399 protein-coding genes, 5 tRNA genes, 1 other RNA gene, 2 pseudogenes and 3 riboswitches (2 of these 410 only partly in view) are annotated in these 450,322 nt (G+C 67.7%); of the genes and pseudogenes, 154 read left to right on the top strand and 253 right to left on the bottom strand.

The genetic code is table 11. The features are described 5' to 3' along the window. Nucleotides 1-134, bottom strand: partial view of a glutaredoxin 3 gene (gene grxC, locus Q5Z10_RS04340; RefSeq protein WP_303638080.1) — the 5' end (the start) only. The gene continues 157 nt to the left of window position 1, outside the view; 134 of the gene's 291 nt are visible here — the first part of the coding sequence; it begins with the start codon at nt 132-134; the stop codon falls past the left edge of the window. 142 nt (nt 135-276) lie between these two features. Between grxC and Q5Z10_RS21385 the strand changes: the two genes are divergently transcribed. The 9 genes from Q5Z10_RS21385 to lpxH all read left to right on the top strand — a co-directional run bounded on the left by Q5Z10_RS21385 (nt 277) and on the right by lpxH (nt 13,843). Beyond that, nucleotides 277-1,923, top strand: coding sequence for a M48 family metalloprotease (locus tag Q5Z10_RS21385; RefSeq protein WP_303638079.1), 1,647 nt, complete (start codon nt 277-279; stop codon nt 1,921-1,923). A 116-nt stretch (nt 1,924-2,039) separates the two neighbouring features. Beyond that, nucleotides 2,040-2,729 (top strand): phosphate regulon transcriptional regulator PhoB, encoded by a 690-nt coding sequence (gene phoB / locus Q5Z10_RS04330; RefSeq protein ID WP_079220798.1) that lies wholly within the window; start codon nt 2,040-2,042, stop codon nt 2,727-2,729. A gap of 105 nt (nt 2,730-2,834) precedes the next feature. Beyond that, the gene (phoR, locus tag Q5Z10_RS04325; RefSeq protein ID WP_303638078.1) at nt 2,835-4,166 is read left to right on the top strand and encodes a phosphate regulon sensor histidine kinase PhoR; all 1,332 of its coding nucleotides are present in this window, start codon (nt 2,835-2,837) and stop codon (nt 4,164-4,166) included. Nucleotides 4,167-4,170: 4 nt separating this feature from the next. Continuing rightward, nucleotides 4,171-6,258 carry a polyphosphate kinase 1 gene (gene ppk1, locus Q5Z10_RS04320; RefSeq protein ID WP_303638077.1) on the top strand — a complete coding sequence of 696 codons (2,088 nt, stop codon included), beginning with the start codon at nt 4,171-4,173 and terminating at the stop codon, nt 6,256-6,258. A gap of 161 nt (nt 6,259-6,419) precedes the next feature. Then, nucleotides 6,420-7,946: an exopolyphosphatase gene (gene ppx, locus Q5Z10_RS04315; protein ID WP_303638076.1), complete on the top strand. Its 1,527-nt coding sequence runs from the start codon at nt 6,420-6,422 to the stop codon at nt 7,944-7,946. A gap of 331 nt (nt 7,947-8,277) precedes the next feature. Beyond that, nucleotides 8,278-11,202 (top strand): TonB-dependent receptor domain-containing protein, encoded by a 2,925-nt coding sequence (locus Q5Z10_RS04310; RefSeq protein ID WP_303638075.1) that lies wholly within the window; start codon nt 8,278-8,280, stop codon nt 11,200-11,202. A gap of 158 nt (nt 11,203-11,360) precedes the next feature. Continuing rightward, nucleotides 11,361-12,506, top strand: a complete 1,146-nt coding sequence (locus Q5Z10_RS04305) for a glycosyltransferase family 4 protein (RefSeq protein WP_303638074.1) — start codon at nt 11,361-11,363, stop codon at nt 12,504-12,506. Continuing rightward, nucleotides 12,487-13,026 carry a phosphatase PAP2 family protein gene (locus Q5Z10_RS04300; RefSeq protein WP_303638073.1) on the top strand — a complete coding sequence of 180 codons (540 nt, stop codon included), beginning with the start codon at nt 12,487-12,489 and terminating at the stop codon, nt 13,024-13,026. Before Q5Z10_RS04305 ends, Q5Z10_RS04300 begins: the two co-directional genes overlap by 20 nt. Nucleotides 13,027-13,096: 70 nt before the next feature. Continuing rightward, nucleotides 13,097-13,843 (top strand): UDP-2,3-diacylglucosamine diphosphatase, encoded by a 747-nt coding sequence (lpxH, locus tag Q5Z10_RS04295; protein ID WP_303638072.1) that lies wholly within the window; start codon nt 13,097-13,099, stop codon nt 13,841-13,843. Nucleotides 13,844-13,893: 50 nt separating this feature from the next. Here the strand turns inward: lpxH and Q5Z10_RS04290 are convergent, their stop codons facing one another. Beyond that, entirely contained in the window at nt 13,894-15,141 is a 1,248-nt protein-coding gene (locus Q5Z10_RS04290; protein ID WP_303638071.1) for a zinc-dependent metalloprotease, read from the bottom strand. A gap of 219 nt (nt 15,142-15,360) precedes the next feature. Here Q5Z10_RS04290 and Q5Z10_RS04285 point away from each other — a divergent pair, with 219 nt between their 5' ends. After that, on the top strand, nt 15,361-16,827 hold the full coding sequence (locus tag Q5Z10_RS04285; RefSeq protein WP_442758937.1) for a T6SS phospholipase effector Tle1-like catalytic domain-containing protein: 1,467 nt from the start codon (nt 15,361-15,363) through the stop codon (nt 16,825-16,827). Between the two features lie 40 nt (nt 16,828-16,867). On the opposite strand, the gene Q5Z10_RS04280 is transcribed toward Q5Z10_RS04285, so the two are convergent. The 7 genes from Q5Z10_RS04280 to Q5Z10_RS04250 all read right to left on the bottom strand — a co-directional run bounded on the left by Q5Z10_RS04280 (nt 16,868) and on the right by Q5Z10_RS04250 (nt 25,463). Beyond that, nucleotides 16,868-17,692, bottom strand: coding sequence for a ferritin-like domain-containing protein (locus tag Q5Z10_RS04280; protein WP_303638069.1), 825 nt, complete (start codon nt 17,690-17,692; stop codon nt 16,868-16,870). A 9-nt stretch (nt 17,693-17,701) separates the two neighbouring features. Then, on the bottom strand, nt 17,702-19,168 hold the full coding sequence (gene purF, locus Q5Z10_RS04275; RefSeq protein WP_303638068.1) for an amidophosphoribosyltransferase: 1,467 nt from the start codon (nt 19,166-19,168) through the stop codon (nt 17,702-17,704). Nucleotides 19,169-19,198: 30 nt separating this feature from the next. Continuing rightward, nucleotides 19,199-19,978 (bottom strand): CvpA family protein, encoded by a 780-nt coding sequence (locus Q5Z10_RS04270; protein WP_303638067.1) that lies wholly within the window; start codon nt 19,976-19,978, stop codon nt 19,199-19,201. 46 nt (nt 19,979-20,024) lie between these two features. Continuing rightward, nucleotides 20,025-21,062, bottom strand: a complete 1,038-nt coding sequence (locus tag Q5Z10_RS04265; protein ID WP_303638066.1) for an SPOR domain-containing protein — start codon at nt 21,060-21,062, stop codon at nt 20,025-20,027. 81 nt (nt 21,063-21,143) lie between these two features. Then, nucleotides 21,144-22,415 carry a bifunctional tetrahydrofolate synthase/dihydrofolate synthase gene (folC, locus tag Q5Z10_RS04260; RefSeq protein WP_303638065.1) on the bottom strand — a complete coding sequence of 424 codons (1,272 nt, stop codon included), beginning with the start codon at nt 22,413-22,415 and terminating at the stop codon, nt 21,144-21,146. 41 nt (nt 22,416-22,456) lie between these two features. After that, nucleotides 22,457-23,101 (bottom strand): histidine phosphatase family protein, encoded by a 645-nt coding sequence (locus Q5Z10_RS04255; RefSeq protein ID WP_087921655.1) that lies wholly within the window; start codon nt 23,099-23,101, stop codon nt 22,457-22,459. Nucleotides 23,102-23,300: 199 nt separating this feature from the next. After that, nucleotides 23,301-25,463, bottom strand: a complete 2,163-nt coding sequence (locus tag Q5Z10_RS04250; protein WP_303638064.1) for a S46 family peptidase — start codon at nt 25,461-25,463, stop codon at nt 23,301-23,303. A gap of 263 nt (nt 25,464-25,726) precedes the next feature. On the opposite strand from Q5Z10_RS04250, the gene tdh reads away from it, so the two are divergent. Then, nucleotides 25,727-26,749: an L-threonine 3-dehydrogenase gene (gene tdh, locus Q5Z10_RS04245; RefSeq protein WP_303639136.1), complete on the top strand. Its 1,023-nt coding sequence runs from the start codon at nt 25,727-25,729 to the stop codon at nt 26,747-26,749. Nucleotides 26,750-26,933: 184 nt separating this feature from the next. Here tdh and Q5Z10_RS04240 read toward each other — a convergent pair whose 3' ends face one another. Continuing rightward, a complete protein-coding gene (locus Q5Z10_RS04240) occupies nt 26,934-27,626 on the bottom strand; it encodes a TorF family putative porin (RefSeq protein ID WP_303638063.1) in 693 nt (230 codons plus the stop codon). Between the two features lie 211 nt (nt 27,627-27,837). Here Q5Z10_RS04240 and kbl point away from each other — a divergent pair, with 211 nt between their 5' ends. After that, complete coding sequence (gene kbl, locus Q5Z10_RS04235; RefSeq protein WP_303638062.1) at nt 27,838-29,046, top strand: glycine C-acetyltransferase; 1,209 nt, start codon at nt 27,838-27,840, stop codon at nt 29,044-29,046. A 103-nt stretch (nt 29,047-29,149) separates the two neighbouring features. Here the strand turns inward: kbl and Q5Z10_RS04230 are convergent, their stop codons facing one another. The 4 genes from Q5Z10_RS04230 to Q5Z10_RS04215 form a co-directional block, all read right to left on the bottom strand. Beyond that, on the bottom strand, nt 29,150-29,488 hold the full coding sequence (locus Q5Z10_RS04230; RefSeq protein WP_303638061.1) for a hypothetical protein: 339 nt from the start codon (nt 29,486-29,488) through the stop codon (nt 29,150-29,152). Nucleotides 29,489-29,572: 84 nt separating this feature from the next. Next, a complete protein-coding gene (locus Q5Z10_RS04225; RefSeq protein ID WP_440138108.1) occupies nt 29,573-30,382 on the bottom strand; it encodes a pseudouridine synthase in 810 nt (269 codons plus the stop codon). A 20-nt stretch (nt 30,383-30,402) separates the two neighbouring features. Next, nucleotides 30,403-30,915 (bottom strand): hypothetical protein, encoded by a 513-nt coding sequence (locus Q5Z10_RS04220; RefSeq protein WP_303638060.1) that lies wholly within the window; start codon nt 30,913-30,915, stop codon nt 30,403-30,405. 218 nt (nt 30,916-31,133) lie between these two features. Continuing rightward, nucleotides 31,134-32,225, bottom strand: coding sequence for an OmpA family protein (locus tag Q5Z10_RS04215; RefSeq protein WP_303638059.1), 1,092 nt, complete (start codon nt 32,223-32,225; stop codon nt 31,134-31,136). Nucleotides 32,226-32,583: 358 nt separating this feature from the next. Here Q5Z10_RS04215 and Q5Z10_RS04210 point away from each other — a divergent pair, with 358 nt between their 5' ends. The 5 genes from Q5Z10_RS04210 to Q5Z10_RS04190 all read left to right on the top strand — a co-directional run bounded on the left by Q5Z10_RS04210 (nt 32,584) and on the right by Q5Z10_RS04190 (nt 37,939). Then, nucleotides 32,584-33,600, top strand: a complete 1,017-nt coding sequence (locus tag Q5Z10_RS04210; protein WP_303638058.1) for a zinc-binding alcohol dehydrogenase family protein — start codon at nt 32,584-32,586, stop codon at nt 33,598-33,600. Between the two features lie 106 nt (nt 33,601-33,706). Then, nucleotides 33,707-34,351, top strand: a complete 645-nt coding sequence (gene yczE, locus Q5Z10_RS04205; protein WP_303638057.1) for a membrane protein YczE — start codon at nt 33,707-33,709, stop codon at nt 34,349-34,351. Between the two features lie 101 nt (nt 34,352-34,452). After that, a complete protein-coding gene (locus tag Q5Z10_RS04200) occupies nt 34,453-36,483 on the top strand; it encodes an NADPH-dependent 2,4-dienoyl-CoA reductase (protein WP_303638056.1) in 2,031 nt (676 codons plus the stop codon). A 300-nt stretch (nt 36,484-36,783) separates the two neighbouring features. Further along, nucleotides 36,784-37,242: a cell wall hydrolase gene (locus Q5Z10_RS04195; protein ID WP_025878087.1), complete on the top strand. Its 459-nt coding sequence runs from the start codon at nt 36,784-36,786 to the stop codon at nt 37,240-37,242. Nucleotides 37,243-37,327: 85 nt separating this feature from the next. Then, a complete protein-coding gene (locus Q5Z10_RS04190) occupies nt 37,328-37,939 on the top strand; it encodes a glutathione S-transferase family protein (protein WP_303638055.1) in 612 nt (203 codons plus the stop codon). Between the two features lie 81 nt (nt 37,940-38,020). Here the strand turns inward: Q5Z10_RS04190 and Q5Z10_RS04185 are convergent, their stop codons facing one another. The 6 genes from Q5Z10_RS04185 to Q5Z10_RS04160 all read right to left on the bottom strand — a co-directional run bounded on the left by Q5Z10_RS04185 (nt 38,021) and on the right by Q5Z10_RS04160 (nt 44,639). Next, on the bottom strand, nt 38,021-39,076 hold the full coding sequence (locus Q5Z10_RS04185; protein WP_303638054.1) for a suppressor of fused domain protein: 1,056 nt from the start codon (nt 39,074-39,076) through the stop codon (nt 38,021-38,023). Nucleotides 39,077-39,110: 34 nt separating this feature from the next. Further along, nucleotides 39,111-39,626 (bottom strand): hypothetical protein, encoded by a 516-nt coding sequence (locus tag Q5Z10_RS04180; protein ID WP_303638053.1) that lies wholly within the window; start codon nt 39,624-39,626, stop codon nt 39,111-39,113. A gap of 189 nt (nt 39,627-39,815) precedes the next feature. Further along, nucleotides 39,816-41,699 (bottom strand): propionate--CoA ligase, encoded by a 1,884-nt coding sequence (prpE, locus tag Q5Z10_RS04175; RefSeq protein WP_303638052.1) that lies wholly within the window; start codon nt 41,697-41,699, stop codon nt 39,816-39,818. A 634-nt stretch (nt 41,700-42,333) separates the two neighbouring features. Then, nucleotides 42,334-42,948: an RluA family pseudouridine synthase gene (locus Q5Z10_RS04170; protein ID WP_303638051.1), complete on the bottom strand. Its 615-nt coding sequence runs from the start codon at nt 42,946-42,948 to the stop codon at nt 42,334-42,336. Between the two features lie 89 nt (nt 42,949-43,037). Then, nucleotides 43,038-44,024 (bottom strand): malate dehydrogenase, encoded by a 987-nt coding sequence (locus Q5Z10_RS04165; RefSeq protein ID WP_025879435.1) that lies wholly within the window; start codon nt 44,022-44,024, stop codon nt 43,038-43,040. Nucleotides 44,025-44,147: 123 nt separating this feature from the next. Next, nucleotides 44,148-44,639, bottom strand: a complete 492-nt coding sequence (locus Q5Z10_RS04160; protein WP_303638050.1) for a peptidylprolyl isomerase — start codon at nt 44,637-44,639, stop codon at nt 44,148-44,150. Nucleotides 44,640-44,878: 239 nt separating this feature from the next. Here Q5Z10_RS04160 and typA point away from each other — a divergent pair, with 239 nt between their 5' ends. The 3 genes from typA to Q5Z10_RS04145 are packed head-to-tail and all read left to right on the top strand — an operon-like array spanning nt 44,879 to nt 48,869. Then, nucleotides 44,879-46,726 carry a translational GTPase TypA gene (gene typA / locus Q5Z10_RS04155; RefSeq protein ID WP_303638049.1) on the top strand — a complete coding sequence of 616 codons (1,848 nt, stop codon included), beginning with the start codon at nt 44,879-44,881 and terminating at the stop codon, nt 46,724-46,726. 11 nt (nt 46,727-46,737) lie between these two features. Then, nucleotides 46,738-47,205: a DUF2127 domain-containing protein gene (locus Q5Z10_RS04150; RefSeq protein WP_303638048.1), complete on the top strand. Its 468-nt coding sequence runs from the start codon at nt 46,738-46,740 to the stop codon at nt 47,203-47,205. Nucleotides 47,206-47,246: 41 nt separating this feature from the next. Next, nucleotides 47,247-48,869 (top strand): amidase, encoded by a 1,623-nt coding sequence (locus Q5Z10_RS04145; RefSeq protein WP_303638047.1) that lies wholly within the window; start codon nt 47,247-47,249, stop codon nt 48,867-48,869. Nucleotides 48,870-48,939: 70 nt separating this feature from the next. On the opposite strand, the gene Q5Z10_RS04140 is transcribed toward Q5Z10_RS04145, so the two are convergent. Beyond that, nucleotides 48,940-50,127 (bottom strand): mechanosensitive ion channel family protein, encoded by a 1,188-nt coding sequence (locus Q5Z10_RS04140; protein ID WP_303638046.1) that lies wholly within the window; start codon nt 50,125-50,127, stop codon nt 48,940-48,942. Nucleotides 50,128-50,343: 216 nt separating this feature from the next. After that, nucleotides 50,344-51,720: a class II 3-deoxy-7-phosphoheptulonate synthase gene (locus tag Q5Z10_RS04135; protein ID WP_303638045.1), complete on the bottom strand. Its 1,377-nt coding sequence runs from the start codon at nt 51,718-51,720 to the stop codon at nt 50,344-50,346. Nucleotides 51,721-51,940: 220 nt separating this feature from the next. Here Q5Z10_RS04135 and Q5Z10_RS04130 point away from each other — a divergent pair, with 220 nt between their 5' ends. Beyond that, entirely contained in the window at nt 51,941-54,067 is a 2,127-nt protein-coding gene (locus Q5Z10_RS04130) for a TonB-dependent receptor (protein ID WP_303638044.1), read from the top strand. A 64-nt stretch (nt 54,068-54,131) separates the two neighbouring features. Here the strand turns inward: Q5Z10_RS04130 and Q5Z10_RS04125 are convergent, their stop codons facing one another. The 47 genes from Q5Z10_RS04125 to Q5Z10_RS03895 form a co-directional block, all read right to left on the bottom strand. Then, a complete protein-coding gene (locus Q5Z10_RS04125) occupies nt 54,132-54,638 on the bottom strand; it encodes a disulfide bond formation protein B (RefSeq protein WP_303638043.1) in 507 nt (168 codons plus the stop codon). 184 nt (nt 54,639-54,822) lie between these two features. Next, entirely contained in the window at nt 54,823-55,206 is a 384-nt protein-coding gene (gene rplQ / locus Q5Z10_RS04120) for a 50S ribosomal protein L17 (protein ID WP_005408217.1), read from the bottom strand. Between the two features lie 194 nt (nt 55,207-55,400). Continuing rightward, nucleotides 55,401-56,399: a DNA-directed RNA polymerase subunit alpha gene (locus Q5Z10_RS04115; RefSeq protein ID WP_004145453.1), complete on the bottom strand. Its 999-nt coding sequence runs from the start codon at nt 56,397-56,399 to the stop codon at nt 55,401-55,403. 55 nt (nt 56,400-56,454) lie between these two features. Beyond that, nucleotides 56,455-57,084, bottom strand: coding sequence for a 30S ribosomal protein S4 (gene rpsD / locus Q5Z10_RS04110; RefSeq protein WP_004145446.1), 630 nt, complete (start codon nt 57,082-57,084; stop codon nt 56,455-56,457). Between the two features lie 15 nt (nt 57,085-57,099). Next, the gene (gene rpsK, locus Q5Z10_RS04105; protein ID WP_004145443.1) at nt 57,100-57,489 is read right to left on the bottom strand and encodes a 30S ribosomal protein S11; all 390 of its coding nucleotides are present in this window, start codon (nt 57,487-57,489) and stop codon (nt 57,100-57,102) included. Between the two features lie 11 nt (nt 57,490-57,500). After that, nucleotides 57,501-57,857 carry a 30S ribosomal protein S13 gene (gene rpsM, locus Q5Z10_RS04100; protein WP_004145437.1) on the bottom strand — a complete coding sequence of 119 codons (357 nt, stop codon included), beginning with the start codon at nt 57,855-57,857 and terminating at the stop codon, nt 57,501-57,503. A 345-nt stretch (nt 57,858-58,202) separates the two neighbouring features. After that, nucleotides 58,203-59,570: a preprotein translocase subunit SecY gene (gene secY / locus Q5Z10_RS04095; protein ID WP_025879317.1), complete on the bottom strand. Its 1,368-nt coding sequence runs from the start codon at nt 59,568-59,570 to the stop codon at nt 58,203-58,205. A gap of 7 nt (nt 59,571-59,577) precedes the next feature. Further along, nucleotides 59,578-60,021, bottom strand: coding sequence for a 50S ribosomal protein L15 (gene rplO / locus Q5Z10_RS04090; protein ID WP_053519751.1), 444 nt, complete (start codon nt 60,019-60,021; stop codon nt 59,578-59,580). 6 nt (nt 60,022-60,027) lie between these two features. Then, complete coding sequence (rpmD, locus tag Q5Z10_RS04085; protein WP_303638042.1) at nt 60,028-60,216, bottom strand: 50S ribosomal protein L30; 189 nt, start codon at nt 60,214-60,216, stop codon at nt 60,028-60,030. Then, a complete protein-coding gene (gene rpsE, locus Q5Z10_RS04080; RefSeq protein ID WP_303638041.1) occupies nt 60,209-60,751 on the bottom strand; it encodes a 30S ribosomal protein S5 in 543 nt (180 codons plus the stop codon). The genes rpmD and rpsE overlap by 8 nt, the downstream gene beginning before the upstream one ends. Nucleotides 60,752-60,912: 161 nt before the next feature. Further along, entirely contained in the window at nt 60,913-61,266 is a 354-nt protein-coding gene (gene rplR, locus Q5Z10_RS04075) for a 50S ribosomal protein L18 (RefSeq protein WP_303638040.1), read from the bottom strand. Between the two features lie 32 nt (nt 61,267-61,298). After that, nucleotides 61,299-61,823, bottom strand: a complete 525-nt coding sequence (gene rplF, locus Q5Z10_RS04070) for a 50S ribosomal protein L6 (RefSeq protein ID WP_303638039.1) — start codon at nt 61,821-61,823, stop codon at nt 61,299-61,301. A 17-nt stretch (nt 61,824-61,840) separates the two neighbouring features. After that, entirely contained in the window at nt 61,841-62,239 is a 399-nt protein-coding gene (gene rpsH / locus Q5Z10_RS04065; protein ID WP_004145387.1) for a 30S ribosomal protein S8, read from the bottom strand. Nucleotides 62,240-62,473: 234 nt separating this feature from the next. Beyond that, on the bottom strand, nt 62,474-62,779 hold the full coding sequence (rpsN, locus tag Q5Z10_RS04060; protein ID WP_049470498.1) for a 30S ribosomal protein S14: 306 nt from the start codon (nt 62,777-62,779) through the stop codon (nt 62,474-62,476). Between the two features lie 18 nt (nt 62,780-62,797). Beyond that, on the bottom strand, nt 62,798-63,340 hold the full coding sequence (gene rplE, locus Q5Z10_RS04055) for a 50S ribosomal protein L5 (RefSeq protein WP_004145361.1): 543 nt from the start codon (nt 63,338-63,340) through the stop codon (nt 62,798-62,800). Between the two features lie 11 nt (nt 63,341-63,351). Next, entirely contained in the window at nt 63,352-63,669 is a 318-nt protein-coding gene (gene rplX, locus Q5Z10_RS04050) for a 50S ribosomal protein L24 (protein ID WP_004154490.1), read from the bottom strand. Nucleotides 63,670-63,685: 16 nt separating this feature from the next. Next, entirely contained in the window at nt 63,686-64,054 is a 369-nt protein-coding gene (gene rplN / locus Q5Z10_RS04045; protein WP_010483978.1) for a 50S ribosomal protein L14, read from the bottom strand. 12 nt (nt 64,055-64,066) lie between these two features. Next, complete coding sequence (gene rpsQ / locus Q5Z10_RS04040) at nt 64,067-64,336, bottom strand: 30S ribosomal protein S17 (protein WP_303638038.1); 270 nt, start codon at nt 64,334-64,336, stop codon at nt 64,067-64,069. 11 nt (nt 64,337-64,347) lie between these two features. Beyond that, on the bottom strand, nt 64,348-64,533 hold the full coding sequence (rpmC, locus tag Q5Z10_RS04035) for a 50S ribosomal protein L29 (RefSeq protein WP_004154487.1): 186 nt from the start codon (nt 64,531-64,533) through the stop codon (nt 64,348-64,350). Beyond that, entirely contained in the window at nt 64,533-64,946 is a 414-nt protein-coding gene (gene rplP, locus Q5Z10_RS04030) for a 50S ribosomal protein L16 (protein WP_025879305.1), read from the bottom strand. The genes rpmC and rplP overlap by 1 nt, the downstream gene beginning before the upstream one ends. 5 nt (nt 64,947-64,951) lie before the next feature. Then, entirely contained in the window at nt 64,952-65,683 is a 732-nt protein-coding gene (gene rpsC, locus Q5Z10_RS04025) for a 30S ribosomal protein S3 (protein WP_303638037.1), read from the bottom strand. An 18-nt stretch (nt 65,684-65,701) separates the two neighbouring features. Then, nucleotides 65,702-66,037 carry a 50S ribosomal protein L22 gene (rplV, locus tag Q5Z10_RS04020; protein ID WP_080375339.1) on the bottom strand — a complete coding sequence of 112 codons (336 nt, stop codon included), beginning with the start codon at nt 66,035-66,037 and terminating at the stop codon, nt 65,702-65,704. A 12-nt stretch (nt 66,038-66,049) separates the two neighbouring features. Next, nucleotides 66,050-66,319 (bottom strand): 30S ribosomal protein S19, encoded by a 270-nt coding sequence (gene rpsS, locus Q5Z10_RS04015; protein ID WP_004154485.1) that lies wholly within the window; start codon nt 66,317-66,319, stop codon nt 66,050-66,052. Between the two features lie 6 nt (nt 66,320-66,325). Then, the gene (rplB, locus tag Q5Z10_RS04010; RefSeq protein ID WP_053519741.1) at nt 66,326-67,153 is read right to left on the bottom strand and encodes a 50S ribosomal protein L2; all 828 of its coding nucleotides are present in this window, start codon (nt 67,151-67,153) and stop codon (nt 66,326-66,328) included. Between the two features lie 10 nt (nt 67,154-67,163). Then, the gene (gene rplW, locus Q5Z10_RS04005; protein ID WP_004145338.1) at nt 67,164-67,463 is read right to left on the bottom strand and encodes a 50S ribosomal protein L23; all 300 of its coding nucleotides are present in this window, start codon (nt 67,461-67,463) and stop codon (nt 67,164-67,166) included. After that, nucleotides 67,460-68,065: a 50S ribosomal protein L4 gene (gene rplD / locus Q5Z10_RS04000; protein WP_004145337.1), complete on the bottom strand. Its 606-nt coding sequence runs from the start codon at nt 68,063-68,065 to the stop codon at nt 67,460-67,462. Before rplD ends, rplW begins: the two co-directional genes overlap by 4 nt. A 12-nt stretch (nt 68,066-68,077) precedes the next feature. Then, on the bottom strand, nt 68,078-68,728 hold the full coding sequence (rplC, locus tag Q5Z10_RS03995) for a 50S ribosomal protein L3 (protein ID WP_025879301.1): 651 nt from the start codon (nt 68,726-68,728) through the stop codon (nt 68,078-68,080). Nucleotides 68,729-68,739: 11 nt separating this feature from the next. Continuing rightward, on the bottom strand, nt 68,740-69,051 hold the full coding sequence (rpsJ, locus tag Q5Z10_RS03990; RefSeq protein WP_010341589.1) for a 30S ribosomal protein S10: 312 nt from the start codon (nt 69,049-69,051) through the stop codon (nt 68,740-68,742). A 333-nt stretch (nt 69,052-69,384) separates the two neighbouring features. Continuing rightward, a complete protein-coding gene (gene tuf / locus Q5Z10_RS03985) occupies nt 69,385-70,575 on the bottom strand; it encodes an elongation factor Tu (protein ID WP_303638030.1) in 1,191 nt (396 codons plus the stop codon). A 51-nt stretch (nt 70,576-70,626) separates the two neighbouring features. Then, on the bottom strand, nt 70,627-72,768 hold the full coding sequence (gene fusA / locus Q5Z10_RS03980; protein ID WP_303638036.1) for an elongation factor G: 2,142 nt from the start codon (nt 72,766-72,768) through the stop codon (nt 70,627-70,629). A 138-nt stretch (nt 72,769-72,906) separates the two neighbouring features. After that, nucleotides 72,907-73,374 carry a 30S ribosomal protein S7 gene (gene rpsG, locus Q5Z10_RS03975; protein WP_303638035.1) on the bottom strand — a complete coding sequence of 156 codons (468 nt, stop codon included), beginning with the start codon at nt 73,372-73,374 and terminating at the stop codon, nt 72,907-72,909. A gap of 11 nt (nt 73,375-73,385) precedes the next feature. Beyond that, nucleotides 73,386-73,760, bottom strand: coding sequence for a 30S ribosomal protein S12 (gene rpsL / locus Q5Z10_RS03970; RefSeq protein ID WP_004145320.1), 375 nt, complete (start codon nt 73,758-73,760; stop codon nt 73,386-73,388). A 330-nt stretch (nt 73,761-74,090) separates the two neighbouring features. Beyond that, nucleotides 74,091-78,314: a DNA-directed RNA polymerase subunit beta' gene (rpoC, locus tag Q5Z10_RS03965; RefSeq protein ID WP_303638034.1), complete on the bottom strand. Its 4,224-nt coding sequence runs from the start codon at nt 78,312-78,314 to the stop codon at nt 74,091-74,093. 87 nt (nt 78,315-78,401) lie between these two features. Then, nucleotides 78,402-82,556 (bottom strand): DNA-directed RNA polymerase subunit beta, encoded by a 4,155-nt coding sequence (gene rpoB / locus Q5Z10_RS03960; protein WP_303638033.1) that lies wholly within the window; start codon nt 82,554-82,556, stop codon nt 78,402-78,404. A gap of 322 nt (nt 82,557-82,878) precedes the next feature. Beyond that, nucleotides 82,879-83,247: a 50S ribosomal protein L7/L12 gene (gene rplL, locus Q5Z10_RS03955; RefSeq protein WP_049469634.1), complete on the bottom strand. Its 369-nt coding sequence runs from the start codon at nt 83,245-83,247 to the stop codon at nt 82,879-82,881. A 63-nt stretch (nt 83,248-83,310) separates the two neighbouring features. Next, complete coding sequence (rplJ, locus tag Q5Z10_RS03950; protein WP_303638032.1) at nt 83,311-83,847, bottom strand: 50S ribosomal protein L10; 537 nt, start codon at nt 83,845-83,847, stop codon at nt 83,311-83,313. Between the two features lie 383 nt (nt 83,848-84,230). Next, complete coding sequence (gene rplA, locus Q5Z10_RS03945) at nt 84,231-84,929, bottom strand: 50S ribosomal protein L1 (RefSeq protein ID WP_005415407.1); 699 nt, start codon at nt 84,927-84,929, stop codon at nt 84,231-84,233. Nucleotides 84,930-84,933: 4 nt separating this feature from the next. Further along, nucleotides 84,934-85,362: a 50S ribosomal protein L11 gene (gene rplK, locus Q5Z10_RS03940; protein ID WP_004145248.1), complete on the bottom strand. Its 429-nt coding sequence runs from the start codon at nt 85,360-85,362 to the stop codon at nt 84,934-84,936. A gap of 214 nt (nt 85,363-85,576) precedes the next feature. Beyond that, nucleotides 85,577-86,137 carry a transcription termination/antitermination protein NusG gene (gene nusG / locus Q5Z10_RS03935; RefSeq protein ID WP_049469630.1) on the bottom strand — a complete coding sequence of 187 codons (561 nt, stop codon included), beginning with the start codon at nt 86,135-86,137 and terminating at the stop codon, nt 85,577-85,579. Between the two features lie 11 nt (nt 86,138-86,148). After that, complete coding sequence (gene secE / locus Q5Z10_RS03930; RefSeq protein ID WP_303638031.1) at nt 86,149-86,562, bottom strand: preprotein translocase subunit SecE; 414 nt, start codon at nt 86,560-86,562, stop codon at nt 86,149-86,151. A gap of 48 nt (nt 86,563-86,610) precedes the next feature. After that, nucleotides 86,611-86,686, bottom strand: a tRNA-Trp gene (locus Q5Z10_RS03925). A gap of 101 nt (nt 86,687-86,787) precedes the next feature. Continuing rightward, the gene (gene tuf / locus Q5Z10_RS03920; RefSeq protein ID WP_303638030.1) at nt 86,788-87,978 is read right to left on the bottom strand and encodes an elongation factor Tu; all 1,191 of its coding nucleotides are present in this window, start codon (nt 87,976-87,978) and stop codon (nt 86,788-86,790) included. Nucleotides 87,979-88,018: 40 nt separating this feature from the next. Next, nucleotides 88,019-88,094, bottom strand: a tRNA-Thr gene (locus Q5Z10_RS03915). A gap of 48 nt (nt 88,095-88,142) precedes the next feature. Then, nucleotides 88,143-88,216 (bottom strand) — tRNA-Gly (locus Q5Z10_RS03910). Between the two features lie 26 nt (nt 88,217-88,242). Beyond that, nucleotides 88,243-88,328: transfer RNA gene (locus tag Q5Z10_RS03905), tRNA-Tyr, on the bottom strand. Between the two features lie 138 nt (nt 88,329-88,466). After that, nucleotides 88,467-89,483 carry an isoaspartyl peptidase/L-asparaginase family protein gene (locus tag Q5Z10_RS03900; RefSeq protein ID WP_303638029.1) on the bottom strand — a complete coding sequence of 339 codons (1,017 nt, stop codon included), beginning with the start codon at nt 89,481-89,483 and terminating at the stop codon, nt 88,467-88,469. Between the two features lie 86 nt (nt 89,484-89,569). Next, nucleotides 89,570-90,586: a cyanophycinase gene (locus Q5Z10_RS03895; protein ID WP_303638028.1), complete on the bottom strand. Its 1,017-nt coding sequence runs from the start codon at nt 90,584-90,586 to the stop codon at nt 89,570-89,572. A gap of 168 nt (nt 90,587-90,754) precedes the next feature. On the opposite strand from Q5Z10_RS03895, the gene Q5Z10_RS03890 reads away from it, so the two are divergent. From Q5Z10_RS03890 to Q5Z10_RS03865, 6 genes are all read left to right on the top strand, one after another. Beyond that, nucleotides 90,755-93,493, top strand: a complete 2,739-nt coding sequence (locus tag Q5Z10_RS03890) for a TonB-dependent receptor plug domain-containing protein (RefSeq protein ID WP_303638027.1) — start codon at nt 90,755-90,757, stop codon at nt 93,491-93,493. 172 nt (nt 93,494-93,665) lie between these two features. Further along, entirely contained in the window at nt 93,666-96,431 is a 2,766-nt protein-coding gene (locus Q5Z10_RS03885; RefSeq protein ID WP_303638026.1) for a response regulator, read from the top strand. Further along, nucleotides 96,428-97,645, top strand: coding sequence for an EAL domain-containing response regulator (locus Q5Z10_RS03880; RefSeq protein ID WP_303638025.1), 1,218 nt, complete (start codon nt 96,428-96,430; stop codon nt 97,643-97,645). The genes Q5Z10_RS03885 and Q5Z10_RS03880 overlap by 4 nt, the downstream gene beginning before the upstream one ends. Before the next feature lie 176 nt (nt 97,646-97,821). Further along, complete coding sequence (locus Q5Z10_RS03875; protein WP_303638024.1) at nt 97,822-100,974, top strand: hybrid sensor histidine kinase/response regulator; 3,153 nt, start codon at nt 97,822-97,824, stop codon at nt 100,972-100,974. After that, complete coding sequence (locus Q5Z10_RS03870; protein WP_303638023.1) at nt 100,971-101,612, top strand: response regulator; 642 nt, start codon at nt 100,971-100,973, stop codon at nt 101,610-101,612. Before Q5Z10_RS03875 ends, Q5Z10_RS03870 begins: the two co-directional genes overlap by 4 nt. 228 nt (nt 101,613-101,840) lie before the next feature. Then, a complete protein-coding gene (locus tag Q5Z10_RS03865) occupies nt 101,841-105,092 on the top strand; it encodes an autotransporter family protein (protein WP_303638022.1) in 3,252 nt (1,083 codons plus the stop codon). A 482-nt stretch (nt 105,093-105,574) separates the two neighbouring features. Here the strand turns inward: Q5Z10_RS03865 and ychF are convergent, their stop codons facing one another. The 8 genes from ychF to Q5Z10_RS03825 form a co-directional block, all read right to left on the bottom strand. Next, the gene (gene ychF, locus Q5Z10_RS03860; RefSeq protein WP_303638021.1) at nt 105,575-106,666 is read right to left on the bottom strand and encodes a redox-regulated ATPase YchF; all 1,092 of its coding nucleotides are present in this window, start codon (nt 106,664-106,666) and stop codon (nt 105,575-105,577) included. A gap of 105 nt (nt 106,667-106,771) precedes the next feature. Then, entirely contained in the window at nt 106,772-107,350 is a 579-nt protein-coding gene (gene pth / locus Q5Z10_RS03855; protein ID WP_008268208.1) for an aminoacyl-tRNA hydrolase, read from the bottom strand. Nucleotides 107,351-107,400: 50 nt separating this feature from the next. Beyond that, on the bottom strand, nt 107,401-108,018 hold the full coding sequence (locus Q5Z10_RS03850; protein WP_303638020.1) for a 50S ribosomal protein L25/general stress protein Ctc: 618 nt from the start codon (nt 108,016-108,018) through the stop codon (nt 107,401-107,403). Nucleotides 108,019-108,125: 107 nt separating this feature from the next. Next, complete coding sequence (locus Q5Z10_RS03845) at nt 108,126-109,085, bottom strand: ribose-phosphate diphosphokinase (RefSeq protein WP_005415400.1); 960 nt, start codon at nt 109,083-109,085, stop codon at nt 108,126-108,128. A gap of 138 nt (nt 109,086-109,223) precedes the next feature. After that, nucleotides 109,224-109,300 (bottom strand) — tRNA-Gln (locus Q5Z10_RS03840). Nucleotides 109,301-109,311: 11 nt separating this feature from the next. Next, on the bottom strand, nt 109,312-110,181 hold the full coding sequence (ispE, locus tag Q5Z10_RS03835) for a 4-(cytidine 5'-diphospho)-2-C-methyl-D-erythritol kinase (RefSeq protein ID WP_303638019.1): 870 nt from the start codon (nt 110,179-110,181) through the stop codon (nt 109,312-109,314). After that, complete coding sequence (gene lolB, locus Q5Z10_RS03830; RefSeq protein WP_303638018.1) at nt 110,178-110,837, bottom strand: lipoprotein insertase outer membrane protein LolB; 660 nt, start codon at nt 110,835-110,837, stop codon at nt 110,178-110,180. Before lolB ends, ispE begins: the two co-directional genes overlap by 4 nt. Next, the gene (locus Q5Z10_RS03825) at nt 110,834-112,519 is read right to left on the bottom strand and encodes a tetratricopeptide repeat protein (protein WP_303638017.1); all 1,686 of its coding nucleotides are present in this window, start codon (nt 112,517-112,519) and stop codon (nt 110,834-110,836) included. The genes lolB and Q5Z10_RS03825 overlap by 4 nt, the downstream gene beginning before the upstream one ends. Nucleotides 112,520-112,582: 63 nt before the next feature. Between Q5Z10_RS03825 and hemA the strand changes: the two genes are divergently transcribed. From hemA to ppk2, 4 genes are read left to right on the top strand one after another with little or no spacing between them, the layout of a single operon-like run. Beyond that, complete coding sequence (hemA, locus tag Q5Z10_RS03820) at nt 112,583-113,866, top strand: glutamyl-tRNA reductase (protein WP_303638016.1); 1,284 nt, start codon at nt 112,583-112,585, stop codon at nt 113,864-113,866. Next, nucleotides 113,844-114,926 (top strand): peptide chain release factor 1, encoded by a 1,083-nt coding sequence (gene prfA, locus Q5Z10_RS03815; protein ID WP_303638015.1) that lies wholly within the window; start codon nt 113,844-113,846, stop codon nt 114,924-114,926. Before hemA ends, prfA begins: the two co-directional genes overlap by 23 nt. A gap of 5 nt (nt 114,927-114,931) precedes the next feature. After that, the gene (locus Q5Z10_RS03810; protein ID WP_303638014.1) at nt 114,932-116,638 is read left to right on the top strand and encodes an O-linked N-acetylglucosamine transferase, SPINDLY family protein; all 1,707 of its coding nucleotides are present in this window, start codon (nt 114,932-114,934) and stop codon (nt 116,636-116,638) included. 46 nt (nt 116,639-116,684) lie between these two features. Then, complete coding sequence (gene ppk2, locus Q5Z10_RS03805; protein WP_303638013.1) at nt 116,685-117,467, top strand: polyphosphate kinase 2; 783 nt, start codon at nt 116,685-116,687, stop codon at nt 117,465-117,467. A 79-nt stretch (nt 117,468-117,546) separates the two neighbouring features. Here the strand turns inward: ppk2 and Q5Z10_RS03800 are convergent, their stop codons facing one another. Further along, the gene (locus Q5Z10_RS03800) at nt 117,547-118,122 is read right to left on the bottom strand and encodes a TlpA family protein disulfide reductase (RefSeq protein WP_303638012.1); all 576 of its coding nucleotides are present in this window, start codon (nt 118,120-118,122) and stop codon (nt 117,547-117,549) included. Continuing rightward, nucleotides 118,119-119,393 carry a YihY family inner membrane protein gene (locus Q5Z10_RS03795; RefSeq protein WP_303638011.1) on the bottom strand — a complete coding sequence of 425 codons (1,275 nt, stop codon included), beginning with the start codon at nt 119,391-119,393 and terminating at the stop codon, nt 118,119-118,121. The genes Q5Z10_RS03800 and Q5Z10_RS03795 overlap by 4 nt, the downstream gene beginning before the upstream one ends. A 77-nt stretch (nt 119,394-119,470) precedes the next feature. Here Q5Z10_RS03795 and wrbA point away from each other — a divergent pair, with 77 nt between their 5' ends. The 3 genes from wrbA (at nt 119,471) to Q5Z10_RS03780 (ending at nt 120,961) form a co-directional block, all read left to right on the top strand. Beyond that, nucleotides 119,471-120,064, top strand: coding sequence for an NAD(P)H:quinone oxidoreductase (gene wrbA, locus Q5Z10_RS03790; protein WP_303638010.1), 594 nt, complete (start codon nt 119,471-119,473; stop codon nt 120,062-120,064). Continuing rightward, complete coding sequence (locus Q5Z10_RS03785) at nt 120,061-120,396, top strand: DUF2069 domain-containing protein (protein ID WP_303638009.1); 336 nt, start codon at nt 120,061-120,063, stop codon at nt 120,394-120,396. The genes wrbA and Q5Z10_RS03785 overlap by 4 nt, the downstream gene beginning before the upstream one ends. A 79-nt stretch (nt 120,397-120,475) precedes the next feature. Further along, on the top strand, nt 120,476-120,961 hold the full coding sequence (locus Q5Z10_RS03780; RefSeq protein WP_049463528.1) for an asparaginase domain-containing protein: 486 nt from the start codon (nt 120,476-120,478) through the stop codon (nt 120,959-120,961). Nucleotides 120,962-121,030: 69 nt separating this feature from the next. On the opposite strand, the gene Q5Z10_RS03775 is transcribed toward Q5Z10_RS03780, so the two are convergent. The 3 genes from Q5Z10_RS03775 to sufT form a co-directional block, all read right to left on the bottom strand. Beyond that, a complete protein-coding gene (locus Q5Z10_RS03775; protein WP_303638008.1) occupies nt 121,031-122,770 on the bottom strand; it encodes a S8 family peptidase in 1,740 nt (579 codons plus the stop codon). A 455-nt stretch (nt 122,771-123,225) separates the two neighbouring features. After that, the gene (locus tag Q5Z10_RS03770) at nt 123,226-124,320 is read right to left on the bottom strand and encodes a branched-chain amino acid aminotransferase (RefSeq protein WP_303638007.1); all 1,095 of its coding nucleotides are present in this window, start codon (nt 124,318-124,320) and stop codon (nt 123,226-123,228) included. A gap of 59 nt (nt 124,321-124,379) precedes the next feature. After that, nucleotides 124,380-124,931, bottom strand: coding sequence for a putative Fe-S cluster assembly protein SufT (gene sufT, locus Q5Z10_RS03765; RefSeq protein WP_303638006.1), 552 nt, complete (start codon nt 124,929-124,931; stop codon nt 124,380-124,382). Between the two features lie 122 nt (nt 124,932-125,053). On the opposite strand from sufT, the gene Q5Z10_RS03760 reads away from it, so the two are divergent. After that, entirely contained in the window at nt 125,054-125,473 is a 420-nt protein-coding gene (locus tag Q5Z10_RS03760; RefSeq protein ID WP_303638005.1) for a hypothetical protein, read from the top strand. A gap of 135 nt (nt 125,474-125,608) precedes the next feature. On the opposite strand, the gene Q5Z10_RS03755 is transcribed toward Q5Z10_RS03760, so the two are convergent. Further along, entirely contained in the window at nt 125,609-127,069 is a 1,461-nt protein-coding gene (locus Q5Z10_RS03755) for an NAD(P)(+) transhydrogenase (Re/Si-specific) subunit beta (protein ID WP_303638004.1), read from the bottom strand. After that, complete coding sequence (locus Q5Z10_RS03750) at nt 127,066-127,386, bottom strand: NAD(P) transhydrogenase subunit alpha part 2 (protein ID WP_303638003.1); 321 nt, start codon at nt 127,384-127,386, stop codon at nt 127,066-127,068. The genes Q5Z10_RS03755 and Q5Z10_RS03750 overlap by 4 nt, the downstream gene beginning before the upstream one ends. A 97-nt stretch (nt 127,387-127,483) precedes the next feature. On the opposite strand from Q5Z10_RS03750, the gene Q5Z10_RS03745 reads away from it, so the two are divergent. The 3 genes from Q5Z10_RS03745 to Q5Z10_RS03735 are packed head-to-tail and all read left to right on the top strand — an operon-like array spanning nt 127,484 to nt 128,852. Continuing rightward, nucleotides 127,484-128,068 carry an RNA polymerase sigma factor gene (locus Q5Z10_RS03745; RefSeq protein ID WP_303639134.1) on the top strand — a complete coding sequence of 195 codons (585 nt, stop codon included), beginning with the start codon at nt 127,484-127,486 and terminating at the stop codon, nt 128,066-128,068. Further along, entirely contained in the window at nt 128,065-128,391 is a 327-nt protein-coding gene (locus Q5Z10_RS03740) for a hypothetical protein (RefSeq protein WP_303638002.1), read from the top strand. The genes Q5Z10_RS03745 and Q5Z10_RS03740 overlap by 4 nt, the downstream gene beginning before the upstream one ends. A gap of 5 nt (nt 128,392-128,396) precedes the next feature. Further along, the gene (locus Q5Z10_RS03735; RefSeq protein ID WP_303638001.1) at nt 128,397-128,852 is read left to right on the top strand and encodes a DUF3106 domain-containing protein; all 456 of its coding nucleotides are present in this window, start codon (nt 128,397-128,399) and stop codon (nt 128,850-128,852) included. Between the two features lie 87 nt (nt 128,853-128,939). Here the strand turns inward: Q5Z10_RS03735 and Q5Z10_RS03730 are convergent, their stop codons facing one another. Both Q5Z10_RS03730 and pacR read right to left on the bottom strand, forming a co-directional pair. Then, entirely contained in the window at nt 128,940-130,019 is a 1,080-nt protein-coding gene (locus tag Q5Z10_RS03730) for an NAD(P) transhydrogenase subunit alpha (protein WP_303638000.1), read from the bottom strand. A gap of 52 nt (nt 130,020-130,071) precedes the next feature. After that, nucleotides 130,072-132,399 (bottom strand): PacR family protein, encoded by a 2,328-nt coding sequence (pacR, locus tag Q5Z10_RS03725; protein WP_303637999.1) that lies wholly within the window; start codon nt 132,397-132,399, stop codon nt 130,072-130,074. Between the two features lie 332 nt (nt 132,400-132,731). On the opposite strand from pacR, the gene Q5Z10_RS03720 reads away from it, so the two are divergent. The 4 genes from Q5Z10_RS03720 to Q5Z10_RS03705 are packed head-to-tail and all read left to right on the top strand — an operon-like array spanning nt 132,732 to nt 135,583. Beyond that, nucleotides 132,732-133,313 (top strand): nitroreductase family protein, encoded by a 582-nt coding sequence (locus tag Q5Z10_RS03720; protein WP_303637998.1) that lies wholly within the window; start codon nt 132,732-132,734, stop codon nt 133,311-133,313. Further along, complete coding sequence (locus tag Q5Z10_RS03715; RefSeq protein ID WP_303637997.1) at nt 133,310-134,242, top strand: 5'-3' exonuclease; 933 nt, start codon at nt 133,310-133,312, stop codon at nt 134,240-134,242. The genes Q5Z10_RS03720 and Q5Z10_RS03715 overlap by 4 nt, the downstream gene beginning before the upstream one ends. Then, on the top strand, nt 134,239-134,793 hold the full coding sequence (locus tag Q5Z10_RS03710; RefSeq protein WP_303637996.1) for an NUDIX hydrolase: 555 nt from the start codon (nt 134,239-134,241) through the stop codon (nt 134,791-134,793). Before Q5Z10_RS03715 ends, Q5Z10_RS03710 begins: the two co-directional genes overlap by 4 nt. Beyond that, nucleotides 134,786-135,583, top strand: coding sequence for an N-formylglutamate amidohydrolase (locus tag Q5Z10_RS03705; protein ID WP_303637995.1), 798 nt, complete (start codon nt 134,786-134,788; stop codon nt 135,581-135,583). Before Q5Z10_RS03710 ends, Q5Z10_RS03705 begins: the two co-directional genes overlap by 8 nt. A 96-nt stretch (nt 135,584-135,679) precedes the next feature. Here Q5Z10_RS03705 and Q5Z10_RS03700 read toward each other — a convergent pair whose 3' ends face one another. Both Q5Z10_RS03700 and Q5Z10_RS03695 read right to left on the bottom strand, forming a co-directional pair. Then, on the bottom strand, nt 135,680-136,351 hold the full coding sequence (locus Q5Z10_RS03700) for a DUF7716 domain-containing protein (protein ID WP_303637994.1): 672 nt from the start codon (nt 136,349-136,351) through the stop codon (nt 135,680-135,682). Beyond that, nucleotides 136,348-137,760: an MFS transporter gene (locus Q5Z10_RS03695; protein ID WP_303637993.1), complete on the bottom strand. Its 1,413-nt coding sequence runs from the start codon at nt 137,758-137,760 to the stop codon at nt 136,348-136,350. Before Q5Z10_RS03695 ends, Q5Z10_RS03700 begins: the two co-directional genes overlap by 4 nt. 105 nt (nt 137,761-137,865) lie before the next feature. On the opposite strand from Q5Z10_RS03695, the gene Q5Z10_RS03690 reads away from it, so the two are divergent. Further along, nucleotides 137,866-138,750, top strand: a complete 885-nt coding sequence (locus Q5Z10_RS03690; RefSeq protein ID WP_303639133.1) for a LysR family transcriptional regulator — start codon at nt 137,866-137,868, stop codon at nt 138,748-138,750. A 104-nt stretch (nt 138,751-138,854) separates the two neighbouring features. On the opposite strand, the gene pip is transcribed toward Q5Z10_RS03690, so the two are convergent. Beyond that, a complete protein-coding gene (gene pip / locus Q5Z10_RS03685; protein WP_303637992.1) occupies nt 138,855-139,796 on the bottom strand; it encodes a prolyl aminopeptidase in 942 nt (313 codons plus the stop codon). Between the two features lie 49 nt (nt 139,797-139,845). Further along, nucleotides 139,846-140,703 (bottom strand): peptide chain release factor N(5)-glutamine methyltransferase, encoded by an 858-nt coding sequence (prmC, locus tag Q5Z10_RS03680; RefSeq protein ID WP_303637991.1) that lies wholly within the window; start codon nt 140,701-140,703, stop codon nt 139,846-139,848. 307 nt (nt 140,704-141,010) lie between these two features. Here prmC and ahpC point away from each other — a divergent pair, with 307 nt between their 5' ends. The 5 genes from ahpC to Q5Z10_RS03655 all read left to right on the top strand — a co-directional run bounded on the left by ahpC (nt 141,011) and on the right by Q5Z10_RS03655 (nt 145,980). Then, nucleotides 141,011-141,574: an alkyl hydroperoxide reductase subunit C gene (ahpC, locus tag Q5Z10_RS03675; RefSeq protein ID WP_004144811.1), complete on the top strand. Its 564-nt coding sequence runs from the start codon at nt 141,011-141,013 to the stop codon at nt 141,572-141,574. A gap of 225 nt (nt 141,575-141,799) precedes the next feature. Further along, entirely contained in the window at nt 141,800-143,392 is a 1,593-nt protein-coding gene (ahpF, locus tag Q5Z10_RS03670; RefSeq protein ID WP_303637990.1) for an alkyl hydroperoxide reductase subunit F, read from the top strand. 79 nt (nt 143,393-143,471) lie between these two features. Then, nucleotides 143,472-144,437 (top strand): LysR substrate-binding domain-containing protein, encoded by a 966-nt coding sequence (locus tag Q5Z10_RS03665; protein WP_303637989.1) that lies wholly within the window; start codon nt 143,472-143,474, stop codon nt 144,435-144,437. 122 nt (nt 144,438-144,559) lie between these two features. Further along, the gene (gene rnk, locus Q5Z10_RS03660) at nt 144,560-144,964 is read left to right on the top strand and encodes a nucleoside diphosphate kinase regulator (protein ID WP_303637988.1); all 405 of its coding nucleotides are present in this window, start codon (nt 144,560-144,562) and stop codon (nt 144,962-144,964) included. A gap of 59 nt (nt 144,965-145,023) precedes the next feature. After that, nucleotides 145,024-145,980, top strand: a complete 957-nt coding sequence (locus Q5Z10_RS03655; RefSeq protein WP_303637987.1) for a transaldolase — start codon at nt 145,024-145,026, stop codon at nt 145,978-145,980. 669 nt (nt 145,981-146,649) lie between these two features. Here the strand turns inward: Q5Z10_RS03655 and msrA (Q5Z10_RS03650) are convergent. Both msrA (Q5Z10_RS03650) and Q5Z10_RS03645 read right to left on the bottom strand, forming a co-directional pair. Continuing rightward, the gene (msrA, locus tag Q5Z10_RS03650) at nt 146,650-147,315 is read right to left on the bottom strand and encodes a peptide-methionine (S)-S-oxide reductase MsrA (protein ID WP_303639132.1); all 666 of its coding nucleotides are present in this window, start codon (nt 147,313-147,315) and stop codon (nt 146,650-146,652) included. Nucleotides 147,316-147,345: 30 nt separating this feature from the next. Further along, complete coding sequence (locus tag Q5Z10_RS03645; protein ID WP_046987838.1) at nt 147,346-147,609, bottom strand: putative signal transducing protein; 264 nt, start codon at nt 147,607-147,609, stop codon at nt 147,346-147,348. A gap of 239 nt (nt 147,610-147,848) precedes the next feature. Here Q5Z10_RS03645 and Q5Z10_RS03640 point away from each other — a divergent pair, with 239 nt between their 5' ends. From Q5Z10_RS03640 to Q5Z10_RS03615, 6 genes are all read left to right on the top strand, one after another. Continuing rightward, nucleotides 147,849-149,597, top strand: coding sequence for a glutamine--tRNA ligase/YqeY domain fusion protein (locus tag Q5Z10_RS03640; RefSeq protein WP_303637986.1), 1,749 nt, complete (start codon nt 147,849-147,851; stop codon nt 149,595-149,597). 43 nt (nt 149,598-149,640) lie between these two features. After that, complete coding sequence (locus Q5Z10_RS03635; RefSeq protein ID WP_303637985.1) at nt 149,641-150,294, top strand: hypothetical protein; 654 nt, start codon at nt 149,641-149,643, stop codon at nt 150,292-150,294. Nucleotides 150,295-150,345: 51 nt separating this feature from the next. Next, a complete protein-coding gene (locus tag Q5Z10_RS03630) occupies nt 150,346-151,065 on the top strand; it encodes a DUF6348 family protein (protein WP_303637984.1) in 720 nt (239 codons plus the stop codon). A 96-nt stretch (nt 151,066-151,161) separates the two neighbouring features. Then, entirely contained in the window at nt 151,162-151,722 is a 561-nt protein-coding gene (locus Q5Z10_RS03625) for a nucleoside deaminase (protein WP_004154307.1), read from the top strand. Further along, nucleotides 151,706-152,773 (top strand): 23S rRNA (cytidine(2498)-2'-O)-methyltransferase RlmM, encoded by a 1,068-nt coding sequence (gene rlmM / locus Q5Z10_RS03620; RefSeq protein WP_303637983.1) that lies wholly within the window; start codon nt 151,706-151,708, stop codon nt 152,771-152,773. The genes Q5Z10_RS03625 and rlmM overlap by 17 nt, the downstream gene beginning before the upstream one ends. Nucleotides 152,774-152,824: 51 nt before the next feature. Continuing rightward, the gene (locus Q5Z10_RS03615; protein WP_303637982.1) at nt 152,825-153,220 is read left to right on the top strand and encodes an EF-hand domain-containing protein; all 396 of its coding nucleotides are present in this window, start codon (nt 152,825-152,827) and stop codon (nt 153,218-153,220) included. A 99-nt stretch (nt 153,221-153,319) separates the two neighbouring features. Here Q5Z10_RS03615 and Q5Z10_RS03610 read toward each other — a convergent pair whose 3' ends face one another. Both Q5Z10_RS03610 and ubiH read right to left on the bottom strand, forming a co-directional pair. After that, entirely contained in the window at nt 153,320-154,501 is a 1,182-nt protein-coding gene (locus Q5Z10_RS03610) for a UbiH/UbiF family hydroxylase (protein WP_303637981.1), read from the bottom strand. After that, nucleotides 154,498-155,706 (bottom strand): 2-octaprenyl-6-methoxyphenyl hydroxylase, encoded by a 1,209-nt coding sequence (gene ubiH / locus Q5Z10_RS03605; RefSeq protein WP_303637980.1) that lies wholly within the window; start codon nt 155,704-155,706, stop codon nt 154,498-154,500. The genes Q5Z10_RS03610 and ubiH overlap by 4 nt, the downstream gene beginning before the upstream one ends. Nucleotides 155,707-155,814: 108 nt before the next feature. On the opposite strand from ubiH, the gene Q5Z10_RS03600 reads away from it, so the two are divergent. The 10 genes from Q5Z10_RS03600 (at nt 155,815) to Q5Z10_RS03555 (ending at nt 165,699) form a co-directional block, all read left to right on the top strand. Then, the gene (locus tag Q5Z10_RS03600; protein ID WP_303637979.1) at nt 155,815-156,399 is read left to right on the top strand and encodes a hypothetical protein; all 585 of its coding nucleotides are present in this window, start codon (nt 155,815-155,817) and stop codon (nt 156,397-156,399) included. A gap of 8 nt (nt 156,400-156,407) precedes the next feature. Beyond that, entirely contained in the window at nt 156,408-156,962 is a 555-nt protein-coding gene (locus tag Q5Z10_RS03595) for a cob(I)yrinic acid a,c-diamide adenosyltransferase (RefSeq protein ID WP_303637978.1), read from the top strand. Between the two features lie 7 nt (nt 156,963-156,969). Then, nucleotides 156,970-157,908, top strand: coding sequence for a histone deacetylase family protein (locus Q5Z10_RS03590; protein ID WP_303637977.1), 939 nt, complete (start codon nt 156,970-156,972; stop codon nt 157,906-157,908). A gap of 89 nt (nt 157,909-157,997) precedes the next feature. Then, nucleotides 157,998-160,490: an LPS-assembly protein LptD gene (gene lptD, locus Q5Z10_RS03585; RefSeq protein ID WP_303637976.1), complete on the top strand. Its 2,493-nt coding sequence runs from the start codon at nt 157,998-158,000 to the stop codon at nt 160,488-160,490. Further along, on the top strand, nt 160,487-161,830 hold the full coding sequence (locus Q5Z10_RS03580) for a peptidylprolyl isomerase (RefSeq protein ID WP_303637975.1): 1,344 nt from the start codon (nt 160,487-160,489) through the stop codon (nt 161,828-161,830). The genes lptD and Q5Z10_RS03580 overlap by 4 nt, the downstream gene beginning before the upstream one ends. A 3-nt stretch (nt 161,831-161,833) precedes the next feature. Then, nucleotides 161,834-162,814 carry a 4-hydroxythreonine-4-phosphate dehydrogenase PdxA gene (pdxA, locus tag Q5Z10_RS03575; RefSeq protein ID WP_303637974.1) on the top strand — a complete coding sequence of 327 codons (981 nt, stop codon included), beginning with the start codon at nt 161,834-161,836 and terminating at the stop codon, nt 162,812-162,814. Continuing rightward, a complete protein-coding gene (rsmA, locus tag Q5Z10_RS03570; protein ID WP_303637973.1) occupies nt 162,811-163,614 on the top strand; it encodes a 16S rRNA (adenine(1518)-N(6)/adenine(1519)-N(6))-dimethyltransferase RsmA in 804 nt (267 codons plus the stop codon). The genes pdxA and rsmA overlap by 4 nt, the downstream gene beginning before the upstream one ends. A gap of 13 nt (nt 163,615-163,627) precedes the next feature. Then, the gene (gene apaG / locus Q5Z10_RS03565; protein ID WP_303637972.1) at nt 163,628-164,011 is read left to right on the top strand and encodes a Co2+/Mg2+ efflux facilitator ApaG/CorD; all 384 of its coding nucleotides are present in this window, start codon (nt 163,628-163,630) and stop codon (nt 164,009-164,011) included. A 15-nt stretch (nt 164,012-164,026) separates the two neighbouring features. Further along, entirely contained in the window at nt 164,027-165,052 is a 1,026-nt protein-coding gene (locus Q5Z10_RS03560) for a symmetrical bis(5'-nucleosyl)-tetraphosphatase (RefSeq protein WP_303637971.1), read from the top strand. Continuing rightward, nucleotides 165,049-165,699 carry a DUF1287 domain-containing protein gene (locus Q5Z10_RS03555; RefSeq protein ID WP_303637970.1) on the top strand — a complete coding sequence of 217 codons (651 nt, stop codon included), beginning with the start codon at nt 165,049-165,051 and terminating at the stop codon, nt 165,697-165,699. The genes Q5Z10_RS03560 and Q5Z10_RS03555 overlap by 4 nt, the downstream gene beginning before the upstream one ends. An 88-nt stretch (nt 165,700-165,787) precedes the next feature. Here the strand turns inward: Q5Z10_RS03555 and Q5Z10_RS03550 are convergent, their stop codons facing one another. The 9 genes from Q5Z10_RS03550 to Q5Z10_RS03510 form a co-directional block, all read right to left on the bottom strand. Then, nucleotides 165,788-166,279, bottom strand: a complete 492-nt coding sequence (locus Q5Z10_RS03550) for a dihydrofolate reductase (RefSeq protein WP_303637969.1) — start codon at nt 166,277-166,279, stop codon at nt 165,788-165,790. Between the two features lie 5 nt (nt 166,280-166,284). Then, entirely contained in the window at nt 166,285-167,079 is a 795-nt protein-coding gene (locus Q5Z10_RS03545) for a thymidylate synthase (protein WP_303637968.1), read from the bottom strand. Continuing rightward, a complete protein-coding gene (gene lgt / locus Q5Z10_RS03540; protein ID WP_303637967.1) occupies nt 167,076-167,963 on the bottom strand; it encodes a prolipoprotein diacylglyceryl transferase in 888 nt (295 codons plus the stop codon). The genes Q5Z10_RS03545 and lgt overlap by 4 nt, the downstream gene beginning before the upstream one ends. Before the next feature lie 84 nt (nt 167,964-168,047). Then, nucleotides 168,048-168,542 carry a TPM domain-containing protein gene (locus tag Q5Z10_RS03535; protein WP_303637966.1) on the bottom strand — a complete coding sequence of 165 codons (495 nt, stop codon included), beginning with the start codon at nt 168,540-168,542 and terminating at the stop codon, nt 168,048-168,050. Further along, nucleotides 168,542-169,426 (bottom strand): TPM domain-containing protein, encoded by an 885-nt coding sequence (locus Q5Z10_RS03530; RefSeq protein WP_303637965.1) that lies wholly within the window; start codon nt 169,424-169,426, stop codon nt 168,542-168,544. The genes Q5Z10_RS03535 and Q5Z10_RS03530 overlap by 1 nt, the downstream gene beginning before the upstream one ends. 3 nt (nt 169,427-169,429) lie before the next feature. Beyond that, nucleotides 169,430-170,053, bottom strand: coding sequence for a LemA family protein (locus Q5Z10_RS03525; protein WP_303637964.1), 624 nt, complete (start codon nt 170,051-170,053; stop codon nt 169,430-169,432). Nucleotides 170,054-170,282: 229 nt separating this feature from the next. Then, nucleotides 170,283-171,443: an MFS transporter gene (locus Q5Z10_RS03520; RefSeq protein WP_303637963.1), complete on the bottom strand. Its 1,161-nt coding sequence runs from the start codon at nt 171,441-171,443 to the stop codon at nt 170,283-170,285. A 228-nt stretch (nt 171,444-171,671) separates the two neighbouring features. Further along, on the bottom strand, nt 171,672-172,421 hold the full coding sequence (locus Q5Z10_RS03515) for a TerC family protein (RefSeq protein ID WP_303637962.1): 750 nt from the start codon (nt 172,419-172,421) through the stop codon (nt 171,672-171,674). Nucleotides 172,422-172,450: 29 nt separating this feature from the next. Then, complete coding sequence (locus Q5Z10_RS03510) at nt 172,451-172,846, bottom strand: diacylglycerol kinase (RefSeq protein WP_303637961.1); 396 nt, start codon at nt 172,844-172,846, stop codon at nt 172,451-172,453. A gap of 222 nt (nt 172,847-173,068) precedes the next feature. Here Q5Z10_RS03510 and Q5Z10_RS03505 point away from each other — a divergent pair, with 222 nt between their 5' ends. After that, nucleotides 173,069-173,767, top strand: a complete 699-nt coding sequence (locus tag Q5Z10_RS03505) for an SGNH/GDSL hydrolase family protein (protein WP_303637960.1) — start codon at nt 173,069-173,071, stop codon at nt 173,765-173,767. Between the two features lie 49 nt (nt 173,768-173,816). On the opposite strand, the gene Q5Z10_RS03500 is transcribed toward Q5Z10_RS03505, so the two are convergent. From Q5Z10_RS03500 to Q5Z10_RS03490, 3 genes are all read right to left on the bottom strand, one after another. Next, complete coding sequence (locus tag Q5Z10_RS03500) at nt 173,817-175,088, bottom strand: sensor histidine kinase (RefSeq protein ID WP_303637959.1); 1,272 nt, start codon at nt 175,086-175,088, stop codon at nt 173,817-173,819. Between the two features lie 150 nt (nt 175,089-175,238). Beyond that, on the bottom strand, nt 175,239-175,952 hold the full coding sequence (locus Q5Z10_RS03495) for a response regulator transcription factor (RefSeq protein WP_002811889.1): 714 nt from the start codon (nt 175,950-175,952) through the stop codon (nt 175,239-175,241). Nucleotides 175,953-176,039: 87 nt separating this feature from the next. After that, entirely contained in the window at nt 176,040-176,684 is a 645-nt protein-coding gene (locus Q5Z10_RS03490) for an arylesterase (protein ID WP_303637958.1), read from the bottom strand. Nucleotides 176,685-176,759: 75 nt separating this feature from the next. On the opposite strand from Q5Z10_RS03490, the gene Q5Z10_RS03485 reads away from it, so the two are divergent. The 3 genes from Q5Z10_RS03485 (at nt 176,760) to Q5Z10_RS03475 (ending at nt 180,343) form a co-directional block, all read left to right on the top strand. Beyond that, entirely contained in the window at nt 176,760-177,407 is a 648-nt protein-coding gene (locus Q5Z10_RS03485; protein ID WP_345783981.1) for an ABC transporter ATP-binding protein, read from the top strand. Beyond that, nucleotides 177,404-179,920 (top strand): ABC transporter permease, encoded by a 2,517-nt coding sequence (locus tag Q5Z10_RS03480; RefSeq protein WP_303637956.1) that lies wholly within the window; start codon nt 177,404-177,406, stop codon nt 179,918-179,920. Before Q5Z10_RS03485 ends, Q5Z10_RS03480 begins: the two co-directional genes overlap by 4 nt. A 69-nt stretch (nt 179,921-179,989) precedes the next feature. Continuing rightward, nucleotides 179,990-180,343, top strand: a complete 354-nt coding sequence (locus tag Q5Z10_RS03475) for a DMT family protein (protein WP_303637955.1) — start codon at nt 179,990-179,992, stop codon at nt 180,341-180,343. 160 nt (nt 180,344-180,503) lie between these two features. Here the strand turns inward: Q5Z10_RS03475 and Q5Z10_RS03470 are convergent, their stop codons facing one another. The 5 genes and pseudogenes from Q5Z10_RS03470 to Q5Z10_RS03450 form a co-directional block, all read right to left on the bottom strand. Further along, nucleotides 180,504-181,439, bottom strand: a complete 936-nt coding sequence (locus Q5Z10_RS03470) for a DUF6607 family protein (protein ID WP_303637954.1) — start codon at nt 181,437-181,439, stop codon at nt 180,504-180,506. A 72-nt stretch (nt 181,440-181,511) separates the two neighbouring features. Next, nucleotides 181,512-182,111: a ChuX/HutX family heme-like substrate-binding protein gene (locus tag Q5Z10_RS03465; RefSeq protein ID WP_303637953.1), complete on the bottom strand. Its 600-nt coding sequence runs from the start codon at nt 182,109-182,111 to the stop codon at nt 181,512-181,514. Nucleotides 182,112-182,117: 6 nt separating this feature from the next. Continuing rightward, nucleotides 182,118-184,291, bottom strand: a pseudogene (locus tag Q5Z10_RS03460) (TonB-dependent hemoglobin/transferrin/lactoferrin family receptor). 152 nt (nt 184,292-184,443) lie between these two features. Further along, a complete protein-coding gene (gene hemP, locus Q5Z10_RS03455; RefSeq protein ID WP_303637952.1) occupies nt 184,444-184,638 on the bottom strand; it encodes a hemin uptake protein HemP in 195 nt (64 codons plus the stop codon). Between the two features lie 249 nt (nt 184,639-184,887). Further along, nucleotides 184,888-185,859, bottom strand: a complete 972-nt coding sequence (locus tag Q5Z10_RS03450) for an aldo/keto reductase (RefSeq protein ID WP_303637951.1) — start codon at nt 185,857-185,859, stop codon at nt 184,888-184,890. A gap of 193 nt (nt 185,860-186,052) precedes the next feature. Here Q5Z10_RS03450 and Q5Z10_RS03445 point away from each other — a divergent pair, with 193 nt between their 5' ends. The 4 genes from Q5Z10_RS03445 (at nt 186,053) to Q5Z10_RS03430 (ending at nt 190,420) form a co-directional block, all read left to right on the top strand. Beyond that, complete coding sequence (locus Q5Z10_RS03445; RefSeq protein ID WP_303637950.1) at nt 186,053-187,351, top strand: NupC/NupG family nucleoside CNT transporter; 1,299 nt, start codon at nt 186,053-186,055, stop codon at nt 187,349-187,351. 25 nt (nt 187,352-187,376) lie between these two features. Then, nucleotides 187,377-188,342, top strand: a complete 966-nt coding sequence (locus Q5Z10_RS03440; RefSeq protein ID WP_303637949.1) for a ribokinase — start codon at nt 187,377-187,379, stop codon at nt 188,340-188,342. Between the two features lie 244 nt (nt 188,343-188,586). After that, complete coding sequence (gene dusB / locus Q5Z10_RS03435) at nt 188,587-189,582, top strand: tRNA dihydrouridine synthase DusB (protein WP_154262345.1); 996 nt, start codon at nt 188,587-188,589, stop codon at nt 189,580-189,582. Between the two features lie 10 nt (nt 189,583-189,592). Continuing rightward, nucleotides 189,593-190,420, top strand: a complete 828-nt coding sequence (locus Q5Z10_RS03430; RefSeq protein WP_303637948.1) for a class I SAM-dependent methyltransferase — start codon at nt 189,593-189,595, stop codon at nt 190,418-190,420. Between the two features lie 74 nt (nt 190,421-190,494). Here the strand turns inward: Q5Z10_RS03430 and Q5Z10_RS03425 are convergent, their stop codons facing one another. The 3 genes from Q5Z10_RS03425 to olsF form a co-directional block, all read right to left on the bottom strand. Next, nucleotides 190,495-191,562 carry a metal-dependent hydrolase gene (locus Q5Z10_RS03425; protein ID WP_303637947.1) on the bottom strand — a complete coding sequence of 356 codons (1,068 nt, stop codon included), beginning with the start codon at nt 191,560-191,562 and terminating at the stop codon, nt 190,495-190,497. A gap of 147 nt (nt 191,563-191,709) precedes the next feature. Further along, a complete protein-coding gene (locus Q5Z10_RS03420) occupies nt 191,710-192,510 on the bottom strand; it encodes a UDP-2,3-diacylglucosamine diphosphatase (RefSeq protein WP_303637946.1) in 801 nt (266 codons plus the stop codon). Beyond that, a complete protein-coding gene (olsF, locus tag Q5Z10_RS03415; protein ID WP_303639131.1) occupies nt 192,507-194,216 on the bottom strand; it encodes a bifunctional ornithine lipid synthase OlsF in 1,710 nt (569 codons plus the stop codon). Before olsF ends, Q5Z10_RS03420 begins: the two co-directional genes overlap by 4 nt. A gap of 324 nt (nt 194,217-194,540) precedes the next feature. Between olsF and metK the strand changes: the two genes are divergently transcribed. Together metK and Q5Z10_RS03405 are read left to right on the top strand one after the other, a co-directional pair. Beyond that, the gene (gene metK / locus Q5Z10_RS03410) at nt 194,541-195,752 is read left to right on the top strand and encodes a methionine adenosyltransferase (RefSeq protein WP_012510070.1); all 1,212 of its coding nucleotides are present in this window, start codon (nt 194,541-194,543) and stop codon (nt 195,750-195,752) included. A gap of 138 nt (nt 195,753-195,890) precedes the next feature. Continuing rightward, nucleotides 195,891-196,394 carry an acyl-CoA thioesterase gene (locus Q5Z10_RS03405; RefSeq protein WP_303637945.1) on the top strand — a complete coding sequence of 168 codons (504 nt, stop codon included), beginning with the start codon at nt 195,891-195,893 and terminating at the stop codon, nt 196,392-196,394. Nucleotides 196,395-196,532: 138 nt separating this feature from the next. Here the strand turns inward: Q5Z10_RS03405 and ppc are convergent, their stop codons facing one another. Beyond that, nucleotides 196,533-199,244 (bottom strand): phosphoenolpyruvate carboxylase, encoded by a 2,712-nt coding sequence (gene ppc, locus Q5Z10_RS03400; protein ID WP_303637944.1) that lies wholly within the window; start codon nt 199,242-199,244, stop codon nt 196,533-196,535. Nucleotides 199,245-199,370: 126 nt separating this feature from the next. Beyond that, the gene (locus Q5Z10_RS03395; protein ID WP_303637943.1) at nt 199,371-201,884 is read right to left on the bottom strand and encodes a S9 family peptidase; all 2,514 of its coding nucleotides are present in this window, start codon (nt 201,882-201,884) and stop codon (nt 199,371-199,373) included. 121 nt (nt 201,885-202,005) lie between these two features. Then, nucleotides 202,006-202,089, top strand: a riboswitch (S-adenosyl-L-homocysteine riboswitch). Between the two features lie 36 nt (nt 202,090-202,125). Between Q5Z10_RS03395 and ahcY the strand changes: the two genes are divergently transcribed. The 3 genes from ahcY to Q5Z10_RS03380 all read left to right on the top strand — a co-directional run bounded on the left by ahcY (nt 202,126) and on the right by Q5Z10_RS03380 (nt 206,048). Beyond that, a complete protein-coding gene (gene ahcY / locus Q5Z10_RS03390) occupies nt 202,126-203,571 on the top strand; it encodes an adenosylhomocysteinase (RefSeq protein ID WP_303637942.1) in 1,446 nt (481 codons plus the stop codon). Between the two features lie 315 nt (nt 203,572-203,886). After that, the gene (locus tag Q5Z10_RS03385; protein ID WP_303637941.1) at nt 203,887-204,636 is read left to right on the top strand and encodes a lysozyme inhibitor LprI family protein; all 750 of its coding nucleotides are present in this window, start codon (nt 203,887-203,889) and stop codon (nt 204,634-204,636) included. Between the two features lie 50 nt (nt 204,637-204,686). Beyond that, nucleotides 204,687-206,048 (top strand): peptidoglycan-binding domain-containing protein, encoded by a 1,362-nt coding sequence (locus Q5Z10_RS03380; RefSeq protein ID WP_303637940.1) that lies wholly within the window; start codon nt 204,687-204,689, stop codon nt 206,046-206,048. Between the two features lie 60 nt (nt 206,049-206,108). Here the strand turns inward: Q5Z10_RS03380 and Q5Z10_RS03375 are convergent, their stop codons facing one another. Then, a complete protein-coding gene (locus tag Q5Z10_RS03375; protein WP_303637939.1) occupies nt 206,109-206,951 on the bottom strand; it encodes a hypothetical protein in 843 nt (280 codons plus the stop codon). A 96-nt stretch (nt 206,952-207,047) separates the two neighbouring features. Here Q5Z10_RS03375 and ybaK point away from each other — a divergent pair, with 96 nt between their 5' ends. Beyond that, entirely contained in the window at nt 207,048-207,521 is a 474-nt protein-coding gene (gene ybaK / locus Q5Z10_RS03370; protein WP_303637938.1) for a Cys-tRNA(Pro) deacylase, read from the top strand. Further along, complete coding sequence (locus tag Q5Z10_RS03365; protein WP_303637937.1) at nt 207,521-208,024, top strand: hypothetical protein; 504 nt, start codon at nt 207,521-207,523, stop codon at nt 208,022-208,024. Before ybaK ends, Q5Z10_RS03365 begins: the two co-directional genes overlap by 1 nt. Here Q5Z10_RS03365 and Q5Z10_RS03360 read toward each other — a convergent pair. After that, on the bottom strand, nt 208,021-208,653 hold the full coding sequence (locus tag Q5Z10_RS03360) for an energy transducer TonB (RefSeq protein WP_303637936.1): 633 nt from the start codon (nt 208,651-208,653) through the stop codon (nt 208,021-208,023). The genes Q5Z10_RS03365 and Q5Z10_RS03360 overlap by 4 nt on opposite strands. A 70-nt stretch (nt 208,654-208,723) precedes the next feature. After that, entirely contained in the window at nt 208,724-209,281 is a 558-nt protein-coding gene (locus Q5Z10_RS03355) for a DUF3228 family protein (protein ID WP_303637935.1), read from the bottom strand. Nucleotides 209,282-209,417: 136 nt separating this feature from the next. On the opposite strand from Q5Z10_RS03355, the gene Q5Z10_RS03350 reads away from it, so the two are divergent. The 3 genes from Q5Z10_RS03350 to Q5Z10_RS03340 all read left to right on the top strand — a co-directional run bounded on the left by Q5Z10_RS03350 (nt 209,418) and on the right by Q5Z10_RS03340 (nt 212,489). Beyond that, nucleotides 209,418-210,941, top strand: coding sequence for an amidohydrolase family protein (locus Q5Z10_RS03350; RefSeq protein ID WP_303637934.1), 1,524 nt, complete (start codon nt 209,418-209,420; stop codon nt 210,939-210,941). Between the two features lie 93 nt (nt 210,942-211,034). Then, the gene (gene metF, locus Q5Z10_RS03345) at nt 211,035-211,862 is read left to right on the top strand and encodes a methylenetetrahydrofolate reductase [NAD(P)H] (protein WP_303637933.1); all 828 of its coding nucleotides are present in this window, start codon (nt 211,035-211,037) and stop codon (nt 211,860-211,862) included. A gap of 42 nt (nt 211,863-211,904) precedes the next feature. Then, complete coding sequence (locus Q5Z10_RS03340) at nt 211,905-212,489, top strand: DUF4124 domain-containing protein (protein ID WP_303637932.1); 585 nt, start codon at nt 211,905-211,907, stop codon at nt 212,487-212,489. Between the two features lie 754 nt (nt 212,490-213,243). On the opposite strand, the gene Q5Z10_RS03335 is transcribed toward Q5Z10_RS03340, so the two are convergent. From Q5Z10_RS03335 to Q5Z10_RS03325, 3 genes are all read right to left on the bottom strand, one after another. Further along, nucleotides 213,244-214,200: a Nudix family hydrolase gene (locus Q5Z10_RS03335; protein ID WP_303637931.1), complete on the bottom strand. Its 957-nt coding sequence runs from the start codon at nt 214,198-214,200 to the stop codon at nt 213,244-213,246. A 216-nt stretch (nt 214,201-214,416) separates the two neighbouring features. Then, the gene (gene secA / locus Q5Z10_RS03330; RefSeq protein ID WP_303637930.1) at nt 214,417-217,134 is read right to left on the bottom strand and encodes a preprotein translocase subunit SecA; all 2,718 of its coding nucleotides are present in this window, start codon (nt 217,132-217,134) and stop codon (nt 214,417-214,419) included. 232 nt (nt 217,135-217,366) lie between these two features. Further along, the gene (locus Q5Z10_RS03325; RefSeq protein ID WP_303637929.1) at nt 217,367-218,320 is read right to left on the bottom strand and encodes a M23 family metallopeptidase; all 954 of its coding nucleotides are present in this window, start codon (nt 218,318-218,320) and stop codon (nt 217,367-217,369) included. 12 nt (nt 218,321-218,332) lie between these two features. Between Q5Z10_RS03325 and Q5Z10_RS03320 the strand changes: the two genes are divergently transcribed. Then, on the top strand, nt 218,333-218,782 hold the full coding sequence (locus Q5Z10_RS03320; RefSeq protein ID WP_303637928.1) for a DciA family protein: 450 nt from the start codon (nt 218,333-218,335) through the stop codon (nt 218,780-218,782). A 104-nt stretch (nt 218,783-218,886) separates the two neighbouring features. On the opposite strand, the gene Q5Z10_RS03315 is transcribed toward Q5Z10_RS03320, so the two are convergent. The 16 genes and pseudogenes from Q5Z10_RS03315 to mraZ all read right to left on the bottom strand — a co-directional run bounded on the left by Q5Z10_RS03315 (nt 218,887) and on the right by mraZ (nt 235,980). After that, nucleotides 218,887-219,051, bottom strand: coding sequence for a hypothetical protein (locus tag Q5Z10_RS03315; protein ID WP_303637927.1), 165 nt, complete (start codon nt 219,049-219,051; stop codon nt 218,887-218,889). A gap of 13 nt (nt 219,052-219,064) precedes the next feature. Continuing rightward, the gene (gene lpxC / locus Q5Z10_RS03310; protein ID WP_303637926.1) at nt 219,065-219,976 is read right to left on the bottom strand and encodes a UDP-3-O-acyl-N-acetylglucosamine deacetylase; all 912 of its coding nucleotides are present in this window, start codon (nt 219,974-219,976) and stop codon (nt 219,065-219,067) included. Between the two features lie 203 nt (nt 219,977-220,179). After that, nucleotides 220,180-221,424, bottom strand: a complete 1,245-nt coding sequence (gene ftsZ, locus Q5Z10_RS03305) for a cell division protein FtsZ (protein ID WP_303637925.1) — start codon at nt 221,422-221,424, stop codon at nt 220,180-220,182. 161 nt (nt 221,425-221,585) lie between these two features. Beyond that, on the bottom strand, nt 221,586-222,821 hold the full coding sequence (ftsA, locus tag Q5Z10_RS03300) for a cell division protein FtsA (protein ID WP_025876580.1): 1,236 nt from the start codon (nt 222,819-222,821) through the stop codon (nt 221,586-221,588). A gap of 68 nt (nt 222,822-222,889) precedes the next feature. Further along, a pseudogene (locus tag Q5Z10_RS03295) lies at nt 222,890-223,567 on the bottom strand (cell division protein FtsQ/DivIB); the annotation flags it as partial. Further along, on the bottom strand, nt 223,564-224,526 hold the full coding sequence (locus Q5Z10_RS03290; RefSeq protein ID WP_303637923.1) for a D-alanine--D-alanine ligase: 963 nt from the start codon (nt 224,524-224,526) through the stop codon (nt 223,564-223,566). The gene Q5Z10_RS03290 and the pseudogene Q5Z10_RS03295, both read right to left, overlap by 4 nt. Further along, nucleotides 224,523-225,959: a UDP-N-acetylmuramate--L-alanine ligase gene (gene murC / locus Q5Z10_RS03285; protein ID WP_303637922.1), complete on the bottom strand. Its 1,437-nt coding sequence runs from the start codon at nt 225,957-225,959 to the stop codon at nt 224,523-224,525. The genes Q5Z10_RS03290 and murC overlap by 4 nt, the downstream gene beginning before the upstream one ends. Nucleotides 225,960-225,999: 40 nt before the next feature. Then, nucleotides 226,000-227,100 carry an undecaprenyldiphospho-muramoylpentapeptide beta-N-acetylglucosaminyltransferase gene (gene murG, locus Q5Z10_RS03280; protein WP_303637921.1) on the bottom strand — a complete coding sequence of 367 codons (1,101 nt, stop codon included), beginning with the start codon at nt 227,098-227,100 and terminating at the stop codon, nt 226,000-226,002. Further along, nucleotides 227,097-228,422, bottom strand: coding sequence for a putative lipid II flippase FtsW (ftsW, locus tag Q5Z10_RS03275; RefSeq protein WP_303637920.1), 1,326 nt, complete (start codon nt 228,420-228,422; stop codon nt 227,097-227,099). Before ftsW ends, murG begins: the two co-directional genes overlap by 4 nt. A 2-nt stretch (nt 228,423-228,424) precedes the next feature. Further along, a complete protein-coding gene (gene mraY / locus Q5Z10_RS03270) occupies nt 228,425-229,510 on the bottom strand; it encodes a phospho-N-acetylmuramoyl-pentapeptide-transferase (protein WP_303637919.1) in 1,086 nt (361 codons plus the stop codon). Beyond that, on the bottom strand, nt 229,500-230,894 hold the full coding sequence (locus Q5Z10_RS03265; protein ID WP_303637918.1) for a UDP-N-acetylmuramoyl-tripeptide--D-alanyl-D-alanine ligase: 1,395 nt from the start codon (nt 230,892-230,894) through the stop codon (nt 229,500-229,502). Before Q5Z10_RS03265 ends, mraY begins: the two co-directional genes overlap by 11 nt. Then, nucleotides 230,891-232,450, bottom strand: coding sequence for a UDP-N-acetylmuramoyl-L-alanyl-D-glutamate--2,6-diaminopimelate ligase (locus Q5Z10_RS03260; RefSeq protein ID WP_303637917.1), 1,560 nt, complete (start codon nt 232,448-232,450; stop codon nt 230,891-230,893). Before Q5Z10_RS03260 ends, Q5Z10_RS03265 begins: the two co-directional genes overlap by 4 nt. Then, nucleotides 232,447-234,294: a peptidoglycan D,D-transpeptidase FtsI family protein gene (locus tag Q5Z10_RS03255; protein ID WP_303637916.1), complete on the bottom strand. Its 1,848-nt coding sequence runs from the start codon at nt 234,292-234,294 to the stop codon at nt 232,447-232,449. The genes Q5Z10_RS03260 and Q5Z10_RS03255 overlap by 4 nt, the downstream gene beginning before the upstream one ends. Continuing rightward, a complete protein-coding gene (gene ftsL, locus Q5Z10_RS03250; RefSeq protein ID WP_303637915.1) occupies nt 234,291-234,554 on the bottom strand; it encodes a cell division protein FtsL in 264 nt (87 codons plus the stop codon). Before ftsL ends, Q5Z10_RS03255 begins: the two co-directional genes overlap by 4 nt. After that, nucleotides 234,551-235,519, bottom strand: a complete 969-nt coding sequence (gene rsmH, locus Q5Z10_RS03245) for a 16S rRNA (cytosine(1402)-N(4))-methyltransferase RsmH (protein WP_303637914.1) — start codon at nt 235,517-235,519, stop codon at nt 234,551-234,553. The genes ftsL and rsmH overlap by 4 nt, the downstream gene beginning before the upstream one ends. A gap of 14 nt (nt 235,520-235,533) precedes the next feature. After that, a complete protein-coding gene (gene mraZ, locus Q5Z10_RS03240) occupies nt 235,534-235,980 on the bottom strand; it encodes a division/cell wall cluster transcriptional repressor MraZ (RefSeq protein WP_004143635.1) in 447 nt (148 codons plus the stop codon). Nucleotides 235,981-236,304: 324 nt separating this feature from the next. On the opposite strand from mraZ, the gene Q5Z10_RS03235 reads away from it, so the two are divergent. Both Q5Z10_RS03235 and Q5Z10_RS03230 read left to right on the top strand, forming a co-directional pair. Next, nucleotides 236,305-237,057 carry an NRDE family protein gene (locus Q5Z10_RS03235; RefSeq protein WP_303637913.1) on the top strand — a complete coding sequence of 251 codons (753 nt, stop codon included), beginning with the start codon at nt 236,305-236,307 and terminating at the stop codon, nt 237,055-237,057. Nucleotides 237,058-237,179: 122 nt separating this feature from the next. Next, nucleotides 237,180-237,659, top strand: coding sequence for a DM13 domain-containing protein (locus Q5Z10_RS03230; protein WP_303637912.1), 480 nt, complete (start codon nt 237,180-237,182; stop codon nt 237,657-237,659). Between the two features lie 89 nt (nt 237,660-237,748). Here Q5Z10_RS03230 and rnpB read toward each other — a convergent pair. Together rnpB and rsmI are read right to left on the bottom strand one after the other, a co-directional pair. Then, an RNA gene (gene rnpB / locus Q5Z10_RS03225) (RNase P RNA component class A) lies at nt 237,749-238,100 on the bottom strand. Nucleotides 238,101-238,195: 95 nt separating this feature from the next. Further along, nucleotides 238,196-239,014: a 16S rRNA (cytidine(1402)-2'-O)-methyltransferase gene (rsmI, locus tag Q5Z10_RS03220; RefSeq protein WP_303637911.1), complete on the bottom strand. Its 819-nt coding sequence runs from the start codon at nt 239,012-239,014 to the stop codon at nt 238,196-238,198. An 81-nt stretch (nt 239,015-239,095) separates the two neighbouring features. On the opposite strand from rsmI, the gene Q5Z10_RS03215 reads away from it, so the two are divergent. Genes Q5Z10_RS03215 through Q5Z10_RS03200 form a run of 4 tightly spaced genes read left to right on the top strand, consistent with a single transcriptional unit; the run spans nt 239,096 to nt 243,138 of the window. Beyond that, nucleotides 239,096-240,817 carry a penicillin-binding protein activator gene (locus Q5Z10_RS03215; RefSeq protein WP_303637910.1) on the top strand — a complete coding sequence of 574 codons (1,722 nt, stop codon included), beginning with the start codon at nt 239,096-239,098 and terminating at the stop codon, nt 240,815-240,817. Continuing rightward, nucleotides 240,807-241,175 carry a YraN family protein gene (locus tag Q5Z10_RS03210; RefSeq protein ID WP_442758936.1) on the top strand — a complete coding sequence of 123 codons (369 nt, stop codon included), beginning with the start codon at nt 240,807-240,809 and terminating at the stop codon, nt 241,173-241,175. Before Q5Z10_RS03215 ends, Q5Z10_RS03210 begins: the two co-directional genes overlap by 11 nt. After that, on the top strand, nt 241,175-241,756 hold the full coding sequence (locus tag Q5Z10_RS03205) for a metal-dependent hydrolase (protein WP_303637908.1): 582 nt from the start codon (nt 241,175-241,177) through the stop codon (nt 241,754-241,756). The genes Q5Z10_RS03210 and Q5Z10_RS03205 overlap by 1 nt, the downstream gene beginning before the upstream one ends. After that, nucleotides 241,753-243,138, top strand: a complete 1,386-nt coding sequence (locus Q5Z10_RS03200; RefSeq protein ID WP_303637907.1) for an FAD-binding oxidoreductase — start codon at nt 241,753-241,755, stop codon at nt 243,136-243,138. Before Q5Z10_RS03205 ends, Q5Z10_RS03200 begins: the two co-directional genes overlap by 4 nt. 86 nt (nt 243,139-243,224) lie before the next feature. Here the strand turns inward: Q5Z10_RS03200 and Q5Z10_RS03195 are convergent, their stop codons facing one another. Continuing rightward, nucleotides 243,225-245,585 (bottom strand): autotransporter family protein, encoded by a 2,361-nt coding sequence (locus tag Q5Z10_RS03195; RefSeq protein ID WP_303639130.1) that lies wholly within the window; start codon nt 245,583-245,585, stop codon nt 243,225-243,227. On the opposite strand from Q5Z10_RS03195, the gene Q5Z10_RS03190 reads away from it, so the two are divergent. The 3 genes from Q5Z10_RS03190 to Q5Z10_RS03180 all read left to right on the top strand — a co-directional run bounded on the left by Q5Z10_RS03190 (nt 245,559) and on the right by Q5Z10_RS03180 (nt 250,020). Next, complete coding sequence (locus Q5Z10_RS03190; RefSeq protein ID WP_303637906.1) at nt 245,559-246,764, top strand: hypothetical protein; 1,206 nt, start codon at nt 245,559-245,561, stop codon at nt 246,762-246,764. The two genes, Q5Z10_RS03195 and Q5Z10_RS03190, sit on opposite strands and share 27 nt — an antisense overlap. A gap of 35 nt (nt 246,765-246,799) precedes the next feature. Continuing rightward, nucleotides 246,800-249,163 (top strand): autotransporter family protein, encoded by a 2,364-nt coding sequence (locus Q5Z10_RS03185; protein WP_303637905.1) that lies wholly within the window; start codon nt 246,800-246,802, stop codon nt 249,161-249,163. Between the two features lie 455 nt (nt 249,164-249,618). Next, nucleotides 249,619-250,020, top strand: coding sequence for a hypothetical protein (locus Q5Z10_RS03180; RefSeq protein ID WP_303637904.1), 402 nt, complete (start codon nt 249,619-249,621; stop codon nt 250,018-250,020). Between the two features lie 60 nt (nt 250,021-250,080). Here Q5Z10_RS03180 and Q5Z10_RS03175 read toward each other — a convergent pair whose 3' ends face one another. From Q5Z10_RS03175 to Q5Z10_RS03165, 3 genes are read right to left on the bottom strand one after another with little or no spacing between them, the layout of a single operon-like run. Continuing rightward, complete coding sequence (locus Q5Z10_RS03175) at nt 250,081-250,593, bottom strand: fimbrial protein (protein WP_303637903.1); 513 nt, start codon at nt 250,591-250,593, stop codon at nt 250,081-250,083. A gap of 30 nt (nt 250,594-250,623) precedes the next feature. After that, nucleotides 250,624-253,149, bottom strand: coding sequence for a fimbria/pilus outer membrane usher protein (locus Q5Z10_RS03170; protein ID WP_303637902.1), 2,526 nt, complete (start codon nt 253,147-253,149; stop codon nt 250,624-250,626). 14 nt (nt 253,150-253,163) lie between these two features. Continuing rightward, nucleotides 253,164-254,153, bottom strand: a complete 990-nt coding sequence (locus Q5Z10_RS03165; protein ID WP_303637901.1) for a fimbrial protein — start codon at nt 254,151-254,153, stop codon at nt 253,164-253,166. Nucleotides 254,154-254,356: 203 nt separating this feature from the next. On the opposite strand from Q5Z10_RS03165, the gene Q5Z10_RS03160 reads away from it, so the two are divergent. Both Q5Z10_RS03160 and Q5Z10_RS03155 read left to right on the top strand, forming a co-directional pair. After that, nucleotides 254,357-254,869, top strand: a complete 513-nt coding sequence (locus Q5Z10_RS03160) for a fimbrial protein (protein ID WP_303637900.1) — start codon at nt 254,357-254,359, stop codon at nt 254,867-254,869. 55 nt (nt 254,870-254,924) lie between these two features. After that, nucleotides 254,925-255,647 (top strand): fimbrial biogenesis chaperone, encoded by a 723-nt coding sequence (locus Q5Z10_RS03155; RefSeq protein WP_303637899.1) that lies wholly within the window; start codon nt 254,925-254,927, stop codon nt 255,645-255,647. 58 nt (nt 255,648-255,705) lie between these two features. On the opposite strand, the gene thiL is transcribed toward Q5Z10_RS03155, so the two are convergent. The 5 genes from thiL to Q5Z10_RS03130 form a co-directional block, all read right to left on the bottom strand. Beyond that, nucleotides 255,706-256,668 (bottom strand): thiamine-phosphate kinase, encoded by a 963-nt coding sequence (gene thiL / locus Q5Z10_RS03150; protein ID WP_303637898.1) that lies wholly within the window; start codon nt 256,666-256,668, stop codon nt 255,706-255,708. 125 nt (nt 256,669-256,793) lie between these two features. Beyond that, complete coding sequence (gene nusB / locus Q5Z10_RS03145; protein ID WP_303637897.1) at nt 256,794-257,273, bottom strand: transcription antitermination factor NusB; 480 nt, start codon at nt 257,271-257,273, stop codon at nt 256,794-256,796. Further along, the gene (gene ribH, locus Q5Z10_RS03140; protein ID WP_025876639.1) at nt 257,270-257,737 is read right to left on the bottom strand and encodes a 6,7-dimethyl-8-ribityllumazine synthase; all 468 of its coding nucleotides are present in this window, start codon (nt 257,735-257,737) and stop codon (nt 257,270-257,272) included. Before ribH ends, nusB begins: the two co-directional genes overlap by 4 nt. A gap of 155 nt (nt 257,738-257,892) precedes the next feature. Further along, nucleotides 257,893-258,993, bottom strand: coding sequence for a 3,4-dihydroxy-2-butanone-4-phosphate synthase (ribB, locus tag Q5Z10_RS03135; RefSeq protein WP_303637896.1), 1,101 nt, complete (start codon nt 258,991-258,993; stop codon nt 257,893-257,895). Beyond that, the gene (locus tag Q5Z10_RS03130; protein WP_303637895.1) at nt 258,990-259,592 is read right to left on the bottom strand and encodes a riboflavin synthase; all 603 of its coding nucleotides are present in this window, start codon (nt 259,590-259,592) and stop codon (nt 258,990-258,992) included. Before Q5Z10_RS03130 ends, ribB begins: the two co-directional genes overlap by 4 nt. 77 nt (nt 259,593-259,669) lie before the next feature. After that, nucleotides 259,670-259,814, bottom strand: a riboswitch (FMN riboswitch). Between the two features lie 229 nt (nt 259,815-260,043). Here Q5Z10_RS03130 and Q5Z10_RS03125 point away from each other — a divergent pair. Then, nucleotides 260,044-260,667: a hypothetical protein gene (locus Q5Z10_RS03125; RefSeq protein ID WP_303637894.1), complete on the top strand. Its 624-nt coding sequence runs from the start codon at nt 260,044-260,046 to the stop codon at nt 260,665-260,667. 261 nt (nt 260,668-260,928) lie between these two features. Next, nucleotides 260,929-261,807, top strand: coding sequence for a hypothetical protein (locus Q5Z10_RS03120; protein WP_303637893.1), 879 nt, complete (start codon nt 260,929-260,931; stop codon nt 261,805-261,807). An 82-nt stretch (nt 261,808-261,889) separates the two neighbouring features. On the opposite strand, the gene ribD is transcribed toward Q5Z10_RS03120, so the two are convergent. The 6 genes from ribD to glyA form a co-directional block, all read right to left on the bottom strand. Then, nucleotides 261,890-262,975 (bottom strand): bifunctional diaminohydroxyphosphoribosylaminopyrimidine deaminase/5-amino-6-(5-phosphoribosylamino)uracil reductase RibD, encoded by a 1,086-nt coding sequence (ribD, locus tag Q5Z10_RS03115; protein WP_303637892.1) that lies wholly within the window; start codon nt 262,973-262,975, stop codon nt 261,890-261,892. Between the two features lie 65 nt (nt 262,976-263,040). Further along, nucleotides 263,041-263,562: a transcriptional regulator NrdR gene (gene nrdR, locus Q5Z10_RS03110; protein WP_303637891.1), complete on the bottom strand. Its 522-nt coding sequence runs from the start codon at nt 263,560-263,562 to the stop codon at nt 263,041-263,043. A 94-nt stretch (nt 263,563-263,656) separates the two neighbouring features. After that, nucleotides 263,657-264,100 (bottom strand): hypothetical protein, encoded by a 444-nt coding sequence (locus Q5Z10_RS03105; protein ID WP_303637890.1) that lies wholly within the window; start codon nt 264,098-264,100, stop codon nt 263,657-263,659. 24 nt (nt 264,101-264,124) lie between these two features. Next, nucleotides 264,125-264,469: a hypothetical protein gene (locus Q5Z10_RS03100; protein ID WP_303637889.1), complete on the bottom strand. Its 345-nt coding sequence runs from the start codon at nt 264,467-264,469 to the stop codon at nt 264,125-264,127. Further along, nucleotides 264,462-264,896 (bottom strand): hypothetical protein, encoded by a 435-nt coding sequence (locus Q5Z10_RS03095; protein WP_303637888.1) that lies wholly within the window; start codon nt 264,894-264,896, stop codon nt 264,462-264,464. The genes Q5Z10_RS03100 and Q5Z10_RS03095 overlap by 8 nt, the downstream gene beginning before the upstream one ends. After that, nucleotides 264,893-266,161 (bottom strand): serine hydroxymethyltransferase, encoded by a 1,269-nt coding sequence (gene glyA / locus Q5Z10_RS03090; RefSeq protein WP_303637887.1) that lies wholly within the window; start codon nt 266,159-266,161, stop codon nt 264,893-264,895. The genes Q5Z10_RS03095 and glyA overlap by 4 nt, the downstream gene beginning before the upstream one ends. Before the next feature lie 285 nt (nt 266,162-266,446). On the opposite strand from glyA, the gene Q5Z10_RS03085 reads away from it, so the two are divergent. After that, nucleotides 266,447-270,016: an autotransporter domain-containing protein gene (locus Q5Z10_RS03085; protein WP_303637886.1), complete on the top strand. Its 3,570-nt coding sequence runs from the start codon at nt 266,447-266,449 to the stop codon at nt 270,014-270,016. A gap of 61 nt (nt 270,017-270,077) precedes the next feature. Here Q5Z10_RS03085 and Q5Z10_RS03080 read toward each other — a convergent pair whose 3' ends face one another. Next, nucleotides 270,078-270,563: an RcnB family protein gene (locus Q5Z10_RS03080; protein ID WP_303637885.1), complete on the bottom strand. Its 486-nt coding sequence runs from the start codon at nt 270,561-270,563 to the stop codon at nt 270,078-270,080. A gap of 252 nt (nt 270,564-270,815) precedes the next feature. On the opposite strand from Q5Z10_RS03080, the gene ettA reads away from it, so the two are divergent. The 3 genes from ettA to Q5Z10_RS03065 all read left to right on the top strand — a co-directional run bounded on the left by ettA (nt 270,816) and on the right by Q5Z10_RS03065 (nt 274,970). After that, the gene (gene ettA / locus Q5Z10_RS03075) at nt 270,816-272,480 is read left to right on the top strand and encodes an energy-dependent translational throttle protein EttA (protein ID WP_010481992.1); all 1,665 of its coding nucleotides are present in this window, start codon (nt 270,816-270,818) and stop codon (nt 272,478-272,480) included. 86 nt (nt 272,481-272,566) lie between these two features. Next, nucleotides 272,567-273,883 (top strand): NCS2 family permease, encoded by a 1,317-nt coding sequence (locus Q5Z10_RS03070; RefSeq protein ID WP_303637884.1) that lies wholly within the window; start codon nt 272,567-272,569, stop codon nt 273,881-273,883. An 88-nt stretch (nt 273,884-273,971) separates the two neighbouring features. Continuing rightward, nucleotides 273,972-274,970, top strand: a complete 999-nt coding sequence (locus Q5Z10_RS03065; RefSeq protein ID WP_303637883.1) for a DUF4434 domain-containing protein — start codon at nt 273,972-273,974, stop codon at nt 274,968-274,970. Nucleotides 274,971-274,973: 3 nt separating this feature from the next. Here Q5Z10_RS03065 and Q5Z10_RS03060 read toward each other — a convergent pair whose 3' ends face one another. From Q5Z10_RS03060 to Q5Z10_RS02920, 29 genes are all read right to left on the bottom strand, one after another. Further along, nucleotides 274,974-276,107 carry an acyl-CoA dehydrogenase family protein gene (locus Q5Z10_RS03060; protein WP_303637882.1) on the bottom strand — a complete coding sequence of 378 codons (1,134 nt, stop codon included), beginning with the start codon at nt 276,105-276,107 and terminating at the stop codon, nt 274,974-274,976. 4 nt (nt 276,108-276,111) lie between these two features. Beyond that, nucleotides 276,112-276,798, bottom strand: coding sequence for an alginate O-acetyltransferase AlgF (locus Q5Z10_RS03055; RefSeq protein ID WP_303637881.1), 687 nt, complete (start codon nt 276,796-276,798; stop codon nt 276,112-276,114). Next, a complete protein-coding gene (locus Q5Z10_RS03050; protein WP_303637880.1) occupies nt 276,795-278,273 on the bottom strand; it encodes an AMP-binding protein in 1,479 nt (492 codons plus the stop codon). The genes Q5Z10_RS03055 and Q5Z10_RS03050 overlap by 4 nt, the downstream gene beginning before the upstream one ends. 50 nt (nt 278,274-278,323) lie before the next feature. Beyond that, nucleotides 278,324-278,557, bottom strand: a complete 234-nt coding sequence (locus Q5Z10_RS03045) for an acyl carrier protein (RefSeq protein WP_303637879.1) — start codon at nt 278,555-278,557, stop codon at nt 278,324-278,326. Nucleotides 278,558-278,573: 16 nt separating this feature from the next. Next, complete coding sequence (locus Q5Z10_RS03040; protein WP_303637878.1) at nt 278,574-280,154, bottom strand: MBOAT family O-acyltransferase; 1,581 nt, start codon at nt 280,152-280,154, stop codon at nt 278,574-278,576. Nucleotides 280,155-280,167: 13 nt separating this feature from the next. Further along, nucleotides 280,168-281,292 carry an alginate O-acetyltransferase AlgX-related protein gene (locus Q5Z10_RS03035; protein WP_303637877.1) on the bottom strand — a complete coding sequence of 375 codons (1,125 nt, stop codon included), beginning with the start codon at nt 281,290-281,292 and terminating at the stop codon, nt 280,168-280,170. A gap of 3 nt (nt 281,293-281,295) precedes the next feature. Beyond that, on the bottom strand, nt 281,296-282,324 hold the full coding sequence (locus tag Q5Z10_RS03030; RefSeq protein WP_303637876.1) for an alginate O-acetyltransferase AlgX-related protein: 1,029 nt from the start codon (nt 282,322-282,324) through the stop codon (nt 281,296-281,298). A gap of 21 nt (nt 282,325-282,345) precedes the next feature. Further along, nucleotides 282,346-285,165: an NfrA family protein gene (locus tag Q5Z10_RS03025; protein WP_303637875.1), complete on the bottom strand. Its 2,820-nt coding sequence runs from the start codon at nt 285,163-285,165 to the stop codon at nt 282,346-282,348. Beyond that, nucleotides 285,162-287,309 (bottom strand): glycosyl transferase family protein, encoded by a 2,148-nt coding sequence (locus Q5Z10_RS03020; protein ID WP_303637874.1) that lies wholly within the window; start codon nt 287,307-287,309, stop codon nt 285,162-285,164. Before Q5Z10_RS03020 ends, Q5Z10_RS03025 begins: the two co-directional genes overlap by 4 nt. Nucleotides 287,310-287,315: 6 nt before the next feature. Next, on the bottom strand, nt 287,316-289,520 hold the full coding sequence (locus Q5Z10_RS03015; RefSeq protein ID WP_303637873.1) for a hypothetical protein: 2,205 nt from the start codon (nt 289,518-289,520) through the stop codon (nt 287,316-287,318). After that, the gene (wecB, locus tag Q5Z10_RS03010) at nt 289,517-290,701 is read right to left on the bottom strand and encodes a non-hydrolyzing UDP-N-acetylglucosamine 2-epimerase (RefSeq protein ID WP_303637872.1); all 1,185 of its coding nucleotides are present in this window, start codon (nt 290,699-290,701) and stop codon (nt 289,517-289,519) included. Before wecB ends, Q5Z10_RS03015 begins: the two co-directional genes overlap by 4 nt. 133 nt (nt 290,702-290,834) lie before the next feature. Continuing rightward, nucleotides 290,835-292,034, bottom strand: a complete 1,200-nt coding sequence (pncB, locus tag Q5Z10_RS03005) for a nicotinate phosphoribosyltransferase (protein ID WP_303637871.1) — start codon at nt 292,032-292,034, stop codon at nt 290,835-290,837. A gap of 83 nt (nt 292,035-292,117) precedes the next feature. Continuing rightward, on the bottom strand, nt 292,118-292,957 hold the full coding sequence (locus Q5Z10_RS03000) for a glycosyltransferase family 2 protein (RefSeq protein ID WP_303637870.1): 840 nt from the start codon (nt 292,955-292,957) through the stop codon (nt 292,118-292,120). Beyond that, the gene (locus Q5Z10_RS02995; protein WP_303637869.1) at nt 292,954-293,808 is read right to left on the bottom strand and encodes a glycosyltransferase family 2 protein; all 855 of its coding nucleotides are present in this window, start codon (nt 293,806-293,808) and stop codon (nt 292,954-292,956) included. Before Q5Z10_RS02995 ends, Q5Z10_RS03000 begins: the two co-directional genes overlap by 4 nt. Nucleotides 293,809-294,269: 461 nt before the next feature. After that, nucleotides 294,270-296,474, bottom strand: a complete 2,205-nt coding sequence (gene gspD, locus Q5Z10_RS02990; RefSeq protein WP_303637868.1) for a type II secretion system secretin GspD — start codon at nt 296,472-296,474, stop codon at nt 294,270-294,272. 9 nt (nt 296,475-296,483) lie between these two features. After that, nucleotides 296,484-297,275, bottom strand: coding sequence for a type II secretion system protein, XpsN-like (locus Q5Z10_RS02985; RefSeq protein ID WP_303637867.1), 792 nt, complete (start codon nt 297,273-297,275; stop codon nt 296,484-296,486). Then, entirely contained in the window at nt 297,265-297,966 is a 702-nt protein-coding gene (gene gspM / locus Q5Z10_RS02980) for a type II secretion system protein GspM (RefSeq protein WP_303639129.1), read from the bottom strand. Before gspM ends, Q5Z10_RS02985 begins: the two co-directional genes overlap by 11 nt. After that, entirely contained in the window at nt 297,947-299,113 is a 1,167-nt protein-coding gene (locus tag Q5Z10_RS02975; protein WP_303637866.1) for a PilN domain-containing protein, read from the bottom strand. The genes gspM and Q5Z10_RS02975 overlap by 20 nt, the downstream gene beginning before the upstream one ends. Then, complete coding sequence (locus Q5Z10_RS02970; RefSeq protein WP_303637865.1) at nt 299,110-299,973, bottom strand: type II secretion system minor pseudopilin; 864 nt, start codon at nt 299,971-299,973, stop codon at nt 299,110-299,112. The genes Q5Z10_RS02975 and Q5Z10_RS02970 overlap by 4 nt, the downstream gene beginning before the upstream one ends. Next, nucleotides 299,970-300,602: a type II secretion system protein J gene (locus Q5Z10_RS02965; RefSeq protein WP_303637864.1), complete on the bottom strand. Its 633-nt coding sequence runs from the start codon at nt 300,600-300,602 to the stop codon at nt 299,970-299,972. Before Q5Z10_RS02965 ends, Q5Z10_RS02970 begins: the two co-directional genes overlap by 4 nt. Then, entirely contained in the window at nt 300,599-301,018 is a 420-nt protein-coding gene (gene xpsI, locus Q5Z10_RS02960; protein WP_303637863.1) for a type II secretion system protein XpsI, read from the bottom strand. Before xpsI ends, Q5Z10_RS02965 begins: the two co-directional genes overlap by 4 nt. After that, the gene (gene xpsH / locus Q5Z10_RS02955; RefSeq protein ID WP_303637862.1) at nt 301,015-301,509 is read right to left on the bottom strand and encodes a type II secretion system protein XpsH; all 495 of its coding nucleotides are present in this window, start codon (nt 301,507-301,509) and stop codon (nt 301,015-301,017) included. The genes xpsI and xpsH overlap by 4 nt, the downstream gene beginning before the upstream one ends. Before the next feature lie 6 nt (nt 301,510-301,515). Then, the gene (gspG, locus tag Q5Z10_RS02950) at nt 301,516-301,959 is read right to left on the bottom strand and encodes a type II secretion system major pseudopilin GspG (protein WP_303637861.1); all 444 of its coding nucleotides are present in this window, start codon (nt 301,957-301,959) and stop codon (nt 301,516-301,518) included. A 49-nt stretch (nt 301,960-302,008) separates the two neighbouring features. After that, nucleotides 302,009-303,229, bottom strand: a complete 1,221-nt coding sequence (gene xpsF, locus Q5Z10_RS02945) for a type II secretion system protein XpsF (protein WP_303637860.1) — start codon at nt 303,227-303,229, stop codon at nt 302,009-302,011. Nucleotides 303,230-303,253: 24 nt separating this feature from the next. Beyond that, entirely contained in the window at nt 303,254-304,975 is a 1,722-nt protein-coding gene (gene gspE, locus Q5Z10_RS02940; protein WP_303637859.1) for a type II secretion system ATPase GspE, read from the bottom strand. Between the two features lie 137 nt (nt 304,976-305,112). Further along, a complete protein-coding gene (locus Q5Z10_RS02935; protein WP_503457463.1) occupies nt 305,113-306,978 on the bottom strand; it encodes a S8 family peptidase in 1,866 nt (621 codons plus the stop codon). 186 nt (nt 306,979-307,164) lie between these two features. Beyond that, entirely contained in the window at nt 307,165-315,285 is an 8,121-nt protein-coding gene (locus tag Q5Z10_RS02930) for an ESPR-type extended signal peptide-containing protein (protein ID WP_303637857.1), read from the bottom strand. A gap of 439 nt (nt 315,286-315,724) precedes the next feature. Continuing rightward, nucleotides 315,725-319,609, bottom strand: coding sequence for a phosphoribosylformylglycinamidine synthase (gene purL, locus Q5Z10_RS02925; RefSeq protein WP_303637856.1), 3,885 nt, complete (start codon nt 319,607-319,609; stop codon nt 315,725-315,727). Between the two features lie 272 nt (nt 319,610-319,881). Next, nucleotides 319,882-320,427 carry a hypothetical protein gene (locus tag Q5Z10_RS02920; RefSeq protein ID WP_303637855.1) on the bottom strand — a complete coding sequence of 182 codons (546 nt, stop codon included), beginning with the start codon at nt 320,425-320,427 and terminating at the stop codon, nt 319,882-319,884. Nucleotides 320,428-320,928: 501 nt separating this feature from the next. Between Q5Z10_RS02920 and Q5Z10_RS02915 the strand changes: the two genes are divergently transcribed. Then, nucleotides 320,929-323,040: a glycosyl hydrolase family 18 protein gene (locus Q5Z10_RS02915; protein ID WP_303637854.1), complete on the top strand. Its 2,112-nt coding sequence runs from the start codon at nt 320,929-320,931 to the stop codon at nt 323,038-323,040. A gap of 121 nt (nt 323,041-323,161) precedes the next feature. On the opposite strand, the gene Q5Z10_RS02910 is transcribed toward Q5Z10_RS02915, so the two are convergent. Both Q5Z10_RS02910 and xerD read right to left on the bottom strand, forming a co-directional pair. Then, nucleotides 323,162-323,947: a thioredoxin fold domain-containing protein gene (locus tag Q5Z10_RS02910; protein ID WP_303637853.1), complete on the bottom strand. Its 786-nt coding sequence runs from the start codon at nt 323,945-323,947 to the stop codon at nt 323,162-323,164. Between the two features lie 89 nt (nt 323,948-324,036). Further along, complete coding sequence (xerD, locus tag Q5Z10_RS02905) at nt 324,037-325,014, bottom strand: site-specific tyrosine recombinase XerD (RefSeq protein WP_303637852.1); 978 nt, start codon at nt 325,012-325,014, stop codon at nt 324,037-324,039. 56 nt (nt 325,015-325,070) lie between these two features. Between xerD and Q5Z10_RS02900 the strand changes: the two genes are divergently transcribed. After that, entirely contained in the window at nt 325,071-325,559 is a 489-nt protein-coding gene (locus Q5Z10_RS02900; protein ID WP_303637851.1) for an RDD family protein, read from the top strand. An 82-nt stretch (nt 325,560-325,641) separates the two neighbouring features. On the opposite strand, the gene lptG is transcribed toward Q5Z10_RS02900, so the two are convergent. Then, a complete protein-coding gene (gene lptG / locus Q5Z10_RS02895; RefSeq protein WP_303637850.1) occupies nt 325,642-326,748 on the bottom strand; it encodes an LPS export ABC transporter permease LptG in 1,107 nt (368 codons plus the stop codon). Further along, the gene (gene lptF, locus Q5Z10_RS02890) at nt 326,745-327,827 is read right to left on the bottom strand and encodes an LPS export ABC transporter permease LptF (protein WP_303637849.1); all 1,083 of its coding nucleotides are present in this window, start codon (nt 327,825-327,827) and stop codon (nt 326,745-326,747) included. The genes lptG and lptF overlap by 4 nt, the downstream gene beginning before the upstream one ends. A gap of 104 nt (nt 327,828-327,931) precedes the next feature. On the opposite strand from lptF, the gene Q5Z10_RS02885 reads away from it, so the two are divergent. The 5 genes from Q5Z10_RS02885 (at nt 327,932) to Q5Z10_RS02865 (ending at nt 333,935) form a co-directional block, all read left to right on the top strand. Next, nucleotides 327,932-329,410 carry a leucyl aminopeptidase gene (locus Q5Z10_RS02885; protein ID WP_303637848.1) on the top strand — a complete coding sequence of 493 codons (1,479 nt, stop codon included), beginning with the start codon at nt 327,932-327,934 and terminating at the stop codon, nt 329,408-329,410. Nucleotides 329,411-329,506: 96 nt separating this feature from the next. Then, on the top strand, nt 329,507-329,932 hold the full coding sequence (locus Q5Z10_RS02880) for a DNA polymerase III subunit chi (protein ID WP_303637847.1): 426 nt from the start codon (nt 329,507-329,509) through the stop codon (nt 329,930-329,932). 24 nt (nt 329,933-329,956) lie between these two features. Further along, nucleotides 329,957-330,148, top strand: a complete 192-nt coding sequence (locus tag Q5Z10_RS02875) for a YqaE/Pmp3 family membrane protein (protein ID WP_012510005.1) — start codon at nt 329,957-329,959, stop codon at nt 330,146-330,148. Nucleotides 330,149-330,183: 35 nt separating this feature from the next. Beyond that, nucleotides 330,184-333,012, top strand: a complete 2,829-nt coding sequence (locus Q5Z10_RS02870) for a valine--tRNA ligase (RefSeq protein WP_303637846.1) — start codon at nt 330,184-330,186, stop codon at nt 333,010-333,012. Between the two features lie 101 nt (nt 333,013-333,113). After that, entirely contained in the window at nt 333,114-333,935 is an 822-nt protein-coding gene (locus Q5Z10_RS02865; RefSeq protein WP_303637845.1) for an EamA family transporter, read from the top strand. A 145-nt stretch (nt 333,936-334,080) separates the two neighbouring features. Here Q5Z10_RS02865 and rimI read toward each other — a convergent pair whose 3' ends face one another. Genes rimI through pssA form a run of 3 tightly spaced genes read right to left on the bottom strand, consistent with a single transcriptional unit; the run spans nt 334,081 to nt 335,839 of the window. Continuing rightward, complete coding sequence (rimI, locus tag Q5Z10_RS02860) at nt 334,081-334,578, bottom strand: ribosomal protein S18-alanine N-acetyltransferase (protein ID WP_303637844.1); 498 nt, start codon at nt 334,576-334,578, stop codon at nt 334,081-334,083. Continuing rightward, a complete protein-coding gene (locus Q5Z10_RS02855) occupies nt 334,575-335,066 on the bottom strand; it encodes a hypothetical protein (RefSeq protein ID WP_303637843.1) in 492 nt (163 codons plus the stop codon). Before Q5Z10_RS02855 ends, rimI begins: the two co-directional genes overlap by 4 nt. After that, entirely contained in the window at nt 335,063-335,839 is a 777-nt protein-coding gene (pssA, locus tag Q5Z10_RS02850; protein ID WP_303637842.1) for a CDP-diacylglycerol--serine O-phosphatidyltransferase, read from the bottom strand. The genes Q5Z10_RS02855 and pssA overlap by 4 nt, the downstream gene beginning before the upstream one ends. An 80-nt stretch (nt 335,840-335,919) precedes the next feature. Here pssA and Q5Z10_RS02845 point away from each other — a divergent pair, with 80 nt between their 5' ends. From Q5Z10_RS02845 to Q5Z10_RS02835, 3 genes are all read left to right on the top strand, one after another. Continuing rightward, nucleotides 335,920-336,294, top strand: a complete 375-nt coding sequence (locus Q5Z10_RS02845) for a DUF4124 domain-containing protein (RefSeq protein ID WP_303637841.1) — start codon at nt 335,920-335,922, stop codon at nt 336,292-336,294. A gap of 88 nt (nt 336,295-336,382) precedes the next feature. Then, nucleotides 336,383-338,086: a proline--tRNA ligase gene (locus Q5Z10_RS02840; protein WP_303637840.1), complete on the top strand. Its 1,704-nt coding sequence runs from the start codon at nt 336,383-336,385 to the stop codon at nt 338,084-338,086. Between the two features lie 223 nt (nt 338,087-338,309). Next, complete coding sequence (locus Q5Z10_RS02835; protein WP_303637839.1) at nt 338,310-338,690, top strand: H-NS histone family protein; 381 nt, start codon at nt 338,310-338,312, stop codon at nt 338,688-338,690. A 134-nt stretch (nt 338,691-338,824) separates the two neighbouring features. Here the strand turns inward: Q5Z10_RS02835 and Q5Z10_RS02830 are convergent, their stop codons facing one another. Next, nucleotides 338,825-340,084: a threonine/serine exporter family protein gene (locus Q5Z10_RS02830; protein ID WP_303637838.1), complete on the bottom strand. Its 1,260-nt coding sequence runs from the start codon at nt 340,082-340,084 to the stop codon at nt 338,825-338,827. 93 nt (nt 340,085-340,177) lie between these two features. Here Q5Z10_RS02830 and Q5Z10_RS02825 point away from each other — a divergent pair, with 93 nt between their 5' ends. Genes Q5Z10_RS02825 through Q5Z10_RS02810 form a run of 4 tightly spaced genes read left to right on the top strand, consistent with a single transcriptional unit; the run spans nt 340,178 to nt 343,696 of the window. Then, nucleotides 340,178-341,299 carry an MlaE family ABC transporter permease gene (locus Q5Z10_RS02825; RefSeq protein ID WP_303637837.1) on the top strand — a complete coding sequence of 374 codons (1,122 nt, stop codon included), beginning with the start codon at nt 340,178-340,180 and terminating at the stop codon, nt 341,297-341,299. A 1-nt stretch (nt 341,300) separates the two neighbouring features. Beyond that, nucleotides 341,301-342,128, top strand: coding sequence for an ABC transporter ATP-binding protein (locus tag Q5Z10_RS02820; protein ID WP_303637836.1), 828 nt, complete (start codon nt 341,301-341,303; stop codon nt 342,126-342,128). Between the two features lie 3 nt (nt 342,129-342,131). Beyond that, nucleotides 342,132-343,058, top strand: a complete 927-nt coding sequence (locus Q5Z10_RS02815) for an MlaD family protein (RefSeq protein ID WP_093818830.1) — start codon at nt 342,132-342,134, stop codon at nt 343,056-343,058. Beyond that, nucleotides 343,055-343,696 (top strand): ABC-type transport auxiliary lipoprotein family protein, encoded by a 642-nt coding sequence (locus Q5Z10_RS02810; protein ID WP_303637835.1) that lies wholly within the window; start codon nt 343,055-343,057, stop codon nt 343,694-343,696. Before Q5Z10_RS02815 ends, Q5Z10_RS02810 begins: the two co-directional genes overlap by 4 nt. Before the next feature lie 85 nt (nt 343,697-343,781). Here the strand turns inward: Q5Z10_RS02810 and Q5Z10_RS02805 are convergent, their stop codons facing one another. Beyond that, nucleotides 343,782-344,369, bottom strand: coding sequence for an alpha-ketoglutarate-dependent dioxygenase AlkB family protein (locus tag Q5Z10_RS02805; RefSeq protein WP_303637834.1), 588 nt, complete (start codon nt 344,367-344,369; stop codon nt 343,782-343,784). 118 nt (nt 344,370-344,487) lie between these two features. Between Q5Z10_RS02805 and Q5Z10_RS02800 the strand changes: the two genes are divergently transcribed. Further along, nucleotides 344,488-346,536: a glycoside hydrolase family 99-like domain-containing protein gene (locus Q5Z10_RS02800; protein WP_303637833.1), complete on the top strand. Its 2,049-nt coding sequence runs from the start codon at nt 344,488-344,490 to the stop codon at nt 346,534-346,536. A 37-nt stretch (nt 346,537-346,573) separates the two neighbouring features. Here Q5Z10_RS02800 and Q5Z10_RS02795 read toward each other — a convergent pair whose 3' ends face one another. Both Q5Z10_RS02795 and Q5Z10_RS02790 read right to left on the bottom strand, forming a co-directional pair. After that, nucleotides 346,574-347,206: a CoA transferase subunit B gene (locus Q5Z10_RS02795; protein WP_303637832.1), complete on the bottom strand. Its 633-nt coding sequence runs from the start codon at nt 347,204-347,206 to the stop codon at nt 346,574-346,576. Between the two features lies 1 nt (nt 347,207). Continuing rightward, the gene (locus Q5Z10_RS02790) at nt 347,208-347,942 is read right to left on the bottom strand and encodes a CoA transferase subunit A (protein WP_303637831.1); all 735 of its coding nucleotides are present in this window, start codon (nt 347,940-347,942) and stop codon (nt 347,208-347,210) included. A gap of 139 nt (nt 347,943-348,081) precedes the next feature. Between Q5Z10_RS02790 and Q5Z10_RS02785 the strand changes: the two genes are divergently transcribed. Continuing rightward, entirely contained in the window at nt 348,082-349,428 is a 1,347-nt protein-coding gene (locus tag Q5Z10_RS02785) for a phosphohexomutase domain-containing protein (RefSeq protein ID WP_303637830.1), read from the top strand. 11 nt (nt 349,429-349,439) lie between these two features. Then, nucleotides 349,440-350,843 (top strand): mannose-1-phosphate guanylyltransferase/mannose-6-phosphate isomerase, encoded by a 1,404-nt coding sequence (locus Q5Z10_RS02780; protein ID WP_303637829.1) that lies wholly within the window; start codon nt 349,440-349,442, stop codon nt 350,841-350,843. Between the two features lie 262 nt (nt 350,844-351,105). Here Q5Z10_RS02780 and rfbD read toward each other — a convergent pair whose 3' ends face one another. Genes rfbD through rfbB form a run of 4 tightly spaced genes read right to left on the bottom strand, consistent with a single transcriptional unit; the run spans nt 351,106 to nt 354,510 of the window. Further along, nucleotides 351,106-352,002, bottom strand: a complete 897-nt coding sequence (gene rfbD / locus Q5Z10_RS02775; RefSeq protein WP_303637828.1) for a dTDP-4-dehydrorhamnose reductase — start codon at nt 352,000-352,002, stop codon at nt 351,106-351,108. Next, nucleotides 351,999-352,556, bottom strand: coding sequence for a dTDP-4-dehydrorhamnose 3,5-epimerase (gene rfbC, locus Q5Z10_RS02770; RefSeq protein WP_295520741.1), 558 nt, complete (start codon nt 352,554-352,556; stop codon nt 351,999-352,001). Before rfbC ends, rfbD begins: the two co-directional genes overlap by 4 nt. After that, a complete protein-coding gene (gene rfbA / locus Q5Z10_RS02765; RefSeq protein WP_303637827.1) occupies nt 352,553-353,440 on the bottom strand; it encodes a glucose-1-phosphate thymidylyltransferase RfbA in 888 nt (295 codons plus the stop codon). Before rfbA ends, rfbC begins: the two co-directional genes overlap by 4 nt. A gap of 14 nt (nt 353,441-353,454) precedes the next feature. Continuing rightward, the gene (gene rfbB, locus Q5Z10_RS02760) at nt 353,455-354,510 is read right to left on the bottom strand and encodes a dTDP-glucose 4,6-dehydratase (RefSeq protein WP_303637826.1); all 1,056 of its coding nucleotides are present in this window, start codon (nt 354,508-354,510) and stop codon (nt 353,455-353,457) included. A gap of 265 nt (nt 354,511-354,775) precedes the next feature. Here rfbB and Q5Z10_RS02755 point away from each other — a divergent pair, with 265 nt between their 5' ends. From Q5Z10_RS02755 to Q5Z10_RS02730, 6 genes are all read left to right on the top strand, one after another. Continuing rightward, entirely contained in the window at nt 354,776-355,522 is a 747-nt protein-coding gene (locus Q5Z10_RS02755; protein ID WP_303637825.1) for an electron transfer flavoprotein subunit beta/FixA family protein, read from the top strand. Continuing rightward, nucleotides 355,522-356,460: an electron transfer flavoprotein subunit alpha/FixB family protein gene (locus Q5Z10_RS02750; RefSeq protein ID WP_303637824.1), complete on the top strand. Its 939-nt coding sequence runs from the start codon at nt 355,522-355,524 to the stop codon at nt 356,458-356,460. The genes Q5Z10_RS02755 and Q5Z10_RS02750 overlap by 1 nt, the downstream gene beginning before the upstream one ends. Nucleotides 356,461-356,563: 103 nt before the next feature. Next, entirely contained in the window at nt 356,564-358,021 is a 1,458-nt protein-coding gene (locus Q5Z10_RS02745) for a UbiA family prenyltransferase (protein ID WP_303637823.1), read from the top strand. A gap of 59 nt (nt 358,022-358,080) precedes the next feature. Continuing rightward, nucleotides 358,081-359,346 (top strand): FAD-binding oxidoreductase, encoded by a 1,266-nt coding sequence (locus Q5Z10_RS02740; RefSeq protein ID WP_303639128.1) that lies wholly within the window; start codon nt 358,081-358,083, stop codon nt 359,344-359,346. Further along, a complete protein-coding gene (locus tag Q5Z10_RS02735) occupies nt 359,331-360,062 on the top strand; it encodes an SDR family oxidoreductase (protein ID WP_303637822.1) in 732 nt (243 codons plus the stop codon). Before Q5Z10_RS02740 ends, Q5Z10_RS02735 begins: the two co-directional genes overlap by 16 nt. Next, nucleotides 360,059-360,457: a GtrA family protein gene (locus tag Q5Z10_RS02730; protein ID WP_303637821.1), complete on the top strand. Its 399-nt coding sequence runs from the start codon at nt 360,059-360,061 to the stop codon at nt 360,455-360,457. The genes Q5Z10_RS02735 and Q5Z10_RS02730 overlap by 4 nt, the downstream gene beginning before the upstream one ends. A 25-nt stretch (nt 360,458-360,482) precedes the next feature. Here the strand turns inward: Q5Z10_RS02730 and Q5Z10_RS02725 are convergent, their stop codons facing one another. The 12 genes from Q5Z10_RS02725 to Q5Z10_RS02670 all read right to left on the bottom strand — a co-directional run bounded on the left by Q5Z10_RS02725 (nt 360,483) and on the right by Q5Z10_RS02670 (nt 374,769). Then, entirely contained in the window at nt 360,483-362,789 is a 2,307-nt protein-coding gene (locus tag Q5Z10_RS02725) for a hypothetical protein (RefSeq protein ID WP_303637820.1), read from the bottom strand. 104 nt (nt 362,790-362,893) lie between these two features. Next, a complete protein-coding gene (locus Q5Z10_RS02720) occupies nt 362,894-364,771 on the bottom strand; it encodes a methyltransferase domain-containing protein (protein ID WP_303637819.1) in 1,878 nt (625 codons plus the stop codon). Beyond that, nucleotides 364,771-365,682, bottom strand: coding sequence for a glycosyltransferase family 2 protein (locus tag Q5Z10_RS02715; protein ID WP_303637818.1), 912 nt, complete (start codon nt 365,680-365,682; stop codon nt 364,771-364,773). The genes Q5Z10_RS02720 and Q5Z10_RS02715 overlap by 1 nt, the downstream gene beginning before the upstream one ends. Next, nucleotides 365,679-366,749: an NAD-dependent epimerase/dehydratase family protein gene (locus tag Q5Z10_RS02710; protein WP_303637817.1), complete on the bottom strand. Its 1,071-nt coding sequence runs from the start codon at nt 366,747-366,749 to the stop codon at nt 365,679-365,681. The genes Q5Z10_RS02715 and Q5Z10_RS02710 overlap by 4 nt, the downstream gene beginning before the upstream one ends. Beyond that, nucleotides 366,746-367,813 (bottom strand): acyltransferase family protein, encoded by a 1,068-nt coding sequence (locus Q5Z10_RS02705; RefSeq protein WP_303637816.1) that lies wholly within the window; start codon nt 367,811-367,813, stop codon nt 366,746-366,748. Before Q5Z10_RS02705 ends, Q5Z10_RS02710 begins: the two co-directional genes overlap by 4 nt. After that, nucleotides 367,810-369,180, bottom strand: a complete 1,371-nt coding sequence (locus tag Q5Z10_RS02700; RefSeq protein WP_303637815.1) for an ABC transporter ATP-binding protein — start codon at nt 369,178-369,180, stop codon at nt 367,810-367,812. Before Q5Z10_RS02700 ends, Q5Z10_RS02705 begins: the two co-directional genes overlap by 4 nt. Next, a complete protein-coding gene (locus tag Q5Z10_RS02695) occupies nt 369,170-369,976 on the bottom strand; it encodes an ABC transporter permease (protein ID WP_303637814.1) in 807 nt (268 codons plus the stop codon). The genes Q5Z10_RS02700 and Q5Z10_RS02695 overlap by 11 nt, the downstream gene beginning before the upstream one ends. Then, nucleotides 369,973-371,154: a cystathionine gamma-synthase gene (locus Q5Z10_RS02690; RefSeq protein WP_303637813.1), complete on the bottom strand. Its 1,182-nt coding sequence runs from the start codon at nt 371,152-371,154 to the stop codon at nt 369,973-369,975. The genes Q5Z10_RS02695 and Q5Z10_RS02690 overlap by 4 nt, the downstream gene beginning before the upstream one ends. Nucleotides 371,155-371,277: 123 nt before the next feature. Further along, the gene (locus Q5Z10_RS02685; RefSeq protein ID WP_303637812.1) at nt 371,278-372,648 is read right to left on the bottom strand and encodes a pyridoxal-phosphate dependent enzyme; all 1,371 of its coding nucleotides are present in this window, start codon (nt 372,646-372,648) and stop codon (nt 371,278-371,280) included. A gap of 313 nt (nt 372,649-372,961) precedes the next feature. Further along, nucleotides 372,962-373,198, bottom strand: a complete 237-nt coding sequence (locus tag Q5Z10_RS02680; RefSeq protein WP_079220527.1) for an HP1242/YdcH family protein — start codon at nt 373,196-373,198, stop codon at nt 372,962-372,964. 324 nt (nt 373,199-373,522) lie between these two features. After that, nucleotides 373,523-374,407 carry an OmpA family protein gene (locus Q5Z10_RS02675; RefSeq protein ID WP_303637811.1) on the bottom strand — a complete coding sequence of 295 codons (885 nt, stop codon included), beginning with the start codon at nt 374,405-374,407 and terminating at the stop codon, nt 373,523-373,525. After that, nucleotides 374,404-374,769 carry a DUF4398 domain-containing protein gene (locus tag Q5Z10_RS02670; RefSeq protein ID WP_303637810.1) on the bottom strand — a complete coding sequence of 122 codons (366 nt, stop codon included), beginning with the start codon at nt 374,767-374,769 and terminating at the stop codon, nt 374,404-374,406. The genes Q5Z10_RS02675 and Q5Z10_RS02670 overlap by 4 nt, the downstream gene beginning before the upstream one ends. 121 nt (nt 374,770-374,890) lie before the next feature. Between Q5Z10_RS02670 and Q5Z10_RS02665 the strand changes: the two genes are divergently transcribed. From Q5Z10_RS02665 to Q5Z10_RS02655, 3 genes are all read left to right on the top strand, one after another. After that, nucleotides 374,891-376,018: a PilT/PilU family type 4a pilus ATPase gene (locus Q5Z10_RS02665; RefSeq protein ID WP_303637809.1), complete on the top strand. Its 1,128-nt coding sequence runs from the start codon at nt 374,891-374,893 to the stop codon at nt 376,016-376,018. A 130-nt stretch (nt 376,019-376,148) separates the two neighbouring features. After that, nucleotides 376,149-377,432: a putative DNA modification/repair radical SAM protein gene (locus Q5Z10_RS02660; RefSeq protein ID WP_303637808.1), complete on the top strand. Its 1,284-nt coding sequence runs from the start codon at nt 376,149-376,151 to the stop codon at nt 377,430-377,432. Further along, on the top strand, nt 377,413-378,909 hold the full coding sequence (locus tag Q5Z10_RS02655) for a UdgX family uracil-DNA binding protein (protein WP_303637807.1): 1,497 nt from the start codon (nt 377,413-377,415) through the stop codon (nt 378,907-378,909). The genes Q5Z10_RS02660 and Q5Z10_RS02655 overlap by 20 nt, the downstream gene beginning before the upstream one ends. A 28-nt stretch (nt 378,910-378,937) precedes the next feature. Here Q5Z10_RS02655 and maiA read toward each other — a convergent pair whose 3' ends face one another. Further along, nucleotides 378,938-379,606: a maleylacetoacetate isomerase gene (gene maiA, locus Q5Z10_RS02650; RefSeq protein ID WP_303637806.1), complete on the bottom strand. Its 669-nt coding sequence runs from the start codon at nt 379,604-379,606 to the stop codon at nt 378,938-378,940. Nucleotides 379,607-379,620: 14 nt separating this feature from the next. Next, nucleotides 379,621-380,610, bottom strand: a complete 990-nt coding sequence (locus Q5Z10_RS02645) for a fumarylacetoacetate hydrolase family protein (RefSeq protein WP_303637805.1) — start codon at nt 380,608-380,610, stop codon at nt 379,621-379,623. Between the two features lie 878 nt (nt 380,611-381,488). On the opposite strand from Q5Z10_RS02645, the gene Q5Z10_RS02640 reads away from it, so the two are divergent. After that, complete coding sequence (locus Q5Z10_RS02640) at nt 381,489-382,904, top strand: DEAD/DEAH box helicase (protein WP_303637804.1); 1,416 nt, start codon at nt 381,489-381,491, stop codon at nt 382,902-382,904. 179 nt (nt 382,905-383,083) lie between these two features. Here the strand turns inward: Q5Z10_RS02640 and Q5Z10_RS02635 are convergent, their stop codons facing one another. Both Q5Z10_RS02635 and Q5Z10_RS02630 read right to left on the bottom strand, forming a co-directional pair. Then, nucleotides 383,084-385,678 carry a M14 family zinc carboxypeptidase gene (locus tag Q5Z10_RS02635; protein WP_303637803.1) on the bottom strand — a complete coding sequence of 865 codons (2,595 nt, stop codon included), beginning with the start codon at nt 385,676-385,678 and terminating at the stop codon, nt 383,084-383,086. 62 nt (nt 385,679-385,740) lie between these two features. After that, complete coding sequence (locus tag Q5Z10_RS02630; protein ID WP_303637802.1) at nt 385,741-388,380, bottom strand: TonB-dependent receptor; 2,640 nt, start codon at nt 388,378-388,380, stop codon at nt 385,741-385,743. 193 nt (nt 388,381-388,573) lie between these two features. Here Q5Z10_RS02630 and queD point away from each other — a divergent pair, with 193 nt between their 5' ends. After that, nucleotides 388,574-388,936, top strand: a complete 363-nt coding sequence (gene queD, locus Q5Z10_RS02625; RefSeq protein WP_303637801.1) for a 6-carboxytetrahydropterin synthase QueD — start codon at nt 388,574-388,576, stop codon at nt 388,934-388,936. A 115-nt stretch (nt 388,937-389,051) separates the two neighbouring features. Next, nucleotides 389,052-389,405 (top strand): phasin family protein, encoded by a 354-nt coding sequence (locus Q5Z10_RS02620; protein WP_303637800.1) that lies wholly within the window; start codon nt 389,052-389,054, stop codon nt 389,403-389,405. 231 nt (nt 389,406-389,636) lie between these two features. Here the strand turns inward: Q5Z10_RS02620 and Q5Z10_RS02615 are convergent, their stop codons facing one another. Then, entirely contained in the window at nt 389,637-391,109 is a 1,473-nt protein-coding gene (locus Q5Z10_RS02615) for a sensor histidine kinase (RefSeq protein WP_303637799.1), read from the bottom strand. After that, nucleotides 391,106-391,825, bottom strand: a complete 720-nt coding sequence (locus Q5Z10_RS02610) for a response regulator transcription factor (RefSeq protein ID WP_303637798.1) — start codon at nt 391,823-391,825, stop codon at nt 391,106-391,108. The genes Q5Z10_RS02615 and Q5Z10_RS02610 overlap by 4 nt, the downstream gene beginning before the upstream one ends. A gap of 138 nt (nt 391,826-391,963) precedes the next feature. On the opposite strand from Q5Z10_RS02610, the gene msrB (Q5Z10_RS02605) reads away from it, so the two are divergent. From msrB (Q5Z10_RS02605) to Q5Z10_RS02590, 4 genes are all read left to right on the top strand, one after another. After that, the gene (gene msrB, locus Q5Z10_RS02605) at nt 391,964-392,536 is read left to right on the top strand and encodes a peptide-methionine (R)-S-oxide reductase MsrB (protein ID WP_303637797.1); all 573 of its coding nucleotides are present in this window, start codon (nt 391,964-391,966) and stop codon (nt 392,534-392,536) included. A 2-nt stretch (nt 392,537-392,538) separates the two neighbouring features. Continuing rightward, the gene (locus tag Q5Z10_RS02600; RefSeq protein WP_303637796.1) at nt 392,539-394,308 is read left to right on the top strand and encodes a cytochrome c biogenesis protein DipZ; all 1,770 of its coding nucleotides are present in this window, start codon (nt 392,539-392,541) and stop codon (nt 394,306-394,308) included. Between the two features lie 14 nt (nt 394,309-394,322). Continuing rightward, nucleotides 394,323-395,060 (top strand): peptide-methionine (S)-S-oxide reductase MsrA, encoded by a 738-nt coding sequence (gene msrA, locus Q5Z10_RS02595; protein ID WP_303637795.1) that lies wholly within the window; start codon nt 394,323-394,325, stop codon nt 395,058-395,060. Nucleotides 395,061-395,230: 170 nt separating this feature from the next. Further along, a complete protein-coding gene (locus Q5Z10_RS02590; RefSeq protein ID WP_303637794.1) occupies nt 395,231-396,673 on the top strand; it encodes an aminotransferase-like domain-containing protein in 1,443 nt (480 codons plus the stop codon). A gap of 82 nt (nt 396,674-396,755) precedes the next feature. Here Q5Z10_RS02590 and bioD read toward each other — a convergent pair whose 3' ends face one another. Continuing rightward, entirely contained in the window at nt 396,756-397,442 is a 687-nt protein-coding gene (gene bioD, locus Q5Z10_RS02585; protein ID WP_303637793.1) for a dethiobiotin synthase, read from the bottom strand. Between the two features lie 65 nt (nt 397,443-397,507). Between bioD and msrC the strand changes: the two genes are divergently transcribed. Together msrC and Q5Z10_RS02575 are read left to right on the top strand one after the other, a co-directional pair. Further along, nucleotides 397,508-397,990, top strand: coding sequence for a free L-methionine (R)-S-oxide reductase MsrC (msrC, locus tag Q5Z10_RS02580; RefSeq protein WP_303637792.1), 483 nt, complete (start codon nt 397,508-397,510; stop codon nt 397,988-397,990). Next, nucleotides 397,987-398,349 carry a TfoX/Sxy family protein gene (locus tag Q5Z10_RS02575; protein WP_303637791.1) on the top strand — a complete coding sequence of 121 codons (363 nt, stop codon included), beginning with the start codon at nt 397,987-397,989 and terminating at the stop codon, nt 398,347-398,349. The genes msrC and Q5Z10_RS02575 overlap by 4 nt, the downstream gene beginning before the upstream one ends. Nucleotides 398,350-398,415: 66 nt before the next feature. Here Q5Z10_RS02575 and Q5Z10_RS02570 read toward each other — a convergent pair whose 3' ends face one another. Both Q5Z10_RS02570 and Q5Z10_RS02565 read right to left on the bottom strand, forming a co-directional pair. Next, nucleotides 398,416-398,994 carry a histidine phosphatase family protein gene (locus Q5Z10_RS02570; RefSeq protein ID WP_303639127.1) on the bottom strand — a complete coding sequence of 193 codons (579 nt, stop codon included), beginning with the start codon at nt 398,992-398,994 and terminating at the stop codon, nt 398,416-398,418. Nucleotides 398,995-399,125: 131 nt separating this feature from the next. Next, nucleotides 399,126-400,286 (bottom strand): acyltransferase family protein, encoded by a 1,161-nt coding sequence (locus Q5Z10_RS02565; RefSeq protein WP_303637790.1) that lies wholly within the window; start codon nt 400,284-400,286, stop codon nt 399,126-399,128. 26 nt (nt 400,287-400,312) lie between these two features. After that, nucleotides 400,313-400,533: riboswitch (cobalamin riboswitch) on the top strand. A gap of 117 nt (nt 400,534-400,650) precedes the next feature. Between Q5Z10_RS02565 and btuB the strand changes: the two genes are divergently transcribed. Further along, a complete protein-coding gene (gene btuB, locus Q5Z10_RS02560; RefSeq protein ID WP_303637789.1) occupies nt 400,651-402,492 on the top strand; it encodes a TonB-dependent vitamin B12 receptor in 1,842 nt (613 codons plus the stop codon). A gap of 70 nt (nt 402,493-402,562) precedes the next feature. On the opposite strand, the gene gph is transcribed toward btuB, so the two are convergent. Genes gph through Q5Z10_RS02545 form a run of 3 tightly spaced genes read right to left on the bottom strand, consistent with a single transcriptional unit; the run spans nt 402,563 to nt 404,999 of the window. Beyond that, nucleotides 402,563-403,234, bottom strand: coding sequence for a phosphoglycolate phosphatase (gene gph, locus Q5Z10_RS02555; protein ID WP_303637788.1), 672 nt, complete (start codon nt 403,232-403,234; stop codon nt 402,563-402,565). 47 nt (nt 403,235-403,281) lie between these two features. Continuing rightward, entirely contained in the window at nt 403,282-404,073 is a 792-nt protein-coding gene (locus tag Q5Z10_RS02550) for a class I SAM-dependent methyltransferase (protein WP_303637787.1), read from the bottom strand. Beyond that, entirely contained in the window at nt 404,070-404,999 is a 930-nt protein-coding gene (locus tag Q5Z10_RS02545) for a LysR family transcriptional regulator (RefSeq protein ID WP_303637786.1), read from the bottom strand. The genes Q5Z10_RS02550 and Q5Z10_RS02545 overlap by 4 nt, the downstream gene beginning before the upstream one ends. A 101-nt stretch (nt 405,000-405,100) precedes the next feature. Between Q5Z10_RS02545 and Q5Z10_RS02540 the strand changes: the two genes are divergently transcribed. The 3 genes from Q5Z10_RS02540 to Q5Z10_RS02530 all read left to right on the top strand — a co-directional run bounded on the left by Q5Z10_RS02540 (nt 405,101) and on the right by Q5Z10_RS02530 (nt 408,242). Next, entirely contained in the window at nt 405,101-405,739 is a 639-nt protein-coding gene (locus Q5Z10_RS02540) for an NAD(P)-dependent oxidoreductase (RefSeq protein ID WP_303637785.1), read from the top strand. 87 nt (nt 405,740-405,826) lie between these two features. Beyond that, a complete protein-coding gene (locus Q5Z10_RS02535) occupies nt 405,827-406,741 on the top strand; it encodes an MBL fold metallo-hydrolase (RefSeq protein WP_303637784.1) in 915 nt (304 codons plus the stop codon). Nucleotides 406,742-406,994: 253 nt separating this feature from the next. After that, nucleotides 406,995-408,242 (top strand): chymotrypsin family serine protease, encoded by a 1,248-nt coding sequence (locus Q5Z10_RS02530; RefSeq protein ID WP_303637783.1) that lies wholly within the window; start codon nt 406,995-406,997, stop codon nt 408,240-408,242. 179 nt (nt 408,243-408,421) lie between these two features. Here Q5Z10_RS02530 and dinB read toward each other — a convergent pair whose 3' ends face one another. Continuing rightward, complete coding sequence (gene dinB / locus Q5Z10_RS02525) at nt 408,422-409,519, bottom strand: DNA polymerase IV (RefSeq protein WP_303637782.1); 1,098 nt, start codon at nt 409,517-409,519, stop codon at nt 408,422-408,424. A 191-nt stretch (nt 409,520-409,710) separates the two neighbouring features. Here dinB and fabA point away from each other — a divergent pair, with 191 nt between their 5' ends. Both fabA and fabB read left to right on the top strand, forming a co-directional pair. Then, complete coding sequence (gene fabA / locus Q5Z10_RS02520) at nt 409,711-410,226, top strand: 3-hydroxyacyl-[acyl-carrier-protein] dehydratase FabA (RefSeq protein ID WP_303637781.1); 516 nt, start codon at nt 409,711-409,713, stop codon at nt 410,224-410,226. Continuing rightward, complete coding sequence (fabB, locus tag Q5Z10_RS02515; protein WP_303637780.1) at nt 410,226-411,434, top strand: beta-ketoacyl-ACP synthase I; 1,209 nt, start codon at nt 410,226-410,228, stop codon at nt 411,432-411,434. Before fabA ends, fabB begins: the two co-directional genes overlap by 1 nt. A 73-nt stretch (nt 411,435-411,507) precedes the next feature. Here fabB and Q5Z10_RS02510 read toward each other — a convergent pair whose 3' ends face one another. The 3 genes from Q5Z10_RS02510 to Q5Z10_RS02500 are packed head-to-tail and all read right to left on the bottom strand — an operon-like array spanning nt 411,508 to nt 413,959. Then, complete coding sequence (locus Q5Z10_RS02510) at nt 411,508-412,197, bottom strand: HAD family hydrolase (protein ID WP_303637779.1); 690 nt, start codon at nt 412,195-412,197, stop codon at nt 411,508-411,510. Continuing rightward, nucleotides 412,194-412,895: a pseudouridine synthase gene (locus tag Q5Z10_RS02505; protein ID WP_303637778.1), complete on the bottom strand. Its 702-nt coding sequence runs from the start codon at nt 412,893-412,895 to the stop codon at nt 412,194-412,196. The genes Q5Z10_RS02510 and Q5Z10_RS02505 overlap by 4 nt, the downstream gene beginning before the upstream one ends. Next, nucleotides 412,892-413,959, bottom strand: a complete 1,068-nt coding sequence (locus tag Q5Z10_RS02500) for a class I SAM-dependent methyltransferase (protein WP_303639126.1) — start codon at nt 413,957-413,959, stop codon at nt 412,892-412,894. The genes Q5Z10_RS02505 and Q5Z10_RS02500 overlap by 4 nt, the downstream gene beginning before the upstream one ends. A gap of 154 nt (nt 413,960-414,113) precedes the next feature. On the opposite strand from Q5Z10_RS02500, the gene Q5Z10_RS02495 reads away from it, so the two are divergent. Next, entirely contained in the window at nt 414,114-414,377 is a 264-nt protein-coding gene (locus Q5Z10_RS02495) for a hypothetical protein (protein ID WP_005407925.1), read from the top strand. A gap of 88 nt (nt 414,378-414,465) precedes the next feature. Here the strand turns inward: Q5Z10_RS02495 and Q5Z10_RS02490 are convergent, their stop codons facing one another. Together Q5Z10_RS02490 and Q5Z10_RS02485 are read right to left on the bottom strand one after the other, a co-directional pair. Further along, nucleotides 414,466-414,756, bottom strand: a complete 291-nt coding sequence (locus Q5Z10_RS02490) for a DUF3247 family protein (protein ID WP_303637777.1) — start codon at nt 414,754-414,756, stop codon at nt 414,466-414,468. A 45-nt stretch (nt 414,757-414,801) separates the two neighbouring features. Beyond that, a complete protein-coding gene (locus Q5Z10_RS02485) occupies nt 414,802-416,787 on the bottom strand; it encodes a hybrid sensor histidine kinase/response regulator (protein WP_303637776.1) in 1,986 nt (661 codons plus the stop codon). A gap of 246 nt (nt 416,788-417,033) precedes the next feature. On the opposite strand from Q5Z10_RS02485, the gene Q5Z10_RS02480 reads away from it, so the two are divergent. Continuing rightward, entirely contained in the window at nt 417,034-417,600 is a 567-nt protein-coding gene (locus tag Q5Z10_RS02480) for a DUF3016 domain-containing protein (protein WP_303637775.1), read from the top strand. Between the two features lie 63 nt (nt 417,601-417,663). Here Q5Z10_RS02480 and alr read toward each other — a convergent pair whose 3' ends face one another. Beyond that, entirely contained in the window at nt 417,664-418,734 is a 1,071-nt protein-coding gene (alr, locus tag Q5Z10_RS02475; RefSeq protein WP_303637774.1) for an alanine racemase, read from the bottom strand. Continuing rightward, nucleotides 418,713-420,017: a D-amino acid dehydrogenase gene (locus Q5Z10_RS02470; RefSeq protein ID WP_303637773.1), complete on the bottom strand. Its 1,305-nt coding sequence runs from the start codon at nt 420,015-420,017 to the stop codon at nt 418,713-418,715. The genes alr and Q5Z10_RS02470 overlap by 22 nt, the downstream gene beginning before the upstream one ends. 149 nt (nt 420,018-420,166) lie before the next feature. Between Q5Z10_RS02470 and Q5Z10_RS02465 the strand changes: the two genes are divergently transcribed. After that, nucleotides 420,167-420,646, top strand: a complete 480-nt coding sequence (locus Q5Z10_RS02465; protein ID WP_303637772.1) for an Lrp/AsnC ligand binding domain-containing protein — start codon at nt 420,167-420,169, stop codon at nt 420,644-420,646. Between the two features lie 49 nt (nt 420,647-420,695). On the opposite strand, the gene Q5Z10_RS02460 is transcribed toward Q5Z10_RS02465, so the two are convergent. Both Q5Z10_RS02460 and Q5Z10_RS02455 read right to left on the bottom strand, forming a co-directional pair. Next, on the bottom strand, nt 420,696-420,851 hold the full coding sequence (locus tag Q5Z10_RS02460) for a lana protein (protein WP_303637771.1): 156 nt from the start codon (nt 420,849-420,851) through the stop codon (nt 420,696-420,698). 160 nt (nt 420,852-421,011) lie between these two features. Beyond that, a complete protein-coding gene (locus Q5Z10_RS02455; protein WP_303637770.1) occupies nt 421,012-421,395 on the bottom strand; it encodes a classical arabinogalactan protein 4 in 384 nt (127 codons plus the stop codon). 137 nt (nt 421,396-421,532) lie between these two features. On the opposite strand from Q5Z10_RS02455, the gene msrB (Q5Z10_RS02450) reads away from it, so the two are divergent. The 5 genes from msrB (Q5Z10_RS02450) to Q5Z10_RS02430 all read left to right on the top strand — a co-directional run bounded on the left by msrB (Q5Z10_RS02450) (nt 421,533) and on the right by Q5Z10_RS02430 (nt 425,038). Further along, a complete protein-coding gene (msrB, locus tag Q5Z10_RS02450) occupies nt 421,533-422,000 on the top strand; it encodes a peptide-methionine (R)-S-oxide reductase MsrB (protein ID WP_303637769.1) in 468 nt (155 codons plus the stop codon). 91 nt (nt 422,001-422,091) lie between these two features. Next, complete coding sequence (gene motA / locus Q5Z10_RS02445; RefSeq protein WP_303637768.1) at nt 422,092-422,946, top strand: flagellar motor stator protein MotA; 855 nt, start codon at nt 422,092-422,094, stop codon at nt 422,944-422,946. A gap of 3 nt (nt 422,947-422,949) precedes the next feature. Continuing rightward, entirely contained in the window at nt 422,950-423,930 is a 981-nt protein-coding gene (gene motB / locus Q5Z10_RS02440) for a flagellar motor protein MotB (protein ID WP_303637767.1), read from the top strand. A gap of 309 nt (nt 423,931-424,239) precedes the next feature. Continuing rightward, a complete protein-coding gene (locus Q5Z10_RS02435) occupies nt 424,240-424,749 on the top strand; it encodes a hypothetical protein (RefSeq protein WP_303637766.1) in 510 nt (169 codons plus the stop codon). A 13-nt stretch (nt 424,750-424,762) separates the two neighbouring features. Beyond that, nucleotides 424,763-425,038 carry a DUF4031 domain-containing protein gene (locus Q5Z10_RS02430; RefSeq protein ID WP_303637765.1) on the top strand — a complete coding sequence of 92 codons (276 nt, stop codon included), beginning with the start codon at nt 424,763-424,765 and terminating at the stop codon, nt 425,036-425,038. A gap of 46 nt (nt 425,039-425,084) precedes the next feature. On the opposite strand, the gene Q5Z10_RS02425 is transcribed toward Q5Z10_RS02430, so the two are convergent. After that, entirely contained in the window at nt 425,085-425,627 is a 543-nt protein-coding gene (locus Q5Z10_RS02425; protein WP_303637764.1) for a DUF6630 family protein, read from the bottom strand. An 89-nt stretch (nt 425,628-425,716) separates the two neighbouring features. Between Q5Z10_RS02425 and Q5Z10_RS02420 the strand changes: the two genes are divergently transcribed. Then, nucleotides 425,717-425,965 (top strand): DUF3297 family protein, encoded by a 249-nt coding sequence (locus tag Q5Z10_RS02420; protein ID WP_303637763.1) that lies wholly within the window; start codon nt 425,717-425,719, stop codon nt 425,963-425,965. Nucleotides 425,966-426,066: 101 nt separating this feature from the next. Here Q5Z10_RS02420 and Q5Z10_RS02415 read toward each other — a convergent pair whose 3' ends face one another. From Q5Z10_RS02415 to Q5Z10_RS02405, 3 genes are all read right to left on the bottom strand, one after another. Next, complete coding sequence (locus Q5Z10_RS02415; RefSeq protein WP_303637762.1) at nt 426,067-427,710, bottom strand: Na+/H+ antiporter; 1,644 nt, start codon at nt 427,708-427,710, stop codon at nt 426,067-426,069. A 207-nt stretch (nt 427,711-427,917) separates the two neighbouring features. After that, a complete protein-coding gene (locus Q5Z10_RS02410; RefSeq protein ID WP_303637761.1) occupies nt 427,918-428,727 on the bottom strand; it encodes a dioxygenase family protein in 810 nt (269 codons plus the stop codon). 31 nt (nt 428,728-428,758) lie between these two features. Then, nucleotides 428,759-429,169 (bottom strand): DoxX family protein, encoded by a 411-nt coding sequence (locus tag Q5Z10_RS02405; RefSeq protein WP_303637760.1) that lies wholly within the window; start codon nt 429,167-429,169, stop codon nt 428,759-428,761. Nucleotides 429,170-429,261: 92 nt separating this feature from the next. On the opposite strand from Q5Z10_RS02405, the gene Q5Z10_RS02400 reads away from it, so the two are divergent. Continuing rightward, nucleotides 429,262-430,143 (top strand): LysR family transcriptional regulator, encoded by an 882-nt coding sequence (locus tag Q5Z10_RS02400; protein WP_303637759.1) that lies wholly within the window; start codon nt 429,262-429,264, stop codon nt 430,141-430,143. Nucleotides 430,144-430,233: 90 nt separating this feature from the next. On the opposite strand, the gene Q5Z10_RS02395 is transcribed toward Q5Z10_RS02400, so the two are convergent. After that, nucleotides 430,234-433,296 carry a bifunctional diguanylate cyclase/phosphodiesterase gene (locus Q5Z10_RS02395; protein WP_303637758.1) on the bottom strand — a complete coding sequence of 1,021 codons (3,063 nt, stop codon included), beginning with the start codon at nt 433,294-433,296 and terminating at the stop codon, nt 430,234-430,236. A 174-nt stretch (nt 433,297-433,470) separates the two neighbouring features. Here Q5Z10_RS02395 and Q5Z10_RS02390 point away from each other — a divergent pair, with 174 nt between their 5' ends. Further along, a complete protein-coding gene (locus Q5Z10_RS02390; RefSeq protein ID WP_303637757.1) occupies nt 433,471-435,582 on the top strand; it encodes a M13 family metallopeptidase in 2,112 nt (703 codons plus the stop codon). 134 nt (nt 435,583-435,716) lie between these two features. Here Q5Z10_RS02390 and Q5Z10_RS02385 read toward each other — a convergent pair whose 3' ends face one another. Next, the gene (locus Q5Z10_RS02385) at nt 435,717-436,646 is read right to left on the bottom strand and encodes an oxygenase MpaB family protein (RefSeq protein WP_303637756.1); all 930 of its coding nucleotides are present in this window, start codon (nt 436,644-436,646) and stop codon (nt 435,717-435,719) included. 309 nt (nt 436,647-436,955) lie between these two features. Between Q5Z10_RS02385 and Q5Z10_RS02380 the strand changes: the two genes are divergently transcribed. Next, a complete protein-coding gene (locus Q5Z10_RS02380) occupies nt 436,956-437,570 on the top strand; it encodes a hypothetical protein (protein ID WP_303637755.1) in 615 nt (204 codons plus the stop codon). 39 nt (nt 437,571-437,609) lie between these two features. Here the strand turns inward: Q5Z10_RS02380 and Q5Z10_RS02375 are convergent, their stop codons facing one another. The 13 genes from Q5Z10_RS02375 to Q5Z10_RS02315 all read right to left on the bottom strand — a co-directional run bounded on the left by Q5Z10_RS02375 (nt 437,610) and on the right by Q5Z10_RS02315 (nt 449,920). Continuing rightward, entirely contained in the window at nt 437,610-437,954 is a 345-nt protein-coding gene (locus Q5Z10_RS02375) for a hypothetical protein (RefSeq protein ID WP_303637754.1), read from the bottom strand. Nucleotides 437,955-437,983: 29 nt separating this feature from the next. Further along, on the bottom strand, nt 437,984-438,754 hold the full coding sequence (locus Q5Z10_RS02370) for a LytR/AlgR family response regulator transcription factor (protein WP_303637753.1): 771 nt from the start codon (nt 438,752-438,754) through the stop codon (nt 437,984-437,986). After that, complete coding sequence (locus Q5Z10_RS02365; protein ID WP_303637752.1) at nt 438,744-440,003, bottom strand: sensor histidine kinase; 1,260 nt, start codon at nt 440,001-440,003, stop codon at nt 438,744-438,746. The genes Q5Z10_RS02370 and Q5Z10_RS02365 overlap by 11 nt, the downstream gene beginning before the upstream one ends. A 163-nt stretch (nt 440,004-440,166) precedes the next feature. Next, nucleotides 440,167-441,816, bottom strand: coding sequence for a M28 family metallopeptidase (locus Q5Z10_RS02360; protein ID WP_303637751.1), 1,650 nt, complete (start codon nt 441,814-441,816; stop codon nt 440,167-440,169). A gap of 227 nt (nt 441,817-442,043) precedes the next feature. Beyond that, entirely contained in the window at nt 442,044-443,690 is a 1,647-nt protein-coding gene (locus Q5Z10_RS02355) for a CsgG/HfaB family protein (protein ID WP_303637750.1), read from the bottom strand. A gap of 16 nt (nt 443,691-443,706) precedes the next feature. Further along, nucleotides 443,707-444,381, bottom strand: a complete 675-nt coding sequence (locus Q5Z10_RS02350; protein ID WP_303637749.1) for a hypothetical protein — start codon at nt 444,379-444,381, stop codon at nt 443,707-443,709. A 106-nt stretch (nt 444,382-444,487) separates the two neighbouring features. Beyond that, the gene (locus tag Q5Z10_RS02345; protein WP_303637748.1) at nt 444,488-445,588 is read right to left on the bottom strand and encodes a hypothetical protein; all 1,101 of its coding nucleotides are present in this window, start codon (nt 445,586-445,588) and stop codon (nt 444,488-444,490) included. After that, nucleotides 445,579-446,775 carry a hypothetical protein gene (locus Q5Z10_RS02340; RefSeq protein ID WP_303637747.1) on the bottom strand — a complete coding sequence of 399 codons (1,197 nt, stop codon included), beginning with the start codon at nt 446,773-446,775 and terminating at the stop codon, nt 445,579-445,581. Before Q5Z10_RS02340 ends, Q5Z10_RS02345 begins: the two co-directional genes overlap by 10 nt. Before the next feature lie 106 nt (nt 446,776-446,881). Continuing rightward, a complete protein-coding gene (locus tag Q5Z10_RS02335; protein WP_303637746.1) occupies nt 446,882-448,144 on the bottom strand; it encodes an RNA polymerase sigma factor in 1,263 nt (420 codons plus the stop codon). A gap of 45 nt (nt 448,145-448,189) precedes the next feature. Beyond that, on the bottom strand, nt 448,190-448,546 hold the full coding sequence (locus Q5Z10_RS02330) for a DUF1428 domain-containing protein (RefSeq protein ID WP_303637745.1): 357 nt from the start codon (nt 448,544-448,546) through the stop codon (nt 448,190-448,192). Between the two features lie 25 nt (nt 448,547-448,571). Beyond that, nucleotides 448,572-448,982, bottom strand: a complete 411-nt coding sequence (locus tag Q5Z10_RS02325) for a VOC family protein (RefSeq protein WP_303637744.1) — start codon at nt 448,980-448,982, stop codon at nt 448,572-448,574. A gap of 34 nt (nt 448,983-449,016) precedes the next feature. Then, the gene (locus Q5Z10_RS02320) at nt 449,017-449,439 is read right to left on the bottom strand and encodes a VOC family protein (protein WP_303637743.1); all 423 of its coding nucleotides are present in this window, start codon (nt 449,437-449,439) and stop codon (nt 449,017-449,019) included. A gap of 67 nt (nt 449,440-449,506) precedes the next feature. After that, nucleotides 449,507-449,920 carry a YciI family protein gene (locus tag Q5Z10_RS02315; protein WP_303637742.1) on the bottom strand — a complete coding sequence of 138 codons (414 nt, stop codon included), beginning with the start codon at nt 449,918-449,920 and terminating at the stop codon, nt 449,507-449,509. Nucleotides 449,921-450,100: 180 nt separating this feature from the next. Here Q5Z10_RS02315 and Q5Z10_RS02310 point away from each other — a divergent pair, with 180 nt between their 5' ends. Further along, nucleotides 450,101-450,322, top strand: partial view of a YciI family protein gene (locus Q5Z10_RS02310; protein WP_303637741.1) — the 5' portion only. 183 nt of this gene lie beyond the right edge of the window; only the first 222 of its 405 coding nucleotides appear in the window; the start codon lies at nt 450,101-450,103; its stop codon lies off the right edge, out of view.

The raw sequence follows: 450,322 nt of genomic DNA, 5'->3' as shown, positions 1-450,322 counted from the left end.
TCCAGGTCGATGCGGACTTCGGTCCACTGCTGGCCCTTGCTCTTGAGGAAGTTCTTGGCGGCCACGCAGTAGGGGCATACCGCGGTGGAATAGATGGTGATGGCGGGGGCGCCGCCGGCGGTCTGGGCTGTCACGGGAAACTCCACGATGGATCGACGGTCCATATATGGTACCGGTGCGCTGGAATTTCCACGCCACGGCCGCAACACTGTGGATTAACGAATGGTTGCCCCCTGCCCTGCCACGCTGGGCGGGCCCTGCCTGAGGATCGATCGCGTGCGACCCCTGCTGCTCACCGCTGCCCTGACCCTGGCCCTGGCCGCCCCGCTGGCCCAGGCCCAGGAGAAGCTGCCCGACATCGGCTCCTCGGCCGGCGAGCTGCTGACCCCGGCGCGCCAGGCCGAGTACGGCGCGATGATGCTGCGCGAGCTGCGCAACTACGGGTACCTGCTGGATGACCCGCTGGTCAACGACTGGCTGCAGACCATGGGCACCCGGCTTGGCTCCAACAGCGACCAGCCACGCCAGCCGTACACCTTCTTCGTGATGAAGGACCGCCAGATCAATGCCTTCGCCACGCTGGGCGGCTACATCGGGGTCAACGCCGGGCTGGTGCTGACCGCCGAGCGCGAGGACGAGGTGGCCGCCGTGCTCTCGCACGAAATCGCCCATGTCACCCAGCAGCACGTGCTGCGCGGCGTGGAACGCGCCCAGCGCGACCAGATTCCGATCCTGCTGGGCATGCTGGCCGCCGTGGTGGCCGCCCAGGCCAGCAACAGCAGTTCCTCGGGCAACGCGACGATGGCCGCGATCAGCTCCGGCATGGGCCTGATGCAGCAGCGCCAGATCGACTACACACGCTCCAATGAATCGGAGGCCGACCGCCTGGGCATCCGCACCCTGGCCCGCAGCGGCTACGACGTCGACGCGATGGCCGGGTTCTTCGAACGGATGTCCACGGCAATGCGCGGCAACGAAGGCGGCTACAGCGTTCCCGACTTCCTGCGCACCCATCCGGTCAACATCACCCGCATCAGCGAGGCCAAGGCCCGCGCCGAGCAGATGAAGAAGGACACGGTGCTGCTGACCACCCGCACGCCCAGCGGCGAGCGGCGCGAACGGGTGGATCCGGCCGACCCGACGCTGGGCGACCCGCTGCTGCGCGGCAGCAACCCGCTGCTGCCCGGCAGCGTGCTGCGCCTGCCGATCGGCCAGCTGAGCCGTGGCGCCAGCGGTGACTTCGATTGGGCCCGCGAGCGCCTGCGCGTGCTCAGCGCCGACAGCACGGCGGAACTGGAGCGCGAGTACGCCGACCTGGCGCGGCGCCAGAAGGACGGCCTGAACGACGCACAGCGCTACGGCCAGGCCCTGGCCACGATGCGCGGCGGCCGCCAGGGCGCCGGCCAGGCGCGGCAGACCCTGGCCGACCTGCTCGGGACCCACCGCGACAGCCTGTGGATCGCCCTGGCCCTGGCCGAAGCGGAATCGCGTGCCGGCCAGCCGGCGCAGGCCAACACCCGGTTCGAGCAGCTGCTGCGTGAGCATCCCAACAGCCGGCCGGTGGCCTTGACCTATGCCGAGATCCTGAACGAACAGGGCGGCCGCGAGGCCGGCCAGCGCGCCCAGGCGATGCTGCGCCCGCTGCTGTCGCAAAGTGGTAACGATCCGGTCTTCCAGCAGCGTTACGCCCGCGCCAGCGAGCTTGCCGGCGACAGCGTCCGCGCCAGCGAGGCCTACGCCGAAGCCGCGTTCCTGGGCGGCCGCCCGGAGCAGGCCCTGATCCAGCTGCAGGCCCTCAAGCGCAACCCCGCGCTGGACTATGTCGGGCGCGCCCGGGTCGACGCCCGCATCGAATCGATCACCCCCACCGTGCTGGAACTGCGCCGGCAGGGCGTGCAGGACCCCGACCTGGACCGCCGCTGAGCGCGGCATGACCGATCAATGGCAATCCGGCCAGATGACGGCCGGGTAGTCACAAACATGTCATCAAACCGTAGTCTACTGGCACCAGTCCAGTAACCGAGCCCTACGGTGCCCTCGTGCAGAAACGCATCCTGATCGTCGATGACGAGCCCGCGATCCGCGAAATGGTCGCCTTCGCCCTCCGCAAGGGCGACTACGAACCTGTCCACGCCGGTGACGCCCGCGAGGCCCAGACCGCGATCGCCGACCGCGTCCCCGATCTGATCCTGCTGGACTGGATGCTGCCCGGCACCAGCGGCCTGGATCTGGCCCGCCGCTGGCGCAAGGAAACCCTGACCCGCGAAGTGCCGATCATCATGCTGACCGCCCGCGGCGAAGAGAACGATCGCGTCGGCGGCCTGGAAGCCGGCGTCGACGATTACGTGGTGAAGCCGTTCTCGGCACGCGAGCTGCTCGCGCGCATCCGTGCGGTGATGCGCCGCGCCCGCGACGACGACGAGGACGGCAGCGTGGCGGTCGGCCCGATCCGTATCGACGGCGCCGCCCACCGGGTGTTCGCCAATGACCAGCCGGTGCCGATCGGACCGACCGAATACCGCCTGCTGCACTTCTTCATGACCCACCCCGAGCGCGTGTACACCCGCGCCCAGCTGCTGGACCACGTGTGGGGCGGCAGCGTGTACGTGGAGGAGCGCACCATCGACGTGCACATCCGCCGCCTGCGCAAGACGCTGGAACCGTTCAACGCCGAGAACATGGTGCAGACCGTGCGCGGCGCCGGTTACCGCTTTTCCACCGCGACCTGAGTTTCGTCGTGCCGGCGCCGGACACCTGGCGGTGCCGGCGTCGGCAACTCTGCTATAACCCACGGTTCACCTGCGTGAGCCGCCGCACCCCTCGACGAGACTGCAATGCCCCGCCACATCCGCTCTGCCTGGTTGAAGACACTGGCCACCGTGGCCATGGTGTTGCTGTTGGCCGGCCTGGCCGGAGGATTCACCGGGCATTTCTGGCTGTGCATCGCGCTGGCAGCGCTGGCCACCCTGGTCTGGCACTACTGGCGCCTGCGCCGCGTGCTGCGTCGGCTGACCGCCCGCCAGCGCTGGGACACGGCCGCCGAAGGGACCGGTGTCTGGAACGAACTGGACCGCCTGCTGTACCGCAACCAGGTGGAGATGCGCGTACGCAAGCGCCGCCTGCTGGACATGCTGCGCAGCTACCGCGCCGCCGCCGCCGCGCTGCCTGACGCAGTGGTGGTGCTGGACCGCAACAGCCAGCGCGTGCAGTGGTTCAACGAAGCGGCCACCGCCCTGCTCGGCCTGCATCACCCCGGCGACCTGGGCGAAGCGCTGGTCGAACGGCTGCAACCGATGCCGCTGGCGCACTGGCTGGCCGGTGGGCGCAATGCCGAGCCGATCCTGGATGTGCCCTCGCCGGTCGATGCAGCCATCCGCCTGAACCTGCGGCTGATCCCCTATTCTTCCGACTACTGGCTGCTGATCGCACGCGATGTCAGCAAGCTGCTGCGCCTGGAGCAGGTGCGCCGCGATTTCGTGGCCAACGTTTCACATGAACTGCGCACGCCGCTCACCGTGGTCCACGGCTACCTGGACATGATGGACCCCGAGGATTTCCCCGGAACCGGTCCGATGCTCGAGGAGATGCGCAAGCAGAGCCAGCGCATGGCCCAGCTGGTGGAAGACCTGCTGACGCTGTCGCGGCTGGAATCGCAGGAGCACAGCGAGGAAGAGACCGTGGCCATGCAGCCGATGCTGGCGACGCTGCGCCGCGAAGCCGAAGCGCACAGCCAGGGCCGCCACCAGATCAGCATCGACGACCTGGCCGGCGTGGACCTGCAGGGCTCGACCAAGGAACTGCACAGCGCCTTCTCCAACCTGGTGACCAACGCCGTGCGCTACACCCCGGCCGGCGGCCGCATCGCGGTGGAGTTCCGTCGCGAAGGCGATGGCGCGGTACTGGCGGTACGCGATACCGGCTACGGCATCCCGGCCACCCACCTGCCGCGGCTGACCGAACGCTTCTACCGTGTTTCCAGCAGCCGCTCGCGCGAGAGCGGCGGCACCGGCCTGGGCCTGTCCATCGTCAAGCACATCCTCGGCCTGCACCACGCGCGGCTGGAGATCGACAGCGAGGTCGGCAAGGGTTCGGTATTCGCCTGCCATTTCGATGCCGACCACGTGCGACCGCGTGAGTCCGCCCCCCTGACCTCCATCGAAGAGTGACGCCATGAGCAGCCTCGGATCCCTCCCTCTCCCCGTGAGCCCGGACAGCGATCCGTTGCGTGACCCGGCCCTGTACATCAACCGCGAACTGTCGCAGCTGGATTTCAACTTCCGCGTGCTGGCGCAGGCGATGGACCCGCAGGTGCCGCTGCTGGAGCGGCTGCGCTTCATGTGCATCTCCTGCACCAACCTCGACGAATTCTTCGAGATCCGCGCGGCCGCGGTGCGCCATGCGCAGGAGTTCGGCCTGCCACCGGCACCGGACGGTATGGGCCCACAGGCCATCCTCAATGCCATCCATGACCGCGCCGCCCAGCTGGTGGACCAGCAGTACCGCTGCTGGAACGAGACACTGCGCCCGGCGCTGGCCGAGGCCGGCATCGGCGTGCTGGGCCGCCACTCCTGGAGCCATCGCCAGAAGCGCTGGCTGCGCGCGTACTTCCGCAACGAGATCATGCCGGTGCTGTCACCGCTGGGCCTGGACCCGGTGCATCCGTTCCCGAAGATCCTCAACAAGTCGCTGAACATCGTCGTGGTGCTGAAGGGCACCGATGCATTCGGCCGCGCCGGCCACCTCGCCATCGTGCGCGCGCCGCGTTCGCTGCCGCGCATCATCCAGCTGCCGGAAAAGCTCGGCGGCCCGCAGAACTTCGTGTTCCTGTCCTCGGTGCTGTCCACCTTCGTCGATGAGCTGTTCCCGGGGCTGGAAGTCCAGGGCGCCTACCAGTTCCGCGTCACCCGCAATTCCGAGCTGGTGGTGGACGAGGAGGAAGTGGAGAACCTGGCGCTGGCGCTGCGCGACGAGCTGGTCGACCGCGGCTATCGCCCGGCGGTCCGGCTGGAAATCGCCCAGGACATGCCGCGCGACATCGTACGGACCCTGCTGCAGAACTTCGGCCTGACCGAGAACGCGGTGTACCGCATCGACGGGCCGGTCAACCTCAACCGCATCATCCAGCTGTACGACCTGATCGCGCAGCCGGATCTGAAGTACCCGCCGATGACCCCGCGCACGCTGCGCGACAGCGATGGGATCTTCGAGACCGTGGCCCGCCAGGACCTGCTGCTGCACCACCCGTTCGATGCCTTCGCGGCGGTGCTCGACCTGATCCGCCAAGCCGCGCTGGATCCGAACGTGCTGGCGATCAAGCAGACCCTGTACCGCACCGGCAAGGATTCGCAGATCGTCGACGCACTGATCCAGGCCGCGCGTGCCGGCAAGGATGTGACGGTGGTGGTGGAACTGCGCGCGCGCTTCGATGAAGAGGCCAACCTGGGCCTGGCCGACCGCCTGCAGGAGGCCGGCGTGCAGGTGGTGTATGGCGTGGTCGGCTTCAAGACCCACGCCAAGATGCTGCTGATCGTGCGCCGCGAGGGCCGCAAGCTGCGCCGCTACGTGCACCTGGGCACCGGCAATTACCACAGCGGCACCGCCCGCGCGTACACCGACCTGAGCCTGATCACCGCCGATGCCGACATCGGCAACGACGTGCACCTGTTGTTCCAGCAGCTGTCCGGGCTGGCCTCGAAGATGAAGCTCAAGCGCCTGCTGCAGTCGCCGTTCACCCTGCATACCGGCATCCTGGCCCGCATCGAGCGCGAGACCCGCATCGCCGCCGCCGGACGGCCGGCGCGGATCATCGCCAAGATGAACGCCCTCAACGAGGCGCAGGTGATCCGTGCGCTGTACGCCGCGTCGCAGGCCGGGGTGCAGATCGACCTCATCATCCGCGGCGCGTGCACCCTGCGCCCGGGCGTGCCGGGTGTATCGGACAACATCCGCGTGCGTTCGATCGTCGGCCGTTTCCTGGAGCACAGCCGCGTGTACTGGTTCGGCAACGATGGCGCGCCGGAACTGTACTGCGCCAGTGCCGACTGGCTGGAGCGCAACCTGCTGCGCCGGGTGGAAACCTGCTTCCCGATCCTCGACCCGGCACTGGCCAAGCGGGTCTACCGCGAGGTGCTGCAGAACTACCTCGACGACAACCTCAACGCCTGGGAGCTGGATGCCGACGGCATCTACCACAAGCGCTCGCCGGCCCACGACGAAGCGCCGCATTCGGCGCAGATGGCCTTGATGCAGGGGCTGTAACAGCCGTCGGGCATGGCCCGACGCGACGAACGTGGATCCCGACCGCTGGTCGGGGTCCGACCCACCGGCCGGGTGCAGGGCGCTGCCCTGGCGCACTCCCCGTGCAACATGTGAAGGCCGCGCGGTGACGCCGCGCCCCACCCTTCGGCTAACATTCGCCCATGCCGCATACCACCACGACTCCGCCCGCATTGCAGGATGGCGACCTGCTGGCCGCCATCGACCTTGGCTCCAATAGTTTCCACATGGTCATCGCGCGTTACACGCTTGGCCAGCTGCGGGTGATCGATCGCCTGCGCGAAACCGTGCGCATGGCCGACGGCCTGGATGGCAAGGGTGGACTGTCCGCGGCGGCGCGGCAGCGCGCGCTGGAATGCCTGGCGCGGTTCGGCCAGCGCATCCGCAATGTGCCCCCGCACCGGGTCAGGGCCCTGGCCACCAACACCGTGCGCCAGCTGCGTTCGCCGCAGGCATTCCTGATGCCGGCCGAGACCGCGCTCGGGCACGCCATTGAAGTGGTCAGTGGCCGCGAAGAGGCACGCCTGATCTACCTGGGCGTGGCCCACGCGCAACCGCCCAAGCCCGACCAGCACCGGCTGGTGATCGACATCGGCGGTGGCTCGACCGAGTTCATCATCGGCAAGGGCATGCAGACCCTGGAGCGCGAGAGCCTGCAGGCCGGCTGCATCGCCAGTACCCGTCGCTTCTTCCCCGGCGGCAAGCTCAGCAAGAAGCGCTGGAAAGACGCACTGGCCGAGATCGGCCGTGAATTCCAGCCGTTCGCCAGCAAGTACCGCGCACTGGGCTGGCAGGAAGCGCTGGGCTCGTCGGGTACGCACAAGGCGATCAGCGAGATCTGCGCGACGATGAAGCTGAGCAAGGGCGCGATCACCGCCGAAGCCTTGCCGCAGCTGCGCGAGGAACTGCTCAAGGCCAGGAAGATCGACGACATCGAACTGCCCGGCCTGTCCAGCGACCGCCGGCCGATCATCGCCGGTGGCATCCTGGTGCTGGAAGCGGCGTTCCAGGCCCTGGGCCTTCAGAAGCTGCTGGTCAGCAAGGCCGCAATGCGCGAAGGCATCCTCTACGACATCCTCGGCCGTGCCGGCGACAACGACCCGCGCGACGAGTCGGTGGCCGCACTCACCCAGCGCTACGGCATCGACACGCTGCAGGCCGGCCGCGTGCGCGACACGGCGCTGTCGCTGCTGGAACAGGTGCAGGAACGCTGGAAGCTGGATGCCGACGACGCCCGCATGCTGGGCTGGGCCGCGCAGCTGCACGAGCTGGGGCTGATGATTGCCCACAGCGGTTACCACGTGCACGGCAGCTATGTGCTGGAGAACTCGGACATCGCCGGCTTCTCGCGGCAGGAACAGCAGATGCTCGCTGCGCTGGTGCGCAACCATCGACGCAGCATCAGCAAGACCGCATTCGATGCCATCCCCGAGCGCCTGCTGCTGACCGCGCGGCGCCTGGCGGCGCTGCTGCGCCTGGCCGTCCTGCTCAACCGCGCGCATGAGGATGCTCCGCTGCCCACGCTGGAGCTGACCGCCGACGACAACCGCCTGTCGCTGATCGTGCCGCAGGCGTTCATCGATGCACGGCCGCTGCTGCGCGCCGACCTGATCGGCGAGACCGAAGGCATCGCCGGCCTGGGCATCCAGTTCCGTCCTTTCGTGGTCTGAATCCGGGCCGCCTGCCGGGGTCAGGCCGACGCCTCCCGGCACCCCGCGCTCCGTTACCGACGGTCACGCACCGCGCAGCGCCCCCTGTTTAGCTGCTGCAACGCAACAGGGGCGGGGCGGGCGCGTCCGCTGCACGCGGCGGTAAATCCCTGCTTTTGTTCATGTTTTGTGAAAAGCATTGATGCATGTTGATACAAATCGACATGCGCCCTTTACAGCGCGTTAACCAACGAGACTACTATCGGGTCGCCGGCTCGGTCATTACGCCTGCCGGCTTCTTCGACGCCCGTTTTGGCGTCCTTTGCACGACCTGAGAGAGAGAGAGCTCGTCATGACTTCACGCACCACCGCTCTGGGGCAGGCCATCCGCTATGCCCTGGCGACCACCGCAACGCTGGCCGCCCTGCCCGCCCTCGCCCAGGACGGCGGCGCCAGCCCGACCAACCTGGACCGCATCGAAATCACCGGCTCGCGCATCCGCCAGGTCGACGTTGAAACGTCGCAGCCGGTGCTGGCGCTGAGCCGCCTGGATATCGAGCGCCAGGGCTTCAGCTCGGTGTCGGACATCCTGCAGAACGTGACCGCGATGGGCAGCCCGACCATCAGCCGCGCCAACGTGCTGTCGGCCGGCGAAGACGCCGGCGGCACCTACGTGAACATGCGCAACCTGGGCACCCAGCGCACGCTGGTGCTGGTCAACGGCAAGCGCCTGGGCATCAGCACCTCCGGCTACCAGGACGTGTCGACCCTGCCGGTCTCGGCGGTGGAGCGCATCGAAGTGCTGAAGGACGGCGCCTCGGCCATCTACGGTTCCGACGCAATGGCCGGCGTCATCAACATCATCACCCGCACCAACGTCACCGGCATCACCGCCAACGTCTACCACGGGCAGTACAGCGAAGGCGACGGCGAACGTGATCGCTTCGACGTGGTTGCCGGCTGGTCCAACGATCGCTTCTCGGCCACCTTCGCTGCCGAACACTCGGAAGAAAAGGCGGTGTGGGCGCGCGATCGCGGCTTCAGCCAGTACGGCAATACCGACCGCCACCCGACCGACGGCTGGACCACCAACAGCCAGTGGGGCCAGTTCTACGGCGTGAAGGGCGGCCCGGGCTGCACCAAGGCCGCCGGCTGCGACTACGCGCTCAACCGCGGCAGTGACCCGACCAACCCGGCCAACTATCACTTCACCGACCCGACCGCGTTCACCGGTGATGTCAGCAACACCAATGATCAGATGCACCTGAGCTACCCGATCAAGCGTGATTCGCTGTACTTCTCCGGCCAGGCCAACATCACCGACAACGTGCGCTTCAAGGCCGAACTGGGCTACAACAAGCGCTCGTCGACCCGCGTCACCGCCGGCTATCCGTTCGACACCGCCACCGCCAAGATCAAGGGCATGTCGGTCGACAGCTACTTCAATCCGTTCGGCAACCAGCATGGCTATGCCCGCCCGACCGAAGTGAGCTGGAACCGCCGGCTGTGGGAAGTCCCCCGCACCAGCACCAGCGAGCTGAAGACCTATCGCGCCGTGGCCGCGTTCGATGGTTCGTTCGACATCGGCGAGCGCTACTTCGACTGGGAAGTGGGCTATCAGTACAACAAGAACGAACTGCGCCAGAACACCTTCGGCAACCTGCACAAGGGCCGCGTCGAGCAGGCAACCGGCAGGTCGTTCCTGAACCCGGCAACGGGCAAGGTCGAATGCGGTACGCCGGGCGCGCCGATCGCCAACTGCATGCCGTGGAATCCGCTGATTCCGTACGGCGTGGAAAGCCCGTATGGCATGACCAACAACCAGGCGCTGCAGGACTGGCTGTTCCCGGCCGAGAACGCCACCGGCCGCACCACGTCCAAGAATGCGTTCGCCACCATCAGCGGCAGCCTGTTCACCCTGCCGGCCGGTGACCTGGGCTTTGCCTTCGGCCTGGAAAACCGTGAGGAAACCGGCAAGTTCGTGCCCGACCCGCTGGCCCAGAGCGGCGCCACCACCAACCTGGCCGCTGGCCCGACCGGTGGCTCGTACAAGGTGAAGGAAGCCTACCTGGAGTTGAACGTGCCGGTGCTGGCCGATCTGCCCGGCGCGCGTGAGCTGAGCTTGAACGCGGCGACGCGCTTCTCCGACTACAACACCTTCGGCAACACGCTCAACAGCAAGTTCGGCTTCAAGTGGAAGCCGATCGACCAGCTGCTGGTCCGTGGTACCTGGGCCGAGGGCTTCCGTGCGCCGACCATCTCCGACCTGTACGGCGGTGGTTCGGAAACGTTCGCCAACTTCTCCGATCCGTGTGACAGCAAGTACGGTTCGGCACGCACCAGTGCCGAGGTCCGCAGCCGCTGCGCACGCGACATCGCCGACATCGCCAACTTCCGCCAGCTGGACAACCGCAACCAGCCGACCGAAGGCTCGGTGGCCGCCACGCCGACCCCGTTCACCTCCGGCTCGAACCCGGACCTGAAGCCGGAAACCTCGACCAGCCGCACCCTGGGCGTGGTCTGGAGCCCGACCTTCATCAGCAACTTCAACGTGTCGCTGGACTGGTGGAAGATCCGCATCGACGACACCATCGTTGAGGACAGCCCGAACCAGATCCTGATCGACTGCTACGAGCAGGGCCTGGCCGAACGTTGCGCCCGCTTCACCCGCAATCCGGGCACCGGCATCGTCACCGGCCTGAAGTTCGGCAACCGCAATGCCGGCTTCGCCGAAGTGGAAGGCTATGACATGGACGTGTCCTACCGGGTGGACACCGACTACGGCAAGCTGAGCACCTCGTGGTCGACCACCTACGTGGCGCAGGACATCTTCCGCTCCTCCAACGATGCCGCGATCGTGCCGACGGTCAACAACGGCATCGCCGTCAACACCGGCATCGGCTTCCGCGTGCGGTCGAACCTGACCGTGGGCTGGGACCTGGAGAACTTCGGCGTCAGCTGGACCGCGCGTTACTACTCCAGCGTCAAGGAACAGTGCGTCAATCCGACCCGCTACGCCGACGAATGCTCCGACCCCGGCGTGTACGCCCCGTGGTACAAGGGCGCGCGCAACTACAACGAGCGCGGTTCGGTGACCTTCCACGACCTGCAGTTCCGCTACAACCTGCCGTGGGACGCCACCGTGTCGGTCGGCGCCAACAACGTGTTCGACAAGCAGGGACCGATCATGTACACCAAGCCCCGTTCGGTGTTCTCGTACTACGGCGGCTACGACATCGGCCGCTTCATCTACATGAAGTACACCCAGCGTTTCTGATCCCTGCGCGCGGTTGAGGCACCACGACCACGGCCCCTTCGGGGCCGTGGTTTTCTGATGCCGCCGCGGGCGCCGGAGCGCCGTCATCGCAGTGTCGCAATGCAGTCATATCGGCTACATCGCCAGGCCCGAGCATGCCGGAAAACCGGAGGCCCGCCATGCGCTATGCCATCGTCACCGAAACCTACCCACCGGAGGTCAACGGCGTCGCACTGACCGTGCAGGGGCTGGAGCAGGGATTGCGCGCCGCCGGCCACGAGGTCGATCTGGTCCGTCCCCGGCAGATCAGCGAGGCCCTGGATTCAGCCGCCGGCACCCTGCTGGTACCGGGCGCCGCCCTGCCCCGCTATCCCGGCCTGCGTTTCGGCCTGCCGGCGCCGATCCGGCTCGGCCGGCACTGGCAGCAGCAGCGCCCCGATGCCGTCTACGTCGCCACCGAAGGTCCGCTGGGCTGGTCGGCGCTGCGCACCGCGCGCCGCCTCGGCATCCCGGTGGCGACCGGCTTCCACACCCGCTTCGACGAGTACCTGCCCGACTACGGTGTGGCCTGGCTGCAGTCCGCGGCGATGCGCTGGATGCGACGCTTCCACAACCAGGCCGACGCGACGCTGGTACCGACCCGTGAACTGCAGGAATTCCTCGGTGAACAGGGCTTCGAGCGTGTGCGCCTGCTGGCGCGCGCGGTGGACAGCCAGCAGTTCGATCCGTCGCGGCGCGATCCGGCGCTGCGCGAGGAATGGGGCATCGATGGCAACGGCCTGGCCGCGATCTACGTCGGCCGCATCGCTGCGGAAAAGAACCTGGGCCTGGCGGTGAAGGCGTTCCGCCGCCTGCAGCAGGTACGGCCCAAGGCACGGTTCATCTGGGTCGGTGATGGCCCGGCGCGCGAGAAGCTGGCACATGAGAACCCGGATTTCATCTTCTGTGGCATCCAGCGCGGCGATGCCCTGGCCCGACACTTCGCCAGCGGCGATCTGTTCCTGTTCCCCAGCCGCAGCGAGACGTTCGGCAACGTGACCCTGGAAAGCATGGCAAGCGGCCTGGCGACGGTCGCCTTCGACTACGGCGCGGCGCACGAGTATCTGCGCACGGGCGAGAACGGCGCCGCCGTGGACGACGACGATGCGTTCGTCGAAGCGGCGGTGCAGCTGGCCGCCGATGACACACTGCGCCGGGAGCTGGGCGGCAACGCAGCGCGGGCGATGAAGCGCCTGCATCCGCAGCAGGTGGTGGCCGAATTTGAAAGCCTGCTGGCAGAGCTGGCGCGGTCCCGGAGGGGCGGCCATGCGCACCACGCCGCTTGAACTGCTGGCCGGGCGCGAAGCGCGCTGGTGCCGCCGGGCCAACCACTACTGCCGCCGTCGCCGCGTACGGCGCGCGTTCTCGATCATCAGCCGGCTCGGCGATGGCGTGTTCTGGTATGTGCTGATGGGCGCGCTGGTGGTCATCGACGGCTTCGACGGCCTGCGTGCATCGGTGCACATGGCCGCCACCGGCGTGGCCGCGCTGCTGCTGTACAAGGGCCTGAAGCGCTGGACCCGACGACCGCGGCCGTACGCCGCCGATCTGCGCATCCGTGCCTGGGTGGCGCCGCTGGACGAGTTCAGTTTTCCGTCCGGGCATACCCTGCACGCGGTGTCGTTCACCATCGTCGCCCTGGCGTACTACCCGTGGCTGGCGCCGTTGCTGGTGCCGTTCACGTTCTGCGTCGGCCTGTCGCGCGTGGTGCTGGGCCTGCACTACCCCAGCGACGTGCTGGCAGCCACCGGCATCGCGGTACTGCTGGCATCGGCCAGCCTGGCCTGGCTGCCGCTGCCGGTGTGACGCGCTCTGCGCCGGACCTGACCCGGCGGGCACCGCCTCCTGCGGCCGGGCGATGGCCTAGAATACCGGCATGACCACGCTGTTCATCTCCGATCTGCACCTGGACCCGAGCCGTCCGGCCATCACCGACCTGTTCCTGCGCTTCCTGCGCGAGGACGCACCCGGCGCCGATGCGCTGTACATCCTGGGCGACCTGTTCGAAGCCTGGATCGGCGATGACACGCCCTCGCCGGCCGCCGATGCGGTGGCGGATGCGCTGAAGACGCTGTCTGACAGTGGCGTGCCGGTGTACTTCATCCGTGGCAACCGCGATTTCCTGCTGGGCGAGGACTACGCGCGCCGCGCCGGCCTGCGCATCCTGCCCGACCCCTGCATGATCGAGCTGTACGGGCGCCCGGTGCTGCTGCAGCACGGCGACCTGCTGTGCACCGATGACATCCCCTACCAGCAGTTCCGCGCACAGACCCGCGATCCGGCGTTCCAGGCGCAGTTCCTGTCGCAGCCACTGGCCGCACGCATCGCTTTCGCACAGAAGGCGCGCGATGCCAGCCAGGCACGCCAGTCGGAAATGAAGCAGGGTGACCGCGCGCAGTTCGAAGCGGTCACCGACGTGTCCGCCGACGAGGTGGCGGCTACCTACGTGCGCCATGGCGTGGACACCATGATCCACGGCCACACCCACCGCCCGGCGATCCACGCCGTGCAGGCCGGTGGCCGCGACTGCACCCGCATCGTGCTGGGCGACTGGTACGAACAGGGTTCGGTGCTGCGCGTGGACGCCGACGGCTGGCAGCTGGAGACGCTGGCGCGCGACTGAGCGCCGCGCGGAACCCGCGACCGCGCGCAGCGGTCGCGGGCAGTACAGGGTCAGCGGAACCCGGCGATGGTGGCCTTGGTGTTGACCAGCACGCGCTGGTTGTCGGCACTGCTGGCGATGCCCATCGGCACGCCGTTGTAGCTGATGTTCGGGTTGGACCAGTAGTTCAGGCGCGGGCAGCCCGCCGTGCAGTCGTAGGCCATGATGGTGCGCCAGCGTGACCCGCTGGCCGGCTGGTAGCGATAGCCATGGCCGTAGGCATACGGCGAGGTGCTCGGATCGCTGGCGATGTCATGCCGGGCACTCTGCAGATGACCGATCTCATGCGCGAACGAGTAGTAGCCGGTCGCGCAGTCCCAGTACACCGCGGCGAACGCCGTCGCGGCCGTGGAGCCGATGCCCGAGGCCAGGCCGCAGTAGCTGGTGTTGTTGATCAGCAGCACGCCGACGTCGGCCGCGGTGCTGTTGCGGCTGGTGTGGATGCTGTCCATGTAGCCATCGCTGGTACCGCGGAACCGCGACAGATCGGTGGTGAAGTTGCCCGACTCGGCATAGCTGGTGGTTTCATAGCCGGCCAGCTGCAGGGTCAGGCCGACGTTGCTGTTGGTGTACCCCTGGTTGGACTCGGCCACCGCCAGCTGTACCAGCGACTGCATGTTGCCGCCGTAGGCGGACACCGCCGCGTTGGTGGCCACCACCAGCACGCGGATGGTCGCCGGTGAGCCCGACGATGCCTGTGCCGCGCCCAGCCGGTCATTGGCCGGCATGCTGATCTTCGGCAGCTGGTTGTAGTCGGCCGGATGGTCGGCCGGCATCCGCGATTCATCCACCTCCACCAGCAGGTGGCGGTTGCCCAGCGGGCGCAGGCGATACAGCCTGCCGTCCTTGCGGATCGAACCGGTGAGGGTGTTGCCCGAGCGCACCAGGATCACCGAGTTGCCCGGATCGTCCTGGCCGGTCGCGGCCTGCAGGCGATCGGACGGTGCCCGCAGCTGGCCGTACCAGATGCTGCCACCATCGGGCAGCGCTTCAACCCGGCTGCGGGTTGCCTGCACCTTCTGGCCCAGCAGTTCGAACTCCAGCTGCGACTGCGCGGTGGCCGCGGCATCGACGCGCACTTCCTGTACGGCAGCGGTGGACGGGGTCGCCAGCAGGCGTCCCAGTGCCGGTTCGCTGGTGGCTGACGTGCGGCTGAGCACGGTGACCGGTTCGAACAGCGGCGCGGCACTGGCCGCCGCCGCCACCGACAGTCCCAACAGCACACCACCTGCCGCTTTACCTATCGATCTGGACATCATCTTGTCGCTCCTTGGAGTGAAGTAGACAGCGTTGATGCAGCACGACCCGGGTCCCGGGTCCGGCCATATGGCCTGCGCGGCGCCTGTGAATTCAATAGAGAAGGGGAATGGAAATCGCGATCTGTGATCGACCGCATCTACGTTCAGACAGGTCAAAAGCGTCAGTACACTTCTTCAACACACGCCTTTCGCGCTACCGTGACGCGGCCACGACAGGGGATGCACATGGCGCCAGGACAGCACAGGATGGATACCGATCGCGGCCTGCTGCGGATCGGCCTGTTCTTCGACGGTACCCGCAACAATGCGCACAACCTGGCGCGCGGCCACCACCAGCCTGCGCGGCCGCGCCCTCCCCTGCTACGCGCCGACGACGATTCGACCTACCAGAGCCGGCTGACCAGCAGCTACGACAACGGCATCACCAACATCGCGCGCCTGCATCAGCTGTACCCGGACAGCCGCGGCCACGGCGGGCAGCAGCCATCACTGGCGATCTACGTGGAAGGCGTGGGCACCCGCGACGATGCAGAGGATGACCTGCTCGGCCTTGCCTTCGGCATTGGTGCCAGCGGCGTGCGCGCCAAGGTCCAGCGCGCCCTGCAGGAACTGCTGCCCGCCGCCCTGGCCGGACTGGCCGCGCAACCGCAGGCGCCGTTGCACAGCGTGCAGCTGGACCTGTTCGGCTACTCGCGCGGTGCCGCTGCTGCACGCGATGTCGCCAACCTGCTGCAGGGCTGGGAAGCTGCGCACTGGCGGCAGCTGCTGCTGCAGGCAGGAGTGCCCTGCAGCGCGGATTTCGCACCCGCGCGTCCGCTGCTGCGCTTCATCGGGCTGTTCGACACCGTGGTCGCCGTCACCGGACGCCGGGCTGGCGAACAGCCGCGCATCGCGCTGCCGGCCGGCATCGCCGCCAGCGTGCTGCAGCTCAGCGCGCGCGACGAGCATCGCCAGCACTACCCGTTGACCACGGTGGCGCCGGACCATGCCGAGATCGCGCTGCCCGGCGTGCATGCCAACATCGGCGGCGGCTACGACCAGCCCGAGGAAGGCCCCAAGCTGCTCAGTCGCCCGCGCCGCCAGCAACTACGTCGCTCCGGCGTGGCCGACTACCAGGTGCCGGCACTGGCGCTGCTGCAGGCCACCACCGTGTATGCCGAGGCGCAGGCCGACGCCGAGCGCTGGCGGCAACAGCTGGGAGTGAGCGCGAAGGAGGTCTGGGTCGACGTCTGGCATCAGTGGCAGCAGCAGCGCCGGGCGGGCAGCCGCAGCGTGGTGATGTCGCCGCTGCTGTACGCCACCGCCGCAGTGGTCCTGCGCCGGCCGATCGATGGCCGCTACGCACTGATCGCGCTGCAGGTGATGCAGAAGCACGCCACCGACGCCGGCGTGCAGTGGACGGCCGACGCTGCCAGCGTACCCGGCTGGGAACTGCCTGCCGCGCTGCAGCCGGTCGCACGCCGGCTGGTCGCCGGCAAGCCGCTGACCGCTCCGCAGGAAGCGCTGTTGCGGCGGCGCTACCTGATGCAGTCGGCGCACTGGAATTTCGACGCGCTGGGCGACACCGCGCTGACCTATGCCGCCGATGCCGGAGTGAGCGAGCTGCCCTACCGGCCCGGCCCCGGGCTTTTCTACATCAACCGGCCGACCGTGGACGGCCGCCGCGTGGTGCTGCCGAACGGGTGATGCGGATCATCGCCAGGCAGCACGCCAGGCGTGCGACGGCTCAGCCGGCCTGTTCGACCAGGTTCGCCAGTTCGTCGGCATCGAACCCGGCCAACAGGCGCGCCTCCAGGTTGAACGGCCCGTGCAGGTAGCCGCCGGCGTACTCCAGCAGCAGTTCCTTGAAGCGTGCGCGCGGCTCGACGCCGGCGCGGTCGCAGTACCAGCGGTACCAGCGCGAACCGGCGGCGACATGGGCCACTTCCTCGCGCAGGATCACCTCCAGCACCTCGGCGGTTTCGCCATCGCCGACATTGCGCAGCTTGTCGATCATGCCCGGGGTCACGTCCAGGCCGCGCGCTTCCAGCACGCGCGGCACCAGCGCCATGCGCGCCAGGCCATCGTGCGCGGTCTTTTCGCACATCTCCCACAGGCCGTTGTGCGCGGGAAAATCGGCGTAGTCGTGGCCATGGGCCAGCAGCCGTTCGCGCAGCAGCATGAAGTGCCGTGATTCGTCGTCGGCGCAGCTGACCCAGTCGGCATGGAATGCCGACGGCAGGCCGCGGAAGCGGTACACCGCATCCCAGGCCAGATCGATGGCGTTGAGCTCGATGTGGGCAATGGCATGGATGAAGGCGGCGCGTCCCTCCACGCCTCCCAGTCCGCGTCGTGGCACTTCGCGCGGATGCACCAGCACCAGTTGCGCCGGCCGGCCCGGCATGCGGATCGGCTCCGGCGCGGGCGCATCGGCCGGCACCTTCAGGCGGCCGGCCCGGAATGCGGCGGCATGGCCCTGGGTCAGCGCCACCTTGCGCAGCGGGTCGGCCTCGGCCAGGCACTGCTGCGCAGCGCGCAGCAGGTCACCACCGACGTCGGGCAGGTCCTGCACCGCCGCTCCTCAGGCGCGGCGCTTGTGCTTGGCGTCGTCCGACCGCAGCTGCTGGATGCGCTCGAAATAGCCCGGCTCGATGCCGGTCGGGTAATGGCCGTTGAAGCAGGACGAATCGAAGCTGCGCAGCGCCGGGTTGCCTTCGCTCACCGCCGCTTCCATGTCTTCCAGGTCCTGGTAGATCAGCCAGTCGCAGCCCAGGTGCGCTTCGATCTCTTCCACGCTGCGGTTGTGCGCCACCAGCTCTTCGGCGGCCGGCATGTCGATGCCGTAGATGTTGGGATAACGCACCGGCGGTGCGGCACTGGCCAGGTACACCTTGCGCGCACCGGCATCACGCGCCATCTGCACGATCTGCTGGCTGGTGGTGCCGCGCACGATCGAGTCATCCACCAGCAGCACCACGCGGTTGCGGAACTCCAGGTGGATCGGGTTGAGCTTGCGGCGCACCGACTTCACCCGCTCGCCCTGCCCCGGCATGATGAAGGTGCGGCCGATATAACGGTTCTTGATGAAGCCTTCGCGGTACTTCACGCCGAGCACGTTGGAAATTTCCAGCGCCGCATCGCGCGAGGTATCCGGAATCGGAATGATGGTGTCGATGTCGTGGTCCGGGCGCAGGCGCAGGATCTTCTCGCCCAGCTTGATGCCCATGCGCATGCGCGCCTTGTGCACCGACACGTTGTCGATCATCGAATCCGGGCGGGCGAAGTACACGTACTCGAAGATGCACGGGGTGTGCTCTGCCGGCTCGGCGCAGATTTCCGAGAACAGTTCGCCGCGCGCGGTGATCACCAGCGCTTCGCCCGGCTGCACGTCACGCACGCGCTGGAAGCCCAGCACGTCCAGCGCCGCCGATTCGGAGGCCACGATGTACTCGTCACCTTCGGCGTGGCTGCGCTTGCCCAGCACCAGCGGGCGGATGCCATGCGGATCGCGGAAGGCGACCAGGCCCAGGCCCAGCACCACGCTGACCACCGCATAGCCGCCCTTGCAGCGGCGGTGCACGCCGGCCACCGCGCGGATCGCGGCTTCCGGGCTCAGCTGGCGCTGCTGTTCCAGTTCGTAGGCGAACACGTTCAGCAGCACTTCGCTGTCCGAATCGGTATTGACGTTGCGGCGGTCCTGTTCGAACACCTGCTGGCGCAGCGCCTCGGTATTGATCAGGTTGCCGTTGTGGGCCAGCGCGATGCCGTAGGGCGAATTGACGTAGAACGGCTGTGCCTCGTCCATGCCTTCCGAACCCGCGGTCGGGTAGCGCACATGCGCGATGCCGACGCTGCCTTCCAGGGTGGACATGGTGCGGGCATCGAACACGTCGCGGACCAGGCCGGTGGCCTTCTGCACCCGCAGCCGGCTGCCGTTGACCGTGGCGATGCCCGCCGCGTCCTGGCCGCGATGCTGGAGGACGGTCAAGCCGTCATACAACTGCCCGGCGACGTTCTGGTTGCCGACGATTCCGACGATGCCACACATGATGCGAGGTCTCCGCTGGGCTGTGCCCAGTTACAAGGAAGGTGGCCGTGCCTGGCCTGGGTTGTCGCCGCGTCTGCGGTCGACATTGGCCGGATCGTCCGGCTCGATGCTGCCCGGCAATGCAGAGGCGTCCGGGCGCACTTCGGCCGGATCACGTCCCTCGCCCTGCTCCGTCGTCGCGGGCCGCAGCCATCCGCCGCCCGCCATCACCTGGCCAAGAATGCCATTATCGCCTGTCGCACCCGGCTTGCCCACATCGCCGCCGGTGCTCTTGCCCAGTTCCATCAATGCAGATGGGGACAGCGCATCCATCGGCAAGGCCTTGGGCAGCAGATCGGCACCTGGCACCTCCCAGTGCGGCAGCTTGCTGTTCATCCAGGCCACGGCCGGGTTCAGTACCGGGCGCAGCGCTGAGCCGCGCCAGGACGGTTCGGCGGTCAACGGTGTGAAGCCGGCCAGCAGCAGCAGGATGGCGGCGATCAGGCCCCCGCGCACCGCGCCGAGCACACCGCCCAGCAGACGATCCAGGCTGCCCAGCATGTTGCGGTGGACGATGGCCTTGATGACCATCCCGATCACGGCAACGACCACCATCACGCCGATGCCGACGCTGAGATAGCCGCCGATGAAATGCTCGCCGCCCGGGGCCGCCGGGGCGGCCCACCAGTGCGCGGCGTCATTGCCGAAGGCGAACGCCGCCCAGGCGGCAACCAGCCAGGACACGGTGCCGATGACGATGCCGACAAAGCCGCGCAGCAGTCCCAGCAGCGTGGAGGCAGCGATCACGATCAGCAGCACGACGTCGATCATGGCGCCCCGCTCCTTCGGCGGCGCTGGCAACGCGGCTGCGTACAGGTCATGGGTGCGGTCGGACCATGCCGGCAACGCCGACCTTGGCGGCGACCTGCGCCTTCAGCTGTTCGGCGTCGGCGCGGTTGGCCACCGGCCCGACACGGACCCGGTGCAGGGTGCCCTTGTCGGTACGCACCTGTTCGACGAAAGCGCTGAAGCCTGCGGCACGCACCTTGTCGCGCATGGCATTGGCGTCGTTGGCCTGGCCGAACGCGCCGAGCTGCACGGCGAAACCGACCGCGCTGGCTGCCGGTGCTGCAGGCGTTGCCGGGGGGGTGGGCGCGGTGCTGGTGGTGGCCGCCGGCTTCGGCTGCGGCTTGGCCGGCTCCGGCTTGGGCTGCGGCTTCGGCGGTTCCGGGGTGGCGACCGGCGTGGTCGCGGCGGTCGGCGTGCTCGGCGGCAGGCTTTCGCTGCGCACCGGGTTGGCGGTCGCCGCCGGTGACGGCGCTGCCAGCGGCGTGCTGGCGCTCGGCGTGGCCGGGGTCGCGGCGACTGCCGTGGCCGGGGCCGCCGTCGCATCGAGGGTGATGACTTCCGCCTTCACGTCGGCGCGCACCTTGACCGCCTGCAGGCGCGCTGCCTCGGCCTGGGCACGGTCGGGGTACGGCCCGACCCGCACGCGCCAGGCAGGACGGCCGCCAATCGTCGCGGTCTCGGTGAAGCCCGGCAGCTGCGAACGCTTCAGGTAGGCGATCACCGCATCGGCGTCGGCCTTGCTGGCGTACGCGCCGAAGGTCACCGCATAGTTGCCGGCGGCAACCGCAGGCGAGGTATCCACGGTCGGCGGCGTGGCCGGTGCGGCAGCCTCGTCGAGCGGACGGGCCTGGCCGCTCTGCAGGCCGGTGGCGCCCCCGGCCGGCGCCACCAGCGGCAGTTCGCGGGTTTCGAACTGGCCATCGGCGGGCGCATCGGGGGCCGCGATCGGCACATTGGCCACGCCGCTGTCCGGCGCCGGTCCTTTGACCAGCATCGGCAGGAAGATCACGGCCAAGGCCACCAGGACGATGGCACCAATCAGACGCTGTTTCAGGGGCGTATCCACGTAGGGCAGGCGACAGGCGGGACGTTGCGGTCGATTATACGGGTGCCGGACCGGACGGCGTCGGTACTGGCTGAACGGCGGTCAGGCGCGGGCCTGCAGCCCTTGCAGGGCAGCGGCAGCGGTATGGAACGAACCGAACACCAGCACCCGGTCGCCGCGCTCGGCGCGCGCCAGCACCTGCGCCAGCGCCTGTTCGACGGTGTCCGCCAGGGCCGCCGTGCCAGCCACGGTATCGGCCAGGCGCACCTGCAACTGGGCCGCCGACTGCCCGCGCGGGCCATCCAGGCCGGCCAGCGTCCAGTCGCCCACGACGTCCTGCAGGGCCTGCACCACACCGACCGCGTCCTTGTCCTGCAGCGCGGCGTAGACGGCCAGGGTGCGCCCAGGCACCGCCTCGGCGTTCAGTGCCCGCGCCAGCTGCGCGGCGGCCTGCGGGTTGTGGCCGACATCGACGCGGATCTGCACGCCGTCGCGCTCGAACGCCTGCAGGCGGCCGGCAATCCGCGCCGCCGCCACGCCTTCAGCCCAGGCCGCGCGCGGCACCGGCTTGTCCAGCGCGCGCAGTGCGGCGATCGCAGCGCCTGCGTTGGCCAGCTGGATCGGGCCGGCCAGCGCCGGCGTCGGCAGTTCCAGCCGCGTACCGACATCGCGCCAGCGCCAGCGCTGTGCATCGATCGGTTCATGGAAGTAGTCGCTGCCGCCACGGATCGCATTGGCCCCCAGCAGATAGGCACGCGCCAGCACGCTCGACGGCGGATCGGTCTCGCCCAGGATCACCGGCTTCCAGCCGCGGATGATGCCGGCCTTCTCGGTGCCGATCGCCTCGCGGTCCTCGCCCAGCCACTCGGCGTGGTCGATGTCCACGGTGGTGATCACCGCCACATCGGCATCGACGATGTTGACGGCGTCCAGGCGGCCCCCCAGCCCCACTTCCAGCACGGCCAGGTCGAGGTCGGCAGCGGCGAACAGCTGCAGCGCAGCCAGCGTGCCGTACTCGAAATAGGTCAGCGTGGTGTCACCGCGCGCCGCTTCGACGGCATTGAACGCAGCAACCAGCGCGGCATCGTCCACGTCCTGGCCATCGATGCGCACGCGCTCGTTGTAGCGCAGCAGGTGCGGCGACGTATAGGCACCGACCTTCCAGCCGGCGGCACGCGCGATGGCTTCGATGAAGGCGACGGTCGAGCCCTTGCCGTTGGTACCACCGACCACGATGGTGCGCCTGGCCGGTGCGCCCAGGCCCATCGCCGTGGCCACGCTGCGCACGCGCTGCAGTCCCATGTCGATGCTGGCCGGGTGCTGGCGTTCAATGTAATCCAGCCAATCGGCCAGGGTGGTCGGGGTGTTCGTCACGGCAGCGGTTCCAGCAGAAACAGGTGGTTCGATGGGTGGGATCAGAGTGCGCGGTGCTTGGCTTCGCCGAAGAACGGCGTGTGGTGGGCGCAGTCGTTCAGGCGCACCACCTCCAGGCTGTCCAGGTCGGCGCCTTCGAGCAGGTTGAGCGTGGTCGGTGCCTGGCGGAAGGTCCACAGGCGGGAGATCGGCAGGCCCAGCACCCTGCACAGGATCACCCGGTTGACCGCGTCATGGGCAACCACCAGCAGCGTGTCGTGCTCGCCGAGGCCTTCGGTGGCGCGGGCCAGGCCACGCCAGCTGCGTTCCAGCACCAGGCGGAGCGATTCACCGCCGGGCATCAGCACGGTATCGGGTTCCTCGCGCCAGGCCTGCAGGCGCGACGGGTCCTTCTCGTGGATCTCGCTGGCCAGCAGGCCCTCCCACTCACCGTGGGCGATTTCCTGCAGTTCCGGCTCGGTCAGCAGCATGTCGGCCCGTGCGGCGCCGAGGGCCAGCTGCGCGGTGCGCTGCGCGCGTGACAGCGGCGAGGCGACGGCACGGGTGATGTCGACCGAAGCCAGGCGGGCGCCAAGGGCCTGGGCCTGGGCTTCGCCGATGGGCGACAGCGGGATGTCGATCTGGCCTTGGTAGCGGCCTTCGGCGTTCCACGGCGTTTCGCCGTGGCGGGCAAGCAGGATGCGCATGCGAACAGGGGGTCCTGGGGGGAGGAGTTCCGGCGCATTGTTCACATCCTGTGAAGTGCGCGGAACAGGGATGATACCCGTTCGGCGCACCGGGCCGGGCCGCGCATGAAAAAACCCCGCGACCGGGGTCGCGGGGTTTTGGCGTTGCGGGCGGATTCCGCCGGGCATGGCCCGGCGCTACCGCGATCACGGCCGGCCGTTATCTGGCCAGGTTCAGTTCCTTCAGCAGCTGCGGCGCCGGCGCCACTTCCTGCATGATCCACTGCATGTAGCGGCTGTCCACGGCGATCATGCGGGTCATCACCGGGTCGAACACCCAGTTGGAGCTGACCGATTCCCAGTTGCCATCAAAGGCCAGGCCGACCAGCTTGCCGTTGGCGTCCAGCACCGGCGAGCCGGAGTTGCCGCCGGTGATGTCCAGGTTGGACAGGAAGTTCACCGGCACCGAACCGATGCGCTTGTCTTCCAGGCCGCCGTAGCGCTTGGCCTTGACCGCATCGAGCAGCGCCTTCGGCGAATCGAACGGGTCTTCGCCGGTTTCCTTGGCGGCCACGCCTTCCAGGGTGGTGAACGGGGTGTACTGCACGCCATCCTTGCCGTAGCCCATGACGTTGCCGAAGGTGATGCGCAGCGACAGGTTGGCGTCCGGATAGACGAACTCGCCCTGGCTCTTCTTGTAGTCGGCCACGGCCTGCAGGTACAGCGGGCGTGCGGTCAGCGATTCGCCTTCGCGGATCTTCTTCTGCTCTTCCTGCTTCAGCAGCGACGGCATCATCGCAACGGCGTACTGGATGGCCGGATCGGTGCTGGCTTCAAAGGCGGCGCGGTCGGCGTTGAACCACTTCAGGCGCGCGTCCAGGCTGCCCAGCTCGGTGCCTGACAGCTTGCCCACCAGCGACTTCACCGCAGCGGCATCGCTGCCGGCCAGCCAGGTGTTCAGCACTTCATTGTCGCGCTGCGCGGCCGGCAGGGCCACGTACTGGTCCAGCCAGTAGGTCTGCAGCTGCTGGTCCATCTTCGCCACGTAGCGGCGGTCCATCTGCTTCAGGCTGCCTTCGATGGTGGTCAGGTCGCGTTCCTGGTAACCGGCTTCGCGCTCCGCATCCGGCTTGCTGCGTTCGATCGACAGGCGGTACAGGGCGATCGCCGCGCCAACGGCCGAGGTGTTGTTGAACTGGCCCACGAACAGGTCGCGCTCGCGGGTCGACTTGCTGGTGTCCAGATGCTTGAGCAGCTGCGCGTGTGCGGCCAGGGCCGGCTTGCCGGCCGCGCCCTGCTTCTTCAGCCAGGCCAGCACGGCGGCCTCTTCGGCCTGCTTCTGGCCGGCGGCGTCGATGCGCTTGAAGCCTTCCAGCTGGCCCAGGTAGTTCTTGGCCACGTTGTTCATGCTGGCGGCGGTGGCGGCGTACTTGACCTTCACGTCCGGGTCGGCCTTGCCGGCGTCGGCGATCATCTTCAGCACCGCGTTGTAGTGGGCGGCGATGGTCGGGTAGGTGAAGCTGGCGGTTTCGTTGAACTCGCCGGCCAGTGCATAGCGGTTGGTGCGGCCCGGGTAGCCGGCCACCATCACGAAGTCGTCGGCGCCCAGCGGCTGGTCGGCGAACTTCAGGAAGTGCTTGGGCTGGTACGGCACGTTGTCGGCCGAGAACGCGGCCGGCTTGCCATCCTTGCCGACATAGGCGCGGTAGAACGAGAAATCGCCGGTGTGGCGCGGCCACATCCAGTTGTCGACGTCGCCGCCGAACTTGCCGACGCTGCCCGGGGGCGCGTAGACCAGGCGCACGTCCTTGATTTCCATGTTGCGGAACAGGCGGTAGGTGTTGCCGCCGGAGAACGAGTACAGGCGGCAGCGGAAGCCGGCGTCGGCTTCGCAGGCGGCCACCTGGGCCTTGTCGAAGGCATCCAGCGCGCGGCTGCGGGCCAGCGCATCCTTGCCGGCGGCGGCGATGGCAGCCTTGGCCTGGGCAGTGACGTCGGTGATCTGGTCGAGCACGAACACGCGGGCGTTCGGGCCGGCACTCAGTTCGTCCTTCAGGGTCGGCGCGTTGAAGCCGTCCTTGATCAGGTTCTTCTGCGCGGTCGAGTTCAGCTGGATCGCGCCGTAGGCACAGTGGTGGTTGGTGACCACCAGCCCCTGCGGCGAGACGAAGCTGGCGGTGCAGCCGCCCAGCGCGACCACGGCGCCCATCGGGTCGCCGGTCAGGTCGGCCAGCTGCTGCGGGGACAGCTTCAGGCCGGCCTTCTGCAGCGGGCCGGCGATTTCCGGCAGCTGCTGCGGCACCCACATGCCTTCGGCGGCATGGGCGACATGGACCAGCCCGAGGCTGGCGACGATGGAGAATGCAAGCAGGTTCGAGCGCATGGAGCGGCCCCTGGTAGTGGAACCTTCGATTGTAGCCCGCCGCCCTGCCCCGGCCCGAACCCCGGAAGTCATGGGCCGGGCGCACCGCTGCCCCGGTAGCGCCGGGCCATGCCCGGCGATCGCAGCGACCACGTTCGAAACGCCCGCCGGCGCACGCCTTTCGTTCCAGCGCGGCACCCGCAGCGCAACATGGGAAATCACCGGGGGGCCCTATAATCCGCGTTTTCCCCCTGATGAGTTCCACCCCGATGGCGCAGCAAACGATGAAGGCCCTGGTCAAGCGCGAAGCAGCCAAGGGCATCTGGATGGAAGAGGTTCCGGTGCCGACCCCGGGCCCCAACCAGGTGTTGATCAAGCTGGAGAAGACCGCGATCTGCGGTACCGACCTGCACATCTACCTGTGGGACGAATGGAGCCAGCGCACGATCAAGCCGGGCCTGACCATCGGCCACGAGTTCGTCGGCCGCATCGCCGGGATCGGCCCGGGCGTGACCGGCTACGAAATCGGCCAGCGCATCTCGGCCGAAGGCCACATCGTCTGCGGCCATTGCCGCAACTGCCGTGGCGGTCGTCCGCACCTGTGCCCGAACACGGTCGGCATCGGTGTCAACGTCAACGGCGCATTCGCCGAATACATGGTGATGCCGGCCAGCAACCTGTGGCCGATCCCGGACCAGATCCCGTCCGAACTGGCCGCGTTCTTCGATCCGTACGGCAACGCCGCGCACTGCGCGCTGGAGTTCAACGTGATCGGTGAAGACGTGCTGATCACCGGCGCCGGTCCGATCGGCATCATCGCCGCCGGCATTTGCAAGCACATCGGTGCACGCAACGTGGTGGTGACCGACGTCAACGACTTCCGCCTGAAGCTGGCCGCCGACATGGGCGCCACCCGCGTGGTCAACGTCGCCAACACCTCGCTGAAGGACGTGATGAAGGAACTGCACATGGAGGGCTTCGACGTGGGCCTGGAAATGAGCGGCAACCCGCGCGCGTTCAACGACATGCTCGACTGCATGTACCACGGCGGCAAGATCGCCATGCTCGGCATCATGCCCAAGGGCGCCGGCTGCGACTGGGACAAGATCATCTTCAAGGGGCTGACCGTGCAGGGCATCTACGGCCGCAAGATGTACGAGACCTGGTACAAGATGACCCAGCTGGTGCTGTCCGGCTTCCCGCTCGGCAAGGTGATGACCCACCAGCTGCCGATCGACGACTTCCAGAAGGGCTTCGACCTGATGGAAGAAGGCAAGGCCGGCAAGGTCGTGCTGAGCTGGAACTGATCCGGCACACGGCGACGCCGGGCATGGCCCGGCGCTACCGGAAAGAAAAAGGCGCCCTGTGGGCGCCTTTTTCATGTACCGCTGCCTGTCTGGAGGAGAGCCCCCTTGTTGTTCAAGGGGGCGCGCCAACGGCGCAGGGATAAGGTGAAATGCGCGGGGCAATCGCCGGTGCCGCAGGCGCCGGTTATTGCCCGATCGCGACGCTCAGCATCACGCGGCTGTGGGCCAGCTTGCCGGAGTTGTCGCGGCCGTTGCCGTCGGTGCCGTAGTAGCCCAGGCCGACATTGACCATCCCGAACTGGCGCGCGACGCCGACATTCCAGTCGGTGTAGTCCTTGGCGATGCCGTCCTCGAAGGTGCTGCGGCCGACGTTGGCATTCAACGTGAAGTCCTTCGGCAGGCCCCAGCTGCCCCCCAGGCCGAAGTACCAGCCATCGGTGCTGCTGTTCCACACATCGTTGCTGTAGGCCACCGTCAGCTTGTAGGTGTCATCCAGCGTGGTGGTGGTGATCAGCTCGTTGTAGTTCTGGTGGCTGGCCTTGAGGTAGGTATAGCGGTTCAGCAGCACGTCGAAGTTGACGCGTTCGGTCACGTCGATGCCGTAGCCGATCAGGTAGTCGACCTCGGTCTTCGGGTCGCCGGGACCGAAGTCCACGCCCGAACCCCAGACACCGGCATACAGGCCCACCGGGCTGGTGTAGGTGAAGCCGGCCTGCAGGGTCGGATCCTCATCGGTCTGCGAGACACCGCGGAACAGGTAATCCGACACGGCGGTGACGTTCCAGCTGTACGGCGATTCGGTGTCCTGGGCACTGGCCGCGAACGGCGCAAGGGTCAGGGCGGCGGCAATGACGAGGCAGGCACGGGCGTGCTTCATGGGCGTCTCCGGTGGGGGCGGTGGCGTGGAAGGCGGGAGCTGGCACGGACGCAGCGACCGGAGCCAGACAGCCCCGGTTCACGAATTTTTAACCCGTTTGCTATTGCGATGCAACATGTGCCGTCCGTGGCGATGGCCTGCCCGGCCCGATGCGGGGCCACCGATGCCCGGTAGAATCAGCGGTTTCCCCGTGCTGAGCCGTGCCCACGCCATGACCGACGCCTCCTCCGCCCTGACCCGCCACTACGCCGAGGAACTGGACGCCATCCGCGCCCAGGGCCTGTTCAAGTCCGAGCGGATCATCACCGGTCCGCAGTCCGCCGAGATCACCCTCGATGACGGCCGCACGGTGCTCAACTTCTGCGCCAACAACTACCTGGGCCTGGCCGACCATCCGGACCTGATCCAGGCGGCCAAGGACGCGCTGGACACCCATGGCTTCGGCATGGCGTCGGTGCGCTTCATCTGCGGCACCCAGGACCTGCACAAGCAGCTGGAAAAGCAGATCGCCGATTTCTTCGGCAAGCAGGACACCATCCTGTACGCAGCCTGCTTCGACGCCAACGGTGGCCTGTTCGAGCCGCTGCTGGGCGAGAACGACGCGATCATCTCCGACGCGCTGAACCACGCCTCGATCATCGACGGCGTGCGCCTGTGCAAGGCCAAGCGCTTCCGCTACGCCAACTGCGACATGGCTGACCTGGAAGCGCAGCTGCAGGCGGCCGACGCCGCTGGCTGCAAGACCAAGCTGATCACCACCGACGGCGTGTTTTCGATGGACGGCTTCATCGCGCCGCTGGACGAGATCACTGCGCTGGCGAAGAAGTACAACGCCCTGGTGCACATCGACGAATGCCACGCCACCGGCTTCCTCGGTGCCAGCGGCCGCGGCTCGGCCGAGGTCAAGGGCGTGCTGGAGAAGATCGACATCATCACCGGCACCCTGGGCAAGGCCATGGGCGGCGCGCTGGGCGGCTTCACCTGCGCCAGCGCCGAGGTGATCGAGCTGCTGCGCCAGCGCTCGCGTCCCTACCTGTTCTCCAACTCGCTGCCGCCGCATGTGGTCGCCGCCGGCATCAAGGCGTTCGAGATGCTGGCCGCCGCCGATGACCTGCGCGGCACCCTGGCCGAGAACACCGCCTACTTCCGCGAGAAGATGACCGCCGCCGGCTTCGACGTGAAGCCCGGCGTGCACCCGATCAGCCCGGTGATGCTGTACGACGCACCGCTGGCACAGAGGTTCGCCGAGCGGCTGCTGGAAGAAGGCATCTACGCGATCGGCTTCTTCTTCCCGGTGGTGCCCAAGGGCCAGGCCCGCATCCGCACCCAGATCAGCGCCGCGCATACGCGTGCGCACCTGGACCGCGCGATCGATGCGTTCACCCGCATCGGCCTGGAACTGGGCGTGATCAAGGGCTGATCGCCCGCCGGTAGCGCCGGGCCATGCCCGGCGGCTTCCCGATAGCCGCGCTATGCGCTCGCCGGGCATGGCCCGGCGCTACCGAAATGACGCGCAACGCGCGTCATTTCTTCTTTTTCTTCTTGTCCTTGGGCTCATCCTTGCTGGCCACCACCACCGGCTTGGCGGCTGCGGCCTGGCCGTTGCCCTTGGCCACGCGGATGCCGTTGGACTTCATCCAGGCATCGAACTCATCGGCGGTCATCTTCTTGTCGCCGTCGCTCATCAGGAAGCGGTAGCTGCCGCGACCGTCCAGTTCCGGGGTCTTCACTTCCACCACCGGGGTCTCGGCCGGTGTTTCTGCCTTGGCCGTTTTCTTGTGGCCACCACAGGCAGCAAGCAGCACCATCGGCAGCAGCAGGCCGGCACAGCGCAGGACGTGGTTGAGGGTCGGGTGGTACATGGCAGGCTCCGTTCGGGACATTCGACAACCAGGCGCCCCCTACGCCTGGAACGGTGGCCGGCAGACGCCGGCCGCGGGCGGTGTTCAGCCCGGTGCAGCGGCCCCCAGCCGCTGCTGGTCGCTGACCTCCAGCACCCGCCATTGGCCCTTGCCGAGATCGCCGAGCGTCAGCCCGCCAATCGCAACCCGGACCAGGCGCAGCACCTGCAGGTCGAAGGCCGCCAGCAGGCGGCGGATGTGGCGGTTGCGGCCCTCGTCGAGGACCACCTCCAGCCACGCGGTCTTTTCGCCGCTGCGCAGCACGCAGACGGAATGGGCATGCAGGAACTCGCCCGCCTCTTCGACACCGGCGCGCAGCGCGTCCAGGGTGGCGTCATCGGGCAGGCGGTCGACCTGCACGTGATAGGTCTTGACCGGGCCGGTCTCCGGATCGGTGAGGCGCGCTGCCCACTGCGGATCGTTGCTGAACAACAGCAGCCCCTCGCTGGCCTTGTCCAGACGCCCGACCGGTGCGATCCACGGCAATCCGGCATCGTCGAAGCAGCGGTAGACGGTGTCGCGGCCACGCTCGTCCTGTGCGGTGGTGACCACCCCACGCGGCTTGTTGAGCATCAGGTACAGGCGCTGCGGCGCCCCCATCGGCTGGCCGTCGACGTCGATCGGCGGTGCCGGGCTGGCGATGGGAAATTCCGGGTCGCGCACGATGCGGCCCGAGACCCGCACGCGGCCGTCGGCAATCCAGCGTGCGGCTTCACTGCGCGAGCAGACACCGGCCTTGGACAATACCCGCGCCAGCCCGTGGCGCACGCCGGCGGAGCTGGCATCAGGGGTCGCACGCCCACGCAGGGCGTGGGAGCGGGCGGCGGGGGCAGCAGGTGGGCGGCGCGTACGCAAGCCTCTGCTCCCCGCGGCGCTTACTTCTTGTCGACCGGCTTGGTCTCAGCCGGTACCGGGGCCGCAGCCGGCGTCGCCGCCGCTGCCGGGGCCGGACGGGCCTTGACCACGCGCACGCCGCGCGCCTTCATCCAGGCGTCGAACTCTTCAGCGGTCATGCGCTTGCCGTTCTGGCTCATGTCGAAGCGCCAGGGCGTGTTGTCGAATTCGGTCTGCGGCTTGTAGGCGGCCGGATCGTTCGGCTTGACCGCCGGCGCACTCGGGATCGCCTTGGCGATGTTCTGGCAGCCATCGATGCGCAGGCGCTGCAGCACCTGGTCCAGCGACTGCGACGGGTCGTAGCTGCTGCCCAGCACGCCGCTGGACATGCCCAGCTGGGTGCCGCGGATGTACAGCTCATCGGCCACCGGTGCGATGGCGGTGGCCGGCAACGGCAGCGGCGAGGCGCTGGTGTTGACCGAGCAATCGACCGCAGCGTGGGCAGCGGGAACCAGGGCCAGCGCCAGAACGGCAGCCGATGCAGAGCGCAGCATGAGGGCATCCACGAAAGGAAGAGACGCGGCGAGTTTAGCAATGCCGCGCCAGCTTTCAAGCGGCACTTTCAATGAATACGGCAACTTGTTGGTTTCATAGGCAAATTGCCGACGAACGGCAGCCAGCCTGGGGGACGGCCCCGCAGTTGCGGCCGTACAAACAACAAGACCCGGCCGAAGCCGGGTCCTGCTGTGTCCTACTGGCAGAGCGTCAGAACTTAGTTCTGGACGTTCAGCTCGGTACGACGGTTCTTGGCGCGACCTTCCGGATTGTCCGAACCATCCGGGTTGGTGTTCGGGGCAATCGGACGGCTCTCACCGTAGCCGATCGGGCCCTGCAGACGGCCAGCGTCCACGCCGTTCTGGGTCAGGTAGTTGTACACGGCGGTAGCACGACGCTCCGACAGCTTCTGGTTGTAAGCGTCGGTACCCTTCGAGTCGGTGTGACCGGCAACTTCAACGCGCAGATCCGGGTAACGCTTCAGGATCTCGGTGGCTTCGCTCAGGATGGCCACAGCGTCCGGACGCAGGTTCGACTTGTCGAAGTCGAAGTTCACGCCCTTCAGGTCGATCGAGACCGGCACCGGGCAACCGTCCGGACCGATGGTCTGACCCGGCTGCGAGTTCGGGCACTTGTCGTCGCAGTTGTTGACGCCGTCACCGTCGTCGTCCAGATCGGCGCAGCTCGGGGCAACCGGAGCCGGAGCCGGAGCAGCCGCGACCGGAGCCGGGCCCAGCGGGATCACGACGCCGACCGAAGCCAGCACGTCGCCGAACCAGCTTTCGTCGCGTGCGGCGATGCTCTGGTCGTCGAAGTCAGCGCGGTAGGCCACTTCGGCGCGGACAGCAACGCGCTTGTCGAAGGTGGTCTGCAGGCCGACGCCCAGCTTGGCAGCCAGGTTGCCGTCCTTGCGGTCACGCGGGCCATTGGTGTCAACGGCAGCGTACTCTTCTTCCGACTTCTGGTAGCCCAGGCCACCGACGATGTACGGGTTCCAGCCGCGGCCTTCCTTGATGAAGTGGCGACGCAGATCGAACGACACGCCGTACTGCGACCAGTTCAGATCCTGGTTGGCGTCGAAATTCGGGTTCTGGTAGTTCAGCTCACCGTCCAGCGACCAGTTCGGGCTGATGAACTTACCCAGGCCCAGGGTGACGAACGGAGCGTCGTTGGTCAGACGGTCGTTGTCCTGGAAGTTGAAGCCGGCCGAACCGGTCAGGTACCAGCGGTCATCGAACTCCTGCGCCGACGCAGCCTGGGCGAATGCCAGACCGCCCAGCAGCGCGGCAGTAAGGATCTTCTTGTTCATTGAGTACAGCTCCTATTTCGGGGGTATGAAACCGGTAGAGGCATGGGCCAGCACTACTGCGTCGATGTTCAGACAGCCGATTCAGCACGCCACCGCCGCGAACATTATGCTCAGGCGGGTGAAGGCCATGTTAACAGTCCCGTAACATGTGAAGCGTCGCACCCGACCGGCCACCGGTCCGACGTTGAAACCCTATACAGGATAATGAAAATCCGCAAGACCCCCGCGCGGCAAGGGTTTGGAGGGGATTAAGGGCCACATACGACAGTGTTGCCGATACCTGCCGGAAGACGGTTCAGCGCGCGCCCATCGATATGAGGAACCTTATGATGCGGACAGGAACCGAGCGGGAGTTGCAATGAAAGCCGTCGCCCTGTGTCGTGAATCAGCCCCTGCGCTGCGCGATCTCGTGTTGCCCTCCCCCGCCTCGCCTCGCGGCCGTGACGTGCTGGTGCGGATCCAAGCCGTTTCCGTCAATCCGGTGGACGCAAAAGTGCGCGCGGGCACCCCGGCGGCATCGCTGGACAGCCCGCGCATCCTCGGCTGGGATGCTGCGGGCGTGATTGAGGCCATCGGTGAGGAAGCCACCCTGTTCGCCTCCGGCGACGAGGTCTACTACGCCGGTGATGTGACCCGACCGGGCTGCAACGCGCAGTACCAGCTGGTCGATGAGCGGCTGGTTGCACGCAGGCCGACCACGCTGGATGCCGCCGAGGCAGCCGCATTGCCGTTGACCACGCTGACCGCGTGGGAACTGCTGTTCCAGCGCATGCCGCTGCACCTGGACGATCGTCGCCATGCCGGCCAGCGCCTGCTGGTGATCGGCGCTGCGGGCGGCGTCGGCTCGATGGCGATCCAGCTGGCCCGCCATGCCGGTTTCGAGGTCATCGCCACGGCATCGCGCGACGCATCGATCACGTGGTGCCGGCAGATGGGAGCACACCACGTCATCGACCATCGTCAGCCGCTGCTGCCGCAGCTGCAGGCGCTGGGCATCGCCGAGGTGCAGGTCGCACTCAACCTGGCCGACACCGACCACTACTGGGACGAGCTGGGCCAGCTTCTGGCGCCGCAGGGGCACCTCGGGCTGATCGTCGAACCGCGCGGCGCCCTGCGCATCGGCGATCCCTACAAGGCCAAGTGCATCGGCATCCACTGGGAGTTCATGTTCGCCCGCGCGCGTTTTGCCACGGCCGACCGCATCGAGCAGCACCGCATCCTCAACCGCGCCGCCAGCATGATCGACGCCGGCCAGCTGCGCGGCACCCTGAGCGAAACGCTGGGCCCGATCAATGCTGCCAACCTGGAGGCGGCGCACCAGCGCCTGGCCAGCGGCCGCACGGTCGGCAAGCTGGTGCTGGCCGGCTGGGACTAGCCCGGGCGCGACCGTCTGTGGCTACGGATCGGCCATCATCTGTATCTATGGAAAGGCATTGATCGGGGCTACGGTGGTAACAGACCTCTCCCACCCCGAGCGTGCCATGCCCACCGCCCTGCCCTTGCGCCTGCTGCAACTGATCGTCGGCCTGTTCCTGTACGGCTTCGGTGCTGCCCTGATGATCCGCGCCGCGATCGGCGTTGCGCCGTGGGACGTGCTGTCGCAGGGCGTCGCCGCCCAGACCCCGCTGTCGTTCGGCCTGGCCACCAATGTGATCGGCGCGCTGGTGCTGTTGCTGTGGTGGCCGCTGCGGCAGAAGCCCGGCGTCGGCACCGTCCTCAATGTGATGCTGATCGGTCCCTCGGCGCAGTTCGGCCTGTGGCTGTTGCCGCCAGCGGTCGGCCTGGGCTGGCAGCTGACGCTGTTCTGCGCCGGCATGCTGCTGGTGGCGCTGGCGACCGGCCTGTACATCGGTGCCCGGCTGGGCCCGGGACCGCGCGATGGCCTGATGACCGGCCTGCATGCCCGCACCGGCTGGCCGATCTGGAAAGTGCGCAGCCTGATCGAAGGCAGCGTGCTGCTGCTGGGCTGGTGGCTGGGTGGCAATGTCGGCCTGGGCACGTTGGCGTTCGCCCTGCTGATCGGGCCGCTGTGCGGGGTGACCCTGGGCTGGTTCGGGATTGGCCGTCCCCTGCCGGCGGGTAGCGCCGGGCCACGCCCGGCGAGCGCGCAGCGCGGCCACGGGTAACCGCGTCGCCGGGCATGGTCCGGCGCTACCGATTCGCCAGCCCTTGCTCCGGCCGCCGTTTCGCGGCACCCTTCGCGCTTCCGTACGCAAGCGTATCGACCATGTCGCCAGCCAACGAAAGCGCCTACCCCCACCTGTTCGCCCCGCTGGACCTGGGCTTCACCCAGCTGCGCAACCGGGTGCTGATGGGCTCGATGCACACCGGCCTGGAAGACCGCGCGCGTGACTTCCCGCGCCTGGCCGCCTACTTCGCCGAGCGCGCCGAAGGCGGCGTCGGCCTGATCGTCACCGGTGGCTTCGCCCCGAACGTGGTGGGCTGGCTCAAGCCCTTTGGCGGCAAGCTGTCCTGGCCGTGGGAAGTACGCCCGCACCGCCAGCTCACCGCCGCTGCACACCAGCACGGCGCGAAAATCTGCCTGCAGCTGCTGCATGCCGGCCGCTACGCCTATCACCCGCTGTCGGTGGCGCCGTCGAAACTGAAGGCACCGATCAACCCGTTCACCCCGCGCGCGCTGTCGGCCAGCGGCGTCGAACGCCACATCGCCGACTACGCGCGCAGCGCGAAGCTGGCGCGCGAGGCCGGCTATGACGGCGTGGAAGTGATGGGCTCGGAGGGGTACCTCATCAACGAGTTCATTGCCCCGCGCACCAACAAGCGGACCGATGCCTGGGGCGGCGACGCACGCCAGCGCATGCGCTTTGCGGTGGAAATCGTGCGCCGCATCCGCGAGGCCTGTGGCCCGGATTTCATCATCATCTACCGCCTGTCACTGGTCGATCTGGTGGAGGACGGCAGCAACTGGGAAGAGATCGTGCAGCAGGCCCAGGCCATCGAGGCCGCCGGCGCAACGATCATCAACTCCGGCATCGGCTGGCACGAGGCGCGCATTCCGACCATCGCCACCTCGGTGCCGCGCGCTGCCTTCGCCGGTGTCACCGCCAAACTCAAACCGCACGTGAAAGTGCCGCTGGTCGCCACCAACCGCATCAACATGCCCGAGGTCGCTGAACGCATCCTGGCCGGCGGAGGCGCCGACATGGTGTCGCTGGCGCGGCCGCTGCTGGCCGATCCGCAGTGGCCGAACAAGGCCCGCGCCGGCCGCGCCGACGCGATCAACACCTGCATCGCCTGCAACCAGGCCTGCCTGGACCACGTCTTCGAGAACAAGCTGGCCAGTTGCCTGGTCAATCCGCGCGCCGCGCACGAAACCGAACTGGTCTACCGCCCCACCGCCGCGCCGAAGAAGGTGGCCGTGGTCGGCGCCGGCCCGGCCGGGCTGGCGTGTGCGACCGTCGCCGCCGAGCGTGGCCACCAGGTCACCCTGTTCGATGCCAACGATGAGATCGGCGGTCAGTTCAACGTCGCCAAGCGCATCCCCGGCAAGGAAGAATTCCACGAGACCCTGCGCTACTTCCGCCACAAGCTGGCCGAGACCGGGGTACAGCTGCGGCTGGGGACCCGCGCCGATGCCGCCAGCCTGGCCGGCTTCGACGCGGTGGTGCTGGCCACCGGCATCGTGCCGCGCCGGGTCGATTTCCCCGGCGCCGACCATGCCAAGGTGGTCAGCTACCTGGACGTGCTGCAGGGCCGGGTCGACGTGGGCGCCAGCGCCGCCATCATCGGCGCCGGCGGCATCGGCTTCGATGTCGGCGAGTTCCTCAGCCACGCCGGCGCGTCGCCATCGCTCGACCCGCAGCGCTGGATGGCCGAATGGGGCGTGGATGCCACCTTCGAGGCGCGTGGCTCGCTGGCCCCGGCACAGGCCGAGGTCTCGCCGCGCCGGCTGTGGCTGCTGCAGCGCAGCCCCGGCAAGCCGGGTGCCCGCCTGGGCAAGACCACCGGCTGGATCCATCGCGCCACGCTGAAGGCCAAGGGCGTGCGCATGCTGGGGGGCGTCGAGTATCTGGGCGTGGATGACGCCGGCCTGCGCATCCGCGTGGACGGCAGCGAGCAGCTGCTGCCGGTCGACCACGTGGTGATCTGCGCCGGCCAGGAACCGCAGCGCGCGCTGCAGGCCGAACTGCAGGCCGCGGGCATCACCGCCCAGCTGATCGGCGGTGCCGATGTGGCCGCGGAACTGGACGCGAAACGCGCAATCGATCAGGGCAGTCGCGTCGCCGCCGCGCTGTGATACGCGCCTGAATGGGGGCCGGAATGTGATTCCGGTCACCCGCCCCCAAGCTGAATGTCAAGCCCGGCGATTCAGGATGCGTTCGGCAATCCCCCCCTACCTTGCGCCAACTTTCTGCTCACCAGCCAGTTTCCGGTGAGCCGGTGCGGACCCCGCCGATCGACGCACGATCGTGTTCTTGGGGCCGCCCACGGGGCGGCCCCGATGGCCGCCTCCCCATGACGCCAAGTCGTACCCCGCCCTCCCGCAGCCTGCGCTGCCGGAACCGCCAGGTGCGTCCCATACGGAGCAAGGAGTTATATGAAACTGGCCTGGATTCTCTGGCTGTCGCAGTTGCTGCCGCAGCCGGCCGCCGATTCACTGTGCCTGAGCACCACCGTCTATCTGGAAGCCCGCGACCAGACCCTGCGCGGCCAGCAGGCCGTGGCCGAGGTCGCCCTGCGCCGCCTCGACAGCGGCCTCTGGGGCGACTCGATGTGCCAGGTGGTGACCGCGCGCAAGCAGTTCGCCCCGACCATCGTCTCGCCCGGTACCCAGCTGGGCAACGATGCGGCCTGGAGCGAAGCGATGGACGTGGCCTTCGACGCCGAGCGCAACTGGGCGCTGCCGGCCGGCGAGCGCCGCGAGATCGTGCCCGGTGCCAGCCACTTCGCCGCGCTGGCCATTGCCAGCCCGAACTGGCGCAACGCCTACCAGGTGGCCACCATCGGCGATCACACCTTCTACAAGGTGCAGAACCTCAAGCCCCGGCAGTCGTAACGAACTGTTGCCGGCGGCAGCGTTGCCGCGCGCCGGCGGGCTCTGGGATAGTGGGGGATTCCATCCTGCCCCGCCTGGAGTTCCCATGAAGCTGTACAGCAAGCCCGGTGCCTGTTCCACCGCCGACCACATCGCCCTGCAGTGGACCGGCCAGCCGTTCGAGGTCGAACTGCTGAACAAGGACACCCTGAAGGCGCCGGAATTCCTCAGGATCAATCCGGCCGGCGCGGTACCCGCACTGGTCGACGGCGACTTCGTGCTGGTGCAGAACGCCGCGATCATGGGCTACATCGCCGACACCCATCCGCAGGCCGGGCTCGCCGGCGATGGCAGCGCGCGCCAGCGCGCCGAAGCCACCCGCTGGCTGGCCTTCGTCAACTCCGACGTGCACCCGGCGTTCTCGCCGCTGTTCGGGCCGGGCAAGTTCATCGCCGACGAGGGCCAGTTCGATGCGGTCCGCGCCGCGGCCCACAAGCGCCTGCGCGCACTGTTTGAAACCGCCGACGCGCAGCTGGCCGGCAGGACCTGGCTGGCCGGTTTCCGCAGCTTCGCCGATCCGTACTTCTACATCACCCTGCGCTGGGCGGCCGGTACCAAGGTCGATCTGTCCGGCCTGGACAACCTGGCCGCCTACAAGGCGCGCATGGACGCCGATCCGGGCGTGCAGGCCGTGCTGAAGGCCGAAGGCCTGGCCTGACCGATCACGAGGACCACGGTGCGGCCCCAGCGCCGCACCCCTCGCCCCCCGGCAGCCGAGCGGGCTGCCGTGGGCGCGGCGTCAGCCGATCTCGCGGATCACGGCGCCCTTGGCGTCGCGCAGCAGGGTCGGCTCGACCACCACCAGCAGCCGGCCCTCGGCCAGCACGTAGCGGCCGCGCTCGGCGCGCAGGGTGCGCAGCAGCGCCTGCTGGCTCGCCTCGGACAGCACGCAGCGGATGACCTCCGCGTCGGCCTGCACGGCATCCTCCGCCCCTGCCTCGAACCGCCACGCCAGGTCGGCACCGAACAGCGTCAATGGCTTGCCATGGCGCAGTCGCAGCGGCAGCAGCTCAAGCACGCTGGGCACCTGCCCGGCCCCGATCACCAGCGTTGCCACGCCGTCCTCGACCCGCGCCTGCAGCTTTTCCAGGAACAGCATGCCGGTGCTGGAACCCTCGCGCGCGCTGCCGGCCTGTACCTGCGCCGCCAGCGCAGGATCATCCAGCAGCGAGGCGCGCGACAGTTCGGTGATCCACAGCGGCATCGCCGGTTCCAGCAGGTCCAGCACGCCACGCGTGGACCAACGGCGGATCGCGGCCATTTCCGCATCGCACAGGCCGATCACCTGCAGGAACTGCAGCGCGCCATTGGCGGTCTGCCGCGGCGGCAACTGCGGATCCTGCAGGAAGGCCAGGTGCCGCAGCAGGGTGTCCTGTTCCAGCGCGATCGGCCCGTTGGCATCGATGTGGTGGCCGTCCTCGAACACGTTGCCACTGCCGAACACATAGCGTGCCAGGTTCTGCAGCAGGTTCATCGGCCAGGCCGGGGGCGCGTCCGCGGCGCTGTCACCCGGCGTGATCGCCAGGCGGAAGGTCAGTTCGAACCCATAGCCGCTGGTCGACGCATCGCTGCTTTCCTTGGCGTACAGCTCGGAGAAGCCGTAGGTGATGTAGTGCCAGTGCGGCACCGGCGCGTCCACCCGGTACACGCTGATGCCGTCCAGCGGATCCGCTCCCCCCAGCGTGTAGGGAATGGCGGTTCCAAAATGCTGTGGTGTCTGCCCGGCGTACAGCGGCGCCAGTGCGTCGTTGATCGCGTCCCAGCCGGGGGTATCGGTCGCGTGGTCGTCCTGCACGTGGGGCTCCTGGTCGGTAACGGAACCGCCCACTTTACGCTGCCGATCCGCTCTGCACGACCGCAGGTGCCGAAGTCGCCAGCGTGTCCTGCACCTCCTGCCACCAGCGCTGTGCCAGCGCCGGGCTGCGCGCCCTGCCGATCGCCGCGATCATTTCCGGGCACAAGCGCTCCAGGGTGATCGCATCGCTGCAGCGCTCGATCTTCAGCTGCATGAAATAGCCCTTCAGGCCGAGGTGGCGCCGCACCGCCTCGCTCATCGCGTCGTACAGCTGCTGGTACAACGCCGGATCCTGTTCGCGGCCGGCGCTGATGCCGCGGCTCGGTACGATGTCGGCGCTGCCGCCGATCACTTCGATCAGGCCCTGCGCTGCCAGCTGCTGCAGAGCATCGGGTGGCGCGCGCAGGCCTTCCAGCAGCCCCCGCAATTCGGTGTCATCGCGATGGCCATCGACCATCAACAGGATCGAGCGCAGTGCCGCCGGCAGGCGCCTGGCGCGGTCTTCGATTTCCTGGCGGCCAGCGGCCGTCTTGGCATGCAGCAGCGCCATGCTTCCCCCCTTGTCCGATGCGATGCGATACGCATGCGCGCCGTTGCCGGCGCGCTCCCCTGCGGCGAGCTTAGCGCAGCGGTGGCCGGGAGAAAGCTGCGCTGCAGCAGCGCTGCCGGGGTAGCGCCGGGCCATGCCCGGCGGCTCGCCAATGCACCGCGCTGCGCGCTCGCCGGGCATGGCCCGGCGCTACAGTCGTCCCAGTGCGCGGCGGATCTCCTCCAGCGCGCCAGGATCATCCAGTGTCGACAGATCACCGGGATCGCGCTGCTCGGCCAGCGCCTGCAGCGAACGCCGCAGCAGCTTGCCCGATCGCGTCTTGGGCAGTGCATTGACCACGTGCACGTGGGCCGGTCGCGCGACAGCGCCCAGCGACGCAGTCACCGTGGCCATCATCTCGGCCACCACCGGCGCCGGATCCGCGCCGTCCAGGCCCTGCTTGAGGGTGACGAACACCAGCGGCACCTGCCCCTTCAGCTCGTCCTTGACCCCGATCACCGCCGCCTCGGCCACGCGCGGATGGCTGGAGATGGCTTCTTCGATCTCGCGGGTTCCAAGCCGGTGGCCAGCCACGTTGATCACATCGTCGGTGCGGCCGAGGATGAAGGTATAGCCCTCGTCATCGCGGATCGCCCAGTCCAGCGAGCTGTACAGCAGTTCCTTGAAGTGGCTGAAATAGCTCTGCAGGAACCGGTTGTCGTCGTTCCACACCGTGCTCATGCAACCGGGCGGCAGCGGCGGCGTCACCACCAGCACGCCCTTCTGCCCGGCGGCCACTTCCTCACCGGTGTTCTCGTCGATCACCTTCATGCGGTAGCCCAGGTTGGGAAAACCGGGCGAACCGAAGCGGACCGGCTTCATGTCCAGGCCTGGCAGCAGGGTCAACGCCGGCCAGCCGGTTTCGGTCTGCCAGTAGTTGTCGATGATCGGCTTGCCCAGCGCGTCACTGATCCAGTGCGCGGTCGGCTCGTCCAGTGGCTCGCCGGCCAGGAACAGGTACTTCAACGCATCCAGGTCGTGACGGTGGATGAAGTCCGCATCGTGCTTCTTCAGCACGCGGATGGCGGTGGGCGAGGAGAACATCGTGCGCACGTTGTACTGCTCGCACAGCGCCCACCAGATGCCCGGGTCCGGATTCGTCGGCAGCCCTTCGTACAGCAGCGAGGTACAGCCGCCGATCAGCGGGCCATACACGTTGTACGAATGGCCCACGGCCCAGCCGACATCGGAGGTGGAGAACATCACCTGCCCCGGCTGGCAGTCGAACACGGTCTGCATCGACTGTGCCATCGCCACCGCATAGCCACCGACATCGCGCTGCACGCCTTTCGGCTTGCCGGTGGTACCGGAGGTATACAGCAGGTAGCTGGGCTCGCTGGACTCCAGCCATTGCACCGGCACGTCGGTTTCACCGACCTGCGCGCGCAGCGCGGCATAGTCCACGTCGCGCCCCGGCACGCGCGGTTCGGCCGGGTCCAGCCCGCGCGAGACGATCAGCACATGCGGTGGCGGGCGGCTCGCCTCGGCACAGGCCGCGTCGACCATCGCCTTGTACGGAATAAGCTTGCCACCGCGCATGCCGGCATCGGCCGCGATCAGCAGCTTCGGCGTGGCGTCGTCGATGCGCAGTGCGAGGTTGTGCGCGGCGAAGCCACCGAACACCACCGAATGCACCGCACCGATGCGGGCGCAGGCAAGCATGGCGAACACCGCCTCGGCCATGTTCGGCATGTAGATCACCACGCGATCGCCATGCCCCACGCCCAGGCGCCGGAGCACGGCTGCGAAATCGTTCACCTCGCGGTACAGCTGGCGGTAGGTGATCTCGCGCGTGGTGTTGGTTTCGGTGGAGATGGCCACCAGCGCGAGCTGGTCGGCACGATCGGCCAGATGGCGGTCGACGGCGTTGTAGCAGAGATTGGTCTCGCCGCCGACGAACCAGCGCCGGAACGGCGGATTGCTGTAGTCGAGCACCTGCTGTGGCGGTTTGTGCCAATGGATGCGCTTGGCTTCCTCACCCCAGAACGCCTCCGGCTCGTCGATCGAGCGCCGGTAGGTTTCCTCGTAGTTCATGACGCAGCCCTCCCAGACAAAGTCATGGGTTCGAGGATAGTCCGGCGCTGCCGCGCGGGCCGCCCTACCTTGGTAGGGGGTGGGGGTTTGTTCTGCAGGGCTGCCGCCCTGCACCTGCAGAGGCCAGAGCAACAGCGAAAGCCTGCATTCCGCGGGATGGCGGGATGGGTCCGGTTGCGGGAGACGCCGTAAACCCGTCCATGGGGGCTTGGCCGCGGCATCCATGCCGCGGACACTCCCGCAACCGGACCCACCCCGCCTTCGACAGTTTCCTGCGCGCTGTTGGAACGGCACGGGATCTGATCTCAGGTTTATTTCGATATCTGACAGATGTGTCGACCAAGGTCGACACCTACTCAAAGATCGCAGGAATCTGTCGGAGGTGGGGCGGTGTCGGAGTGCGGGGTGTCAGCCGCATGGGCCCGAGGCATGCCTCGGGCGGGTTGGGCAGGACGCCCAACCCCGGTCTTGCCGTGTGCGCAGGAACGCGCACACGAGCAAGCGGCTGCCAAGCCTACAGGGACGTACCTGCGGCGTCCCCGCAATCCGACACCGTCCCGCCAACCCACGGATAGCCCGCTTTTGACGTTGACGTTGATTCTGCGGGTACAGGGCTGCAAGCCCTGCCGAACCCCTAGAACGGAACCGCGGACTCGAACGCGAGCGCTTCGCCCGTCACCGGGTGGGTGAACCGCAGGCTGCGCGCGTGCAGGTGCACCCGCTGCGCCGACGCGGCGTCATACAGCACGTCGCCAATGATGGGATGGCCAAGACTGGCCATGTGCAACCGCAGCTGATGGCTGCGGCCAGTGATCGGTTCCAGCGCCACGCGCGTGCGCCGCGCTTCAACATCGCGGGCCAGCACGCGCCAACGCGTCAGCGCCGGCTTGCCGCGCTCATGGTCGACCATCTGCTTCGGCCGGTTCGGCCAGTCCACGATCAGCGGCAGGTCCACTTCACCGGCATCGCTTTCGATCACGCCCTGCACGACCGCTTCGTAGCACTTGCCGACCCGGCGCTGCTCGAACTGCATCGACAACGCCACCTGCATCTCCTTGCCGCGCGCGTGCAGCAGCAGGCCGGACGTCACCTGGTCCAGGCGGTGCACGGTCAACGCATCCGGGTACCGCCGCTGCAGGCGCGCGACCACGCAGTCCTGGTTCCCGGCACTGCGGCCGGGCACGGACAGCAGCCCGGCGGGCTTCTCGGCGACCAGCAGCGCGTCGTCGATGTAGTGCAGATGGATCATCAGTGTCTGAACCCCTCAAACAGAAACGGGGAAGCCGAAGCTTCCCCGTTTCATTGCAGCGGCGCCAGCCGGGGCCGGCACCGACCGCATCAACCCAGCAGATGGGCGACGCCGGCGCGCTCTTCTTCCAGCTCGGCCAGGGTCTTGTCGATGTACTTCTGGCTGAAGTCGTCGACCGGCAGATCCTTGACCAGGGTGTATTCGCCATTCTCGGTGGTCACCGCGAAGCCGAAGATCACGCCTTCCGGAATGCCGTAGGAACCGTCGGACGGCACGCCCATGGTGACCCACTTGCCGTTGCTGCCCAGCACCCAGTCACGCACGTGGTCGATCGCTGCGTTGGCGGCCGAGGCAGCCGAGGACGAGCCACGGGCCTCGATGATCGCCGCGCCGCGCTTGCCCACGGTCGGGATGAAGGTGTTGGCGTTCCATTCCTGATCGTTGATCGCATCGGCGATCGACGCACCGTCGGCGGTGGCGAAGCGGTAGTCCGGGTACATGGTCGGGCTGTGGTTGCCCCACACCACCAGCTTCTCCATGCCGGCCACCGGCTTGCCGAGCTTGGTCGACAGCTGGCTCAGGGCACGGTTGTGGTCCAGGCGCAGCATCGCGGTGAAGTTGCGCGGATTCAGGTCCGGCGCCGACTTCATGGCGATGTAGGCGTTGGTGTTGGCCGGGTTGCCGACCACCAGCACCTTGACGTCACGCTTGGCGACCTTGTTCAGCGCGGCGCCCTGGGCGGTGAAGATCTTGGCGTTTTCCAGCAGCAGGTCCTTGCGCTCCATGCCCGGGCCGCGCGGGCGCGCGCCGACCAGCAGGGCGATGTCGGCATCCTTGAAGGCCACTTCGGCGTCGTCGGTGCCGACCATGCCGGCCAGCAGCGGGAACGCGCAGTCTTCCAGTTCCATCATCACGCCCTTCAGGGCGGCCTGGGCCTTGTCGACCGGCAGCTCCAGCAGCTGCAGGATGACCGGCTGGTCCTTGCCCAGCATTTCGCCCGAGGCGATACGGAACAGCAGGGCGTAGCCGATCTGGCCGGCGGCGCCGGTCACGGCAACACGAACAGGTGCTTTCATGGGGATTTCCTCTGCTAAGAAGCGATGTAGCGATGGGGGAGAAGGCCGCGCGGGCGGGGACTGGCCTGGCGGGGCGGCCGCAACATGGAAACGGCCCCCTTCACAGGGGGCCGTCGGATGGCATCAGGCGGCGAGGATCTTGTTCCACTCGCTCACGCGGTCGGCCTGTGCGGCGAGCACGGCGTCGGCGTCGCCTTCCAGGGTGATCGAATGGATCACATCGCCCTGCTTGACCGAATCGACGATCGCCTGGCCTTCCAGGACCTGGCCGAACACGGTGTGCTTGCCGTCCAGCCAGTCGGTCTTGATGTGGGTGATGAAGAACTGGCTGCCGTTGGTGTTCGGGCCGGCGTTGGCCATCGACAGCGAGCCGACCTGGTGCTTGACGCCGTTCTTCTCGTCTTCGAACTTGTAGCCCGGGCCGCCGGTGCCACGACCCTGCGGGCAGCCGCCCTGGATCATGAAATCGGGAATCACGCGGTGGAAGATCAGGCCGTCATAGAAGCCCTGCTTGACCAGGTTCACGAAGTTGGCCACCGTCAGCGGCGCCTTGTCAGCGAACAGCTCGACCTTGATCGGGCCCTGGGTGGTGTCGAAAGTGGCGATGAGGGACATGCAGATCCTTGGATAACGGGGTGTGTAGTCAGCCCCATAAGGATACACCTCCCCCGTGGCGGCGGCGGCTTCGACGATCGGCGCAGGCCGGGCCTTCAGGCGACGGACGGGCAGCCACCCGGCGCCGGCTGAATGGGGCCCTTGACGCGCCTGACATGCGGGTTTTCGCGAATCGTCAAGTTCGACGTATAATGTTGGACTTCTTTTTCCAAATCCGGCGCCGACTGGCCCCCTTTCGTATGTCCATCGAAAATCTTCGCAACATCGCCATCGTCGCCCACGTCGACCATGGCAAGACCACCCTGGTCGACCAGCTGCTGAAGCAGTCCGGCACCCTGTCCGAGCGTACCGTCCTCGCCGAGCGCGTGATGGACAGCAACGACCAGGAAAAGGAACGCGGCATCACCATCCTGGCCAAGAACACGGCCATCACCTGGGAAGACAAGCGGACCGGCGTCAAGAACCGCATCAACATCGTCGACACCCCCGGCCACGCCGACTTCGGCGGTGAGGTCGAGCGCGTGCTGTCGATGGTCGACACCGTGCTGATCCTGGTCGACGCGATGGACGGCCCGATGCCGCAGACCCGCTTCGTCACCCAGAAGGCCTTCGCGATGGGCTTCAAGCCGATCGTCGTGGTCAACAAGGTCGACCGCCCGGGTTCGCGCCCGGAGTGGGTGATCGACCAGGTGTTCGACCTGTTCGACAAGCTCGGCGCCACCAACGAACAGCTGGACTTCCCGATCGTCTACGCCTCGGCCCTGAACGGCTATGCCGGCCTGGAAGACACCGTGCGTGACGGCGACATGACCCCGCTGTACGAAGCGATCATGCAGCACGCGCCGAAGCCGGAAGTGGACCCGGAAGGTCCGTTCCAGATGCGCATCAGCCAGCTGGACTACAACAACTTCGTGGGCGTGATCGGCATCGGCCGCATCCAGCGCGGCACCCTGAAGAAGAACATGCAGGTCGCGGTCATCGACCGTGAAGGCAAGAAGCGCAACGGCAAGGTGCTGCAGGTGCTGGGCTTCCTCGGCCTGGAGCGCATCGAGCAGGATTCGGCCGAGGCCGGCGACATCGTCGCCATCTCGGGCATCCAGGAGCTGACCATCTCCGACACCATCTGCGCCCCGGACACCCCCGAAGCGCTGCCGGCACTGACCGTCGACGAGCCGACCATCTCGATGACCTTCCAGGTCAACAACTCGCCGTTCGCCGGCAACAAGGACCTGTCCGGTGGCAAGTTCCTGACCAGCCGCCAGATCAAGGACCGCCTGGACCGTGAAAAGGTCCACAACGTCGCGCTGAAGGTCGAGCAGCTGGAAGACGCCGACAAGTTCCTGGTCTCCGGCCGTGGCGAACTGCATCTGTCGGTGCTGATCGAGAACATGCGTCGCGAAGGCTACGAGCTGGCCGTGTCGCGTCCGGAAGTGATCATCAAGGAAATCGACGGCCAGCAGATGGAGCCGATCGAGCAGCTGGTCGTGGACATCGAAGAAGTCCACCAGGGCGGCGTGATGGAAAAGCTGGGCACCCGCAAGGGCCAGCTGAAGAACATGGAATCGGACGGCAAGGGCCGTGTGCGCCTGGAATACCAGATCCCGGCCCGTGGCCTGATCGGTTTCCAGAACGAGTTCAAGACCCTCACCCAGGGCTCGGGCCTGCTGTTCCACGTGTTCGACCACTACGGTCCGAAGGAACAGGGCGCGATCGCCAAGCGCATCAACGGCGTGATGATCGCCAATGCGCCGGGCACCACGCCGGCCTACTCGCTGGGCCCGCTGCAGGAGCGCGGCAAGCTGTTCGCTGCTGAAGGCGACAACGTGTACGAAGGTCAGCTGGTCGGCATCCACTCCAAGGACAACGACCTGACCGTCAACGCGATCAAGACCAAGCCGCTGACCAACATGCGCGCTTCGGGCAAGGACGATGCGATCCAGCTGACTCCGGCGATCAAGTACTCGCTGGAACAGGCCCTGGACTTCATCGAAGACGACGAGCTGGTCGAGATCACCCCGAAGGAGATCCGTCTGCGCAAGAAGTTCCTGACCGAAAGCGACCGCAAGAAGGCTTCGCGCGGCGGCTGAGCCAGCGACCCGTGAGCCAGAACGGCTACAACCCGGATCCACACCGGCATCCGGGCCTCCATGTCATCGCCCTGCTCGAAGCGAGCAAGGCGATGCTGGCGTTGCTGGCGGCCACCGGGCTGGAAATCCTCGGCCCGCAACCGCTTCGCGACGGCGTCAATGCCCTGATCCGGCGTTTCAGCCTGGACCCGGATCACGGCACCCTGCCCTCGCTGTTGAACATGATCAGCCCCGATGCGGTGCACCTGGCCGCCGCGGCGATGGTCGGCTACGGCCTGCTGCACCTGGTCGAAGCCTGGGGCCTCTGGCGGGCCAGGGCCTGGGCCTCGTGGCTCGGCTGCCTGACCGCAGCGCTGTACCTGCCCTTCGACGTCTACGCGATCGTGCGCCATCCCGGCTGGGCCTCGTGGAGCGTCCTGGTGGTCAACCTGATCGTGGTCTACGTGCTGGCGCGCGACCTGCGCAAGCGCCACCCCTGAGCAACCGCTACACTGGGGATCGGAGCCGTCGAAGCCGCCCCATGCGCCTGTCCCTGCCGCCCCTCCTGTCGTGCCTGATCGCCGCGCTGCCTGCGGCGCTTGCCGCTGGCTGCAGCCCGGCCACGCCTACCGCCCACGCCGGCGAACCGACGAGCAGCAACGTGCCCTTCCCCTACGCCGAAACCGAACTGTCCGACCTGCAGGCCCGGATGGTTGCCGGTGAACTGGACAGCAGCACCCTCACCGCGGCCTACCTCAAGCGCATCGCTGCGCTGGACCGCGCCGGGCCGCGCCTGCGCGCGGTGATCGAGCTCAATCCCGATGCGCTGAAGGACGCCGCCGAGCGCGACCGTGAACGCCGCGCCGGCCGCCTGCGCGGCCCACTGCACGGCATTCCGGTGCTGCTGAAAGACAACATCAACGCAGCGCCAATGGCCACCAGCGCCGGGTCGCTGGCCCTGCAGGGCTTCCGGCCCGGCGATGCCTATCTGGTGCAGCGCCTGCGCGAAGCCGGTGCGGTGGTGCTGGGCAAGACCAACCTGAGCGAGTGGGCCAACTTCCGCGGCAACGATTCCATTTCCGGCTGGAGCGCGCGCGGCGGCCAGACCCGCAACCCCTACCGGCTCAGCCATTCGCCCTGCGGATCCAGCAGCGGCAGCGCGGTGGCCGTGGCCGCCAACCTGGCGGCCGTGGCGATCGGCACCGAAACCGACGGCAGCATCGTCTGCCCGGCGGCGATCAACGGCGTGGTCGGGCTGAAGCCGACGGTCGGCCTGGTCAGCCGCGAAGGGATCATCCCGATCTCCTTCAGCCAGGACACCGCCGGGCCGATGGCACGCAGCGTGGCCGATGCCGCCGCCGTCCTGACCGCCATCGCCGGACGCGATGACGCCGACCCGGCCACGGCAACCATGCCCGGGCGCGCGGTCTACGACTACACCGCGCGCCTGGACATGCAGGGCCTGCGCGGCAAGCGGCTGGGCCTGCTGCAGACGCCATTGCTCAAGTACCGTGGCATGCCGCCCCTGGTTCAACAGGCCGTGGCCGAACTGCGCCGGGCCGGCGCGGTGGTGGTGCCGGTGGAACTGCCCAACCAGGGGGCCTGGGCCGATGCCGAGCGTACGGTCCTGCTGTACGAATTCAAGGCCGGGCTGGAGCGCTATTTCGCCACCTATCGGGCGCCCCTGCGCAGCCTGGCCGAACTGATCGCCTTCAATGAGGCCCACCCTGGCCAGGAACTGGGCCTGTTCGGCCAGGAGCTGCTGCTGGAAGCGGAGGCCACGCCCGGCCTGGCCGATCCGGCCTACATCCGCGCGCGCAGCGACGCTCGCCGGCTGGCCGGCCCTGACGGCATCGACGCCGCACTGGCGGCACAGCAGCTGGATGCCCTGATCGCCCCCACCACCGGAATAGCGTGGCCACTGCGCAGCACCGGCGATGACTTCCCCGGCGAGAGCTACAGCGTCGCCGCCGTGGCCGGCTACCCCAGCCTGACCGTGCCGATGGGGCAGATCGACGGGCTGCCGGCCGGCCTGCTGTTCATGGGCACCGCCTGGAGCGAGCCGAAGCTGATCGAAATGGCCTACGCCTATGAGCAGCGGACCCGCGCGCGGCGCCCACCGCACTTCGACACCGACGCCCTGATCGAATCCGGCGATCCGTGATCACCGGGTAGCGCCGGGCCACGCCCGGCGGACCGTACGTGCCACTGCGCTCGCCGGGCATGGCCCGGCGCTAGCGTTCGGGTTCCTGCTCCACCGGCACGATCGCCGCCTCCCCGTCTTCCGCACCGGGCGAGCGCACATCCGCCGTGCGTGCACGCGGCCCGCGCGGCATGTCCAGCTCATCATCCTGCTGCAGCCGCGCCCGCAGCTGCGGCAGCGCCTGCGGATGCTCGCGGGCCAGGAAGTCCAGCATGCGCTCACGCACCAGGCAGCGCAGATCGAAGGCATCACCGGAACTGCGCGCACTGACCAGCAGGCGCACCTGGATCGCGCGCTCGCTGGTCTCGGTCACCTGGGTCACGCACACCCGCCCGTCCCAGAGCGGCTGGCCCTGGCAGATCCGCTCCAGCTCGGCGCGGATCGCTGCGATCGGCGCCCGGTAATCCAGCCACAGGAACGCAGTGCCCAGCAGGTCGGCGCTGCGCCGCGTCCAGTTCTGGAACGGGTTCTCGATGAACCAGGTCAGCGGCACCACCATCCGCCGCTCATCCCAGATCCGCACCACCACATAGCTGCTGCCGATTTCCTCGACGCGCCCCCACTCGCCCTCCACGATCACCACATCATCGAGCCGGATCGGCTGTGTCACCGCGATCTGCAGGCCGGCGATCAGATTGCCGAACACCGGCTTGGCGGCGATACCGGCCACCAGGCCGATCAGGCCCGCCGAGGCCAGCAGTGCCGAACCGATCTTGGCCACCATGTCGAACTGCAGCAGCACCAGCGAGGCGCCGAGGACGATGATGCCGCCCATGATCACCCGGCTGAGCACACGGGTCTGGGTCTGGATGCGGCGCGCTTCCAGGTTGTCGGCCACGTCGATCGGGTTGCTGCGCAGGATGGCGCGCTCGATGGCGCTGACACCCCGGACCAGCAGCCAGACGAAACAGGCCACCAGGCTGATATGCAGCACCCGTTGCAGATTGCCCAGCAGCGGATCCTGCAGCGGCGTCGCCTGCAGCGCGGGAATCAGCAACAGCAGCGGCAACGCCGTGGCCAGCGGCAGGCCGAGCACGCGCCCGATGCGTGCACGGCGTCGATCGCGCCCCTTCAGCCGGTGATATATCCAAAGGATCAGCCACGCACCGATGCCGCCGATCACCAGCGCCAGTCCCAACGGCCACGCATAGGCCTGCATGTGCTCCCAACGCACCCTTGCCACCTCCACCTCAACACAGGAGCGGACAGGGTCGCGCATGGCGCATTAGCGCGTTGTATGGATACGCGCCATCGCATGCGCGCTGCCGCTCCCAGCCGCGATCCGACACACCTGCCCACAGATCGCAGGAATCTGTCAGAGGCGGGGCGGTGTCGGAGTGCGGGGTGTCAGCCGCATGGAAAGCCCGCTTTTGACGTTGCCGTTGCCGTTGCCAACCGCAGGTGCAGGGCCGCAGGCCCTGCAGAAAAACCTACCTCACCTGCTCTGCTTGCGCACGATCGCCATCGCAATCTCCAGCGACTGCTCGTAGTTCAACCGCGGGTCCACCGTGGAACGGTAGGCGCGCTCCAGGTCACGCTCGGTCAGCTCACGCGCGCCGCCGGTGCATTCGGTGACGTCTTCACCGGTCAGTTCCAGATGCACGCCGCCCAGGCGCGTACCCGCCGCCGCATGCAGGTCGAACGACATCTCGACCTCGCCACGCACGTTGTCGAAGCGCCGCGTCTTGAAGCCATTGGCCGTGCTCTCGGTGTTGCCATGCATCGCATCGCAGACCCACAGCACGCGGCGGCCATCGCGCTTCACCGCGTCCAGCAGCGGCGGCAGCTTCTGCGCGATCTGCGCCGCGCCCATGCGGTGGATGAAGCTCAGGCGGCCGGGCTCGTCATCCGGATTGAGCACGTCGATCAGGCGCAGCAGCTGGTCCGGCGTCACCGACGGGCCCACCTTGATCGCGATCGGGTTGCGCACGCCACGCAGGTACTCCACGTGGGCCCCATCAAGCGCGGCGGTACGCATGCCGATCCAGGGGTAGTGCGTGCTCAGGTTCAACCAGCCCTGCTGGCGCGGCACCTGCCGGGTCAGCGCCTGCTCGTAGGGCAGCAGCAGCGCTTCATGCGAGGTGTAGAAATCGATGCGGTTGAGATTGTGCACACGGGCCCCGGCCAGGGTCTCCATGAAATGCACCGCATCACCGATCGAGGCCACCATCTTCTGGTACTCGGCAGCCAGCGGCGAATGGCTCACCCATTCCAGGTTCCAGTACTCGGGGTGGTGCAGGTCGGCGAAGCCGCCATCGATCAGCGCACGCACGAAGTTCATCGTCATCGCCGAATGCGCGTGCGCCTGCAGCATCCGCTTCGGATCCGGCAGCCGCGCCGCCTCGGTGAACGCCGGCGCATTGATGACGTCGCCGCGGTAGCTGGGCAGCGTCACGCCGTCGCGGGTCTCGGTATCGGCCGAACGCGGCTTGGCATACTGGCCGGCAAAGCGGCCGACGCGGATCACCGGCTGGCGCAGGCCGTGCACCAGCACCAGGCTCATCTGCAGCAGCACCTTCAACCTGTTGGAGATGGTGCCCGACTCGCAGTCGCTGAAGTTCTCGGCACAGTCGCCGCCCTGCAGCAGGAAGCGCCTGCCTTCCTGCGCATCGGCCAACTGCTGCTTCAGTGCCAGGATCTCCCAGGACGTCACCAGCGGCGGCAACCGCTTCAACTCATGAAGGGCCGCGTCCAGCGCCACCGGGTCGGGATAGGTCGGCATCTGCAGCGCGGTCTTGCCACGCCAGCTCTCCGGCGACCAGACAGCGCCAGTGGCAGGATCAGGAGCGGGCGGAACGGCGGACAGGCTCATCACGGACATCCGGGGTGGGGGGCGGTCATGGTCGCAGAGCCGGCCGCTGGCGCAAAGGCCCAGCCGGGCCGGCCGGGTCGCCTGAACGGCAGGGAAAGGCGGGTACGAGCAGCCAGATCCAGCATGGTCCGCGGCGCGGGACAGGCGCATGATCTGTTACGGAGTAACACTTGCACGTCATGGATCGGCCCCTTCCACGCCCTGCCATCCCTCTCCCACGATGAAGCCCTCGCCCCTCGCTACCGGCATCACCTTCGCCCTGGCCCTGGCCAGCCTCCCCGCCTTCGCCGCCAGCACCGATGAGGCCGGGCCTGCAGTCAAGGATCTGGACACGGTCACCGTGAGTGCCCAGCTTGACCAGGCCCGCAACGCGCTGTCGCCGGACATCGGCAGCAGCCAGTACCAGATCACCGCCGAGGACATCCAGAAACAGCCGCTTGGCGCCTCCGCGCCGCTCAGCCAGGTGCTGCTGCAGGCCCCGGGCGTCGTCCAGGACTCCTATGGCGGCGTGCACGTACGCGGCGACCACGCCAACCTGCAGTACCGCATCAATGGCGTGCTGCTGCCCGAATCGATCTCCGGCTTCGGCCAGACCCTGGATGCGCGCACGATCAGCAGCATCCGGCTGATGGACGGCGCATTGCCGGCCCAGTTCGGCGAGCGCACCGCCGCGGTGGTCGACATCACCACCCGCAGCGGCGCCCAGCTCGGCAATGGCGGCAGCGTCGGCATCACCACCGGCTCGTTCGGCAAGGTCAATCCGAATGCCTCCTGGTGGGGCAACCAGGGGCGCTGGAGCTGGTTCCTGACCGGCAACTACGACCAGAACGAGGTCGGCCTGGAAAACCCGACCCGCTCGCGCAAGCCGGAGCATGACGATACCCACCAGGGCAAGGCCTTCGCCGACCTGACCTACCTGGTCAACGACACCACCCGCCTGAGTGTGTTCGCCGGCTTCGCCAACAACCGCTTCCAGATCCCGGTCAATCCGGGCCAGACGCCACAGTTCGGCTATCTCGATACCACCACCTTCGATTCCAGCCAGCTGGATGAGACCCAGCGCGAGACCACCCGCTTCGGCATGCTGGTGCTGCAGGGCACGCTGGGCAGCACCGCCTACCAGCTATCGGCCGGGCAGCGCTACAGCGACGTGGCGTTCAACCCTGACGTCATCGGCGATCTGGTGTTCAGCGGCGTCGCCTCGCAGGTGCAGCGCAGCAACCGCGCCGACACCCTGCAGGCCGATTTCTCCACGCCGCTGGGCAACGACCACACGCTGCGCTATGGCCTGTACGGCAACGACGAGAACGCGCGGGCCAGCAACAGCAGCTGGGTGTTCCCGGTGGATGACGCCGGCCAGCAGTCCAGCACCACGCCGCTGCTGATCCCGGACCGCAGCGCCTTCCATGCCAGCACGCTGGCGCTGTATGTGCAGGACGAATGGAAGATCGGCGACGACTGGACCGTGAACTACGGCCTACGCGGCGACCGCTACAAGGCCTTCGGCCACACCGAGGGCCAGCTCAGCCCGCGTCTGGGCGTGGTCTGGAATGCCAGCGACAGCACCACCGTGCACGCCGGCTATTCACGCTATTTCACGCCACCGGCCAGCGAGCTGATCGCCAGCAGCGACATCGCCCTGTACGACGGCACCAGCAACCAGCAGCCCAGCGGCGGCAACAGCACGCCGCTGGCCGAACGCAGCGACTACTACGACATCGGCGTCTCGCAGCAGCTGGGCGAGCACCTGACGCTCGGCCTGGATGCCTACGATCGACGCGTGGCGCGGCTGCAGGACGAAGGCCAGTTCGGCGCCGCCTACATCTACTCGACCTTCAACTACCGCCGTGGCCACATCCGTGGGCTGGAGTTCAGTGCCGACTACAGCAACGGCCCGTTCAGCGCCTACGTCAACGCGGCGTACAACAAGGCCATCGGCACCCAGGTCATCACCGGCCAGTACAACCTCGATCCCGACGCACTGGCCTATGTGGCCAACCACTGGATCCATCTCGACCACGACCAGAAGCTGACCTCGTCGGGTGGCGTCAGCTACGCCTTCGCCGGGCACAACCGGATCGGTGCCAACTACGTGTTCGGCAGCGGCCTGCGTTCGGACATCGAGGGTGTGCCCAATGGTGGCCAGCTGCCGTCGTACCTGCAGGTGAACCTCAGCGCCGGGCACGACTTCAATGCCGACAGCGGTCATCCGCTGCATGTGCAGCTGGCCGTGATCAACGCACTGGATCGCAGCTACCAGCTGCGCGATGGCGGCGGTGTCGGCGTGTTCGCCCCGCAATGGGGACCGCGCCGCGGCGCCTACCTGAGCCTGCAGCAGGACTTCTGAGGCAGTGCCGGCCGCTGGCCGGCATTCCCAGAGTGTGCCGGCCAGCGGCCGGCACTCCCCTGCTTCAGCGCTTGATCTTGCGCAGCGACACCAGCAGCGCCCACAGCGCCAGCAGAACGAACCACACGCCCGACCACATCGGCATGGTCAGGCCCAGGAAGGTCCAGTCGATGTTGCCGCAGTTGCCAGTGCCGGTCAGCACCGTGCGGAACACTTCCAGCGGCCCCATGGTCTCGCTCAGGAAGGCCAGCGGCGGGCCACAGGTGGAACCCATTTCCGGCGGCAGCATCTGCACGTAGACGTGGCGCGCGGCGATACCCACGCCCACGGCGGCCGCAATGAAGGCAAGGATGCCGTAGGTGGCGCGCCCCGGACGATTGGACGGGCCATGCAGCGCGCCGATCAGGAACAGCAGGCCCAGCGCGGCAAAGGCCAGGCGCTGGAAGATGCAGAGCGGACACGGCTCCAGCCCCATCTTCAACTGCAGGAAGATGGCGTAGCCCAACAGGCCCGCGCAGATCAGGAACCCCAGGAGGAACTGGGCGCGGAAAGGCCAGCGCAGTGGATTCATCGTGAACGCTCGAATGGATCAGGCGCCAAGCGTAACCGAGAGCGGGCGCCATTCGAACCGCCACAGGTGACGCCCGTCGGAACGGTGCGGCGTATCGGCGACGCCGGGCATGGCCGGGCGCTGCCGGAAACGCAAAAGCCCGGCAGAAGCCGGGCTTTCGCTGTGTCGCGTTGGAGCGGTCCGATTACTCGGCCACTTCCTCGGCCACGACCGGACGGTCAACCAGTTCGACGTAGGCCATCGGTGCGTTGTCGCCGGCGCGGAAGCCGCACTTCAGCAGACGCAGGTAGCCGCCCGGACGGTTCGCGTAGCGCGGGCCCAGGATGGTGAACAGGTTGCCGACGGCTTCGTTGTCGCGCAGGCGGGCGAAGGCCAGACGGCGGTTGGCGACGGAGTCGACCTTGGCCAGGGTGATCAGCGGCTCGGCGACGCGGCGCAGTTCCTTGGCCTTCGGCAGGGTGGTCTTGATCAGCTCGTGCTTGAACAGCGAGGCAGCCATGTTCTTGAACATCGCTTCGCGGTGGGCGCTGGTGCGGCTGAACTTGCGGCCGGATTTCTGGTGACGCATGGTGATATTCCTTGGTTAATGATGCGGCTTTGCGGATCGTTGTCGCCATCCTGGCGTTGCTGCGTGGACTGCGGATGGTCCTGGTCGCCCGTCCTGGACGCCCTGCCCCGCGAACCTTCATTCGTCGTGGCAATGTGTAGCGTTGAAGGCTCCACCGCGAACGGTGGAGCCTCCAGGTACAGCAGGAGGCTTTATCAGCCCAGCATGCCGTGGCTGGCGACGCCGGCCGGCGGCCAGTTCTCCAGCTTCATGCCAAGCGACAGGCCACGCTGGGCCAGCACTTCCTTGATTTCGGTGAGCGACTTCTTGCCCAGGTTCGGGGTCTTCAGCAGCTCGACTTCGGTCTTCTGGATCAGATCGCCGATGTAGTAGATGCTCTCGGCCTTCAGGCAGTTGGCCGAACGCACGGTCAGCTCCAGATCGTCGATCGGGCGCAGCAGCACCGGATCCACGCCGTTGTTGGCCGGCTTCGCCGCACCGCGGTCGCGGTGGGTGAAGTCACCGAACACCGACAGCTGGTCGCTGAGGATGTCGGCGGCGGTGCGCACGGCTTCCTCGGCGTCGATGGTGCCGTTGGTCTCGATATCGATGACCAGCTTGTCCAGGTCGGTACGCTGTTCGACGCGGGCCGCTTCCACGGCATAGGCGACGCGGCGGACCGGCGAGAACGAGGCGTCCAGGACCAGGCGGCCGATGGCACGGGTTTCTTCGTCCGGACGACGACGCGCAGCAGCCGGCTGGTAGCCGAAACCACGCTCGATCTTCAGACGCATGTTCACTGCCGTGTCCTTGGTCAGGTGGCAGATCACGTGGTCGCCGTTCAGGATCTCCACATTGTGGTCGACCTTGATATCGGCAGCGGTGACAACGCCCGGACCCTGCTTGGACAGGGACAGGGTGGCGCTGTCGCCGGAGTGCATACGGATGGCCACGTCCTTCAGGTTCAGCAGGACTTCGAGCACGTCCTCCTGCAGACCTTCGACCGTGGTGTACTCATGCAACACGCCGTCGATTTCGACTTCCGTGATGGCGAAGCCCGGGATGGACGACAGCAGCACGCGACGCAGGGCATTGCCCAGCGTATGCCCGTAACCCCGCTCCAAAGGTTCGATAACGACCTTTGCACGGGTGTCGGTAAGGCGTTCGATCTGCGGACCGCGAGGACGCAGAACCTGGTTGGCGGTAACCGTCATGTTGCGGGTTCTCCTAGTGAACCCCCGGCCGTCGCCGGGGGCTCTCCAATGTGAATTACTTCGAATACAGCTCGACGATCAGCGCTTCGTTGATGTCCGCAGGCAGATCCGAACGATCCGGAACAGCCTTGAAGATGCCGGTGAACTTGCCGGAATCCACTTCAACCCACGACGGGCTCAGGTCATGCTGGGCGGCGACGGTCAGGGCTTCCTGGACGCGCAGCTGCTTGGCAGCCTTCTCGGACAGAGCGATGGCGTCGCCAGCCTTGACCTGGTACGAAGCCAGGTTGACCGACTTGCCATTCACGGTGACGCCGCGGTGCGACACCAGCTGACGGGCAGCCGGACGGGTGACGGCGAAGCCCATGCGGTAGACAACGTTGTCCAGGCGGGTTTCCAGCAGCTGCAGGAGGTTCTCGCCGGTGTTGCCCTTCTTGGTCGAGGCCTTCTTGTAGTAGTTGCGGAACTGACGCTCCAGCAGACCGTAGATACGCTTGACCTTCTGCTTTTCACGCAGCTGGGTGGCGTAGTCGGACAGCTTGCCCTTGCGGGCAGTGGCGCCGTGCTGGCCGGGCTTCTGCTCCAGCTTGCACTTGGAGTCCAGCGCACGCGCCGGGCTCTTCAGGGACAGGTCGGCGCCTTCGCGACGGGCGAGCTTACAGGTAGGACCGATATAACGAGCCATTTCTTATCGCTCCCTTTAGACGCGACGCTTCTTCGGCGGACGGCACCCGTTGTGCGGGATGGGCGTCACGTCGATGATGTTGGTGATCTTGTAGCCGACGTTGTTCAACGAACGCACGGCCGACTCACGGCCCGGACCCGGGCCCTTGATGCGGACTTCCAGCGACTTCACGCCGTAGTCCAGCGCAGCACGACCGGCCTTCTCGGCAGCCACCTGGGCAGCGAAGGGGGTCGACTTGCGCGAACCGCGGAAGCCAGCGCCACCGGAGGTCGCCCACGACAGAGCGTTGCCCTGGCGGTCGGTGATGGTCACGATGGTGTTGTTGAACGAAGCGTGGACGTGGGCAACGCCGTCGGTGACGACGCGCTTGATCTTCTTCTTGGTCTTAGCAGCGGGCTTAGCCATTTATAGGTCCCTTACTTCCTGATCGCCTTGCGCGGGCCCTTGCGGGTGCGGGCGTTGGTACGGGTGCGCTGGCCACGCAGCGGCAGACCGCGACGGTGACGCAGGCCGCGGTAGCAGCCCAGGTCCATCAGGCGCTTGATCGCGATGCCGATTTCACGGCGCAGATCGCCTTCCACGATGTACTTGCCGACTTCGGCGCGCAGGCGCTCGATTTCCGGCTCCGACAGATCGCGGATCTTGGTGGTCGAAGCCACGCCTGCGACTTCGCAGACCTTCTTCGAACGGGTACGGCCGATGCCGTAAATGCTTTGCAACCCGACCCAGACATGCTTCTGGGCTGGCAGGTTGACGCCTGCAATACGCGCCATGACGCGGTTCTCCAGCTGAGTGATGGCCGACAGCGCGCTCCAGGCACGCCGATCCGGCAGGATGGATCAAAAAAGTGAACCAGTGATACTACCAAGGTTCCGGTTTACATGGAAGCCCGTGAAACCAGAGGTTTCATGAACCCGGCCTGGGGAGTGTGCCCAGGCTCCGGCGCCGGATGGGGTTGGACCTGGGTTTCCCCCGGGGCCGCCCGCGCTACTCCAGCGCGGGACCACCTCATCACACCCCCACCCGGAACCGCTGCGGGGGCCGCCCTTCGTTTGTGTGGCCGGAGTCCGCGAAGCGGAGGACCATCACGTCAGGAAGACGAAAGTATAACAGGCCAATCAGCCGCGAGCAAAACCGCCGCGGTTGCCGCCCTTCAGGTTGGCCTTCTTCAGCAGGCTCTCGTACTGGTGGGACATCAGGTGCGCCTGCACCTGGGCGATGAAGTCCATCACCACCACCACCACGATCAGCAGCGAGGTGCCACCGAAGTAGAACGAGGCGTTCAGCTGCGTGCGCATCAGTTCCGGCAGCAGGCAGACGATCACCAGGTAGGCCGAACCGGCAGCGGTCAGGCGGGTCAGCACGCCGTCGATATAGTCGGCGGTGGCCTTGCCCGGACGGATGCCCGGAATCAGCGCGCCCGACTTCTTCAGGTTGTCGGCGGTTTCCTGCGAGTTGAACACCAGCGCCGTATAGAAGAACGCGAAACCGGTGATCAGCGCAGCGAACACGATCATGTGCAGCGGCTCGCCCGGACCCAGGGCATTGGCGACCTTCTGCAGGGTCTGGCCAAAGGTGCTCTGGTTGGCCGCCTGGCCGGACCACATGGCCAGGGTGGCCGGGAAGGCCAGCAGGCTGGAGGCGAAGATCGCCGGGATGACGCCGGCCATGTTCAGCTTCAGCGGCAGGAACGAGGTCTGGTTCATGTACGCGTTGCGACCGCCCTGGCGGCGCGCGTAGTTCACCGTGATCCGGCGCTGGCCGCGCTCGACGAACACCACGAAGAAGGTGAAGGCGAGCACGACAATGGCGATCAGCAGCAGCTGGATGAACTGGATGTTGCCGTCGCGGTAGGCGTCGAAGGTGTGGATGACCGCACCCGGCAGGCCCGCCACGATACCGGCGAAGATGATCAGCGACACGCCGTTGCCGATGCCGCGCTCGGTGACCTGCTCACCGACCCACATCAGGAACATGGTGCCGGCGGTCAGTGCCACCACGGCGGTGAGCACGAAGCCCATGCCCGGCATGTACACCACCGGAGCGCCGGTCGGCGACACCTGGCCCTGCAGCGCCAGCGCGATCGAACCGCCCTGCACCACGGCCAGGAGCACCGCGCCGATGCGCGAATACTGGGTGATCTTGCGGCGACCGGACTCACCTTCCTTCTGCATCGCCTTCAGGGCGGGGAAGATGTGCACGGCCAGCTGCATCACGATCGATGCCGAGATGTACGGCATCACGTTCAGCGCGAAGATGCTGAAACGGTGCAGGGCGCCGCCCGAGAACATGTTGAACATGTCCACGATGCCGCCGCCCTGCTGTTGCATCATGGCAAGCATGGCATCGGGATTGACGCCCGGCACCGGCACGTAGCAGCCGATGCGATAGACGATCAAAGCCCCGACGACGAACAGCAAACGTTGGCGAAGTTCAGTGAACTTGCCCATTCCGCCCGCGAGGTTACCGATGCCAGCTTGCGCCATGATTTTCTTACTCCGTTACGCTGCCGCCGGCAGCTTCGATCGCAGCCTTGGCACCGGCCGTGGCAGCAACACCCTTCAGGGTGAACGCCTTGGTCACTTCGCCCTTGACGACGACCTTGGCCTTCTTGGCAGTGCTCGGGACCAGCTTGGCGGCACGCAGGGCGGCGAAGTCGATCTCACCGGCCGGCAGCTTGTCCAGCTGGTACAGCAGCACTTCAGCGGTGTCCTTGGCGATCGGCGAACGGAAGCCGATCTTCGGCAGACGACGCTGCATGGGGGTCTGGCCGCCTTCGAAGCCAGCCTTGATCTTGCCGCCACCCTTGCGGGCGAACGAACCCTTGTGGCCGCGGCCGGCAGTCTTGCCCAGGCCCGAGCCGATACCGCGACCGACGCGGGTGCGCTCGGTACGGGCGCCCGGTGCCGGGCTCAGTTCATTGAGACGCAGAGTCATGATCGATTACTCCTCAACCTTGACGAGGTAGTGAACGGTGTTGATCAGACCGCGAACCTGCGGGCTGTCCTTCAGTTCACGCACATCGTTGAGCTTGTTCAGACCCAGAGCACGCACCGACAGGCGGTGACGCGACTGAGCACCACGCAGGCCGCGCACCAGGCGCACCTTCACAGTCTTGGACTCATTAGCCATGGTTGAGTTCCTCCACCTTCTTGCCGCGCTTGGCCGCGATGCGGGCCGGCGACTGCGCTGCGGTCAGGCCCTTCACGGTGGCACGCACCAGGTTGATCGGGTTGCGCGAACCGGTGGCCTTGGCCAGCACGTTCTTCACGCCAACGGCTTCCAGCACGGCGCGCATGGCACCGCCGGCGATGACGCCGGTACCTTCGGAGGCCGGCTGCATGAACACGCGTGCAGCGCCGTGGCCATCCTTGATGCTGTGCCACAGGGTGCCGTTGTTCAGGTCGACGCTGACCAGGTTCTTGCGCGCCTGCTCCATCGACTTCTGGATGGCGACCGGCACTTCACGGGCCTTGCCATAACCGAAACCGACCTTGCCTTCGCCGTCGCCGACGACGGTCAGGGCGGTGAAGGTGAACTGACGGCCACCCTTCACGGTCTTGCTGACGCGGTTGACCGCGACCAGCTTCTCGATCATGCCGTCGTCGACTTTCTCTTCGCGGTTGCGGTCGCGATCGCGACCCCGCTGCTGACGTTCTTCTGCCATGTTGATTCCTTGGTTGTTTGGGTATGTACGGCTCGAGGCCGCTTATGGTTGTGGAATGACGCGTTGTTCCGGTGGACCACTGCAGAAGAGTGGCGCCGTCCAGCCTCGCTCAGGCTGGCGAGCAGGCGGACAAGGGGGCCGAAGCCCCCTGCCCTTGTGCCTTAGAACTGCAGGCCGGCTTCGCGGGCGGCGTCTGCCAGGGCCTTGATGCGGCCGTGGTAGCGGTAACCCGAACGATCGAAGGCAACCTTCTCGATGCCGGCGGCCTTGGCGCGCTCGGCAACGATGCGGCCAACCTTGGCGGCGGCGTCAGCGTTCTTGCCGTTCTTCAGGCCTTCCTTGATGTCGGCCTGGGTGGTGTTGGCGGCAGCCAGCACCTTGGAACCGTCAGCGGTGAAGACCTGCGCATACAGGTGCTGGCCGGTGCGCAGCACCGACAGGCGGGCAACACCGAGCTCACGGATGTGGGCGCGGGTCGACTTGGCGCGACGCAGGCGGGCGATGTTCTTGTTCATGATGTTTTTCCCTTGAAAGCGGAAGCGCCTAATTAGGCCTTCTTGGCTTCCTTACGGATGATGACTTCGTCGGAGTACTTCACGCCCTTGCCCTTGTACGGTTCCGGCTTGCGGAACGCACGGATCTTGGCGGCGACTTCACCGACGACCTGCTTGTCAGCGCCCTGCACCAGGATCTCGGTCTGGGTCGGGGTGGTGATGGTGATGCCTTCCGGCGCCACGAACACGACCGGGTGCGAGAAACCGAGCGACAGGCTCAGGTCCTTGCCCTGCATGGCAGCACGGTAACCCACGCCGACCAGCTCCAGCTTGCGCTCGAAGCCTTCGGAAACACCCTTGACCATGTTGGACAGGATGGCGCGGACGGTACCGGTCAGCGGGATCAGGTCCACGTTGTCGGTGCTCAGGGTGGCAACGCCGTTCTCGACGTTGATGGCAATGCCAGCCGGCTTGGCCAGCGACAGGGTGCCCTTCGGGCCCTTGGCGATGACGTTGTCGGACTGGACGCTCAGTTCAACCTTACCCAGGTCGATCGGCTTCTTGGCTACGCGGGACATGGTCTACTCCTTTCGCCTTAGGCCACGAAGCACAGGACTTCGCCGCCGACGCCCAGCTGGCGCGCCTGCGCATCAGTCATGATGCCCTTGGAGGTGGAAATGATGGAAATACCCAGGCCGTTCATGACCTTCGGCAGTTCGCTCTTGCCGCGGTACTGGCGCAGGCCCGAACGCGAGAAGCGCTTCAGGGTCGCGATGACCGGCTTGCCTTCGAAATACTTCAGCACGATTTCCAGCTCGGACTTGTTGTTCTCGAGCGCGGTAACGCGCAGGTCGGTGATGTAACCCTCGTCCTTCAGGACCTGGGCGATCGCAACCTTGATCTTGGACGACGGGGCTTTCACCGTCTGCTTGCCCACCGCTGCCGCATTCTTGATGCGGACCAGCAGGTCGGCGATGGGATCAGTCATGCTCATATGAGTACCTTTGAGTGCACCGATATCCGCTTTCGCGAAAATCTGTTGTCTCCTGGAAACGGGCCAGGCCCCCTACCCCTTACGCGTTGCGCAGGGCAAGACGCGGGAGTATACGCCAAAAGAGCCCGACTTGCGTCGGGCTCTTCGGGTTTTTTGCAGAAGGAAAGCTGAACGCGCCCCTTCCCCGGCTGCAGGGGCTCCCTGGGGAGCCCCCGCTGGCAGGACCGGCTGGGATTACCAGCTGGCCTTGCGCAGGCCCGGAACGTCGCCACGCATGGTGGCTTCACGCAGCTTGTTGCGGCCGAGGCCGAACTTGCTGTAGACGCCACGCGGACGGCCCGACAGCTCGCAACGGTTGCGCTGGCGGCTCGGCGACGAATCGCGCGGCAGCTTGGCCAGCTTGGTTGCGGCGTCGATCTTCTCTTCGTAGCTCGCGTCCACCGAGGACACGATCTTCTTCAGAGCCGCACGCTTGTCGGCGTACTTCTTGGCCAGCTTTTCCCGCTTGATGTCGCGGTTGACCATGGAGGTCTTTGCCATTTCGGTTTCCTCGACGAATCAGTTACGGAACGGGAACTTGAACGCTGCCAGCAGCGCCTTCGCTTCCGCGTCGGTCTTCGCAGTGGTGGTGATGGCGATATCCATGCCGCGGATCGCGTCGACAGCGTCGAAGTCGATTTCCGGGAAGATGATCTGTTCCTTCACACCCATGTTGAAGTTGCCGCGACCGTCGAAGGAACGACCGGAAACACCACGGAAGTCGCGCACGCGCGGCAGCGAGATGTTGATCAGGCGATCCAGGAACTCGTACATCTTGTGGCGACGCAGCGTGGTCTTGCAGCCAATCGGCCAACCATCACGGATCTTGAACGACGCAACCGAGATACGCGACTTGGTGACAACCGGCTTCTGGCCGGAAATCTTGGTCATGTCGCCGACGGCGTTTTCCAGGATCTTCTTGTTGGTGGCCGCTTCGCCGACACCCATGTTCAGGGTGACCTTGACGAGCTTCGGCACTTCCATCGGATTGGTGTAGCCGAACTGCTTCATCAGCGCCGGCACCACTTCTTCCTTGTAAAACTTTTCGAGACGGGAAGTCATCTTCTCATTCCTCAGGCGTCAAGCGCCTCACCGCTGGAGCGGAACACACGCAGTTTGCGTCCATCCTCCAGCACCTTGAAGCCAACGCGTTCGCCCTTGCCCGAAGCCGGGTTCAGCACATTCACGTTGGAGATATGGATCGACGCTTCACGCTCGACCACGCCGCCGGCAACACCTGCCTGCGGGTTCGGCTTGGTGTGGCGCTTGACGATGTTCACGTTGGCGACGACCACACGGTCGCCGTCGACGCGGACGACTTCGCCCTGCTTGCCCTTGTCCTTGCCGGCGTTGACGACAACCTGGTCGCCCTTCTTGATACGGTTAGCCATGATTATCTCCTGTCGCTCACAGCACTTCGGGAGCGAGCGAGACGATCTTCATGAACTTCTCCGAACGAAGTTCACGGGTCACCGGCCCGAAGATACGGGTACCGATCGGCTCCTGCTTGTTGTTCAGCAGAACGGCAGCGTTGCCGTCGAAGCGGATCAGCGAGCCGTCGGCGCGACGCACACCCTTGCGGGTACGCACCACGACGGCGTCATACACTTCGCCCTTCTTGACCTTGCCGCGCGGGATCGCATCCTTCACGGTGACCTTGATGATGTCGCCGATACCGGCGTAACGGCGCTTGGAACCACCCAGCACCTTGAAGCACATCACCTGCTTGGCACCCGAATTGTCCGCGACGTCAAGGTAGCTCTGCATCTGGATCATGATTCAGACTCCTTATTCAGCCGCACGCGTGATGACTTCCACCACGCGCCAGTTCTTGGTCTTGGACATCGGAGCAATCTCGGTCACGCGGACGACGTCGCCTTCGTTGCAGGCGTTGTCGGCATCGTGGGCGTGCAGCTTCGTCGAGCGCTTGATGTACTTGCCGTACAGTGCGTGCTTGACCTGACGCTCAACCAGGACGGTAACCGTCTTGTCCATCTTGTTGCTGACGACACGGCCTTCGACCGTGCGCAGCGTCTTGTTTTCAGTATTGTCGCTCATAGCGGCCATCCTTACTTCGTGCTGCCGAGCAGGGTCTTGACGCGAGCAATCTCGCGACGGACCCGGCGGATGTCGTGTGTCTTCGGCAGCTGGCCGGTGACCTGCTGCATACGGACAGAGAACTGTTCCTTACGCAGGTCGATCAGGTGGGCCTTGAGTTCGTCAGCCGACTTTTCACGGAGAGTTTTGATATCCATCAGCGCACCGTCCGGGTCACGAAAGTGGTGGTGACCGAGAGCTTGGCGGCGGCCAGGCGGAACGCCTCGCGTGCCACTTCCTCGGTAACACCCTCGATTTCATAGATCATGCGGCCGGGCTGGATCTGGGCCACCCAGTATTCCACGTTGCCCTTACCCGAACCCATTCGAACTTCGATGGGCTTCTTGGTGATGGGCTTGTCGGGGAACACTCGGATCCACATCTTGCCGCCGCGCTTGACGTAGCGGCTGATCGAGCGGCGGGCCGCTTCGATCTGACGCGCGGTCAGCTGACCGTGGGCGGTTGCCTTCAGGCCGTATTCGCCGAAGCTGACAGCGTTGGCGCTCCAGCTCAGGCCTTCGTTACGGCCCTTGTGCACCTTGCGGTACTTGGTTCGCTTGGGTTGCAACATTGTCGTTACCTCGCTTCACGAGCCGGGCGCTGACGGTCACCACGGTCGCCGCGATCGTTACGATCGTTGCGCGGGGTGTCGTCCTGCTTTTCCTGGCCAACCTGGGAGAAATCGAAGACCTCGCCCTTGTAGATCCAGACCTTGATGCCGATGATGCCGTAGGTCGTCTTGGCTTCAGCGAAGCCATAGTCGATGTCGGCACGCAGCGTGTGCAGCGGCACGCGGCCTTCGCGGTACCACTCCGAACGGGCGATTTCAGCACCGTTGAGGCGGCCACCCACGTTGACCTTGATGCCCAGGGCACCCAGGCGCATTGCGTTGCCGACCGAGCGCTTCATTGCGCGGCGGAACATGATGCGACGCTCCAGCTGCTGCGCGATCGATTCGGCAACCAGCTGTGCGTCCAGCTCGGGCTTGCGCACTTCGGTGACGTTGATGTGCGCCGGAACGCCCATCATCTCGCTCACTTCCTTGCGCAGCTTCTCGATGTCCTCACCGCGCTTGCCGATCACCACGCCCGGACGGGCGGTGTGGATCGTCACGCGAGCGGTCTTCGCCGGACGCTCGATCAGGATCTTGCTGATGCCGGCCTGCGCGAGCTTCTTGCGCAGCATTTCCCGCACCTTCAGGTCGGCTGCCAGATAACCAGCGAACTCGGCCTTGTTGGCGTACCACTTGGAGTTCCAGTCCTTGGAAATACCGAGACGGATACCAATCGGATGAACTTTATGACCCATGGTCTTTTCCTTATCCGCTTACTTGCCGGCGCCCACAACCACAGTGATGTGGCTGGTGCGCTTGAGGATGCGGGTGCCGCGGCCTTTCGCCCGCGCCATGAAACGCTTCAGGGTCGGACCTTCATCAACCATGATGGTCTGAACCTTCAGCTCGTCGACGTCGGCGCCCTGGTTGTTCTCGGCATTTGCAATAGCCGACTCCACCACCTTCTTGATCAGGTGTGCAGCCTTCTTGTCCGAGAACTTCAGCAGGTTGACGGCACGCTCGGCCGGCAGACCGCGCACCTGGTCAGCGACCAGACGTGCCTTCTGCGGGGAGATGCGCGCAGTGCGCAGGATGGCTTTCGCTTCCATTGTCATCTCTCCTTACTTGCCCGACTTCTTGTCACCACCGTGACCCTTGAAGGTCCGGGTGATGGCAAATTCGCCGAGCTTGTGGCCGACCATGTTCTCGTTGACGAGAACCGGGATGTGGTTCTTGCCGTTATGCACGGCAATGGTGACGCCTACCATGTCAGGCAGGATCATCGAACGGCGCGACCAGGTCTTGATCGGCTTCTTGCTGCCCGCAGCGGCCTCCACCTTCTTGACGAGGTGGTGATCGACGAACGGGCCCTTCTTGAGTGAACGTGCCATGGTCGATTAGCCCCTACGATCGCGGACGATGAACTGCTGAGTGCGCTTGTTATGGCGCGTCTTGTAACCCTTGGTCGGGACACCCCACGGGGTGACCGGATGCGGATTACCCTGGCCGGCCTTCGCCTCACCACCACCGTGCGGGTGGTCAACCGGGTTCATGGCAGCACCACGAACGGTCGGGCGGACGCCGCGCCAACGCTTGGCACCGGCCTTGCCCAGCTTTTCCAGGCTGTGCTCGTCGTTGCCGACTTCGCCGATGGTCGCGCAGCACTCGACCGGAACCTTGCGCATTTCACCCGAGCGCAGGCGCAGGGTGGCGTAGATGCCTTCACGAGCTACCAGCTGCACCGCAGCACCCGCGGCACGGGCGATCTGGGCGCCCTTGCCCGGCTTCAGCTCGATGCAGTGGATGGTGGTACCGACCGGGATGTTGCGCAGCGGCAGGGTGTTGCCCGCCTTGATCGGGGCATCCGAACCGGCGATCACCTGATCACCCGCCTTCAGACCCTTCGGGGCGATGATGTAGCGACGCTCACCGTCGACGTAGCACAGCAGGGCGATGTGGGCGGTGCGGTTCGGATCGTATTCGATGCGTTCCACGCGCGCCGGGATGCCCAGCTTGTTGCGCTTGAAGTCGATGATGCGGTAGTGCTGCTTGTGGCCACCACCAACGTGACGGGTGGTGATGCGGCCGTGGTGGTTACGACCACCGGAACGGCTCTGCGACTCGACCAGTGCGGCGTGCGGAGCACCCTTGTGCAGGTCGGGCGTGACCACGCGCACGGCCGAACGACGGCCGGGGGAGGTGGGCTTGAATTTCATCAATGGCATGGGATGTACCTCAGGCCTTGGCCGTTACATCGATCGACTGGCCGTCGGCCAGGCGAACGTACGCCTTGCGCCAATCGCCGCGGCGGCCAGCACGGTTACGGAAGGACTTGTTCTTGCCCTTGACGTTGACCACGTTGACAGCTTCGACCTTGACGTCGAACAGCTGCTCGACCGCGGCCTTTACATCGGCCTTGGTGGCTTCGTTCGAAACTTCGAAGACATACTGGTTGGAGAGTTCCTGCAGGCGCGCGGTCTTTTCGGAGACACGCGGGGCACGCAGCACGCTGAAGATTTTTTCGTTGCTGTTCATGCCAGCCACTCCTCGACCTTCTTGACCGCGTCAGCGGTGATGACGACCGTGTCGGCACCGACCAGCGACACCGGGTCCAGGCCCTGCACGTCACGCACCTGCACGTACGGCAGATTGCGGGCGGACAGGTACAGGTGCTCGGAGGCTTCTTCAGTGACGATCAGCGGGCGCTTGCCCACTTCCAGGCCGGCCAGCTTGGCGATCAGACCCTTCGTGTTGGTCACTTCGACATCGAAGGACTCCACGATGGTCAGACGGCCCTGACGGTTCAGCTCGGACAGGATCGCGCACATGGCGGCACGGTACTGCTTACGATTGACCTTCTGCTCGAAGCTGCGCGGCTTTGCCGCGAAGGTGACACCGCCGCCGACGAAGATCGGAGCCGTCAGTGCGCCATGACGCGCGCCGCCGCCCTTCTGCTTCTTCGACTTCTTGGTGGTACCTGCCACTTCGGAGCGAGTCTTCTGCGCCTTGGTGCCGGCGCGACCGGCGTTGCGGTAAGCAACGACGACCTGGTGGACCAGATCTTCGCTGAAATCGCGACCGAACACGGCGTCGGAGACCGAGACCTTGTTGTTGCTACCCGTGATAACGAGTTCCATCGTCATCTCTCCTTATGCCTTGCTCGCCGGACGGACGATCACGTCGCCACCCGCCGCGCCCGGAACGGCGCCGCGAACCGCGATCAGACCGCGCTCGACGTCGACCTTGACAACTTCCAGGTTCTGGGTGCTCTGCTGCACGGCGCCCATGTGACCGGACATCTTCTTGCCCGGGAACACGCGACCCGGCGTCTGGCGCTGACCCAGCGAACCCGGCGCGCGATGCGACAGCGAGTTGCCGTGGGTAGCGTCACCCATACGGAAGTTGTAGCGCTTGATGGTGCCCTGGAAGCCCTTGCCCTTGGTGACACCCTGGACGTCGACGATCTGGCCGACTTCAAAGATGTCCGCCTTGACTTCGCCACCCACGGCGAAATCGCCGAGCTGGGCGTCTTCAACGCGGAATTCCCACAGGCCACGACCCGCTTCCACCTTCGCCTTGGCGAAGTGGCCGGCTTCCGGCTTGTTGACCAGGGCAGCGCGACGCGCGCCGACGGTCACCTGCACGGCGCTGTAGCCGTCGGTTTCGACGGTCTTGATCTGCGCGATGCGGTTCGGGGTTGCTTCGATCAGGGTCACCGGGATGGAACGACCATCTTCGGTAAACACGCGGCTCATGCCGGCCTTGCGGCCCACGAAGCCCAACGAATACTTCTTCGTCATGGTCGTAGTCCTCAGGTCAGCTTGATCTGAACGTCGACGCCGGCAGCCAGTTCGAGCTTCATCAGCGCGTCCACGGTCTTGTCATTCGGGTCAACGATATCGAGCACGCGCTTGTGCGTGCGGGTCTCGTACTGGTCACGCGCGTCCTTGTCGACGTGCGGGGAGACGAGGATGGTGTAACGCTCGATCTTGGTCGGCAGCGGGATCGGGCCACGCACTTGCGCGCCGGTCCGCTTGGCCGTCTCAACGATCTCGCTGGCCGAACGGTCGATCAGACGATGATCGAACGCTTTCAGCCGGATCCGGATCTTTTGGTCCGCCATGGCGGTAGGTTCCTTCGTTAAAAGAGCGACAGACAAAGCCTCTGGGTTGCTTTGCCCCATGAAATCCCTGAATGCGGACGGCCCGCACTCCCGCAGGCCGACAAGGTCAATCCGTAGACCCCAAAAACGTAGGCAGACCCGTGAACCCGGCCCGCCCAGACGGAGAAGCATAATGGCACGCAAGGCAGCTGTCAACAGTCTCCTGTTGACGCCGCCTGAATGGCATTGACCCTTCCTGGTCCGGGGAACACAAGGCACATCCTGTGCCTACTTTCCCGTTTGATACGCCCCGATGCCCTACCCAGGCAACATCGGGGCGCAGAGTCTAGCAGATTACTCGAGGATCGTGGCAACCACGCCGGCGCCGACGGTACGGCCGCCTTCGCGGATGGCGAAGCGCAGGCCGGCGTCCATGGCGACCGGGTTGATCAGGGTGACAACCATCTTCACGTTGTCGCCCGGCATCACCATCTCGACGCCTTCCGGCAGCTCGACCGCACCGGTGATGTCGGTGGTACGGAAGTAGAACTGCGGACGGTAGCCCTTGAAGAACGGGGTGTGACGGCCGCCCTCGTCCTTCGACAGCACGTAGACTTCGGCGTCGAACTTGGTGTGCGGCTTGATCGAACCCGGCTTGGCCAGGACCTGGCCACGCTCGACGTCGTCACGCTTGGTGCCGCGCAGCAGCAGACCGGCGTTGTCGCCTGCCTGGCCCTGGTCCAGCAGCTTGCGGAACATTTCCACGCCGGTCACGGTGGTCTTCTGCACCGGACGGATGCCGACGATTTCGATTTCTTCGCCGACCTTGATCACGCCGCGCTCGATACGACCGGTCACCACGGTGCCGCGGCCCGAGATCGAGAACACGTCTTCGACCGGCATCAGGAACGACTTGTCGACGTCACGCTCCGGGGTCGGGATCCAGGTGTCGAGGGCATCGACCAGCTTGATCACGGCCGGCACGCCGATCTCGCTCTGGTCGCCTTCCAGCGCCAGACGGGCCGAACCCGAGATGATCGGGGTGTCGTCGCCCGGGAAGTCGTACTTGCTCAGCAGCTCGCGGACTTCCATTTCGACCAGTTCCAGCAGCTCGGCGTCGTCCACCATGTCGGCCTTGTTCAGGAACACGACGATGTACGGCACGCCGACCTGGCGCGACAGCAGGATGTGCTCGCGGGTCTGCGGCATCGGGCCGTCAGCGGCCGAGCACACCAGGATCGCGCCGTCCATCTGGGCAGCACCGGTGATCATGTTCTTGACGTAGTCAGCATGGCCCGGGCAGTCGACGTGGGCGTAGTGACGGGTGGTGGATTCGTATTCGACGTGCGCGGTCGAGATCGTGATGCCACGTGCCTTTTCTTCCGGCGCGGCGTCGATCGCGGAGTAATCCTTGAACTCGCCACCGAAGCGCTCGGCGCCGATCTTGGTCAGCGCGGCGGTCAGCGTGGTCTTGCCATGATCGACGTGACCGATGGTGCCGACGTTGACGTGCGGCTTGGTGCGCTCGAACTTACCCTTTGCCATTGTTGTATACCTTGATTTTGTAAGTGGTTTTCAGGAGAGGCTGAGCGAGGCTCAGCCCTTCTTCATGACGGCTTCGGCGATGTTGTTCGGCGCCGGCTCGTAATGGTCGAATTCCATGGTGAAGGTGGCGCGGCCCTGGGTCTGCGAACGCAGCGCCGTGGCGTAGCCGAACATTTCACCCAGCGGGATCATCGCGTTGATGATGCTGGCCGAACCGTCACCGGTGGTGTCGGAACCCTGCAGCACGCCGCGACGACGGCTCACGTCGCCCATCACGTCACCCTGGTAATCCTCCGGGGTCACGATCTCGACCTTCATGATCGGCTCCAGCAGCACCGGCTTGGCCTTGGCGAAGCCCTGCTTGAAGGCCATCGACGATGCCAGCTTGAACGCCATTTCCGAGGAGTCGACGTCGTGGTACGAACCGAACACCAGCTTCACCTTGACGTCCACGACCGGGAAGCCAGCCAGCGGACCGCTGGTGATGGTTTCGCGCAGGCCCTTTTCGATCGACGGGATGAATTCCTTCGGAATCACGCCACCGGTGATGTCGTTGATGAACAGGAAGTCGTCCTTGATCGCCGGGGCGAGCTTGGCGTCGGCACGGTCTTCAGCGGTCAGCGGCGACAGCTCGATCACGACGTGACCGTACTGACCCTTACCACCGGACTGCTTGGCGTGCTTGTAGTCCGACTTGACGTCGGCCAGGGTGATGGTTTCGCGGTAGGCCACCTGCGGCGCGCCGACGTTGGCTTCAACGTTGAACTCGCGCTTCAGGCGGTCGACGATGATGTCCAGGTGCAGCTCGCCCATGCCCGAGATGATGGTCTGGCCGGATTCTTCGTCGGTCTTGACGCGGAACGACGGATCTTCCTGCGCCAGACGGCCCAGGGCCAGACCCATCTTTTCCTGGTCCGACTTGGTCTTCGGTTCGACGGCCATCGAGATCACCGGCTCCGGGAACACCATGCGCTCCAGGATGATCGGCTGATCGATCGAGCACAGGGTGTCACCGGTGGTGGTGTCCTTCAGGCCCACGGCGGCAGCGATGTCACCGGCCAGAACTTCCTTGATTTCCTCGCGGTTGTTCGAGTGCATCTGCAGGATGCGGCCGATGCGCTCCTTCTTGCCCTTCACCGAGTTCAGCACGGTGTCGCCGCCATTCAGCGTGCCCGAGTAGACACGGAAGAAGGTCAGCGCGCCGACGAACGGGTCGGTGATGATCTTGAAGGCCAGCGACGAGAACGGAGCCTTGTCGTCGGACTTGCGGCTCATTTCCTTGGTTTCGTCGTCCACGTCGGTACCGGTCACGTCCGGCACATCGACCGGCGACGGCAGCAGCTGGATCACGCCGTCGAGCATGGCCTGCACGCCCTTGTTCTTGAACGCCGAACCGCAGTACATCGGAACGATTTCGGTGGCCAGGGTGCGGGTACGCAGCGCGTTGATGATTTCGGACTCGGCCAGCTCTTCGCCGCCCAGGTACTTTTCCATCAGCTCTTCGTTGGCTTCCGCCGCGGCTTCGATCATGAAGGTACGGGCTTCTTCAGCCTTTTCCTGCAGGTCGGCCGGGATCTCGCCGTATTCGAACTTCATGCCCTGCGAGGCTTCATCCCAATGGATGGCCTTCATCTTCAGCAGGTCGACAACGCCCTTGAAGCCTTCTTCGGCGCCGATCGGCAGCTGCATCGGCACGGCGACAGCGCCGAGCTTGGCCTTCAGCTGGTCACGGACCTTGTAGAAGTTGGCGCCGGTGCGGTCCATCTTGTTGACGAACGCAATGCGCGGCACCTTGTAGCGGTTGGCCTGGCGCCACACGGTCTCCGACTGCGGCTGCACGCCACCCACGGCACACAGCACGAACACCGCACCGTCGAGCACGCGCAGCGAGCGCTCCACTTCGATGGTGAAGTCGACGTGCCCGGGGGTGTCGATGATGTTGAAGCGATGCTCCGGCAGGGACTTGTCCATGCCCTTCCAGAACGCGGTGGTCGCAGCGGACTGGATCGTGATGCCACGCTCCTGCTCCTGCTCCATCCAGTCCATGGTGGCGGCGCCGTCGTGCACTTCACCGATCTTGTGGCTCTTGCCGGTGTAGAACAGGATGCGTTCGGACGTGGTGGTCTTGCCGGCATCGATGTGGGCCATGATGCCGAAGTTACGGTAACGCTCGATGGGAGTGGAACGGGCCACGGGGAGCCTCTCAGATTTCTTGGATTTCGGATGGCCGAACGCCGCCTTGCGGCGGCCTTCGGATTGGCGCAGCCCTTCTGGGGCCGCGAGGCAGCACCGTAATGGTGCTGCCCTGCCTGTTTTACAAGGCCGTCAAACTCACCAGCGGTAGTGGGCGAATGCCTTGTTGGCTTCGGCCATGCGGTGGGTTTCTTCGCGCTTCTTGATGGCGCCGCCACGGTTTTCCGAGGCGTCGATCAGTTCAGCAGCCAGCTTCTTCGGCATGGTGTTCTCGCCACGCTTGCGCGCGGAGTCGATCAGCCAACGCATGGCCAGTGCCATCTTGCGCGAGGCGCGCACTTCGACCGGCACCTGGTAGGTGGCACCACCGACACGACGCGACTTCACTTCGACCGCCGGAGCGACGTTGTCCAGAGCCTTCTGCACCAGCTCGATCGAGTTGGCGTTCTTCTCGGAGATGACGTCCATGGCGCCGTACACGATCTTTTCAGCGACCGACTTCTTGCCGCTCTGCATGACCATGTTGATGAAGCGGGCGATGGTTTCGCTTCCGTGCTTCGGATCGGGCAGGACGGAACGCTGCGGAGTATTACCCTTACGCGACATATGCTCTCTCCTTAGGCCTTCGGACGCTTGGCGCCGTACTTGGAACGGGCCTGGCGACGCTTGGCAACGCCAGCGGCGTCGAGCGAGCCACGAACGGTGTGGTAACGCACACCCGGCAGGTCCTTGACGCGACCGCCGCGGATCAGGACCACGGAGTGCTCCTGCAGGTTGTGGCCTTCACCACCGATGTAGGAAATCACTTCTTCCTGGTTGGTCAGGCGGACCTTGGCAACCTTGCGCAGAGCCGAGTTCGGCTTCTTCGGAGTGGTGGTGTAGACACGGGTGCAGACGCCACGGCGCTGCGGGCACTTGTCGAGCGCCGGCGAGGCACTCTTGTAGGTGGTCGCTTGCCGCGGCTTGCGGACCAGCTGGTTGATCGTCGCCATCAGTAGGTTCTTCTGATTGGTGGCCGGAAATCCGGCCTGAGATGCGGAAATGTTAAAGCAGGCCAAAATTCTGGCCTGCTGAGACAGACGATTGTAGCAACCCGGCAGGAACGCAGTCAAACGCGTTCTGTCAAGCCCGTTCCTGATCCCGGAACGTTACTGGGGGGCCTCCATGTACCCCGTTCAGGTTGCCCGGCCAGCCCCTGGAGGCTGGCTGGGCGCATCTGGCAGGCAGTGCGGCCAGGCCGCCCTGCCCTTCACACCTCACCCGGGCGCAGGCCCGGGCGTGAAACCCGAGGGGGGTCCGGCCTTCCGGCCGGACCCTTGACCTCATTCTTCGCCCGAGGCCGCTTCGGTCTCGACGTCCGCCGGGACGGCTTCGACCGCAGCCGGGGTACCGGCCAGGGTCTGCATCTCCGACTCGGTGAGACCGGACGCGCCGCGACGGCGGTTGCTGTGGTACGACAGACCGGTACCGGCCGGGATCAGGCGACCGACGATCACGTTTTCCTTCAGACCGCGCAGGTTGTCCTTGGTACCGCGGACGGCAGCCTCGGTCAGCACGCGGGTGGTCTCCTGGAAGGAGGCCGCCGAAATGAACGATTCGGTCGCCAGCGAGGCCTTGGTGATGCCCAGCAGCACCGGATCGAAGCGGGCGATCAGCTCGTTGCGGGCACCGAGGCGTGCATTCTCCTCGATGACGCGCTGGCGTTCGACCTGTTCGCCGTTCAGGAACTTGCTGCTGCCCTGATCGGTGATCTCGACCTTGCGCAGCATCTGGCGGGTGATCACCTCGATGTGCTTGTCGTTGATCTTCACGCCCTGCAGGCGGTACACGTCCTGGATTTCCTTGACCAGGTAGGCGGCCAGCGGCTCGACACCCAGCAGGCGCAGGATGTCCTGCGGGCTCGGCTCGCCGTCGACGATGGTTTCGCCCTTGGTCACGTGCTCACCTTCGAACACGATGACCTGACGGTACTTCGGAATCAGCTCTTCGTGCTCCGAACCATCGGTGTCCTTGATGATCAGGCGCTGCTTGCCCTTGGTGTCCTTGCCGAAGCTGATGATGCCCGAACGCTCGGCCAGCACTGCCGGATCCTTCGGCTTGCGGGCTTCGAACAGATCGGCCACGCGCGGCAGACCACCGGTGATGTCGCGGGTCTTGGACGCTTCCTGCGGGATCTTGGCGACCACGTCACCGACGCCGACGGGAGCGCCGTCCTGCAGGTTGACGATCGAGCGCGGCGGCAGCAGGTACTGCGCCGGCAGGTCGGTACCCGGAATCGACAGGTCGTTGCCCTTGGCATCGACGATGCGGACGATCGGGCGCAGATCCTTGGCCTGGGCGCCGCGGCGCTTCGGGTCGGTGATCTCGCGCGAGGCCAGGCCGGTCAGCTCATCGGTCTTCTCGATGACGGTGATGCCGTCGACGAAGTCGATGAAGCGGATGAAGCCGGCCACTTCGGACACGATCGGGTGGTTATGCGGATCCCAGTTGGCCACGGTCTGGCCTGCCTTGATCGCGTCACCATCCTTGGAGGTGATGGTCGCACCGTACGGCAGCTTGTAACGCTCACGCTCACGGCCGTGGGCATCGAGCACCGAGATTTCGCCCGAGCGCGACACTGCCACCAGCGAGCCGTTGGCATGCTCGACCGACTTGAGGTTGCTGAACTTGACCGAGCCGGTGGTCTTGACGGTGATGTTGTCGACCGCAGCAGCTCGCGACGCCGCACCACCGATGTGGAACGTACGCATGGTCAGCTGGGTACCCGGCTCACCGATGGACTGGGCGGCGATGACGCCGACCGCTTCACCGATGTTGACCAGGTGGCCACGGGCCAGATCGCGACCATAGCAGCGCGAGCAGACGCCGAACGCCGATTCGCAGGAAATGGTCGAGCGGACCTTGATGGTCTGCACGCCGGCATCTTCCAGACGGGCGACCCAGGCTTCGTCCAGCAGGGTGTTGCGGGTGACGATCGGATCCTCGTCGTTGCCCGGCAGGAACACGTCCTCGGCCACCACGCGACCCAGCACGCGATCCTTCAGCGGCTCGACCACGTCGCCGCCTTCCACGATCGGGGTCATGATCAGGCCTTCGGTGGTACCGCAATCCACCTCGGTGATCACCACGTCCTGCGCGACGTCGACCAGACGACGGGTCAGGTAACCCGAGTTCGCGGTCTTCAGCGCGGTATCGGCCAGACCCTTACGGGCACCGTGGGTGGAGTTGAAGTACTCCTGCACGTTCAGGCCTTCGCGGAAGTTCGCCTTGATCGGCGTCTCGATGATCGAGCCATCCGGGCGGGCCATCAGGCCACGCATGCCGGCCAGCTGACGGATCTGCGCCTGCGAACCACGCGCACCGGAGTCGGCCATGATGTACAGCGAGTTCATCGACTTCTGGTCGATGGTCTCGCCCTTGGCATTGACCACCTTCTCGGTACCGATGGTGTCCATCATCGCCTTGGCGATGCGCTCGTTGGTGCGCGACCAGATGTCGACCACCTTGTTGTAGCGCTCGCCGGCGGTGACCAGACCCGACTGGTACTGCTCCTGGATTTCCAGCACTTCGGCTTCGGCCTCGGTGAGGATGCCCTTCTTCTCGTCCGGGATCAGCATGTCGTCGATGCCGATGGAGACGCCGGCGCGGGTCGCGTAGGCGAAGCCGGTGTACATCAGCTTGTCGGCGAACACGACCGTGTCCTTCAGACCCAGCTGGCGGTAGCTGGAGTTGATCAGGCGGCTGATGTTCTTCTTGGTCAGCTCGGTGTTGGCCAGCGCGAACGGCAGGCCTTCCGGCAGGATTTCGGCCAGCAGGGCGCGACCGATCGTGGTGTCCACGATCGAGCTCTTGTTCTGCTTGTTGCCGTCCTCGTCGGTCACCACCTCGGTGATGCGGACCTTGACGCGCGCGTGCAGTTCCACCACGCGGTTGTCGTAGGCGCGCTTGACTTCGGCGATGTTGGCGAAGGCCATGCCCTCGCCCTTCTTGTTTTCCAGCGAGCGGGTCATGTAGTACAGACCCAGCACGACGTCCTGCGACGGCACGATGATCGGCTCGCCGTTGGCCGGCGACAGGATGTTGTTGGTCGACATCATCAGCGCACGCGCTTCCAGCTGGGCTTCCAGCGAGAGCGGCACGTGGACGGCCATCTGGTCACCGTCGAAGTCGGCGTTGAACGCGGTGCAGACCAGCGGGTGCAGCTGGATCGCCTTGCCTTCGATCAGCACCGGCTCGAACGCCTGGATGCCCAGACGGTGCAGGGTCGGCGCACGGTTCAGCATCACCGGATGCTCGCGGATGACCTCTTCCAGGATGTCCCAGACTTCGGCTTCTTCGCGCTCGACCAGCTTCTTGGCGGCCTTGATGGTGGTGGCCAGGCCACGACGCTGCAGCTTGGCGAAGACGAACGGCTTGAACAGTTCCAGCGCCATCTTCTTCGGCAGGCCGCACTGGTGCAGGCGCAGGTACGGGCCGACCACGATGACCGAACGGCCCGAGTAGTCGACGCGCTTGCCGAGCAGGTTCTGGCGGAAGCGGCCCTGCTTGCCCTTGATCATGTCGGCCAGCGACTTCAGCGGGCGCTTGTTGGTGCCGGTGATGGCACGGCCGCGACGGCCGTTGTCCAGCAGCGCATCGACCGATTCCTGCAGCATGCGCTTTTCATTGCGCACGATGATGTCCGGCGCGCTCAGTTCGAGCAGGCGGCGCAGGCGGTTGTTGCGGTTGATGACGCGGCGGTACAGGTCGTTCAGGTCGGAGGTCGCGAAGCGGCCGCCGTCCAGCGGGACCAGCGGACGCAGGTCCGGCGGCAGCACCGGCAGCACGGTCATGACCATCCATTCCGGACGGTTGCCCGATTCCAGGAAGGCTTCGATCAGCTTGATGCGCTTGGTGAGGCGCTTGAGCTTGGTTTCCGAACCGGTAGCGGCGATTTCCTCGCGCAGGCGGGTCATTTCCGACTGCAGATCGATCGTGCGCAGCAGTTCGTACACGGCCTCGGCGCCCATGGCGGCGTCGAAGTCGTCACCGTGCTCCTGGCGGGCCTGCAGGTACTGTTCTTCGGTCAGCAGCTGGCGGCGCTCCAGGGCGGTCAGGCCCGGCTCGGTCACCACGTAGGCTTCGAAGTACAGCACGCGCTCGATGTCGCGCAGGGTCATGTCCAGCATCAGGCCGATGCGCGACGGCAGCGACTTCAGGAACCAGATGTGCGCGACCGGCGAGGCCAGGTCGATGTGGCCCATGCGCTCACGGCGCACCTTGGCCAGGGTCACTTCGGTGCCGCACTTCTCGCAGACCACGCCGCGGTGCTTCATGCGCTTGTACTTGCCGCACAGGCACTCGTAGTCCTTGACCGGGCCGAAGATGGCGGCGCAGAACAGGCCGTCACGCTCCGGCTTGAAGGTACGGTAGTTGATGGTTTCCGGCTTCTTCACTTCGCCGAAGGACCACGAACGGATCAGGTCCGGCGAGGCCAGCGCGATCTTGATCGCGTCGAAGTCCAGCGTCTGGCGCTGCTGGTTGAAGAGGTTGAGCAGGTCTTTCATGGTGTTCTCCAGAAGGAGGAATGCTGTGTCGATGGGCTTTCAGGTCACTGCCAGCGGCGCGGCGGCGGACCGCCGCGCCGGCATGGATCAGTTGTCTTCCAGTTCCATGTTGATGGCCAGCGAGCGGATTTCCTTCACGAGCACGTTGAAGGATTCCGGCATGCCCGCGACCATCTCGTGCTCACCGTCGACGATGTTCTTGTACATCTGGTTGCGGCCCTGCACGTCATCGGACTTCACCGTCAGCATTTCCTGCAGGGTGTAGGCCGCGCCGTAGGCTTCCAGCGCCCAGACTTCCATTTCACCGAAGCGCTGGCCGCCGAACTGCGCCTTGCCGCCCAGCGGCTGCTGGGTGACGAGCGAGTACGGACCGGTCGAACGCGCGTGCATCTTGTCGTCGACCAGGTGGTTCAGCTTCAGGTAGTGCATGTAACCCACGGTGGTGTGGCGATCGAACGCTTCACCGGTGCGGCCGTCATACAGCTGGGTCTGGCCACTGCTCGGCAGATCGGCCAGTTCCAGCATGCGCTTGATTTCCGCTTCGGTGGCACCGTCGAACACCGGGGTGGCCATCGGCACGCCGTCGGTCAGGTTGCGGGCCAGACGCAGCAGCTCTTCATCGCTGAACTGCGACAGGTCGACACGGTTGGCCACGTTGGTGTCGTCGTGGTTGTAGATGTCGTCGAGGAACTTGCGCAGTTCGGTGACGGCCGCCTGCGCTTCCATCATCGCCTGGATCTTGCGGCCCAGGCCCTTTGCCGCCCAGCCCAGGTGCACTTCCAGGATCTGCCCGATGTTCATACGCGACGGCACGCCCAGCGGGTTCAGCACGATGTCCACGGTCTCGCCCGAGGCCATGTACGGCATGTCCTCGACCGGCACCACGTTGGACACCACACCCTTGTTGCCGTGGCGGCCTGCCATCTTGTCGCCCGGCTGGATGCGGCGCTTCACGGCCAGGAACACCTTGACCATCTTCAGCACGCCCGGAGCGAGGTCGTCGCCGGCGGTGATCTTGCCGCGCTTGTCGGCGAAGCGACGCTCGAACTCCTTCTCGTGCGCCTGGATCTGCTTCTGCGCGCGCTCGATGGCTTCCGAAGCGTCTTCGTCCTTCATGCGCAGGGCGAACCAGTCAGCCTTCTTCAGGCCGTCCAGGTAGGCGTCGGAGATGACATCGCCCTTCTTCAGGCCGGCACCACCGTTGACCACCTTGCCCACGATCTGCGAACGCAGACGCATGTAGATGGCCGCTTCCAGGATGCGGAACTGGTCGTCGAAGTCCTTCTTGACGCGCTTGATTTCGGACTCTTCGATCTGGCGGGCACGCTTGTCCTTCTCGATGCCGTCGCGGGTGAAGACCTGCACGTCGATGACGGTGCCGTCCATGCCCGGCGGAACGCGCAGCGAGCTGTCCTTCACGTCCGAGGCCTTCTCGCCGAAGATCGCGCGCAGCAGCTTCTCTTCCGGGGTCAGCTGGCTTTCGCCCTTCGGGGTGACCTTGCCGACCATGATGTCGCCGGCGCGGACTTCGGCACCGATGTACACCACGCCGCTCTCGTCCAGGCGGTTCAGCGCCTGCTCGGAGACGTTCGGGATGTCGGCGGAGATTTCCTCCGGCCCCAGCTTGGTGTCACGCGCAACGCAGGTCAGCTCTTCGATGTGGATCGTGGTGTAGCGATCCTCTTCCACCACGCGCTCGGAGAGCAGGATGGAGTCTTCGAAGTTGTAGCCGTTCCACGGCATGAAGGCGATCAGCATGTTCTGGCCCAGGGCCAGTTCGCCGATGTCGGTGGACGGACCGTCGGCCAGCACGTCGCCACGCGCCACCACGTTGCCCACTTCCACCAGCGGACGCTGGTTGATGCAGGTGTTCTGGTTGGAGCGGGTGTACTTGATCAGGTTGTAGATGTCCACGCCGGCATCGGTGGCGCCAACGATCTCTTCCTCGTTGACCTTGACCACGATGCGGGCCGCGTCGATCTGCACGATCTCGCCACCACGACGGGCGTTGACGGTCACACCGGAGTCACGTGCCACGGCGCGCTCGATGCCGGTACCAACCAGCGGCTTCTGCGCACGCAGGGTCGGCACGGCCTGACGCTGCATGTTCGCGCCCATCAGTGCGCGGTTGGCGTCATCGTGCTCCAGGAACGGAACCAGCGCAGCCGCGATCGACACGGTCTGCATCGGCGAGACGTCCATGAAGTGGACTTCCGCCGGCGGCTTCAGCAGCGATTCGCCCTGGAAGCGGCACGGAACGAACTGCTCGGTCAGGGCGCCCTTGGCATCGGTCAGCGCGTTGGCCTGGGCAATGACGTACTCGTTTTCTTCGATCGCCGACAGGAACTCGACTTCGTCGTAGACCTTGCCGTCCACGACCTTGCGGTACGGGGTCTCGAGGAAACCGTACTGGTTGGTGCGGGCGTACACGGCCAGCGAGTTGATCAGGCCGATGTTCGGGCCTTCCGGCGTTTCGATGGTGCAGACGCGGCCGTAATGGGTCGGGTGCACGTCGCGCACTTCGAAGCCGGCGCGCTCACGGGTCAGGCCGCCCGGGCCCAGGGCCGAGACGCGGCGCTTGTGCGTGACTTCCGACAGCGGGTTGTTCTGGTCCATGAACTGCGACAGCTGCGAGGAGCCGAAGAACTCCTTGATGGCAGCGGCGACCGGCTTGGCGTTGATCAGCTCCTGCGGGGTCAGGCCTTCGGACTCGGCCATCGACAGGCGCTCCTTGACCGCGCGCTCGACGCGGACCAGGCCGACGCGGAACACGTTCTCGGCCATTTCACCGACCGACCGCACGCGGCGGTTGCCCAGGTGATCGATGTCATCGACCACGCCGCGACCGTTGCGGATCTCGGTCAGGACCTTGATCACGTCCAGGATGTCGGAGCTGTCGCCGTGGGCGGCGACCAGGCGCTTGGACTCTTCGTCGTTGCGCTCGCCGTAGTACTTGCGGTCGTACAGCACGGCTTCGCCGGTGGTTTCCTTGCGGCCCACGCGACGGTTGAACTTCATGCGGCCGACCGCGGACAGGTCGTAGCGCTCGAAGGTGAAGAACAGGTTGTGGAACAGGTTCTGCGCGGCATCCTTGGTCGGCGGCTCGCCCGGACGCATCATGCGGTAGATTTCGACCAGGGCTTCCAGCTGGGTCTTGGTCGGATCGATGCGCAGGGTATTGGACAGGTACGGGCCACGATCCAGGTCGTTCACCCACAGGGTGCCCACCGCATCGACGCCGGCCTTGCGGAAGTTCTGCAGCTGCTCGTCGCTGATCTCGTCGTTGGCCTGGGCCAGCAGTTCGCCGGTCGAGGCGTCGACCACGTCGTGCGACAGGATGCGGCCGACCAGGTAGTCGTCCGGCACGGCCAGGGCGGCGATGCCCGAGGCTTCCAGCTGCTTGATGTGGCGCGCGGTGATGCGCTTGCCGGCTTCCACGATGACCTTGTCGCCGTCGGCGAGGTCGAAGCCCAGGGTTTCGCCACGCAGGCGCTCCGGCACCAGCTCCAGCTGGACGCCTTCATCCGGGTTGATGTGGAAGGTGTTGATCTCGAAGAACTCGGCCAGCATCTCTTCGTTGCTGTAGCCGAGCGCGCGCAGCAGGATCGACACCGGCAGCTTGCGGCGACGGTCGATACGGGTGAACAGCGCATCCTTCGGGTCGAACTCGAAGTCCAGCCAGGAGCCGCGGTAGGGGATGATGCGGGCGCTGTACAGCAGCTTGCCCGAGCTGTGGGTCTTGCCACGGTCGTGGTCGAAGAACACACCCGGCGAACGGTGCAGCTGCGAGACGATGACGCGCTCGGTGCCGTTGACGATGAAGGTGCCGTTCTCGGTCATCAGCGGGATTTCGCCCAGATAGACCTCCTGCTCCTTCACGTACTTGATGGCCTTGGTCGACGACTCGCGGTCGTAGATGACCAGACGCACGGTGACGCGCAGCGGCGCGCCGTAGCTCATGCCACGCTGGCGGCACTCACGCTCGTCGAAGACCGGTTCGCCCAGCTTGTAGCCGACGTATTCCAGGGCGGCATTGCCGCTGTAGCTGGCGATCGGGAAGACCGACTTCAGCGCGGCGTGCAGGCCGTAATCGGCGCGCTTGGCCGGATCGACGTTTTCCTGCAGGAAATCACGGTAGGAATCCACCTGGATGGCCAGCAGAAACGGCACTTCGAGAATCGAGCGCTGCTTGCCGAAATCCTTGCGGATACGCTTTTTTTCGGTGAACGAATAGGACGTCATGAGGTCTTCCACCTTGTTGTGCGGGCCGTCTGCGTGCACGACCCGAAGGGAACTTGAAATTGTCAGTTGGAAGTCGCTGGTATTGCCGGCACCAGCACGCCTTCTCCCGCTACTTCCAACTGCCAACTCGTCTGCTTCCACTCCCCTGCCGCCGCGCGATGCGCTGGCCGACCGGGGCCTGACTGCAGCCCGTGCTGGGCTTTTCTACCACCTGCCTGCATCCACGCAGAACGTGGATCTACAACAACGACCAAAGGCCGGGGGCTTACGCCCCCAGCCTTGGCTGCATCGCCGCGAATCGATGACGATGCAAAGGAAGTGCTTACTTGACTTCGACAGTCGCGCCAGCAGCTTCCAGGTCCTTCTTCATCTTCTCGGCTTCGTCCTTCGAAGCGTTGTCCTTCAGGACGCCACCGGCTTCGGCCAGGTCCTTCGCTTCCTTCAGGCCCAGGCCGGTGATGGCGCGGACGGCCTTGATGACTTCAACCTTCTTGTCGCCGGCGGTCTTCAGGGTCACGACGAATTCGGTCTGCTCTTCGACCGGAGCGGCCGGGCCGGCCGGGCCAGCAACGGCAACCGGAGCAGCGGCGGAGACGCCGAACTTCTCTTCGATGGCCTTGACCAGCTCCATCACTTCCATCAGGGACTTCTCGGCGATGGCGTCGACGATCTGTTCGTTGGTAAGGGACATGATAATTACCTTTGGATGTTTTTCTGGGGTGAGGTTCCGTCAGGAACCACGATTAGTCGAAACTCAGGCGGTCTCGGCGGCCGGTTCAGCAGCGTCGGCGGCGACGTCGCCACCATTCTGCTTGTCGCCGATTGCCTTGATGGCGCGGGCGAACATCGTGACCGGCTCGGTCAGGACGCGTGCCAGCATGGCCAGGGCCTGGTCGCGGGTCGGCAGCGATGCCAGAACCTCGACGTGGCTCGCCGGGAACACTTCACCACCGATGGCGACGACCTTAGCCTTCAGCTTGTCGTTGCCCTTGGCGGCTTCCTTGATCAGGCGACCGGCTGCGCCGGGCTCCTCGAGCGAGAACGCGTACAGCAGCGGACCAACCATCTGGTCCTGTGCGACTGCGAACTCGGTGCCTTCAACGGCACGCGAAGCCAGGGTGTTCTTGACAACCTTCAAGAAAACACCGGTTTCGCGAGCCTGCTTGCGCATCGCGGTCATCTGGGCGACCGTGGTGCCAGCGTATTCGGCTGCGATCAAGGAGTGGGCCTTGGCGGCGACGTCTGCCAGCTCGGCGACTACTTCTTGCTTCTGGGACAGATTGAGAGCCATTGCACTCCTCCAATTGAACTCCGCTTACGGCTCCTGCCGTGTGCGGTCCTGTGCGGCATCCGTCCTGGACGCCGGGAACATCGGAATGATGTTCCGGGGGTGGGCCGTTCCAGACCTGGAGGCAATCAGGGAAATCCCAGACATGCGTGAACCAGAAAAACTCCAGAAGGGCACCATCTACGCAGGGTGGCTCCGAAGAACCGATTAAGCGTTCATGACTGCTCCGGCGGCGACTCCCTGCCAATTCGAGCTTCCGTGCCCGTCGCCGGCATGCCATGACCGCACCTGCGGTCTTTGACGGCTACCACCGGCGATGAGCTGCCGGCGATGCCTTCAAATGTCACGGTCACGGCCCCCGAGGGAACCGTGACCGCTTCAAACTTTTACTTCAGGGTCAGCGACGACTGGTCGACGGTGACGCCCGGGCCCATCGTCGAGCTGACCGAAACCTTCTGCAGGTAGGTGCCCTTCGAGGTGGCCGGCTTGGCCTTGATCAGGTCCAGCAGCAGCGCGGTCAGGTTCGACTTCAGCGCGTCTTCGGCGAAGTCGGCCTTGCCGATGGTGCAGTGGATGATGCCGGCCTTGTCGGTGCGGTAACGCACCTGACCCGACTTGGCATTCTTCACAGCCTCACCCGGGTTCGGGGAGACGGTGCCGACCTTCGGGTTCGGCATCAGGCCGCGCGGGCCCAGCACGGTACCCAGCTTGCCGACAACGCGCATGGCGTCCGGGGTCGCGATGACGACGTCGTAGTTCAGATCGCCGGCCTGCATCTTCTCGGCCAGATCGTCCATGCCGACGGCGTCGGCGCCAGCGGCCAGGGCTTCGTCAGCCTTGGCACCGGCCGGCGCGAACACGGCAACGCGGACCGACTTGCCGGTACCGGCCGGCAGCACGGTGGAGCCACGGACCTGCTGGTCGGACTTCTTCGCGTCGACGCCCAGGCGCACGGCCACGTCGATCGACTCGACGAACTTGGCCTTGGTGGCGGTCTTCAGGATGTTGATCGCGTCCTCGAAGGCGTACGCCTTGCCCGGAACGACAGCGGCCTTGATGGCCTTCTCACGCTTGGTCTGTGCCATCTTCTTAACCCTCCACCACGAGGCCCATGGAACGGGCAGAGCCAGCGATGGTACGCACGGCGGCGTCCAGGTCGGCGGCAGTCAGATCCGGTTCCTTCGCCTTGGCGATCTCTTCCAGCTGCTTACGGGTGACCTTGCCGACCTTCTCGGTGTTCGGGCGCTTGGAGCCCGACGAGATGCCAGCGGCCTTCTTCAGCAGGGTGGTGGCCGGGGTGCTCTTGGTGATGAAGGTGAACGTACGGTCCGAGTAGGCCGTGATGATCACCGGAACCGGCAGACCCGGCTCGAGCTTCTGCGTGGCGGCATTGAAGGCCTTGCAGAATTCCATGATGTTCAGACCACGCTGACCCAGCGCGGGACCGACCGGCGGCGAGGGGTTGGCCTGACCGGCCTTCACCTGCAGCTTGATGTAACCGACAACTTTCTTTGCCATGTGAGTACTCTCCGGGTGCTAGCGCCTTGCGACAACAGGCTCCCCATCGGACCGGGAATCACGCGTCCCGGCATCGCGTTTTGAAATCATGCCGAAGGCCACCTTTCGGTGGCCTCGTTCCGCCGGCTTCCCAGCGGGAGCCGCGCACTATAACAGGTTTTTTCTTCACATGCCTGAAGCGGCATGTAAACGAATGAAACCGGGCGCGGCCCGGTCAGACGGCCTTTTCGACCTGGCCGAACTCGAGCTCGACCGGGGTGGCGCGACCAAAGATCAGCACCGAGACGCGCAGGCGGCTCTTCTCGTAATTGACTTCTTCGACGACGCCGTTGAAGTCGTTGAACGGGCCGTCGGTGACACGGACCATCTGGCCCGGCTCGAACAGCACCTTCGGGCGCGGCTTCTCGACGCCTTCCTGAACGCGGTTCAGGATCGACTCGGCCTCGGAATCCGCGATCGGCAGCGGACGATCGGCGGTGCCGCCGATGAAGCCCATCACGCGCGGGGTTTCCTTGACCAGGTGCCAGCTTTCGTTGTCGATGCGGGGAATGCCCGCTTCTTCGTGGGTCTCGATCTGGACCAGCACGTAGCCCGGGAAGAACTTGCGCTCGGAGCGGCGCTTCTGCCCGGCGCGCATCTCGATCACTTCCTCGGTCGGAACCAGGACGTCGCCGAAGCGCTCCTCCATGCCGTCACGGACGATGCGATCGCGCAGTGCCTGCGCCACCGACTTCTCGAAGCCCGAATAGGCGTGAACGACGTACCAACGCTTCATGGTGTATCTCCTTAGCGGCTCAGGAACAGCTGGACCAGCCACTGAATGACGTAATCAAATCCACCCAGCAGCAAGCTGAGGACGATCACCACGACCATCACGACCCAGGTCATGCGGATGGCTTCCTGGCGCGTCGGCCAGACCACCTTGCGCAGCTCGAAACGCGACTCGGAGAGGAATTCGCGGGTGTCGCGCCCCTTGCCGGTCAGCATGAACACGCCGATACCGCCAACCAGGCCGACCACCACCGCCAACGCACGCAACTGACCGGCCCACGCGCCCAGCTGGGCAGCGCGACCGGTGTCGGCGGAGAACCAGAACCAGACGAACAGACCTGCCAGTACCAGCAGCGATGCGAGGACGTACTTGACGATATCCCCGCCTTGCGCGGAGGTGTCCTTGGAATGTTCGATCTTGCTATTCATCAGGCTGTGTCTGCTTTAGCGGCAAGGCCGCTGGATAAGGTGGGCAGATGGCACGCCAGGAGGGACTCGAACCCCCAACCTGCGGTTTTGGAGACCGCTGCTCTGCCAATTGAGCTACTGGCGTACGTTGAAAACTTGCCTTCCCTTAGACGGCGAAGGCGGACCGAGGTTCCCGGCCCGCCACTCGCCAGACCGGCAGCGCTATGCGACCGCCGGCATGCAGGCTTACTCGAGGATCGTGGCAACCACGCCGGCGCCGACGGTACGGCCGCCTTCGCGGATGGCGAAGCGCAGGCCGGCGTCCATGGCGACCGGGTTGATCAGGGTGACAACCATCTTCACGTTGTCGCCCGGCATCACCATCTCGACGCCTTCCGGCAGCTCAACCGCACCGGTGATGTCGGTGGTACGGAAGTAGAACTGCGGACGGTAGCCCTTGAAGAACGGGGTGTGACGGCCGCCCTCGTCCTTCGACAGCACGTAGACTTCGGCGTCGAACTTGGTGTGCGGCTTGATCGAACCCGGCTTGGCCAGGACCTGGCCACGCTCGACGTCGTCACGCTTGGTGCCGCGCAGCAGCAGACCGGCGTTGTCGCCTGCCTGGCCCTGGTCCAGCAGCTTGCGGAACATTTCCACGCCGGTCACGGTGGTCTTCTGCACCGGACGGATGCCGACGATTTCGATTTCTTCGCCGACCTTGATCACGCCGCGCTCGATACGACCGGTCACCACGGTGCCGCGGCCCGAGATCGAGAACACGTCTTCGACCGGCATCAGGAACGACTTGTCGACGTCACGCTCCGGGGTCGGGATCCAGGTGTCGAGGGCATCGACCAGCTTGATCACGGCCGGCACGCCGATCTCGCTCTGGTCGCCTTCCAGCGCCAGACGGGCCGAACCCGAGATGATCGGGGTGTCGTCGCCCGGGAAGTCGTACTTGCTCAGCAGCTCACGGACTTCCATTTCGACCAGTTCCAGCAGCTCGGCGTCGTCCACCATGTCGGCCTTGTTCAGGAACACGACGATGTACGGCACGCCGACCTGGCGCGACAGCAGGATGTGCTCGCGGGTCTGCGGCATCGGGCCGTCAGCGGCCGAGCACACCAGGATCGCGCCGTCCATCTGGGCAGCACCGGTGATCATGTTCTTGACGTAGTCAGCATGGCCCGGGCAGTCGACGTGGGCGTAGTGACGGGTGGTGGATTCGTATTCGACGTGCGCGGTCGAGATCGTGATGCCACGTGCCTTTTCTTCCGGCGCGGCGTCGATCGCGGAGTAATCCTTGAACTCACCACCAAAGCGCTCGGCACCGATCTTGGTCAGTGCGGCGGTCAGCGTGGTCTTGCCGTGGTCGACGTGACCGATGGTGCCGACATTGACGTGCGGCTTGGTGCGCTCGAACTTACCCTTGGCCATGGCTGCTTATCTCGAATTCGTCTGGTGTGGTGCTGATAGATGGTGCTCACGAAAGGAATCGAACCTTCGACCTCTTCCTTACCAAGGAAGTGCTCTACCGACTGAGCTACGTGAGCGAGTTTTGCATTATGGCATGAACTCGATAATATTCAAAGTTCATTCAATGGAGCGGGAGACGGGAATCGAACCCGCACCATCAGCTTGGAAGGCTGAGGTTCTACCATTGAACTACTCCCGCACCGGGAATGTGCCACAACGTGAAGCTGGTGGAGGGAGGTGGATTCGAACCACCGAAGGCGTAAGCCAGCAGATTTACAGTCTGCCCCCGTTGGCCGCTTGGGTATCCCTCCTTCTACCACCCCGTCCCGTGCCGCCGAAGCGTTGCGGTGTGTGGTGGTGAGCCCGCAATTCTGGAGATGAAGCGGGGGTCTGTCAACGCTTTTTTTCACTTTTTTTCACATGCGTCGCAAACCCATTGATACGCAAGGTTATTGGCCCGGCAGTGCCAGCGCCTCGTCGGCGAAGATCGCCACGTGCGGCACGCCATCGGTGCCGATCCAGCCGCGATACATGCCCTGGGTGTTGAATGGCGTCGCTGCGTTGCCGTCTGCGGAGAGCACGATCGCGCCGCCGTCGCCGCCCATCTGCGGAATCGCATCGTTGATCACGCCGGCGCCGGCCTGCTGCGGCGACTGCCCGAGGTAACGCATGCGCGCGCAGATCTCATGCGCGGCGGCGGTACGGATGTAGTACTCGCCCCAGCCCGTGCCCGAGACCGCACAGCGTGCGTCGGCCCAGGTGCCGGCGCCGATGATCGGCGAGTCGCCGACACGGCCGTAGCGCTTGTTGGTCATGCCGCCGGTGGAGGTGCCGGCGGCCAGATGCCCCTGCGCATCCAGCGCGACCGCACCGACGGTGCCGAAGTGCCTGGCCGTTTCCAGGTCCGCGTGGGCCTGGCCGGCCGCTTCTTCCTTCAGGGCCCGCTGCAGCTGGTTCCAGCGCTTGTCGGTCCGGAACCAGGACGGGTCGACCAGGGACATGCCCTGTTCCACCGCGAACGCCTCGGCGCCCTGCCCGACCATCATCACGTGCCTGGACTTCTGCATGACCGTCTGCGCGAGCAGGATCGGATTGCGCACGCGCTGCACGCCGGCCACCGCGCCAGCGGCCTGGGTGGCGCCGTCCATCACCGCGGCATCCAGCTCGTTGCGGCCCTCGTGGGTGAAGACGGCGCCCCTGCCGGCATTGAAGGTGGGATCGTCCTCGAGCACGGTGATCGCAGCGGTGACCGCAGCCAGCGCCGGCCGACCCGCCGCCAGTTCGGCGTGGCCCTTCAACAGCGCCGCCTTGAGCGCCGCGCGCGCGGCCTTCTCCTCGGCCGGCGACAGATCCTTGCGCTCGACCCCTGCCCCGCCATGGATGACCAGCAGCGGCGAGGTGGATGGCGCTGCCTGCGCGAGCAGAGGCAGGGACAACAGGGCAGACAGCGCAAGGCGAAGTTTCATGGGTACGTCTCCAGGAAAATGTAGTGGCGCCGGGCCATGCCCGGCGGAAAGAACGGTGCGGCCAGGCCGCCGGGCATGGCCCGGCGCTACCGGCGGGTGATTTCGATCTCACCGTCGGTGATGTCGGCCAGGGCGTGGTAGTCGACGTCGGCCTGGAAGTCATCCAGGCGCAGGCGGCCACCGCTGGCGACCACGGTGACGGGCACGGCATGGAACTGCAACGGCTCGCCTTCGACCAGGCGGTCGGCGTCGCGGCCGGGGCTGACCACCCAGACCTTGCCCTGGCCATCGGCGCTGTACACCTGTGCCTGGCCGTCGGGCTCCACGCACAGCGCGGTGTCCTCGTCGATGCCGATGCCGGTCATGTCCGGGTCGCCGCTGTCCTGCGCGGCACGGGCGACGAACACGATCAGGCGACCGAGGCGGTCGCGCCGGTCGAAATGGGTGTCGGTGACCACCCGCTGCAGGAACGGCAGCTGCAGGAAGCCACGATCCAGGGTCACCGCGCGGCCCATCGGGTCGGCCATCGCGCTGGCCGAATCAATGCTGCCGCCATCCAGCGCGCCGTAGGCGTAGCCGCCCAGGATGGCAAGCCCGGCGCTGGTGCCGGCGATCGGCTTGCCGGCGCGGACGTGCGCGTTGAGTGCGCGATTGAGCGCAGTGCCCTTCCAGAAGCGGATGTAGCGCGACTGGTCACCACCGGCGATGAAGATCGCATCGGCCGCGGCAACCACGCGCAGCACGGCCGGGTCATCGGCGCCGCGGCGGTGGTCGAAGACCAGCGTCTGCACCGCCGTGGTGCCACCGATCTCCCGGTACAGGCGTTGCTGCAGCTCGTCGCTGCCGGAGGCACGCAGGATCAGCACACGACCGTTGCCGGCCTGGCGCAACCACCACCGGAAGGCCTCGGGTACCCATTCGCCGCCGCCCATCAGCATCATCGCCGGCGCCCGCGGACCCGGCCGCGGGGCGTCCAGGTCACCGACCTCGTAATAGGCGAAGCCAGGGTCGGCCAGCGCCTGCGCCATTGCCGCACCGGGCCAGACGCTGGCCAGCAGCAGCAGCGCGAGTACCCGGACGCGTGGGGTTCGAAGGGGTCGCATCTTGATCTCCCTGAACAGAATCGGCCTGCAACCGTTTTCACTCTTTGCCAGACCTGCCCCCAGTAGTCAAGGACATAAAAAAGGCGTTAAATGCGCGCGCCCATTCCGAAGTGTGAATGGGGGACAGGGCCCCTCCTCTGCGGGCCGGCATTACTTCGAGAATCTCTCATGCGTAGACAGGCGATGGCGTGGTCGATCCAGCTGGCGTTGATGGGCGTTGCTGCGTCGGCGGCTGCCCAGGCACCCGGCTCCTCTTCGGTTCAACAACTGGATGCGGTGCAGGTGACCGGCTCGCGCATTCCGCGGGCCCAGGTGGAGGGCCCGGCCCCGATCACCGTCATCAATGCAGAGCAGATCCGTTCGAGCGGCTTCACCACCGTTCCCGATGTGCTGCGGGCGATGACCCAGAACGGCGGCGAGACGCAGAGCCAGCAATCCTCCGGCGGCGCCGATTTCTCGCCGGGCGCCCAGCAGGTCGATCTGCGTGGACTGGGCCCGAACCACACCCTGGTGCTGGTCAATGGCCGCCGCATCGCCGATTTCCCGATGCCGTTCAAGGGCCGCAGCAACTTCACCGACGTGTCGAACATTCCGCTGGGCATGATCGACCGCATCGAAGTGCTGACCGGCAGTGCATCGGCGATCTACGGTTCGGACGCGATCGCCGGTGTGGTCAACTTCATCCTGAAGAAGACGGCCGATGGCACCACCGTCGACATGCGCATGGGCACCACCACCGAGGGCGGTGGCGAATCGTTCGACATGAGCCTGGCCAGCGGCTTCAGCCGCGGCAACTTCAACGCGGTGTACAGCGTCGAGCTGCAGTCGCAGGCGCCGCTGTGGGCCCATGAACGCGAGCTGCAGGACTCGACCCAGGACGGCCCCACCGAAGGTTCGCGCATCGCGCGCCGCGCCTACCTGCGTACCGATTACAACGACGACTACCTGGACCCCGGTGCGGCCACCTGCGAGGCGCTGGCCGGACAGAACCAGGGCAGCACCTACCGCGCCTTCCGTCCGCGCTACGGCTACTACTGCGGCAGCGACAGCTCGATCGGCTACGGCACCATCCTCAGCAAGCGCCGCGGTGCCAACGGCTACGCCTCGCTGAGCTACGACTTCGACAACGGCCAGCAGTGGTTCGCCGACGTGCAGCTGGGCTACCACACGATGTCGTTGATGCGCGATGTCACCTCGTGGGGGCGCATGGCGGCCGACGGCGACGAATCGGGCTACTTCAACAACGAAGCCACCGGTGAGATCGAGTTCTGGCAGCGCCAGTTCTCGCCCGAGGAAATGGGCGGGCTGCGCAACGCGATGGTCCGCAGTACGCAGAAGACCTTCAGTGTCACCACCGGCTTCAAGGGCACGCTGACCGGCCGCTGGGACTACGAGGCCGCGCTGAGTCACTCGCAGTACCAGTCACGGATCAGCTGGCCGCAGATCATCGCGGCCAAGGCCAACGACCTGTTCCTGGGCCCGCAGCTGGGCGAGGACGAGGAGGGCTTCCCGATCTACAACGCCGACCCGTCGCGCCTGTACCGGCCGCTGACCCGCGCCGAATACGATTCGATCGCCGCGCGCACCACCTATACGCCGAAGTCGCGCACCGAAACCGCAGCGTTCACCCTGACCAACGGTGCGCTGTTCGGTCTGCCCGGCGGCGACGCCGGTTTCGCCGCGACGGTCGAGGTCGGCCAGCAGGCGTACTCGCTGAACCCCGATCCGCTGGCGACGCAGTACTACTACTACAGCTGGAAGGATTCGAACGGCAAGGGCTCGCGCAACCGCTGGGCCAGCGCTGCCGAACTGCGCATGCCGCTGCATGAGACGGTCAACCTGAGCGTGGCTGGCCGCTATGACCAGTACCGCTACTCGGGCCACACCATCGGCAAGGCCACCTGGAGCGGCGGCCTGGAATGGCGCCCGCTCGACAGCCTGCTGGTGCGGGGTTCCTATGGCACCGCGTTCCGCGCACCGGACCTGCACTATGTGTTCGCCGGGCCCGGCAACGACGAGACCAGCGCCGAGGACCTGTACACCTGCCGCGCCGAGGCCGCCGAGGATTGCGCCGACTACGAACGCAACGTGATCCGCAGCCGCAGCGGCAACCGCCAGCTGGAGCCGGAAACCAGCACGTCCTGGAGTGCCGGCTTCGTGTGGTCGCCGGCGGCGGGCCTGGACCTGTCGGTGGACTGGTTCGACATCGACATGCGCGACCAGGTGCAGGACATGGACGTGCGTTCGATCCTGGCCGATGAAGCCGACTGCCGACTCGGCGATGCCGACATCGGCTCACCGACCTGTGTCGATGCGCTGGCACGCGTCACCCGCAGCGAGGACGGCCGCCTGTACGGCGTGCACGTCAACCCGATCAACGTGGCCCGCGAGTCCACTGCGGGCATCGACGTGGGCCTGCGCTACCGCCTGCAGACCGGCATCGGCGACTTCATCTTCAACGGCACCCATACCTGGGTGAAGAAGCATGACTTCCAGCGCTACGCCGGCGACCCGACCGAGGACCAGTTCGCGGTCAACAGCGGCTTTGACATCCCGCGCACCAAGACCGGCCTGAGCGTGACCTGGGAACGGGAGGCGTGGTCGGCCACCGTGTACGGATCGCGGCTGGGCAAGCTGCCGACCTCGGACAGCTACGACCAGGTGTTCGACTGGGAAAGCGGCGACAGCCCGTACGTCAAAGCGACCTACCGCTACAACGCCTCGCTGCAGTACCGCTTCGACGACCATTCGCGCCTGTCGCTGTCGGTGGTCAACGTGTTCAACAAGATGCCGCCGAAGGACAGGACCTACACGGCCTACCCGTACTACGACGTGTCCTGGTTCGACACCGTGGGTCGCACCCTCAATCTGCAGTACACCCACAAGTTCGGTGGCAGCGCGCTGTAAGGCGATCCCGCCCGGAACGCGATCAGGGCCCCCGCTTCGGCGGGGGCTTTTTCGTGCCGGGGCTCCTGCTGCCTGAACGGCAGCCGCGCCTGGCCTGATGCCCGGGAGGCCCGGCCATCTTTTAGGACACGGCTGATTCCGGCGCAGTGGAGGCGCTCCCTAGGATGGGGCCATGTTCCGGTTCCCACGCCCTTCCCTGCCCCTGGCCGCGCCGCCGGCCACCGCCTCGGTGCTGCTGCGCTGGCTGACGGTGTGCGTGTTCCTGTGCCTGCTGGCGGCGACCGGTTTCTACCTGATGGCCGCGTTGACAGCGGACATCTCCACGCATCGCCGCAACATGAATGCCGCCGCGTACCGGGCGCAGATCTACTTCGACCAGCGCGAAGCCCTGCTGCGCTACCTCGGCGACTCGGTGGTGGTCGGCGATCCGGCGGCCACGACCAGCGAGGCGGTGCGGCAGCTGCCGCTGGACGGCCCGGGCGGCACCGCAGGCCAGCGCCTGCTGCTGTCACCGCGTGCCGAACATACCCTGCAGGCGCTGCAGACCCATCTGCTGCTGGTCGACGCCAGCGGTACGCATTGGCTGGCCGGCGGCCAGGCCGACGTGGACATTGCCCGCCTGCCCTCGCTGCAGACATTGCAGGCGCGCAGCGGCAGCCTGCGTGGCAAGGACCCGATGTACTGGTTGCGGCCTGGCGACAGCGGCGTTGCGCTGGCGCAGCCGGTGCAGGCCGGTCCACGCCCGGCGCAATGGCTGGTCCTGCTGCTGGATGGCGCGGCGGCCGCCGCAATGATCGATGGCCAGGGCATCGGCGGCTACGCGCTGCTCGACCGTGACGGGCAGCCGGCGTTGTCCAGCCTTGCCCCGCGCCTGGACAGCGCCGGCTGGACCACGCTGCAGCATCGCCAGGATGACAGCTTCGGCGCGCTGTGGAGCGCTGGACTTCCACGCGGCGTGGCGCTGGTCAAGAGCGTCGGCGACGATGGCTGGCGGCTGGTCTACCACCTGCCGCCACGCCTGCTGCTGGGCGATCTGGCGATGCCGCTGCTGGCCAGCGGCGCGTTGCTGCTGTTGGCAGGACTTGCACTGCGACTGCTGCGCCGGCGCGTGGACCGGCAGTTGATCCAGCCGGCCCTGCTGCAGCATCGACGGCTGCTGGAAAGCCTGGATTTCAGTTCCACGGTGATCGATCTGGCGCCGGTCGGCATCTGTGTCCTGCGCCGCAGCGACCGTCGGCTGCTGCTGTGCAACCAGCTGCTGCGCGACTGGCTGGGCGAAGAGGAACAGGACGGCGACTGGCAGGCACCCTGGCGCGGCCACGCCGGCGAGCGCGGACGCAGCCTGGAGTTCACCGCGCGCGACGGCCGCCAGCTGCAGGTGCTGCATGCGGCGTGCCGCTACCAGGACGACGATGTGCTGCTGTGCGTGTTCCATGACATCTCGCGGCACCGCCAGGCGCAGGCGGCGCTGTCGTCGGCGCGACAGGCCGCCGATGCGGCCAACCAGGCCAAGAGCGCGTTCCTGGCCACCATGAGCCACGAGATCCGCACCCCGCTGTACGGTGTGCTCGGTACGCTGGAACTGCTGGGCCATACCGCGCTGGACGCGCGCCAGTCGCAGTACCTGCGCACCATCGAGAGTTCGTCGTCGGTGCTGCTGCAGCTGATCAGCGACGTACTGGACGTGTCGAAGATCGAATCGGGCCAGCTGAGCCTGGAACCGGCATCGTTCTCGCCGCGCGAGTTGTCCGAGAGCGTACTGCGCAGCTTCGCCGCCGCCGCCACGCGCAAGGGCCTGCAGGCACTGGTGTGCACCGACCCGCGCCTGCCGACGCGGGTGCTGGGCGACGCCGACCGGATCCGCCAGGTGCTGGGCAACCTGCTCAGCAACGCCATCAAGTTCACCGACCATGGGCGGATCGTGCTGCGGGCGCGGCTGGTGCAGCGCGAGGGCGAATCGAGCGTGCTGGCCTGGCAGGTCACGGACACCGGCGCGGGCATCGCCGCCGAAGAACAGGCACGCCTGTTCGAACCGTTCCGCCAGGTCCGCGGTACGGCCAGTGCCCAGGGCACCGGCCTGGGCCTGTCGATCAGCGACCGGCTGGTGCGGCTGATGAGCGGCGAACTGCGGGTGGTCAGCGAGCCGGGGCTGGGCAGCAGCTTCACCGTGCGCCTGCCGTTGCCGGTGGTGGCGGCGGCCGAGGATGGACCGCCGCTGCTGCCCGAGCCGCCGGTGTATGTACGTGGCCGCGACCGCGAACTGGTCGACAGTGCCTGCGGCTGGCTGCAGCGCTGGGGTGCCAGTGCGCAGGCGCTGCAGGGCGATCCGCGCCTGCTCGACCAGACCGGCGCCATCCTGCTGGATGCAGAAGCGGACCTGCCGCTGGCATGGGACGGGCCGCGGGTACTGGCCTCGGTGGACGGCGGCGACCAGCCGACGCCGGCCGCCGATGGCGCCCTGCTGGTGACCCTGCATGGCATGACCGCGATCGGCCTGGCCATCGCGCGCCAGCAGCAGCACTGCACGCTGCTGCCGGCGTCGGCGCACGATGTACAGCCGGTGCCGCTGGGACTGCGGGTGCTGGCCGTGGAAGACAATCCGATCAACCGGGTGATCCTGGCCGAACAGCTGCAGGCGCTCGGCTGCGAGGTGGAACTCGCGCAGGACGGCGTCGAGGCGCTGCAGCGCTGCCAGACCCGCGACTTCGACCTGATCGTCACCGACATCAACATGCCGCGCATGGATGGCCACGCACTGGCGCGACGCCTGCGCGCCGAGGGCGTGTCACTGCCGGTGATCGGTGCCACCGCCAATGCCACCGCCGAAGAGCGTGAGCGCTGCCTGGCCAGTGGCATGCAGGGCTACCTGAGCAAACCGATCGATATCGCACGCCTGCGCCAGGCGCTTTCCGCCGTCCGCCAAGGAGACCCCGCATGACCCAGCGCGTCCTGATCCTGGAAGACCAGCCGTTCCAGCGCGGCTATCTCGTCAATCTGTTCAGCGCGCGCGCCGGCGTGCAGGTCGATGCCTGCGAAGACGTCGATGCGGCGATCGCCCTGTGTGCCTGCCAGATCTACGACCTGGTGGTGAGCGACCTGCTGATGCCGGGCCAGGATGGCATCCAGTTCATCCAGGCCTTGGCCGCGCAGCCGCGGCCGCCACGTCTGGCAGTGGTCAGCGCGGCGTCGCGGCGGATGATGAGTTCGGCCCGGCTGATGGCCGAATCGCTGGGGCTGGAGGTGGTCGGCCTGCTGTCCAAGCCGGTCACCGCCAGCGACGTTGAAACGCTGTTCGATGTGGTGGCCCAGGCTCCTGCGGCGGCGCGGGCGGGCCCGGCGGCGCTGGCCCCCGAGCCGGATGAAGCGCAGCTGCGGCAGGCTCTCGCCGATGGCAGTCTGACCGCCTGGTTCCAGCCGAAGAAGTCGCTGCAGACCGGCCGCGTGGTCGCCGCTGAGGCGCTGGTGCGCTGGCGCCACCCACAGCTGGGCACGCTGGCGCCGGGCAGTTTCCTGCCGGCGCTGTGCCGTCATGGCCTGGAGGGCGAGCTGCTGCGCGCGATGCTCAAGGCCAGCATCCAGGCGCAGGCACGCTGGCGCGCGCAGGGCTTCCGCGTGCCGGTGTCGATCAACCTGCCGCCGCACCTGCTGGAGCAGTCCGACCTGCCCGACGAACTGCTTGCACTGACGCTCGCTGCGGGCGGCCATCCGGCCGATCTGTGCTTCGAGCTGATGGAGAACAGCACCACCCGCCATGTCAGCGATTTCTACGCGGGTGCATGCCGCCTGCGCATGAAGGGCTTCGGCCTGGCCCAGGATGACTTCGGCCAGGGCCTGAGCTCGGTGCACAACCTGGTCAATACGCCCTTCACCGAGGTCAAGATCGATCGCGCGCTGGTCAGCGGCTGTGCGCGCGATCCGGCACTGCACCTGACCTTGTCCACGGTGATCGCGTTGGCCAACCAGCTGGGCCTGACCATCGTCGCCGAGGGCGTGGAAAGTGATGCCGACCTGGCCGCGCTGCGGCAGCTGGGCTGCAACCAGGTGCAGGGCTTCCTGATCTCGCAGGCGCTGCCGTCGGACGACTTCACCCGGCTGCTGGACGAAGATCCCGCCCCGCCGGTCAGCGCCGGGGCCCACGCTGCATCGCGCTGACAGCGGCGGTGGAAAGGCTTCACAATCCCCTCAAACGGCATTGACGATCCTGTCGTTGCAGCCGCCCGCGCCGCACTCCGGGGCCCTTCCACCCACCACCGACGATTCCCGCTCCGAGACCTGACATGCCGGCCGAGGCCGCTCCCGTACGCCGACTCGCTCGCCGTTCCCTGCGCGTGCATGCCCTGCTGATCGGCGTGGTGGTGCTGGCAACGCTGCAGGCCGGCCTGCTGCTCTCCACCGGCAGCCAGCTGTTCAACGAAGAACAGAGCAAGATCCGCTACCACTTCCGGCGGCTCGATGGCACCTTGCAGGAACAGGAACGCTTCCTGCGCCAATGGCGGCTTCACGATGTCGGCAGCCGCGGGCAGGCGGTGGCCGACAGCGGCAGCGCGCCGCAGGGTGGCCCGCTGTTCGCCAATTTCGCGCAGATCGGCAGCGGCGATGACGCGTCCGCAGCGCCGGCCGAACTGGGTGACCGCTTCCTGCGCTTCCATGGCGCGTTCTGGGCTGCATCGCGCTTCCCGCCGCCGCAGTGCCTGCTGGTGGATGGCCTGGGCCAGCGCGGCCTGCTCGCTCCCCTGCAGACCTCCGCCAGCGATGCCGGTCAGAGCAGCCCGCACCACCTGCAGCCGGCCCTGGCCGCGATCCACCAGGTGCTGCGCGAACGCCCCGCGCTGCGCCGCGGCAACATCATCTGGGCGCCGGTGGCGTGGCGCGACGGGCAGACCCGGCTGCTGACCATCGCCCATGCACCGCAGGATGCACGGCTGTGGGGCGAGCGCAGCGAGGACTCGCTGGCCGCCCTGGCCTGCCTGCTCGACCCTGGACGCGTCGATGACTACCGGCAGGTGATGGGAACGGCAGTGTTCGAGCGCCTGTCACTGTTTGATGGCGGTGGCCGGCTGCTGCTGGGTGATGCCGATGATGCGCGGCGCAACGGTCCGGCCTGGCAGGCCGGCCGCGATGGCCTGGTGTTCCGCATGCACAGCGAGCGGGGCTGGCTGGCGGTGTACCACGTGGGCTGGCAGCAGGTGTTCCAGCATCCGCGCGGGCCGCTGCTGGGCAGTGTCGCGGTGGCGTTGCTGCTGGCCATCGGTGGCGTCCTGATCCTGCGCGCCTACCGGCGTTCGGTGATCGAGCCGTTGCGTCGCAACCATGCACGGCTGCTGGAAAGCGAGGCGTTCAGCCGCACCATCCTCGACAACGCACCGATCGGCCTGTGCCTGCTGCGGCGTAGCGACGGGCGCGTGCTGCTGGACAACGCGCTGGCGCGGCGCTGGCTGGGCGAAGACCACGATGACGGCGGCTGGCATGGCCCTTGGCGGCGCAGCGTGCTGTCGGCCGGTCGCACCCCGGTGGGCGATGGGCTGGCCTACACCACGCCGGACAGCCGCCACCTGCTGATCACCGCGACAGCAGCGCGCTATCGCGGCGAACCTGCCGTGCTGTGCCTGTTCATCGACCTCAGCAGCCAGCACGAGGCAGAACAGGTGCTGCAGCAGGCGCGGCGCGCGGCCGACCAGGCCAACCGGGCCAAGAGCCAGTTCCTGGCCACCATGAGCCACGAGATCCGCACACCGCTGTACGGCGTGCTCGGCACGCTGGAACTGCTCGGCCTGACCCCGCTGGACGCACGGCAGCAGGACTACCTGGGTACCATCCAGCGTTCTTCTTCGACACTGATGCAGCTGATCAGCGACATCCTGGACGTCAGCAAGGCCGAGGCCGGCCAGTTGAGCCTGGAACCGGGCCCGTTCGATCCGGTGCGGCTGACCGAGGATGCGCTGGAGTCCTATGCGGCCGCAGCGGCGCACAAGGGCCTGCAGTTCTATGCGTGCATCGATGCCGACGTGCCCTCTGCCGTCAGCGGCGACGCGGCCCGCATCCGCCAGATCCTCAACAACCTGATCAGCAACGCGCTGAAGTTCACCGACAGCGGGCGCGTGGTGGTGCGTCTGGCCGCGCAGGACGTGCACGGGCGCCCAGGGCTGCGCTGGCAGGTGGCCGATACCGGCATCGGCATTGCCGGTGAACACCAGGCGCACCTGTTCGAACCCTTCTTCCAGGCCAACCCGGGAACCGATGCGATGCGCGGTACCGGGCTGGGGCTGGCCATCTGCGCGCACCTGGTGGCGCTGATGCAGGGCCAGTTGCGGGTGGTCAGCGAGAGTGGCCTGGGCAGCAGCTTCAGCGTTGAGCTGCCACTGCCGCCGGCGCCATCCGATCCCCTGCAGGCGCCGCCGCCACGGTTGCCGCCAGCGCTGGCGGTACAGGTGCGCGGCGGCGTGCGCGAATTCGCCCAGTCGATCTGCGAGCGGCTGCAGCAGCGCGGCGCGCAGGCCAGCCTGCATCGCGAGGACAGCGAACTGTGCGATCCGGCGACGGTGATGCTCGATCTGGTGCTCGACGAGGGCACACCCGACTGCAGTGGGCCGCAGGTCGTCGCCTGCCGCGACGGCGGAATGCAGCCGCAGCCGGTGCAGGGCCATTGGCAGGTCGGCCTGCACCGGCTGGACGCCATCGTGGTGGCGCTGGCCGCAGCCAGCGGACGGCCGCTGCCGGCCGATGCCCGCGGGCACCTGCCGGTACCGCGCAGGTTTGGCCTGCATGTGCTGGTGGCCGAGGACAATCCGATCAACCAGGCGATCCTGCGCGGCCAGCTGGAACAGCTCGGCTGCCACGCGGTGGTCGCCAGTGATGGCAACGAGGCGCTCGGCTACTGGCAGCAGCGGCCCTTCGCGCTGGTACTGACCGATCTCAACATGCCCGGGCTGGATGGGTATGGGCTGGCGCGCGCGCTGCGTGCACGCGGGGTGGGCGTCCCGATCCATGGCGCTACCGCCAACGCCGACCCGACCGAACGGCAGCGCTGCTACGACGCAGGCATGCAGGGCGTACTGGTCAAACCGATCACGCTGGAAGCGCTGCAGCGTGTTCTGGCGCAGGTGGCCGCACCTGCACCGGAACCCCCGGCCCGCGCAGAAGCCGTGCAGGTCGACCCTCCGCTGCGGGTGCCGGACACCATGCAGACCCTGTTCCTGCAGACCATGCAGGCCGACCTGGACAGCCTGCAGCGCGCGATCGACGACCAGGCGCCCGCACGGGTGGCACAGGTGCTGCATCGCATCCGTGGCGCGCTGGTGATCGTCGATGCACCGGCACTGGTGGCCAACGGCGAGCAGATCGAGCAGCAGATCGCCGGCGGAGAACGCCTGCCTGCGCTGCACGCGGCGCTGGCCGGGTTCAGGCAGCGGCTGCAGCGCCTGCTTGAGCCGCTGGCCCAGCGCGGGCCCTCCTCCTCTTCCAGCCCCCCGACATCCCCATGACCACCCGCATCCTCATCGCTGATGACCATCCGATCGTGCTTGCCGGCATCCGCGATGTGCTGGCCGGCGAGCTGGACCTTGAGATCGTCGGCGAGGCCGCAGATCCGGCAACCCTGGTCGAGCTGATGGCCAGCACCCGGCCGCACGCGGTGATCACCGACTACAGCATGCCCGGCGGTGACAGCTTCGGCGATGGCATCAAGCTGATCTCGTTCCTGCACCGCAGTTTTCCCGACACCCCCCTGCTGGTCCTGACGATGGTGTCCAACCCGTCACTGGTGGCGGCGATGTATGCCGCAGGGGCCGGTGGCGTGGTGCTCAAGAGCCACGGCTTGGGCAGCCTGGTGCAGGCCCTGCGCACGGTGCTGGCCGATCGCACCTACCGGCCTGCCGGGCTGATGCCGGTGGCCGCCGCCGCACCCGCCGATGCCGCGGCGGTGCTCGAACGGCTGTCGCCCCGGGAGCTGGAGGTGATCCGGCTGTTCACCGGCGGCATGAGCGTGGGTGATATCGCCCGCCAGCTGCAGCGCAGCACCAAGACCGTCAGTACGCAGAAGATCAGCGCGATGCGCAAACTGGGCGTGGACAGCGACCAGGCCCTGATCGAGTACTGCCTGCAGGCCTCTCTGTTCGGGTGAGTACGGCCTGCCCCCTGCTTTAGGAACCGTCTGATTCCATAGGACGGGGCTGATTTCTAGTCTGGACGCACCCCCCACGGTGCGCCTGTCAACGGTCGCCGCGCAGCCGTGGTGGGACGGACACCCGATGACGCCAGAAGCGGTCATCACGGGGTGTTCCGCAGCGATGCGGCTCCGCCGCGTCAGATCGCGCAGCCGTGCTGCGCCCTGCCACAGGAATCCACCAGCATGAACGCCTCCCCCCCACGGCGCCGCCGTGAGCCTGCCTGCGCGCGCGTGGCGCGCCATCCCCTGATTCCCAGCCTGCTCGCCAGTGCGCTGTGGGCCGTATTGCCGGCCCACGCGGGCGAACTGCAGGGGCCGCTGAAGGTCGTCGATGGCGGCTCCCTGCAGCTCGATGCCTCCGATACGCTGCAGCATGCCGGCAGCGGTTTCGCGCTGGACGTGAACGGCGTCGGCAGCACTGCCTTCATCGATGGCAGCCGCATCGAGATCACTGGCGGGGGCAGCGGCGTGCAGGCCTCCGCAGGGGGCAGCGTGCTGATCGAGGGTGGTCACCTCCAGCTCGGCAATGGCAGCGCCAACGTCGCCTATGCGTTGAACGCCACGGGTACCGGCAGCGAGATCCACGCCAACGGTCTGGTCATCGACGCCTACCGGAACGTCTCCGGCTACGGCACGGTTAATGCCACCGGCGGTGGCAGGATCTGGCTGCAGGGCGGCAGCGTGAGCAGCGGCGGGCATGCGCTGTATGCCACCGGGCGTGGCAGCGAACTGCATGTCGCCCGAACCACCATCAGCAATGGCGCCAACAGCACGGCGTACGCGGAAGGCGGTGCGCTGCTGTCGCTGGAATCGCTGACGATGACCTTCGCCGAAGCGACCAGCGGCAACAGCGGGCGCCTGTCGTCCAGTGGCGCGGACAGCGTGCTCTCGCTGCGCGATGTGGACGTGGTCAACGGCTACTTCGACATCGGCAACGGCGGCACCCTGCGCACCGTGGGCGGCAGCGCCAGCAGCAACGGCGGCAGCGTCCGCCTGCTCGGCAACAGTGCGAACAAGGTGTACTCCAGCGCCGACATCACCGGCGGCCGCTTCGAGACCGTCGGCGGCTACGCGGTCAACGTCAACAGCTGGGGCCAGCTGACCGCCAACGGCGCCCACTTCACCGTGCGCGATGGTTTTTCCGGCATCTGGCTGTCCGGCGCGGACTCGCTGGCCGACCTGACCGATACCAGGATCAGCACGTACGGCGACAACGGCTACGGCCACGGACTGGACGTCTGGGGCGGCACCGCAACGATCAGCGGTGGCAGCATCGATACCCACGGCGACGGGGTGTATGGCCTGCGCGCCTCGGGCAGCAATCCGCCAACGCCCTACTCGCGCATCCGCGCCAGGGACCTGGACATCAGCACCTACGGCAACGGTGGTGGCGGCGTATTCCTGGGCGGCAGTACGGCCGATGCACAGCTGGACGGCGGCTCGATCACCACGCTGGGCAGTTCCTCGTTCGGCATCGTGCAGATGAACACCGCCAGGCTCAGCGCCGACAACCTGCACATCCATGCGCAGGGCGCGAACTCCGGTGCCTACCGCTCCTACATCACCGTATTCGGTCCGTACTGGGACCGCCTGGTGTTCAACAACAGCCAGCTGCAGACCGAAGACGGTCCGGCCGTTTGGCTGCAGGGCAGCAACCACGAGCTGACCTTCAACAACAGCGACGTCGTCGCGCGCCAGGCCGGCACTCTGGAGGGTGGCCGCCTGCTGCGGGTCAGCGATACCGTGTTCACCGACGGAAGTTCGGTTGCCACGTCCGACATCCTGTTCACCGCCGACAACAGCCGCCTGAGCGGCGACGTGGTGGTCGACAGTGCGACCGCCAACGTGCAGATGAACCTTCGCAACGGCACCCTGTTCACCGGTGCGCTGCGCGCTGACTCGGGATACCAGGTGGCGACACTGGCGCTGGATGGCGGCAGCCAGTGGAACGTGCGCGGCGATTCCAGCGTTGGCACGCTGGACCATGCCGGCACCATCGCCTTCGTCGCGCCCACGGCGGACGACTTCAAGACCCTGACCGTCACCGGTGACTACGTCGGCAACGGCGGCAGCTGGGTATTCAACCGCGCGCTCGGCGATGATGCCTCGCGCGGTGACCAGCTGGTGATCCAGGGCGACAGCCGTGGCAACGCCAGCGTCAGCGTGCGCAATGCCGGTGGCGCCGGCGCATTGACCAGCGAAGGCATCCGCCTGATCAGCGTGGCCGGCCAGTCCGATGCCACCTTCAGCCTGCAGGGGCGCGCGGTGGCCGGCGCCTATGACTACTTCCTGTTCAAGGGCGGCGTCTCCAGTCCGGACGACGGCAACTGGTACCTGCGCTCGGAGTACGTACCGCCGGTGGATCCGCCGAACCCGCCCGATCCGCCGGTCGACCCGCCGATCGACCCGCCGAACCCGCCGCTGCCGCCGGTGGACCCGCCGGTCGATCCCCCGGTCGATCCGCCCGTTGACCCGTTGCCGCCGGCACCGCCACGCGTGGAACGACCGGAGCCGGCTGTGTACCAGGCCAACCAGAGCACTGCGTTGGGCATGTTCCGGCACAGCCTGTACGACCGCGCCGGCGACCCGGCGGGCAGCAACGATGAAGGCGGTGATGCCATTGCCTGGGCACACGTGCGCAGCCGCCAGCCGGACAGCCGCGGCGCACAGGTGCAGGTGGACAGTGAAGCCAACAGCGTGCTGCTGGGTGTCGGCCGTCGCTTCAGCGCCAATCCGGGCGGCCAGCTGCAGGCCGGTGTGATGGTCGGCCAGGGCCGCGCGCGCAGCGACAGCCGCTCGCAGGTGACCAGCTACCGCGCACACGGTGTGGTCGAGGGCACCAGCCTGGGCCTGTATGCGACCTGGCTGCAGGATGCCCGGATGGAACGTGGTGCCTATGTGGATGGCTGGCTGCAGTACGGCCGCTTCCGCAACAACGTGCAGGGCGAGGGCCTGCAGAAGGAGCGCTACCGCTCGCGCAGCTGGACCGGTTCGGCCGAGGCCGGATACGTGCTGCCCCTGCGTCACACCGCGCAGCACGCACTCTATCTGGAACCGCAGCTGCAGGTGATCCACGGTCGCTACGACGCCGACCGCGTGGTCGAGGCCAACGGCACCGTGGTCGAAAGCCGCGACAAGGACAGCACCACCACGCGCCTGGGCGTACGCCTCTACAGCCGTTCGCTGACGCAGCAACAGGGCCAGGTACAGCCGTTCGTGGCAGTGAACTGGTGGTCCGGTGGCAACGAGGCCGCCATCGCCGTGGACGGTGAACGCCTGCGCCGGCAACTGCCGCGCGACATCTACGAAGCTGCGGCCGGCGTGCAGGTGAACCTGTCCGGTGGCTGGCGCGGCTGGGGCCAGCTCAGCCGGCAGAGCGGCGGCATGGGCTTCCACGATGTCAGTGGCCAGCTGGGCCTTTCGTACCGCTGGTGATGCGGACGGCGCCCGGCAAGGGAATGCCGGGCCGCTTTTCCACACAGGACGTGGAAAGCGATGGGGGTTTGGTGTGGACAAGTGCCCGCGAACACCGTGCTGCAACGGTTTCCGGGCATGGTGCTTTTTTGTCCACGGTGCCCGGGAGTTCTCCACACCGCACGTGGAGAGTGGTTGGGATTTGATGTGGACAAGTGGCCGCGAACCCTGTGCCGCAGGCGCTTCGGCGCGTGGTGAATTTTTGTCCAGCACGCAACCGGGTACAGATCCGCGGGCCGCGCCCCACGCCCTCAGCGTCTGCACTGCACCGTTGCACCGGTTTTCCACATCCGGCGTGGAAAGCGATGGGAGTTTGCTGTGGACAAGTGGCGGCGAGCATCACCCTGCAAGCGTTTCGCAGCGTGGTGTTTTTTTGTCCATCGCCACACACGCGAACGCCCCGCTCAGGGCGGGGCGTCCGGGGTCGATCCGTTGCGGCGGGATCAGACGTTGAAGCGGAAGTGCAGCACGTCGCCTTCCTGCACGCGGTATTCCTTGCCTTCCAGGCGCAGGCGACCGGCTTCCTTCGCGCCGGCTTCGCCCTTGTACTTGATGAAGTCGTCATACGCGATGGTCTCGGCGCGGATGAAGCCCTTCTCGAAGTCGGTGTGGATGACTGCGGCCGCCTGCGGCGCAGTGGCGCCCTTGCGCACGGTCCACGCGCGGACTTCCTTGACGCCGGCGGTGAAGTAGGTCTGCAGGCCGAGCAGGCTGTAGGCCGCGTTGATCACGCGGTTCAGGCCCGGCTCGGTCAGGCCGAGGTCGGCCAGGAAGGTATCGCGGTCCTCGTCATCGAGCTGCGACAGCTCTTCTTCGATCGCCGCCGACACCGGCACCACCTGCGCGCCTTCTTCGGCGGCACGGGCACGCACGGCGTCCAGGTGCGGGTTGTTCTCGAAGCCGTCTTCCAGCACGTTGGCGATGTACATCACCGGCTTCAGGGTCAGCAGGAACAGATCGCGCACCAGCGCCTTCTCTTCCTCGTCCAGGCCGGCAGAACGGCCTGCCTTGCCGTCGGCCAGCGCGGCCTGCAGCTTGGCCAGCACCGGCTTGCGTGCCGCTGCGTCCTTGTCGCCACCCTTGGCCGCGCGCTCGGCGCGGTTCAGTGCCTTCTCGACGCTGTCCAGGTCGGCCAGCGCCAGTTCGGTATCGATGGTGTCGATGTCCGAGATCGGGTCGACCTTGTTGTTGACGTGGATGACGTCGGCGTTCTCGAAGCAGCGCACCACGTGGGTGATCGCATCGACTTCGCGGATGTGCGCCAGGAACTTGTTGCCCAGGCCTTCACCGCTGGCGGCACCGGCCACCAGGCCGGCGATGTCGACGAACTCGACCGCGGTCGGGATGACCTTCTGCGGGTTGATGATCGCTGCCAGCTCGTTCAGGCGCGGATCCGGCACCGGCACGATGCCGACGTTCGGCTCGATGGTGCAGAACGGGAAGTTGGCCGCAGCGATGCCCGCCTTGGTCAGCGCGTTGAACAGGGTCGACTTGCCGACGTTGGGCAGGCCGACGATGCCGCATTTGATACCCATGTTTGACAGCTCTCTGGGGTGAAAGTGATTGGGGAAACAGCGGCATGGTCGCTGCTTTGCCAATCATTCTCCGCACCGACCAACGGTCGGTCGCTACCGGAACGGCTACTTCGGGGTATGCAGCCGCTTCATCGCTTCGCTGAAATCGCCCTGCACCGCCAGCGGCATCACGTCGATCGCATCATCGATGGCGCGCGCGATCAGCACGTCGTCGTCCTTTGACGGGCGGCCGAGCACCCAGCCCACCACGCGGTCCTTGTGGCCGGGATGGCCGATGCCCACGCGCAGGCGATGGAATTTGCCGTGGCCGAGCAGGCGGATGGTGTCGCGCAGGCCGTTCTGGCCGCCATGGCCACCGTCGAACTTCAACCGCGCCACACCGGGCGCCAGGTCCAGCTCGTCGTGCGCCAGCAGGGTTTCCTCCGGCTCGATCTTCCAGAACCGCTGCGCGGCGGTGACCGACTTGCCACTGAGGTTCATGAAGGTGGCGGGCTTGAGCAGCCACACCGTCTGCCCGGCGATCTCGACCTTGGCGGTCTCGCCGAACAACTTGCTGTCCACGTTCCAGCGCGCACCGGCCTTTTCAGCCAGGGCCTCAACGAAATGAAACCCGGCATTGTGCCGGGTCCGGGCGTGCTCCGATCCGGGGTTGCCCAGACCGACGATCAGTCGCAATCCTGCCATCGTTCCATCCAGATACGGCGCCTGCCCCGAAGGACAGGCGCCGCGGGGTATTACTCGGCCGCTGCTTCTTCAGCGTCGGCAGCATCCTGCTTGCCGTGCTTGGCAGTGACGATGGCGTCGTCGTGGTCCTTGCCCAGCGCCAGCGCCGGGATTTCCACGCCCTTCGGCAGCTTGATGTCCGACAGGTAGACCACGTCGCCGGCCTTCAGTTCGCCCAGGTCGACTTCGATCGACTCCGGCAGGTCCTTCGGCAGGCAGCTGATGGTGACTTCCTTCAGTTCGTGGGTGACCACGACGTCGGCAGCCTTGCCAGCGGCCGAGGTGTCTTCGTTGATGAAGTGCAGCGGAACCGAAGCGGTCAGCTTCTCGTTCTCGTTCACGCGCAGGAAGTCCAGGTGCATGATCAGCTGCTTGTACGGATGGCGCTGGATGTCACGCAGCAGCACCTTTTGCACCTGGCCGTCCAGGTTCAGGTCCAGGATCGAGGCATAGAACCACTCGTTCTGCTGGGCCAGCCAGATTTCGTTGTGGTCCAGGCTGATGGCGACCGGCTCGGCGTTGCCGCCGTACACGATAGCCGGGATCACACCGGCGTGACGCAGGCGGCGGCTCGCACCCTTACGCTGCAGTTCACGCTTGGTGACCTTGATTTCATGGGTCTTCGACATTTTCGACTACTCAGGTTGTTGCCTTGCCTTGCGGCTTGGCGGTTGAAGGCACTTCCGCGACCAGAAGCGCCCGGTGTGTCCCTGCCGTTGCCGGCAGGGACGAAAACTCAGTCGACGTACAGCGAGCTGACCGACTCACCGAAGGCGATGCGGCGCATCGTCTCGGCCAGCATTTCCGCCACGCTCAACTGGCGGATCTTGCTGCACACCCGCGCGGCGTCCTTCAGCGGGATGGTGTCGGTCACCACCAGCTCGTCGAGCTGGGAATTGGTGATGTTGTCCACCGCCGGGCCCGACAGCACCGCGTGGGTGCAGTAGGCGGCGACCTTGAGCGCACCGCGCGCCTTCAGGGCAGCGGCAGCGGCGCACAGGGTGCCGGCGGTGTCGACGATGTCATCGACCATCACGCAGGTCTTGCCTTCGACATCACCGATGATGTTCATCACGGTGGAGACGTTGGCGCGCGGGCGGCGCTTGTCGATGATCGCCAGGTCGGCGTCATCCAGGCGCTTGGCCACCGCACGGGCGCGGACCACGCCGCCCACGTCCGGCGAAACGACGATCAGGTTCTCGGTGCCGTAGGCGCGCCAGATGTCGGCCAGCAGCAGCGGGGACGCATACACGTTGTCCACCGGAATATCGAAGAAGCCCTGGATCTGGTCGGCGTGCAGGTCGACGGTCAGCACGCGATCAGCGCCGGCGGTGCTGAACATCTTCGCCGCCAGCTTGGCGGTGATCGGCACGCGCGAGGAACGCATGCGGCGATCCTGGCGCGAGTAGCCGAAGTACGGCACCACGGCGGTCACGCTGGCCACCGATGCGCGCTTCAGCGCGTCGATCAGCACCAGCAGCTCCATCAGGTTCTCAGCGCTCGGGGCGCAGGTCGGCTGGATGACGAAGACGTCCTGCTTGCGGACGTTCTCTTCGATTTCCACCTGCACTTCACCATCGGAGAAGTGCGAGACCAGCGCCTTGCCCGGGCGGACCCCCAGTTCCTTGCAGATGTTCTGCGCCAGGCGTTTGTTGGCGTTGCCGGAAAAGACCAGCAGGTTCGGGGATTCTTGCATCATGAATGTCTCGGGCGGGGACGAGTAGCGGGGATCCGGTAGCGGCAAGGACCACCTCGGCCCCTGCTGCTGACAACACCGCGACTGTTTCCACGTCCCGCGCAGAGAGTGCGCTGGAAGGCGCGGACGCAGCCGCATTGGCAGGGGCGGGAGGATTCGAACCTCCGAATGCCAGGATCAAAACCTGGTGCCTTGGGCCTCTTGGCGACGCCCCTGCATTGATGAATCAGTGTTGCTCGAGTGCTTCCAGCAGTGGCGAACGTGCAACGCCCGCAGCCACTCTTGCCCGCAACTCCTTCGACAACTTCGCTCGTCCCTGCTCGGCGGCAGCCTGCGAATCGAACTCGACGAAACAACCACTTCCCGAACCGGTCAACCGTGCCCTGCCGATGCCGCTCAACGCAGCGAGCGCGGCCTCGACGGCAGGCTCACGGCGGCGCAGCACCGGTTCGAACACGTTCCCGACCAGCGTGCCGGAAGCGAAGTCCTCTATTTTCGCCTCTGGGCTGTCGCGCGTCAAATCCGGGTCTGCAAAAAGCGCGGGCGTCGGTACATGAACACCGGGCTCGACGATCACATACCAGGCCGGGGCAAGGGAAATCGGCCGCAGGCGTTCGCCCACGCCCTCGGCCCAGGCGTTGTGGCCCCGCACGAAGACCGGCACGTCCGCGCCCAGGCGCAGCCCCAGCGCGGCCAGCGCATCCTCATCCAGGCCGGCGCCCCACAACCGGTTCAGCACCACCAGCACGGTGGCCGCATCGGACGACCCACCGCCGAAGCCGCCGCCTGCAGGAACGTGTTTTTCAACGATGATATCGGCCCCTTGGCCGACGTTAGCTTCATTCTGCAGCAGCCTGGCGGCACGCACCGCGAGATCGTCGGCTTCGGCAACGCCGGCCAGGCCGTCACCCTGCCGGCAGACCCGACCGTCTTCACGCAGGCGCAGCCCGATGCGGTCGCCCCAGTCCAGCAGGCGGAACACCGTCTGCAGCTGGTGGTAGCCATCGGCGCGACGGCCGGTGATGTGCAGGAACAGGTTCAGCTTGGCCGGGGCCGGCCACCAGGACCAGCCCGCCCGGTCGACAACGGCGCTCATGGTGCGCCCTGGCCCCACTGGTCGACCAGCAGCCGCACCTTGGCGTCGCCGCGGCTCGCCTCGATGCGGCGTGGCAGCGCCGGGCGCCCGGCCTCGGCCGGGTACCAGTCCAGATACTGGATCTGCCAGCCCAGCTGCTGGAGACGCCGTGGCCGGCCATCCGCGTCACGCTCGACCTGCTCCGCTCCGCCGCCATCGCCGGCCACCAGGCCACGCACCCACTCCGGCAGCTGGTTGACCGGGATGTCCCAGCCGGTGGCGTCCAGCAGCAGCTGCTGCGCGTCCTCGCCTTCACGCGGTCCACCGGCCAGCCCTTCCAGGCGGCCGGCTTCATGGTGGGTATCGCCGGTCAGCTTCCAGCTCTGCCGGGTGACCGGTGCACTCAGTTCGACCACGTACGCCGGGCCGTCCTGCTTCCAGTCGATGCGGCCGCTGCCGCCATCCCTGCCCTTGCTGACCGCCACCCGCCCCTGGAAGGTCCAGTCCGGTGCGGACCGCAATGCTGCTACGCGCGCCTGCTCGGCGGCGAGCGCGGCGGCGGACACGGTGGTGACCACCTCCGGTGCCGGCGTCTTCTGCCGGCCAACGGTGGTACAGGCGCTGACCGCCAGGGTCACCGCCACCAGCAACAGCGGCCGGATCATGGAAACAGTCATGGATTGAATTTCTCGCGGGCGCGCAGCAGCGCGCGGTTCTCGGGATCCAGCCTGGCCGCTTCCTCGAAGAAGTGCCGGGCCTCGTCATGCTTGCCCAGCACCCACAGCACTTCGCCCACATGGGCGGCGATCTCCGGATCCTTGGCCAGGGTCCAGGCGCGACGCAGCTGCACCAGGGCGTCGGCGTTGCGCCCCAGCCGGTACAGCACCCAGCCATAGCTGTCGACGATGGCGGCGTTGTCCGGCTCGGCCACGCGCGCACGGTCGATCAGCTCCAGTGCCTCCTGGTAGCGACCGGTGCGATCGGCCAGGGTGTAGCCCAGGGCATTGAGCGCCGGCACGTTCTCCGGCTCGGTCACCAGGATCTTGCGCAGGTCCGCCTCGGCACGGGCGACGTCGTCGCGACGCTCCCAGGCCAGCGCGCGGGCATACAGCAGGGCATTCTCGTCGGGGTAGGCGGCCAGGCCCCGGGCCAGCGCATCCAGTTCACCGGGCAGGTCGTCGGCGCGCTGGCGCAGCTCGGCTTCCAGCAGATAGGCATCGCGGCGTACGTCGTCATCCACGCTGGCGTCGGACTGGATCGCGTGCACCTCATCCAGCGCCAGTGCCTGCCGCCCTGCCAGGCCCTGCGCGTTGGCCGCGCGCAGGCGGGCCTCGCTCAGTTCCTCGCCACCCGGCACGCTGTGGTACCAGTCCACCGCTTCGGAATAACGCTTGAGATATTCGGCGATCTTGCCCAGCAGCAGGCGCTGCGCCGGGTCCGGCTTGGCCGCCTGGCGTGACAGTTCGCTGTACAGACCGGACAGCGCGGCCGTGTCGCCCTGCTTGGCCAGCAACGAGGCCCGCATGCCCCAGGTCTGCACGTCCTGCGGGCCGACGGCCAGCACCCGCTCGGCGGCGCTGGGCTGGCCCAGGCTGTCATAGGCGATCGCCACCGCGTTGCGCAGCTCGGGGTCCTGACGGGTCTTCGGCTCGACCTCCCGCAGCAGGGCCAGCGCCTTGTCGGTCTGCCCGGCCTGCTGCAGCTGGCTGGCACGCAGCAGGGCGATGCGCGGCTCTTCGGGGAAGCGCTTGACCACTTCATCGATCATGCGCCGGGCCAGTTCAGGCTTCTCCATGCGCAGGGCCAGGCGCCCGAATTCCTGCCAGACCTCGATCTTCTGCGGAATGGCGTTGGCATCGACCAGTTCGCCCAGCACCTGCGCCGGCACCGCCGGATCGCGGCCGCCACCGATCAGCGCGGCCAGCGCGAACTTCCAGCCCTGTTCGTCCGGGTCCTGCAGCAGCGCCTGCAGTTCGCTGCGCGCTTCCTTCACATTGCCCTGGCGCATCGCCAGCGCGCCGGCGGCGCTGCGCATGGCCAGCGAGCGTGGCGCGCGCTGCTGCCACAGCGCCAGCCCGGTCGCTGCGGCCCCATCCTCGTTGGCCAGCATGGCGATGCGGGTCGCGCGTTCGGCCAGACCGGCATCGCCCTGGGTATGCTGGGCCGCCTGCAGGTACCAGCGCGCGGCCTCGGCCAGCTTGCCGGCCTGCAGCGCGAATTCACCGGCCATCACCGGTTCCAGTGCCAGTTCCTCGGTGGCCGCGGCCCGTACGGGTGCCTTGGCCGGCACCGCCGCCAGGGCCTGGCCACAGGCCAGGGACAGCAGCAGAACACTGGGGATGCGAATCAATGCGGGCATCGTCGGCATCGGGGCCTTAAAATGTCGTCCAATGGCCAGCAGCTTATCGCAAGCAACTGAACAATGACCCTGTGGGTGCTCGGACTGAATCACCAGACGGCGCCGGTGGAGCTGCGCGAACGCGCGGCCTTTGCCGGTGACGCATTGCCGCGCGCGCTCGGATCGCTGCGTGACACCCCGCAGATCGCCGAAGCGGTGCTGCTGTCCACCTGCAACCGCACCGAACTGTACGCCGTCGCCGACTCGGCGCAGGCGCTGGACCAGTGGCTGCACAGCCAGGCCGGCGACCTGCAGGGCTACCTGTACCAGCATGCCGATGCCGAGGCGGTACGCCACCTGTTCCGGGTCGCCACCGGGCTGGATTCGATGGTGCTGGGCGAGCCGCAGATCCTGGGCCAGGTGAAGGATGCCTGGTCGACCGCGCGCGACCACGGCCTGCTCGGCCAGCGCCTGGACCGCCTGTTCCAGCAGACCTTCTCGGTGGCCAAGCGCGCGCGCACCGATACCCAGGTCGGGGCCAATCCGGTATCGGTGGCCTCGGCCGCGGTGCGCCTGGCGCAGAACGCCTTCGCGCGCCTGGACGAATCCACCGTGCTGCTGGTCGGTGCCGGCGAAACCATTGAACTGGCCGCCCGCCACCTCAGCGAAGGCAAGGTGCGGCGGTTGCTGATCGCCAACCGTACCCTGGCCCATGCGCAGGAGCTGGCCAGCCGCCACGGCGGCGTGGCGCTGCCGCTGACCGAACTGGAACGCCACCTGGCCGAGGCCGACGTGGTGTTCTCGGCCACCGCCGCGCGCGAACCGGTGATCCATCGCCCCGCCGTTGCCGCGGCACTGCGTGCGCGCCGGCACAAGCCGATGCTGCTGTTCGACCTGGCCGTCCCGCGCGACATCGACGCCGAGGTCGGCACCCTCAACGACGCCTTCCTGTACACCGTGGACGACCTCGAGCGCGCGGTGGAAGACAACCGCCGCGGTCGCCGCGAGGCCGCCGCCGAAGCCGAAGCCATCATCGACCTGCAGGTGGCGCGCTTCGTTGAAACCCTGCAGGCCAGCGCCCACCAGGCGCCACTGCGGCAGTTGCGTGCGTTCGGTGAAGCCACCCGCGCCGAGCTGCTGGAACGTGCACGCCAGCAGCTGGCCAATGGCAAGCCGGCCGACGAAGTACTGGAACTGCTGGCCCATGGCCTCACCAATCGCCTGCTGCACCCGCCGACCGCCGCGCTGCGTGCGGCCGCACTCACTGGCGATGCCGACCTGACCCGCGCCGCCGAGCGCCTGTTCCCGGCCACCCCGGGTTACCACCACCGACCTGTGAGCAACGATGACGCCGACCCTGCGCCGTAAGCTGGAAGCGCTGGCCGAGCGCCGCGAAGAACTGGAACGCCTGCTCGCTGAACCGGATGTCGTGGCCAACAACACGCGCTTCCGCGACCTGTCGCGCGAGTTCGCGCAGCTGGAACCGGTCGCGGCGGCACTCGCCGACGAAGCGCGCGCCAAGGCCGACCTGGCAGCGGCCGAAAGCATGCGCGCCGACCCGGACCTGCGCGAACTGGCCGATGAGGAGATCGCCAGCGCACAGGCCCGGCTGCTGGCGCTGGAGCAGGAACTGGCGTTGCTGCTGGTACCGCGCGATCCACGCGATGAAGGCAACCTGTTCCTGGAAGTACGCGCCGGCACCGGTGGCGATGAAGCGGCGATCTTCGCCGGCGACCTGTTCCGCATGTACGCCCGCTATGCCGAGCGCCAGGGCTGGAAGGTGGAGATCGAATCGGACAGCCCCGGCGAACATGGCGGCTACAAGGAAGTGGTGGCACGGGTGGTCGGCCGCGGCGCGTTCTCGCGCCTGAAGTTCGAATCGGGCACGCACCGCGTGCAACGCGTGCCGGCCACCGAATCGCAGGGCCGCATCCACACCTCCGCGGCCACCGTGGCGATCATTCCCGAAGCCGATGAAGTCGACGAGATCGTCATCAACCCGGCCGACCTGAAGGTGGATACCTTCCGTTCCTCGGGGGCCGGCGGCCAGCACGTGAACAAGACCGAATCGGCGATCCGCATCACCCACGTGCCGTCCGGCGTGGTGGTGGAATGCCAGACCGAACGCAGCCAGCACGCCAACCGCGACAAGGCGATGAAGCGCCTGAAGGCGCAGCTGCTCGATGCCGAACGCCAGCGCCAGGATGCAGCGCAGGCCGAGTCGCGCCGCCTGCAGGTCGGCAGTGGCGACCGCAGCCAGCGCATCCGCACCTACAACTTCCCGCAGGGCCGCATCACCGACCACCGCGTGGACGGCCTGACCCTGTACGACCTGCCCAACGTGCTGGCCGGGGACCTGGACCCGCTGCTGCAGCGCCTGAGCCACGAGCACCAGGTCGACGCCCTGGCCCAGCTCTCGGCAGGTTGAACGGCATGTCGGCCTGGCAGCAGCGGCAACACCTGCAGCAGGCCATCGCGCGCCAGCCCGGCGATTTCGTCGCCTGGGTGATGCTGGCCGATCTGGAGCTGGAAGCCGGCGACATCGCCGCCGGCGAACAGGCGGCGCGACGCGCGCTGCAGTTGCGCCCGGACCATCCCGAAGCGCTGGCCCGGCTGGGTCGCGTGGCCTGGATGGCCGGCGCCCATGCCGATGCCGCAGCGCTGCTCGGGCGGGCGGCGACGCTGGCCCCGGAGCATCCGGGCATCGCCCTGTGGCTGGGCCACGCGCTGGAAGATGCCGACGACGCTGAAGGTGCTTCGGCGGCCTATCGGCGCGCGCATGGACTGCTGCCCGATGAACCCTACATCGCCGCGCAACGGCTGGCCTGGCAGCGCCGCCTGTGCGACTGGCGCGATGTGGACGCGCTGTCCGCGCAGGTGCGTGGCGCGCTCGCCGCCGGCCAGGGCATGGTGGAACCGTTCGCCTTTCTCAGCGAAGACGCCAGCGCGGCCGAACAGCTGGCCTGCGCGCAGGCGCGCGCGCGCGTCATCGCCGCCTCGGTGCGCGCGCTGCCTGCCGCCACGCTGCGCCGCCACGGGCCGCTGCGGATCGGCTTCCTCTCCAATGGATTCGGCGCGCATCCGACCGGACTGCTGACGGTCGCCCTGTTCGAGCAGCTGCGCAGCGACCCGGCACTGCAGCTGCACCTGTTCGCGCTCACCGCCGACGACGGCAGCAGCATCCGCCAGCGCCTGCAGCGCGCGGCCCGGCTGCACGACGTTGCCGGGCTGCGCCATGCCGACACCGCCGCACGCATCCGCAGCCAGGGCATCGACATCCTGTTCGATCTGCGCGGCTGGGGTGGCGGCGGTACGCCGGAAGTCCTGGCCATGCGCCCTGCCCCGCTGCAGCTGAACTGGCTGGCCTACCCGGGCACCTCCGGCGCGCCGTGGCTGGATGCGGTGGTCGCCGATGCGTTCGCACTGCCGCCGGCACTGGAAGCCCACTACAGCGAACGCGTGCTGCGCCTGCCGCGCGCGTTCCAGCCCTCGGACAACACCCGCGTGCTGCAGCCGGCCCCCACGCGCGCGGCCTGCGGCCTGCCCGCGCAGGGCGTGGTGTTCTGCTGCTTCAACAACAGCTACAAGCTCAACCCGCGCAGCATGCACCGCGCCTTCGCCGTGCTGCAGGCCGTGCCCGGCAGTGTGCTGTGGCTGCTGTCCGGTCCCGGCCAGGCTGACGCGCGCCTGCGTGAGGCCGCACGCGCGGCGGCCATCGATCCGGCGCGGCTGGTGTTCATGGCCAAGCAGCCGCACCCGCAGTACCTGGCCCGTTATGCGCTGGCCGACCTGTTCCTGGACACCCATCCGTACAACGCGCACACCACGGCATCGGATGCGCTGTGGGCCGGCTGCCCGGTGCTGACCTGCCCGGGCGACACGTTCGCTGCGCGCGTGGCCGGCAGCCTCAACCATCATCTGGGCCTGGCGCAGATGAATGTCGCCGACGATGCGGCCTTCATCGCCACCGCCAGCGCACTGGGCAATGACCCGGACGCGCTGGCCGCGCTGCGCGCCCGCCTGGCACGCGCACGCCACGACGCGGGCGTGTTCGACATGGCCGGCTTCGCGGTGGACCTGTCGGCGCTGTTGCAGACGTTGGCCACCGAGCACGGCTGGCAGGGCGTCGACATCCCCTGAGCAGCCGCTGCGCTACGCTCGGGTTTCCTTCCAGCGTGGTGCAACGATGGGCAAGCTCAAGCGCAAGGACTACGACGAACTGCTGCAGCCGCTGCAGCTGGAACTGACCGCGATGGCGCGCTGGGTGCAACACAGCGGGCAGCGCCTGCTGGTGTTGTTCGAAGGACGCGACACGGCCGGCAAGGGCGGCGCGATCCAGGCCATCAGCCAGCACCTCAACCCGCGCCAATGCCGGGTCGTGGCCCTGCCCAAGCCGACCGACCGCGAGGCCACGCAATGGTACTTCCAGCGCTATGCCTCGCACCTGCCGGCGGCAGGCGAGATCGTGCTGATGGATCGCAGCTGGTACAACCGCGCGGGCGTCGAACGGGTGATGGGCTACTGCAGCGAAGCCGAATACCAGCAGTTCCTGCGCCAGGCGCCGGTATTCGAGCAGCTGCTGGTGGACGACGGCATCCTGCTGTTCAAGTACTGGTTGTGCGTCGACCAGGCGCAGCAGGAAAAGCGTTTCGCCGAACGCCACGTGGATCCGCTGAAGGGCTGGAAGCTCTCGCCGGTGGATCTGAAATCACGCAGCAAGTACAGCGCCTATACCGAAGCCCGCGAAGCGATGCTGCGTGCCACCCATCGCGAAGCCGCGCCCTGGACGCTGGTGGATTTCAATGACCAGCGGCTGGGCCGGCTGACCCTGGTGCGCAATCTGCTGGACCGGCTGCCCGATACCCGTGTCGATGCACCGTTGCCGGCGCTGCCGAAGCTGAAGGGCACGCTGCATCGCGAGCACTACGATGTGCTGAAGCCGATCGAGGACTTCCCGGTCGACGACTAGGGAGATCCTTCAGGGCCGCGCCCTGCACCTGCGCCGGCTTGTCTGCTGCCGGGGCGGGACGCAGCCCTGCCGCGCCCCGCTATCTGGCCGCAGCGATCTGCTGCTCGATGTCGGCCGCGGTGACCGGGCCGAGGAACGTGTGCGCCAGCTTGCCCTGCGGATCGATCAGGTGGGTCAACGGCAGGCCGCGCGGGGTGGCGAAATCGGCCGGCGGATCGAACGGATCCACGATCACGATCGGATAGGTCACCGGGTGCTTGACCAGGAACGCCTGCATCTCCGGCGCTTCGATGTCCTCGTAGGCCAGGCCGACCACCTCGATGTTGCTGCGCATCGCGTGCAGCGCCGACAGTTCCGGCATCTCCTTGCGGCAGGGCGCGCACCAGGTCGCCCAGAAATTCACCACCACCCACTTGCCGCGATGCGCGGCCAGATCGTAGTCGCTGCCGTCGACCGCCTTCATCCTGAGGGCCGGGAACTCGGCCGTGACCCGTTCGGCCGGGGTTTCCTCCACCGGCGCCGGGGCCGCCGGGGCCGGCGCCTGGGCGGGCGGCTGGCTGCTGGCCGGGGTCGGCTCCTGCGCCGGCTTGCAGGCAGCCAGGGCGAACAGCAGGGCCAGCGAAAGCGCCAGCATCGACGGGGTCTTGCGGGTCATGGTGCGTCTCCAGAAGCGGGGAAGATGTCGCTGACGCGACGCTTGAGCCGATCACGCAGCGGCAGGCGCAGTTCGTCCAGCGCGGCGAGCGCGGCCTGGCCGAGGCTGTCGTCGCGGTAGGGCAGGTGTTGCTCGGCCACCGGGATGCGCAGCTGCGTGCATTCGTACAGGTCGGCCAGACTGACCTGGGCCAGGTCACGGGCCAGCATCCATTCGCCGCGCTCGTCCCGGCGCAACAGGCCGATGGCCTCCAGGTTGCAGGCCAGGTCCTGCAGCAGGGAGTCGGTCAACATCGGCTCCAGCCGCAGGATCTCATCGTCGGCCAGGCTCCTGCCCTGAGCACGGGCATGCTGGAAGCGCCCCAGCAGGCGCAGCAGGCCGTAGAACTCGTAGCCCTGCGGCAGGCGCAGTTCCACCGGCTGGTAGCGGAAGGCGGCCATCGACGAGGCCAGCGAAGCGCCGAGCAGCACCGCCACCCAGCACAGGTAGATCCACAGCAGCAGGATCGGCACGAAGGCCACCGTGCCGTACAGCTTCTGGTACGACTGGAAACTGCCCAGGTAGGCACCGATGCCCCACTTCACCAGCTCCAGGATCACCGCGGCCAGGATCGCGCCGGGAATGGCGTGGCGCCACTTCACCGAGTGGTGCGGCACCACCCGGAACATCAGCATGATGCAGACGAACTCGATCAGGATCGGGGCCACCCGCAGCGCCAGGTCGGCCAGCCAGCGTCCTTCCTGGGTGCCGAACAGGGGCATGGCGAACACCCGGGCCGACACTGCCAGCGACGCGGCGGCCAGCATCGCGCCCAGGGTCAGCACGGTCCAGTAGACCAGGAAACGGGTCAGCCGCGGTCGACTGCTGCCGACCCGCCAGATCTGGTTGAAGGTCTCTTCGACACTGTTGAGGGTGATCAGCAGCGAGATGACCAGGGCGATGAAGCCGGCCGCCGTGAGCTGCCCGGCGCTGGCCGAGAACTGGCGCAGGTAGCCCTCCGCGGCGCGTGCGGCATTGGGCACGAAGTTGGAGAAGACATAGTCGCTGAGCTGGTCGCTCCAGCGATCGAACACCGGGAAGGCCGAAAGCACGCCGAACACAACGATCGCCAGCGGCACCAGTGCGAACACGGTGGTGTAGGCCAATGCCGCAGCGGCCTGGAACAGCCGATCGTCGAGGAAGCGCCGCCACAGGAAGCGGCCGAAGCTGGCGGCACGGGCGCGATCGCGCGCGCGTTCCATCCACAGGTTGAGCGTATCCAGAGGTTCCATCGGCGCAAGGGTACCCGATGCGGAATCGGTGCAGGATAGCCATACTGGCATCCACACGATGAGGAGAGCGGGACGCGATGGGCGAAATCCTGGTGCTGTACTACAGCCGCGGCGGTTCGGTGGCACGGCTGGCGCGCCAGATCGCGCGGGGCATCGGCGAAGTGCCGGGCATGGTCGCGCGCCTGCGCACGGTGCCGCCGGTGGCGGCCGTCACCCAGACCGCGCAGCCCCCGGTACCCGACGACGGCGCACCGTATGTCAGCGTGCAGGACCTGGTCGAGTGCCAGGGCCTGCTGCTGGGCAGCCCTACCCGCTTCGGCAACATGGCCGCACCGGTCAAGCACTTCCTGGATGGTCTGGGCGCCGAATGGGTCAATGGCACCCTGGCAGGCAAGCCGGCCGGGGTGTTCACGTCCACCGCATCGATGCACGGTGGCCAGGAATCCACCCTGCTGTCGATGCAGGTCCCGCTGCTGCACCACGGCTGCCTGATCGTCGGCATCCCGTTCACCGAACCGGCCCTGAGCCACACCACCAGCGGTGGCACGCCCTACGGCGCCAGCCATGTGGCCGGCGCCGCCGACGACCCGCAGCCGACCGGCGACGAAGCCGTGCTGGCCCGCGCCCTGGGCCGCCGCGTGGCCGACATCGCACAACGGCTGGCCCGATGAACACCGCGCCGCGCACGGTTCTGCTGCTGGCCCTGATGGGGCTGGCGGCGCTGTTTGCCGGCTGGTTCATCAACGACCGCCACTGGCTGGCCACCCAGCTGGTGTTCACCGCGCCGCCGCTGGCATTGGCCATCGCGCTGCGCCTGGGCTGGCGCAAGGCCGGATTCTGGGCCGCGGTGCTGGCGCTGGGCTGGTTCAGCCACGGCGTGATGAGCGCCTGGAGCCACCGGCAGACGCGCTGGCTGGCCCTGATCGAGATCGGGCTGGCGCTGCTGGTGATCTTCGCGGCCAGCCTGCCCGGATTGCGGGCCCGATTCGGACGACGGCGCTGACGCTGCGCCCGGTGGGTCGTATCATCTGCGGTCCCGGCCCCGCGCCGCTGTACCCGCCCTGGTTTCGCGCATGCACATGATGGAAGAGCTCCTGGTCGTCACCACCGGTGGCACGATCGACAAGATCTACTTCGACGACAAGTCGGACTACCAGATCGGCGACCCGCAGATCGGCATGATCCTGCGTGAGCTGGGGGTCACCTTCCGTTTCAACGTGATCCCGATCCTGCGCAAGGATTCGCTGCACATCAATGATGAGGACCGCGAGCTGATCCGCGCCACCATCGCTGCGCAGCCGACCCGCCACGTGCTGGTGACCCACGGTACCGATTCGATGGTGCAGACCGGCAAGGTGCTGGCGACGATCGCCGACAAGACCATCGTGATGACCGGTGCGCTGAGCCCGGCACGCTTCCGTGGCTCGGATGCGGAATTCAACATCGGCTGCGCGATCGGCGCAGTGCAGTCGCTGCCGTCGGGGGTGTACATCGCAATGAACGGCCGCATCTTCGATCCGCAGCATGTGCGCAAGAACGTGGCGGCCAACCGCTTCGAATCGGTGTGACCGCGCGATAGTGCCCCAGAAAAACACCCCGGCCGGAGCCGGGGCGTGCCCATGGAGAGGGGCTTGGGCTCAGTACTGGGCGTTGAGGGTCACGCCCGAGAAGGTGCTGTAGGCCTTCACCCGCACATGCCAGGTCCCGGCGGCGGGACTGTTCACGGTGCAGGTCTCGCTGTTGCCACTCAGGTACGGGCGGCAGGTATACACGGTGTCGGTCGGTGCGCTGCCCTGGCGCAGGTACAGGTCGGCATCACCGCTGCCGCCGCTGATCGCCACGCGCAGCTGCGAGCGGCCTGCCGGCACGTTGACGGTGTAGCTCAGCGATGCACCGCTGGCCGCGCCAAGGCCGGTCACCGGCACGTTGTTCTGCAGTTCGCTGCCACCCGGGTTGGGCGTGGTGCCGTTGATCGCCGCCGTCACCGCCGCATCGGCATCGATGATGCCCGCGCCGCAGCCGCCGGAGCAGGCACCGGGCAACGGACGGGCCGTGCTCTTGATGATGCTCTCCACCTGCGCCGGGCTGAGCGGGCTCGGCGCCACCGACTGCATCAGTGCCACCACGCCCGCCACGTGCGGGGCTGCCATCGAGGTGCCGTTGTAGGAGGCATAGCTGGCGCTGCCCGGCGTGGTGGTGCCGCTGTTGAGCGTGGACAGGATGCTCTGGCCCGGCGCGGAAATGTCGATGCCGTTGCCGTAGTTGGAGAAGCTGGCACGCGCGCCGGCCGAGGTGGTCGCCGCCACCGCGATCACGTTCGGGCAGTTCGCCGGCACTGCACTGGAGACATTGGTGTTGCTGTTGCCGGCGGCCACCACCACCGTGGTGCCGCGGCCGACGGCGCCGTTGATCGCGTTCTGGTAGGTGGTCGAGCAGCTGCCGCCGCCGCCCAGCGACATGTTGATGACCTCGGCCGGGTTGGCATTGGCCGGCACACCGCTGACCGTGCCACCGGAGGCCCAGACGATCGCATCGGCGATGTCGGAGGTGTAGCCACCGCACTTGCCGAGCACCCGCACCGGAACGACCTTGGCGTTGAAGGCGGTACCGGCCACGCCGCTGCTGTTGTTGGTCACCGCGGCCACGGTGCCGGCAACATGGGTACCGTGCCAGCTGGAATTGGAGGCCGGAATGCCCGGGCCACATTCATTGGCACCGTACCAGTCGCCCTCGTCATTCGCGTTGCTGTCGCGGCCGCCGCCGTCGCGCGCCATCGCGGCATCGCTGATGAAGTCGTAGCCGGGAAGGATGTTGGCGTTGAGGTCGGCATGGTTGGTGATGCCGGTGTCGATCACCGCCACCACCACGCCGGTGCCGGTGGCCTTGTCCCACGCCGGACGCACGTTGATCGAGGCGTTGGACGTGCCGAAACCCCATTGTTCGCTGAAGCGGGTGTCATTGGGCGTCAGCGTGGCGCGCATGATCTGGTCGACCTCGACGTATTCCACGTTCGGATCGGCGGCGAGCTTGCGCATCAGCAGTTCGGATTCGGCCTGGTCCAGCGGACGGTCGGTCCTGACCAGGGTCGGGCCCACTGCCAGCCTGCGTACCTGCTGCAGGCCCAGCGCGCGGCCCTGGCTGGTGGCCAGGCCGGCGGCAGCGGTCTTCAGCGAGGACGCCAGCGCGGTGGTGTTGGCCACCGGGGCGCTGCCTTCGCGGTACTTGACGATGAACCGCTGGTGGGTCTGCGCGGACTGCAGGCCGCTGAGCTGGACGTCACCGGCCAGCGCAGGCGTGGCCAGCAGCAGCGATGACAGGACGGACGCACCAAGGACCACCCACACACGACGCACACGCGCTTGCGTTACCTGGGACATCGGATTTCCCTTCTAATGGTGTGAATGCCGGAATCGGCAGAAGCGTCGGCCTGAACCATGGGCTGGCTTGCGATTGGCGAGGTTCGGGTCCGGCGAGCCAGCGGATTCCCCTGACCATCCGCTGTGCTGATGACGCTAGTGGCTCAAACCGGACACGACAAGATTTTCAGCGTCTTTTCAGCAAGATGAAATGTCTGATCTGAGACTTTCCGGGTCGAAGGTTTGTGAAGGTGAAGGAACTTTCGCGTCATCTGCACAGACCTGACTGCGTTTTGTCCTGTCCCTGGATGTCTTTGCCGACATCGGCGCCGGCCATCGGCGGGTGCGACCCTCCGGTAGCGCCGGGGCGATGCCCGGCGGCCGTACCCCAGAACGCAGAAAGCCCGTCACGGGGACGGGCTTTCAGGAAGAGCCGCCGGGCATGGCCCGGCGCTACCGGTTCAACGCGCGGGCGATCAGCCCAGCTTGACCAGCCAGTTGTGGCGGTCCGGCAGGCGGCCGTACTGGATGTCGGTCAGTTCCTTGCGCAGCGACATGGTCACCTCGCCGGCCGGCGCGTTGATGTCGCCGACCGAGAAGCCCTCGCCCTTGAGCTGACCGATCGGGGTGACCACCGCAGCAGTACCGCAGGCGAACACTTCGGCGATCTCGCCGGAGGCCACGCCCTGCTTCCACTCGTCGATGCTGACCTTGCGCTCTTCGACCTTCATGCCACGGTCGCGGGCCAGCTGCAGGATGCTCTCGCGGGTGATGCCCTCGAGGATGCTGCCGGACAGTTCCGGGGTGACCAGGGTGCCGTCCCTGTAGACCAGGAACACGTTCATGCCACCCAGTTCTTCCAGGTACTTGCCTTCGACCGGGTCGAGGAACAGCACCTGCGAGCAGCCCTGCGCCTGCGCCTTCTGCTGCGGCAGCAGCGAGGCGGCGTAGTTGCCACCGCACTTGGCGGCACCGGTGCCACCCTTGGCCGCACGTGCGTACTCGGTGGACAGCCAGATCGACACCGGGGCGACACCCTTGGCGAAGTAGGGGCCGGCCGGGCTGGCGATGACGTAGTAACCGGCCTTGTGCGCGCCGCGCACGCCGAGGAAGGCCTCGTCGCCGATCATGAACGGACGGAAGTACAGGCTCGACTCGTCGGCCGACGGCACCCAGGCGCTGTCGACGGCGATCAGCTGCTTCAGCGATTCAACGAAGATCTCCACCGGCAGTTCCGGCAGCGCCAAGCGCTGCGCCGAACGCTGCAGGCGACGGCCGTTGGCGTCCGGGCGGAAGGTCCAGATCGAGCCGTCGGCATGGCGGTAGGCCTTGATGCCTTCGAAGATTTCCTGGCCGTAGTGCAGCACGGCGGCGGCCGGGTCCAGCTGCAGCGGGCCGTAGGCGCGCACGCTGGCGTTGTGCCAGCCGGTGTCCTTGTCCCAGCGCACTTCCACCATGTGGTCGGTGAAATGCAGGCCGAAGCCCGGCTTCTCCAGGATCTGGGCGCGCTCTTCAGCGCTGCGCGGGTGGTCCGAACGGGTGACGGCGAAGCTGGGAATGGACTGGGACACCGGAGATTTCCTGTTCTGGTTACGGGTAATGCCGGGCCCGCCTCACTGCGGGCCGTGGGTCAAAGCATGCCGGTTTCAAGCCGGGCGGCCTCGGACATCATGTGCTGGTTCCACGGCGGGTCGAACACCAGCTCGACGTCGGCCTCGGCCACCGTCGGAATCATTTCAAGCTTGCTGCGCACGTCGTCGACCAGAATGTCGCCCATGCCGCAGGCCGGTGCGGTCAGCGTCATCTTCACGTCGATCTCGCGCTGGCCCTCGTCCAGGTGCTTGATCTCCACTTCGTAGACCAGGCCCAGTTCGACGATGTTCACCGGGATTTCCGGGTCGAAGCAGGTGCGCAGCTGCTGCCACACCAGATGTTCCACCTGCTCGTCGGTGGCGTCGGCGGGCAGTTCCAGCGGCGCCGGTGCCTCCTTGCCGATCGCATCGCCGTCCTTGCCGGCAATGCGGAACAGATTGCCTTCCACGAACACCGAGTAACTGCCGCCCAGTGCCTGGGTGATGTACCCATAGCTGCCGGCGGGCAGGGTCACGGTATCGCCCTGCGGGACCATCACGGCCTCGCAATCGCGTTCGAAGTGGACAGGTTCGCTGCTACGGGAATACATGGGGACCGATATGGGGCCGTGGCCGCAGCCACGCAAGACGGCATTCTAGCCCAGCGGCCCCGCCGCCGCCGGTGCACTGCGGCAAACCACAGTATCCTGTGGGTGATCTTCAGGGAGCCTCAATGTCATCCACTGCCGCGCGTACCAGGACCGTGACCTGGCTCTGGCCCATCATGCTGTTGCTGGGCCTGGTGACTGCCCCGTTTGCCTGGCTGCTGCTGGCCCTGATGACGGGTCGCCCGCTGGGCTGGATGGCGGTGCTGACCGCCCTCGAACTGGTGTTCATGCTGCGCCTGGGCACGCTGGGCCCCGGCAAGCTGCGCATTGCACTGACCGTCGGCGGCACCCTGCTGGTGGCGGTGGTCGCCAACTGGGCCATCGCCAGCGCGTGGATGGGCGGCTCGATGGGCCTCAACCCGTGGGATGCCTCGCTGCGGATGGGCCCGCACCTGGCCTGGACCCTGGCCACCCTGGCCAACGGCGCGGTGGAATGGCTGTGGCTGGCGGTCGGCGTGGCCGTAGGCGCCTGGCTGGCGCGCTGACCGGGTAGCGCCGCCGGGCATGGCCCGGCGCTACCGGGACGCCTGCATAGATCCCGCCGGGCATGGCCCGGCGCTACCGGGACGCCTGCAGGGGTCGCGCCGGGCCATGCCCGGCGGGCGCAGCGGCACGCAGCCTCAATGCCCGCCGTCGAGGGCCTTCAGCTCGCTCACCAGCGAGGCGGCCGCTTCGGCACCGTCGCCGTACAGCATGCGGGTGTTGTCGGCGTAGAACAGCGCATTCTCGATGCCGGCAAAGCCGGTGCCGCGGCCGCGCTTGATCACCACCACGTTGCGCGCGTTGACCACGTCGAGCACCGGCATGCCGTAGATCGGGCTGGCCGGATCGGTACGCGCGACCGGATTGACCACGTCGTTGGCGCCGATCACCAGCACCACGTCGGTGGTGGCGAATTCCGGGTTGATGTCATCCATGTCGGCGATCAGGTCGTAGGGCACGCCGGCCTCGGCCAGCAGCACGTTCATGTGCCCGGGCATGCGCCCGGCCACCGGATGGATCGCGAACTTCACCTTCACCCCGCGTGCGATCAGGCGCTGCGCCAGTTCCCAGATCTTGTGCTGGGCCTGGGCCACGGCCATGCCGTAGCCCGGCACGATCACCACGCGCTCGGCAAAGCCCATCATCGCTGCCACGTCGGCCGCCTCGATCGGCTTCTGCGCGCCGCTGATCGCCTGCGCCTCTGCGCCGGCGCCGGCGCCGAAATTGGAGAACAGCACGTTGCGGATCGGCCGGTTCATCGCCTTGGCCATCAGCCGGGTCAGCAGGATGCCGGCCGCACCCACCATCATGCCGGCGATGATCAGCGCTTCATTGCCCAGCACATAGCCTTCAAAGGACACGGCCAGGCCGGTGAACGCGTTGTACAGCGAGATCACCACCGGCATGTCGGCGCCGCCGATCGGCAGCGTCATCAGCACGCCCAGCGCCAGCGCCAGCACGAAGAAGGCGACGATGGCCCAGGGGCTGAGGGTGCTGGCGGCGATGATGCCGAGCACCACCACGGCCACCGCCACCAGCAGGTTCAGCAGCTGCTGTCCCGGCCAGGTCACGCGCTTGTCGAGGCGGCCGTCGAGCTTGGCCCAGGCGATCACCGAGCCGGACAGCGACACCGCACCGATCGCCGCGCCGACCACGGCCAGCACCAGCACGGTGGCCGAGGGTTGGCGCGCGGCGAGGTCGGCCAGCGCCTGCGCGCTCCAGTGGGTGGTATCGCGGTTGGCCAGGAAGGCATAGCGCAACAGTTCCACTGCGCCGATCGCCGCCGCCGAGCCGCCGCCCATGCCGTTGTAGAGCGCGACCATCTGCGGCATGTCGGTGACTGCGACCTTGCCGGCCGACCACCAGGCCAGGCCGGCGCCGAGCAGCAGCGCCACCAGGATCAACGGCACGTTGTGCAGTTCCGGCAGGAAGAAGGTCGCCAGCGTGGCCACCAGCATGCCCAGCCCGGCCCAGCGGATGCCGCTGCGCGCGGTCAGCGGCGAGGCCATCCGCTGCAGGCCCAGCAGGAACAACGTGGCGGCGACGAGATAACTGGCCTTGACCAGCCAATCGAGCAGTTCGACGGTGCTGATGTTCAAGCCTGCGGCTCCTTCGGTTCATCGGTGCCGGCCCTGCGCGCGCTGGGCTTGAACATTTCCAGCATGCGCGCGGTGACCACGTAGCCGCCGGCGGCATTGCCGGCGCCAAGCACCACCGCAAGGAAGCCCAGCGCCTTCTCCAGCGGCGTCTGCGCATGGCCCAGCACCACCATCGCACCGATCAGCACGATGCCATGGATGAAATTGGAGCCCGACATCAGCGGGGTATGCAGGATCACCGGAACCCGCGAAATGATCACGTGGCCTGCGATTGCGGCCAGCATGAAGATGTACAGCGCCACGAACCCGTCACTCATCGGCAACGCTCCCGCTCTGTCTTCGTCGCCCCATCATAACCACGCGCTGAACCCAGCGCGCGTGGCGGTCAACCGCGGTCGCGCTCACGCGTTGTCGATGGTGACCCCGAGCGAGGAACCGTACCCTGTGCTGGTGAGCAGCCCCCTCCCCCCGAGCACCGACACCGATGCCCTGCCGGCATCGCTGGAGGCGTTCCTGGCCGGCGTCGGACCACGCGCGTTCCGGTTCGCCGAGGCCGGCCTGCGCCAGCGCGAGGATGCGCTGGATGCGGTGCAGGACGCCCTGCTGCGCATGCTGGACTACGCCGACCGGCCGGCCGCCGAATGGGCGCCGCTGTTCTGGAGCATCCTGCGCCGGCGGGTGATCGACCTGCAGCGCAGGCGCCGCTTCCGCCTGCCGTTCTGGCGCGACAACCAGGACGCCGAGGGCGGGGAGATCGACTGGGCCGATCCCGGCCCGGACCCGGCGCAGGCGCACGAACACCACCAGCAGTACCGGCAGCTGGTGCTGGCGCTGCGCACCCTGCCGGCGCGTCAGCGCGAAGCCTTCACCCTGCGCGTGCTGCAGGACCTGGACGGCGCCACCACCGCCCGTGCCATGGGCTGCAGCGAAGGCGCGGTAAAGACCCATCTGGCACGCGCCCGACAGGCGCTGCAGGATTACCTGGAGAACCATCCGTGAACCGCTCCCTGCCTTCCGATGACGCCCTGCGCAGCGTGCACGCGCAGTCGCTGCAGTCGCTGTCGCCGGCTACCCTGGCGCGCCTGCGCCAGGCCCGCCACGGCGCCCACGCGGCGCACCGGGGGCGCTGGCGCTGGTGGCTGGCCAGTGCCTGTTCGCTGGTGATGGCGCTGGGCATCGGCGTGCAGTTCACCGGCCCGGGCACGCACACCGGCCCGGCCCCGGCACCAACGGTGGCCGCGGTGGAAGACAACAGCGCGCTGTACGACGAGAATCCCGACATGTACCTGTGGCTGGGCGATACCGACCTGGCGATGGAGTGAGAACCATGCTGCGACGCCCCACCCTGCCCCTGCTGTTCGCCCTGATCCTGCTGCCGGTTGCGCCGCTGCTGGCACAGACGACCGCGCCTGCCCCCGCGCCGGGCGCGGGCGCCGCGTTGCCGGACTGGGAACAGCTCAGCCCGGTCCAGCGCGACGCGCTGCTGGCCCCGCTGCGCGACCGCTGGAACGGCGCCGACGCCGCCCAGCGCCAACGCATGCTGTCGCATGGCCAACGCTGGCAGTCGATGAGCCCGGAAGAGCGCGACAAGGCCCGCCGTGGCCTGCGCCGCTTCGAGCACATGAGCCCGGAACAGCGCGAGCAGGCCCGCGCCCTGTTCGGGCAGATGCGCGACCTCAGCCCGTCCCAGCGCGCCGCCCTGCGCGAGCGCTGGTCGCAGATGACTCCGGAAGAGCGCAGGGACTGGGTGCGCGAGCACCCGCCGCAGGCGAAGCCGCGGTAACCCCTGTTGACGGGGTAGCGCCGGGCCATGCCCGGCGGTTCCACCGGATGCCGCTGCGCTCGCCGGGCATGGCCCGGCACTACCGACTCAGGCCTGCCAGCGGGTTCTGGCCAGCAGCTCGTCGTCCCAGTCGAAGCCGAGCTGGCCGTCATGCACGAACAGCGCGACGAAGTTGAACAGGTTGCGCGCGTACATCTCGCTGGCCTGGGTGGCGCCGCGACTGGCCAGGCCCAACGGGCCATCGACGCTCACGCCCTGGTGTTCGATGCACTGGCCCGGCTGGGTCAGCGCACAGTTGCCGCCACTTTCGGCGGCCAGGTCGACGATCACGCTGCCGGCGGCCATGCCTTCCACCATCGCGGCGGTCACGATGACCGGCGCCGCCCGTCCCGGCACGGCCGCCGTGCAGATCACCACGTCCACGCTGCGCAGATGGTCGCCGAGGCGGCGCTGCTGCTCGCCACGTTCCTCATCGGTCAACGCCCGCGCATAACCGCCTTCGCCGGCCGCGCTCACTCCCAGGTCGAGGAAGCGCGCGCCGAGTGACTGGATCTGCTCGCGGGTTTCCGGGCGCACATCGAAACCTTCCACCTGCGCACCCAGCCGGCGCGCCGTCGCGATCGCCTGCAGGCCGGCCACACCGGCGCCGATCACCAGCACCTTGGCCGGCCGCACGGTACCGGCAGCCGTGGTCAGCATCGGGAAGAAGCGCGGCGCGCGCTCGGCAGCAATCAGGGCGGCCTTGTAACCGGCCATGCCGGCCTGCGAACTGAGCACGTCCATCGCCTGCGCACGGGTGGTGCGCGGCAGCTGCTGCAGGGGGAACAGCAGCAGCCGATCGGCATCGGCCAGCGCCGCCAGCGCCGGGTCGGCCGCCGGGGTCAGCAGGCCGACCACGCTGGCGCCCGGCTTGAGCTGGGCCAGCACCTCGGCGGGGGGCGCCTGCACGCACAGCAGGATGTCGATTTCCGCCCAGCGGCCGGCATCGAAGGCACGCGCGCCGGCATCGTCATAGGCAGCGTCGGGGAAACCGGCGGCCTGGCCCGCACCGCGTTCGTACCAGACCGTGATGCCCAGCGCACCGAGCTTGCGCGCGGTTTCCGGCGTCAGCGCGACGCGGCGTTCGCCCGGCGCGGTCTCCTTGATCCCCAGCAACGCCACGGCCATGCAGATTCCCGCTGATCGGTGAGTTCGCCCGATCCTAGCAGGCACGCGCGGGTCAGTGCAGCGTGGCGCTGCCCGGATCCAGCCGATCGATCACGCCCTGCATGGCGCTGTCGAAGGCACCGTCGTCGGTATGCGGGCGCAGCCGGCCCAGCCGCACCATCACCGCCAGTTCTTCCGGCGAGGCCACGCAGAAGCGCACGCCACGCCGGTTGACGAACAGCAGCCGCGAGGAGATCGGGCTGATCCAGGACAGCTTGCCGGCCTGGACCTTGCCGTCCTTGTCGACGAAGTCCAGCCAGTTGCCGATCTCCATCCGCCGGAAGCGGTCGGCGTCGGCGTTGTCGAAATCGTCGGTGTTGAACGTGCCGCCCAGTTCCACCGCCGGGGTTTCCGGCGCAGGCGGCGCCGGCAGCACCACCTGCGGCAGTTCGGGCAGCGCGCGCTGCAGTTCCGGCCGCGATTCGGCGATGCCCTGCAGCGTGTCGTGCAATGCGTCGATGGCCGCGGTGGCGGCATCACCATGCACGCCCACGCTGGCAAAGACCTTGGCCAGCATCGGCTGCCAGGCCTGCAGCCACGGCTTGCCGATGATCTGCCGACGGGCTTCGGCCACTTCCTCCAGCAGGCCATCGCCCAGGCTCAGCGCCTCGGCGACCGATGCGCCCTCCTCGCCCTCGCGCAGCAGCGCCAGGGTCAGATGATGCTGCCACGGCTGGCGCAGGAACCCGGCGATGGCCGGGGGCAACGTCGCATCGGCGATGCGGCGATCCAGCTCGGCGCCGGCACGGGTGCGGGCCATTTCCAGCTTTTCCTGGCCGCGCTGGGTTTCGGCAGCCCGACGCTCGGCGATTTCCACGCGGCGGCGGTGCTGCACCAGGAAATCGCGGAACTCTTCTTCCAGGGTCAGGAAGATCGCCAGGTTCTCGTTGAACTCGGCCACCAGGCGCTCGATGATCTCCTCCACCTTGGCCATCAGCATGCGCTCGGCCTGGCTCTCGCCGGTGTTGCCCTCGCAGGCTTCGGCCAGCGAATTGAGCAGCTTGCGCGCCGGATGGGTCTTCTGCACGAACATGCGGCGATCGAGCATGGCGACCTTGACGAAGGGCACCACCAGGCGGCCGATCAGTTCGCGCGAGCGGCCTTCCAGTTCACGCTCATCCAGCATCACGTCGAACAGCATGCCGACCAGGTCGATCGCATCTTCGTCCTGCGGGTCCAGGCGGGTCTGGCCCGGATCCACGCCGAGCCGGGTGGCACTGGACAGCACTTCACTCTTCAGCCGCTGCGCCAGCGATTCGCCGTCTTCGCCGATGGCCGCGCGCAGCGTCGCGCTGGGCGTGGCCTGTAGCAGCGACAGCACCGACATCATCTCGCGCTGGCTCAGCGGGCGATGCTGGCCGACCGCGACCTGCGCGGCGGACGTCGCGTCCTCGCGGACGTGGCGGGTCTGCTGCAGCAGTTCGTGCAGGGCTTCCAGCAACATGCCCTGCTGGCCGGCATAGGCGTCGCCGGACAGCGGTTCCTCAGCACCGGGACCGCTCTGCTGCTGCATGTGCCCGCGGCGTTCGGACCAGCGCGCGGCAAACCGCTGCGCCCAGGCCGGTGCGGCCTGTTCCTCGTCGCTGAATTCGTTGTCGAAGCCTGCGCCCGTGCGCGGCTCGACCAGGTCTTCCAGGCCGGGCGTGGCATGCGCCGGCGGCGTTGCCGCCAGCGGGCGCCGCGGGGCCCCCATCTGCGGCATCACGCCGGCTGCGGCCAGATGCTCGTCCAGCTTTTCGTAGATGCGGCCGACCGGTGCACGCAGGTCGCGCTCGCACAGCTTGATCAGCACCAGATGCACTTCCGGCGCCAGTTCACAGCCGGCAAAGGCTTCGTGGATGGCCACGCCCAGATGCTCGGGGCTGATCGGGTTGCGGTCGGCATCCAGTTCCACACCGCCGCCCAGCCAGCCCAGGCGCCGGTCGAGGCGCCCCAGCACCGGCTTGAAGTCGCGCAGCAGCACGGTGGCGAAATTGCGCACCGCCAGCCGGGACTCCAGCACATGCTCGGGCACCAGGCTCAGGCCATCCTCGACCTGCCCCGACAGGGTCACTTCGGCCGACAGCGGCTCGCCCTCGGCCAGGCCGGCCCAGGCACGGCCGAGGTGGCCGGCGAAGGCAGCGGCGATCTCCTCGCGGCGGCGGCGCAGTTCGCGCATCGCATCCAGGAACAGCAACTGCGACGAGCCGGCATTGCCGGCGCGGTCGAACAGGGCATCGTCGAACCGGGCCAGTGCCGCGCCAAAGGCCTGGCACAACGCCGGCAGGACGAGGTCCCGGGCAAGCTGGAGCTGGACCGGGTCACGGCCTGGCATTCCCATCCGAGTGGGCGCGCTCATCATTCGGGAAGGCTCCCCACCTTCTCTGGTGCGACAGACATCATGGACATCGCGACGGCCGGTACACCCCATGTACCGGTCCCTCGATGGTAGGCCGGCCAGCCCGTCACGGACAGTGAAACAGTCCTCACTTCAAACCTCATGACCGGTGGCCCGGCAATAACCGGTATCGTAAGCCGTGCAGGGGCTGTGAGGCGAGGGGAAGCGCCGCTCCGTGATCCGCCAGTGGCATGATGTTCATCACAGTTTGCTGTTCAGGGGGCTGACGCGACACAAACGGCGTCATCGACCACCCCGACTATAATCAGCAGCCCGTGATGACCGGTTCAGACTCCATGCCCGACCCTGCTGCCCTGCACGCCCTGGATGCCCGCCGCTCGGTGCCGTCACGGCAACTGGGCGAACCGGGGCCGGACCCGGCCACCCTGCTGCGCATGCTGGCCTCGGCGGTGCGGGTGCCCGACCACGGCAAGCGCGTGCCGTTCCGCTTCCTGAAGATCGCCGGCGATGCACGTCACACTCTGGGCGACTTTCTGGCCGCACGCAGCCGCCAGCGCGATCCGCATGCCGGTGACGCCGTGTTCGAGAAGGACCGCCAGCGCTTCAGCCACGCGCCGCTGGTGATCGTGGTGGTGGCCAGCCCGCGCCCGGACCCGAAGGTGCCCGAGCAGGAACAGCTGATGACCGCAGCCTGCGTCTGTTTCGCCTTGCTGCAGGCCGCACAGGCGCTGGGCTTCGGCGCGCAGTGGCTGACCGCATGGATGGCCTTCGACCCGGCCGTGCAGGCCCATCTGGGGCTGGTTGAAGGCGAACGCATCGCAGGCTTCATCCATATCGGCACGCCCAAGGCCGAGGTTCCCGAGCGCGAGCGCCCGGACCCCGCGGCCCTGCTGCGTGACTGGACCCCGCCGGCATGAGCCTGCCGGCCGTGCCGCCGCTGTACCTGGTCGACGCCAGCATCTACGTGTTCCGGGCCTGGCATTCGCTGCCCGACGAATTCCAGGACAGCCAGGGCTGGCCGACCAATGCGGTGCACGGGTTTGCCCGTTTCCTGCTGGACCTGCTGGAACGTGAGCGGCCGCAGCACATCGCCATCGCCTTCGACGAAGCCCTCGACAGCGGCTTCCGCCATCGCCTGTATCCGGCCTACAAGGCCAACCGCGACCCGGCGCCGGAAGCGCTCAAGCGCCAGTTCGTGCACTGCAAGGCGCTGTGCGCGGCGCTGGGCCTGGTGGTCCTGGCCCACCACGACTACGAAGCGGACGACCTGATCGGCAGTGCGCTGCACGGCCACCGCCACAGCCACCGCGGCGTGATCATTTCCGCCGACAAGGACCTGTCACAGCTGCTGCTGGACCACGACGAGCAGTGGGACTACGCGCGCAACCAGCGCTGGGACGTGGCCGGGGTGAAGGCACGGCACGGCGTGCACGCGCACCAGATCGCCGACTACCTGGCACTGTGCGGCGACGCCGTCGACAACATTCCGGGCATCAGCGGCGTGGGCGCCAAATCGGCCGCCGTGCTGCTGGCCCATTTCGGCAGCCTGGACGTGCTCTACGAACGCCTGGACGAAGTGCCGTTCCTGCGTCTGCGCGGCGCGGCCCAGATGGCGGTGCGCCTGCGCGAGCAGCGCGAGCACGCCCAGCTCTGGCGGCAGCTGACCACCATCGCGCTGGACGCGCCGCTGGAAGGCTGTCAGCCCGGCATGCTGCGGCAGGCCGCCGATGCAGAGCTGCTGGGCGGCCTGTGCCAGACCCTGCGCTTCGGCCCGATGACCCGCCGACGGCTGTTCGCCGCTGCCGGCATTTCCGATTCCGTCCCTACCTCCAGCGAGTTCGCATGAGCCAGCGCAACACCGAAGCACCGCGAGTCGTCTACGAAGGCAAGTACCAGCGCATGGTGGTGCGCGGCAGCTGGGAATACAGCGAGCGCACCCATGCCGGTGGCCTTGCCGCGATCATCATCGCCGTCACCCCCGAGGACAAGGTGCTGTTCGTCGAGCAGTTCCGGGTGCCGCTGCAGGCACCGACCATCGAGATGCCGGCCGGGCTGGTCGGCGACGTCGACGCGGGCGAGTCGATCGAGGTTTCGGCCGTGCGCGAGCTGGAAGAAGAAACCGGCTGGACCGCCGAGCACGCCGAGGTGCTGATGATCGGCCCCACCTCGTCGGGCGCCAGCAGCGAAAAGATCGCCTTCGTGCGCGCCACCGGGCTGCGCCGGGTCGGCAGCGGTGGCGGCGATGACAGCGAGGACATCACCGTGCACGAGATCCCGCGCGCACAGGCTGCCGCCTGGCTGGTGCAGAAGATGGGCGAAGGCTACGAGCTGGACGCCAAGCTGTGGGCCGGGCTGTGGATGATCGAGCACCACCTGGACGGTCGCCCGCGTGGCTGACGCCGACCTGCATGCGGTGCCGGCACTGCTCGGTGCCGACGATCCCGCGCTGTACACGATCCACCGCGCACAGGGCGCGTCGCCCTACGTGCTGCTGGCCGACCATGCCGGCCAGCAGGTGCCGCGCGCACTGGCCCGGCTGGGCCTGGCGCAGGCCGAACTGGACCGCCATATCGGCTGGGATATCGGCATTGCCGGCACCACCCGCGCGCTGGCCGGCCTGCTCGACGCCTGGGCGATCGAGCAGACCTATTCGCGGCTGCTGATTGACTGCAACCGGCCGCTGGCCTCGCCCACGCTGATCCCGGACGTGAGCGACCACACCGTGGTGCCCGGCAATACCGGGCTGTCGGTGGCACAGCGCCAGCAGCGCATCGATGCCATCCACGCGCCCTACCACGCGCGCATCACTGCCGAGCTGGACGCGCGCCGCGATGCCGGCCGCCCCACCCTGCTGGTGATGATGCACAGCTTCACCCCGGTGATGAACGGCGTGCAGCGCCCATGGCATGCCGGGGTGCTGTACCACCAGGACACGCGCTTCGCCCAGGCCCTGCTGCAGGCGCTGCGCGACGAAGGCGATCTGGTGGTGGGTGACAACGAACCGTATTCGGTCAGCAGCACCAGCGACTACGCGGTACCGGTGCACGGCGAAGGCCGCGGGCTGGTGCACGTGGAGCTGGAAATCCGCCAGGACCTGATTGCCGACAGCGCCGGGCAGCAGGCGTGGGCGCAACGGTTGGCGCGGATTCTCGGCGCGTTGCAGCCGGAGTTGCTGGCGGCGGCATGACCGCCATCCACGCCATCGAAGGGCGGTAGCGCCGGGCCATGCCCGGCGAGGCACAACGTGGCGGTGGATCCCGATGTCGCCGGGCATGGCCCGGCCCTACCGCAGGCGTGGCGCGTCCATCCACGGAAACGGCTTGAACCCGCGTACCTGCACGGTCGCGCCGATCGCTTCGAATTCCTGCTTGACCACCTGCGCGCGGTCGCGGTCCAGGGCTTCGCCCAGCAACAGCGGCAGTGCGCGGCAACGTGCCAGCGCCTCGCCCACCGGCACCCCGTGCAGGCGCGCCACGCACTGTGCGGCGGCCTTCAGCTGATCCGCCGCACAGGCCAGCAGCTGCAGCTCGAACGAGGCGAAGATGCCCGCGCCCACACCGGCAGCGCGTGCCGCGGCCTGGTCTTCGGCCGTCGCCTCACCCAGCGCCTCGTCGATACCGTCCACCTGCTGGAACGCGTCGTACTCGTGGTAGTACGCCAGCGCACCTGCGTAATCGGCCAGATCGGACAACGGACGCTGGCGCTTCTGCACGTCCAGCACATCGGCAAACGTGGCCGGCTCCAGGTAGGTGGTCAGCCCCAGCGCACGCGCCGCTGCCGGCACGTCGCTGTCATCGTCGAACGCAGTCTCCTCGTCAGGCGGCAACCAGAAGCGCGCCTGCAGCAGGTCACCCTCGGTGGCGTGCACCCAGCCAAAGGACCGGTACACCGCGTGGTCGTCGATGCAGGCGGCGAAGGCGTGCAGGGTCTGCCGCAGGTCCAGCAGTTCGATCATGTGTCGTTGGTCAGGCAGACAGGAGCAGGTGAGTCTACCGCTGCCGGGCGCAGGCCCAGGGCAATGACCGCGCCCAACAGGGCGAACAGTGCGGCGCCGTACTCGGCATGCACCAGCCCGGCCAGCGCGCTGGCCGAACCTGCAACGCCCGCACCGGCATTGGCCACCATCACCAGCACCGCCAGGCCCAGCGCGCCGCCGATCTGCTGCGCGGTCGCGGCCATGCCCGAGGCCACGCCCTGTTGTGCGGCCGGCACGCCCTGCCCGGCCACGATCCACATCGAGGTCCAGGTCATACCCTGGCCGATGCTCAGCACGATCACGCCGGGCAGCAGCGGCCAGAAGTCCGCGCCATGCGGGAGCAGGGCCGCCACCCAGGCGATACCGGCGGCGCCGGCCAGCTGCCCGGTCACCAGCACCCTGCGCGCGCTCCAGCGCTGCAGCATCCACTCGGCCAGCTGGATGCCGACCGTGCACACCGCGGTGGCCGGCAGGAACGCCAGCCCGGCCTGCAGCGGGCTCCAGCCGTAGCCATCCTGGAAATACAGCGCCATGAAGTAGTACTGCACGCCGTAGCTGCTCATGAAGGCGAAGGTCAGGCCGAGCGCGGCGCGCAGGCCGGGCAGGCGCAGCAGCGCGAACTGCATCAGCGGGTCGCGGCTGCGCTGTTCGATCTGCACGAAGGCCACCAGCAGCAGTGCCGACAGCAGCAGGCAGCCCAGTGTGGCCGGCGCGGTCCAGCCCCATTCCGGGCCCTGCACCAGCGTGGTCACCAGCAGGCTGCCGCCGAGGGTGACGGTGATGCAGCCGGCCAGATCGAACGAACGGCCCTGCGCACGCGGGCCGTCGGCCGGCAGCCATGCACCGGCCGCGACCGCACACGCGGTAGCCAGCGGCACGATCACCGCCAGCACCGCCGGCCAGCCGAACGCCTGGGTCAGCACCCCACCGAGCAGCGTGCCCAATGCCAGGCCCACCGCGCTGGCCATGCTCCAGATCGCCAGCGCGCGGTTGCGCACCGGCCCTTCTGCGTACAGCGTGTTGATCAGTGCCAGCGTGGCCGGGAACAGCAGCGCCGCGCCGATGCCCTGTGCCGCGCGCGCGATGATCAGCAGCGTGGCGTTCGGCGCCAGCGCCCCCAGCAGCGAGGCCAGCGCGAACAGCAGCATGCCCAGCCGGTAGAAGCGGCGGCGGCCGATCAGGTCGGCGGCACGGCCGCCCAGCAGCAGGCTGCCGCCAAAGGCCACGGTGTAGGCACTGACCACCCACTGCAGCTGCTGCGCATTGATCTGCAGCGCGCGGCCCATGTCATGCAGGGCGACGAAGATGATGGTGGCGTCCAGGGCGATGATCAGCTGGGCGGTGGCCAGCAGGGTCAGCGCCCAGCGCGGGTGTTTCAGAGGGGACATCGGCAGTGGCCATCGACGGGGGAGCGCAGTCTCATTGATGCGCGCCAATCAATAAACCCCTGGCCAGCCATATCTGTCATGATTTTCAGCATGAATGGAGCCTCGATGGACCTCAATGCAGTGCGCATGCTGGTGCAGGTGGCCGAGGCGCGCAGCTTCACCGTGGCCGCCGGCCAGCTGGGCCTGAGCCAGTCCGGCCTGTCGCGGGCGATCGGCCGGCTGGAGGCCACGCTGGGGGTGAAGCTGCTGCAGCGGAACACCCGCAACGTGGCGCTGACCCCGGATGGCCGCCAATTCGTGGAGCAGGTGGCGCCGCTGCTGGCCGGCCTGGGTGACGCCGAGCGGCAGCTGGCCGATCGTCCGTGCACGCCCTCGGGCACCTTGAAGATCAGCGCGCCGTCGATGTTCGGCCGCAAGGTGCTGGTGCCGTTGCTGGGGCCGTTGCTGCAGCAGCATCCGCAGCTGCAGGTGGAGGCGGTGCTCAACGATCGCCTGGTCGATCTGGTCGAGGAAGGGTTCGACGCCGCCCTGCGTACCGGCGTCATCGCCGACCAGCGCATCATTGCCCGCCCGCTGCGGCCGTTGCGCTGGGTGACCGTGGCCAGCCCGGCCTATCTGGCGCGTTGTGGAGCGCCGGCCGATGTCGCCGCGCTGCAGGATCATGCCTGCCTGGCAGTGCGCAACCTGCGCAGCGGTCGCGTGGTCGAATGGCAGTTCCTGCTGGACGGACAGCTGTGTGAGGTCACCCCGCCAACGCGGATGGTGTTCGACAGTGGCGATCCGCTGGTGGAAGCGGCGATCGCCGGCATCGGCATCGTGCAGGTGATGGATTTCGCCGTGGCCGACGCGTTGGCCGATGGTCGCCTGCAGCGCGTGCTGCAGCCGTTCGAGGGCCGCAGCCGCGCGCTGTCATTGATCTACCCGCCGTCGCGGCAGCATTCACCGAAGCTGCAGGTGCTGGCCGACGCGTTGCTGGCCGGCGATTGGTAGATCCGCGCCGTGCGTGGATGAGGCTGGTAGCGCCGGGCCATGCCCGGCGAGTCACATCGCGGTGGCGGAATGGAATGCCGCCGGGCATGGCCCGGCACTACCGATCAGGCGAAGCTGTCGGTGGCGCGCACCAGCGCGTCCACGTTCTCGGCTTCGAACGCCGAATGGCCCGAGGCCGGGGTGATCTCCAGCTTCGCCTTCGGCCACACCTTGGTCAGGTCCCAGGCGTTGGCCAGCGGGCAGACCACATCGTAGCGGCCGTGCACGATCACGCCGGGGATGTCGGCGATGCGGTGCGCGTCGCGCAGCAGCTGGTCTTCCACCTCGAAGAAGCCGCCGTTGACGAAGTAGTGGTTCTCGATGCGTGCGAAGGCCAGGGCGAAATGCGGGTCTTCGTGGCTGTTGATGAAGTCATCATCGACATGCAGGAAGCTGGTCGCGCCTTCCCATACCGCCCACGCCTTGGCCGCTTCCAGGCGGGTGGTTTCGTCGTCGCTGGTCAGGCGGCGGTGGAACGCCGAGATCAGGTCATGACGTTCCACCGGCGGAATCGGCTTCAGGTAGTGCTCCCACGCATCCGGGAACAGGCGGTTGGCGCCTTCCTGGTAGAACCATTCCAGCTCCCAGCGGCGCAGCATGAAGATGCCGCGCAGGACCAGTTCGGTCACGCGCTGCGGATGGGTTTCGGCATAGGCCAGCGCCAGGGTCGAGCCCCAGCTGCCGCCGAACACCTGCCAGCGATCGACCTTGAGGTGCTCGCGCAGCGTTTCGATATCGGCAACGAGGTCCCAGGTGGTGTTGTCCACCAGGTCCGCGTGCGGGGTGGAACGACCGGCGCCGCGCTGGTCGAACAGGATGATGCGGTACTTCGCCGGGTCGTGGAACTGGCGCATCTTGTCGCTGCAGCCGCCGCCCGGGCCACCGTGCAGCATCACCACCGGCTTGCCCTCCGGGTTGCCGCACTGTTCGAAGTACAGCGTGTGGCGGTCATCGACCTTCAGGGTGCCGACGTCGTAGGGGGTGATGGCGGGGTACAGCGTACGCATGCTTGCAGCTCCTCGGTGGTGCCCTGCCCTTGGCAGGAGAACCTCCATTCTAGGCCGGGCGCTGGCCCAGGGTGACGCGGTCGCGCTGCTCCAGGTCCTGCACGGTCTGCACCTGCGCGAAACCGGCGGCGTCGAACAGCGCGCGGATCGCCGCGCCCTGGTCCCAGCCGTGCTCGATCAGCAGCCAGCCGCCAGGCAGCAGATGGGCCTGGCCGCCGTCGATGATGCGGCGGATGTCCTCCAGGCCATCCACGCCGGAGGCCAGCGCGGTGGCCGGTTCGAAGCGCAGGTCGCCCTGTTCCAGATGCGGATCGTCGCTGGCGATGTACGGCGGGTTGCTGGCGATCAGGTCGAAGCGCGCCCCCTGCAGCGGCGCATACCAGTCGTGCCCGCCCTCGGCGAAGCGCACGTTGCGCAGTTCATGGCGCGCGGCATTGCGCGCAGCGACCGCCAGCGCACCGGGGCTGGCATCGGTGGCCAGCACCTGCGCCTGCGGCCGTTCGCTGGCCAGCGCCAGCGCAATCGCGCCGCTGCCGGTGCCGAGGTCGGCCAGCTGCAGCGCGCGGTCCAGCGGCAGGCGGTCCAGCGCCAGTTCCACCAGCAGCTCGGTCTCCGGGCGCGGGATCAGCGTCGCCGGATCCACCTCCAGGTCCAGCGTCCAGAAGCCGCGGCGACCGGTCAGGTAGGCCACCGGCTCGCCGGCCGCGCGGCGTGCCAGCAGGGCTTCGAAGGCGGCCTGGTCGGCCGCGGCCAGCGGTTCGGTGGCATGCGTGAACAGCCAGCTGCGCGGGCAGTCGAGTACATGCAGCAGCAGCAGCTCGGCCTCATGGCGGGCGTCGACGCCGCCCAGCCGGGCACTGGCCTCGGCCACGACCTGGCGCAGGGACGGTTCGGAATCAGCAGGCATGGCAGGCACGGGCAGTCACAGCGGGCGTCAATTGTAGGGGCGGGCCTGTCCGGCCGCTGCCGTCCGTTCAGGTTGCCGCAGGCGGGAATAAGGAGGAGCTATCGACACCGGTCAGCCCGTTGGGATGATTTTCCTTGTCACACAGACAGTTGCAGGATGATGCCGGCCGGATTCACGCCATGCCCAGCGGCATATGATAGCTTTCGTCTATCGAATAGATGAAATCAATGCATTGTCCTTATCGATAGCGAGCCGCTAACCTAGCTCCTGTCGATTCACCCACTCCCCTTCACCCAGAGGAAAAACGATGTCCCTGATCAACACCCAGATCCAGCCGTTCGAAGCCAATGCTTACCTGAATGGCGAGTTCATCAAGGTCTCCGACAGCACCCTGAAGGGCCAGTGGTCGGTCCTGATCTTCATGCCGGCAGCCTTCACGTTCAACTGCCCGACCGAGATCGAAGACGCTGCTGACCATTACGCCGAGTTCAAGAAGGCCGGCGCCGAGGTCTACATCGTCACCACCGATACCCACTTCTCGCACAAGGTCTGGCACGAAACCTCGCCGGCCGTGGGCAAGGCCCAGTTCCCGCTGGTCGGCGACCCGACCCACCAGCTGACCAACGCCTTCGGCGTGCATATTCCGGAAGAAGGCCTGGCCCTGCGCGGCACCTTCATCATCAATCCGGAAGGCGTGATCAAGACCCTGGAGATCCACTCCAACGAGATCGCCCGTGACGTGTCCGAGACCCTGCGCAAGCTGAAGGCCGCCCAGTTCACCGCCGCCAACCCGAACCAGGTGTGCCCGGCCAAGTGGAAGGAAGGCGAGAAGACCCTGACCCCGTCGCTGGACCTGGTCGGCAAGATCTAAAGCAGTACCGGCCTGCCGTGGCCCCACGCCACGGCGCGCCCTTCATCCCCGTGCCGGTCCCCCCGCCGGCGTGGGGGTGAACCCAAGACAGCCAACGCTCGCCCGCCTTGGCCAGCCAGCCCCTTCCACGGTCGCTGTCTTGGGTTCACCCCTACCTCCCGCTGGTCCGCTACCTTCTACAGCGGTGCCACGCCCCCTGTTTGCCTGAAGCCAGGAGATGACCCGATGTTGGACGCCAACCTGCAGTCGCAGCTGAAGACCTATCTGGAGCGCGTGACCCGCCCGATCCAGATCACCGCGCACGCCGACGACGGCGCCAAGTCGCAGGAGATGCTGGAACTGCTGCAGACCCTGGAAAGCCTGTCGGACAGGATCTCGCTGCAGGTGCTGCGCGATGGCCAGGGCCGCGTGCCGTCCTTCGACCTGGGCACCCCGGGCCAGGACATCCACCTGACCTTCGCCGGCCTGCCGATGGGCCACGAGTTCACCTCGCTGGTGCTGGCGCTGCTGCAGGTTGGCGGTCATCCGTCCAAGGCCACCGCCGAGCTGATCGAGCAGGTGCAGAACCTCGAAGGCGAGTACCGCTTCGAAACCTACTTCTCGCTGTCCTGCCAGAACTGCCCGGACGTGGTGCAGGCGCTGAACCTGGCCGCGGTGCTCAACCCGCGCATCCAGCACGTGGCCATCGACGGCGCGCTGTTCCAGGACGAAGTCGAGCAGCGCGAGATCATGTCGGTGCCGACCGTGTACCTCAACGGTGAAGTGTTCGACCAGGGCCGCATGACCCTCGAGCAGATCGTGGCCAAGCTGGACACCAATGCCAGCAAGCGCGACGCCGAGAAGATCGCCGCCAAGGACGCCTTCGACGTGCTGGTGGTGGGCGGTGGCCCGGCCGGTGCTGCAGCGGCGATCTACGCCGCACGCAAGGGCATCCGCACCGGCATCGCCGCCGAGCGTTTCGGTGGCCAGGTGCTGGACACCATGGCGATCGAGAACTTCATCTCGGTGAAGGAGACCGAAGGCCCGAAGCTGGCCACGGCGCTGGAACAGCATGTGCGCGAGTACGACGTGGACATCATGAACCTGCAGCGCGCCAGCGCGCTGCTGCCGGCCGGCGAAGACGGCCTGGTGCAGGTGCAGCTGGAGAACGGCGCGGTACTGAAGTCGCGTTCGGTGATCCTGTCCACCGGCGCGCGCTGGCGGCAGATGAACGTGCCCGGCGAAGACCAGTACCGCAACAAGGGCGTGGCCTACTGCCCGCACTGCGACGGCCCGCTGTTCAAGGGCAAGCGGGTGGCGGTGATCGGCGGTGGCAACTCCGGCGTGGAAGCGGCCATCGACCTGGCCGGCATCGTGTCGCATGTAACCCTGCTGGAATTCGATTCCAGCCTGCGCGCCGATGAAGTGCTGCAGAAGAAGCTGCGCAGCCTGGCCAACGTCACCGTGCTGACCAGCGCACAGACCACCGAGGTGCTGGGCGATGGCAGCCGCGTCACCGGGCTGGTCTACAAGGACCGCGTCGGTGGTGATGCCCACCGGGTCGACCTGGAAGGCATCTTCGTGCAGATCGGCCTGCTGCCCAACACCGAATGGCTGAAGGACACCGTTGCGCTGTCGCCGCGTGGCGAGATCGTCATCGACGACCGTGGGCAGACCAACCTGCCCGGCGTGTTCGCCGCAGGTGATTGCACCACGGTACCCTACAAGCAGATCATCATCGCCATGGGCGCCGGTTCGACCGCCGCACTCAGCGCCTTTGACCACCTGATCCGCTCGTCCGTTCCCAAGAGCAGCGGTGCCGTGGCCGAAGCAGCCTGATCCCACGTTCCCAGATCAACGGGAGCACCATCAGCCTGCTGGGTACGCCCTGCCGGTCGAATACCCCGAGAGGTCTAGGATGAACCTGCGTGACCTGAAGTACCTGGTGGCCCTGGCCGATCACAAGCATTTCGGCCGGGCCGCCGCCTCCTGCTTCGTCAGCCAGCCCACGCTGTCGACCCAGATCCGCAAGCTGGAAGAGGAACTGGGCCTGCCGCTGGTCGAGCGTGCACCGCGCAAGGTGATGCTGACCCCTGCCGGGCAGGAAGCCGCCGCGCGGGCGCGGGTGATCGTGGCCGAGGTGGAGCAGCTGAAGGAAGCGGCGCGCCGCAGCCGCGACCCGGAAGCGGGCACGGTGCGCCTGGGAATCTTCCCGACCCTGGGCCCCTATCTGCTGCCGCATGTGATCCCGCGCATCCGCACGCGTTTCCCCGAGCTCGAGCTGCTGCTGGTGGAAGAAAAGAGCGATGTGCTGCTGGAGCGCCTGCGCGAAGGCAGGCTGGATGCCGCGCTGCTGGCGATGCCGGTGATCGACGATCAGCTGCACGCGGAATTCCTGTTCGAAGAACCGTTCCTGCTGGCCGTTTCCGGGCGCCACCCGTTGGCCCAGCGCGAGCACCTGGACGTGCAGGAACTGGCCACGCAGAAACTGCTGCTGCTGGAAGACGGCCACTGCCTGCGCGACCAGGCGCTGGAAGTGTGCCGGCTGTTCGGTGCCAACGAGAAGTCCGAGTTCCGCGCCACCAGCCTGGAGACCCTGCGGCAGATGGTGGCCGCCGACGTCGGCATCACCCTGCTGCCGAGTCTGTCGGTGCAACCGCCGGTGCCGCGCTCGACCAACATCCGCCTGCTCGACTTCGTCGGCGAAGGCCGGCCGAGCCGCCGCATCGCCATGGTCTGGCGCCGCAGCTCGGCGATGAACGAGTTCCTGCTGGAACTGGCCGACCAGTTCAAGCGCCTGCCGCATGCGCTGTTCACCCTGGAAGCGCTGGGGCCAGCCCAGGACGACGCTGCGGCGCTGCCCGCACCGGTGCTGAACGGCTGAGACACAGCCGCCCGGCCCGAAACCGCCGGGAGTCGATTCCGGTCGCATTTGTCCCCACAATACAGTCAGGCGGCGCCAGCAGGCGCCGCCTTTTGCATGGCTTTCAACCAAGGAGCGCCACCATGAACACCGCCAGCGGCCTGCCGCCGTCGATCATCGTTTCCACCCTCGACATGGACCGTCTGGACGCCATGCTCGACTCCCCTGCCGTCAGCCAGACCCCGGCCGCGCTTGCGCTTGCCGACGAACTCAACCGGGCCACGGTACTGCCGGTGGACCAGATTCCCGAAGGCATCGTCATGATGCATTCGCGCGTGGAATGCGAAGATGAAGTGTCAGGCGAGAAGCATGTGCTGACGCTGGTCTTCCCGCGCGAAGCCAATGTCGATGAAGGCAAGGTGTCCGTGCTGGCCCCGGTCGGCAGCGCCCTGCTGGGCCTGGCGGTCGGCCAGAGCATCGACTGGACCGCCCCCGGTGGCCGCAAGCTGCGGCTGCGCGTGAGTGCTGTCCACAACGACCGCCGCTGACCCCGCCGCGCACTGCGCGCGATCCGTTCCCCTGCAATTCCCCTGCACCAGGAGCCGTAATGAGTACCCCGTCCAAACTGTCCCAGCTGCGCGAACTGTCCGTGGTCGTTGCCGATACCGGTGACTACGAGGCGATCAAGCGCCTGCAGCCGGTGGACTGCACCACCAATCCGACCCTGGTGAAGAAGGCCCTGGACCTGCCGGTCTATGCAGAGCTGATCGAACGCGAACTGGCCTGGGGCCGCCAGCAGTCCGGCGAGCGCGAAACCGTGGTGCACGCCGTGGCCGACCGCCTGACCATCGGCGTCGGCGCGCTGCTGAGCACGCTGGTACCGGGCCGGGTATCCACCGAGGTCGATGCCGACCTGGCGCACGACACCGCCGCGACCGTGGCCAAGGCCCGCCAGTTCATCCAGATGTACGCCGACGCTGGCGTGCCGCGCGAGAAGATCCTGATCAAGATCGCCGCGACCTGGGAAGGCGTGGAAGCCGCGCGCATCCTGCAGGCCGAGGGCATCGACTGCAACCTGACCCTGATCTTCAACCCGACCCAGGCCCTGGCCTGCAGCGAAGCCGGCGCGTTCCTGATCTCGCCGTTCGTCGGCCGTATCCTCGATTGGTACGTGGCCAACGGCCAGGCCCCGGCCAGCATCGATGAAGACCCGGGCGTGACCTTCGTGCGCGGCGTGTATGCCGAGTTCAAGCGCCGCGGTTCGCCGACGGTGGTGATGGGCGCCTCGTTCCGTTCGACCGCGCAGATCGAAGCGCTGGCCGGCTGCGACCGGCTGACGATTTCGCCGGACCTGCTGGAAAAGCTGGACGCCGACCACGGCGAGCTGCCGCGCAAGCTGGTGGCCGGTGCCGCCGACGGCGCGGCGGTGACCCCGATCGATGCGGCGACGTTCGCAGCGGATCTGGCGGCCGACCCGATGGCCACCGAGAAGCTGGCGACCGGCATCGAGGCGTTTGCCAAGGATCTGCAGGCGCTGCGCGAGCGGATCCGTTCGGAGCTGTGATTCCGGCGAACGGCTGAGCCCCTCGTGGCGGGGGCTTGGTCGCGTTGAAGCAACAGCCGCGCTGGGTCGAGCGGGTTGGGTTCGCGGGAGACGCCGTGAATCCATCCCTGGAGGCTTGGCCGCCGCATCCATGCGGCGGACACTCCCGCGAACCCAACCCGCCCGCCCTCTGACAGTTTCCGGTGGCCGCCCGCCACGGAAGAAAGAAAGAAGAGCAGAAGCGGGTCGCGCGCTTCGCTTGCTCGCAGCCGAGCATGGCTATGCCGGACGTCCTGACCGGCACCCTCCGGGCCGTCGCAAGCGACGTTGGCAGCGGCTCCTGCCGCTGCCTTCGGCTCTACGGAAGACACTGCAGGATCAAACAAAAAGGACGCGGCGAAGGCCGCGTCCTTTTTCTTTTCCATCAGTTCGTCACCAACCAATGCTCTTGCCCACCGTCACCGGGAAACTGTCGAAGGTGGGACGGGGGCGGCTGGCAGGACCGTTGGCGCCATGGATGGCGCCATCGAGGCCCCAGGGACGGGTTTACGGCGTGTCCTGCCAGCCGCCCCCGTCCCGCCCAACCCTCAGCACCCCAGAGCCGCTTTGGCTTTGGCTTTGGCCTTGGCTTTGGCCTTGGCTTTGGCAGTTGCTTTCAGCTTCTGCCCGCCGCAGGCGGACCACCGCGCGTCAGCGCGGCCCCTCCACATCCAGCCCGATCGGGCAGCTCACGCCGGTGCCACCAATCCCGCAATACCCGTTCGGATTCTTCGCCAGGTACTGCTGGTGGTAGTCCTCGGCGTAGTAGTACGTCGGCGCCGGGTACACGATTTCGGTGGTGATCGGCCCGTAGCCGGCCGCCTCCAGCTGCGCCTGGTAGGCCTCGCGGCTGGCCAGCGCCGCGGCGTACTGCGCCTCGTCGGTGGCGTGGATCGCCGAGCGGTACTGGGTGCCGGTGTCGTTGCCCTGGCGCATGCCCTGGGTCGGGTCGTGGCTTTCCCAGAACAGCTGCAGCAGCCGCTCCAGGCTCACCACGGCCGGGTCGAACACCACCTGCACCACCTCGGTGTGCCCGGTCAGGCCCGAGCAGACCTCTTCATAGGTCGGGTTCGGGGTGATCCCGCCGGCATAGCCGACCGAGGTGCTGTACACGCCCGGCTCGGTCCAGAACTTGCGTTCAGCGCCCCAGAAGCAGCCCAGCGCGAAGCGGATCTGCTGCAGGCCGGCGAAACGGTCCTTCAGCGGATGGCTGTTCACGAAGTGCTGGTTGCTGTGCAGCGGCAACGGCTGATCGCGCCCCGGCAGCGCCTCCTCGGCACGCGGCAGGCGCTGCTTGAAGGCTCCGATGCCCAGGATGCCCTGTCCGATTCCCAACATGATGCGCTCCTACGCCGGAAGGCCGGCAATGTCGTCTGCATCTGAAATGGGGTCGTCCGGGGCGTGCCCCAAGTCCAGCGCGGCCACGATGTCCTCGGCCTGCGGCCGTGCCGCATCAGGGATGCCCACCCGCAGCACCCCGAACAGCGGCAGTTCGCCCATGCCGCCCAGCAACGATTCGCCGAACACGAAGGCGGGGATACCCGCATCCTCCAGCGCATGCTTGACCAGGTGGGCATCGAACAGGTTGTCGGCCTTGTACACGATGTGCATTGGACAGCTCCGTGGGACAGGCCTCCAGCATACGCCCGGGGCGGTGAACCCCGCCGCTGCGCCCGCCGGGTATGGCCCGGCGCTACCGGTGCAGGGGTTGCATGGCCCCGGCGATACCTGTGCGGGGGTTGCATGGCCCGACGCCAGCGGCGCGGGGGCCGTGCCCGGCGGGCGCAGCGGCAACCCTGTCGCGTACGCGCTAGACTGTTGGTCTTTCTGCCTTTCTTTTTCGCCGACTCATGTCCGAGCATATCCCCGCCAGCCCCGAGACCCCCGCCGACAGCCACGAAAAGCGCGATTTCATCCGCCAGATCGTGCGCGAGGACCTGGCCAGCGGAAAGCACCAGGCGATCAAGACCCGTTTCCCGCCGGAACCGAACGGCTACCTGCACATCGGCCACGCCAAGTCGATCTGCCTGAACTTCGGCATCGCCGGCGAGTTCAGCGGCGTCTGCAACCTGCGCTTCGATGACACCAACCCGGCCAAGGAAGATCCGGAGTACGTGGCCGCGATCCAGGACGACGTGCGCTGGCTGGGCTTCGAGTGGAACGAGCTGCGCCACGCCTCCGATTACTTCCAGACCTATTACCTGGCCGCCGAGAAGCTGATCGAACAGGGCAAGGCCTATGTCTGCGACCTGTCGGCCGAGGAAGTGCGCGCCTACCGCGGCACCCTGACCGAGCCGGGCCGCCCGTCGCCGTGGCGCGACCGCAGCGTCGAGGAAAACCTCGACCTGTTCCGCCGCATGCGTGCCGGTGAGTTCCCGGATGGCGCGCGTACCCTGCGCGCGAAGATCGACATGGCGAGCGGCAACATCAACCTGCGTGATCCGGCGCTGTACCGCATCAAGCACGTCGAACACCAGAACACCGGCAACGCGTGGCCGATCTACCCGATGTACGACTTCGCCCATGCGCTGGGTGATTCGATCGAGGGCATCACCCACTCGCTGTGCACGCTGGAATTCGAAGACCACCGCCCGCTGTACGACTGGTGCGTGGACAACGTCGATTTCGCCCACGACGACGCGCTGACCCAGCCGCTGGTCGATGCCGGCCTGCCGCGCGAAGCGGCCAAGCCGCGCCAGATCGAGTTCTCGCGTCTGAACATCAACTACACGGTGATGAGCAAGCGCAAGCTGATGGCGCTGGTCACCGAACAGCTGGTGGATGGCTGGGAAGACCCGCGCATGCCGACCCTGCAGGGCCTGCGTCGCCGTGGCTATACCCCGGCGGCGATGCGCCTGTTCGCCGAGCGCGTGGGCATCAGCAAGCAGAATTCGCTGATCGACTTCAGCGTGCTGGAAGGCGCGCTGCGCGAAGACCTGGACAGCGCCGCGCCGCGCCGCATGGCGGTGGTCGATCCGGTCAAGCTGGTGCTGACCAACCTGCCGGAAGGCCACGAAGAGCAGCTGACCTTCAGCAACCACCCGAAGGACGAGAGCTTCGGCAGCCGCGAAGTGCCGTTCGCACGCGAAGTGTGGATCGACCGCGAGGACTTCGCCGAAGTGCCGCCGAAGGGCTGGAAGCGCCTGGTCCCCGGTGGCGAAGTGCGCCTGCGCGGTGCCGGCATCATCCGCTGCGATGAAGTGATCAAGGATGCCGACGGCACCATCACCGAGCTGCGTGGCTGGCTGGATCCGGAATCGCGTCCGGGCATGGAAGGCGCCAACCGCAAGGTCAAGGGCACCATCCACTGGGTCAGCGCCGTGCATGGTGTGCCGGCCGAGATCCGCCTGTACGACCGCCTGTTCTCGGTGCCGAACCCGGACGACGAATCGGAAGGCAAGACCTACCGCGATTACCTCAATCCGGAATCGCGCCGCACCGTCACCGGCTACGTCGAGCCGGCCGCGGCCAGCGCCGCGCCGGAGCAGTCGTTCCAGTTCGAGCGCACCGGCTACTTCGTGGCTGACCGCCGCGACCACAGCGAAGCCAAGCCGGTGTTCAACCGCAGCGTGACCCTGCGCGACACCTGGTCGGCCTGAGGACCTGCGCGGGCGCCAGGACGGCGCCCGCACGCCCGCGACGATGATCACCGCCCTGTCCGCCCTGCTCTGGTTCATCTCGCAGCATCCGCTGCTGACGTTCTTTTCGGCGATGCTGCTGGCCGGGCTGGTCTCGTGGTGGCGGCGCTTTCCGGGCTACGCCATCGTGGTGTTCCCGCTGGCGATGCTCAACATCTTCCTCGGCCACTTCCTCAACGCCGCCTTCCTCCATATGGTGGGCGAGCGCGGTGAAGCGGTGATCGTGAAGTCCGAGCGCACCAGCTCGACGATGAACGAGCAGTACATCTGGCGCTATGAAGCGGTGCTGCGCACCGCCGAAGGCCGCGACGTGGAAGTGGTGTTCCACACCAACACCGCCTCGCTGTGGCCGCTGGAAAACGCCATCCGCATCCCGGCGCCCGACCAGCCGTTCGTGGTGAAGTACACGCCGGGTTTCCCGCGCAACTTCGTCATCCTCACCAACGAATCCCCGCACGGCATCGCCCAGGCCCGGGCCAGCGCCCGCGAGCGGGTCGAGGTGGCGGCGCGCAAGCTGCATTTCAGCCCGGGCAATGCCGATTTCCGCGCGGCCTATCGCCGCGAACTGGAAACCTGGCTGCGCGATCATGGCAGCGACCCGCAACAGCAGCCCGACGCGCAGCGTTATCGCGCCGAACTCGACGCACTCGACCGCTAGTTCCAGGCCCTGCCTGATGGCGGTGCCCTCCTTCCTCCGACAGGCCCCGACATGACTCCCTCCCACGCGCTCCTTCCGTTGCTTCAGCAGGTCCTGCACGAGGGCGGCATCGCCAGCCGCGTCGATGGCGGCGCGCTGCTGCTGGACAGCGGCCTGCGCCTCACCCCGCACGCAATGGCCGCGCACGCGCGCGACAAAGGCGGCTGGCAGACCTCCACCGTCATCGAGACCCAGCATCCCGGGCTGTTCGCCGAAGGTCTGTTCGAATACCAGCATGCCAACGGCGCGGACGAGCACGCCTCACTGCGCTCCGGTTTCCAGACCTGGGTGCAGGTGGATCTGGCGACGCTGCAGACCGCGATCGGTGCCGACGATGCGCAGGGCCTGCCGATGATGGGGCTGACCTATCCGGCCGCTGACGATGGCCAGGAACATCAGCGCACCGTGGTGCTGGGGCCGCTGGCCCACTACCGCGCGCAGGAGGTGGATGCAGCCACCTGCAGCGCGGACGACCACGGCTCCTGCCCGTGCTGCCTGTTCACCCGCAGCATGGATGCCTTTGAGGATCTGCTGAAGGCACGCCCGTTCCTGGCCATCCGGTTGTTCGCCTCGCGCGATGCCGATGGCCTGTGCGAAGCCGATTGCCGGGTCAACGGCCATGACTTCGGCGCCGCCCTGCCCCTGCTGCGTGCCTATGCCGCCAGCTGGCCGCAGGCCGGCCTGGAGTTCCGCAAGCAGTACGTGGTGATCCGCACCGGCGCGCCCGCCTGATCCCGCCCACGCCCGGTACAGGCCGGTGCGGCTACACTGCGCGCCGGTTTCCCAAGCAACCGCACTTTCTTCCATCCCACACGAGGCACCCCCGCGATGCTGTACGCGCAAGTCCACCTGACCCTTCCCGCCTGGATCCACGACCAGATCGACCTGGATCGTCGATATCCGGGCGATGAGGCCAAGGTCGCGCTGGCGATCGAGCTGTCGCGGTTGAACGTCGAGCACGCCAGCGGCGGCCCGTTCGGCGCGGTGGTGTTCGGTCCCGATGACAAGGTGATCGCGGCCGGCGTGAACCGGGTGATGCCGCACGCGACCTCGCTGGCGCATGCCGAGAACATGGCCTACATGCTGGCCCAGCAGCGCCTGCAGACGCCGCGCCTGAACGCGGTGCTGTCCCCGGTCACCCTGGCCACCAGTTCGCAGCCGTGCTGCCAGTGCTATGGCGCCACTGTGTGGGCCGGTATCGACCGCCTGCTGATCGGTGCCAACTCGGCCGACGTCGAAGAGCTGACCCCGTTCGATGAAGGCCCGCTGCCGGCCGACTGGGTCGGCGAGCTCAACAAGCGCGGCATCGAAGTGGTGCAGGGCCTGAACCGCGACGCCGCGCGCAGCGTGCTGCGTGCCTATGGGGAAAGCGATGGCGCCCGTTACTGACACCGGCATCGGCCTGCTCTGCCTGTGCCGCCAGGGCTTCGAGCCCGAGCTGGCCGGCGAGCTGCAGTTCCGCGCCGGTGAAGCCGGTTTCGCCGGCTATGCGCGCACCCAGCGCAATGATGGCTACGTGCTGTTCATGTGCGACGAAGCTGCGGCACTGGCACCGCGCCTGCGCTGGCGCGAGCTGATCTTCGCGCGGCAGAAGCTGGTGGTGCTGGCCGAGCTGCCGCAGCTGGACCCGGCCGACCGCATCACCCCGATGCTGGAAGTGCTGGCCGATGCGCCGCGCTTCGGCGACCTCTGGGTGGAGCACCCCGATTCGGACGCCGGCAAGCCGCTGTCCGGGCTGGCGCGCGCGTTCGGCAACGCGCTGCGCCCGGCGCTGCGCAAGGCCGGCAAGCTCACTGACAAGCCCAACAATCGCCTGCCGCGCCTGCACGTGGTGTTCGTCGACGGCACCCACGCCTTCGTCTGCGTGGCCGACCCGGCCGACAGCGCGCCGTGGGCGCTGGGCATCCCGCGCCTGAAACTGTTGCCCGAAGCGCCCTCGCGCTCGGCGCTGAAGCTGGATGAGGCGCTGCTGACCCTGCTGACCCCGGAAGAACGCGAGACGCTGGCCAAGCCCGGCATGCGCGCGGCTGACCTGGGTGCCGCACCGGGCGGCTGGACCTGGGTGCTGACCCGCCAGCACATGCACGTGCTGAGCATCGACAACGGCCCGCTGCGCCAGCACGTGCTGGATACCGGCCTGGTCGAGCACCTGCGTGCCGACGGCTTCCACTGGCACCCGGAACAGCCGCTGGACTGGATGGTCTGCGACATGGTCGAGCAGCCACGCCGGGTAGCCGAACGCATGGCCACCTGGTTCCGCGAAGGCTGGTGCCGGCACGCCATCTTCAACCTCAAGCTGCCGATGAAGAAGCGCTGGGACGAGACCCGGCTGTGCCTGGACCTGTTCCAGGAGCAGGCAGGCAAGCCACTGGTGGTGCGTGCCAAGCAGCTCTATCACGACCGTGAGGAGATCACGGTGCTGGCCTCGCCGCTGCGCTGAGGCAGCACCCACCGCCGGGCACGGCCCGGCGCTACCGAGCAAGGAGAATGCATGCGTCATCGATCGATTCCGCTGCTGATCGCACTGCTGGCCGCCGCCCCGGCACTGGCCCAGCAGTTGCCGCACACCCCGGCGCAGAGCCAGCCGCTGGGCCCCACCGGCGGCGCGATCCGCCAGCAGCCGCTGGCGGCCGGGCGGGTCACCGGCAGCGTCGAGCTGGCACAGCCGGCCGGCGAAGCGCAGGTCATCGTCCGTTCGCTGGAACCGAGCAGTGTGGTCGGCCAGTACCGCATCCACTTCGCTACGCTGGATGTGAACGGCGATGGTTTCATCAGCCGCGAGGAAGCGCAGGCCAATCCGGCATTGGCCGATGAGTTCAACGCGTTGGACGTGAAGCGCCGCGGCAGGCTGGACCGTGCCGACCTGGCCGGTTGGCTGATCGATTGATTGCGGCAGCGCCGGGCCGCGCCCGGCGGCCCCCATGAACCGCGCGGCGCGCTCGCCGGGCATGGCCCGGCGCCAGCGGAAAATGCCGGGGCATTCGGCTTACACGCCGGCGGCGCGCTTCCAGAACGCCTGTACCAGCGGCGGCCACTTGCCGACGCAGCCGAGCGCGCGACCGCGGGCCAGGGTCAGGTGCATTTCATCGTTGGAGAACAGCCGGTTGATCGCATCGAAGCTGTAGGCGGCAATCTGGTTGTCGCTGCGCCGTTCGCGTGCCCAGCGCTGCAGGCGCTGCGGCGACAGGCGTGGCTGGCCGCGGCGTTCGGCCGACGGCGCCAGCCACTGCTGCAGGGCAGCGACATCACGCAGGCCCAGATTCACGCCCTGGCCGGCCAACGGATGCACCACATGCGCGGCATCGCCCAGCGCCAGCACGCGGCCGGCCACGTAATGACGGGCCAGCTGCCGGCGCAGCGGGAAGGCGGCACGCGGCGAGGCCAACCGCAGTCCGCCCAGCCGCGCGGCGAAGGCCCGGGTCAGTTCACGGTTGAAGGCGTCCTCATCCAACGCCAGCACGCGTGCCGCCTCGTCGTCAGGCAGGGTCCAGACGATCGAGCTGCGGCGCTCGGCCACCGGCAGCAGCGCCAGCGGACCGGTCGGCAGGAAGCGCTGCCAGGCGGTGGCCTGGTTCGGCAGATCGCTGTCGACGTAGGCGACCACGCCGCGCTGGTGGTAATCGTGGCGCTCGACCTCGATGCCGGCCAGCTGGCGCAGCGTCGATTCGGCGCCGTCGGCTGCCACCGCCAGTGCCGCTTCAACACGGCGGCCGTCCTCCAGCCGCAGGCGCACGCCGCCTTCATCCTGCTCCAGCACCTCCACCCGCGCCGGGCAGTGCAGCTGCACGCCGGCAGCAGGCAGCGCCGCCCACAGGCGGTCCTGCAGCAGGCCGTTCTCGACGATGAAGCCCAGTTCACGACGGCCGAAGCGATCGGCGTCGAACACCAGATCCTCGCCGCCCGCGGCATCCCACACCTGCATGCGCCGGTACGGCCAGGCACGGGCCTGGGTGATCGACGGCCACACCCCCAGGCGCTGCAGCAGCTGGACATTGTCGGCGGCGAAGGCAAACACCCGCAGGTCCGGTTGCGCGGCCTGCCAGGGTGCCGGTTCACGGCCTTCCACCAGGGCCACCGACAGACCGGCATCCGCCAGCGCCAGCGCACAGGCCGCGCCGACCACACCGCCGCCGACAATGGCCACGTCCAGGCGTGCGCGACGATTCATGCGGCCTCTCCCCGGCACAGGCGCGGCACCTCGCCGCGGAAGCCCATCGCACCGCCGACCAGCATCGACTGCACCGACGCGCGCTGCGCGGCCACCAGACCCAGGCTGCGCAGCGGCCGCAGCAGCGGCGCCGGGTTGCTGGTCAGGCGCGCCAGGCCACCGGAGAAGGCCACCGTCTGCTGGCGGTCGTCCTGGCGGCGCGCGGCATAGGCCTGCAGCAGGGCATCGCTGCCGGCATCGGCGTGCGCCTCTTCCAGCAGTTCGGCCAGCGTCAGCGCATCGCGCAGGCCCAGATTGAAGCCCTGCGCGCCCAGCGGATGGATGGTCTGCGCGGCATTGCCCAGCAGCACGGCCCGTTCGCCCACCAGCGCACGGGCCAGCACCTGGATCAACGGATAGGCGCTGCGCGGGCCGCTGTCGAGCAGGCGGCCGGCGCGCCAGCCGATGGCCTGCTGCAGGCGCTGCAGCCAGGCGCGTTCGTCCAGCGCCATCACCGCATCGGCCTGGTCGCGGGCCACCCCGTGCACGGTGCCGAAATGACGGTCGCCGCGCGGCAGCAGCGCGGTCGGGCCGGTATCGGTGAAGCGCTCCCAGGCCGTGCCATCCGGCGCGCGCTGGCTGCGCACGCGGGCCACGAACAGGGTCTGCTGGAAGTCATGGCGATCCGCCTCGATGCCGAGCGCAGCGCGGACGCCACTGCCGGTGCCATCGGCACCGACCACCAGCCGGGCCAGCAGCACGTGCTCGCCGGCGTCATCGGCAACCCGCACCTGGCGGCAGCCATCGATCACCTGGCCCAGGCCAAGGAAGCGCATCGGCCGGTAGCGCCGCAGCCGCGGCAGGTCCTGCAGGCGGCTTTCCAGTGCCTGGCCGAAATCGCGCGCGACCACCACCTGGCCGAACCACGGCCTGTCGTAATCGGCCGCATCGAGCTGCACGCGCCCGAAGTCGCCGGCACGGCTGACATGGATGCGGCGGATCGGCCCAGGCGCCATCGCCAGCTTCTGCATGACCCCCAGCGCGGTCAGCGCATTGACCGTGGCCGCGGCGAAACTGAGGTTGCGCTGGTCGAACACCGCCGGCAGCTCACCCGCCGGGCTGGCTTCGAGCAGACCCACGTCCAGGCCCAGCCGGTCCAGGGCGATGGCCAGGCTGGCACCCACCAGACCGCCACCGACAATCAGCACGTCATGTCGTTCACTCATGGCCGCATGATACGCGCTCGCCCTGTCGGTACGCCCAACCGGGGCCCGCCAGCGCCGACCCGCGCGGCGGGCTAGAATGAAAGCTGAATCCGCCCCGGCCCCGCCGTCATGTCCGACTCCGCCCCCCGCGCCTTCGTCCTGTCCGTTCTGGTTCTGCTGCTGGCGGCGACCCGCGTCAACCACTTCGCGGCGATCCCCGATGCGTCCTGGGCGGTGTTTTTCATCGGCGGCTTCTACCTGGCGCGCTGGACCCGCTGGGCCTTCCCGCTGCTGATGGTGTTCGCGGTGCTGGTCGACTGGATCGTCATCCGCAGCAGTGGCCTGGACTTCTGGCAGCACTACTGCGTGTCGCCGGGCTACTGGCTGCTGCTGCCGGCGTACTTCGCGATGTGGGCCGGTGGCCTGCTGCTCGGCCGCAACTACCAGAGCGCGCGCTGGCCGGTACTGGGCAAGGGCGCGCTGCTGCTGGTGGCGTCGGTGGCGGTCTGCCACCTGCTGGCGCAGGGCGGCTTCTACTGGACCAGCCAGAACGTGGCCGATCCCACCGTGGCCGGCTGGGCGCAGAACTACGCGCAGTGGTTCGGCCCCTATCTGCGCACCACCGCGATCTACGTCGCGCTGGCCGCCGCACTGCAGCTGGCCGTGGAGCAGGTCAACAAGCTCCTGCAGGCCCGCCGCGACATCCGTCACTGAGCGTCGCCATGGGCCATCGTCTTTCACGCATCTACACCCGTACCGGCGACGATGGCAGTACCGGCCTGGGCGATGGCAGCCGGGTCGGCAAGGACGACCTGCGCGTGGCCTCCTATGGCACCGTCGATGAGGCCAACGCAGCGCTGGGGCTGCTGCTGGCCAGCACGCTGCCGGACGACGTCCGCGCGCTGGTGGTCCACCTGCAGCACCAGTTGTTCGACCTCGGCGCCGAACTGTGCGTGCCCGGCCACGCTGCGATCCACGCCGCCGACGTATCGGCGCTGGAACAGCAGCTGGACCACTACAACACCGGCCTGCCGATGCTGAAGGAGTTCATCCTGCCGGCCGGCGGCGAGGCCGCAGCGCGCTGCCACCTGGCACGCACCATCGTGCGCCGCGCCGAACGCGAGACGGTGGCCCTGGCCCGCCGGCAGGACATCCGCAGCGAGGCCCTGCAGTACCTGAACCGCCTGTCGGACCTGCTGTTCGTACTGGCCCGGGTCCTGGCCCGCGCCGATGGCCACGGCGAAGCGCTGTGGCAGCCACAGCACCGCCAGCGCTGAGCCTGCCATGCTGGTCTTCACCCATCCCGCCTGCCTGCGGCACGACCCGGGCCCCGGCCACCCCGAATGCCCGCAACGGCTGCAGGGCGTACTCGATGCGCTGCGCCTGGCCTTCCCCGGCCAGCTGGACTGGCGCGAGGCGCCGCCGGCCAAGTTCGGCGAGCTGAGCCGGGTCCACGACAGCGCCCTGCTCGACGTCGTGCTGCAGCCGCAGAGCGTGCCGCTGCGGCAGCTCGACATGGACACCTGGACCTCGCCGGGTTCGGCCAGCGCGGCGGTACATGCCGCCGGCGCCGGCGTGGCCGCGGTCGATGCGGTGATGCTGGGCGATGACCCGCTGGCCTTCTGCGCCGTGCGCCCGCCCGGCCACCACGCCACCAGCAGCACGGCCATGGGCTTCTGCCTGCTCAACAACATCGCCATCGCCGCCGCCTACGCGCGCGACCGCCATGGGCTGGAGCGCATCGCGGTGGTGGACTTCGATGTCCATCATGGCAATGGCACGCAGGACATCTTCCAGCACGATGCGCGGGTGTCCTACTACAGCACCCACCAGGCCGGCCTGTTCCCCAATTCCGGCCTGCGCCGCGACCGCGGTGCCGGCAACCTGATGAACATCCTGCTGCCGCCCGGCAGTGGCGGGTTCCGCTTCCGCAACGTATGGGCCGACGAGATGCTGCCGGCCATCGACGACTTCCGCCCGCAGCTGCTGCTGATCTCGGCCGGCTTCGACGCGCACCTGCGCGATCCGCAGGCCGACCTGATGCTGGAAACCGACGATTTCGCCTGGATCACCCGCGAACTCCACGCGCTGGCGCGCCGCCACGGGGCCGGCCGCGTGGTGTCGATGCTGGAAGGGGGATACGACCTGCAGGCCCTGGCCGAGTGCAGCGTGGCCCACGTCCAGGCATTGATCGCGGGCCCGTCCGGCCGTGGAGCTGGATGAACCCGAACCGGCAGGCGGCGGGAGCCTTCATTGCCCCTATGCAAGGGATGGGGCAAGCTACCGTCCGTTTTCGCCCGAATCCGAACCGCGTGCGCCGAGCCCTCCGCCTGCTTCCCTTGCCCCTGAGCATCGCCGTCTGCCTTCCGGCATGGGCCGATGACAAACCGCTCAACTGGGGCCTGTGCCCGGCCACCGAAGTGATCCCCGCGTTCACCGATGCGCCGACCCCGGTCCCCGGCCAGGACAAGGCGGCCGCCAGCGCCGCGCGCGAACAGCAGCCCACCGACATCGAAGGCGACCAGCTGCTGGGCACCACCACCGTGCCGCAGTACCAGGGCAACGTGGCGCTGCGCCGGGGTGACCAGTTCGTGGGCACCGACAAGTTGAGTTTCGACACCGAGAGCGGCAACTACATCGCCGACGGCAATGTCCGCTACCAGGACGGCTCGATCCGGATGGTCGCCAAGCGCGCCGAGGGCAACCAGGAAAGCGACACCCACAAGATCACCGACATCCGCTACCAGCTGGTGTCGCGCCGGGGCAACGGCGAGGCCGAATCGGTCGACCTGCAGGGCGCGGTCGGGCAGATGCACCGCTCCACCTACACCACCTGCGATCCGTCGCAGCCGGTCTGGAAGCTGACCGCGCCGGAGATCGAAGTCGACAACGACGAAGGCTTCGGCACTGCCCGCAACGCGGTGCTGCGGATCGGCAAGGTGCCGGTGCTGTGGGCGCCCTACTTCAAGTTCCCGATCGATGACCGCCGCAAGACCGGCCTGCTGTTCCCGCAGCTGGGCATGTCCGGCCGCAACGGTTTCGATTACGCGCAGCCGATCTACTTCAACCTGGCGCCGAACTACGACGACACGCTGACCCCGCGCTACATGAGCCGGCGCGGCCTGATGCTCGACAACGAGTTCCGCTACCTCTACAACGGCGGCCGCGGTGAACTGCTGACCGCGTTCATGCCCAGCGACAAGCTGCGCGACCGCGACCGCGGCCGGGTCATGTTCGAGGGCTACCACAACGTGGACAGCCACTGGCAGGCCCGTGCCAACCTGGCCTGGGTCAGCGACGAACGCTACGTGGAAGACTTCGCCAACCGCCTGGTCGGCGTGACCGCTTCCAACCTGCAGAGCCAGATCGGCCTGTACGGCACCGGCAAGACCTGGACCGCCGGGATCATGGCCGACCGCTGGCAGTTGACCGACTACACCCTGGACGAGAGCGCACTGCCCTACAACCGCCAGCCCCGCCTGTTCCTCAACTGGGACAAGCCGGTCCTGCCGTGGCTGGAGACCGGCGTCTACGCCGAGGCGGTGCGCTTCACCCACGACGACGTCAACTACAAGTACGGCGCCGACGCCGGGCCGGACCTGCAGTACACCCGCAACGGGCAGCGCAAGCGCTCCGGCATCGGCGTGGACGGGGGGTCGCGGCTGGATGTGAAGCCCTACGTGTCGTTCCCGATCAGCGGCGCGGCCTGGTACATCACCCCGACCCTGGCCTACCGCTACACCGCCTACGACCTGGAGCGCGGCCTGGCCGACGGCATCCGCGACCAGGTGCTGGCCTCGCAGGGCATCGACCCGAACACGGCGACGCCGGAACAGCGGCGCGGCAACACCTCGCCCAGCCGCAGCCTGCCGATCGGCAGCCTCGACGCCGGCCTGTTCTTCGACCGCGAGACCACCATCGGCGGCAGGTCCTTCCTGCATACCCTGGAGCCGCGCCTGTTCTACCTGCGCACGCCCTACCGCAACCAGGACGAGCTGCCGATCTTCGATACCCGCGACTTCACCTTCAGCTGGGGCCAGCTGTTCCGCGATTCGCGCTATACCGGCGCCGACCGCCAGAACGATGCCAACCAGCTGACCATGGCGCTGGGCACCCGCTTCATCGACCAGACCACCGGCAAGGAACGCTTCTCGGCCGCCATCGGCCAGATCCAGTACTTCGACGAGTCGCGGGTCACGGTGACGCCGGGCGGCGCCCCGGTGGAGAAGGGCAAGTCGGCCTGGATCGCCGACGCCAACTACATGGTCAACGACCGCTGGACGCTGGGTGCCACCTACCAGTGGGACCCGAAGTACAAGCGCGAGGACCTGGCCAGCTTCCGTGCCCGCTACCTGATGTCCAACGATGGCGTGGTCAACCTGACCTACCGCTACCGCATCAACTCGGGCGCCCCGGCCAATGCGACCAAGGAACAGCGGACCCTGCTGGAACAGGCCGATCTGTCGTTCCTGTACCCGCTGAACGAGCGCTGGAGCCTGGTGGGCCGCTACTACTACTCGATCCAGGACAAGGAACCGCTGGAAATCATCGGTGGCGTGCAGTGGGACAGCTGCTGCCTGGCCGTGCGCGCGGTCGCCCGCCGCTACGTGCGCAACCGCGAAGGCGACATGAACAACTCCATTCAGCTCGAGTTCGTGCTCAAGGGCTTGAGCTCCCTCGGCCAGGACACGGACCGCACGCTGCGCCGTGCTATCCTCGGCTACAACCGCGACGACCTCTATCTTGTGCCGCCCAGCAACACCGGTGCGGCCCGCGATGACTACGATCCGAACCAGATCCCATGACCAAGAGCTTCCCCGTCCTTCTCGCATCGCTTCTGGCGGTGTCGAGCGTGTCCACCCCCCTGCAGGTTGTTGCGCAGGAGGCCCAGCCGTTGGACCGCATCGCCGCCGTCGTCGATGAGGACGTGATCCTGCAGAGCGAACTGCAGCGTGCGATCGTCAACATCAAGGCCCAGTACGCCGGCCGCGAGGCCCAGCTGCCGCCGGACGATGTGCTCAGCCGCCAGGTGCTCGAGCGCCTGGTGCTGGTCAAGCTGCAGGTGGCCCGCGCCCAGGGCAGCGGCATCCATGTCGGCGACCAGGAGCTGAACCAGGCGATGAACGCGATCGCCCAGCAGAACGGCTCCAACCTGGACGCACTGCGCCAGCGCCTGGCCAGCGACGGCATCGATTTCAACGATTTCCGCGCCTCGGTGCGTGACGAGATCACCGTGCAGCGCCTGCGCCAGAGCTTCGCCCAGAGCCGCATCAGCGTCAGCGAGGGCGAGGTCGACGCAGCCCTGAAGCAGCAGGCCGACGCCGGCAACCAGTACCACCTGGCCCACATCCTGATCGCCCTGCCCGACGGCGCCAGCGCCGACCAGATCGCCACCGGCCAGAAGAAGGCCGACGGCGTGAAGGCCCTGCTGGACAAGGGTGAGCTGGACTTCAACGCGGCCGCCGTCCGTTATTCGGACAGCCCCAACGCCCTGGAAGGCGGCGACCTCGGCTGGCGTACCCTGGACGAGATCCCGGCCGCGTTCGCACAGACCATGCAGCAGATGAAAGCCGGCGAAGTGGTCGGCCCGATCCGCGGCCCGAGCGGTTTCCAGCTGCTGAAGCTGGTGGAAGTGCGTGATGCCGCCGCAGCGGCCGGCACCCATACCGTCACCGAGTACCACGGCCGCCATATCCTGGTGCGCGTGGACGACAACCAGTCCGAAGCTGCGGCCAAGGCCAAGATCGACACCCTGCGTGCGCGCATCGTGGGCGGTGCCGACTTCCAGCAGGTGGCCAGGGAGTCGTCCGAGGACAACAACAGCAAGGGCCAGGGCGGCGATCTCGGCTGGTTCCCGGCTGATGCGTTCGGCCCGGCCTTCGGCCAGCAGGTGGAAGGCGTGCAGGACGGCGGCGTCAGCCAGCCGTTCCGTACCGACGCGGGCTGGCACATCGTGCAGCGCGTGGCCACCCGCCAGACCGACGTGAGCAGTGACAACCAGCGTGCCCAGGTCCGCGAGACCATCGGCCGCCGCAAGCTGGAAGACGAGTACAACCGTTTCCTGCAGGAACTGCGTGGCGAAGCCTACGTCAGCTTCCGCAGCGGTGACCGGGCGGAAAACACCGCCACGCCGCCGCAGTCCTGAGCCATGCTCCCCGAGCTCGCTCTGGTACCGGGCGAGCCCGCCGGGATCGGCCCGGAGCTGTGTGTCCGACTGGTCCAGCAGCCGCGCGTTGATTGCCGGCTGCTGGCGTTCGCCGACCCGGACACCCTGCGCGCGGCCGCTGCCGCGCTGGATCTTCCCCTGCAACTGCTGCCCGAGGACGCCGACGCCCGCGTCCCCGGTGACCTGCGCCTGCGCACCGTCGCCAACCGCGTCCGCAGCCACTTTGGCCAGACCGACCCCGCCAATGCGGGCGCGGTGATCGGTGCGCTGCGGGCCGCCGGCCAGGCCTGCCTGTCCGGCCAGCTGCAGGGCGTGGTGACCGGCCCGGTGCACAAGGCGGTGATCAACCAGGGCGGCATCGCCTACAGCGGCACCACCGAACTGCTGGCCGACCAGGCCGGGGTAAAGGTGGTGATGATGCTCGCCAACGATATCGTCCGCGTCGCCCTGGCCACCACCCACCTGCCATTGCGCGAGGTGGCCGATGCGATCACCGCGGCCGGCCTGGAACATACCCTGCGCACCGTGCATGCGGCGCTGTCCCGCGAATTCGGCCTGGCCGCGCCGCGCATCGCCGTGCTCGGGCTGAACCCGCATGCCGGCGAGGATGGCCACCTGGGCCGCGAAGAGCTGGACCTGATCATTCCCCTGCTGCAGCGCCTGCGCAGCGAAGGCATGGACCTGGTCGGGCCGCTGCCCGCCGACACCGCTTTCCTGCCGTCGCGGCTGGCCGGCTTCGACACGGTGCTGGCGATGTACCACGACCAGGGCCTGCCGGTGCTGAAATACTCCGGGTTCGAGCAGGCGGTCAACCTGACCCTGGGCCTGCCCTACCCGCGCGTGGCGGTGGACCATGGCACCGCGCTGGACCTTGCCGGACGCGGGATGGCCGACCCGTCCAGCCTGCAGGCGGCCACGACGCTGTGTGCGCGGCTGGCGCGGCAACGTACACTGCGCACATGAATTCCCCGCATTCCCCCTCCGGCCCGGTGTTCACCGCCCCGGCCAAGAAGCAGCTTGGCCAGCATTTCCTTGCCGATCGCCATTACATCGACAGGATCGTGATGGCGGTCAACCCCAAGGACGGCGACCGCCTGGTCGAGATCGGTCCCGGCCAGGGCGCGATCACCCTGCCGCTGCTGCGCGTCCACCCGAAGCTGACCGTGATCGAGTTCGACCGCGACCTGATCGCGCCATTGACCGCTGCGGCCGAGCCGCTGGGCGAGCTGAGCATCGTCCACCGCGACGTGCTGCGGGTGGACTTCACCGAACTGGCCAACGGCCAGCCGATCCGCCTGGTGGGCAACCTGCCGTACAACATTTCCTCACCGATCCTGTTCCATGCCCTGGAACACGCGGCGGTGATCTCCGACATGCACTTCATGCTGCAGAAGGAAGTGGTGGACCGCATGGCCGCCGGCCCCGGCAGCAAGGTGTTCGGCCGCCTGAGCGTGATGCTGCAGGCCTATTGCCAGGTGACCTCGCTGTTCGTGGTGCCGCCGGGCGCATTCCGGCCGCCGCCGAAAGTCGACTCCGCCGTCGTGCGGCTGGTGCCGCGCGATCCCGCCACGATTAACATCAACGACCACAAGCGCTTTGCCGACGTGGTGAAGGCCGCCTTCGGCCAGCGCCGCAAGACCCTGCGCAACGCCCTGAACAACGTGGTGAGCGCCGAGCAGTTCGCGGCTGCCGGGGTGCGCCCCGATGCCCGTGCCGAACAGCTGGACGTGGCCGAATTCATCGCCTTGGCCAATGCCTCCTGATTACACTGCCGGTATGGAAGACGCTGAAGTTTATGCCATCTCCGTCGAAGTCGCGCCCCGCTTCCTCGACGATCAATCCGCGCCGGAAGACGGCCGCTATGCGTTCGCCTATACGATCCGCATCCACAACCAGGGCCGGGTTGCCGCGCGCCTGGTCGCCCGGCACTGGCGCATCACCGATGCCAACGGCCGGGTCGAACACGTGGACGGCGATGGTGTGATCGGCGAACAGCCGCGCCTGCGTCCGGGTGAAGACTTCCGTTACACCTCCGGTGTCATGCTTGGGACTGAACACGGCACAATGCAGGGCCATTACGACATGGTGGCCGACGATGGCACTGAATTCGCCGCGCCGGTCGCACCCTTCGTGCTGGCCATCCCGCGCACCCTGCACTGACACGGAGGCCGAACGATGAGTGTTTGGGCGATCGGCGACCTGCAAGGCTGCTACGACGTCACCCAGCGCCTGCTGGAGAAGATCCGTTTCGACCCGGCGCAGGACACCCTGTGGTTCTGCGGCGATCTGGTCAACCGCGGTGGGCAGTCGCTGGAAACCCTGCGGCTGGTGCATTCGCTGCGCGAGCACAGCGTGGTCGTGCTCGGCAACCACGACCTTTCGCTGCTGGCCGTCGGTGCACGCACCGAAGAGGAACAGCGCAAGGTCAACCCGGACCTGCTGCGCATCGTGCAGGCCGAGGACCGCGACGTGCTGCTGGAGTGGCTGCGCCTGCAGAAGCTGGTGCATGTGGACCGCGAGCTGGGCTGGATGATGGTGCATGCCGGCCTGGCGCCGAAATGGACCACGCAGATGGCCGAGAAGCACGCGGCCGAAGTCGAAGCGCAGCTGCATGGCGCCGGCTACCGCAAGCTGTTCCGCAACATGTATGGCGACAAGCCCAGCTGGGCGCCGAACCTGTCCGGCTACGACCGCTCGCGGGCGATCATCAACGTGCTTACCCGCATGCGCTACTGCACCTCGCGTGGCCGCATCGGCATCGAGGACAAGGGCACGCCGGGCACCCAGGAACAGGGGCTGTACCCCTGGTTCGAGGTGCCGGGCCGGGTCGAACGCGATCTGAAGGTGGTCTGCGGGCACTGGTCGGCCCTGGGCCTGACCATCACCCAGGGCATCCATGCCATCGACACCGGGGCGGTCTGGGGCGGCAAGCTCACCGCGATCCAGCTCGATACCGATGAACTGCGCGTGGTGCAGGTGCCCGGACGGGACGTACCGGCACCGGTCGCCAACGCGCGACCGCCGGCGCGCCCGCCGCGCGAACGGCCTGCTGCCGCGCAGGACAAGGAAGCGGGTACGGCCCAGGCGGCCGCTGGAAACCCGGCCGGGCGTGGCCCGCGCCGTCGCCGCCGTCGCGGCGGTGGTGGCGGTGGCAACGGTGGCGGTGGCGGCAACAACAACGGCACGCCCTCGCCGGCATGAGCCGACACCGCTGGGCACCATGGACGGTGCTGCTGCTGGCACTGGCCTTGGCCAGCGGCTGCCAGCCCAGCGCGCCCCCCGCGGCCGATGCACCCGCCGCCCGCGCCGACAGCGCGGCGGCACCCGCGCCCGCCGCCGCTCCCCCGCTGGTGGCCGCAGCACGGGCCCAGATCGGGGTAACCGTGCGCTACGACCCCGCCTACCAGGTACTGGCCTATCCCGGCGGCGACGTTCCGGCCGACCGCGGCGTCTGCACCGACGTGGTGGTGCGCGCCCTGCGCGAGCTGGGACTGGACCTGCAGGCGCGCGTGCATGAAGACATGCGGGGCAATTTCAACGCCTACCCGGCCATCTGGGGCCTGTCACGGCCGGATCGCAACATCGATCATCGTCGCGTACCCAACCTGATGCGCTGGTTCGAACGGCACGGCTGGCAGCAACCGATCGGCGCGGTGGCCGCCGACTATGCCGCCGGTGACATCGTCGCCTGGAAGCTCAACGGCAATGGGCTGCTGCACGTGGGCATCGTCTCCGACCGGCAGCTGGCCGACGGCACGCCGCTGGTGCTGCACAACATCGCGCGCGGCACGCGCGAAGAGAACCTGCTGTTCCGGCACGCCATCATCGGGCATTACCGGATGCCGTAGGCGATCCTGTAGAGCCAAGCCATGCTCGGCTGCGGGATGTGTCCGGCAACAGCAGCCGAGCATGGTCCGGCCCTGGAGGAAACCCGCTTCAGCGGCGCACGTAATGCACGAAGCGGAACGCGTAGGCGTGACGCTCATCGGCCGGGTGTGGCTCGCTGCTGACCTCCCGCCAGTCCTGCGCGTCCACGTCGGGGAAATGGGTATCGGCGGGGACTTCGGCATCCACCCAGGTCAGGTACAGGTCACTGGCCTGGTCCAGCAGCTGGCGGAAGATCTCACCGCCGCCGATGATGCACAGTTCACTGGCGCCCTCGCCTTCGGCAATGGCTTTCGCTTCGTCCACCGACGCCACCGCACGCATGCCTTCGAACGGCACCTGGCCGCTGCGGGTCAGCACCAGGTTGGTCCGCCCCGGCAGCACGCGGCCGATCGATTCGGCGGTCTTGCGGCCCATCAGGATCGGTTTGCCCAGGGTCAGCGCCTTGAAGTGCCTGAAGTCGTCCGGCAGGTGCCAGGGCATGGCATTGCCCTGGCCGATGCCACGGTTGCGATCCAGCGCCACCACCATCGAGAGTTTCATTGCACTCACACCGCCACCGGGGCCTTGATCGCCGGGTGCGGGTCGTAGCCGTCGATGCGGATGTCCTCGAACCGGAAGCCGAACAGGTCGGTCACCTCCGGATTCAACCACAGCGTCGGCAGCGCGCGCGGTTCACGCGACAGCTGCTCGCGCGCCTGCTCGTAATGGTTCGAATACAGGTGCGCATCGCCCAGCGTGTGCACGAAATCGCCCACGCCCAGGCCGGTGGCCTGCGCCACCATGTGGGTCAGCAGCGCGTAGCTGGCGATGTTGAACGGCACGCCGAGGAAGATGTCGCCGCTGCGCTGGTACAGCTGGCAGCTGAGCTTGCCGTCGACCACGTAGAACTGGAACAGGTTGTGGCACGGCATCAGCGCCATCTGCGAAAGCTCGCCCACGTTCCAGGCGCTGACCACCAGCCGCCGCGAATCCGGGTTGCGCTTGATCTCGTCCACCAACCACTGCATCTGGTCGATCTCGCGGCCATCGGCGGTGGCCCAGCTGCGCCACTGCTTGCCGTAGACCGGGCCGAGGTCGCCGTTCTCGTCGGCCCACTCGTCCCAGATGCGCACCTGGTTGTCCTTCAGGTAGCCGATGTTGGTATCGCCCTTCAGGAACCACAGCAGCTCGTGGATGATCGAGCGCAGGTGCAGCTTCTTGGTGGTGACCAGCGGGAAGCCGTCGGCCAGGTTGAAGCGCATCTGCCAGCCGAACACGCTGCGCGTGCCGGTACCGGTGCGGTCGCTCTTCTCGGTGCCGTGCTCGAGCACATGCGACAGCAGGTCGAGGTATGCCTTCATGCCTTGCCCTCCGCGGCCACCATCGGCTGCGGCTGCAGCACCGGTGCGCGGCGCGACAGGGCCAGCAGTACCAGACCGAAGGCGATGAGCGGCACGCACAGGATCTGGCCCTTGGTCAGCCAGCCGAAGGCGATGTAGATGCCGTTGTCGGGCATGCGCACGAACTCGAGGCCAAAGCGGAAGATGCCGTACATGAGCGCGAACAGCCCTGACACCACGTAACGATGCCGCGGCTTGGCAGACACAAGCCACAGCACGGTGAACATGACCAGGCCTTCCAGTGCCGCTTCATACAGCTGCGAGGGATGGCGGGCGTACTGGTTCAGTGCGCCTGTGGCGAACTGCGCCTGCAGGGTGGCGTGGTCGAGCTGGTTGAGCGGAGCCGGCAGGCCGGATGGAAACACCACGCCCCAGGTGCCGTCGGTGTACTTGCCCCACAGCTCGGCGCCGATGAAGTTGCCGACCCGACCCAGGGCCAGGCCGATCGGCACCAGCGGGGCGATGAAATCGACGGTGTCGAACAGGTGCAGACGGCTGCGGCGCGACCACCACCAGCAGGCCACCACGACGCCCAGCAGGCCGCCGTGGAAGCTCATGCCGCCATCCCACACCTTGAACAGCAGCAGCGGGTTGTGCAGGAAATCGCCCAGCGCGTAGAACAGCATGAAGCCGATGCGCCCGCCCAGCACCACGCCGAGCATGGCGTAGAACAGCAGGTCCGAAAATCCGTTGGCATCCACGCCCGGCAGGCGTCCGTCAGCGATCCGCTTGCGGCCCAGCAGCCAGGCAGCGGTGAAACCGAGCAGGTACATGATGCCGTACCAATGCACCTTGATCGGCCCCAGCGAAAGGGCGATGGGGTCGATGTCGTGGAAATAGATCATGAAGGGCGCCTTGCAGGGATGCCGTTATTCTAGCGCCGCCCGGGAGCGGCCTCGTGGTGGCCGCGGTCGCCTGATTGCCGGGCTTCAGCCCAGGATCTGCGGCGTATCCGGCAGGCCGTCCTGATTGGACCGCGTGGATGCTGGAAAGTGCCCTTCCAGCAGCGTGGACACCTCGTCGATGGCATCGCGCAGCGCCGCCACCGGCTGCGTCCCCCGCAGGCCTTCGCGCAGATGCGTGCAGACCCGCTGCCACTGCTCGGGCATGACCCGTCCGTGCAGCCCGCGGTCGGCCACGATCTCGATGGCGTGGTCGGCCAGCAGCAGATAGATCAGCACCCCGTTGTTGTGCGCGGTATCCCAGGTCCGCAGGCGGGCGAACGCCTGCTCGGCCGCTTGCCGCGGCGTGACCCTGCGCCACAGCGCGGCCAGCGGCAGGTCTGCCTCGACCGCGAACATCACCTGGCCGCCATGGCGCTGCTCACCCGCGGCAATGGCCTCGGTGATGGCCTGCAGGGTGGCCGGCGGAAACGCCAGGCGCACCGACGGCGAGAACACGTGGCGCCACATCCGTCCGATCATCACCAGCCCCCCGACGCGCCGCCGCCGCCGGAACGGCCACCGCCGCCGCCCCAGCCACCGCCGCCACCAAAGCCGCCACCACCACCGAAACCACCGCCTCCCCAGCCGCCACTACCCCAGCCGCCGCCACCGGCAAAGCGCCCGGGGTGGCCGGACAGCATCGCCACCACCAGGCCGACCACGCCGGCCAGGCCACTGGCCAGCAGCGCGGAGGTGAACAGGAACGCGGCCAGCGCTGCACCGGCACCGCCGAGCAGGCCGCGCAGGGGGCGCGGTACCCGTGAGAACACGCCGCGCAGGAGGCTGCCGGCGAACACACCGATGAACAGGGCCAGGATCCAGGTATCGCCGCCGCCATCCGGCGCACGTCCCTGCTGGCCGCTCACCGGCGCCGGCAACGGCTCCCCATCGATGATCTTCACCAGCACCGCGGTGGCGTCGCTGATGCCACCCGCGTAATCATTGGCACGGAACCGGGGCACGAGGTACTCCTGGATCACCCGGTTGGCGATCGCATCGGGAATCGCGCCCTCCAGGCCATAGCCGGGCTCGATGCGCACCCGCCGGTCATCCTTGGCCACCACCAGCAGCACTCCGTCGTCCACGCCCTTGCGGCCGATCTGCCACTGCTCGAAGACGCGGGTGGTGTACTGGGCGATGTCCTCCGGCTGCGTGCTCGGCACCACCAGTACCTGCAGCTGGCTGCCCTTGCGCTGCTGCAGGTCCAGCGCCTGCTGCACCAGTGCCTGCTTCTGCGTGGCATCGAGGGTACCGGTGGTATCGACCACCGGCGACTCCAGCGCCGGGATCGGCGCCAGCTGCTGCGCCTGCACACCCCACGGCAGCCACAGCAGCAGGGCCAGCAGTGCGGTCGCCAGGCGCATCGATCAGTGGCCCGGCGCCGGCGCCGGCTGCTGCTGCGATGGCGCGTTGCCGAAATCGACCGCCGGCGCGTTGGAGATCTGCGCCTCGTTCTCGACGCTGAAGTTGGGCTTGGGCTGGTAGCCGAAGATCTTGGCGGTGATCAGCTGCGGGAAGGAGCGGATGTAGGTGTTGTAGTCCTGCACCTGCTGGATGTAGCGCCCGCGCGCCACGGTGATGCGGTTCTCGGTGCCCTCCAGCTGTGCCTGCAGATCGCGGAAGTTCTGGTCGGACTTGAGCACCGGATAGTTCTCGGTCACCACCAGCAGCCGCGACAGGGCACTGCCCAGCTCACCCTGGGCCTGCTGGAACTGCCTGAGCGAGGCTTCGTCATCGGCATTGACGTTGATCTGGCCGACCCGCGACCGCGCATTGGTCACCTCGGTGAGCACGCGCTCTTCTTGGCTGGCGAACCCTTTGACGGTCTGCACCAGGTTGGGCACCAGGTCGGCACGGCGCTTGTACTGGTTGAGCACTTCGGACCAGCTGGCCTTGACCGCCTCGTCCTTCTGCTGGATGGCGTTGTAACCGCAGCCGGACAGCAGGGAGGCCAGCAGCAACAGGGGCAGGACGCGGGTGAGCAGGCGCATGGCGGCGGTTCCGGGTGGGCTTGGCGCCGAGCATGCCATGGTTCGGGTGAAAGCTCGGCCATCAGGTGCCGTGCCCGCCGCGGTGGCGGCCTTCCCGGGCGGTCGGCGCGGGGCCATGGCGGATGCCTGCCATCCACGCACCGTGCATCCACCGTGCCGGCCCGGGTCGACACCCGCCAACGGCAGCAGGCGTGCGCTTTGCGGCGCAGCCCTGCCGAACCCCCTGCCCTCAGCAGGCTTCGGCCACCGCCGTGCGCGGACGCCCCAGCCATGCCAGCAGCAGGCCCGACGCCGCCAGCACGCCACCGGCCACCGGAATGGCCGCATAGCCCAGCCCCATGCTCAATACCGCTCCACCCAATGCCGCACCCAGCGCATTGCCCAGGTTGAACGCACCGACGTTGATCGACGAGGCCAACCCCGGCGCCTCGGCTGCCGCTTCCATCACCCGGATCTGCAACGGCGGCACGATCGCAAAGGTCGCCGCACCGAACAGCAGCACGCCCAGCGCCGCCGTGGCGTGATGCATGAAGGCCAGCGGCAGCACGAACATCAGCAGCGCCAGGATTGCCAGCAGGATGCGGGTGGCGCCGTCCAGCGACCAGTCGGCCATGCGCCCGCCGATGCCGTTGCCGACGGTGAAGCCGATACCGATCAGGGCCAGCGACATCGCGATGAACGCATTGGATGCCGCGGTCAGTTCGGCCAGCACCGGCGCCACATAGGTGTAGAGGGTGAACATCGCACCGGCACCCAGCACGGTGGTGGCCATCGCCAGCAGCACCTGCGGCTGCAGGATCGCCTTCATCTCGCGGCGGATGTCCGGACGCGCATCGGGCGCGGATGCCGGCAGCGCCAGGCCCAGCGCGGTGATCGCCACCAGGCCCAGCACCGCAGTGCCGGCGAAGGACAGGCGCCAGCCCAGCTGCTGGCCCACCCAGGTCGCCAGCGGCACGCCGCCGATGTTGGCGATGGTCAGGCCCATGAACATGGTGGCCACCGCCGCGGCCTGCTTGTCCTTCGGCACCAGGCTGGCGGCGACCACCGCGCCGATGCCGAAGAAAGCACCGTGGTTGAGGCTGGTGACCAGCCGCGACAACAGCAGGAGCCCATAGTTCGGGGCCAGCGCCGAGAGCAGGTTGCCGACCACGAAGATCGACATCAGCAGCATCAGCGCGGTGCGCTTGCCGAAGCGCCCCATCAGCAGGGTCATCACCGGCGCGCCCAGCATCACGCCCACGGCGTAGGCGGTGATCAGCATGCCGGCGGTGGGGATGTTCACTCCCACGCCCTCGGCAATGACGGGCAGCAGGCCCATCGGAGCGAACTCGGTGGTGCCGATGGCGAAGGCGCCGACGGCGAGGGCCAGCAATGCGGCTCTGGAATTCATGGGGATTGCCTGCGTGGGGGCAGGCCCTGTGGAAAATGAGCGCGTAGCCTGCGCGCTTTGCCGGGCGGGAGTAAGCCACCACGCGGGAAAACAGTGTTGATCCCGATTCACAAGTGGAGGGTGCAGGCCGGCATTGCGGCAAGAGGTAGCGCCGGGCCCTGCCCGGCGAGCGCAGCGGCGCCCACAACGCAGAACCCCCGGCGCTGGCCGGGGGTTCTCGGGGTCCGCTTACCAGTCGCCGGCGCCCGGCACGTGGTGTTCGCGTGCGCGGCGGCGCATCAGCAGGTTCAACCACTCCACCAGCACCGAGAAGCCCATCGCAGCGTAGATGTACGGCTTGGGCACATGCACGTCCAGGCCGTCCAGGATCAGCACCGCACCGATCAGCAGGATGAAGGCCAGCGCCAGCATCTTCACGGTCGGATTGGCGTCGATGAAGCGGCCCAGCGGATTGGCGGCCAGCAGCATCACCGCCACCGACAGCAGGATCGCCGCGACCATCACCGGTACGTGGTCGGCGATGCCGACGGCGGTGATCACCGAGTCCAGCGAGAACACGATGTCGATGATGGCGATCTGCGCGATCACATAGCCGAACACCGCCGAGGTCTTGGTGGTGGCCGGGTTCTCGTCTTCGCCACCGGTGATCATTTCCCTGATCTCCATGTAGCCCTTGATGATCAGGAACAGGCCGCCAACGATCAGCACCAGGTCGCGGATGGAGATGCCCATGCCGGCCACGGTGAACAGATTGGCCTGCATGTGCGCCAGGTAGGCCAGCGAGACCAGCAGGCCGATGCGGGTGATGCAGGCCACGGCGATGCCCAGGCGGCGCGCGAACGGGCGACGGTGCTCCGGCAGCTTGCTGACCGCGATGGAGATGAACACCAGATTGTCGATGCCGAGCACGATTTCCAGCGCGCTCAGGGTGAACAGGGTCAACCAGACGTTGGGATCGGCAAGAAACTCAAGGGACATGGGAACTCTTCAACAAGGGGGAAAGAAGGTCAGCCGGCGCTGGCCGGCAGCAGCCGTGGCACCAGCACCAGGCCCCAGCACAGCAGCACGTTCATCATCAGCACGAATACCGCCGCCGAACCCATGTCCTTGGCGCGACCGGCGAGTTCGTGGATTTCCGCACCGTAGCGCTCGATCACCGCTTCGATGGCCGAATTGGCCAGCTCCATCGCCAGCACCAGCAGCATCGAGCCGATCATCAGCGCGCGCTCGACCGGCGTCTGGCCCAGCCACAGCGCCAGCGGGGTCAGCAGCACCAGCAGGTAGACCTCCAGCCGGAACGAGGACTCGTGCAGCCAGGCAGCACGCAGGCCCTGCCAGGACCAGCGCGCGGCCTGGAAGATGCGACGCGGGCCGCGGGGCAGATGACCGAACTGATCAGCCACGGGTGAAGCATCCAGCAACAGGGGCGCGGCGCAGCGACCGCTCAGACGCACGGCAGGGGATCATGGGTGGGCAGGGGTAGGCAGACAGCCCCCATTTTGCCACAAGGGCGGCACCGGCACCCCGCGCAGTGCCCGCCGCTGCCAGCAACGGCCCGGTACGGCCAAGTGCGCGGCCCGCCCAGCTTCTATGATGGATACCCCCTTGCCCTGCCGGAGAGCCCGATGACCCGCCCCCGCACCTGCCTGATCGTCCTTGGCCTGCTGGCCGCGCCGCTGGCGCACGCGCTGAGCCCGCCGGCGCCGCCGCAGGTGCCCGCGCAGGTATCCAACGTGGCCTGGGCCGGCGACATGGCCGCCTTCGCCGAGGCCGACCGGCGCAACCCGCCGCCGCGGGGCGGCATCGAGTTCATCGGCAGTTCCTCCTTCCGCATGTGGGACACGCTGGCCGAGGACTTCCCCGGGCAGCCGGTGTTCAACCGCGGCTTCGGCGGCTCCGAAGTGCGCGACAGCACCTGGTATGCCGGGCAGGCCGTGGTGCCGTATGCACCGTGCAAGGTGTTCTTCTACGCCGGCGACAACGATCTCAACAGCGGCCGCAGTGCGAGCCAGGTCCGTGACGACGTGGTGGCCTTCGTACAGCGCGTGCATCGCGACCTGCCGCAGACGCGCATCGAGTACGTATCGATCAAGCCCAGCCCGTCGCGCGCGCACCTGTTGCCGGCGATCAAGGAGGCCAACACGCTGATCAAGGCTGCGTTGGCCAAGCTGCCCAACACCGGTTTCACCGACATCTACACGCCGATGCTCGGCGCCGACGGCCAGCCGGATGCCGCGCTGTTCCGCGAGGACATGCTGCACATGACCCCGGCCGGCTATGCGATCTGGACCCGGGCGCTGGCACCGAAGGTGAGGTGCGATTGAGCAAGGCTGCGGACGCGCCTCCCTCGACTCTGCACACCCGGCTTCAGCGTCAGCGGAACACCACCGTCGCTTCGGTACCCTGCCCCGGTTCGCTGGCCAGGTTGACCCGCCAGCCGAAGCGGTCGCACAGGCGGCGGACGATCGACAGGCCCAGGCCCGTGCCCTGCGGGCGGCTGGGCTCGGCACGGTAGAACGGTTCGAAGGCACGTGACAGCGCCTCGGCGGACATGCCGATGCCGGTATCGCGCACCACCACCCGGTCCGGCTGCACGTACACGTCGATGCGCCCTTCGTCGGTATAGCTGCAGGCGTTGCGCACCAGGTTGCTGACCACCACCTGCAGCACCCGCGGCGGCGCGTGCAGCTGGACCGGCCCCTCGCTGTGCAGGTGCACCGCCACCGGCCGGCTGCCCAGCAGTTCGTTGGCGTTGTCCACTTCATAGCGGACGATGTCGTTGACGTCGAACAGTTCGACCTGCGGTTCCACATCCGCCTCGCGGGCCAGGATCAGGAACGCGTCGATCACCGCCTCCATGTCGCGGCCTGCGCGCTGGATGCGCTGCAGGCTGCGGCGCAGCCGGGGCTCCAGGGCATCATCGCCGAGTGCCATGTCGCTGGCCACGCGGATCACGGTCAGCGGCGTGCGCAGTTCATGGCTGGCATCGCGGGTGAAGTTGCGCTCGCGCGCCACATGCGCGGTGACCCGGTTGGCCAGCGAATGCAGCGCTGCGGCCAGCTGCCGGGTCTCACCCTGCATGTCGGCCGGCAGTTTGTGCGGTTCAAGATCGGCCGCTTCGGGGTGGCCCGGGTCCCAGCGCGAGACGCGGCGTGCCAGCCAGTTCACCGGTGACACCAGGCGTTTCGATGCGCGGTAGGTGATCCAGGACGCGCCGTACACCGCCAGCAGGGTCAGCAGCACCGGCACGATGCCGAACCAGAACGCCAGCATTTCCGCGCGCGAGCGCAGGAACACCAGATACAGCCGCCCCTGCGCGCGGGCATCGACCAGCACCAGCTGATCGTCATCGGGCAGTTCGTGGAAGCCCGGTTCGAGCGTGCGCAGGTTGGCCGGCAGCGACAGGCTGGACTGCCCACGTTCGAGCAGGTAGCCGCGGATGTTGCGGGTATTGGGCGGTGGCTGTACCGGCGACGCCTCGTACAGCGTCCAATAGTAGGCCGCCTCTTCGCGCAGGGCGGCGCCGACCAGGCTGTGCTTGATCACCAGCGACACCAGCCAGGCCCCCAGCAGGATGCCCAGGCTGGCCAACACCGCTTGCAGGATGAAGGCGATACGTATCTTGCGCGGCAGGCCGTGCGGCATTGCGGAGTCCCGATCAGAGCGCTGCGATTATAGGCAGCGCGCTGTGCCGTGATCGTGCATGGCGGGTGACAGCCTGGCATTCCAGTCCGTCACCCCTGCCCTGCCGACCACGACCGTGCCGGTGCTGCTGCTGCGCCGGCACGACGACGCTCAGGCCATCGGCTGGGCGATATCGGCGATGCGATACCCCGCGCTCTGCACGGTATGCAGCAGCGGCCGGTCGAACGGCTTGTCGATGATCTTGCGCAGGTTGTACAGATGGCTGCGCAGGGTGTCCGAATCGGGCAGGCCGTTGCCCCAGATCTCGCGTTCGATTTCCTGGCGGGTGACCACGCGCGGCGATTCGCGCATCAGGATGGTCAGCAGGCGCAGGCCGATCGGCGACAGCTGCAGTTCGGTACCGGCACGGGTGGCGCGCATGCTGACCGGATCGAGCACGAGGTCGGCGACCTTGAGCACTTCCGAACCGACCTGGCGGCGTTCACGCCGGATCAGGGCGCGCAGGCGCGCTTCCAGTTCCTGGATCGCGAACGGCTTGGTCAGATAGTCATCGGCGCCGAAACCGAGGCCGGTGAGCTTGTCGTCCAGCGTGTCGCGTGCGGTAAGCATCAGCACCGGGGTCGACTTGCGCGCATCGTTGCGCAGCCGGCGGCACACTTCGATGCCATCCAGCCGCGGCAGCATCAGGTCCAGCACGACCACGTCGTAACTGTTCTCGGCGGCCAGACGGTAGCCGTCCAGGCCATCCTGCGCATAGTCCACCTCGAAGCCACGGCCTTCCAGGTATTCGCCGATCATCTCGGAGATGTTGCGGTTGTCCTCGACCACCAGCACCAGGCCGGAAGTCTCTTTCGTCTGACGCATGAGAGTCCCTCTTTCTTCAGCTTTGTGAAACATGCCCGATCGACGGTGGACGCGATGTGAAGTTCCGTCAAGCGGCTGAAAAAAGATTCACAACAGGGGTTTCAGCAGCGGCCAGACGTTGTCCAGCACCTTCGGCTGGGCCTGCGCGGTCGGATGCAGACCGTCGGCCTGCATCAGCCCGGGCTGCAGGGCCACGCCCTCCAGCAGGAACGGCAGCAGCGGCACCTTGTACTGCGTCGCCAGCGCGCGGTAGGCCGCCGCCAGCCGCTGCCGGTAGCCCGGGCCGTAGTTGGGCGGCACGTCGATGCCGAGCAGCAGCACCTTCGCGCCGGCCTTCTGGCTGGCCTGCACCATCTTTTCAAGGTTGCCCTGCACCTGCGCCGGGGTCAGCCCGCGCAGCGCGTCATTGCCGCCCAGCGCGATGATCACCACCGTCGGCTTCTCCTTCGCCAGCAGGCCCGGCAGGCGGGTCAGCGCACCGGCGGTGGTTTCCCCGCTCATGCTGGCGTTGACCACCCGCGGCGGGGTTTTCGACTGCTGCCTGACCCGCTGCTGCAGCAGGCTGACCCAGCCGGCATCGGCCGGGATATTGTGGGCAGCACTGAGGCTGTCGCCGAGCACCAGCACGGTGCCGGCTGGACCTTTGGCACAGGCCAGCGCCGGCAACAGCAGCAACCCTAGCAGCAGCCCCATCATCGTGCCGGCGTGCCGGCTCCATCCCATCCCGTGCATTGGAGTCTCCTCATCGACAGCCTGTCCCCCCGCAGCGCGCCCGTCGCCATCGCCGTCGAGCAGGTCGGCAAATCCGTGCATGGCCCGGAGGGTGAAGTCCACATACTGGACAACATCACCCTGACCGTCCATGAAGGGACCAGCGTGGCCATCGTCGGCGCGTCCGGTTCCGGCAAGACCACCCTGCTCGGCCTGCTGGCCGGGCTGGACCTGCCCAGTCGTGGCCGCATCGCGCTGGCCGGCCAGGATCTGGGGGGGCTGGATGAGGAAGCGCGCGCGCAGCTGCGCGCACGCGAGGTCGGCTTCGTGTTCCAGAGCTTCCACCTGCTGCCGGCGCTGACCGCCGCTGAGAACGTGGCGCTGCCGCTGGAACTGGCCGGGCGCGAGGACCGTGCCCGGGTGGAACAGGTGCTGGCCCAGGTCGGCCTGTCCCATCGTGCCCGCCACTATCCGCGGCAGCTGTCCGGTGGCGAGCAGCAGCGCGTGGCCCTGGCCCGCGCCTTCGTCACCCGCCCGCGCATCCTGTTCGCCGATGAGCCCACCGGCTCGCTGGACCAGGCCACCGGCCAGCACATCAGCGACCTGCTGTTCGAGCTCAACGCCGGCAGCGGCACCACCCTGGTCCTGGTGACCCACGACCTGCGCCTGGCGCAGCGTTGCCAGCACATCCACCGCATCGACAACGGCCGCCTGCAGGCGGTGCAGCACGGGGCCGAGGCATGAACCTGCTGCGGCACGCGTGGCGCGCGCTGCGCCGCGAGGCGCTGGCCGGCGACCTGCTGACCGTGTTCGCCGCACTGGTGCTGGGGGTGGCGGTGATGACCGCGGTGGGCACGCTGGTCAACCGGGTCAACCTTGCGCTGACCGGCAGCGCGGCGGAGATGCTCGGCGGCGACCTCGGCGTGGCCGGCCGCGAGGAGGCGCCGCCTGCGTTCGCCGAAGAAGCACGACGGCGGGGGCTGGCACATACGCGGCTGGCCAGTTTCGGCAGCGTGCTGTTCCAGGGCGACGCCAGCCAGATGGCCAGCATCAAGGCGGTCGAAGCCGGGTATCCCCTGCGCGGTACGCTGCGCGTGCGGGCGACCCCGGGCGGCGCGCTGATCGCAAACGCCGGCATGCCCGCCAAGGGCCAGGCCTACGCCGACCCGCGCCTGCTGCAGGCACTGGGCCTGAAAGCCGGCGACGCACTCGAATTCGGCGCCGGCACGCTGCGCATCGCCGGCATCATCGAATCCGAGCCGGACACCGGCGGCGACCTGCTGACACTGTCGCCCACCCTGCTGGTCAACCGCGCCGACGTCGACGGCACCGGCCTGCTCGGCCCCGGCAGCCGCATCAACTACCGGCTGATGTTCGCCGGTGCCCCCGAGCAGATCACCGCGCTGCGGCAGTGGCTGCTGCCGCAGGTGAAGGGCATGCGCCTGCTCAGCATCGATGACACCCAGCGTGGCGTGCGCCAGGCCTTCGACCTCGCGGGCCGTTTCCTCGGACTGAGCGCGCTGCTGGCGGTGCTGCTGGCCGGCGTGGCCACCGCACTGGCCGCCAACCGCTTCGCCCTGCGCCGCATCGACCAGGTGGCGATCCTGCGCTGCCTGGGCGCGCGCCAGCGCGACATCCTGCTGGGCCTGGCACTGCAGCTGCTGATGCTGGCGGTGCCGGCCTGCGCGCTCGGCATCGGCCTGGGCATGGCTGCTCAGGAAGGCCTGGTGCAGGTACTGGGCAGCCTGGTGCCGCAGCGCCTGCCGCTGCCCGAAGCGACGCCGGCGCTGACCGGTGCCGGCATCGGCCTGCTGCTGCTGTTCGGCTTCGGCCTGCCGCCGCTGCTGCGCCTGCGCGGGGTGCCGCCGATGCGCGTGCTCAACCGCTCCTTCGCCGCCCTGCCACCGGCCTCGCTGCTGGCGTACCTGGCCGCGCTGGCCGCCAGCCTGGTGCTGGCGGTGCAGGTCACCGGCGACCTGAAACTGGCGCTGTGGGTGCTGGGTGGACTGGCCGGGCTGGCCCTGGTCGCCGGCCTGGCCGGCTTCCTGCTGCTGCAGCTGCTGCGCGGGCTGCAGCACCGGCTGCACGGCAACTGGCGGCTGGGCCTGGCCGCGTTGACCCGGCGCCGCCTGCTGGCGGTGATGCAGCTGGTCGGGCTGTCGCTGTCGCTGTGCGCGCTGCTGTTGCTGGCCGTGATCGGGCCGGGCCTGTTGCAGCAGTGGCGCGAGCGGCTGCCCGCGGACACACCCAACTACTTCCTGATCAACATCCAGCCCGGGCAGCGCGACAGCGTGCTGGCGGCACTGCGCGACCTTGGCGCGGCCGATGCCAGCATCGAACCGATGGCTACCGGGCGCCTGATCGCGATCAACGGCAAGCCGCCGCTGCGCGTGGACCGTACGCCGGAGCAGAACGGCCAGCCGGCCCAGGGCGAAGGCCAGCGCGATGACGATGACGAGAACCGGCCGTTGAACTTCAGCTGGCGCAGCACCTTCCCGCCGGCCAACACGCTGATCACCGGGACCTTCTGGTCGCCTGGCAGCACGGCGGCGGAGGCATCGGTGGAAACCGGCTGGGCCGAACGTTACGGGGTGTCGGTGGGCGACCGCATCCGCATTGCGGTGGGTGAGCAGGAACGCGAGTTCACCGTCACCAGCGTGCGCAAGGCCGACTGGAACACCTTCCGGCCGAACTTCTTCGTGCTGCTGAATCCGAACGCGGTGGGCGACACACCGCACAACCTGCTGTCGGCCTTCCACCTGCCGGCGGGCCAGGCCGCCGGACTGGGCGCGCTGGTGCGGGCACAACCGAACCTGTCGCTGCTGGACGTGGACGCGGTGATCTCGCAGGTGCGCGAGGTCATGGACCGGGTGGCGCAGGCGGTGCAGCTGGTGATGGTGTTCAGCCTGCTGGCCGGTGTGCTGGTGCTGTTGGCCGCGCTGCAGGCCACCGCCGGCGAGCGCCGCTACGACAGCGCGGTGCTGCGCACGCTGGGCGCGACCCGGCGCCAGCTGCGCGGTGCGGTGCTGGTGGAATTCGGCGCACTGGGGGCGCTGGCGGCACTGCTGGCGATCGGCGCAGCGGCGGTGATCGGCGTCCTGGTCTCGCAGAAGGTGTTTGAGCTGGCGCTGCTGCCGCCCTGGCCCGGCCTGCTGCTGGGGGGCGCGGCCGGCATCGGGCTGAGCCTGCTGGCCGGCTGGTGGGGCACCCGGCGCATCCTGCACACGCCACCGGCGATGGCCCTGCGCGAGGCCTGACACGGCGGTGACACACCCGGGGTGGGGCCGGCGGTATGCTGCGCGCCCCACCCCCTCGAGATCGCCCGGATGCCCGGCACGTCGTTCGCCGCCTACCTGTACCCGGTACTGCTGCTGCTCGGCAGCAACATCTTCATGACCTTCGCCTGGTATGGGCACCTGAAGTTCAAGAGTGCGCCGCTGATGACGGTGATCCTGGTCAGCTGGGGCATCGCGTTCTTCGAATACTGCCTGCAGGTGCCGGGCAACCGGCTGGGCAGTGCGGTGTATTCGGCGCCGCAGCTGAAGGGCATGCAGGAAGTGATCACGCTGCTGGTGTTCGCGGTGTTTTCCGCGTTCTACCTGGGCCAGCCGCTGAAGTGGAACCACTACGCCGCGTTCGGGCTGATCGTGGTGGCGGCGTTTCTGATGTTCAAGGAGTAGGACCGGAACACGGCCCGTGCCCGCGTGTGGGCCGCGCCGGTGTCGCGCTGCAGGCTGTGGTGCGGGAACCGGCCGGTCGGCGCCTTGGGTGCAGCGCATCCACGCGTGGCGTGGATGCGCTGCCGGGCAGGCCCGGCACCCTCGGCAACCGCGCGGGCGGTCAGCCTTCCTTCGGGGCCTTTTCCACGTACTTGGCGAACACCTCGTCGATCTGCGTGTCCTTCACCTTCTTGCCGGACTGGATCTCCTCGGCCTGGGTGAACAGCGGGATGATCATCGCCATGCCGTCCAGCTTGGTCTTCAGGTGCACGCCCGGGGCCTGGGTCAGGAAGCCGTCCCAGCGCTGGCGCACCTTGGCCCAGTAGCCGGCGGTGGCCTTCCAGTAGTCGCGGGCTGGGGTGAAGTCGACCTCGGTGGTCTTGATGTAGTCGTTGAAGCCGAACTCGCGGGCGATCTCCACCTGGCTGCCGTCGGCATTGCGCTGCACCTTAGTGTTGAACTGTTCGTGGGTCCAGCCGTTCGGGGTGAGCGTGTGGCGGTTGATCACGGCCAGCGCGTTGTAGTCGCTGCGCTTGGTGTATTCACGGCGCGGCAGCGGGCGCCAGCTCAGGTCGCTGGTCCAGCTCGGCACGTTGTTGGTGTAGGTCCACTTGCCGGTGCCGCAGTAGCGCGGTGCGTCGCTCACCTCGTACACGCACTGGGTCCAGGCGCCCCGGTTGGTGGCCGCGTCGATCGCGCGTACCTGCCAGGTCTGGTCAGCGCTGAACTCGAAGCGGTTCGGCGCTTCGTAGACCCAGTCCTGGCGCCAGTGCTTGGTCACATGGCCACTCTTGCCATCCACCAGCAGGTGTTGCAGGACGATCCGCTTCGGGCTGTCCTCGATCACGATCACGACCTCGTCACCGCCGCTGCGCATGGCCGGCGCACGCTCGTAGCCCGGCTTCAGCAGCACGGTTTCGTCGAAGGCGAAATCCACCGTGTACTCGCCCTGCATGGCGAGGATGCTGTCGTGGTCGCGGGCGATGTCGGAGGGCTGCGCGCTGGCTGCGCCACTGCTGGCGAGCAGCAGCATCACGCTGGCTGTCTGGAACTTCATCTGGGATGTCCTTCGGGTTTCAGGGTCGGTGGAGGGCCAGTCCGTGGCCGGGGTTGCTCCATGGAGATCAGGTCACAGGCGCACCAGCGGCAGGTCGCCGGACGCACGCGGCGCGGGCCGGCGGGCTGCCTCGGCACAGCAGCAGTCGTCGATCGACAGCTCGCCGTCGGCGCCTTCCATCCGCGCGATCCGGCGTGCGGTGGCCGCACCCAGCGAAGACAGCGTGGACAGGCTGGCGGCCAGGATCCGGCCATCGTCGGCTGCATGCAGGCGCACGCTGCACAGCCGCCAGCGCTGCCCGCGCAGATGGCCGGCCAGGCGCCGCCACAGGCGTTCGCCAACGCTGCCTTCGGCATCGCGTGGCGGCGCCGACGGCAATGCCGCCACCAGCCGATCCCAGGCCAGGAAGTCGCTGTCCGGCAGCAGGTACAGGCGCCAGACACAGCGGCCGCGCGCATCCAGGAAGCACAGGCTTTCGTGCACGCCCTCGCTGTCCACGGCCTGGCAGGCATGCACCGAGACCGCCTGCCGCCAGCCCGCCAGTTCGCTGCCCTCGGCGGGGTACAGGCACAGGACGGTGCCAAGCGCTGCCAGTTGCATCGGGGTCGGCCAGGCACCGCTGTGCGGTACCGGGGTGGCGTCATTCCTGCGTGCGGACAGTGCTCGGCTCATGGGCGTTTACCAGGACACGGCAAGGCTGGCCGACAGGGTGCGGCCGGGGCTGGTGAATCGGTCGGTGACACGGCTGCCGGTGGCCAGCGTCGATCCGACCGTGGACCACTCGATGTAGCGCTTGTCGGCCAGGTTGAACACGCCGACGTTGAAGGTCGCACCGGGCGCGAAGTCCCAGTGCGCCATCAGGTCGAGCACGCCGTAACCGGCCGGGCGGAACGCGGTGGCGCTGGCAAGGCGATCCTTGCGCTTGACGAAGGTGCCCGCCAGTTCCACGCCCCACGCGTCGGCGTCGTACATCAGGCCGACGGTGCCGCGCAGCGGGTCGACCGAATCCAGCGGCGTGTCTTCGGTCTTGTTGTCACCGCACTGCGCAGGGCCCAGCCCTGCAGCGCCGGCGACAGTTCGCCGAAATCGACGCCGGCCTTCAGTTCGGCACCGTAGATGCGGGCGTCGGCGATGTTCTGCGACTGGAACACGATCAGGCCCTGCGCGTTGCGGCCGACTTCGCGGGTGGACTCGATGAAGTCCTTGTAGTCGTTGTAGTAGCCGCTCAGGCTGACGTACGCCGCCGGGGTCAGGAAGCGCAGGCCCAGTTCGACACCGTCGCTGGTTTCCGGCTTCAGGTCCGGATTGGGAATGGCGGTGTAGCCGAACATGACGTTGGTGAAGCCGAGATTGACGTCGTTGTACGGCGGCGAGCGGAAGCCGCGCGAATAGCCGGCAAACAGCGACCACGCATCGTTGAAACGCCAGACCATGCCCAGCTTCGGCGAGACACTGGTCTTCTTCAGGTCGGACACCGCGACACCGGGATTGTCCTCGGCGAAGATGCCGTCCACCTCCGGCTTCAGTTCGTAGCGGTCCACGCGCACGCCCGGCACCAGCGACAGCCGGCCACCGGCCAGGCGCATCTCATCCTGTGCGTACAGGCCCAGTTCGGTGGTCTTGCTGATCGGGAAATCACGCACCGGGAACGCATCGGGCAGGATGGTGGTGCTGACCACGCCGCGGTTGCTGACCTGGTAGCCGTCGCGCTTCTGCCGGATCTCGGTGCGCGCGCCATCAAAGCCGTAGGTCAGTGCATGCTCGACACTGCCGGTGCTGAACGCCTTGTTGAACACCGCCTGCAGGCCGTAGACGCGCTGGTCGAAGCTGAATTCGCGATGGCGGCTGCTGCCGTTGGCGCGCGCTTCGTCGGTGCGCTGGGTGGTCTCGCTGTTCTGGGTGTAGACCTGCCAGTGCAGGCTGTCGGCGAACGCCTTGTCCAGCGCATCCATTTCATGGGCGAACGACACCCGGTTGCGGGTCTGCTTGTCGCGCGCCTTCATGCCGGTGGTGGTGGTGCGGTCGATCGCCGACAGCACGTTGGTATCGGTATTGTCTTCATTGCCTTCCACGGTCAGGCGGAAGCGCTGGTCGTCGCTGGGCGCATAGACCAGCTTGCCGAGCAGGCTGCGGCCATCGCGGTCCTGCGGGTTCGGCGCGGTGCGCGTGTTGTCGTTGCTGCGCACGTCGCCCTTGTTGTCGGTTTCCTGGCCCTGGCGGTGGTTGATGTTGACCAGGCCGCTCCAGTGCTCACCGCCGAAGGCGGTGGTGACGCCGCCGAACAGGCCCTTCCATTCGCCGTCGTAGCCGAACTTCAGGCCGACATGCGCATCCTTGCCCTCCTTCAGATAGTCGGCCGGGTCCTTGGTCACGAACGCGACCACGCCGCCGAGCGCATCGGACCCGTACAGCGAGCTGGCCGGACCGCGCATGATCTCCACGCGCTTGAGCGTGTCCAGGTCGGTGAAGTCGCGGTTGGCGTTGGAGAACGAGCCGATGTCGAAACTGGTCGGCATGGCAATGCCATCGGTCTGGATGCGCACCCGGTTGCCGTCCAGGCCACGGATGCGGATGCCACCGATGCCGAAGCGGGTCACGCTGCGGGTAACCGACAGGCCCGGCTCATACCGCACCAGGTCCTTCAGGTCGTGCACCAGCTGCCGGTCCATCTGCTCGCGGTCGATCACATCGACGGTGGCCGCGACGTCGCTGACCGCGCGTTCGGTGCGGGTCGCGGTGACCTGCACGCGATCGAATTCGCGCGTATCGGGCGCCGCATCGGCGGCAGCAGCGTGGGCGGACAGCGGCAGGGCCATCCACAGGGCAATGCAAAGAGCAGTCGGGCGGGTCATCGGCGTCGGTCGGTCAGGCAGAGGAACCCCCGGCCACCGCCACGCCGGATCGACGTAAACGGTAGACCGAGGGGGAGAGAGCGGGAGCGGACAGGTCGCCCACCCTGCCGGCGGCGCCGGCAGGAGGGAGGGAGGCAGGCGACCCAGCCGCGTTACTTGGTCAGGATCAGCTTGTCGTTGCTGGTATGACGCAGACGGTAGAAGCGGTCGCCGTGCTGGATCAGGATTTCACGGCGGCCCTTGAGCAGGGCTTCGCTGTCGATGACATCTTCCGGCGGGACAACGCGGACCGGACGGTCGCGGAGGGTCAGCGTTTCGGGGCGCAGCAGTACAGGTTGAGCATTCATGAGCATCTGGACTCGTGCGAGGGACGAGTTAAATGATAATGATTCTCAGTTGACAATCAACAACCATTCTCAACTTCATTGATGGAATTAATGATCGAATTCGGGGAATCGATAGATTTCATCAATTGAAATAGCGGCTTCTGTAGCGTCGAGCCGTGCTCGACGGCTCTTCGATCCCAGCCAGGTGAAACCCGCGCTGCGCGGGAGCCGAGCACGGCTCGACGCTACAACGGCCCGGCGCCAGCGGGCTCAGGCGAAGACGGCCTCTACCTGCGCCCAACCGGTCTCGTCCATCTGCTGCAGCACGTCCAACGCCTGCAGGTTCTGCAGGAGCTGGCTGACCCGGCTGGCACCGAGGATCACGCTGGAGACATTGGGATTGCGCAGGCACCAGGCGATGGCCAGGCTGGCCGGGGCGTGGCCGAGGCTGTGCGCGACCGCACTGAAGCGCCGCACCCGGGCCAGACGATCGACGCCGTTGTCGCCCAGGACCAGGTCCTGCAGCCACCCCATGCCCTCGCGGCCGAGCCGCGCGTCGCCGGGAATGCCGTCGTCGTACTTGCCGCTGAGCAGGCCCGAGGCCAGCGGCGAGAAGACGGTCGTGCCCAGCCCGGCATTGGCGTACAGCGGCGCGTACTCGACCTCCACCCGGTGGCGGTGCAGCAGGTTGTACTGGGGCTGCTCCAGCGACGGTCCCTGCCAGTTGTGGCGGGCGGCGATGTCCACCGCTTCCTGGATCTGCGTCGCCGACCACTCCGAGGTGCCCCAGTACAGCACCTTGCCCTGCCGCACCAGCGTATCCATGGCGTGCACGGTCTCGGCGACCGGCGCGTCCGGATCCGGGCGATGACAGTAGTAAAGGTCCAGGTAGTCCACCCGCAGGCGCTTGAGGGCGGCGTGGCAGGCATCGGTCACGTGCTTGCGCGAGAGCCCGCGCTGGGTCGGCCGCGGGTCACTGGCGCTGCCGAAGAACACCTTGCTGGAGACGCAGAATCCGTCGCGCGGCAGCCGCAGGTCGGCGATCACATCCCCCATCACCTGCTCGGCGCGGCCCTTGGCATAGCCCTCCGCGTTGTCGAAGAAGTTGATGCCGTGGTCCCAGGCGGCGGCCACCAGGTTGCGGGCCTCGTCGCGCGGGACCTGGTCGCCGAAGGTCACCCAGGCGCCGAAGGACAGGGCGGATATCGGCAGGCCGGTGGAGCCAAGGCGACGGTAGAGCATGCGATTCTCCTGCTGCGGGCCCGCATCCGGGCCGTGGTCGAACCCCCATTCTACCTGCCCGGACCGGTGCAACCCCTTGCCGTTGCTGGCCCGATCGGTGCCGATGGCCGCGCACAGACGGCTTTTCCTTGCTCCGGCCCCGGCCCTGCACTAGGCTTCCCGTTTTTCGCGACGCCCCAGGGGAGTCACTCAGATGGTCGAAGGTTTGGGCAGGATCGGCTTCGGCCTGTTCGGGTTGGCGGTGCTGATCGGCATCACCTGGCTCTTTTCCAACAACAAGCGCGCGGTGGACTGGAAACTGGTCGCCACCGGCATCACCCTGCAGATCGCCTTCGCGGCGCTGGTGATCCTGGTGCCGGGCGGGCGCGACGTGTTCGACGCGCTGGGCAAGGGCTTCGTCAAGATCCTCAGCTACGTCAACGAGGGCTCGGGCTTCATCTTCGGCTCGTTGATGGACACCAAGAACTACGGCTTCATCTTCGCCTTCCAGGTGCTGCCGACCATCATCTTCTTCTCTGCGCTGATGGGCGTGATGTATCACCTGAACATCATGCAGGCGATCGTGCGGGTGATGGCGTGGTCGATCACCAAGGTGATGCGCGTGTCCGGCGCAGAAACCACCAGCGTCTGTGCCAGCGTCTTCATCGGCCAGACCGAGGCGCCGCTGACCGTGCGCCCGTACATCGCCAGGATGACCCAGTCCGAGCTGCTGACCATGATGATCGGCGGCATGGCGCACATCGCCGGCGGCGTGCTGGCGGCCTACGTGGGCATGCTCGGCGGCGGCGACCCGGTGCAGCAGGCGTTCTACGCCAAGCACCTGCTGGCGGCCAGCATCATGGCCGCACCGGCCACGCTGGTCGTGGCCAAGCTGCTGATCCCGGAAACCGGTACCCCGCTGACCCGCGGCACGGTGAAGATGGAAGTCGAAAAGACCTCCAGCAACATCATCGACGCGGCCGCTGCCGGCGCCGGCGACGGCCTGAAGCTGGCGCTGAACATCGGCGCGATGCTGCTGGCCTTCATCGCCCTGATCGCGCTGCTGAACGCCCCGCTGACCTGGATCGGCGATGTGACCGGCCTGGCCGCTGCCATCGGCAAGCCGACCAACCTGTCGACCATCTTCGGTTACGTGCTGGCGCCGATCGCCTGGGTGATCGGCACCCCGTGGGCCGATGCCACCACCGTCGGTTCGCTGATCGGCCAGAAGGTCGTGATCAACGAGTTCGTGGCCTACACCGAGCTGTCGCAGATCGTGAACGGCCAGATCGCCGGCGTGAGCCTGTCCGAGGAAGGCCGCCTGATCGCCACCTACGCGCTGTGCGGCTTCGCCAACTTCAGCTCGATCGCGATCCAGATCGGCGGTATCGGCGGCCTGGCCCCGGAACGTCGCCACGACCTGGCCAAGTTCGGCCTGCGCGCCGTGCTGGGCGGTACCATTGCCACCTTCATGACGGCGACCATCGCCGGCGTGCTGACGCACTTCAGTTGAACCCTTGGTTGAGAAAAGATTCCCTATGAGCAGCAGTGTCGTTGTCGTCGGTTCCTTCAATGTCGATCACGTGTGGCGGTGCGAGTCGCTGCCGGCACCGGGTGCGACCATTGCCGGCCGTTACAGCACCGGCCCGGGCGGCAAGGGCTTCAACCAGGCCGTGGCCGCGTGCCGTGCCGGCGCCGATACGCATTTCGTCTGCGCGCTGGGGGATGACGCCGGTGGTGCCACCGCGCGCGACCTGGCCACCCAGGACGGGTTCGCGCTGATCGCCGAAGCCAGCAGCGAACCGACCGGTACCGCCGGCATCTACGTTGATGCGCGTGGCCGCAACACCATCGTGATCGGTCCGGGCGCCAACGCCGCGCTCAGCACCGACTTCCTGCAACAGCAGCAGGCGCTGCTGACCGGCGCCAAGGTGGTGCTGGTGCAGCTGGAATCGCCGGTGCAGACCATCGAAGCGGCGCTGGCCACGGCGCGCGAGGCCGGGGTCACCACGGTGCTCAACACCGCACCGGCCGACGCCCCGTCGACCATCGGCCTGCTCAAGCTGGCCGACGTGATCACTCCGAACGAGACCGAGTTCGCTGCCCTGCTCGGCCGCCATGTCGGCGAGCGCGTGGATGCCAACGACGTCGCCGCGCTGGACGGCGCCAGCCTGCACGCGCTGTGCCGCAAGCTGGTCGGCAACGGTACCGTGGTGGTCACGCTGGGTTCGGTGGGTGTGTTCGTCTCGCATGCCGACGAGAACCTGCGCGGCGATACCCAGCCGTACTACCGCGTGGGTGCCGAACAGGTGCAGGCGATCGACACCACCGGTGCCGGTGACGCCTTCAACGGTGCGCTGGCCGCCTCGCTGGCCCAGGTCGCCGACGCCCCGTTCGCCCGCCACGTGCGCTTCGCCAACCAGTTCGCCGGTCGTTCCACCGAGAAGGAAGGCGCCGCTGCGGCGATGCCGCGCTTCACCCCGGCCGATTCCGAGGCAAAGTAATCCACGCCATGCGTGGGTAGAGAAGCCCGGGGCCGCAGGCACCCGGGCTTTTTTGTGCATTCTGCAGGCCCGCCAGGCCTGGCAGGGCCTGGGGTAGCCGCCCACCATCGCCCGCCCTTGGGGGCGGTGGAAGCAACCGTCAAGCATCTGCTGATGCCGGTACGGCATGAGGTCGGTGCCGATCGGCCTGAATCCGGGTCGTGCCGACACGACCGTGCCACTGCCCGCGCCCTACAATGGGCGCATGCAGATCGGCCCGTACACCATTGCCCCCAACGTCGTGCTGGCGCCCATGGCCGGCGTCACCGACAAGCCCTTCCGCCTGCTGTGCAAACGGCTGGGCGCGGGTCTGGCCGCCTCGGAAATGACCATCAGCGACCCGCGCTTCTGGAACACGCGCAAATCGATCCACCGCATGGACCATGACGGCGAGCCGGCACCGATCAGCGTGCAGATCGCCGGCACCGAACCGCAGCAGCTGGCCGAGGCCGCGCGCTACAACGTCGATCACGGCGCGCAGATCATCGACATCAACATGGGCTGCCCGGCCAAGAAGGTGTGCAACGCCTGGGCGGGTTCGGCGCTGATGCGCGACGAGCAGCTGGTGGCACGCATTCTGGAAGCCGTGGTCAACGCGGTGGACGTGCCGGTCACGCTGAAGATCCGCACCGGCTGGGACTGCGACCATCGCAATGGCCCGCTGATCGCGCGCATCGCCGAAGACAGCGGTATCGCGGCACTGGCGGTGCACGGCCGTACCCGCGACCAGCACTACACCGGCCAGGCCGAGTACGCCACGATCGGCGAGATCAAGGCCGCGCTGCGCATTCCGGTGATCGCCAACGGCGATATCGATTCGCCACAGAAGGCCGCTTTCGTGTTGCAGCAGACCGGCGTGGACGCGGTAATGATCGGCCGCTCGGCGCAGGGCCGGCCGTGGATCTTCCGCGAAGTGGCGCACTACCTGGCCACCGGCGAGGAACTGCCGCCGCCGTCGCTGGCGGAGGTGCGCGACATCCTGCTTGGCCACCTGCATGCGCTGCATGCGTTCTATGGCGAACCGCAGGGCGTGCGCATCGCGCGCAAGCATCTGGGCTGGTATGCCAAGGACCGGCCGGAGAATGCCGCCTTCCGCGCGGTGGTCAATCGCGCCGAAGACCCGGCCAGCCAGATCGCGCTGACCACCGACTACTTCGACCGCCTCATTGCCGGGGAACCGGCGCTGTCTTCCGCTGCCTGAGCCCGCCGCCATGACCCCGCCGATTTCCTCCCCGACCTACCTGCACGGTTTCTCCGGTACCGAGCAGCAGCGCCTGATGACCCAGGCGCGCCTGCTGGAATCGACCATCTTCGGCCAGATCGACTACAGCGGTGCCCGCCGCCTGCTGGAAGTCGGCAGCGGGGTCGGCGCGCAGACCGAGATCCTGCTGCGCCGCTTCCCCGACCTGCACGTGACCGGGGTGGACCTGAGCGAAACGCAGCTGGAGACCGCACGCGGGAACCTGTCGCGCACGCCATGGTGCAGCGACCGCTATACCCTGCAGCAGGCCGATGCCGGCGAACTGCCGTTCGAGGCCCGCAGCTTCGACTCGGCGTTCCTGTGCTGGGTGCTGGAACACGTGCCCTCGCCCGCCCGCGTGCTCAGTGAAGTGCGCCGCGTGCTGGCCCCGGGTTCGCCGGTGTACATCACCGAGGTGATGAACGCCTCGTTCCTGCTCGACCCGTATTCGCCGCACATCTGGCGCTACTGGATGGCGTTCAACGATTTCCAGTACGACCACGGTGGCGACCCGTTCGTCGGCGCCAAGCTGGGCAACCTGCTGCTGGCCGGTGGCTTCCGCGATGTGCACACCGAGATCAAGACCATCCACCTGGACAACCGCGAACCGGCGCGGCGCAAGACGATGATCGCGTTCTGGGAGCAGCTGCTGCTGTCGGCCGCCGATCAGCTGCTGCAGGCCGGCAGCGTGGACGAGGACACCGTGGAAGGCATGCGTCGCGAGTTCCGCCTGGTGCAGAATGACCCGAACGCGGTGTTCTTCTATTCGTTCGTGCAGGGCCGCGCAACGGTGTATTGATCCGGTGCAGCCACGCCCTGCGTGGCTGCCACCACCGATGTCTTCGCCATCCAGGCGTGGCGTGGATCCACGGATCAATGCACGGCGGTATGGTCGAAGGCACCCGGCTGTGCCGCCGGCTCCTGCCAGATCCGCTGCCACATCGCCGCCAGCCGGCGACCGGCGTCGGCGCGCGCGGCGGGACTGCCGTAATCCACCCGCACCTGCTCGGGGGTGATCGGCCGCCACTGCCCATCGGCCTGCTCGGCGACGACGAAACTGAAGGTGTAGTCGGGCTCCAGCCCCATGCGCAGGTCGCTCAGCACCAGCCGGCCGTCCACCACCTGCGCACGCATGAAGCCACGGTTGAACCACGTCAGCTGCTGCACCGCCGGGATGGCCCCCGCTTCGCGCAGGGCCTGCACGTTGGACGCGTGGCCTTCGAACCGCATCGGCCCGTGGTCGGCCACCAGCGAGCGGTCGCCCACCACGTAGCCGTTCGGCGTCATCGCCACCACCCGCCACAACAGCGTGTTGAACGGCATCGGCACCGAGAAGCGCGGCGCATCGCCCAGGCCCATCGCCGCCAGGCTCTGCTGGGCCGCACGGTCGACCTGCGCCTTGGCGATCAGGCCCCAGCCCAGGTAGGCACTGCTGACCAGCAACGCCACACCCAGCACCTTGCCAGCCCAGGGGCGGGCGCGGCCGAACCAGGCCAGCACGCAGCCCAGCAGCAGCCACACCGTGTAGCCGAGATCGATGATGAAGACGCTGGAGCCCATGGCCGGATGCGGCCGCAACGGCCACCACAGCTGGGTACCGTAGACGGTGAACGCATCCAGCAGCGGATGGGTGACCAGCGCCAGCTGGATCGCCCAGAACCAGCGCACCGGCGACTGCGCGACGCGGCCGTTGCCGAAGCGCTTGAACAACCACCAGATCAGGGCAGCCACCCAGGGCAGCACCAGCAGCGAATGGCTGAAGCTGCGGTGCTCGATCATGTTCGCCACCGGGTCGGCGGCGGTGAAGCCGAGCCACAGGGCATCGAGGTCCGGCAGGGTGCCGAGCGCGGCACCGGCCAGCAGGGCCGCACGGCGATGGCCGGGCGGAGCGATGGCAGCAGCGACGGCGCCGCCAAGCACGATCTGGGTCAGGGAATCCATGGCCCGATGCTAGCCGCTTGCGGGCGTGCCGTCTCGATGGCACACCGGTTGAAAGGCTCTTTTGTAGCGTCGAGCCATGCTCGACTGTTTTTCGGTCCGACCCCCTCGCATGCGACAGCCGCGCATGGCTCGACGCTACAGGGCATCTCAGGCCGCTTGCTTGGCGCGCGCCCCCGGCAGTTCCACCAGCGTCTGCCCGTTGTGGTCGAGCAGGCGCAGCGACCCGTCGTGGTCCTCGGCCAGCGCGGTCAGGCTCTCCACCCAGTCGCCGTCGTTGGCGTAGACCAGCCCGTCGCGCTCGATCAGCGCGGCACGGTGGATGTGGCCACAGACGATGCCATCCAGCCCGCGCCGGCGCACATCGTCCAGCCCGGCCTGCACGAAACGTTCGATGTAGCGCTCGGCGGCCCCGCTGCGCTTCTTCAGGAACTCGGAGAGCGACCAGTAGCGCATCCCGAGCAGACGCCGCACCGCGTTCAGCGCCTGGTTGCCGGTCAGGATGCGGTAGTACAGCCAGTCACCGAACTTTTCCTGCAGGCCGCCGAAATGGGTGACGCCGTCGTAGTCGTCGCCGTGCGCGACCAGCAGCCGACGGCCGTCAGCCGTGGTGTGGATCGCGCGCCGCCGCACCTGCATCGCCGGCAGCATCAGGCCGCACACCTGGCGCAGCGACGCGTCGTGGTTGCCGGGAATGTAGACGATGTCGGTGCCGGCGCGATGCAGCGCGTGCAGGGCCTGGATCACTTCACTGTGCGATTGCCGCCAGTTGGCGCGGTGGTGGGCCATCCACCACAGGTCGATGATGTCGCCGACCAGGTACAGCCGTTCGCAGCGCAGGCCGGTGAGGAAGCGCGCCAGTTCGGTGGCGTGGCAGTGCCGCGAACCCAGGTGCACGTCGGAGACGAACACCGCGCGCCGGTTCGGCGACAGGGTCGCCAGCGTACTCATGCGGCAGCCCCGGCGTCGCGCAGGTAGCGCTTGCGCTTGTGTGGCCGGATCGCCTGCAGGTCGACTTCGATCAGGCCGTCGATGGAGTCGCTGAAATCGGGATCGACACCGAAGGCCAGGAAGCGGGCTCCGCCCGGCTCGCACAGATCGGTGTACTGGCGGTACAGGGTCGGCACGCCGGTACCGAGTGCCGCCAGGTTGGCCTTGAGCACATCGAACGCGGCGGCGGCGTCCAGCTCGCCGAAACACGGCGGGGCCGCGAAGTACTGGAACGGCCGGTTCGATTCCACCCGCCCATCGGCCACGCCGTAGTAGCGCTGGTAGTAGGCCACCAGCTGCTCGCGCGCCTCGCGTGGCAACGCGGCACTGATCGACACCGCACCGAACAGGTAGCGGATGCCCGGCTGGCATTGCAGGTAGGCGCCGATGCCCTGCCACAGGTAGTCCAGGCTGCGGCTGCCCCAGTAATCGGGCACCACGAAGCTGCGCCCCAGTTCCAGGCCTTCGGCAATCCGGGTGATGGCATCGTCGGAATAGCGGAACAGCGAGGCGCTGTAGAGCCCGGCCAGGCCGCGCCGGGCCAGGGCCTGCGCGCCGCGCATGATGCGGTAGGCACCGGCGATGCGCTGCGCGGCCCCATCCCAGATCACGATGTGCTGGTAGTCCAGGTCGAAGTCGTCCAGGTCGCGGCTGCGGCCGGTGCCCTCGCCTACCTGGCGGAAGGTCAGCTCGCGCAGGCGGCCCAGTTCGTGCAGCAGTGGCGAATCGGCAGTGCAGCTGGCCAGCAGGATCTGCTTGCCGTCGGCGGTCTGCCCGAGCCGGGTCGCCGCGGCGATGGCGGCCGCCACCTGGGCCGGGGCGACCGGCGCCGCCAGCGGCTGGGGCCCCTCGACGCGCCCGTCTGCCAGCGCCGGACTGCGGCCCAGCGCGTACAGCGCGCGGCGCACCGCCAGCAGCTGTTGCCCCGGGTCGCCCTCGCCCAGCTGCATCGGCTCGCCGATGCACAGGCGCAGCGGGCGGCCGCGGCGGGCGAACATCTCGCGGGCCAGCAGGGCGGTACCGGCGGGCTTGAACAGGGTCGAGGCCCCGTAGAACAACGCCGAGTTGCGCGCCTGCACCCGCACCGGCAGCACCGGCGCACCGGCAGCGCGGGCGAAACGGACGAAGCCGCGCTGCCAACGCCCATCGCGGATGCCCAGCAGCGAGAGGCGCGACACCTCGCCGGCCGGGAACACGATCACGCACTGTTCGGCGGCCAGGGCCTGCTCCACCGCGTGCAGGCTGCCGCGCTGCACCTTGCCGCCGAGGATGCGCACCGGCAGCAGCAGCTCCTGCAAGGGCCCGATCGCCCCCAGCAGGTCGTTGGCGATGATGCGGACATCGCGCCGGATGCGGCCGACTGCATCCAGCAGCGCCAGCGCGTCGAGCGCGCCGGAGGGGTGGTTGGCGACGATCAGCAGGCGCCCACTGGCCGGGATCCTGGCCAGCGCGGCCGGGTCCACCTGGTACTGGCCGCCAATGAAGTCCAGGCCTGCGGCAACGAAGTCGAATCCGCGCAGGCCGGCATTGCGGCGCAGGAAGTCCTCGATCCGGTCCAGCCGTGACCAGCGGCCGACGCTGCGCAGCAGGGGCCGGGCAAGCTGGCCGCGGCGGCCATGGAACCAGTCGGGGAAGCGTTGCTGCAAGCGCTGTTCGAGTTCCTGCATGGCGTGTGCACTCATGCCCGGCGGCCGGATTGGCCGAGAGCCTGCGCCCGCCACGCGGCAGGGTTGTTGCGGTTTGGCGGCAGAACGATGACGGCGCGCGGGTCTTCGCGGCCGCGCCAGGCCCCGCGCTGCCGGGCCGGCAATGGTCACGCCCATGGAACACTGGCAGCACACGATCGCCTCGCGATCCCCGCCGGGGCCCGGTACGGCAGGGCACACCACCTTAACCACCGGCAACCCGTACCGGTTCACAATGCACAGGCGGCGCACCCCGTGTATCATGCGCGCCCATCTTTCCATCCGAATCAAAGGATATTAAGCCTGATGTCCAGCTACCTCTTCACCTCCGAGTCGGTCTCTGAAGGCCATCCGGACAAGGTTGCCGACCAGATCTCCGATGCGGTGCTGGACGCGATCCTGACCCAGGACCAGCGCGCCCGCGTGGCCTGCGAGACCATGGTCAAGACCGGCGTCGCCATCGTGGCCGGTGAGATCACCACCAGCGCCTGGATCGACCTGGAAGCGCTGACCCGCAAGGTCATCGTGGACATCGGCTATGACAGCTCCGACGTCGGCTTCGACGGCGCCACCTGCGGCGTGCTGAACCTGATCGGCAAGCAGTCGCCGCACATCGCCCAGGGCGTGGACCGCAAGAAGCCGGAAGAAATGGGCGCGGGCGACCAGGGCCTGATGTTCGGCTATGCCACCAACGAAACCGACAGCTACATGCCGGCGGCGATCCACCTGTCGCACCGCCTGGTCGAGCAGCAGGCCAAGATCCGCAAGAAGAAGAACTCGCCGCTGTCGTGGCTGCGCCCGGACGCCAAGAGCCAGGTCACCCTGCGCTATGAAAACGGCGTGGTCTCGGCCATCGACGCGGTGGTCCTGTCGACCCAGCACGCCCCGGGCATCAAGCAGAAGGACCTGATCGAGGCCGTCCGCGAAGAGATCATCAAGCCGGTGCTGCCGGCCAAGTGGCTGCACAAGGGCACCAAGTTCCACATCAACCCGACCGGCAAGTTCGAGATCGGCGGCCCGGTGGGCGACTGCGGCCTGACCGGCCGCAAGATCATCGTCGACACCTACGGCGGCTGGGCCCGTCACGGTGGTGGCGCCTTCTCCGGCAAGGACCCGTCCAAGGTCGACCGCTCGGCGGCCTACGCGGCCCGCTACGTCGCCAAGAACGTGGTTGCCGCCGGCCTGGCCGACCGTTGCGAAGTGCAGGTCTCCTACGCCATCGGCGTGGCTGAGCCGACCTCGATCTCGGTCACCACCTTCGGCACCGGCAAGATCAGCGACGACAAGATCGAGAAGCTGATCCGCAAGCACTTCGACCTGCGCCCGTACGGCATCATCAAGATGCTGGACCTGGTGCACCCGATGTACCAGCAGACCGCGGCCTACGGCCACTTCGGCCGCAAGCCGAAGGAGTTCAGCTACCTCAACGGCGAAGGCGAGACCGTCAACGCCACGGCCTTCTCCTGGGAGAAGACCGACCGCGCCGCCGCCCTGCGCGCCGACGCGAAGCTGAAGTAAGAAACACGAAGGGCCGCGCAAGCGGCCCTTCTGCTTTCTGTAGCGCCGAGCCATGCTCGGCCTGCTTTTGTCCGCGCCAGGAGCAGTCGAGCATGGCTCGACGCTACAAGGGCGCGGCGCGCCCGATACAATCGCCGCATGTCGACCGAACTGAAAACCCACCAGCTGTCCATGACCGTGCTGATGTCGCCGGAGATGGCCAATTTCTCCGGCAAGGTCCACGGTGGCGCCATCCTGCGCCTGCTCGACCAGGTCGCCTACGCCTGCGCCAGCCGCTACGCCGGCCGCTACGTGGTCACGCTGTCGGTGGACCAGGTGATGTTCCGCCAGCCCATCGCCGTGGGCGAACTGGTCACGTTCCTGGCTTCGGTGAACCACACCGGCACCTCGTCGATGGAGATCGGCGTGAAGGTGGTGGCCGAGGACATCCTCAAGCGCAGCGTGCGCCACGCCAACAGCTGCTTCTTCACCATGGTGGCGGTGGACGAGGAAGGCCGGCCGACGCCGGTACCGCCGCTGCAGCCGGCCACCTCCGACGAGAAGCGCCGCCAGGCCGCCGCGTTGATCCGCCGCCAGCTGCGGCAGGAAATGGAACAGCGCCATCTGGAACTGCTGGCGTCGAACCCGCCGTCGCCGGAGTAGCGCGCTGCCAGGCTTCGGTAGCGCCGGGCCATGCCCGGCCGATGCCGGATCACCCGGTGTTCTGCACGCCCTGCGACACGCCATTGACGCACGCCACCAGGCTTCGGTAGCGCCGGGCCATGCCCGGCGGGTGCCGGATCACCCGGTGTTCTGCACGCCCTGCGACACGCCATTGACGCACGCCACCAGCGCACGCAACAGCTCGTCATCCTCGCGATCACTGGCGCGCCAGCGCTGCAGCAGGTCCACCTGCAGCACGCTGATCGGGTCCACGTAGGGATTGCGCAGGCGGATCGACAGCGCCAGCCGCGCGTCATGGTCCAGCAGGGTCTGCTGCTCCATCAACGCCAGCAGCCAGTGACGGGTCAGCGCAAGCTCGCGCTCGACCTGCGGGAAGAAGCGCCCGTGCAGCTCGCCGGACAGTTTCGAGAACTGCTCGGCAATGGTGATATCGCCCTTGGACAGCACCATCGCGATGTCATCCAGGAAGGTGCGGAAGAACGGCCAGTCACGCGCCATCTCGCGCAGCGTCTGTTCGTGGCCAGCATCCACCGCCGCCTGCAGGCCGCTGCCCACGCCGTACCAGCCCGGAATCACCGCGCGCGCCTGGCTCCAGGCGAACACCCAGGGGATGGCGCGCAGATTGCTCAACGCGGCGTCCTGGCCCAGCCGTCGCGACGGGCGCGAGCCCAGCGTCATCCGCTCGATCACATCGATCGGCGTCGCCGTGCGGAAGTAGTCCATGAAACCGGCCTGGCCAACGAAGGCCCGGTACACCTCGCTGCTGGAACCGGCCACCACGTCCATCACCGGGCGCCAATGGTCCTCGCGCGGTTCGGCCGCGCGCGGGCGCAGGCTGGCGCGCAGCACCGCGCCGGCGGCCTGTTCCAGCGAGCGCAGGGCCAATGCGCGGATGCCGTACTTGCGATGGATCACCTCGCCCTGCTCGGTCACCCGCAGGCGGCCATCGATGCTGCCGCGCGGCGATGCATCGACCGCGTGCGTGGTCTTGCCGCCACCCCGGCTGATCGAGCCGCCACGACCATGGAAGAAGGTCAGGCGGATGCCCGCCTCGGCCGCCACCTCCAGCAGTTCCACCTGTGCACGCTGCAGGCCCCAGCGCGAGGCCGCGATGCCTCCATCCTTGCTGCTGTCCGAGTAGCCGAGCATCACCATCTGCACGTCGTCGCGTGCTTGCAGGTGCGCGCGATAGATCGGGTCGGCCAGCAGGTCGCGCAGGGTCGCGGTGCCGCGCTTGAGGTCATCCACGGTTTCAAACAGCGGCGCGATGTCCAGCGGCACCGTGCCGCCGTCTTCCACCAGGCCGCCACGGCGTGCCAGCGCCAGCACCGCCAGCACGTCGCTGCGGTCGTGCGCCATGGAAATGATGTAGCTGCCCAGCGCATCGCTGCCATGCCGGGCGCGTGCGTCGGCCAGTGCGGCGAACACCGCATCCAGCCGCTGGTTGCCCTCGTCATCCCCCTTGGGCAGCGCCTCCTCGCCGCTGGCATGCGGGCCCAGCCGGCGAGCGCGACCCGGCGCATCCAGCGCCTGCCACGCCTCTTCACCGCCCAGCACCGCCGCCAGCGCGCGCGCATGCACGCTCGATTCCTGGCGGACATCCAACCGCGCCAGGTGGAAGCCGAAAGTCTTCACCCGCCACAGCAGCCGCTGCACGGCAAAACCACCGGCATGCTCGCCACGGTTCGCACGCAGGCTGTCCAGGATCAGCTGCAGGTCGTCGATCAGCTGTTCCGGGCCGGCATAGGCGCCCTCGCCATCGTCCAGCGTGGCCTGCAGGCGTGCGCGCATGCGGTCGTTGAGCAGGCGGTACGGCATGTCGGCATGCCGCGGCCGCGACTGCACCTGCGGCAGCAGCTGCTGGTAGTGCGTCACCCGCGCCTGCAGCGCCTCGCTCACGCCCACCCGCTCGGTGGACTGGCTGAGCAGGCTGGCCAGCTGCAGCAGTTCCTTCTGGTAGCGCCCCAGCACCGCCTGCCGTTGCGCATCCAGTGTGGTGCGGATGGTGCTGGCATCCACGTTCGGGTTGCCGTCCATGTCGCCGCCCACCCAGGTGCCGAAGCGCAGCAGCCGCGGCAACGGCAGTTCCTCGCCATAGGTATCGCGCAGCGCCTGCTGCAGCGATTCGTACAGCACCGGAATCACCCGGTACAGCACCTGCACCAGGTAGAAGCCCACATGTTCGCGCTCATCGTCCACGGTGGGCCGCACCGGCGAGGAATCGGTGGTCTGCCACGAAGCGGTCAGCGCCATGCGGAAGCGCGCGGCATCGGCGGCGGCCTCCCCCGGCGTGCGCTGGCCATCCAGGTTGTCGACCAGGCTGGCCACCATCAGCTGCTCTTTTTCCAGTAGCGCGCGCCGCACCGCTTCGGTGGGGTGGGCGGTGAACACCGGTTCGATGTCGATACGGGGCAACCACTGCGCCAGCTCGTCCAGCCCCACGCCCTGCGCCTTCAGGTGCTGCAGCGCGTCCTGCAGGCCATCGGGCTGCGGCGCGGTGGTGCCGGCCCGCTGGTAGTCGCGGCGACGGCGGATGCGGTGCACCCGCTCGGCGATGTTGACCACCTGGAAGTAGGTGCTGAAGGCCCGCACCATGGTCTCGGCCTGTTGCGGCGCGCGACCGGCCAGCCCCTCGGCCAGCCCGGACAGTGGTGCCTGGTTCTCGCGGCGGGCAATGGCGCGGGTGCGCACGTCCTCGACATCGTCGAAAAACGCGGCCGATACCTGCTCGACCAGCAGGTCTCCGACCAGCGCGCCAAGGCGGCGCACATCATCGCGAAGCGGAAGATCGGGAGTAGCGAATTCGATGCTGCTGCGGTACTCGTTCATCGGCGACGCACAGGCCTCGGTCAACGGATCCAGACCCCAAGCCTAAACCAGAACAGGCGCCGTGCTGCGATGCAAAAATGGTTTCATCTGGTAGTGCCGGTCGCTGACCGGCACTACCGGGTCGGGTCAGCGCTTCTTCTTCGCCTGGCCCTGGTCAGCGGCGCCGATGGTCTGCTCCAGCCAGCGCTCGCTCTCGGCCAGCATGGTCATGATCGACTCGCGTGCGCGGTACGCATGCGATTCGTTCGGCAGCATCACCAGCCGTGCATCGCCGCCCAGTCCCTTCACCGCAGCGAACATGCGCTCGCTCTGCATCGGGAAGGTGCCGGAGTTGTTGTCGTCCGCGCCATGGATGAACAGGATCGGATCCTTGATGTCGCCGGCGTAATTGAACGGCGACATCCTCTGGTAGACGTCCTGCGCCTGCCAGTAGTTGCGCTCTTCGGCCTGGAACCCGAACGGGGTCAGCGTGCGGTTGTAGGCACCGCTGCGGGCGATGCCGGCCTTGAACAGCCGGGTGTGCGCCAGCAGGTTGGCGGTCATGAACGCACCGTAGGAATGGCCACCGATGGCGATGTGGTCGCGGTCGGTCACGCCACGGCGCACGACTTCATCCACCGCCGCCTGCGCATTGGCCACCAGCTGATCGATGTAGGTGTCGTTCGGTTCCTTGTCGCCCTCGCCGATGATCGGCATCGACGGGCTGGCCAGCACCACGTAGCCCTTGGCCAGGAACGCCTGCGGGCCCCAGTAGCTGACCGCGTTGAAGCGGTACGGCGAATCGGTGACCTGGCTGGCCGCGGCCGCGCTCTTGAACTCGCCCGGGTAGGCCCACATCAGCAGCGGGCGCGGGCCGTCGCGCTTCGGGTCGTATCCCGGCGGCAGCAGCAGGGTCGCGGTCAGGTCCACGCCGTCCTTGCGCTTGTAACGGATCTGCTCCTTCTGCACGCCCTTCAGCTGCGGCAGCGGATGCGCGAAGTGGGTCAGCGCGCGCGGCGCGGCGCCGGCATCGGCCAGCGACTGCACGTAGAAGTTGGCCGGCTCGTCCGGGCTCTCGCGGCTCAGCAGCAGCGAGCTGGCCTGGTTGTCCAGCAGTGCCACCGGCGCGGCGTAGCTGGGCGCCTGCGAGTGGAACAGGCGCGTGGCCTTGCCACTGGCGATGTCGAAGCGGTCCACGAACGGGCGGTCGCCTTCTGGCGACGCACCGGCGCCGGCCAGGTACAGGCTGCTGCCGTCGGGGCTGGTCTGCAGCAGCGAACGCCCGCGCGCATCGCTGACCATCAGCGCCCGGCCCGGATCGGCGTAGCGGTCCTGCGCGTCACGATCCCACAGCAGGCGCGGCTCGGTACCGGCATTGTCCGGGGCGATCAACCAGGTCTTGGTCCTGCGGGTCTTCCACCACGATTCGGTCAGCAGTGCGAGATCGCCACGGCCCCAGCTGATGCCGGCGTAGCGACTGCCCAGCTGGGCGACGGTCACCGGCGGCCTGTCGAACGGCGCAGCCTGCATGAACACCGCATCGCGCACCTTGGCGTCCCTGTTCGGGTCGCCTCCGTCCTGCGCTTCGGCCCAGACCAGGGTGGCATCGGCATCACCGCGCCAGCTGATATCGCGCACGCCGGTCACTTCAGCATCGTTGCCGGTCGGCAGGCCTTCCACCAGCGGACGTACCGCCACGGTGTGCACCAGCTTGCCGCTGGCACGGTCGATCACTTCAATGCGGCGCGGGAAGCTGCTTGCCGGCACCACGTACGAGTACGGACGCTGCACCGGCTGGCGCAGCACGAAGCGGCCATCGGGCGACACCGCAAAGCCCATGAAGATGCCCGCCGCGCCGATCGCGCGGGTGCTGCCATCCAGGCTGACTTCCATCGGCTGGGTGGTCGCGTAGTAGTCGAACTGGCGCGCGTCAGCCTCGTTCTTCAGCAGGTCCTGGTAGGTACGGATCGACACCACGCCGCTGCCCTGGCGGGTCTGCTGCACGGCCGGGCCGGTCGGGATGCCATCGGCGGCCGGTGCCGCGCCCAGGTTGGCCGGACGGGTGAACACCACCAGCCCACGGCTGTCGGGCAGCCACTGGTAGCCGCTGCCGATCACCGTGTTCAGGCCAGCAACGAGGCGGCGGGCGCTGCCACCGGCCACGTCCACCAGCCACAGTTCATTGGCGCCACTGGCGGCGTCGACCTGGTTGAACGCCAGCCACTTCTGGTCCGGCGACCACATCAGGCTGGCGATCGAGAGCGTGGCCGGCAGGCCGCTGATCTGCCGCTCCTTGCCGTCGGCCACGTTCATCAGCCACAGCTTCCCGCCGAAGCTGAAGCGGCTGTCGGAGAAGGTGCGCGGATTGATGCGCAGGCCAGCGAGCTTCAGTTCGGGCTGGGCCACCACCTGAATCGACGGCAGCGACGGCATCTGCATCATCGCGGCCACGTCGCGGCGCGGCGACAGGTACAACGAGGGCGCGCGCGGCGCATCGACCACCGCCTGCAGCGCGGCCGAGGGACGTTCATACCCCGCCACATCCTTGGCGGCGGCGCTCGGCAGGTGATCGGCCGACCAGGTCTGGGGGGCCACGGCCAGCAGGGCCATGGACAGGGCCAGGCCGGTCCAGCGCCGGCTGCGGCGCGCGTGCTTGCTCATCGTTGTTCCTGTTGGGATACGTGAAGCCGATGACCTTAACAGGCCCTGCACCTCCCCCCATCTGCCGATGGTTGGGTCATCGGCGTGTCATGCCGGGCGCGCGATATAATGGGCCTTCTCCCCTGCCGAGGGGCGCTGCGACCGGATCCCCTGAGGCCCGGCCAGGCTCGGTAAGGTGGCTGTGCAACAACGGCGCCCGGCTAGATGCGAGCAGCTGCTCGCCCACAACCGGAGCTATTGCATGAATGCTGTTGCCAAGACCTTCTCCACCGAAGGCGACTACAAGATCCGCGACATCACCCTGGCCGACTGGGGCCGCAAGGAACTGGACATCGCCGAGCACGAGATGCCGGGCCTGATGTCGATCCGCCGCAAGCACGCCGCCAGCCTGCCGCTGAAGGGCGTGCGCGTGACCGGCTCGCTGCACATGACCATCCAGACCGCGGTGCTGATCGAGACCCTGAAGGACATCGGTGCCGACGTGCGCTGGGCCTCGTGCAACATCTTCTCCACCCAGGACCATGCCGCCGCCGCCATCGCTGCTACCGGCACCCCGGTGTTCGCGTGGAAGGGCGAGACCCTGGAAGAGTACTGGGACTGCACCCTGGACGCGCTGACCTTCACCCTCGCCGACGGCACCCTGACCGGCCCGGAGCTGGTGGTGGACGATGGCGGTGACGTGACCCTGCTGATCCACAAGGGCTACGAGCTGGAAAACGGCAGCAACTGGGTCAACGAGCCGGCGGCATCGCACGAAGAACAGGTCATCAAGAACCTGCTCAAGCGCGTGGCCAAGGAGCGCCCGGGCTACTGGGGCCGCGTGGTCAAGGACTGGAAGGGCGTCTCCGAAGAGACCACCACCGGCGTGCACCGCCTGTACCAGCTGGCCCAGGCCGGCACCCTGCTGATCCCGGCGATCAACGTCAACGACTCGGTCACCAAGAGCAAGTTCGACAACCTGTACGGCTGCCGCGAGTCGCTGGCCGATGGCCTGAAGCGTGCGATGGACGTGATGCTTGCCGGCAAGGTCGCCGTGGTCTGCGGCTACGGCGACGTCGGCAAGGGCTGCGCCGCGTCGCTGCGTGCCTACGGCGCGCGCGTGATCGTCACCGAGATCGACCCGATCTGCGCACTGCAGGCGGCGATGGAAGGCTATGAAGTCAACACCATCGAATCGACCCTGGGCCGTGCCGACCTGTACGTCACCACCACCGGCAACAAGGACATCATCCGCATCGAACACCTGAGCGCGATGAAGGACCAGGCCATCGTCTGCAACATCGGCCACTTCGACAACGAGATCCAGGTCGATGCACTGGTGTCCTACGCCGGCATCAAGCACGTGAACATCAAGCCTCAGGTGGACAAGTACATTTTCCCGAACGGTAATGCGATCTTCCTGCTGGCCGAAGGCCGCCTGGTCAACCTGGGCTGCGCCACCGGCCACCCGAGCTTCGTGATGTCCAACTCGTTCGCCAACCAGACCCTGGCCCAGATCGACCTGTGGGCCAACAAGGACAGCTACGAGAACAAGGTGTACCTGCTGCCGAAGAAGCTGGACGAAGAAGTGGCGCGCCTGCACCTGGAGAAGATCGGCGTGAAGCTGACCACGCTCAGCCAGGAACAGGCCGACTACATCGGCGTGCCGGTGGAAGGCCCGTTCAAGCCGGACCACTACCGCTACTGATGCCTGCGGTGTGCCGGCCAACGGCCGGAACCGCCGTTGCATGCAACACACGGAACGGGCGCCTTCGGGCGCCCGTTCTGCATTGCGGCGCCACAGACCCGATCCGCGCGCCTTGTCACAGAGCCCTAAGAAAGCGCTTGCTAGGCTTTACCACCCTCGCGGCCCCTGCCGCGGGGTGTTCCGGTGCCCTGCCCGCCCCCCGCGGCCGCCAGGGCCGTTCTCCAAGATTCGCCCATGCCGCCCGCCGGCCATGGGCCAGGACGCAGACATCAAAGGACAGACATGCAGCGCAGCAGTGAACGTATGACCCGGGCCATGAAGCCCCTGATGACCCTGTGCTGGGTGGCCCTGCTGGCCGCCTGCACGCCGCCCACCGGTGAGGCCCAGGCCACCGCACCGGCAGCGGCCAGCGCGCAGCCCAGCGCCGGCAGCCAGGCAGGCGCCGCGCCGGCAGCAGCGGCGGACGCCGCCTGCACCCACGCGGCGTCGCCCGCGCAGACCCTGATCTGCAAGGACCCGGCCCTGACCGGTCTGGACGCCGACCTGGGCAAGGCCCTCGCCGCCGCGCAGGCCAGCCTGGATGCTGCAGGCCAGGCCAGGCTGCAGGCCGAGCAGCAGCGCTGGATCCAGCACACGCGCGACCTGTGCAGCGGCGCGGACTGCCTGCAAGCGGTCATGGCCGACCGCCTGAAGGTGCTGTCGGCCACGCGCGGTGGTCTGCTCGACCAGGACGCCTGCGAAGTGCCCGACGGCCAGCAGCAGTGCGTGGACCTGCTGGTGCTGCGCGACCCCAACAGCCAGCTGGCGAGCCTCAACACGCTGCTGGGTGAGAACGGCCAGGAAGGCCGCCTGCTGGGCTGCACCGCGGCCACCAACATGGGCGGCGGCCCCAACGCCCTGCTGGCCGCCAACTGCATCCAGGAAACCACCGCCGGCAAGCGCACCGTGCAGCTGTGCAGCAACCAGATGGTCGGCCAGTTCGCGCTCGAACCGGCACCAGCCGCCTATGGCGCCCAGGCCACCCGCCAGCTGCTCGGCTTCACCCAGCAGCACTGCGCCGGCTGAGATCGGCCGGGCACGCCCGGCTCCTTATTCCTCATTGAAGGACGATGACCATGGCAACGGATTCCACCCTCACCCGCGAGCAGCTGTCCACGCTGTTCCTGCATACCGAACTGGGCGGCAACACCCGCCACCTGGACCACTTCTCCTACGCCCAGAAAGGCGCCAGCACCTACTCGTTCGGGCTGGTGCAGTTCGACGTCGGCGGCAACCCGCAGGCCAGGCGCTTCCTGCGCGACAACGGCTTCACCGCCGCTGACATCGAACTGCTGTCCCAGCAGGGTGGGCTGAGCAGCCAGCAGCTGGCCGCGCTCGACGCCAAGCTGCAGGCCATCCCGCAGGCGAAGATGGACGAGCTCACCAACGCCAAGCTGGACAGCGCCATCGGCCGCGTCGATGAGGCCATCGCCAAGGTGCGTGCGACCAACCCGGCCGCTGCCGATGCCATCGCGGCCAACCCGGAACTGCAGCTGGCCATGGCCGACTATGACAACCAGTTCGGCAGCATGGGCCCGCAGTTCATCAGCTATCTGGCCGGCAATGCGGAAAAGCTGCAGGGCGGTACCATCCAGGCCGGCAATCCGCCGACCCGTGGCGACGTGCAGAACTTCGTCGATGCCACCAAGTACGGCATCCAGTCGCCGGGCGCCGTGGCCAGCCGCGATGAGCGCTTCGACAGGGCCATGACCCAGATCGGCATCACCCCCACCCATGCCCCCTCGCACGGTTTGCCCGGCACGCCCGGTGGCAACGGCGTGCTGGTCAACGGCAGCAAGGGCGAAGAGGTGCAGGCGATGCAGCAGAAGCTGGCCGACCTGGGCTATGTGGGCAAGGACGGCAAACCGCTGGTCGCCGATGGTGACTTCGGGCCCGGCACCGTGGAAGCCGTCAGGAAGTTCCAGCAGGACCACAACCTCACCGTCGATGGCAAGGCCGGCAGCGATACCCTTGGCGCCCTGGATGCGGCCACGCAGCAGCGCGCACAGGCGGCCGAACAGCAACGCGTTGCCGCCGAGCCGACCATGGCCACCCCGGGGCACGCCGAGAACCCGCGCTACCAGCAGGTCGTGGAGAAGCTGGAAACGCTGGAAGAACAGCGCCGCCAGGGCGGCCTGTCGCCGTTGTTCAACGACCGCAGCCAGCTGGAGAATGCCGCAGGCCAGGTGGCCTACGAATCCAAGGTGGCCGGCATGAGCCAGGTCGACACCGTCGTGGCGCGCCCGAATGGCCAGGGTGTGTTCGCGGTGCAGGGCCAGCTGGGCGATCCTGCCGCGCATCGCACCTACATCGACCTGTCGCAGGCGGTGAACCAGGACCTGCAGGCCAGCACGCGGCAGAGCCAGGCGCTGGACACTGAACTGTCGCAACGGCAGACGCAGGAACAGGTGCAGACGCAGCAGTCGCTGTCGCGCTGAGCGCACGCCGCCGATGCTGGACCCCGGACGGGCGCCCTCGGGCGCCCGTTCTGCGTGGTGCTACATGCGTTGTCGATCATCGTCCAGTGCGTGCCGGCATTGCGCGGCGAAGTCACGCTGCCAGGTCGCCAGATCGAACCCTTCGCGCTGCTGGAATGAAACCGTCTCGCTGCTCAGCGCATAGCAGCGGTTCTGGCTGACGCGCAGCGCCGCCGTCGTGTCACCCGTCTCCCAACAGCGGTCGATGCAGGCCTGCATCACGGCATAGTCCGGGTTGGTCTTGGCGCCACCGAAGGCGAACCCCATCTGCTGGGCCATCGCCAGCACGGGATCGCCGGCCGCATCGGCGGCCCGCAGAATGCGCAGCACACCGGACTCGGGTACGCCGAATGCCCAGTTCGCCAGCACCGCCGCACGGGCCGCCGCCACCGCCGCAGCGTGGTGCTGCAGGCGCATGTGCTGCCCTGCCAGCATCGCCCATGCACGCTGCAGTTCGGGAAAACGGCGGCACGCATCTTCCAGCAGCACGATCGCCTGGGTCGGCTCGGCGGCCTGTACATGCCGCTGCGCGCGCTCGATCAGCGGCAGCGGCGACTCCACATCCGCCACCTCGTGGCCATCGGGTGCGCAGCCGTCATCGTCGCCGTCCCGCCCGCAACCGGCATCCAGCCACTGCGCGAACACATCCAGCGACGAATGGCGGAAGGCCATCCGGCCCTCGTCATGGAACATCTCGCAGACCACCGGTGGCTCGCGTTCGCGACCCAGCGGCCAGTACAGGCCGAACAGGTCACCGTTGCCCAGCGCGCCTTCGGCGATCGGCCAGAAGCCCTGGGGTGGATACGGCCCCGCGCACGGCCCGGCATCCAGGGTCAGGCCATGAAGAGGATAAGGTGCGCGCATGATGGGGTCCCGAGCGTGTCTACCGCGCATTATCGCAGCGGCCGTGCCAGTAGCCTCGGTCAAGGCAACTGCGCCCCCGCGCGCTACGATGCGCACATGACCCCCGCCATCAACCTGCTCAAGCGCGAGAAGATCGCCCACACCGTGCGCAGCTACGTGCACGACGCCCACGCCGAATCGTATGGCGGCGAGGCGGTCGACAAGCTCGGCCTGGACCCGGCCCAGGTGTTCAAGACCCTGCTGGCCAGCACCGAGACACATGAGCTGCTGGTGGCGATCGTGCCGGTCGCCGGCCAGCTGGACCTCAAGGCACTGGCCGAAGCCGCCGGTTGCAGGAAGTGCGAGATGGCCGCCGCCGATGCCGCACAGCGCGCGACCGGCTACCTGGTCGGTGGCATCAGCCCCCTGGGACAGAAGAAGCGCCTGCGCACCTTTCTGGACGCCAGTGCCGAGGCGCTGCCGGCGCTGCATGTCAGCGCCGGCCGGCGCGGGCTGGAAGTGGAACTGGCGCCGGCCGACCTGCTGCGGCTGACTGCCGGCCACTACGCTGCCATCGGCAGGGCGCGCTGATGCGCTGGCCGTGGTCTGCCGCGCCGCCGCCGCGGCTTGAGGACGCGCAGGCCGATGGGCTGCTGCAGGACCTGCTCTCGCGCGACGCAACGCGCATCACCGATGCCGCCCGCAGCGTCGCACGCCTGTTCGATGCCTCGTCGTTGCACGCGTTGGCCGCGCATGTGGATCTGATCGAGCGCAGCTGCCAGGGCATCGCCCTTGGCGGCCTGCTGGTCAGCAACCAGGCCCACCTGAAGGCGGCCCTGCACCGGTTGCGTTACTGGCAGGCGCGCCAGGGCTGCCTGTGCGCGCTCAATCCCGGCTATCCGTTCTTCGATCCCCGTCGCCTGCTCGAACAGGGGCAGGTGCGGTTGCTCCGCGTGGAAGAAGCCGAGGGCGGCTGGGGCGACTGCCACACGGTCTCGTGCGCACAGTGCGGCCGGCACTGGCAGGCCATCGACCGCGAGTACCACTACCCATGGTGGGAATGGACAGCCCTGACGGCGTTGCCCGGCAGCTAGTTGACGGCGAACGTCGCCGTTGTCCGCACCAGGCTCATGCGCGTGGTGCTGAACGCCCACCACTCCCGCTTCGATCGCCATCGCAGCGCGGCCTTGCCCGCCGCTTCGTCAAGCAACGGGTGGCCGCTGGACGTGGCCACGATGGCCGCCTTGACGCGCCCCTCGTCGTCCAACAGCAGGCGCAGGTGAACGACGCCTTCCTGCCCGTCGGCACGCGCCGCCGCCGGGTATTCCGGCATCGAAGGACGATCAAGCGTCCAGCGCGGGTCGTCCTGGACGAACAGCGAGCTGCGGGCCGAGAGCGGGCAGCGCGGCGGCATCTGCAGTTCGAACCCCGCTGCGCCGGCGATCGGCTGTACCTGCCCAGGCTGGCCACACGCGATGACCGAGAGGGTATCGAGCATGCGCTGCTGGCGCAGCAACGCTGCCGCATCGCGCCCCTGTGCGCGGAAGGTGCAGCGTCCGCCGTCCTGCGAAGCCTGCAGCTGCTCGACACCGGCATCGCGGATCGGCGCCAGCTCGGCCAGGCTCCCGCAGGCGGCGCTGGCATCGTATCCCGGCGAGCACCCGCCGCCGGCAAGCAGCACCACCAGCAGTGCGCTCCATCGCATCACGCGTCCCATCATCATCCGGCGCTCCGTGCATCGTTGTGCAGCCATGGTAACGCGGGGCGCAACCGGCACCTTCACAGCGCGCGGATCACGGCCGCCAGTTGGCATTGTTTTCCCAGAACGCCACCGCACGCTGGTAGGCCTCACGGTCCAGTGGCACGCCGGAACCGCCCTCCTCCACGCCCAGCGCATTGCGCATCATGGTGATCGGTGCCATCGGCACTTCTTCCGGTTCGGCGGTATAGATGCAGCCGACGATGCCCCAGTCGGCGTCGATCGGCGAACCTTCCTTCGCCAGCTGTTCGGCGCTGTACAGGATCACCACCAGGTAGTTCGCGCGCGGCGATTCCACGCCCTCGAACCAGCGCACCAGCACCGGCAGCTCCTCGCGGTTGCGCGCTTCGTAGCCGCTGCGCAGCTGGTGGCGGTTGGCGTCGGTGATCGGCACCGTCAGGCAGCGCGTGCTGGTCCAGTTCTCGTACACGAACAGCTTGCAGAACGGCGCGTAGCCGTCGAGCACCTTCAGCGGCGCATGTGCATTGAGGTGGGCCTGAAACTGCTCGGCAGTGCAGTCCTGGATGGTGTTGCCGCGCGGCACGCGCGGGAACAGGCGGGGGCGGGCGAAATCGGTAAGGACGATGGACATGGCGCGGCGTGGTCAGAGAATCCGCTGCACAGGGTAACCGCGCCGACCCCAGCGCGGGCGGAATGACGCGGGTCACTGGCGTCGCCGCCGATCCTGCGGCACCCTGCCAGCGACCCATCGCAAGGATCGCCGGCTCATGGACGCAGCACGTGCGTTGCCCCCGCCCCCTCGTCGTGGCCGACGCCGATGGCTGAAGGGGCTGGCGGTCATCCTGCTGGCACCGCCACTGCTGTTCAGCGCTGCCCTGCTCTGGCCATTGCCTGCACCGCCACTGCCCGAAACCGGCAACAGCCGCGTGATCACCAACGTGCGGGTGGTGGATGTAGCCAAGGGCCAGGCCAGTGAACCGACAACGGTAACGCTGCGCAACGGCATGATCGCCGCCGTCGGCGAAGGTGCATATGACACAGCACTGCCCGTGCTCGATGCCGGCGGCCGCTGGCTGCTGCCCGGCTTCTGGGACATGCATACCCACGCGCTGCAGCTGTCGCCACAGCTGCAGTTCCCGTTGATGCTGGCCAACGGCATCACCGGCACCCGCGACATGATGGACTGCCCGCGGCCAACCGATCCGCTGATCGCCTGCGTGGCCGACAAGCGCCGCTGGACCACACAGGCCATCGCCGGACAGCAGGCCGCACCGCGTTTCGTACAGGTCGCCAGTTTCTACTTCGAGGATCCGACGCTGGCACCGGAGGACGTCGCCGAACGCGCACGTGCCTACACCGCGCGCGGTGTGGATGCATTGAAGGTCTACAACCGGCTGCGTGCGGACAGCTACCAGCGGCTGGCCACCGAAGCGCGGCAGCTGCATCGCCCCCTTGTTGGCCACCTGCCCAAGGCGATCGCGCTGCAGGAAGCGCTGCGTGCGGGCCAGCACAGCTTCGAGCACGCCCATCTGTTCGCTCGCCATTGCTTCGACCAGGCCGCCGCATGGCGCAACGGCATGCTCGACGACGTTGACCCGACGGCACTGGCCGAACGCATGGTCGGCGGTTACCGGCCGTCCACCTGCAATGAAGCGTTTGCCTTGATGCAGGCCAGCGGTGCCGCGTTCGTGCCCACCCATGTCACCCGCGAGGAGGACGCACGCGCGCGCGATCCAGCATTCATTGACGATCCGCGCCTGGCCTATCTGGATCCGCTTTCGCGCTGGGCCTGGCGCGATGACCTGCAGGCCACCATCGCACGCTACCCCGGCCTGCGCGGCGAGCACGCGCTGAAGACCTACTTCGATCATGGCCTGGCGCTGACCGGCGCCGCGCATCGTGCGGGGGTGGCGGTACTGGTGGGCACCGATACCGGACTCGGTGGCTTCCGCTATCACGACGAACTGCAACTGCTGCGTCGGGCCGGTCTCAGCCAGGCGGAGGTGCTGCGTGCGGCGACGCTGCAGCCCGCGCGTCACCTGGATCAGCAGGCGCGACACGGCAGTGTCGAGGTGGGCAAGGCGGCCGACCTGGTGCTGCTCGATGGCAACCCGCTGCAGGACACCGCCAACACCCGCCGCGTGCATGCGGTACTGCTGGCCGGCCATCTGTATGACCGCCCGCGGCTGGATGCGCTGCTGTCCTACGCGCGCAAGCAGGCACGTTCGCCTGCCGTGATGGCGCGGCTGTTGTGGGGCTTTGCCACCAGCCCGGTCAGCAGCGAGCTGTGATCGCCGGCAGGCGGCACGCCTGTCACACCAATTTTGCACATCCATCTTGATGAAGAGATATACTCGACCGCATCCGCCGCCATCGCCCACGCCATGACCGCCATCAGCTTCGAGTTCTATCCGCCCAAGACCGACGAACAGCGCACCCAGCTCGACCGTGCCGCGGCGAAGCTGAAGGCCTACGCGCCTGAATACGTTTCCTGTACCTTCGGCGCCGGTGGCTCGACCCTCAGCTATACCTCCGAGACCGTGCGCCACCTCAACCAGCACCACGGCTTCGAGGCGGCGCCGCACCTGTCCTGCGTCGGCGGCACCCGCCAGGAGATCCGCGAGCTGCTGAAGCTGTACCGCGCCATCGGCTGCCGCCGCCTGGTCGCGCTGCGTGGCGACCTGCCCTCGGGCATGGGCTTCCCCGGTGACATGCGCTATGCGTCCGAGCTGATTGCCTTCATCCGTGCCGAGCATGGCGATGCCTTCCGCATCGAGGTCGGCGCCTATCCGGAAACCCACCCGCAGGCGCAGGATGCCCTGCTCGACCTCAAGCACTTCAAGGCCAAGATCGACGCCGGTGCCGATGCGGCCATCACCCAGTACTTCTTCAACCCCGATGCCTATTTCCACTTCGTCGACGAAGTGCAGCGGCTGGGGGTACAGGTGCCGATCACCCCCGGCATCATGCCGATCGCCAACTTCAGCCAGCTGCGTCGCTTCTCCGAACAGTGCGGTGCCGAGATCCCCCGCTGGATCGGCCGCAAGATGCAGGCCTACGGCGACGATGCCGAATCGGTACGCGCCTTCGGAGCGGAAGTGGTCGCCAAGCTGTGCCAGCGGCTGATCGAAGGCGGCGCGCCGGGCCTGCATTTCTACACGTTGAACCTGGCCAGGCCGACCACTTCGGTGCTGAAGCTGCTGCGCGGCTGAAGAAATGCGCTGCGCCCGCGCAAACAGCGCTACGCTGCGACGATGAACGCCGCTTTTCCCCTGCTGATCGCTGTGCTGACCGCCGCGCTGCTGGCCGGTATCGCGCCCACCGCGCAGGCACAGACCCCGCGCATGAACCGCTGTACCGATGCACAGGGCCAGAGTGTGTATACCGACCGCCCCTGCGACGCCCTGGGTGCGCGTTCGCGGTTGCCGCCGCCTGCACCGGCCGGTGCCACGCTGCAACGGGATTCACTCGGCGCCCGCTGTCCGCGTCGCCTGAGCGAGCTGGTGCAGGCGCTGCATGCCGCAGTGGGTGTTGGCGATGTGAACCGGCTGTCCTCGCTGTATCTGTGGGGCGCGGTCTCCGATGCCGGCGCGCAGCGCATCCTTGGCCAGCTGGAATCGATCGTGCGGCGGCCGCTGGTGGATGTGGTGCCGGTGTATCCGCAGCAGGATTCAGGCGCTGGCGACGGCACTGCCCTGCCCGGAATCGAACCCGAACCGCGGGCATCTCGGCATCCGGTGGGGCTGCGCCTGGAGCAGACGCTGCCGGGCAGCGTGGCGCGCGCCTCCACGGTGCTGGGACTTCGGCGCCAGTACGGCTGCTTCTGGATCACCCTGTAAGGTCGGCGTCGGGTCCGCCTGACGCGCGGTAGCGCCGGGCCATGCCCGGCGGAAAGCCAGAAGCGCCGCGCTGCGCGCTCGCGGGGCATGGCCCCGCGCTACCTGCGCCCCCCGCCATCCGCAGATCGGTAGCGCCGGGCCATGCCCGGCGGAAAGCCTGAAGCGCCGCGCTGCGCGCTCGCGGGGCATGGCCCCGCGCTACCTGCGTCCCCGGCCATCCGCAGCCCGGTTGCTCCGGGCCATGCCCGGCGAAAAACCGAAGCGCCGCGCTGCGCGCTCGCGGGGCATGGCCCCGCGCTACCTGCGTCCCCGGCCATCCGCCGGTAGCGCCGGGCCATGCCCGGCGGAAAGCCCGAAGCGCCGCGCTGCGCGCTCGCGGGGCATGGCCCCGCGCTACCTGCGCTCCCGGCCATCCGCAGCCCGGTAGCGCCGGGCCATGCCCGGCGGAAAGCCGAAGCGCCGCGCTGCGCGCTCGCGGGGCATGGCCCCGCGCTACCTGCGACCCCCGCCATCCGCAGACCGGTAGCGCCGGGCCATGCCCGGCGGAAAGCCGAAGCGCCGCGCTGCGCGCTCGCGGGGCCTGGCCCCGCGCTACCTGCGCCCCCGGCCATCCGCAGACCGGTAGCGCCGGGCCATGCCCGGCGGAAGGCCAGAAGCGCCGCGCTGCGCGCTCGCGGGGCATGGCCCCGCGCTACCTGCGCCCCCGCCATCCGCAGACCGGTAGCGCCGGGCCATGCCCGGCGGAAAGCCTAGATCACGCCGGCCACAGCCCGCGGATCGCGGCGATGCCCTGCCCGCCATGGCGGCGTGCTTCGGCGATATGGCCGCTGCCCAGGCCTCCCAGCGCATAGATCGGCAATGACACCTGGGCGCGCAGCGCGGCAAACGCATCCCAGCCCAGCGGCGTAGCATCGGGATGGCTAGCGGTCGCATGCACCGGACCGAGCACGGCGAAGTCGCACCCCAGTCGCTGCGCGGCCTGCAACTGCGCCAGGTCATGGCAGGACGCTGCCACCAGCTGCCCGTCCGGCAGTGGCCGTTCCTGCAGCTGCAGCAGCTGCTCGCTGCCCAGGTGCACGCCCACCCCCAGCGCGCGGGCCAGCGCGATATCGCGGTTGAGCAGCCACTGCACGCCACTGCGACGATGCGTGCGCAGCGCCTGTTCCAGCATCGCCTGGCGCTGCGGATGCGTCGGCGGCAGGCGCAGCTGGATGCGCTGCTGGCCGGCGGACACGGCGCGCTGCAGCTGGTCATGCCAGCGCTGCGGACCGGCCTCGTCGTCGGCCGGCGCCGGGGTGATCAGATAGCGGTCGGGCTGGCGCAGCGCGGCCACCACCGGCAGGTCGGCCGGTGGCATCGAATAGCGGCCCAGCTTGTCCGGCGCCACCCAGGTGATGGCCTGGCCCTCGCGCCCGCGCGGCGTGCCCTTCCAGCTGCGCACATGGCGCACTTCCAGGGTCAGGTGCTTGTCGGGATAGCGTTGTGGCACGTCCATGATCCATTCGCCAACCTCGGCCTCGATGCCGAGTTCCTCGCGCAGTTCGCGCACCAGCGCCTGCTCGGAGGTCTCGCCCGGTTCGCGCTTGCCGCCCGGGAATTCCCACAGGCCCGCCATGTCGCGGTTCTCGGTACGGCGGTTGAGCAGCAGGCGGCCGCGTGCGTCGGTGATGACGGCGGCCACCACGTGAATCGATCGTTTCGGGGGAGGCATGTCGAGAGAATGCCGACCCGCGCGGACCGGCGCAAGCACGCCGGCGCAATCGCGGCGAGCCCGTCAGCCCGCCCGCTCAATCCCGGCCGGGCCTGCGCGCTGCCGCGGCGGCCGGACCGATCCAGGCGCGGCACCAGCACGCACGGTGCGGGCGCTTAAACAGCAACGCCCCGCACGGGGCGGGGCGTCGTGATCCTGCAGCACTGCGCCGGTCGATCAGCTCAACTGGCCGTGGCAGTGCTTGTACTTCTTACCGCTGCCGCACGGGCAGGGATCGTTGCGGCCGATCTTCGGCTCGTCGCGCTGCACCTGTGCGGCCTGCACCTGCGCGGCTTCTTCGTCGGCGCTGTAACCGCCGGCATCCTGGTGCTGGAACTGCGACTGGCTCAGGCGCGCCTGCACCTGCTGGCGCTCGGCCGCTTCCAGCGCCTGCACTTCCTCGTCGCTGCGGATCCGCACGCGGGCGAGCAGGGTCACCACTTCGCGCTTGACGTTCTCCAGCATGTCCGAGAACAGCTCGAAGGCTTCCTTCTTGTATTCCTGCTTCGGCTGCTTCTGCGCGTAGCCGCGCAGGTAGATGCCCTGGCGCAGGTAATCCATGCGGGCCAGGTGCTCCTTCCAGCTCTGGTCGAGCACGGTCAGCATGACGTGCTTCTCCAGTGCGCGCATGGTCTCTTCGCCGACACCGGCTTCCTTCTCGGCGAAGTGCTGGTTGATGCGCTCCTGCACCTTGCTGGCGATGCCTTCGGCGTCCAGTTCCTCGTGCGACTGGACCAGCTCGGTCAGCGACATCTGCAGGCCGAATTCCGATTCCAGGGTGGCTTCCAGGCCACGCAGGTCCCACTGTTCGTCCACCGAGTTCGGCGGCACGAAACGGGCGACGATGTCGAACACCACGTCGTCGCGGATGCCGTCGACGTTGTCCTTCACCGATTCGGCGTCCAGCAGTTCATCGCGCTGTGCGTAGATCACCTTGCGCTGGTCGTTGTTGACGTCGTCGAAGTCCAGCAGGTTCTTGCGGATGTCGAAGTTGTGGGCCTCGACCTTGCGCTGCGCCTTCTCGATCTGGCGGCTGACCAGGCGGTCCTCGATGACGTCGTCTTCCTTCATGCCCATCATGCGCATCGCCTTCTGCACCCAGTCGGAAGCGAAGATGCGCATCAGGTTGTCTTCCAGCGACAGGTAGAAGCGGGACGAACCCGGATCACCCTGGCGGCCGGAACGGCCACGCAGCTGGTTGTCGATACGACGCGATTCATGGCGCTCGGTACCGACGATGTGCAGGCCACCGGCCGCCTTCACCGCGTCGTGGCGCTGCTGCCATTCGGCCTTGACCGCTGCCTTCTGCGCCTCGGTGGCATCCTCGCCCAGCGCGTGGATCTCCGCTTCCAGCGAACCACCCAGCACGATGTCGGTACCACGGCCGGCCATGTTGGTGGCGATGGTCACCGCAGCCGGACGGCCGGCATTGGCGACGATGGTCGCTTCGCGGTCGTGCTGCTTGGCGTTGAGCACTTCATGCTTCACGCCGGCCTTGCGCAGGTGCTCGGACAGCATCTCCGAGGTTTCGATCGAGGTGGTACCGACCAGCACCGGCTGGCCGCGCTTGGCGCATTCCTCGATGTCGGCCAGCACCGCGTTGAACTTGCCCTTGCGGTTGAGGAACACCTGGTCCGGGCTGTCCTTGCGGATGGTCGGGCGGTTGGTCGGGATCACCACCACTTCCAGGCCGTAGATGCTCTGGAACTCGAAGGCTTCGGTATCAGCCGTACCGGTCATGCCGGACAGCTTCTTGTACATGCGGAACAGGTTCTGGAAGGTGATGCTGGCCAGCGTCTGGTTCTCGCGCTGGACCGGCACGCCTTCCTTCGCTTCCACCGCCTGGTGCAGGCCATCGGACCAGCGGCGGCCGGCCAGGGTACGGCCGGTGAACTCGTCGACGATGACCACTTCGCCATCGCGCACGATGTAGTCCACGTCACGCTGGTAGATGGCGTGCGCGCGCAGCGCGGCGTTGAGGTGATGGACCACGGTCAGGTTCTGCGCGGCGTACAGGCCTTCGGTCTCGCCGTTGAGGATGCCGGCCTCGACCAGCAGCTGCTCGGCGTGCTCCATGCCCGCTTCGGACAGGTGCACCTGCTTGCCCTTCTCGTCGACCCAGAAGTCGCCCTCGCCGTCTTCCACTTCCTGCTTGACCAGGTTCGGCACGATGCGGTTGACCCGGATGTACAGTTCCGGGGAATCGTCGGCCGGGCCGGAGATGATCAGCGGGGTACGCGCTTCGTCGATCAGGATGGAGTCGACTTCGTCGACGATGGCGTAATGCAGGCCGCGCTGGTAGCGGTCGGCCTTGGACAGCGCCATGTTGTCGCGCAGGTAGTCGAAACCGAATTCGTTGTTGGTGCCGTAGGTGATGTCCGCGCCGTAGGCTTCGCGCTTGTCACTGTGCGGCATGCCCGGGTAGACCACGCCCACGCTCAGGCCCAGCCAGTTGTACAGCTTGCCCATCTGCGCGGCATCGCGGCGGGCCAGGTAGTCGTTGACGGTGACCACGTGCACGCCCTTGCCTTCCAGAGCGTTGAGGTACACCGGCAGGGTCGCCACCAGGGTCTTGCCTTCACCGGTGCGCATTTCTGCGATCTTGCCCAGGTGAAGCACCATGCCGCCGATCAGCTGCACATCGTAGTGGCGCATGCCCAGCACACGGCGACCGGCCTCGCGGCAGACCGCGAAGGCTTCCGGCAGCACCTTGTCCAGGGCTTCACCCGCGGCGATGCGCTGCTTGAACTCCGGCGTCTTGGCCTGCAGCTGCTCGTCGGAAAGCTTCTCGATCTCCGGCTCCAGCGCATTGATCTTGGCGACGATGCGGTTGAGCTGGCGCAGCTGTCGTTCGTTACGACTGCCAAATACGCGGGTAAGCAGGCTGTTGATCATTGAGGGAACCGGGTTGGATGGAAACGCCGCACGGTTCCGTGTGGACCCGTCCGCCGCAAACGAAACAGGGCGCCTTGCGCCCTGTCGATGGCAACACCCATTGTAGCTTGGGACGGCGGCGAGGGGTTTCAACCCTTGGCGGCCGCGCTTCGCGCTCGCGGGGCATGGCCCCGCGCTGCCGCCGGGGGTCCGACGGCCTCCCGGTAGCGCCGGGCCATGCCCGGCGTTGCCATCAACCGCGGCGGATGCGACCGACCGGCGTGTTGCCGCCGTCACCCAGGAACTTGCGCGGGTTGACCACGTTGCCGTTCTCCCACACCTCGAAGTGCACGTGGGCACCGGTGGAGCGACCGGTGGAACCGGCCTTGGCCACTTCCTGGCCGGCACGGACCAGATCACCGACCTTCACCACCAGGCGCGAATTGTGCGCATAGCGGGTGACATAGCCATTACCGTGATCCACGTCGACCACGTTGCCGTAGCCGCCCTTGACCCCGGAGAAGCTGACCACGCCGTCGGCCACCGCCATCACCGGGTCGCCGACGCGGGCGTGGAAGTCCATGCCCTTGTGGGTGGCGGCACCGCGACCGAACGGATCGGCACGGGTACCGAAGCCGGAGGTGACATAGCTGTTGCGGATCGGCATGCGCGAGGGCACGGCGTTCTGCTGCAGCTGGTGGTCGAACATCAGCGATTCCATCACCGACAGCTGGCGGCCTGAAGCAGCGAAGCGCTGCTCCAGCACCTGTAAGTCGGCGTTGACGTCCTTGACCGGGATGTCGGCGGCCGGGCCGCCGGCATCGCCGTCACCGAGGCCGGGGGTCTCGTTGAAGTCGAATTCGCCGTCTTCCAGCTTGCCCATCTGGGTCAGCCGTTCGCCGAGCGCGTTGAGGCGGGTGGCCTGGGCCTGCAGCTCGCCCAGACGGGCGGCCAGCGCGTTGACCTGGGTCTGCGCATCGCGCTGGACCTTGGCCAGCTCGGCCTCCTGGCGCTCGACCTTGGCCTGCAGGCGCGAGTCGTTGAGCGCGCTGGCGCCAATGCCGCCGGCAAGGCCGATAATGCAGCCTGCACCGAGCACACTGCCCAGCAGGGCCCGGGGGCGGTCCTCGAAGTAGAACCGCAAACGCGTGAGCGCCGATTTGGCCTGTCCTTCACGCGTTTTGATTACGATCTTTTTGAATGCCATCAGTGAGTTTTCATGTCTGAGCCGAAATCCAGCGTTCGTCCCGCATCCCGACCGAAGCCGGCCCTGGATGCAGTAATGGCGGACAAAAGCGGTAACCCGCTGCGCCGAGCCCTGTGGCTCGACGCGCTGGACCATCAGTTGCGCCCCCAGTTGCCGCCACCTCTGCGCAGCCGTTGCCGGCTGGCCAATGTGGACGGGGAACACCTCGTTTTTCTCGTCGAATCCCCGGTCTGGCATGCCAAGTTGCGGCTTGCCGAAGCCCAGTTGCTCGACGCGGCCCGGTCCATCGGGCTGAAGGCCACCAGGGTGACCATCAAGACTGCGTCTCCCACTCCCACGCGCTCCCCAGCGCTCGACAACCGGAATGGACCCCACGCAGTTTCAGCCGCCACGCACAAAGGGCTACGCGACGCCTTGGCGGCTCTGCAGGATGCGCCGGTCAAACCGAAGCAAGGGTCCTGAGAACACCGGAGCATCCAGCTCCGATCCCCGTCGCGCGTGTCACCGCAGCGTGAAACATTATCGGGGGCCGGGTCGCATCCTAGCCGCCCGCCGTGCCCGAGTCGTTAGATTGTTGTTAAATAATCGTTATATTCAGGCTTCCGGCCGGTGAGGTTCACAAAAGCGTGACCCGCGCCCGACAGTCGCTTCACCCGCTGCGCCGGCCAGGCAGGCGCCGCCGGAAACGACAACGCCGCCTGGCGAGGCGGCGTTTTCTTCTTGCGATTCAAGCACCTGCAACCATCAGGCGTAGGCAGGGACGCCGTACACCACCGGATCCTCGACCGTCGGCGACTCGTAGGTCACCCATTCCCAGGCCGTGGCATCGGCCATCAGCGCACGCACCAGCTTGTTGTTGAGCGCGTGGCCGGACTTGAAGCCTTCGTAGGCACCCAGCACCTGGCCGCCGGCCAGATAGAGGTCGCCGATCGCGTCGAGGATCTTGTGGCGCACGAATTCGTCGGCGTAGCGCAGGCCGTCTTCGTTGAGCACGCGGAACTCGTCGAGCACGATGGCGTTGTCCATCGACCCGCCCAGGCCCAGGTTGCGCTCGCGCATGTACTCCAGGTCACGCATGAAACCAAAGGTGCGCGCGCGGGAGATTTCCTTGGTGTAGGCCAGCGTGGAGAACTCGATCTCCTGGCGCGACTGCTTGGCCGGGATCATCGGATGGTCGAACTGGATGGTGAAGCCCAGCTTGTAGCCCTCGTATGGGGTGAAGCGGGCCACCTTGTCGCCCTCGGTCACTTCCACGGTCTTCAGCACGCGGATGAAGCGCTTGGGCGCATCCTGTTCCACGATGCCTGCCGACTGCAGCAGGAACACGAACGGGCCGGACGAACCGTCCATGATCGGCAGCTCGGCCGAGGACAGTTCGACGATGATGTTGTCCACACCCAGGCCGGCCAGCGCCGACATCAGGTGTTCGACGGTCTGGATCTTGGCGTCGTTGCAGGTCAAACCGGTGCACAGGGTCACTTCGGTGACCAGCTCGGCCTTGGCCGGCACTTCCACCACCGGGTCCAGGTCCACGCGGCGGAACACGATTCCATGGTTGACCGGCGCCGGACGCAGGGTCATGTAGACCTTGTCGCCGCTGTGCAGGCCGACGCCGGTGGCGCGGATCGTGTTCTTGAGGGTGCGTTGCTGGATCATGGGGGCGGACCGGAAGTGACACAGTAGATTAACACGCAGGGTCCCCTACCCCGGCTGAAACGCCGGCAGGCCGCCGGCAGGACACACCGGCGCGTCGATGGGACACGCGTGAAGCAGGGCGGCCGGGCCCATCCTGGCCCGGCGCCCGCGTTTTCAGGACATGGTGGCGCAACCCGGGGGGGACAAGCCCCGGGCAGCGTCGATCAGTCCGCCTGGCGGCGCAGGAACGCCGGGATGTCCAGGTAATCGTTGGGCAGTTCCGCCGCCGCCGGCGCCGAAGCCGCCGAAGCCGCCGGAGCCGACGGGGTGGACGCAGCTACGCTGTCGCTGCTGGCACGGCGCAGGCCCAGGCCCATGCCGCCGACCGCCTTGGACACGGCGTCGCCGCCGTTGTCGAACTCGCCGAACTCCGGCTGGCCGGTGGTGGCATTGCGGACCAGCTTGATCGGGGCACGCTCGCCCGGGCGCTGGGTCTTGCTGGCCGAGACGCGGTTCAGGCCGGTGGCGACCACGGTCACGCGCACTTCGTCCTGCATGTCCGGGTCGAGCACGGTGCCCACCACCACGGTCGCATCTTCCGAAGCGAAGCCGTCGATGGTGCGGCCGATCTCGTCGAACTCGGCCATGGTGAAGTCGGCACCGGCGGTGATGTTGACCAGGATGCCGTTGGCGCCGGCCAGGTTCACATCGTCCAGCAGCGGGTTCTGGATCGCCGATTCGGCCGCGGCCTGCGCGCGGTCATCGCCGCGGGCGGTACCGGTGCCCATCATCGCCAGGCCCATTTCGGACATGACGGTGCGCACGTCGGCGAAGTCGACGTTGATCAGGCCCGGACGCACGATCAGGTCGGCGATGCCCTGCACGGCGCCCTGCAGCACGTCGTTGGCGGCACGGAAGGCCTGGATCATGGTCGCGTTGCGACCCAGCACGGTGATCAGCTTCTCGTTCGGAATGGTGATCAGCGAGTCGCAGTGCTGGCTCAGTTCCTCGATGCCCTTCAGCGCGACCTGCATGCGGCGACGGCCTTCGAACGGGAACGGCTTGGTGACCACGGCCACGGTCAGGATGCCCATCTCCTTGGCCAGCTGTGCCACCACCGGCGCAGCGCCGGTACCGGTGCCACCGCCCATGCCGGCGGTGATGAACACCATGTCCGCGCCCTGCAGCGCATCCATGATGCGCTCACGGTCTTCCAGCGCGGCCTGGCGGCCGACCTCCGGGTTCGCGCCTGCGCCCAGGCCCTTGGTCACGTTGGTGCCCAGCTGCAGCTGCAGCTTGGCGCCACAATTCTTGATGGCCTGCGAGTCGGTGTTGGCGGTGATGAACTCCACGCCGTCCACCGCCGAGTTGACCATGTGCGCCACGGCATTGCCGCCGCCGCCGCCCACGCCAACCACCTTGATCACCGCATTGGGTGCCATCTTTTCGATCAGTTCAAAATGCGCCATGTCCGTGTCCTCGTTGTATCCGCTTCGGCTGGCATGGGCATTCGGGCGTCCTGCCTTCGTGCTGCATGCCGGCGTTGCGGCTGTGTGGGTTGTGTGTTGCCGGTGTTGCGTCGTACTGCGGTGTTGCTGCCGGGGGTCACCCGGGTGTTGCCGGTGCCGCGTCAGAACTCGCCGCGGAACCAGGTCTTCAGTTTCTTGAACATGCTGCCGGCACGCCCGGTCGGCAGCGACGGCCGCCTCGGGTGCTCGATCTGGCTGCCCATCAGCAGCAGGCCCACGCCGGTGGCATGCACCGGGTTGCCCACCACTTCGCCCAGGCCGGTGACGTGCTGCGGAATACCCACGCGCACCGGCATCTGCAGCATCTCCTCGGCCAGTTCGACCACGCCTTCCATCTTCGAGGCACCGCCGGTCAGCACCATGCCGGCGCGCACCAGTTCCTCGAAGCCGGAACGGCGCAGTTCGGCCTGCACCATCTCGAAGATTTCCTCGTAGCGGCCCTGCACCGCCTGCGCCAGCGCGTGTCGCGGCATGCGGCGCGGCGGACGGTCGCCCACCGATGGCACCTGGATGCTTTCCTCGGCGGTGGCCAGCTGGGCCAGCGCGCAGGCGTAGCGCACCTTGATCTGCTCGGCTTCCGGGGTCGGCGTGCGCAGCATGTGCGCGATGTCATTGGTGACGTGGTCGCCGGCGATCGGCAGCGAGGCGGTGTGGCAGATCGCGCCCTGCACGAACACCGCGATATCGGTGGTGCCCGCGCCCATGTCCACCAGCACCACGCCCAGCTCGCGCTCGTCGGCGGTCAGCACCGCCACGCTGGAGGCCAGCGAGGACAGCACCAGGTCGTCCACCTGCAAGCCGCAGCGCTGCACGCACTTGCTGATGTTGGCCGCAGCCGACTGCGCGCATACCACCAGGTGCGCATGCACCTCCAGGCGCACGCCGGTCATGCCGACCGGGTTGCGGATGCCTTCCTGCGAATCATCCAGCACGTACTCGCGCGGGATGGCGTGCAGGATCTTCTGGTCGGCCGGGATCGCCACCGCCTTGGCCGCATCCAGCACGCGGTCCAGGTCACCCCAGGTCACTTCACCGTCGCGGATCGGCACGATGCCCGGCGAGTTCTTGCACTGCACGTGATTGCCGGAGATCGACGCGTAGACCGAGCGGATCTCGCAACCGGCCATCAGCTCGGCTTCCTCGACCGCGCGCTGGATCGACTGCACCGTCGATTCGATGTCCACCACCACGCCGCGCTTGAGGCCGCGCGACTCGTGGGAGCCGATGCCGATCACCTCGATCGGGTTGCCCGGCGAGTACTCGCCCACCAGCGCCACCACCTTGGAGGTGCCGATATCCAGGCCGACGATCAGCGATTTGTCACCCTTGCGATTCATGTTCTTTCCTGCGTCCTTCGTGCCGGGGTGCCCGGTGCATTGGCCGGGGTGACCGGGGCGCCCCAGCTCAGCGTGAAACCATTGGTGTAACGGAGATCGGCGCGCTCGATCGGCGCGGCCTGGTTGTTGAGTTGCGGCAGCACCCGGACGAAGCGCTGCAGGCGCGAACGCGCGTCATCGCGCCCGACCACCACTTCGGTGCCGTTGCTCAGCACCAGCGACCAGCTGCCGCGCGCATCCATGCTCAGCCGGCGTACGTCGACGCCGGCCGGCGCGAACAGCGCGCGCGAATCGTTGTAGAGCTTGACCACTTCTTCGGTCTGGCTGTCCGGGCCATCCAGCTCGGGCAGCTCCAGGTCGGCCAGCTTCTTCGGCGTGGGGAACAGCTTGCCCTGCTCGGACAGCAGGCGGTCCTGGCCCCAGCGCGCGAACGGCTTGTGCTCGACCAGGGTCACCTCCAGCACGTCCGGCCACTGCTTGCGGACCTGCGCGCTTTCCACCCAGGGCAGCGCTTCCAGTGCGTCCTGCGCGTCCTGCAGCTTGACTGCGAAGAAGCCCGAGCGCGCATACGGCAACAGTACCTGCTGCAACTGCTCGGCCGGCACCCGCTTGAACTCACCGTGCACGCGCAGCTTCGCCAGCGGCCAGCGCTCAGCGCCAACCCAGCCGTTGACCACGGCGACCACCGGCAGTGCAACCACCGACAGCGCCAACAGCCAGACGAAGATGCGCAGCACCGCGTTCATGCGTGCGATGCCTCCAGGGTCTGTTCCAGCACGCGCCACACCAGCTCTTCAAAGCCGATGCCGGCCTGGCCGGCGGCCTTGGGCACCAGCGAATGGCTGGTCATGCCCGGTGCGGTGTTCACTTCCAGCAGGTAGAAGCGGCCACTGGCGCGGTCACGCATCACGTCCACGCGGCCCCAGCCACGGCAGCCGGCGGCACGGAACGCCGCCAGCGCGATGCGGCGGATCTCGTCTTCAGCCTCACCATCAAGGCCCGGGCACAGGTACTGGGTGTCCTCGGCGATGTACTTGGCGTTGTAGTCGTACCACTGGCCCTTGGGCACGATGCGGATCGACGGCAGCGCCACGTCGCCAAGGATGGCCACGGTCAGTTCGTCGCCCACCACCATCTGTTCCATCAGCAACTGGCCGTCGTAGCGCGCCGCCAGGGCCACTGCTTCGTCCAGGCCGGCGTCATCGGTCACCCGGCTGATGCCCACGCTGGAGCCTTCGTTGGCCGGCTTCACCACCACCGGCAGGCCGAGTTCGGCCGCGTTGGCGTGCACGTCTTCGGCAGTGACCTTGCGGTACTGCGGGGTCGGCAGGCCCAGCGACAGCCACACCTGCTTGGTCCGGATCTTGTCCATGCTCAGCGCCGAACCCAGCACGTTCGAGCCGGTGTAGGGCACGCCGAAGGCGTCCATCAGGCCCTGCACGATGCCGTCCTCACCACCACCGTTGTGGCCGTGCAGGATGTTGAACACGCGGTCGATGCCACCGGCGGCCAGCGCCCTGGCCAGCGCCGGAATGCCATCCACGGCGAACGCATCGACGCCACGCGCCTGCAGGGCGTCGAGCACGTTGCGGCCGGAATCCAGCGAGACCTCGCGTTCACTGGAGGTGCCGCCCAGCAGCACGGCAACGCGGCCGAACACGGCCGGGTCGGTGCTGCGCAGCGGCGGGAAGGACAGCGCGCTCATGCCTCGCCCTCCGCCCTGAAGCCTTCCACGGCGATGTGGCTGGCCACGGCGCCGATGTCACCGGCGCCCATCATCAGCAGCAGGTCGCCGTCCTGCAGCACATCCGGCAGCACGGTCGCCAACTCGGACGCCTTGCCCACCACCACCGGCTCGCTGCGGCCGCGCGCACGGATGGCACGGGCCAGCGCGTGCGAGTCGGCACCGGCGATCGGTTCCTCGCCGGCCGGGTAGACCTCGCTCAGCACCAGCGCATCGACGCTGGACAGCACTGCGGCGAACTTGTCGAACTGGTCGCGGGTGCGGCTGTATCGGTGCGGCTGGAAGGCCACCACCAGGCGCTTGTCGGCCCAGCCGCCGCGGGCAGCGGCGAACACCGCTTCCAGCTCGCTCGGGTGGTGCCCGTAATCGTCGATGATGCGCACCTTGGCACCACTGGCGGTGGTCACTTCGCCCAGGTCGTTGAAGCGGCGGCCGACCCCGGCAAAGCCGGCCAGCGCACGCGCGATGGCATCCGGCGCCACGCCCAGCTGCCAGCCCACCGCAGCGGCGGCCAGCGCGTTGAGCACGTTGTGCTTGCCCGGCAGGGCCAGCACCACTTCCTGGCTGGTGCCCTGCGGCAGGCGCAGGGTGAAGCGCATCCGCGAGCCTTCCTGCACCACGTTCTCGGCGCGCACGTCGGCCTGCGGGCTCATGCCGTAGCTCATCACGTGGCGCGGCGTCTTCGCTGCCAGCGCGGCCACTTCCGGGTCATCGATGCACAGCACCGCCAGGCCGTAGAAGGGCAGGCGCTGCAGGAACTCGGCAAACGCCGCCTGCACGCGGGCGAAATCGTTGCCGTAGTTCTCCAGATGGTCGGCATCGATATTGGTGATGATCGACATCAGCGGGTTCAGGCGCAGGAAGCTGCCATCGCTTTCGTCGGCCTCGGCCACCAGCCACTGGCCACCACCGAGCTTGGCGTTGGCGCCGGCCGCCAGCAGCTGGCCACCGATCACGAAGGTCGGATCCAGGCCGCCTTCGCTCAGCACCGCCGCAGTGAGGCTGGTGGTGGTGGTCTTGCCGTGGGTACCGGCCACGGCGATGCCGCGGCGGAAGCGCATCAGTTCGGCCAGCATCGCCGCGCGGGGCATGATCGGAATGCGCTGGCTGCGCGCTTCCATCAGTTCCGGGTTGTCTTCGCGGATGGCACTGGAGACCACCACGCAGTCGGTGCCCAGCACGTTGGCGGCCGAGTGCCCGCGCATGATGCGCGCGCCCAGGCCGGCCAGGCGGCGGGTCGCCGCGTTGTCGGCGTTGTCCGAGCCGGACACTTCGTAGCCCAGGGTCAGCATCACCTCGGCGATGCCGCTCATGCCGGTACCGCCGATGCCGACGAAATGCACGCGTGGGAACGCGCGCACCAGGTCATTGGTGTCGTGCAGGCGGCGGATCATGCGCGGCCTCGCGCAGGGCAGGCGCTGGAGCGTGCCTTCTTCATACAGCTTCCTCGAGAATGATATCGGCGATGCGTTCGGCGGCATCGACCTTGGCCAGCGCACGCGCGGCTTGCGCCATCTGCATGCGGCGGGCGGGATTCTGGGACAGATCGCGCAGCAATGCGGCAATGCCGTCGGCCAGCGTTCCGTCCTGCTTCAGCAACACCGCAGCGTCGCGCTCGACCAGATACTCCGCGTTGCGGGTCTGGTGATCGTCGACGGCGGCAGGGAATGGCACCAGCACGCTGCCGATGCCGACCGCGCACAGCTCGGCCAGGGTGGACGCGCCGGCGCGGCACACCACCAGGTCGGCCCAGGCAAAGGCTTCGGCCATGTCGGCAATGAAGGGGGTGATCTCGCCCTGCACACCGGCCTTGGCGTATGCCTCGACGGCTTCGGCATGCAGCTTCTCACCGCTCTGGTGGCGCACCAGCACCGGCAGCCCGGCGCCCAGCTGGGCAATCGCCTGCGGCACCCCGCTGTTGAGCGCGCGAGCGCCCTGGCTGCCGCCCAGCACCAGCAGACGCAGCGGACCGCTGCGGCCGGCCAGTCGCTGTTCCGGTGCAGCGATGGCAGCGATTTCCGCGCGCACCGGGTTGCCGACGAATTCCTCGCGCGCGGCGAAGGTGCCCGGGAAACCTGTCAGCAGGCGGCGTGCATAGCGCGACAGGATGCGATTGGTCAGGCCCGGCGCGCGGTTCTGCTCGTGCACCAGCAGCGGCAGGCCGTGCAGGCGCGTGGCCATGCCACCGGGGCCGGAGGCGAAGCCGCCGAAGGCCACCACCGCGCGCGGCTGGCGATCACGGATGATCAGCCCGGCAGCACGCAGCGCGCGCATCAGCCGCCACGGCGCCGCCAGCAGCGCCAGCTTGCCCTTGCCACGCAGGCCGGTGATGGCCAGCGTGTCGATCGGAATGTCGTGCTGCGGTACCAGGCGGGTTTCCATCGCGCCGTCGGCGCCCATCCAGGTGACCGGCACGCCGCGCGCACGCAGCACCCGGGCCACGGCCAGCCCCGGGAAGATGTGCCCGCCGGTGCCGCCGGCCAGGATCATCACCGGGCGGGTGCTGGCGGTCGCGTTGGAGCCGACGCTGCTCATGACAGCCTCCCGAAAGTCGGTTCGATGCGCGACTGCAGGCGGCTGGTGCCGCGCGCGGCCGCCGGTGCCGCGGCAGCCACCGGTTCGGCCTTCATCGGCGCAGCGGTGGCAACCGGCGCGACCGGCGTGACCGGCGCATCCGCCGCCACCGGGGCGTCCTCGCCCCCGCCGATTCGCACAGCCTGGCGACGCTCGGCGCGCTTGAGTTCATAGGACACGCGCAGCAGCAGGCCCATCGCCACGCAGGTCATCAGCACCGACGAGCCTCCGGAGGAGATCAGCGGCAGGGTCAGGCCCTTGGTCGGCAGGATGCCCAGGTTCACCCCGATCGAGACGAAGGTCTGCATGCTGATCCACAGGCCGATGCCGAAGGCGATGTAGCCGGAGAAGTGGCGCTTCATTTCCACGCAGCGCATGCCCAGCCAGAAGGTCCGGCCGACCAGCAGCGCGTACAGGGCCACGATCACGCAGGTGCCCAGGAAGCCGAACTCCTCGGCGGTGACCGAGAAAATGAAGTCGGTATGCGCTTCAGGCAGGTAGTACAGCTTCTGCACCGAATTGCCCAGGCCGACGCCGGTCCACTCGCCGCGGCCCACCGCCATCAGCGCGTTGGACAGCTGGTAGCCGTCGCCCTGCTGGTCGGCCCATGGGTCCAGGAAGGAGGTGATGCGGCGCATGCGGTACGGCTCGATGATCGCCAGCGCGCTCATGCCGACCAGGCCGATGATCACCGGCATCGACATGCGCGGCATGTTCACCCCACCCAGCACCAGCATGCCGGCGGTGATCGCCAGCAGCAGCGTGGACGACCCGAAGTCCGGCTGCAGCAGCAGCAGCACCACCAGCGCACCGGCCACGCCCAGCGGCTTGAGCATCGCCGGCCAGGTCGCATTGACCTCGTCGCGGAAGCGCACCAGGTAGCTGGACAGCCAGACGATGTAGAGCACCTTCACCGCTTCAACCGTCTGGAACTTGGAAATACCCAGGTTGATCCAGCGCCGGGCACCGTTGACGCTGCTGCCGAGACCGGGGATGAACACCACCACCAGCAGCGCGAAGCAGCCCAGCAGCAGCATCTGGTTGTACTGCTCGATGGACTTCAGCTCGGTGCGCGCGGCGATGACCGCCAGCACGATACCGACCGCCAGGAACACCAGGTGGCGGTTGAGGTAGTAGAACGGGCTGCTCATCAACGCGATCGAGCTGGACGCCACCATCACCACGCCGATGCCGGTGAGCGCGATGATCGCGCCCAGCAGCCACTTGTCGTAGCTGCCTTCGATGGCTTCGAGGCGTGTTGCCTGGCGGGACAGGTCGTTCATGCTCAGCGCACCTTCAACGTGGCCAGGCCGATCAGCACCAGCACCACCGAGATGATCCAGAAGCGCACGATCACCCGCGGCTCGGGCCAGCCCTTCAGTTCGAAGTGGTGGTGGATCGGCGCCATGCGGAACACGCGCTTGCCGGTCAGCTTGAACGAGGCGACCTGGATCATCACCGACAGGGTCTCGATGACGAACACGCCGCCCATGATCACCAGCACCAGTTCCTGGCGGGTGATCACTGCGATGGTGCCCAGCACCGCGCCCAGCGACAGCGCACCGATATCGCCCATGAACACCATGGCCGGATAGGTGTTGAACCACAGGAAGCCGAGGCCGGCGCCGGCAATGGCCGCGCAGATGATGACCAGCTCACCGGCCCCCGGAATCTGCGGGATCTGCAGATAGTTGGCGAACACCACGTTGCCGGAGGCATAGGCGAACACCCCCAGCGCGCAGGCGACCAGCACGGTCGGCATGATCGCCAGGCCATCCAGGCCATCGGTCAGGTTGACCGCGTTGGAGAAGCCGACGATCCAGAAGTAGGCGATGGCCACGAAGCCGATGCCGGCCAGCGGCAGGGCCACCGACTTGAACATCGGGATGTAGAAGGTCAGCGCCGCCGGTACGTCGGCGGTCTGGAACAGGAAGATGCCCGCGGCCAGGCCGAAGATCGACTGCAGCAGGTACTTCCAGCGCGACTTCAGACCGTTCGGGTCGCGACGGACGATCTTGATCCAGTCGTCGTACCAGCCGATGGCACCGAAGCACAGCATCACCGCCAGCACCAGCCACACGTAGCGGTTGCGCAGGTCGGCCCACATCAGCACCGACAGGGTGACGGTGAGCAGGATCAGCGAGCCGCCCATGGTCGGCGTGCCGGCCTTGGAGAAATGGGTCTGCGGACCATCGGTCCGGATCGGCTGGCCACCCTTGAACTGGGCAAGCTTGCGGATCATCGCCGGGCCGAGCCAGAGCGACAGGAACAGGGCCGTCAACGCGGCAAGGATGGCGCGGAACGTCTGGTAGTTGAACAGCCCGAACAGGCTCTCCAACTGCTGCAACCATCGAGCCAGTTCATACAACATGCGGGGATTCCTCTCCTTGCGCCAGCAGCGCTTTGACAATCGTGTCCATGGCGCTGCCACGGGAACCCTTGACCAGGCAGCGCACGCCGGCGTGCAGCTCGTCCTTCAGCGCCTGCGACAGCGCGTCATGGGTGGCGAAATGGCGGCCGCCTTCGCCGAAGGCGGCAGCGGCGGCAGCACTGAGCGGGCCCAGCGCATACAGGCGCTTGAGGCCGGCGGCGCGGGCGCGCAGCCCGGCCTGCGCGTGCAGCGCCTGTGCATCCGGGCCAAGCTCGCGCATGTCACCGAGCACCAGCCAGCCCTCTTCGGGAGCGGCCGCCAGTGCATCGATGGCGGCAGCCAGCGAACCGGGGTTGGCGTTGTAGCTGTCATCCACCAGCACCGCACCGTTGTGCAGCAGATGGGCGATCTGGCGGCCCGGCACCGGCTGGGCTTCGGCCAGCCCGCTCGCAACCAGCGGCAGTTCGATGCCCGCGGCCAGCGCCAGGCTGGCCGCCGCCAGGGCATTGCTGATGTTGTGGCGACCGGGCAGGCCCAGTGCCACGCGTGCTTCGCCCGTCGCAGTGACCAGGGTGAACTGGCTGCCCTGGGCGCCGGCACGGATATCACGCGCGGTGACCTCGGCACTGTGGTCCAGGCCATAGCGCAGCACCCTGCAACGCGCCGGGGTGCCGATGAAATGCTGTTCGAACCAGCGCCCGTAGGCATCATCGACATTGATGACGGCCACGCCATCGGCCGGCAGTGCGGCATAGATCGCGCCCTTGGTCACCGCCACGCCGAGCAGGCTGCCCATCCGTTCCAGGTGGGCCGGTGCGATGTTGTTGACCAGCGCATAGCGCGGGCGCGCGATGTCGGTCAGGTAGGCGATGTCACCCGGCTTGCCGGCACCCATCTCGTAGACGGCGTAGTCGGCATCTTCGGGCGCGTCGATCACCGCCAGCGGCAGGCCGATTTCATTGTTGCGGTTGCCCGGGTTGGCATAGACCACCTTGTGCGCATGCCGGGCCACCTGCTGCAGGATCGCCAGCAGCAGGCTTTTCACGCTGGTCTTGCCGTTGCTGCCGGTGATCGCGAACACCTCGGTGCCGCGGTCGCGCTGCATGCCGGCGGCGATCTTCGCCAGGGCCCGTTCGCTGTCGGCCACCAGCACCTGCGGCACGTCCAGCGGCAGCAGGCGCTCGACCAGCAGCGCGCTGGCGCCACGGGCCTGCGCATCGGCGGCGAAGTCATGGCCGTCGAAGCGTTCGCCACGCAGGGCCACGTACAGGCTGCCCGCGCCCAGGCTGCGGGTGTCATTGCTGACCGCATCGATGGCCACGTCGTCGCCGTGGATCTCGCCACCGGCCCAGTGCGCGATCAGCGAAAGCAGGGTGCGCTTCATGCGGCGCCCTCCCCGGCCTGTGCTGGGCCCTCTTCCGCGTCCTGCGGCCGGGCCACCAGCGCATCCGTGCGCGTCGCGATCACACCGGCCTTGGCAGCCAGCGCGGCAGCCGACACTTCGGTGTCGTCGAAGTCGTGGCGCACGCCGTTGACCTCCTGGTAGGGCTCGTGGCCCTTGCCGGCGATCAGGATGATGTCGCCCGCACCGGCGCGCTTCACCGCCAGGCCGATCGCACGCGCGCGGCTGCGCTGCACGGTCACGGCGGCCGGATGGGCGAAGCCGGCCAGAATGTCGGCGACGATCACGTCGCCGTCTTCGCCGCGCGGGTTGTCGTCGGTGACGATGACCTGGTTGGCCAGGCGCTCGGCGATGGCGGCCATCTGCGGACGCTTGCCGGTATCGCGCTCGCCACCGCAGCCGAACACGCAGTACAGCGTCCCCTGCAGGTGGCCATGCAGGCTGTCCAGCGCCTGTTCCAGCGCATCGGGGGTGTGGGCGTAGTCGACCACCACGGTAGGCAGGCCGTCTTCGCCCCCCAGGCGGTTCATGCGGCCGCGGATCGGCTGCAGTGCCGACAGCACCGCGGCAATGCGCTCGGCCGGCTCGCCCAGCGCGTGCAGGCTGCCGGCCACGGCCAGCAGGTTGTCCACGTTGAAGCGGCCCAGCAGCGGCGACTGCACCGCAGCGCGCGCGCCGTCGATGACCAGTTCGAAGCCGATGCCACGACCATCCAGCTGCAGGTTCTCGGCGTGCACGCTGGCATCGGCCGCACCGCGCGAGCTCAGCCCGATGGCCTGCACGCTGGCCGGCAGGCCGGCGAACAGCTGGCGGCCGAACGCATCATCCAGGTTCACCACCGCCGCCTTCAGGCCCGGGCGATGGAACAGGCGCGCCTTGGCCGCGCCGTAGCTGGCCATGTCGCCGTGGTAATCCAGATGGTCGCGGGTGAGGTTGGTGAACACCGCCACGTCGTAGTGCACCGCATCGACGCGGCCCTGGTCCAGCGCGTGCGAACTGACTTCCATCGCTACGGCCTGCGCGCCGTCGGTGCGCAGCTGCGCCAGCAGCGCATGCATCTGCAGCACCAGCGGGGTGGTGAAGCCGGTCGGCTGCACCGCGCCATAAAGACCGGCGCCCAGCGTGCCGATACTTCCACTGGGCGTGCCGAGCAGGTGCCAGGCCTGCGCCAGCAGCTGCACGGTGGAGGTTTTGCCGTTGGTGCCGGTCACGCCCACCATCGTCATCGCCCGCGACGGCGCGCCATGGAACTGGTCGGCCATCGCGCCCAGGCGCGCACGCAGCCCCGGCACGGCGATCGCATCGGTCGGCGCCGGCAGCTCGGCCGGCGCCGGCGGCTCGAACAGGATGGCGCTGGCACCGGCCGCGCGCGCCTGCTCGACAAAGCCCAGGCCATGCGCGCCGAAACCGGCGATGGCGACGAAAGCGTTGCCGGGGCGCACGGCACGGCTGTCCAGCACCAGGCCGGTCAGAACGGGATCGTTGCCCGCCAGGGCAACGTCGGGAAGCAACTGCGAAAGCAACATCGAAGGGCTCATTGCGTGCCTCCCGCGGGCGGGGCCGGCACATGGGTCTGCGCGCTGGGCAGCGCGGCATCGAATTCAGCGGCGGCATCCACCGGCAGCGCGGCTTCCACCGGCGGCGCCGGCAGGATCGAGGCCGAATGCCCCATCTTTCCGGACTGCTGTGCGGCCAGCCACGACTGCAGGTCATCCAGCGGCACGTCCATCAGCCGCAGGGTGCCTTCCATCACGTTGTGATAGACCGGCGCCGAGACCAGGCCACCGTAGAACTTGCCGGCCTGCGGGTCGTTGATGACGATGACGGTGGCAAAGCGCGGGTTGGTGGCCGGCACCACGCCAGCGAACAGCGCGTTGTAATGGCCACGCTCGTAGCCGCCGGGCCCGGCCTTGCGCGCGGTACCGGTCTTGCCGGCCACGTGGTAGCCCAGCACGGCGGCCTGCTTGGCGCCGCCCTGGGTGACCACCGTTTCCATCATCGCCACGACCTGCTTGGCCACGCTCTCGTCGATGATCTGCTGGCCTTCGTTGCGCTGGCCCTTGACGAAGGTCGGGGCGATCAGCTTGCCGCCGTTGGCCAGCGCCGAATAGGCGGTGGCGATCTGCAGCGGCGTCACCGACAGGCCGTAGCCGTAGGACATGGTGGTCTTGGAGGTGCCCGACCAGCGCGCCGGGCGCAGCACCACGCCGCCGGATTCGCCGGGGAAGCCGCTGTGCGGCGGCGAGCCGTAGCCGAAACGGCGCACACCGTCGTAGAAGGTCTGGTCGGGCATCTTCGCCGCAACCTTGGCTGCACCCACGTTCGAGCTGCGGGTGATCACGCCGGTGACATTCAGCACGCCGTTGTTGCGCGGCACGTCGCGGATGGTGAAGCGGCCCAGGGTCATGTACCCCGGGTTGGTGTCGATGATGGTGTCCTTGGTCACCGCCCCGGCCTGCAGCGCGGTGGCGATGGTCAGCGGCTTCATCGTCGAACCCGGCTCGACCAGGTCGGTCACCGCGCGGTTGCGGCGCGTGTCCGGCTGCGCGCCGGTGAGCGAATTGGGGTTGTAGGTCGGCAGGTTGACCATGGCCAGGATCTCGCCGGTGGCCACGTCCATGATCACCATCGAACCACCAGCTGCCTTGTTGGCCACCAGCGCGTTGCGCAGTTCCTTGAAAGCCAGGTACTGGATGCGGCGGTCGATGCTCAGGGTCAGGTCCTTGCCCGGCTCAGCGGCACGCAGCAGATCGCTCTCGACGGTCTCGCCCTTGCGGTTGCGGATCACCCGCTTGGCGCCGGCCTTGCCGCGCAGCCATTCGTCGAAGGCCAGTTCCAGCCCTTCCTGGCCGCGGTCGTCGATGTTGGTGAAGCCCAGCACGTGCGCCATCGCCTCACCCTGCGGGTAGAAGCGGCGGAACTCGCGCTGCGCGGCCACGCCCGGAATCTTCAGCGCGACCACCCGCTCTGCTTCGTCCGGATTGATCCGGCGGCGCAGGTACATGAATTCCTTGTCCGACTTCTGCGACAGGCGGCTGCTCAGTTCGTCCACCGACATGCCGACCGCCTGGGCCAGCTCGGGGATGCGCTCGGGCGAGCGCAGCAGGTCCTGCGGGTTCACCCAGATCGAGGCGACCGGGGTGGACACCGCCAGCGGCTCGCCGTTGCGGTCGGTGATCATGCCGCGCGAGGTCTTGATCGGCAGCTCGCGCAGATAGCGCGCTTCGCCCTGGCGCTGGTAGAAATCGCTGTTGATGATCTGCACGTAGGCGGCGCGGCCGACCAGCGATACCGAGCACAGGCCGAGCGCCAGCGCGACCCAGCGCAGGCGCTGGCGCAGGCTGAAGGCGTTGCGGGGGCGGTTGCGGCCGGTCTTGCTCATGGGCGCACCACCACGACGTCGGCGGCTTCGGGGAACTTCATGCCGAGCTTCTCGCGGGCGATGCGATCGACCCGGTTGGCTTCGGCCAGGGTCGCCTGCTCCAGCTGCAGGCGGCCGAATTCGATGTTCAGGTCATCGCGCGCACGCTCGGCGCGCGACAGTTCAATGAACGTCTGCCGATGACGGTGACGCACGAACACGACGCCGATCGCCGAGGCCACGGTGCAGGCCAACAGGATGATCAGCAGCAGCCGGCTCATGCATCGGCCTCCCGCTTCTGGGCCACGCGCAGCACCGCGCTGCGGGCGCGCGGGTTGGCAGCCAGCTCGTCGTCGGTGGCCTTGATGGCGCCACCGATCAGGTCCAGGGTCGGCACGAACACCGTCGCCTCGGGCAGGCGGCGGTTGGCCGGCGGTGCCTTGGCCAGGCGGTTCATGTACTGCTTGACGATGCGGTCTTCCAGCGAATGGAAGCTGATCACCGCCAGCCGGCCGCCGGGCTTGAGCCGCTGCACAGCCGCGTCGAGGCCGGCTTCCAGATCGGCCAGCTCACGGTTGATGTGGATGCGGATGGCCTGGAAGCTGCGCGTGGCCGGGTGGATCTTGTCTTTCCCACGCGGCATCACCGAGGCGATCAGTTCGGCCAGCTCGGCGGTGCGGGTGAACGGCTGCCGGTCGCGGCGGGCCACGATGGCCTTGGCGATGCGGCGCCCTTGGCGCTCTTCGCCATAGGTCCACAGCACGTCCATCAGCTCGCGCTCTTCCACGCGGTTGATCCACTGCGCGGCGCTCTCGCCGCTGTCCGGGTCCATGCGCATGTCCAGCGGGCCGTCCTTGCCGAAGCTGAAACCACGCTCGGCCACGTCCAGCTGCGGCGACGACACGCCGAGATCGAACAGCACGCCGTCCAGGCCTTCGGCCGTCGCGTCCCACTGCAGCAGCTGGGCGAAGCTGCCGCGGAAGATCGACACGCGCGGGTCCGGCGCGAAGTCGCGCTCGGCAACGGCAATGGCTTCCGGATCCTTGTCCATGACCAGCAGGCGCCCCTCGGGACCCAACTGGGTGAGCACGCCACGTGCATGACCGCCACGACCGAACGTGCCATCCAGGTAACGTCCATTTTCGATCACCCTCAGGCCTTCCAGGACCTGGGTGTACAGGACCGGCAGATGCACCGCCGGCGACTGCGACACCGGAAGGTGACCGGTCTGCGCTTCTGGGCGCATCCGGGCACCCCGGCTCACAACTTCAGGTCGAGCAACCCATCACCCAGATCCTCGTCAGACAACGTCTGCTGGATCAGGGCCCGATGCGCCTGCTCGCTCCACAATTCGAATTTGTCGCCCATACCGAGCAGTACCGCCTTCTTCTCAATGCCCACCGCACCGCGGTGGCTGGCGGGAATGCTGATGCGACCGTTGCCGTCCAGCTCCAGATGGGCGGCGGAACCGACCAGCTTCTGCTGCAACAGGCGGACGACGCGCTGTGTGTTGGGCTTGGACATGACGTCGTCACGGACCCGCTCCCATTCCGACTCGGCGTACAGCCACAGGCAGCCGGCTTCGAACGGGTTGTAGGTCAACACGAGACGGTTGTTGCTGGCGCGCGCGACGAGGTCGCGGTAAGCGGTGGGAACCGCCATGCGCCCTTTGTCGTCAACTGTGATGGCCGTCTCGCCCTGGAACACGACGCCTGCACCTTATCCTTCGCCCGGTGAAACATTGAACCACGAAAACCCACAAAACACCCGGTTTTCCCTCTGATGCCCACCTTAGCAGCGGCCGAAGGGTTGTCAACAACTTTTCAAGGGGGAAATCGCCAGCCGCATCAATGGCTTGCAACGATGTTTAGAGAATTGTTCAAGGCTTATCCACAAGTTGCTGATCCGTCTCATTTTTTGAGATTGAACGGAAGTTCAGGGCTGTGGAGATCGCGTGAAACATCGCCTGCGCATTCATCCGGAACGAGCTGCAAGCGACCTGGAACTGCGCAAACGCGGCACAATGCGTCCATGTGCCTGCTTGCTCTTGGCTGGATGCACCACCCGCGCTGGCGGCTGGTGATGACCGGCAACCGTGATGAGTTCCACGCCCGCCCGACTGCGGCCCTGGCGCCCTGGCAGGATGAGACGTCCGTCATCGGCGGCCGCGACCTGCGCTCCGGTGGCGGCTGGGCCGGGGTCGGCGCCGGTGGGCGGATGGCGGTGGTCACCAACGTGCGCGATCCGCTGGCCGCGCAGGCCGGGCCATCGCGGGGCGCACTGGTGGCCGACTTCCTGCGCGGACGCGACCCTGCCGCCGTGCATATCGACCGGTTGGCGGCAGTGGCCGGCGCCTATGCGCCGTTCAACCTGCTTTTGGCCGATCACGACAGCGTGGAGTACCTGGGCAACCACCCCGCCGAGCGCCAGCGCCTGGGCCCCGGGGTGCATGGCATGTCCAACGGCGCCCTGGACGCCCCCTGGCCGAAGACGCGGCGGCTGATGGCCGCCCTTTCCGCATGGCTGCAGGCCGGCGATGACGACCTGGTCCCGCTCTGGGCCGCCTTGGCCGATGAACACCGCCCCGCCGACAGCGACCTGCCCGACACCGGCATCGGCCTGGAGCGCGAGCGCTGGCTGAGCCCGGCCTTCATCCGCGGCGACGACTACGGTACCCGCGCCAGCACCGTGCTGCTGATCGACGCCGACGGCCATGGGCAGATCCATGAGCGCCGCTTCGGTCCGCAGGGTGTCGCAATCGGCCAGAGTCGCGTCGACTTCTGACCGGGCCCGGGACGCACGCAGGCCTGTACCTGTTTTCTGTGTCTATAAATGCCTGCCTGCACGCCACACGATGACCGGGCGCGGCCTTGCCGTGCGCCCCACCGATCTACCGGGAGTCATCGATGCGCCGTGTTCTCGTACTTGTCGCCACCCACCTGCTCACGCTCGGCCTCGGCTTCGGCCTGGGCGTGTACCTGCTGCCGATCCTGATCGCCCCGGATGATCCGCCGGTCGCGCAGGTGCAGGCCGCCATGAAAGACGCCACCTACCGCACCACCTTCCGCCGCGACCTCAAGGGCAGCGACGCCGTGCACTGGGCCGAAGGCAAGGTCAGCGTCAGCCCGCGCCAGGTCGCGTTCGACGGCAGGATGGGACCAGGACCGGACTACAAGGTCTACCTGGTGCGCGACTTCGTCGACAACAAGGCCGATTTCCTGAAGATCAAGGCGCAGGCACAACGCATCGGCGAGGTGAAGACCTTCAACCGGTTCCTGGTGGACGTGCCTGAAAGCGTCAACGTGGACGACTACACCACCGTAGTGGTGTGGTGCGAGCGCTTCTCGCAGTTCATTTCCGCCGGGCAGTACCGTACGCCGGGCTGAACAACATCCCGGGCATCTGAACGGAGAGCAGCCGAGCATGGCCCGGCTCTACTGTAGAGCCAAGCCATGCCCGGCTTACCGTAAGAAGGAGGCGGAGCCGGCCGATAAGCCGGGTTCTGTCGTGGACAGTCATTCCTCTAGGCGTTACGTCACCGCAACGCTCAAGCAACCTACCCGGATCCAACGCGGGCCGCGCCAAAGGATCCCTATTTGGTCTTGCTCCAGGTGGGGTTTGCCGTGCCGGTCTGTTGCCAGACTCGCGGTGCGCTCTTACCGCACCATTTCACCCTTACCGGCCTTCCGAAGAAGACGTAGGCGGTATCTTTCTGTTGCACTTTCCGTCGGCTTGCGCCGCCCAGGCGTTACCTGGCACCTTGCCCTATGGAGCCCGGACTTTCCTCGGCACCCCCGAAGGGATGACGCGACTGTCTGGCCGGCTCCGCCAGCGTGCATTCTACACGGGTAGCGCAGCGGGATGCCCGGCGAGGGTTCGATGCCGCGCTGCGCGCTCGCCGGGCATGGCTCGGCGCTACCGGTCAGGACCCGTACAGCGCCTTGCGCGGGGCGCCGGTCAGCTCGGCCGCCAGCTTGGCTGCGGTCGATGGCGGCAGGTGCTCGCTGAGCTTGGCGTAGACCTGGCGGCCATGGGCCAGCTGCGCCTCGGCATCATCGCCGGCGCCCTGCACCATCACCACGAATTCGCCCTTGCGCTGGTTTTCATCCGCTTCCACCTGGGCCAGCAGGCCCGCCAGATCGCCATCAAGCACGGTCTCGAACAGCTTGGTCAGTTCACGCGCCAGCACCGCCGGGCGCGTGCCGCCGAAGATCGCGGCCATGTCGGCCAGCGATTCGGCGATGCGGTGCGAGGATTCGTAGAACACCATCGTGCGCACCTCGCCGGCCAGCGCCTGCAGGCGGTCGCGGCGGCCGCTGGCCTTGGCCGGCAGGAAGCCCTCGAAACTGAAACGATCGCTGGGCAGCCCGGCCACGCTCAACGCGGCGATGGCCGCGCAGGCGCCGGGAATCGGGCTGACCTTGATGCCGGCTGCACGCGCGGCGCGCACCAGGCGGAAGCCGGGGTCGCTGACCAGCGGGGTGCCGGCATCGCTCACCAGCGCCAGCGACTCGCCCGCCTGCAGCCGCGACACCAGCCGCTGCGACAGCGCCTCCTCGTTGTGCTCGTGCAGGGCCACCAACGGCTGCTGGATGCCGAAATGGGACAGCAGCTGGCCGCTGCGGCGGGTGTCCTCGGCACAGATGGCCGCCACCGAGCGCAGCACCTCCTGCGCGCGCGGACTCAGATCGGCCAGGTTGCCGATCGGCGTGGCGACGACATACAGGGTGGGAACACTCATTTCAGCGGTACTCACGGGGCAAGGGTAGAATCCTAGCGTGTACCTGGCCAAGGCCGCTGCCCTCATCGCATGGACCCGATCATGAACAAGCCCGCCGCACGCATCTCTGCCCTGTCGTTGTCGCTGATGCTGTTGGCCGGTTGTGCCACCACCAGTCTCACCAGCGCCCCTGAATCGCCGGCCCAGAGCCAGGCGCTGGCGCTGATCGACCAGGGCAAGCCGCGCGACGCCGCACTGCAACTGGAAGCGCTGGCCGCCACCCTGCGCGGCAACGCCCGCAGTACCGCCCTGGCCGATGCGGCCTGGGCCTGGCACCTGGCCGGTGACGGCGCGCGCGCGCGCAGCCTGCTCGGCCAGCTCACCGCGCGCCAGCTGTCCGGCGCCAGCCTGCAGCGCTTCCAGCTGACCAGTGCCGAGCTGGCACTGGCCGACAAGCAGCCGGCACAGGCCCTGGCCCTGCTGAAGGACCATGGCGACAGCGTGCACCCCAGCCTGCGCACGCGCTGGCTGCTGGCCCGCGGCCAGGCCCTGCAGGCCAGCGGCGATGCCTTCGGCGCCGCCACCGAACGTGCCCGCGCGCACGCCGCACTGAGTGGCGCCGCCCGCACCGAGAACCAGGCCGCGATCGCCGGGCTGCTGGGCACCCTGGACGATGCCACCCTGCGCAGCCGCGCGGCGGCGCTGCCGGCCAACGACCCGCTGTACAACTTCGCCGGCCGCGCGCTGATTGCCCGTGGCCTGCCGCTGCCGCGTCCCTTCGATCGCGAGGGTGCCGCCCAGTTCGATACCAGCAAGCGCCCGCCGGCAATGAGCGACGGTTACCGCCCACCGGCGAAGATGGCGGTGCTGCTGCCGCTCAGTGGCCGCCTGGCCACCGCCGCGCAACCGGTGCGCGATGGCCTGCTCAGCGCCTACTACGGCGAAACCCGCCGTCGCCCGGAGATCAACTTCTTCGATACCGCCGGCACCCCGGCCGGCGCATTGGCGGCCTACGACAAGGCGGTGGCCTCCGGTGCGGACTTCGTGGTCGGCCCGCTCGGCCGCGATGAAGTGGACGCCGTGTACGGTCGCCAGCAGCTGCCGGTGCCGGTGCTGGGCCTGAACCGCGGCAAGGATGCGCCGCCGGCCGGCAGCGCCGGCTTCTCGCTGGCCCCGGAAGACGACGGCATCGTCGCCGCCGAATACATGCGCGGCCGCGAGCGCAGCAAAGCGCTGGTGATCAACAGCGCCGACGACACCGGGCGCCGTGCCGCTGCGGCCTTTGCCCAGCGTTTCGCACAGCGCGGTGGCACCGTCGCCGCCACGGTGGCGGTCAGCGAAGCCGTGGGCGATGTCAGCGCACAGGTGCGCAACGCCGGCCAGATCGACGCGGTGTTCCTGGCCGTGCGCGCGCCGCAGGCCCGTCTGCTGGCCCCGCAGCTGGCGCTGGCCGGTGCCGGCGGCGCCACCCGTGTCGGCACCTCGCAGCTGACCACCGGCAGTGGCAAGGTGGAGGAAGACGTGGCGCTGGACGGCATCATCTACCCGAACGAAGCCTGGAACGTGCGCAGCGTGTCCGGCGTGCCCTCGGCCAGCCAGGTCGCACAGACCCTGCCCAGCGCGCGCGGTGCGGCCAGCCGCCTGTTCGCCTTCGGCGCCGATGCCTGGAAGATCAGCGCCTACCTGGACAAGCTGTCCAACGAGGGCGGCCTGGACGGCGCCACCGGCACGCTGTACCTGGACAGCAACGGCAACATCCTGCGCCAGCCGGCATGGTCCACCTTCAGTGGTGGCCGGCCGATGCCGATCGCCGGTGGTCGCTGAGCACCTGCTACGGGGCTCGGCGGTGGAAGCCGCCGCCGAGCAGCACCTTCAGCAGGCCGGGCTGCAACCGCGCGCGCGCAACGTGCGCTACCGCGGCGGCGAACTGGACCTGGTGATGGACGACGCCGGAACCGTGGTGTTCGTGGAAGTGCGTTACCGCGCGCGCCCGGACTTCGGGGGTGGCGCCGCGTCGGTGGATGCACGCAAATGCCGGCGCCTGGCCCATGCCGCGCAGCTGTACCTGCAGGACAATCCTGTGCTCGCCAATGCGCCCTGCCGATTCGATGTAGTCGAGGCCAGTGGTGATCCGCCGCAGCTGCGCTGGCTGCGGGATGCGTTCCGGCTGGACGATTGCTGATGCCTTCCATCATCACCCATGCCGCGGTGCCGCTGGCGCTGTGGTGCGCTGCCGATCGCGGCCGCATTCCGCCGCGCCTGCTGGCCGCCGGCGTGATCGCAGCGATGCTGCCCGATGCCGACGTGCTGGCCTTCGCCCTGCACATTCCCTATGCCGATGCGTTCGGGCATCGCGGGGCCAGTCATTCGTTGCTGTTTGCCTGCGTGTTGGCGGCGCTGGCGGCGGTGTTGGCGTTCTTTGGTAGCGGCCGACCTCGGTCGGCGGGTCTGTGCCAACCACGGTTGGCATCTACCGTGCAAGCCGCAGTGTTCGTCTTCATCTGTGCAGCCAGCCACCCCCTGCTCGACGCCATGACCTCCGGCGGCCTCGGCGTTGCGCTGGCCTGGCCATGGAGCGAGCAGCGCTTCTTCGCGCCGTGGCGGCCGATCCGCGTTTCGCCGTTCGCCCCGCAGTTCTTCAGCGCACGCGGTATCGCCACGCTGCTGTCGGAACTTCGCTGGGTGTGGCTGCCATTGGCGGGCGCCGTCGTCGCCTGGAAACTCATTCAACCCGCTCCTGCTGCCCCACGAGACCCATCATGAGTACCGCACTGCCCCCTGCACTGGTTGCCGAACTGTCCGCCCTGCTGGGCGCGGAGGGCTGGCGCATGGATGACAGCGCGCTGGAAGCGAACGCGCAGGACAACTCGTGGCGCCACCAGCGACCGGCGGCGGTTGCCCTGCCGGCCGATGTGGATCAGGTGCAGGCGCTGGTGCGTGCCTGCCGCGCGCATGGCATCGCGTTGGTAGCACGCGGCGCCGGTACCGGCACCACCGGCGCTGCGGTGCCACTGCCGGGCAGCATCGTGCTGTCGTTTACCCGCATGGACCGCATTGTCGAGATCCGCGCCGGCGACCGCTGCGCCGTGGTGCAGCCGGGCGTGTTGAACGGCACCCTGCAGCAGGCGCTGGCACCGCACGGCCTGTTCTGGGCGCCGGACCCGTCCAGTGCGGCGATCTGCAGCATCGGCGGCAACCTGGCCTGCAATGCCGGCGGACCGCGCGCGGTGAAGTACGGCACCAGCCGCGACAACGTGCTGGGCCTGGTCGCGGTGACCGGCGCGGGCGAGGTGATCCGCTGCGGCGGCGCCTACACCAAGGATGCCACCGGCTACGACCTCACCCATCTGCTGGTGGGCAGCGAAGGCACCCTGGCGTTGATCGTGGAAGCCACCTTGAAGCTGACCCCGCTGCCGGTCAGCCAGGCGGGCCTGCGCGTGCTGTACCGCGATGCCGATGCAGCGGCCGCCGCAGTGTCGCGGCTGATGTCGCAACCGGTGGTGCCCACCCGCCTGGAATTCATGGACGCCCGCAGCCTGGAACTGCTGCGACTCAATGGTGCCGACGTGCCCGAAGCCGGCGCAATGCTGCTGGTCGAGGCCGATGGTGACCACGACACCCTGCCTTACCTGCTGCAGGCACTGGCCAGCGCCGCCGAAGGTGACGGCATGATTGAACTGGACGTGGCGATGGAAGGCCGCGCGCGCGACCAGCTGTGGGCCGCACGCAAGGCGCTGTCACCCGCGCTGCGCAGCGTTGCGCCGGGCAAGATCAACGAAGACGTGGTGGTGCCGGTGTCGCGTATTCCGGATCTGGTGGCCGGTGTGCAGGCGCTTGCACGCGACTACACGTTGACCATTGTTACCTTCGGCCATGCCGGCAACGGCAACCTGCACGTCAACATCCTCTATCACCCGGAGGATGCCGACGAGAACGCACGCGCGCATGCCGCGCTGCCGAAGATCTTCGAACTGACCCTGGCGCTTGGCGGCACGCTGTCGGGCGAACACGGAATTGGATTGGCCAAGCGCGATTTCATGGCCAAGGCGTTCACTGCGGAAACGCTGGCGGCGATGCGCGCGATCAAGGCCGCGCTGGACCCGGATGGCATCCTCAACCCGGGCAAGGTGCTGCCGCCGGCGTAAGCTTTCGCCGGGCATGGCCCGGCGCTACCGACCCCAGCAAAGGAAGCGCCGGGTCATGCCCGGCGCTGCGACATCTCCATCGCTTGCTACCAGGCCATGCGCAGGCCCAGCTGGGCACCCACATTGCGGTAACCGTAATCACCGCGCTGCGCGCTCACGCCGCCCCACGCCCCCCAGCGCTGGCCCAGCTTCAACTCGGCACCGGCCTGCACTTCATAGCGGTTGCGCGGCAGGTCCGCACCCAGCGTGTCATCGTTGAACTGCAGGGTGCTGGTGCCGCTGCCACGCAGCCAGTTCACGCCCAGGTACGGCTGCACGGTGTTGCCGGATGCAGTGCCATGACCGAACACACGCACGCCCAGGCGCCCGCTCAGGCCACCGGCATCGGCGTGGTCGATGACCGTGCCATTGCTCTCCACATGGCGATCGGCGCGGAAATCGACATGGCTCAGCTGCAGCTGCGGCTGCACATACAGCGCGCGGGCGGCGCCCTGCCACACATTGAAGGTGTAGCCGGTCTCCAGCGATGCACTGGCCATGCGCGAATCGTAGCGCTCCGGCGCCAGGCCGATCCCCTGCACCCGGTTGTCGAAACGGCCGTATTGCAGGGTTGCATCGATGTATGCACCCTGCGTGCCGTCAGCCCCCTGCAGCCACGTGCCATAGATACCCACGGCATTACCGCGCACGCGCCCCTTGGCGCTGTAGCCGGTCAGGTCGGATAGTGCGTTGCTATCAGCACGCCCCGTACCCAACATCACACCGAATGCTGCATTGCCACGGCGCAGCAGGTCGCTGCCGATCTGCAGCACCGAGGTGGTCCCATCGATCGACAGCTGACCACCCACCGCGCTGAAGTCCGCCTGCTGCCGGCCCACGCGTGCCCATGCCGCACGGCCCTCATCCAGCGAGACGGCGCCGATGCGGTCGTTCAGACGATGGGAAAACATGTTGATGGCGGCCGACTGGTTGGCCAGGTAGGCACCGGCCTCCGGGCGCAGCACCGGTGGCGGGATGACCGGGTCACCGCCGCCACCCTCACCTTCTTCGCCGCCCTCACCCGGGTCAGGCCCCGGACCCGGATCGACCACACAGCCCGGCGCGTTCGGATCATCCGCGCATGCATCGAACCACTGCGAACGCAGGTACCAGTTGCCATCGGAAGGATCGGCAAGACCGCCCTGGAACAGGAAGTACTCATGGGAACCGGCCACCGCGCGGCCGGTCAGGGTGTAGTTCGCCAGCGATGCGCCATCCACCTCGATCAGCTGGATGCCGTCGGTCGTCTGCGCGCCGGCACCCCCGATGTTCCTCACCGCAATACTGGCATCACCCGAGGTATCGCCACGCACATGCAGGCGATCAAAGGCGCTGTCGTCACCGCCCAACGCGCCCTGGAACAGGAACGTCGCGCCCTCGCTGTGCAGATCGCCGTCCACGGTGAGCGTGTTGAAGCGGCCGCTGCCATCGGACAAGGCCACGCCACTGTCAAGCACCTGCAGTTCACCCACCGTAGCGTCGCCGGTCAGCGTCCACTGGCTGCCGCGCTCGATCGCCATCGTCTGCACCAGGTCGGAAGACCCCTGCCACAGCGAGCCGTCCGCCAGGCGCACATGCACATCGGACTGCGGCACCAGACCGGCGTCCTCGTCCTCGGGCGTGATGACGATGTCGCCGACCATCTGCGAGCCACCCTGGAGCACCACGTCGAAGCGCCCTGCTACCGCCGCATCCAGCGCAAGGCCGATGCCGTTGCCGCCCGATACCAGCGCACCGTTGGACAAGGTCAGTCCAGGGTCGCGGCTGCTGCGCAGCCACACACCGCCGTGCCGTGCGCTGACCAGCGAGCCGCCGTCGATACCCAGGCTGCCGTTGTCATTGATCACCGCTGCCCATGCACCTTCACCTTCGGTGCGCACGTGGGTGTTGACCAGCGTCATTTCACCAACCCCACCAGAGAGCACACCATAGGCGCCATCGCCGGTGGTCAGCACGGCGCTGTCCGCCAGATGGATGCTGCCGCCCTTGCGTGCCACAGCCCCTATGGCGCTGTCGCCGGTGGTACTGAGCAACGTGCCGCTGGCATCGATTCGGGGGCGTACCGAGCCATTGGATTCGGCGTAGAGCGCATGGCCGGACGCACCCGTTGTGTGGAACTCCACGTCTTCCAGCGTCACAAAGCCGCCGCGATTGTCGATGCCAACGCGATTGTCACCTTGGTTGCGGACCACACTACGCAGAAGCGTCAACGTTGCCGAGTCATACACTGCAATCGTGGCGGCTCCGCCCTCGCCCAGCAGTTCCGATCCCTGGACATGCGCAGCAGTCCCCAGTCCCGAAACCCGCAGCGCGTCCTTTGCCGCACGCACACGAATGCCGGCCAGCTCCAGCTGCGCACCGACGCTGGCGAAGATGCCGTAATGACCGCGAACGTCCACCGACTCCATCCGCATGCTCCCACCATGCATATCCACGGCAGTGGCCTGCGTTCCATCTGCAACAACGGAACCTCCCAGCATCACGATATCGCCACCACCTGCCAGGCCGGTTGCCGCTTGCTGCGTCGTCATGATGTGCACATTGCGCAGATCGCCAGTACTGCCGGCCTGGATGACGACTCCCATTCCCCCAACACCTTCATGAACAACCGCTGTGTCCTGCAGGTACAGGGCCGCGCCCGAACTGGCGAGGGCGACGTAGGTACTCGCGCCACGGCTGACCAGTGTGCTGTCTGCGATCCGTACCGTGCTGCCCGCACCACTGGCCTGTACCGCATTGGCATTGCTTCCTTCCGTGGTAACCGCACCGCCGCTCAATTCCACAGTGCCACCGCCACTGACACTTACACCGTGCGCACCGCTGCCGCGGGTGAGAACGTCCGCATGGCCAATGCTGGCAACAGAACCTGCAACGCTCACGCCATGACTGGCGGAACCATGCGTTTCGATGCTTACCCTGTCGATCTGGTTCGTACCGTCGGTGCCGGAGAGGGAAACACCTGCTGCATTGTCGCCGCGGGTGGTGATGGCAGCATCGGCCACGTGCAGGCTGCTGCCGGCGCCTTCCACCCGGATGCCGGCGGCGCCGTTGCCTTCGGTAGCCAACACCACCGGGTCATCGGCGGTGATGCGACCACCATTGAGAACGTGGAAGGCATGCTCGTCGAGACCGGTGGTGGAGTAGCTGCCGCCGGCAGGGGTTTCACTGGTCCCATCGGCCACCACCTGCTGGGCCCTGGCCCCCGGCGAAAGAATCAAGATGCCAGCGAGTGCAATCGTGAGCGGATGCCGATGAGGGGAAGCAATGCGCATGCGTGGTCTCCAGAAAGTGGACGACATGCTCACCGCACCGCCGACGCTCCACTATCGAATCCATTGCAATCACGCCTGCGTCAGGATGACGCAGGCGGCAGCGCCCCGCATTGGCGCCTTAATGGCATCCCTACGGAAAGCGCCCGTCAAGCGCGCTTTGCAACTAATTGCATGGGAGCAGCGCTGCGGCGGGCCGACACTGATGCCGTTCAGGACACGCGCAGTCGCAGACAGCACCCGTCCTCACATTTTCTACACAAACTGCAGGCCTATACCTCAGCGCTGCGGCCGAGGGGGGCTGCGGTTTTCATGTAGTGCCCCGCCTTTCTCTCTCTGCAAAGGACAAGACCATGAACCTTCATTCCACCCGCCCCCTGTTGCTCCGGCCGTTGGCCCGCGGCCTGCTGCTGGCTCTTTCCTCGCTGTCGGCAGGTGCCGCATTGGCGGGCGATCTGGACGCAGGGGATCCGGTGGAGACCTGGAGGTTGAAGAATGGCTCCACGTTGATCGGTCGCGAGGCGGCCATGAACGAGATCTCCGCCGAGGATACGTCGGCCATCACACTGCAGGGCGGCACCGTGACGTCGGTGAGCACATCTGGCGCGGTGACGCTGGCAGGCAACGCCACGTTGACAGCGGTCGGCACTCATTTTCGCGGTGGTGCCATTGGACTGAATGGTGCCGACACCGTGGCTCGCCTGACGGGCGGTTCCATCATCGTGGCCGCTGCCGATCTGAAGCCCCAGAGCCTGGCAGCTGGTGTCGACCTCCGCAGCTCGCCCTTCGGCTCAGGGAGCCGCAACCCCCTTGCCGTGCTTGATGCCATGCAGATCCGCGTAGAGGACAATCCTGGCACGCCTGCCCCGTACAACAGTGGCCTGGGTGTTCGCCTGCAGTTCGGCACGATGGACATCCTCAACGGCTCCCATGTGACCGGTGCCAACGTGGGCGCGATGCTGTGGGGCGAGCTCAACCCGGCTGGCGCGGTGACGCTCAATGTTGATGGTTCCACACTGGTGTCCCAGCGCAGCGGCGCCATCCAGGTCATGCCGCTGGAAGACAACGACTACAACATCACGATCCGCAACGACGCAAAGCTCTTGGGAGCCGATGGCAACCTGCTGTTGGTCAGGAGTGAGTTCGGCCCTTCCGCCGGGCGCACCGACGTCAATCTCACCGTCGACGACTCGCGCCTGGCAGGCAACGTGACCTTCGACCCCACCACCGTTACCAACGGCACGCTGGATGTCATCCTGCGCAACAAGGCGCAGATCGACGGCCGCTTCATCAACGTCACCAGCGCCGACATCGGCAGCGACAGCACCTGGCTGCTGACCGGCGACAGCAACGTCGGCGCGCTCACCCTGGGCGCCACCGGCACCATCGGCCTGGGCGACGGCAGCAGCTTCAACACCCTCACTGTGGATGAGTTCACCGGCAACGGCGGCACGCTGCTGTTCAATACCGTGCTGGGCGATGACACCTCGCTGACCGACACGCTGGTGATCGCCGGCGATGCCAATGGCCAGGCCAACGTGCGCGTGCTCAATGCCGGCGGCGCCGGTGCCAAGACCGATCGCGGCATCGAGCTGATCGATATCGGCGGCGCGTCCAATGCGCAGTTCGATCTGGTCGGCCGTGCCGTGGGTGGCCAATACGAGTATTTCCTGGTGAAGGATGCCAACGGCAACTGGTACCTGCGCTCGCAGACCGGGGCTGGCCCCGACCCGTGCGTCGTGGATCCGAGCCTGCCGGAATGCGAGCCGATCGACCCGGTCGATCCGGTTGAACCCCCGCCGCCGGTGCTGCGCCCGGAGGCCGGCGCCTACCTGGCCAACCAGTTCGCACTGGACCAGATGCTGCGCCATACCTGGCGTGACCGCCAAGGTGGCGCCGCAGCGGCGGACGGCATTCGCGGCTGGGCGCGCGTGGATGCCAACCAGAGCAGGCTGGGTGCGGTGGATGACCAGCTCGACCTGCGCGTGGACCGCTCGCGCCTGCAGTTGGGCGCGGACGTAGGTGTCTTCGATGACGGCCGTGGCCGCGTCGGCGTGATGGGTACGCTGGCGCAATCCAGTGCGACGTCGCGTTCGCAGCTGACCGGCTACAGCGCGCGCGGCAAGGTGGAAGGTGGCGCGCTGGGCGTGTACGGCAACTGGGCCAACGAGGCCATGTACGTGGATGCCAGCGTGCAGCGCGGCCAGTTCCGCAACCGCGTGCAGGGCGAAGGCCTGGCCGAGGAACGCTACGACTCGGACATCTGGCAGTCGTCGCTGGAAGCCGGCTACCGTTTCGGCCTGGGCAGCGTCGGCAACACCGCGCTGAGCCTGCAGCCGGAACTGCAGCTGGTCTACACCGATGCCAGCACCGACCGCCATGAAGAAGCCAATGGCACTATCGTGCGCAGCCTGGGCGACAGTGGTCTGTCGGGCCGCATGGGCCTGCGCCTGCAGGGCGAGAACCGCTCGCCCAGCGGCGCCTCGGTCAGCCCGTATGTGGTGGCCAACTGGTACCGCGATGGCGCCAGCAACGGCATGGCCTTTGATGATGAAGCGTTGAAGGCCAGCGTGCCGCGCAACCGCTATGAACTGAATGCCGGTGCGCGCGTGGACTTCCGTTCCGGGCTGAGTGCCTGGGGTGGTCTGGGCGTGATGCGCGGCGACCATGGCTACCGCGAAGCCACGGCGAACCTGAGCGTTGCGTATAAGTGGTGAGGTAGAGGAAAGCGCGGCGCCGGAGTGATCCGGCGCCGTTTCCGTCTGCGTGTCCGCCGGGCATGGCCCGGCGCTACCGATGGAATGTCGTGAATGGCACGTGCGGCCCGACTGCCCAACGCGTGCAATAGGTTTCCGGTTTTTTCGAGATTTGAAACCTTTCTGATTGGCAGCAAGGGGATGAGCGGCGAATCATGTGGCGCCACCGACAACGGGTGGCACGGGCTTGCAATCCCGTGGGTTGGTTTGTTGTTTACGCTTGTCTGCCGGCGTCGCTCATTACTTGTTGGGTGGCGCCGGCAGGCAATCCGTCCGTGCCTCTTTGGCGGGCGGTGCGTGGGGGCCTTGCGCCCGCCGGCAAATCAACACCAACCCCCGGTATTGCAACCACGCACCGCCTGCCACCCCCGCCGTAAAGCGGGGTGGCGCCTTCGCCGCATGCATAGGACGCCGCCATGACCCGTTCCCGCTATCCGTTCCTGTTCGCCACCCTGGGCGAGGCTGCCAACCAGCTGCCCGATGCGATCGCCGAGCCACTGGAAACCACGCTTGCCGCCAGCCACGGCGACACTGGCATCACCTTGTTGAGCTGCCTGCAGCGTATCCGCAACAGCGAGGGCGCCGATGGCCAGCCGCTGCAGCGCACCGGGCGCACGCCGGGGCAATGCGTGGCGTTGTCGCGCCTGCATCGCGCCAACGCCGGGCTGGGTTTCCTGCTGCAACTGCTGCACGCGACCGAGCGCGTGCGCGTGGATGGCGACATCGACCAGCATGTCGGGGATGACGCGCGTGAGGGCCTGTTGCTGGCGTGCCGGGGGCTCTCTGAGTACGTCGATACGCAGGTGGACGCGGCCTGATCCGCCGGTGTTGATGGTCGCCGGGCAGGGCCCGGCGCTACCGGGGTGCGCGGCGCACGCTCACTGATAGTCCGCCGTGACCACGATTTCGGTGGACACCTCGCCCGCCACCCGCGCCTGGCCCACCGGCGCGTAGTACGCCGCGCGCAGGTCGTAGCGTGCGCTCGCGCCGGTCACCGGCACCTCGATGCCGGTGTCGCCGTCCTTCAGGTAGGTGTTGCCGGTGGTGCCGGCCAGCAGGGCGATCGACACGCCGCTGGCCGGATCGCTGGCGGCGGTGTTCTTCCAGCGCTCGGCATCACCGTCGGCGGCGGTGCCGGCAAACGACAGCACCGCCTTGCTGACGCCCACGCAGCCACTGAATTCCAGCGCGCCGGCCTTGATGGCGCTGTCCGCGCCGGGCGTGAGGTCACTGGCCTTTACCGGATCCAGCGCGATGGGGGCGGCCGAGAGCGTGCAGGTGCCGGGCAGCACACGGCCGCTGATGGTCAGCGTGGCGGTATCGGCAAAGGCGAGCGGCGCAAGCGCAGCCAGTGCAGTGAAGGCAACGGTGCGTAAGGCAAGGCGTTTCATCGGGCATCTCCTGTAGCAGGCAGTGATGGATCAGGGGGTGGCCGCAGCGGCGGCCTGCAGGCCACGCACGGGGGCCGCCAAGGGCATGCACAGCGCCTGGCTCCACGACAGGCCATAGCCATCGGGTGCGTCGGGCATGCGGTATTCCAGGCGGCAGCGCCGTGCGCCGTCGGGATCGACGATCAACGCGCCGGCATCGTGCGCGCCGCGCAGTGCGATCACGCCGCCCTGCCCGACCGCACCCAGCGGCCGCCCGTCCTCGCCTTCCACACGCGCGGCGAACGCCAGCGGTTGACCCAGCGCATCGGTGGCCTCAATGAACAGCGTGCGCTCGCGGCGCACTTCGAACGGCACGCGCACGATGCCGCCGGCAGTGGGCGCGACGCGCTGCGAGGTCTGCAGCAGTTCCACCTCCAGCGGCAACCCGGAAGGATCGAGATCGATGCGGTTCCAACGGTAAGGGCTGACATGCGGCAGCAGTGCATAGCCATTGCGCCCCACCCGGATGTCGGTGCCGTTGCCCACGCGTGCGCCCTGCGCACCCGGTGCCTGCACCAGCACGAAGCCCTCGCCCAGCGGCTGCCCGAAGTTGAGGCCGCCGCCATGCAGCACCACGCTGCCCGATGCGCCCGCGCTGACGCTGCGCCGGCCGCTGCTGCGGCTGGCACCGATGTTGGCATTGAGGTGGCTGCCCTGGTAACCGACGTAAGCGCTGTGGGCGCCGCCGCCCTGGCTGGCCTCACTGGCCGACAGGCTGTAGTTGACGGTGCGGGCCTCGCCCAGCGTTCTGTTCAGGCCCAGCTGTCCCTGCTGGCCGGTACCGGCGTGGCTGAGCTGGCTGCTCAGGCGCGGCGCGTTGGCACTGCGCCCCAGCGGCACGCTGAGGGTGAAGCTGTAGCGGGTGTCCTGGCGGTCATTGCCAAGCCGGTAGCGCAGCGCCGAAATGCCGTAGTTCACGCGCCCGGCAACGCTCTGGAAGCCCAGCTGGAAATCGTTGCGGCGGCGTGCACTGTCCCAGTAGCTGACATGGCCGCCACTGAGGTACAGCGTGCTGCGCGCGCCCACGCGCTGGGACAGGTTGAGCTGGTAGCGCTGCCGCGTGCGGCTGCTGTAGCCCCAGTCGTCCTGCTGCGCGCGCGCGGCATCGCCCAGGCTCAGGTAGCCACGGGTGCTGTAGCGGTAGGCGGCCAGGCCGAAGTTGGTGCCGGTGCGCGCCACGTAGCGCTGGTAGTTGAGCCGGTAGCTGTTGCCGGCCACCTGCCGGCCATCCTGCAGGCGTGCGCGCGAATGGGTGACATCGGCACCGAAGGCACCGACCGGCGTGTTGACCGCGGCACCGGCCAGCGCGGCGCCGTAGCCCTGGCCAATCTGCGCGCCACCGAGCAGGGTCAGATGGTTGCTGAGGCCGTGCGCATAGGTGCCTTCGGCGAAACGCAGCGCGCGCAGCCGGCCCTGCCCATCGCGCAGCTCACCGGCGGTGGCGGAGAAGCGCGAGGCGCCGGCACGCAGTGCCTGCGGCACGGCGGAAAAGTTGACGGTGAAGCGCTGCTCGCGCCCATCGGCCTCGGTGACCGTGACCTCCAGGTCGCCACCGAAGTTGGTCGGGTACAGGTCTTCGATGGAGAACGGACCCGGTGCCACGGTGACTTCATGGATGACGTTGCCGTTCTGGCGGATGCGCACCACCGCGTTGCCCTCGGCAATGCCCTGCACCACCGGCGCGTAGCCGCGCAGTGAATCGGGCAGCATGCGCTCATCGCTGGCCACGCGCGCGCCGGTGAAGGCCACGCTCTCGAACAGCTCGCCGCCGGTGTTGCCCTGGCCGATCCACAGCTGGCTGTTCCAGGCGGGAATGTCGCGCTGCAGATGGCTGCTGATGACCTGGTACTGGCGCCCCTGCGGGCCATCACTGAACGACGCGCGGTGGCGCAGCCGCCAGGGCCCGAGGTTGAGGCCGGTGTTCAGGCCCAGGTAGCTGTTGGCACGGCCCTCGCTGCGGTAATGGTTGGCGCTGTAATCGATGAAGGCGGCGCTGATGCCATCATCGCGCTCGGCCACCGGTACGTAACCCCGCGTCGCATGTGCCTGCGCGGCCTGCGGAATGCCGACATGCAGCTGCAGGGTGCTGCTGTCGAAGCGCACCGTGGCGCCGTCGATGTGGCCGGGCAGGTCCAGGCAGTCGTGCGCGGTGGCCAGCAGCGCATCGTGCAGCGCGGGCTTCAGCGACAACGCCGGCAACAGGCTGGCCGGCACGCAGGCCACCGCACCGTGCTGGCCGTCGACGGCCTGGAACAGCACATCGCGGGCGCCGTCGAACGTGCCGTTGATGTGGACGTCGACGCCATGCACGCCCGGTGCCACCGGATTGCCGTGCGCATAGCGCGCCAGATCGATGGCGTGGCCGCCGATCAGGAAGCCATCGCTGAATTCCAGCGGTTCATCGGCGCGCGCATCGGCCTGCGCCGACGCCTGGCCAGGCAGGGACAGTGCAATGGCCAGCGACAGGAGGTGCCATCGTGTGCCGCACTGCAGGGTGTTGTAGAGAAGCGGCGTCATCGCGTCGCACCGGTTCATCGGTAGTCGGCGGTGAGCACCGCCTCGCCGCCGATGTCACCCGGCACCAATGCATCGCTGGTGCGCAGGTAGCGTGCGACGAAGGGCAGCGGCTGCACGCCGGCCGATGAATAGCCGTGGTTCCATTCGCGCCCCAATGCCAGCGGCGCGCCGGCCATCAGCAACTGCATGCGCACCCCGGATGCCGAGGAAGCGGCAGTGGGGGCCAGCACGCCGTCGGCGGCGTTGCTGCCACTGGCATCGTCCACGCGCAGGAACACATCCACATTGGCACTGGGGCAGTTCAACGGCACCTCGAAGGGCGTCTCCTCGGTGCTGTCACCGGGCGTGGCCAGCGCGGCGAAGGCTGCCGGGTCCAGGCTGACCGGGGTGTCGCTGATCGTGCAGGTGACTGGCCGCATCGGCAGGCCGAGTCGCACGTAATGACGCATGCTCTGCCCGGGGTCGCCTTCGACCGAGGAGGTGGCGAACCCGATGTCGGTGTCGGGGATGCCCTGCATGGCGCCGCCGCGTGCGAACAGCACGATCAACAGGGTGGCCGTGATCGGCGCAGGGGCGGCCAGCATGATGCCAGGGTTGCGGTTGCGGCCCAGCGCGACGGGCAACTGGCTGGTCTGGGCCCCGCCGGGCGTCTGCAGGTTGTGGAAGAACCCGATCAACGGCGAACGCGGGCCGAAACTATAGGCTGGGTAGGTGCGCCCGTTGTGTTCGATGTCACGCTCGTAGGTGAGCCCGGGGAAGGACAGATCGACATCGAAGGCAGTCTGTCCGGCGGTGCACGCGAAACTGTCGCTGATGTTGCCGCTGCCGCCGAGCGGGCCAAACCCGGCATCAGGCCGGTCGATGTTCGGCATCGCCCAGGAAAACACGAAGTGCTGGTCACCCGGATTGAGCCGCGTACAACTGGCATGCCCTGCCGCTGGCAGCAGCAGGGCGCACAGGACCAGCGCTGCGCGCAGGCGATGTGCATGCGATGAAGGTTTCATGAGACGTGGATGCACGGCGGGAAGGAGCGCGCAGTCTAGGAACCCGGCCCGGTGTATCCCATCGGATTAGTTGCAGTTGCCGCGCGTCACGCGCTGTTTGCAACTAATTGCATTGGCCCGCTGCGCCGTCGCGCGGACACTGCGGCGCACTGACCGGGCGCCCGCCGCCCGCAGTGATCCTTCCTGTCCAACGAGAGAACTCCATGTCCGCTACCCTGCGCCTGCTCGGCGTGGCATTGCTTGCTGCCGCCGCACCTTCGGCCTTCGCCGAGGAACTTGAAATCACCGGTGAACTGATGACCTCTACCTGCAGTGTCGCCTCCTCCGGTGGCACGGTGACGGTGCCGATGGGCCAGGTTGACCTGGCCTCGGTGAATGCCGGCACCCGCGCCGGCCAGAAGAACTTCAGCATCAGCCTGGACTGCACCGGCTCGGGCGCACCGCAGGACGTCGGCGTGCGTTTTGGCGGCACGCCCGATGGCAGCACCGGCAACCTGGCACTGACCGCTGCATCCATCGCGACCAACGTGGGCGTGGCGCTGTACGACGCCAGCGGCAACCACCAGAAGATCGGTGAGGACCCGGTCCAGTGGGTGACCATCGCTGCCGGCGGCAACGGCCAGCTGGACTACTCGGCCTGGTACGCCTCGCCGGCACAGAATGCGACCGCGGGCACCGCCAATGCGTCCGGCGATTTCGTGGTGCTGTACCGATAAACAGCGGCAGCCGGTCGGCGCGAGGCGCCGGCCGGCCGTTGCAACGAGGTGACCCATGAAATTTCCTGCATCCTTGTCTGTGGGCGCGCTGCTGTGCCTGGCCGCGGCCTTGCCGGCTTCGGCCGCGGTGACCCTGCAGGGCACCCGCGTGGTCCACGACCTGGGCAAGGGCCGCGATGTGACGGTCAGGGCCAACAACCGTGGCGAACGCCCGGCGATGACCCAGGTATGGATCGATGCCGGCGACAGCCAGGCACGCCCGGAACATGTGCGCACGCCGTTCCGCCTGACGCCTTCGGAGCCGCGGCTGCTGCAGCCGCAGCAGGGCCAGGCCTACCGCATCACCTACGCGCCGCGCCCGTCCGATGATCCACTGCCGAGCGACCGCGAGTCGGTGTTCTACTTCAACCTGCTGGATATTCCGCCCAAGCCCAGCGATGCGGCCGGCAGGAACCTGCTGCAGTTCGCGGTGCGCACGCGGGTGAAGCTGTTCCATCGTCCGGCCGGCCTGGCGGGCAGCCCGCGCGATGCCGCCGCGCAGCTGCAATGGCGGGCTGTCGGCGATGCGCTGCAGGTCAGCAATCCCAGCGCCTACCACGTGACCCTGAGCCGGCTGACACTGGCCGATGGCCGCAGTGTCGAGGTGGACATGATCGCGCCCGGCGCGCAGGTGACGCTGCCACTGCCGGCCGGTACCACCCTGCCGTCAGCCGTGACGTTCCAGTGGCTGGATGACTACGGCACGCCGCGCGATGCCGAGGCGACCGTCGTCCGTTGACCCGCACGCCACATGCTTCAGCAGCACGGTAGCGCCGGGCCCTGCCCGGCGTCATCGCTCAGGCGAAGTGCTGGTAGCCGCCGCTGCTGGCCTCGCCATCCACCTGCACGCCCTGCCCTTCGACAATGCGGCCGATGCGGGTCAGCGGCAGTTCCAGTGATTCGGCCAGATAGTGCAGCGCGTCGCGCTGGTCGGCGGCGGCGGTGAAACACAGTTCGTAATCGTCGCCACCGCGCAGCGCGCACTCGCGTGCGCCATCGCGGCCCAGCAGCGCGCGCAGGGCCGGCGATATCGGCAACAGGTCGGCATCCACTTCGGCACCGACGCCACTGCGTGCAGCGATATGGCCGAGGTCGGCCAGCAGGCCATCGGACACATCCACCGCCGCATGCGCGAACGCGCGCAGACGCAGGCCCAGCGTCACCCGCGGCGTCGGTCGCAACAGGCGCAGGCGCAGGTGTTCGTAGTCGGCCAGCAGGGTTGCCGTGCCCACATCCAACGCGTTCTGCTGCCACAGGCGCAGCGCACCGGCGGCGTCGCCGAGCGTGCCACTGACCCAGATGTCATCACCCACCTGCGCACGTTCGCGGCGCAGCGCCTGGCCGCGGGCGACCTGGCCCATCGCGGTGACCGACAGCGACAGCGGGCCGCGCGTGGTGTCGCCGCCGATCAAGGCGATGTCGTGCTGGTCGGCCAGTGCGAAGAAGCCATCGGCGAAGGCTTCGATCCAGTCTTCGCTCGATTCGGGCAGCGACAGCGCCAGCGTGCACCAGGCCGGGCGCGCGCCCATCGCGGCCAGATCGGACAGGTTGACCGCCAGGGTTTTCCAGCCGATGTCGAAGGCAGCGGTTTCATGCGGAAAATGCACGCCGCTGTTGAGCGTATCGGCGGTGACCACCAGTTGCTCGTTGGCACGCGGCTGCAGCAGCGCGGCGTCGTCGCCAATGCCGAGCAGGATGTCATCGCGCTCGGCGGTGCGGGCGCGGATGCGGTCGATGAGGGCGAATTCGGCCAGGGACATGGGGCGGTCTGCTGTCATGTAGAGCCGAGCCATGCCCGGCTGCAGTTTAATCGCGCGCCGCACTACCGGACGCAACCGTGCGCTGCACGGCAAGCCGAGCATGGCTCGGCTCTACAGGAACCGGGTCAGTGACCCGATTCGACCTTGCGCCATTCCACGGCGGCACGGTCCAGTACGCCGTTGACGTAGGTGTGGCCGTGCTCGGAACCGAAGCGCTTGGCCGATTCGATGGCTTCGTTGATCACCACGCGGTACGGCACGTCCAGGCGGTAGCGCAGCTCGTAGCCGGCCAGGCGCAGCACCGCGCGTTCAATCGCATCCACTTCGTCGATGCCACGGTCCAGGTACGGCGCGAAGGCTTCATCGATGTCGCGGCGGTTGTCCAGCACGCCGTGCATCAGGGCTTCGAAGTAGGCCAGATCGGCGATTTCGCGGGCCTGCTCATGGGCGAACTGGGCGATCAGCGACTGCGCGTTGCCGCCGGAGATCTGCCAGGCGTAGATGGCCTGCACGGCACGGCGGCGCGCGCGCGAGCGCAGCACCGGATCGACGCCATCGCGGCGGACGGGTTTACCGGAGGGCTTGCCCTGGGTGTTCTTGTTCATGGCAGTTGCTCCAGCAGGTTGACCATTTCCAGTGCGGCGAGTGCGACTTCCTCGCCTTTGTTGCCGTGGCTGCCGCCGGCACGTGCCTCGGCATCCTCCACCCGTTCCACCGCCAGCACGCCGTTCAGCACCGGCACGCCGAAGTCCAGCTGCACGCGCATCAGGCCTTCGGCGCAGCGGTCGGCCACGTGTTCGTAGTGGCGGGTATCGCCGCGGATCACGCAGCCGAGGGTGAGGATGGCAGCGTGTTCATGGGCCGCAGCCAGGCGCGCGGCGACCAGCGGCAGCTCCCAGGCACCCGGCACGCGGATCACGTCGATGTTGGCTTCGGCAATGCCGTTGCCGGCCAGGCTCTGGCGGGCGCCAGCGACCAGCACGTCGGTGATGCGGGCGTTCCAGCGGCTGGCCAGGATGGCGAAGCGCGCCGACTCGGGAGTGCGAAGATCGCCTTCGTAGTGGCTCATATGCGGCTTGGGGGTTCGATAAGGGGGTGATTCTACCGTGGATGGGCCCCGGCCGTGGCTGGCGGGGGCCGGGGGATCCGCCGGGCATGGCCCGGCGCTACCGGTTGGGGCACCGCTGCGCTCGCCGGGCATGGCCCGGCGATGCCGGGCGACGATTAGAGGGTGACCGTCTCCACCACTTCCAGGCCGTAGCCGGCCAGGCCGACCTGGCGGCGCGGGGTGCCCAGCACGCGCAGCTTGCCCAGGCCCAGGTCGGACAGGATCTGCGCACCGGCGCCGTTGCGGCGCCACTGGCCCACGTCCTTGTCCTTGCCCGGCACCACCGGGGCCGGCTGCTGGCGCAGGCGGGCCAGCAGGGCCTCGCCATCGCGCGGGGCCGACAGCACCACCATCACGCCGGCGCCTTCGGCGTCGATGGCGCGCAGTGCATCGGTGGCGGCCACGCCGAAATCATCGCGACGCCAGTGCAGCAGATCGGCCAGCGGGTTCTCCACCTGCACACGTACCAGGGTCGGGGTATCCGCATCCGGCGTGCCGCGCACCAGCGCGAAATGCACGTCGTGAGCGATGCGGTCGCGGTAGGTGACCAGCGTGAACGGGCCGAACTCGGTGTCGATCTCACGCTCGTCGACACGCTCGACGGTCTTTTCGGTGGCCAGGCGGTAGGCGATCAGGTCGGCGATGGAACCCATCTTCAGGCCATGCTCGCGGGCGAACACTTCCAGCTCCGGTCGGCGCGCCATGCTGCCATCCGGATTGAGGATCTCCACCAGCACGCCGGCCGGTTCCAGCCCGGCCAGCATGGCCAGGTCGACGCCGGCTTCGGTGTGGCCGGCACGGGTCAGCACGCCACCCGGCTGGGCGATCAGCGGGAAGATGTGGCCCGGCTGGTGCAGATCGGCCGGCCTGGCATTCGGCTTCACCGCAGTGCGGATGGTGCGCGCGCGATCGTGTGCCGAGATGCCGGTGGTGACACCCTCGGCGGCCTCGATGCTGACGGTGAAGTTGGTCTGGAACTGCGCGGTATTGGCCTGCACCATCGGCGCCAGGCCGAGGTCGGCGGCGCGGGTACGGGTCAGCGGCAGGCACACCAGGCCACGGCCGTGGGTGACCATGAAGTTGATGTCGCTGGCCTTGACCAGCTCGGCAGCCATGATCAGGTCGCCTTCGTTCTCGCGGTCTTCGTCATCGACGATGACGACCATGCGGCCCTGGCGGATGTCTTCCAGGATGTCCGGAATCGGGGCGAAATTCATGCGCGTGCTCCTTCGCCCAGCAGGCGCTCGACATAACGGGCGACCAGGTCGATTTCCAGGTTCACTGCGCTGCCCACGCCCGAGGCGGAGAACGCCGTGTTGGCCACGGTGTGCGGGATCAGTGCCACTTCAAAGCCTTCCTCGTCCACTTCGTTGACGGTGAGGCTGACCCCGTCCACGCAGATCGAGCCCTTCTTGGCGATGTAGCGGCGCAGCGCGGCCGGCGCGGCGAAACGCCAGCGCTGGGCACGTGCATCTTCGTGGATGGCCAGCACCTGGCCGAGGCCATCGACGTGGCCGCTGACCAGGTGGCCGCCGAGGCGGTCGGTCGGGCGCATGGCACGTTCGAGGTTGATGACCGCCCCTTCGCCCAGCTGGCCCAGCGTGGTCAGGCCCAGGGTTTCGGTGGACGCATCGGCCTGGAAGCTGCTGGCGTCGAAAGCGATGACGGTGAGGCACACGCCGTTGATGGCGATGCTCTCGCCCATCTGCACGTGGTCGAACGACAGGTTGCCGACGTTGAAGGTGAAGCGGACATCGCCGCCGATGGATTCGCGTGCAGCCAGACGGCCGACGCCTTCGATGATTCCAGTAAACAAGAAACGTTCTCCGCGAAAAGTGAGCGAAAAACGCCGCAAGGCAAACAGGCGGGCACAGGGCCGCAAAGGCCCTGGAGCACCGTCTTCTTTCATCCGGACTATACCGTCGGCTCCGGCATCGGACCGGATCTGCTGACCCCCGGCGTAAGGCCGGGGCGCTCGCGGGCTCGTGCTTGCGCACCTACCGCCGGTGGGGAATCGCACCCCGCCCTGAAGACGTTTGTATACCGGCGAACCGGCGCGCGTAGTGTAGCAGCCCGCTGGCCGGCGCCGGGACGGCCCCGGCCAGCGCCGTTCAGATGTGACCGGGGTCGCGCAATGGCGCGCGCAAGGCCGCAGGTGACTGGCCTTTCGTAAAACTTTCATTAAACTCAGCGCTCGGACGACATGAGGTCGCCACGGACTGCCGCCAAGGTGGGCCGCCAATGGACTGAAATTCACGGGAATTCCCATGCGCAAGATCCTGATCGTGGCCGGCCTGCTGGCTGCCGCTCCGTTCTCGGCCTCGGCCGATGCCCTCAGCTACACCTACGTTGAAGGCGGCTGGACCCAGGTCCAGACCGACGATGAAGTCTTCGATGACCCGAAGCTGGACGGCGGCTACATCCGCGGTTCGGTCGCGCTGGCCGAGCAGGTGCACGTGTTCGGTGGCTGGACCCAGACCAGCAAGACCCAGCACTACAGCGACGGCTCGATCAAGTTCGAACTGAACCAGCCGGAGCTGGGCATCGGCTACCACATGCCGTGGAGCGACCGCGTCGACTTCACCGCCGACATCGCCTGGGTGCGCCAGAACGCCGAAGTGACCGTCAAGATCGATGACCTGGGCAGCGGCAAGGGCAAGGACCACACCAACCTGGTGCGCGGCACCATGGGCGTGCGTGGCAAGCCCTCGCGCATGACCGAAGCCTGGATCAAGGCCGGTTACATGGACGGCGGCAACGAATTCAAGGGCACCTGGGTCGGCACCGTCGGCGGCCAGATCAACTTCACCAAGACCTGGGGTCTGGTGGGCGAGATCTCCGGCTACCGCGACGTCACCCAGTACTCGGCCGGCGTGCGCGCCAGCTTCTGATTGCTCGATCCTCGTCGTGCGATCGAACGGGCTCCGCAAGGGGCCCGTTTTTTTTTTGGGCTGCCTTTTCAGACAAATTGCATGGTGTCCGGCAGGCCACTGCCCCAGGCTGCTGTTCTTTCCCCTTCCGGATGGAAGATGCCGGCCTACCGCCTCCCCCCTGCTGCTGTGCCGGCCTGTACGGGCAGGCCATTGAACCTGCATGCAGATGCGCTAGTCTTTCGCGCTTCTGCACTACCCCACTGGAAACGGAACACCGTCATGAAGACTCCCCTGCGCACCCTGCTCGCCAGCGCCCTGCTGTGTGCCCCCGTGTTCGCCACCGCCGCGCCGGCGCTGACGCCCGAACAATCGCTGGACCTGTACGCACGCGTGCTGATTGAAGACGATGCCGCTGCCGCGCGCACGCTCAACGATGCCCTGCGCAGCGCCCACGACGGCAAGGACGCGGTGACGCCCACGCCGGGCGCGCTGGCCAAGGCCCTGGCCGAACCGTGGATGGCGCTGCAGGCCAGCACCGGCGGTACGGCCGATGCAGCCGCGACCGAAGCGCTGTACGCCAAGGTGCTGAAGGCATCGACGTGCCGCGCCACCGGCAGCACTGTCGAAGACAACGAGTACGTGGACGGGCAGAAGATCGCCACGGTCGATTTCAGCTGCAAGGTGGTGGACCTGGACAGCGTGCGGCCGTTGTTCGCCGCCAGCATGACCGGTGATGACCCTGCCGCCCGCAGCCGCTTCATCGATGCCTACACGCAGGCGCTGAAGAACGGCACCCAGCGCACGGTGAAGGGCAGCCAGAAGCTGTACTCCGGTGCAGAGCAGGCGTACTGGTTCAGCGGCAGCTTCGACGAGCTGGTCACCCCCGTGCTGGAAGCACTCGCCCCGTTCCAGCTGTGGATGGAAGATGCCGAAGCCGCCAAGGCGCCGAAGGTGACCGGGGTACCGGGCTGTGACCTGCTGCTGCAGCAGCACCGCAGCTGCGTGGCGAAGATCGCCCCGGACCAGATCAGCGGCGTGGATGCGATGGCCGAAGAACTGAAGGCCAAGGCGCAGGTGATGTCGGCCGAGGAGATGACGCAGCAATGCAAGGCGCTGCGGCCGGTGGCCGAGATGATGTGGACCGACGAATGCGCGTAAGCCGGTAACCTCTTCGCGATGGATCCACGCCCCGCGTGGATCGGCAACACGGCGCCGACCGCGGTCGGCGCCAACCGGCGCGTTACGCGCGCAGCAGCAGGCGCAGGTCGTCGCCGACCTGGCGCTGGTCGACCACGCGCAATCGACGCTGCTGGTCCATTGCTGCGATGCCCAGGCCCGCCAGCAGCGGGCGGCCCAGGTCACCCAGCAGCGTAGGCGCCTGGTAGAGCAGCAGCTCGTCGACCCAGCCACCGCGCAGCAACGCACCGGCCAACGTCGCGCCGGCCTCGGTATGCACCTCGTTGATGCCGCGTTCGGCCAGCAGTGCCAGCACCGCACCCAGATCGAGGTGGCCATGGCGCACCGCCACGCTGGCGAAGGCGGCGTCGGCCGCATCAGGAGGACTGACGATCGCATTGTGCAGATAGAGCGTCGGCGCCCCGCCCTCGCGCACGCGGCGGCATTCCAGCGAGCGCAGGCGCGAATCGAGCACCACGCGCAGTGGCGGCATCACCTCGGTGTCCGGCAGGCGTACGGTCAGCATCGGGTCGTCGGCCAACACGGTATCGGCACCGGTCAGGATCGCACCGGCACGTGCCCGCCAGTGCTGCACGTCTTCGCGCGCGGCCGCGCCGGTGATCCACTTCGAACTGCCATCGGCCATCGCGGTGCGGCCATCCAGGCTCGCGGCCAGCTTCACCCGCAGCCATGGGCGGTTGCGCTCCACCCGCGACAGGAAGCCCTTGTTGAGCTCGCGCGCCTGCGTGGCCATCAGCCCCTCGGCGACGTCGATGCCGGCGCTGCGCAGCAGATCGAAGCCCCCGCCATCGACCTTCGGGAACGGATCGCGCATCGCCGCAACCACCCGCGATACACCGGCCTCGATCAGCGCCAATGCGCACGGTGGGGTGCGGCCGTAGTGCGCGCAGGGCTCCAGGGTGACGTAGGCGGTGGCACCGCGTGCCTTGCTGCCGGCCTCGCGCAGCGCGAACACTTCGGCGTGCGGCCCACCGGCGCGCTGGTGCCAGCCCTGCCCGACCACGCGCTCGCCGTGGGCGATCACGCAGCCGACCATCGGGTTGGGGCGGGTGGTATAGGCGGCACGCTCGGCCAAGCGCAGTGCGTTGGCCATGTGCAGGTGGTCGAGGACGGAGAACGTTGCAGTCATGCCGCCATGGTAGCGCTGTCGATCGCGCCGGGCATGTCGATCCACGCCCAGCGTGGACCAGGGCGTCAGCCCTTCTTCTTCTTGGTCAGGGCGATCACATCGCCCAGCAGCTGCAGCTGTTCGGTGCTGGCCGGCAGGTCGCGCTCGAGCTTCTCGATCTCCTCGCGGAAATCGGCCACGTCCTCGAAACTGCGGTACACCGAGGCGAACCGCACATAGCCCACATGGTCGAGCTTGCGCAGTTCACTCATCACGAACTCGCCCACCTTGATCGAAGGCACTTCGCGTTCGCCGCTGATGCGCAGCTGGTGGACCACCGCACGCACCGCCGCTTCGATCTTTTCTTCGGGCACCGCGCGCTTCTGCAGCGCGCGATCGAAGCCGGCGCGCACCTTGCGCGGATCGAAGGCTTCACGCGTGCCATCGCTCTTGACGATGGCCGGCAGCTTCAATTCAACGGTTTCCAGGGTGCTGAAGCGCTCGTTGCAGGCCTCGCACTCACGCCGACGGCGAATCGTCGCGCCGTCTTCGGAGACGCGCGAGTCGATGACCCGGGTATCGGCATGTTGGCAGAAGGGGCAGTGCATGGAACGCCTGGCTCAGGAAAGAACGTCATGCCATGGTCATGGCAGCGTCGCAAAGGTACCTGAGAGCGGCTATTGCAGCAAATACGGGCGACGCTCAGCCTTGCGCGGCAAGGGCCGGCCCGCGGCGCAGCCAGACCAGGTGCGCAGACGGCAACAGCAACGGCGCGCCCAGCAGCAGATAGCCCAGCACCTGCCAGGGGCTGCCGGCGAACAGGCTGAACAGCACCACGCCGACCACGCCCAGCGCGGCCAACGCGCCAAGCAACAGGCCGATCCACGGCAGCACCGATGACCGCCACAGGCCCTCGCGGCCACGGCGCAGATAGCGCAGGCTCAACCACAGCCAGGCCAGCAAGCCGGCAAGCCCTGCGCTGGCCCACACCACCAGCACCGCGCCTTCCACGCCCCCCATCAGGCTGTGCCGGGTCAGGAAGGTATGGATGCCGAAGCCGGCGACGCCGCCGCCGGCGACCAGCGCGGGCAGGCCCAACAGCACGCTCTGGGCGATATACAGACGTTTGTGCGTGCGCTCATCCATGCGTCTGGTGCTTCCTGGTGGGTTTCATGGGCGTGGCCGCAGCCAGCAGAGCATGCCGGCCGGGACCAGCAGTGACGGCCCGGCCAGCAGCAGCGCGTGCCACTGCGCGCGGCTGCGGACGCGCAGTGCACTGCGTCCGGCGAACAGGTATCCACCGCTGAGGTCGAGCCACGCGAGACAGCCGGCAAGGCCGGCGATTCCCCACACCAGCATCAACGCCTGGCCGGGCAATGCGACCGTGCCGTCGGCAAGGGACAGCACGCTTCCGGCCATGCCGATCACCGCCATCGCCCCGCCAAACAGCACGCTGGGCGCCCCCGGCAGCACCGCCAGCGCGGCGTACACCAGGCGTTGTCGGCGGTCACTCACACGCTGCCCGGTGTCGGCCCCGCCACTGCTGCAGCCACAGGATCGCGGTCGGAACCAGCACCGGCGGACCGGCCAGCAGCAGCATCGCGTCATCGCTGTGATCGAACGCGACCACACCGACCAGCGCGAGCGCAGCTGCGGTGCCCATCGCCAACAGCCACCACCACGCAGGATGGGCTGCGCGGAGCCCTGCCCGCGCGGCCGTACACCAGGCCCAGCTCAGGCGCACCCAGGCCAGCAGCCCAAGCAGGCCTGCCAGACCCCACGCCGTCATCAATGGCGGTGCGGGCAGTCCACCATGGGCTGGCTCGCTCACCCCGACCACCACCCCCAGCCCCGCCAGCGTGGTGCCGAGAACCAGACCGGGCAACCCGAACAGGGTCGCCACGGTCAGGTAGAACCGGCGCTGGTCCAGCAGATCGATCAACCGTAGACCGGATACTTGCGGCACTGCGCGCTGACGGCGTCGCGCACGCGGGCGATGACGGCGTCATCGTTCGGTGCGTCGAGCACGTCGGCGATCCAGTTGGCCAGGTCCACGCAGTCCTGCTCCAGGTAACCGCGGGTGGTCACCGCCGGGGTACCCAGGCGCAGGCCCGAGGTCACGAACGGCGAACGCGGGTCGTTCGGCACCGAGTTCTTGTTGACGGTGATGTGGGCCTTGCCCAGCGCGGCTTCCGCGTCCTTGCCGGACACGTCCTTGCCGATCATGTCGACCAGCATCAGGTGGTTTTCGGTACCGCCGGAGACGATCTTGTAGCCGCGCGCGATCAGCGTCTTCGCCATCGCCTGGGCGTTCTTCACCACCTGCTGCTGGTAGGCCTTGAAGCCCGGTTCCAGCGCTTCCTTGAAGGCCACCGCCTTGCCGGCGATGACGTGCATCAGCGGACCGCCCTGGATGCCCGGGAACACGATCGACTGCAGCTTCTTGACCAGGTCTTCGTCGGCGCCCTTGGCGACGATGATGCCGCCGCGCGGACCGCGCAGGGTCTTGTGGGTGGTCGAGGTGACCACGTGCGCATGCTCCAGCGGGCTCGGGTAGACGCCTGCGGCGACCAGGCCGGCAACGTGGGCCATGTCCACGAACAGGTAGGCACCGACCTTGTCGGCGATGGCGCGGAAGCGCGCCCAGTCGACCACCTGCGAATAGGCCGAGAAGCCGGCCACGACCATCTTCGGCTTGTGCTTCAGGGCCAGGCGCTCGACTTCGTCGTAATCGATCAGGCCCTGGTCGTTCACACCGTACTGCACGGCGTTGAACAGCTTGCCCGAGGCGTTGACCTTGGCACCGTGGGTGAGGTGGCCGCCGTGGGCCAGGCTCATGCCGAGGATGGTGTCACCCGGCTGCAGCAGGGCGAAGTACACCGCCTGGTTGGCCTGCGAGCCGCTGTGCGGCTGCACGTTGGCGTACATATCGTCTGTGGAGCCGGCGCCGAACAGCTGCTTGAGGCGGTCGATCGCCAGCTGCTCGGCGATGTCCACGTATTCGCAGCCACCGTAGTAGCGCTTGCCTGGGTAGCCTTCGGCGTACTTGTTGGTCAGCTGGCTGCCCTGGGCTTCCATCACCGCCGGGCTGGTGTAGTTCTCGCTGGCGATCAGCTCGACGTGGTCTTCCTGGCGCTGGGTTTCGGCGGCGATGGCCTTGGCCAGTTCGGGATCGTAGGTTTCGATGCGGACGTCACGCGGGAACATCGGTCACTCCAGGCAGTAGGGGGACAGCGGGCCCGTGATTGTAAGCGCGCAGGGGGGCGGCCGCGACCGCGCCCAACGGGGCTTGGCGCAGCTGACATGGCATGATGGGCTGGCCCTGCTGCGTGCCGTGGATGGGCACGGCTGCCCGGGACAACGCCTCAGGAAATGAATCCCATCTCATGAATTGTGATTCATGCCCCTGAAATCCTTAACGATTTAGGCTAGCAGACCTAAAGCCCACGGGATCGCCGCCGATACGCCCTGTCCAAACAGGGGAAAAATCGCGTGATCCATTCGTTTCACAGCTGCAGGCCTGCATTGACGCCGGCCCGTCGTCGTACCTCCGCCACCGCACGCCGCGCCTCACTGCTCTCGCTGGCCGTTGGCCTGGCCATCAGCGCCGGAGCGCAGGCAGTCAATACCGTTCGCACCGCCGATGGTGACTGGTACGACGCGCCAAGCTGGACCGCCGGTGTGCCCAATGACACCACCAACTACGCCTACATCGACGGCTACACCGTTGGCCTGACCACCGCCGATACCAAGTCCTGGCATGTCTACCTCGGCAGCTCCGCCGATGCCGTGCTGGATGTCTCCGGTGCGGGCGGCTTGACCACGGCCACCGCCACGCTGGGCGTTGCCGCTGGACACAAGGGCATTGCCATCGTCCACGGCGCAGGCGCTTCGTGGAAGATCAACTATGACATTGGCGTGGGGCACGAAGGCAGCGGCGAACTGTCCGTGCTGGGCGGCGGCCACCTGTACACGAAGAACGCCTGGGTCGGCTCGATGGCGGGCAGCGATGGCTTTGCGATGACCGATGGGGCCGGTTCGCTGTGGGAAGCAGACACGATCTACATCGGCAATGCGGGCACTGGCCGCGTGCAGATCAGCAATGGCGGCAAGGTCAACAGCAACAGGACACTGATCGGCAACGTTGCCAACAGTGAGGGACTGTTGCAGGTGGCCCAGGCCGGATCGGAGATGGCGACCGGCACCCTTGGGGTCGGCGTGCACGGCCAGGGTGAGATGATGGTGATGGGAGGCGCTGTCGTCAGCAGCGATTCGGCCACCGTCGGTGATACGGGCGGCACGGGCACGGTCACCGTCAACAACACGGGCTCGCGCTGGTACAACAATGGCCTGCTGACCGTGGGTCGCGACGGGACCGGCGTGCTGTCCGTCTACAACGGGGCCGGCGTCTATTCCAGCGGCCTGGTGATGGCCGAACAGGGCGGCAACGCGACCCTGACCATCGGCAGCGACGGCGGCATGAACACCACCGGTGCGCAGACCGTGATCGGCAGGAGCGGGCATGCCACGGCCAACATCTCCAGCCGGTTCTTCGCCAGCGCTGTGACCCTGGGCGAAGCTGCGGGCAGCCAGGGGCTTGTGCAGCTGAGCGGCGCCAGCGGCGAATGGATCAGCGACGCGTTGACACTGGGCGATGCCGGACTCGGCCGCTTCACGGTGAGTGGCGGCGCTTCGGCGACCGTGACTGGTTCGATCCAGCTGGCAACGGCAGCCGGCAGCGAAGGCAAGCTGGTGGTGGGCAACAACGGCGTGCTCGTGGTGGGTGACAGCACCTCGCTGCTGACCTCCATCAGCACCGGCGCCGGTACCGGCGAACTGCAGCTGTCCGGCGGCGTGCTTCGCAATCCGGGGTGGCTCACGGTTTCCAGCAACATGCTGGTGACCGCCGATTCGCAGCTGGATGCGATCGGCAACCTCGACATCCAGGGCAACATCAGCGGTCGTGGTGGCCTGGCGAAAACCGGCGCCGGCGTGCTGATGCTCAAGGGTGACAACACCTTTGCCGGCGACCTGGCCATCAACCAGGGCACGCTGTCCCTGGGCGGCAACCAGGCCGCCGGCAACGGTCGCCTGATCTTCGCCGACGGCACGTCGCTGGGCATGGTCAACATGACCACGCTTGCCAACAGCGTCCGCCTGTTGGGCACCACCGATGTGCACATTGCCGGCAGTGACAGCGTGACCTTTGCCGGCGGCGTAAGTGGCGCGGCTACGACGGTGCTGGAAAAGCACGACAGCGGCGAGCTGGTGCTGGACAGCACCCCGTTCGCCGGCCGGGTCCGCGTGCTGGGCGGCAGCGTGCGCGCGGTCGGCAATGCGCTGCCGACCGGCAACATCGAAATCGGCAGCGCAGGTGTCTTCCAGACCGATACCACCCGCGTGCTGACCTATGCAGGCCAGCTGAGTGGCAGCGGCGTGCTGCGCCAGGGCCGGCATTACCTGGCCCTGACCGGCGACAGCAGCGCCTTCCGCGGCACGGCCTGGGTGAGCGAAGGCCAGCTGCAGGTGGATGGCCTGCTGGGTGGCCAGGTCACGCTGGACCAGGGGGCCTGGTTGACCGGCCGTGGCAGCGTTGGCGGTGTGCAGTTGCTGTCCGGCAGCGTGTTGTCGCCAGGCAGTGCGACGGCGGGTGGCATCGGCCAGCTGCAGGTCACCGGCGATCTGGCGTTCGACCGCAGCAGCCAGTACCGGGTGGAGGTGAGCGCCAACGGCATCAGTGACCACACCTTGGTGACCGGCACTGCGACGCTGGGCAATGCCAGCACGCTGGCAGTGGCCGCCGAAGGCGACTGGCAGGCCTCGACCCGCTACACCGTGCTGACCGCCAACGGCGGTGTGGCCGGGGTATTCACCGGCGCCAGCAGCACCCTGGCCTTCCTGGCGCCGACCCTGGACTACGACGCCAACCACGTCTACCTGACGATGCAGCGCAACGACATCGCGATGCCGGACGTTGAACTGGCCTTCCCGGATGTGGTGGTGAACAGCAACCAGAAGGCCGTGGCCGGCGCGGTGGAAGCGCTGGGCAATGGCAACGAGGTGTATGACGCGGTGGTGCGACTGGAGGTGGCCGATGTGGTGCCCGCCTTCGACAGCCTGTCCGGCGAGATCCACGCGGCCAGCCGCGGCGCCCTGCTGCAGAACCGCTTCTTGCACGATGGCGTCGACCGCCATCTGGATGGCGCGGCGATGGCCGGGCAGATCGCTCCGGGCGTGCGCGCGTGGGTGGCCGGCAGCGGCAGCCAGCGCCGTACCGATGCCAGCGCGCAGAACGCCGGGCTGCGCACCGCACAGCATGGGCTGATGGCCGGTGCCGGCTGGCTGTTCGGTGATGCGCTGGAACTGGGCGTGGCCGCAGGCCAGCAGCAGCTGGTCAGCCGCCTGGTCCAGCGCGATGCACGCGCCGAGACCGACAGCACCGAGTACGGCGTGTACGGCCAGTACCGCTGGCAGGGCCTGAGCCTGCGTGCGGGCGTCAGCCGCGCCGACTACCGCACCGACAGCACCCGCACCGCGCAGGTGGGCAGCACGCTCTCAGAAGGCCTGGCCGCGCGCGAAGATGCCACCGGCACCACCGCTTTCCTGCGCGCCGGTTGGACCTTCGGCGGGCCGCGCCTGCAGCTGACCCCGGAACTGGAACTGGCACAGGTGCGCCTGCGCAGCGACGGCAGCCAGGAACACGGCGGGCACAGTGCCCTGCAGCTGGATGGCCAGACCGCCCGCTACCGCACCGGCCTGGCCGCGCTGCGCGCGGACTGGGACATCAGCGGCGGCCAGCGTGACCGTGCGGCGCTGACCGCGCGCGTGGGCTGGCAGGTGGCCGGCGGTGACCGCTTGCCGCAGGCCACTGCGCGGTTCGTGGAAGGTGCGCAGGACTTCAGCATCGCCGCCGCACCGCTGGCCCGCCGCAGCGCGCTGGCCCAGTTCGGCGTGGCGGTCAGCCCGACCGGCAACAGCCGCCTGTCGCTGCAGATGCAGGGGCAGCGCGGTGGTGGCCAGCGCGATGTCGGCGCACAGCTGGATCTGTCGGTGGCGTTCTAAGCGCTGGAAGGGGTCGGATTCCTTCCCTCCTGCAGGGAAGGGCTCCGACCCCGTTGCCCTGTCAGCGGTTGTTGATGATGTAGTCGGCGATGATGCCGGTGGCCACGGCCACCAGCAGCATGTTGCCGCGGTCATCGCGGATCCAGTGGTGGCCGTACGGCGGGCGGCGCAGGTGGTAGCGCGGGTAATCGTTCACCACGTAGATCGGGCCGCGGTAGTAATCGCGGTAGCGGTGCCCACGCTGCCAGCCGTAGCCCGGGCCATAGCCGGGGCGGTAGACCACGCGCGGGGGCGGCGCGGGGTGGTAATAGCGGCGATCGTGATCGCGGTGCCAGTCGCGGCGGGCATCGCGGCGATCACGCTCATAGTCGCGACGGGCCTCGCGGATGTCGCGCCGGTACTCGCGACGGTCCTCACGGCGGTCCTCGCGCCATTCGCGGCGGTCGTGGCCGCGCCGATGATGGTCGTCGTCGGCGAAGGCCGGGGCGACGGCGGCAAAGGCCAGCACAGAGGCCACGGCTCCGGCCATTACTCGATTGATGCGCATGTCAGACCTCTGCTTGGGTGGGTGGTGAGCCCATATTGCGCAGCGGATCTGAACCGTTTCCGGCTGGAAACGCTTCCCGCGGCAGGACTGTGACCGGGTATTCAGGGCGCGGCCAGCCGCAGCGGCCTGTGGCGGCGCGGGCGGCAGCCGGTTCCGGCTATAATTGGCGGTATTCCATTCAGTCTGTGCCCGCTGCCGCAACGGGGAGTTCCCGTGACGGGCCGGGCGCAGGGTCGCGCCTACGGAGACCTCATGTCCTCGCAATACATCTACACCATGAACCGCGTGTCCAAGGTGGTCCCGCCCAAGCGGCAGATCATCAAGGACATCTCGCTGTCCTTCTTCCCGGGCGCGAAGATCGGCCTGCTGGGCCTGAACGGCGCCGGCAAGTCCACCGTGCTGAAGATCATGGCCGGCGTGGACACCGATTTCGAGGGCGAAGCCCGCCCGCAGCCGGGCATCAAGGTCGGCTACCTGGCGCAGGAACCGGAGCTGGACCCGACCAAGACCGTGCGTGAAGCGGTCGAGGAAGGCGTGGGCGAAGTGCTGCAGGCCCAGGCCGCGCTGGAAGCGGTGTACGCCGCCTATGCCGAGGAAGGCGCCGACTTCGACGCGCTGGCCAAGGAACAGGAGCGCCTGGAGGCGATCCTGGCCGCAGGCGATGCGCACACCCTGGAGAACCAGCTGGACGTGGCCGCCGATGCGCTGCGCCTGCCGCCGTGGGATGCCGTGGTCGGCAAGCTGTCCGGTGGTGAAAAGCGCCGTGTGGCGCTGTGCCGCCTGCTGCTGCAGAAGCCGGACATGCTGCTGCTCGACGAACCGACCAACCACCTCGACGCCGAGTCGGTGGAGTGGCTGGAACAGTTCCTGGCGCGCTACACCGGCACCGTGGTGGCCGTCACCCATGACCGCTACTTCCTGGACAACGCCGCCGAGTGGATCCTGGAGCTGGACCGTGGCCGCGGCATTCCGTGGAAGGGCAACTACACCGACTGGCTGACCCAGAAGGATGAGCGCCTGAAGCAAGAAGACAACCAGGAAAAGGCCCGCCAGAAGGCGATCCAGAAGGAACTGGAGTGGTCGCGCCAGAACGCCAAGGGTGGCCGCACCAAGGGCAAGGCCCGTCTGGCCCGCCTGGAAGAGCTGCAGTCGGTCGATTACCAGAAGCGCAACGAGACCAATGAAATCTTCATCCCGCCGGGCGAGCGCCTGGGCAATGCGGTGATGGAGTTCAAGAACGTCTCCAAGAAGTTCGGCGACCGCCTGCTGTTCGACAACCTGAGCTTCCTGGTGCCGGCCGGCGCCATCGTCGGCATCATCGGCCCGAACGGCGCCGGCAAGTCGACCCTGTTCAAGATGATCACCGGCCAGGAAAAGCCGGATACCGGCGAGATCGTGGTCGGCCCGACGGTGAAGCTGTCCTACGTGGACCAGAGCCGCGACGCGCTGGAAGGCAACCACAACGTCTTCCAGGAAATCGCCGGCGGCCTGGACATCCTCAACATCAACGGCATCGAGATTCAGTCGCGCGCCTACATCGGCCGCTTCAACTTCAAGGGCCAGGACCAGCAGAAGATGGTCGGTTCGCTGTCCGGTGGTGAGCGTGGCCGCCTGCACATGGCCAAGACCCTGCTGCAGGGTGGCAACGTGCTGCTGCTCGACGAACCGTCCAACGACCTGGACATCGAAACCCTGCGTGCGCTGGAAGATGCGCTGCTGGAGTTCCCGGGCAACACCTTCGTCATTTCGCATGACCGCTGGTTCCTGGATCGCATCGCGACCCACATCCTGGCGTTCGAAGGCGACTCGCACGTGGAGTTCTTCCAGGGCAACTACCGCGAGTACGAAGAAGACAAGCGCCGCCGCATGGGCGACGACGCCGCGCCCAAGCGCCTGCGCTTCAAGGCGCTGAAGTAAGAAAGGCAACCGGAAAGGCCGCGCTCGCGCGGCCTTTCTCCTTTGTGGGTCGCCCGCTTGCTGGCGACACCTCCATGAGAATCCCCATGTCCCTGTTCGAACGCCTGTTCCAGCTGCAGCAGCACGGCACCACCGTGCGCACCGAGCTGCTGGCCGGTGTGACCACCTTCCTGACGATGTCCTACATCGTCTTCGTCAATCCCGAGATTCTCGGAACCACCGGCATGGACGCCGGGGCGGTGTTCGTGGCGACCTGCCTGGCCGCTGCGCTGGGTTCGGTGGTGATGGCGCTGGCGGCCAATTTCCCGGTCGGCATGGCCCCGGGCATGGGCCTGAATGCCTTCTTCGCCTTCACCGTGGTCGGCGCCGCCGGCCTGCCCTGGCAGCAGGCGCTGGCAGCGGTGTTCATTTCCGGCCTGGTGTTCCTGGTGCTGTCGCTGACCGGCGTGCGGGCCTGGCTGGTATCGGGCATTCCGGCATCGCTGCGCTCGGCGATCGTGGCCGGCATCGGCCTGTTCCTGGCCATCATCGCCCTGCAGAAGTCCGGCGTGATCATCGGCAACGAAGACACGCTGGTGGCACTGGGCCCGCTGAACACCGCGCCGCCGCTGCTGGCGCTGGGTGGTTTCCTGCTGATCGCGATCCTGGAAGCGCGCCGCGTGCGCGGTGCGATCCTGATCGGCATCCTTGCCGTGACCGCTGCCGGCTGGGCGCTGGGCGATCTGCAGTACCACGGCCTGGTCTCGCTGCCGCCCAGCCTGGCGCCGACCTTCCTGCAGCTGGACCTGCCCGGCCTGCTGCACCACAACGGCGGTGCGCCGATCGCGGTGCTGCTGCAGGTGGTGCTGGTGTTCGTGCTGGTGGAAGTGTTCGATGCCACCGGCACGCTGTACGGCGTGGTCGGCCGTGCCGGCCTGCTGAAACTGCCGGGCGCGCAGAAGCGCTTCGGCCGCGCGCTGCTGGCCGACAGCACCGCCATCGTGGCCGGTTCGCTGCTGGGCACCAGCAGCACCACCGCCTTCGCCGAGAGCGCCTCGGGCGTGCAGGTCGGTGGCCGCACCGGCCTGACCGCGCTGGTGGTGGCCGCGCTGTTCCTGGCTGCACTGCTGTTCTCGCCGCTGGCGGCGATGGTGCCCAGCTATGCCACCGCCCCTGCCCTGCTGTTCGTGGCCGGGCTGATGCTGCGCGAACTGGTCGAAGTGGACTGGAGCGACCTGACCGAATCGGTGCCGGCTGCACTGTGCGCGCTGGCGATGCCGTTCACCTATTCGATCGCCAACGGCCTGGCATTCGGCTTCATCGCCTATGCCGCGCTGAAGGCCGGCACCGGCCGCTGGCGCGAGGTGCACCCGGCGGTGTGGCTGGTGGCGGCGCTGTTCGTGCTGCGCTACGCGCTGGAATAAGCGGCGAGGACCGCCGGCCAGCGGCCGGCACTCCCGGACGGTGCGCGCGGTTCACCCGCTGCGCACGGTGCTCTGGGATGATGGGCGCATGTCATCGCCTGTCCTGCCAACCGATCCGTCTTCGCCGCTGCGCCGGCGCCTGCTGCGTGCGGCACTGCTGACGCCGTTGGCCGGTGCGCTGGCCACCCTGCCGGGCTGTTCGTTGCCCGAACAGGTGGATGGCACGTTCCTGCAGCCGTGGCGCAGTCACCTGCAGTGGGCCATGAGCGATTGGCAGCGCTCGCTGCAGCTGGCACGCAAGCTGGGCTGCCGGCAGCTGGTACTGCAGTGGACCGGCATCATCGGCGGCGCCGAAGGTGACTGGCAATTGCCCGACAGCAGCGTGCGGATGCTGTTCACTGCGGCCGCCGAGGCCGGCATCCGCATCCGTGTCGGGCTGCCGTTCCAGCAGCGCTGGTGGCAGGCGATCGGCGCTGATGACAGCGCACTGCAGACGTTCTTCGCCGACAGCCTGGTGCAGGCGCGCAGCTGGCTGGCGCAGGCGCCGTGGGCACGGCTGCAGGCCTTCAACGGCTGGTACGTGCCCTACGAACTGGAGCAGTACCACTGGGCCGACCCGGGCCGCCAGCAATGGCTGGCGCAGTGGCTGCATGGCCTGCAGCAGGCTGCCAGTGACCGCGGGGGCGACTGCGCGGTGTCCTGCTATTTCAGCCGCCTGCAGACCGACGGCAACCTGGTGACGCTGTGGGATGCGGTGCTGGCGCAGGCGCCGCTGCGGCCGATGGTGCAGGACGGGGTGGGCGTTGCCGGCGCCGGCAACGTGCAACAGCTGCAACCGCTGCTGCAGCACCTGCGTACCCGCGGCGTTGCGTTCGATGCCATCGTCGAGCTGTTCCGCGAACTGCCCGGCGGCAACAGCGACGGCACCCAGTTCAAGGGCGAGACCGCCGATGCCGCGCGCATCGAGCGGCAACTGGACTGGGCCCGCGGCAGTGGTGCCGAACAGGTGCTGGTGTATGCGCTGGACCCGTGGCTGTCCCAGGACACGCCCGAAGCGGCGGCCCTGCGCAGGCGCTGGGGACTGTAGGCGCTACAGCGAGCGACCGATGAGATCGCGCAGAATTTCGCTGGTTCCACCAAAGATGCGCAACGCGCGGGCATCGGCCCAGGCCCGTCCAATCCCGTACTCACTGCTGTAGCCGTAACCGCCGTGCAGCTGCACCAGGTCATCCAGCACCCTGCCCTGCAGTTCGGTGGCGTTGAGCTTGGCCATGGCTGCGCGGGTCGTGTCCAGTCGCCCGTGCATCTGTTCGTGCAGGCACTGGTCGAGGAAGCTGCGCAGCATCGCCAGCTGCGCGGCGGCCGAGGCCAGCACGAAGCGCGTGTTCTGATGATCGATCAGCAGCCGACCGAACGCCTTGCGCTGGCGCACGTAAGCCACGGTTTCGGCCAGCATGCCCTCGGCCGAGGCGGCCGCGCGCAGGGCAATGGCCAGGCGTTCGGCGGCCAGCTGCTCTTCAAGGTAGGCAAAGCCACGCCGCTCTTCGCCCAGCAGGTGGTCGGCCGGCAGCAACACGTCTTCGAAGAACAGTTCAGTGGTGTCCTGCGCGTGCTGCCCGATCTTGGCCATCGGCGGGCCGCGGCTGACCCCGGGCGCGCCGAGATCGACGCAGAACAGGCTCAGGCCTCCGGCTCCGAGTTCGGGTGCCACCGTGGCCACCACCACCGCGACATCGGCATTGCTGCCGTTGGTGATCCAGGTCTTCTGCCCGTTCAGGCGGTAGCCGCCGTCCACTACGTCGGCACGGGTGCGGAGGGACTTCAGATCACTGCCGGCGTTGGGCTCGGTCATTGCGATCGCACCGATCGCCTCTCCGCGCGCCATCTTCGGCAACCACGCATCACGCACGCCCGCTGTGCCGTACTGCATCAGATAGGGCGCGACCATGTCCGAATGGATCGAGAAGCCGATGCCGAGGAAATTCGCGCGCGCCAGCTCTTCGATCACGCAGGCGGCATGCCCATAGTCGCCGCCCAGGCCGTAGGGCTCGGGCAGCTGGCAGTTGAGCAGGCCGGCCTCCCCCGCGGCGCGCCATAGCAAGCGCGGGGTGATGCCATCACGCTCCCACTGCGGGTAATGCGGAGCAATCTGCGTTTCGATGAAACGACGGACCTGTTCGCGGAACAGGTCGTGGTCATCGCGGAAGACCTGGCGCTGCACCATGGGATCAGCGACCTACCGGGTCGGTGCCGCTGAGCTGGCCCTGCAGCACCGGTGCGCTGGCGCTGCCGGTGAGGAACAGGCTGTAGTGGTCGCCGGGCTGCAGTGCCGGAAGTTCGACCGCGTTGCTGCTCCTGCCGCCACAGGCGGCCACCAGCCGCGCCTTGACGGGATTGATGCCGCGCGCGGCGCTGGCGCCGGCGGCAACGGCGGGGAACACCACGGCGCCCTTGTCGGCCATCGCCAGCGAGCCCTGCGCGCAGCTCCCGGCCAGGTTGTAGAAACGTATCTCGGCCTTCAAGGCATCGCTGGTGCCGCCGCCGTCCTGCAGCACGGCCACCGGCCTGGCGGGCGCAGCCGCGTCCAGCACCAGGGTGCTGAAGCTGCCGGCAGCGACTGCCGGCTGGGTGCGCGCCTTGCCGGCCACGCGCACGGCGAACGGCTTGCCGCCTTCGACGATGGCATAGCGGGTGGCCCGGGCGGCCGGCCCGATGCTCTGGTCGGCGCCGTTGGCGATACCGGCCTTGAGCACGCTGCTGCCGGGATTGAGCACGCGCACGAACGCCGAGCCGGCAGGCGGACGCGCCGCATACAACTGCGCCAGGCGCCCTTCCGGTGCTGCCTGCTGGGCGGATGCTGCGTACGGCGACAGCAGCAGGGTGGCGGCGATCAGCGATGTCAACGTGGTATTCATGCAGGTTTCTCCGTCGTGCGGAGCGTGCGCGCCAGGGCCTGGTAGCGCTGCTCCAGTTGCTTGCGATCGACCTTGTTGCTGATCGTCTGTGGCAGGGTATCCACGGCGAACAGCTCGGAAGGAATCATATAGGGCGGCATCCAGGCTTCAAGCTGCGCCTTCCAGTCGGCCAGCGCATCGGGTACGCGCTGCAGTTGGCCCGGTTGGGGGTGCGCCGGTTCGACGAAGCCGATCATGCGTACCAGGGAACCATCGGGCCGGCGCAGCACCACCGCGGCACCGGCGACCACGCCCGGCAGCCGGGCCAGGCCAACGTCGACCTCGGCCAGTTCGATGCGGTAGCCGTTGAGCTTGATCTGGTCGTCGCGGCGGCCACGGAAGTAGAACCGCCCCTGCTCGTCCTGGTCGCCCAGATCGCCACTGCGATACGCGCGCTTGCCGTTGTGCTCGAACAGCACGCCGGCATCCAGGTCGGGCCGTTCCAGATAACCACGCATCACGTGGTCGCCGGCCATGCAGATCTCGCCGTCGCGCAGGAACACCTCTGCATACGGTTTGCCGATGCCGATCGGGAACGGGTTGGGCGCGGCCGCACGCAGCGCCGGATCGATCTCCACCCAGGTGGTTGAACAGGTCGCTTCGGTGGGACCGTAGGAATTGATGATGCGCACCTGCGGGAAGCGCGCCCACAGTTCTTCGGCCACGCGTGGCGTGAGCGATTCGGCGCCGAACACGAACACGCGCAGGTCCGGCAGGTGCGCCGCGTCGAAGCGCGGATTGAGCATCTGCTGGCGCACGAACGAGGGCGTGGAGGCCCACACCGCCACCTGTGAATCGCGCAGATGGTCGATGAAGTGCTCGCTGCTGGCGATGACCTCGCGCGGGCACAGCACGCAGCAACCGCCGAGCCCGAGCGCGCCACACAGGTCGAACAGCGAGAAGTCGAAGCTGAAGAGCATCTGGTTCATCAACGCCGGCGCCGGCCCCAGCGCCAGGCAGTCGCGGATCCAGCCGGTGAACAGGGCGACGCTGTCGCGCCCGATCTGCACGCCCTTGGGATCGCCGGTGCTGCCGGAGGTGAACATGATGTAGGCCAGGTCCGGCACCGCCAGCGCACGCGGCGCATCGGCGCCGGGAAGGAAGGCATCGGCGGCAGCATCGTAGATCGCCCGTGCATGCACCAGAGCGGTGATGCGCTGCAGGCGGGCCGGCGGGTTGATGTTGTCCACCGGCACGTAGGTCACGCCCATGCCCAGGCAGCCGAGCATGGCGACCACGAAGGCCGATTCCTTGTGCCCGGAAATCACCAGCGCGTCACCCGGCCTGATGCCGGCAGCGCGCGCGCGATCACTCCAGTTCAAGGTGGCGCGGTGCAGGCCGACCCAGTCCAGCACGCCGTCGGCAGCGTGCAGGGCGGGCGCCTGCGGAGCGACCTCCAGATCGGCGAAGCAACCGTGCTCGAAATCGAAGTACATCGCGCAATCTCCGGCGCTGTTGAAGAGGTGTAGAGCCCAGCCAAGCGCGATCAGCGCGGGCTGTGCTCGGCCACGTAATCGGCCAGCACCTGCACCGAGTCGACCAGGGCATCGATCTCGTCCACCGGCAGGGTCACGCCAAGGCGATCCTTGACCTCGACCATCAGCTGGACCTTGGACATGGAGTCGAACAGCGACTCCATGTATTCGTCGGCCTGCACGCGGGTGCCGATCACCGATTCGATGATGTCGATCAGCTGGTTCTGGAGCGTCTGCTTGTCCATGTTGGAATCCACCTTGTCAGAACTGGAAGTAAAGGAATCGGGTTTCTTTGTGCAGGTTGAGCAGGCACAGGGCCAGCAGCACCAGCATCACCAGCAGCCATGCCAGGTTCGGCTGCCAGCGCATCCACGCGCGCGGCGCCGGGCTGGGCTTGGCCAGCGAGGGCGAATACACGCCCATGATCTGGTGCGCGTTCGGCGCCAGCCAGACGATGGCCAGCGCCACCACGATGTACAGCACCTGCAGGTGATGGCCCAGCAGCAGGCGCGCGCCGTCGGCCATGCCCATGCCGGCAAGGTGGCCCAGGTTCTCCATGCTTTCCCAGCCACGCACGCCGAACATGCCCTGCACCAGCTGCCAGGCATCCTGCACGCCGTCGGCGCGGAAGAACGCCTGTGCCACCAGTACCGCACCGAAGGTGAGCAGCACGTAGCCGGCGTGCTGGAAGGGATTGAGCGTGCGCATCGCCGCTGGCTTGCGGCCGCCGACGAACACCCGCCAGGCATGATTGACCGCCAGGTAGCCCGCATGCAGCAGGCCGAAGATCAGGAACTGCAGGCCCGCGCCGTGCCAGATGCCGGCCAGGCCCATCGCCCACACCGTGGGCAGCACGATCATCGAGAAGAAGCCGCCGGCCGAGGCCACTGCCGCCGGGCCGGTGGCGCGGCCATGGCGGCTGCGCCAGCGGGTCACCGCCATCGCCACCGGGTAGTACAGGTAAGCGGTGATGTAGCGGGTCAGCGTCATGTGCCAGCGCGCCCAGAAATCGATGATGCTGGTGGCCTTGTACGGCGAATTGAAATTCAGCGGGAAGCGGATGCCGAACATGCGCGCCAGGCCCAGCGCCATGTCCGAGTAGCCGGAGAAATCGAAGTACAGCTGCAGCGCATAGCTCAGTGCAGTGGCCCATGCGCCCCAGAACTGCAGCTCCCCGGTGGAGGCGAACCCGGCATCGGCGTAGGGCGCGATGGTGTCGGCCAGCAGCACCTTCTTGGCCAGGCCGATGACGAACAGCATGCCGCCGATGGAGAGGTTCTCGGCCTGGAAACGATAGGTTTCGCGCTTGCTGAACTGCGGCATCATCTCCTTGTGGTGCAGGATCGGGCCAGCGATCAGGTGCGGGAAGAAGGTCACGAACAGCACGTAGCTGAGCGGGCTGCGGTCGTTGACCACGCCGGCGCGGCAATCGAGCAGGTAGCCGATCTGGGTGAAGGTGAAGAAGGAGATGCCCAGTGGCAGGATCAACGCGTCCATCGGGCCGACGTTGAAGCCCAGGTCGTGGACGAAGGTCACCATCGCCGCGAAGTACTTGTAGTGCACCAGCAGCAGGATGTCGGCGGCAACGCCGAATGCCGTGGCCAGCAGCTGCAGGCGCGGTCGCCTGGCCAGGGCCAGGATCAGCAGGCTGACCAGGTAGTTGAAGACGATCGATCCTGCCAGCAGGATCACGAACTGCGGATTCCACCAGCCATAGAACACGATCGAGGCCACGCACAGCCACAGCGCGGCCAGGCGGGGCTGCAGCGCGCCCAGCAGGTAGTGCACGCCCAGCGCGATCGGCAGGAAAACCAGCAGGAACAGGAAGGAGTTGAACAGCATGGTCGGTCGGCGCTCAGTCGATACCGGCCAATGCCTTCTGCTCGCCTTCGGTCAGCGGCAGGGACAGGGCCATTTCGGAGAATTCCCAGATCACCAGTTTCACGGTGGGCGGCCACGTCGCCTGCTGCGGCAGCGCCGCCAGCAGCGCGCCGGAGAACTGGCCCCCATCCATGCTCTGGTTCCAGACTTCGCGCCCAAGGCCGTGGCCCAGGCGTTCGGCGAACAGGCTGCGGCGGCCGTTGGAGCTGCCCAGCAGCAGCACCTCCACCGGCGGCGTGTCATCCAGCAGGCCGCCGCTACGGATCGGGGCGATGACCTGCTCCGGCTCCAAGTCCAGCGGTGGCCGCCAGGCGGTCGGTGCGTGTTCCAGCCCGGCCAGCACGATCAGGTCCCCCATGCGCGGCTTCGGTGTACCGGGTGCGCCGACCTCGAAGGCCTGGGTGCCCGGCCCGCCCAGCATCGGCAGCGCGGCCGCCGTGACCGCATCGGCGGCGCGTTGCGCACCAACGCGGTTCATGTGCACATCGGTGCGGAAGAACACCGGCACGTCCTGCCCGGCCAGCACCGGCAGCAGGTCCACGCTCGGCACCCGGGCCTGCGCCAGCGCCTGCTGCCACTGCCCGTAGCGTGCCCGCATCGGTTCGGAATAACGCAGGCCACAGGTGTGCGCCTGCTCGATGCGCGACTTGTCCGGCACCACCACCACCAGCAGCTGCGCGCCGTTGGCCTGCAGCTGCTGCGACCAGTGCTGCATCAGCCGGATGCGGTCCTTGAACACCTGTGCGCCGGCGCCGGGCGGCGGGCGCAGGCCGTCGCGGTAGAACAGCCAGTCCGGGCAGCCCAGCGCGACCTGCTCGCCGAGATCGCCCAGCAGCCGGTAGCGCAGCGCGGCGCCGACCAGATCACCCTGGGCCTGGATCGGCAGCCGCAACGCCTGGTTGATCGCCTGCCCGGCCTCGCCGTCGGCCCACTTGGACGGCAGCAGTTTTTCCGCCGGCAGCTTGGCGTTGGCCAGCATCCAGCCGCCGGCGCAGATACCGGCCAGCAGCAGCGCCGCCACCACCACCGCGCTCAATCGATGCGCGCGCGGTGGGGCAGCAGGTGGCAGGGGCGCAGGCGCCCCGGGACGGGCATTCATCGGTTACTGCCCCAGTGCCTTGTGCAAGCGTGCCTTCCACTGTTCGGGGGTCATGATCGACGCGTTGTCCCACTGGCCGCGTGCATCCGGGCCCTGCGGGTAGGACGGCTCGAACATCTGCCAGACCAGCACCTGCGGCTTGTTCTGCTTGAACTCCGCCGATTCCAGGTATTCCAGCAGCATCACCCAGTGGCCGACGTTGCCCGGCTTCCAGTTCACCGATACCGGGCGGTCGAGCAGGTTGGACAGCTTCTGCGGGAAACCGAAATAGGGCTGGACCATGCTGTGGCCGGTGACATGCACCGGTGCCGGCGCATCATCCAGCAGCGACTGCTGTTCGGCCTGGCGGCGCACGGTGAACGTATCGCGGCCGATCGCCTTGCGTTGTTCGTCGGTGAGGAACAGCTCGGCCAGGTCGCCGAAACGGCGCTCCTTGATCTCGCTGCCCAGCGCCATGCCGCTGCCGGCCTGGCCGGCCAGGGTCGGCACCTGTTCCTTGACCCTGGCGGCAACCGCGCTGGCCACCGCGTCGGCAGCAGGCTGGGTCCAGTGCTGATCGCTGCGATAGAACACATCCACCCCGCCCTGCTTGACCTGGCGCATCGCCTGCAGCGCGTCCACGGCCGGTACCTGCGCCTTCGCCAGGCCGTCCAGCTCCAGTGCGTAGCGGCCCCGCACCGCGTCACCCAGGCGTTTGCCATCCGGCAGCTTGTCTTCATAGAACAGCGCCTTGTCCGGCAGCACCAGCACCTGCAGCTTGACCCCGGCGGCCGCCAGCGTGCGCTGTGCCTCGGCAATGAGTGCGGTGTTGCGGGCAATGGCAGCGGAATCCACCTCGGTCAGGCTGCCCCAGGCAGGGAACAGCCAGCCATCCTTGCCGGTCAGCACGATGGACGAATCCTGGTTGGCTGCAACCGGAGCAGCAGGCGCCTGCGCCTGCACGGTGCCGGCCATTGCCAGCGCACACAGCGCGGCCAGCAGCAGCGCGCGCGGGCGGCGCGCGGATCGGGGAATGGGGTTTACAGGCGTCATCTGCAGTTCCTTCATGCGGCGTCAGTAGTACAGGGTGGCGGTAGCGAACAAGCCCTTGGCACGTTGGGTATCTCCGCCGCCGATGGCGAAGCGGTAGGACACCGACAGATCCAGGTAGGAGCGTGCCGCGTGGTAGTGGTCTTCACGGAACCAGTAGCGGACGCCCAGGCCCGGACCGGCGCCGAGGGACCAGCTGCGCTCGGTGTCGGACAGGGCGAACGACTGCGGCCCGATGCCGGGGTAGTCGATGCCGCGTACGCGCGAGCGCTGGTCCTGCCAGTCCGCACCCAGCACCAGGTACGGGGTCAGCAGCCAGCGTGTCTGATCGGCGCCGAAGCGGTAGTTGCGGCCGGCACGCAGTTCGGCAGCGGCAAAGGCCTGCTGGCGGCGCAGGCGGCCGCTGGATTCGCTTACGCGCTGCGACGGGGCACCGTTGGCATCGAGTGCGTCGACGGTGAAGTGGGCGCGATTGTCGTCCCAGCTCAGGCCGGCCTGGGCATAGCCGCTGACCGTCCACCACTGGGTGACATCGGTGCGCATGCCGGTGCCGTTGTAGAACCCGTAGGTGGCGTAGGTCATCCAGCCGCCGGCACTGTCGTTCAAGCGGTAGCGGGCGAGCAGGTTGGCCTGCAGCGGGCGCTCGGATTCGATCTGGATCTGGCAGCGGATGGCCGCCGAGTCGGCGTAGATACCGCCGCGCCGGGTCGCACTGCCCAGGAACTGGCGGCGTTCCAGGCCGACGCTCAGGCCGGTCTGGCCGAACGCATAGCGCACCCCGAACGAACCGACGGTGGACGGCCAGCCGGCGATGGAACGCGAGCGGCTGAGGCGCTCGGCACGTTCGCGGTTGTCCGGCGTTGCCTGCCCGGTGCAGGGATCGGTGAACAGCAGCGATTCGAACGTACCGCCTTCGTCGTACAGGGTATTGGCGATGCGCGCGTAGGCTTCCAGCGTGCCGTGCTGGTTGTTGGTGGCCTGCGGCCGCCAGAACGCTTCCAGCGTTCCGAACACCGAGGCGCCAGGTGTGCTGATCGATGCGCCACCGAGATTGGTGGCGGCCTGGCGCGAGCCCCGGTAACCGGCCGAGGCGGTCACGCCCCAGGTACGCGAATAGCTGGCGATGGCGCTGCGCGTGTTGTAGCGCTGCGCCTTGTCCAACGGCAGCTGGCCAGCGTCGGCCGCGTCGATCGCACCGCGCAGCAGGGTGACGGCCTGCGGATGATCGCCGCTGGCGGCGCTGGCATAGGCCTGGTCCATCACCACGGTCTTCGGCGCCTTGCCGGTCGCCTCGGCGGCACGGAAATCAGCCAGCGCCCGGGCCGGCTCGCGCGCGGCCTGGTTGAGGTAACCGCGCTGCATCAGCAGTCCGGCATCGTCGGGATGGGTCGCCAGGGCGGTGTCCAGGCGCTGGCGCGCCTCACCCTGCTGGGCACGGTTGCCAGCGGCCAGGGTGGTGGTCAGCAGGCCCTGCAGCGGCACGCTGTCCGGTGATTCCTGCACGGCCTGGCGCGCTTCGCTGATCGCCCGCTGGTAATCCTGCCGACCATAGGCTGCGTAGGCGCGCTGCGCCGGTCCGCCTTCGCCCTGCAGATCGGCAGGCATCAGTTCGCACTGGGTGCCGTAGGGCGTGTCGCGGCATTGCTGGAACGGCGCCGGGTAGGACTGCAGCGTCAGGGTCTGGCCCGCGCGCGCAGCACGGATGGCCTTTTCGCGCTGCGCCACCGCTTCGCGGATGCCCTGCTGCGCGGAGGCGTCCACATCGGCGAGGGTGTCGCTCTGCAGGGGCGCCAGCAGGGCGCTGGCGCGGGCGCGGTCACCGGCGGCAACCGCGGCGTCCACCGCCAGCAGGCGCACGTTGCGGCGTTGCTGGTCATCCAGCCAGTCCTGCTGCAGCGCTGCATCGAAATCGGCGTTGGCCTGCACGGTGTTGCCCTGGCGCTGGCGCAGGTAGGCGCGCATCACCAGCGCGACGGTGTCGTCTGCATCGTTGTCCAAGGCCTGGTCGGCCGTGATCTCTGCTGCCGGCAGTTGCCCGTCGAGCAGTTGCGCGGTCATCAGCAACAGGCGGTGCGAGGCGACATCGGGCGCGCGTGTCACGGCTTCGCGGGCGAAGCCGACGGCCGCGCCGAAATCCTGGGCGATCAGGGCCTGGTAGCCTTCCTGGGCTGGCTTCACCGCACGTTGGCGGCCCAGCGCCACCCGCTTGGCACGCAGGTCGGCCACGTTCGGCGCACCCAGCTGCAGGGCAACCGCGGCAGCGGCGTCGGCCTGCTCAAGCTGCTGCTGCGCTTCCAGCGAGGCCACCCACAACATCGCCCACGCGCCCTGCTGCGGCTGCTGGCGGAAGGCCTGCTCGGCCTTGCTGGCGGCGATGGCCATCTGGTCGTTGTTGTAGGCGGTGTAGGCCTCGGTGGCGATCGCGAAGGCCTGCTCATAGGCGCGCTGCGCCGCGGTCTGCGGCACAGCGGGTGCGGCACGCGGGGTGCTGCGGGTGCCCGTGCGCGGGGGCGGCGCCGCGGCCAGGCCGGCCAACGCGGGATCCTTCAAGCCCGCATCCAGCGCGCGCCGCGCCTGCTGCCGGGCCTCGTCGCCGCGGCCGAGCTTCTGCAACGAATAGATCTGCAGCAGCCGCAATCGCACCACATCCGGCCGCAGCCGCGAGGCTTCGGTGGCCTGCCGATAGGCGCTGCTGTAGTCGCCGCGGTCGTAGGCCGCAAAGGCCTGCTCGGCCAGCCGGTAGGCCGGGCCGGACAACGGCAGGGGCGCGTCGGCCTGTGCGTACGCCGGCGCAGCAGCGGCCAGGGTGGCGGCAATGACGGCGGACAACAGCGTGGTCTTCATGCCGATACAACTCCTGGAGGCGGCGACTGCAGCAACGCCGCGCGGCGGCGCTGCTCCTGCATGGCCTGGGCGATGGCCTCTTCGGTAGCGATGCCCTTGGTCACCAGGTAGTCGCCAATGCGGCCATCACGCTGTGGCTTGTACTCATCCAGCGCGATCTCGAAGCGAGCGTGGTCGATCAGGCGCATTTCCACCAGCAGGTCACCCAGCAGCGGCACGGTGTCGATGCGCCACTGTTCGGCACCACCGATCAGGCGCAGGCCGGCGTTGATCTCGCTTTCGCGGGCCACGCTCTGTTCGACATGGGCGCTGCCGGTTTCCTGCTTGAGCAGGGCCACGGCCGGTTCGGACAACGGATTGGCCACCGCCAGGCGCAGGGTGCCTTCCTGCAGCGGCGGCAGCGGCAGCATGCGCCATTGCACGCAGGCATCGACGCTCACCGGGAAGCTGCCCGAGCCCAGGTAGTCGACATCGATCACCGCACGCTGCAGGTCACCCTGGAAGGCGATCGCTTCGGCCAGGGTTTCATCATCCAGCCAGCCCTGCGACAGCAGGATGCGGCCCAGGGGCTGCTGACGCCCGCCCTGCTGCTGCCGCAGCGCCTCTTCCAGGCGCTCGGGTTCGACCGCCTGCCAGGTGGTCAGCAGTTCTCCCAGGCGCTTGCGTGTCTGCACCAGCGCCGAGGCATCCGGGAAATCGTGCATGGTCTTGTCCCAGACCATGCGCTTGCCGAACAGCAGGTAGGCCAGGAACATCCGCCAGGCACGCGCAGTGGCCATGAAATTGACCATGTTGCCGACCACCATGCGCGGAATCGACATCAACGCGTGCTCCCAGCCATACAGCCGGTTGACGAAGTAGAAGCGCTGCACCACGCGGGTCGCCAGCGCAGCGGTGGTCAACAGCGCGACGTTCATCTGCCAGGAACCGGCCTGGAACACGCTGGGATACTGCAGATTCCAGACACCGGTCACCTTCAGCACCCAGAACAGCAGCAACTGCAGGAAGATCAGGTAGGCGATGATGCTGACGAACGAGGTGACGATGCCCTTGCGGTCGCGCGCCAGCAGGTACTTGGTCGCCAATGAGCCGCGCCAGCCCAGCGTCTCCCAGCTCTGCAGGCCGATGCCCAGCACCCAGCGCGCCTTCTGCCGGTACGAGGCGCGGAAGTTGTCGGGGAAGTACTCGCGCACGCACAGCGCCATCTGCTGGGTGCGCTCGCGCACCGGTCCCCACCCGAACCACGACGGACGCCGCACCAGGAACTGCACCGGGAAGCGGGCGAAGATCGAATGCATGCCCATCGCCGCCAGGCGTGCGCCGACGTCGTAGTCCTCGGTCAAGCTGTCGGTGTTGAACGGCTGGTTGTCGGTGGCTGCGCTCAGCGCCAGCAGGGCCCTGCGCGAGAAACAGGTGCCGACGCCGGCCGAGGGCACCATGCCGGACACGCTTTCGCGCACCACCAGGTCCTTGGCATGCCATTCGGCGAACTCGTCCATGTACACGCCGGCCACCAGCTCGTACCACTCGCGGTCCAGCGAGGTCACCGGCAGCTGGATCATGTCCTTGCGCGGCAGCAGGTAGTTGAAGAAGCGCAGCTCCATCGGGTGCAGCACGTCTTCGCTGTCGTGCAGGATGACGCCGGCGAATTCGATGTCGTGGCGCTTTTCGTAATCGAAGATCGCCAGGATCAGCCAGTTCAGGCAGTCGGCCTTGCTGGTCGGGCCATCGTGCGGCACTTCCACCCGGCGCAGGCGCTTGTAGCGCCGGCGCATGCGCTCCACTTCGTCGATGGTCGCCTGGTCGTTGGGATAGGTCCCCACGAACACCACGTACTCGCGGTAGTCGAGCACATCGATCATGTTCTCGACCATCTGCGCGATGACGTCGTACTCCATCCACGCCGGCACCATGATCGCCAGCGGCTGTTCGGGCCGCTGCAGCAGGTCCTGCTGGGTCAGCGGCCTGTACTCGCGGCGCTTCTTGACGGTCAGCGTGCGCCAGCCTTCCCGCACCCAGTACCAGAGATCGATGAACAGGTCATCAAGGCTGGAGATCAGGATCAGCACGGCAACCGCCGCCGCCACCGTTTCCAGGGCGGCGTAATAGTTGGCCAGCTGGATGTTCCAGAACAGACCGTCCACGGCGGATCAGTGACCGCTGTTGGCGGACTTGCGACGGCGGCGGATCTGGGCGACACGGGCGGCCAGCAGCGCAAGCACCACCACGCCCACCAGCACCAGCAGCCACACCATGTGCTGTTCCCACTTCGACTGCGGATTGCCTTCGTCGGCAATGCGCGAACCGTAGGGGTCCTGGCTGTCGAAATCGCGCACGACATCACTGCCGTCGATCACCGCCAGGTCGCCGCGCAGCAGGCGGAACGGTGTTCCCAGGGTCGGCCCCTGCGCACCGAGATCGCTGTACAGCACACCGATGTGGCCACCGGCCGAGGTCACCTGCACCGCAGCGGCATGCTCCAGCCCGGTCAGGTCGAGCAGCGCCTGCGGTGCGCCGGCGATGACCAGGCGGCCATCCTTCAGGCCGGCCAGGTTCACGCCCGACGGTGCCAGCCCGAAGGCCAGGTAGGGCTTGCCGGGGTTGATCGCCGCCGCGGCGTCGACCACCTTCAGTTCGGCAGCCTGCGGCGACGCGCCAACCGCACTGGCGATGGCGATGACCTTGGCCAGCGAGGCCGGCGCATCCTGCAGCCATGCCGCCGGCACGAACACTTCATTGGCATGTGCCAGCTGGCTGGCAGCACCGATGAAATCGGCGGCCAGCGTGCGCTTGGCCAGCGTCAGGTGACTGCTGGGCAGGATCGACACCGGGAACGCGGTGGCCGGGTCGTGGCAGTACGGCCGCGCCGGCTGGCGCAGGAAGCTGACGCGTACCTCGTTGCGTGCCGACAGTGCATAGGCCGGCACCTTGGCCACCAGCCGCTGCGGCTTGCCGTCGGCGGCCAGCACCTTCGCACCGAGCAGGTAATCGTTGAAATAGATCGTGGCAACCGCGCCCTGCCCGGCTGCATTGGGTGCGGCCGACACATCCAGCACGACTTCTTCGGGCAGGCGGCCATCGGCCGACAGCGCGCCCAGTTCGAAGGTCGCGCTGCGGTCACCGCGGGTGACGATGTCCTGGGTACCGGCGATATTGCCGAGGCGGCTGAGCAGCACGCGATCGCCTTCCATCACCGGCGTCCCGGCCTGCTCGACCTTCAGCGAGCGGCCCAGCGCATACTGCCGCCACTGTTCGGACAACAGCCCGGCGACCTTGCCGCCGGCAGCGGGATCGACCAGCAGCGTCGGTCGTCCGGCGATCGCCGCCACGCTGACCGAAGCATTGGCGACCGGCTTTTCGAGGGTGGCCATGTCGGTGCTGCGCCAGGTCGTGAAGGCAGCGGCGGCGTCTGCACCGGTGCCGGCAACCTGGGTGGCCAGTGCATCCAGCGCGGCGCGCACGCCGTTGCGCAGGGCGTCGCTGCCGATCATCACGTCGGCCGCCAGCGGACCGCTGTCGCGCAGGGTCAACAACGCACCCACTTCAGCCAGATCCCGGATGGCGTGCGCACGCTCGCCTGCGGCCAGTGCTGCATAGGCCGGCACGCCCTGCAGGCTGGCCGGAATGCTGATGCCACTGAGGTCGACGCTGTCGCCCACCTTCGGCAGCGCGACCACGTCGACCTGCTTGCCCCCGGTCTGCAGTGCGGCACCGATGCGCCATGCGGCATCGTAGACCGGCGCCTGCAGCGCCTTGCCATCGACCAGCAGGCGAACCCGTGGCGGCAACGCGCCCCAGGCCTTGGCGACGGTATCCACCGCACGGCCATCGAAGCGGTAGCTGAAACGCGAATCGGGCGACAGCCGCAGCACGTTGGCCGGCGCGCTCTGGTCCGCGCAGCGGTAGTCGGAAACGATCGACCACCAGCCCACGCCGACACGGACGAAACCGTTGTCACGCGGCTCACCATCGATCGCCAGCAGCTGGCTGGCATCGCCCTGCGCATCGGTGATCGAACGGGCGGCCATCGGGTCGCCATCGACCGACCACAGGCTTGAGGTACGGCCGCTGTGCCCGCGTACGTAGCGCCCGTCCAGCTGCAGCTGTGCCTCGCGGGTCGGCACGCCCACCGGCACCGGCAGATAGATTTCGCGCTGGCTCTCCTGGCCACTGAGCACCAGCGGCTGGCGGAAGCCCAGTTGGCGCAGCGTCATCTGACGGCTCACCGTGCGGTCACCGGTCCATTCGGCGAACTGGCCGGCCACGCTGTCGGCAGCGGCGGCGCTGGCCGCCGTACAGGCCAGGGCCAGCGCAGTGAGAGCAACGGGGAAGGTACGACGGCCGTTCTGGGTCATGGCGTCACTTCGTGTAGAGGAAGGGGGGCAGGGCCAGCACTGCGATGGCCTGCGGTGAATTCGGGCAGTGGGTGCCCACGCAGGGCAGCGACGATGCGCGCGCTGGCGCGGCCGTCGCCATAGGGACTGGCATCGGGGTCGAAACGGGTGGCGTGGGGCGGCTGTTGCAGTGCTGCACTGACCGCAGCGACGATCCGCTCAGGCGCGGTGCCGACCAGCGTGACGACGCCCGCCTCCACTGCTTCGGGGCGCTCGGTGACATCGCGCATCACCAGCACCGGCTTGCCCAGTGCCGGCGCTTCCTCCTGCACGCCGCCGGAATCGGTGAGGATCACGTCGGCACGCTGCATCAGGCGCACGAACCTCAGGTAGTCCTGCGGCGGCACCAGGTGCACGTTGCCGAGATTGCCCAGGTGCGCGTTGACCGGCCCCTGCACGTTCGGATTGAGGTGCACCGGGTACAGGATCTGCAGATCGCTGCGCTTGGCCAGCTCGGCCAGCGCGCGGCAGATGTTCTCGAAACCATGGCCGAAGCTCTCGCGCCGATGCCCGGTGACCAGCAGCAGGCGGCGATCGGGATCGAGCATCTGGAACGGCGCATCGGCGCTGGCACGCAGTGCCGGGTCGCGATCCAGCCGCTGCACGGTCTGCTGCAGGGCATCGATGACGGTGTTGCCGGTCACCAGGATCCTGCCGCCGAGATGCTCGCGGGCCAGGTTCGCGCGCGAACTGGCGGTGGGCGCGAACAGGAAATCGGAGACAACGTCGATCACCCGCCGGTTCATCTCTTCCGGCCACGGCCGGTGGATGTCGCCCGTGCGCAGGCCCGCTTCGACATGGCCCACCGGGATGCGATGGTGGAACGCGGCCACTGCAGCGGTCATCGCCGTGGTGGTGTCGCCGTGGACCAGCACGCGGTCCGGCTTCACTTCGGTGTACAGCGCATCCAGCCGCTCGAACAGTTTCGCGCACAGGCCGTTGAGGGTCTGGTTGGGCACCATCACATCCAGGTCGTGGTCGGCCGTGATGCCGAACAACGCCATCACCTGGTCCAGCATCATCCGATGCTGGCCGGTGGTGCACACGATGGATTCGATATCCGGCGCCTCACCCAGCGCCTTGACCAGCGGTCCCATCTTGATGGCCTCAGGACGGGTACCGAAAACAGAAAGAACCTTCACTGCAGAACTCCCTCAAGGCCTGCCAACATCCTGAATGGAAATCGTAAGCGATCTCGTGAAGTTCGGCCATAGAAATGTGATATACATCACAAAGATGCGCAGCAAGGTCCGCGTCACAAGCTGACGTAGCGCGTCACAACGTGGCGTCCGGCTTCTCCGCTGGCGGCAGTTCGAACACCTGGCGCAGGTAGGACAGATAGCCCGGGTCGTCGCACATGCTCTTGCCCGGCGAGTCGCTGAGCTTGGCCACCGGCTGGCCGTTGCAGCGGACCATCTTGATGACGATGTTGAGCGGGGTCGGCCCCAGGTCGTTGGTCAGGTGGGTGCCCACGCCGAACGCCACCTGGCAGCGGCCGCGGAAGTAGTCGTACAGGCGCATGACCCGCGCGATGTCCAGGCCATCGCTGAACACCAGCACCTTGCTGCGCGCGTCGACGCGGCGCTGCTGGAAATGGGCCAGCATGCGGTCGCCCCAGTCGAACGGGTCGCCCGAATCGTGGCGCACGCCGTCGAACAGCTTGCAGAAGTACATGTCGAAGTCGCGCAGGAAGGCATCCAGCCCGACCACATCGGACAGGGCGATGCCGAGGTCGCCGCGGTACTCGCGTGCCCACGATTCCAGTGCCGCCACCTGCGAATCGCGCAGGCGCGGACCGAGCGCCTGGAACGCCTGCAGGTATTCGTGGGCCATGGTGCCGTGCGGCGTCATGCCGTACAGGCGCGCGAAATGCACGTTGCTGGTGCCGACCAGTTGCGGCCCCAGCGCATCACGCAGCAGCGGCAGCAGGCGTGCATGCCAGTCGCGCGAATAGCGGCGGCGGCTGCCATAGTCGGCGATGCGGCACTGCTCGAAGCCGGGCGTATCGCGCAGCAGCGCGGCCTTGGCCTGCAGCCGGCGCTCGCCTTCGGCGAAATCGGCCGTGGTGGTATTGCGGAACCACACCTCGTTGATGATCGCCAGCAGCGGCACTTCGAACAGGATCGTATGCAGCCAGGGGCCGGTGATGTCCAGTTCGATCTCGCCCGGCACCACCTTCGAGGCACGCAGCTGGATGTACTTGCGGTCCAGGTGGAACAGGCCGAGGAAATCGGCGAAATCCGGCTTCACGAAGCGCAGCCCACGCATGTAGTCCAGCTCGGCGTCACTGAACCGCAGGCTGCACAGGTGGTCGATCTCCTCATCGATCTGATCGATGTAGCGGGCAAGGTCGATGCCGGGCGTGCGGCACTTGAAGCGATACTGGACCTGCGCGCCGGGGTGCTGGTGCAGCACCGCCTGCATCATGGTGAACTTGTACAGGTCGGTGTCGAGCAGGGACTGGATGATAGGCATGGGCGGAATTATGCGCCTGTCGGGGTGAATCAGGGTTCCCGGCCGATCCGGCGCGGCATGGCGGCGGCGTGCGGCGGCGGCGTTCAGCGCGACCTGCGCAGCAGCCTCGGAACCTGCACCAGCGCATGGGCCCAGATCGCGCCCCACACCGCCAGCCGCACCGGCCACGACCGCTGCGGCGCTTCGAACTTGCCGAAGTAGCGCCACAGCCCGCGATGCTTGTGCCATTCCACGAAGAACGGCCGCGAGCGGCTGGACACCCCGCGCACGTGGGTCACCTGCAGATCGTTGGCGATGGCCACCACCGCGCCGGCCTGGCGTACGCGGCGGCAGAGGTCCAGGTCCTCAGCATGCAGCCGGTAGCCGGCATCCCAGCCACCGATGCGGTCGAACAGCGCGCGTGGCATCAACAGCAGCGCGCCGGACAACGCCGGCACCTGCTGCAGTGGCTGCGCCGGGTCGCGCGCCACGGCCAGTCGGGCACCGCGTCCGGGCGAGCGCAGCATGGCCAGGAAATCCGGGTCGCGACGCCGCACCGCAGGATCGGGCTGGCCATGCTCGTCCACCTGCTCCACGCCCAGCAGGCTGTCGCCCACCGCCATGGCGCGGTCGCGCAGCGCCGACAGGGTATCGGCCTCGACCAGCAGGTCCGGGTTGATGAAGGCCAGCCACGGGCTGTGCGAATCGGCCACGCCCTGGTTGTTGGCGGTGGCGAAGCCCGGATTGTCCGGGTTGGCGATGAAGCGCACCCGCGGATCATGGCTGGCGTGACGCTGCACGATGTCCAGCGTGTCATCCAGCGAACCGTTGTCGATCACCCGGATCTCGGCGACATCGTGCGCCTGGCGCAGCCGGGACAGGCAGGCATCGACGGTGCTGCCGCTCTGGTAGGTCACAACGATGGCGGCAATGGCGGAATTCAAGCAGACGGCTCCAGCGGCGAGGACGACGCGAACAGGTCACCCTGGTCACGCGGCATTATCGCCTGCTGCATGCCGTGCTGCAGATCCTGGCGCAGGGCCTGCAGGGGATCGTGCATCAGGAAGTCGGCCAGGCGCGGCATCCAGCCGGGCCAGCGCGCGGCCAGCGCCTCCAGATCGCCTTCGCGACTGGGGGCTTCACCGGCACGGCTGACGAACGCGTTCTCGCACAGCACGTTGCGCCAGCCCAGGCCGGCCATGCGCAGGCTCAGATCGACCAGTGCGGCGTTCCAGCCCAGGTAGCTTTCCGCATCCAGCCCGCCGGCACGCCGGCGCGCGTTGGCCCGCAGCAGCACGGCGTGGGTCACGGCCGAAGGCAGTTCCGGGTGCAACGCGGGCAGCGCGGCGCACACGTGGGCCAGCAGCGCCGGGTCGGCCGGTTCGGGATTGAGTTCGCCCAGCCGCGGCCAGGCGGCCGTTTCCCCCACGTTGCACCAGGGCGTGGCGGTGGCGATGGCGGCGTCGCGGGCGAAGGTGGCCTGCAACTGCTGCAGCCAGCCCGGGGCCGGCACGCTGTCCGGCGCCAGCACCGCCACGTCCAGGCCATCGCAGGCGCGCAGCATTTCGTCCAGATGGGCGACCTCGCCCAGCGGCCGCGCGCGCCGCGTGTACTCGGCCTGCAAAGGGGTATGTGCCAACCAGTGTTCGACCACCGCCTGCGCACGTGGCCCGGCCTGTGCGTCATCGGCCAGCCAGATCGCCGTCCCCGCGGCGGTACCGGCATCCAGCGCGGCCAGGCAGCGGTCGAGTGCAGCATCGTCCACGCCCAGCGGCAACAACACGATCGCCCCCATCCCGCCTCCGTGGTAGTCGCTGGCGGTAGCGTAGCACCGGCAGGGCTGCGCCCTGCACCCGCAGCAACGTCAACGTCAACGTCAACGTCAAATGCCGGCATTGCGTGGGATGGCGCACCTGACCCCGATCCATTTCGATATCTGACGGAAAAATCGTGTCGACCAAGGTCGACACCTACCAACAGCCGCGTGAACCTGTCGAAGGTGGGGCGGTGTCGGAGTGCGGGGTGTCAGCCGCATGGGCCCGAGGCATGCCTCGGGCGGGTTGGGCAGGACGCCCAACCCCGGTCTTGCCGTGTGCGCAGGAACGCGCACACGAGCAAGCGGCTGCCAAGCCTACAAGGACGTACTTGCGGCGTCCCCGCAATCCGACACCGCCCCGCCCTCCCACGGACAGCCCGCTTTTGACGTTGCTTCGGCTTCGGCTTCGGCAGGTGCAGGGCGCAGCCCTGCCGAACACCCTACTTCTTGCGCTCGCGGGTGGGGAACGGCTCCATCGCGCGGAAGCGGTTGCTGTACTCATCGGTAAGCCTGCGTGCTTCGCCGGCATTGCGCACGATGGTCGGGGTCAGCAGCACGATCACCTCCGAACGCTTGTTCTTGCGCACCTTGCTGCCGAACAGACCGCCCACGATCGGCAGCCGGCTCAGCCCGGGAATGCCGCTGGAACCATCCTCGTCGGAATTGGTGATCAGGCCGGCCAGCATGATGGTGTCGCCGCTCTGCAGCGCCGCTTCGGTGGAGATCTTGCGGGTGTTGATCGGCGGGTTGCAGGTCGACTTGGTCGGATCGCAGCCGGACGGGGTGGCGCCGGCTGAACTGACTTCCTGCACGATGTCCAGGAACACCACGCCATCACGGGTGATGCGCGGGCGCACCTTGAGGATCACGCCGGTGTCCAGGTACTGCACCTGGCTGTAGGTGCTGTCGCTGATGCCGGTGTTGACCGACACCGAGTTGATCGGAATCTTGGTGCCGACATTGAGCTGGGCTTCGGCGTTGTTGCGCACGAAGATCGACGGCGTCTGCAGCAGGCGCAGGTTGGTCACCTTGTCCAGCGCACTGACCACCGCGGCCGCGTTCTTGCCGAGGAAGGTCCAGCCGGCACCTTCGCCACCGGTCACCGCGCCGGCGAAGGTGCCCCACACGCTGCGGCCGAGCGCGCTGGGCAGCGTCGCGCCGCCGGTGGCACCGGGGAAGGTCTGCCCCTGCACGGCATTCTCGAAGAACCAGTTGACGCCGTACTTGAGGTCGCCGTCGAGGTCGACTTCGGCGACCTGCGCTTCGATGTGCACCTGCATCGGCATCACATCGAGCTTCTCGATCACTTCGCGGATGGAACGCCAGGCCTGCGGCGTGGCGCGCACCAGCAGCGCATTGGTTTCCTCCACCGCCGACACGCCGACGGTATCGCCTTCCACCTCCAGGCTGACACTGATGTTGCCCTCCTGGCGCTGCGGCAGGCTCATCGTGCTGCTCATGCCGCCACTGCTGCCGTTGGCCGAACCGGTGCCGCCCAGCGAACCGACGTCGCTGCCACGGGTCTCGCCACTGCTGTCGACCTGCATCGGCATCGCGCCCGGCGCCAGCGAGGCCGATCCACCGCGGCTGTTGCGGTTGTTGCTGCTGGCGAACGCCTCGGACAGGCGCTGGGCCAGGTCACGTGCCTTGATGTAGCGCAGCTCGTAGGAGAACAGGCGCGCACTGCCACCGGCGGTGTCGATCCGGTCCAGCCACTGCTGGATCTGGTCCAGATAGCGGACCTGCGGGGTGATCACCAGCACCGCGTTGGCGTTCTCCAGCGGCAGGAAGCGGAACATGCCGGCGCTGGGCGTCTTGCTCTCCTCGCCGAATACCTTCTCCAGGTCGGCGGCGACCTGCTCGGCCTTGCCCGACTGGATCGGGAACACGCCCACGGACATGCCCGACAGCCAGTCGACATCGAAGATCTCGACCGTATGCAGGTAGTTCTCGAGTTCGGCGCGGGTACCGCCGAGGGTGATCACGTTGCGGCCGCTGTCGACATTGACGATGGCGTTGGGCCGCGCGTACGGCTCCAGCACCTTCTTCATCTCGGTGGCGGAGATGAACTGCAGCGGCACCACCCGCACCTCGAAGCCCCGGGCATTGGCGGCCGGCGCGGTGCTCGGCGCCACGGTACCGGCCAGGGCCTGGTCGGCGGCGACGATGTTGTAGCGGCCACCGCTGTAGACCATGCGCGCATTGTTCCAGCCCAGCACCATCTCCAGCAGGTTCAGCGCCTGCGCCGGCGATACCGGCTTGGGCGTCGCCAGGGTCACCGTGCCCTGCACGCCCGGCGCGATCACATAGTTCTGGCCCAGCATGTCACCGAGGATGGCCTTGACCACCGCGTGCACCGATTCGCCTTCGAAATTGAAGGTGGCACTGCCACCACTGGCCGAGTGCAGCGCGGGCGACGGCGCGCGGGCGGCCTCGCGGTTGATCATGGTGCCGGTGCCGCGGCGGATCACCGCCTGCGGTGCGCCTGCGGCGGCGTCACCTTCGACGACCTGCGCCTCGGTGGCCGCCTGCCCTGCGGCTGCGGGGGGCGGCGTCACGCCGCGGTGCAGGTGCGGGCCGGACACGGTGCTGCAGCCGACCAGCAGCGTCAGCGCGAAGGACCAGGGAAGAAAACGCAGATTCATGCATTCACTCTATCGGTTGGTGCCATCGCCCGGGGGCGGCGACGGTTGTTGCTGCTGTTGCAGCTGACGACGGCGGGCCTGGATGCGTTCGCGGATGGCCTGCATCTGCGCTTCGCTGGGGCCGTTGCTGGGGGGCGGCGCAGGGCTGGCCGCGGCCGCTGCAGGTGGCGGAGTCGCCACATTGCCATCGGTGGCGCGTGCGGCGGGAAGCTGCTGCGCAGGCGCTGGCGGCGGGGGCGGCACCGGCGAAGGAGCCACCGTGCCGGTGGCGGGGGGGGCACCGTTGGCGCCGCGCAACGCCGTCGGCGCTTCACCGCCCTGGCCATTGAACACGGCCAGCTCCAGCACCTGGCTGCCGGCGGCGCCGATCACCGTGGCCTGGCGGGGTTCCAGAGCGACCAGCTGCCAGCCATCGACCGCATCGCCATTGAGCCGCAGGCGCAGCGACCGCCCCTGTTCGGTGGTGAAGGTGGCCATGCTGAAATCGTCGGTCAACAGCACGCCGGTCAGGCGCAGCGCGGCGCTGGCAGTGGCCTCGCTGCCGCCGAGCAGATACGGGCGCGGCTTGCGGTCCTCGGCGAACAGGGGCCGCTCGCTGACCACGCGGTAGCTGTCGGCGCCGGCCATGCGTTCGGCCGCCAGCGCCGGCAACGCCGGCAGCGCGGCCTGGGCGTCGCCTGCATCGCTGGCAGCGGGCAGCCGGGCGCCCAGCCCGAAGCCGGTCGCCAGCCAGGTGGCCGCAGCCCACCCCGCCAGGGCCAGCAGCAGGCCGGTGCGCAGGCTGAGCGGTTCACGCTTCATCAGCCACCTCCTGCTGCGGCGCATCCGGCGCGGCTTCGGCGGCTGGCGCAGCGGGGGCCGGTGCGGCCGCCGGTGGCGCCGCCGCTGCCGGCGCAGGCGCATCGCCGGTGGTCGCGGGCAACAGGTAACCGGCCAGTTCGAAGGACACATCCAGGCCCAGCCCGGATTCGTTGGGCGACTGCTGGAAGCGCTGCGCGATCAGGTTGAGGTTGTCCACGAACAGGCGCGGGCTGCCGGTTTCCAGGCTGTGCAGCACGGTGGCCAGTTCCGCCACGCCGCAGCGCAGGCGCACCTGCATGGCGACACGGACGAAGGCGGCGTCGCGGCGGTTGTCGCTCAGCGGGGTGCGGTTGCTGATGGTGCAGCTGCGGTTGCCCGGGCTGGCCATGGCCACCGCGTCCTGCAGGCGCGCCCCCAGTGCCGCTGCCGCTGCTTCGGCAGTGCCTTCGCGCAGGAACCCGGGGCGCTGCTGCAGCGCCTCGCGGGTCGCGCGCAGCCGCTGTTCGATCTGCGGCCGCTGCTGCAGCTGTGCCAGCACGCGCTGCTCGCGCTCGCGCAGGGCGGCGACATCGGCATCGATGGCGCGCAGCGGCTGGGTGAACCACGGGTGCACCAGCAGCAGGTAGGCCAGGCCCAGCACCGCCAGCAGCAGTGCCAGCGCCAGCCAGCGGTCACGGGGTGCGCTTGGCATCGGCATCGGCCGCCTCCTTGCGAGCAGAGGCAGCAGGCGATGCCGCAGTGGCCAATGGCAGGGGCTGCAGTTCGGCGGTCAGGGTGAAGCGATCGCGGCCGCTGGCGGCGCCGTCGGCCTGCAGCACGCCGGTCAGGTTCACCTTGCGCCACTGCGGCGCATCCTGCAGCAGCGGCACCAGCTGCGATGCTTCGCTGCTGAGGCCGATCAGCTGCAGGCTGTTGTTCTCGATCGCCAGCTTTTCCAGATAGGTGCCATCGGGCAGGCGACGGGTCAGTTCATTCCACACTTCAATCGTGCTGGCGCGCTGGTTGCGCTGCGCCTCCAGGAACGCGGCACCATCGAGCAGGGTCTGCAGCTGGGTGCGCTCGCTGGCCACGCCACGTGCACTGCGTGCGCTGCGCTCGACCTGTTCACGCAGGGTGTCGGCGGCATCGCGACGGTTGTCCAGTACCTGCGCGGCGGCCAGCACCAGCATCACCACGGCGGCCACGGCCAGCAGCAGGTTCCAGCGCCGCATCGGGTCGGGACGCTGCTGGCGGTACGCCGGAGGCAACAGGTTGACCTGCAGCGGCCGGCCCTGCGCGTCGATCGCATCGATCCCGGCCAGCGCATCGGCCCAGTCCGGATTCTGCTGGCGCCACTCGTCGAGCTGGCGCAGCGGCCAGGCCACCAGTTCAACCTGCAGCTGGCCTTCCCCGGCAGTGCCCAGCTCGCGCACGCCATAGCTGACCTGGCTGGCTTCGAACGGCGTCTGCCGGTCGATCTCGTAGCCGACCACCGCGTGCAGGCGGTCGGCCGCCGCGGCGGGCAGGCGCAGGCTGCGCCGCAGCACCTCGGCGGCGGGCAGGACCCACACCCGCGGCAGGCTGCGCAGGCGCGGCTCCAGCACGCGGTCCAGATCGGCCGGCGCCAGCGGCCATGGCAGCCGTACCACCGGCTCCAGCCCGTCACCCGCTTCGCGCCAGACCTGCAGCTGTCCGTCGTCGCGCTGCAGCAGCAGGCGTGTCTGCGACCAGCCCAGCGCCCACTGCCAACGCACCGGCACCCAGGCCAGCAGCGATTGCCGCCACCAACGCAGGAAACGGCCGGCGCCGGGACCGACCTGGCCCTGCACCTGCCGCAGACTGTCCTGCCAAGCCGTCATCTTGCTGCCATTCCCTGCTCCCAGCGAAGCACCGTGTAAGTCCGGCCAGGCACTCCGCCCGATCCGTTGCGCACCACCGCCCGCAGAACCGACAGGCGTCCACTGCCGTCGGCGGCACGGGACTCGATACTATAGGTGCCGCTGCCGCTGGCAAGGGTCGGCGCACCGGCAGCGTTATCTTCGTCACGCTCCTGCTGGCTTCGCTGCGCCAGCACCTGCTCGGCATCCAGCCCCATCGCCGTCAGTACCGGCGCACTGGCGACACGCGGATCCGGCCGCGCCTGGCGGCTGTACAGGGTCAGATGGGGCAGCATCGCCGCATACAGCGGCCCTCGCATGCCCAGCACCCGCTGCAGCTCGCCCAGGGTTTCAAAGCGCTTGTTGCGCGGCCCGTAGGGCAGGCCCGCCGCGGCGTAGTCGGGCGCCTCGGCGCCACCTGCGGGCTGCAGCAGGCTGTCTTCGTCGCGCCAGTCGATGATCGCCCCGGCCAGTTGCCGGGCCTGCTCGGGCGGCTCACCCAGTGCCTGCAGGAACGCCGCGAGCAGGGTCGCATCGGCCAGGTTGAGATTGATCTTGCCGTTCTCGTCCACCACCCGGATCTCGATGCGCGCCTCGTCGAACTGCCAGCGGTAGGTGCGGCCATCGGCCTGCCACGGCGGCCGCAGCGGATCGGGCTGCAGCCGCAGCAGTGCATATTCCAGCCCGGCGCGGGCGCGCTCCTGGCCGCGCGCGTCTTCATCGAGCACACGCTGCTGCAGGTGTTCGACCCGGGCGCTGAGCGCGAACGCACCGACCAGCGCGGTCATCAGCGCGATCAACCACAGCACCAGTACCAGTGCGGCCCCGTGCGCGCGGTTCATCGTGCCGCCCCGGTACCGCCGGCACGCAGTGCGACCACCAGCGGCGGCCATGGGGTGCCGGCGGACGGCACCACGCGGACTTCCACCAGCAACGGCAGCCGCCGGGTGTCATCCCAGCGCGGCAGCCAGTCGGTCATCTGCCCGTTGCCGGGGTCGATGCCGCGGTAGCGCAGCTGCACGTCCTTCAACGACGCCGCCAGTACCTCGGGCGGGCGTGGCGGGTTCTCCGCGATGCGCTCGCCGTCCTGCACCAGCACCAGGTCCAGCAGCAGGCGGCGCTGGCCGGGCGCACCCTCCACCGTCAACGCGTGCAGATAAGGTCCTCCGCGGCCGAGGTAGCCGGGCAGGTCGGCGATGAACTGCAGGCCGTGCGCGTCGCCCTGGAAGAAGACCGGTTCACGGGTGGGATCGGGCACCTCGAGCGGGCTGCGCAACGCACCGGCCAGCTGTCGCCGCAACAGGGCCTGGACCGCGCGCATGCGCTCGCTCTGCGCGGCGATCTGCTCGCCGCGCTGGCTGACCGCCATCGCCGAACGCACGCTGGCAAAGGCCAGGGCCAGCCCGCCCGCCAGCAGCACCGTGGCCAGCATGACCTCGACCAGGGTGAAGCCACGTGCGCGACGCATCACCGCGCACCTTCCAGCTCTGCAGGCAGCAGGCGCAGGCTGCGCCAGCGCAGCTGCTCGCGTGCGCCATCGCCCCAGCGCACCTGCAGCTGCAGCTCGGCCAGCCACGGCGCGCCCGGCGCGGTCGTGGCCGGCACCGTGCCGGCACGCGGCTCGACCCAGGGCTGCACCTGCAGCTGCCACTGGTAGCGCCCCTGTTCCCACTCGCCCTGCTGGCTGCCGGCCTGCAACGGCGCTTCCACGCCGGCGGCGGCCAGCAGCGATTGCGCATGCAGCACCGCGCGCGTGCGCAGTTCGGCCTCGCGGACCTGGCGGGCGCCCCCGGACAGGCTGCCCAGCAGCAGGGTCAGGGCCAGCCCCAGCAGGGCGAAGGCCACGATCACCTCCAGCAGGGTGAAGCCACGCGCCTGCCGCTTCATTGCGCCCGCCACGGGCCGGAACGCACTTCGCCGGTGAGCCAGCCGACATCGATGCGCCATTCGGCGGCCTCCAGCTGCAGGCGGATGCGGCCGCCACTGGAGCCGCCGTCGGGATGGAATTCGATCACGCCCTGCCCCGGCGTCGCGGCCAGCTGCGCGGCGCCTTCGAACTGCACCTGCAGCCGCGACGGCAGTTCGCCGCTGCGCGCATTCGCACCCTGCCAGCGATGCTGGCCCGGTTCGATCACGAACCGTTGTGGCTCGCCGCGTGCGATCGCCTGCGCGCGCACCATGCGCAGCTGGTTGGCGATGTCCTTGCCGGCGCTGCGCAGCTGCATGCCGGCAAAGCCGCGCGACATGCCCGCTGCGGTGATCAGGCCGATGGCCGCGATCAACGCGATCACCAGCAGCATCTCCAGCAGCGACAGGCCGGCCGCGCGCCTGCCGTGCAGGCGCGGTCGGGGCGACCGGCGCGGCAGCAACGGCGCCATGCAGGATCAGGGCTGGTAGCGGATGTCGGCGTCGACGCTGCTGCCGCCGGCCTTGCCATCCTTGCCCAGGCTGATCAGCTCATACGGCTGGCCTTCGCCCGGCGCACGGTACTCCAGCGCGTTCCCCCACGGATCGTTGAGATCGGCGCTCTTCGCATACGGGCCGAGCCAGCCGCCCACTCCGGCCGGCGCGGTCACCAGATCGTTCAGCGTACCGGGCAGCTTGCCGGTGTCGATCTGGTAGTTGTCGACCTTGGACGCCACGGTCTGCACCTGCGCCTTGGCGATGTTGGCCTTGCCACGGTCGGCGCCGCCCAGCACGCGACTGGCGACCAGGGTCAGCACCGCACCGATCAGCACGATGACGATGATGATTTCCAGCAGGCTCATGCCGGACTGGTGGCGTGCGGCGGTGAAGGAAAGGCGGATCGGTCGACGGGAAGCAATCATGGTCGGTCCTTTCAGGTGCGGGAGGTCGGGGTTGCGGAAAGAGCCATCGTCAGCCGATGGCGTTGGTGAGGTCGTACAACGGCACCAGCACGGCGACGATCACCGCGCCGACCACCGAGGCCAGCACCAGGGTGATCGCCGGCACCATCGCCGCCAGCAGGCGGTCGATGCGGCGGGCACTGTCCTGTTCAAAGGTATCGGCGGCTTTCAGCAGCATGCCGTCGAGCGCGCCTGACTCCTCGCCGACCTGGATCATCTGCAGCGCCAGCCGCGGAAAGCGTTTGCCGCGCGACAGCGCAAGCGACAGGCCGGCGCCGTTCTTGACCTCGTCGGCGGCCGTTTCAAGATCGGCGGCCAGCGCACGGTTGCCCAGCACGTTGCGGGCGATGCCCAGTGCCCCCAGCAACGGCACGCCATTGCGCAGCAGGGTTCCCAGCGTGCGCGCCAGCCGCGCGGTTTCCAGCTCGCCCAGCAGGCGGCCGATGCCGCGCCGCTGCAGCAGCCAGCCATCCACGGCCAGACGGAAGGCGGGCTGGCGCAGCTTGCGTTCCAGCAGCAGCACCAGCACGCCGGGCACCACCAGCAGCAGCACCCACCCGTCGCGCACGAACAGGCCCAGCTGCAGCACCAGGTTGGTGAACCAGGGCAACGCCACGTCCAGGCTCTCGTACATCTGCGCGAACTGCGGCACCACGTAGCCCAGCAGGAACAGCAGCGCGCCGCCGACCACCAGCAGCAGGATCGCCGGGTAGACCAGCGCGTTGATCACCTTGCCCTGCAGCGCGAGGCTGCGCTCCAGGTAATCGGCCAGGCGCTGCAGCGTTTCGTGCAGGCTGCCACCGGCCTCGCCGGCGCGCACCATGTTCACGTACAGGCGCGAGAACAGTCCATGCTGGCGTTCCAGCGCGGTCGACAGCGGTGCACCGCCGCGCACCACATCGCGGATGTCGGTGATCGCCCGCCGCGAGCGCTCGTCCTCCGGCAGGCCCAGCAGGATCGACAGCGCACGGTCCAGCGGCTGGCCAGCGCCCAGCAGGGTTGCCAGCTGCTGGGTGAACTGCAGCAGCGCCGCGCCCTGCAGCGGGCGCGGGCGGAACAGGCTGCGCAGGCTGCTGCCACGGGTCGCGCCGGCATCGGCCAGCTGCGTTTCCATCGGCAGGTGGCCCTGGTCCTGCAGCCGCGCGACCAGATCGGCCTCGCTGGCCGCTTCCATCTGTCCGTCGAACACTTCGCCGTGCGGATTCAGCGCCTTGTAGCGGTAGGTCGGCATCTCAGCGTCGTCTCCCGGCGCGCATCAGCCTTCCTCGGTGACGCGCAGGACTTCCTCGAGGGTCGTCTGCCCGCTCAGGGCCTTGGCCAGGCCGTCCTCGTACATGGTGCGCATGCCGGCTTCGCGCGCGATGCGCTCGATCTCGCCCATGCCATCGCGGCGCATGACCGCACGCCGCAGCGCGTCGTTCATCACCAGGAACTCCATGATCGTGGTGCGCCCGAGGTAGCCGGTCGGCGCCAGCGCCGAGGGCCTGGGGCGATACAGGTGGATGCTGCCCTGCGGTTGCAGGCGGCGCAGGTCGAAGCGTTCGATCTCTTCCGGCGACGCTTCGTAGCGCTCGGCGTGGGTGGGCTCCAGCCGGCGCACCAGGCGCTGGGCGAGAATGCCGTTGATGGTCGAGGTCAGCAGGTAGTCTTCCACGCCCATGTCGAGCAGTCGGGTGATGCCGCCGGCAGCGTTGTTGGTATGCAGCGTGGACAGCACCAGGTGGCCGGTCAGTGCCGACTGGATGGCGATGCGCGCGGTTTCCAGGTCGCGCATTTCGCCGATCATGATGATGTCCGGGTCCTGGCGCACGATGCTGCGCAGCGCGTTGGCGAAATCCAGGCCGATCTGCGGCTTGGCCTGGATCTGGTTGATGCCTTCGATCTGGTACTCGACCGGATCCTCGACCGTGATGATCTTGACGTCGGCGGTGTTGAGCTGGCTGAGCGCGGTGTACAGCGTGGTGGTCTTGCCCGAACCGGTCGGGCCGGTGACCAGCAGGATGCCGTGCGGCTGCTCCAGCACCTTGCGGAACTGCGGCAGGAAGGCATCGGTGAATCCCAGCCGATGGAAATCGAACACCACGGTTTCGCGGTCGAGCAGTCGCATCACCACGCTCTCGCCGTGCGCGGTCGGCACGGTGCTCACGCGCAGGTCCAGTTCCTTGCCCTGCACGCGCAGCATGATGCGGCCGTCCTGCGGCAGGCGGCGCTCGGCGATGTTGAGCCGCGCCATGATCTTGATGCGGCTGATCACCGCAGCGGTCAGGTTGGCCGGCGGGCTCTCGCCTTCCACCAGCACCCCGTCGACCCGGTAACGCACCTTCAGGCGGTTCTCGAACGGCTCGACATGGATGTCCGAAGCACGCAGTTCCACCGCACGCTGGATGACCAGATTGACCAGGCGGATCACCGGCGCTTCGGAGGCCAGATCGCGCAGGTGTTCGATGTCGTCCACCGCCCCGCCCTCGCCGTCGGCGGTCTCCACGATCGCACCCATCGCACTGCGGCCCTGGCCGAACCAGCGCTCGACCAGATCGTCGATCTCCGCGCGCATGCCCAGCAGCGGCGTGACCGGTACGCCCAGCGCCAACTGCACGGCCTGCTGCGGATACGGATCGTGGGCATCGGCCAGCCACAGCTGCACGCCCTGTTCATCCAGCGCCAGCGGGCAGACGTGGAACTGCTTGAGGAAGCGCAGCGACAGCGGCAGGCCTTCGGCCAGCGCCTGCGGCGGCGACTCGGGCAGCTGCCGGGCTTCCAGCAGCGGCAGCCCCAGCACATCGGCGCTGGCCTGGGCCTGGTCACGTTCGGACACCAGCCCCAACCGCACCAGCAGGCCGAGCAGGCTGCCACCGGATTCGGCGTGCAGCGGCCGCGCCCGGGCCAGATCCCCTTCCTTGAGCCGGCCGCGCGCCAGCAACGCATCCAGGATGCGGCCCTCGGCGTCGTCGGTAACGGTGGCAGCGAGCGCGTTCACGTGACTCTCCTGTCGATCGTCCCGACTTTAGCAGTTAAGCCGGGACTTCCGCTGTCCCGGCGGCCGGTTTCGTAAAAAGACGAAGCCCGTCACAACGACGTGACGGGCCTCGCGCGTTCAACTACGACATGGCGGGATTACTGCGTGGCGAGAATGCTCACGCCGCTGTAGGCCGCTTCGCCGACTACCTTGATGTAGTACGTGCCCGCCACCGGCTTGGCCACGCGTACGGTCTCGGTGTTGCCCGGACGGGTCGACCGGGCATCGTTGTCGGTGGCGGTCGGCACGCGGCCCTGCGCCAGGTACACCGACACATTGCCGCTGCCACCATAGGTCAGCACGCTCAGCGTCTTGCCAGCCGCGGCTTCGAAGGTATACACGGTCTCGCTGGCGGCGGCGCCGGCCAGGCCACCGACGGTCACCTTGTTGGTCAGCGGGATGCCTTCCGGTTCGCAGTTCTCGGTGCACGGCTCGGCCAGCGCCGCATCCAGCGCGGCCTTGGCGTCGAGGATGCCGGTTCCGATCGGGGTCGCGGCCGGGATGGTCACCGGGAAGCGGCGGGCCGACTGCTTCAGCAGGGCTTCCAGTGCCGCCGGCGCCAGCGCGTCCTTGCCCTGGGCGATCAGCGCGCTCTGCACCAGCGCGGCCACGGCGGCCACGTGCGGCGAGGACATCGACGTACCGCCCTTGCCCATCAGCACCCACTCACCGGCATCCGGGGTCGTTTCCGAGCTGGAACCGACCTGCCAGATGTACCCGTTCGGGTTGCCGTCGACGCTGCCACCGCCGCCGGGCGCCGACAGGTCCACCGCCGTACCGTAGTTGGAGTAGTAGGTGATGCCACCGGTGACCCGGGTCGCACCGACCGCAACCACGTTGTTGCAGCTGGCCGGGCGATACTTGGACGCGTTGTCGGTCTCATTGCCGGCGGCCACCACCACCAGCGTGCCGCGCGAGACCGCACCGTTGATCGCATCCTGGTACGCCGCGTCACACGCGCCGCCGCCGCCCAGGCTCATGTTGATGATTTCAGCCGGGTTGGCGTTGGCCGGAATGCCCGGCACGCTGCCACCGGATGCCCAGGTGATGGCATCGCTGATGTCGGCCAGGGTACCGCCGCACTTGCCCAGCACGCGCACCGGCAACACCTTGGCCTTGTACGCCAGGCCGGCAAGGGCGCTGCCATTGTTGGTCACCTCGGCCACGGTGCCGGCCACGTGGGTACCGTGCCACGAGCTGCCCTCCGGTTCCGACCCGTTGTAGCACTCGTTGGCGGTTTCCACCCAGTCACCGTAGTCGGTGGCACCGGGCGCGCGACCGTCGGTCGGTCGGCGCGAGGATTCCTTGTCGCTGATGAAATCATAGCCTTCCAGCAGGTTGCTGCCGAAGTCCGGCACGCCCGGCAGGATGCCGGTATCGAGCACGGCCACCACGATGCCCTCGCCCTGCGACACATCCCACGCCGCCGGTGCATTCACGCCGCCGGTGGCATTGAAGAAGTTCCACTGGTACTGCGCGTAGTTGGGGTCGTTGGGCACCAGCGCCGGCTGCACGCTGCCGCTGCTGCGCAGGTCCGAGCGCTGCAGGCGCACGTTGGCCACGGCGTACTGCACCGACGGATCGGCGTTGAGTTCGGCCAGCACCTTCTGCATGTCGGCACTGTCGAGCTTGCTCTTCAGGCGGATCAGGTCGCCGCCGGTACCGAGCCGGCGTTCGACCGCCGGTGACAGCGCCGCGGCGCGGCTGGTGGTGCCGCTGCTGACGATGGCGCGCGACAGTGCCGACTGCACCACCGACAGCTTGCTCGAACGGTCACTGGCCGCGGCGGTACCGCTGCGGTACTTCACGATGATGCCGTCCACGCTCTGCTGGGCAGCGCTGGCCACGCGCGCCGGCTCCTTGGCCGCGCCCGGCTTGGCCGCATGCGCGGCTCCAACGCCGACGGTCAGCGACAGCACGGCGGCAGCAAGCACGTTGATGCGAAGGGTCTGCTTCTTGGTCACGTTCGAAATCCTCTTCAAGGTCATGGTTGAGCTTTCCTTCTCCGCCCGTTGCACGGACGGAGCTCACTACGGCCATCACTCCCTGCGACTGCCCTGGCTGGCCCACCAGGGTTGCCGTGCCACGCCCCTTGGCGCTCTCTGCAAGACATGCCGATGGCGCGGGGCCATCGGCACGTGGTTCCGCACTTACCAGCCGAAGCCGGCACCGACGCCGACCGAGCTGTCATCACTGCTGAAGGCACCGCCGAGGGTGACCGTGGCGCGATCGCTGATCGCACGCTGGTAGCCCAGCGACAGGGCCGACTCGCCGCCCTGGAAACCGATGCCGACACCGACCCGGTTCTGGGTGCGGATACCGGCCGCACTGGTGGCCATGTTGAGCATCGCCGCGCTCATCGCCCCCTGGCGATCGATGCGGCGGTCCATGTGGCGCAGGCGACCGTCGACCTCGCCCTTGAACACGTCGAAGCTGTCGGTGACCGCCTGCACGCGGCTGTCGGTATAGCTGTTGGCGGTGGTGATGCCGCGGTCCAGCTGGCCCTTGTTGACCGCATCGGTGGCCGTGGTGCCGGCCGCCACGTTGGTGACCTGGCGCTCGTTGCCCTCGCTGCCGACCGAGACGGTGTTGGCGCGATCGGCAACCGACCCTTGGCCCAGTGCCACGGCGTTGGCCGCGGTGGCGGTCGCGCCCTGGCCGACCGCGGTGGACGAGGCCCCGCTGGCAACCGCACCATCGCCCATGGCCACTGCATTGAGGCCGCCACCGACCAGGGCCGGCTGTGCACTGCCGGCGCTGGCGGCGGTGGGCGTACCCTGCACCCGCGCGCCGCTGGACGCCGCGCTGGCGGTTGCGCTGGCAGCGGTCGCATCGGCGCTGGCCGGCGCATCGGCCAGGTTGCCGCCGTCCGCGGCCAGCGGCGCCGCCATCGAACGCAGGCTGGCCGTACCGGCACGCGCACCGCTGGCGGTACGACGATCGATCTCGCTGACCTTGCGGTCCAGTGCGCCCAGTGCATCGCCGACGTTGCTGTAGGTGGCCCCCTGGATCACGTAGTTGGGGGCCACGAACACGCCCTGCATGCCGACGCTGGCGCCGCCGCCGAGGAAGCTGGCGGCATCGCTGAGCGACTGGAACAACTGCCCACCGTTGATCGCCTGGCGGCTGCCGGAGGCGATGCTGCCGGCGCCGACATTGTCGATCGTGGTGCCCTGCAGGCCACCCAGGGTCATCCGCTCACGGCTGGCATCGTCGTAGCCCACCGCATTGGCGGCACTGGTTTCCACGGTGGCGATGCGCGAATCGAAATCACCGACACGGGTTTCCACCGCACCTACGCGCTGGTTGGTGACGTTGAGCTGCGAACCGGTCACTGCATCGCTGCTGCCCGCGGCGATGCGGCCATCGGCGACGTTGACGATGCGACGCGTAGCAGGACCGGCGGTGCCGTTGCCGCCGCCGACCGACACCACGTTGGCTTCCAGGGCGCGGGCACCGGTGCCGAGGGCGACCGAGTTGGTCCCAGTGACGCCGCTGTTGGCACCCAGCGCAAGCGCGCCGCCACCAATGGCCGAGGCATTGGCTCCCAGTGCGTTGCTGCGTGCACCGCCGGCATTGGCGGCCGAGCCGATGGCCACCGCGTCGGTGCCGCTGGCGCTTGCGGTGCCACTGCCGCTGGCGCGGAAGTGGCGGCTGGTGGCATCGGCGGTGGAAGCGACCGCATCCAGCTGCGCGCGGTTCACCGCATCAGTGGCCTGGGTGCCTGCGGCAACGCGGGTGATTTGCCGCTCTGCGCCTGCGCTGCCCACCGACACGCTGTTCGCCCGATCGGCCACTGCCGACGCGCCCAACGCCGTGCTGTTGGCGGCACTTGCCGTGGCACCGAAACCCACCGCGGTCGAGCCGGCTGCGGTGGCTTTGGCGCTGTAACCAACAGCGGTACCGAGACGACCACTGGCCTCAGCGTAGCTGCCCAGCGCCGACGCACCGTCGGCCGTTGCGGTGGCACGGAAGCCGCTGGCCTGCGACTGCGTGCCGCTGGCGGCGGATTGCGCGCCGCTGGCGGTGCTGTAGGCCCCCGTGGCCTGTGCACCGGCACCGGTGGCACTGGCGCCGAGTTCACTGGCGGCGGCAGCGCTGCCGAGCGCGACGCTGTCCACACCGGTGGCCTGCGCGGCGTTGCCCAGCGCAGCGCCGTTGCTGCCGCTGGCCAGCGCGTTGAAGCCCACGGCGGTGGCATTGGCGGCTACGGCGGTGGCACCGCTGCCGAGCGCGCTGGCGCCGTTGCCGATCGCATTGGCGGCCTCGCCGGCAGCCAGTGCGCTGTCCCCTTCCACGTAGGCACCGGCATCGCTGTCGGCACTGCCGCTGGCCTGGAAGTGCTTGCTGGTCTTGTCTGCAGTGGCTGCAACCGCATCGAGCTGGTTCTTGTTCACCGCGTCGGTGCCTTCGGTACCGTCGGCGACATGGGTGACCTGGCGCTCGCTGCCGGCGCTGCCGACCGCCACCGTATTGTCACGCTCGGCCTTGGAGCCGGCACCCAATGCGACGCTGTTGGCGCCGTTGGCGGTGGCGCTGGCACCCAGCGCGGTCGATTCGGCGCCGTCGGCCCATGAATTCCAGCCGATCGCAGTGGCGTAGTCATCGGTGGCCCACGCGCCGGCACCCAATGCCGACGCACCGGTGCCGCTGGCGCGCGACGGAATCAGGCCAAAGAACGTGCTGCCGCCGATGGCCACGCTTTCGGCACCGCTGGCTTCGCTGGACTGACCGACGGCCACGGCGTCGCTGCCGGCTGCGGCCGCGCCGAAGCCCACCGCGGTGGTGTTGGCACCGGTCGCCGCCGAGCCGTAGCCCAGCGCGGTACCGAGGCGGCCGCTGGCTTCGCTGTAACCGCCGATGGCGGTGGTGCCGTCGGCCGATGCGGTGGAGCGGAAGCCGCTGGCCAGCGACTGCGCACCGCTGGCGACGGACTCTGCACCGTTGGCGGTGCTGTAGACCCCCGTTGCCTGCGCGGCCGTACCGGTGGCGGTGGCACTGACGCCGCTGGCCACCGCATTGCTGCCCAGTGCCGCACTGTCTTCGCCGCTGGCCTGCGCGTTGCTGCCCACTGCCGCTGCGTTGCTGGCCGTCGCCAGGCTGTTGAAGCCGACGGCGGTGGCATTGGCGGCGACCGCCGTGGCACCGCCGCCCAGCGCGATGGCACCGTTGCCGATGGCGTTGGCGGCCTCACCGGCAGCCACGGCATTGTCCCCTTCCACGTAGGCACCGGCATCACTGTCGGCGCCACCGCTGGCCTGGAAGTACCTGCTGGTCCTGTCTGCGGTGGCTGCAACCGCATCGAGCTGGTTCTTGTTCACCGCGTCGGTGCCTTCGGTACCGTCGGCGACATGGGTGACCTGGCGCTCGTTGCCGACGCTGCCGACGGCGACGGTGCTGTCGCGGTCCGCCCGGGAACCGGCGCCCAGTGCAACGCTGTTGGCGCCGTTGGCGGTGGCGCTGGCACCCAGCGCGGTCGATTCGGCACCGTCGGCCCATGAGTTCCAGCCGATCGCGGTGGTGTAGTCGTCGGTGGCCCAGGCACCGGCACCGAACGCGGCGGCGCCGGTGCCACTGGCGCGCGCCGGAATCAGGCCGAAGAAAGTGCTGCCACCGATCGCCACGCTCTCGTCGCCGCTGGCTTCGCTGGAATCACCCATGGCCACCGAGCTGGCGCCCGAGGCAGCGGCGAACGCACCGGCCGCGGTGCTGTTGGCGCCGCTGGCCACGGTGCCATACCCCAGTGCCGAACCGAGGCGCCCAGTGGCCTCGCTGTAGCCACCGACCGCAGTGGTGCCATCGGCCGAGGCCGCCGCACGGAAGCCGCTGGCCAACGACTGCGCGCCGCTGGCATTGGCTTCGGCACCGTTGGCGGTGCTGTACACCGCCGTGGCCTGTGCCCCGGCACCGGTGGCGGTGGCGCTGATATCGCTGGCCACCGCGCCGTTGCCCAGCGCGGCACTGTCTTCGCCGCTGGCCTGCGCGTTGCTGCCGACCGCCGCCGCATTGGCGCCGCTGGCCAGGCTGTTGAAGCCGACCGCCGTGGCGTTGGCGGCCACCGCCGTTGCGCCGCCGCCGAGTGCAGTGGCACCGCTGCCGATGGCGTTGGCGGCCTCACCGGCGGCCAGCGCGCTGTCCCCTTCCACGTAGGCGCCGGCATCGCTGTCGGCGCTGCCGCTGGCCTGGAAGTACCTGCTGGTGCGCGCGCCTTCCGCGGCCACGGCGTCCAGCTGGTCCTTGTTCACCGCATCGGTACCCTGGGTACCCGCGGCCACGTTGGTGATCTGGCGGGTGTTGCCGCCGCCACCGACCGACACCGTGTTGTCACGGTCGGCGATCGAATCGGCGCCCAGCGCCACGCTGTTGGCGCCGCGCGATTCAGCCGCGTTGCCCAGCGCGGTGCTGTTGGTGCCCGGTGCATAGGCGCCACCACCGACGGCGGTGGAGTAATCGCCGGAGGCTTCGGTCGCCAGCAGGCCGAACAACGAACCGCCGACCGCGACCGCGTTGGTGCCGGTCGCCAGGCTGCCCTGGCCGGTGGCCGTACTGTAGGCACCGGAGGCTTCCGAATCGCCACCCACGGCAACACTGTTGGAACCGGACGCATTGGCGAAGTTGCCGAACGCGGTGGCATTGAATGCCGAGGCATTGGCATAGCCGCCGATGGCGGTGCTGTAGCCGCCGGTGGCTTCGGCACCGATGCCGAATGCGGCCGAGGCGGTGCCGCTGGCCACGCTCTCGCTGCCGACCGCCGTGGCGGCCTCGCCACTGGCATTGCTGAAGTAGCCTACGGCCACCGCTTCTTCGCCGCTGGCATCGGACAACACGCCGGTGGCGGTGCTGCCGGCACCGCTGGCAACCGATGCCGCACCGAAGGCCGCGCTCTGCTCGCCGCTGGCTTCGCTCTCTGCACCATGTGCGGTGGCGTATTCGCCGGTGGCCTGCGCGTTGGCACCGATCGCACTGGCATTCGCGGCGCTGGCCAGGGCGTTGAAGCCCAGTGCCTGCGCGTTGTTGCCCAGTGCATTGGCACCGCTGCCCAGTGCGGTGGCGCCGTTGCCGATGGCATTGGACGATTCACCGGCAGCCAAGGCGTTGTCGCCTTCCACATAGGCGCCGGCATCACTGTCATCGCTGCCACTGGCCTGGAAGTACTTGCTGGTGGTTGCCGCCGTGGACGCCACGGCATCCAGCTGCGCCTTGTTCACCGCATCGGTGGCCTGGGTGCCGGCGGCAACACTGGTGATCTGCCGTTCGCTGCCTGCGCTGCCCACCGACACGCTGCGGTCGCGGCTGGCCACCGAACCGGCACCCAGCGCGACGGCATTGTTGCCGCTGGCGGTGCTGCCTGCACCGAGGGCGATCGCGCTTTCGCCGCCGGCCACCGTGTTGGTACCGATGGCAATGCTGTTGATGCTGTTGCCCAGCGCCTGGAAGCCCAGTGCGACGCTGTTGTCGCCATAGCTGAAGGCACCGCGGCCGACGGCGGTCGAGCTGCTGCCGTTGGCCCAGCTGTTGTAGCCGATGGAGGTGGCACCGTTGGCGCTGGCCCATGCGGCTGGGCCGAACGCCGAGGCGTTGCGACCGGTGGCCCAGGCGCCGGCGCCGAAGGCGGTGGCACCTTCCTCGCTGGCAGTGCTGTAGCCACCCACGGCGGTGCTGTCGTCTGCCTTGGCGAAGGCACTGTCGCCCACGGCGACGGCATAACCGCCGGTGGCGCGCGACTTGCCGCCGGCCGCGACGCTGTTGTCACCGGTGGCCTGCGCCGCAGTGCCGAACGCGCTGCTGCTGGCACCGGTGGCCTGCGCGGCGTTGCCAACGGCAGTGGAACCGGCTGCGGCGGTCGTGCCGACCTGCACCGGATTGCCCTGCTCATCCAGCAGCGGCTGGTTGTACTCGTCGTAGGCCTGGCCGAGGCCACCCACGGCCACCGCACCGTCGCCGTCGGCGAAGGTGTTGCGGCCCAGTGCCACCGTGTCGGCACCAATCGCGCTGGCGCCAGCGCCCTGCGCCACTGCACCGGCGCCGATCGCATTGCTGGCCGAACCCGCCGCCACCGCGCCTTCGCCTTCAGCGAAGGCGCCGGCATCGCTGCCGCTTTCCGGCTGCGCCTGGAAGAAGCGCGCGGTGGCATCGGCGGTGGCGGACACCGCATCCAGCTGCGCCTTGTTCACCGCATCGGTGGCTTCGGTGCCGGCTGCCACGCTGGTGACCTGACGTTCGTTGCCAGCACTGCCGACCGCCACGCTGTTGGCGCGCACGGCTTCGGAATTGGCGCCCAGCGCGACGCTGTTGGCGCCGCGGGCGGTTGCGTAATAGCCCACGGCGGTGCTCTGCGCGCCGCTGGCCCAGGTCTGTGCCCCCAGCGCACTGGCGTTCTCGCCAGGCGCGTAGGCGAAGTAGCCCACGGCCGTCGCTTCGGTACCGGATGCCTCGGTCAGGCTGCCAGTGGCCAGCGCGCGGTCGCCACTGGCAATCGCGCCGGCACCGACGGCCGTGGCCGCTTCACCGCTGGCCTGGGTCTGCACGAAGAAGCCCAGCCCCGGAATCAGATCGGCCGGGCCACCGATGGCCACGCTGCTGGTGCCGGTGGCATTGCTCTGGGTGCCCAGTGCCGTGGAGTAATCCCCCACCGCATTGGCCACCGCGCCGAACGCCGAAGACTGCGCACCGGCTGCGTAGGCGCCTACGCCGTAGGCCGAGGCGGCAAACCCGCCGGCGTCGGCACTGGCGCCCACCGCAGTGCCGCCGACACCGGCGCTGGTGGCACCGGTTTCCACCGGAACACCGCCGCTGGTGATCAGCGGGTTGCCTTCGGCATCCACCGCTGCGCCACCCACCGCCACGCTGCCGGGCCCCACCGCCTGTGCGTTGTTGCCGAAGGCTGCGCTGTTCTGGCCCGAGGCCAGCGCGTTGTTGCCCACGGCCGTTGCGTTCTGTGCGACGGCGGTGGCACCGGCACCGACGGCGGTCGCACCGGTACCGATGGCATTGGCCGCCTCACCCGCGGCCAGCGCATCCTCGCCTTCGGCCAGCGCGCCGGCATCGCTGTTGCTGCTGCCGGTGGCCTGGAAGCGTTTGGCGGTGGCATCGGCCACGGCCGCAACGTCCTTCAACTGGCCCACGTTGACCGCGTCGGTGTCTTCGGTACCGGCGGCCACACTGGTGATCTGCCGGGTCAGGCCGTAATCGACCGCACCGACGGAAACCGTATCCACGCGATCGGCCAGCGAACCGGCGCCGAGCGCCACGCTGCCGGTGGCAACGGCCGCCGAATTGGAGCCCAGCGCGGTGCTGAACTCACCCACCGCCGTGCTGAACGCACCCACCGCAATCGATGCTTCGTTGGCGGCGGTCGCGCCGCGCCCCAGCGATGTGCTGCCCGGGCCCATCGCCACGGCGCCGGCACCCACCGCGGTTGCGCCATCGGCGCTGGCTTCGGACAGCGCGCCCAGTGCGGTGGCCGCACCGTTCTCGCTGGCCGCCACGGCGCTGGCGCCCACCGCCGTGTCGCCGAGGCCGAAGGCCGCCGCGCTCTGCCCGACCACCACGCTGGCATCGCCGAAGGCGAGTGCGTTCTGGCCGAAGGCGCTGGCGCCGATTCCGGCGGCGATGGCCTGGGTACCCACCGCCGTGGTGGCGTTGGCCAGCGACTGGCTGCCACTGCCGACCGCGATGGCGCCCTGCCCGTCGATCTTCGCCGCGTCGCTGTCGTCGCCGGCGCCGTCGGCCTTGAAGTAGCGGCTGCCATCGGCAGCCACGTCGGCCAGCGCATCCTGGGTGGCGCGCGCCTGCGCATCCAGCTGCGCCTTGTTCACCGCATCGGTCGCGGCCGTGCCGGCGGCGACGTGGGTCACCTGCCGTTCCTTGCCGGCATCACCGACGGACACGGTGTTGGCGCGGCTGGCCCGCGAACCAGCGCCCAGCGCGACGCTGTTGGCGCCGGTGGCACTGGTGCCGGCGCCGATCGCCACCGCGTTGCTGCCCTTGGCGCTGGCGCTGCCATCGACCAGGCACTTGTCCACCACCTTGCTGTTGAGCACCACGCAGTTCGCGCTGCCGCCGATCTCGACCGACTGCGCCGCAGCGCCGCCTGCCATGCCCAATCCCAGTACCAGGCCCAGTGCAACGGCCAGCCGTGCCGGCGCTGCCCCGGTTGCAGCACGGCGCTGGTCGATGACCCCGCCTGGCGAGCCGGAAGAGGCCAGTTCCGAGGCCACCACCAGCTGACCCAGTGCTTTGTTCCAGACCTTGCGATAAATCCGATTCATCGGTACGGCTCCTGATTGGACTGGTTTTGGGCAAAGCAACGCCACCGCCGGACCTTCTGGTCCAACGTCCCCTGGGGGCGTTATTCGCGTGATTTACTGCGGGGTATTGCCGAACGGCGCGCAGGGACAGAAAACCGAGCGCGTGCGCCGTGCGGTTACTGCGGAATGAACAGATTTGAAACGGGGTTCAAGTGTTAACGGCATCTTTGCGAATCGTCAAGACTTTGACACAGCAAAACGCATTGCCGTGAAGCAGTTCACTATTCCGCGTGTTTATCTGGGTATTTTGTTAGGTACGCGTGATGGAATCTTCACATATGAAAACGTATGTAACTGATGGCCAGTGCAGGATTTTCACGCGTTATTAAAGAAAAACCCGCCGGTTTCCCGGCGGGTTTCCATACGCGATGGCATCGTCAGCTGCGCAGCGCGCGCGTGATCAGCCGCACCAGACCCGTGCGTTGCGGAACATGCGCATCCATGGCGAATCGCCCTGCCACTCGGCCGGAGCCCAGCTGAGGTTGAGCGCGCGCGGGGTCCGTTCCGGGTGCGGCATCATGATGGTGACGCGGCCGTCGGTGCTGGTCAGGCCGGTGATGCCCTCCGGCGATCCGTTCGGGTTCAACGGGTACTGGCCGGTCACCTGGCCGTTGCCATCGATGTAGCGCAGGGCAACCCGCGCCGCCGCCTGGTCCACCGCAGTGTCGAACACCGCCTGGCCTTCGCCATGGGCGACCGCCACCGGCAACCGCGAACCGGCCATGCCGCGCAGCAGGATCGACGGCGATTCCACCACCTCCAGCAGCGCGGTACGGGCTTCAAACTGCTCGCTGGCGTTGCGGCGGAACTGCGGCCAGTGCCCGGCACCGGGAATGATGTCCTTCAGCTGGCTCATCATCTGGCAGCCGTTGCACACGCCCAGCGCAAAGCTGTCCTCGCGTGCGAAGAACGCGGCAAAGGCATCACGCAGTGCGCTGCGCTCCAGCACCGAGGTGGCCCAGCCACGGCCGGCACCGAGCACGTCGCCGTAGCTGAAGCCACCGCAGGCGACCAGGCCGGTGAAGTCCTGCAGCGCGACACGACCTTCGATCAGATCGCTCATGTGCACATCGAACGCACGGAAGCCGGCACGTTCGAAGGCGTTGGCCATCTCGATCTGGCCGTTGACGCCCTGCTCGCGCAGCACCGCCACGCGCGGACGCGCGCCGGTGCTGATGAAGGGCGCCGCCACGTCCTCGCTGAGGTCGAACGTCAGTTTCGGCTTCAGTCCTGGCGCATTGAAGGCGCGGGCTACCTCGCGCTCCGCATCGGCGTTGGCCGGGTTGTCGCGGCGCTTCTGCATGGCGTGGGTGACCGACCACCAGGCATCGAACAGCGCGTCCCAGCGCCACTCGGCCAGGGTTTCACCGCCCAGCGCCACCCGCACCACCGGCGCGGTGGTCGGCTTGGCGATGCGCTGCGCGCATTCGGTCAGCGCATGGCGCTCGACCAGGTCGGCGAACGCCGCGCGGTCTTCGCGCGCGATCTGCACCACGGCACCCAGCTCTTCATTGAACAGGCTGCGGAACGGATCATCGCCCCACGCATCCAGGGTGATGTCCAGGCCCAGGCGCGAGGTGAAGGCCATCTCGCACAGCGCGGCGAATGCGCCGCCGTCGCTGCGGTCATGGTAGGCCCGCAGCAGGCCGGCCTGGCGCGCGTCGCGGATCAGTTCGAAGAAGCCGCGCAGGCGCTGCGGGTCGTCCAGGTCCGGGGCCGCACCGGCAAAGGCCGGCAGGTCGCCGTGGTCGGCATGCACCTGCGCCAGGATCGAACCGCCCAGGCGCTGCTTGCCGGCGCCCAGGCCGATCAGCCACAGCTCGCTGTCCACGTCGCGGTCCAGCAGCGGGGTCAGCTGCTGGCGCACATCGGCGACCGGGGCGAACGCGGTGATCACCAGTGACACCGGCGACACGCTCTTGTGCGCCTCGCCCTGATCGTGCCACTGCGCCTGCATCGACAGCGAGTCCTTGCCCACCGGAATGCTGATGTCCAGCTGCGGGCACAGTTCCATGCCCACGGCCTTCACTGCGTCGTACAGCAGCGCATCCTCGCCGGGGTGCCCGGCTGCGGCCATCCAGTTCGCCGACAGCTTGATCTCGTCCAGCGCATCGACCGGCGCCGCGCACAGGTTGGTCAGTGCCTCACCCACCGCCATGCGCGCCGAGGCCGCGGCATCGAGCAGCGCCAGTGGCGTGCGCTCGCCGAGCGCCATGGCTTCACCGGCCACACCGTCGAAGTCGGCCAAGGTGATCGCCACGTCGGCCACCGGCAGCTGCCACGGGCCCACCATCTGCTCGCGCGCGGTCAGGCCGCCGACGCTGCGGTCACCGATGGTGACCAGGAAGTTCTTCGCCGCCACCGTCGGGTGCGCGAGCACGCGCAGGCCCGCTTCCTGCAGGTCCAGGCCGCCGGTCTTCAGCGCCGGCCAGCGCGGTGCCGGCGGGTGCGCGGTGTCGCGGTGCATCTTCGGCGGCTTGCCGAACAGCACGTCCATCGGCAGGTCGATCGGCGCATCGGCCGGAATGTTGCCCGGGACAGCACCGTAGGCCACCACCAGGTGTTCTTCTGCGGTGGCCACGCCCACGGCCGCGAACGGGCAGCGCTCGCGTGCGCACAGCGCGGCGAACTCGGCCAGCCGATCCTGCGCCACGCCCAGCACATAGCGCTCCTGCGACTCGTTGCACCACAGCTGCATCGGCGACAGCGACGGATCGTCGGTCGGCACCTTGCCCAGGTCGATGATGCCGCCCACGCTGGAATCGTGCAGCAGCTCGGGAATGGCGTTGGACAGGCCACCGGCACCGACGTCGTGGAAGAACTTGATCGGGTTGTTGGCGCCCATCGCCACGCAGCGGTCGATGACCTCCTGGCAGCGGCGCTCCATTTCCGGGTTGTCGCGCTGCACGCTGGCGAAGTCCAGGTCCTCGGCGCTCTCGCCGGAGGCGACCGAACTGGCCGCACCCCCGCCGAGGCCGATCAGCATCGCCGGGCCGCCGAGCACGATCACCGCATCGCCGTCCTGCAGCAGGATCTTGTCGACCTGCACGCGGTCGATCGCGCCGAGGCCGCCGGCCAGCATGATCGGCTTGTCATAGGCACGCACCAGGTCGGCCCCTTCCGGCAGTTCGAAGCTGCGGAAGTAGCCGAGCAGCGCCGGGCGCCCGAATTCGTTGTTGAACGCCGCGCCGCCCAGCGGCCCGTCGGTCATGATGTCCAGCGCCGGTGCCATGCGCGGATTCAGCGCGCGCGGCGCCTCCCACGGCTGCGGCAGTTCGGGAATGCGCAGGTGCGAGACCGAGAAGCCGGTCAGGCCGGCCTTCGGCTTGCCGCCGCGGCCGGTGGCACCCTCATCGCGGATTTCACCACCAGCACCGGTCGAGGCCCCGGGGAACGGCGCGATCGCGGTCGGATGGTTGTGCGTTTCCACCTTGATCTGGAAGGCGCTGGGCACCTGCGGTTCACGGCGGTACTCACCGCTGGCCGGGTCCGGGCGGTAACGCGAGGCCGGATGGCCTTCGATCACCGCGGCATTGTCGCTGTACGCGCTGAGCGTGTGCTGCGGGGTCTGCTGGTGGGTGTTCTTGATCATGCGGAACAGTGAACGTTCCTGATCCTGGCCGTCGATGGTCCAGCTGGCGTTGAAGATCTTGTGCCGGCAGTGCTCGGAATTGGCCTGCGCGAACATCATCAGTTCAACGTCGGACGGCGCGCGGCCCAGTGCGGTGAAGCGCTCGCGCAGGTAGTCGATCTCGTCCTGGGCCATGGCCAGGCCGAGGCGCTGGTTGGCGGCCTCCAGCTGGTCTACCGGTATGCGCTCCAGTTCGCCCCGGGCCGGCGCCGTGAACAGCGCCTGGCCCTGGGCCACGGTCTCCAGCACCGACTGCGTCATCGGGTCGTGCAGCGCCTTGACCAGCGCCTGCTGGGCCGCGGCATCGGCCGGCCAGCCCAGCACGTCGATGCGCAGGCCGCGTTCGACCCGGCTGACCGGCTGGCCGGCACCGCGCACCAGTTCGGTGGCCTTGCTCGACCACGGCGACAGCGTGCCCAGGCGCGGCACCACGATGCGGCTGACGGCACCCTCGCTGACCGCCTCGCCCTGCGGGCGGGCTTCCAGGATGCGGCACAGGGTATCGACGTCGGCAGCGGCCGAACCTTCGGCCTGCACGAAGTAGACGTGCCAGGCACCGCTGATGCGCAGGGAGGGAGCGATGGACTGCAGGCGGGATTCAAGACGTTCGCGGCGGAACGGCGACAGGGCGGGCGCGCCCTCGAGGACCATCATGTCCGGGGAACCGTAGTTGGGAAACGGGCCCGACATTGTACCGGAAGCGGGGGTGGGCTTTGGCCGGGCGGCGCCCGGCACCCGTGGCAGTGCCGGCCGCTGGCCGGCAGCCCCCCGCCAAAGCGCAGAAGCGGGTTTCCGGCAGGGAGACGGGACAGGTCCAGCGGCCGGACCTGCCTCCGATCCCCCCGCCGCCTTCCACCGATCCCCACCTACTGCAGCGCGTTTCATCCAGGACAGGGAACGGGTGCGGCAGACAGCAGTGATCGGCACTACCGACGAATCCTGTTCAGATGTCCCAATACGTAGTCGCAGTTGCTTTTGGCGGCAGGCTCGATCGCCTGCAACCGGGTGAAAAACCTGCGTGCGTGCTCGCTCATGACGCAGACAAATTCATCCCTGTCGACTGCAACAGAAACCTCACCGTGGCAAGTGACGCTCACCTGCAGTCGATCCTTGCCCGGGGTCAGCTTGACTTCGATGGGCTGGTCAGGAAAAAAACAGCTGAACGACCTGCCTTCACTGACCTGCAGCAAGCCTTCTGACAAATAGCTCCACAGGTCATCGACGTAGTCATACATGCTTTTGTCGATAAGCGGTATGCCATCAATCGTCAGGACCAGCGCGCCTTCGATGGACGCCTGACTATTGAATCCTCCTTGATAGTCGAAGAAGTCGGTAAACCGCTCACCCGTCTTCACATGGGTTTCAACAACGATTCGGTTGTTCATCCTTGGAAAATTCTGGAAGGCGGTGAGATTGGTACGGAGACGCCTGGCAGGGAACCGGAGACACTGCTCCTTGATGAAATCCGCCATGCGCACTACCTGAAGGGTAGCGCCCCAGACCGGACAGCGCCTGCCTGACCGCTTCGCCGCTGTCATCCGCCAACCGCTCGGGCAGGCCATCATGCCGGCCGCTGGCCGGCAACGAGGGACATCAGAAGTGAGACATTGAAGAGCGAAGCTACCGGCAGCTTTTGATTCTTGTTCTGTCTTTGGTGGCTGGCCGCGCAGCCCACCCACCCGGCCAAACCCCAGAAATCCGCTGTACGCGACCCACCCCGGCCACGGGGGGCTCCGCCGATGGCCGCCGACCGCGCGCAGCGCTCTCCGCCCGAATCCCGGAACCATGCGCTTGCTCACGGATTGACCACGCAATTGATGACAACGTTGTCCCCACCTGGCGCCGGACTCTCTCCCCGGCCTCCCAGGTGCCTCCGTCCGACCCCTCCGTCGCCTTCCCGGGCGACGCCCGGACCTGCGTCACGCGCGGCGCCATCGGGGCCCGCGCGCCACTTGATCGATCGGAGACACACCATGTACGACCCGCTTGTGCAGAGTGCCGATGTACGCAGTGCCGAACGTCCCCTCCATCGCTGTCGTCCCCGCCGCCTGGCGTGGCTGCTGGCCCTTGCCGGGGCCGTCGCCCTGCCCGGCTTGGCCCATGCCGCCAGCTGTGCCGGCGTAGCCGAATGGGACCAGGCCAGGATCTACCGGGCCGGCGACACCCTGCAGAAGGGAGGCGTGCTCTATCGGGCCAACCAGGACATCTGGAACGCACCGCCGGACCACCCGGCCGGCGCGCCCTACTACACCAACCTCGGGGCCTGCGACGGCAGCGGCAGCAACCAGCCGCCGGTGGTCAGCCTGACCTCACCGGCCAACGGCGCCACGTTCAGCGCCGGCAGCACGGTCAACGTGACCGCCAACGCCAGTGATCCGGACGGCAGCGTCAGCAAGGTCGAGTTCTTCCGCGACGGCAGCTCGATCGGCGTGGACAGCAGCGCGCCCTACAGCGCGAGCTGGGCCAATGCCAGCGCCGGCAGCCATACCCTGCGCGCGGTGGCCACCGACAACAACAACGCCACGGCCAGCACCGCGACCGTCACCATCACCGTCAACGCGGCCAGCGGCGATACCACCCCGCCCAGCGTGCCCGGCGGCCTGGCCGTGGGTACCCGCACCGCCAGCAGCATCGCGCTTAGCTGGAGCCCCGCTACCGACAACGCGGGTGGCAGCGGCGTGGCCGGCTATGACGTGTACCGCAACGGCAGCCTGGTCGGCTCGCCGTCCAGTGCCAGCTATGTCGATGGCGGGCTGACTGCCTCCACCACCTACCGCTACCGCGTGCGCGCCCGCGACAACGCCGGCAATGCATCCGCCCAAGGCACCGAGATCAGTGCCACCACCCTGGCCGGCGATGGCGGCACCACCGGCAAGCGGGTCATCGGCTACTTCACCCAGTGGGGCATCTACGGCCGCAACTACCGGGTCAAGAACATCGACAGCAGCGGCTCGGCCGCCCGCCTGACCCACATCAACTACGCCTTCGGCAATGTGCGCAACAACCGCTGCGAAGTGGGCATCACCCAGGCCTCCGATCCCAACACCGGTGCCGGCGGCGACGCCTTCGCCGACTACACCAAGGCGTTCGGTGCCGGCGAAAGTGTCAGCGGCAGCGCCGATACCTGGGACCAGCCGCTGCGCGGCAACTGGAACCAGCTCAAGCAGCTCAAGGCCAAGCACCCGGGCTTGAAGGTGCTGATCTCGCTGGGTGGCTGGACCTGGTCGCGTGGCTTCTCCAGCGCGGCGCGCCCGGAAAACCGCCAGGCCTTCGTCGCCTCGTGCATCGACGCCTACATCAAGGGCAACCTGCCGGTGACCGATGGCGCCGGTGGTGCCGGTGCCGCACTGGGGGTGTTCGACGGCATCGATATCGACTGGGAGTACCCGGTGGCGTGCGGCATCGAATGTGGCAAGCCGGAGGACAACGCCAACTTCACCGCGCTGATGGCCGAGTTCCGCCGCCAGCTTGATGCGGTGCGTCCGGGCCTGTTGCTGACGGTGGCGGTAGGTGCCGGCATCGACAAGATCCGCGTCACCGACCCGGCGGCCTACCACCCGTACCTGGACTACATCAACGTGATGACCTACGACTTCCACGGCGCGTGGGATGCGAAGACCAATCACCAGTCGGCGCTGTTCGATTCGCCCAATGACCCGTCCACCGGCGACCAGAAGCTGTACAACAGCAACGATGCCATCGAGGCCTTCATCAGCCGCGGCGTGCCCGCTGCCAAGCTCAACCTGGGCATCGGCTATTACGGGCGTGGCTGGACCGGTGTAACCAACGCCAACAACGGCCTGTACCAGACGGCGACCGGCGCGGCACCGGGCACCTACGAGGCCGGCATTGAAGACTGGAAGGTGCTGAAGAACCTGGCCTGGCAGGGTTATACCGACAACACCGCCGGCGCCACCTGGATCTACAACGGCAGCACGCTGTGGAGCTTCGACACGCCGGCCAACATCACCCGCAAGATGGGCTACGTGAAGACCCAGGGCCTGGGCGGCGCGTTCGTCTGGGAGTTCAGCGGCGACGATGCACAGGGCACGCTGACCAAGGCGGTCAGCGACGGCCTGAAGTAAGCAAGAAGCCGGGGGTGCGACAGGCACCTCCGGCGTCGCTCGCATGATGCATCCGCCGGGCATGGCCCGGCGCTACCCGCCAATCCACGGTAGCGCCGGGCCATGCCCGGCGGTGTTCTGATCAGCGCTTGGCCGACAGCTTTTCCAGCGCGGCACGCAACTGCGCCGGCGGCAGGTAGCCGCCCAGCTGGGTGCCGTCAGGTGCGAAGATTGCCGGCGTTCCGTTCACGCCCAGCTGCTGGCCCAGCGCGTACTGCATCGCCACCGGGTTGGTGCAGTTCTTTGCGGCCACCGTGCCACCGCGCTTTGCGCTGGTCAGCGCCTGGCGGCGATCAGCCGCACACCAGACCGAAATCATGTCGGTGTAGTCCTTGCTGCCCAGTCCCATGCGCGGGAACGCCAGGTACTCGACGGAGATGCCGTTGCGGTTCAACTCGGCGATGTCCTGGTGCAGCTTGCGGCAGTAGCCACACTCGATGTCGGTGAAGACACTGATGGTGTACTTGGCATTGGGTGCCGCGAACACGATGCGGTCGCCATGGTTGGCCTTGGCCAGCAGGTCGCGCCGGTAACCGAGCAGGCCGTCACTGTTGGCCGGGCCCTTGGCGCGGATGTCGTACGGCTGGGCCTGGAACAGGTAGCGGCCGTCGTCGGAGACGTACAGCAGCTGGCCGGAGACGACCACTTCGCGGAAACCCGGGAACGGCGCAGCACCGATGTAATCCACCTGGAAGCCCGGGTTGAGCTCGGCCAGGGCCTTGCGCACCGCCTGCTCGGCCGTGCCGTTGGCCGCTACAGCGGGCTTGGCCGGTGCTGCCGCGGGCAGCTTGGCTGCAGGCGGGGCCGGCTCGGCGCAGGCGGTCAGGCTGAGCGCGCCGAACACGGCGGCGATGGCGAATCGGAGCATGGCGCAGTCCGCAGCAGAAGAAGACCCGCGATTCTGACACAGGCACCCTGAGCGGACCGCGATCCCGCGCACACGATACGCCGGCAGGTTCAGCCGCGTGGATGGTGCCGCGCGTGCAGCTTCTGCAGATGCTCGCGCGCCACCAGCGTATAGATCTGCGTGGTCGACAGCGAGCTGTGCCCCAGCAGCATCTGCAGCGCACGCAGGTCGGCGCCCCGGTTCAGCAGATGGGTGGCGAAACTGTGGCGCAGGCCATGCGGGCTGATCCGCACCGGATCGATGCCGGCCACCTGCGCATGGCGCTTGACCAGATGCCAGAACGCCTGGCGGGTCAGGGCATGCAGGGCCGGCTCGACGAACAGCGGCGTCTGCCCGTCGGCCAGGGCCTGCACCTGGCCCTTGCCCACCAGCTGCGGGCGCGACTGCTGCAGGTAGCGCTCCAGCCAATGCTGCGACTCCTCACCCAGCGGCACCAGGCGCTCCTTGCTGCCCTTGCCGGTGACCCGCAGCACCCCCTGGCGCAGATTCACCGCGGTGGCGGGCAACAGCACCAGTTCACTCACGCGCAGGCCGGCGGCATACATGAGTTCGAGCATGGCGCGGTCGCGCAGGCCGAGCGGGGTATCCACGTCCGGTGCCGCCAACAAGGCATCGATCTGGCTCTCGGCCAGCGCCTTGGGCAGCAGCCGCGGCAGTTTCGGTGGTTCCAGCAGCGCACTGGGATCTTCGCTGCGTTCGCCGCGGCGCACCGCATCGGCGAAGAACGCGCGCAGCGCCGACAACAGGCGGGCGTTGCTGCGTGGCGACCAGTTGTGTCGGGTGCGCCAGCCCAGGTAGTCGAACAGGCCGGCGCGTTCGACGCCGGCCAGCCCGCCCTCACGGCCATCCAGCCAGCGTGCCAGGCCCTCCAGGTCGCGCCGGTAGCTGTCCAGCGTGGCACGCGCCAGGCCGTTCTCGGCCCAGATCGCATCGAGGAAGCGCTGGATGCGGGCGCTGTCGTCGGCACGCAGCCCGGGCAGCTGCTGTATCAGTTCGCGGCGTTGCGCTGGAGTGGAAATGACGGCCATGGCTGCAGGATACGAGGCCCACTGCGGGCACGGCCAGCATTGCGTATGCTCGGCGCATGTCCAGCCCCGCCACCGATGCGGCCCACGCCGCTGCCGAAACGCCCCGCCCACGTGCACTGCTGCTGTGGCGCGTGCTGGCGATGGTCTACGACGCGCTGCCGGTCATGGCGCTGTGGATGCTGGCCGGCACCCTGTTCACCGTGGCCTATACCTTCAGCGGCCATGCACAGCGCGAGAACATCGCCCCCTTCAGTGCCTGGCAATGGCTGTTGTGGGCGCTGTGCTGGGTACTGACCGGGGCCTACGCCACGGCCAGCTGGCGCCGCGGCGGGCAGACGCTGGGCATGCGGCCGTGGCGGTTGAAGCTGGAATCCCGCGACGGAACCCCCCTGCGGCGCGCCCAGCTGTGGCAGCGCTTCGCGGTGGCGACGCTGTCGCTGCTGCTGGGCGGGCTGGGGTTCTGGTGGGCGCTGCTGGATCGCCAGCGCCTGACCTGGCACGACCGTGCCAGCGGCACCCGGCTGGTGCGCATGCCCAAGCGCTGAACTGCGCTGGCAGCGCCGGGCATGGCCCGGCGCACGCGGATTGCCGAAAACCTCCGCCAGGCATGGCCCGGCGCTACCGGAATCAGCCCGACTTGCGCCGGAACAGCAATCCGGAAACGGCCAGCATCACGATCGGCGGCAGCGCGTAGGCGATGCGGTAGTCAAATTTCAGTGCACCGGCCATGCGCCCGAAGAACAGCTGCAGCAGCCAGAACGCCAGCGCGAACAGGATGCCCAGGAACAGGCGCTTGCCCATGCCGCCGCTGCGCAGCGAACCGAACGCGAACGGTACCGCCGCCAGGCACAGCGCCAGCACGTTCAACGGATAGAACCAGCGGCTCCAGTACACGTCCTCGTAATCGCGCGCGTCCAGCCCGTTGCGCTCGCGATAGGCAATGCTGGTGCTCAACTCGGACACGCTGAGGTTGCGCGGCTTGGCGATGCCGGTGGCCAGTGCGCCGGCGTCGAGCTTGGAATTCCAGGGCTCGCGCGCCACTTCCTGGCGCGTGGCCGAGCGCTCACCGAACGTATCGCGGCGCACGCCGGTCAGCACCCAGCCCGCCTTGTCATGCTCGGCGGTGGCCGCGTGGGTCAGGGTGCCGACCCGGCCCTGCGCGTCCAGCTGGTAGAGGCGCACGTCACGCAGCACCAGCCGCGTGCCCTTGTCGCCCACCAGTTGCTCCTCGCCACTCTGTGCGTTGAGGAAGGTGTCGCCCTCGCGCGCCCACAGCCCGGAATAGCGCGCCACCGCGATGTCGGTGCCCCACTTGGCACTCATCTTCAGCGAGTCCGCGCGGTTCTGGCCCCACGGCCCCAGCGTCTCGGCGCTGAGCACCATCAGGCCGGTCAGCAGCGACAGTGCGATCGCCACCGACACGCTCAGGCGCTTGCGCGACAGGCCCAGCGCGCGCAGCGCGGTCAGTTCGGAGGTGGCGGCCAGCTGCCCCAGCCCCATCAGCGCGCCGATCACTGCCGCCGTCGGGAACATCGTGTAGGCCCGGCGCGGCACCGTGTACAGCACCCAGGCGGCGGCATGGCCCAGCGAGTAGCCGTTCTTGCCGATGTCCTTGAACTCTCCCGAGAACGCCATCAGCACGTCCAGGCCGACCAGCACCGCCCAGGTCAGCAACACCGTGCCGAACACCGCCCGGCCCAGGTACAGATCGAAACGCATCGGTCGCAGCTTCATGCGCGGGCTCCCTTCGGGCGGGGCATGCGGCCATCGCGCGCATACATCCAGATCGCCAGGGCCAGCAGCGGCACGGTCAGCCACCACAGGCCCAGCGCCGGCGGAATCTGCCCGTTGGCGATCCAGCCACTGCCGATGAACATCAGGTTGGTGCCGACCATGTAGGCCAGCAGCGCCAGCATCATCCGCCCGTAGCGCTGCTGGCGCGGCGAGCTGCGTCCCAGCGGCACGGTCAGCAGGGCAAAGGCCAGCGCGATCAGCGGCGGCGCCAGGCGACGGTGCAGCTGCGCCTGGGCCTGCGGACGCGGATCGCCGAACAGCGCCGTGGTCGGCATCAGTTCGGGATCATCGCCGTCCCGCGCCTGCGTGCCGTCGGGCAGCGCCACGTCGTTGCGGGCGAAGGTGGCCAGGCGGTAGTCGAGCGCGCCGGCCGCCGGGCCCTCCAGCTGGTGGCCGTCATCCAGCTCGAGGAAGCGCTGGCGCGCCCCTTCGAAGTACATGCGGCCACTGGCGGCGGACACCACTTCCAGGCGGTCCTCCTTCTGGCGCTGCAGGAACACCCGGCCCAGCTGGCTGCCGTCGGGCGAAATCGAGGCGACATACACCACGCCACCATTGGGCAGCGGGGTGAACCGGCCCGGCTCCAGGCCGGCCATCAGCACGCTGCGGTTGGCATCCTGGATCATCTGCTCTGCGGTACGCCCGGCCCAGGGCCCCAGCCACAGCGAGCAGGCCCCGACCACCGCCACCACCGGCAGCACCAGCAGCAGCAGGGGCTTGAGCAGGCGCCGCGGGCCGACGCCGATGGCGGTGATGACCGCCATTTCCGAGTCGCGGTACAGCCGGGCCACGGCCAGCAGCAGCCCCAGCATGAGCGCCAGCGGCAGGATCAGCGGCATGTAGACGATGAACTGCAGGCCCAGCTGCGAGAACAGCAGCTTGGCCGGCAGCCGCCCATCGGCGATGTTGCCGAGGATGTCCACCAGCACGCCGCCCACGCTGACCACCAGCAGGACGATCAGGGTAGCCAGGAAACTCTGGACGAAATCGCCCAATAGATAGCGGTCGAGCTTCAACATGGGGCGGTGGTTTAAACTCTCAGGTTCGTTCGCGGTGCCGCCCAGTCTAGCGTCTGGGCGTAAACGGTCCGCGATTGTACGGACTTGCCAATGGAATCTGCTCAATGGCTCTCGAATTCACCCTGAACCACCTCGCCGCAGCAACGGCCACCGTTGATTGCCTGGTGGTCGGCGCCTATGCCGACCATACCCTGACTCCCGCCGCACAGGCACTGGACACCGCCAGCGGTGGCCGCCTGGCGGCGCTGGCCCAGCGCGGCGACCTGTCCGGCAAGACCGGCGCCACCACCCTGCTGCACGACCTGCCGGGCGTGACCGCCCCGCGCGTGCTGGTGGTCGGCCTGGGCGATGCCGCCCGCTTCGGTGTGCCGCAGTATCTCAAGGCGGTGGGCGACGCAGTGCGCGCGCTGAAGACCGGCGCCGCCCGCAGCGCGCTGTTCACCCTGACCGAGGTGGCCGTGAAGGACCGCGATGCGGCCTGGGCGATCCGCCAGGCGGTGATTGCCGCCGATCACGCCGCGTACCGCTATACCGCCACGCTGGGCAGGAAGAAGGCCGACGATGCCGGCCTGGCGCAGCTGGCCATCGCCGGTGACGACGCCCAGGCCCTGGCCCAGGGCCAGGCCATCGCCGCCGGTGTGGAGTTCGCCCGCGAACTGGGCAACCTGCCGCCGAACTACTGCACCCCGGCCTACCTGGCCGAGGTCGGCGTGACGTTCGCCAACGAGCACGACGGTGCCGAGGCCGAGATCCTCGACGAGACCCAGATGGAAGCGCTGGGCATGGGCTCGCTGCTGGCCGTGGCCCGCGGTTCGGCCAACCGCCCGCGCCTGGTGGTGCTGAAGTGGACCGGTGCCGCCGACGCCAAGCCGTACGTGCTGGTCGGCAAGGGCATCACCTTCGATACCGGTGGCGTCAACCTGAAGACCCAGGGCGGCATCGAGGAAATGAAGTACGACATGTGCGGTGGCGCCAACGTCATCGGCACCTTCGTCGCCGCGGTCAAGGCCAGGCTGCCGCTGAACCTGGTGGTGGTGGTGCCGGCCGTGGAGAACGCCATCGACGGCAACGCCTACCGTCCGTCCGACGTGATCACCTCGATGTCGGGCAAGACCATCGAAGTGGGCAACACCGACGCCGAAGGCCGCCTGATCCTGTGCGACGCGCTGACCTACGCGCAGCGTTTCGAGCCGCAGGCCCTGGTCGACGTGGCCACCCTGACCGGCGCCTGCATGGTCGCCCTGGGCCACCAGACCGCCGGCCTGATGAGCAAGCACGACGACCTGGCCAACGAACTGCTGGCCGCCGGCGAGCAGGTGTTCGACCGCGCCTGGCGCCTGCCGCTGTGGGACGAGTACCAGCCGATGCTGGATTCCAGCTTCGCCGACGTCTACAACATCGGCGGCCGCTGGGCCGGTGCGATCACCGCCGGCTGCTTCTTGTCGCGCTTTGCCGAGGGCCAGCGCTGGGCGCACCTGGACATCGCCGGCGTGGCCAGCGACGAAGGCAAGCGCGGCATGGCCACCGGCCGCCCGGTCGGCCTGCTGAGCCAGTGGCTGCTGGACCAGGTCGCCCGCGCCTGATGCCGTACCTGCCCCTGGCCGGCGCCCGCCGGCCGGGGCATCCTCCGGCCTGCCTCCGCCCGGCATGCCGGGCCCCTGCCCGACCCGGACCCTGCCATGCCCCGTGCTGATTTCTACCTGATCGCCAAGCCCCGATTCCTGACCGAGCCGCTGCGCCTGGTCTGCGAACTGGCGCGCAAGGCCAATGATGCCGGGCTGCCCGCCCTGGTGCTGGCCCGTGACCAGGCCCAGGCCGAAGCGCTGGACGAACTGCTCTGGTCGTTCGACGAGGATGCCTACATCCCGCACCAGATCGTCGGCGAGGACGTGGACGAGGAAGAGGCCGTGGTGCTGATCTCCATTCCCGGGGACGAGGCGCCGATGCGTCCGCTGGTGATCAACCTGCGTGACGAACCCTGGCTGGGCCAGTGCGAGCGCGTGCTGGAAGTGGTCCCGGCCGATCCGGAAGCGCGCGAGCCGCTGCGGGAACGCTGGCGCCAGTACAAGACCGCCGGTTACGACCTGAACAAGCACGACATGTAACCTGCCCTCTCCGAGGTCCCCTTGATGCGCCTGCTGATCGCCCTGATTCTTCCCTGGTTGTCCTTCTTCACCATTGGCCGGCCGTTTGCCGGCATCGTCTGCCTGATCCTGCAGATCACCCTGATCGGCTGGCTGCCCGCGGCGATCTGGGCCGCCTATGCCGTCAGCCAGTACCACACCGACCAGAAGATCCGGCGCGCCCTCGGGCCGCGCTGATCTCCCCTCCCCGCCTTGATTACCGGTTCCCCTGCATGACCCAACTCGCCTCCAGCTACGACCCGACGTCCTTCGAGACCGACCTCTACGAGGCCTGGGAGAAGGCCGGCCACTTCAAGCCGTCCGGCCAGGGCGAGCCGTACACCATCCTGCTGCCGCCACCGAACGTGACCGGCACCCTGCATATGGGCCACGCCTTCCAGCAGACCCTGATGGATGCGCTGGTGCGCTACCACCGCATGCGCGGCTACGACACGCTGTGGCAGGTCGGTACCGACCACGCCGGCATCGCCACCGAAATGGTGGTCAGCCGCAACCTGGCGCTGGAAGGCAAGGGCGAGACCCGCGATTCGCTGGGCCGCGAGGGCTTCATCGGCAAGGTCTGGGAGTGGAAGCAGCAGTCCGGCGACATCATCGAGCGCCAGATGCGCCGCCTCGGCACGTCCGCCGACTGGTCGCGCAGCACCTTCACCATGGACCCGCAGCCGTCCGAAGCGGTGATCGAAGCGTTCGTGCGCTGGCACGAGCAGGGCCTGATCTACCGCGGCCAGCGCCTGGTCAACTGGGATCCGGTGCTGAAGACCGCCATTTCCGACCTGGAAGTGGAAAGCGCCGAGGAAGACGGCTTCCTGTGGTCGATCGCCTACACGCTGGATGACGGCCTGAGCTACGAACACGTCGAGCGCGATGCCGACGGCGTGGAAACCCTGCGCGAAACCCGCGATTACCTGGTCGTCGCCACCACCCGCCCGGAGACCCTGCTGGGTGATACCGCGGTGATGGTGCACCCGGACGACGAGCGCTATGCGCACCTGATCGGCAAGAGCGTGGTGCTGCCGCTGACCGGACGCCGCGTGCCGGTGATCGCCGACGACTATGTCGACCGCGCGTTCGGCACCGGCGTGGTCAAGGTCACCCCGGCGCACGATTTCAACGACTACCAGGTGGGCGTGCGCCACAGCCTGCCGATGATCAACCTGTTCAGCCCGGTGGCGGCGCTGAATGACAACGCGCCGGAGCGCTTCCAGGGCCTGGACCGCTATGAAGCGCGCAAGGCCGTGCTGGCCGAGCTGGAAGACCTGGGCATCCTGGTCGAGACCCGGGCACACAAGCTGCAGGTGCCGCGCGGCGACCGCACCGGCCAGGTGATCGAGCCGTACCTGACCGACCAGTGGTTCGTGAAGATGGACGACCTGGCCAAGCGCGGCCTGGAGCTGGTGGAGGATGGAAGCATTTCCTTCGTCCCGCCGAACTGGATCAACACCTACCGCCACTGGATGAACAACATCCAGGACTGGTGCATCAGCCGCCAGCTGTGGTGGGGTCACCGCATCCCGGCGTGGTTCGATGCCGCCACCGGCAACTGCTACGTGGGCCGCAGCGAAGACGAAGTGCGGGCCAAGCACAAGCTGGGCAGCGACGTGCTGCTGACCCAGGAAAGCGACGTGCTGGAGACCTGGTTCTCCTCGCAGATCTGGCCGTTCTCCACCCTGGGCTGGCCGAACGAACAGGCCATGGCCGAGCGTGGCTTCGACCGCTACCTGCCGTCGTCGGTGCTGATCACCGGCTTCGACATCATCTTCTTCTGGGTGGCACGCATGATCATGGCCACCGACAACCTGACCGGGAAGATCCCGTTCAAGGACGTCTATTTCACCGGCCTGATCCGCGATGGCCAGGGCCAGAAGATGTCCAAGAGCAAGGGCAACGTGCTTGACCCGCTGGACATCATCGACGGCATCAGCATCGACGACCTGGTGGCCAAGCGTACCGGCGGCCTGATGCAGCCGCGGATGGTGGAAAAGATCGAAAAGGCCACCCGCAAGGAGTTCCCGGACGGTATCGCCGCCCACGGTGCCGACGCGCTGCGCTTCACCATCGCCGCGCTGGCCACCCACGGTCGCGACATCAAGTTCGACATGAACCGCGCCGAGGGCTACAAGAATTTCTGCAACAAGCTGTGGAACGCCAGCCGTTTCGTCCTGATGAACACCGAGGGTGCCGCGTTCACCGGCGTGCCGACGCCGCGCACCGACGCCGAGCGCTGGATCCTGTCGCGCCTGGCGGCGACCGGTGCTGAAGCGCAGGGTCACTTCGCGGCCTACCGCTTCGACCTGCTGGCGCAGTGCCTGTACGAGTTCGCCTGGAACGAGTTCTGCGACTGGTTCCTGGAACTGAGCAAGCCGGCGCTGAACGGTGCCGATGCCGCCGATGCAGAAAGCACCCGGCACACGCTGCTGTACGTGCTGGAAGCGCTGCTGCGCCTGCTGCACCCGTTGACGCCATTCATCACCGAACAGCTGTGGCAGCAGCTGGCCCCGCGCCTGGGCCTGGCCGAAACCACCCTGTCGCTGCGCCCGTACCCGACCGCCGCCGAGTTCGAGGGCGACTTCGCGCAGGCCGGCGCGGACGTTGAATGGCTGAAGGCGGTGATCAGTGCCGTGCGCCGCGTGCGCAGCGAACTGAATGTCGCCCCGTCCAGGCTGGTGCCGCTGCGCCTGCTGGCCGGACTGGAGCAGGACCGCGTGCGCATTGAACGCTTCAGCGCGTCGCTGTCGTTCCTGCTGAAGCTGGACAGCATCCAGTGGCTGGCCGATGCGCACAGCGCGCCGCCGGCCGCCGCCGCGATCGTCGGCGAACTGAAGCTGCTGGTGCCGCTGGAAGGCCTGGTGGATCTGGATGCCGAGCGTGCGCGCCTGGACAAGGAGATCAAGCGCGTGGAAGGCGAACAGGAAAAGAGCGAGGCCAAGCTGGCCAAGTTCACCGACAAGGTGCCGCCGGCGGTGGTCGAACAGGAGCGCGTGCGTCTGCTCGACTGGAACACGCAGCTGGCGGGTCTGCGCGAACAGCGCGCGAAGCTGTAACGACCGGGGCCTTCCGCCGGGCAGGGCCCGGCGCTACCGCGGACGGAAATGCCGGGCCATGCCCGGCATTTCTTTTCCTGCCGCATGGCATCATCCCTGCGATGCCTCTGTCCATCTTCCTGTTGGTTCTCGCCGCGGCGGCGCTGCATGCCAGCTGGAACGCAATCGTCAAACGCGGGCCGGACAAGTTCCTCGGCACGGTGCTGGTGACCGGCAGTGCCGCGCTGCTCTCTGCACTTGTCCTGCCCTGGCTGCCCCTGCCCGCCCCCTCCAGCTGGCCGTGGCTGGCGGCTTCGGTGCTGCTGCAGGTGGCCTACTACGGACTGGTCGCGCGCTGCTACCAGCAGGTCGACATGAGCCTGGCCTATCCGTTGATGCGCGGCTGCGCACCGATCCTGGTGGCACTGGCCGGTGCCCTGCTCGGCGAACGGCTTCCCGCGCCGGCGTGGCTTGGCGTGCTGCTGGTGAGCACGGGCATCCTGTGCATGGCGCTGGGCGCGCGCGGCGGCCAGCTGCGCCTGCCCCTGCTGACCGCAGCGCTGATCGCCACCTACACCCTGGTCGATGCGCAGGGCGCACGCCAGTCCGGCCACGCGCTCAGCTACACGCTGTGGCTGTTCCTGCTGTCGGGCCTTCCGCTGCCGCTGTGGGCGCTGCATCGGCGCCGTGGTGAACTGCTGGCGTATGCGCGCCGGCACTGGCCGCTGGGGCTGGCCGGTGGCATCGGCACCACCGCCTCCTATGGCATGGCCCTGTGGGCGATGACCCAGGTGCCGGTGGCGATGGTGTCGGCGCTGCGCGAATCCTCCATCGTGTTCGCGCTGCTGATCTCGGTCGTGCTGCTGCGCGAGCGGATCCCGCGTGCACGCTGGCTGGCGGCGGCCTTGATCGTTGGCGGCGTGCTGGCGTTGCGGCTGGCCTGAGCAGGGCGCGCCCGCCCGGGTTGGGATCCACCGGAGCGGATCACCGGCACGCCATTGCCATGACACGGCAAGCACCGCCCGTCCGCGCCGGGCGTGGACATGATCCCTGCGCGGCGGGCACTACGGCGCCGCCACGCGACGCTGCCTACAGCGGCGGCATCGCGTCCAGTTCGCCGTCCACCAGTTCGATCGCCATCACCAGCGCATCCTCGCGCCCCTGCGCGGCCGGGTAATAACGCGGGCGGCGGCCGATCTCGTTGAAGCCCTCGCTGTGGTACAGCGCCAGTGCCGGCGCATTGGAGGGGCGTACTTCCAGGAACACGCGCTGGGCCCCGCGATCGCCGGCCAGGCGGAGCAGCGCGCGCAGCAGCTGGCGGCCCAGGCCGCGCGACTGCTCCAGCGGGTCCACACAGATGTTCAGCACGTGCGCTTCGTCGGCGGCGATGCTCAGCACGCCGTAGCCGATCAGCAGGCCGTCACGCTCCATCGCCAGCCCCGGATAGCCGGCGCGCAGGCAGTCGAGGAAGATGCCGCGGGTCCATGGGAACGGATAGCCACGCACTTCGATCGCCATGACCGCATTGAGGTCACTCTCGCGCAGCGCGCGCAGGCCTACGGGCCCCGGCTGGCTGACTGCACTCACGGCCCGCCCCGCTTGCGCAGCGCGCGCAGCTGCGGCCACAACGCGCGCTTGGCGGCCGGGTCGCGGCGCAGCAGGTCCAACGGCCAGCTGTCCATCAGCGCCTGGGTTGCCGGGTCATTGGGGTTGCAGCCCGACGCACGCAGCAGCGCGATCTGCAGCCGATCGGGCAGGCGCACCACCGGTTCGCGGGCAGTGCCGGCCGGCACCGGACGGGCGGCGGCTGGCACGGTATCCGGTGCGGCCACCGGCACCGCGGCGCGCGCAGGCGCCGGCCTGGCCTGCATTTCCGCTGCCGGTTCCCGCGCCTGCCGTGGCTCGCGCACCGGCGCGGCAGCGGCGGCCGTCGAGGCCTCGGCCTCGGCCACGCTCAACTGCAGTGCCGCGTCCAGTTCGGCGGCCAGCTGGCCATCGTGATAGACGGTGTAGCCCATGGCCTGCAGCCAGGCCTGCTGGGCCGGGGACCACAGCACGGGCAGGTCCTGGCTCACGCGGCCTCGGGCTTCTTGCGAAGGCGCTGCACGGCCCACATCACCGGGCCGGACAGGGCATAGAGTATGCCGACCACGAACAGTACCCGCGGCAGATCGATCACCGCGATGGCGATGGCAATCGGCACCAGCGCCAGCACCAGGAACGGCACGCGGTCGGACCGGGCACCGTTGGCTGCTCCGCCCTTGAAGCTCCAGAAGCGGATCCGGCTGACCATCAGCAGCGCCGCCACCAGGGTCACCGCCAGCGCCACGAAGCGCAGCTCGCTGCCGTTCCAGCCCAGGGTGCCATCGGCGAACGCCCACACGAAGGACATCATCAGGCCCGCCGCGGCCGGGCTGGCCAGGCCGACGAACCAGCGCTTGTCGACCACCGCCACCTGGGTGTTGAAGCGCGCCAGGCGCAGCGCCGCGCAGGCGGCATACAGGAACGCCACCGCCCAGCCGAGGCGGCCGGCCAGTTCGCCATCGAACTTCAGCTCGGACAGCGACCAGTGGTACATCACCAGGGCCGGTGCCATGCCGAAGCTGACCAGATCGGCCAACGAGTCGTACTGCACGCCGAACTCGCTGCTGGTGCCGGTCAGCCGCGCGACCCGGCCATCCAGACCGTCCATCACCGCTGCCACGAACACCGCGATGCTGGCGTTGACGAAGTCCCCGTTGGCCGCGGCGATGATGGCGTAGAAGCCGGCAAACAGGCCGGCCGTGGTGAACAGGTTGGGCAGCAGGTAAATCGTGCGCGAGCGCGGCGGCGGTGTGATGGGGTCCATGGAATCCAGTTTAATCGACTTGCCAGCGCTCGGCGCCAGTGCTGCAATCGGCGTTCTACGCCCATTCTGCGGAGTTTGCCATGCGCGCCCTGTCCTGCCTGGGATGCCTGCTGCTGTTGGTCAGTGCCAACGCGGTGGCCGGCCCGGTCTACAAGTGGAAAGACGCCAAGGGCGTGACCCAGTACTCGGAGACGCCGCCGGCCGGGGCGCACTACGAGACCCGTGCCCAGGCCAGGACACCGGTGCCGGATGCCCCCGCAGCGGACCAGGCCGCACCGGTCCCCGAGCAGTGCAGCACGGCCCGCGCCAACGTGGCGCTGCTGGAAGGCTCCGGCAAGGTGATGCAGGACACCGATGGCGACGGCAAGCCCGATACCGCGTTGACGCCGGAGCAGCGCAGCGCGCAGAAGGGGTTGGCCGAGGCCGCGATCAAGGCCTATTGCCCGGCGGAGTGAGGGTAGCGGCAGGGCTGCGCCCTGCCGATACCCCTCCCCCCGGCCGGGCTGGCAGAATAGGCATCTCTGCCGTTATCCGAAGCCGACGATGCGCCTCTCCCAGTTCCACCTGCACACCACCAAGGAAACCCCCAGCGACGCCGAGCTGACCAGCCATCGCCTGATGCTGCGTGCGGGGATGATCCGCAAGCTGGCGTCGGGCCTGTATACCTGGTCGCCGCTGGGCCTGCGCGTGCTGCGCAAGGTCGAACGCATCGTGCGTGAGGAAATGGACCGCGCCGGTGCCGTGGAATTCCAGATTCCGACCATCCAGCCGAAGGAACTGTGGGAGCAGACCGGCCGCTGGCAGAAATTCGGCCCGCAGCTGCTGAAGATCAAGGACCGCAAGGAGCAGGTGTTCTGCTACAGCCCGACCGCTGAAGAAGCGGCCTGCGACTTCGCGCGCAGCGAGCTGTCCAGCTACAAGCAGCTGCCGGTCAACTTCTACCAGATCCAGACCAAGTTCCGCGACGAGATCCGTCCGCGCTTCGGCGTGATGCGTGCGCGCGAGTTCCTGATGAAGGATGCCTACTCGTTCCATCTGCACGACGAAGACCTGGTGCGCGAGTACGAGAACATGAAGGTGGCCTACAGCCGCATCTTCACCCGCCTGGGCCTGGATTTCCGCATGGTGCAGGCCGACTCCGGTGCGATCGGCGGCGACGCTTCGCAGGAGTTCCACGTGATCGCCGATTCCGGCGAAGACGCGCTGGTGTTCTCCACCGGTTCGGATTACGCGGCCAACATGGAAGCAGCGGTCGCCGCCGAGCCGCCCGCGCGCGCGGCGGCCACCGAGTCCCTGCGCAAGGTCGACACGCCGACCCAGAAGACCTGCGAAGACGTTGCCGCGCTGCTCGGCATCGACCTGCAGCGCACGGTGAAGTCGGTCGCGCTGATGGCCGGCGAAGGTGACGCGCAGCAGTTCGTGCTGGCGCTGGTGCGGGGCGACCACGAAGTCAACGAGATCAAGCTGGGCAAGGTGGCCGGGCTGGAAGAACAGCGCTTGGCCAGCGAGGCGGAAATCGCCGCGCACCTGGGCAGCACCCCGGGCTTCCTCGGTCCGGTCGCGCCGGCCAGGCCGATCCGCGTGGTGGCCGACCGCGAGGTGGCGGCCATGTCCGACTTCGTGGTGGGTGCCAACGAAGCCGGCTTCCACCTGGCCGGCGTCAACTGGGGCCGCGACCTGGCCGAACCGGAAGTGGCCGACATCCGCAACGTGCAGGCCGGTGACCGTGCACGCGATGGTGGCGAACTGAAGATCGCCCGCGGCATCGAAGTCGGCCACGTGTTCCAGCTGGGCCGCACCTATGCGAAGGCGCTGGATGCCACCGTGCTCGACGAGAACGGCAAGGCCGCGGTGATGGCGATGGGCTGCTACGGCATCGGCATTTCGCGCGTGGTTGCCGCAGCCATCGAACAGAACCACGACGACGCCGGCATCATCTGGCCGGACGCCATGGCGCCGTGGCAGGTGGTGGTGTGCGTGATCAATCCGAAGGGAGACGCCGGCGTGGCCGACGCTGCCGCGGCGTTGCTGCAGGAACTGCGTGATGCCGGGCTCGATGCCGCACTGGACGATCGTGGCCTGCGCCCCGGCGCGATGTTCGCCGACATGGAGCTGATCGGCATTCCGCACCGGGTGGTGGTCAGCGAACGCGGACTGGCCGCCGGGACCTTCGAGTACCGTGCGCGTCGCGCCAGCGAAGCGGAAAACCTGGACAAGGCCACCCTGCTGCAGCGCCTGCAGGGCTGATCGAACGAGACCGGGGCCCGCCCCGGTCTTTTTTTTGCCTGCCACCGCATCGGCCAACATTCGCAACGGACATAATCCGGTCAAAATAGTCGCAACCGGGCCATCCCGCCGACAGGCGGTGACATAGGTGGTTTGTGCTGGGATTAATTCATCATTATTCTGTCGTGCGACGCCACGGACCGGCTCGTCCCTGTCCCTAAATTAGTTTCTGGAGTAATCGTTGATGAGCATCGACCTGACCGGCCTGTCGGCACGTGAGCTGGGCGCCTTGATCCGCACGGCCAAGAAGCAGCAGACCATCGTCGCCAAGCGTCGCCCGATCACCAAGGTGCGTGCCCAGCTGAGCAAGCTGGCCAAGACCGAGGGTTACACCATCGAGGAGCTGTTCGGTGGCGCCCCCGCGCCCCGCGCGCGCAAGACCGCCACCGCCACCAAGGCGCCGTCCAAGGCGGCCGGCCGCAAGCTCGGCAAGGTTGCGCCGAAGTACCGCAATCCGGCCAATGCGAAGGAAACCTGGACCGGCCGTGGCAAGCAGCCGCGCTGGATGGCCGAACTGACCGCCAAGGGCAAGAAGCCGGAAGACTTCCTGATCAAGAAGGCCTGAGGCCCACGATCAGGCAGGAAGGAAAAACGCCGGCGCAAGCCGGCGTTTTTTTCTGGTAGCGCCGGGCCATGCCCGGCGGGCGCAATGCAGGGTTTCCCGATCCGCCGGGCATGGCCCGGCGCTACCGGATACCGTCACAACGTCTTGCGCGCCGGCATCAGCAGGTTGCCGAACAGCAGGCCGGCCACCAGCGCCATCACCACGTTCAGCACGGTCAGGAACACGCTCTGGCCAGCGCCCACATCCTGCTGCTGGACCAGGGTCAGCACGCCGCGCAGGCTGGTGCTGCCGGGCACCATCATGATGATGCCGGGCAGGCGGATGATCGCGCCGGGGCGGCCGACCACGCGGCCGAACAGGTTGCCGCCGGCGGTCAGCAGCATCGCCGACAGGAAGATGCCGGCCGGGGCGCCCCACGCGTGCCCGCCGAACTTGGAGATGGCATAACCGGCCACCGAGGCCGCGATGACCCACGGGTAGTCGCGGCGGCTGGCCTTGAACAGCATCGCGAAGGCGAAGGCGGCGGTCAGCAGCGATCCCCATTCCACCCACGGGCCCTGTGGACGCGAGGCACGGATCAGCGGATCCAGACCGAGCACGTCGGCCAGGGTCACCGCGATCATTGCGCCGACGCTGAGCTTCATGATCGTGGTCAGCGCACCGGCAAAGCGCGCGGTGCCTGACACCCAGTGCTGGCTGGCCAGCTCGTTGACCGCGTTGGTCAGCGACATGCCGGGCAGCAGCACCACCAGCGAGGCGATGATGACCGTATTGAGGTTCAGCGCACCCACGAACGTGGCCACCACGGTCGCGACCAGGCCGGCCAACAGCGCGGCCAGCGCTTCGGCGGCCTCGCGGGTGGCCGGGCGACGGTCGGTGACCATGCCGAGCAGGCCGATCAGCAGGCCGATGACCCCGGCAGTGGCGATATCCAGCCAGGGCAGCTTCCACATGCCGGCCACGCCCGCAGCGCCGAGGGTGAACGAGAGGATGGTGCGCAGCGTGCCGCGCCGGCCCGGATCCTTGTCGAGCTGGCGCAGCGCGGTATGGCCCTGGGCGATGCTCATGCGCCCGTTGGCCACTTCCTCGGCAATCTGGTCGGCCACGCTGAGCTTGTGCAGGTCGTTCTCACCCGGTGCCAGGCGGATCACCCGGGTGATGTCGCTGGAACCGATGGCCTGCGCCGGGTCGCTGAAACTGAGGATGATGCCGGTCGGGTTCGACCACGGTTCACAATCCAGATCGAGCTGCCGCGCCAGCGCGACCACGGCCGTCTCCAGACGCTGGGCGGTAGTGCCGTAGCTGTGCAGGCGGCCGGCGATCTCGGATACGAAGGCCACGCGCTGTGCGTAGGTGGCCTGGGGCGTGGGGATCGTGTGAGCATCTGCGGACATGCGCCGTAGTATTACCTACGTCGGGCCCCGGCCGGAGAAATTCATCCAGGTTCGACGCGACGCTCAATACAGAACGGTTATGCTGCGACCCGAATGGCCCCCATGACCCCGAATCACGCCCCCCAGCTTGAACAGGACGCCCAGGACCCCGGGCTGATCCGCTTGTCCGGGCACTGGACACTGAAGACCGCGCTGGCCGCGGCCGAAGTGCTGCGCGGTGTTCCCGACGGGCTGACCGGCATCGATGCGACCGGCATCGACAAGCTCGATTCGGCCGGCGTGCTGCAGGTGCTGCGCGTGGCCCATCGGGCCGACCTGGGCGAACACGCCCTGCAGTTCCGCCCGGATCACCAGGCGCTGGTATGCACCATCGAGGAAGTGGCCGATGACCGCCCCAAGCCCAAGCGCGATTTCGGCGTGCTGGCCGCGCTGGAGCGGCTGGGTGTCAGCGTCCACGCCACCGCCCACAACATCAAGGCGCTGTGCAGCTTTCTCGGCGAGAACCTGGTCAAGGGTGCGCGCCTGCTCAAGGAGCCCCGCCGTTTCCGCCTGACCGCCACCGTGCACCAGATGGAACAGGTCGGGCTGGATGCCGTGCCGCTGGTGGCGCTGCTGTCCTACCTGGTCGGTGCGGTGATCGCCTTCCTCGGCTCGACCATCCTGCGCGACTTCGGCGCGGAGATCTACGTGGTCGAGCTGGTCAACATCGCCTTCCTGCGTGAGTTCGCCGTGCTGCTGACCGCGATCGTGCTGGCCGGCCGCACCGCCAGCGCCTTCACCGCGCAGATCGGTGCGATGAAGGCCCGCGAGGAAATCGATGCGATGCGCACGCTCGGCCTGGATCCGATCGACCTGCTGGTACTGCCACGCCTGGTCGCGTTGCTGGTCACGCTGCCGCTGCTGACCTTCATCGCGATGGTCGCCGGCCTGGCCGGCGGCATCACCGTGGGTGCGTTCGACCTCGACATCCCGCCGCAGATGTACATCGCGCGCATGCACGAGACAATGGAAGTGCGGCACATGCTGGTCGGCCTGTCGAAGGCGCCGGTATTCGCCCTGGTGATCGGCCTGATCGGCTGCCTCGAAGGGCTGAAGGTCGAAGGCACGGCGCAGTCGGTCGGCGAGCGCACCACCTCCAGCGTGGTGCAGACCATCTCGCTGGTGATCATCATCGACGCCTTCGCGGCGTTGTGGTTCATGCACATGGACTGGTGAGATGAACACATCGCCTGCCACCGAACCCCTCGACATGCGCGACAGCGACGGCCATGAGCTGGCCATCCGCGTGCGCGGGCTGGTCAACCGCTTCGGCAGCCAGACCGTGCACGAGGACCTGGACCTGGACGTGCGCCGCGGCGAGATCCTCGGTGTGGTCGGCGGCTCGGGCACCGGCAAGTCGGTGCTGATGCGCTCGATCCTCGGCCTGCGCGTGCCGGACGCGGGGCAGATCGAGGTCCTCGGCCGCGATGCGCGGGCCGACGATGCCGAAAGCCGCCTGCACATCGAGCGCAACACCGGGGTGCTGTTCCAGGATGGGGCGCTGTTCTCGTCGCTGACCGTTGGCGAGAACGTGCAGGTGCCGCTGAAGGAACACCACCGCGAACTGCCCGAGCGCTGGCATTACGAACTGGCGCTGTTGAAGGTCAAGCTGGCCGGCCTGCCCGCCGATGCGATCAGCAAGCTGCCTTCGCAGCTGTCCGGCGGCATGCGCAAGCGGGCCGGCCTGGCGCGGGCGCTGGCGCTGGATCCGCCGCTGCTGTTCCTGGATGAACCCACCGCCGGGCTGGACCCGATCGGCGCGGCCGCCTTCGACCGCCTGATCAAGACCCTGCAGGAAGCGCTGGGCCTGACCGTGTTCCTGATCACCCATGACCTGGACACGCTGTATGCGATCTGCGACCGGGTGGCGGTGATCGCCGACCGCAAGGTCGTGGCCAATGCGCCGCTGCCTGACATCGAGAAACTGGATCATCCGTGGATCCAGGAATACTTCCACGGACCGCGTGCGCGAGCCGCGCGCGGCGAACAGATCGAGAGTGCCTGAGCCATGGAAACCAAAGCCAACTACGTGCTGATCGGCGCGTTCACCCTGATCACCGGCCTGGCCCTGCTGGCCTTCGGCCTGTGGGCGGCCAAGTACTCCTCGGACCGCACCTGGCAGGAATACCGCGTGGTGTTCCGCGAGGCGGTCACCGGCCTGTCGGTCGGCAGCCCGGTGCAGTACAACGGCATCGCCGTCGGTTCGATCACCGAACTCAACCTGGTGCCGGATGACCCGCGCCAGGTGGTCGCGCGCATCCGCCTGAACTCCACCACGCCGGTCAAGACCGATACCCGCGCCAAACTGGCGATCACCAGCCTGACCGGTCCGTCGATCATCCAGCTCAGCGGCGGTACGCCGCAGTCGCCGGCGCTGACCACGGTCAACAAGGACCCGGCGCCGATCATTCCGACCACGCCCTCGGCTCTGCAGAACATCACCGACGTTGCCAACCGCATCGTCGAACGCATGGACCAGATCCTCAGCGACCGCAACGTGGCCTCGATCAACGCGACGCTGGCCAACCTGGAGACGATCAGCGGCGGCCTGGCCGACCGTGACCAGGGCACGCAGGCGCTGCTGCTCAGCGCGCGCGATGCCGCACGTAGCCTGGACACCACGCTGAAGACCACCAACGGCACCATCGAGCGCCTGGACAAGAACCTGGTGCAGCAGTTGCCGGGCATCATCGACAAGCTCGACGCCACCCTGGCCAAGCTCGATTCGGCGGCCGGCAACGCCGATTCGATCCTCGGCGAGAACCGGGCAGCGATCAACAGCTTCGCCAACGACGGCCTCGGCCAGCTCGGCCCGACCCTGGGCGAACTGCGCGGCCTGATTCGCGACCTGCGCCGGGTCAGCGACCGTCTTGAGAACAACCCCGCGCGCTACCTGCTTGGCCGCGACGCACCGAAGGAGTTCGAACCCAAATGAGCCCGACCACCCTTCCGCGCCTGCTGCTGTGCGCCTCGGCCGTCGCCCTGCTGGGTGGCTGCTCGATCCTCGGCAGCGGCGACAAGAACCCGGTCACCCTGTATTCGCCCGCAGTGCAGGTGAAGGTGGACCCGAGCTGGCCGCAGGCCGACTGGCAGCTGGTGCTGGCCAAGCCCAGTGCCGCGCGCATGGTCGACAGCCCGCGCATCAACGTGCGACCGACCCCGTCGGAGCTGGAGATCTACAAGGGCGCCAGCTGGGCGCAGCCGGCCACCGACATGATCGAAGACACCCTGCTGCGCGGCTTCGAGGACTCCGGGCGCATCCACGGCGTGGCCCGCGTCGCGGCCGGCATCCGCGCCGATTACAAGCTGTCCACCGATATCCGCCGCTTCGAGTCGGACTACCAGGGCCAGGCCACGCCGACGGTGGTGATCGAGATCAACGCCAAGCTGATCGATGTGACCAACCAGCGCGTGGTTGCCGATCGCACCTTCCGGCAGCTGCAGCCGGTGGGCAGTACCGACGTGCCGGCAGTCGCGGCGGCCTTCGAGCGCGGCCTGCAGCAGGTGGCGCAGGACGTGGTCGGCTGGACGCTGGTGAGCGGGCAGCGCGACAAGCAGGTGCTGAAGCGCTGAGGTTGCCCGTTTCGCACGCCGGGCATGGCCCGGCGCTACCGCCGCCTGTTCCTGGTAGCGCCGGGCCATGCCCAGCGAACCCCGGTCAACGCGGCTGGATCCAGCGGAAGGTCAGGTTGATGCGTTCGCCCTGCACCCGCGCCATCTTCGGCAACGCGTGCTGGTAATAGCGCTGGGTGCTGCCGCCCATCAGCAACAGATCGCCATGGCCCAGCAGGAATTCGGCCTTGCGCGCCGGATCGTCGCGCCGCCGCAGCAGGAAGCGGCGGGCCGACCCCAGGCTGAGCGAGGCGATGAGCGGCGACGGCCCCAGCTCCGGTTCGTCGTCGCTGTGCCAGCCCATGTAGTCACTGCCATCGCGATAACGGTTCAGCAGCACGCTGTTGAAGGCGCCGACGCCCTGCGCCTGCAGGCGTTCACGCAACCCCCGCAGCGGCGGCAGCCAGGGATGCGGCACGAACTCGGCGCCGGAATAGCGGTAGTGTGCCTGCGCGTCGCCGATCCAGCAGCTCAACCGGGGCGAATCCACCCAGTTGCCGAACATGCGGATGCGGTGGGTTTCCCAAGGGACCTGCGCCTGCAGGGCCGCCATGGCGGCATCGGCCGCGGCGGCAGGCAGCCAGCCCGGCAGGTGGCGGACATCGGCATCGGGCAGGTCGGCGGGGAACAGCATTCCCACACGCTAGCACGGCGGCGTTTGCCGGCGCGGCCGCCAGCGCCGAAAATGGGGGCATGATCGATGCCCAGATGTCGCCACCGTCCGATTGCCCCGTGTCGCGGGGAGCCACCCGATGAGCATGCGCCAGTCGCTGTTCCCGTTGCTGCGCGCCGTGTTCCGCGCCTTGCCGCTGCCGCAGGCGCAACGTGACCGGCTGCGCACCCGGTTGTTGGCGCGGCATGGCGACTGGGTACCGCCGCCGCCCAAGGGCCAGCAGGACGGGGGGGGCACGCGCGCCTGCGCCCAGCTGCGCTGGCGTGCCGACGAGCCGGCGATCGGCCACCGCCCCCATCAGCAAGCGGCGCTGCCGGACCCGATGCCCGCCACGCTGGTCGCGTTCTACCTGCCGCAGTTCCACACCTTCCCCGAGAATGACGCCTGGTGGGGCAAGGGCTTTACTGAATGGCGCAACGTGACCCGCGCCCTGCCGCAGTTCGAGGGCCACATCCAGCCCCGCCTGCCAGCCGACCTGGGTTTCTACGATCTGCGCAACCCTCAGGTGATGCGGGATCAGGCACGCCTCGCGGCCGAGCACGGCATTGGTGCATTCTGCTTCTACTACTACTGGTTCAGCGGCCGCACCTTGATGGAGGACCCGCTGCGCCACTGGCTGCAGGATGACAGCATCGAACTGCCGTTCTGCCTGTGCTGGGCGAATGAAAACTGGGCGCGGCGCTGGGACGGCCGCGACGAAGACATCCTGATCGGCCAGCAGCACAGCGCCGAGGACGACCTGGCATTCATTGCCCAGGTGGCGCCGTACCTGCGCGACCACCGCGCACTGAAGGTCGATGGCCGACCGATGCTGCTGGTCTACCGCCCGCACCTGCTGCCTGACGCACGCGCGACTGCTGAACGCTGGCGTCGCTGGTGCCGCGACAACGGCGTGGGCGAGATCCACCTGGCCTATGTGCAGGGCTTCGAACGCCCCGACCCGCGCGACATCGGCTTCGATGCGGCGGTTGAGTTCCCGCCCAACATGAGCAACCCGCGCTCATTGTCGGCGCAGCAGTGGCTGCTCAATCCCGACTTCAATGGCGACGTGCGCGACTGGCGCGAGCTGGCCAGCGACATCGCCGCCCGTCCCCTGCCCGATTACCCGCTTTATCCTGGGGTCAACCCGGGTTGGGACAACGAGGCCCGCCGTTCCGGCCGCGGGCGCGTCTACCTGCACGCTTCGCCGCGGGGTTACCGTGACTGGCTGCGCAGCACCGTGCATGAGCGCCTGTCGGCGGCGCCACAGAGCCAGCGCATGGTGTTCATCAATGCCTGGAACGAGTGGGCCGAAGGCGCAGTGCTGGAACCGGATGCGCGGCTGGGACATGCCTGGCTGCAGGCCACCCGCGAGGCGTTGTCGCCGGCGCCCGCACCGCGTCAGGCACCGGCAGTTCATCTCCACGCCTGGTACCTGGAATCGCTGCCGGAGGTATTGTCCGCACTGCGCGAGGCGGCACTGGACTGGACAATCGTGGTGACCACGCCGGTACAACAGATGGATCAGGTTCGGCAGGTCTTGGTAGCACACGGGCTGGAAGGTGAGGTCGTGGCCGTGGACAACCACGGTCGCGACATACTTCCGTTCCTGGAAGTCGCCGAACGGCTGCTGCAGAGGGGGCACGAAGTGGTGCTGAAATTGCACACGAAACGCTCGACCCACCGCACAGACGGCGACCATTGGCGGCAGGAACTGCTGCAACGGCTGGTACAGGGCGGACGTGCCGCACGCATCCATGCCGCGTTCCGGGCCGACCCCGCACTGGGCATGGTGGTCGCCGAAGGACATCTGTTGCCCGTCGCCGAGTTCATGGGGGGCAACGGTCCCACATGGGCACGGCTGCGGGCGCGGCTTGGGCTGGAAACACCAGTGGACGCCACTCAGTTTGGCGCCGGCAGCATGGGCTGGTGGCGATTGCAGGCCCTGCGCCCGCTGTTGGACGCGCATCTGTACCGCAGCGCTTTCGACGCTGAGCAGGGCCAAATCGATGGAACACTGGCCCACGCCATTGAGCGCATTCTTGGCGCGTGCTGCGAACACGCCGGCCTGAAGGTCATGACAGCCGCAGCATGCCTCGGTGAGGCCGACACCAGCAGCGGCGATTACACCTACGCTCGACGCAGCTGAAGGAGAAGGGGGCGCATGTGCCCCCTCTCCATCTCAATCAGCCGCGCCGGAACGGCACGCCGGTCTTTTCCCTCAGTTCGTCCTCGCTGACACCCGGCGCGGTTTCCACCAGCACCAGGCCATCGTCGGCGACATCGAACACCGCCAGGTCGGTGATGATGCGATCGACCACGCCGACGCCGGTCAGCGGCAGCGAGCACTCTGGCAGGATCTTGTGCTCGCCGTTCTTGGCGGTGTGCTCCATCAGCACCACGACGCGCTGCACGCCGGCCACCAGGTCCATCGCGCCGCCCATGCCCTTGACCATCTTGCCGGGCACCATCCAGTTGGCGAGGTCGCCCTTGTGGGTCACCTGCATGGCGCCGAGGATGGCCAGGTTGACGTGGCCGCCGCGGATCATCGCGAAGCTGTCGTGGCTGCCGAAGTAGCTGGCACCGGCACGCGCGGTGACGGTCTGCTTGCCGGCATTGATCAGGTCGGCGTCGACCTCGGCGTCGGTCGGAAACGGGCCGATGCCGAGCAGGCCGTTCTCCGACTGCAGCCACACATCCACGCCGTCGGGAATGTGGTTGGCAACCAGGGTCGGCAGGCCGATGCCCAGGTTCACGTAGGCGCCATCGGTCAACTCGCGCGCCGCGCGTGCGGCCATCTCATCACGGGTCCACGCCATGTCAGTTGCCCTCCGCGCGGATGGTGCGCTGTTCGATTCGCTTTTCAGGGGTGGGGTTGTGCACGATCCGGTGCACGTAGATGCCCGGCAGGTGCACCTGGTCCGGATCGATGCTGCCGACCGGCACCACCTCCTCCACTTCCACGATGCACACCTTGCCGGCCATCGCACAGGCCGGGTTGAAGTTGCGCGCGGTCTTGCGGAACACCAGGTTGCCGGCCTCGTCAGCCTTCCAGGCCTTGACCAGGGCGACGTCGGCGCGCAGCGCGGTCTCCATTACATAGTGCTTGCCGTCGAATTCGCGGGTTTCCTTGCCCTCGGCCACCACCGTGCCGTAGCCGGTGGCGGTGAAGAACGCCGGGATACCCGCGCCACCGGCGCGCAGGCGCTCGGCCAGCGTGCCCTGCGGGTTGAACTCCAGCTCCAGTTCACCGGCCAGGAACTGCCGTTCAAACTCCTTGTTTTCGCCCACGTAGGACGAAATCATCTTCTTGATCTGCCGCGTTTCCAGCAGCTGGCCCAGGCCGAAGCCATCGACGCCGGCGTTGTTGGAGATCACGGTCAGGCCCTTGGCGCCGCTGTCGCGCAGCGCAGCGATCAGCGCTTCGGGAATGCCGCACAGGCCGAAGCCCCCCACGGCCAGAGTCTGGCCATCGGCGATGACGCCCTGCAGGGCGTCCGCCGCGGAGGCGAAACGCTTGCTGCGCTTGCCGCCGGTCGTTGCCGGGTTGCTCATCTACGCCCTCACTTCGTTGATGTAATCGCCCCATTCTAGGCCAGCCCGCGCGCCGGTCACGTGGCGTTGCGGCATGGAAACGATTCCCATACAGCGCTGGGATTACACTAGCCAACTGATCTGACAAAGGATTCCAGCGATGCCCCTGCCCGCCTTCAAGGCCTATGACATCCGCGGCCGCGTGCCGGAAGAACTCAACGAGGATCTGGCCCGCCGCATCGGCAGCGCACTGGCCGACCAGCTGCAGCCGGGCAAGGTCGTGCTGGGCCACGATGTTCGATTGACCAGCCCGGCCCTGCAGGACGCACTGGCCGCTGGCCTGCGCGGCGCGGGCCGCGAGGTCATCGACATCGGTCTGTGCGGCACCGAGGAGGTCTACTTCCAGACCGACCACCTGGGCGCCGCCGGCGGCGTGATGGTGACCGCCAGCCACAACCCGATGGACTACAACGGCATGAAGCTGGTCAAGGAGAACGCGCGGCCGATCAGCTCCGACACCGGCCTGTTCGCGATTTCCGACGTGGTGGCCGCCGATGATGCGCCGGCGCGACCGGCCACCGCCGGGCAGACTGCCCAGCATGACAAGCGCGCCTATATCGAGCACCTGTTGTCCTACGTCGATGCCAGCACGCTCAAGCCGCTCAAGCTGGTGGTCAACGCGGGCAACGGCGGTGCCGGGGCCATCGTCGATCTGCTGGCGCCGCACCTGCCGTTCGAATTCGTCCGCATCTGCCACGAACCCGATGGCAACTTCCCCAATGGCATTCCCAATCCACTGCTGCCAGAAAACCGCGCGGCCACCGCGCAGGCCGTGCGCGAACACAACGCCGATTTCGGCATCGCCTGGGACGGCGATTTCGACCGCTGCTTCTTCTTCGACCACACCGGCCGCTTCATCGAGGGCTACTACCTGGTCGGCCTGCTGGCCAAGGCTGCGCTGGACCGTACGCCGGGCGGCAAGATCGTGCACGACCCGCGCCTGGTCTGGAACACCGTGGAGATGGTGGAACAGGCCGGTGGCGTGCCGGTGCTGTGCAAGAGCGGCCATGCCTTCATCAAGGAGAAGATGCGCGCCGAAGACGCGGTGTATGGCGGCGAGATGAGTGCCCACCACTACTTCCGCGAATTCGCCTATGCCGACTCCGGCATGATCCCCTGGCTGCTGATCGCCCAGCTGGTCTCCGAAAGCGGCCGCTCGCTGGCCGACTGGGTCGAAGACCGCATGGCCGCCTATCCGTGCAGCGGCGAAATCAACTTCAAGGTTGCCGATGCCAAGGCCGCGGTCGCACGCGTGATGGAACACTTCGCGGCGCAGTCACCGGCTCTGGATCATACCGACGGCATCAGCGCCGACTTCGGCGACTGGCGCTTCAACCTGCGCAGTTCCAACACCGAGCCGCTGCTGCGACTGAACGTTGAAGCCCGGGGCGATGCCGCGCTGATGCAGGCTCGTACCGACGACATTTCCCGCCTCATCCAGCAGTAACCGAGGAACGCATGAGCAGCATCCAGCCCGTCATCCTGTCCGGTGGATCCGGTACCCGCCTGTGGCCGCTTTCGCGCGAGGCGTATCCGAAGCAGTTCCTGCCTTTGGCGGGCGAACTGACGATGCTGCAGGCCACCTGGAAGCGCGTCGCCCCGATCGCCGCCCGCGGTCCGCTGGTGATCGCCAACGAAGAGCATCGCTTCGTCGCCGCCGAGCAGCTGCAGCAGGTCGGCGCCGAACCGGCCGCGATCATCCTTGAGCCGATCGGTCGCAACACCGCGCCGGCAATCGCCGTGGCTGCGCTGGAAGCCACCCGCGATGGCGCCGATGCACTGCTGCTGGTGCTGCCGTCCGACCATGTGATCACCGATGAGGCCGCCTTCCGCGCGGCCGTGCAGAGCGCCGCCGGCGCCGCCGACGCCGGCAAGCTGGTCACCTTCGGGATCGTCCCGACCGGCCCGGAAACCGGCTACGGCTACATCAAGGCCGCCGAGGGCCAGGGTGCACGTGCGGTCGAACGCTTCGTCGAGAAGCCCGATCTGGACACCGCGACTGCTTACGTGGCCAGCGGCCAGTACTACTGGAACAGTGGCATGTTCCTGTTCAAGGCCTCGCGCTACCTGCAGGAACTGGAGCGCTTCCAGCCGGCGATGCTCGCCGGCAGCCGCAGTGCCTGGCAGCAGGCCCGCCGCGATGCCGATTTCACCCGCCTGGACAAGGACGCCTTCACTGCGGTGCCGTCCGATTCGATCGACTATGCGGTGATGGAAAAGACCGCCGATGCGGTGGTCGTGCCGCTCGACGCAGGCTGGAACGATGTCGGTTCATGGACGGCGCTGCGCGATGTCTCGCAGCAGGATGGGGATGGCAACGCCCACCAGGGCGATGTGATCGCCATCGACTGCCGCAACACCTATGCCTACGGCCAGCGCCTGGTGGCGATGGTTGGCCTGGACGATGTGATCGTGGTGGAGACCGACGATGCGGTGCTGGTGGGCAGGGCCGACCGCATGCAGGAGGTCAAGACCGTGGTGGCGCAACTGAAAGCCGAGGGCCGCAGCGAAGCGACCTGGCACCGCAAGGTGTACCGCCCGTGGGGCGCCTACGATTCGATCGACAACGGCGAGCGTTTCCAGGTCAAGCGGATCACGGTCAAGCCCGGTGGCACGCTGAGCCTGCAGATGCACCACCATCGTGCCGAGCACTGGATCGTGGTCAGCGGCACCGCCGAGGTGACCCGTGGCGACGAGGTGATCCTGCTCAGCGAGAACCAGAGCACGTACATTCCGCTGGGTGTGACCCACCGCCTGCGCAACCCGGGCAAGCTGCCGCTGGAGCTGATCGAAGTACAGTCGGGCAGCTATTTGGGCGAGGATGACATCGTGCGTTTCGAAGATACCTACGGGCGCAGTTGATCCGCGACCCGCTGCATCCGGGGTAGCGCCGGCCCATGGCCGGCGAGCGCAGCGGTGATGAGGCATCCGCCGGGCATGGCCCGGCGCTACCGTTCGACCCCACCCGGGTAGCGCCGGCCCATGGCCGGCGAGCGCAGCGGTGATGAGGCATCCGCCGGGCATGGCCCGGCGCTACCGTTCGACCCCACCCAGGTAGCGCCGGCCCATGGCCGGCGAGCGCAGCGGTGATGAGGCATCCGCCGGGCATGGCCCGGCGCTACCGTTATCGGGCCACTTCTGCCATCACCCGCTTCAGGCCGTCCTGCCATGCCGGCAAGGCGATGCCGAAATCCTGCTGGAGCTTGCGGTTGTCCAGCACCGACCACGCCGGGCGCTTGGCCGGGGTCGGGTACTCGGAACTGGGAATCGCCTCGACCGTCGGCGCCTTGGCCAGCACGCCGGTGGCCAACGCCTCGGCGAAGATCGCCTCGGCAAAGCCATGCCAGCTGGTCTGGCCACTGGCGGTCAGGTGCCAGGTGCCCGACAGCTGCCCCGGATGCTGCAGCGCCTGCGCGGTGACATCGGCGATCAGCGCGGCTGGCGTCGGCGTGCCGATCTGGTCGGCCACCACGCGCAGCTGCTCGCGCTCCGCACCCACCCGCAGCATGGTGCGCAGGAAGTTGGCGCCGTGCGAGGCGTAGACCCACGCCGTGCGGAAGATCAGATGGCGGCCACCGGCCGCACGCACCGCGTCCTCACCATCGCGCTTGCTGGTGCCATACACGCCCAGCGGTGCGGTCGGCTCGTCTTCGCGGTAGGGCGCGCTGCCCTGGCCATCGAACACGTAATCGGTGGAGTAATGCACGAACGGCACGCCGTGCGCCGCACACCAGCGCGCGATCACGCCCGGTGCCTGCGCGTTGGCCGCGAACGCGGCCTCCACGTCCTGCTCGGCACGGTCCACGGCGGTGTAAGCGGCCGCATTGACCACCACCGACGGCTGCAGACGATCCAGCAGGGCTGGCAGGCTCTCAGGCTGGCTGAAGTCGGCGGTTTCGCAGACGCTGCCATCCGGCAGCGTGCCGCTGCGGGTGGTGGCGACCACTGCACCCAGCGGGGCCAGCGCGCGCAGCAGTTCCTGGCCGACCTGGCCGTTGCCCCCGAGCACCAGTACCGTCATGGGGCGTAGACCGGCAGGCGGTCTTCGGCGATGTCTTTCAGGAACGGCGCGTTTTCGTCCTTGGCCGACAAGGTCGGGGCGCTGACCGGCCAGTCCACGGCGATGTCGGCGTCGTTCCAGCGCACGCCGGCGTCGAAGTCCTTCAGGTAGACCTCGGTGCACAGGTAGCTGAACACCGCGCGCTCGGACAGTACGGCAAAGCCATGCGCGAAGCCTTCCGGAATCCAGAACTGCTTCTTGTTCTCCGCGCTCAGCACCACTGCTTCCCACTGGCCGAAGGTCGGCGAGCCGCGGCGGATGTCCACGGCCACGTCGTAGACCTCACCTTCCAGCACGCTGACCAGCTTGCCCTGCGGGCGCGGCCACTGGTAATGCAGGCCGCGCAGCACGCCCTGCGCCGAGGTCGAGACGTTGCTCTGCACGAAGCGATCCGGCAGGCCCAGCGCGGCGAAGCGCTCGGCATTCCAGGTCTCGAAGAAATAGCCGCGTGCATCGCCGAACACCGCCGGCTCGATCACTACACAGCCGGGCAACTTGGTTTCAATTACTTTCACGGAACAACTCCACGCAATGCGAGCTTGTGCAGGTACTGGCCGTAGCCGTTCTTGATCAGCGGTGCAGCCAGCGCTTCCAGCTGCTCGGCGTTGATCCAGCCTTGGCCGAACGCGATTTCCTCCGGGCAGCAGACCTGCAGGCCCTGCCGGGTCTGGATGGTCTCGATGAAGTTGGACGCTTCCAGCAGCGACTGGTGGGTGCCGGTATCGAGCCAGGCATAGCCGCGGCCCAGCGCTTCCAGGTGCAGGTTGTCTTCGGCCAGGTAGCGCTTGTTGAGATCGGTGATCTCCAGCTCGCCACGCGGCGACGGCTTGAGTTCGGCCGCATGCGCGCTGGCATTGCCGTCATAGAAGTACAGGCCGGTCACCGCATAGTTCGAACGCGGATTCTCCGGCTTCTCGACCAGGTCGATCACCTTGCCGCTCTTGTCGAACTCGGCCACGCCATAGCGCTCCGGATCATTCACCCAGTAGCCGAACACGGTGGCACCGTCGGTGCGCTCATCGGCGCGCTTGAGCACCTCGCGCAGGCCGTGGCCGTGGAAGATGTTGTCACCCAGCACCAGGCAGCTCGGCTTGCCGGCGACGAAGTCACGGCCGATCAGGTACGCCTGGGCCAGGCCATCAGGACTGGGCTGCACCGCGTACTGGATGTCCATGCCCCACTGCGAACCATCGCCCAGCAACTGCTGGAACAGCGCCTGCTCGTGCGGCGTGTTGATGATCAGCACTTCGCGGATGCCCGTCAGCATCAACACGCTGAGCGGGTAGTAGATCATCGGCTTGTCGTACACCGGCAGCAGCTGCTTGCTGACGCCCTTGGTGATCGGATACAGCCGGGTGCCGGAGCCGCCGGCGAGGATGATGCCCTTGCGCTGGGTCATGTCGTCTCCTGGGTTCAGGCCGCAGTGCCGATGCGCTGCAGGCGGTAGCTGCCGTCGAGCACGCCGTTGACCCACTCCTGGTTGTCCAGGTACCAGTCAACGGTGAAGGCGATGCCCTGCTCGAAGGTGTAGGCCGGTTCCCAGCCCAGGTCGTTCTTCAGCTTGGAGGCATCGATCGCGTAACGGCGGTCATGGCCCGGGCGGTCGGCGACGTAGGTGATCTGGCTGCTGCGCGGCTGGCCATCCTCGCGCGGGCGGCGCTGGTCCAGCAGCGCGCAGATGGCCTGCACCACTTCGATGTTCTGCTTTTCCGAGTTGCCGCCGACGTTGTAGGTCTCGCCCACCTGGCCCTTGGCCAGCACGGTGCGGATCGCTTCGCAGTGGTCGGACACGAACAACCAGTCACGCACCTGCTTGCCATCGCCGTAGACAGGCAGCGGTTCGCCGGCCAGCGCCTTGGCGATCACCAGCGGAATGAGCTTCTCCGGGAAATGGTAGGGCCCGTAGTTGTTGGAGCAGTTGGTGGTCAGCACCGGCAGCCCGTAGGTGTGGTGGAAGGCGCGGACCAAGTGGTCCGATGCGGCCTTCGACGCCGAGTACGGGGAATTGGGAGCGTACTGGGTCGTTTCGCTGAACTTGCCGGTCTCACCGAGGGTGCCGTACACCTCGTCGGTGGACACATGCAGGAAGCGGAAGGCCGCGCCCTGGTCGGCCGGCAGCGCCTTCCAGTAGTCGCGCACGGCTTCGAGCAGGCCCAGGGTACCTACGACATTGGTCTGGATGAAGGCACCCGGACCGTCGATGGAACGGTCGACGTGGCTCTCGGCGGCGAAGTTCAGCACCGCCTCGGGCTGGTGTTCGGTCAGCAGGCGGGTGACCAGCGCGCTGTCGCCGATATCGCCCTGCACGAAGACGTGGTTCGGATTACTCTCCAGGCTGGACAGGGTCTTCAGGTTGCCGGCGTAGGTGAGCGCATCGAGGTTGATGACCTTGACGCCCCGGGCGACGGCTTCGAGAACAAAATTACCGCCAATGAATCCGGCGCCGCCGGTGACAAGCCATGTGGGCACTACCTGTTCTCCTGTTCTTTGAAGTCATCCCTGGGATGCCCGCAGGCACCCCGACACAGCGGCACAGCATACATGGCAGCGGTCTTCACGACTGCCTGCGAGACATGAATGACGCGGGGCCTGACCGCTCGCCATGCGGCGCCGCAGCATAACCATACGCATTCGCATGGTCACCTCAACCCAGCTAGAATCGGGATCCCACCCCCGAACCGGTTGCTGTTCCAGGACCGGACGTTCTCCCTGTTACTGAAGGACCCCGTACCAGATGAAAATCCTCGTCGCGTACAAGCGCGTGGTGGACTACAACGTCCGCATTCAGGTCAAGCCGGACGGTTCCGGCGTGGTCACCGACGGCGTCAAGCTGTCCCCCAATCCGTTCGATGAGATCGCCCTGGAAGAAGCGTTGCGCCTGCGCGACAAGGGCATCGCCAGCGAAGTGGTGGTTGCCACCATCGCCCCGGCCGACGCCCAGGCGCACCTGCGCAACGGCCTGGCCATGGGCGCCAACCGCGCCGTGCACGTGGTCACCGACCAGGCCATCCAGCCGCTGACCGCCGCCCGCACCCTGCTCAAGCTGGTCGAGAAGGAGCAGCCGGACCTGGTGATCCTCGGCAAGCAGGCGATCGACGACGACGCCAACCAGACCGGCCAGATGCTGGCCACGCTGTGGGGCCGCCCGCAGGCGACCTTCGCCAGCAAGCTCGACATTGCCGACGGCAAGGCTACGGTCACCCGCGAAGTCGACGCCGGCCTGGAAACGCTGGAAGTGGATCTGCCGGCCGTGGTCACCACCGACCTGCGCCTGAACGAGCCGCGCTTCATCAAGCTGCCGGACATCATGAAGGCCAAGGCCAAGCCGCTGGAGACCCTGCAGCTGGCCGATCTCGGCGTTGACGCCGCCGATACCTTCAAGACCACCCAGTACGCCGCGCCGTCCAAGCGCAGCAAGGGTGTGATGGTCAAGGACGCGGCCGAACTGGTTGCCGCACTCAAGCAGAAGGGGCTGCTGTAATGAGCAAGATTCTCGTCATCGCCGAACACCACGACGGCAAGCTCAACGCCGCCACCGCCAAGACCGTCAGCGCTGCTGCAGCCATTTCCGGCGCCAGCATTGACGTGCTGGTGCTGGCTGCCGACCCGGCCGCCGTTGCCGCGGAAGCCGCGAAGATCGCCGGCGTCGCCAAGGTCCTGACCGTGACCAACGCCGCCAATGCGCAGGCGCTGGCCCAGGTGCTGGCGCCGCAGATCGCGCAGCTGGCCAAGGGCTACACCCACGTGTTCGGCCCGTCGACCACCTTCGGCAAGGACCTGATGCCGTGCGTGGCCGCCCTGCTTGGCGTCAACCAGGTCTCCGACCTGATGGCCGTGGAAGGCAGCCACACCTTCAAGCGCCCGATCTACGCCGGCAACGCGATCATCACCGTGGAAGCCCCGGCCGACCAGATCGTGGTCGCCACCGCGCGTGCCGCGTCGTGGCCGGAAGCCGCCCAGGGCGGCAGCGCCGCCATCGAAGCGGCCAGCGTCGATGCTGCCCTGCCGTCCCACACCCGCTTCGTCGGCCTGGCCGCCGGTGCCAGCGACCGCCCTGACCTGCAGAGCGCCAAGCGCGTGGTCTCCGGTGGCCGCGGCGTCGGTTCGGAAGAGAACTTCAAGGTCATCTTCCAGCTGGCCGACAAGCTCGGCGCCGCCGTCGGTGCCTCGCGTGCGGCGGTCGACGCCGGCTACGTGCCCAGCGACCTGCAGGTCGGCCAGACCGGCAAGATCATCGCGCCGGAGCTGTATGTGGCGGTGGGGATCAGCGGTGCGATCCAGCACCTGACCGGCATCAAGGACGCCGGTACGATCGTGGCGATCAACAAGGATCCGGATTCGCCGATCTTCGAGATTGCCGATATCGGTCTGGTCGGGGATCTGTTCGCGATCCTGCCGGAGCTGGAAAAGGCGCTGTGATGCCTAGTCGCCCCCTGCGGGGATTGCAGGGGGCGCTAGATGGCCTGTCTTGGACAATTGACGCGGGGCTATAATCGCATCCGTTCTCCAAGAGTCTATATCGATGGGCGACACTAACAGCAGCAACATCGGAGCCTACGGCAATAGGCCGCTGGAAAGAGCACTCTGCGTTGATCTGGATGGGACCCTGCTCCGCTCTGATGTTCTTTACGAATCGTTGCTGGCCTTGCTCTCTCGCAACCCACTTTACCTCTTCCTGATCCCGCTCTGGCTACTCAAAGGCAAAGCGGCGGTCAAGCGGGAACTCGCCCTGCGGGTAACGTTGCCACCCGAGACGCTCCCCTACGATGCACGTGTTCTGGAGCTTCTGCGGACAACCGCGCAACGCCCACGCGTATTGTGCACTGCCTCTGATGCGCTTCTCGTAGAACCTATCGCAGCCCATTTGGGACTGTTTGAAGAGGTGATCTGCAGCAATGGCGAGGTCAACCTCGCCGGGAGACGCAAAGCAGAGGCACTTGTTGCCCGCTTCGGCGAACGCAACTTCGACTACATCGGCAATGGCAGGGTCGACCTTCAGGTCTGGCAGCATGCCGCGTCGGCCATCGTCGTCAATGCCAGCGCATCACTGGCCACAGCTGCCGCGGCGGTGACTTCAATCGGCGCACATTTGCTGCCCCATGGCGGTGGTCTGCGGGCCTGGATCAAAGCCCTCCGCTTGTATCAATGGCTGAAGAACCTGCTGGTACTGGTCCCCCTGCTCACCGCGCATCGGTTTCTGGACATCGCATCACTGAGTCAGGCCGCCATCGCCTTCTTCGCCTTCGGCCTATGCGCCTCCGGCGTATATCTGCTCAACGACCTGCTTGACCTTACGCCGGACCGCCTCCACCCACGCAAGCGCAACCGGCCCTTTGCCGCCGGCACCCTCCCGCTTGTGCAAGGGCTGTTCGCCGCCCCTCTGCTCACCTTGGCTGGGCTGGCCTTGGCGCTGTACTGCAGCCCGTCCTTCGCATTGGTACTGATCTGCTACTACGTCATGACCTTGAGTTACTCGCTCAAGCTCAAGCGTATCGTGATGGTGGATGTGGTACTGCTCGCCGCCCTGTACACCGTCCGCATCATCGGCGGTGCAGTAGCTATCAATGCAGAATTGTCGTTCTGGCTGCTGGCCTTCTCCATGTTCGCCTTCCTCAGCTTGGCATTGTTGAAACGCTATACGGAGCTATTCGCCGCGCTGTCCAGCGGCAAGCGGGAGGCCGCAGGAAGAGGTTATGGTGTCGCCGATCTGCCGCTCATCCAATCGCTGGGCGGGGCCGCCGGATACATCGCAGTTATGGTTTTTGCCCTGTACATCAACAGTCCGGAGAGTCTCGCGCTTTACCAGCACCCCAAGATCCTGTGGCTCCTGAGTCCGGTCCTGCTGTACTGGATGAGTCGGGTATGGGTAGTGGCACATCGTGGCCAGATGCATGACGATCCGATTGTGTTCGCCGCCACTGACAGAACCAGCCAGTTGGCTGCAGTGGTTTGCCTGATTGTGGTGTTGGCGGCATCGTGACCCGCGCCGGCCAGTCGTGGGGCAGCTACCCGGTCGTTACAGATCAGCGGCTGCAATTGATGGGGGGGCGTGACGATTGCATGCCTGCGTTCGAGGGCTTTGCTCTGCCGCGTGGCAGCGGCCGCAGCTATGGCGACAGTTGCTTGCTCCCGGGAGGCACGCTGCTCGATACCCGCATGCTCGACCGCATGATCTGCTTCGATCCAGCGACCGGCACGATACGCTGCGAGGCTGGCGTCACACTGGCCGACATCATTGCCATTGCGCTGCCGAGTGGCTGGTTCCTGCCAGTCACTCCCGGGACGCGCTATGCCACCGTTGGCGGTGCTATCGCCAATGACGTGCACGGCAAGAATCATCATGTTGCCGGTAGCTTCGGCCACTACGTGAGGCAACTGGAGTTGCTGCGCAGCGACGGCTCTCGCGAAGTGCTGCACGCCGACGCCCCATCAGGGCGCTTTGCTGCGACTATTGGCGGACTGGGGCTTACCGGCATGATCACCTGGGCAGAGGTCCAGCTCCGCCGTGTACCAGGCCCCTGGCTGGAGTCGGAGTCGATTCGATTCGATTCACTTGATGAGTTTTTCACGCTCTCGGCAGCGTCGGCTGCGACCCATGAATACACGGTCGCTTGGATCGATTGCCTTGCCAGTGGCGCCAGCCTGGGAAGGGGCCATTTCATTCGTGCCGATCATGCACGCGGCGACGCTTCGATGCCATGCCCAGGCAGCGGCACGATGCTGGGCGTTCCGTTTACTCCCCCGTTCTCGCTCGTCAATCGACTTACCCTAAAGCCATTTAATACGCTCTATTACTGGCGTCAAGCCGCGCGCCGTCGGCGCACTTTCTCGCACTACCAGAGCTACTTCTATCCCTTGGATGGCGTTTCCAATTGGAACCGCATGTATGGTCCAAAAGGATTTCTGCAGCACCAATGCGTGCTGCCTGGCGAGGTGGCCCGCAACGCCGTGGCTGATCTGCTGCGTGAGATATCCAACGCCGGACAAGGCTCGTTCCTCGCTGTGCTGAAGGAGTTTGGCGACATCCCATCGCGGGGCATGCTGTCCTTCCCACGACCCGGTGTCACCCTTGCATTGGATTTCCCCAACACCGGCGACCGAGTTCTGAAGCTTCTGAATCGGCTGGACAGTATCGTCAGCGAAGCGGGTGGCACGCTATACCCGGCCAAGGATGCCCGCATGTCTCCAGCTCTGTTCCGGCAGGGCTATGCACACATGTTGCCAATGTTCATCCCCCATATAGACCCTCGATTTTCATCCGGCTTCTGGCGCAGGGTGATGGAGCAACCATGCAAAGAGTTCTGATCATAGGCGCAACATCTGCCATCGCTGAGGCCACTGCCCGAGCGTATGCGTTGCGCGGCTCAAACCTGTTTCTAGTGGGTCGAAACGCGGCGAGATTGGATGCAATTTGTGCCGATCTTGTTGTGCGGGGTGCCGCGCATTGCCACGCACACGTCATGGACGTCGTCGATATCCACGCCCACGCCGCCACGGTCGATGCTGCGCGCATTGCAATGGGGGGAATCGACATCGCCCTGATTGCACACGGCACTCTGCCTGACCAGACCGCCTGCGACAGCTCGGTCGAGTTGGCGATACGTGAATTCACCATCAATGGCACCGCCACCATTTCCCTGGCTTCCACTATCGCAGCAGCGTTGGCTAAGCGAGGCACCTTGGCGGTGATATCGTCGGTTGCAGGTGACCGTGGCCGTGCAAGCAATTATCTGTATGGCAGCGCCAAGGCCGCCGTCAGCACCTATTTGAGCGGCCTGGGTCAACGCCTACAGAAGCCGGATATCAACGTGCTGGTGATCAAGCCGGGCTTCGTCGATACACCGATGACCGCGGCGTTCAAGAAGGGACCACTGTGGGCCACACCGGAGAAGATTGCCCGCGGCATCGTGGCGGCGATCGACAAGCGCAAGGCGGTGGCGTATCTGCCGTGGTTCTGGTGGGGAATCATGATGGTCATCAAGAACATTCCCGAAGGCATTTTCCGCCGGATGAAACTGTGAAGGGCAGTCGATTGGCCTTGTGGTACACCGCGTTCGCGGCATTTTCGATCGCGGTCAACATCGGCACGCAGATGCTATCGATATCGGTCTACACCGGTCGCTTCTCGATCGCCCTGTCCATGATCGCCGGGACTGGAGCCGGACTGGTGTGCAAGTACGTTCTGGATAAGCTCTTTATTTTCAAACACCAGACGGCAGGTGCAGCACATGAAGCGCGCACCTTCGGCCTATACACACTGATGGGCGGCGTAACTACACTAGTCTTCTGGGGAACCGAGTACATTTTCCATGTCGCGTTTGAAAGCGACACCCTGCGCTACGTCGGCGGCGTACTGGGGCTGGTGATGGGCTACCTGGCAAAGTATGTTTTGGACAGAAAGTACGTATTTAAGTGAGCCTCGACTATTTGCTGGCGAGCCGTTACTCGACTCGCCAGTTTCGGGCCCCCTCGCTCCACACACCATAAGCACCGGCATCCGATGCCGGGTCCCTGAGCTGAGGAGAGAGGCTGATGACGTCAGCGGCGTCGGAAGCAGCAACGACGACAAGTTTGTAGTCCGTGCCGTCGGAGCGATAGAGGTACATTGCCCAATCGTCTGCCGACAGACGACGCGCTACTGGCAACTCTGGAAGGTAGCCGGGAGTGAGCGCATCGATCCAGTCCGATCCCGCATTGCCCCAGCGGCTCATGAATCCGTCCCAGCCGTCGGACACTGGATAGCTGCCATGATCGAGTCGATAGCGCCGCAGCGCATCGTCTATGACTTCAATATCTTTCAAGCGTGGGCTCACTGCGGCAACACACGAGGCTGGCCGGAGGCCCTTCAACGGGCGCAGGTATACACCCGCGCCCAAGGCGCAGTCATGCTCGCTCGGCACCAGCAGTTGATTGAAGATGATGTAGTCGCCGACGCCGGCCGTTATCAGTTCGCGCATGCGCGCCATGGTTGGCGCCGGGTAGAGCCGTCGCGTCAGGCGCGGCCCGAATAGCGGGAATTCGCTGTAGGCCTGATCAAGTGAAACAATGATCGACGCATCCTGCGGCACCTCAGCTTCTATCTCGTTGAAAGCACGTTCGAACTCGCCTGTGTTGCGCGTCACTTGTTGGACCCAGGTCATATGCAGCGTCTTCCACCAGGGAGAATTGTGCCGGTCGAGCACTGCGTTGACCGAGGCCAGGCAGCACAGCGTGGCCGAGACGATCAGCAGAGCACGTGCCCAGCGTCGCGAATGGATGCCGTCCCAGCCCAGCGCCGCCAGTGGGGCAGCGAAGACCACAAGCTGGATGAAGTACCGCCCCCGCCAGGGATCATAAATACCCGCAAATGACTGGAAAGCGACGAAGACGGCGCCAGCGGCAACCAGTAGCAGCGCCATGCGCCAAGAGCGCCGCGTAAAGAGCGCACACGCTCCAAGTGGAAGAAACCAGAGAAGCCCCCAAGGACCCCAGTATGAAAAATCTTCATGCGCGGCGAATGGGACGCGGGCGATGTCATAGGGGGGCGCCAAGGTAGGCGCGTGCGCGAGGTCGATGCCAGCACTTTGCACCGCGCCGATGTAAACAGAACGGATTGCATCAACTGCTGCACTACTGGCTTGACTCTGCGGGACGCCGCTTGCGTCGATGAAGTCCAAGCCAAAGCGGGCTGCGTTGATCAGCCCGAGCTCGGCTTGCGATATCTGTCCGTGGTCTCCAAGCGACTTGCTGGAAAGGACTGCCGGATCCCCCAAGGGGCTGGCATATACCCGTGCATTCTCCCAGTATCCAGCCGGAAGGCCGAATGCCAGGCAGCCGATCAGGCCGAGCGCGCCGATAACAATGACGCGCTTGGCCCAAGGGAAGATGCCCATGCTGCCGCGCAGATGAAATGTGACTGCCACCAGCAGCACAGCCGCAGCCATCAGCAGCGGTATCGCACTGATCTTTGTACCGATCGCCACGCCTGCGGCTACGGCGGCCAGCAATGCCTCTCGCCGCGACCCTTGGCCAATGGCACCTATTCCGAAATAAAGGAACGAGGCGGCCAACGCGGTGATGAAGAGATCATCCTGTGTGGTCGTCGCCTGCATGATCACTTCCACGATCAAGCTGCCAGCCAAAGAGGCGATCAGCGCCGCCTTGTGACTTGCTCCCAGCCTTACCGAGATGCCGAAGTGGCACAGACCCAACACGAACCAGGACACGTACTGCAGCAGTTGCGCCGCATTGGTCCACCCTTGTGCGACCAAAGTAATGAAGGTCATCGAAAGGGCGCTGTTCTTGGCGTGCATCAACTGCGCCCAGAAGTTCGATTCGAATGCATTGATGTTGCCGTGCTGGAGATAGTAACCAACACGCGACATGTGATACGTCATGCTGTCGGTGTTGTGCGGAGCCGCCGCCACTATCACCGCTAGCTGCATCAGTGCGATCAACACGAAAGCGGCGCCAAGGAGGACGGTTTCTGGGCAGCGCGCGGCAAGCGCGGCGTACCGTTCCTGCACAACCACATCACCCCGCCGGAACCTCCACCCTATGACCGCCGCAGTCACCATGCAGCCCAACAGCCACCACCAGGGGTTGGCAAGCTGATCGGCTGCACTGAGTACGTAACCCACCAACAATACCTGGGCCAGCCAAACCGTGAAGCAGGCAGGCAATACCCCTGCACTCAGTCCCTTGGACGCCCGTCGGGCGGCCCACAAGAACCCCACACATGCCACAGCGGGTACGATCAACTCGAGCATTCCTTCCCCAGACTCCCAGTGCCCAATTAGTGCAGCGGCACGACACGTGCCCTGCCCACCCGCGCTGCCGCCGGTGGGCTATGTTCTTTGCCGATGGTGCCGCGTCAACCCTTCAAGCCGCGAAGGATACGTGTCCAGCGCCATGAAGATGAGGCAAGGATCATCCTGATCCGATACTCAAGGTCGCGCTCGCTCATCTGCCAGACCTTAGGATCACGCTGCCAAGGCCGCTTGGCCAGAATGTTCCGAAGCACGCGTATCGGCGAGGTGATTTGCCACGATTTGGACGTCACCAGATCGTGGTAACGATCACGCAGCGCGGCCAAGCGCTGGGCGTCGTCAGTTTGGACGTCATCCAGGAACGCCACATCGTCCCCAAGTTCAACCATACCCTGCAGGCGCTCCAGCTCCAGGTACATTTTGCGCAGCTTGACCGCGGACTTGGCCGGGAGCAGCAATGGCGAGTTGTCAATCTTGCGCAACGTCTTGATGTAGTTACTCTTCCACTCGAACTGGTCGTGGCTGCTGGCAGAGTTGTCGCCGTCCTTCCATAACCGGTACATCGCGGTGATTGCAGGCGTACAGGCGACACCGCAAAGCGGCGCCACCCGGATGATCAGGTCCCAGTCCTCAGCAGTGCTCAGTTCCGGGTCGAACCGATACCCGAGTTCGGAGAACAACACTCTCGGGAAGGCGATCGAGTGCAACGGGGTTCGGTTTTCAACGATATGGGCCAGCAGTTCGAAGGTAGGCGGATATAGCGCCTTCATCCCGCTGATTGCACGCGAGACGGGGGGGCGGCCAGACTGTCGCACGCGATCCCAGTCCTGTGCGATGGCGGTTGCGCGCAGCAACTGTCCTGGATTGGAAGACTCCAATCCCTTGAAGCGCTCCACCCAGTCACCAAAGAGTAGATCGTCATCATCGAAGGCGGCGACGTAGCGACCTGTTGCGGCCAAGAAACCCGCATTCAAGGGCGCCGAGCGTCCGCCGCCATCCACCTTCAGCAAGCGCGTGCGTTGGCGCAAGTCGGCATGCAGTTCCTCGATGACCCCTTCAACTGCAATCTGGCGCTCCACGTCGAGGCTGTGACCCGCAATGATCACCTCGAAGTCCTGGCAGGTCTGCGCCGACAGGCACAGCAATGACTCTCGCAACGTGGTGACACGCTTACCGACGGTGCGGATCACTACGGACAGGAACGGACCAGTCGGTTCGCGCTGCTCCACGTAAGGAACGCGCTCACCCCGCACCACCGCCGGTCCTTGCAGATAAGCGCGGACGAACTGATTGACATGGGCGAACTCATCGCGCTGAGCACGCAGCCCGGCAAGCAGCAGTGCCAGTGGCGCGGCCGGAGACAGCACCGGGAGCATTGCCGGGAAGTGCTGGTCGCTGCGAATCATCTGTACGTCGTTGCGCCCAACCTCATGCCAGCCGGCGTTGTTCATCATCTGCGAGAAGCGCTCGCTGGTGAAATACTGCATATGGGTGTGATCGAGCAACCCAGCTTCGGTGTAGTCAAAGCGACCGATGAGGAGTTTTGCACCGATGTCCAGATGCGCGACGTTGGGCACCGAGACCAGCAAGGGGGCTACGCACTGCCGCGCGATTCTACCCAATAGGTTCAGTGCCGCCAGCGGATCAGGCAGGTGCTCCATGGTGTCAATGGTGCATAGCGCGCAGACTTGTGCGCCGTCGGGCAGTACTTCCAGCACGCGCGCGAAAGCCTCCTCGACATCGCCCAGATCCAGGTCGACGGCTTGGAAACCGCGCTTACGCAGGGACGCCAGACCCGATTGGTTGATATCAAACCCAATGTAGTGCACCCCGTGCCGCTGGACGACCACTTCAGCGAGGCGGCCAAAGCCACAGCCGAAATCGAGAAAGTACTGACCCGGTGCGGGGTCGAAGCTGGCAAGCAAGTCAGCGATATGCCCGTAGACATTGTCCGGCGCGAAACCGTTGTCGTAGTTTTCCATCACATTGCAAACCTGTGGTTGGCATAGGCGCCGTTGGTGAACACCGCCACCCGGCGGTCATGATCCAGCTGGACCGGCAGCTCTCCTGCTGCCTTCCTTCTCTGGAACTCCGCCAGCGCCTTCAACCATACGTCGTCGCCGCTGGTGCTGAAGTGGTTGGATATTTCAGCTACTAGGTCATCACGACTGTACTTGTAGGCAAGCAGCAACGCCGCCTCAGCTGAATAGTACTTCTCAGCCCACCCCACTACCCAGCTTCCCTCAGGCCCAAGACGCTTGTCATGAAATGCTGCGGCACCCGGGCAGTAGACAACTTTGTACCCGGCGAGTTTGACCCGCCAGGAGAAGTCGACATCGTCGCAATAGAGGAAAAAGGTCCGGTAGTCGAATCCTTCCAACGCATTGATGACGTGGCGAGGAACTAGGGTACACGCGGTAGCGGCCCAGGATGTTTCGCCGCTCACCGGGTCATAGACCTTCGGATGCTCGATGGGCAGCTGCTTCGCTTCTGCCATGCCGACCTTGTTGTCGTTGAACGACCGCGCAAGCTCAACCAACGCATTGGGTGCCATCATGATGTCGGGGTTCATGATCAACACGAACTCAGAGTTGGCCAGTTCCAGCAGTCGATTGTGTCCTTGCGCCGAACCCAAGTTTGCATCGAAGAATACATATTCCACGCGCGCGAGCGCAGAACCGTCCGCATTGCCAGCCAGCACCGTATCGCGCAGCTCTTCGCGCGGTGAACAGTCGCCGTAGGCAAGCTCAACCTGGTCGAACACGCCCGCGCGCAAGGCCACATACGCGGCGCGCTCCAGATGGCTGATAGCCTGTGTGATGCGATCAGGCTCGTTGCCATACAGCACCGAGTTGACCCGCAGCCGGCCCAGCTTGGGCAAAGACACGGTCATGCGCGCGCGCCCCCAGCCAGACGTTCGTCGATCCAGTCACAGAGCTCCCGCACACCCTCTTCCAGGCTCACCTGCGGGCTCCAGTCAAGCGTCCGGCTACGTGCCACTTCACAGCCAGCATGACGAACATCGCCGTTACGATATTTTCCACATACGTGAGGAGCCGGTGCGCCGTAGTGACGGGCAATGACATCGGCAATGTCCTTGATCGTGGTCGGATGGCCGTACCCGATATCGAACACATTACCCACAGCTGCCGGGTGCCGCGTGGCCGCGAACACCGCTCGGGCCACGTCGGTGATGTAGACAAAATCGCGCCGCATAAGGCCATCTTCATACAACGGAATACTCTGGCCAGCCTTGGCCAACCGCGAGAACAACGAGACGATTCCGGTATACGGATTATCCAGCGACTGTCCTGCGCCGTAGACGTTCTGCAACCGGAGAATCGCCACTTCCGCACCGAAGCTTAGCGCCCACGCGTTGAAGATATGCTCCTGGGCCAATTTGGTCGCACCATAAACGCTGGTCGGCCCCGGGGGCGTCTGATCGGCCTGGAACGGCAGCGCATGCGCACCTGCAAAATCCCATTGACCGGCATCGAGCATCTGCTTGGAACGCTGTCCTGGATGAATCTTCTGGCCACCCTCTGTTTCCCAGATGCCCTCGCCGTAAACGGCGCGACTGCTGGTCAACACCATGCGCCCTGGCACATGACCCACTTCAGCGAACGCATCAAGCATCCGTGCCGTGCCGGTAACGTTGACGTGGGTGTGGCGAGAGGCCTCGTTGAGCGACTGTCCTGTGCCGGTTTCGGCGGCCAGATGGACCACGAGCGACGGGCGCCATTGGGCGAGGAACGCCGTCCAGCTCTCCGGTTCACAGATGTCGGCAACGATCAGTTCAACCTCGGAATGCAGCTCTGGCGGACGCTTCCCGCTGCGGTGCACCTGCGGGTGCATTACGTCTATCGCCACGATAGGCCGCGGGTCTTCAGCGCGTAGCAGGTGCGACAGCGCGCTACCGATGAAACCGGCGCCGCCGGTAATCAGGATGCAATCCTTCATGATTCGACTATTTCCTTGCTTGATTCACGAGCAGCAGCTGGGCGCTTGCTGGGCTTGTAGGACAGTGCACGCTTCTCGACCGTGTACCAGGACATGTAAGCAAGCGCGACAACGATGGGCACGGCCATGGCGGTGTTTTCCAACGGACCCATGCTGGGACCTGCAACGTTGAACAACGCCTGTTGAACCGGAAATCCGTAGAGATAGATACCATATGAAGGATCACCGAAACGGCCGGCCTTGGAAATCCACGGTGTGGCCGTGGTCGAAAACGCCAACACGACGTAGGGCAGCACAAGCATCAGCAGAACCTGTTGCATCCAATACGCTGATGGCTGGAACAGCGCGGCGATGGCCACCAGGAAAAGTGCACCGCCTTGATTGAGGGCATTCTCCAGCCGCGTCACTGCGAAAACTGCACCCAGGAAGAAATAGGGGCCGACGTCAGCCACAGAAATAGAGCCAGTACCCCATAGGACAATCTGGTCCTGGGCTGGCGTGGACAGCACGTAGTTGAGGCTCAGTCCGGTGCCGAACACTACGATGCCTACGAACACAGTCTTGCTGCGCGCCAGTGCTGCCAGCATCGCTATCACCGGCAGGATGAGGTACATCGATACTTCGACCGGCAGGCTCCACAACGAACCATTCACCGCATTCGGGTAAATATTGTCTGCAAACACGCCCGGCAATGCATAGACCGGGCTGAGCAGCAGGTTGGACAAGAAGTAGTGGCGAACTCCAGGATGATGGAGATACTCCGACAGGGGCAGCGAGGTGAACACCGGTCCGAGAACAAGGGTAGTCAGAAGCAACAGTACAATCAGCGCCGGGAACAGACGTAGTCCACGACGCAGGAGGAATCGCCCGATGTTCGGGTCGGAGCGCCAGCTTTTGGCGACCAGAAAACCACTGACAACGAAGAATATCTTCACCGCCACGCTTTGCACTGAATTGCCCAGGAGCAGTGGATCGGGCTGGGCCGACAACGGGTGCGCGTGGCCAAAGATGACCACCAGCGCGGCAATGATGCGCATCGCATCGAAGTTGTTCTCGCGGTTCATGGTATCGAGTCTGTCCCAATCAGACGCCTGCAGTGAATAGCAAGCATCGGAATGCCCACCAGGCCGGTGGCCACACTGCTGGCGCGGCTGCTCAGTATCAGCGCATCGTGGATCCATTGATGCATGATGTGATCTTCCTGCACGCCATCACTTACGGCAACGCTGATCGAGTAGTCCCCCGCTGGCAGGATGGGCATGCGGAAGTCGAACGTGAATTCCATGCGGTCGCCATTGTCGGCGGCGACCGGGAAGTCCCGGTAGCTCAAATAGCTGTTGTCGCCAAACAATGGCTGGCCCTGCTTGTCTTTCACCACAAAGCCGACGATCAGCGAGCGGATGGCGGCGTGGATCGAGAGCCTGAGCTGGAGCTGTACCCGCTCGCCGCCTACTACCCAGGACATCCGCCGTCCTTCGATATCGTACAGTCCCCCGCCCAGGAATTCCGCGCCTCGCTGCCCAAAATCATGGGCCGGCAGGAACGGGAATACCTCGATGTCGTTGCGCAGGTTAGTGTGGTTTAGCCATGGCTGGCGGGCATCCACTTCCAATTCTGGTTGCGAGTGTTCAATGGGCAGCACTGGCGGTGGCCCACCTTCGCCGGGAGCGGTGGCAGGCATCTCATCGCCGACGTTGTAAAGATCAGCCAGATAGGCGGCCGCGACGGCTTTGGGCGAATCGTCCATTGCCACGCGGCCATCCCTCAACCAGATCACACGATCGCACAGCGCTGTCACCGAGCCCATGTCATGACTGACGAACGCCAGGGTACCGCCCTTTGCCCGGAAACCATGCAGGAAGCGCATGCACTTTTGGACGAAGTAGGCATCGCCCACAGCCAGCGCTTCATCAACGATCAGCACGTCGGCGTCCACGTGCGCGACCACAGAAAAGCCCAGCCGGGTGAACATGCCGCTGGAGTAGGCCTTCACCGGACGATCAATGTATTCACCGATGTCGGCGAAATCGATGATGTCCTCCCGCCGCGCCTCAATCTCGGTTTCACTCAAACCGTAAATCTGCGCGCACAGATCAATGTTCTCACGCCCGGTCAACTCCGGGTTGAAGCCGGCACCCAACTCCAGCAAAGCCGCAACCCGTCCGTGGACCTGCACTTTTCCGGCCGTAGGGGTCAAAGTCCCGCACAAAATGCTCAGAAGCGTGGATTTCCCTGCTCCGTTCCGCCCAACAAGACCAATGGTCTGACCACGCGGAACGTCGAAACTGATGTCTCGCAACACTTCATGTTCACGGTAGAACCGACGCCGGCCGCGCAGCAACATCTGCCACAGGCGATGCGACGGCTTATCGTAAAGCAGGAAGCTTTTGCAGGCTCCTTCCACGGAAATGACCGAATGCTCAGAGGACATCGGCGAACCCCTTTCGCGTGCGCGAAAACGTCCAGTAGCCAAGTGCCATGACCGTCAGCGAGACAACCGAGTAGATTCCCAGCATCTGCAGGTCCGGCAGTTCTCCGAGGATAGTGACCGCTCTGACTTGAAGAATAATGGCAGTGGTTGGGTTAATGAACATGAATGGCTTGTATTGGTCGGGAATCATCTCCATGGGGAAGAAGATCGGACTCAGGAACATCATCATTGTCAGCATCAGGGGGACCACTTGCTGAAGATCCCGCAGGAACACCGAGAATGCGGAAAGCAGCCAGCTAAGCCCAAGCAATAGCGGCAGAAGGGGCAAGATGACAAGCAGCACCAAAGGCCACGTCGCAGGAATGCTTCCCACGATCAGCAGTTGCCCCACAAGTAGAATCGACAGATTCACCAGCAGATGGAATAACGCAGTCGAAAGTGTCATCCAGGGCAGGACAGCTAGTGGAAATACGACTTTCTTTACGTAGGTGACGTTTTCGAAGATCAGCCCAGGGGAACGCCCAACAACCTCAGCACAGAAAAGGTGGATGATTAATCCAGAAAACAGGACGACGGGATAGGCTACCTGAGGGGTGGCTCCGAACCGCGCCTGCAGCACCACACCCAGCACGAACCAATAGGCACACAGCAGCATCAACGGTGTAGCGAACGACCACAACGTGCCAAATACCGAGCCTTGGTAGCGCCCCCGAATATCCCGACGCACCATTCGCTGCATGAGGGCGCGATTGATCCAGAGGTCTCGGAAGGGCCCCTTTCCGTCGACCATGCTCATTGAGCAGCTCCCAGCGCCCTTTCCAGATCCACCTGCAGATCCCCCAACTCCTCCACACCCACGCTCAGCCTTACCAGCGCATCACTGATGCCCAGCTGCTCGCGGCGCGCGACGGGGATCGACGCATGCGTCATCACCGCCGGATGGTTCACCAGGCTTTCCACACCGCCCAGCGACTCGGCCAGGGTGAACAGTTCGGTCTTCTCGCAGAAGCGCTTGGCCGCTTCGAAGCCACCCTTCAGCACGATCGAGACGATGCCGCCGTAGCCGGCCATCTGCTTGCCCGCCAGTTCATGCTGCGGGTGCGAGGGCAGGCCCGGGTAGATCACCTTTTCCACCGCCGGGTGCTTGTCCAGCCACTGGGCCAGCGCCAGCGCGTTGGCGCAGTGGGCCTTCATGCGCAGCGGCAGGGTCTTCAGGCCGCGCAGGGCCAGGAAGCTGTCGAACGGGCCCTGCACGCCGCCCACCGAGTTCTGCAGGAAGGCCATCTGCTCGGCCAGCTCGGCGTTGTCGCCGACCACGACCATGCCACCGACCATGTCCGAATGGCCATTGAGGTACTTGGTGGCCGAATGCAGCACCAGGTCCGCGCCCAGCTCCAGCGGGCGCTGCAGCATCGGCGAGGCGAAGGTGTTGTCCACCACCACGATCAGGCCATGGCGCTTGGCGATGGCGGCGACCGCGGCGATATCGACGATCTTCAGCATCGGGTTGGTCGGGGTCTCGATCCAGACCATCCTGGTCTTCGAGGTGATGGCGGCCTCGAACGCAGCCAGGTCGGTCAGATCGACGAAGCTGAAATCCAGCCCGGCGGTGCGCCGACGCACGCGCTCGAACAGGCGGAAGCTGCCGCCGTAGATGTCATCCATCGCCACCACGTGGCTGCCGGCATCCAGCAGCTCGATCACGGTCGAGCTGGCCGCCATGCCCGAGGCGAAGGCGAAGCCGCGGGTACCGCCTTCCAGCGCCGCCACGCAGCGCTCATAGGCGAAACGGGTCGGATTGTGGGTACGCGAGTACTCGAAGCCCTGGTGCTCGCCCGGGCTGGACTGGGCATAGGTCGAGGTGGCGTAGATCGGCGGCATCACCGCCCCGGTGCTCGGGTCGGGCGCTTGGCCGCCATGGATGGCCAGGGTGGCCAGGGCGAGCGCGCGATCGGGCGAAGAAGGGTTGGACATGTGGTTTCCTGAATGGCGCCGTTGGCCGGCGCCGTCAAAGGAGCGGGAGTCTATCAGCGCGGCCTTAACGAGCTTTGACGCGGATAAACCGGAATTCAGTCGCGATCTACGGCGATCCGGCGGTTACTGCACGCGCCGGCGCAGGTAGTTCAGCAGATCGATGCGGGTGATCAGGCCGAGGAAGGCATCGCCGTCCATCACGATCGCCACCTGGCCGCGGTCGAACACCGGCAGCAGGGCCTCGATCGGCGACTTCACGTCCAGCCGGTCCAGCTTGCTGACCATCGCGGTGGCAACGGTGTCGCGGAAACGCGCTTCATCGCCGTAGACATGCAGCAGCACGTCGCTTTCATCGACGATGCCGACCAGCTGCTCACCGTCCATCACCGGCAGCTGCGACACGTCATACAGCTTCATCCGCTGGTAGGCGGTGGTCAGCAGGTCGTTGGGGCCGATCACCACGGTGTCGCGCTGGCCGTACGGGCGCAGGATCAGGTCACGCAGGTCGCCGTGCTGCGGGCGCTGCAGGAAGCCGTTGTCCAGCATCCAGTAGTCGTTGTACATCTTCGACAGGTACTTGTTGCCGGTGTCGCAGACCAGCACCAGCACCTTCTTCGGCGTGGTCTGCTCCTTGCAGTACTTCAGTGCCGCCGCCAGCAGGGTGCCGGTGGAGGAACCGCCGAGGATGCCTTCCTTGCCCAGCAGCTCGCGCGCGGTATGGAAGCTCTCCGCGTCGGTGATGGCATAGGCCTTGGTGACACGGCTGAAATCGGAAATCGACGGCAGGAAGTCCTCGCCGATGCCTTCCACCAGCCAGCTGCCCGACTTGTCGTTGAGCACGCCGTCATTGATGTACTCGGCCAGGATCGAGCCGACCGGATCAGCCAGGACCAGTTCGGTATTGGGCGACAGGGTGGCGAACGCGCGCGACAGGCCGGTCATGGTGCCGGAGCTGCCGCAGCCGAACACGATGGCGTCCAGCTCGCCGCCCATCTGCTCGAGGATCTCCGGGCCGGTACCGAATTCATGCGCGGCCGGATTGTCCGGGTTGCCGAACTGGTTGATGAAGTAGGCGCCCGGGGTCTGCTCGGCGATGGTCTTGGCCAGGTCCTGGTAGTACTCCGGATGCCCCTTGGCCACGTCCGAGCGGGTCAGGCGCACTTCGGCACCCATCGCCTTCAGGTTGAAGATCTTCTCCCGGCTCATCTTGTCCGGAACCACCAGGATCAGCTTGTAGCCCTTCTGCTGGGCCACCAGCGCCAGACCCAGGCCGGTGTTGCCGGCGGTGCCCTCCACCAGCGTCGCACCCGGCTTCAGGTCCCCACGCTTCTCCGCCGCCTCGATCATCGACAGGCCGATGCGGTCCTTGATCGATCCGCCCGGGTTGGCGCTTTCGAGCTTCAGGTAGAGCTCGCAGACACCGGCGTCCAGGCGCTGGGCCTTGACGATCGGGGTCTGGCCAATGAGTTCGAGGACGGAAGAATGGATGGGCATCGGGGACTTTCGGTTCGCGCCACGCAGGGCCGGACAGATGATTATCCGACGGATGGCGGCGAAAGTCAGGCCGGTTCGATGGCCAGGCAGCGGCCCGGGAGAAAAAGGTGCGGACGGCCCCGGATCGACGAGGAGACCAGTACCGCCCGCACCGGTGGACGTGTCCAGGCCGCATGGCCTGCAGGCCAAGGCACCACCGCATGTGGTGCCTTGGCGCGGCGGCCGCTATCGGTACCGCCGCGTGGCCAGGGCAGGTGCGCCTGGCGGGGCCATCGTTGGCCGGGTCATGCCGCTCCGGGCATGACAGCGTGCGTCAATGCGTGGGGGACGTCGTGGCGAGCGGTGTTTCGTACATTCGCAGAAGACGTTGCTTGGCCAGCAGCTTCTCACGCTTCATGCGACCCAGGGTGACATCATCGATCGGGAGTACACCCAGCTCCGCGTCCATGCACTTCTTGTTCAACTTGCGGTGCTGGTCATGGAGTGCCCGGAACTCCGGATCGCGCGCGCGGCGGGCGTCGATCTCGCTCTGGGGCTGATCTTCAAACATGATGGACCTCCTTCGACAGATACACGAACGCCCCGGCCGCAAGGCACGGGGCGTTGTTCATGGAGGAGCGCCGGTCGATGACCGCCTGGGTGCCCACAACGACCTGCAGCACTGGCCTGCGCATGTCGGTCTGCTGCGGTTCGCGCCCTGCGTGCATCGGCCCGGCCCTCCCATCGTCCGGTCCGCGGCATTGCGTCCCGGACGATTGACCCTACGCTTGCTCCGGGCGGGGTTCAAGCCCCTGCGACAGGAAACACCGAACCCCGCCGGGGCGGGGTTCAGGCTGAATACTCAACGCAACGAAAAACAAACAAATTCAAGCAATTACGGTGCGATGACGACCTCGGCCGAGCGGGCACGGGTGGACGCCGCCTTCTTGCCGCTGAGCTGGATACGGCTGCTGGCGACACCGGCCGATACCAGGGCATCCCGCAGGGCTTCGGCACGCTTCTGGCCCACGCCATTGGCGCTGTCATAGGCCTCGATGCGGATCCGCCCCTTCTTGCCGATGTTCAGGTACTCGGCCAGCGCCTTGGCCTGGTTGCGGGCGCCACCGGACAGGCTGGCGGCCCCTGCGGCGAAGGCATCGCCGGCGAAGGTGAAGACTTCGCCGCGGCCGTCGAACTTCGAGCCCGGCAGCTTCTGCCCCGATACCAGCTCGGCTTCCTCGCGGGCCAGCTTGGCCGCATTCTGCTGGGCCGCGCTGAGCCGCTGCTGCTGCTTGCCGGCCACGCTGGTCAGGGCGTTCTCGGCGTCCTGGCGGGCCAGGGTCTCGGCCTCGGCGGCCAGGCGCAGGCGCTCAGCCTCTTCGGCCTGCATCTGGGCCTGCATGCGCAGCTGCTCGGCTTCCTGGCGGGCACGGGCGGCGTCGCGGCGACTGGCTTCGATCAGCAGGTCGCTGCGGGTGCGCTCCAGGCGGTCGACCTCGCGCGCGGCCAGCGCCGCACGCACCGCGGTTTCGGCGATTTCGACCCGGCGCTCGGCCAGGTAGGTCGCCAGTTCCTGGTCGCGGCGCTTGGCCTTGTCAAGGGTGGCGATGGCCTGCTGCGCCTGCATGCGCTCGAAGGCGCCCAGCTCGGCGGTGTCCGGATTGGCCTGGATCGCCTGCAGGCGCTGGCTCAGCTGCCCGACCATCGGATTGTCGGCGGCCGCGGCCAGCGCCGGCAGCGCCAGCAGCACGGCCAGGGTTGCGACGGAAAGCGTCTTCATCGGCGGTCCTCTCCGGTCGACAGCTGGCGCTGCAGCTGGTTGACCTCGTTGCGGCGCAGCTGCAGCTGGGCCGTGGCGGTAGCTTCCTCGCTGCGGGCGCGGGCCAGGTCGGCGTCGGCGGCTGCGCGCAGCGCCATCGCCGGCGCGTTCTTGCGCTCGCGGCGGTCGCCCGCGGCCCGCTGGGCCTGCTCCAGGCCCTGGCGGGCCAGCCCGATCAGGTCCGGGGCGTACTGGTCGGCGTCGGCCTGGGTGGCCTTGTCCACCGCCTGCCGGGCCTGCGCCAGTTCCAGCGCGCCGTCCTGCGCCCAGGCAGGAGCAGACAGTGCGAATGCAAACGCCATCACATACAGGCTGTGGCGCATTCGTGCGAAGCTAAGTCGTTTCATTGGGGAGGCCGTACCGGTTGTCGGTTCACGGCCATTGTCGTCAAGCCGGTACCGTGCTTGCAACGGGCGCCGGCAGTTTCGTTGGGGAAAATTCGCGATGGATATCGGCTACTTCCTGAAGCTGATGACCGAAAAGAACGCTTCGGACATGTTCTTGACCACCGGCGCGCCGGTCTACATCAAGATCGAGGGCAAGCTGTATCCGCTCGGCAACACCGGCCTGCCGCCCGGCATGGTCAAGAAGATCGCCTATTCGCTGATGGACGAGGGCCAGGTGCCCCAGTTCGAACGCGACCTGGAGCTCAACATGGCCATCGCCCTGGCAGACGCCGGGCGCTTCCGCGTCAACGTGTTCAAGCAGCGCGGCGAAGTCGGCATGGTCATCCGCGCCATCCGCAGCCGGATTCCGAGCATCGAAGAGCTCAACCTGCCGCAGGTGCTGAAGGACGTCATCATGACCCCGCGCGGGCTGGTACTGGTGGTGGGGTCCACCGGTTCCGGCAAGTCGACCTCGCTGGCGTCGATGATCGACCACCGCAACAGCACCACCACCGGGCACATCCTCACCATCGAGGACCCGATCGAGTACCTGCACAAGCACAAGATGTCCATCGTCAACCAGCGCGAGGTGGGGCTGGACACCCATGCGTTCCACAATGCGCTGAAGAACGCGATGCGCGAGGCGCCGGATGTGATCCTGATCGGCGAGATCCTGGACGCCGAGACGATGGAGGCAGCCATCGCCTTCGCCGAGACCGGGCACCTGTGCCTGGCCACGCTGCACTCCAACAACGCCGACCAGACCATCGAGCGCATCCTCAACTTCTTCCCGGAAAGCGCGCACAAGAACGTGCTGATGAACCTGGCACTGAACCTGCGCGCGGTGATCAGCCAGCGCCTGGTGAAGAACAAGGAAGGGCGCCGCCTGCCGGCCACCGAGGTGCTGATCAACACGCCGATGATCCGCGACCTGCTGCGCCGCGGGCAGGTGCACGAGATCAAGGCAGCGATGGAGGCGTCGCTGGAAGAAGGCATGGAGAGCTTCGACCAGTGCCTGTTCCGGTTGGCCAAGAACGGCACCATCGAGCAGGAGGAAGCGCTGCGCGCGGCCGACTCGCGCGACGGCCTGGCGTTGAAGTTCCGGTTGTCCGAGGGCGGCAGCGGCGAGCATGACCCGTACGCCGACTTCTCGGCCGGGCAGCCGACGATCACCCACGGCTTCTGACGGCGCGCGCGCCGGTCATGGACCGGCGCTACCGGACGCGCGGGGACAGCGCCGGGCCATGCCCGGCGGGATCCTGAAGGGTTAAGGGGCTGTCTCATCCAATGAGACCCCCTGTCCGTAGGTTTCCTCAATGGAAACCATCCGCAAGCTGGCCATTCTGGCCGATGCCGCCAAATACGACGCCTCCTGCGCCTCCAGCGGTGCGGGCAAGCGTGATTCGCGCGCCAGTGGCGGTATCGGCAGCACCGAGGGCATGGGCATCTGCCACAGCTACACGCCCGATGGCCGCTGCGTTTCCCTGCTGAAGATCCTGCTGACCAACTTCTGCGTCTACGACTGCGCGTACTGCGTCAACCGTGTGTCCAGCAACGTGCCGCGCGCCCGCTTCAGCGTGGACGAGGTGGTGGCGCTCACCCTGGATTTCTACAAGCGCAACTACATCGAAGGCCTGTTCCTTTCCAGCGGGATCATCCGCAATGCCGACTACACCATGGAACAGATGGTGGAGGTGGCGCGGCAGCTGCGAGAGGACCATCGCTTCGCCGGCTACATCCACCTCAAGACCATTCCCGAGGCCTCGCCGGAACTGTTGGCCAGTGCCGGGCGCCATGCCGACCGCCTGTCGATCAACGTGGAACTGCCCACCGAGGCCGGGCTGAGCGCATTGGCACCGGAGAAGACCGTGCAGTCCATCCGCGGCGCGATGGGCGAGCTGCGCTGGCGCATCGAAGAAGCCAAGGAAGCGCGCAAGGCACCGCCCGTGGTCGCGCCGACAGCCACCCGCAGCGCACGCCCGCGCCCTCCCCGCTTCGCTCCGGCCGGGCAGAGCACGCAGATGATCGTCGGCGCCGACGGTGCCAACGACCGGCAGATCCTGGCCAGCGCCGATGCGCTGTACGGCAACTACCGCATGCGCCGGGTCTACTACTCGGCCTTCAGCCCCATTCCCGATGCCAGCCGGCAGCTGCCGCTGCAGCCGCCGCCGCTGCAGCGCGAGCACCGCCTGTACCAGGCCGACTGGCTGCTGCGCTTCTATGGCTACGGCGTGGAAGAAATCACCGATACCACCCGGGACGGCATGCTGGACCTGGACATCGACCCGAAGATGGCCTGGGCAATCCGCCACCCGGAGCGCTTCCCCGTGGACCTCAACCGCGCGCCGAAGGAACTGCTGCTGCGCGTTCCCGGCCTGGGCGTGCGCAACGTCAAGCGTGTCCTGATGGCACGCCGCCACGGTCGCCTGCGGGTGGCCGACGTGGCGCGCCTGAAGGCGCCGTTGAGCAAGCTGCTGCCGTTCGTGCTGCTGGCCGACCACCACCCGCGCAGGGCGCTGGACGACCCGGCAGCGCTGCGCGCGCAGCTCGCTCCGCCACCACGACAGGGCTCGTTGTTCGATGCAGCGCCGGCAGCCTGACGCGCAGCGCTGGTCGCTGCGGGTGGATCCCCCGACCTCGCTGGACGCCTGGCGGCATGCTGCGCGCGAAGCGCTGCTGCGCGGCGTCGCGCCGGAACAGCTGGACTGGCTGGAGGGCAGCGAAGCGTCCCTGCTGGATGCGCCGGCCGTGCAGCAGGCGCCCCTGCCCGCCGGCGCCAGCGTTCCCAACGTGCCGCGCGACTTCCTCGAACTGGCCGCGACCTGCCTGTGCCACCGCCAGCCGCAGCGCCTGGCCCTGCTGTACCGGCTGCTGTGGCGCATCGCCCACGGCGAGCGCGGCGTGCTGTCCAATCCGGCGGATGCCGACGTGCTGCGGGCGATGGCGATGGCCCAGGCGGTGCGCCGCGACACCCACAAGATGAAAGCCTTCGTGCGCTTCCGGGAAGTGCCCGGCCAGGTCGACGCGTTCATCGCCTGGTTCGAGCCGGACCACCACATCGTCGAGCGGGTCGCGCCGTTCTTCGCACGCCGCTTCGCCGGCATGCGCTGGGCCATCCTTACCCCCGCGCGCAGCGTGTACTGGGATGGCCAGGCGCTGGCCTTCGGGCCGGGCGGTCGGCGCGATGACGCCCCGGCCGAGGATGCGCGCGAATCGCTGTGGCAGACCTACTACGCCAGCATCTTCAACCCGGCGCGGTTGAACACGCGGATGATGCTGCAGGAGATGCCGGCCCGGTACTGGCGCCACCTGCCCGAGGCGCAGCTGCTGCCTGCCCTGGTACGCGATGCGGGGGACCGCGTGCAGGAAATGCACGACCGGCCTGCGCAGGCGCCACAGCGGAAGATTCCGCAGCGCCAGGCGCTGGCACCGTCCGCTTCCAGCGCCGACAGCCTGGGCGCGCTGCGCGCCCAGGCCGCCGGCTGCCGCCAGTGCCCGCTGTGGGAACCGGCCACCCAGGTGGTGTTCGGCCGGGGCCCGGCCGATGCGCGCGTGATGGTGATCGGCGAACAACCCGGCGATACCGAGGATCTGTGTGGCCGTCCGTTCGCGGGCCCGGCAGGCCAACTGCTGGACCGCGCGCTGGCCGAGCTCGGCATCGACCGCGGCACGCTGTACCTGACCAACGCGGTGAAGCACTTCCACCACGAACGACGCGGCAAGGTACGCCTGCACAAGCGCCCGGAAAGCCGGCACGTGCACGCCTGCCGGCCGTGGCTGCTGGGCGAGATCGCACGCGTGCGGCCGCAGGTGATCGTCTGCCTGGGCGCGACCGCGGCCGCCTCGGTGTTCGGCGCGGGCTTCCAGCTGTCACGCGACCGCGGGCGCTGGCACACGCTGGAAGACGGCACCCGTGGCTATGCCACCGTGCATCCAGCCTGGGTGCTGCGGCAGGGCGACGACGCCCGGCGTGAGGAGGCCTACCGGCTGTTCCGCGATGACCTGCGTCGCTTGCGGGCCGACGATGCGGAATCCGCCGGGCATGTCCCGGCGCTACCACCGACGTCCGAGCGCTAGCGCCGGGCCCGGCGAGCGCGGCGGCCCATCAGGCGGCGTCGGGCTGGTTTTCCGGGCGGGCGCCGTCGAAGGCGTCCAGTGCCTGGCAGGCCGCTTCGATGCGGCGCAGGGTCGGGTACGGCGCCAGGTCCAGGCCGAAGCGGTGCGCGTTGTACAGCTGCGGCAGCAGACAGATGTCGGCCAGTCCAGGGCGGTCGCCGTGGCAGAACAGGCCGGTATCCGCACTGGCCGTGAGCATCGCTTCCATCGCCGCGAAGCCCTCGGCCATCCAGTGCAGGGTCCAGTGCATGCGCGCATCGGCGGGCAGCTGCAGCTCCCGCTCGAGGTACTGCATCACCCGCAGGTTGTTGATTGGGTGGATGTCACAGGCCACCAGCTGGGCCAGCGCGCGTACCCGCGCGCGCCCTGCCGCATCGGCAGGCAGCAGCGGGGCCTGCGGAAAGCGTTCCTCCAGGTATTCCAGGATCGCCAGCGACTGGGTCAGCGTATGCCCGTCATGCAGCAGCGTGGGCACCAGCTGCTGCGGATTGAGCGTGCGGTAGGCATCGTCGTGCTGCTCGCCGCCGTCGCGCACCAGGTGCACCGGCCGCGCCTCCCAGGCCAGGTCTTTCAGGGCCAGGCCGATGCGCACGCGGTAGGCAGCGCTGGAGCGCCAGTAGGTGTACAGCACGATGCCGTCGTCGACCGGGATCTCCATCGCCGTCTCCCTGCTCAGGACCTGGCCGCCTGTTCGATGCGCTGTTCGATCGCACCGAAGATGCTGTTGCCGGCAGCGTCGAGCATCTCGATACGCACCACATCGCCGAAGGACATGAACGGCGTGCTCGGCTTGCCGTCGCGGAGGGTTTCCACCACGCGCTGCTCGGCGAAGCAGGATGCGCCCTTGCTGGTGTCTTCGTTGGCGATGGTGCCCGAGCCGACGATGGTGCCGGCACCGAGCGGACGGGTCCTGGCCGCGTGTGCGACCAGCTGCGCGAAGTTGAACTGCATGTCCACGCCGGCTTCGGGGGCGCCGAACCACTGCCCGTTGATGTGGGTCAGCAGCGGCAGGTGGACCTTGCTGTCCTGCCAGGCATCCCCCAGCTCATCAGGGGTGACGAACACCGGCGACAGCGCCGAGCGCGGCTTGGACTGCAGGAAACCGAAGCCCTTGGCCAGTTCGCCGGGAATCAGGTTGCGCAGTGATACGTCGTTGACCAGGCCGATCAGCTGGATGTGGCCGGCGGCCTGTTCGGCGCTGGCAGCCATCGGCACGTCGTCGGTGATCACCACCAGCTCCGCTTCCAGGTCGATGCCGTACTCCTCGCTGACCACCCGCACCGCGTCGCGCGGGCCGTAGAAGCCGGCGCTGGTGGCCTGGTACATCAGCGGATCGGTATAGAAGCTCTCCGGCACCTCGGCGCCACGGGCCCGGCGCACGCGCTCGACGTGCGGCAGGTAGGCGCTGCCATCGACGAACTCATAGGCGCGCGGCAACGGTGCAGCCAGTGCCTGCGGGTCCATATCGAAGACGCCGTCGGCATCGCCGGCGTTCAGTGAATCGGACAGGGCGTTCAGGCGCGGCGCGACATGGCTCCAGTCTTCCAGGGCCTGCTGCAGGGTCGCGGCGATGCCGGTGGCGCGAACGCCGTGGCGCAGGTCGCGCGAGACGACGATCAAGGTGCCGTCGCGGCCGCCTTCCTTCAAAGAACCAAGCTTCATGGGGTGTGTCCGGAGTCGTGGGCAAACAAGTTTCAAGTGTAATCAAATGCGCGGCGGCGCCAAGCTGCAGCGCGGCATCGGCCCACCCTACCGCAGGAGGGGGTTCGCAGGGCTTGCAGCCCTGCACCTGCTCTTCAAGCCAAAGCCAAAGCCAAAGCCAAAGCAACAGCAACAGCCGGCTCTGGGTTGTCTGTGAGTTGGGCGGGGCGGTGTGGGTGGGCAGGACACGCCGTAAACCCATCCATGGGGGCTCGATGGCGCCATCCATGGCGCCAACGGTCCTGTCCACCCACACCGCCCCACCCCCGGCAGTTTCCCGATGACGGATTGAACATCCGCATCATTCATCGTCGAAATCCGTCAAACAACGAGATAAATCGAATGAGATCTGACAGATCGCGGAAAACTGTCGAAGGCGGGGTGGGTCCGGTTGAGGGGGCGTGAGCGGCAGGGATGCCGCGACCGAGCCTACATGGACGTATTTACGGCGTCCCCCTCAGCCGGACCCACCCCGCCACCCCTCAGGACACCAGCTTTGGACGTTGACGTTGCTTCGGCCTCTGCAGGTGCAGGGCGCAGCCCTGCAGAGACCCCCCCAACCTGAACAGGCCTTTTTGCGTGAAGTCTCAAACATCGTTTAGACTTGCAGGGTCTGCAGCGGCCGTCCGTTTCCCTCCGGGATCGCCGGCGTCCGGGGTCCGCCCCGTCGCCCGCCCCCACTCCGACGCCGTTCGTCACGCATTCCAGCCTGCGCTCCGCGTCGGCTGCACCCAATTCTCGCAGCGCGGTTCACGGGAACGCTCCGAGTCAGCCGATCAGTGTGATCTGCCCCCGTCTGTCCGTTCGGACAGGCGTCAACTGTACTTGGAGCAATCTCGATGTCTTTTGAATCCCTGGGCCTTGCGCCCTTCCTGCTGCGTGCGCTCGCCGAGCAGGGCTACGAAACCCCCACCCCGATCCAGCAGCAGGCGATTCCGCTGGTGCTGGCCGGGCGCGACCTGCTGGCCGGCGCACAGACCGGTACCGGCAAGACCGCGGCGTTCGGCCTGCCGCTGCTGCAGCACCTGGGCACCGCTTCGCAGGAAGTGCGCTCCGGCCCGCGCAAGCCGCGCGCCTTAATCCTGGCCCCGACCCGCGAGCTGGCCACCCAGGTGCATGACAGCCTGCGCGGCTACAGCAAGTACCTGCGCATCCCCAGCGCCTGCATCTACGGCGGCGTCGGCATGGGCAACCAGCTGGACATCCTGCGCCGTGGCGTGGACCTGCTGGTGGCCTGCCCGGGCCGCCTGATCGACCACCTGGAGCGTCGCAGCATCGACCTGTCCGGCATTGAACTGCTGGTGCTGGACGAAGCCGACCGCATGCTCGACATGGGCTTCCTGCCGTCGATCAAGCGCATCCTGGCCAAGCTGCCCAAGCAGAACCGGCAGACCCTGCTGTTCTCGGCCACCTTCGAGGACAACATCCGCCAGCTGGCGCTGGAGTTCATGCGCAACCCGGAGCAGATCCAGGTCACGCCGAAGAACACCGTCGCCGAGACCATCACCCACCGCGTGCATCCGGTCGATGGCGGCCGCAAGCGCGACCTGCTGCTGCACCTGCTGGCGCAGGACAGCCGTGAGCAGACCCTGGTGTTCGCCCGCACCAAGCACGGCAGCGACAAGCTGGCCGCGTTCCTGGAGAAGTCCGGCATCAAGACCGCGGCGATCCACGGCAACAAGAGCCAGGGCCAGCGCCTGCGTGCGCTGGGCGACTTCAAGGCCGGCCGGGTGACCGTGCTGGTCGCCACCGACATCGCCGCGCGCGGTATCGACATCAACGAACTGCCGAAGGTGATCAACTTCGATCTGCCGATGGTGGCCGAGGACTACGTGCACCGCATCGGCCGCACCGGCCGCAACGGCGCCACCGGCCAGGCGATCTCGCTGGTCGCGCAGGATGAAGTGAAGCTGCTGCGGGCGATCGTGCGCCTGCTCGGCCGTGACATGGACATCCGCGATGTGCCGGGCTTCGAGCTGCAGGTGCCGATCCGCTGGGGCAACAGCGCGCCGGGCAAGGCCGAGGCCGATACCGGTGAGCGCGCACCGCGCAAGACCCACGCCCGCCGTCCGCACGGCGATGCACCGCGCCATGCGCATGCCGGTCCGAAGAAGTCCGGCGGCGGTCGTCGCGAAGGCGGCGGCAATGGCCAGCAGCGTGCTGGCGCCGGCCAGGGCCAGCGTCGCGGCGGCGGCGGCAATGGTGGCGGCCGTGGCCGCGGCCAGGGTGGCAACGGCGGCGGTCGCGCCGGCTGATTGCTGCTGGCAGGGATGGCGCTTCCCGCAGTGCGGGGGCTATCGGGGGACGGCGCTGACGCGCCGTCCCTTTTTTGTTGCTGGCTGCCCGGAGAATTCCAGAGCCTGCGGTAGGTCGTGCGGGAGCGGTGGGGAGCGGGGGAACTCCCCCACACGTGTCATCCAAGGCACCAAACGCCTCAACCCCGCGCTTTCGCCGGATTCACCAGATTCCCGAAGAAGATCGCGTTGATCAGCAGGCGATCGGTCCCGTGCCAGTACTTGCGATGTGCCGGGTCATCGGCGAACAGGATCACGTTGCCCTGCCCCTGCGCCGACACCAGCAGCCACGCACTGCCCGCCACCCGGTCGCGGTTGCGCTCGGACAGGTACCCGTTCACCCGCGGCGTGGTGTCGATCCGCACCACCGTGGAGAACGCATTCGAACTCGGCTGCAGCGTCACCGTGTTCTCCTTGTTGATCGCCAGCTGCCGGCGTGGCACGCCGAATGCCAAGGGATGGGTGGTGTCCACATCGGCGCTGAGGATGTTGCCGCTGACCCGTTCGATCGCCGCGATGTCACGCTGGTCGCCGAACGCACGACGCGCCGCGCCGCTGGCCTGTTCGTCCTTGCCCAGCGTCTCGCCCTCGGCCAGCTTCTGCTCGATCGCCCACTTGGAGGCACTGCCGTAGGTCAGCAGCGAGCCGCCAGCCTGCACCCAGCGCTTCAGTGCGGCCACGGCAGCCGCGTCCACATGGGTATAGGTGCCACCAGCCAGCACGAGGGTGGTGTAGCGATCCAACGGCAGCGTGCCCAACTGCTGCGGGTCCAGCTTGCTGGCCGGCAACCGCAGCTGCTGGTCCAGCAGGAACCAGGCAGACCCGATCTCGGTCGCTGACACGCCCTCCCCCATCACCAGGGCCACCGTCGGCCTGCGCAGTGCCTTGACACCATCGCTGCCCAGATCGATGCCTTCCTGGCTGCGCCCGCTGGACAGCGCATGCACCTGTACGCCGGCATCGCGTGCCGCGCGGGATACCGCCTCGAGCAGAGCATCGCCGTGCAGCGGCTGCCCTGCGACGGGCACCACGATGCTGCCAGCGGCAAAGGTGGTCCCGCCCTGCGCGGTGCTGGCAGTGAACGCCTGGAACGCGGCACGCGTGGAGAGCCCTTTGGCCTGCAGCGCCGCCAGCGCGCGGCCAGCGTTGTAGTCGCGCCAGTCGATCACATACGCAAAGCCAGCCTGGCCGCCGGCCACGCCGCCCTGCAGCGGCGGCAGCCCGGCGACCCGTGCGCCGCCGTCGATCCGGCCGCGACTGCCGGCGAACGCCACGCCATAGGCCGGCGCGATCGCGTAGCTGGTGCTGCCGTAGAACACGTCGCCCTTGATCGGCGGCGTCTCGGCGAAGATCGAATGCACCAGCCGGAACTGCGCCTGCTGCACCGGCACCACATAGGCCGTGCCGGCAGTGAAGTGCTGGCCCTCCACCGTGATGTCGCGGTCCAGCGCGCGCACCTCGATCCGGTGCAGCAGCAGTAGCTCCAGCAGGCGCCGGGTCAATGCCGGATCGTGCGCATCGCCGAACACGAAGCTTTTCACCGGCTGCTGTGCTGCCTGCTTCAGCGCGCTCTGGAAGAACTGCTTCTGCAGATCGAACAGGCCGTTGCGCTCGCTCACCGCACCGCGCACCGTGCCCAGGCCGGTGGCCACCTGGTTGCGGATGGTGAAGGGGAAGGTCAGCAGGCCGTTGACCGACTCCTGCACGCGGCCACGCGAACTGGCCTGTTCAACGGTGACGCCGACCGCGCCGTGGAAATCAGGGTAGGTAGAGCCGTACACCGGCGAGAAATTGTCGAAATTCTCACCGGTGTAGTACAGCGAACCCAGCGCATCGAGCGCCTGCGCGTGGTAGCGGGCCAGGGTCTTGTTGAACTCGTACGATGCCACCGGAACCAACGGGCTGTGCATGCTCTTCGGCGAGGGTTCGAAGTAGTACGTGCTGTCCTTGCCCATCTCGTGGAAATCGATCTGTACGTTCGGGTACCACTGGTGGAAGACCTCGAGCTTCGGCCGCGACTCCTGCTGGGTCAGTGCCAGCCAGTCGCGGTTGAGATCGGTGAAGTAGTGGTTGGTACGACCCTGCGGGAAGGGTTCGACGTGTTCCTTGTCGGCCGGATCGGCCGACGCCGGATCGGACGCCCAGGCGTTGTGCCAGTTGGCGGCACGATCACGGCCATCGGGATTCTGCGCCGGGTCGAACAGCACCACCGCCTGCTGCAGCCATTGCCGGGTTTCGGCGCTGCGGTTGGCCACCAGGTAGTAGGCGGTGAGCATCGCCGCTTCCGCGCTGGAGGTTTCGTTGCCGTGCACGCTGTAGCCCAGCCACACCACCACCGGGCTGTCGGCGGCGGCGCTGCGCGGCTGCGCCGGATCGACCAGGGTGGCATGCTGCTGGCGGATCTGCTGCAGCCGCGCGTGGTTGCTGGCGGCGGTGACGGTGGCGATCAGCAGCGGTCGGCCTTCATAGCTGCGCCCGATCTCCTGCACGCGGATCGTGTCCGAGTGCCGGGCCAGTTCCTGGAAATAGGCCACCAGCTGGTCATGCCGGGTATAGCGGCTGCCGATCGGGTAACCGAGAAACTGCTCGGGCGTGGGAATGGCGGCATCGAACGCGGCGGCCTCGGTGGCCTGCGGAAAGAAGTATGCACTCTGGGCCTGCGCCGGCGGCGGCGAGGCCAGGGCAGTGGCGGCGACCAGCAGCAGCGGTAGAACGGCACGGCGGTGAAAGGACACGGTGACTCCCCGGGAAAGACAACGCAGCCGGCCACACGGGGTGGCCGGCTGTGCGGTGTGGATCAGAAGCGGTAATCGAAGCCCAGCGTGAAGTAGCGGCCGCGCAGGTCGTACTGGCTGAAGTCGTACGGCGCGCGGATGCCCGGGAACGACGCGTCGTACGGCGGCGTCTTGTCGCCCAGGTTCTGTACCTTGGCGTACACGGTCAGGTTGTCGATCCCGCTGTAGGCCAGGTACAGGTCGAACTGGTTGTAGGCATCGACACGGTCCTGCACCGCCGTGGCGGCGGTGCTGGCCTTCTGGTCATAGCCGCTGGTGTAGTACCAGGTGACCGCAGCGGTGTAGTCGCTGTACTTCCAGTCCAGCGTGGTGGTGGCCTTGTTCTTCGGCAGGGTGGCACCGAGATTGCTGCCGGCGTAGTCCACCAGCGGGCCGCCGACCACGGTCGGACGGCGATAGTCGCGCACGTGGGTATAGGCCGACGACACGGTGAAGTCGCCGAAGGCGGTGGTCGGGATGCGCTGGCGCAGCTCGACGTCGATGCCCGAGGTCTTCAGCTCGCTCAGGTTCTGGTAACGGTTGAACACGGCCTGCAGCTTGCCGCGTTCATCGCGCTGCACCGCACCGGCCACGTTGTCGTTGACCAGGGTCTGGGTGTTGTTGGTACCGACCAGGTTGTCCAGCTGGATGCGGTAGTAGTCGATGCTGAGGTTGGTGTTCGCCCACGGCGACAGCACCACGCCGAAGTTCAGGCTCTTGGTGCGCTCCGGCTTCAGGTCGCTGTTGCCGACGGTGAAGAAGGTCGGGTTCTGCCGCGAGCCCGGCACGTCCGGATCACGCGGATCGACCACGCTGCCGTAGGCGATGCTGGTGCTGTTGGAGTTCTCCGACAGCGACGGCGCACGGAAGCCCTTCGAGGCCGAGGCGCGCACCAGCAGGAAATCCAGCGGCTGCCAGCGCAGGCCCAGCTTGGGTGAGAACGCGTCGCCGAAGTCATCGTAGTGGTCGGCACGCGCAGCGGCGGACAGTTCCAGGGTCGAGGCCAACGGCACGTTGACCTCGGCATACGCGGCGCTGACCTTGCGTTCGCCATGCACTTCGGCAATGGCCGGGCGCACCTGCAGGCCGGCGTCGATCTGCCACGGGTTGTTGGAATCCAGCTTCTCGCGGCGCCACTCGGCACCGGCGGCAAAACCGATGTCGCCGGCCCAGGTGCGGCCGAGGCTGCCGGAAATCTTCGCATCGATGCCCTGCAGCACCGATTCGGCCGGACGCAGGGTGGCGATGTTGATCGAATCGCGGACCGACTGCGGCGTGGCGGCCGGGTTCAGCAGGTTGTAGCTGCCACTGGCCAGCGCATCGGCCAGCGCCCAGCGGTTGGCGAAGCCACCCGACACGCTTTCGCGCTCGCTGCTGCGCGCGCCGAACGCGGCCACTTCCCAGTCCCACTTCTCGGTGTTGCCGCGCAGGCCGAACACACCGCGGTAGGCGGTGGAACGGTTGGTCTTGATGGTGCCGCCGAGGTCGAAGAAGGTGTATTCGATCGGCACCGCACGACCGTACGGGTTGTAGGGGTTGCTGGCCGGCAGGCTGGACGACACCGGCTCGGCCAGACCGGTCTGCGCGTTCAGTGCGAAGCGCCCGCTTTCCAGGGTGAAGAACGGGCTGCTGCCGAACCACGCCGCGCTCTTGATCTGGCTGTACAGCACTTCGCCGAAGGCTTCGACGTTGTCGCCGAGGCGGAAGGTGCCGTTGGCATAGGCCTGGTAGCGCTTGGTGGAGGGAATCAGCGTGGTGTACGGCGCCTGGTTGAAGCCGCAGGTATCGCCGGCCAGGCCATCGATCGGGGCGCTGGCCACTCGGGTGGTGCCGGTGGGGCAGTTGCCGTTGGCATCCAGCATCGGTACCGAGACGCCGTTGACCAGATAGCGCGCGCCCTTGGCCGACCAGCCGTTCCAGCGGCCGCCGGGCTGGTCGCTGTAGATGCCGCTCTTGGTCAGGTTGCGCTCGTCCTGGTCCAGGCGCTCGCGGTTGTAGCCCTGCAGGCTGAAGAGGATGTTGTAGCCATCCGTGTCCAGGTCACCGAGGCCGCCGACGAACTTCAGGTTCTGTTCGTGCAGGCCGCCCTGGTCGGCACCGCCGAAGCTGCCGCCGATCTCGGCGCCTTCGAAGCTCTGCCGGGTGATGATGTTGACCACGCCGGCCACCGCGTCGCTGCCGTACACCGCCGATGCGCCGTCCTTGAGGACTTCGATGCGCTCCACCGCGACCAGCGGCAGCGCGTTGAGATCGACGAAGGTGTCCGACAGGCCACCGGCCGGGAACCCGTAGTTGGCCAGGCGGCGGCCATTGAGCAGCACCAGCGTGTTCTTCTGCGACAGACCGCGCAGGCCGATGCCGGCCGAGCCCGAAGCCCAGCCATTGTTGGTGGTTTCGTTGCTGGCGTTGCCGGTGTTGGCCGAGATCGAGCGCAGCACGTCGGCGACCGTGGCCTTGCCGGTCTGCTCCAGCTGCTGGCGGGCGATCACCTGCACCGGATTGGAGGCCTCGGTGTCGGCACGTTTGATGTTGGAGCCGGTGACGCGCACGGCGGCCAGGGTGCTGGCCTCGCCACTGGCATCGGCGGAGGATTCGGCGGCGGCAGACAAAGGCGCGGCCAGAGCGGCGGCCAGGGCCGCCACGAGCAGGGTGTGCTGGGGCATGACGATGTGGGGAGGTAGTGGAAGGACGACGTAAGTTCCGCAGTAATCCATGCCTGACCGGGCCCCGGCCAATAACATCTCTTCATACGGATATAAGAGAAACTATCATCCTTCATCCGGATGGAAAGAATTTCTTCACACCTACGAAACAGCCGCCCGGCCAGAGGCGACAGTGCGGCGTACAATTGCCGCCATGGAAATCTTCAAAGTCTTCATGCTCGAGGCGGCGCATCGCCTCCCCAATGTGCCGCCGGGGCACAAGTGCGCGCGCCTGCACGGCCACTCGTTCCGGGTGGAGTTGAAGGTGGAGGGCGAGCCGGGCGCCCAGACCGGCTGGATCATGGACTTCGGCGACGTGAAGGCGGCCTTCCAGCCGATCTACGAGCGTCTGGACCATCACTATCTCAATGACATTCCCGGCCTGGAGAACCCGACCAGCGAGAACCTGGCAGTGTGGATCTGGAACGAGCTCAAGCCGGCCCTGCCCGCGCTGAGTGAGATTACGGTGCACGAAACCTGCACGTCCGGCTGCCGCTACCGCGGTCCCGCGGGCTGATCAAGCCCTTGATCTGAAAGCGTTTCATCAGGTGAGGATGGCACCCGGGTGATTTTTGTTGCATTGCCGCATGATCGGCGTATGCTGCATTGCATCAACCGCTTCCGACGCCGTCATGGCCGCAGCCTTCGCCGATCGCTTCAGTGATGCCACCCGCGGATTCGCGGCGGCAGCCACGCGTGCGAACCGGCTGGCGCTGGAGAATGCGGAAAGCATGTTTGGTGTGCAGTTGAAGGCCCTGGAGCGCTCGCTGACCGCCACCGGCGGCTGGCTGGGTGAACTGGCCCGCAGCGAGGATCCCGCCGCGCTGCTGCCCAAGGCCACGCAGCTGTGGCAGGACAACCTGCAGCGGCTGGGCCAGGCGCAGCAGGACGTGGCCGAGCTGGGCCTGCAGGCGGGCAAGGCCTGGTCGGACCTGGTGCAGGGCTACAACGAATCAACGGCGGACGCGGACGGCAACAGCCACTGACGCGACGCAACGCTCATTGCATGGGTCCCTCCCCCCGTGCAATCCGGACCCGGCAGATCCCTCCCTCTGCCGGGTCTTTTTTTATCTGGCGCCTGGATTGCCGAGCGCTTCGCCGTCTGGCTGCGCCACGAACGGGTGGGCCCCGCCGCTGCGCTCATCCTGCTGAACCTGAGGGTGGCACTACGCGCGCCGGCTGCGGGACAGCCGCCCGGCAGCGGCAACGCAAACCGCCTAGCTGGCCTCGGCATCGGCACGCGGCAGCGCGAACACGAACAGCGCGCCCTGCTCGCTGTCGCGCAGTTCGATGCGGCGCCCATGCAGCTGCACGATGCGCTGCACGATCAGCAGGCCCAGCCCGCCATTCTCGCCGCGCCGTGACCCCAGTGCCGCCGGCGCCTGGAACAACTGCGCGCGCAGCGCTGCGTCCACCCCCGGACCATCATCGGCCACGCTGACCTCGACGCTGTCTGCGGTGGCAGCCAGCCGCACCTGCACCTGGCCCCCGTCCGGCGCATGCCGCAGTGCATTGTCGAGCAGGTTGGTCAGCACCCGCTCGACCAGCCCCAGGTCAGCGCGGACCAGCGGCAGGCCCGGCGGGAAATCCGCGCGCAGGCGCTGACCGCGGGCCTGCGCGGACAGTTCGAATTTCTGCAGCACGTCCTGCAGCAGCTCCGGCAGCGCGAACACCTCCCACTCCAGCCGTACCTCGCCGTGTTCCAGCCGCGCCAGTTCGAACAGCGCGCGGGCCAGCCGGCCGACCTTGGCGCTCTGGGCCAGCGCAATGCCCAGGTAGCGACGGCGCTCGTCCGGCGACAGCGTGGCCTCTTTCAGTGCCAGCGTCTCCAGATAGCCATGCAGCGATGACAAGGGCGTGCGCAGGTCATGGGAGATGTTGGCCACCAGTTCGCGCCGCTGCAGGTCCTGCTGGCGCAGCTGCTGCCACTGCTCGCCGAGCCGCTGCGCCATCTGCGCGTGGGCGTGTTCCAGGATCTTCAGTTCGTCACGCTCGCCGGCGCGCAGCGGCGCCGGTGCCGGCAAGGGCGGCGGCGCATCGATGTCGAAGGCCTGGATGCGCCGGGTCAGCTGGCGCAGCGGCCGGGTCACCCAGTAGAACGCGACCAGGCCGGCCAGCAGGCCCAGCCCGCCCACCAGCAGTACCGACCACAGGGTGGTATGCCACTGGCTGCCAGCCGCCAGATCGTCGGCCAGCATCTGCCGGTGCTCTCCCACCAGCACCACATACACATACCCGGCCTGTCGCCCCTGCACGACCAGGGGAGCGACACTGAACACCTTGCGTCCCGCAGCGCTGCGCGGATCGTCGCCGAGAATCGGCAGCGGCGCGCCGGCCAGCAACTGCCGCAGCGGCGCAACGTCCACCCGGGTGCGCAGCAGGTGCCCGCTCGGTGCATCGTGGCCAAGAATGCGGCCCTGCTCGTCCAGCAGGTACACCTCGACGCTGGGGTTGACCGCCATCAGCTGCCCGAACAGCGCGCGCACCGCTGCATCGCGCATGCCGCTGGTGTCCATCAGCTCGCTGCGCTGGGCAATGTGCTCGGCCAGGCCCAGCGACAGCCGCTGCACCACTTCCTGCTCGTGGCGGGTGTTGGTGCGCATCTGCCAGGCCAGCAGTGCCATGCAGCAGGTCAGCATCAGCGCCGACATCACCAGCGCCAGTTTCTGCCACAGGTTGGGCGTGATCATGCGGCGGCCCCGGCCGGGTCGACCAGCTTGTACCCCCGCCCCCACACCGTCAGCAGCCGCCGCGGATTGGCCGGGTCGGCCTCGATCTTGCTGCGCAGCCGGTTGATGTGGGTATTGACCGTGTGCTCGTAGCCGTCGTGCTGGTAGCCCCATACCTGGTTGAGCAGTTCCATCCGCGCGAATACCTGGTCGGGATGGCGCGCGAAGAACAGCAGCAGTTCGAACTCGCGCGGGGTCAGCTCCAGCGCATTGCCATCAACCGACGCGGTGCGCGCGACCGGGTCCAGACGCAGCCCGCCCAGTTCGATTGCACCGGCATCGATGCGCGCGTTCTGCGCCATCGCCTCGGCACGACGCAGCAGTGCACGTACACGCGCCACCAGTTCGGGCATCGAGAAGGGTTTGGCCAGGTAGTCGTCGGCGCCCAGTTCGAGGCCGACGATGCGCTGGGTTTCGCTGCCGCGCGCACTGATGATGATGATCGGCACATAGCGCGCCATCGCACGCGCGCGCTGGCAGACCTGCAGACCGTCCACGCCGGGCAGCATCACATCCAGCACCAGCGCGTCCCATGGACCGTCCTGTTCGATCAGGCGCAGGCCGGCATCGCCGCTGGCGGCATGCGCGACCTCATAGCCTTCGTCACCCAGGTGCATGCGCAGCAGGTCGGCGATATGGGCGTCGTCTTCGACGATCAGGACACGTTTGCAGGACATCGGGCTGGCCAGTGGGGGCTCGGTTGCATTGTGGCGCGGGAACGGCGGCGATACCTCACGGAAAATTGAATCCTGCGTGAGGATTCGTTGACCGGCGCGGGCGCAGCATGGCCCCGTCGCCCCTTGCAGGAGTTCACCATGACCCTCACCCGCCGCCATCTGCTGGGCCTGGGTGGTCTTGCCACCGCCGCTGGCCTGTTCGGGCTGGCCGCGTGCAGCCGGGCTGCGCCGGCCGCCGCTGCAGGCGCTTCCACGCAGTTCGAGGTCCAGCACAGCGACGCCGACTGGCGCCGCCTGCTCACGCCGGCCCAGTACGCGGTGCTGCGCCAGCAGGCGACCGAGCGTCCGTGGAGCAGTCCGCTCAACAAGGAACACCGGCAGGGCACCTTCACCTGTGCCGGCTGTGCGCTGCCGCTGTTCTCCTCGTCCACCAAGTTCGAGAGCGGCACCGGCTGGCCCAGCTTCTGGGCGCCCCTGCACAACGCCGTCGGCGAGGATCGTGACACCAGCTTCGGCATGCTGCGGGTGGAAGCGCATTGCCGCCGCTGTGGCGGCCACCTGGGTCACGTGTTCAACGACGGCCCGCGCCCGACCGGCCTGCGCTACTGCATGAACGGTGCAGCCCTGCTGTTCCAGCCCGGCGCGGCGCAGCAGGACCCCGCCGGCGGCTGGCGCGTGCCGCTCGGTGCGACCCCCACTTCTGGAGCCTGATGATGCTGCTGTTGCTGCTGGCCTATCTTGGCGGTGTACTGACCCTGCTCAGCCCGTGCATCCTGCCGGTGCTGCCGTTCGTGTTCGCACGCGCTGACCGTCCGTTCGTGCGCAGCACCCTGCCGTTGCTGATCGGCATGGCGCTGACCTTCACCGTGGTCGCCAGCCTGGCCGCGGTCGGCAGCCAATGGGTGGCCCAGGCCAACCAGATCGGGCGCTGGGTGGCGCTGGTGCTGATGGCGGTGTTCGCGGTGGCGCTGTTGTGGCCGACCCTGGCCGACCACCTGCTGGCGCCCGTGCAACGCATCGGGGCACGACTGAGCGCGCGTGCCGATGCGGCTGACGCCGCCGGTCGCGGCGGCGCGTGGACCTCACTGCTGATCGGCATTGCCACCGGACTGCTGTGGGCACCGTGTGCCGGCCCGATCCTGGGCCTGGTGCTGACCGGCGCCGCGCTCAATGGGGCCAGCGTCGGCACCAGCGCGTTGCTGCTGGCCTATGCGCTGGGTGCGATCACCGCGCTGGCGCTGGCGGTCTGGGTCGGCGGGCGCGTGTTCCGTGCCCTGCAGGCGCGACTGGGCCTGGGGAACGTGGTGCGCCGCGTACTCGGCGTCGCGGCCCTGCTGGCGGTGGTGGCGATCGGTCTGGGCTGGGATACCGGGCTGCTGACCCGCCTGTCCGCGGTCAGCACCGCACGCATCGAGCAGGGTCTGCTGGACGCGGTGCCGGGCGCACAGCCGGCCGCACCGCCGATGATGATGATGGCCGGTGCGACTGCCGGTGCCGATGCACCGCTGCCGATGGAAGGCACGCTGCCTGCACTGGACGGCGCCACCGGCTGGCTGAACAGCCCGCCGCTGAGCCGCGAACAGCTGCGTGGCAAGGTGGTGCTGATCGACTTCTGGACCTACTCCTGCATCAACTGCCTGCGGGCGATGCCGTTCGTGCACGAGTGGGCGCAGCGCTACCGCGACCATGGGCTGGTGGTGATCGGCGTGCACACGCCGGAGTTCGCCTTCGAACGCGACCCGCGCAACGTGATGAAGGCGGTGCAGCAGCTGAAGGTCACGTACCCGGTGGCGCTCGACAACCAGTACGCGATCTGGCGTGCTTTCAACAACCGCTACTGGCCGGCGCACTACTTCGTCGATGCCGAGGGCAACATCCGCGGCCATCAGTTCGGCGAGGGCAACTACGCCCACTCCGAACAGGTGATCCGGCGGCTGCTGACCGAGGCCGGGCAGACCGCGCTGCCGCCGCCGGCCGACCCCGCCGCCGGCGATCTGCAGGGCGTGGCCACGCAGGCGGACATGGGCAACCTGCGCTCGCCGGAAACCTACCTGGGCCATGCCCGCGCCGAACAGTTCGCCTCGCCCGGCGGCCAGCGCAGCGATGCCGCGTTCGACTACACCCTGCCGGCCACGCTGGCGCTGAACCAGTGGGGCCTGCAGGGACGCTGGGCGATCAGCGATGAAGCCGCACAACTGCAGCAGCCGGGCGGCCGCATCGGCTTCCAGTTCCATGCCCGCGACCTGCACCTGGTGCTGGCACCGGCGTCGGCCGGCACCCCGGTGCGCTTCCGCGTGTGGCTGGACGGCAAGCCGCTGCCCGCCGCCGATGCCGGCAGCGACGTGGGCGCCGACGGCAGCGGCACGGTCAGCGAGCACCGGCTCTACCAGCTGATCCGCCAGCGCGGCGCCGTCGGGCCGCACCGCTTCGAGATCGAGTTCCTCGATGCGGGCGTGCAGGCCTATGCCTTCACCTTCGGTTGAACCAGGAGGACATGATGAAACTCTCATTCGAACAAGGTGTTGCCGCTGGCGTCGCTGCGCTGGTGGCCACCGCGCTGATCGCTGGCGTGTTGCTGGTCGACCACGGCGCGATGGCGGCGCCTGCCGAGGCCAGCGCGCAGCAGCAGGCGCTGCCCGCACCCAGCGGCGACGCCGCGTTCGGCGATGACGCCACGCACGCCAGCGTGGTGTTTGCCGGCGGCTGCTTCTGGGGCGTGCAGGGTGTGTTCCAGCACGTCAAAGGGGTCAGCAACGCGGTGTCCGGCTACGTGGGCGGCAGCGCCGCCGACGCCCGTTACGAGCGCGTTGCCAGCGGCCGTACCGGCCATGCCGAAGCAGTCAAGGTGGACTACGACCCGCGCCAGGTGAGCTACGGGCAATTGATGCAGGTGTTCTTCTCGGTGGTGCACGACCCGACCCAGCTCAACCGCCAGGGCCCCGACCACGGCAGCCAGTACCGGTCGGCGATCTTCAGCGACGACCCGCGCCAGCAGGCAGCCAGCCGCGCGTACATCGAGCAGCTGCGCCAGGCCGGCAGCTACCGGGCACCGATCGTGACCCAGGTGGCCAGCGGCCAGCGCTTCTACCCGGCCGAAAGCTACCACCAGAACTACATGGCCAACTACCCGCAGGCAGCCTACATCCGCTACTACGACGCACCGAAGCTGGCGGCACTGGGCCGGCAGTTCCCGGCGCTCTACCGGCGCGATGCGGCGCTGGTGCCGATGCGCTGAACCGGTCGGGTAGCGCCGGGCCATGCCCGGCGGGCCCATGCAAAAAAAGACGCACGGCCACTGGGCCGTGCGCATGGGAAGTATCGATACGGCCCCGATCAGGTCCGCCCGACAGACCCATGCTAGGCTCGCCAGCATCATGGGTACAGCATCAGGCGCGGGCCAGTTCGATGGATACAGAAGACAGCACCTCGATGATTCCTCCCCGCTACCAGCGGCTGTCCGATGAGCTGGCTGAAGCCATCCATGGCGGGCGCCTTCCAGTCGGCAGCCGCCTGCCCTCGCTGCGGCAGATGGCCTCGCAGCGGCAGCTCAGCCTGAACACCGTGATCGCGGCGTATCGCCAGCTGGAAGACGCCGGCCTGGTCATTCCACGGCCCAAGGCCGGGTTCGAAGTCGCGCCGCGACTGTCGGCCCCGCAGCGGTCGCTGCGCGATGCACCGTCGGCGCCCACCGCGCCGCTGCAGCAGGCCCTGATGGCACGCGTGCTGGAAGCGCAGCGGCGCCCGGGGGTCATCGACCTGGCCTTTGCCGGGCCGCGCGGACGCCAGTTCTATCCTGGTGCGCAGCTGGCCCGGCACACCGCACAGGTGTTGCGGCATGGCCTGCAGACGGTGGAAACCTATGCGCGCCCGAACGGCTCGCCACGCCTGCTGGCGCAGATCGTGCGGCGCGGCCCACGGCTGGGCCTGCACACCCACGCCGATCGGCTGCTGCTGACCCACGGCGCCATGGAGGCGCTGCAGCTGGCACTGCGTGCGGTGACCCGGCCCGGTGATGCGGTCGGCATTGAAGCGCCCTCGTACTTCAACCTGTATCCCTTGCTGAGTACCCTCGGCCTGCAACCGATCGAGCTGCCCACCCACCCGCAGCACGGTCTGGACGTGGATGCGCTGGACGCGCTGCTGGAGCACACGCCGCTGGCCGCGCTGGTGGTGATGCCGACCGTGCACAACCCGCTGGGCTGCACCATGCCGGTCGACGCCAAGCGACGGCTGGCCGAGCTGGTCAACGCGCGCCAGCTGCCGCTCATCGAAGATGCGGTGTATGCCGAGCTGCAGTTCAGTGAACCGCCGGCACCTTTGCTGAAAGCCTTCGACCGCGATGGCTGGGTGATGGTGGTGGGCGGTTTCTCCAAGACCCTGGCGCCGGACTACCGGATCGGCTGGCTCGATGGCGGCCGCTTCGCCGAGCGCATCGCCCTGCTCAAGTTCCAGTCCACCGGTGGCGAGCCGCAGCTGCTCGGCGATGCGGTCGCCGCCTATCTGGAAGCGGGCAGCTACGAACACCACCTGCATCGGATGCGCCGGCTGTACCGCGAGCAGGTCGGCCGCCTGCGCCAGCTGGTGGCCGAGCATTTCCCGGCGGGAACCTGCGCGACCGAGCCGCAGGGCGGCTTCCTGCTGTGGCTCGAGCTGCCGGGCGTGGATACCCGCGAGCTGTTCGAGCGGGCCCTGCAGGAGGACATCGTGTTCATGCCTGGGCAGGTGTATTCGCGCGGCGCGCGTTACCGGCACTGCCTGCGGCTGTCGTGCTGCCAGGCCCTGGACGCGCGCTTCGTCAGCGCGGTGGAGCGCCTGGGCGCGATCGCGCGGGAACTGGCAGCGCGCTGATGGAGCGGCAGTGCCGGGCCCTGCCTGTGGGCTTCCCCGGGCGCCGCGCTGCGCGCTCGCCGGGCATGGCCCGGCGCAACCATCACGTGCTGTGCAGATGCGCGCCCAGCGCTTCGCCCCTGGCACCCGGCAGATGCGGCAGCCGGCCCCAGCACGGCATCGGCAGGCGCTGCTGCAGCGTGGCGAAGTTCTCATCCTGGCGCTGCATCGCCGGATCGACGTGGTTGCCGATCCACCCCGCGCAGGCCACGCCAGCGGCCTGCAGTGCCTGCAGGGTCAGCCGGGCGTGGTTGACGCAGCCCAGCCGCATGCCGACCACCAGCACCACCGGCAGCCGCAGGGCGCGCACCAGGTCGAGCTGATCCAGCTGCGCCGACAGTGGCGCCAGCCATCCTCCAACGCCTTCCACCACCACCACATCGGCCTGCGCCCGCAGGCGCTCGAACGCAGCCACGATTGGTGCCAGCTCGATGCGTACGCCATCCTCGGCGGCGGCCAGTTCAGGCGCCAGCGGCTGCCGCAGCGCGTAGGGGTTGAGGTCGGCATAGTCCGGCACCGGCCAGCTGGCCGCCTGCAGCGCCAGGGCATCCTCGTTGCGCAGGCCCTGGCCCAGATCCTGGCTGCCGCTGGCCACCGGCTTCATGCCCACCGCACGCAGACCACGGTGCCGCAGCGCATGCAGCAGGGCGGTGCTGGCGGCGGTCTTGCCGATCTCGGTATCGGTGCCCGTGACGAACAGGGCAGGCGGCAGCGTGGCAGGCAAGGACATCGACGGCTCCAGCGGATGGCGGGGCTGCATTATCGCCGGCCCCACGTGCTTGCTAGACTGCGGTCATGTTCGCCAATGCCTCGCTCACCGGCAGCAAGCCGGAACAATACGCCCAGCTGCTGGAACAGGCCCGTGGCCTGGTCTACGACGAGTCCGACCGCATCGCCAATGCGGCCAACCTCTCGGCGCTGGTCTACCACGCCCTGCCCGACCTGAACTGGGTGGGCTTCTACCTCTATGACGGCAAGGAGCTGGTGGTCGGCCCGTTCCAGGGCCTGCCGGCCTGCGTGCGCATTCCGCTGGACAAGGGCGTGTGCGGTGCCGCGGCCAGCCAGCGGGTCACCCAGCGCATCGACGATGTGGATGCGTTCCCGGGCCACATCGCCTGTGATTCGGCCTCGCGCTCGGAGCTGGTGGTACCGCTGGTCCGCGGTGATGAACTGATCGGCGTGTTCGACATCGACAGCCCCCGGATCGGCCGCTTCGATGCCGACGACCAGGCAGGTCTGGAAGCGATTGCCCGTGTGTTCGTCGAGGCCCTGGGATGAGCGCGGCCAAGCTGCGCAACATCGGGCCCAAGAGTGCGGCGTGGCTGCGTCAGGTGGGCCTGCGCAGCCGCGAGGATCTGGTCGCCACCGGGGCGGTCGGCGCATTCGTCAAGGTCAAGCGCGCCGGCTTCAAGCCCAGCCTGAACCTGCTGTACTCGCTGGAAGGCGCGCTGCTGGACTGCCATTGGCAGGAACTCAGCGAGCCCCAGCGCGAGGCGCTCGTGCAGGACTACGAAGCGCGCATCGCCGCACACCCGCTGAAAGCCGCCGGCCCGGCATCGGGCCCGGTGCATGAGCAGCGCTTCGACGCCGACGATGACGCCGAAGACAGCGCGCCCGGGTACGCCGACGAGGACTGATGCACGGCCCGGCGCCACACAGGGCGCACCGGACCGGTAGCGCCGGGCCACGCCCGGCGAGTGCACTCACGGCTGCTGCAGTTCCAGCAGTTCACCGACCAGCCCGACGTCAGCGCGTTCCAGCCGGACGCGCAGACGCGTGCCGTGGTCGATACGCAGCGCCCAGCACAACGACATCGGCAGGCCACACACCTGCGACAGCACCATGCGCAACGGGCCGCCGTGGCTGACCACCACCGTCGGCGGTGGATCATCGTCATCCAGCAGGCGATCCAGCGCGCGCGCGATGCGCCGTTCGAAGTGGCCCCAGCTTTCGCCGTTGGGCGGCGGGAACGAATGCGGATCGGCATGGAAGGCGGCCAGCGCGTCCTCCGGCAGATCGAACAGCGACTGCCCGTCCCAATCGCCGAAATCCAGTTCCTCCCACTCCTCGTCCGACTCCACGTCCAGCCCGCGCGGGGTGGCCAAGGCCATTGCCGTATGCAGGGAACGCAGGCGTGGCGAACTGATCACCCGTTCCCAGTGCTGGCCGGCGTAGGCCTCGACCAGCTCCTGTGGCAGGCGGGCCAGCTGGGGGGGATCGCTGCGGCCATCGAGGAATTCATCACGACCGTTGCCGGCATGACGGACCAGGTCGAGGATCATGGCGCGGGAACCGCGCGCATGGGGCGGCCCCGGGGCGGGCACGCGCAGCGCGTGGGACAGGTCGACGATTGCAGCAACATCATGGGCACGACTCACTTCCAGACAGCATCCCCGCAGCGGGGCGCACCATTCTAGCGTGGCCCACTCTCCGCCGGTCCGGAACGAAGGCCTGCGCGAGGCACGGACAATGACGCCATCATGCGCTTGCCCAGCCGTATCATCGGCGCTTCAACGCAGCGGTGCCCCAGCGCGGCCAGCGGCAGCGACACCGCCAGGACCACTGCGGCACATACCAGATAACCGGCTGTTCCCTCACCGGTCACGCCGAGTACGCGGCCGAACACCGGCCCCAGCACGGCAATCACGATCGGATGACCGAGGTAGAGCGAATAGCTCACCGTGCCCAGCCAGGCCGTCGTGCGATTGACCAGCCAGCGTGGGGGGCATTGCGAGCAGCCGAGCAACAGCGCCAGATAGCCCAGGCCGGTCAGCTGCCATTGACCGGCGCCGCTCCATCCACCCACGATCCCCGTCACGACCAGCAGCAGTATCAGCGCGCCGGTGATGTTCAACGCCATCCCCCACCGCCGCGCCGGCGCCGGCGCCAACCGCGAAAGTGCGCTGTGCATGTGGAAGGCCACCAGGCCCATCGCAAACACCGGCCCGTGCCTCAGCCAGCCATACCCCCCCAGCGATGCGGCTGCGCGTGCGCCCAGCCAGCCGTTGCCTGCCAACGCTGCCAGACCCAGCAGGCACAACAGCAGGATCCACGCTCTCCGGCCGTTGTTCACCAGCAGGATCAGCGCGGGGAAGATGGCATAGAACAGCATTTCCACGCCCACCGCCCAGCTGGCCCAGACGATGCCCTGCTCCCAGCCGGGGAACAGATTGAAGGTAAAGGTGGCATTGGCGACGATCTCGGCCCAGGGATGACCGGCATGACTGCCCCGGCCATCCCTGAAAACAGAGAATGCCAGCAGGACGTAGAACAGCGGAGCGATGCGCAGGAACCGGTGCAGATAGAAACTCAGCAACGGCCGACCGCTGGCCTGGTGGCGAGGGAGGGTGTAGCACAGCGAGAACGCGCTGATCACGAAGAACAGGGCGACGCCGGTGGCCCCCAGCTGCAGTATCGGCAACAACCAGCCCGCCACGGGCAGCGCCGGCGCCGGCATCGACTGTACGTGGAACAACACGACATACACGGCAGCCAAGCCCCGAAGTGAATCGAGGAACTGCAGGCGGTCCTTTGCAACCATCATCCAATTTCCAACGGGCGAGCAGGTGACCACCTCACTCTACCAGCTGGTGATGCCGTAGACTGCGCGCACTTCCAGGTGACCTGCGGCCCTGCCGGCAGGTTGAAACGGGAAGCCGGTGACGCGTGGCAACACGCCATGCCGGCGCTGCCCCCGCAACGGTAAGCACGTCAGTTCCAGGCAACCCGCCACTGTGCCGCAGGCATGGGAAGGCGCCTGGACGGTGGCCTCGCGCCACCTGGCGGCGAGCCCGGAGACCGGCCCGGAAGCCTCAGGTCGCGATGCGGTGGGCATGGCGCTGGACGCGCATGGCGATCGCCGTCGCGTCGGCGCTTGCCTGTCCCTGCGACTCCTCCCCTTCGCCGCGCGGGCGTGCGCGGCACCTGGAGTCCCCCCGATGAAGCTGCAGATTTCCGTGTTGTCACTGGCCATGCTGGCCGCCCTGCCCGCGCTGGCCCGCGCCGATGCAGGCACCGCCGACCTGGACCAGGTGCTGGTCACCGCCACCCGCACCCCCATCGCCCTGCAGGACAGCATCGCGCCGGCACAGGTGATCGACCGCGCCCAGATCGAATCCAGCCAGGCGACCTCGCTGCAGGAACTGCTGCAGGGCCGTGCCGGCATCAACCTGACCAACGCCGGCGGCCTGGGCAAGCAGAGCTCGCTGTTCCTGCGCGGCACCAATTCCTCGCACACCGTGGTACTGGTGGATGGCGTGCGCATCAACAGCGCCGACCTCGGCCTGGCGATGTACCAGGACCTGCCGCTGGCGCAGATCGAGCGCGTGGAAATCGTGCGCGGCCCCCAGTCCAGCCTGTACGGCGCCGATGCCATCGGCGGCGTGATCCAGATCTTCACCCGCCGCAACCAGGGCGACTTCGCACCGCACTTCCAGCTCGGTGGCGGCAGCAACGGCCTGCGTGAAGCCAGTGGCGGCATCGGTGGCGGCACCGAGCGCGGCTGGTTCGGCGCCGACATTGCCTACCAGCACTCGGATGGCATCGACGCCTGCCGGGGCTCGGCCACGCTGTTCGCCGGCTGCTTCGCCGATGAGCCCGACCGCGATGGCTATCGCAACGTGTCCAAGAGCCTGCGCGGCGGCTACACCTTCAGCCCGCAGTGGAGCGTGGAAGGCAGCGCGCTGCGCGCCGATGGCGAGAACCACTACGACGGCTACTACAACTACTCCGAAACGCGCCAGCAGGTGCTGGCCGGCAAGCTGCGCTACACCCCGTCCGAACGGCTGGCGCTGACCGCCAATGTCGGCCGCAGCGACAACGAATCGGACAATCGCGGTGATTTCGACGCGCACGGCAGCGCACAGACGCACCGCGACAGTGCATCGCTGCAGGCCGACATCGGCGTGGCCGACGGCCAGCTGCTGAGCGCCGGCGTCGACTGGAGCGAGGACAACCTGGATGGCAGCAGCGCAGGCTATCTGGTCGAAAGCCGCCGCAACACCGGTGTGTTCATGCAGTACCAGGCCCGCTTCGGCCGCCACCAGCTGCAGGCCAGTGCGCGCAATGACGACAATGCGCAGTTCGGCAATCACGCCACCGGCAGCCTCGGCTGGGCGATGGCGCTGGTTCATGGCCTGCGCATCAACGCCAGCTATGGCACCGCCTTCAAGGCACCGACCTTCAGCGACCTGTACGACCCGTGGAGTGGCGTGCCGACGCTGGACCCGGAGACCTCGAAGAGCGCCAACATCGGCATCTCGCAGCAGGGCCAGGGCTGGCATTGGGGCCTGGACCTGTATGAAACCCGCATCGATGACCTGATCACCTATGACGCCGCAACCTTCAGGATGCAGCAGATCGAGAAGGCACGGATCCGCGGCGCCGAACTGACCGGTGGCGTCGTGCTGGCCGGCTTCGATGTCAACGCCCAGCTGAGCTACACCGACCCGCGCAACCGCACCCGTGGCAGCACGCAGTTCGACAACTGGCTGCCGCGCCGTGCACAGCAGACCGCGCGCCTGGACGTGGACCGCCGCTTCGGCGACTTCCGCGCTGGGCTGACCGTGCAGGGCGCCGGCAAGCGCTACGACGATGCCGCCAATGCGGTGAAGCTGGCCGGCTACGGCACGCTGGACCTGCGCGCGGAATACGCGCTGACGCCGTCGTGGTCGGTACTGGCACGCGCGGCCAATGTGTTCGACCGCCGCTACGAAACCGTGGCGTGGTTCAACCAGCCCGGTCGCGAGTATCAGCTGAGCGTGCGTTACCAGCCGAAATAGCAGAACACGCCATCGACGCATGGCGTCGATCGACAGGATCGGTAGCGCCGGGCCATGCCCGGCGAGCGCTTCACGGTGTCCGAATGTCGGCAGCCAACCCCGGCAGTTCGCGCAGATCGTCGATCACCGCCACCGCCTTCGCGTTGTCCAGGTCCAGGCCACGTGGATAGCCATAACGCACCAGTGCGATCGGCATGCCGGCATCGTCGGCCGCACGGTAGTCGGTCAGCGAATCGCCGACCATCAGGCACTGCGCCACGGGCAGGCCGAAGTGGGCCGCGATATGCCGCAGCGGCTCCCCACTGGGCTTGCGCTGCGGCAGCGAATCCCCCCCCAGCACCAGCGCGAACGCATCACCGATACCCAGGTGCTGCAGCAACGGCGGCACCAGCGCTGCGGGCTTGTTGGTGCAGATGGCCAGCGGCACATGGCGTGCCCGCAGCTGCGCCAGTGCGTCGGTCACGCCATCGAACAGGCGCGGGCTGCGCAGCAGGCATTCGCGGTAATGCAGCATGAAGCCCGGCATCACCGTCGCCAGATCGACCTCGCGGCCGGCAGCGTGCAGCGCCTGTTCGACCAGGCGCCGCACACCGTCGCCGATCCAGTCCAGCACGGTGGCCTCGGGTACCCGAGCCACGCCGATGTCCTCCAGCGTGCGGTTCAACGCTTCGGCGATATCCGATGCGCTGTCGACCAGCGTGCCATCGAGATCGAACACGACCAACGGATAGGGATACGACATGGGACGGCACCTGTACGACGTGGGGCCGTCCATTGTACGCGGCAGCGTCAGCCGACCCGGCGTGCGCGGGTCGCCAGGAACGTGGGCAGGAAGCGGTCGATCAGGAAGCGCGGCTGCGGCTGCCAGTCTTCCATGAAGCGATCGATCACGAACCCTGCATCGAGCTGGCCGCCGAGCAGTTCAGCCAGGCTGTGGCCGAAGGTGAGTGCTTCGCCACGGGCCAGCTTGGCCTCGCGTGCAGCCGGCTCCAGGTCTTCCAGGTCCGAATACGGAATGGCGTACTGCGGCCGCATCAGGCCCTGCTCGCTCAGCTGCGGATCACGCGCGGCAACGAACACCACCGGATTGTAGAAGCTGGCCATCAGCAGGCCATCGCGTGCCAGCACGCGGTGGCATTCGGCCCACACCGGGCGGACATCGGGCACGTACAGATTCGAGATGGGATGGAACACCACGTCGAAACTGCCGTTGGCAAAGACACGCAGATCGCGCATGTCGCCCTGCACCGTGCGCAGGGACAGGCCATCGCGATCGGCCACGGCGCGATCCTGCGCCAACTGCCCGTCGGAAAGGTCGAACACCGTCACCTCGGCCCCTGCGGCAGCAAGCACCGGTGCCTGCTGGCCACCGGCCGAGGCCAGGCACAGGATGCGGCGGCCACGCACGTCGCCCAGCCAGTCCAGCGGCAGCGCGCGCGGGGTCAGGTGCACCTGCCAGCGCCCGTCGCGTGCGGCGGCGATCGTTTCTGCATCCACCGGTCGCGACCATTCCCGCACCTCGCTCGCCTGGCGGTCCCAGGCGGCGCGGTTGTGGTCGATGAAAGCCTGTCCATGGTTCATGCGTTCTCCTTGCCCGGGGGGCGCCAGTCCAGATCCTGGAACGCCGGGCTGGCAAAGCACTCGGCAAGGAACTCCAGGAATCGCCGCATGATAGCGGGCTGCTGTCGGCGCGAGGCGTACACCGCATGAATGCCCAGCTCGTCCAGGCTGTACGCGGGCAGCAGCTGGGTCAGCTCGCCACTGCGCAGCAGCGGCGCTACCTGGTAGGTCGGCAGCATGGCGATGCCGGCACCGGCACGTACCGCCTCCAGCAGCAACGAGGCTTCATTGGCACTGATGTTGCCGCCCACCGCCACCGACAGCGCGCGCCCATCGCGGTGCAGCTGCCACAGGCTCTTGCCCACGTAGTGGTGGGTCAGGCAGTTGTGTGCGGCCAGGTGCTCCGGCGCGGTGGGCGTGCCGCGCGCCTGCAGGTAGGCCGGCGTGGCGCACAGCACCGAGCGGCAGGTCGCCAGCCGCCGGGCGATCAGGCTGGGATCGATCTGGCGCGCGATGCGCACGGCCAGGTCGACCCGTTCTTCCACCAGGTTCACCGTGCGGTCGACCAGCAGCAGCTCGATGCGTGCGGCCGGATGACGCTTGACGAACGCGGCCACGGCCCGTGCCAGGTGACTCTGCCCGAACGACACGCTGGCGGTGACCCGCAGCGTGCCGTGCGGTTCCGGGTTGTCGCTGGCCAGCTCGCCCTGCAGCGCTTCGCCAATCGCCAGCATCTGCCGGAAGCGCGCCAGCGCGGCTTCCCCCGCCCCGGTCAGGCTGGTGCGGCGCGTGGTCCGGTGCAACAGGCGCGCGCCCAGCCACCCTTCGACCTCGGCCAGGTAGCGGCTGACCATCGCCCGTGACATGTCCAGCACGTCGGCGGCCGCGGTCAGGCTGCCGCGCTCGGCGACCTCGACGAACACGGTCATGGCGGTCAATCGGTCCATATGCTCGATCCATGCAACAAACAAGCGCGTTATACGCTGTTTTTCGACCGACTGCAGCGGCCTACAGTGGCCCCGTTCCCCACCTCTTACGGAGTTCCCCCATGAAAATCGCCCTCGTCGGTGCCACCGGCAACATCGGCCGCCAGATTGCCCGTCACGCCCTGGCCCGGGGTCACGCGCTGACCGTCATCGTGCGCAGCGCGCAGGACCTGCCGGACGAACTTGCCGGTGCCCATGCAGTGATCGCATCGCTGGAAGACCAGGACGCCCTGGTCGCGGCCATCGCCGGCCACGACGTGCTGGCCAGCGCCTATGGCCCGCGCCCGGGTGACGATGTCGGCCGCGTCGGCGAAGTGGCCGCGCAGCTGGCGGCGGCGGCACGCACGGCCGGCGTGCCGCGCCTGGTGGTCGTCGGCGGTGCCGGCAGCCTGGAAGTCGCGCCGGGCGTGCAGCTGGTCGATACCCCCGACTTCCCGGACGCCTACAAGCCGTATGCGCTAGCCCACCGGGAAGCGTTCAACCGCCTGCGGGCCGTCGATGACCTGGACTGGACCTTCTTCTCGCCGGCCGCCGAAATCGGCCCCGGTGAAGAGCGCGGCCAGTACCGCGTGCAGCCCAGGGCCTTCCTCGCCGATGCCAGCGGCCACAGCCGCATCAGCTACGCCGACTACGGCGCCGCGTTCGTCGCCGAGCTGGAAGCACACCAGTACCCGAAGCAGATCATCACGGCCGCGTACTGATCATGGCGTCCGCCGGGCATGGCCCGGCGCTACCCAGCTGTAGAGCCGGCCTGCGCTCGGCTCCCCATCCGACACAAGGAATTCCGAATGCGTACCGCTGCCCTGCTGCTTCCCCTCGCGCTGGCCGCCAGCTTCACCAGCGCGCCGTTGCTGGCTGCATCGGCCTCCTCCCCGGCGCCGGCTGCGGCGACGAAATCGCAGCTGCGCCTGCAGACCTTCCATCCCGGTCCACAGGCCATGTTCCCGGTGTCCTCGGTGCTGATCGAAGGCCGCCACGATGCGATCCTGGTCAACGCACAGTTCGGCGCCAGTGATGCGCGCAGGCTGGTGGATCTGATCCGCGCCAGCGGCAGGCAGCTGACCACGATCTACATCAGCCACGGCGATCCGGACTACTACTTCGGCCTGGCCACCCTGCAGGATGCGTTCCCGCAGGCACGCATCGTCGCCACTGCGCACACCGTCGCCCACATCCAGCAGACCCAGGCCAGCAAGCTGGCCTACTGGGGACCGAAGATGGGCGCCGACGTGCCGGCACGCATCGTGGTTCCGCAGGTACTGGATGGCGATGCCCTGCAGCTGGAAGGTGAGCGCCTGCCACTGATCGGCCTGGACGGTCCCACCCCGGACCGCAGCGTGCTGTGGTTGCCGTCGCTGCGCGCGATCGTCGGCGGTATTCCGGTGGTGGCCGGTGAACACGTGTGGATGGCCGACACGCAGACGCCGACGTCGCACACCGACTGGCTGCAGACCCTGCAGCGGCTGCAGGCACTGAAGCCGAAGGTGGTGGTGCCGGGGCATTACGCGCCGGGTGCGGCACTGGATGCCAGCGCGCTGCGCTTCACCGCGGACTACATCCGTACGTTCGACGCCGAGGCGGCAAAGGCGAAGGACAGTGCGGCGCTGGTGAAGGCGATGCAGGCGCGCTACCCGACGCTGGCCGGCGTAGCGTCGCTGGAGCTGAGTGCGAAGGTGGCCAAGGGCGAGATGCAGTGGCCATGAAGTAGGGAGTTTTCTTTTGCAGGGCGGCGCCCTGCACCTGCGGTAGTGCCGCCGCTGGCCGGCACCCTCAACATCCCAAGCTTGCTTGATAGGTGCGACCACGTTCGAATCACCAGATCGACGACGCGCAGGTCAACGCACATTTGCCACTCCTTGCCGAACGTCAAGCCGGGACGCACATCACAGACCTGAACATCAGCAGCTGTACGATGGATTGCGGAGTTGATTGAACCGATGGAACGGAGAATTCACGATGAAGATCAGACATGCTTTGGTGAAACTGCTGCTATCCACCACCGCACTGGCCGCGCCCCCCGCGTTCTCTCAACAAGTGACGCCCTCCACCGACCCCGTTGTTCAAGCCTTTGCGCAGCATGAGGGATTGTCCACCCAAGAAGCCGACAGGCGGCTCAGACTTCGAATTGCGGCAGGGGAAGAGCTTGCGCGCATTCTGGAAGGAATGCCTGATCGCTTCGCTGGCAAGAGCTTCAGTGAGAACCCGATGATCGTGACGGTCCGTTTGACCGGGACCGACTCAGTGCCATCCCGAACTGTGAGCACTGTCTATGGCACCATCACCTACCGCTTCACGGTCGGGGCAACTCACTCTCTGACGCAATTGAAGCAGATAGTTAAGTCAGGAAAGGTGGCAGAACTTTTCCCGGAGCATCAGGGAATCATGATCGACGCACAGCGCGGTGTGATTGTTGTGGAGCTGCCCAGCACAGATTTCGAAAGAATCTATGTCGACGAGGAAAAGAATGCGCGACGCATTCTATCCGCACCCATTGAACTAAAGAAGTCCTCAGGGCGTTCCAAGTTGCTGTCAGCGCCACAGACTCGTGCGGGTGGGAGAGCTGTTTCCAACAACTCTTACTGCACGTTTGGATTTCGGGCCTATGATTCTGATGAAAAGCCTGGGTTGATTACTGCCGCACATTGCCTGCCAACCCTGCGGTACGAACCGATTCCGGGATCTGGCGACACTGCCACAGTCGTACTTGATGTAGATCCTGACCGACGACGCTTTGATGCAGGTCACGACGTGCAATGGCATCCCGTCCCCGCCTCGAGCGGTTTTGAAGCGTCTTGGACGGGCTTCACCAAATTGAATGGATTTAACACGATTGGTTACTTGGGAAAGGTCAGACCCGATCTACTGCGGGAAACTCTGGAAGGACTCCTGGTGCTCTGCCATGCAGGAACACGGACAGGCTACAGCTGCGGCACGCTCACCTCCGTGAACGCAGAGCCTGAATCAAATACCTGCAATTCCCAAAGCTGCACGAGCGATTGGATCAGGGTGGAGGATCTAGCCGGCCCTTACGATTTGCTATGTGATGCAGGTGACAGCGGCGGACCTCTGGTTTCGGTGGATCTCGATGCTGTGGCGATAGTGACGTCTGCAAAGACCAATGGCAGCGAAATCGGAGATTGCGACTATCTGATAGGGATGTCTCTTGCGAAGGTTCACTCCGCCATAGGTGTGACTGTTCGTTGATCGCGAGAGAACCGTCACGCGCAGACCTGTACCAGCCATCATCGCTGAGCTGGGCTTGTCCTATTGAATGCCCTGGCAGTCCTGTTCCGCAGGGCCTTCGAGAGATCTGCAACTGATTGAGCTGGGAGGTTTGTGCAGGCCCGCTTGACCGGCCAGAATCAAGACCCTTCTTAGCCCTATCAACGATTGCCTGCGGAATCGTTCGGTTCGTGCTCGAACAACTCGCCCTGCACCACCGGCTCTTTTTCGCGGAAGCCACCAAGGCCGACGCCCACCAGCCGATAGCGCGTCTCCGCCGGCAGGTCGACGCGGGCGCGCAGGGCCAGCGCGATGTCGCGCAGTTCTTCCATCGATTCCGGCGGGCGGTCCGGTGTGAAGCTGCGGGTGAGGATGCGGAACTGTGCGGTTTTCAGTTTCAGTACCACGGTGTGGCCGACACGTTCGGTCTTGCGCGTGGCGTTCCAGGTTTTCTCCGCCAGCTGCACGATGGCCTCACCCAGGTCTTCCAGTGGCAGGTCTTCGGCGAAGGTGTCTTCGGAGGAGATCGACTGCACCTGCTGGTCCGGCTCCACCGGTCGCTCGTCGATACCGCGGGCGCGGTTGTACAGGCTGCGGCCGAAGGTGCCGAAGTCCGCTTCCAGATCCGGCAGCGTCCAGGCGCGCAGGTCACCGCAGGTGACGATGCCGCGCGCGGCCAGCTTGCCTTCCATCACCTTGCCCACGCCCGGCACGCTCTTCACCGGCAGCGTGAGCAGGAACGCATCCACGCGTTGCGGCGGAATGACGAACTGTCCATCGGGCTTGCGCCAGTCCGAGGCGATCTTGGCCAGGAACTTGTTGGGTGCGATGCCGGCGGAGGCGGTCAACCCGGTTTCCTCGCGGATCTGCGCGCGGATGGTGCGCGCGATGTCGGTGGCCAGCGCGATCCCGCTCTTCGGCGCGGTCACGTCAAGGTAGGCCTCGTCCAGCGACAGCGGCTCGACCAGGTCGGTATGGCGCAGGAAGATCTCGCGGACCTGGCGCGACACCGCCTTGTAACGGGTGAAGTCCGGCGGTACGAATACCGCGTCCGGGCACAGCCGCTCGGCGCGCAACGCCGGCATCGCCGAGCGCACGCCGAACACCCGCGCTTCGTACGAGGCCGCACACACCACCGAGCGCGCGCCGCGCCAGGCCACCACCACCGGCTTGCCACGCAGCGAGGGGTCGTCGCGCTGCTCCACGGACGCGTAGAAGGCGTCCATGTCAACGTGGATGATCTTGCGCAGTGCGTTCATGGTTGGCGCCCATGATACCTGCACCGTACCTCTCCAAACGCTGAAGTATGGTCGTTGCGCATCAACGGGATGCGTGGTTTCAGCTGAAAACACTACGCACGCGTACGGAACCGCGGTTTGATATCCGCCTGATCCGTCGTGCATCCTCGGCGACTTGTTGCCTTGTTTTCGCTTCCAGGATTGCGCTTTCCATGACTCGTCTCCACGCGTTCAACCGTGACCAGCTGCTGGCCAGCGCACGCGGTGAACTGTTCGGCGCTGCCGCCGGCCGGTTGCCCAACGACCCGATGCTGATGTTCGACCGCATCACCGACATCCGCGAAGACGGTGGCCCGCATGGCAAGGGCATGGTACGCGCCGAACTGGATATCCGCCCGGACCTGTGGTTCTTCGGTTGCCACTTCATCGGCGACCCGGTGATGCCCGGCTGCCTCGGCCTGGATGCGATGTGGCAGCTGACCGGCTTCTACCTGACCTGGCTGGGCGCCCCCGGCAAGGGCCGCGCGCTCGGTTGCGGCGAGGTGAAGTTCACCGGCCAGGTGCTGCCGGATGCCAGGTTGGTCCGCTACGAGATCGACATCAGCCGGGTCATCAACCGCAAGCTGGTGATGGCCCAATCCGACGCCCGCATGTACGTGGACGACCGCGAAATCTACAGCGCGCGCGACCTGCGCGTCGGCCTGTTCACTGAAACCGGGAGCTTCTGATGCGTCGCGTCGTCATCACCGGCATGGGCATCACGTCCTGCCTTGGCAATGATCTGGATACCGTGTCTGCAGCGCTGCGCGAAGGCCGTGCCGGCATCACCGCACTGGCCGACCACGCCGAAGCCGGGCTGCGCAGCCAGGTCGGCGGCCGTGTCGACCTCGATCTGGACGCGTTGATCGACCGCAAGCAGAAGCGCTTCATGAGCGACGCTGCGGCCTTCGCCTACCTGGCCATGGCCGATGCCATCACCGATGCCGGGCTGACCCCGGAACAGGTCAGTGGCCTGCGCACCGGCCTGATCGCCGGTTCCGGCGGTGGCTCCAGCGAATGGCAGGTGGGCGCGGTGGACCTGCTGCGCAGCCGTGGCGTGCGCAAGGTGGGCCCGTACATGGTGCCGCGCACGATGTGCTCGACGGTATCGGCCTGCCTGGCCACCGCGTTCCAGATCAAGGGCGTCAGCTACTCGCTGTCGGCGGCCTGTGCGACCTCGGCACACTGCATCGGCGCCGCCGCGGACCTGATCCGCCACGGCGCGCAGGACATCATGTTCGCCGGCGGCGGCGAAGACCTGCACTGGTCGATGAGCGTGATGTTCGATGCGATGGGTGCGCTGTCCACCAGCTTCAACGACACCCCGGCCACTGCCTCGCGCCCGTATGACAAGGACCGCGATGGCTTCGTCATCGCCGGCGGTGGCGGCATGCTGGTGCTGGAAGACTACGACCACGCCGTGGCCCGCGGCGCGCACATCCACGCCGAACTGATCGGCTATGGCGTGACCTCCGATGGCGCCGACATGGTTGCCCCGTCCGGTGAAGGCGCGGTGCGCTGCATGAAGATGGCGCTGCAGAACGTCGACCGTCCGCTGGATTACCTCAACACCCACGGCACCTCGACGCCGTTGGGCGATGTGACCGAACTGGGTGCGATCCGCGAAGTATTCGGCGACGCGATCCCGCCGCTGTCCTCGACCAAGGCGCTGTCCGGCCATTCGCTGGGCGCGGCCAGCGTGCACGAGGCGATCTACTGCCTGCTGATGATGCGCGATGGCTTCGTCGCCGGTTCGGCCAACATCGGCGAGCTGGACCCGAAGGTGGAAGGCTTCCCGATCCTGCGCGAAAGCCGCGAGCAGAAGCTGGACACGGTGATGTCCAACAGCTTCGGTTTCGGTGGCACCAACGCAGCGCTGGTGTTCGGCCGGGTGTGATCGGAAGGCGTGCCGACCAACGGTCGGCACCCACCGTCAGGCGGTAGCGCCGGGCCATGCCCGGCGGGCAGGGTCAGACCCCGCGTGGCAGCAACGGCAGCAGCAATGCGTGGGCATCCACCAGCGAGCCGACGATGCGGTGCCCGAGCGCGCGCAGCGCCTCATCCGGATGCACCAGGTCCGGCACCTGGATCACGGTCATGCCCGCCGCCAGCGCGGCGCGCGTACCGGCCGGTGAATCCTCCAGCGCCAGACAGCGCTGCGGCGCCTGCCCCAGCCGCTGTGCAGCCAGCAGGTAGATGTCCGGCGCCGGTTTCGGGCGTGCCACATCGCCGCTGGTGATCACGGCGTCGAAGTACGGCAGCAGGCCGGCGGCGTCCAGCTTGCGGTTGGCGCGCGGTTGCCGCGTGGTGGTGGCCACCGCACGCGGGATCGCATGGGCCTTCAGCAGTTCCAGCAGCTCCACGATGCCCGGGCGCAGCGGCAGGCCGGTCTGGGTGCGCGCCTCGTACAGGTCGTGGCAGCGTGCGGCCATCGCCTCGATCATGCTGTCTTCGATGCCCTGCTGGCGCAGCAGCGCCTGGCTGTCACGGTCGCCCAGGCCGACCATGCCCACGAAGAACGTCGCGTCCAGCGGCAGGCCGAACTCCTCGGCAGCCTGGCTCCAGCAGGCCAGCGACACCCGCTCGCTGTCGATCATCAGGCCGTCCATGTCGAAGATGACGGCGTCGGGAAGAAACGGCAGCGCAGCGATGGCAGTCATGGAGCGAACAACGTATCCAGGTCGGTGGAGGTCAACAGCCGCCATTGCCCTTCGGCCAGTCCCCGCAGGTCCAGGCCGCCGACACGGCTGCGATGCAGTGCCTGCACGTGGTTGCCTGCGGCAGCGAACATGCGGCGTACCTGATGGTAGCGGCCTTCGTGCAGCACCAGGCGTGCCCGGCGCGGGCCCAGCACGTCCAGTTCAGCCGGCAGCAGGGGCGTCTTCTCGGACTCCAGCATCAACGTGCCGCTGGCGAACAGCGCCGCCTCGTCACCGCGCAGATCGTCGGCAAGCTCCACCTCGTAGACCTTGGGCAGCTTCGACTTCGGCGAGATGATCCGGTGCAGCAGGCCGCCATCGTCGGTCAGCAGCAGCAGGCCGCTGGTGTCGCGGTCGAGCCGGCCCACCGTGGACAGCACCGGGTCGCGGTCGCGGAAGCGCGGCGGCAGCAGGTCGTAGATCAGCCGCCCGGTATCCTTGGTCGAGCAGGTGTAGCCGGCCGGCTTGTGCAGGGCAATGGACAACCCCGGCGGCGGGTCCAGCGGCTCACCGTCCACCCGCACCGCCTCGTGTGGCACCTGGTCATCGGCGTACAGCACCTCGCCGTCGGCATCGGTAACCCGCCCTTCGCGGAACATCCACTGCACCTGCTTGCGGCTGCCGTAGCCCAGGTTGGCGATGTGCTTGACCAGCTTCACTGGCTCTTCCCCTTGCCCTTCACCGCTTCGACCAGCTTGAAGCCATCGCGCTCGGCCACCACGCTTACCGCGCCGAAGCTCTCGTTGAGGGTGTATTCGTACGGCAGGTGGCGGTTGGCCACCACGTACAGGCGGCCGCCGGGACGCAGTGCCTGCGCGGCCACGGCGATGAAGCGCTGGCCGATGTCCGGCCGGTCCGCGCGCGATGGCGTGTGGAACGGCGGATTGCTGATGATGACGTCGTACCCCGGTTCGATGCCGGCGGTGACATCCCGCCACAGGAAGCGCAGCGGCAACGCACGCGGCGGCGGCGCCAGGTTCAGCTCGGCCAGCGCCAGTGCGCGCTGCTCGGCCTCGTACAGATCCAGCGCGGTGATCTTCGGGCAGCGTTCCAGCAGTTCACGCGACAGGTAGCCGTAGCCGGCGCCCAGGTCGGCTGCGCGGCCGGCCAGGTCGGCCGGCAGGTGCTCGGCCAGCAGCGCCGAGGCCGGGTCGATGCGGTCCCAGGCGAACACGCCCGGGCGGCTCAGGAAGCGGCCACCGACGATCGGCCGCACCGCATCCAGGGATGCCCAGCGCCGGACCAGGTCCGGATCCTGCTGGCCCTGCAGCGGTGCCGTCCAGAACACGCGGCAATGGTTCTTGGTCAGGCAGCCGCCAAGGCCGGCCAGCTGCTTCAGGTCGCCTTCGCCGGAGCGCGCGCCTTCGTTGTTGGACTGGCAGGCCACGATGCGGCCGCCCTCGGCCACCAGCGCCAGGGCCCGCGCGAACAGCGCGCGGGCTTCATCGCGCTGGCGCGGCGGCAGCACCAGCACCAGCGGGTAGCGCCCCTTGCCGGCCTCGTCATCCAGCTGGCCGCTGACGGTCCAGCCGCTGGCCTGCAGGGGCTGTGCGAACGGGGCAAAACTCTGCTCGCAGTGCACCTCGCGGCCAGCGGCGTGCTCGCGCAGCGGCCAGCCATCGCGGGCGCGCAGGAACGCCACCGGGCCCTCCGGCCAGCGCAGGGCGCCGCTGGAGAAGGGCAGGAACAGGGTCTGCAGGGGGGCGTCGTCGCTGGAGGCCATCGGCGCGGTACTGAAAGCGTGAGGGCCGTCCATTGTACCGGCTTGTCCGGCCCGGCCCCGGCCGCCCTTTCCGAAACTTCAACGCTGCCTTGATGCCCCAGCAACATGCCTGCGTCCAGGGTAGAAGCTCCCTTGCAACCCCTGGAGATCCTGCATGCGCGCCTTGTTCGTCGGTGGTGTGGTCGACAACAGTGAAATGGACCTGGAAGGCAGCCATCCGCCCGTGCACTACCCCGAAGATACCGGTGGCGGCCACTCGCGCTACCGCCTGCACCAGGTTGGCCATGGCGCCGACGGCAGCGTCGCCTATGCGGTCTACGGCGCCCCCGATCTGGCCGACGACGAGGTCGCGCGGGTGGCCGAAGAGCGCGCCTACGCGCGCCGGTTCGAGGCCACGCCCACGCTGTTCGAGCATTGACCACCGCAGCCACGCCCTGCGTGGCTCTACTGCATCCAGGCAGGGGTGGCGCCAGCGTAGCTCCACGCCATGCGTGGATGCAGGGCGCTCAGCGCCTGGGCGGCAGGCTGCGGATGCTGGCGATCTCGTCCAGCCAGAGGTGGTGCTGCTGCACGGGTGCGTCGATGTCGTCCAGCCGCAGCTGGCCATTGCTGCCTTCATCGCCGGCCGCGTTGCGGTACTGCTGCAGCGTCGGCCGCACCGCGACGGTACCCAGCACTCTGCGCCCATCGTGCAGGGTCAGTTCGACCTGCTGTTCGCCGTCAAGCTGCGGCAACAGCGATTCCAGGCGCGCGATCTGCGCCGGGTCGGTATGGATACGGGGAGCAATTCGGGACATCGGCGACCTCCTGGCCCTGCAGGGTCGCCGATCCGCCGTGAATGCTCAGTGCAGTGCGTGGTCGCCGCGCATGGCCTGCACCCGGCGCACAACGCCTACCAGCTGCGCCACCGAGTAGGGTTTGGCCACGTGCTCCTGGAACCCGGACGCCAACGCGCGGCGTCGATCATCGGCGCGCGCCAGTGCGGTCACCGCCACGGCCGGCAGCGCCGCGGCATCCACGCCGAGGTCCTGCCGCAGGGTGCTCACCAGGCCGTAGCCATCCATGCCCGGCATGCCGATATCGGTCAACAGCACGTGGTAGTGCTGGTGTCCATTGTCGGCGAGCAGGGCCAGCGCCTCGCCCGCCGAACTGGCCGCGGACACGCTGGCGCCCTGCTCTTCCAGCATGCGCCGCAGGTATTCCAGCACTTCCGGCTGGTCTTCCACGGCCAGCACATGCAGGCCACGCAGCGGATACGGCTCGACCACCATCGGCTCCAGGATCGGCCCGCTGATGACCTCGCGCAGCGGCCGCCGCTCGGCATCGGGAATGTGCTGCGGCAGGCGCACGGTGAAGGTGGCGCCGTGACCATGGCCCTCGCTGGCGGCGCTGACCGTGCCGCCATGCAGTTCGACCAGCTGCTGCACGATCGCCAGGCCCAGCCCCAGCCCGCCATGCCGGCGGGTGGTGGTGCCATCGGCCTGGCGGAAGCGGCTGAACAGATGGTGGAGGAATTCGGGCGCGATGCCGTCGCCGGTGTCGCGCAGGGTGATCGTCCAGTAAGGCGCATCGACCTCCAGCCGCATGTCGATGCGGCCTTCGGCCGGGGTGAACTTGATCGCGTTCGACAGCAGGTTCCAGAACACCTGCTGCAGGCGGGTGGCATCCCCCAGCACCAGGCACGGCTGGTCCGGCAGCTGCAGGCTGACATCCAGTGCCTTGCCTTCCGCCACCAGTTCCTGTGCGCCGATCGCTTCGTTCAGCTGGTCGCGCAGATCCAGCACTTCCACTTCCAGCTGCACCTTGCCCAGCAGCATGCTGCTCAGGTCCAGCATGTCCGAGATCAGGCGCTTCTGCGCGGTGGCGCTGTTGGCGATCACGCCCAGCCCCTTGTGCAGCGGGCTGGTGGCATCCACGCGCTGCAGCAGCAGTTCGCTCCAGCCCAGGATCGTGGTCAACGGCGTGCGCAGTTCATGCGACAGGGTGGCCAGGAATTCGTCCTTCAGCCGCGCCATGTTCTCCGCAGCGCTGCGCGCGGCGCGCTCGGACTGCAGCAGTTCCTCGCGCGCCAGTTCGATCTCGCGGCGCTCGGTGACGTCGGGACTGCTGCCGGCCAGGCCGATGAAGCGCCCCATGCGCGAGAAACGCGGCCGGGCGTTCATCTCCAGCCAGCGCCACTGGCCATCGGCGCGGCGTGCCCGCACCAGCGCATGCATCGAGCGCTGCGCCTTCAGGGCTTCCTGCAGCTCGTACTCGAACACGGACGCATCGTCCGGGTGCACCAGGCCGCGCCAGACGTCTTCCGGCACGCGGGTTTCATCGCCACCGAAGAATTCGCTGAAGGCGCTGTTGACGAAGCGGGCATGGCCGCGCTCATCGAGCACCCACACCGGCATCGGCAGGCCATCGGCCAGCGCGCTGAAGCGGGCCTCGCTTTCGCCCAGCTCCACTTCCATCTGCTTGCGCGCGGTCACATCGAAGAACAGGATGCCGACCTTGTCCTCGCCCGGCCGGCCGACCCGCACTGCATCCACCGCGAACGAGCGGCCAAGCGCGCGCGCATCCATCTCGAACTGGGCAGGACGGCCGCTGCGCGCGACCTCGCCATAGATGCGGAACCAGTCCCGTTCGTGCTGCGGCTCGAGCGTGGTCATGCGCTGGCCACGGGCGTCCTTCAGGCCGGTATGGCGCTCGAAGGCCTCGTTGACCTCCAGGAACCGGTAATCCACCGCCTGGTCGCCCTCGAACAGCACCTGGATCACGCAGAAGCCCGCGTTGATGCGCTCAAGCACGCCCTGGTGCAGGTCGGATTCGGGCGTCGTCATCATGACGGGCGGACGCTCCAGCAGAGGCGGCAAAGTAGACAAGAGTGTGGAGTGAGGCCGGTATGGAGGCACAGCATCTTCCAGAGCGCGTATTCACAGCGTCAAGCGCCGTCAGTCACGGTTGACGAGCATGAATTGGCGGCAACCGCTATTGACCAAGTCGCAATTGGCCATTGCTGCGCCCAGCCCGCAGGATCAGACTCAGGCCGTGATCCCATCCTCCCCGCACCGGGGACGCAGGAGACTGCCATGAAACGCTCCCTTTCCACCGCCCTGCTGCTGGCTGGCGCGCTTGCCGTGGGCAGCGTCGCGGCCGCACCACGCACGGTGACCGCTGCCGATGCCCCACGCGCATTGCAGGCCGATGGCCCGGTCAGCGTGCACTGGGGCGATCCGGCCGCATTCGCCGAAATCCGCCAGAGCAGCAACCGCTTCGAAGCTGAACGCGGCGACTGGGTACAGCAGCTGGCCCGCCATGTGCAGTCAACTGCCGCCAAGGCGCTGCAGGCCGGGCAGACGCTGGATGTCACTCTGGTCGACATCAAGCGCGCGGGTGATTACGAGCCCTGGCACGGCCCGCGCGGCAGTGACATCCGGATCATGCGCGACATCTATCCGCCGCGGATCACCCTGCAGTACACGCTGAAGGATGCCAGCGGCCGCATCGTCGACGAAGGCGAAGCCAAGCTGAGCGACAGCGGCTACCTGCACAACATCGGGCTTCGCAGTGATTCCGATCCGCTGCGCTATGAGAAGCGCCTGATCGATGACTGGGTGAAGCGCCAGCTGACCGCCCAGGCCACCGCGGCGCGCTGACCGCGCACGGCACGGCGCTGCCGCTGGCATGCCACGTATCGCCGGGCCGCGCCCGGCGGCACGTCAATCGGCGTACACCCTGGCCACGCGCTTGACGCCGCACGGCAGCTGGTAGGCGCTGACACCGCAGCGCGGCGCCAGTTCGGCCAGGGTCGGGGCGCTGCCCCACAGCTCCACCACGCTGCCGACGCCGGCCTGCGGGTGCGCACTCAGGTCCACGGTCAGCATGTCCATCGACACCCGGCCGATCAGCGCGCCGGGCTGCCCATCGATCAGCACCGGCGTGCCATTGGGCGCGAACTGCGGATACCCGTCCGCATAGCCCAGCGCGACCACGCCCACATGTGTGCGCGCCTTGGCCACGAAGCGCGCGCCGTATCCCACCGGCTCACCGGCCTCGATCCAGCGTTCGGCAATCACCCGCGACTGCATCGTCATCACCGGGCGCAGGCGCGCGGTGACCGCGCTGGTCTCGGGCAGCGGGTTGGCGCCATACAGCATCAGGCCCGGGCGTACCCAGTCGCTGCGCACATCCGGCCAGCCCAGCAGCGCGGGCGAGTTGCACACGCTGGTCTCGCCCTCCAGCCCCGCGATGGCTTCGGCGAAGGTCGAGGCCTGCTGGTGGGTGCGCTCGCTGTCGAGTTCATCGGCGCGTGCCAGGTGGGTCATCATCACGATGCGTTCAACCTGCGGCAGCGCCGACAACCGCGCATGCGCGGCGCGGAAACCGGCGACGTCCAGGCCCAGGCGGTGCATGCCGCTGTCCAGCTTCAGCCACACCGTCAGCGGGCGCGGGCTGTCGAACGCGGCCAGCGCTTCCAGCTGCCAGGGCGATCCCACCGAGAACCACAGGTCATGGGCGGCCACCAGCGCCATGTCGCTGGGCTCGAAGATGCCTTCCAGCAGCAGGATCGGCGCCTGGATGCCGGCCTGGCGCAGTTCCAGCGCTTCTTCGATCGTGGCTACGCCAAAGCCATCGGCCTCGCCTTCCAGCGCCTGTGCGCAGCGCACCGCACCGTGGCCGTAGGCATCGGCCTTGATGATCGCCAGCGCCTTGCCGCCGCCCAGCTCACGGGCCAGGCGGTAGTTGCTGCGCAATGCGCCCAGGTCGATCAGCGCGCGGGCAGGACGCATGTGCGGTTCTCATGTTGCGGGGCCTGGCGGTACTGGCCGTAGCGGAAGATGTCCAGGCCTTCGGTGCTGATCTGCGGCTGGCGCGCACTCATCAGGTCGGCCAGGTAGCGGCCGGAGCCGCACGCCATGGTCCAGCCCAGGGTGCCGTGGCCGGTGTTGAGGTACAGGTTGCGGAACGGCGTCGCACCGATCACCGGCGTGCCGTCCGGGGTGGCCGGGCGCAGGCCGGTCCAGAACTCGGCCTTGGCCAGGTCGCCGCCCTTCGGGTACAGGTCGCGCACCACCAGCTCCAGCGTTTCGCGGCGCCGCGGCGACAGCGACAGGTCGAAGCCGGCCACTTCGGCCATGCCACCCACGCGGATGCGGTTGTCGAAACGGGTCACCGCCACCTTGTAGCTCTCGTCGAGAATCGTCGAGGTGGGCGCCATCGCCGGATCGGTGATCGGCAGCGTCAACGAATAGCCCTTCAGCGGGTACACCGGCAGGCGCATGCCCAGCGGCGCGACCAGGCCGGGCGAATAGCTGCCCAGCGCCACCACGAAGCGGTCCGCGGTTTCCAGCGTGCCGCCAACGCGCACGCCGGTGATGCGGTCGCCGTCGAACTCGAGGCCGGTGATGTCCTGGTCGTAGCGGAATTCCACGCCGGCCTCGGCCGCCATCTGCGCCAGGCGACGGGTGAACAGCTGGCAGTCGCCGGTCTGGTCACGCGGCAGGCGCAGTGCGCCGACCAGGCCGTCGACGTGGGCCAGGGCGGGTTCGGCCTGGATGATGCCGGCGCGGTCCAGCACTTCGTAGGGCACGCCGTACTGGGCCAGGATCTCGATGTCCTGGGCCGAAGCGTCCAGCTGCTGCTGGGTGCGGAACAACTGGGTGGTGCCCAGGTCGCGCCCCTCGAACTGGATGCCGATCTGCGCGCGCAGCTCGTTCAGGCAGTCGCGGCTGTACTCGGACATGCGCACCATGCGCGCCTTGTTGATCGCGTAGCGCTCATGGGTGCAGTTGCGCAGCATCTGCCACAGCCAGCGGTACTGGGCCAGGTCCATGCCCGGCTTGATCGCCAGCGGCGCGTGCTTTTCAAACAGCCAGCCGATCGCCTTCTTCGGCACGCCCGGCGCCGCCCACGGCGAGGTGTAGCCGAACGACAGCTGGCCGGCATTGGCGAAACTGGTCTCCAGCGCCGGGCCGGGCTGGCGGTCGATCACGGTGACGTCAAACCCGGCCTGTCGCAGGTACCAGGCACTGGTGGTGCCGATCACGCCGCTGCCGAGAACTAGGACTCGCATGGGAATTCTCCAACCCGATCATTCCCTGCGTTTGAGCACGCCGGGACCATAATCGGGGAAGTATATTCTTCCATTCCCAGATGATTTGCCTGATTTCCGCAACACAGGCAGGATGTTTCCCTGAGATTCATTCCTCGAGGTTGACGGCCATGGCCACCCGCCCCCGCGAACTGGACAAGATCGATCGCAGGATCCTGCGCATCCTGCAGGGTGAAGGCCGCATTTCCTTCACCGAACTGGGCGAACGGGTCGGCCTGTCCACCACCCCGTGCACCGAGCGCGTGCGCCGGCTCGAGCGCGAAGGGGTGATCACCGGCTACCACGCCCACCTGGACCCATCGGCGTTGAAGGCCAGCCTGCTGGTGTTCGTGGAGATCAGCCTGGCCTACAAGTCCGGCGACATCTTCGAGGAGTTCCGGCGAGCGGCGTTGAAGCTGCCCAACGTGCTGGAATGCCATCTGGTGTCGGGCGATTTCGACTACCTGCTCAAGGCCCGCATCAGTGAAATGGCCAGCTACCGCAAGCTGCTCGGCAGCACCCTGCTGACCCTGCCGCATGTGCGCGAGTCGAAGAGCTACATCGTGATGGAAGAGGTCAAGGAGACCTGGACGTTGCCGATCCCTGACTGAGCACGGGCCAGCACCCGCGCTGCGGGCTCTGGCCGTGCTGGTGTTGCGGTCAGCGCTGCTGCGGCTGCTTCATCGAGCCCTGCCGGGCCCCCTTCTTCTGCGCCGCGTCGTTCGGTTGCTGCTGCTGTTGTTGCTGGCGCTGCGGTTCCTGCGGCGCGCGGTGCTGCGCTTCCTTGCCGGGATGACGGGTCTGCGGGTTCTTCATGAGCGTGATCCAGGAGACGAAGGACAGGCGCCAGCCGTTGCCGACGCAGCGCCACGGTGGTCCGGCGGCGGTTAAACGCAGGCGAAAAAGCAGTGACGCGCAGCGTGCACGGCGGTAGCGGTTTTCGGACGTTCAGGCGCCGGACGTGGGCAGCAGTGCGCTACCGGATCTGCTGCCCGTTGCCGGTCGGCACGCTGTCGTGATAGCGGCCGGTACGCGAATCGAACACGCGGTTGGGCCCCACCGGCTTCACCCCGGGCACGATGCGGCCATTACGGTCATAGACCTTGTCGGGCAGCGTCGCGGCCGGGGTCGGGGTGATCTGGGCCGGGCCGGTGGAACGGATCGGCTGTGCGGGCTGCACCGGCTGGACCGACGGCACTGCCTGTGGCTGGGGCTGGGAACGCGCCGGCGGCGGTGCCGGGGTGGTGGTGGGCGCGACGCGGGTACCGCCACGGGTCGCGGTGGGGTCCGGCGCGCCAACCTGCGCCTGGGCAACCAGGGGCAGCAGCGCGGACAGCAGCAGGGCAAGACGGGGTTTCATGGGCACGCTCCGGCGTGGATCGTCCCCACCATGCGCCTGCCGCTGTGTGCCGGCCATGAACGGCCATCACACTTGCAAGCCGGCGCCGGCACCCCCATCTCTGCCGGCATCCCAGGCCACACCCACGGAGAGCCGGCATGACCGCTTTCGATCTGACGCCCCCCACTGCCGCCCAGACCGATGCGCTGGTTGCCGGCCTCAGCGCCGAAGAGCGTCGCGTGCTGCTGCAGCACGGCACCGAAGCACCGTTCTGCGGGGTGTTCCTCGACAACAAGCGCGAAGGCGTCTACTGCTGCCGCCTGTGCGCGCTGCCGCTGTTCCGCTCCAGCACCAAGTTCGATTCCGGCACCGGCTGGCCCAGCTTCTTCGCGCCCTACGACCCGGCCCACGTGCGCGAGATCCGCGACACCAGCCACGGCATGGTCCGTACCGAGATCACCTGCGCCCGCTGTGGCAGCCACCTGGGCCACGTGTTCCCGGACGGCCCGCCGCCCACCTTCGAGCGCCACTGCCTGAATTCCGTCTCACTTTCCTTCACCGGCCAGGGTGAGCCGTGGCCCAATCCGCTGCAGCGCGGCGGCGCCGAGACCGGCACGGCGGACTGAACACCCCCGCCGACCGACTTCACACAATCCGCTCTTCAGAAATCCCGGTGCCGGGCCGACAAGGGGATATCCCCCCTCCTTGCGTCGCGCCATGCTCATCATCGTTGGATTCCTGGTCGTCATCATCAGCGTGCTGGGCGGCTACCTCGGCGCACACGGCCGCCTGGGCGCGCTGTGGCAGCCCTACGAACTGGTCATCATTGGTGGCGCCGCCCTGGGCGCGTTCCTGGTCGGCACCCCGGCCAAGACGGTCAAGCAGACCCTGCAGGCCATGGTCGGCGTGTTCAAGGGCCCGCGCTACAAGCAGCAGGACTACATCGATGTCCTCAGCCTGCTCTACGAACTGCTCAACAAGGCGCGCCGCGAGGGCTTCATGGCCCTGGAAGACCACGTCGAGCGCCCGGCCGAAAGCGCGCTGTTCGCCAACTATCCCAAGGTGCAGGCCGACCACCACCTGGTCGACTTCATCACCGACTGCCTGCGCCTGATGATCGGCAGCAACATCGAGCCGCACGAACTGGAACCGCTGCTGGAGCTGGAGCTGGAAAAGCACCACGCCGAAGCGATGGCCCCCTCGCAGGTGCTGACCAAGGTGGCCGACGGCCTGCCCGGTTTCGGCATCGTCGCGGCGGTGCTGGGCATCGTCATCACCATGGGCTCGATCGGCGGCGACATCGTCGAGGTCGGTGGCCACGTCGCCGGCGCGCTGGTCGGTACCTTCCTCGGCATCCTGCTCGGCTATGGCTTCGTCGGACCGATGGCAGCGGCGATGGAAGCGCGCGCCGAACAGGACAGCCGCATCTACGAGTCGGTGAAGACCGCACTGCTGGCCTGCCTGCGTGGCTACAACCCGAAGATCGCGCTGGAATTCGCCCGCAAGACGCTGCCGTCGAACGTGCGCCCGGCGTTCTCCGATTTCGAGCAGCACCTGAAGACGGTCAAGTAAGCCATGGCCGAGACCAAGCCCACTGTCATCGTCCGCCGCGTCAGGAAGGGCGGCCATGCCGCCCACCACGGCGGGTCGTGGAAGGTTGCCTATGCCGACTTCGTGACCGCGATGATGGCCTTCTTCCTGGTGCTATGGCTGATGGCCAGCACCAGCAAGCCTGAGCGCGCGGCCATTTCCGAGTACTTCCGCAACCCCAGCCCGCTGGTCGGATCCAGTGCCACGCCGGCGCCGGGCATGGCCGGCCCCGGTGGTGCCAGCACCTCGATGATCAAGCTCGGCGGTGCCACCGATGTCTCGCGCGGCAACAGCAACGATCCCTTCCAGAACCAGCAGAAGGCGATCCCGCAACCGGTGGACGAGCAGCAGCGCGACAAGCAGCAGCTGGAAGCCCTGATGAAGGAACTGCAGGAGGCGATCAGCCGCAGCCAGGCACTGGAGCCGTTCAAGGACCAGCTGCTGCTGGACCTGACCCCGGAAGGCCTGCGCATCCAGATCGTGGACAAGCAGAACCGGCCGATGTTCGACCTCGGCAGCGCGACCCTGAAGCCGTACACGCAGCAGATCCTGCACGAGCTGTCCGAATACCTGAACCATGTGCCGAACCGGATCAGCCTGACCGGCCACACCGACATTACCGCCTACACGGCCGCACGCGGCTACGGCAACTGGGAACTGAGTGCCGACCGCGCCAATGCCGCGCGCCGCGCGCTGATCGATGGCGGCCTGGAAGACAGCAAGATCACCCGCGTGGTCGGCCTGTCGTCGTCGGTGCTGTTCGACCGCGCCGACCCGCAGAACCCGATCAACCGCCGCATCAGCATCGTGGTGATGACCCAGGCCGCAGAAGAGGCCGCGCTGGCCGGCGCCGGGCCGCAGGTCGGACTGTCGGCGACCACCGTGGACCCGGATGTAAGGGCGGCGCAGGGTGAAGCCGCGAGCGGGGCCGGAGCCCTTTCCCCCGGAAAGAGCTCTGACCCCTGACCGGTCTCCGCCGGGCATGGCCCGGCGCTACCTTGGGGCGCTGCATTCCGGTAGCGCCGGACCATGCCCGGCGAGCACGGGGCGCTGCATTCCGGTAGCGCCGGGCCGTGCCCGGCGAGCACGGGGCATTGCATTCCGGTAGCGCCGGGCCATGCCCGGCGAGCGCGGGGCATTGCATTCCGGTAGCGCCGGGCCATGCCCGGCGAGCACGGGGCATTGCATTCCGGTAGCGCCGGGCCGTGCCCGGCGAGCGCACTGCGCGTCACCCAGTACAATGGCGGTCTTTCCGTTTCCAGGTGACCCCACCCCATGTCCCAGAACTCCAAGGCCAAGCGCGACAAGCGCAAGAAGCAGCAGGCCAAGCGCCCGTTCCTGCGCCTGAACGCCCAGCAGCAGGTGCAGAACCATGCCGTGCTGACCAACGAGGACGGCCAGGTCGTGGCCGCCATCGGCCTGCAGGGCCGTGAGTGGCTGCTGGCGATCGGCGGCCAGACCATGGGCAACGCCGAAAACCCGGTGCCGATGCTGGCCATGCTCAAGCACCTGTCCAACGTGCAGGAAGCCGAAGGCCGCAAGGTCACCCTGGAATACTCCGAGCTGATGCAGAAGCTGCTCGACACCCTGGCCGCGGAAGCCGGCCAGACCGCCGAGGCGTATCTGGACACGCTGGTCGCCGAGTTCGCCACGGTGGAAGGCGAAGACGCCGTTGACGGCGAAGCGGCGGAAGCCGAGGCCGTCGCGGAAACCGCAGACGCCGACGGCGCTGCCGACGCCGACGCCGCTACGGCCACCGACGCCGACGGCAAGCCGCAGGCCTGATCCGGCCGCGGCGGTGTCGGTCTACGTCGATGACGCGGTGCATCCCTGGCGCGGCCAGCGCTGGGCGCACCTGATGGCCGATACCCTGGCCGAGCTGCACGCGATGGCGGCGCAGCTCGGCATTCCCCCGCGGGCCTTCCAGAACAAGGCCAGCGGCGCGCACTACGACGTCACTGCAGAGCTGCGCGCGCAGGCCATCGCGCTGGGCGCACGCGCCATTTCCCGGCATACCGACCGCGAACTGGTGAAGGCGGTGATCGCCAACGCACGGGCGCAGTACCGGCCGTAGGCTCGCCGTGTGTCCGCCGGGCATGGCCCGGCGCTACCGATCAATCTCAGAACGGATCGCTGCCCAGCCGCACTTCGACGTTCAGCAACGAGCACAGGGCTAGCAGCGCATCGTCATCGCGGGTCAGCGCCATCCAGCCGCTGAAGCCGTCGTTGCCGGCATCCACGCTCCACAGCGTGTAGTTGTGCTCGCGCAGGCGATCGAAGGCGGTGCCCATCAGCTGCACACCGTCCAGGTCCGCAGCGAAATCCTCATCGTCCAGGTCACCGCCCCAGTCCGGCTGCAGGTTGAAACGCGCCGACAGCTCGTTCACCGCTGACTGCAGCGATTCCAGGTCATCACGCTCGACCTCGAAACCGGACTGCCAGGCGATGGCGGTGAACAGCGCCGGCAGCCAGTCGCTGTCGGCCTCCAGCGGCTGGCCGTCCTCGACCAGGCGCTCGCGCCAGCGGTTGAACTGCTGCAGCGCCAGCTCCTCGTCGCCAGGGTTGATCAGCACCAGCAGGTTCCAGACCCGCGCCTCGAAGTCGTCCTCGTCGAAATCGTGGGCGTCTTCCTCGAAGTCGAAATAGTCGCTGTTGTCGGGCATGGCGGGCACTCCTTGGGGCAGGTCGGCATTCTACGGTTTATCCTGTACCGCTGAAGCCGGCCGTGGTGGCCGTCACTGTGAATGAAGCGATGAGCGATACCCCTCCCGACCACCTGGCCATCAACCCGGCCAGCCCGTTCCATGACGCGCAGGCCCTGGAGCGCGGCGTTGGCGTGCGTTTCAACGACGTCGAGCGTGACAACGTCGAGGAATACTCGGTCAGCGAAGGCTGGATCCGCGTGCAGGCCGGCAAGGCCCGCGACCGTCGCGGCAACCCGATGACCATCAAGGTCAAGGGCAAGGTCGAGGCGTACTTCCTGGACCAGAACCCGGAATAACAGGCTCTTGTAGAGTCGAGCCATGCTCGACTGCTTTCGGTTCCGGGTTCATGACCCCGCGCCAGAAGCAGTCGAGCATGGCTCGACTCTACATGTCAGGGTCATTCGCGCTTGCGCGATTCCAGCAGGTCCAGGTTGCGGATCAGGCGCCGCGAGATCTCATCGGAGATCACCCCGCGCCGGGTCAGCCGGAACAGTTCCTCGCGTTCAGCGGTGAGGCCGGCACTGCGCAGCTGCCGATAGCCCAGCTCCATCCGGTTGACCTTCTCCGGGTCCACGTCCGGGTTGTCGCGGTCCAGGTGGCGCTGGTACAGCAGGCTCACCCGCGAGGCAGCGTCGTTGTACAGCTGCACGTTCTCGGTGTTCTGGTTCAGCACCAGCTGCTGGCGCATGCGCTCCACGCCGGCCAGTGCCGCCTTCGAGGACAGCTTGCGGGCCAGGTCCTCTTCCTTGCGCTCGCCCGAATCGGCCGGCAGCTGCAGGCCTTTCAGCAGCTGTGGCAGGGCCACGCTGGCGCCGACCAGCGAGAACAGGATGACGGCCGCAGCCAGGAAGATCACCAGGTCGCGCGCCGGGAACGGGCTGCCGTCCGGCAGGAACAACGGCAGTGTCAGCACACCCGCCAGCGTGATCGCGCCGCGCACGCCGGCCACCGAGGTGGCCACCACGATGCGCCAGTTCGGTGCCTCGCCGTGCTCCAGCCCGCGGCGCCGGGCCCGCAGCAGGTTCCAGCGCAGCGACAGCCACACCCACAACAGGCGCAGCGCGATCAGCGTGGCGTTGATCACCAGCACGTACACCAGCAGCCACCAGGCGCTCTGGTGGCCGGACTCGTTCATGGTGGTGGTGGCACGTTCGACGATGCCCGGCAGCTGCTCGCCCAGCAGCACGAACATGATGCCGTTGAAGCTGAACTGCAGCATGTTCCAGACCCCGGCACGCTGCACGCGCATGCTGCCGGAGACGCGGCCGGTCATTTCCACGTAGCTCATCGAGATGCCGGCGGCGACTGCCGCCAGGATCCCGGACGCGTTGATTTCTTCGGCCAGCAGGTAGGCCGCGAAGGGGATCAGCAGGTTGACCAGCATCGCCGCGCCGGGGTCTTCGCCGAAACGGCGCCACAGCCAGCGCTGGAAGGTGGACACACCCAAGGTGACCGCCACGCCGACCGCCAGGCCGGCCACCGCCACCCACAGGAAGGTCAGCGAGGCAGTGGCCAGCGAGAAGGTGCCGGTCATCACCGCTGCCACCGCAAAGCGGAAGCAGACCAGGCCGGACGCATCGTTGAGCAGCGACTCACCTTCCAGGATATGCATCAGGCGCTTGGGGATCGGCGCCTTCGATGCGATCGCGCCGACCGCGACCGGATCGGTCGGCGATACGATCGCCGCCAGCGCGAAGCACACCGCCAGCGGCATCACCGGAATCATCCAGTGGATGAGCAGGCCGGCACCGATCACGGTGAACACCACCAGGCCAAACGCCAGTTCGAGGATCGCGCCCTTGTCGCGGAACAGGCCCTGCTTGGGTATGCGCCAGCCATCGAGGAACAGCAGCGGGGGCAGGAACAGCAGGAAGAACACTTCCGGTTCCAGTGCGTGGCCACGATTGAAGACACCGGCGATCACCGCGCCCAGGCCGATCTGCACCAGTGGCAACGGCAATGAGAACGGCAGGACGCGGACCAGGTAACCGCTGGCAACAACGGCCACCAGCATCGCCAGGACGACTTCGATGGTGTGCATGCTTCTTCCAGGAAGCGGCGCGTGGGGCCCGTGTAACCGGGATGCGCCGGAGACTGGAAAAAAACTTATCACAGCGCGCCACCGCTGCGGCCGCCGATGTGAATGCGCGTCAGGCGAGCGACAGCAAACGCGCCGGGTTCCCGGCCAGCGGCTGCCGCCGGCCGCGCCGCCGCTGGGCCACGCCCGGCCGCGGCGGCCGCGACGCGTTCATCCCACGCCGTGCGCGCCGGCGGCGCCGTCGAAGCGATAGATGTCCATCGCCAGGAAGCCGGCGTCGATACCGGCATCGATGCGCCGCGCACCGAAGCCCGCCTCGCCCGCTGCGCCCATCGCGAAGTACAACGGCAACAGATGCTCGTCGGTGGGGTGCGCACGTTCGGCGAACGGCGCCTGGCGGCGGTAGTCGAACAGCGCGTCGGCGTCATCTGCCGCCAGCCGCTGCTCCACCCAGTCGATGAAGGGGCGCACGTACGGTGCTTCCCTGCCCTGTGCGTAGTTGCCCCAGTCGTGCAGGTTGTGGGTGATGCTGCCCGAGCCGATCAGCAGCACGCCCTGTTCGCGCAGCGGCGCCAGCGCGCGCCCCAGCGCGAACTGATGCCGCGGCCCCAGCATCGGCTGGATCGACACCGGCACCACCGGGATATCGGCCTGCGGGCGCAGCAGCCGCAACGGTACCCACGCGCCGTGGTCGAGACCGCGCTGCGGATCGAGCGCTACCGGCAGGCCCGCGGCGGCGATGCGGCCGGCCACATCTTCAGCCAGCGCCGGATCGCCCTTGGCCGGGTACTGCAGCTCGAACAGTTCGCGCGGAAAGCCACCGAAGTCATGGATCGTGGGCGGTTGCGGGTGCGCACCCACACGCGGTTGCCGTCCCAGCCAGTGCGCCGAGGCGATGACGATCGCCCGCGCCGGCGGCAGCGCGCGGCCCAGGTCGGCCAGACGCTCGCCGACCTGGCCGGGATCCAGTGCGGTCATCGGCGAGCCATGCGAGATGTACAGCGAAGGCAGGCGGGGCATGAGGTTCTCCAGAGGCGGAATCAGGGTGCGATCAACGCGAACGCAGGGTCCAGCGGCCATCGCCCAGCAGGAACAGCACGACCAGGGCCAGCGCCCAGAATGCCGGGTACTCCCAGCCACCGCCGGGGTTGGCGAAGCTGAAGCCATTGCCACCGTGCACGCTGATGATGGTGCCCAGCAGCAGCGGCACGCCGGCCAGGCCGACCCAGCGCGCGTACACGCCCAGCAGCAACGCAGCGGCAAGCAGCAGCTCCACGGCGATGGTCAGGTGACCCAGCACGCCGGGCAGGCCCAGCGATTCGAAGAAGGCGGCGGTTCCCGCCGGAGTGAACACCAGCAGCTTGGTCAGGCCGTGGACCAGGAACAGCACGCCCAACGCCAGGCGCAGCAGGGTCGCGGCATACGCGGCCAGCGGGGACAACGGAGCAGCGGTCGTGTGCATGAGGGTTCTCCAGGGGACCGGCACAGGTTATTGCGCCTTCACGGCCTGATAAATACGATGATTCGACCGTATTTATTTCAGAAGGCGCAACAATGGACACCCTCGAGGCGATGCGCGTGTTCGTTGCCGTGGTCGAACGCAACGGCTTCAGCGCGGCGGCCCAGGCGCTCGATCTGTCCACGGCCGGGGTCACCCGCCAGGTCGCCGCGCTGGAAAAGCGCCTGTCCACCCGTCTGCTTCACCGCACGACACGCCGGGTCAGCCCGACCAGCACCGGTGCGGCCTATTACGCACAGTGCGTGCGCCTGCTGGCCGAGTTCGACGCACTGGAGGCCAGCATCGGCGCGCAGGCGCTGGAACCGTCCGGAACGCTGCGCATCAATGCCCCGGTCAGCTGGGGCATCGCCCGCCTCGGCCCGCTGCTGGCCGGTTACCGCGCGCGCTACCCGCAGGTGGAGCTGGACCTGGCATTGTCCGACCGCCTGGTGGACATGGTCGAAGAAGGCTACGACGTGGCCATCCGCATCACCCGTGAACCCGGCCCGGCGCTGATCGCGCGGCGCCTGGGCGAGGCCCGGATCAGCCTGTGCGCCGCGCCGGCCTACCTGGCCGCCCGTGGCATGCCGCAGACCCCGCAGGATCTGCAGGCGCATGACTGCCTGGGCTACAGCTACTGGTCGGCCGGTGACCAGTGGCCATTGCACGGCCCGCAGGGCGAAACGCGGGTCACGGTCACCCGTGTGCTGCGCGCGAACAACGGCGATGTGCTGCGCGAAGCTGCCATCGCCGGCCTCGGCGTGATCCTGCAGCCGGACTTCCTGCTGCAGGAAGCCTTGGCCGACGGCCGCCTGGTGCGCGTGCTGCCGGACTGGCAAGCGGCCCCGATCGGCATCTTCGCCGTCTACACCAGCCGCAGCCACCTGGCGCCGAAGGTGCGCAGTTTCATCGATCATCTGGTGGACGTCGGGGTGTAAGGGTGCGTCCGCCGGGCATGGCCCGGCGCTACCCGGGCGCATCCATCACACGGTAGCGCCGGGCCGTGCCCGGCGGACACGGAGCGCGGCCTAGGCCGCCACTTCATCCAGCGAATCGATGATCTGCTGCAGCGGCGCCGGACGGCCCAGCAGATAGCCCTGCACCTGGTCGCAGCCATGTGCGGCCAGCCAGTCCAGCTGCCCCGGCGTTTCCACGCCTTCGGCGATGATCGTCAACCCCATGCTGTGCCCCAGCGACAGCAGCGCGCGGCAGATCGAGGCGTTGCGAGGGTTGGTTTCCACGTCGGCGACGAAACTGCGGTCGATCTTGAGGATGTCCAGCGGCAGGTGCTGCAGGTAGGACATGCTCGAATAGCCGGTGCCGAAATCATCCAGCGACACGCTGATGCCCTGCTCATGCAGCCGCTGCATGGTCTGCAGGGCCTGGGCCGGCTTGCGCATCAGGCTGCTCTCGGTCAGTTCCACGTGCAGCGCGCCGCGGGCCAGGCCGAAATCCTGCTGCGCGCGGGTGAACTCGGCCACCAGGTCGCTGTTGAAGAACTGCACGGCCGATACGTTCACTGCGATCGGCAGCTCGCCCCAGCCGGCCTCGACCAGGCGCCGTTGCGCCCGGGCCGCGGCGCGGATCACCCAGCGCCCGAGCGCGAGGATCAGCCCGGTGTCCTCGCACAGCTGGATGAACTCGCTGGGCGGAATGAAGCTGCCGTCGGCCTGTGGCCAGCGCAGCAGTGCCTCCAGCGCGGCCGGGCTGCCGTCGCTGGCATGCCGGATCGGCTGGAAGTACAGCTCGAACTCATTGTCGATGGCCGCATGGATGCGTCCAGCCAGGCGCAGGCGGTCGGCCAGGCGGGTGGTCACGGCCGCATCGAACCAGGCCACCACGTTGCCTTCGGCGCGTGCAGCATGCGCGGCCTGCGCCGCCATGCCGATCACCTGCTCGGCGCTGTGGCCGGCGTCGGCCGCGCGCACCGCCACGCCGATGCGCGGTTCGAACTGGTGCAGCGAATCCTGCCCGCGCATGGGCGCCGACACGATCTGCAGCAGGTCGTCCAGCACGCGCTGGGTGTTGTGCCCGGGCGCGATGGCCAGCACGAAGTCCTCGGCAGGCTGGAACGCCAGCAGCCCGAAGCGCGCCCCCAGTCCCCCCAGGCGCGAGGCCATCGACTGCAGCACCGCATCGCCGATCTCGCGCCCCAGCGTATCGGCCACCAGCTGCAGCCCCCGCAGCTGCACATAGGCGATCGTGTACGCGCCGGCCTGTTCGTCCAGCTGCGCGCTCAGCGCGCGCACGTTGAGCAGACCGGTGGCCGGGTTGTGCCGTGCGTGGTAGGCCAGGTCGCGCTCATAGGCCAGGCGCTCGCTGACATCCTCGGCCAGCACCAGGCAAGCGGGTTGGCCGTCGAAATCCAGCTGTGACAGGTGCACCCGCACCTCGAACACCGTGCCATCCTTGCGCTGGTGCAGACGCACGGCCGCGTCCTGCAGCTCGCCGCTGCGCACCTGCGCGATGGCGCCCTTGACCTCGTCCCAGCCCTCGCGCGGGCGGATGTCGAGAATGCTCATCGCCAGGAATTCATCGCGGCTGTAGCCGTACTGCTGCACGGCCGCCTGGTTGACTTCGATGAAGCGCAGGGTGTCCGGGTCGAACACCCAGAACGGCGCCGGGTTGCGATCAAACAACAACCGGAAGCGGCGCTCGACCTGGCGCATCTGCTCACGCGCCTGGTAGCGCTCGCTGAGGTCGGTCAGTGCACCGATCATGCGCCGCTGGCGGTCGGCCACCGCCACCCGCTGCCCGCGCGCGGCCACCCAGCGCACCGCGCCGCCGGGCAGCACCAGCCGGAACTCCTCATCCAGTACCGCCGTCCCGGCAAAGGCCTGGTCGAACGCCTGCTGCAGGCGCTCGCTGTCGTCGTGATGGACGCGGGCGAAGAACTCGGCCACCGGCAGCGCATCGGCCTGGATGCCGAAGATCTCGCGGGCCAGCGGCGACCAGCGCAGCAGCGCCGCATCCTCATCCACGTACCAGGTGCAGACCCGCCCCACCTGGTGGGCCAGGCGCAGTTCGGCGTGGCCGGTGCGCAGCTCTTCGGCCATCGACTGCTGGCGGTGGGTACTGCGGCGCACCGCATACAGCAGCACCAGCAGTACCGCCACATAGGCCAGCACGATGGCGATGGCCGCCTGCAGGTAGGGCCACCACGGCGCCAGCACATCTTCATCGGCCAGCCCGACCTGCACCGCCAGCGGGCTGTACTCCAGCGTGCTGATGGTGGAAATGCGCGCCACCTGGTCGACCGCACCGGCCACGCTGCCCAGCTCGACCACTGCCTGCCGGCCCAGCAGCTGCCGCTCGGGCAGCTGATAGCGGCGGCCGACCGTGCCCTGCGGGTCCGGCACGCGCGCCAGCATGTAGCCATCGGCATCGCTGATCGATACCAGGCCGTTGGGCCCCACATCCAGACCGCCGACGATCCGTTGCAGTTCGCCGCAGCGCAGGCGCGCCAGCAACCAGCGGTCCCCGGCCATCGGCAACGCCAGCGGCACGACCCAGCCACCGTCGCTGGCACGCTGCGGTGGGCCGACGTACAGCGCGCTGCCCTGCCCGCGCCGCTGCGGATCGGTCCACAGCGGCAACTGCAGATCGCCCTTGCCAGCGGTCAGTGCGCGGCCATAGGTATCGAGCACGACGATGCTGTGCAGCTCGGCATGCCGGCCCAGCACACCGGCGATGGCCGCATCCAGCAGCGCCGGTGCCTGCGCGGGAACCGAGCGGAACAGTTCGGCCGCATCGGCGGCAATGCCGCCCATCGCCCGTTCCAGGTTGCGCAGTTCCAGCGCCAGCAGGCGCTCGCTGCCCACCGCCAGTGCGCGGGTCTGCCGCTGCGCGGCTTCCAGGCGGCGCTGGTAGTCGTTGACCAGCATCGCCGCCAGCCCCGCCGCCAGCAGCACGCCCAGCACCACCCCGCCCCAGGTAATGGCACGCAGCGGCCGGGCCAGCGCGTGTCTCAGCGCCGGCATCGGTCGGTCTTCCCTGTCCAGTCGGCTGGCTTCATGCGCGAACGATTCCTCCACATCCCCGACCTCAGCGGCCGGCGGACGCCATTCTTGACGCTTCGACCCTTCCCGCATTCCCTCCCCCGGGGTGCTGCAGGCTTCCAGCGGGCAGCATGCACCACCCCGATGACCGCGTGAAGATCGCTGCCCCGCGTTCAGCCAGATCGCGCACAGCGGCGGGCCCACGGCGGAGCGTCCGGCCGACCCGCCGCAGATTAGACTTGGGGTTTTCCGCCGCAAGAGAAGTCCATGTCCAAGCTGCGCCGCCCCACCCTGGCACTGGCCATCGTTGCCAGCCTGTCCCTGGCCGCCTGCGACCGCCCGGCCGCGCCCGCCGCCGGCTCCACCGCGCCGGCCGATGCGGCCCCCACCGCCGCCAAGCCGATGCTGGGCAGCTTTGGTTTCGATGCCAGTGGCATGGACCGCAGCATCACCGCTGGTGACGACTTCTTCGGCTTCGCCAACGGCAGCTGGGTGAAGAACACCGAGATCCCCGCCGATCGCTCGCGTTTCGGCAGCTTCAACGTCATCGCCGAGAAGACCCTGGCCGATACCCGCGCCATTCTCGAAGGTGCCGCCGGCAACAGCCAGGCCAGCGGTGACGACAAGCTGATCGGCGATTACTACGCCGCCTACATGGACGAAGCCGGCATCGAGCAGCGCGGGCTGGCACCGGTGCAGCCGCAGCTGAAGAGCATCGAGGCGATCGCCGACAAGGCCGGCCTGGCCCGCGCCCTGGGTGGCGACCTGCGCGCCGACGTCGACCTGCTCAACGCCACCAACTTCTACACCGACCGCCTGTTCGGCCTGTGGGTATCGGTGGACCTGCTGCAGCCCGACCGCACCGCGCCGTACCTGGTGCAGGGCGGCCTGGGCATGCCCGACCGCGATTTCTACCTGGGCGACGGCCGCATGGCAGAACTGCGCAAGCAGTACCAGGCGTACATCGCGCAGATGCTGCAGCTGGCCGGCGTTGCCGACCCGGCCGGCAAGGCGCAGCGCATCCTCGCGCTGGAAACCCGGATCGCGCAGGCGCACGCCACCCAGGAAGAAACCAATGACGTGACCAAGGGCGCCAATCCCTGGACCCAGGCGGATTTCAACGCCAAGGCGCCGGGCATGGATTGGGCCGCCTTCCTGGATGCGGCCAAGCTTGGCCAGCAGCAGGACTTCATTGTCTGGCAGCCCAAGGCCGTGGCCGGCCTGTCCAAGCTGGTCGCCACCGAGCCGCTGGATGCCTGGAAGGACTACCTGGCCTTCCACGCGCTGGACCGTGCCGCCGCGTACCTGCCGAAGAAGTTCGCCGATGCCCGCTTCGCCTTCCATGGCACCGCGCTGAGCGGCACGCCGCAGCAGAGCGACCGCTGGAAGCGCGCGGTGGACGATGCCAACCACGCCGTCGGCGAGGCCATCGGCAAGCGTTACGTCGAGAAGCACTTCGACGCGAAGACCAAGGAGCGCGCGGACGAGATGGCGAAGAACATCATTGCCGCCTTCGCCAAGCGCATCGATGCGCTGTCGTGGATGTCGCCGCAGACCAAGGCCAGCGCCAAGGCCAAGGTGGCCGGCCTGACCGTGGGCATGGGTTACCCGGAGAAGTGGCGCGACTACAGCGGCCTGGAGATCCGCCGCGATGATCCGCTGGGCAATGCGCAGCGTGCCGAACTGTTCGAGTACCAGCGCAACATCGCCAAGCTGGGCAAGCCGGTCGACCACAGCGAGTGGGCGATGCTGCCGCAGACCATCAATGCGATGAACGTGCCGCTGGAAAACCGCCTGGTGTTCCCGGCCGCGATCCTGCAGCCGCCGTTCTTCGATGGTGCCGCCGACGATGCGGTGAACTACGGCGCGATCGGCGCGGTGATCGGCCACGAGATCAGCCACGGCTTCGACAATGCCGGTGCGCTGTTCGATGAGACCGGCAAGCTGCACAACTGGTGGACCGCCGAAGACCTCACCCAGTTCAACGCCGCCGGGGATGCGCTGGCCGCGCAGTTCAGCAGCTATGAGCCGTTCCCCGGTGTGCACGTCAACGGCAAGCTGACCCTGGGCGAGAACATCGCCGACGTGGCCGGCCTGGGGACTGCCTACGACGCCTACCAGCTGTCACTGCAGGGCAAGCCGGGCCAGACCCTGGAAGGGTTCACCCCGGACCAGCGCTTCTTCCTCGGCTTCGCCCAGGCCTGGCGCAGCAAGAGCCGCGAGCAGGCACTGCGCAATTCGCTGCTGACCGATGTGCATGCACCGGGCCAGTTCCGCGCGCTGACCGTGCGCAACATCGACGCCTGGTATCCGGCGTTCGAGGTGAAGGAAGGCCAGAAGCTGTACCTGGCCCCGGACAAGCGGGTCAAGGTGTGGTGAGGTAAACGGAACGGGCGCCGCAAGGCGCCCGTTTTGTTTCCATGGGTAGGTGCCAACCTTGGTTGGCGTTTTTCCGGCATCCACGCATGGCATGGATGGGCGCCGCGGCGAAGCGCACCGACCAAGGTCGGCGCCTACCCGGGCAATGCCGGCCACTCGCGCAACAATTCCACCGGCACACCCATGCGCGTGCAGGCGCGGCTGGCCAGGCCATCAGGCAGCGCGCGGCGGAACAGCGGGGCCATGCCCTGCATCAGCTTCGCCGACGCAGCAGCCTGCGCACGCTGGCGCGCATTGCGTTCCAGCATGCCTTCGGCCCAGTCCGGCAGCAGCGCTGCACCGGCGCCGAGGAACACCTCGCGCGACAGCCCCGGCACCGGTACCGGCAGGCGCACGCCGGACAACACCTCCAGCACCTCGCGGGAGCGTTCGTCCACGCGCAGCTCAGGCTGCCGCGCGCAGAAGTACGCCGCCACTTCCGCTTCGCTGCGTGGCACATCCACCGCGCCCAGCGCCTCGGCCACGCAGCGGTATTCGTCGTAGTAGCGATCCGCGATGTGCGCCGGCACCTCGCGTCCGTAACGGCGGAAGCCCTGCAGGAAACCGAAGGCCTCGGTCACATGCACCCAGGTCAGCAGTTGCGGATCATCGGCGGCATAGGGCTCGCCCTGCGCGGTCTGGCCGCGGATCTGCGCGTGGATGCGGCGCACTTTTGCCACCAGCGCCTCCACCTCGCCGCTGGGCGCGTAGCTGGTGCCGGCAACGAAGGCCGTGGTGCGGCGCAGGCGTCCCACCAGGTCCTGGCGGAAATGGGAGTGGTCGTAGACGCCGGCCAGCGCACGCGGGTGCAACGTCTGCAGCATCAGCGCGCACAGGCCGCCGGCCAGCATCGAGGGCAGCTCGGCATGCATGCGCCAGGTCACGCTGTCCGGCCCGAACCAGCCCGGATCGCCGTGCGGGCGGTCGTACTCGATGCCGCTCTGGCCACGGGGAAAGGCATCGAGCACCCAGCGCCGGATGGGCGCGGTGACGGGGCGGGACAGGCGCTGCAGCAGCGGCGGCATCGGTGCTCCAGAAGGCGGGGAAATCGAGTCGCGTCCTGCGCGGTCTGGCTCGATTCTGGTCGATCCCGGCCGCCGCGGCGAGTCCGGATGCTCAGCTGCGGTTTCATGTGCATGCGCAGCACGTTTCACCCTGCGACATCTTGTCGCAGGCCGCAGCACTGATGGTGCGCCGCACCAATCTTCACCTGTTCAGGCAGAAGCCTTGCGCCACAGGGCATTGCCCCCGTTGCACGGCGCGCTGGAAGTGCTAGAACTGAATCCGCCACACCGTCCAATGCTGATCGCCGCACGTTCCACAAGGAGCCAGCCATGATTGCTTTGTTCAAGGGTTTGGGACTACTGCTTCGCGACAACGAGCTCTACAGCAGCCCGTTCGATAAACAGGTCGCGCATTGGCGCAACCTCAGCGAGCAGCAGATCCGCGATGAAGTCGCGGTGCTGGCCCAGGCCAAGTGCCAGTGGCTGATTGCCTCGATCGTCGGCTGGCAGGCGGCCTCGCTGCTGATCCTCGGCCTGATCACCAATTACCTGTGGCGCGACGACTACCACATCACCTTCACCCGGGTGGTCGTGGTGTTCGGCTCCTGGATCTCGATCCTGTTCGTGATCTGGTTCATGGCCAACATGTTCGACCGCACCGCCGGCTTCGAGCGCTGGATGAAGGCGTTCAACAGCCGCGCCCGCATCACCTCCAAGGCCGACAGCGTCGAGCATGTCGCCGAGGCGCTGGACCTGGCCGAACACTACCCCGAAGTGCTGGACTACAAGCAGGCGGTGACCGCCAAGCGCGAACTGCGCCACGAGGACATCCGCATCATGACCGAGATCGGGCGCATGAAGCAGCACTCCGAGCTGGTCGGCCGCCTCAACCACGTCGGCGAAACCGAACACCATCACGACCTGACCCTGCAGCCGGCCTACTGAGCGGAGCGCAATCCGGGGGGAGCCACACTGCCACCGTGCTCAGTCGCGGTGGCAGTGTTCTTTGTGCCTGTCGTCAACGCAGTGGCTGAAGCCCGCCGGCAGATCCTTGAACTGCCGGGTCTGGCCCACGGCCAGCGCAAACGAGCGCAAGGGCGGCGTCGCACAGGGCGCATCCGGGCGACAGGCCGGGGCCAGCACCAGGTAGTGGCACTGCCCGCTGCGGCTGGCGAGGCACTCGAAGCGCGCCACGCCATCGACCACGCTGCGCTTGCTGTAGAGCGTATCCACGCCATTGGCGGTGCTGCGGGTGATCGACGTCTCGGTGGACTTCCCGCAGCCGGCAACGGCCAACGCAGCGATGCACATCAACAGGCAGGGACGCATGGGAGGCTCCTGGCAGGACCGGGACGCGGCTACATGCCGCGGAACAGACTCATGAACGGCTGGCTGACCACCAGCGTCTCGGTACGCTGGCGCAGGCGCAGCACACCGCGCCCGGTGTCGTCGCGGCTGACCGCCGCCACCGCCTTCATGTTGACGATGGTGGAGCGGTGCACCTGGCGGAAATGCTGCGGATCCAGCACCTCCAGCAGTTCGCGCAGCGGCGTGCGCAGCAGGCTTTCGCCGGCGGCGGTGACCACCGTGGTGTACTTGTTGTCGGCACGGAAATAGATCACATCGTCCAGCATGATCAGCTGCGTGTCGCGGCCGTTGCTGGCCGTGATCCAGGCCAGCGGGGGCCGTTCGCTGGCCACGGCTGCGGCGCCCAGCCGCTGCAGCAGGCGCTCCAGCACGGCATCGTCCTGGCGGCTGGACGGCAGGCGCGACAGGATGCGCTCACGGGTGGCCAGCAGGCGTTCATCGCTGACCGGCTTGAGCAGATAGTCCATCGCGCCCTGCTCGAAGGCATCGATGGCGTACTGGTCGTAGGCGGTCACGAACACCACCTGCGTACGCGGGCTCAGTTCACCCAGCGCGCGCGCCACTTCGATGCCGCTGATGCCGGGCATGCGGATGTCGAGGAAGGCGATGTCCGGCTGCTTCTCGGCCAACTGTTCCAGCGCACTGGCGCCGTCCTCGCATTCGGCCACCAGTTTCAGCTCCGGCCACAACCGGCCCAGCTGCTCCACCAGCGAGTGCCGCAGCAGTTCCTCGTCTTCGGCGATCAACGCTTCAAGCGGCATGGCTGCGCTCCGTGGCCGGCTGCGGCAGGGTCATGGTCGCGGCCACGCCGCTGGGGAAGTTGGCGACGATGGCCACGCCGGCCTGCTCGCCACAGGTCAGCCGCAGGCGCTCGCGCAGGTTCTTCAGGCCGATGCCGGTGCCACTGGTGCCCTGGCCGAACCCCAGGCCGTCGTCGGCCACGGTCACGGTGACATGGTCGTCGAAACCGCGTGCCAGGATCCAGATGGTGCCACCGCCCGGCTTGGGCTCCAGGCCATGCTTGATCGCGTTTTCCACCAGCGTCTGCAGGGCCATCGCCGGCAGCTTCACCGCGTGCAGTTCGGTGGGCACCTGCACGTCCACCGCCAGCCGCGCGCCCATGCGGATGCGCAGGATCTCCAAGTAGGCGCGGGTGCGCTCCAGTTCCACGCCCAGCGTGGACACCGATTCGTCCACCTGCGGCAGTGAGCTGCGCAGGTACTGGATCAGGTGCCCGAGCATCTGTTCAGCGCGCGCCGGATCGGTGCGGGTCAGCACCTGTGCGTTGGCCAGCGAGTTGTACAGGAAGTGCGGCTCGACCTGGGCGTGCAGCAGGTTCAGGCGTGCCACCGACAATTCCTTTTCCACCTGGGTCTGCTCGGCGGCGGCCTGTTCATCGCGACGCTGGTCGGCGACACGGCGGCTGATCGCGCGGGTGACCGCTTCGGCGTTCTCGTAGTTGCTGCCTTCATCCAGCGCGAGCAGGTCGGCCCACCAGCCAGCATCGGGTTCGAACAGCAGGGTGACGGTGCTGGTGCCCTGCCCCGGGGTCACCGTGGCCAGCACGCTGTTGCGCTTGATCGCCAGCCGCGCCGGCAGGTTCCAGCGCGACGGCTGGCGACCATTCCACAGGTCGACGCGGCGCACATACGCGCGCACCTGCAGGCTGCCGGCCGAACTTTCCACCTCTTCCACCCGCGGCAGCTCACCCACCGCTGCCTCGACCACGGCGAACGCGTGGCCGGCATCCATCGGCAGTTCGATCTGCCGGCGCTGGCGGCCGGACAGGGTGGCGCCGTCCAGGCGCCCGGCCACCAGCCAGACCCGGCGCACGTGGGTCACCGCGCTGCCCAGCGCGGAAATCATCAGGAACATCACCAGCAGCCCGAACACCCAGCCCGGGCCATCGTTCATGCCACTGAATATTCCGCTCCAGACCATGCCCGCCACGAACAGCGCTGCGGCCCAGGCCAGGAGATGACGGAGGATGAGGGAGAGGCTGGCGATCACGGCGGCGTCTGGATGGAAGGGGTGAGCCGAGCATAGAGCGGCCCATCGGGCAGACAAGCGGTATGCGACGAAGTGCGGGAAAGCAGGGATGGAAGCCTTCAGCGCAACGCCGGGCAGGGCCCGGCGCTACCGGGGGTGGCGGGGCAGCGCGCCCCGCTTTCCCTTATTTCCGCTGGTCGGCGCTGGCGTCACGCACGGCGCGGAACGACTCGTCCTGGCTCCAGTTCGGCCAGGCACGGGAATTGGCCAGCTGGTTGCCCAGCGTGTACAGCACCTCCAGGTCGCGCGCGGCACCGGCGAACACCCAGTCCGGCTGCCATTCGTCACCCTGCTGGTGGTAGCGCTTGGCGGTGTAGTCCTCGGAGGCCTTCCTGCCCACGGCTACGCCGCCGTCCACCCAGTCCTGGCCGGCCGACCAGGACAGTGCCGGCACGCCACGCTTGGCAAACGGGAAATGATCGGAACGGAAGAACAGGCCCGCTTCCGGCTTCGGGTCCGGCGTGTAGCGGATGTCCCAGCCCTTGGCGACCTCCTTCAGCTGGTCCAGCAGCTCGAAGCGCGCGGCACCGTAGATGCCGAAATCACGCGACGGACCGAACGGCGCCATGCCGTCCATGTTGATCATCGCCACGGTCTTTTCCAGCGGATACAGCGGATGGGTGGCGTAGTACTCCGAACCCAGCAGGCCCTTCTCCTCGGCCGTGACCGCCAGGAACACCACCGAGCGCTGCGTGCGCGGCGCCTTGGCGAAGCCGCGCGCCAGTTCCAGCAGCGATGCGGTGCCGCTGGCGTTGTCCAGCGCGCCGTTGAAGATGCGGTCGCCGCGCGCATCAGGCTCGCCCACGCCGATGTGGTCCCAGTGCGCGCTGTAGACGATCGTCTCGTCCGGATGGCGGCTGCCTTCCAGGCGTGCGGCCACGTTGTGCGAGGTGATCACTTCGGTCCTGACCGCGTACTTCGCATCCAGGCTGGCGCCGGTCAGCGGCACCGGGGTGAAGTCGCGCTGCTGCGCCTTCTTCTTCAGGGCCTCGAAGTCCTGCCCGGCTGCGCGGAACAGCTCAACGGCGAGGTCACGCTGGATCCAGCCTTCCAGCAGCGGGTGGGTCTCGGCCGGGTTGTCTCGCACCACGTCGAACATGGTGTTGGTGTTGGAGCCGGCCACGGTCGCCCAGCCGTAGGAGGCCGGTGCGGTCTCGTGCACGATCAGCACGCCGAGCGCGCCCTGGCGTGCGCCTTCCTCGTACTTGTACGGCCAGCGCCCATACCAGGTCATGCCCTTGCCGTCGAAATCGCCCTTGCCGGTTTCAAAATCCGGGTCGTTGATCAGCACGACGGCGATCTTGCCCTTCAGGTCCACGCCCTTGAAGTCGTCCCAGTTGCGTTCCGGGGCTTTCACGCCGTAGCCGAGAAACACCAGCGGCGCCTTGCTGATATCCACATCGGTGGCGCCATTCATGGCTGCACGCACCGCGATCTGCTTGCCCTGTTCGAGCGTGATGGTCTTGCCGCCCTGCTGCAGCGACAACTGCGGGGTGCCGACGATATCGCCCTTGCGCAGGGGGACGGCCTGGGTCCACAGGCGCTTGCCATCCTTCAGGTCACCGCCCGGCTGCAGGCCGGCGTCGGCGAACTGCCTGCTGAGGAAGGCGATGGTCTTTTCTTCGCCGGCCGTGGCCGGCGAGCGGCCTTCGTAGGCGTCGGACGCCAGTTCCTTGACGTCGGCGGAGATCCGCGCGCCATCGAATTTCGGGGTGGCCGCCATCAGTGCGCTCGACACCGACAGGGCGAGCACGCCCAGTACGAGTTGCTTCATTGCTCTCTCCAGCAGGGAAATCCTTCCGGAGTGTAAGGGGTTCGGCAGGGCTGCGCCCGGCACCTGCCGAATCAACGGCAACGTCAAAAGCCGGCTTCCTGAGGGCAGGTGCCGACCTTGATCGACACGGGAGATCCACGCGATGCGTGGATGACGAAAACAGGATGGGCCAGAGCCTTTCCCATCGGGAAAGGGCTCTGGCCCCCACGGTGTGCTGCCTGGGCGTCTTACCAGTTCGGGTCTTCGGCCGGTGCTGCGACGGGCTTGGGCGTGGGCTTGCTGGCCGGGCGTGCGGCGGCAGCCGGTGCCGCCGAGGCGGTGGCACCCGCGGTGGCCGCCGGCTTGCTGCCCAGCTTCTGCCGCAGTTCGATCTGGCCCGGACGGAAGCCGCCGCGCATGGCGTCGACCCCGTCTTCGATGGTGCCGTAGGAGGTCTGCGCGGCCACGCGATCGATGCGGATGGTGCAGCACGGGTGCTCGCTGCGGCCCAGCGAACGGCCGGTCTGCGGGTCCTTCAGTTCTTCGCCGAGGCGCACCGCCTGCCAGCGCTGGCCGGCCTGCACGGTATCACCGCCGTGGCTCAGCACCACCTGGTCACCATCGACCGAGACCACCGACACCGGGAACAGCGTGGTGACAATGGTGGTGCCGATCTGCCCGGACAGCGATTCCATCATCGCTGCGGCCATGCTGCGGCCGTTGACCACGCGCGGCAGCGTGCTCGGACCGGTCGAGGCCAGCTGGTGATCGAAACTGTCGGACATCACCACCTGGCCGGTGCTGGCGTTGACCAGTCGCAGGGTGATGCGGCCGCCACCTGCGTACGAGGTCACCTGGCGATCGGACATGCGCAGGTTGCGCACGCTGCGCGGATACTCGAAGCGTTCGATGGTCGGGATCAGGATCAGGTCGGTCGCCAGCTGCTGGCCGACACGTGCGGTGTCCTGCAGGCGCACGTTGCCGCTGTTGATGTGATCGATCTCGGCCTGCAGTTCATCGCCGAACTCGCGGTCGAGCACGATGAAGCGCTGGGTCTGGGTCAGCGTGTCGGACAGGCGCGCGCGGATTGCCTGGGCAACCTCGTCGGCATTCACCCGGCCATCGCCCACCGCGTAGCTGCCGGCGCGGGTGCGCGGCAACGCGACCACGATCTTCGGCTTGCCCTGCTCGTCCGGCGCGCGGTACTGGGCGATCTGCGCGCGCACGCGCACCTTCCAGTAGCTGCGCATGCTGCGCCGGGTGACATCCGAATCGAAGGCGCTGGCGCCACGCTTGGCGTCCACCTGCACCTGCTCTTCGTAGTGTTCCTTGACGCTGGCCGAAGACGCACCGCTCTTGGCCGATGCCTCACCGGAAGCACTGGCCGAGGCCGACCCCTTGAAGCTCCAGCCTTCATCGCTGGCGCGCACGCGGGCGATGGTTTCCTCGTCGAGCTGGGTCACTTCCTCCTGCGAGAGGATGTCATAGCCCAGCACCGCGCCCTGCGAGCCGGCAATCATCTGCTGCGAGAACGCGTCGGCGCGGATGTCGCCGACGTGTTCACCGTCCACATCCACATGCAGGCCTGCACGCAGGCCCTGCATCTGGCTGGCCACGCGTACGCCGTTGACCTGGGCCACGGCCGACTGCAATGCCGCCAGCACCGCCAGTTCCGGGGTGCTGCCGATGCCGTCGGCTTCGCGCGCGACCTGGGTGGTGCCGCCGAAATCCGGCGTGCCACGCAGGGGCGCTTCCTGCACCGGCGCATTGCTGGCCAGTGCACTGGTGGCCTTCTCCTTGGCCGGTGCCGCTTCTGCCGGTGCATCCTGCTTGCCGCAGGCTGCCAGCAGGGCAGCAACCAGCCCCAGGCCGATCAATCGAGTCGTGGTGCGCATGCGTGGCTGCCTCGGATCAGAGCGAATCCAGCATCGAATCAGCGTTGGACGGCACCTTCACCTTGCTCTTCCTGGCAAAGGTAACGGCCGACTTGGTCGAGCCGTACAGGCCCTTGATGAAGCCCGGCGATTCCTTGGCAACCCAGGCGCCGGCGGCCAGCTTGCGGCCAGCAGTGGCCATCTGGGTGGCACCCAGGTTCTTCATGCCTGCAGCAAAGCCGCTGGCTTCGCCGCTCAGCTTCTGGGCTTCGGCGGCCGAGGCCAGCAGCGAGACCAGTCCTTCAGCGTAATGCTGCTTGGATTCTGCATTCAGCTCCGGCTGCGCGGCCTGGCGCTCGTCAATGGCGGCCTGCGCGGCTTCGCTGACCGACACCGACTTCTTCATGGCGTCCACGTTGACCGAACCGGACGACAGCGCCTGGCGCTCGGCTTCCAGCAGCTGCACCTGTTCGGCCAGGCCGAAGGCACGGGCGAACGAGGTCTGGGCCTGCAGCGAGTGCGACTGCGAGCTGACGAAACGACGCACCAGTGCTTCCTGCGCGGCTTCGTCCGGGGCGGCAGCGCTGGCGCTGCTGCTGGAGGTGCCGGTGGCGGCGCCCGCCAGGTCCTTCAGCTTGCCCAGGCCGGCGTGCGCCGGCATCGACAGGGTAGCGGCGGCGATGGCCAGGGTGAGAGCGGTGGTACGGATCATGAGAGAGTCCTTTGGGAGAGACGGCCGCAGTGCGGCCCGTGGTAGGTAGCGCCGGGCCATGCCCGGCGAGCGCAGCGGAACCGCCAGCGCCGGACGAGGCCGGGTATCAGCGGACCGCCTTGACGTTCAGTTCGTTGATCATCTGCTGGGCGGCCTTCTCGGCAGCCAGCTGCAGGGCATTGGTGCGGGCCACGGTCTCGTTCGGGCCGGTGCCGGAGAACTGCACCGGGCCAACCGAGGACACGGTGCGCGGGAAGCGGCCGGTCACGTCCAGCACCTTGCCGGTGACGGTGACGAACACGCGGGTGTTGCCACTGGCCGGGTCGCGGTCGCGCATGCCGACGTCGAGGGTACCGACGGCGATGTACGGGATGTTGGCCGCACGGATGCCGTTGGCGGTGTCACGCAGGGTGGCGGCGGACAGGTCGTTGCCGGTGCTGAAGTCCTTGCGGATGCGCTCGATGCTGAGCAGGCCGCGCGACTCGCCTTCCACGTACTCGGCTTCGACCACTTCGTAGCCGGCGGCGCTGAACGCACCGGTCATCGCGGTGTTGACCTCGGCCGCGTTGGCCACCTTCCAGCTGATGGCGTCGCTGCGCTGGGTGGTGCTGCCACCGCTGGTGACCGACACCGAGCCGTTCTGGTTGATGCTGCCGTTGGTGCTGACCGAGTTGCCACGGAAGCTGTCGCCCTCGCGGGTGTTCTCGCTGTAGCTGCTGCTGGCATCGACGCGACGGTATTCCTTGTCCTGGAACGACTGCACGGTGTCCTGCGAGCGCGCCATGAACAGGAAGGTCAGCAGCGAACGCTGCGCGGCGGTGGCACCGGCCACGGCCGAGCCGGCATCCAGCTTGGTCTGCAGCAGGGTGGTGTTGATCTCGGCACGGACGGTGACGCTGTAGGTCTTGGCCTTCTTGTCTTCGGTGTCCGACAGCTGCACGGCGCTGAGTACGTAACGGTCGATCTCGCCGAGGAACTCGGCACGACGCGATTCGAACAGGCGCAGCTTGGCCGCACCGGATTCGGCGATGTACGCCTCCAGTGCATTGGCCTTGGCCTTGTTCAGGGCCTGGGCGCGGGTGTCGGCGCTCAGGCGCAGGCCGTAGCTGGCCGAACCGGTACCGCGCGAGCTGGCGGTCTGCGCGGCGACCGGCGAGGCCACCGCCAGCGCGATGAGGATGAGCAGGATGGTACGCATCAACGACATGACTTGATCAACTCCTGGAGGGCTTGGGTCTGCTGCTGCAACGGGCGGCCGCCCGGCTTCTGCTCGTCCAGCCAGGCGCGCGCATCGTCACGCTTGGCGGCGGCGCCGGCGAAGGCATCGAAGCCGGCCAGCAGGGTTTCGTAGCTGGCCGACCACTGGTCGACCTGCCACTGCGTGACCGGCACCACCTTGGTGGCGCCCTTGCGCAGCGGCTGCTGGAAGTACACCTTGCCGGAGAACGGCTCGGTGACCGTGGCGGTGAAGAACGCGCCGAACAGCATCGTCTTCATCGCCGGGGTCTCACTGATGACACCGTTCTTCAGCGCATCGACCTGCAGGCTGATGACGTAGTCCGCTTCGGGAATCTTCAGCTGGTAGACCTTGCCGTCGGCGAAGCGTGCGGCCATCGCGCCGCCGATCGCCTGCCCCGAAGCCGGCGGCAGCAGGCCGACACCGGTGTTGGATGACAGCGTCTTGGACAGTTCGTGGGCCAGCGTGGCGCGCAGCGGAGCGGCCCACGTCGGGTCGGGCAGCCTGGCCAGCGTGGCATCGGACAGGGTGACCGCACCGACCTGCAGGCGGCGCGTGGCCGCTTCGGGCAGCCTGGCCTGGGCCAGGGTGGCGGCCAGTACCTGCGACAGGCTGGTATCGGCGCCGCCATACAGCAGATCGGCGACGATCGCGTCGATGTCATCGCTGTCCGGCCGGTACTCCTGCACGTCGATGCGCTGCAGGGTGAGCGGATAGGACGCGATCACCTGGCGCTCGCGGAAGTCGAAGAACAGCGCCTGCAGCGCCACTTCCACCAGCACCTTGTACTGGTCGCCGATCGGTTCGACCGACACCAGCTCGCGGTCCAGCGCCGCGGCCAGCACCACGGCGCTGGTGGTGCCATCGAGCATCGCCACCGGCTGGTCGATCAGTTCCAGGTGCGCCGGCGCACGGCGCTTGAGTGCCTGGGCCAGGGTCTGGTTGAGCGGGATCAGGCCACGCGCTTCCAGCACAGCATGCGCGTGCGGGGTGGTCGCCTGTACGGCGGCGGCATCAGCGGTATAGGCAAAACCGGCCCAGTAGGCCTGCTGCGATTTCTCCGCCGCCTGCACCGCCATCGGCCAGACGGCCAGGCACAGCGCATAGGCAAGCAGGCGCGCAAACGCGCGCGGTGCGCCCTTCGTCCTTGAAAACATCCAACCGCTCCTCGGTCAACACACGCGAAAGGCGGGCGAAAGCCGCCCGCTGGGCGCGAAACATAGCCGCTCCGGCGCAAACCGACAAGTGCTGACCTTGTCGGCTTCACTCTTCCTGCGGCAGGCCGGCCCGTTGCCGCAGCAAGGTCCGCTCTGCCTGGTTCTGGCTCAACGCTGCGGCCGCGCCGAATGCATCGCGTGCGTCGTCCTCTCTGCCCAGCTGCAGCAGCAACTCGCCGCGCACCACCTGCAACGGTGCGTAGCCCTGCAGGCGTGGCTCGTCCAGCAGTGGCTGCAACAGCGCCCACGCGGCGAATGCCCCGTCGCTGCGCGAGACCGCCACCACCCGGTTCAAGGCCACCACCGGCGACGGCATCACCCGCAACAGCTGCGCGTACAGCGCAGCGATGCGCGCCCAATCGGTGTCTTCGGCGCGGCGCGCGCCGGCATGGCAGGCGGCGATCCGTGCCTGCAGGACATAGGGATCGTCGGCGCCGCCGGCAGCCAGGGCGCGGGCCAGCGCCTGCTGGCCACGTTCGATCTGCAGCCAGTCCCAGCGCGCGCGGTTCTGCTGGTCCAGCAGGACCGGTGCCCCGTGCGCATCCACGCGGGCGGCAGTGCGCGATGCCTGCAGTTCCATCAAAGCCCACAACCCCAGCACCGCAGGCGCGGGCATGCGGTGGGCCAGGATGCGCACCAGCCGCAACGCCTCGGCACACAACGCCGGTCGCATCCAGTCATCACCGGCACTGGCCGCATATCCCTCGTTGAACACCAGGTAGATCGCTTCCAGCACCGAGGCCAGCCGTGCAGGCAGGGCCTCCGTGCGTGGCACCTCATACGGCACCTGTTTCTGCGCCAGGGTGCGCTTGGCCCGCACGATGCGCTGGGCGATGGTCGGCTCCGGCTGCAGGAAGGCACGCGCGATCTCGACGGTGGTCAGCCCGCCCAGCAGGCGCAGGGTCAGCGCCACCCGCGCATCGGCGGGCAGCACCGGGTGGCAGGCCACGAACATCAGCCGCAGCAGATCGTCGCCCAGATCGTCCTCCAGCGCCTGGCTGTCATCGGGTGCCGGCAATGCCGCCGGGTGCAGCTGCTCGCCCCACTGCGCATGCTGCTGCGCCACGCGTTGATGCTGGCGCAGCACGTCAATGGCACGATTGCGCGCGGTGGTCATCAGCCAGGCTCCGGGGTTGTCCGGGATGCCCTGCGCCGGCCAGCGCTCCAGCGCGGCCAGCCAGGTGTCCTGGGCCAGCTCTTCGGCACGCCCCACGTCGCCGCCAAGCAGGCGCGCCAGGCGCGCGATCAACACCGGCGATTCCATCCGCCAGAGGGTTTCCAGACGTTGCGTCAGTGCGGGCTCGGACATCGGCCGATCACAGCACGCATGCCCGGCCCGCACAAGCAGCGCGGTTCACGCTTCAACGATGGGCTTGAAACCGCCCCAGAACATGCGCCGGGTATCGAACGGCATGTCCTTGGGCCCGATGCCGGCCAGCCGCGGATCGGCCATCACCTTCGCGTTGATGCGGTCGCGCGCAGCGCGCGAGCGGAACACCACGAAGGCGACGATGACCGTCTCGCCGGGCTTGGCCTTCACCGCGCGCGGGAACGAGGTCGACTTGCCCGGTTCCACATCGTCGGCCACGCATTCCATGTACTGCAGCGCGCCATGGTCCTTCCACACCGCGCCGGCCTTGCGGGCCAGACGCCGGTAGGCGGCCACCTTGTCCAGCGGGCACGGCAGCACGTAAGCATCCACGTAAGCCATCAGAGCTCTCCCCGGCGGCGGGCACTCAGCCCGGCTCGCCGTCCATGTGTGCGATTTCCCAGAGATGCCCATCCAGGTCCTGGAATCCACGCTGGTACATGAAGCCGTAGTCACGCGCCGGTTGCGGCTCGCTGGCACCGGCGGCCAGGGCCTTTTCCAGGGTCTGGTCCACCGCCTCGCGACTGGGCGAGGACAGCGCCGTGATCACTTCCGTGTGCGTGTGCGCGTCGGCAAGGCGCTTGGTGGTGAACTGCTGGAAAAAAGGCTGGGTCAGCAGCATCACGTAGATGCTGTCACTGATCACCATGCCGGCCGCATCGTCGTTGGTGAAGGTCGGATTGAAGCTGTAGCCCAGTGCGGCGAAGAACGCCTTGGACTTTTCCAGGTCCTTGACCGGAAGGTTGACGAAGATCATCTGCGGTTGCGCTGTACTCATTGTCACGGTTCCTTGCAGTCGGTCGGGCAGGCACTCAGGGCTGTTTCATGCAGTTGACCATCCACGGCTTGCCGTAGCGGTCGATCAACATGCCCCAGCGATGGGCCCAGAAGGTTTCGGCGATCGGCATCTGCACCTGGCCACCGTCGGCCAGTGCAGCAAAGACCCGCTCTGCTTCTTCGATGCTGTCCACATCGACATTGATGGTGGTCGCGCCGCCGTCACCGCTGCCGGGGCCATCGGCCGCCATCAGGATCGCGGCGCCGATTTCCAGCTGGCTGTGGGCAACGTGGTCGAGCGTGTCTGCGGGCATGTCATTGCAGCCGGGCGAGCCATCGGACGGCGGCATGTCCCGGTACTTCATTTCCGAGGTGACCTGGCCACCGAGTGCCTTGGCGTAGAACGCCATGGCGTCGTGGGCCTGGCCGCTGAAGCCGAGGAAGGGAATCAATTTCATGACAGTTCTCCGGGGTGTGGTTCTGGGCGGTCGCACCGGGCCATGCCCAGCGCGCAGATGGGTTGGCTCAGCCTTCCAGCTGTGCACGCAGACGCTGTTCCTGCTGCTGTAATTCGGGGGTGAAGGCCGCGCCGAAATCTTCGGCCGAGATCAACGGTCGCAGTTCGAGCGCCCCGCCGGCGGCGAACGGCGCCCGGCTGGCCCACTCGGTAGCCTCATCCAGCGAACGCACCTCCCACAGCCAGAACCCGGCGATCTGTTCGCCGGCCGGCGCGAACGGGCCGGCCTCGACCTGCGGCGCCCCAGCGCCGAAATGAATACGCCGGCCGCGCTGGGTGGCGTGCAGGCCTTCACCGGCCAGCATGATGCCGGCGGCCACCAACTGCTCGTTGTAGGCGCCCATTTCGGCCAGTTCCTGTTCGCTGGGCATGCGGCCGGCTTCGGAATCGGCATTGGCCTTCACGATCACCATCACCTTCATTTCGGTCTCCCGTGGGAACGCAGGGGGCGTGCCCTTCACTGGATACAACGAACCAGGGCGCGGCGAATCGACATGTCCTGCGAAATTATTTTTCCGGTGGACGGCGCGCCTCCCGCACTGCAGCATGCCCATGCGCAATCCTGCGCCATCATGGGCACCCGCCCCCGCCAGGACCCTGCCATGCAGCAGTACCTGCTCCTGATCTACATCGAGCCTGCCCTGCTGCAGGCGCTGCCCACCGAAGAATTCAACGCGCTGATGCGCGACTGCCTGGCCCACGCCGACCAGCTGCAGGCCCAAGGCACCCTGCTGGTCGCGCAGAAGCTGCAGCCGGTCGACACCGCGCAGACCCTGCGCGTGCGCGACGGCCAGAGCCGGGTGCTGGACGGACCGTTCGCCGAG

The sequence above is a fragment of the Stenotrophomonas sp. 704A1 genome (genome assembly GCF_030549525.1).
Lineage (GTDB): Bacteria > Pseudomonadota > Gammaproteobacteria > Xanthomonadales > Xanthomonadaceae > Stenotrophomonas > Stenotrophomonas tuberculopleuritidis.
This window is presented reverse-complemented; position numbering and strand designations above follow the sequence as displayed.

What these genes read in the sequence shown, in the direction of transcription:
- phoR (WP_303638078.1), top strand. Translation starts at nt 2,835, where the DNA reads ATGCCCCGCCACATCCGCTCTGCCTGGTTGAAGACACTGGCCACCGTG.
- ppk1 (WP_303638077.1), top strand. Translation starts at nt 4,171, where the DNA reads ATGAGCAGCCTCGGATCCCTCCCTCTCCCCGTGAGCCCGGACAGCGAT.
- ppx (WP_303638076.1), top strand. Translation starts at nt 6,420, where the DNA reads ATGCCGCATACCACCACGACTCCGCCCGCATTGCAGGATGGCGACCTG.
- Q5Z10_RS04310 (WP_303638075.1), top strand. Translation starts at nt 8,278, where the DNA reads ATGACTTCACGCACCACCGCTCTGGGGCAGGCCATCCGCTATGCCCTG.
- Q5Z10_RS04305 (WP_303638074.1), top strand. Translation starts at nt 11,361, where the DNA reads ATGCGCTATGCCATCGTCACCGAAACCTACCCACCGGAGGTCAACGGC.
- Q5Z10_RS04300 (WP_303638073.1), top strand. Translation starts at nt 12,487, where the DNA reads ATGCGCACCACGCCGCTTGAACTGCTGGCCGGGCGCGAAGCGCGCTGG.
- lpxH (WP_303638072.1), top strand. Translation starts at nt 13,097, where the DNA reads ATGACCACGCTGTTCATCTCCGATCTGCACCTGGACCCGAGCCGTCCG.
- Q5Z10_RS04290 (WP_303638071.1), bottom strand. Translation starts at nt 15,141, where the DNA reads ATGATGTCCAGATCGATAGGTAAAGCGGCAGGTGGTGTGCTGTTGGGA.
- Q5Z10_RS04285 (WP_442758937.1), top strand. Translation starts at nt 15,361, where the DNA reads ATGCACATGGCGCCAGGACAGCACAGGATGGATACCGATCGCGGCCTG.
- purF (WP_303638068.1), bottom strand. Translation starts at nt 19,168, where the DNA reads ATGTGTGGCATCGTCGGAATCGTCGGCAACCAGAACGTCGCCGGGCAG.
- Q5Z10_RS04270 (WP_303638067.1), bottom strand. Translation starts at nt 19,978, where the DNA reads ATGATCGACGTCGTGCTGCTGATCGTGATCGCTGCCTCCACGCTGCTG.
- Q5Z10_RS04255 (WP_087921655.1), bottom strand. Translation starts at nt 23,101, where the DNA reads ATGCGCATCCTGCTTGCCCGCCACGGCGAAACGCCGTGGAACGCCGAA.
- Q5Z10_RS04250 (WP_303638064.1), bottom strand. Translation starts at nt 25,463, where the DNA reads ATGCGCTCGAACCTGCTTGCATTCTCCATCGTCGCCAGCCTCGGGCTG.
- tdh (WP_303639136.1), top strand. Translation starts at nt 25,727, where the DNA reads ATGAAGGCCCTGGTCAAGCGCGAAGCAGCCAAGGGCATCTGGATGGAA.
- Q5Z10_RS04240 (WP_303638063.1), bottom strand. Translation starts at nt 27,626, where the DNA reads ATGAAGCACGCCCGTGCCTGCCTCGTCATTGCCGCCGCCCTGACCCTT.
- kbl (WP_303638062.1), top strand. Translation starts at nt 27,838, where the DNA reads ATGACCGACGCCTCCTCCGCCCTGACCCGCCACTACGCCGAGGAACTG.
- Q5Z10_RS04230 (WP_303638061.1), bottom strand. Translation starts at nt 29,488, where the DNA reads ATGTACCACCCGACCCTCAACCACGTCCTGCGCTGTGCCGGCCTGCTG.
- Q5Z10_RS04220 (WP_303638060.1), bottom strand. Translation starts at nt 30,915, where the DNA reads ATGCTGCGCTCTGCATCGGCTGCCGTTCTGGCGCTGGCCCTGGTTCCC.
- Q5Z10_RS04215 (WP_303638059.1), bottom strand. Translation starts at nt 32,225, where the DNA reads ATGAACAAGAAGATCCTTACTGCCGCGCTGCTGGGCGGTCTGGCATTC.
- Q5Z10_RS04210 (WP_303638058.1), top strand. Translation starts at nt 32,584, where the DNA reads ATGAAAGCCGTCGCCCTGTGTCGTGAATCAGCCCCTGCGCTGCGCGAT.
- yczE (WP_303638057.1), top strand. Translation starts at nt 33,707, where the DNA reads ATGCCCACCGCCCTGCCCTTGCGCCTGCTGCAACTGATCGTCGGCCTG.
- Q5Z10_RS04200 (WP_303638056.1), top strand. Translation starts at nt 34,453, where the DNA reads ATGTCGCCAGCCAACGAAAGCGCCTACCCCCACCTGTTCGCCCCGCTG.
- Q5Z10_RS04195 (WP_025878087.1), top strand. Translation starts at nt 36,784, where the DNA reads ATGAAACTGGCCTGGATTCTCTGGCTGTCGCAGTTGCTGCCGCAGCCG.
- Q5Z10_RS04190 (WP_303638055.1), top strand. Translation starts at nt 37,328, where the DNA reads ATGAAGCTGTACAGCAAGCCCGGTGCCTGTTCCACCGCCGACCACATC.
- Q5Z10_RS04180 (WP_303638053.1), bottom strand. Translation starts at nt 39,626, where the DNA reads ATGGCGCTGCTGCATGCCAAGACGGCCGCTGGCCGCCAGGAAATCGAA.
- prpE (WP_303638052.1), bottom strand. Translation starts at nt 41,699, where the DNA reads ATGAACTACGAGGAAACCTACCGGCGCTCGATCGACGAGCCGGAGGCG.
- Q5Z10_RS04170 (WP_303638051.1), bottom strand. Translation starts at nt 42,948, where the DNA reads ATGATCCATCTGCACTACATCGACGACGCGCTGCTGGTCGCCGAGAAG.
- Q5Z10_RS04165 (WP_025879435.1), bottom strand. Translation starts at nt 44,024, where the DNA reads ATGAAAGCACCTGTTCGTGTTGCCGTGACCGGCGCCGCCGGCCAGATC.
- Q5Z10_RS04160 (WP_303638050.1), bottom strand. Translation starts at nt 44,639, where the DNA reads ATGTCCCTCATCGCCACTTTCGACACCACCCAGGGCCCGATCAAGGTC.
- typA (WP_303638049.1), top strand. Translation starts at nt 44,879, where the DNA reads ATGTCCATCGAAAATCTTCGCAACATCGCCATCGTCGCCCACGTCGAC.
- Q5Z10_RS04145 (WP_303638047.1), top strand. Translation starts at nt 47,247, where the DNA reads ATGCGCCTGTCCCTGCCGCCCCTCCTGTCGTGCCTGATCGCCGCGCTG.
- Q5Z10_RS04140 (WP_303638046.1), bottom strand. Translation starts at nt 50,127, where the DNA reads ATGCGCGACCCTGTCCGCTCCTGTGTTGAGGTGGAGGTGGCAAGGGTG.
- Q5Z10_RS04135 (WP_303638045.1), bottom strand. Translation starts at nt 51,720, where the DNA reads ATGAGCCTGTCCGCCGTTCCGCCCGCTCCTGATCCTGCCACTGGCGCT.
- Q5Z10_RS04130 (WP_303638044.1), top strand. Translation starts at nt 51,941, where the DNA reads ATGAAGCCCTCGCCCCTCGCTACCGGCATCACCTTCGCCCTGGCCCTG.
- Q5Z10_RS04125 (WP_303638043.1), bottom strand. Translation starts at nt 54,638, where the DNA reads ATGAATCCACTGCGCTGGCCTTTCCGCGCCCAGTTCCTCCTGGGGTTC.
- rplQ (WP_005408217.1), bottom strand. Translation starts at nt 55,206, where the DNA reads ATGCGTCACCAGAAATCCGGCCGCAAGTTCAGCCGCACCAGCGCCCAC.
- Q5Z10_RS04115 (WP_004145453.1), bottom strand. Translation starts at nt 56,399, where the DNA reads ATGACGGTTACCGCCAACCAGGTTCTGCGTCCTCGCGGTCCGCAGATC.
- rpsD (WP_004145446.1), bottom strand. Translation starts at nt 57,084, where the DNA reads ATGGCTCGTTATATCGGTCCTACCTGTAAGCTCGCCCGTCGCGAAGGC.
- rpsK (WP_004145443.1), bottom strand. Translation starts at nt 57,489, where the DNA reads ATGGCTAAGCCCGCTGCTAAGACCAAGAAGAAGATCAAGCGCGTCGTC.
- rpsM (WP_004145437.1), bottom strand. Translation starts at nt 57,857, where the DNA reads ATGGCGCGTATTGCAGGCGTCAACCTGCCAGCCCAGAAGCATGTCTGG.
- secY (WP_025879317.1), bottom strand. Translation starts at nt 59,570, where the DNA reads ATGGCGCAAGCTGGCATCGGTAACCTCGCGGGCGGAATGGGCAAGTTC.
- rplO (WP_053519751.1), bottom strand. Translation starts at nt 60,021, where the DNA reads ATGACTCTGCGTCTCAATGAACTGAGCCCGGCACCGGGCGCCCGTACC.
- rpmD (WP_303638042.1), bottom strand. Translation starts at nt 60,216, where the DNA reads ATGGCTAATGAGTCCAAGACTGTGAAGGTGCGCCTGGTGCGCGGCCTG.
- rpsE (WP_303638041.1), bottom strand. Translation starts at nt 60,751, where the DNA reads ATGGCAGAAGAACGTCAGCAGCGGGGTCGCGATCGCGACCGCAACCGC.
- rplR (WP_303638040.1), bottom strand. Translation starts at nt 61,266, where the DNA reads ATGAACAAGAACATCGCCCGCCTGCGTCGCGCCAAGTCGACCCGCGCC.
- rplF (WP_303638039.1), bottom strand. Translation starts at nt 61,823, where the DNA reads ATGTCCCGCGTAGCCAAGAAGCCGATCGACCTGGGTAAGGTTGAACTG.
- rpsH (WP_004145387.1), bottom strand. Translation starts at nt 62,239, where the DNA reads ATGAGCATGACTGATCCCATCGCCGACCTGCTGGTCCGCATCAAGAAT.
- rpsN (WP_049470498.1), bottom strand. Translation starts at nt 62,779, where the DNA reads ATGGCAAAGACCTCCATGGTCAACCGCGACATCAAGCGGGAAAAGCTG.
- rplE (WP_004145361.1), bottom strand. Translation starts at nt 63,340, where the DNA reads ATGACTTCCCGTCTCGAAAAGTTTTACAAGGAAGAAGTGGTGCCGGCG.
- rplX (WP_004154490.1), bottom strand. Translation starts at nt 63,669, where the DNA reads ATGGCTAACCGTATCAAGAAGGGCGACCAGGTTGTCGTCAACGCCGGC.
- rplN (WP_010483978.1), bottom strand. Translation starts at nt 64,054, where the DNA reads ATGATCCAGATGCAGAGCTACCTTGACGTCGCGGACAATTCGGGTGCC.
- rpsQ (WP_303638038.1), bottom strand. Translation starts at nt 64,336, where the DNA reads ATGAGCGACAATACTGAAAACAAGACGCTGCGCACGGTCGAAGGCCGT.
- rpmC (WP_004154487.1), bottom strand. Translation starts at nt 64,533, where the DNA reads ATGGATATCAAAACTCTCCGTGAAAAGTCGGCTGACGAACTCAAGGCC.
- rplP (WP_025879305.1), bottom strand. Translation starts at nt 64,946, where the DNA reads ATGTTGCAACCCAAGCGAACCAAGTACCGCAAGGTGCACAAGGGCCGT.
- rpsC (WP_303638037.1), bottom strand. Translation starts at nt 65,683, where the DNA reads ATGGGTCATAAAGTTCATCCGATTGGTATCCGTCTCGGTATTTCCAAG.
- rplV (WP_080375339.1), bottom strand. Translation starts at nt 66,037, where the DNA reads ATGGAAGCGAAAGCCATCCTGCGCACTGCGCGCATCTCCCCGCAGAAG.
- rpsS (WP_004154485.1), bottom strand. Translation starts at nt 66,319, where the DNA reads ATGGCACGTTCACTCAAGAAGGGCCCGTTCGTCGATCACCACCTCGTC.
- rplB (WP_053519741.1), bottom strand. Translation starts at nt 67,153, where the DNA reads ATGCCATTGATGAAATTCAAGCCCACCTCCCCCGGCCGTCGTTCGGCC.
- rplW (WP_004145338.1), bottom strand. Translation starts at nt 67,463, where the DNA reads ATGAACAGCAACGAAAAAATCTTCAGCGTGCTGCGTGCCCCGCGTGTC.
- rplD (WP_004145337.1), bottom strand. Translation starts at nt 68,065, where the DNA reads ATGGAACTCGTTATCACGGGTAGCAACAACAAGGTCTCGGTCTCCGAC.
- rplC (WP_025879301.1), bottom strand. Translation starts at nt 68,728, where the DNA reads ATGACGAAGAAGTATTCGTTGGGCTTCGTGGGCCGCAAGGCCGGCATG.
- rpsJ (WP_010341589.1), bottom strand. Translation starts at nt 69,051, where the DNA reads ATGGCGGACCAAAAGATCCGGATCCGGCTGAAAGCGTTCGATCATCGT.
- tuf (WP_303638030.1), bottom strand. Translation starts at nt 70,575, where the DNA reads ATGGCAAAGGGTAAGTTCGAGCGCACCAAGCCGCACGTCAACGTCGGC.
- rpsG (WP_303638035.1), bottom strand. Translation starts at nt 73,374, where the DNA reads ATGTCGCGTAAGGGTAATACTCCGCAGCGTTCCGTCCTGCCCGATCCG.
- rpsL (WP_004145320.1), bottom strand. Translation starts at nt 73,760, where the DNA reads ATGGCGACGATCAACCAGCTGGTCCGCAAGCCGCGGCAAGCGACCACC.
- rpoC (WP_303638034.1), bottom strand. Translation starts at nt 78,314, where the DNA reads ATGAAAGACCTGCTCAACCTCTTCAACCAGCAGCGCCAGACGCTGGAC.
- rpoB (WP_303638033.1), bottom strand. Translation starts at nt 82,556, where the DNA reads ATGACGTCCTATTCGTTCACCGAAAAAAAGCGTATCCGCAAGGATTTC.
- rplL (WP_049469634.1), bottom strand. Translation starts at nt 83,247, where the DNA reads ATGTCCCTTACCAACGAACAGATCGTCGACGCCATCGCCGAGAAGTCC.
- rplJ (WP_303638032.1), bottom strand. Translation starts at nt 83,847, where the DNA reads ATGGCTCTCAATCTGTCCCAGAAGCAAGAAGTAGTCGCCGAGCTGGCA.
- rplA (WP_005415407.1), bottom strand. Translation starts at nt 84,929, where the DNA reads ATGGCACAGACCAAGCGTGAGAAGGCCATCAAGGCCGCTGTCGTTCCG.
- rplK (WP_004145248.1), bottom strand. Translation starts at nt 85,362, where the DNA reads ATGGCAAAGAAAGTTGTCGGTTACATCAAGCTGCAGGTGAAGGCCGGT.
- nusG (WP_049469630.1), bottom strand. Translation starts at nt 86,137, where the DNA reads ATGAAGCGTTGGTACGTCGTTCACGCCTATTCGGGCTTCGAGAAGTCG.
- secE (WP_303638031.1), bottom strand. Translation starts at nt 86,562, where the DNA reads ATGAATAGCAAGATCGAACATTCCAAGGACACCTCCGCGCAAGGCGGG.
- tuf (WP_303638030.1), bottom strand. Translation starts at nt 87,978, where the DNA reads ATGGCCAAGGGTAAGTTCGAGCGCACCAAGCCGCACGTCAATGTCGGC.
- Q5Z10_RS03900 (WP_303638029.1), bottom strand. Translation starts at nt 89,483, where the DNA reads ATGAAACTTCGCCTTGCGCTGTCTGCCCTGTTGTCCCTGCCTCTGCTC.
- Q5Z10_RS03895 (WP_303638028.1), bottom strand. Translation starts at nt 90,586, where the DNA reads ATGCGACCCCTTCGAACCCCACGCGTCCGGGTACTCGCGCTGCTGCTG.
- Q5Z10_RS03890 (WP_303638027.1), top strand. Translation starts at nt 90,755, where the DNA reads ATGCGTAGACAGGCGATGGCGTGGTCGATCCAGCTGGCGTTGATGGGC.
- Q5Z10_RS03885 (WP_303638026.1), top strand. Translation starts at nt 93,666, where the DNA reads ATGTTCCGGTTCCCACGCCCTTCCCTGCCCCTGGCCGCGCCGCCGGCC.
- Q5Z10_RS03880 (WP_303638025.1), top strand. Translation starts at nt 96,428, where the DNA reads ATGACCCAGCGCGTCCTGATCCTGGAAGACCAGCCGTTCCAGCGCGGC.
- Q5Z10_RS03870 (WP_303638023.1), top strand. Translation starts at nt 100,971, where the DNA reads ATGACCACCCGCATCCTCATCGCTGATGACCATCCGATCGTGCTTGCC.
- Q5Z10_RS03865 (WP_303638022.1), top strand. Translation starts at nt 101,841, where the DNA reads ATGAACGCCTCCCCCCCACGGCGCCGCCGTGAGCCTGCCTGCGCGCGC.
- ychF (WP_303638021.1), bottom strand. Translation starts at nt 106,666, where the DNA reads ATGGGTATCAAATGCGGCATCGTCGGCCTGCCCAACGTCGGCAAGTCG.
- pth (WP_008268208.1), bottom strand. Translation starts at nt 107,350, where the DNA reads ATGGCAGGATTGCGACTGATCGTCGGTCTGGGCAACCCCGGATCGGAG.
- Q5Z10_RS03850 (WP_303638020.1), bottom strand. Translation starts at nt 108,018, where the DNA reads ATGTCGAAGACCCATGAAATCAAGGTCACCAAGCGTGAACTGCAGCGT.
- Q5Z10_RS03845 (WP_005415400.1), bottom strand. Translation starts at nt 109,085, where the DNA reads ATGCAAGAATCCCCGAACCTGCTGGTCTTTTCCGGCAACGCCAACAAA.
- ispE (WP_303638019.1), bottom strand. Translation starts at nt 110,181, where the DNA reads ATGAGCGCCGTTGTCGACCGGGCGGGCTGGTCCTGGTGGCCGGCCCCG.
- lolB (WP_303638018.1), bottom strand. Translation starts at nt 110,837, where the DNA reads ATGACTGTTTCCATGATCCGGCCGCTGTTGCTGGTGGCGGTGACCCTG.
- Q5Z10_RS03825 (WP_303638017.1), bottom strand. Translation starts at nt 112,519, where the DNA reads ATGCCCGCATTGATTCGCATCCCCAGTGTTCTGCTGCTGTCCCTGGCC.
- hemA (WP_303638016.1), top strand. Translation starts at nt 112,583, where the DNA reads ATGACCCTGTGGGTGCTCGGACTGAATCACCAGACGGCGCCGGTGGAG.
- prfA (WP_303638015.1), top strand. Translation starts at nt 113,844, where the DNA reads ATGACGCCGACCCTGCGCCGTAAGCTGGAAGCGCTGGCCGAGCGCCGC.
- Q5Z10_RS03810 (WP_303638014.1), top strand. Translation starts at nt 114,932, where the DNA reads ATGTCGGCCTGGCAGCAGCGGCAACACCTGCAGCAGGCCATCGCGCGC.
- ppk2 (WP_303638013.1), top strand. Translation starts at nt 116,685, where the DNA reads ATGGGCAAGCTCAAGCGCAAGGACTACGACGAACTGCTGCAGCCGCTG.
- Q5Z10_RS03800 (WP_303638012.1), bottom strand. Translation starts at nt 118,122, where the DNA reads ATGACCCGCAAGACCCCGTCGATGCTGGCGCTTTCGCTGGCCCTGCTG.
- Q5Z10_RS03795 (WP_303638011.1), bottom strand. Translation starts at nt 119,393, where the DNA reads ATGGAACCTCTGGATACGCTCAACCTGTGGATGGAACGCGCGCGCGAT.
- wrbA (WP_303638010.1), top strand. Translation starts at nt 119,471, where the DNA reads ATGGGCGAAATCCTGGTGCTGTACTACAGCCGCGGCGGTTCGGTGGCA.
- Q5Z10_RS03785 (WP_303638009.1), top strand. Translation starts at nt 120,061, where the DNA reads ATGAACACCGCGCCGCGCACGGTTCTGCTGCTGGCCCTGATGGGGCTG.
- Q5Z10_RS03780 (WP_049463528.1), top strand. Translation starts at nt 120,476, where the DNA reads ATGGAAGAGCTCCTGGTCGTCACCACCGGTGGCACGATCGACAAGATC.
- Q5Z10_RS03775 (WP_303638008.1), bottom strand. Translation starts at nt 122,770, where the DNA reads ATGTCCCAGGTAACGCAAGCGCGTGTGCGTCGTGTGTGGGTGGTCCTT.
- sufT (WP_303638006.1), bottom strand. Translation starts at nt 124,931, where the DNA reads ATGTATTCCCGTAGCAGCGAACCTGTCCACTTCGAACGCGATTGCGAG.
- Q5Z10_RS03760 (WP_303638005.1), top strand. Translation starts at nt 125,054, where the DNA reads ATGTCATCCACTGCCGCGCGTACCAGGACCGTGACCTGGCTCTGGCCC.
- Q5Z10_RS03750 (WP_303638003.1), bottom strand. Translation starts at nt 127,386, where the DNA reads ATGAGTGACGGGTTCGTGGCGCTGTACATCTTCATGCTGGCCGCAATC.
- Q5Z10_RS03745 (WP_303639134.1), top strand. Translation starts at nt 127,484, where the DNA reads ATGGTGACCCCGAGCGAGGAACCGTACCCTGTGCTGGTGAGCAGCCCC.
- Q5Z10_RS03735 (WP_303638001.1), top strand. Translation starts at nt 128,397, where the DNA reads ATGCTGCGACGCCCCACCCTGCCCCTGCTGTTCGCCCTGATCCTGCTG.
- Q5Z10_RS03730 (WP_303638000.1), bottom strand. Translation starts at nt 130,019, where the DNA reads ATGGCCGTGGCGTTGCTGGGGATCAAGGAGACCGCGCCGGGCGAACGC.
- pacR (WP_303637999.1), bottom strand. Translation starts at nt 132,399, where the DNA reads ATGATGAGCGCGCCCACTCGGATGGGAATGCCAGGCCGTGACCCGGTC.
- Q5Z10_RS03720 (WP_303637998.1), top strand. Translation starts at nt 132,732, where the DNA reads ATGCCCGACCCTGCTGCCCTGCACGCCCTGGATGCCCGCCGCTCGGTG.
- Q5Z10_RS03715 (WP_303637997.1), top strand. Translation starts at nt 133,310, where the DNA reads ATGAGCCTGCCGGCCGTGCCGCCGCTGTACCTGGTCGACGCCAGCATC.
- Q5Z10_RS03710 (WP_303637996.1), top strand. Translation starts at nt 134,239, where the DNA reads ATGAGCCAGCGCAACACCGAAGCACCGCGAGTCGTCTACGAAGGCAAG.
- Q5Z10_RS03700 (WP_303637994.1), bottom strand. Translation starts at nt 136,351, where the DNA reads ATGATCGAACTGCTGGACCTGCGGCAGACCCTGCACGCCTTCGCCGCC.
- Q5Z10_RS03695 (WP_303637993.1), bottom strand. Translation starts at nt 137,760, where the DNA reads ATGTCCCCTCTGAAACACCCGCGCTGGGCGCTGACCCTGCTGGCCACC.
- Q5Z10_RS03690 (WP_303639133.1), top strand. Translation starts at nt 137,866, where the DNA reads ATGGACCTCAATGCAGTGCGCATGCTGGTGCAGGTGGCCGAGGCGCGC.
- pip (WP_303637992.1), bottom strand. Translation starts at nt 139,796, where the DNA reads ATGCGTACGCTGTACCCCGCCATCACCCCCTACGACGTCGGCACCCTG.
- prmC (WP_303637991.1), bottom strand. Translation starts at nt 140,703, where the DNA reads ATGCCTGCTGATTCCGAACCGTCCCTGCGCCAGGTCGTGGCCGAGGCC.
- ahpC (WP_004144811.1), top strand. Translation starts at nt 141,011, where the DNA reads ATGTCCCTGATCAACACCCAGATCCAGCCGTTCGAAGCCAATGCTTAC.
- ahpF (WP_303637990.1), top strand. Translation starts at nt 141,800, where the DNA reads ATGTTGGACGCCAACCTGCAGTCGCAGCTGAAGACCTATCTGGAGCGC.
- Q5Z10_RS03665 (WP_303637989.1), top strand. Translation starts at nt 143,472, where the DNA reads ATGAACCTGCGTGACCTGAAGTACCTGGTGGCCCTGGCCGATCACAAG.
- rnk (WP_303637988.1), top strand. Translation starts at nt 144,560, where the DNA reads ATGAACACCGCCAGCGGCCTGCCGCCGTCGATCATCGTTTCCACCCTC.
- Q5Z10_RS03655 (WP_303637987.1), top strand. Translation starts at nt 145,024, where the DNA reads ATGAGTACCCCGTCCAAACTGTCCCAGCTGCGCGAACTGTCCGTGGTC.
- Q5Z10_RS03645 (WP_046987838.1), bottom strand. Translation starts at nt 147,609, where the DNA reads ATGCACATCGTGTACAAGGCCGACAACCTGTTCGATGCCCACCTGGTC.
- Q5Z10_RS03640 (WP_303637986.1), top strand. Translation starts at nt 147,849, where the DNA reads ATGTCCGAGCATATCCCCGCCAGCCCCGAGACCCCCGCCGACAGCCAC.
- Q5Z10_RS03635 (WP_303637985.1), top strand. Translation starts at nt 149,641, where the DNA reads ATGATCACCGCCCTGTCCGCCCTGCTCTGGTTCATCTCGCAGCATCCG.
- Q5Z10_RS03630 (WP_303637984.1), top strand. Translation starts at nt 150,346, where the DNA reads ATGACTCCCTCCCACGCGCTCCTTCCGTTGCTTCAGCAGGTCCTGCAC.
- Q5Z10_RS03625 (WP_004154307.1), top strand. Translation starts at nt 151,162, where the DNA reads ATGCTGTACGCGCAAGTCCACCTGACCCTTCCCGCCTGGATCCACGAC.
- rlmM (WP_303637983.1), top strand. Translation starts at nt 151,706, where the DNA reads ATGGCGCCCGTTACTGACACCGGCATCGGCCTGCTCTGCCTGTGCCGC.
- Q5Z10_RS03615 (WP_303637982.1), top strand. Translation starts at nt 152,825, where the DNA reads ATGCGTCATCGATCGATTCCGCTGCTGATCGCACTGCTGGCCGCCGCC.
- Q5Z10_RS03610 (WP_303637981.1), bottom strand. Translation starts at nt 154,501, where the DNA reads ATGAATCGTCGCGCACGCCTGGACGTGGCCATTGTCGGCGGCGGTGTG.
- ubiH (WP_303637980.1), bottom strand. Translation starts at nt 155,706, where the DNA reads ATGAGTGAACGACATGACGTGCTGATTGTCGGTGGCGGTCTGGTGGGT.
- Q5Z10_RS03600 (WP_303637979.1), top strand. Translation starts at nt 155,815, where the DNA reads ATGTCCGACTCCGCCCCCCGCGCCTTCGTCCTGTCCGTTCTGGTTCTG.
- Q5Z10_RS03595 (WP_303637978.1), top strand. Translation starts at nt 156,408, where the DNA reads ATGGGCCATCGTCTTTCACGCATCTACACCCGTACCGGCGACGATGGC.
- Q5Z10_RS03590 (WP_303637977.1), top strand. Translation starts at nt 156,970, where the DNA reads ATGCTGGTCTTCACCCATCCCGCCTGCCTGCGGCACGACCCGGGCCCC.
- Q5Z10_RS03580 (WP_303637975.1), top strand. Translation starts at nt 160,487, where the DNA reads ATGACCAAGAGCTTCCCCGTCCTTCTCGCATCGCTTCTGGCGGTGTCG.
- pdxA (WP_303637974.1), top strand. Translation starts at nt 161,834, where the DNA reads ATGCTCCCCGAGCTCGCTCTGGTACCGGGCGAGCCCGCCGGGATCGGC.
- rsmA (WP_303637973.1), top strand. Translation starts at nt 162,811, where the DNA reads ATGAATTCCCCGCATTCCCCCTCCGGCCCGGTGTTCACCGCCCCGGCC.
- apaG (WP_303637972.1), top strand. Translation starts at nt 163,628, where the DNA reads ATGGAAGACGCTGAAGTTTATGCCATCTCCGTCGAAGTCGCGCCCCGC.
- Q5Z10_RS03560 (WP_303637971.1), top strand. Translation starts at nt 164,027, where the DNA reads ATGAGTGTTTGGGCGATCGGCGACCTGCAAGGCTGCTACGACGTCACC.
- Q5Z10_RS03555 (WP_303637970.1), top strand. Translation starts at nt 165,049, where the DNA reads ATGAGCCGACACCGCTGGGCACCATGGACGGTGCTGCTGCTGGCACTG.
- Q5Z10_RS03550 (WP_303637969.1), bottom strand. Translation starts at nt 166,279, where the DNA reads ATGAAACTCTCGATGGTGGTGGCGCTGGATCGCAACCGTGGCATCGGC.
- Q5Z10_RS03545 (WP_303637968.1), bottom strand. Translation starts at nt 167,079, where the DNA reads ATGAAGGCATACCTCGACCTGCTGTCGCATGTGCTCGAGCACGGCACC.
- lgt (WP_303637967.1), bottom strand. Translation starts at nt 167,963, where the DNA reads ATGATCTATTTCCACGACATCGACCCCATCGCCCTTTCGCTGGGGCCG.
- Q5Z10_RS03535 (WP_303637966.1), bottom strand. Translation starts at nt 168,542, where the DNA reads ATGATCGGACGGATGTGGCGCCACGTGTTCTCGCCGTCGGTGCGCCTG.
- Q5Z10_RS03530 (WP_303637965.1), bottom strand. Translation starts at nt 169,426, where the DNA reads ATGCGCCTGGCGACCGCACTGCTGGCCCTGCTGCTGTGGCTGCCGTGG.
- Q5Z10_RS03525 (WP_303637964.1), bottom strand. Translation starts at nt 170,053, where the DNA reads ATGCGCCTGCTCACCCGCGTCCTGCCCCTGTTGCTGCTGGCCTCCCTG.
- Q5Z10_RS03520 (WP_303637963.1), bottom strand. Translation starts at nt 171,443, where the DNA reads ATGAATTCCAGAGCCGCATTGCTGGCCCTCGCCGTCGGCGCCTTCGCC.
- Q5Z10_RS03515 (WP_303637962.1), bottom strand. Translation starts at nt 172,421, where the DNA reads ATGTCCCTTGAGTTTCTTGCCGATCCCAACGTCTGGTTGACCCTGTTC.
- Q5Z10_RS03505 (WP_303637960.1), top strand. Translation starts at nt 173,069, where the DNA reads ATGACCCGCCCCCGCACCTGCCTGATCGTCCTTGGCCTGCTGGCCGCG.
- Q5Z10_RS03500 (WP_303637959.1), bottom strand. Translation starts at nt 175,088, where the DNA reads ATGCCGCACGGCCTGCCGCGCAAGATACGTATCGCCTTCATCCTGCAA.
- Q5Z10_RS03495 (WP_002811889.1), bottom strand. Translation starts at nt 175,952, where the DNA reads ATGCGTCAGACGAAAGAGACTTCCGGCCTGGTGCTGGTGGTCGAGGAC.
- Q5Z10_RS03490 (WP_303637958.1), bottom strand. Translation starts at nt 176,684, where the DNA reads ATGCACGGGATGGGATGGAGCCGGCACGCCGGCACGATGATGGGGCTG.
- Q5Z10_RS03480 (WP_303637956.1), top strand. Translation starts at nt 177,404, where the DNA reads ATGAACCTGCTGCGGCACGCGTGGCGCGCGCTGCGCCGCGAGGCGCTG.
- Q5Z10_RS03475 (WP_303637955.1), top strand. Translation starts at nt 179,990, where the DNA reads ATGCCCGGCACGTCGTTCGCCGCCTACCTGTACCCGGTACTGCTGCTG.
- Q5Z10_RS03470 (WP_303637954.1), bottom strand. Translation starts at nt 181,439, where the DNA reads ATGAAGTTCCAGACAGCCAGCGTGATGCTGCTGCTCGCCAGCAGTGGC.
- Q5Z10_RS03465 (WP_303637953.1), bottom strand. Translation starts at nt 182,111, where the DNA reads ATGAGCCGAGCACTGTCCGCACGCAGGAATGACGCCACCCCGGTACCG.
- hemP (WP_303637952.1), bottom strand. Translation starts at nt 184,638, where the DNA reads ATGAATGCTCAACCTGTACTGCTGCGCCCCGAAACGCTGACCCTCCGC.
- Q5Z10_RS03450 (WP_303637951.1), bottom strand. Translation starts at nt 185,859, where the DNA reads ATGCTCTACCGTCGCCTTGGCTCCACCGGCCTGCCGATATCCGCCCTG.
- Q5Z10_RS03445 (WP_303637950.1), top strand. Translation starts at nt 186,053, where the DNA reads ATGGTCGAAGGTTTGGGCAGGATCGGCTTCGGCCTGTTCGGGTTGGCG.
- Q5Z10_RS03440 (WP_303637949.1), top strand. Translation starts at nt 187,377, where the DNA reads ATGAGCAGCAGTGTCGTTGTCGTCGGTTCCTTCAATGTCGATCACGTG.
- dusB (WP_154262345.1), top strand. Translation starts at nt 188,587, where the DNA reads ATGCAGATCGGCCCGTACACCATTGCCCCCAACGTCGTGCTGGCGCCC.
- Q5Z10_RS03430 (WP_303637948.1), top strand. Translation starts at nt 189,593, where the DNA reads ATGACCCCGCCGATTTCCTCCCCGACCTACCTGCACGGTTTCTCCGGT.
- Q5Z10_RS03425 (WP_303637947.1), bottom strand. Translation starts at nt 191,562, where the DNA reads ATGGATTCCCTGACCCAGATCGTGCTTGGCGGCGCCGTCGCTGCTGCC.
- Q5Z10_RS03420 (WP_303637946.1), bottom strand. Translation starts at nt 192,510, where the DNA reads ATGAGTACGCTGGCGACCCTGTCGCCGAACCGGCGCGCGGTGTTCGTC.
- olsF (WP_303639131.1), bottom strand. Translation starts at nt 194,216, where the DNA reads ATGCAGGAACTCGAACAGCGCTTGCAGCAACGCTTCCCCGACTGGTTC.
- metK (WP_012510070.1), top strand. Translation starts at nt 194,541, where the DNA reads ATGTCCAGCTACCTCTTCACCTCCGAGTCGGTCTCTGAAGGCCATCCG.
- Q5Z10_RS03405 (WP_303637945.1), top strand. Translation starts at nt 195,891, where the DNA reads ATGTCGACCGAACTGAAAACCCACCAGCTGTCCATGACCGTGCTGATG.
- ppc (WP_303637944.1), bottom strand. Translation starts at nt 199,244, where the DNA reads ATGAACGAGTACCGCAGCAGCATCGAATTCGCTACTCCCGATCTTCCG.
- Q5Z10_RS03395 (WP_303637943.1), bottom strand. Translation starts at nt 201,884, where the DNA reads ATGAGCAAGCACGCGCGCCGCAGCCGGCGCTGGACCGGCCTGGCCCTG.
- ahcY (WP_303637942.1), top strand. Translation starts at nt 202,126, where the DNA reads ATGAATGCTGTTGCCAAGACCTTCTCCACCGAAGGCGACTACAAGATC.
- Q5Z10_RS03385 (WP_303637941.1), top strand. Translation starts at nt 203,887, where the DNA reads ATGAAGCCCCTGATGACCCTGTGCTGGGTGGCCCTGCTGGCCGCCTGC.
- Q5Z10_RS03380 (WP_303637940.1), top strand. Translation starts at nt 204,687, where the DNA reads ATGGCAACGGATTCCACCCTCACCCGCGAGCAGCTGTCCACGCTGTTC.
- Q5Z10_RS03375 (WP_303637939.1), bottom strand. Translation starts at nt 206,951, where the DNA reads ATGCGCGCACCTTATCCTCTTCATGGCCTGACCCTGGATGCCGGGCCG.
- ybaK (WP_303637938.1), top strand. Translation starts at nt 207,048, where the DNA reads ATGACCCCCGCCATCAACCTGCTCAAGCGCGAGAAGATCGCCCACACC.
- Q5Z10_RS03365 (WP_303637937.1), top strand. Translation starts at nt 207,521, where the DNA reads ATGCGCTGGCCGTGGTCTGCCGCGCCGCCGCCGCGGCTTGAGGACGCG.
- Q5Z10_RS03360 (WP_303637936.1), bottom strand. Translation starts at nt 208,653, where the DNA reads ATGATGATGGGACGCGTGATGCGATGGAGCGCACTGCTGGTGGTGCTG.
- Q5Z10_RS03355 (WP_303637935.1), bottom strand. Translation starts at nt 209,281, where the DNA reads ATGTCCATCGTCCTTACCGATTTCGCCCGCCCCCGCCTGTTCCCGCGC.
- Q5Z10_RS03350 (WP_303637934.1), top strand. Translation starts at nt 209,418, where the DNA reads ATGGACGCAGCACGTGCGTTGCCCCCGCCCCCTCGTCGTGGCCGACGC.
- metF (WP_303637933.1), top strand. Translation starts at nt 211,035, where the DNA reads ATGACCGCCATCAGCTTCGAGTTCTATCCGCCCAAGACCGACGAACAG.
- Q5Z10_RS03340 (WP_303637932.1), top strand. Translation starts at nt 211,905, where the DNA reads ATGAACGCCGCTTTTCCCCTGCTGATCGCTGTGCTGACCGCCGCGCTG.
- Q5Z10_RS03335 (WP_303637931.1), bottom strand. Translation starts at nt 214,200, where the DNA reads ATGCCTCCCCCGAAACGATCGATTCACGTGGTGGCCGCCGTCATCACC.
- secA (WP_303637930.1), bottom strand. Translation starts at nt 217,134, where the DNA reads ATGATCAACAGCCTGCTTACCCGCGTATTTGGCAGTCGTAACGAACGA.
- Q5Z10_RS03325 (WP_303637929.1), bottom strand. Translation starts at nt 218,320, where the DNA reads ATGGCATTCAAAAAGATCGTAATCAAAACGCGTGAAGGACAGGCCAAA.
- Q5Z10_RS03320 (WP_303637928.1), top strand. Translation starts at nt 218,333, where the DNA reads ATGTCTGAGCCGAAATCCAGCGTTCGTCCCGCATCCCGACCGAAGCCG.
- lpxC (WP_303637926.1), bottom strand. Translation starts at nt 219,976, where the DNA reads ATGATCCAGCAACGCACCCTCAAGAACACGATCCGCGCCACCGGCGTC.
- ftsZ (WP_303637925.1), bottom strand. Translation starts at nt 221,424, where the DNA reads ATGGCGCATTTTGAACTGATCGAAAAGATGGCACCCAATGCGGTGATC.
- ftsA (WP_025876580.1), bottom strand. Translation starts at nt 222,821, where the DNA reads ATGAATCGCAAGGGTGACAAATCGCTGATCGTCGGCCTGGATATCGGC.
- Q5Z10_RS03290 (WP_303637923.1), bottom strand. Translation starts at nt 224,526, where the DNA reads ATGAGCGCGCTGTCCTTCCCGCCGCTGCGCAGCACCGACCCGGCCGTG.
- murC (WP_303637922.1), bottom strand. Translation starts at nt 225,959, where the DNA reads ATGATCCGCCGCCTGCACGACACCAATGACCTGGTGCGCGCGTTCCCA.
- murG (WP_303637921.1), bottom strand. Translation starts at nt 227,100, where the DNA reads ATGAGCAGCGTCGGCTCCAACGCGACCGCCAGCACCCGCCCGGTGATG.
- ftsW (WP_303637920.1), bottom strand. Translation starts at nt 228,422, where the DNA reads ATGAACGACCTGTCCCGCCAGGCAACACGCCTCGAAGCCATCGAAGGC.
- mraY (WP_303637919.1), bottom strand. Translation starts at nt 229,510, where the DNA reads ATGTTGTATGAACTGGCTCGATGGTTGCAGCAGTTGGAGAGCCTGTTC.
- Q5Z10_RS03265 (WP_303637918.1), bottom strand. Translation starts at nt 230,894, where the DNA reads ATGAAGCGCACCCTGCTTTCGCTGATCGCGCACTGGGCCGGTGGCGAG.
- Q5Z10_RS03260 (WP_303637917.1), bottom strand. Translation starts at nt 232,450, where the DNA reads ATGAGCCCTTCGATGTTGCTTTCGCAGTTGCTTCCCGACGTTGCCCTG.
- Q5Z10_RS03255 (WP_303637916.1), bottom strand. Translation starts at nt 234,294, where the DNA reads ATGAGCAAGACCGGCCGCAACCGCCCCCGCAACGCCTTCAGCCTGCGC.
- ftsL (WP_303637915.1), bottom strand. Translation starts at nt 234,554, where the DNA reads ATGAGCCGGCTGCTGCTGATCATCCTGTTGGCCTGCACCGTGGCCTCG.
- rsmH (WP_303637914.1), bottom strand. Translation starts at nt 235,519, where the DNA reads ATGCGCCCAGAAGCGCAGACCGGTCACCTTCCGGTGTCGCAGTCGCCG.
- Q5Z10_RS03235 (WP_303637913.1), top strand. Translation starts at nt 236,305, where the DNA reads ATGTGCCTGCTTGCTCTTGGCTGGATGCACCACCCGCGCTGGCGGCTG.
- Q5Z10_RS03230 (WP_303637912.1), top strand. Translation starts at nt 237,180, where the DNA reads ATGCGCCGTGTTCTCGTACTTGTCGCCACCCACCTGCTCACGCTCGGC.
- rsmI (WP_303637911.1), bottom strand. Translation starts at nt 239,014, where the DNA reads ATGAGTGTTCCCACCCTGTATGTCGTCGCCACGCCGATCGGCAACCTG.
- Q5Z10_RS03215 (WP_303637910.1), top strand. Translation starts at nt 239,096, where the DNA reads ATGAACAAGCCCGCCGCACGCATCTCTGCCCTGTCGTTGTCGCTGATG.
- Q5Z10_RS03205 (WP_303637908.1), top strand. Translation starts at nt 241,175, where the DNA reads ATGCCTTCCATCATCACCCATGCCGCGGTGCCGCTGGCGCTGTGGTGC.
- Q5Z10_RS03200 (WP_303637907.1), top strand. Translation starts at nt 241,753, where the DNA reads ATGAGTACCGCACTGCCCCCTGCACTGGTTGCCGAACTGTCCGCCCTG.
- Q5Z10_RS03190 (WP_303637906.1), top strand. Translation starts at nt 245,559, where the DNA reads ATGACCGCGAACGTCCACCGACTCCATCCGCATGCTCCCACCATGCAT.
- Q5Z10_RS03195 (WP_303639130.1), bottom strand. Translation starts at nt 245,585, where the DNA reads ATGGAGTCGGTGGACGTTCGCGGTCATTACGGCATCTTCGCCAGCGTC.
- Q5Z10_RS03185 (WP_303637905.1), top strand. Translation starts at nt 246,800, where the DNA reads ATGAACCTTCATTCCACCCGCCCCCTGTTGCTCCGGCCGTTGGCCCGC.
- Q5Z10_RS03180 (WP_303637904.1), top strand. Translation starts at nt 249,619, where the DNA reads ATGACCCGTTCCCGCTATCCGTTCCTGTTCGCCACCCTGGGCGAGGCT.
- Q5Z10_RS03175 (WP_303637903.1), bottom strand. Translation starts at nt 250,593, where the DNA reads ATGAAACGCCTTGCCTTACGCACCGTTGCCTTCACTGCACTGGCTGCG.
- Q5Z10_RS03170 (WP_303637902.1), bottom strand. Translation starts at nt 253,149, where the DNA reads ATGACGCCGCTTCTCTACAACACCCTGCAGTGCGGCACACGATGGCAC.
- Q5Z10_RS03165 (WP_303637901.1), bottom strand. Translation starts at nt 254,153, where the DNA reads ATGAAACCTTCATCGCATGCACATCGCCTGCGCGCAGCGCTGGTCCTG.
- Q5Z10_RS03160 (WP_303637900.1), top strand. Translation starts at nt 254,357, where the DNA reads ATGTCCGCTACCCTGCGCCTGCTCGGCGTGGCATTGCTTGCTGCCGCC.
- Q5Z10_RS03155 (WP_303637899.1), top strand. Translation starts at nt 254,925, where the DNA reads ATGAAATTTCCTGCATCCTTGTCTGTGGGCGCGCTGCTGTGCCTGGCC.
- thiL (WP_303637898.1), bottom strand. Translation starts at nt 256,668, where the DNA reads ATGTCCCTGGCCGAATTCGCCCTCATCGACCGCATCCGCGCCCGCACC.
- nusB (WP_303637897.1), bottom strand. Translation starts at nt 257,273, where the DNA reads ATGAACAAGAACACCCAGGGCAAGCCCTCCGGTAAACCCGTCCGCCGC.
- ribH (WP_025876639.1), bottom strand. Translation starts at nt 257,737, where the DNA reads ATGAGCCACTACGAAGGCGATCTTCGCACTCCCGAGTCGGCGCGCTTC.
- ribB (WP_303637896.1), bottom strand. Translation starts at nt 258,993, where the DNA reads ATGAATTTCGCCCCGATTCCGGACATCCTGGAAGACATCCGCCAGGGC.
- Q5Z10_RS03125 (WP_303637894.1), top strand. Translation starts at nt 260,044, where the DNA reads ATGCGCAAGATCCTGATCGTGGCCGGCCTGCTGGCTGCCGCTCCGTTC.
- Q5Z10_RS03120 (WP_303637893.1), top strand. Translation starts at nt 260,929, where the DNA reads ATGAAGACTCCCCTGCGCACCCTGCTCGCCAGCGCCCTGCTGTGTGCC.
- ribD (WP_303637892.1), bottom strand. Translation starts at nt 262,975, where the DNA reads ATGACTGCAACGTTCTCCGTCCTCGACCACCTGCACATGGCCAACGCA.
- nrdR (WP_303637891.1), bottom strand. Translation starts at nt 263,562, where the DNA reads ATGCACTGCCCCTTCTGCCAACATGCCGATACCCGGGTCATCGACTCG.
- Q5Z10_RS03105 (WP_303637890.1), bottom strand. Translation starts at nt 264,100, where the DNA reads ATGGATGAGCGCACGCACAAACGTCTGTATATCGCCCAGAGCGTGCTG.
- glyA (WP_303637887.1), bottom strand. Translation starts at nt 266,161, where the DNA reads ATGTTCCCGCGTGACGTCCGCATCGAAACCTACGATCCCGAACTGGCC.
- Q5Z10_RS03080 (WP_303637885.1), bottom strand. Translation starts at nt 270,563, where the DNA reads ATGCGCATCAATCGAGTAATGGCCGGAGCCGTGGCCTCTGTGCTGGCC.
- ettA (WP_010481992.1), top strand. Translation starts at nt 270,816, where the DNA reads ATGTCCTCGCAATACATCTACACCATGAACCGCGTGTCCAAGGTGGTC.
- Q5Z10_RS03070 (WP_303637884.1), top strand. Translation starts at nt 272,567, where the DNA reads ATGTCCCTGTTCGAACGCCTGTTCCAGCTGCAGCAGCACGGCACCACC.
- Q5Z10_RS03065 (WP_303637883.1), top strand. Translation starts at nt 273,972, where the DNA reads ATGTCATCGCCTGTCCTGCCAACCGATCCGTCTTCGCCGCTGCGCCGG.
- Q5Z10_RS03060 (WP_303637882.1), bottom strand. Translation starts at nt 276,107, where the DNA reads ATGGTGCAGCGCCAGGTCTTCCGCGATGACCACGACCTGTTCCGCGAA.
- Q5Z10_RS03055 (WP_303637881.1), bottom strand. Translation starts at nt 276,798, where the DNA reads ATGAATACCACGTTGACATCGCTGATCGCCGCCACCCTGCTGCTGTCG.
- Q5Z10_RS03050 (WP_303637880.1), bottom strand. Translation starts at nt 278,273, where the DNA reads ATGTACTTCGATTTCGAGCACGGTTGCTTCGCCGATCTGGAGGTCGCT.
- Q5Z10_RS03045 (WP_303637879.1), bottom strand. Translation starts at nt 278,557, where the DNA reads ATGGACAAGCAGACGCTCCAGAACCAGCTGATCGACATCATCGAATCG.
- Q5Z10_RS03040 (WP_303637878.1), bottom strand. Translation starts at nt 280,154, where the DNA reads ATGCTGTTCAACTCCTTCCTGTTCCTGCTGGTTTTCCTGCCGATCGCG.
- Q5Z10_RS03035 (WP_303637877.1), bottom strand. Translation starts at nt 281,292, where the DNA reads ATGAATGCCCGTCCCGGGGCGCCTGCGCCCCTGCCACCTGCTGCCCCA.
- Q5Z10_RS03030 (WP_303637876.1), bottom strand. Translation starts at nt 282,324, where the DNA reads ATGACGCCTGTAAACCCCATTCCCCGATCCGCGCGCCGCCCGCGCGCG.
- Q5Z10_RS03025 (WP_303637875.1), bottom strand. Translation starts at nt 285,165, where the DNA reads ATGAAGACCACGCTGTTGTCCGCCGTCATTGCCGCCACCCTGGCCGCT.
- Q5Z10_RS03015 (WP_303637873.1), bottom strand. Translation starts at nt 289,520, where the DNA reads ATGACCCAGAACGGCCGTCGTACCTTCCCCGTTGCTCTCACTGCGCTG.
- pncB (WP_303637871.1), bottom strand. Translation starts at nt 292,034, where the DNA reads ATGCCTATCATCCAGTCCCTGCTCGACACCGACCTGTACAAGTTCACC.
- Q5Z10_RS02995 (WP_303637869.1), bottom strand. Translation starts at nt 293,808, where the DNA reads ATGGGGGCGATCGTGTTGTTGCCGCTGGGCGTGGACGATGCTGCACTC.
- gspD (WP_303637868.1), bottom strand. Translation starts at nt 296,474, where the DNA reads ATGAATCTGCGTTTTCTTCCCTGGTCCTTCGCGCTGACGCTGCTGGTC.
- Q5Z10_RS02985 (WP_303637867.1), bottom strand. Translation starts at nt 297,275, where the DNA reads ATGAAGCGTGAACCGCTCAGCCTGCGCACCGGCCTGCTGCTGGCCCTG.
- gspM (WP_303639129.1), bottom strand. Translation starts at nt 297,966, where the DNA reads ATGCCAAGCGCACCCCGTGACCGCTGGCTGGCGCTGGCACTGCTGCTG.
- Q5Z10_RS02975 (WP_303637866.1), bottom strand. Translation starts at nt 299,113, where the DNA reads ATGACGGCTTGGCAGGACAGTCTGCGGCAGGTGCAGGGCCAGGTCGGT.
- Q5Z10_RS02970 (WP_303637865.1), bottom strand. Translation starts at nt 299,973, where the DNA reads ATGAACCGCGCGCACGGGGCCGCACTGGTACTGGTGCTGTGGTTGATC.
- xpsI (WP_303637863.1), bottom strand. Translation starts at nt 301,018, where the DNA reads ATGAAGCGGCAGGCGCGTGGCTTCACCCTGCTGGAGGTGATCGTGGCC.
- xpsH (WP_303637862.1), bottom strand. Translation starts at nt 301,509, where the DNA reads ATGGCGCCGTTGCTGCCGCGCCGGTCGCCCCGACCGCGCCTGCACGGC.
- gspG (WP_303637861.1), bottom strand. Translation starts at nt 301,959, where the DNA reads ATGATTGCTTCCCGTCGACCGATCCGCCTTTCCTTCACCGCCGCACGC.
- xpsF (WP_303637860.1), bottom strand. Translation starts at nt 303,229, where the DNA reads ATGCCGACCTACCGCTACAAGGCGCTGAATCCGCACGGCGAAGTGTTC.
- Q5Z10_RS02930 (WP_303637857.1), bottom strand. Translation starts at nt 315,285, where the DNA reads ATGAATCGGATTTATCGCAAGGTCTGGAACAAAGCACTGGGTCAGCTG.
- purL (WP_303637856.1), bottom strand. Translation starts at nt 319,609, where the DNA reads ATGATGGTCCTCGAGGGCGCGCCCGCCCTGTCGCCGTTCCGCCGCGAA.
- Q5Z10_RS02920 (WP_303637855.1), bottom strand. Translation starts at nt 320,427, where the DNA reads ATGGCGGATTTCATCAAGGAGCAGTGTCTCCGGTTCCCTGCCAGGCGT.
- Q5Z10_RS02915 (WP_303637854.1), top strand. Translation starts at nt 320,929, where the DNA reads ATGTACGACCCGCTTGTGCAGAGTGCCGATGTACGCAGTGCCGAACGT.
- Q5Z10_RS02910 (WP_303637853.1), bottom strand. Translation starts at nt 323,947, where the DNA reads ATGCTCCGATTCGCCATCGCCGCCGTGTTCGGCGCGCTCAGCCTGACC.
- xerD (WP_303637852.1), bottom strand. Translation starts at nt 325,014, where the DNA reads ATGGCCGTCATTTCCACTCCAGCGCAACGCCGCGAACTGATACAGCAG.
- Q5Z10_RS02900 (WP_303637851.1), top strand. Translation starts at nt 325,071, where the DNA reads ATGTCCAGCCCCGCCACCGATGCGGCCCACGCCGCTGCCGAAACGCCC.
- lptG (WP_303637850.1), bottom strand. Translation starts at nt 326,748, where the DNA reads ATGAAGCTGCGACCGATGCGTTTCGATCTGTACCTGGGCCGGGCGGTG.
- lptF (WP_303637849.1), bottom strand. Translation starts at nt 327,827, where the DNA reads ATGTTGAAGCTCGACCGCTATCTATTGGGCGATTTCGTCCAGAGTTTC.
- Q5Z10_RS02885 (WP_303637848.1), top strand. Translation starts at nt 327,932, where the DNA reads ATGGCTCTCGAATTCACCCTGAACCACCTCGCCGCAGCAACGGCCACC.
- Q5Z10_RS02880 (WP_303637847.1), top strand. Translation starts at nt 329,507, where the DNA reads ATGCCCCGTGCTGATTTCTACCTGATCGCCAAGCCCCGATTCCTGACC.
- Q5Z10_RS02875 (WP_012510005.1), top strand. Translation starts at nt 329,957, where the DNA reads ATGCGCCTGCTGATCGCCCTGATTCTTCCCTGGTTGTCCTTCTTCACC.
- Q5Z10_RS02870 (WP_303637846.1), top strand. Translation starts at nt 330,184, where the DNA reads ATGACCCAACTCGCCTCCAGCTACGACCCGACGTCCTTCGAGACCGAC.
- Q5Z10_RS02865 (WP_303637845.1), top strand. Translation starts at nt 333,114, where the DNA reads ATGCCTCTGTCCATCTTCCTGTTGGTTCTCGCCGCGGCGGCGCTGCAT.
- pssA (WP_303637842.1), bottom strand. Translation starts at nt 335,839, where the DNA reads ATGGACCCCATCACACCGCCGCCGCGCTCGCGCACGATTTACCTGCTG.
- Q5Z10_RS02845 (WP_303637841.1), top strand. Translation starts at nt 335,920, where the DNA reads ATGCGCGCCCTGTCCTGCCTGGGATGCCTGCTGCTGTTGGTCAGTGCC.
- Q5Z10_RS02840 (WP_303637840.1), top strand. Translation starts at nt 336,383, where the DNA reads ATGCGCCTCTCCCAGTTCCACCTGCACACCACCAAGGAAACCCCCAGC.
- Q5Z10_RS02835 (WP_303637839.1), top strand. Translation starts at nt 338,310, where the DNA reads ATGAGCATCGACCTGACCGGCCTGTCGGCACGTGAGCTGGGCGCCTTG.
- Q5Z10_RS02830 (WP_303637838.1), bottom strand. Translation starts at nt 340,084, where the DNA reads ATGTCCGCAGATGCTCACACGATCCCCACGCCCCAGGCCACCTACGCA.
- Q5Z10_RS02825 (WP_303637837.1), top strand. Translation starts at nt 340,178, where the DNA reads ATGGCCCCCATGACCCCGAATCACGCCCCCCAGCTTGAACAGGACGCC.
- Q5Z10_RS02820 (WP_303637836.1), top strand. Translation starts at nt 341,301, where the DNA reads ATGAACACATCGCCTGCCACCGAACCCCTCGACATGCGCGACAGCGAC.
- Q5Z10_RS02815 (WP_093818830.1), top strand. Translation starts at nt 342,132, where the DNA reads ATGGAAACCAAAGCCAACTACGTGCTGATCGGCGCGTTCACCCTGATC.
- Q5Z10_RS02810 (WP_303637835.1), top strand. Translation starts at nt 343,055, where the DNA reads ATGAGCCCGACCACCCTTCCGCGCCTGCTGCTGTGCGCCTCGGCCGTC.
- Q5Z10_RS02805 (WP_303637834.1), bottom strand. Translation starts at nt 344,369, where the DNA reads ATGCTGTTCCCCGCCGACCTGCCCGATGCCGATGTCCGCCACCTGCCG.
- Q5Z10_RS02800 (WP_303637833.1), top strand. Translation starts at nt 344,488, where the DNA reads ATGAGCATGCGCCAGTCGCTGTTCCCGTTGCTGCGCGCCGTGTTCCGC.
- Q5Z10_RS02795 (WP_303637832.1), bottom strand. Translation starts at nt 347,206, where the DNA reads ATGGCGTGGACCCGTGATGAGATGGCCGCACGCGCGGCGCGCGAGTTG.
- Q5Z10_RS02790 (WP_303637831.1), bottom strand. Translation starts at nt 347,942, where the DNA reads ATGAGCAACCCGGCAACGACCGGCGGCAAGCGCAGCAAGCGTTTCGCC.
- Q5Z10_RS02785 (WP_303637830.1), top strand. Translation starts at nt 348,082, where the DNA reads ATGCCCCTGCCCGCCTTCAAGGCCTATGACATCCGCGGCCGCGTGCCG.
- Q5Z10_RS02780 (WP_303637829.1), top strand. Translation starts at nt 349,440, where the DNA reads ATGAGCAGCATCCAGCCCGTCATCCTGTCCGGTGGATCCGGTACCCGC.
- rfbD (WP_303637828.1), bottom strand. Translation starts at nt 352,002, where the DNA reads ATGACGGTACTGGTGCTCGGGGGCAACGGCCAGGTCGGCCAGGAACTG.
- rfbA (WP_303637827.1), bottom strand. Translation starts at nt 353,440, where the DNA reads ATGACCCAGCGCAAGGGCATCATCCTCGCCGGCGGCTCCGGCACCCGG.
- Q5Z10_RS02755 (WP_303637825.1), top strand. Translation starts at nt 354,776, where the DNA reads ATGAAAATCCTCGTCGCGTACAAGCGCGTGGTGGACTACAACGTCCGC.
- Q5Z10_RS02750 (WP_303637824.1), top strand. Translation starts at nt 355,522, where the DNA reads ATGAGCAAGATTCTCGTCATCGCCGAACACCACGACGGCAAGCTCAAC.
- Q5Z10_RS02745 (WP_303637823.1), top strand. Translation starts at nt 356,564, where the DNA reads ATGGGCGACACTAACAGCAGCAACATCGGAGCCTACGGCAATAGGCCG.
- Q5Z10_RS02740 (WP_303639128.1), top strand. Translation starts at nt 358,081, where the DNA reads ATGGGGGGGCGTGACGATTGCATGCCTGCGTTCGAGGGCTTTGCTCTG.
- Q5Z10_RS02735 (WP_303637822.1), top strand. Translation starts at nt 359,331, where the DNA reads ATGCAAAGAGTTCTGATCATAGGCGCAACATCTGCCATCGCTGAGGCC.
- Q5Z10_RS02725 (WP_303637820.1), bottom strand. Translation starts at nt 362,789, where the DNA reads ATGCTCGAGTTGATCGTACCCGCTGTGGCATGTGTGGGGTTCTTGTGG.
- Q5Z10_RS02720 (WP_303637819.1), bottom strand. Translation starts at nt 364,771, where the DNA reads ATGGAAAACTACGACAACGGTTTCGCGCCGGACAATGTCTACGGGCAT.
- Q5Z10_RS02715 (WP_303637818.1), bottom strand. Translation starts at nt 365,682, where the DNA reads ATGACCGTGTCTTTGCCCAAGCTGGGCCGGCTGCGGGTCAACTCGGTG.
- Q5Z10_RS02710 (WP_303637817.1), bottom strand. Translation starts at nt 366,749, where the DNA reads ATGAAGGATTGCATCCTGATTACCGGCGGCGCCGGTTTCATCGGTAGC.
- Q5Z10_RS02705 (WP_303637816.1), bottom strand. Translation starts at nt 367,813, where the DNA reads ATGAACCGCGAGAACAACTTCGATGCGATGCGCATCATTGCCGCGCTG.
- Q5Z10_RS02700 (WP_303637815.1), bottom strand. Translation starts at nt 369,180, where the DNA reads ATGTCCTCTGAGCATTCGGTCATTTCCGTGGAAGGAGCCTGCAAAAGC.
- Q5Z10_RS02695 (WP_303637814.1), bottom strand. Translation starts at nt 369,976, where the DNA reads ATGAGCATGGTCGACGGAAAGGGGCCCTTCCGAGACCTCTGGATCAAT.
- Q5Z10_RS02690 (WP_303637813.1), bottom strand. Translation starts at nt 371,154, where the DNA reads ATGTCCAACCCTTCTTCGCCCGATCGCGCGCTCGCCCTGGCCACCCTG.
- Q5Z10_RS02685 (WP_303637812.1), bottom strand. Translation starts at nt 372,648, where the DNA reads ATGCCCATCCATTCTTCCGTCCTCGAACTCATTGGCCAGACCCCGATC.
- Q5Z10_RS02680 (WP_079220527.1), bottom strand. Translation starts at nt 373,198, where the DNA reads ATGTTTGAAGATCAGCCCCAGAGCGAGATCGACGCCCGCCGCGCGCGC.
- Q5Z10_RS02675 (WP_303637811.1), bottom strand. Translation starts at nt 374,407, where the DNA reads ATGAAGACGCTTTCCGTCGCAACCCTGGCCGTGCTGCTGGCGCTGCCG.
- Q5Z10_RS02670 (WP_303637810.1), bottom strand. Translation starts at nt 374,769, where the DNA reads ATGCGCCACAGCCTGTATGTGATGGCGTTTGCATTCGCACTGTCTGCT.
- Q5Z10_RS02665 (WP_303637809.1), top strand. Translation starts at nt 374,891, where the DNA reads ATGGATATCGGCTACTTCCTGAAGCTGATGACCGAAAAGAACGCTTCG.
- Q5Z10_RS02660 (WP_303637808.1), top strand. Translation starts at nt 376,149, where the DNA reads ATGGAAACCATCCGCAAGCTGGCCATTCTGGCCGATGCCGCCAAATAC.
- Q5Z10_RS02655 (WP_303637807.1), top strand. Translation starts at nt 377,413, where the DNA reads ATGCAGCGCCGGCAGCCTGACGCGCAGCGCTGGTCGCTGCGGGTGGAT.
- maiA (WP_303637806.1), bottom strand. Translation starts at nt 379,606, where the DNA reads ATGGAGATCCCGGTCGACGACGGCATCGTGCTGTACACCTACTGGCGC.
- Q5Z10_RS02645 (WP_303637805.1), bottom strand. Translation starts at nt 380,610, where the DNA reads ATGAAGCTTGGTTCTTTGAAGGAAGGCGGCCGCGACGGCACCTTGATC.
- Q5Z10_RS02640 (WP_303637804.1), top strand. Translation starts at nt 381,489, where the DNA reads ATGTCTTTTGAATCCCTGGGCCTTGCGCCCTTCCTGCTGCGTGCGCTC.
- Q5Z10_RS02630 (WP_303637802.1), bottom strand. Translation starts at nt 388,380, where the DNA reads ATGCCCCAGCACACCCTGCTCGTGGCGGCCCTGGCCGCCGCTCTGGCC.
- queD (WP_303637801.1), top strand. Translation starts at nt 388,574, where the DNA reads ATGGAAATCTTCAAAGTCTTCATGCTCGAGGCGGCGCATCGCCTCCCC.
- Q5Z10_RS02620 (WP_303637800.1), top strand. Translation starts at nt 389,052, where the DNA reads ATGGCCGCAGCCTTCGCCGATCGCTTCAGTGATGCCACCCGCGGATTC.
- Q5Z10_RS02615 (WP_303637799.1), bottom strand. Translation starts at nt 391,109, where the DNA reads ATGATCACGCCCAACCTGTGGCAGAAACTGGCGCTGGTGATGTCGGCG.
- Q5Z10_RS02610 (WP_303637798.1), bottom strand. Translation starts at nt 391,825, where the DNA reads ATGTCCTGCAAACGTGTCCTGATCGTCGAAGACGACGCCCATATCGCC.
- msrB (WP_303637797.1), top strand. Translation starts at nt 391,964, where the DNA reads ATGACCCTCACCCGCCGCCATCTGCTGGGCCTGGGTGGTCTTGCCACC.
- Q5Z10_RS02600 (WP_303637796.1), top strand. Translation starts at nt 392,539, where the DNA reads ATGCTGCTGTTGCTGCTGGCCTATCTTGGCGGTGTACTGACCCTGCTC.
- msrA (WP_303637795.1), top strand. Translation starts at nt 394,323, where the DNA reads ATGAAACTCTCATTCGAACAAGGTGTTGCCGCTGGCGTCGCTGCGCTG.
- Q5Z10_RS02590 (WP_303637794.1), top strand. Translation starts at nt 395,231, where the DNA reads ATGGATACAGAAGACAGCACCTCGATGATTCCTCCCCGCTACCAGCGG.
- bioD (WP_303637793.1), bottom strand. Translation starts at nt 397,442, where the DNA reads ATGTCCTTGCCTGCCACGCTGCCGCCTGCCCTGTTCGTCACGGGCACC.
- msrC (WP_303637792.1), top strand. Translation starts at nt 397,508, where the DNA reads ATGTTCGCCAATGCCTCGCTCACCGGCAGCAAGCCGGAACAATACGCC.
- Q5Z10_RS02575 (WP_303637791.1), top strand. Translation starts at nt 397,987, where the DNA reads ATGAGCGCGGCCAAGCTGCGCAACATCGGGCCCAAGAGTGCGGCGTGG.
- Q5Z10_RS02570 (WP_303639127.1), bottom strand. Translation starts at nt 398,994, where the DNA reads ATGATCCTCGACCTGGTCCGTCATGCCGGCAACGGTCGTGATGAATTC.
- btuB (WP_303637789.1), top strand. Translation starts at nt 400,651, where the DNA reads ATGAAGCTGCAGATTTCCGTGTTGTCACTGGCCATGCTGGCCGCCCTG.
- gph (WP_303637788.1), bottom strand. Translation starts at nt 403,234, where the DNA reads ATGTCGTATCCCTATCCGTTGGTCGTGTTCGATCTCGATGGCACGCTG.
- Q5Z10_RS02550 (WP_303637787.1), bottom strand. Translation starts at nt 404,073, where the DNA reads ATGAACCATGGACAGGCTTTCATCGACCACAACCGCGCCGCCTGGGAC.
- Q5Z10_RS02545 (WP_303637786.1), bottom strand. Translation starts at nt 404,999, where the DNA reads ATGGACCGATTGACCGCCATGACCGTGTTCGTCGAGGTCGCCGAGCGC.
- Q5Z10_RS02540 (WP_303637785.1), top strand. Translation starts at nt 405,101, where the DNA reads ATGAAAATCGCCCTCGTCGGTGCCACCGGCAACATCGGCCGCCAGATT.
- Q5Z10_RS02535 (WP_303637784.1), top strand. Translation starts at nt 405,827, where the DNA reads ATGCGTACCGCTGCCCTGCTGCTTCCCCTCGCGCTGGCCGCCAGCTTC.
- Q5Z10_RS02530 (WP_303637783.1), top strand. Translation starts at nt 406,995, where the DNA reads ATGAAGATCAGACATGCTTTGGTGAAACTGCTGCTATCCACCACCGCA.
- dinB (WP_303637782.1), bottom strand. Translation starts at nt 409,519, where the DNA reads ATGAACGCACTGCGCAAGATCATCCACGTTGACATGGACGCCTTCTAC.
- fabA (WP_303637781.1), top strand. Translation starts at nt 409,711, where the DNA reads ATGACTCGTCTCCACGCGTTCAACCGTGACCAGCTGCTGGCCAGCGCA.
- fabB (WP_303637780.1), top strand. Translation starts at nt 410,226, where the DNA reads ATGCGTCGCGTCGTCATCACCGGCATGGGCATCACGTCCTGCCTTGGC.
- Q5Z10_RS02510 (WP_303637779.1), bottom strand. Translation starts at nt 412,197, where the DNA reads ATGACTGCCATCGCTGCGCTGCCGTTTCTTCCCGACGCCGTCATCTTC.
- Q5Z10_RS02500 (WP_303639126.1), bottom strand. Translation starts at nt 413,959, where the DNA reads ATGGCCTCCAGCGACGACGCCCCCCTGCAGACCCTGTTCCTGCCCTTC.
- Q5Z10_RS02495 (WP_005407925.1), top strand. Translation starts at nt 414,114, where the DNA reads ATGCGCGCCTTGTTCGTCGGTGGTGTGGTCGACAACAGTGAAATGGAC.
- Q5Z10_RS02490 (WP_303637777.1), bottom strand. Translation starts at nt 414,756, where the DNA reads ATGTCCCGAATTGCTCCCCGTATCCATACCGACCCGGCGCAGATCGCG.
- Q5Z10_RS02485 (WP_303637776.1), bottom strand. Translation starts at nt 416,787, where the DNA reads ATGATGACGACGCCCGAATCCGACCTGCACCAGGGCGTGCTTGAGCGC.
- Q5Z10_RS02480 (WP_303637775.1), top strand. Translation starts at nt 417,034, where the DNA reads ATGAAACGCTCCCTTTCCACCGCCCTGCTGCTGGCTGGCGCGCTTGCC.
- alr (WP_303637774.1), bottom strand. Translation starts at nt 418,734, where the DNA reads ATGCGTCCTGCCCGCGCGCTGATCGACCTGGGCGCATTGCGCAGCAAC.
- Q5Z10_RS02470 (WP_303637773.1), bottom strand. Translation starts at nt 420,017, where the DNA reads ATGCGAGTCCTAGTTCTCGGCAGCGGCGTGATCGGCACCACCAGTGCC.
- Q5Z10_RS02465 (WP_303637772.1), top strand. Translation starts at nt 420,167, where the DNA reads ATGGCCACCCGCCCCCGCGAACTGGACAAGATCGATCGCAGGATCCTG.
- Q5Z10_RS02460 (WP_303637771.1), bottom strand. Translation starts at nt 420,851, where the DNA reads ATGAAGAACCCGCAGACCCGTCATCCCGGCAAGGAAGCGCAGCACCGC.
- Q5Z10_RS02455 (WP_303637770.1), bottom strand. Translation starts at nt 421,395, where the DNA reads ATGAAACCCCGTCTTGCCCTGCTGCTGTCCGCGCTGCTGCCCCTGGTT.
- msrB (WP_303637769.1), top strand. Translation starts at nt 421,533, where the DNA reads ATGACCGCTTTCGATCTGACGCCCCCCACTGCCGCCCAGACCGATGCG.
- motA (WP_303637768.1), top strand. Translation starts at nt 422,092, where the DNA reads ATGCTCATCATCGTTGGATTCCTGGTCGTCATCATCAGCGTGCTGGGC.
- motB (WP_303637767.1), top strand. Translation starts at nt 422,950, where the DNA reads ATGGCCGAGACCAAGCCCACTGTCATCGTCCGCCGCGTCAGGAAGGGC.
- Q5Z10_RS02435 (WP_303637766.1), top strand. Translation starts at nt 424,240, where the DNA reads ATGTCCCAGAACTCCAAGGCCAAGCGCGACAAGCGCAAGAAGCAGCAG.
- Q5Z10_RS02425 (WP_303637764.1), bottom strand. Translation starts at nt 425,627, where the DNA reads ATGCCCGACAACAGCGACTATTTCGACTTCGAGGAAGACGCCCACGAT.
- Q5Z10_RS02420 (WP_303637763.1), top strand. Translation starts at nt 425,717, where the DNA reads ATGAGCGATACCCCTCCCGACCACCTGGCCATCAACCCGGCCAGCCCG.
- Q5Z10_RS02415 (WP_303637762.1), bottom strand. Translation starts at nt 427,710, where the DNA reads ATGCACACCATCGAAGTCGTCCTGGCGATGCTGGTGGCCGTTGTTGCC.
- Q5Z10_RS02410 (WP_303637761.1), bottom strand. Translation starts at nt 428,727, where the DNA reads ATGCCCCGCCTGCCTTCGCTGTACATCTCGCATGGCTCGCCGATGACC.
- Q5Z10_RS02405 (WP_303637760.1), bottom strand. Translation starts at nt 429,169, where the DNA reads ATGCACACGACCGCTGCTCCGTTGTCCCCGCTGGCCGCGTATGCCGCG.
- Q5Z10_RS02400 (WP_303637759.1), top strand. Translation starts at nt 429,262, where the DNA reads ATGGACACCCTCGAGGCGATGCGCGTGTTCGTTGCCGTGGTCGAACGC.
- Q5Z10_RS02395 (WP_303637758.1), bottom strand. Translation starts at nt 433,296, where the DNA reads ATGCGGGAAGGGTCGAAGCGTCAAGAATGGCGTCCGCCGGCCGCTGAG.
- Q5Z10_RS02390 (WP_303637757.1), top strand. Translation starts at nt 433,471, where the DNA reads ATGTCCAAGCTGCGCCGCCCCACCCTGGCACTGGCCATCGTTGCCAGC.
- Q5Z10_RS02385 (WP_303637756.1), bottom strand. Translation starts at nt 436,646, where the DNA reads ATGCCGCCGCTGCTGCAGCGCCTGTCCCGCCCCGTCACCGCGCCCATC.
- Q5Z10_RS02380 (WP_303637755.1), top strand. Translation starts at nt 436,956, where the DNA reads ATGATTGCTTTGTTCAAGGGTTTGGGACTACTGCTTCGCGACAACGAG.
- Q5Z10_RS02375 (WP_303637754.1), bottom strand. Translation starts at nt 437,954, where the DNA reads ATGCGTCCCTGCCTGTTGATGTGCATCGCTGCGTTGGCCGTTGCCGGC.
- Q5Z10_RS02370 (WP_303637753.1), bottom strand. Translation starts at nt 438,754, where the DNA reads ATGCCGCTTGAAGCGTTGATCGCCGAAGACGAGGAACTGCTGCGGCAC.
- Q5Z10_RS02360 (WP_303637751.1), bottom strand. Translation starts at nt 441,816, where the DNA reads ATGAAGCAACTCGTACTGGGCGTGCTCGCCCTGTCGGTGTCGAGCGCA.
- Q5Z10_RS02355 (WP_303637750.1), bottom strand. Translation starts at nt 443,690, where the DNA reads ATGCGCACCACGACTCGATTGATCGGCCTGGGGCTGGTTGCTGCCCTG.
- Q5Z10_RS02350 (WP_303637749.1), bottom strand. Translation starts at nt 444,381, where the DNA reads ATGATCCGTACCACCGCTCTCACCCTGGCCATCGCCGCCGCTACCCTG.
- Q5Z10_RS02345 (WP_303637748.1), bottom strand. Translation starts at nt 445,588, where the DNA reads ATGTCGTTGATGCGTACCATCCTGCTCATCCTCATCGCGCTGGCGGTG.
- Q5Z10_RS02340 (WP_303637747.1), bottom strand. Translation starts at nt 446,775, where the DNA reads ATGTTTTCAAGGACGAAGGGCGCACCGCGCGCGTTTGCGCGCCTGCTT.
- Q5Z10_RS02335 (WP_303637746.1), bottom strand. Translation starts at nt 448,144, where the DNA reads ATGTCCGAGCCCGCACTGACGCAACGTCTGGAAACCCTCTGGCGGATG.
- Q5Z10_RS02330 (WP_303637745.1), bottom strand. Translation starts at nt 448,546, where the DNA reads ATGGCTTACGTGGATGCTTACGTGCTGCCGTGCCCGCTGGACAAGGTG.
- Q5Z10_RS02325 (WP_303637744.1), bottom strand. Translation starts at nt 448,982, where the DNA reads ATGAGTACAGCGCAACCGCAGATGATCTTCGTCAACCTTCCGGTCAAG.
- Q5Z10_RS02320 (WP_303637743.1), bottom strand. Translation starts at nt 449,439, where the DNA reads ATGAAATTGATTCCCTTCCTCGGCTTCAGCGGCCAGGCCCACGACGCC.
- Q5Z10_RS02315 (WP_303637742.1), bottom strand. Translation starts at nt 449,920, where the DNA reads ATGAAGGTGATGGTGATCGTGAAGGCCAATGCCGATTCCGAAGCCGGC.